The 461,373-nt window shown below is 56.5% G+C and carries 364 protein-coding genes, 9 tRNA genes and 3 pseudogenes (1 of these 376 running past the window's edge); 237 read left to right on the forward strand and 139 right to left on the reverse strand.

Annotated features, from left to right (window positions below):
• Positions 1-224 precede the first annotated feature (224 nt).
• Positions 225-581, reverse strand: a complete 357-nt coding sequence (hpf, locus tag HUW35_RS14025) for a ribosome hibernation-promoting factor, HPF/YfiA family (protein ID WP_181252885.1) — start codon at positions 579-581, stop codon at positions 225-227.
• 682 nt (positions 582-1,263) lie between these two features.
• Here hpf and HUW35_RS14030 point away from each other — a divergent pair.
• Positions 1,264-2,187, forward strand: coding sequence for a hypothetical protein (locus tag HUW35_RS14030; RefSeq protein ID WP_181252886.1), 924 nt, complete (start codon positions 1,264-1,266; stop codon positions 2,185-2,187).
• Positions 2,188-2,301: 114 nt separating this feature from the next.
• Here HUW35_RS14030 and thpR read toward each other — a convergent pair whose 3' ends face one another.
• Entirely contained in the window at positions 2,302-2,898 is a 597-nt protein-coding gene (gene thpR / locus HUW35_RS14035; protein ID WP_181252887.1) for an RNA 2',3'-cyclic phosphodiesterase, read from the reverse strand.
• A 218-nt stretch (positions 2,899-3,116) separates the two neighbouring features.
• Between thpR and HUW35_RS14040 the strand changes: the two genes are divergently transcribed.
• Complete coding sequence (locus HUW35_RS14040; RefSeq protein ID WP_181252888.1) at positions 3,117-3,629, forward strand: Hsp20 family protein; 513 nt, start codon at positions 3,117-3,119, stop codon at positions 3,627-3,629.
• Between the two features lie 134 nt (positions 3,630-3,763).
• Positions 3,764-4,309 (forward strand): class I SAM-dependent methyltransferase, encoded by a 546-nt coding sequence (locus HUW35_RS14045; RefSeq protein WP_255463316.1) that lies wholly within the window; start codon positions 3,764-3,766, stop codon positions 4,307-4,309.
• A 10-nt stretch (positions 4,310-4,319) separates the two neighbouring features.
• Here HUW35_RS14045 and HUW35_RS14050 read toward each other — a convergent pair whose 3' ends face one another.
• Positions 4,320-5,363, reverse strand: a complete 1,044-nt coding sequence (locus HUW35_RS14050) for a GlxA family transcriptional regulator (RefSeq protein WP_181252889.1) — start codon at positions 5,361-5,363, stop codon at positions 4,320-4,322.
• A gap of 225 nt (positions 5,364-5,588) precedes the next feature.
• Between HUW35_RS14050 and HUW35_RS14055 the strand changes: the two genes are divergently transcribed.
• From HUW35_RS14055 to HUW35_RS14105, 11 genes are all read left to right on the forward strand, one after another.
• Positions 5,589-7,448 (forward strand): beta-ketoacyl synthase, encoded by a 1,860-nt coding sequence (locus tag HUW35_RS14055; protein WP_181252890.1) that lies wholly within the window; start codon positions 5,589-5,591, stop codon positions 7,446-7,448.
• Positions 7,449-7,544: 96 nt separating this feature from the next.
• On the forward strand, positions 7,545-8,135 hold the full coding sequence (locus HUW35_RS14060) for a cupin domain-containing protein (RefSeq protein ID WP_181252891.1): 591 nt from the start codon (positions 7,545-7,547) through the stop codon (positions 8,133-8,135).
• Positions 8,136-8,511: 376 nt separating this feature from the next.
• On the forward strand, positions 8,512-10,668 hold the full coding sequence (gene fadB / locus HUW35_RS14065) for a fatty acid oxidation complex subunit alpha FadB (protein ID WP_181252892.1): 2,157 nt from the start codon (positions 8,512-8,514) through the stop codon (positions 10,666-10,668).
• An 11-nt stretch (positions 10,669-10,679) separates the two neighbouring features.
• Positions 10,680-11,855: an acetyl-CoA C-acyltransferase FadA gene (fadA, locus tag HUW35_RS14070; protein ID WP_181252893.1), complete on the forward strand. Its 1,176-nt coding sequence runs from the start codon at positions 10,680-10,682 to the stop codon at positions 11,853-11,855.
• A gap of 206 nt (positions 11,856-12,061) precedes the next feature.
• Positions 12,062-12,146, forward strand: a tRNA-Leu gene (locus tag HUW35_RS14075).
• Positions 12,147-12,320: 174 nt separating this feature from the next.
• On the forward strand, positions 12,321-13,634 hold the full coding sequence (gene tig / locus HUW35_RS14080) for a trigger factor (protein ID WP_181252894.1): 1,314 nt from the start codon (positions 12,321-12,323) through the stop codon (positions 13,632-13,634).
• Positions 13,635-13,906: 272 nt separating this feature from the next.
• The gene (gene clpP / locus HUW35_RS14085; RefSeq protein ID WP_078083768.1) at positions 13,907-14,551 is read left to right on the forward strand and encodes an ATP-dependent Clp endopeptidase proteolytic subunit ClpP; all 645 of its coding nucleotides are present in this window, start codon (positions 13,907-13,909) and stop codon (positions 14,549-14,551) included.
• Positions 14,552-14,777: 226 nt separating this feature from the next.
• Complete coding sequence (gene clpX, locus HUW35_RS14090; protein ID WP_181252895.1) at positions 14,778-16,064, forward strand: ATP-dependent Clp protease ATP-binding subunit ClpX; 1,287 nt, start codon at positions 14,778-14,780, stop codon at positions 16,062-16,064.
• 397 nt (positions 16,065-16,461) lie between these two features.
• Positions 16,462-18,867, forward strand: a complete 2,406-nt coding sequence (gene lon / locus HUW35_RS14095; RefSeq protein ID WP_181252896.1) for an endopeptidase La — start codon at positions 16,462-16,464, stop codon at positions 18,865-18,867.
• A 481-nt stretch (positions 18,868-19,348) separates the two neighbouring features.
• Positions 19,349-19,621: an HU family DNA-binding protein gene (locus HUW35_RS14100; protein ID WP_010132873.1), complete on the forward strand. Its 273-nt coding sequence runs from the start codon at positions 19,349-19,351 to the stop codon at positions 19,619-19,621.
• Positions 19,622-19,822: 201 nt separating this feature from the next.
• Positions 19,823-21,712 carry a SurA N-terminal domain-containing protein gene (locus tag HUW35_RS14105; RefSeq protein WP_181252897.1) on the forward strand — a complete coding sequence of 630 codons (1,890 nt, stop codon included), beginning with the start codon at positions 19,823-19,825 and terminating at the stop codon, positions 21,710-21,712.
• Positions 21,713-21,807: 95 nt separating this feature from the next.
• Here the strand turns inward: HUW35_RS14105 and HUW35_RS14110 are convergent, their stop codons facing one another.
• A complete protein-coding gene (locus HUW35_RS14110) occupies positions 21,808-23,376 on the reverse strand; it encodes a LysM peptidoglycan-binding domain-containing protein (RefSeq protein WP_181252898.1) in 1,569 nt (522 codons plus the stop codon).
• A 142-nt stretch (positions 23,377-23,518) separates the two neighbouring features.
• Entirely contained in the window at positions 23,519-24,277 is a 759-nt protein-coding gene (gene gloB / locus HUW35_RS14115; RefSeq protein WP_181252899.1) for a hydroxyacylglutathione hydrolase, read from the reverse strand.
• Positions 24,278-24,499: 222 nt separating this feature from the next.
• On the opposite strand from gloB, the gene HUW35_RS14120 reads away from it, so the two are divergent.
• The 3 genes from HUW35_RS14120 (at position 24,500) to dnaQ (ending at position 26,508) form a co-directional block, all read left to right on the forward strand.
• On the forward strand, positions 24,500-25,255 hold the full coding sequence (locus HUW35_RS14120) for a class I SAM-dependent methyltransferase (RefSeq protein ID WP_255463317.1): 756 nt from the start codon (positions 24,500-24,502) through the stop codon (positions 25,253-25,255).
• An 85-nt stretch (positions 25,256-25,340) separates the two neighbouring features.
• Positions 25,341-25,778, forward strand: coding sequence for a ribonuclease HI (gene rnhA, locus HUW35_RS14125; protein WP_181252901.1), 438 nt, complete (start codon positions 25,341-25,343; stop codon positions 25,776-25,778).
• Between the two features lie 4 nt (positions 25,779-25,782).
• Positions 25,783-26,508: a DNA polymerase III subunit epsilon gene (gene dnaQ / locus HUW35_RS14130; protein ID WP_181255729.1), complete on the forward strand. Its 726-nt coding sequence runs from the start codon at positions 25,783-25,785 to the stop codon at positions 26,506-26,508.
• Positions 26,509-26,617: 109 nt separating this feature from the next.
• On the opposite strand, the gene nhaB is transcribed toward dnaQ, so the two are convergent.
• On the reverse strand, positions 26,618-28,150 hold the full coding sequence (nhaB, locus tag HUW35_RS14135) for a sodium/proton antiporter NhaB (RefSeq protein WP_181252902.1): 1,533 nt from the start codon (positions 28,148-28,150) through the stop codon (positions 26,618-26,620).
• Positions 28,151-28,461: 311 nt separating this feature from the next.
• Here nhaB and HUW35_RS14140 point away from each other — a divergent pair, with 311 nt between their 5' ends.
• The 7 genes from HUW35_RS14140 to HUW35_RS14170 all read left to right on the forward strand — a co-directional run bounded on the left by HUW35_RS14140 (position 28,462) and on the right by HUW35_RS14170 (position 36,256).
• The gene (locus HUW35_RS14140) at positions 28,462-30,150 is read left to right on the forward strand and encodes a hypothetical protein (RefSeq protein WP_181252903.1); all 1,689 of its coding nucleotides are present in this window, start codon (positions 28,462-28,464) and stop codon (positions 30,148-30,150) included.
• A 53-nt stretch (positions 30,151-30,203) separates the two neighbouring features.
• Positions 30,204-31,016 (forward strand): NAD(+) diphosphatase, encoded by an 813-nt coding sequence (gene nudC, locus HUW35_RS14145; protein WP_181252904.1) that lies wholly within the window; start codon positions 30,204-30,206, stop codon positions 31,014-31,016.
• A 49-nt stretch (positions 31,017-31,065) separates the two neighbouring features.
• Positions 31,066-31,716, forward strand: a complete 651-nt coding sequence (locus HUW35_RS14150; RefSeq protein WP_181252905.1) for a cation/multidrug efflux pump — start codon at positions 31,066-31,068, stop codon at positions 31,714-31,716.
• A gap of 63 nt (positions 31,717-31,779) precedes the next feature.
• Entirely contained in the window at positions 31,780-33,000 is a 1,221-nt protein-coding gene (sohB, locus tag HUW35_RS14155; RefSeq protein WP_181252906.1) for a protease SohB, read from the forward strand.
• A 122-nt stretch (positions 33,001-33,122) separates the two neighbouring features.
• Positions 33,123-34,127, forward strand: a complete 1,005-nt coding sequence (locus HUW35_RS14160) for a YhdH/YhfP family quinone oxidoreductase (protein ID WP_181252907.1) — start codon at positions 33,123-33,125, stop codon at positions 34,125-34,127.
• Positions 34,128-34,320: 193 nt separating this feature from the next.
• A complete protein-coding gene (locus HUW35_RS14165) occupies positions 34,321-35,577 on the forward strand; it encodes a patatin-like phospholipase family protein (protein WP_255463318.1) in 1,257 nt (418 codons plus the stop codon).
• The gene (locus tag HUW35_RS14170; RefSeq protein WP_181252908.1) at positions 35,558-36,256 is read left to right on the forward strand and encodes a DUF4919 domain-containing protein; all 699 of its coding nucleotides are present in this window, start codon (positions 35,558-35,560) and stop codon (positions 36,254-36,256) included. Before HUW35_RS14165 ends, HUW35_RS14170 begins: the two co-directional genes overlap by 20 nt.
• A 62-nt stretch (positions 36,257-36,318) precedes the next feature.
• Here the strand turns inward: HUW35_RS14170 and HUW35_RS14175 are convergent, their stop codons facing one another.
• From HUW35_RS14175 to HUW35_RS14195, 5 genes are all read right to left on the reverse strand, one after another.
• The gene (locus HUW35_RS14175) at positions 36,319-38,580 is read right to left on the reverse strand and encodes an ATP-dependent helicase (protein WP_181252909.1); all 2,262 of its coding nucleotides are present in this window, start codon (positions 38,578-38,580) and stop codon (positions 36,319-36,321) included.
• Positions 38,581-38,647: 67 nt separating this feature from the next.
• Complete coding sequence (locus HUW35_RS14180; RefSeq protein WP_181252910.1) at positions 38,648-40,381, reverse strand: SulP family inorganic anion transporter; 1,734 nt, start codon at positions 40,379-40,381, stop codon at positions 38,648-38,650.
• A gap of 106 nt (positions 40,382-40,487) precedes the next feature.
• A complete protein-coding gene (locus HUW35_RS14185) occupies positions 40,488-40,919 on the reverse strand; it encodes a DUF6691 family protein (protein ID WP_181252911.1) in 432 nt (143 codons plus the stop codon).
• A 4-nt stretch (positions 40,920-40,923) separates the two neighbouring features.
• The gene (locus HUW35_RS14190; RefSeq protein ID WP_181252912.1) at positions 40,924-41,358 is read right to left on the reverse strand and encodes a YeeE/YedE family protein; all 435 of its coding nucleotides are present in this window, start codon (positions 41,356-41,358) and stop codon (positions 40,924-40,926) included.
• Positions 41,359-41,367: 9 nt separating this feature from the next.
• Positions 41,368-41,691, reverse strand: coding sequence for a metalloregulator ArsR/SmtB family transcription factor (locus HUW35_RS14195; protein WP_255463319.1), 324 nt, complete (start codon positions 41,689-41,691; stop codon positions 41,368-41,370).
• A 147-nt stretch (positions 41,692-41,838) separates the two neighbouring features.
• Here HUW35_RS14195 and HUW35_RS14200 point away from each other — a divergent pair, with 147 nt between their 5' ends.
• The 3 genes from HUW35_RS14200 to HUW35_RS14210 all read left to right on the forward strand — a co-directional run bounded on the left by HUW35_RS14200 (position 41,839) and on the right by HUW35_RS14210 (position 44,958).
• A complete protein-coding gene (locus HUW35_RS14200) occupies positions 41,839-42,717 on the forward strand; it encodes an MBL fold metallo-hydrolase (RefSeq protein WP_181252913.1) in 879 nt (292 codons plus the stop codon).
• Between the two features lie 69 nt (positions 42,718-42,786).
• On the forward strand, positions 42,787-43,194 hold the full coding sequence (locus HUW35_RS14205; RefSeq protein WP_181252914.1) for a TIGR01244 family sulfur transferase: 408 nt from the start codon (positions 42,787-42,789) through the stop codon (positions 43,192-43,194).
• 12 nt (positions 43,195-43,206) lie between these two features.
• Positions 43,207-44,958, forward strand: coding sequence for a SulP family inorganic anion transporter (locus HUW35_RS14210; protein WP_255463320.1), 1,752 nt, complete (start codon positions 43,207-43,209; stop codon positions 44,956-44,958).
• A 42-nt stretch (positions 44,959-45,000) separates the two neighbouring features.
• Here the strand turns inward: HUW35_RS14210 and HUW35_RS14215 are convergent, their stop codons facing one another.
• The 7 genes from HUW35_RS14215 to ahpC all read right to left on the reverse strand — a co-directional run bounded on the left by HUW35_RS14215 (position 45,001) and on the right by ahpC (position 52,112).
• Positions 45,001-45,552, reverse strand: coding sequence for a DUF1415 domain-containing protein (locus HUW35_RS14215; RefSeq protein WP_181252915.1), 552 nt, complete (start codon positions 45,550-45,552; stop codon positions 45,001-45,003).
• Positions 45,553-45,567: 15 nt separating this feature from the next.
• A complete protein-coding gene (locus tag HUW35_RS14220; RefSeq protein WP_181252916.1) occupies positions 45,568-46,113 on the reverse strand; it encodes a DUF2058 domain-containing protein in 546 nt (181 codons plus the stop codon).
• A 199-nt stretch (positions 46,114-46,312) separates the two neighbouring features.
• On the reverse strand, positions 46,313-47,131 hold the full coding sequence (locus HUW35_RS14225) for an alpha/beta fold hydrolase (RefSeq protein ID WP_181252917.1): 819 nt from the start codon (positions 47,129-47,131) through the stop codon (positions 46,313-46,315).
• 63 nt (positions 47,132-47,194) lie between these two features.
• On the reverse strand, positions 47,195-47,770 hold the full coding sequence (locus HUW35_RS14230) for a YceI family protein (protein WP_181252918.1): 576 nt from the start codon (positions 47,768-47,770) through the stop codon (positions 47,195-47,197).
• Between the two features lie 210 nt (positions 47,771-47,980).
• Positions 47,981-49,372 (reverse strand): DUF1214 domain-containing protein, encoded by a 1,392-nt coding sequence (locus HUW35_RS14235; RefSeq protein WP_219932579.1) that lies wholly within the window; start codon positions 49,370-49,372, stop codon positions 47,981-47,983.
• Between the two features lie 378 nt (positions 49,373-49,750).
• Positions 49,751-51,334: an alkyl hydroperoxide reductase subunit F gene (gene ahpF, locus HUW35_RS14240; RefSeq protein WP_181252919.1), complete on the reverse strand. Its 1,584-nt coding sequence runs from the start codon at positions 51,332-51,334 to the stop codon at positions 49,751-49,753.
• Positions 51,335-51,545: 211 nt separating this feature from the next.
• A complete protein-coding gene (gene ahpC, locus HUW35_RS14245) occupies positions 51,546-52,112 on the reverse strand; it encodes an alkyl hydroperoxide reductase subunit C (RefSeq protein ID WP_181252920.1) in 567 nt (188 codons plus the stop codon).
• 472 nt (positions 52,113-52,584) lie between these two features.
• Between ahpC and rimK the strand changes: the two are divergent.
• From rimK to HUW35_RS14255, 3 genes and pseudogenes are all read left to right on the forward strand, one after another.
• A pseudogene (gene rimK, locus HUW35_RS14250) lies at positions 52,585-53,508 on the forward strand (30S ribosomal protein S6--L-glutamate ligase); the annotation flags it as partial.
• Positions 53,509-53,799 carry a cation:proton antiporter regulatory subunit gene (locus HUW35_RS18905; RefSeq protein ID WP_255463616.1) on the forward strand — a complete coding sequence of 97 codons (291 nt, stop codon included), beginning with the start codon at positions 53,509-53,511 and terminating at the stop codon, positions 53,797-53,799. It begins immediately after the preceding pseudogene.
• A gap of 181 nt (positions 53,800-53,980) precedes the next feature.
• Positions 53,981-55,297: a mechanosensitive ion channel family protein gene (locus tag HUW35_RS14255; protein WP_181252922.1), complete on the forward strand. Its 1,317-nt coding sequence runs from the start codon at positions 53,981-53,983 to the stop codon at positions 55,295-55,297.
• Between the two features lie 26 nt (positions 55,298-55,323).
• Here the strand turns inward: HUW35_RS14255 and HUW35_RS14260 are convergent, their stop codons facing one another.
• The 3 genes from HUW35_RS14260 to HUW35_RS14270 are packed head-to-tail and all read right to left on the reverse strand — an operon-like array spanning position 55,324 to position 60,255.
• The gene (locus tag HUW35_RS14260) at positions 55,324-55,908 is read right to left on the reverse strand and encodes an exopolysaccharide biosynthesis protein (protein WP_181252923.1); all 585 of its coding nucleotides are present in this window, start codon (positions 55,906-55,908) and stop codon (positions 55,324-55,326) included.
• A gap of 49 nt (positions 55,909-55,957) precedes the next feature.
• On the reverse strand, positions 55,958-59,131 hold the full coding sequence (locus HUW35_RS14265) for an efflux RND transporter permease subunit (RefSeq protein WP_181252924.1): 3,174 nt from the start codon (positions 59,129-59,131) through the stop codon (positions 55,958-55,960).
• On the reverse strand, positions 59,131-60,255 hold the full coding sequence (locus tag HUW35_RS14270; protein ID WP_181252925.1) for an efflux RND transporter periplasmic adaptor subunit: 1,125 nt from the start codon (positions 60,253-60,255) through the stop codon (positions 59,131-59,133). Before HUW35_RS14270 ends, HUW35_RS14265 begins: the two co-directional genes overlap by 1 nt.
• Positions 60,256-60,520: 265 nt before the next feature.
• On the opposite strand from HUW35_RS14270, the gene katG reads away from it, so the two are divergent.
• The 3 genes from katG (at position 60,521) to HUW35_RS14285 (ending at position 65,997) form a co-directional block, all read left to right on the forward strand.
• On the forward strand, positions 60,521-62,752 hold the full coding sequence (gene katG / locus HUW35_RS14275; protein WP_181252926.1) for a catalase/peroxidase HPI: 2,232 nt from the start codon (positions 60,521-60,523) through the stop codon (positions 62,750-62,752).
• 141 nt (positions 62,753-62,893) lie between these two features.
• Positions 62,894-64,003, forward strand: coding sequence for a MipA/OmpV family protein (locus tag HUW35_RS14280; protein ID WP_255463321.1), 1,110 nt, complete (start codon positions 62,894-62,896; stop codon positions 64,001-64,003).
• Between the two features lie 68 nt (positions 64,004-64,071).
• Positions 64,072-65,997, forward strand: a complete 1,926-nt coding sequence (locus HUW35_RS14285) for a hypothetical protein (protein ID WP_181252928.1) — start codon at positions 64,072-64,074, stop codon at positions 65,995-65,997.
• 53 nt (positions 65,998-66,050) lie between these two features.
• On the opposite strand, the gene HUW35_RS14290 is transcribed toward HUW35_RS14285, so the two are convergent.
• Positions 66,051-66,896 (reverse strand): DUF72 domain-containing protein, encoded by an 846-nt coding sequence (locus tag HUW35_RS14290; protein WP_181252929.1) that lies wholly within the window; start codon positions 66,894-66,896, stop codon positions 66,051-66,053.
• Between the two features lie 177 nt (positions 66,897-67,073).
• Between HUW35_RS14290 and HUW35_RS14295 the strand changes: the two genes are divergently transcribed.
• The gene (locus HUW35_RS14295; protein ID WP_181252930.1) at positions 67,074-67,637 is read left to right on the forward strand and encodes a hypothetical protein; all 564 of its coding nucleotides are present in this window, start codon (positions 67,074-67,076) and stop codon (positions 67,635-67,637) included.
• Positions 67,638-67,667: 30 nt separating this feature from the next.
• Here HUW35_RS14295 and HUW35_RS14300 read toward each other — a convergent pair whose 3' ends face one another.
• The 8 genes from HUW35_RS14300 to acnB all read right to left on the reverse strand — a co-directional run bounded on the left by HUW35_RS14300 (position 67,668) and on the right by acnB (position 78,491).
• Positions 67,668-68,165, reverse strand: coding sequence for a hypothetical protein (locus HUW35_RS14300; protein ID WP_181252931.1), 498 nt, complete (start codon positions 68,163-68,165; stop codon positions 67,668-67,670).
• A gap of 54 nt (positions 68,166-68,219) precedes the next feature.
• On the reverse strand, positions 68,220-68,651 hold the full coding sequence (locus HUW35_RS14305; RefSeq protein WP_181252932.1) for a hypothetical protein: 432 nt from the start codon (positions 68,649-68,651) through the stop codon (positions 68,220-68,222).
• 137 nt (positions 68,652-68,788) lie between these two features.
• Entirely contained in the window at positions 68,789-70,876 is a 2,088-nt protein-coding gene (locus HUW35_RS14310) for an Ig-like domain-containing protein (protein ID WP_181252933.1), read from the reverse strand.
• A gap of 126 nt (positions 70,877-71,002) precedes the next feature.
• Positions 71,003-73,324, reverse strand: coding sequence for a xanthine dehydrogenase family protein molybdopterin-binding subunit (locus tag HUW35_RS14315; protein WP_181252934.1), 2,322 nt, complete (start codon positions 73,322-73,324; stop codon positions 71,003-71,005).
• The gene (locus tag HUW35_RS14320; protein ID WP_181252935.1) at positions 73,317-73,814 is read right to left on the reverse strand and encodes a (2Fe-2S)-binding protein; all 498 of its coding nucleotides are present in this window, start codon (positions 73,812-73,814) and stop codon (positions 73,317-73,319) included. The genes HUW35_RS14315 and HUW35_RS14320 overlap by 8 nt, the downstream gene beginning before the upstream one ends.
• Positions 73,811-75,124 (reverse strand): cytochrome c, encoded by a 1,314-nt coding sequence (locus tag HUW35_RS14325; RefSeq protein ID WP_181252936.1) that lies wholly within the window; start codon positions 75,122-75,124, stop codon positions 73,811-73,813. Before HUW35_RS14325 ends, HUW35_RS14320 begins: the two co-directional genes overlap by 4 nt.
• A gap of 246 nt (positions 75,125-75,370) precedes the next feature.
• Entirely contained in the window at positions 75,371-75,661 is a 291-nt protein-coding gene (locus HUW35_RS14330; RefSeq protein ID WP_181252937.1) for a coiled coil domain-containing protein, read from the reverse strand.
• A 214-nt stretch (positions 75,662-75,875) separates the two neighbouring features.
• Positions 75,876-78,491 carry a bifunctional aconitate hydratase 2/2-methylisocitrate dehydratase gene (gene acnB / locus HUW35_RS14335; protein WP_181252938.1) on the reverse strand — a complete coding sequence of 872 codons (2,616 nt, stop codon included), beginning with the start codon at positions 78,489-78,491 and terminating at the stop codon, positions 75,876-75,878.
• Between the two features lie 381 nt (positions 78,492-78,872).
• Between acnB and HUW35_RS14340 the strand changes: the two genes are divergently transcribed.
• From HUW35_RS14340 to HUW35_RS14350, 3 genes are read left to right on the forward strand one after another with little or no spacing between them, the layout of a single operon-like run.
• Complete coding sequence (locus tag HUW35_RS14340) at positions 78,873-79,334, forward strand: DUF1289 domain-containing protein (RefSeq protein WP_181252939.1); 462 nt, start codon at positions 78,873-78,875, stop codon at positions 79,332-79,334.
• A 47-nt stretch (positions 79,335-79,381) separates the two neighbouring features.
• The gene (locus HUW35_RS14345) at positions 79,382-80,308 is read left to right on the forward strand and encodes a lipid kinase (RefSeq protein ID WP_181255734.1); all 927 of its coding nucleotides are present in this window, start codon (positions 79,382-79,384) and stop codon (positions 80,306-80,308) included.
• 7 nt (positions 80,309-80,315) lie between these two features.
• Positions 80,316-80,762, forward strand: coding sequence for a hypothetical protein (locus HUW35_RS14350; RefSeq protein ID WP_181252940.1), 447 nt, complete (start codon positions 80,316-80,318; stop codon positions 80,760-80,762).
• A gap of 28 nt (positions 80,763-80,790) precedes the next feature.
• Here HUW35_RS14350 and HUW35_RS14355 read toward each other — a convergent pair whose 3' ends face one another.
• Positions 80,791-81,783, reverse strand: coding sequence for a hypothetical protein (locus HUW35_RS14355; RefSeq protein ID WP_255463322.1), 993 nt, complete (start codon positions 81,781-81,783; stop codon positions 80,791-80,793).
• 222 nt (positions 81,784-82,005) lie between these two features.
• On the opposite strand from HUW35_RS14355, the gene HUW35_RS14360 reads away from it, so the two are divergent.
• A complete protein-coding gene (locus tag HUW35_RS14360) occupies positions 82,006-82,626 on the forward strand; it encodes a tRNA-(ms[2]io[6]A)-hydroxylase (RefSeq protein ID WP_181252941.1) in 621 nt (206 codons plus the stop codon).
• Between the two features lie 13 nt (positions 82,627-82,639).
• Here HUW35_RS14360 and HUW35_RS14365 read toward each other — a convergent pair whose 3' ends face one another.
• Positions 82,640-82,903, reverse strand: a complete 264-nt coding sequence (locus HUW35_RS14365) for a DUF3081 family protein (protein ID WP_181252942.1) — start codon at positions 82,901-82,903, stop codon at positions 82,640-82,642.
• Positions 82,904-82,973: 70 nt separating this feature from the next.
• Between HUW35_RS14365 and HUW35_RS14370 the strand changes: the two genes are divergently transcribed.
• Positions 82,974-83,441: a DUF3429 domain-containing protein gene (locus tag HUW35_RS14370; protein WP_181252943.1), complete on the forward strand. Its 468-nt coding sequence runs from the start codon at positions 82,974-82,976 to the stop codon at positions 83,439-83,441.
• A 15-nt stretch (positions 83,442-83,456) separates the two neighbouring features.
• Here the strand turns inward: HUW35_RS14370 and HUW35_RS14375 are convergent, their stop codons facing one another.
• Positions 83,457-84,407, reverse strand: coding sequence for a hydrogen peroxide-inducible genes activator (locus HUW35_RS14375; RefSeq protein WP_255463323.1), 951 nt, complete (start codon positions 84,405-84,407; stop codon positions 83,457-83,459).
• Positions 84,408-84,532: 125 nt separating this feature from the next.
• Here HUW35_RS14375 and HUW35_RS14380 point away from each other — a divergent pair, with 125 nt between their 5' ends.
• On the forward strand, positions 84,533-85,207 hold the full coding sequence (locus HUW35_RS14380) for a carbonic anhydrase (RefSeq protein WP_181252945.1): 675 nt from the start codon (positions 84,533-84,535) through the stop codon (positions 85,205-85,207).
• A 45-nt stretch (positions 85,208-85,252) separates the two neighbouring features.
• A complete protein-coding gene (locus tag HUW35_RS14385; protein ID WP_181252946.1) occupies positions 85,253-86,893 on the forward strand; it encodes a SulP family inorganic anion transporter in 1,641 nt (546 codons plus the stop codon).
• A gap of 93 nt (positions 86,894-86,986) precedes the next feature.
• Here HUW35_RS14385 and HUW35_RS14390 read toward each other — a convergent pair whose 3' ends face one another.
• From HUW35_RS14390 to HUW35_RS14420, 7 genes are all read right to left on the reverse strand, one after another.
• A complete protein-coding gene (locus tag HUW35_RS14390; RefSeq protein ID WP_181252947.1) occupies positions 86,987-87,820 on the reverse strand; it encodes a hypothetical protein in 834 nt (277 codons plus the stop codon).
• 52 nt (positions 87,821-87,872) lie between these two features.
• Complete coding sequence (locus tag HUW35_RS14395; protein ID WP_181252948.1) at positions 87,873-89,651, reverse strand: amidohydrolase; 1,779 nt, start codon at positions 89,649-89,651, stop codon at positions 87,873-87,875.
• A gap of 40 nt (positions 89,652-89,691) precedes the next feature.
• On the reverse strand, positions 89,692-91,464 hold the full coding sequence (locus HUW35_RS14400; protein ID WP_181252949.1) for an amidohydrolase: 1,773 nt from the start codon (positions 91,462-91,464) through the stop codon (positions 89,692-89,694).
• A gap of 154 nt (positions 91,465-91,618) precedes the next feature.
• Entirely contained in the window at positions 91,619-92,962 is a 1,344-nt protein-coding gene (locus HUW35_RS14405) for a serine hydrolase (RefSeq protein ID WP_181252950.1), read from the reverse strand.
• Positions 92,963-93,014: 52 nt separating this feature from the next.
• Entirely contained in the window at positions 93,015-94,754 is a 1,740-nt protein-coding gene (locus HUW35_RS14410) for an amidohydrolase (RefSeq protein WP_181252951.1), read from the reverse strand.
• A 343-nt stretch (positions 94,755-95,097) separates the two neighbouring features.
• Entirely contained in the window at positions 95,098-95,823 is a 726-nt protein-coding gene (locus tag HUW35_RS14415; RefSeq protein ID WP_181252952.1) for a UDP-2,3-diacylglucosamine diphosphatase, read from the reverse strand.
• A gap of 45 nt (positions 95,824-95,868) precedes the next feature.
• A complete protein-coding gene (locus HUW35_RS14420; protein ID WP_181252953.1) occupies positions 95,869-96,378 on the reverse strand; it encodes a peptidylprolyl isomerase in 510 nt (169 codons plus the stop codon).
• 167 nt (positions 96,379-96,545) lie between these two features.
• Here HUW35_RS14420 and HUW35_RS14425 point away from each other — a divergent pair, with 167 nt between their 5' ends.
• The 10 genes from HUW35_RS14425 to HUW35_RS14470 all read left to right on the forward strand — a co-directional run bounded on the left by HUW35_RS14425 (position 96,546) and on the right by HUW35_RS14470 (position 108,231).
• On the forward strand, positions 96,546-98,219 hold the full coding sequence (locus HUW35_RS14425; RefSeq protein WP_181252954.1) for a glutamine--tRNA ligase/YqeY domain fusion protein: 1,674 nt from the start codon (positions 96,546-96,548) through the stop codon (positions 98,217-98,219).
• 6 nt (positions 98,220-98,225) lie between these two features.
• Positions 98,226-99,599 carry a cysteine--tRNA ligase gene (gene cysS / locus HUW35_RS14430; protein WP_181252955.1) on the forward strand — a complete coding sequence of 458 codons (1,374 nt, stop codon included), beginning with the start codon at positions 98,226-98,228 and terminating at the stop codon, positions 99,597-99,599.
• 84 nt (positions 99,600-99,683) lie between these two features.
• On the forward strand, positions 99,684-99,872 hold the full coding sequence (locus tag HUW35_RS14435; RefSeq protein ID WP_078083734.1) for a DUF3012 domain-containing protein: 189 nt from the start codon (positions 99,684-99,686) through the stop codon (positions 99,870-99,872).
• Between the two features lie 26 nt (positions 99,873-99,898).
• The gene (locus HUW35_RS14440) at positions 99,899-101,326 is read left to right on the forward strand and encodes a Wadjet anti-phage system protein JetA family protein (protein WP_181252956.1); all 1,428 of its coding nucleotides are present in this window, start codon (positions 99,899-99,901) and stop codon (positions 101,324-101,326) included.
• Positions 101,319-102,059 (forward strand): DUF4194 domain-containing protein, encoded by a 741-nt coding sequence (locus tag HUW35_RS14445; RefSeq protein WP_181252957.1) that lies wholly within the window; start codon positions 101,319-101,321, stop codon positions 102,057-102,059. The genes HUW35_RS14440 and HUW35_RS14445 overlap by 8 nt, the downstream gene beginning before the upstream one ends.
• A gap of 25 nt (positions 102,060-102,084) precedes the next feature.
• Entirely contained in the window at positions 102,085-105,720 is a 3,636-nt protein-coding gene (locus HUW35_RS14450; RefSeq protein ID WP_181252958.1) for an ATP-binding protein, read from the forward strand.
• Positions 105,721-105,874: 154 nt separating this feature from the next.
• Entirely contained in the window at positions 105,875-106,315 is a 441-nt protein-coding gene (locus HUW35_RS14455; protein WP_181252959.1) for a hypothetical protein, read from the forward strand.
• 91 nt (positions 106,316-106,406) lie between these two features.
• Positions 106,407-106,877: a GAF domain-containing protein gene (locus HUW35_RS14460; protein ID WP_181252960.1), complete on the forward strand. Its 471-nt coding sequence runs from the start codon at positions 106,407-106,409 to the stop codon at positions 106,875-106,877.
• A gap of 41 nt (positions 106,878-106,918) precedes the next feature.
• On the forward strand, positions 106,919-107,677 hold the full coding sequence (locus tag HUW35_RS14465) for a spermidine synthase (RefSeq protein WP_181252961.1): 759 nt from the start codon (positions 106,919-106,921) through the stop codon (positions 107,675-107,677).
• A gap of 98 nt (positions 107,678-107,775) precedes the next feature.
• Entirely contained in the window at positions 107,776-108,231 is a 456-nt protein-coding gene (locus HUW35_RS14470) for a hypothetical protein (RefSeq protein ID WP_181252962.1), read from the forward strand.
• A gap of 49 nt (positions 108,232-108,280) precedes the next feature.
• On the opposite strand, the gene HUW35_RS14475 is transcribed toward HUW35_RS14470, so the two are convergent.
• Genes HUW35_RS14475 through folD form a run of 3 tightly spaced genes read right to left on the reverse strand, consistent with a single transcriptional unit; the run spans position 108,281 to position 110,897 of the window.
• Complete coding sequence (locus tag HUW35_RS14475) at positions 108,281-109,309, reverse strand: class I SAM-dependent methyltransferase (RefSeq protein WP_181252963.1); 1,029 nt, start codon at positions 109,307-109,309, stop codon at positions 108,281-108,283.
• Positions 109,310-109,345: 36 nt separating this feature from the next.
• Positions 109,346-110,059 carry a 16S rRNA pseudouridine(516) synthase RsuA gene (gene rsuA, locus HUW35_RS14480; protein ID WP_255463324.1) on the reverse strand — a complete coding sequence of 238 codons (714 nt, stop codon included), beginning with the start codon at positions 110,057-110,059 and terminating at the stop codon, positions 109,346-109,348.
• Positions 110,052-110,897, reverse strand: coding sequence for a bifunctional methylenetetrahydrofolate dehydrogenase/methenyltetrahydrofolate cyclohydrolase FolD (gene folD / locus HUW35_RS14485; protein WP_078083725.1), 846 nt, complete (start codon positions 110,895-110,897; stop codon positions 110,052-110,054). Before folD ends, rsuA begins: the two co-directional genes overlap by 8 nt.
• A gap of 259 nt (positions 110,898-111,156) precedes the next feature.
• Here folD and HUW35_RS14490 point away from each other — a divergent pair.
• The 28 genes from HUW35_RS14490 (at position 111,157) to HUW35_RS14620 (ending at position 142,321) form a co-directional block, all read left to right on the forward strand.
• Positions 111,157-111,233: transfer RNA gene (locus HUW35_RS14490), tRNA-Pro, on the forward strand.
• 16 nt (positions 111,234-111,249) lie between these two features.
• A tRNA-Arg gene (locus HUW35_RS14495) sits at positions 111,250-111,326 on the forward strand.
• A 211-nt stretch (positions 111,327-111,537) separates the two neighbouring features.
• Positions 111,538-111,613: transfer RNA gene (locus tag HUW35_RS14500), tRNA-His, on the forward strand.
• Between the two features lie 181 nt (positions 111,614-111,794).
• Positions 111,795-112,418, forward strand: coding sequence for an adenylyl-sulfate kinase (gene cysC / locus HUW35_RS14505; RefSeq protein ID WP_078082744.1), 624 nt, complete (start codon positions 111,795-111,797; stop codon positions 112,416-112,418).
• Positions 112,419-112,865: 447 nt separating this feature from the next.
• Positions 112,866-115,118 (forward strand): DUF6351 family protein, encoded by a 2,253-nt coding sequence (locus tag HUW35_RS14510; protein WP_255463325.1) that lies wholly within the window; start codon positions 112,866-112,868, stop codon positions 115,116-115,118.
• Between the two features lie 185 nt (positions 115,119-115,303).
• Positions 115,304-115,379: transfer RNA gene (locus HUW35_RS14515), tRNA-Val, on the forward strand.
• A gap of 26 nt (positions 115,380-115,405) precedes the next feature.
• Positions 115,406-115,482: transfer RNA gene (locus tag HUW35_RS14520), tRNA-Asp, on the forward strand.
• 148 nt (positions 115,483-115,630) lie between these two features.
• Positions 115,631-115,993: an MbcA/ParS/Xre antitoxin family protein gene (locus HUW35_RS14525; RefSeq protein WP_181252965.1), complete on the forward strand. Its 363-nt coding sequence runs from the start codon at positions 115,631-115,633 to the stop codon at positions 115,991-115,993.
• A gap of 5 nt (positions 115,994-115,998) precedes the next feature.
• Entirely contained in the window at positions 115,999-116,772 is a 774-nt protein-coding gene (locus HUW35_RS14530; RefSeq protein ID WP_181252966.1) for an RES family NAD+ phosphorylase, read from the forward strand.
• A 14-nt stretch (positions 116,773-116,786) separates the two neighbouring features.
• Complete coding sequence (locus tag HUW35_RS14535; RefSeq protein ID WP_181252967.1) at positions 116,787-117,734, forward strand: 1-aminocyclopropane-1-carboxylate deaminase/D-cysteine desulfhydrase; 948 nt, start codon at positions 116,787-116,789, stop codon at positions 117,732-117,734.
• Positions 117,735-117,982: 248 nt separating this feature from the next.
• Positions 117,983-118,855 (forward strand): NAD(+) kinase, encoded by an 873-nt coding sequence (locus HUW35_RS14540; protein WP_181252968.1) that lies wholly within the window; start codon positions 117,983-117,985, stop codon positions 118,853-118,855.
• A 21-nt stretch (positions 118,856-118,876) separates the two neighbouring features.
• Positions 118,877-120,286, forward strand: coding sequence for a mannose-1-phosphate guanylyltransferase/mannose-6-phosphate isomerase (locus HUW35_RS14545; RefSeq protein ID WP_181252969.1), 1,410 nt, complete (start codon positions 118,877-118,879; stop codon positions 120,284-120,286).
• Positions 120,287-120,390: 104 nt separating this feature from the next.
• Positions 120,391-123,030 (forward strand): glycosyltransferase family 4 protein, encoded by a 2,640-nt coding sequence (locus HUW35_RS14550; protein WP_181252970.1) that lies wholly within the window; start codon positions 120,391-120,393, stop codon positions 123,028-123,030.
• A 10-nt stretch (positions 123,031-123,040) separates the two neighbouring features.
• On the forward strand, positions 123,041-124,951 hold the full coding sequence (locus HUW35_RS14555) for a hypothetical protein (RefSeq protein WP_181252971.1): 1,911 nt from the start codon (positions 123,041-123,043) through the stop codon (positions 124,949-124,951).
• A 19-nt stretch (positions 124,952-124,970) separates the two neighbouring features.
• A complete protein-coding gene (locus tag HUW35_RS14560) occupies positions 124,971-126,239 on the forward strand; it encodes a hypothetical protein (RefSeq protein ID WP_181252972.1) in 1,269 nt (422 codons plus the stop codon).
• Positions 126,240-126,275: 36 nt separating this feature from the next.
• Positions 126,276-127,781, forward strand: a complete 1,506-nt coding sequence (locus tag HUW35_RS14565) for a hypothetical protein (RefSeq protein ID WP_181252973.1) — start codon at positions 126,276-126,278, stop codon at positions 127,779-127,781.
• Positions 127,782-127,862: 81 nt separating this feature from the next.
• Positions 127,863-129,926: an exostosin family protein gene (locus tag HUW35_RS14570; protein WP_181252974.1), complete on the forward strand. Its 2,064-nt coding sequence runs from the start codon at positions 127,863-127,865 to the stop codon at positions 129,924-129,926.
• Positions 129,923-130,957, forward strand: coding sequence for a hypothetical protein (locus HUW35_RS14575; RefSeq protein WP_181252975.1), 1,035 nt, complete (start codon positions 129,923-129,925; stop codon positions 130,955-130,957). The genes HUW35_RS14570 and HUW35_RS14575 overlap by 4 nt, the downstream gene beginning before the upstream one ends.
• Positions 130,958-131,083: 126 nt before the next feature.
• Positions 131,084-132,052 (forward strand): glycosyltransferase, encoded by a 969-nt coding sequence (locus HUW35_RS14580; protein ID WP_181252976.1) that lies wholly within the window; start codon positions 131,084-131,086, stop codon positions 132,050-132,052.
• 45 nt (positions 132,053-132,097) lie between these two features.
• Positions 132,098-132,526, forward strand: coding sequence for a hypothetical protein (locus HUW35_RS18750; RefSeq protein ID WP_219932581.1), 429 nt, complete (start codon positions 132,098-132,100; stop codon positions 132,524-132,526).
• Positions 132,526-132,777 carry a UDP binding domain-containing protein gene (locus HUW35_RS18755; RefSeq protein WP_370464622.1) on the forward strand — a complete coding sequence of 84 codons (252 nt, stop codon included), beginning with the start codon at positions 132,526-132,528 and terminating at the stop codon, positions 132,775-132,777. Before HUW35_RS18750 ends, HUW35_RS18755 begins: the two co-directional genes overlap by 1 nt.
• Before the next feature lie 35 nt (positions 132,778-132,812).
• Positions 132,813-133,928, forward strand: a complete 1,116-nt coding sequence (gene gmd, locus HUW35_RS14590; protein ID WP_181252977.1) for a GDP-mannose 4,6-dehydratase — start codon at positions 132,813-132,815, stop codon at positions 133,926-133,928.
• Positions 133,929-134,909: a GDP-L-fucose synthase gene (locus HUW35_RS14595; protein WP_305075938.1), complete on the forward strand. Its 981-nt coding sequence runs from the start codon at positions 133,929-133,931 to the stop codon at positions 134,907-134,909.
• A 97-nt stretch (positions 134,910-135,006) separates the two neighbouring features.
• On the forward strand, positions 135,007-136,920 hold the full coding sequence (locus HUW35_RS14600) for a WcbI family polysaccharide biosynthesis putative acetyltransferase (protein ID WP_181252978.1): 1,914 nt from the start codon (positions 135,007-135,009) through the stop codon (positions 136,918-136,920).
• Between the two features lie 35 nt (positions 136,921-136,955).
• Complete coding sequence (locus HUW35_RS19015; protein ID WP_181252979.1) at positions 136,956-138,158, forward strand: adenylyltransferase/cytidyltransferase family protein; 1,203 nt, start codon at positions 136,956-136,958, stop codon at positions 138,156-138,158.
• Between the two features lie 6 nt (positions 138,159-138,164).
• On the forward strand, positions 138,165-139,280 hold the full coding sequence (locus tag HUW35_RS14610; protein ID WP_181252980.1) for a hypothetical protein: 1,116 nt from the start codon (positions 138,165-138,167) through the stop codon (positions 139,278-139,280).
• A 69-nt stretch (positions 139,281-139,349) separates the two neighbouring features.
• Positions 139,350-141,260 (forward strand): acyltransferase family protein, encoded by a 1,911-nt coding sequence (locus HUW35_RS14615; RefSeq protein ID WP_181252981.1) that lies wholly within the window; start codon positions 139,350-139,352, stop codon positions 141,258-141,260.
• A 41-nt stretch (positions 141,261-141,301) separates the two neighbouring features.
• The gene (locus HUW35_RS14620) at positions 141,302-142,321 is read left to right on the forward strand and encodes a hypothetical protein (RefSeq protein ID WP_181252982.1); all 1,020 of its coding nucleotides are present in this window, start codon (positions 141,302-141,304) and stop codon (positions 142,319-142,321) included.
• Positions 142,322-142,347: 26 nt separating this feature from the next.
• Here the strand turns inward: HUW35_RS14620 and HUW35_RS14625 are convergent, their stop codons facing one another.
• The 3 genes from HUW35_RS14625 to HUW35_RS14635 form a co-directional block, all read right to left on the reverse strand.
• Complete coding sequence (locus tag HUW35_RS14625) at positions 142,348-142,971, reverse strand: hypothetical protein (protein ID WP_181252983.1); 624 nt, start codon at positions 142,969-142,971, stop codon at positions 142,348-142,350.
• Between the two features lie 339 nt (positions 142,972-143,310).
• The gene (locus HUW35_RS14630) at positions 143,311-144,048 is read right to left on the reverse strand and encodes an ABC transporter ATP-binding protein (protein WP_181252984.1); all 738 of its coding nucleotides are present in this window, start codon (positions 144,046-144,048) and stop codon (positions 143,311-143,313) included.
• On the reverse strand, positions 144,045-144,812 hold the full coding sequence (locus tag HUW35_RS14635; RefSeq protein WP_370464598.1) for an ABC transporter permease: 768 nt from the start codon (positions 144,810-144,812) through the stop codon (positions 144,045-144,047). Before HUW35_RS14635 ends, HUW35_RS14630 begins: the two co-directional genes overlap by 4 nt.
• 220 nt (positions 144,813-145,032) lie before the next feature.
• On the opposite strand from HUW35_RS14635, the gene HUW35_RS14640 reads away from it, so the two are divergent.
• The gene (locus tag HUW35_RS14640) at positions 145,033-146,148 is read left to right on the forward strand and encodes a glycosyltransferase (RefSeq protein WP_181252986.1); all 1,116 of its coding nucleotides are present in this window, start codon (positions 145,033-145,035) and stop codon (positions 146,146-146,148) included.
• Entirely contained in the window at positions 146,145-147,227 is a 1,083-nt protein-coding gene (locus HUW35_RS14645; protein WP_181252987.1) for a glycosyltransferase family 1 protein, read from the forward strand. Before HUW35_RS14640 ends, HUW35_RS14645 begins: the two co-directional genes overlap by 4 nt.
• A gap of 15 nt (positions 147,228-147,242) precedes the next feature.
• On the opposite strand, the gene HUW35_RS14650 is transcribed toward HUW35_RS14645, so the two are convergent.
• Genes HUW35_RS14650 through HUW35_RS14675 form a run of 6 tightly spaced genes read right to left on the reverse strand, consistent with a single transcriptional unit; the run spans position 147,243 to position 154,437 of the window.
• Positions 147,243-148,958: a BatD family protein gene (locus HUW35_RS14650; RefSeq protein WP_255463326.1), complete on the reverse strand. Its 1,716-nt coding sequence runs from the start codon at positions 148,956-148,958 to the stop codon at positions 147,243-147,245.
• A 5-nt stretch (positions 148,959-148,963) separates the two neighbouring features.
• Entirely contained in the window at positions 148,964-150,838 is a 1,875-nt protein-coding gene (locus HUW35_RS14655) for a VWA domain-containing protein (protein WP_181252989.1), read from the reverse strand.
• On the reverse strand, positions 150,835-151,893 hold the full coding sequence (locus tag HUW35_RS14660; protein ID WP_181252990.1) for a VWA domain-containing protein: 1,059 nt from the start codon (positions 151,891-151,893) through the stop codon (positions 150,835-150,837). The genes HUW35_RS14655 and HUW35_RS14660 overlap by 4 nt, the downstream gene beginning before the upstream one ends.
• A complete protein-coding gene (locus HUW35_RS14665; RefSeq protein WP_255463618.1) occupies positions 151,886-152,485 on the reverse strand; it encodes a DUF4381 domain-containing protein in 600 nt (199 codons plus the stop codon). Before HUW35_RS14665 ends, HUW35_RS14660 begins: the two co-directional genes overlap by 8 nt.
• Complete coding sequence (locus HUW35_RS14670; RefSeq protein WP_181252992.1) at positions 152,485-153,450, reverse strand: DUF58 domain-containing protein; 966 nt, start codon at positions 153,448-153,450, stop codon at positions 152,485-152,487. Before HUW35_RS14670 ends, HUW35_RS14665 begins: the two co-directional genes overlap by 1 nt.
• A 27-nt stretch (positions 153,451-153,477) precedes the next feature.
• Positions 153,478-154,437 carry a MoxR family ATPase gene (locus HUW35_RS14675; protein WP_181252993.1) on the reverse strand — a complete coding sequence of 320 codons (960 nt, stop codon included), beginning with the start codon at positions 154,435-154,437 and terminating at the stop codon, positions 153,478-153,480.
• Positions 154,438-154,707: 270 nt separating this feature from the next.
• On the opposite strand from HUW35_RS14675, the gene HUW35_RS14680 reads away from it, so the two are divergent.
• A complete protein-coding gene (locus HUW35_RS14680; RefSeq protein ID WP_181252994.1) occupies positions 154,708-159,594 on the forward strand; it encodes an NAD-glutamate dehydrogenase in 4,887 nt (1,628 codons plus the stop codon).
• Positions 159,595-159,815: 221 nt separating this feature from the next.
• Positions 159,816-160,859, forward strand: coding sequence for a quinone-dependent dihydroorotate dehydrogenase (locus HUW35_RS14685; protein WP_181252995.1), 1,044 nt, complete (start codon positions 159,816-159,818; stop codon positions 160,857-160,859).
• Between the two features lie 233 nt (positions 160,860-161,092).
• Here the strand turns inward: HUW35_RS14685 and rmf are convergent, their stop codons facing one another.
• Positions 161,093-161,296, reverse strand: coding sequence for a ribosome modulation factor (rmf, locus tag HUW35_RS14690; protein WP_181252996.1), 204 nt, complete (start codon positions 161,294-161,296; stop codon positions 161,093-161,095).
• 356 nt (positions 161,297-161,652) lie between these two features.
• On the opposite strand from rmf, the gene rlmKL reads away from it, so the two are divergent.
• Entirely contained in the window at positions 161,653-163,848 is a 2,196-nt protein-coding gene (gene rlmKL, locus HUW35_RS14695) for a bifunctional 23S rRNA (guanine(2069)-N(7))-methyltransferase RlmK/23S rRNA (guanine(2445)-N(2))-methyltransferase RlmL (protein ID WP_181252997.1), read from the forward strand.
• Between the two features lie 29 nt (positions 163,849-163,877).
• Here rlmKL and HUW35_RS14700 read toward each other — a convergent pair whose 3' ends face one another.
• A complete protein-coding gene (locus HUW35_RS14700; protein ID WP_181252998.1) occupies positions 163,878-166,301 on the reverse strand; it encodes a bifunctional serine/threonine-protein kinase/formylglycine-generating enzyme family protein in 2,424 nt (807 codons plus the stop codon).
• A 17-nt stretch (positions 166,302-166,318) separates the two neighbouring features.
• Positions 166,319-167,260 carry a PP2C family serine/threonine-protein phosphatase gene (locus HUW35_RS14705; RefSeq protein WP_181252999.1) on the reverse strand — a complete coding sequence of 314 codons (942 nt, stop codon included), beginning with the start codon at positions 167,258-167,260 and terminating at the stop codon, positions 166,319-166,321.
• Between the two features lie 346 nt (positions 167,261-167,606).
• On the opposite strand from HUW35_RS14705, the gene HUW35_RS14710 reads away from it, so the two are divergent.
• Positions 167,607-168,503 carry an FHA domain-containing protein gene (locus HUW35_RS14710; RefSeq protein ID WP_181253000.1) on the forward strand — a complete coding sequence of 299 codons (897 nt, stop codon included), beginning with the start codon at positions 167,607-167,609 and terminating at the stop codon, positions 168,501-168,503.
• Positions 168,504-168,505: 2 nt separating this feature from the next.
• Entirely contained in the window at positions 168,506-168,763 is a 258-nt protein-coding gene (locus HUW35_RS14715; RefSeq protein ID WP_181253001.1) for a glutaredoxin family protein, read from the forward strand.
• 69 nt (positions 168,764-168,832) lie between these two features.
• Here HUW35_RS14715 and HUW35_RS14720 read toward each other — a convergent pair whose 3' ends face one another.
• The gene (locus HUW35_RS14720) at positions 168,833-170,896 is read right to left on the reverse strand and encodes a transglycosylase SLT domain-containing protein (RefSeq protein WP_181253002.1); all 2,064 of its coding nucleotides are present in this window, start codon (positions 170,894-170,896) and stop codon (positions 168,833-168,835) included.
• Positions 170,897-171,058: 162 nt separating this feature from the next.
• Here HUW35_RS14720 and HUW35_RS14725 point away from each other — a divergent pair, with 162 nt between their 5' ends.
• A complete protein-coding gene (locus HUW35_RS14725; RefSeq protein ID WP_181253003.1) occupies positions 171,059-172,942 on the forward strand; it encodes an ATP-binding cassette domain-containing protein in 1,884 nt (627 codons plus the stop codon).
• Positions 172,943-173,014: 72 nt separating this feature from the next.
• On the opposite strand, the gene HUW35_RS14730 is transcribed toward HUW35_RS14725, so the two are convergent.
• Positions 173,015-173,458, reverse strand: coding sequence for a universal stress protein (locus HUW35_RS14730; RefSeq protein WP_181253004.1), 444 nt, complete (start codon positions 173,456-173,458; stop codon positions 173,015-173,017).
• Between the two features lie 212 nt (positions 173,459-173,670).
• Between HUW35_RS14730 and HUW35_RS14735 the strand changes: the two genes are divergently transcribed.
• The 4 genes from HUW35_RS14735 to HUW35_RS14750 all read left to right on the forward strand — a co-directional run bounded on the left by HUW35_RS14735 (position 173,671) and on the right by HUW35_RS14750 (position 178,239).
• Entirely contained in the window at positions 173,671-174,207 is a 537-nt protein-coding gene (locus HUW35_RS14735) for a hypothetical protein (RefSeq protein ID WP_181253005.1), read from the forward strand.
• A gap of 309 nt (positions 174,208-174,516) precedes the next feature.
• Positions 174,517-177,261: a type I DNA topoisomerase gene (gene topA, locus HUW35_RS14740; protein WP_181253006.1), complete on the forward strand. Its 2,745-nt coding sequence runs from the start codon at positions 174,517-174,519 to the stop codon at positions 177,259-177,261.
• An 8-nt stretch (positions 177,262-177,269) separates the two neighbouring features.
• A complete protein-coding gene (locus HUW35_RS14745; protein ID WP_181253007.1) occupies positions 177,270-177,812 on the forward strand; it encodes a DUF6586 family protein in 543 nt (180 codons plus the stop codon).
• A gap of 172 nt (positions 177,813-177,984) precedes the next feature.
• The gene (locus HUW35_RS14750) at positions 177,985-178,239 is read left to right on the forward strand and encodes a hypothetical protein (RefSeq protein WP_181253008.1); all 255 of its coding nucleotides are present in this window, start codon (positions 177,985-177,987) and stop codon (positions 178,237-178,239) included.
• 127 nt (positions 178,240-178,366) lie between these two features.
• Here HUW35_RS14750 and lexA read toward each other — a convergent pair whose 3' ends face one another.
• Positions 178,367-178,975 (reverse strand): transcriptional repressor LexA, encoded by a 609-nt coding sequence (gene lexA / locus HUW35_RS14755; RefSeq protein ID WP_078084290.1) that lies wholly within the window; start codon positions 178,973-178,975, stop codon positions 178,367-178,369.
• Positions 178,976-179,221: 246 nt separating this feature from the next.
• Between lexA and HUW35_RS14760 the strand changes: the two genes are divergently transcribed.
• Positions 179,222-179,863: a TIGR00730 family Rossman fold protein gene (locus HUW35_RS14760; RefSeq protein WP_181253009.1), complete on the forward strand. Its 642-nt coding sequence runs from the start codon at positions 179,222-179,224 to the stop codon at positions 179,861-179,863.
• Between the two features lie 171 nt (positions 179,864-180,034).
• Here HUW35_RS14760 and HUW35_RS14765 read toward each other — a convergent pair whose 3' ends face one another.
• Entirely contained in the window at positions 180,035-180,367 is a 333-nt protein-coding gene (locus HUW35_RS14765; RefSeq protein ID WP_181253010.1) for a DUF6763 family protein, read from the reverse strand.
• Positions 180,368-180,656: 289 nt separating this feature from the next.
• Here HUW35_RS14765 and HUW35_RS14770 point away from each other — a divergent pair, with 289 nt between their 5' ends.
• The 4 genes from HUW35_RS14770 (at position 180,657) to HUW35_RS14785 (ending at position 184,168) form a co-directional block, all read left to right on the forward strand.
• Positions 180,657-181,307 carry a TetR/AcrR family transcriptional regulator gene (locus HUW35_RS14770; RefSeq protein ID WP_181253011.1) on the forward strand — a complete coding sequence of 217 codons (651 nt, stop codon included), beginning with the start codon at positions 180,657-180,659 and terminating at the stop codon, positions 181,305-181,307.
• 75 nt (positions 181,308-181,382) lie between these two features.
• Positions 181,383-182,396 carry a beta-N-acetylhexosaminidase gene (gene nagZ, locus HUW35_RS14775; protein WP_181253012.1) on the forward strand — a complete coding sequence of 338 codons (1,014 nt, stop codon included), beginning with the start codon at positions 181,383-181,385 and terminating at the stop codon, positions 182,394-182,396.
• A gap of 128 nt (positions 182,397-182,524) precedes the next feature.
• Complete coding sequence (locus HUW35_RS14780; protein ID WP_181253013.1) at positions 182,525-183,643, forward strand: mechanosensitive ion channel family protein; 1,119 nt, start codon at positions 182,525-182,527, stop codon at positions 183,641-183,643.
• Between the two features lie 309 nt (positions 183,644-183,952).
• A complete protein-coding gene (locus HUW35_RS14785; RefSeq protein WP_066964075.1) occupies positions 183,953-184,168 on the forward strand; it encodes a cold-shock protein in 216 nt (71 codons plus the stop codon).
• 311 nt (positions 184,169-184,479) lie between these two features.
• On the opposite strand, the gene HUW35_RS14790 is transcribed toward HUW35_RS14785, so the two are convergent.
• From HUW35_RS14790 to mfd, 3 genes are all read right to left on the reverse strand, one after another.
• Entirely contained in the window at positions 184,480-185,715 is a 1,236-nt protein-coding gene (locus HUW35_RS14790; protein WP_181253014.1) for a DUF819 domain-containing protein, read from the reverse strand.
• A gap of 106 nt (positions 185,716-185,821) precedes the next feature.
• Complete coding sequence (locus tag HUW35_RS14795; RefSeq protein WP_181253015.1) at positions 185,822-186,688, reverse strand: CsiV family protein; 867 nt, start codon at positions 186,686-186,688, stop codon at positions 185,822-185,824.
• Positions 186,689-186,901: 213 nt separating this feature from the next.
• Complete coding sequence (mfd, locus tag HUW35_RS14800; RefSeq protein ID WP_181253016.1) at positions 186,902-190,399, reverse strand: transcription-repair coupling factor; 3,498 nt, start codon at positions 190,397-190,399, stop codon at positions 186,902-186,904.
• 344 nt (positions 190,400-190,743) lie between these two features.
• On the opposite strand from mfd, the gene HUW35_RS14805 reads away from it, so the two are divergent.
• The 11 genes from HUW35_RS14805 to HUW35_RS14855 all read left to right on the forward strand — a co-directional run bounded on the left by HUW35_RS14805 (position 190,744) and on the right by HUW35_RS14855 (position 201,844).
• The gene (locus HUW35_RS14805; RefSeq protein WP_255463327.1) at positions 190,744-192,201 is read left to right on the forward strand and encodes a glyceraldehyde-3-phosphate dehydrogenase; all 1,458 of its coding nucleotides are present in this window, start codon (positions 190,744-190,746) and stop codon (positions 192,199-192,201) included.
• A 496-nt stretch (positions 192,202-192,697) separates the two neighbouring features.
• On the forward strand, positions 192,698-194,038 hold the full coding sequence (locus HUW35_RS14810; protein WP_181253018.1) for a Na(+)-translocating NADH-quinone reductase subunit A: 1,341 nt from the start codon (positions 192,698-192,700) through the stop codon (positions 194,036-194,038).
• A gap of 3 nt (positions 194,039-194,041) precedes the next feature.
• A complete protein-coding gene (locus tag HUW35_RS14815; protein ID WP_181253019.1) occupies positions 194,042-195,253 on the forward strand; it encodes an NADH:ubiquinone reductase (Na(+)-transporting) subunit B in 1,212 nt (403 codons plus the stop codon).
• A complete protein-coding gene (locus HUW35_RS14820) occupies positions 195,246-196,028 on the forward strand; it encodes a Na(+)-translocating NADH-quinone reductase subunit C (protein ID WP_181253020.1) in 783 nt (260 codons plus the stop codon). The genes HUW35_RS14815 and HUW35_RS14820 overlap by 8 nt, the downstream gene beginning before the upstream one ends.
• An 8-nt stretch (positions 196,029-196,036) precedes the next feature.
• Positions 196,037-196,705, forward strand: coding sequence for an NADH:ubiquinone reductase (Na(+)-transporting) subunit D (locus HUW35_RS14825; RefSeq protein WP_181255738.1), 669 nt, complete (start codon positions 196,037-196,039; stop codon positions 196,703-196,705).
• 3 nt (positions 196,706-196,708) lie between these two features.
• The gene (gene nqrE, locus HUW35_RS14830) at positions 196,709-197,317 is read left to right on the forward strand and encodes an NADH:ubiquinone reductase (Na(+)-transporting) subunit E (protein WP_181253021.1); all 609 of its coding nucleotides are present in this window, start codon (positions 196,709-196,711) and stop codon (positions 197,315-197,317) included.
• Between the two features lie 18 nt (positions 197,318-197,335).
• On the forward strand, positions 197,336-198,562 hold the full coding sequence (gene nqrF, locus HUW35_RS14835; RefSeq protein WP_181253022.1) for an NADH:ubiquinone reductase (Na(+)-transporting) subunit F: 1,227 nt from the start codon (positions 197,336-197,338) through the stop codon (positions 198,560-198,562).
• A 108-nt stretch (positions 198,563-198,670) separates the two neighbouring features.
• Positions 198,671-199,669 (forward strand): FAD:protein FMN transferase, encoded by a 999-nt coding sequence (locus HUW35_RS14840; protein WP_255463328.1) that lies wholly within the window; start codon positions 198,671-198,673, stop codon positions 199,667-199,669.
• 2 nt (positions 199,670-199,671) lie between these two features.
• A complete protein-coding gene (gene nqrM / locus HUW35_RS14845) occupies positions 199,672-199,938 on the forward strand; it encodes a (Na+)-NQR maturation NqrM (RefSeq protein WP_181253024.1) in 267 nt (88 codons plus the stop codon).
• A 44-nt stretch (positions 199,939-199,982) separates the two neighbouring features.
• Positions 199,983-201,380 (forward strand): Si-specific NAD(P)(+) transhydrogenase, encoded by a 1,398-nt coding sequence (gene sthA, locus HUW35_RS14850; protein WP_181253025.1) that lies wholly within the window; start codon positions 199,983-199,985, stop codon positions 201,378-201,380.
• Complete coding sequence (locus HUW35_RS14855; RefSeq protein ID WP_181253026.1) at positions 201,377-201,844, forward strand: thioesterase family protein; 468 nt, start codon at positions 201,377-201,379, stop codon at positions 201,842-201,844. The genes sthA and HUW35_RS14855 overlap by 4 nt, the downstream gene beginning before the upstream one ends.
• A gap of 55 nt (positions 201,845-201,899) precedes the next feature.
• Here the strand turns inward: HUW35_RS14855 and HUW35_RS14860 are convergent, their stop codons facing one another.
• Entirely contained in the window at positions 201,900-202,208 is a 309-nt protein-coding gene (locus HUW35_RS14860; RefSeq protein WP_181253027.1) for a hypothetical protein, read from the reverse strand.
• Positions 202,209-202,412: 204 nt separating this feature from the next.
• Between HUW35_RS14860 and HUW35_RS14865 the strand changes: the two genes are divergently transcribed.
• The 4 genes from HUW35_RS14865 (at position 202,413) to HUW35_RS14880 (ending at position 207,456) form a co-directional block, all read left to right on the forward strand.
• On the forward strand, positions 202,413-204,044 hold the full coding sequence (locus tag HUW35_RS14865; protein ID WP_181253028.1) for an alpha/beta-hydrolase family protein: 1,632 nt from the start codon (positions 202,413-202,415) through the stop codon (positions 204,042-204,044).
• An 84-nt stretch (positions 204,045-204,128) separates the two neighbouring features.
• Entirely contained in the window at positions 204,129-205,370 is a 1,242-nt protein-coding gene (locus HUW35_RS14870) for a lipoprotein-releasing ABC transporter permease subunit (RefSeq protein ID WP_181253029.1), read from the forward strand.
• A gap of 59 nt (positions 205,371-205,429) precedes the next feature.
• Entirely contained in the window at positions 205,430-206,179 is a 750-nt protein-coding gene (lolD, locus tag HUW35_RS14875) for a lipoprotein-releasing ABC transporter ATP-binding protein LolD (RefSeq protein WP_181253030.1), read from the forward strand.
• Between the two features lie 8 nt (positions 206,180-206,187).
• Positions 206,188-207,456: a lipoprotein-releasing ABC transporter permease subunit gene (locus HUW35_RS14880; RefSeq protein WP_181253031.1), complete on the forward strand. Its 1,269-nt coding sequence runs from the start codon at positions 206,188-206,190 to the stop codon at positions 207,454-207,456.
• Positions 207,457-207,462: 6 nt separating this feature from the next.
• Here the strand turns inward: HUW35_RS14880 and HUW35_RS14885 are convergent, their stop codons facing one another.
• Positions 207,463-207,999, reverse strand: coding sequence for a DUF2062 domain-containing protein (locus tag HUW35_RS14885; protein WP_181253032.1), 537 nt, complete (start codon positions 207,997-207,999; stop codon positions 207,463-207,465).
• 444 nt (positions 208,000-208,443) lie between these two features.
• Here HUW35_RS14885 and HUW35_RS14890 point away from each other — a divergent pair, with 444 nt between their 5' ends.
• The 13 genes and pseudogenes from HUW35_RS14890 (at position 208,444) to HUW35_RS14950 (ending at position 224,775) form a co-directional block, all read left to right on the forward strand.
• Positions 208,444-209,178, forward strand: coding sequence for a GntR family transcriptional regulator (locus HUW35_RS14890; protein WP_181253033.1), 735 nt, complete (start codon positions 208,444-208,446; stop codon positions 209,176-209,178).
• A gap of 34 nt (positions 209,179-209,212) precedes the next feature.
• Positions 209,213-210,091 carry a methylisocitrate lyase gene (gene prpB, locus HUW35_RS14895; RefSeq protein ID WP_160153775.1) on the forward strand — a complete coding sequence of 293 codons (879 nt, stop codon included), beginning with the start codon at positions 209,213-209,215 and terminating at the stop codon, positions 210,089-210,091.
• 58 nt (positions 210,092-210,149) lie between these two features.
• Complete coding sequence (gene prpC / locus HUW35_RS14900) at positions 210,150-211,274, forward strand: 2-methylcitrate synthase (protein ID WP_181253034.1); 1,125 nt, start codon at positions 210,150-210,152, stop codon at positions 211,272-211,274.
• Between the two features lie 180 nt (positions 211,275-211,454).
• Positions 211,455-214,055 carry a Fe/S-dependent 2-methylisocitrate dehydratase AcnD gene (acnD, locus tag HUW35_RS14905; RefSeq protein ID WP_181253035.1) on the forward strand — a complete coding sequence of 867 codons (2,601 nt, stop codon included), beginning with the start codon at positions 211,455-211,457 and terminating at the stop codon, positions 214,053-214,055.
• Entirely contained in the window at positions 214,052-215,233 is a 1,182-nt protein-coding gene (gene prpF / locus HUW35_RS14910; protein ID WP_181253036.1) for a 2-methylaconitate cis-trans isomerase PrpF, read from the forward strand. Before acnD ends, prpF begins: the two co-directional genes overlap by 4 nt.
• A 458-nt stretch (positions 215,234-215,691) precedes the next feature.
• Positions 215,692-217,875, forward strand: coding sequence for an NERD domain-containing protein (locus HUW35_RS14915; RefSeq protein WP_219932584.1), 2,184 nt, complete (start codon positions 215,692-215,694; stop codon positions 217,873-217,875).
• Between the two features lie 172 nt (positions 217,876-218,047).
• Complete coding sequence (locus HUW35_RS14920; protein ID WP_181253037.1) at positions 218,048-219,193, forward strand: hypothetical protein; 1,146 nt, start codon at positions 218,048-218,050, stop codon at positions 219,191-219,193.
• A gap of 378 nt (positions 219,194-219,571) precedes the next feature.
• Positions 219,572-220,864: a helix-turn-helix domain-containing protein gene (locus tag HUW35_RS14925; protein ID WP_181253038.1), complete on the forward strand. Its 1,293-nt coding sequence runs from the start codon at positions 219,572-219,574 to the stop codon at positions 220,862-220,864.
• Positions 220,865-221,044: 180 nt separating this feature from the next.
• Positions 221,045-222,043, forward strand: a complete 999-nt coding sequence (locus tag HUW35_RS14930; RefSeq protein WP_181253039.1) for an SMEK domain-containing protein — start codon at positions 221,045-221,047, stop codon at positions 222,041-222,043.
• A 265-nt stretch (positions 222,044-222,308) separates the two neighbouring features.
• On the forward strand, positions 222,309-222,608 hold the full coding sequence (locus HUW35_RS14935) for a transposase (RefSeq protein ID WP_219932586.1): 300 nt from the start codon (positions 222,309-222,311) through the stop codon (positions 222,606-222,608).
• A gap of 176 nt (positions 222,609-222,784) precedes the next feature.
• A pseudogene (locus HUW35_RS18770) lies at positions 222,785-222,868 on the forward strand (transposase); the annotation flags it as partial.
• Positions 222,869-222,878: 10 nt separating this feature from the next.
• Positions 222,879-223,559, forward strand: a complete 681-nt coding sequence (locus tag HUW35_RS14945; protein WP_181253040.1) for a DUF998 domain-containing protein — start codon at positions 222,879-222,881, stop codon at positions 223,557-223,559.
• A gap of 124 nt (positions 223,560-223,683) precedes the next feature.
• Positions 223,684-224,775, forward strand: a complete 1,092-nt coding sequence (locus HUW35_RS14950) for a hypothetical protein (RefSeq protein ID WP_181253041.1) — start codon at positions 223,684-223,686, stop codon at positions 224,773-224,775.
• Between the two features lie 59 nt (positions 224,776-224,834).
• On the opposite strand, the gene HUW35_RS14955 is transcribed toward HUW35_RS14950, so the two are convergent.
• Entirely contained in the window at positions 224,835-225,434 is a 600-nt protein-coding gene (locus HUW35_RS14955) for a hypothetical protein (RefSeq protein ID WP_181253042.1), read from the reverse strand.
• Positions 225,435-225,809: 375 nt separating this feature from the next.
• On the opposite strand from HUW35_RS14955, the gene HUW35_RS14960 reads away from it, so the two are divergent.
• Complete coding sequence (locus HUW35_RS14960) at positions 225,810-226,490, forward strand: DUF998 domain-containing protein (protein ID WP_181253043.1); 681 nt, start codon at positions 225,810-225,812, stop codon at positions 226,488-226,490.
• 677 nt (positions 226,491-227,167) lie between these two features.
• Here HUW35_RS14960 and HUW35_RS14965 read toward each other — a convergent pair.
• Positions 227,168-227,950, reverse strand: a complete 783-nt coding sequence (locus HUW35_RS14965; protein ID WP_181253044.1) for an OmpW family protein — start codon at positions 227,948-227,950, stop codon at positions 227,168-227,170.
• Between the two features lie 331 nt (positions 227,951-228,281).
• Between HUW35_RS14965 and HUW35_RS14970 the strand changes: the two genes are divergently transcribed.
• The 11 genes from HUW35_RS14970 (at position 228,282) to crtB (ending at position 241,194) form a co-directional block, all read left to right on the forward strand.
• On the forward strand, positions 228,282-230,663 hold the full coding sequence (locus HUW35_RS14970) for a TonB-dependent receptor (RefSeq protein WP_181253045.1): 2,382 nt from the start codon (positions 228,282-228,284) through the stop codon (positions 230,661-230,663).
• A gap of 52 nt (positions 230,664-230,715) precedes the next feature.
• A complete protein-coding gene (locus tag HUW35_RS14975; protein WP_181255740.1) occupies positions 230,716-231,393 on the forward strand; it encodes a response regulator transcription factor in 678 nt (225 codons plus the stop codon).
• Positions 231,393-232,643, forward strand: coding sequence for a HAMP domain-containing sensor histidine kinase (locus HUW35_RS14980; RefSeq protein WP_181253046.1), 1,251 nt, complete (start codon positions 231,393-231,395; stop codon positions 232,641-232,643). The genes HUW35_RS14975 and HUW35_RS14980 overlap by 1 nt, the downstream gene beginning before the upstream one ends.
• A 239-nt stretch (positions 232,644-232,882) precedes the next feature.
• Positions 232,883-233,761 carry a polyprenyl synthetase family protein gene (locus HUW35_RS14985; RefSeq protein ID WP_181253047.1) on the forward strand — a complete coding sequence of 293 codons (879 nt, stop codon included), beginning with the start codon at positions 232,883-232,885 and terminating at the stop codon, positions 233,759-233,761.
• A gap of 9 nt (positions 233,762-233,770) precedes the next feature.
• Positions 233,771-234,748, forward strand: coding sequence for a heme ABC exporter ATP-binding protein CcmA (gene ccmA / locus HUW35_RS14990; RefSeq protein ID WP_181253048.1), 978 nt, complete (start codon positions 233,771-233,773; stop codon positions 234,746-234,748).
• A complete protein-coding gene (locus tag HUW35_RS14995; protein ID WP_219932588.1) occupies positions 234,730-235,953 on the forward strand; it encodes an ABC transporter permease in 1,224 nt (407 codons plus the stop codon). The genes ccmA and HUW35_RS14995 overlap by 19 nt, the downstream gene beginning before the upstream one ends.
• 14 nt (positions 235,954-235,967) lie before the next feature.
• Positions 235,968-236,477 (forward strand): sterol desaturase family protein, encoded by a 510-nt coding sequence (locus HUW35_RS15000; RefSeq protein ID WP_219932590.1) that lies wholly within the window; start codon positions 235,968-235,970, stop codon positions 236,475-236,477.
• Positions 236,470-237,528, forward strand: coding sequence for a type 2 isopentenyl-diphosphate Delta-isomerase (fni, locus tag HUW35_RS15005; RefSeq protein ID WP_181253050.1), 1,059 nt, complete (start codon positions 236,470-236,472; stop codon positions 237,526-237,528). The genes HUW35_RS15000 and fni overlap by 8 nt, the downstream gene beginning before the upstream one ends.
• Before the next feature lie 27 nt (positions 237,529-237,555).
• Entirely contained in the window at positions 237,556-238,746 is a 1,191-nt protein-coding gene (gene crtY / locus HUW35_RS15010; protein WP_181253051.1) for a lycopene beta-cyclase CrtY, read from the forward strand.
• Positions 238,743-240,260 (forward strand): phytoene desaturase, encoded by a 1,518-nt coding sequence (locus HUW35_RS15015; protein WP_181253052.1) that lies wholly within the window; start codon positions 238,743-238,745, stop codon positions 240,258-240,260. The genes crtY and HUW35_RS15015 overlap by 4 nt, the downstream gene beginning before the upstream one ends.
• Positions 240,250-241,194 (forward strand): 15-cis-phytoene synthase CrtB, encoded by a 945-nt coding sequence (gene crtB, locus HUW35_RS15020; protein WP_181253053.1) that lies wholly within the window; start codon positions 240,250-240,252, stop codon positions 241,192-241,194. Before HUW35_RS15015 ends, crtB begins: the two co-directional genes overlap by 11 nt.
• A 282-nt stretch (positions 241,195-241,476) precedes the next feature.
• Here crtB and HUW35_RS15025 read toward each other — a convergent pair whose 3' ends face one another.
• Positions 241,477-241,914 (reverse strand): enoyl-CoA hydratase/isomerase family protein, encoded by a 438-nt coding sequence (locus tag HUW35_RS15025; RefSeq protein WP_255463329.1) that lies wholly within the window; start codon positions 241,912-241,914, stop codon positions 241,477-241,479.
• 91 nt (positions 241,915-242,005) lie between these two features.
• On the opposite strand from HUW35_RS15025, the gene HUW35_RS15030 reads away from it, so the two are divergent.
• Positions 242,006-243,334 carry a serine hydrolase gene (locus HUW35_RS15030; RefSeq protein ID WP_181253055.1) on the forward strand — a complete coding sequence of 443 codons (1,329 nt, stop codon included), beginning with the start codon at positions 242,006-242,008 and terminating at the stop codon, positions 243,332-243,334.
• A gap of 54 nt (positions 243,335-243,388) precedes the next feature.
• Here HUW35_RS15030 and HUW35_RS15035 read toward each other — a convergent pair whose 3' ends face one another.
• Both HUW35_RS15035 and HUW35_RS15040 read right to left on the reverse strand, forming a co-directional pair.
• The gene (locus tag HUW35_RS15035; protein WP_181253056.1) at positions 243,389-245,008 is read right to left on the reverse strand and encodes an amidohydrolase family protein; all 1,620 of its coding nucleotides are present in this window, start codon (positions 245,006-245,008) and stop codon (positions 243,389-243,391) included.
• Between the two features lie 153 nt (positions 245,009-245,161).
• Positions 245,162-246,301 carry a carbohydrate porin gene (locus HUW35_RS15040; protein ID WP_219932594.1) on the reverse strand — a complete coding sequence of 380 codons (1,140 nt, stop codon included), beginning with the start codon at positions 246,299-246,301 and terminating at the stop codon, positions 245,162-245,164.
• Between the two features lie 442 nt (positions 246,302-246,743).
• Here HUW35_RS15040 and HUW35_RS15045 point away from each other — a divergent pair, with 442 nt between their 5' ends.
• Entirely contained in the window at positions 246,744-249,125 is a 2,382-nt protein-coding gene (locus tag HUW35_RS15045; RefSeq protein ID WP_181253058.1) for a DNA polymerase II, read from the forward strand.
• A gap of 11 nt (positions 249,126-249,136) precedes the next feature.
• On the opposite strand, the gene HUW35_RS15050 is transcribed toward HUW35_RS15045, so the two are convergent.
• Together HUW35_RS15050 and HUW35_RS15055 are read right to left on the reverse strand one after the other, a co-directional pair.
• Positions 249,137-250,978: an amidohydrolase gene (locus HUW35_RS15050; RefSeq protein ID WP_181253059.1), complete on the reverse strand. Its 1,842-nt coding sequence runs from the start codon at positions 250,976-250,978 to the stop codon at positions 249,137-249,139.
• 75 nt (positions 250,979-251,053) lie between these two features.
• The gene (locus HUW35_RS15055) at positions 251,054-252,301 is read right to left on the reverse strand and encodes a carbohydrate porin (RefSeq protein ID WP_181253060.1); all 1,248 of its coding nucleotides are present in this window, start codon (positions 252,299-252,301) and stop codon (positions 251,054-251,056) included.
• A gap of 137 nt (positions 252,302-252,438) precedes the next feature.
• Here HUW35_RS15055 and HUW35_RS15060 point away from each other — a divergent pair, with 137 nt between their 5' ends.
• The 6 genes from HUW35_RS15060 (at position 252,439) to HUW35_RS15085 (ending at position 259,419) form a co-directional block, all read left to right on the forward strand.
• Positions 252,439-254,337, forward strand: a complete 1,899-nt coding sequence (locus tag HUW35_RS15060; protein ID WP_181253061.1) for an amidohydrolase — start codon at positions 252,439-252,441, stop codon at positions 254,335-254,337.
• Between the two features lie 353 nt (positions 254,338-254,690).
• A complete protein-coding gene (locus HUW35_RS15065; RefSeq protein WP_181253062.1) occupies positions 254,691-256,085 on the forward strand; it encodes a selenium-binding family protein in 1,395 nt (464 codons plus the stop codon).
• Entirely contained in the window at positions 256,045-256,728 is a 684-nt protein-coding gene (locus tag HUW35_RS15070; RefSeq protein ID WP_219932596.1) for a hypothetical protein, read from the forward strand. Before HUW35_RS15065 ends, HUW35_RS15070 begins: the two co-directional genes overlap by 41 nt.
• A gap of 215 nt (positions 256,729-256,943) precedes the next feature.
• Positions 256,944-257,867, forward strand: coding sequence for a M14 family metallocarboxypeptidase (locus HUW35_RS15075; RefSeq protein ID WP_181253063.1), 924 nt, complete (start codon positions 256,944-256,946; stop codon positions 257,865-257,867).
• A 63-nt stretch (positions 257,868-257,930) separates the two neighbouring features.
• Positions 257,931-258,776, forward strand: a complete 846-nt coding sequence (locus HUW35_RS15080; protein WP_181253064.1) for a PA4780 family RIO1-like protein kinase — start codon at positions 257,931-257,933, stop codon at positions 258,774-258,776.
• A gap of 82 nt (positions 258,777-258,858) precedes the next feature.
• Positions 258,859-259,419, forward strand: a complete 561-nt coding sequence (locus HUW35_RS15085) for a cytochrome b (RefSeq protein ID WP_181253065.1) — start codon at positions 258,859-258,861, stop codon at positions 259,417-259,419.
• Positions 259,420-259,427: 8 nt separating this feature from the next.
• On the opposite strand, the gene HUW35_RS15090 is transcribed toward HUW35_RS15085, so the two are convergent.
• The 3 genes from HUW35_RS15090 to HUW35_RS15100 form a co-directional block, all read right to left on the reverse strand.
• Positions 259,428-260,066 carry an ABC-type transport auxiliary lipoprotein family protein gene (locus HUW35_RS15090; RefSeq protein ID WP_181253066.1) on the reverse strand — a complete coding sequence of 213 codons (639 nt, stop codon included), beginning with the start codon at positions 260,064-260,066 and terminating at the stop codon, positions 259,428-259,430.
• The gene (locus HUW35_RS15095; protein WP_181253067.1) at positions 260,063-261,016 is read right to left on the reverse strand and encodes an MlaD family protein; all 954 of its coding nucleotides are present in this window, start codon (positions 261,014-261,016) and stop codon (positions 260,063-260,065) included. Before HUW35_RS15095 ends, HUW35_RS15090 begins: the two co-directional genes overlap by 4 nt.
• Positions 261,017-261,154: 138 nt before the next feature.
• Positions 261,155-261,589: an OsmC family protein gene (locus HUW35_RS15100; RefSeq protein WP_181253068.1), complete on the reverse strand. Its 435-nt coding sequence runs from the start codon at positions 261,587-261,589 to the stop codon at positions 261,155-261,157.
• 221 nt (positions 261,590-261,810) lie between these two features.
• On the opposite strand from HUW35_RS15100, the gene HUW35_RS15105 reads away from it, so the two are divergent.
• Positions 261,811-263,658, forward strand: coding sequence for a hypothetical protein (locus HUW35_RS15105; protein ID WP_181253069.1), 1,848 nt, complete (start codon positions 261,811-261,813; stop codon positions 263,656-263,658).
• A 23-nt stretch (positions 263,659-263,681) separates the two neighbouring features.
• Here HUW35_RS15105 and HUW35_RS15110 read toward each other — a convergent pair whose 3' ends face one another.
• Together HUW35_RS15110 and HUW35_RS15115 are read right to left on the reverse strand one after the other, a co-directional pair.
• Positions 263,682-264,794 (reverse strand): LuxR C-terminal-related transcriptional regulator, encoded by a 1,113-nt coding sequence (locus HUW35_RS15110; protein WP_181253070.1) that lies wholly within the window; start codon positions 264,792-264,794, stop codon positions 263,682-263,684.
• A gap of 293 nt (positions 264,795-265,087) precedes the next feature.
• On the reverse strand, positions 265,088-265,480 hold the full coding sequence (locus tag HUW35_RS15115) for a GNAT family N-acetyltransferase (RefSeq protein WP_255463330.1): 393 nt from the start codon (positions 265,478-265,480) through the stop codon (positions 265,088-265,090).
• Positions 265,481-265,545: 65 nt separating this feature from the next.
• Here HUW35_RS15115 and HUW35_RS15120 point away from each other — a divergent pair, with 65 nt between their 5' ends.
• The 3 genes from HUW35_RS15120 (at position 265,546) to HUW35_RS15130 (ending at position 269,303) form a co-directional block, all read left to right on the forward strand.
• A complete protein-coding gene (locus tag HUW35_RS15120) occupies positions 265,546-266,139 on the forward strand; it encodes a tRNA-uridine aminocarboxypropyltransferase (protein WP_181253072.1) in 594 nt (197 codons plus the stop codon).
• A gap of 131 nt (positions 266,140-266,270) precedes the next feature.
• The gene (gene dbpA, locus HUW35_RS15125) at positions 266,271-267,674 is read left to right on the forward strand and encodes an ATP-dependent RNA helicase DbpA (RefSeq protein WP_370464600.1); all 1,404 of its coding nucleotides are present in this window, start codon (positions 266,271-266,273) and stop codon (positions 267,672-267,674) included.
• A 117-nt stretch (positions 267,675-267,791) separates the two neighbouring features.
• On the forward strand, positions 267,792-269,303 hold the full coding sequence (locus HUW35_RS15130; RefSeq protein ID WP_255463331.1) for a dipeptidase: 1,512 nt from the start codon (positions 267,792-267,794) through the stop codon (positions 269,301-269,303).
• A gap of 137 nt (positions 269,304-269,440) precedes the next feature.
• On the opposite strand, the gene HUW35_RS15135 is transcribed toward HUW35_RS15130, so the two are convergent.
• A complete protein-coding gene (locus HUW35_RS15135) occupies positions 269,441-270,718 on the reverse strand; it encodes a hypothetical protein (protein WP_181253073.1) in 1,278 nt (425 codons plus the stop codon).
• Positions 270,719-270,927: 209 nt separating this feature from the next.
• Positions 270,928-271,641, reverse strand: coding sequence for a hypothetical protein (locus HUW35_RS15140; protein ID WP_181253074.1), 714 nt, complete (start codon positions 271,639-271,641; stop codon positions 270,928-270,930).
• Between the two features lie 316 nt (positions 271,642-271,957).
• On the opposite strand from HUW35_RS15140, the gene HUW35_RS15145 reads away from it, so the two are divergent.
• The 6 genes from HUW35_RS15145 (at position 271,958) to HUW35_RS15170 (ending at position 278,008) form a co-directional block, all read left to right on the forward strand.
• On the forward strand, positions 271,958-272,644 hold the full coding sequence (locus HUW35_RS15145; protein WP_181253075.1) for an ABC transporter ATP-binding protein: 687 nt from the start codon (positions 271,958-271,960) through the stop codon (positions 272,642-272,644).
• Positions 272,620-275,055 (forward strand): FtsX-like permease family protein, encoded by a 2,436-nt coding sequence (locus HUW35_RS15150; RefSeq protein WP_181253076.1) that lies wholly within the window; start codon positions 272,620-272,622, stop codon positions 275,053-275,055. The genes HUW35_RS15145 and HUW35_RS15150 overlap by 25 nt, the downstream gene beginning before the upstream one ends.
• Positions 275,048-276,115, forward strand: a complete 1,068-nt coding sequence (locus HUW35_RS15155) for a lipocalin-like domain-containing protein (protein ID WP_181253077.1) — start codon at positions 275,048-275,050, stop codon at positions 276,113-276,115. The genes HUW35_RS15150 and HUW35_RS15155 overlap by 8 nt, the downstream gene beginning before the upstream one ends.
• A gap of 129 nt (positions 276,116-276,244) precedes the next feature.
• The gene (locus tag HUW35_RS15160) at positions 276,245-276,898 is read left to right on the forward strand and encodes a hypothetical protein (protein ID WP_181253078.1); all 654 of its coding nucleotides are present in this window, start codon (positions 276,245-276,247) and stop codon (positions 276,896-276,898) included.
• Positions 276,899-277,080: 182 nt separating this feature from the next.
• Positions 277,081-277,455: a hypothetical protein gene (locus HUW35_RS15165; RefSeq protein ID WP_181253079.1), complete on the forward strand. Its 375-nt coding sequence runs from the start codon at positions 277,081-277,083 to the stop codon at positions 277,453-277,455.
• A gap of 19 nt (positions 277,456-277,474) precedes the next feature.
• Entirely contained in the window at positions 277,475-278,008 is a 534-nt protein-coding gene (locus HUW35_RS15170) for a hypothetical protein (RefSeq protein ID WP_181253080.1), read from the forward strand.
• Positions 278,009-278,160: 152 nt separating this feature from the next.
• Here HUW35_RS15170 and HUW35_RS15175 read toward each other — a convergent pair whose 3' ends face one another.
• The gene (locus tag HUW35_RS15175) at positions 278,161-278,589 is read right to left on the reverse strand and encodes a hypothetical protein (protein ID WP_181253081.1); all 429 of its coding nucleotides are present in this window, start codon (positions 278,587-278,589) and stop codon (positions 278,161-278,163) included.
• A gap of 245 nt (positions 278,590-278,834) precedes the next feature.
• On the opposite strand from HUW35_RS15175, the gene HUW35_RS15180 reads away from it, so the two are divergent.
• A complete protein-coding gene (locus tag HUW35_RS15180; protein WP_181253082.1) occupies positions 278,835-281,036 on the forward strand; it encodes an OsmC domain/YcaO domain-containing protein in 2,202 nt (733 codons plus the stop codon).
• A gap of 24 nt (positions 281,037-281,060) precedes the next feature.
• On the opposite strand, the gene HUW35_RS15185 is transcribed toward HUW35_RS15180, so the two are convergent.
• The 4 genes from HUW35_RS15185 to HUW35_RS15200 all read right to left on the reverse strand — a co-directional run bounded on the left by HUW35_RS15185 (position 281,061) and on the right by HUW35_RS15200 (position 290,005).
• Positions 281,061-282,632 carry a hypothetical protein gene (locus tag HUW35_RS15185; protein WP_181253083.1) on the reverse strand — a complete coding sequence of 524 codons (1,572 nt, stop codon included), beginning with the start codon at positions 282,630-282,632 and terminating at the stop codon, positions 281,061-281,063.
• A gap of 172 nt (positions 282,633-282,804) precedes the next feature.
• Positions 282,805-285,750, reverse strand: coding sequence for a pitrilysin family protein (locus HUW35_RS15190; RefSeq protein WP_181253084.1), 2,946 nt, complete (start codon positions 285,748-285,750; stop codon positions 282,805-282,807).
• A 250-nt stretch (positions 285,751-286,000) separates the two neighbouring features.
• Positions 286,001-288,718 carry an aminopeptidase N gene (pepN, locus tag HUW35_RS15195; RefSeq protein ID WP_255463332.1) on the reverse strand — a complete coding sequence of 906 codons (2,718 nt, stop codon included), beginning with the start codon at positions 288,716-288,718 and terminating at the stop codon, positions 286,001-286,003.
• A gap of 354 nt (positions 288,719-289,072) precedes the next feature.
• Positions 289,073-290,005, reverse strand: coding sequence for a porin (locus HUW35_RS15200; RefSeq protein WP_181253085.1), 933 nt, complete (start codon positions 290,003-290,005; stop codon positions 289,073-289,075).
• A 305-nt stretch (positions 290,006-290,310) separates the two neighbouring features.
• On the opposite strand from HUW35_RS15200, the gene HUW35_RS15205 reads away from it, so the two are divergent.
• The 12 genes from HUW35_RS15205 to pgsA all read left to right on the forward strand — a co-directional run bounded on the left by HUW35_RS15205 (position 290,311) and on the right by pgsA (position 304,713).
• Positions 290,311-292,896, forward strand: a complete 2,586-nt coding sequence (locus tag HUW35_RS15205) for a DNA internalization-related competence protein ComEC/Rec2 (protein WP_181253086.1) — start codon at positions 290,311-290,313, stop codon at positions 292,894-292,896.
• A 168-nt stretch (positions 292,897-293,064) separates the two neighbouring features.
• Positions 293,065-293,892: a hypothetical protein gene (locus HUW35_RS15210; RefSeq protein WP_181253087.1), complete on the forward strand. Its 828-nt coding sequence runs from the start codon at positions 293,065-293,067 to the stop codon at positions 293,890-293,892.
• Positions 293,893-293,965: 73 nt separating this feature from the next.
• Entirely contained in the window at positions 293,966-294,760 is a 795-nt protein-coding gene (locus tag HUW35_RS15215; RefSeq protein WP_181253088.1) for a hypothetical protein, read from the forward strand.
• 299 nt (positions 294,761-295,059) lie between these two features.
• Positions 295,060-295,683, forward strand: coding sequence for a MotA/TolQ/ExbB proton channel family protein (locus HUW35_RS15220; protein WP_078085586.1), 624 nt, complete (start codon positions 295,060-295,062; stop codon positions 295,681-295,683).
• Between the two features lie 29 nt (positions 295,684-295,712).
• Positions 295,713-296,132, forward strand: coding sequence for a biopolymer transporter ExbD (locus HUW35_RS15225; RefSeq protein ID WP_181253089.1), 420 nt, complete (start codon positions 295,713-295,715; stop codon positions 296,130-296,132).
• A 111-nt stretch (positions 296,133-296,243) separates the two neighbouring features.
• Positions 296,244-298,085, forward strand: coding sequence for a lipid A export permease/ATP-binding protein MsbA (gene msbA / locus HUW35_RS15230; protein WP_181253090.1), 1,842 nt, complete (start codon positions 296,244-296,246; stop codon positions 298,083-298,085).
• Positions 298,086-298,119: 34 nt separating this feature from the next.
• Positions 298,120-299,151: a tetraacyldisaccharide 4'-kinase gene (gene lpxK / locus HUW35_RS15235; RefSeq protein WP_181253091.1), complete on the forward strand. Its 1,032-nt coding sequence runs from the start codon at positions 298,120-298,122 to the stop codon at positions 299,149-299,151.
• The gene (kdsB, locus tag HUW35_RS15240) at positions 299,148-299,921 is read left to right on the forward strand and encodes a 3-deoxy-manno-octulosonate cytidylyltransferase (protein ID WP_181253092.1); all 774 of its coding nucleotides are present in this window, start codon (positions 299,148-299,150) and stop codon (positions 299,919-299,921) included. Before lpxK ends, kdsB begins: the two co-directional genes overlap by 4 nt.
• Positions 299,922-299,990: 69 nt before the next feature.
• Positions 299,991-301,007 (forward strand): UDP-N-acetylmuramate dehydrogenase, encoded by a 1,017-nt coding sequence (gene murB / locus HUW35_RS15245; protein ID WP_181253093.1) that lies wholly within the window; start codon positions 299,991-299,993, stop codon positions 301,005-301,007.
• A 468-nt stretch (positions 301,008-301,475) separates the two neighbouring features.
• Positions 301,476-302,120: a response regulator gene (locus HUW35_RS15250; RefSeq protein ID WP_181253094.1), complete on the forward strand. Its 645-nt coding sequence runs from the start codon at positions 301,476-301,478 to the stop codon at positions 302,118-302,120.
• Positions 302,121-302,223: 103 nt separating this feature from the next.
• Entirely contained in the window at positions 302,224-304,038 is a 1,815-nt protein-coding gene (gene uvrC / locus HUW35_RS15255) for an excinuclease ABC subunit UvrC (RefSeq protein ID WP_181253095.1), read from the forward strand.
• Positions 304,039-304,140: 102 nt separating this feature from the next.
• Positions 304,141-304,713: a CDP-diacylglycerol--glycerol-3-phosphate 3-phosphatidyltransferase gene (gene pgsA / locus HUW35_RS15260; RefSeq protein WP_181253096.1), complete on the forward strand. Its 573-nt coding sequence runs from the start codon at positions 304,141-304,143 to the stop codon at positions 304,711-304,713.
• A 120-nt stretch (positions 304,714-304,833) separates the two neighbouring features.
• Here the strand turns inward: pgsA and HUW35_RS15265 are convergent, their stop codons facing one another.
• Positions 304,834-306,162, reverse strand: coding sequence for a S8 family serine peptidase (locus HUW35_RS15265; RefSeq protein ID WP_181253097.1), 1,329 nt, complete (start codon positions 306,160-306,162; stop codon positions 304,834-304,836).
• Positions 306,163-306,598: 436 nt separating this feature from the next.
• Here HUW35_RS15265 and HUW35_RS18915 point away from each other — a divergent pair, with 436 nt between their 5' ends.
• Positions 306,599-307,183 (forward strand): HNH endonuclease family protein, encoded by a 585-nt coding sequence (locus tag HUW35_RS18915; protein WP_255463333.1) that lies wholly within the window; start codon positions 306,599-306,601, stop codon positions 307,181-307,183.
• Between the two features lie 25 nt (positions 307,184-307,208).
• Here HUW35_RS18915 and HUW35_RS15275 read toward each other — a convergent pair whose 3' ends face one another.
• The 9 genes and pseudogenes from HUW35_RS15275 to HUW35_RS15315 form a co-directional block, all read right to left on the reverse strand.
• Positions 307,209-308,450, reverse strand: a complete 1,242-nt coding sequence (locus tag HUW35_RS15275; RefSeq protein WP_181253098.1) for a serine hydrolase — start codon at positions 308,448-308,450, stop codon at positions 307,209-307,211.
• A gap of 208 nt (positions 308,451-308,658) precedes the next feature.
• Positions 308,659-308,744, reverse strand: a tRNA-Leu gene (locus HUW35_RS15280).
• 70 nt (positions 308,745-308,814) lie between these two features.
• Positions 308,815-308,888, reverse strand: a tRNA-Cys gene (locus HUW35_RS15285).
• Positions 308,889-309,334: 446 nt separating this feature from the next.
• Positions 309,335-310,525: a hypothetical protein gene (locus HUW35_RS15290; RefSeq protein WP_255463334.1), complete on the reverse strand. Its 1,191-nt coding sequence runs from the start codon at positions 310,523-310,525 to the stop codon at positions 309,335-309,337.
• Positions 310,526-310,725: 200 nt separating this feature from the next.
• Positions 310,726-311,679, reverse strand: coding sequence for an ornithine cyclodeaminase family protein (locus tag HUW35_RS15295; protein WP_181253100.1), 954 nt, complete (start codon positions 311,677-311,679; stop codon positions 310,726-310,728).
• Positions 311,680-311,712: 33 nt separating this feature from the next.
• Positions 311,713-312,824, reverse strand: a pseudogene (locus HUW35_RS15300) (proline racemase family protein).
• 104 nt (positions 312,825-312,928) lie between these two features.
• The gene (locus HUW35_RS15305) at positions 312,929-313,666 is read right to left on the reverse strand and encodes a cupin domain-containing protein (RefSeq protein ID WP_219932598.1); all 738 of its coding nucleotides are present in this window, start codon (positions 313,664-313,666) and stop codon (positions 312,929-312,931) included.
• 189 nt (positions 313,667-313,855) lie between these two features.
• Positions 313,856-313,932, reverse strand: a tRNA-Pro gene (locus HUW35_RS15310).
• A gap of 143 nt (positions 313,933-314,075) precedes the next feature.
• Positions 314,076-314,924, reverse strand: a complete 849-nt coding sequence (locus HUW35_RS15315; RefSeq protein ID WP_181253101.1) for an acyl-CoA thioesterase II — start codon at positions 314,922-314,924, stop codon at positions 314,076-314,078.
• A 103-nt stretch (positions 314,925-315,027) separates the two neighbouring features.
• On the opposite strand from HUW35_RS15315, the gene HUW35_RS15320 reads away from it, so the two are divergent.
• Positions 315,028-315,900, forward strand: a complete 873-nt coding sequence (locus tag HUW35_RS15320) for a GntR family transcriptional regulator (protein WP_181253102.1) — start codon at positions 315,028-315,030, stop codon at positions 315,898-315,900.
• A gap of 5 nt (positions 315,901-315,905) precedes the next feature.
• Here the strand turns inward: HUW35_RS15320 and HUW35_RS15325 are convergent, their stop codons facing one another.
• From HUW35_RS15325 to HUW35_RS15335, 3 genes are read right to left on the reverse strand one after another with little or no spacing between them, the layout of a single operon-like run.
• Positions 315,906-316,889 carry a proline racemase family protein gene (locus HUW35_RS15325; RefSeq protein ID WP_219932599.1) on the reverse strand — a complete coding sequence of 328 codons (984 nt, stop codon included), beginning with the start codon at positions 316,887-316,889 and terminating at the stop codon, positions 315,906-315,908.
• Positions 316,890-316,944: 55 nt separating this feature from the next.
• Complete coding sequence (locus tag HUW35_RS15330) at positions 316,945-318,519, reverse strand: aldehyde dehydrogenase (NADP(+)) (protein WP_181253104.1); 1,575 nt, start codon at positions 318,517-318,519, stop codon at positions 316,945-316,947.
• Positions 318,520-318,542: 23 nt separating this feature from the next.
• Positions 318,543-319,442: a dihydrodipicolinate synthase family protein gene (locus tag HUW35_RS15335; protein ID WP_181253105.1), complete on the reverse strand. Its 900-nt coding sequence runs from the start codon at positions 319,440-319,442 to the stop codon at positions 318,543-318,545.
• Positions 319,443-319,669: 227 nt separating this feature from the next.
• Between HUW35_RS15335 and pepQ the strand changes: the two genes are divergently transcribed.
• Together pepQ and HUW35_RS15345 are read left to right on the forward strand one after the other, a co-directional pair.
• The gene (gene pepQ, locus HUW35_RS15340; RefSeq protein WP_181253106.1) at positions 319,670-321,055 is read left to right on the forward strand and encodes a Xaa-Pro dipeptidase; all 1,386 of its coding nucleotides are present in this window, start codon (positions 319,670-319,672) and stop codon (positions 321,053-321,055) included.
• Positions 321,056-321,108: 53 nt separating this feature from the next.
• A complete protein-coding gene (locus tag HUW35_RS15345) occupies positions 321,109-322,374 on the forward strand; it encodes an FAD-binding oxidoreductase (RefSeq protein ID WP_219932600.1) in 1,266 nt (421 codons plus the stop codon).
• A 71-nt stretch (positions 322,375-322,445) separates the two neighbouring features.
• Here HUW35_RS15345 and HUW35_RS15350 read toward each other — a convergent pair whose 3' ends face one another.
• Together HUW35_RS15350 and HUW35_RS15355 are read right to left on the reverse strand one after the other, a co-directional pair.
• On the reverse strand, positions 322,446-323,537 hold the full coding sequence (locus HUW35_RS15350; RefSeq protein WP_181253108.1) for a Xaa-Pro peptidase family protein: 1,092 nt from the start codon (positions 323,535-323,537) through the stop codon (positions 322,446-322,448).
• Positions 323,534-324,880, reverse strand: coding sequence for an MFS transporter (locus HUW35_RS15355; RefSeq protein WP_255463336.1), 1,347 nt, complete (start codon positions 324,878-324,880; stop codon positions 323,534-323,536). Before HUW35_RS15355 ends, HUW35_RS15350 begins: the two co-directional genes overlap by 4 nt.
• Before the next feature lie 201 nt (positions 324,881-325,081).
• Here HUW35_RS15355 and HUW35_RS15360 point away from each other — a divergent pair, with 201 nt between their 5' ends.
• Entirely contained in the window at positions 325,082-328,036 is a 2,955-nt protein-coding gene (locus tag HUW35_RS15360) for a TonB-dependent receptor (RefSeq protein WP_181253110.1), read from the forward strand.
• A 262-nt stretch (positions 328,037-328,298) separates the two neighbouring features.
• On the opposite strand, the gene HUW35_RS15365 is transcribed toward HUW35_RS15360, so the two are convergent.
• The 3 genes from HUW35_RS15365 to HUW35_RS15375 form a co-directional block, all read right to left on the reverse strand.
• Positions 328,299-331,148 (reverse strand): TonB-dependent siderophore receptor, encoded by a 2,850-nt coding sequence (locus HUW35_RS15365; protein WP_181253111.1) that lies wholly within the window; start codon positions 331,146-331,148, stop codon positions 328,299-328,301.
• 240 nt (positions 331,149-331,388) lie between these two features.
• On the reverse strand, positions 331,389-333,170 hold the full coding sequence (locus HUW35_RS15370) for a collagenase (RefSeq protein ID WP_181253112.1): 1,782 nt from the start codon (positions 333,168-333,170) through the stop codon (positions 331,389-331,391).
• 99 nt (positions 333,171-333,269) lie between these two features.
• Positions 333,270-335,840 carry a M9 family metallopeptidase gene (locus tag HUW35_RS15375; protein ID WP_181253113.1) on the reverse strand — a complete coding sequence of 857 codons (2,571 nt, stop codon included), beginning with the start codon at positions 335,838-335,840 and terminating at the stop codon, positions 333,270-333,272.
• Between the two features lie 524 nt (positions 335,841-336,364).
• Here HUW35_RS15375 and HUW35_RS15380 point away from each other — a divergent pair.
• Both HUW35_RS15380 and HUW35_RS15385 read left to right on the forward strand, forming a co-directional pair.
• Positions 336,365-337,063: a TetR/AcrR family transcriptional regulator gene (locus HUW35_RS15380; protein ID WP_078084781.1), complete on the forward strand. Its 699-nt coding sequence runs from the start codon at positions 336,365-336,367 to the stop codon at positions 337,061-337,063.
• Positions 337,056-337,610, forward strand: coding sequence for a DUF1285 domain-containing protein (locus HUW35_RS15385; protein WP_181253114.1), 555 nt, complete (start codon positions 337,056-337,058; stop codon positions 337,608-337,610). The genes HUW35_RS15380 and HUW35_RS15385 overlap by 8 nt, the downstream gene beginning before the upstream one ends.
• Before the next feature lie 33 nt (positions 337,611-337,643).
• On the opposite strand, the gene HUW35_RS18780 is transcribed toward HUW35_RS15385, so the two are convergent.
• Positions 337,644-337,844, reverse strand: a complete 201-nt coding sequence (locus HUW35_RS18780; RefSeq protein ID WP_219932601.1) for a hypothetical protein — start codon at positions 337,842-337,844, stop codon at positions 337,644-337,646.
• Between the two features lie 109 nt (positions 337,845-337,953).
• Here HUW35_RS18780 and HUW35_RS15390 point away from each other — a divergent pair, with 109 nt between their 5' ends.
• Both HUW35_RS15390 and HUW35_RS15395 read left to right on the forward strand, forming a co-directional pair.
• Complete coding sequence (locus HUW35_RS15390) at positions 337,954-339,627, forward strand: serine/threonine protein kinase (RefSeq protein ID WP_181253115.1); 1,674 nt, start codon at positions 337,954-337,956, stop codon at positions 339,625-339,627.
• A gap of 162 nt (positions 339,628-339,789) precedes the next feature.
• Complete coding sequence (locus tag HUW35_RS15395; protein WP_181253116.1) at positions 339,790-342,513, forward strand: TonB-dependent receptor domain-containing protein; 2,724 nt, start codon at positions 339,790-339,792, stop codon at positions 342,511-342,513.
• Between the two features lie 184 nt (positions 342,514-342,697).
• Here the strand turns inward: HUW35_RS15395 and HUW35_RS15400 are convergent, their stop codons facing one another.
• Positions 342,698-344,320, reverse strand: a complete 1,623-nt coding sequence (locus tag HUW35_RS15400; RefSeq protein WP_219932725.1) for an electron transfer flavoprotein-ubiquinone oxidoreductase — start codon at positions 344,318-344,320, stop codon at positions 342,698-342,700.
• A gap of 455 nt (positions 344,321-344,775) precedes the next feature.
• On the opposite strand from HUW35_RS15400, the gene HUW35_RS15405 reads away from it, so the two are divergent.
• From HUW35_RS15405 to HUW35_RS15480, 16 genes are all read left to right on the forward strand, one after another.
• Entirely contained in the window at positions 344,776-345,525 is a 750-nt protein-coding gene (locus HUW35_RS15405; protein WP_181253118.1) for an electron transfer flavoprotein subunit beta/FixA family protein, read from the forward strand.
• The gene (locus HUW35_RS15410; RefSeq protein WP_181253119.1) at positions 345,525-346,454 is read left to right on the forward strand and encodes an electron transfer flavoprotein subunit alpha/FixB family protein; all 930 of its coding nucleotides are present in this window, start codon (positions 345,525-345,527) and stop codon (positions 346,452-346,454) included. Before HUW35_RS15405 ends, HUW35_RS15410 begins: the two co-directional genes overlap by 1 nt.
• Before the next feature lie 219 nt (positions 346,455-346,673).
• Complete coding sequence (locus HUW35_RS15415) at positions 346,674-347,354, forward strand: type II secretion system protein N (protein ID WP_181253120.1); 681 nt, start codon at positions 346,674-346,676, stop codon at positions 347,352-347,354.
• Positions 347,355-347,437: 83 nt separating this feature from the next.
• Positions 347,438-349,405, forward strand: coding sequence for a type II secretion system secretin GspD (gene gspD / locus HUW35_RS15420; protein ID WP_181253121.1), 1,968 nt, complete (start codon positions 347,438-347,440; stop codon positions 349,403-349,405).
• Positions 349,405-350,883, forward strand: a complete 1,479-nt coding sequence (gene gspE, locus HUW35_RS15425) for a type II secretion system ATPase GspE (RefSeq protein ID WP_181255748.1) — start codon at positions 349,405-349,407, stop codon at positions 350,881-350,883. The genes gspD and gspE overlap by 1 nt, the downstream gene beginning before the upstream one ends.
• Before the next feature lies 1 nt (position 350,884).
• Positions 350,885-352,102, forward strand: coding sequence for a type II secretion system inner membrane protein GspF (gene gspF, locus HUW35_RS15430; protein ID WP_181253122.1), 1,218 nt, complete (start codon positions 350,885-350,887; stop codon positions 352,100-352,102).
• Between the two features lie 132 nt (positions 352,103-352,234).
• Complete coding sequence (gspG, locus tag HUW35_RS15435; RefSeq protein WP_181253123.1) at positions 352,235-352,663, forward strand: type II secretion system major pseudopilin GspG; 429 nt, start codon at positions 352,235-352,237, stop codon at positions 352,661-352,663.
• Positions 352,664-352,683: 20 nt separating this feature from the next.
• The gene (locus HUW35_RS15440; RefSeq protein WP_181253124.1) at positions 352,684-353,316 is read left to right on the forward strand and encodes a type II secretion system protein; all 633 of its coding nucleotides are present in this window, start codon (positions 352,684-352,686) and stop codon (positions 353,314-353,316) included.
• Positions 353,306-353,758 carry a type II secretion system minor pseudopilin GspI gene (gspI, locus tag HUW35_RS15445; protein ID WP_181253125.1) on the forward strand — a complete coding sequence of 151 codons (453 nt, stop codon included), beginning with the start codon at positions 353,306-353,308 and terminating at the stop codon, positions 353,756-353,758. Before HUW35_RS15440 ends, gspI begins: the two co-directional genes overlap by 11 nt.
• Positions 353,755-354,609, forward strand: coding sequence for a type II secretion system minor pseudopilin GspJ (gspJ, locus tag HUW35_RS15450; protein ID WP_181253126.1), 855 nt, complete (start codon positions 353,755-353,757; stop codon positions 354,607-354,609). The genes gspI and gspJ overlap by 4 nt, the downstream gene beginning before the upstream one ends.
• A complete protein-coding gene (gene gspK, locus HUW35_RS15455) occupies positions 354,606-355,607 on the forward strand; it encodes a type II secretion system minor pseudopilin GspK (protein ID WP_181253127.1) in 1,002 nt (333 codons plus the stop codon). Before gspJ ends, gspK begins: the two co-directional genes overlap by 4 nt.
• Before the next feature lie 12 nt (positions 355,608-355,619).
• Complete coding sequence (gene gspL, locus HUW35_RS15460) at positions 355,620-356,960, forward strand: type II secretion system protein GspL (RefSeq protein ID WP_181253128.1); 1,341 nt, start codon at positions 355,620-355,622, stop codon at positions 356,958-356,960.
• Between the two features lie 50 nt (positions 356,961-357,010).
• On the forward strand, positions 357,011-357,499 hold the full coding sequence (gspM, locus tag HUW35_RS15465) for a type II secretion system protein GspM (protein ID WP_181253129.1): 489 nt from the start codon (positions 357,011-357,013) through the stop codon (positions 357,497-357,499).
• A 274-nt stretch (positions 357,500-357,773) separates the two neighbouring features.
• Positions 357,774-358,043 carry an acetyltransferase gene (locus tag HUW35_RS15470; protein ID WP_078085091.1) on the forward strand — a complete coding sequence of 90 codons (270 nt, stop codon included), beginning with the start codon at positions 357,774-357,776 and terminating at the stop codon, positions 358,041-358,043.
• A gap of 300 nt (positions 358,044-358,343) precedes the next feature.
• Positions 358,344-358,550 carry a DUF2788 domain-containing protein gene (locus tag HUW35_RS15475; protein WP_078085092.1) on the forward strand — a complete coding sequence of 69 codons (207 nt, stop codon included), beginning with the start codon at positions 358,344-358,346 and terminating at the stop codon, positions 358,548-358,550.
• 60 nt (positions 358,551-358,610) lie between these two features.
• The gene (locus tag HUW35_RS15480; RefSeq protein WP_181253130.1) at positions 358,611-360,815 is read left to right on the forward strand and encodes a hybrid sensor histidine kinase/response regulator; all 2,205 of its coding nucleotides are present in this window, start codon (positions 358,611-358,613) and stop codon (positions 360,813-360,815) included.
• A gap of 43 nt (positions 360,816-360,858) precedes the next feature.
• Here the strand turns inward: HUW35_RS15480 and HUW35_RS15485 are convergent, their stop codons facing one another.
• Positions 360,859-363,996 carry a TonB-dependent receptor gene (locus tag HUW35_RS15485; RefSeq protein WP_181253131.1) on the reverse strand — a complete coding sequence of 1,046 codons (3,138 nt, stop codon included), beginning with the start codon at positions 363,994-363,996 and terminating at the stop codon, positions 360,859-360,861.
• Positions 363,997-364,366: 370 nt separating this feature from the next.
• On the opposite strand from HUW35_RS15485, the gene HUW35_RS15490 reads away from it, so the two are divergent.
• A complete protein-coding gene (locus tag HUW35_RS15490) occupies positions 364,367-365,125 on the forward strand; it encodes a S1/P1 nuclease (RefSeq protein ID WP_181253132.1) in 759 nt (252 codons plus the stop codon).
• On the opposite strand, the gene arsH is transcribed toward HUW35_RS15490, so the two are convergent.
• The 7 genes from arsH to HUW35_RS15525 all read right to left on the reverse strand — a co-directional run bounded on the left by arsH (position 365,110) and on the right by HUW35_RS15525 (position 371,983).
• Positions 365,110-365,844 (reverse strand): arsenical resistance protein ArsH, encoded by a 735-nt coding sequence (arsH, locus tag HUW35_RS15495; RefSeq protein WP_255463337.1) that lies wholly within the window; start codon positions 365,842-365,844, stop codon positions 365,110-365,112. The genes HUW35_RS15490 and arsH overlap by 16 nt on opposite strands.
• Positions 365,841-366,866: an ACR3 family arsenite efflux transporter gene (arsB, locus tag HUW35_RS15500; protein ID WP_181253133.1), complete on the reverse strand. Its 1,026-nt coding sequence runs from the start codon at positions 366,864-366,866 to the stop codon at positions 365,841-365,843. Before arsB ends, arsH begins: the two co-directional genes overlap by 4 nt.
• A 2-nt stretch (positions 366,867-366,868) precedes the next feature.
• Entirely contained in the window at positions 366,869-367,345 is a 477-nt protein-coding gene (locus HUW35_RS15505; protein WP_181253134.1) for an arsenate reductase ArsC, read from the reverse strand.
• 35 nt (positions 367,346-367,380) lie between these two features.
• Entirely contained in the window at positions 367,381-367,725 is a 345-nt protein-coding gene (locus tag HUW35_RS15510) for a metalloregulator ArsR/SmtB family transcription factor (protein WP_181253135.1), read from the reverse strand.
• A gap of 188 nt (positions 367,726-367,913) precedes the next feature.
• On the reverse strand, positions 367,914-368,729 hold the full coding sequence (xthA, locus tag HUW35_RS15515; RefSeq protein WP_181253136.1) for an exodeoxyribonuclease III: 816 nt from the start codon (positions 368,727-368,729) through the stop codon (positions 367,914-367,916).
• Positions 368,730-368,853: 124 nt separating this feature from the next.
• Complete coding sequence (locus HUW35_RS15520) at positions 368,854-370,956, reverse strand: carboxy terminal-processing peptidase (protein WP_181253137.1); 2,103 nt, start codon at positions 370,954-370,956, stop codon at positions 368,854-368,856.
• A gap of 370 nt (positions 370,957-371,326) precedes the next feature.
• Positions 371,327-371,983 carry a TetR family transcriptional regulator gene (locus tag HUW35_RS15525; RefSeq protein ID WP_181253138.1) on the reverse strand — a complete coding sequence of 219 codons (657 nt, stop codon included), beginning with the start codon at positions 371,981-371,983 and terminating at the stop codon, positions 371,327-371,329.
• 334 nt (positions 371,984-372,317) lie between these two features.
• Here HUW35_RS15525 and HUW35_RS15530 point away from each other — a divergent pair, with 334 nt between their 5' ends.
• Positions 372,318-373,556, forward strand: a complete 1,239-nt coding sequence (locus HUW35_RS15530; RefSeq protein WP_181253139.1) for an efflux RND transporter periplasmic adaptor subunit — start codon at positions 372,318-372,320, stop codon at positions 373,554-373,556.
• 5 nt (positions 373,557-373,561) lie between these two features.
• The gene (locus HUW35_RS15535) at positions 373,562-376,744 is read left to right on the forward strand and encodes an efflux RND transporter permease subunit (protein WP_181253140.1); all 3,183 of its coding nucleotides are present in this window, start codon (positions 373,562-373,564) and stop codon (positions 376,742-376,744) included.
• Between the two features lie 66 nt (positions 376,745-376,810).
• Here the strand turns inward: HUW35_RS15535 and modC are convergent, their stop codons facing one another.
• The 3 genes from modC to modA are packed head-to-tail and all read right to left on the reverse strand — an operon-like array spanning position 376,811 to position 379,389.
• Positions 376,811-377,950, reverse strand: a complete 1,140-nt coding sequence (modC, locus tag HUW35_RS15540) for a molybdenum ABC transporter ATP-binding protein (RefSeq protein WP_181253141.1) — start codon at positions 377,948-377,950, stop codon at positions 376,811-376,813.
• A complete protein-coding gene (gene modB / locus HUW35_RS15545; protein ID WP_181253142.1) occupies positions 377,940-378,632 on the reverse strand; it encodes a molybdate ABC transporter permease subunit in 693 nt (230 codons plus the stop codon). Before modB ends, modC begins: the two co-directional genes overlap by 11 nt.
• Positions 378,622-379,389, reverse strand: coding sequence for a molybdate ABC transporter substrate-binding protein (modA, locus tag HUW35_RS15550; protein WP_181253143.1), 768 nt, complete (start codon positions 379,387-379,389; stop codon positions 378,622-378,624). Before modA ends, modB begins: the two co-directional genes overlap by 11 nt.
• Positions 379,390-379,754: 365 nt before the next feature.
• Between modA and HUW35_RS15555 the strand changes: the two genes are divergently transcribed.
• Complete coding sequence (locus tag HUW35_RS15555) at positions 379,755-380,456, forward strand: RNA polymerase factor sigma-70 (protein WP_181253144.1); 702 nt, start codon at positions 379,755-379,757, stop codon at positions 380,454-380,456.
• Complete coding sequence (locus tag HUW35_RS15560; RefSeq protein WP_255463338.1) at positions 380,456-380,659, forward strand: zf-HC2 domain-containing protein; 204 nt, start codon at positions 380,456-380,458, stop codon at positions 380,657-380,659. The genes HUW35_RS15555 and HUW35_RS15560 overlap by 1 nt, the downstream gene beginning before the upstream one ends.
• Before the next feature lie 22 nt (positions 380,660-380,681).
• Here the strand turns inward: HUW35_RS15560 and HUW35_RS15565 are convergent, their stop codons facing one another.
• Positions 380,682-381,545 (reverse strand): mechanosensitive ion channel family protein, encoded by an 864-nt coding sequence (locus tag HUW35_RS15565; protein ID WP_181253146.1) that lies wholly within the window; start codon positions 381,543-381,545, stop codon positions 380,682-380,684.
• 190 nt (positions 381,546-381,735) lie between these two features.
• A complete protein-coding gene (locus tag HUW35_RS15570) occupies positions 381,736-382,773 on the reverse strand; it encodes a site-specific integrase (RefSeq protein ID WP_181253147.1) in 1,038 nt (345 codons plus the stop codon).
• Positions 382,774-383,019: 246 nt separating this feature from the next.
• Between HUW35_RS15570 and HUW35_RS15575 the strand changes: the two genes are divergently transcribed.
• The 3 genes from HUW35_RS15575 to HUW35_RS15585 all read left to right on the forward strand — a co-directional run bounded on the left by HUW35_RS15575 (position 383,020) and on the right by HUW35_RS15585 (position 385,522).
• The gene (locus tag HUW35_RS15575; protein ID WP_181253148.1) at positions 383,020-384,090 is read left to right on the forward strand and encodes a DNA-binding protein; all 1,071 of its coding nucleotides are present in this window, start codon (positions 383,020-383,022) and stop codon (positions 384,088-384,090) included.
• A gap of 51 nt (positions 384,091-384,141) precedes the next feature.
• Entirely contained in the window at positions 384,142-384,654 is a 513-nt protein-coding gene (locus HUW35_RS15580; protein ID WP_181253149.1) for an acyl-CoA thioesterase, read from the forward strand.
• A gap of 142 nt (positions 384,655-384,796) precedes the next feature.
• Positions 384,797-385,522: a hypothetical protein gene (locus HUW35_RS15585; protein WP_181253150.1), complete on the forward strand. Its 726-nt coding sequence runs from the start codon at positions 384,797-384,799 to the stop codon at positions 385,520-385,522.
• Positions 385,523-385,544: 22 nt separating this feature from the next.
• On the opposite strand, the gene HUW35_RS15590 is transcribed toward HUW35_RS15585, so the two are convergent.
• From HUW35_RS15590 to HUW35_RS15600, 3 genes are read right to left on the reverse strand one after another with little or no spacing between them, the layout of a single operon-like run.
• Positions 385,545-386,774: an efflux RND transporter periplasmic adaptor subunit gene (locus tag HUW35_RS15590; RefSeq protein ID WP_181253151.1), complete on the reverse strand. Its 1,230-nt coding sequence runs from the start codon at positions 386,772-386,774 to the stop codon at positions 385,545-385,547.
• A gap of 9 nt (positions 386,775-386,783) precedes the next feature.
• Positions 386,784-389,180 (reverse strand): ABC transporter permease, encoded by a 2,397-nt coding sequence (locus tag HUW35_RS15595; protein WP_219932602.1) that lies wholly within the window; start codon positions 389,178-389,180, stop codon positions 386,784-386,786.
• A 7-nt stretch (positions 389,181-389,187) separates the two neighbouring features.
• Positions 389,188-389,904: an ABC transporter ATP-binding protein gene (locus tag HUW35_RS15600; protein WP_181253152.1), complete on the reverse strand. Its 717-nt coding sequence runs from the start codon at positions 389,902-389,904 to the stop codon at positions 389,188-389,190.
• Positions 389,905-390,106: 202 nt separating this feature from the next.
• Between HUW35_RS15600 and atpD the strand changes: the two genes are divergently transcribed.
• Genes atpD through HUW35_RS15640 form a run of 8 tightly spaced genes read left to right on the forward strand, consistent with a single transcriptional unit; the run spans position 390,107 to position 396,298 of the window.
• A complete protein-coding gene (atpD, locus tag HUW35_RS15605; protein WP_181253153.1) occupies positions 390,107-391,495 on the forward strand; it encodes a F0F1 ATP synthase subunit beta in 1,389 nt (462 codons plus the stop codon).
• Complete coding sequence (locus HUW35_RS15610; RefSeq protein ID WP_181253154.1) at positions 391,492-391,896, forward strand: F0F1 ATP synthase subunit epsilon; 405 nt, start codon at positions 391,492-391,494, stop codon at positions 391,894-391,896. The genes atpD and HUW35_RS15610 overlap by 4 nt, the downstream gene beginning before the upstream one ends.
• 20 nt (positions 391,897-391,916) lie before the next feature.
• Complete coding sequence (locus tag HUW35_RS15615; protein ID WP_181253155.1) at positions 391,917-392,201, forward strand: AtpZ/AtpI family protein; 285 nt, start codon at positions 391,917-391,919, stop codon at positions 392,199-392,201.
• The gene (locus tag HUW35_RS15620) at positions 392,198-392,905 is read left to right on the forward strand and encodes a F0F1 ATP synthase subunit A (protein WP_219932603.1); all 708 of its coding nucleotides are present in this window, start codon (positions 392,198-392,200) and stop codon (positions 392,903-392,905) included. Before HUW35_RS15615 ends, HUW35_RS15620 begins: the two co-directional genes overlap by 4 nt.
• 23 nt (positions 392,906-392,928) lie before the next feature.
• Positions 392,929-393,189, forward strand: a complete 261-nt coding sequence (gene atpE, locus HUW35_RS15625) for an ATP synthase F0 subunit C (RefSeq protein ID WP_255463619.1) — start codon at positions 392,929-392,931, stop codon at positions 393,187-393,189.
• Positions 393,190-393,199: 10 nt separating this feature from the next.
• Positions 393,200-393,955, forward strand: a complete 756-nt coding sequence (locus HUW35_RS15630) for a F0F1 ATP synthase subunit delta (RefSeq protein ID WP_181253157.1) — start codon at positions 393,200-393,202, stop codon at positions 393,953-393,955.
• On the forward strand, positions 393,948-395,429 hold the full coding sequence (locus tag HUW35_RS15635; protein WP_219932604.1) for a F0F1 ATP synthase subunit alpha: 1,482 nt from the start codon (positions 393,948-393,950) through the stop codon (positions 395,427-395,429). The genes HUW35_RS15630 and HUW35_RS15635 overlap by 8 nt, the downstream gene beginning before the upstream one ends.
• Complete coding sequence (locus HUW35_RS15640; protein ID WP_181253159.1) at positions 395,426-396,298, forward strand: FoF1 ATP synthase subunit gamma; 873 nt, start codon at positions 395,426-395,428, stop codon at positions 396,296-396,298. The genes HUW35_RS15635 and HUW35_RS15640 overlap by 4 nt, the downstream gene beginning before the upstream one ends.
• Before the next feature lie 45 nt (positions 396,299-396,343).
• Here the strand turns inward: HUW35_RS15640 and HUW35_RS15645 are convergent, their stop codons facing one another.
• Positions 396,344-398,692: a heavy metal translocating P-type ATPase gene (locus tag HUW35_RS15645; RefSeq protein WP_181253160.1), complete on the reverse strand. Its 2,349-nt coding sequence runs from the start codon at positions 398,690-398,692 to the stop codon at positions 396,344-396,346.
• A 157-nt stretch (positions 398,693-398,849) separates the two neighbouring features.
• Here HUW35_RS15645 and HUW35_RS15650 point away from each other — a divergent pair, with 157 nt between their 5' ends.
• Positions 398,850-401,543, forward strand: a complete 2,694-nt coding sequence (locus HUW35_RS15650) for an HAD-IC family P-type ATPase (RefSeq protein ID WP_181253161.1) — start codon at positions 398,850-398,852, stop codon at positions 401,541-401,543.
• Here HUW35_RS15650 and ppsA read toward each other — a convergent pair whose 3' ends face one another.
• Complete coding sequence (gene ppsA, locus HUW35_RS15655; protein ID WP_181253162.1) at positions 401,544-403,955, reverse strand: phosphoenolpyruvate synthase; 2,412 nt, start codon at positions 403,953-403,955, stop codon at positions 401,544-401,546.
• 236 nt (positions 403,956-404,191) lie between these two features.
• Here ppsA and HUW35_RS15660 point away from each other — a divergent pair, with 236 nt between their 5' ends.
• Both HUW35_RS15660 and HUW35_RS15665 read left to right on the forward strand, forming a co-directional pair.
• Positions 404,192-405,181, forward strand: a complete 990-nt coding sequence (locus HUW35_RS15660) for a universal stress protein (protein ID WP_181253163.1) — start codon at positions 404,192-404,194, stop codon at positions 405,179-405,181.
• Complete coding sequence (locus HUW35_RS15665; RefSeq protein ID WP_181253164.1) at positions 405,178-413,805, forward strand: GH36-type glycosyl hydrolase domain-containing protein; 8,628 nt, start codon at positions 405,178-405,180, stop codon at positions 413,803-413,805. Before HUW35_RS15660 ends, HUW35_RS15665 begins: the two co-directional genes overlap by 4 nt.
• 26 nt (positions 413,806-413,831) lie before the next feature.
• Here the strand turns inward: HUW35_RS15665 and HUW35_RS15670 are convergent, their stop codons facing one another.
• Both HUW35_RS15670 and gap read right to left on the reverse strand, forming a co-directional pair.
• Complete coding sequence (locus HUW35_RS15670) at positions 413,832-414,749, reverse strand: 1-phosphofructokinase family hexose kinase (RefSeq protein ID WP_181253165.1); 918 nt, start codon at positions 414,747-414,749, stop codon at positions 413,832-413,834.
• A 49-nt stretch (positions 414,750-414,798) separates the two neighbouring features.
• Positions 414,799-415,797, reverse strand: a complete 999-nt coding sequence (gap, locus tag HUW35_RS15675; protein WP_181253166.1) for a type I glyceraldehyde-3-phosphate dehydrogenase — start codon at positions 415,795-415,797, stop codon at positions 414,799-414,801.
• 162 nt (positions 415,798-415,959) lie between these two features.
• On the opposite strand from gap, the gene HUW35_RS15680 reads away from it, so the two are divergent.
• From HUW35_RS15680 to HUW35_RS15735, 12 genes are all read left to right on the forward strand, one after another.
• Entirely contained in the window at positions 415,960-417,087 is a 1,128-nt protein-coding gene (locus tag HUW35_RS15680) for a 4Fe-4S dicluster domain-containing protein (RefSeq protein ID WP_255463339.1), read from the forward strand.
• A complete protein-coding gene (locus HUW35_RS15685) occupies positions 417,084-417,566 on the forward strand; it encodes a cyclic nucleotide-binding domain-containing protein (RefSeq protein WP_181253167.1) in 483 nt (160 codons plus the stop codon). The genes HUW35_RS15680 and HUW35_RS15685 overlap by 4 nt, the downstream gene beginning before the upstream one ends.
• Positions 417,563-418,372 carry an FAD/NAD(P)-binding protein gene (locus HUW35_RS15690; protein ID WP_181253168.1) on the forward strand — a complete coding sequence of 270 codons (810 nt, stop codon included), beginning with the start codon at positions 417,563-417,565 and terminating at the stop codon, positions 418,370-418,372. The genes HUW35_RS15685 and HUW35_RS15690 overlap by 4 nt, the downstream gene beginning before the upstream one ends.
• Positions 418,348-419,169: an oxidoreductase gene (locus HUW35_RS15695; RefSeq protein ID WP_181253169.1), complete on the forward strand. Its 822-nt coding sequence runs from the start codon at positions 418,348-418,350 to the stop codon at positions 419,167-419,169. The genes HUW35_RS15690 and HUW35_RS15695 overlap by 25 nt, the downstream gene beginning before the upstream one ends.
• Positions 419,156-420,472 (forward strand): Ni/Fe hydrogenase subunit alpha, encoded by a 1,317-nt coding sequence (locus tag HUW35_RS15700; RefSeq protein ID WP_181253170.1) that lies wholly within the window; start codon positions 419,156-419,158, stop codon positions 420,470-420,472. Before HUW35_RS15695 ends, HUW35_RS15700 begins: the two co-directional genes overlap by 14 nt.
• A 20-nt stretch (positions 420,473-420,492) precedes the next feature.
• The gene (locus HUW35_RS15705; protein WP_255463620.1) at positions 420,493-420,936 is read left to right on the forward strand and encodes a hydrogenase maturation protease; all 444 of its coding nucleotides are present in this window, start codon (positions 420,493-420,495) and stop codon (positions 420,934-420,936) included.
• Complete coding sequence (locus HUW35_RS15710; protein ID WP_181253172.1) at positions 420,936-421,217, forward strand: hydrogenase/urease maturation nickel metallochaperone HypA; 282 nt, start codon at positions 420,936-420,938, stop codon at positions 421,215-421,217. The genes HUW35_RS15705 and HUW35_RS15710 overlap by 1 nt, the downstream gene beginning before the upstream one ends.
• Positions 421,198-423,564 (forward strand): carbamoyltransferase HypF, encoded by a 2,367-nt coding sequence (hypF, locus tag HUW35_RS15715; RefSeq protein ID WP_181253173.1) that lies wholly within the window; start codon positions 421,198-421,200, stop codon positions 423,562-423,564. Before HUW35_RS15710 ends, hypF begins: the two co-directional genes overlap by 20 nt.
• A gap of 31 nt (positions 423,565-423,595) precedes the next feature.
• On the forward strand, positions 423,596-423,838 hold the full coding sequence (locus HUW35_RS15720) for a HypC/HybG/HupF family hydrogenase formation chaperone (protein WP_181253174.1): 243 nt from the start codon (positions 423,596-423,598) through the stop codon (positions 423,836-423,838).
• A gap of 20 nt (positions 423,839-423,858) precedes the next feature.
• The gene (gene hypD / locus HUW35_RS15725) at positions 423,859-424,977 is read left to right on the forward strand and encodes a hydrogenase formation protein HypD (protein WP_181253175.1); all 1,119 of its coding nucleotides are present in this window, start codon (positions 423,859-423,861) and stop codon (positions 424,975-424,977) included.
• The gene (hypE, locus tag HUW35_RS15730) at positions 424,967-426,019 is read left to right on the forward strand and encodes a hydrogenase expression/formation protein HypE (protein WP_181253176.1); all 1,053 of its coding nucleotides are present in this window, start codon (positions 424,967-424,969) and stop codon (positions 426,017-426,019) included. Before hypD ends, hypE begins: the two co-directional genes overlap by 11 nt.
• A gap of 302 nt (positions 426,020-426,321) precedes the next feature.
• On the forward strand, positions 426,322-426,654 hold the full coding sequence (locus HUW35_RS15735) for a hypothetical protein (RefSeq protein WP_181253177.1): 333 nt from the start codon (positions 426,322-426,324) through the stop codon (positions 426,652-426,654).
• Here HUW35_RS15735 and HUW35_RS15740 read toward each other — a convergent pair.
• The 5 genes from HUW35_RS15740 to HUW35_RS15760 all read right to left on the reverse strand — a co-directional run bounded on the left by HUW35_RS15740 (position 426,651) and on the right by HUW35_RS15760 (position 433,307).
• Positions 426,651-427,655 (reverse strand): hydrolase, encoded by a 1,005-nt coding sequence (locus HUW35_RS15740; protein WP_181253178.1) that lies wholly within the window; start codon positions 427,653-427,655, stop codon positions 426,651-426,653. The two genes, HUW35_RS15735 and HUW35_RS15740, sit on opposite strands and share 4 nt — an antisense overlap.
• 67 nt (positions 427,656-427,722) lie before the next feature.
• Positions 427,723-428,238, reverse strand: a complete 516-nt coding sequence (locus HUW35_RS15745; RefSeq protein ID WP_181253179.1) for a DUF411 domain-containing protein — start codon at positions 428,236-428,238, stop codon at positions 427,723-427,725.
• Positions 428,222-429,202, reverse strand: a complete 981-nt coding sequence (gene egtD, locus HUW35_RS15750; protein ID WP_181253180.1) for an L-histidine N(alpha)-methyltransferase — start codon at positions 429,200-429,202, stop codon at positions 428,222-428,224. Before egtD ends, HUW35_RS15745 begins: the two co-directional genes overlap by 17 nt.
• A gap of 5 nt (positions 429,203-429,207) precedes the next feature.
• Positions 429,208-430,557, reverse strand: coding sequence for an ergothioneine biosynthesis protein EgtB (gene egtB, locus HUW35_RS15755; RefSeq protein ID WP_181253181.1), 1,350 nt, complete (start codon positions 430,555-430,557; stop codon positions 429,208-429,210).
• Positions 430,558-430,736: 179 nt separating this feature from the next.
• Positions 430,737-433,307, reverse strand: coding sequence for a TonB-dependent receptor (locus HUW35_RS15760; protein ID WP_255463340.1), 2,571 nt, complete (start codon positions 433,305-433,307; stop codon positions 430,737-430,739).
• Positions 433,308-433,640: 333 nt separating this feature from the next.
• Here HUW35_RS15760 and HUW35_RS15765 point away from each other — a divergent pair, with 333 nt between their 5' ends.
• Positions 433,641-435,998, forward strand: coding sequence for a penicillin acylase family protein (locus tag HUW35_RS15765; protein WP_255463341.1), 2,358 nt, complete (start codon positions 433,641-433,643; stop codon positions 435,996-435,998).
• Positions 435,999-436,023: 25 nt separating this feature from the next.
• On the opposite strand, the gene HUW35_RS15770 is transcribed toward HUW35_RS15765, so the two are convergent.
• From HUW35_RS15770 to HUW35_RS15800, 7 genes are all read right to left on the reverse strand, one after another.
• Positions 436,024-436,287 (reverse strand): hypothetical protein, encoded by a 264-nt coding sequence (locus tag HUW35_RS15770; RefSeq protein ID WP_078085013.1) that lies wholly within the window; start codon positions 436,285-436,287, stop codon positions 436,024-436,026.
• 100 nt (positions 436,288-436,387) lie between these two features.
• A complete protein-coding gene (cysG, locus tag HUW35_RS15775; RefSeq protein WP_181253182.1) occupies positions 436,388-437,767 on the reverse strand; it encodes a siroheme synthase CysG in 1,380 nt (459 codons plus the stop codon).
• An 18-nt stretch (positions 437,768-437,785) separates the two neighbouring features.
• Positions 437,786-439,063 carry a serine--tRNA ligase gene (serS, locus tag HUW35_RS15780; RefSeq protein ID WP_181253183.1) on the reverse strand — a complete coding sequence of 426 codons (1,278 nt, stop codon included), beginning with the start codon at positions 439,061-439,063 and terminating at the stop codon, positions 437,786-437,788.
• A gap of 18 nt (positions 439,064-439,081) precedes the next feature.
• Entirely contained in the window at positions 439,082-439,456 is a 375-nt protein-coding gene (gene crcB, locus HUW35_RS15785; protein ID WP_181253184.1) for a fluoride efflux transporter CrcB, read from the reverse strand.
• A gap of 47 nt (positions 439,457-439,503) precedes the next feature.
• Positions 439,504-440,868 carry a replication-associated recombination protein A gene (locus HUW35_RS15790; protein ID WP_181253185.1) on the reverse strand — a complete coding sequence of 455 codons (1,365 nt, stop codon included), beginning with the start codon at positions 440,866-440,868 and terminating at the stop codon, positions 439,504-439,506.
• Positions 440,861-441,490, reverse strand: a complete 630-nt coding sequence (gene lolA, locus HUW35_RS15795; RefSeq protein ID WP_181253186.1) for an outer membrane lipoprotein chaperone LolA — start codon at positions 441,488-441,490, stop codon at positions 440,861-440,863. The genes HUW35_RS15790 and lolA overlap by 8 nt, the downstream gene beginning before the upstream one ends.
• Positions 441,491-441,581: 91 nt before the next feature.
• A complete protein-coding gene (locus HUW35_RS15800) occupies positions 441,582-443,906 on the reverse strand; it encodes a DNA translocase FtsK (protein ID WP_181253187.1) in 2,325 nt (774 codons plus the stop codon).
• 541 nt (positions 443,907-444,447) lie between these two features.
• Here HUW35_RS15800 and trxB point away from each other — a divergent pair.
• The 4 genes from trxB (at position 444,448) to infA (ending at position 447,510) form a co-directional block, all read left to right on the forward strand.
• Complete coding sequence (gene trxB, locus HUW35_RS15805) at positions 444,448-445,389, forward strand: thioredoxin-disulfide reductase (protein WP_181253188.1); 942 nt, start codon at positions 444,448-444,450, stop codon at positions 445,387-445,389.
• Between the two features lie 84 nt (positions 445,390-445,473).
• A complete protein-coding gene (gene aat, locus HUW35_RS15810) occupies positions 445,474-446,208 on the forward strand; it encodes a leucyl/phenylalanyl-tRNA--protein transferase (protein ID WP_219932605.1) in 735 nt (244 codons plus the stop codon).
• Positions 446,209-446,362: 154 nt separating this feature from the next.
• Positions 446,363-447,082 carry an arginyltransferase gene (locus HUW35_RS15815; protein WP_181253189.1) on the forward strand — a complete coding sequence of 240 codons (720 nt, stop codon included), beginning with the start codon at positions 446,363-446,365 and terminating at the stop codon, positions 447,080-447,082.
• A gap of 209 nt (positions 447,083-447,291) precedes the next feature.
• Positions 447,292-447,510 (forward strand): translation initiation factor IF-1, encoded by a 219-nt coding sequence (gene infA / locus HUW35_RS15820; protein WP_010130378.1) that lies wholly within the window; start codon positions 447,292-447,294, stop codon positions 447,508-447,510.
• Between the two features lie 127 nt (positions 447,511-447,637).
• On the opposite strand, the gene clpA is transcribed toward infA, so the two are convergent.
• Together clpA and clpS are read right to left on the reverse strand one after the other, a co-directional pair.
• A complete protein-coding gene (gene clpA / locus HUW35_RS15825; RefSeq protein WP_181253190.1) occupies positions 447,638-449,923 on the reverse strand; it encodes an ATP-dependent Clp protease ATP-binding subunit ClpA in 2,286 nt (761 codons plus the stop codon).
• Positions 449,924-450,048: 125 nt separating this feature from the next.
• Positions 450,049-450,450 carry an ATP-dependent Clp protease adapter ClpS gene (gene clpS, locus HUW35_RS15830; protein ID WP_181253191.1) on the reverse strand — a complete coding sequence of 134 codons (402 nt, stop codon included), beginning with the start codon at positions 450,448-450,450 and terminating at the stop codon, positions 450,049-450,051.
• Between the two features lie 351 nt (positions 450,451-450,801).
• Here clpS and cspD point away from each other — a divergent pair, with 351 nt between their 5' ends.
• Positions 450,802-451,092 (forward strand): cold shock domain-containing protein CspD, encoded by a 291-nt coding sequence (cspD, locus tag HUW35_RS15835; RefSeq protein WP_181253192.1) that lies wholly within the window; start codon positions 450,802-450,804, stop codon positions 451,090-451,092.
• 318 nt (positions 451,093-451,410) lie between these two features.
• Here cspD and icd read toward each other — a convergent pair whose 3' ends face one another.
• Positions 451,411-452,661 carry an NADP-dependent isocitrate dehydrogenase gene (icd, locus tag HUW35_RS15840; RefSeq protein ID WP_181253193.1) on the reverse strand — a complete coding sequence of 417 codons (1,251 nt, stop codon included), beginning with the start codon at positions 452,659-452,661 and terminating at the stop codon, positions 451,411-451,413.
• A gap of 220 nt (positions 452,662-452,881) precedes the next feature.
• Between icd and HUW35_RS15845 the strand changes: the two genes are divergently transcribed.
• The 7 genes from HUW35_RS15845 (at position 452,882) to HUW35_RS15875 (ending at position 459,327) form a co-directional block, all read left to right on the forward strand.
• Positions 452,882-453,538 carry a pseudouridine synthase gene (locus HUW35_RS15845; RefSeq protein ID WP_181253194.1) on the forward strand — a complete coding sequence of 219 codons (657 nt, stop codon included), beginning with the start codon at positions 452,882-452,884 and terminating at the stop codon, positions 453,536-453,538.
• Between the two features lie 282 nt (positions 453,539-453,820).
• The gene (gene mnmA, locus HUW35_RS15850; RefSeq protein ID WP_181253195.1) at positions 453,821-455,026 is read left to right on the forward strand and encodes a tRNA 2-thiouridine(34) synthase MnmA; all 1,206 of its coding nucleotides are present in this window, start codon (positions 453,821-453,823) and stop codon (positions 455,024-455,026) included.
• A complete protein-coding gene (hflD, locus tag HUW35_RS15855; protein WP_181253196.1) occupies positions 455,023-455,658 on the forward strand; it encodes a high frequency lysogenization protein HflD in 636 nt (211 codons plus the stop codon). Before mnmA ends, hflD begins: the two co-directional genes overlap by 4 nt.
• A gap of 85 nt (positions 455,659-455,743) precedes the next feature.
• Complete coding sequence (gene purB / locus HUW35_RS15860) at positions 455,744-457,117, forward strand: adenylosuccinate lyase (protein ID WP_181253197.1); 1,374 nt, start codon at positions 455,744-455,746, stop codon at positions 457,115-457,117.
• 41 nt (positions 457,118-457,158) lie between these two features.
• On the forward strand, positions 457,159-458,361 hold the full coding sequence (locus tag HUW35_RS15865) for a cupin domain-containing protein (protein WP_181253198.1): 1,203 nt from the start codon (positions 457,159-457,161) through the stop codon (positions 458,359-458,361).
• Between the two features lie 11 nt (positions 458,362-458,372).
• Positions 458,373-458,834 (forward strand): GNAT family N-acetyltransferase, encoded by a 462-nt coding sequence (locus HUW35_RS15870; RefSeq protein ID WP_219932606.1) that lies wholly within the window; start codon positions 458,373-458,375, stop codon positions 458,832-458,834.
• Positions 458,812-459,327 (forward strand): hypothetical protein, encoded by a 516-nt coding sequence (locus tag HUW35_RS15875; protein WP_181253200.1) that lies wholly within the window; start codon positions 458,812-458,814, stop codon positions 459,325-459,327. The genes HUW35_RS15870 and HUW35_RS15875 overlap by 23 nt, the downstream gene beginning before the upstream one ends.
• Before the next feature lie 55 nt (positions 459,328-459,382).
• Here the strand turns inward: HUW35_RS15875 and HUW35_RS15880 are convergent, their stop codons facing one another.
• The gene (locus HUW35_RS15880; RefSeq protein ID WP_219932607.1) at positions 459,383-460,921 is read right to left on the reverse strand and encodes a SulP family inorganic anion transporter; all 1,539 of its coding nucleotides are present in this window, start codon (positions 460,919-460,921) and stop codon (positions 459,383-459,385) included.
• Positions 460,922-461,137: 216 nt separating this feature from the next.
• Between HUW35_RS15880 and HUW35_RS15885 the strand changes: the two genes are divergently transcribed.
• A protein-coding gene (locus HUW35_RS15885) for a response regulator transcription factor (RefSeq protein WP_181253201.1) crosses the window boundary here: on the forward strand, positions 461,138-461,373 show its 5' portion. Its footprint extends 433 nt past the window's final position; only the first 236 of its 669 coding nucleotides appear in the window; its start codon is at positions 461,138-461,140; its stop codon lies off the right edge, out of view.

Consider the following 461,373-nt stretch of genomic DNA (forward strand, 5'->3'; position numbering starts at 1 on the left):
AGGCAATAAAAAGGCCGTGCCAGCAGCTAATCTGTCTGGCACGGCCTTTTTTGTGTTTTTTCACTCCTTGCCCGAGGGGCCATCAAGGGGCCATCAATGGAGTCCGGCTTTGGCCGCTGGCGCCGGCCCGGAGGAGGCGCCAGAAAGCATGCCGCTAACTAAACCTGAAAGTTGTTCGCTGGGGCCCTGCCGGGCGTTGGCGCTCCGTGGGCAGGCCCGGCAGATTATTCGGTTTCGGGCTCTTCCAGTGTCGGTACCTGGTAGCGGCGGGTCTTGCGACGATCCCCCCGTTCTTTCAGGCAGCGCTCTACAGAACTGAATGCTCCGTTCACAGCGCGGTGGATAGAGTCGCTTTCATTGGTGATGGTGACCGGATTGCCGCTCAGGGCCAATTCGACGGAAGCCTTGTATTGCTTGCCTTTGTGCTTGTGCTGATGAGGGGCTTCGAGGACTACACGGCTTCGTATGATGTCGCCACAATAACGTTCCAGCTTATTGAGCTTTCTGGATACGGTGTCTGCAAGGGCTGCAGATTTATCGATATCACGGAACACGATGTTATCGTAAGGCGCAGATTTCATTGGCACATACCTCCGGTTATAAAGGGTCTATGCAGGCCGCAATGTGCGGTTTGCTAAAAGAAGGTAGGGCGCCCTGTAGGGAGTTCTGCTCAGCAGGAAAATCGGATCACCAGAGGTCGCATGTTCAATATTTGCCTTAACGGCAATGAGTGTGTTTTGCGCCCGGGCCGGTTTCCCAACTGGGTCAGGAGTATCTCCCTGTGATCCATAATGCGATTCTCAAAAAAAAAATCAAGCACCGCGATCAATAAATTGTCATAAAAAATTGCTAGCGGCGGGGGAACTTTTTCAGGGTCGCAATATTTCGTTTTCAGGCACAAGTCACCAGGGGTAAATCAATCTCGTTGGCATGGTCATTGCTGCGTAAATAAGTCTGGGTTACATTGAGCCGCCTCATGGGGGCTCTGTGCGCCCCGGGTTTTCCGGGTATCGCCTGTATCTGGGGTGATGCGGTGCTAAGCCGGACAGGCCCGGGTTGGAACGGTGGAACGGTATACAGTCAGCGTTACCCGCGACAAACCCGTGCGATTTCTGAAGTAAAAATTCAAACAACGGACTTTTGACTATGGCGGTAAAGCGTGGCCGCGCTCTGTTTTTTGCGAGCGCGTTGGGGGTGTTCAGCTGGTGCGGGTTGGTGCAGGGGGCATCAAATCTAACTGTTGAACAGAACAAACTTGCGCGAATGGAGCAGACCCAGGAAAACCGACTGGTAGAGCTCGAGGATGTAGAGAATGAAATGCTCGCGTATGAGTACAAACTCAAACGTGCGCAAGAGTCACTTTCCAAAGCTCGTGAAAATCACGAGCAAACCCTGAAAGAGCTCAAGGCTGCCGAGCGCGAACATAAACTGGGTGCCAACACCGATACCGAGCGCGCCTTGCACAAGGCGAAGCACGCATACGCAATGGCCGAGCGTGGGGTAGACAGCCGGAATCGCCGGGTTGAGATCATCGAGTCCACCTTCGGGGAACTGGAGTCGCGCCTGAAGGCTTCTCAGGCCTCTGTGGAGGCAGGTAAATCCCGTCTGTCGGCACAGCAGGCGCGGGTCGATAAGCTGGTCAAGGCCATGCTGGTGCAGGCGGAGAACGAAAAAGAGGCGAGCCGCAAGGCTGCGGCGGCGCCAGCGGCTCCGAAACCGAGCCTCGCCGCGCTGGAGCAGCCGACCATGCCTGAACTGCAGGCGCCCGAGGCGCAGGCCTCATCGGCGGAAGCGACGGAGCCTGAGGTTCAGGAAGTGTCCCAGGCGGTACAGCGCGAAGTGGACCCAGAGCTGGTGGACTATGTGCGCGGTGAGCGCGAGCGCCTGCAAAAGCTGCTGGGCGAGCTCGATGAGGGCGATAGCGGCAAGCAGACGTTCCGCAATCTGTCCCTGCGCCCGTCCGGGGATGAATCCATTGAGTTCGAGTTTCTGGGGGAAAATCAGTATCGTCTGATCGCTCCGGTGAGTGCTGGTCGTCAGACTTACAAGATCAACTCATGGAAGTTCCGCCGTACGATTCCCTCCGATGACGACGGAGAACGCTATGTATTTATTTTTGACGCCCGCCGCCTGTCTCGTCCGCGCCTGGTGATGTATCCGGAGTACGTCCTGAAACAGCTGGACTAACCGGTCATCCGGAGCCTAAACGCCAAGCGCCGCTGAAGCGCTATCCAGAAAGGCCCGCATTGCGGGCCTTTTTTGTGTCTGCGAGGCGGGTGTAGTGGATTGTCGGGGGCGGCGTCAGGACCGCAGCGGTAGCGTGAGCAGCGGACGATATTGACTGCCGCCGGGAGCGAGGAGGCTGTGGTACAGGGTCAGGTTGTCCAGGTTGCAGGTGAAAGCGGCGGGAACGGGCGGTATCCGGGCGAAGCCCGATCGGCTTCTGGCCAGCGTGAAATGCGGGCGAAAAGTTTTGCGTTCCGGTTGCTTGCCGATTGCTTCCATCAGTGCGCTGCACTGTCGGTGCAGTGACATGAGTTCAGGGTTGGGAAGCAACTCGCTGGCGAGCATTTTTGCCCTTTCCCTGGGGAAGGGATGGGTGCTGACAATCTGCCCGCAGCAGGCGTCGCTGCGCTCGGCAATTTCTCGCAGGATTCCCTCTACCGCATCAATTTTCCCGACATCGGTGTCGCCGAGAAACGCCAGCGTGAGGTGACGGTTGGCATGGCTGAGCCAGCGGCAATCACGAGGTAGCCCGAATCCGTCACAGTGTTGCGCAGTGGCGTCCAGGAAGCGCTGGGTTGCGGCGTCCGGGGCAATGCCGATAAACAGGCGTACAAGGGATCCGGGGGTGGTTGAATCTGTAACAGCTTTCTGCGCGCCACTAACTTTTTGCATAAATTTTCAGTTTTTACCCTTGAAGCCCTTTGTGGTGCCCCTATATACATTGGTGAGGGCGGCAGGCTCGACAGAGGTGCCTTCCTCAGACCGGTAAATTGCCAAGTACCTTTCCCGAAATTTTGCGGAAACGTTTAAGGCGACTGGCCGGAAATGAATTGCCTGGTACATCGTGTACAGGCGTTTTACCAATATTGCTCTGAATTGAGGATATGACAATGCGTAATTTAGATCTCTCCCCTCTGTATCGTTCCGCTATCGGTTTTGATCGTCTGGCCAGCCTGCTGGATAACATGACCACGACCGAGCAGAACCAGCCCGCGTACCCTCCCTACAATATCGAGTTGACTGGTGAGGACGCATACCGAATTTCAATGGCCGTTGCGGGTTTTGACGAGTCCGAACTGGATATCCAGATGGAACAAAATCGCCTGACTGTCAGCGGCAAAAAGCCTGTCGAGGAAGGCAAGCGCAATTTCTTGCATCGCGGAATCGCCGCACGAAATTTCGAGCGACGTTTCCAGCTCGCCGATCACGTGCGGGTAACCGATGCCCAGCTGGCGAACGGCTTGCTGCATATCGAGCTGGTTCGGGAAATTCCCGAAGCCATGAAACCGCGCAAGATAGAAATCTCCAGTGGTAACCTGCTGCAGTCCAAACAGGACGAAGGTAAATCCGCAGCCGAGGTATCCGGTGTGAAAGCGGATGCAGGGCGCGATCAAGCAGCCTGAATGTGACGCTGCTGCAATCGGAAACTGACGGGCGGGGATCTGAGTATCCCTGTCCACTGTGCCGCCATCCGGCGGCACAGTTTTATCATCGCGATAAATTTCGCTCTTATTACCAGTGCGGCGAATGCACGTTGGTGTTCGTCCCTCCCGAATTTCACCTCTCCCCGCAGGCTGAAAAGGCCTATTACGATTTGCATGAGAATTCCGCGGCGGACGAGGGATACCGCCGATTCCTGAGCCGCTGTGCTGCGCCCCTGCTGGAGCGATTACCGGCATCTTCTCGCGGCCTGGATTTTGGCTGCGGCCCGGCGCCCGCGCTCGCGCAAATGCTCGCGCAGAGCGGTCATACCATGGCGACTTACGACCTGTATTATCAGCCCGATGATTCGGTGCTGGGGCAGCATTTTGATTTTGTTGTGAGCACCGAGGTGGTTGAACACCTGAGTGAGCCGTTATCTGTGCTGGAGATGCTCTGGCAGCAGATTCACCCGGGCGGTGTGCTGGCATTGATGACGAAACTGGTGGCATCGCCGGAGCGCTTTGCCAGTTGGCACTATATCCGCGACCCTACCCATATCGTATTTTTCAGTGCGCACACCTTTCACTGGCTGGCGCAGCACCTGGGTGCCGAGGTAGCGTTCCACGGTAGTGACGTAATCTTCCTGAGCAAGCCCACCTGAACCCAAAGGTTCAGGTATTCACCCGGAAGAGTTTTGCACGCACCGTGGTGCGGTATTCACTCGGGGTGGTGGAAAGGAATTTTTTGAACAGGGCGGTGAAGTGACCCATATCCTGATACCCGACCTTTTCGGCAATTTCATTGACCGACAGATTGCTCGACTGCAGCAGTTCCCGCGCCATATCCACCCGTACATTCTGCAGGTACTGGAGTGGTGTCTGGCCGGTGGCGAGTTTGAAACGCCGGTTAAATGAGCGCACGCTCATGTCGAAGTATTTTGCCACTTCACTGAGTTTTACATCTTCACTGCAATGCTGTTTCAGCCAGGTCTGGGCCTGTACGATTTCTTCATCCGGATGCAGGTGCACAGCGCCTTCCGAATAGGCGATTTCCTCAAATGGCCGACGGATTTCATGGGAGAAATTTCGCTCTACATGGCTCGCGATTGATGGGCCGTAAAGCTGGCGGATCAGGTGCACTGTGACATCGGCCAGTGCGTTGACGCTGGCGGCGCAAAACAGCTTGTCTGCCTGGGTGATGAAGTACTGGCGCTTGAGCTTTACTTCCGGGTAGCTGGCTGCGAACTGGTCAAAGTAATGCCAGTGGGTGGTGGCCGGTTTGCCGTCGAGCAGGCCGGCTTCTGCGAGAAAGCATACGCCGGTGCCCACTGCGCTGATCGCCGCGCCTTTTTCCGCCTGCTCGCTCAGCCAGTCCAGCAGTGCTTTGCTGCGACGCAGGGCGGGGCGGGGGTTCCGCCACAGGGCGGGGAGGTAAATGATGTCGCTGTCGGGTGCATCGGCCAGGGCCACATCCGGTGCCAGGGTAAAACCGGAGCGGGATTTCACCGGTTGACCGTCGATACTGGCGGTCACCAGGTTGAGCGGGGTGTTCTTTTTGTCGGCGCTGGTGCCTTCGGCCCAGTTTGCGTCTGTTTTCGCTTTGGCTGTACTTCGTTCCGCACGCGCGCGGCTTTCCGCGCCGCGCAGCATCTCCAGTGGCAGTACGGTACCAGTGGAGAGCATTTGGTCGATGAGCATGAATGTGACGGTGGGCATGGGGGAATCTCTACTACTTCGTGCTTCGGTCTGGTACCGCGACAGCGGCGCTTACCTGGACTTGCCGGTGGCACCCGGTTGTTCCGGGGCCGGATTGGCCAGATGCTCAAATTTGCTGGCCAGTATGCCCATAACCCGGCCGAATCGCCAGCCCATACACTGGCGCACCATCGAATTCGCTCCGGAATTTCGACCCGTTTTCCGAATCACAGGCAGGAGGTCAGGATGCAGCGCCTACCCGTAATCACCGCTTTTGGGGGGTTTAACCCCGCTGGTCGCAGCTCGTTTCACCGTGGCTATAAGCGGCTGGTGCTGGATAGTCTTGGCGCCGATGAGCGCACCGATGTCCTGTCTGACCTGGCGGCCCTGATGGGCCTGCGCACCGGTGACGCGGCCACAGGCCCCCTCAGTGCCGAGCTGGAACAGCAGGTTTTGCAGGGCACGCTGGTGCGAGAGCTGGAATCTCGCTACTACGACTATCGCAAGTGCCATTTCCATCAGGCAGCCGATCTGCAAAGTGAAAACGGCTTTACCTTCGAAATGTCCGCGCGCCAGCTGCCATCTCCGCTGCCGGAAGACTGGAAGGTGGAACCGCTGGAGAAAGGGCGCGTACGTGTTCATACCGCCGGTCTCTCGGTCATGCTGGATAGCTATCGGGAAATCGCCGTGGGCTCTGCGGGCCAGTTACCTACTGGCTTTGAGCCGGCGCAACATTACAACTCCCGCTTCCATCCGCGCGGCCTGCAGTTGGCTATTCTCGGCGCGTCTGATGCCGTTCAGTCCCTGGGTATTGACTGGGACCGGGTAGTGGAAAAGGCCGGGCCGGAAAACATCTCCCTGTATGCCAGTTCGGCCATGAGCCAGCTGGATCCCAACGGTAACGGCGGGCTCCTGCAGTCCCGTTTGCGCGGCGGGCGGGTGAGCTCCAAGCAGCTGGCCCTGGGCCTGACGAGTATGCCCGCAGACTTCGTAAACGCTTATGTGTTGGGCAGTGTTGGCACCACCGGGGCCGTCGCCGGTGCCTGCGCCACCTATCTCTACAACTTGCGCGCGGCGGTGGAAGATATTCGCTGTGGTCGCGCCCGCGTTGCGGTGGTGGGTGCTGCCGAGGCGCCACTGGTACCGGAAGTGGTGGATGGCTATGCCACTATGGGTGCATTGGCCAACCTGGACGGTTTGCGCAAGATTTTCGGTGACAACATTGATTTCCGCCGTGCCAGCCGCCCCTTTGGGGAAAACTGTGGCTTCACTCTCGGTGAGGGCAGCCAGTGGGTGGTTTTGATGGATGATGAGCTCGCGCTGGAGTTGGGCGCCCCCATCCACGGCGCGGTAGCGAATGTTTTCGTCAATGCGGATGGCCCGAAAAAATCTATTTCCGCGCCGGGACCGGGAAATTACCTGACCGTTGCCCGTGCAATGTCCGAGGCGCGCGCGATTCTGGGGGAGGACAGCCTGCGTCAGCGCAGTTTCGTTCAGGCCCACGGATCCAGTACGCCGCAGAACCGGGTCACCGAGTCTGCGATTTTCGATCGACTGGCGGCGGCATTCGGCATTGAAGAGTGGCCGGTTTGTGCGGTCAAAGCCTTTGTCGGCCACACAGTGGCGGCTGCGAGTGGTGACCAGTTGATCACCAGCCTGGGTGTTTTCAATCGCGGAATCCTGCCGGGTATCACCACCATTGAGCGGGTAGCTGATGATGTGCATCATGATCACCTGGCGCTTTCTACCGCGCATGTGGAGCGTGATCCCGCGTCCCTGGATGTTGCTTTCCTGAACTCCAAGGGCTTCGGTGGCAACAACGCCACAGCCAGTGTACTTGCCCCGCACATTGCCGAGAAAATGCTCGCCAAACGCCACGGTGAGCGGGCGATGACCGAGTATCGCAAGCGCAATGAAGCCGTTGCCGAGAGCGCGCAGGCCTATGATGCTCGCGCCAGTCGCGGCGACCTGGATGCGATTTACCGCTTTGGTGAAGGCCTTATCGATGAGGCGGGTATTGCGCTGGAAGGATCGAAAATGACCATGCCCGGTATCGCCGGTAGCGTATCCCTGCCGGATGAAAACCCGTTTGCGGATATGGTGTAACGCGCCTGGATTTCCCGGGAAGCAGAGCGGGGCTCTGTGCGATCGCGCTTTCACGGGGTAGACTTCCCGGGGAAATCCCGCCACAGGTAGTACTGGATGACAGAAAAGGATGCCAAGGTGCCGCCGGCAGATGTTGCCGGCGGCGATGATGTCGGCGCACGGTTAAAGTCTGTGCGCCTGATGCATGGTTGGTCGCAGCGCGAACTGGCAAAGCGCGCCGGGGTTACCAACGCCACCATTTCTCTTATCGAGCAGGGGCGTGTCAGTCCTTCGGTGGGCTCCCTCAAAAAAGTGTTGAACGGCATTCCCATGTCGTTGGCCGATTTTTTTACCTTTCACTTCGACAGCCAGCCGCAGGTGTTTTTCCGTTCCTCTGAAATGCCGAATGTTGGCCCGGGCCCGATCCAGTACCGGCTGCTCGGGGCTGGCAACAACCAGCGCAGCATGTCGATTCTTTACGAGGTCTATCCTCCGGGAGTGGATACTGGCCCGGAACTTCTGAGCCATGACGGCGAGGAGGGCGGTATCGTGGTATCTGGTGCGTTGGAAGTGACCGTCGGCGGCGAGGTGGCCCTGCTCGGGCCCGGTGACGGCTACTATTTTGATAGCCGCAGGCCGCACCGTTTCCGCAATGTGGGGGACGAGGACTGCGTACTGGTCAGTGCCAACAACCCTCCCAGCGTCTGATCGTATCCTGTCGGCCACCGTTGTCTTTTGCATTCTCCGTTCCCGCTCATCCACAATCTGTAGCACGGGATTGCGATTTATGTATTTTGTTGTTTCTTTCGACGATGCGGTCAAATTTTGAACTTGCAGGCGGCGTGACCACAATTCGGGCATCAAACCGGACAGTGGATATGGCGGAAATGGTATTCAAACAAGTGTTTTAATCTGGCTATACTTGGGCGCGTTGACTGGTTTCGAGAAACGCGTCATCAGCTGGTTACAGTTGCGCCGTACGCTCGCCGGGAGGTAATCCCGAAATCTGTCATGCACAACCCGACCCCCCGGACCGGTGAGCTCTACAGAAAGTCACCCCGGTCACCAATCAATGAGGTCAATAATGTTATTTAGTGGCAAAGCGCTATCCGTGCAGATGCTGGAAAACGGCATCGCGGAACTGAAATTCGATCTGGAAGGCGAATCCGTCAATAAATTCAATCGTCTCACCGTTACGGAATTTTCCGAGGCACTGGACGCAATTGAAAAAGCTGGCGATATCAAAGGCCTGTTGCTGACCAGTGGCAAAAGTGTATTTATCGTCGGTGCGGACATTACCGAGTTTGGCGGCGCTTTCTCAGCCGGCGCCGACGGTATCGCCGAACTGATGAACAAGAACAACGAAAACATCAATCGCCTGGAAGACCTCCCGTTCCCCACCGCGGTTGCCATCAATGGCTACGCCCTGGGTGGCGGTTTTGAAGTGTGCCTCGGGTGCGATTTCCGCCTGATGGGCGACAAGGCCAAGGTGGGCCTGCCAGAGGTGAAGCTGGGTTTGATCCCGGGGTGGGGCGGTACCGTACGCCTGCCGCGTGTGGTTGGCGTTGATGTTGCCGCAGAGTGGATTGCCGCCGGTAAAGAACAGCGCCCGGACGCTGCATTGGCCGCGCATGCAGTGGATGCCGTAGTGCCCACCGAGCAATTGAAAGACGCAGCGCTGAAGTTGCTCGCTCGCGCCATTGACGGCGAGCTGGATTACCAGCAGCGTCGCGAAATTAAGAAATCCCCGATCCCGCTCAACGACACCGAAGCCCTGATGGCCTTCTTTACCACCAAGGCATTCGTTGGGCAGCAGGCGGGTCGCAATTACCCCTCCCCGGTAAACGCGGTCACTTCCATCGAGCAGGGCTACAAGCTCGATCGTGACGAAGCGTTGAAAATTGAGCAGCAGCAGTTTATTGCCAGTGCCCAGACCGAAACGGCCACCTCTCTCGTGGGCCTGTTCCTGAACGACCAGAAGGTAAGCAAGGTCGCCAAAGGCTGGGAGAAAAAGTCCGACAAGGAAATTGAGCGCGCGGCAGTGCTGGGCGCGGGCATCATGGGTGGCGGTATCGCCTATCAGTCTGCCTACAAAGGCACGCCCATCAAGATGAAGGATATCAACCAGGATGGTATCGACCTGGGGCTGAAAGAAGCGGGCAAGCTTCTCACCAAGCTGGTCGATCGCGGTCGCATGACCCCGGCGAAAATGGCTGAGACCCTCAACCGTATCGAACCCACCCTGAGCTATGACGGCTTCAGCGACGTGGATATCGTGGTAGAGGCAGTGGTAGAAAACCCGAAAGTGAAACACGCCGTTTTGAAAGAAGTGGAGACCAAGGTCTCTGAAGATACGGTAATTGCTTCCAACACCTCCACCATTTCTATCGATACCCTGGCGGAGCCCCTGTCCCGCCCGGAAAACTTCCTCGGCATGCACTTCTTCAACCCGGTGCACAAAATGCCGCTGGTGGAAGTAATTCGCGGTGAGAAGACTTCCGAGAACGCCGTCGCCCGCGTTGTGGCTTACGCCAACAAAATGGGCAAGAAAGCAATCGTTGTGCGCGACTGCCCCGGATTCCTGGTGAACCGCGTGCTGTTCCCGTACTTTGCCGGTTTCGCCATGCTGGTGCGCGACGGCGCAGACTTCCAGCAGGTGGACAAGGTAATGGAGCGCTGGGGTTGGCCGATGGGTCCGGCCTACCTGATGGACGTAGTGGGCATCGATACCGGTGTGCATGCAGAGAAAGTCATGGCCGAAGGCTTCCCGGAGCGTATGGGCAAGACATTCACAGCGGCATCCGACGTGATGTACGAAGCCGGTCGCTACGGACAGAAGAATGGCAAGGGCTTCTACAACTACGAAGAAGACAAGAAAGGTCGCCCGAAGAAAGTGGCTACGGATGAAGCCTACGAGCTCCTCAAGCCGCACGTGGCTGAGCGTACCGAGTTCGAAAGCGATACTGTCATCGAGCGCATGATGGTGCCCATGGCTACCGAACTCGCCCGCTGCCTGGAAGAGGGAATCGTCGATTCTCCCGCTGAAGCCGATATGGCTCTGGTCTACGGCATTGGCTTCCCGCCCTTCCGCGGTGGCATTTTTGCCTGGCTGGACAGCATTGGCCTGGATAACTTCGTGAAAATGGCCGAGAAGTACAGCGACCTGGGTGAGCTGTACAAGCCTACCGAAGGTATGCGCGAAATGGCCGCCAGCGGCAAAACCTACTACGGCGACAAGTAAGGAGAGTTTCCATGAGTCTGAATCCTAGAGATGCCGTAATCGTCGACTATGCGCGTACTGCCATGGGCCGATCCAAAAACGGCGTATATCGCAATGTGCGGGCCGACGACATGTCCGCAGATCTGCTGAAAAAATTCCTGCAGCGCAACGAAAAGCTGGATCCGAAAGAAATTGATGACGTGATCTGGGGCTGTGTCATGCAGCGTGACGAGCAGGGCTTCAACGTGGCGCGCATGATCGTGCTGCGCGCAGGCCTGCCGCACACGATCCCGGCGCAAACGGTCAACCGCCTGTGTGGTTCCTCCATGTCCTCGCTGCACACTGCAGCGGCGAACATCCAGGCCGGTGTTGGTGACGTTTATGTGGTGGGTGGTGTCGAGCATATGGGCCACCTGAACATGATGGAGCACGTCAGTCCAAACCCGATGCTGGGCCGCCATATGGCCAAGGCGGCCGGTTCCATGGGGATGACCGCGGAATACCTGGCGATGATGCACGGTATCCAGCGTCAGCAAATGGATGAATTCGGGGCGCGCTCGCACCAGTGTGCGGCAAAGGCCACCGAAGAGGGCAAGTTCAATCGCGAGATCATCGCCATTGAAGGCCACGACGACGACGGCGTGCCGATGCTTGTGGAGAAGGACCAGACCATCCGTCCGGAGACCACAGTTGAGGCGCTGTCCCAGTTGAGACCCGCCTTCGATCCCAAGCACGGCCAGGTAACTGCTGGTACCTCTTCACAGATCACCGATGGTGCCTCTGTAATGCTGGTCATGTCCGCTGAGCGCGCTCAGGCTCTGGGCCTTACGCCGATCGCGAAAGTACGTGAAATGGCGCTGGCAGGTGTGGATCCGTCCATCATGGGTTACGGCCCGGTGCCGTCCACCCAGAAAGCATTGAAAAACGCCGGCCTCACCATCGAGGACATCGACAAGGTTGAGCTGAACGAAGCGTTTGCGGCACAGGCTCTGCCGGTGCTCAAAGACCTCAAGCTGCTGGATGCCATGGACGAGAAGGTAAACCTGTACGGCGGTGCCATCGCCCTGGGTCACCCCTTCGGCTGTTCCGGTGTGCGTATTACTGGCACCCTGCTGTCGGTCATGCAGAACGAGGGTGGAGATCTGGGTGTATCCACCATGTGTATCGGTCTGGGGCAGGGGATTACCACTATCCTCGAGCGGGTATAACCCCCTCCGGATTTATCCTGTAAAGCAGGTCATGCGGGGCACCCTTGAGGTGCCCCGTTGTTTTTCAGGCCTGTCGCGCACTCCCAAAGTGCGCTTTTGTTGAAGCCCTGTGTCCACTGTGGCACAATCTGCTCCCCTCGCTACGGGCCTATCTGGATTTTTGTTAAAAATCCATGGAAATCAACGGGTTAGCGTGGTGAGGTTGCGGGGACGTGGTGGAATTGGTAGACACGCCAGATTTAGGTTCTGGTGCCGCAAGGTGTGGGAGTTCAAGTCTCCCCGTCCCCACCAATAAGTAATTTTGTAGTCCGTGCCAAAAAGCGCATTTTTGAATTGGAAAATGTGCGGCGCGGGCTGTTTGTATATGGCGGCCGGCGAATGATCGTCGGCGCAACGCTAGTCGCTGGTGCCGGGGCTTCCCCGTAGCCCGGCATCTGTGAAGAGAAGAGTCTCACGAGGATTATCATGCAGGTTTCCATCGAAACAACTTCCGGTCTGGAACGTCGCCTTACGGTCAATTTGCCGGCAGAGGTCGTAGATAAGGAAGTGGACAAGCGCCTTCAGCAGGCCGCCAAGACCGTGCGCATCAATGGCTTCCGTAAGGGCAAGGTGCCCATGAAAGTTGTGCGTCAGCGTTTCGGTGCCGGTGTGCGCCAGGAAGTCCTGGGTGAAGTGATGAGCCGCTCTTTCTACGACGCGGTTCAGAAAGAGCAGGTCAAGCCCGCTGGCCAGCCCAGCATCGAAGCTAAAAACGTTACCCCGGGTGAAAACCTGGAGTACGTGGCCACTTTTGAAGTTTACCCGGAAGTGACCCTGACCGACCTGGCTGAAGTTGAAGTTGAGCGTCCGAAAGCCGAAGTGACCGACGCCGATGTTGAGAACATGATCGACGTACTGCGTAAGCAGCAGTCCGGTTGGAAAGAAACCAAGCGCAAGGCCCAGAAAGGTGACCGCGTTACCATCGATTTCGTTGGTCGCAAAGACGGCGAAGAATTCGAAGGTGGCAAGGCTGAAGGCCAGCAGCTGGTGCTGGGTTCTGGCAGCATGATCCCCGGTTTTGAAGACGGCATCATCGGCATGAAGCCCGGTGAAGAGAAGGAAGTGGAAGTAACCTTCCCGGAAGATTACCAGGCGGAAAACCTGGCTGGTGCTAAAGCGGTATTCACCATCAAGGTGACCGGTTCCGAGAAGCCTGAACTGCCCGAGCTGAATGAAGAATTCTTCGCTGCTTACGGCGTAGAAGAAGGCGGCGAAGAGAAGTTCCGCGAAGAAGTGCGCGGCAACATGGAGCGCGAATTGAAGAATGCTGCGCTCAACAAGGTCAAGACCCAGGTCATGGATCAGCTGTTTGAGAAGCACGAAGTTGAAATTCCTGCGGCACTGGTTCAGGGCGAAGTTCAGACCCTGCGCGGCCAGATGATTCAGCAGTTCGGTGGCCAGATCAAGCCGGAAGACGCTGCCAAAATGCTGCCCGACACTATGTTTGAAGATCAGGCCAAGCGTCGCGTCGTGCTGGGTCTCGTGGTCGGTGAAATCGTCAAAGAAAACAAGATTTCTGTCGACAGCGACCGTGTAAAAGCGAAGGTTGAAGAGCTGGCTTCTACCTACCAGCAGCCGGAAGAAGTGGTCGAGTACTACTTCAACAACCGCGAGCTGCTGGCTGGCGTAGAGTCTGTAGTACTGGAAGATCAGGTTGTAGACTTTGTGCTGGACAAGGCCAAGGTCAGCGAAGTCGAAAGCACTTACGACGACGTTATCAAGCCGCAGAAGCAGGCTTGATTGTAAGAAGGCGGCCACCATACGGTGGCCGTTTTTTATTCAGTTGAAAGTTTGTGGCTGTAAAAATTCTCTCAATTAATCAGCCCGGCCGAGTTGCCCGCCTCAAGAAAATCTTTTCTCGTTCTATTCCCTCGCAATCCCGCTTTGCCCAACTGGCTTTATCGCGGTTGAGCAGTTAAGCTCAGATTGACCGTATATTTCAGGATTGTGCCTTTTTTGAGCACGCCTGTTCTGTAGTCGCCTAATACGCCGAAGAAGGAAGCATCGTATCCATGGCATATATTGATAATTCTGCGAACGCCAACGACATTCTCGCCACTGGTGGCCTGGTTCCCATGGTGGTTGAACAGACCGCGAGAGGGGAGCGTTCTTTCGATATCTATTCCCGTCTACTGAAAGAGCGGGTGATCTTTCTGGTGGGGCCGGTGGAAGACCACATGGCCAACCTGGTTGTCGCTCAGTTGCTGTTTCTTGAAGCGGAAAACCCGGACAAAGATATTCACCTGTACATTAATTCGCCGGGTGGATCTGTCACTGCGGGCATGTCTATTTACGACACCATGCAGTTCATCAAGCCGGATGTGAGCACCATGTGCATCGGGCAGGCGTGCAGTATGGGTGCGTTCCTGTTGACCGCTGGTGCCGAGGGCAAGCGCTACGCTACGCCAAATTCCCGAGTCATGATCCATCAGCCGAGTGGTGGTGCTCAGGGGCAGGCCTCTGACATTCATATCCACGCGCAGGAAATCCTCAAGATCCGCGCGCGCCTCAACGAGCTGATGGCCCACCACACCGGTCGCAGTGTTGCGGATATCGAGCGCGACACCGATCGCGATCGCTTCCTCAGCGCGGATGAGGCCAAGGAATACGGTCTGGTGGACGATGTTCTCGCCCGTCGCCAGGCGCTGGGTAAGTGACGCCTGAATACCCATAACGGGGCATCAATTGCCTAAAAATCCTGCAGAAGCCGGGGCCCTGTTCTTCCGACGGGGCCATGTGCGACAACTTCTCCTTATGGGGCATTTGCCGGCTTCCGAACGGACGGATAAAAAAGCTTGAAAAACCTGCCAAAAGGCCGCATCTTGCTTATGAACCCTATTTGCCGCCGCATTTCGGCTGGCTGCCAGACCACGGAGTACATAGATGACTGATCAGAACAGCGGAGACGATAACGGCAAACTCCTTTACTGTTCCTTCTGTGGCAAGAGCCAGCAGGAAGTACGCAAACTGATCGCGGGTCCATCTGTTTACATTTGTGACGAGTGTGTCGAGCTCTGTACAGATATCATTCGCGAAGAAGTTCAGGAATCCGTCGATGGCGACGATTCCCGCCTGCCGACGCCGCAGGAAATTACCGAAATTCTTGACCAGTACGTCATTGGCCAGGCTCGCGCCAAAAAGGTCCTGGCGGTTGCGGTTTACAACCATTACAAGCGTCTGCGCACCAGCAAGAGTGTGAAAGGCAAGGACGAAGTAGAGCTGGGCAAGTCCAATATCCTGCTGGTAGGACCTACCGGCAGTGGTAAAACCCTGCTCGCTGAAACCCTCGCCCGCCTGTTGAATGTACCCTTTACCATCGCTGATGCGACCACTCTGACCGAAGCCGGTTACGTGGGGGAAGACGTAGAAAACATCATTCAGAAGCTGCTGCAGAAGTGCGACTACGACGTGGACAAGGCCCAGCAGGGCATTGTGTACATCGACGAAATCGACAAGATTTCCCGCAAGTCTGACAACCCTTCCATCACCCGAGATGTGTCCGGTGAAGGCGTGCAGCAGGCTCTGCTGAAACTGATCGAAGGGACCGTGGCATCGGTACCTCCCCAGGGTGGGCGCAAGCATCCACAGCAGGAGTTCCTGCAGGTAGATACGTCCAACATCCTGTTTATCTGTGGCGGTGCATTTGCTGGCCTGGACAAGGTGATTCGCGATCGCTCCGAGAAGGGTGGAATTGGCTTCTCTGCGGAGGTGAAGTCCAAGGACGCCAACAGTAATTTCGGTGAGGTGCTGCTGGATCTCGAGCCTGAGGATCTGGTGCGCTATGGCCTGATTCCCGAGTTTGTGGGCCGTCTGCCGGTCACTGCCACGCTGGAAGAGTTGGACCGCGCCGCCCTGGTGCAGATCCTGACCGAGCCGCGCAATGCGCTGACCAAGCAGTACGCAAAGCTGTTTGAAATGGAGGATGTGGAGCTTGATTTCCGCGCTGATGCGCTGGATGCAGTTGCCACCAAGGCCATGGAGCGTAAAACCGGTGCTCGTGGTCTGCGTTCCATCATGGAGTCCGTATTGCTCGAAACCATGTACGATATTCCTTCAATGGATAATGTCGCGAAAGTGGTCATCGATGAGGCGGTCATCAAGGGCGAATCGGCACCGTTGCTTGTTTATGAGCAGGCGGAGCAGCCCCAGAAGGCAGCTCCCGAGGAGTAAGACTTCGGTCGTGACTGCCGATCCAGTGGCTGCCTGTGCTGCCACTGGGCTTTTCCTGAAAAGCCCCGCCCTGGGGCTTTTTTGTGCGCGCTAGAAAATCGGGTTACTGGGGGCGCCCGTATCCCTGATGTTTTGGCCCCTGCCGCGCCATCGACCACGGTAGATTTCAGTGCTACCGCTTGCCGGTGTACCGGAATTTGCATGTTCCATGACTATGATCGAGCGAGCTGAATTAAACTAATTTTGCTGCGCGGGTCGAGGTGGGCTTGTTATTCTGTAGCACGCCCCCAACTTAGACTCTGAACTGGCGCAAACCGGGAACCGGAATCCGGATATCCCGAGATGAATAAGACGCCAACCTGGTGGTTTACACCACCTGAAGGCCGAGAGGAGTTATATGGACCAGCCATCCGAGACCTTGAACGAATACCCCTTGCTGCCACTGCGAGACGTGGTGGTATACCCCCATATGGTTATTCCACTGTTTGTGGGCCGGGAAAAGTCCATCGATGCGCTCGAAGAGGCCATGCGCAGCGACAAGCAGGTGCTGCTGGTCGCCCAGCGCCAGGCATCGGAAGATGATCCCGGGGCTGACGACGTTTACCGCGTAGGTACTGTAGCAAGTGTGTTGCAGCTGCTGAAACTGCCGGATGGCACGGTGAAGGTGCTGGTAGAAGGCGGGCACAGGGTAAAGGTGGAAGAAATCCAGGAAGGCGACGGACACTACCGCGCTACGGTTTCCCCGCTGGAATCCGAGGAGTTGCCAGAGGCCGAATCCGAGGCGCTGGTGCGCTCTGCCATGTCCCAGTTTGAACAGTACGTCAGCGTGAGCAAGAAAGTACCCAACGAGGTGATGACTTCGCTGTCCGGTATTGATGAGCCTGGACGCCTGGCCGATACCATCGCTGCCCATATGTCGCTGGACTTGCCGCAAAAGCAGGAGCTGCTCGAGACCGTCAGTGTCAAAGAGCGCCTGGAGCATCTGCTTGGGCTGATGGATTCCGAGATCGATCTGATTCAGGTAGAGAAGCGTATTCGCGGCCGCGTGAAAAAGCAGATGGAAAAGAGCCAGCGCGAGTACTACCTCAACGAGCAGATGAAGGCGATTCAGAAAGAGTTGGGCGAAATTACCGAAGAGCCCAACGAGATTGAAGAGCTGGAACAGAAAATTGCCGACTCCGGTATGTCTGCGGAAGCGGAAAAGAAAACCCGCGCCGAACTGGGCAAACTGAAAATGATGTCGCCAATGTCTGCCGAGGCATCGGTCCTGCGCAGCTACATCGACTGGATGCTGAGTGTTCCCTGGAAAAAGGCCAGCCGTGTTCGCCATGACCTGATCAAGGCCGAGGAGATTCTCAACAAGGACCACTACGGCCTGGAAGAGGTGAAAGAGCGTATTCTCGAATATCTGGCGGTACAGAAACGCGTTAAAAAAGTGAAAGGACCGATCCTCTGCCTGGTAGGACCTCCCGGTGTGGGTAAAACCTCCCTGGGTGAGTCGATAGCCCGCGCTACCAACCGCAAATACGTCCGTATGGCGCTCGGCGGCGTACGTGACGAAGCGGAAATCCGCGGCCACCGCAGAACCTATATCGGCTCTCTGCCTGGTAAGTTGGTGCAGAAAATTTCCAAGGTGGGTGTTAAAAACCCGCTGTTCCTGCTCGACGAAGTCGACAAGATGGGCATGGACCACCGCGGTGATCCGGCATCTGCGTTGCTCGAAGTGCTCGATCCTGAGCAGAACAAGTCCTTCAACGATCATTACCTGGAAGTGGATTACGACCTCTCCGATGTGATGTTCGTGTGTACCTCCAACTCCATGAATATTCCGGGTCCGCTGCTGGACCGGATGGAGGTCATCCGTATCCCCGGTTATACCGAGGACGAGAAGCTGAACATTGCCCAGCGCTATCTGATTCCCAAGCAGCGTAAGGCCGCGGGTCTGAAGCCTGAGGAATTGGAGCTGACCGATCAAACCGTGCGCGATGTCGTGCGTTATTACACACGTGAAGCGGGGGTGCGTGGGCTTGATCGTGAAATGGCGAAAATTTGCCGGAAGATCGTTACCGAGCATGTGCGCAAGTCCACAACCAGCAAGGTAGTTGTCGAGCCTGAACAGCTGGGTGAATTACTGGGCGTGCGCAAATTTGATTTCGGTCGCGCCGAAGAGGAAAACAAAATCGGTCAGGTCACTGGTCTTGCGTGGACAGAAGTGGGAGGCGAATTGCTTACCATTGAGTCTTCAGCGGTATCCGGTAAAGGGCGGGTGATAAAAACCGGTTCTCTTGGCGATGTGATGCAGGAGTCGATTCAGGCTGCTCTGACTGTGGTTCGCGCGCGAGCGCAGGCGCTGGGCATTGCACCGGATTTCCATGAGACCCGGGATATCCATATCCATGTTCCGGAAGGGGCAACCCCCAAAGACGGCCCTTCTGCGGGTATCGCCATGTGCACGGTTCTCGCGTCTGTTCTGACCAATATCCCGGTGCGTTCGGATGTGGCAATGACTGGTGAAATTACCCTGCGCGGTGAAGTATTGCGTATCGGCGGCCTAAAAGAGAAGTTGTTGGCTGCCCACCGCGGCGGTATCAAAACTGTGCTGATTCCGGCGGACAACGAGCGGGATCTCAAGGATATTCCCGACAATATCCAGCAGGATCTGGTGATCAAACCAGTCAAATGGATTGACCAGGTGTTTGAATATGCGCTGGAAAAAACACCCAGCCCGCTGAGTGATGAAGAGTATTCTGCATTGCAGAAGCAGGCGGAAGAGCGTTCGCAGCGGTCAATCCAGACCCACTGATCGATTCGGGACGACTTCGGCATATGGGAGAGAGGGCTTCATTCGAGCCCTCTCTTTTCTTTTCGAGTTCCCATTTCCATGATTAAGCACCTGCTTCCTTTTTGAGCGTGTTGTTCGGTGGTCACGCCGTCTGCGCGTTTGCCTTGCTGGTGGGGGCTTTGTACAAGCAAAAAAAGCGTTGAACAGAGCGCTTAAAGTCGCGTAGAGTACGCAGCCTGCCTATCCGCAGGTTAAAAAATGATCTCGGCGGACGTTGCCTGATCAACTGTGATTTAAAAACGCTCAACTCCCCGCAAAGCCGCATGGTTCCTTGACCCACCAACAGGCAGTTGGTATAAAACGGGGCTTGTTGCGCTGCGGGGGGCCGCACGTGATCAAAATTTTTACTGCAAAAAATACATGAACGCACCTCTTTAAAAGAGGCTGCATCAGACCAAACATACACACCTAGAAACCTAGATAAAGAACAGAGGGATATAGCGTGAATAAGTCCGAACTGATTGAAGCCATTGCCGCATCTGCCGACATTCCGAAGGCAGCCGCTGGCCGTGCTTTGGACGCGATGGTAGATAGCATTACCGATGCACTGAAAAAAGGTGATCAGGTAGCTCTGGTTGGCTTTGGCACCTTCGCTGTCAAAGAGCGCGCTGCGCGCACCGGTCGCAACCCGCGTACCGGCGACCCGATCGAAATCGCTGCGGCTAAAATCCCTAATTTCAAAGCTGGTAAAGCTTTGAAAGACGCGGTGAATTAAGAAGCCTTGTAACCGACAATGCTTCAAGGAGGCGTATCAGATAGATGCGCCTTTTTTGTTTCTGAACGTTTGAATTTTTATTTGGATCAGCGGATTTAGGCCGTATTCAGTAGTCGTCAGGTGAGAACCTGTGCGCTACTGCAATAACAATAAACAGTGATCCAGATTTGTATTGTTAAGAGTTAAATTTCGGAGCTGAATATGCTTCAGTCCATGCGCGACAACCTGAAAGGAACTGCTGCGATCATCGTTGCGGCGTTTTTCGGATTTATCATGGTCATCGGTGGGATTGATTTCTTCACCGGGGCCAGTGGCGGTTCGGCGGATAGAGTAGCCGAAGTCAACGGAGAAAAAATCTCCAATCTCGATCTGCAACGGGCGATCCAGAATCGCCGTAGCATGATCGAAAGCCAGTATGGCGAGAACGTGCCGGCGGATCTGCTGACCGATGAGCAGTTGCGTGGGCCCGTGCTGCAGCAGCTGGTGAACAGCTCGGTGATGCGCCAGGCTGCACAAAAGCGCGGTATGGTGATGAGCTCCACCGTGGTCGACAGAGAAATCGTGCAAATGCCCGGTTTCCAGATCAACGGCCAGTTCGACCAGCAGATGTTCCGCGATGGCTTGCGCCGTATGGGTTACAGCCCCGCGGGCTTCCGTCAGCTGCTTGAGCAGGAAATGGTCATGCAGCAGTACGTCAATAGTGTTTCCGGCAGCGCCTTTGCGACCCGCGCAGAAGCGGAAGAAGTCGTATCTGTGTCCATGGAAGAGCGCGACTTTGACTATCTGACACTTTCCGCTACACCCCTGCTGGAAGGTATCCAGGTAAGTGATAGCGAAGTGCAGTCGTTTTATGATGAAAACCAGCAGAGTTTCCAGCGTCCTGAGCAGGTAGCCATCGAATACATCGAGCTCACGCCCGAACAGTTCGCTGCGAATATCGATGTGTCCGATGAGGATGTACGTGCACAGTACGATCAGGAAGTGAAAAACTTCCAGGCCAACATTCGCCGCCATGCCGCGCATATTCTGGTTGAAGGTGAGGATGAGGCGGCCCAGGCAAAAGTGGCCGAAGTCCAGGCTAAATTGGATGAGGGTGCGGAATTCGAAGCGCTGGCTAAAGAGTACTCCGATGACATCATTACCAGCGAAGAAGGTGGTGATGTTGGCTTTACCAGTGGTGACGTGTTCCCCGAGGCGTTTGAGGATGCGTTGACGAAACTGGAAGTCGGTCAGGTTTCCGGTCCGGTGAAAACCGATGCGGGCGTCCACTTTATCAAGCTGCTTGAAGTGGCCGATGCCGAGCCGCCAACTTTCGAAGAGCGCAAGTCAGCCATCGCCGCACGCCTGCGCAATGCGGAAGCGGAACGTGAGTTTGTGGGGGCGATCAGCCGTCTTGGTGACCTGGCATACAATGCGGAAACTCTGGCTGGTCCTGCTGAAGAGCTTGGTGTTTCTGTTCAGAAATCCCCGCTGTTTTCCCGTCAGGGTGGCGCTGGCATCACTGCTGATGCGAAGGTGGTTGCCGCGGCATTTGCGCCTGAAGTCATGGAAGATGGCAACTCGTCAGATGTGCTCAACCTGTCTGAAAACCACGCTGTGGTACTCAAGGTCACCGAGCACAAGCCAGCAGGCGTCAAGCCGCTGGAAGAGGTGCGGGAAGAAATTGTACAGCGTCTGAAGCGTGATAAAGCTGCCGAGCAGCTTGCGAGCAAAGCCTCCGCTATCGAGCAGCAGGTGGCTTCTGGTGAATCCCTTGCGGATGTCGCCAAGGCAGAAGAGCTTACCCTCGAAACCAGCGACAAGACCCGTCGCGGCGGTTTTGGTACTCGTGGCGAGGTAGTCGAGCATGCGTTTAGTATGGAAGCGCCGCGCCCGGGTGCTAAAAACCTTGAAGAGTTCAAGCTGGGCTCCGGGGATGTGGTGCTGGTGCAACTGCGTGCGGTTCGACCGGGTGATCTGTCTCGTCAGAGCAAGGAGCAGCGTGAAGCTCTGATGCAGCAGCTCGCTTCCATGCAAGGTACTTCCGAGCTGGCTGCGGTGCAGCAATTCCTGGCCAGCCAGGCGGACATCGAGTTGTCTGCGGCGGAATAAATTGCCGCTCGCATACATCAGGCACAAAAAAACCGGCGCATGCGCCGGTTTTTTTTTGTGCCCGGATTCTTGACCCGGGCTTTCGCTCCTTGCGATCAGCCGTTGGAGGCGCTATCTACGAATAGGGTCAGTCGCTGACCTGGCTGCAGGTAACTGCCTTTACTGATCTTGTTCCAGCGCACGATATCGCCGATATCGATGCGGAATTTGCGTGCGATGCGGTACAGGGAGTCCCCGTTGCGTACACGATAGGAAACTTTGCGTGTGGTTCGGTTGCTGCTATCGCTGTTGCTCGTGGATGAGTAAGCCACCAACTGACGTCCCGGGCGCAGGGTGTCGCCGGGAGCCATATTGTTCCAGCTTGCCAGCTCGCGCACCTTCACGTCCAGGGAGCGGGCGATACCCCACAGGGTGTCCCCAGGGCGCACGGTGTAATTGGATTTTTTGCCTTTGCCGGATGACTGGCGTTTTTGCACGCGCTGGTCAATTGAATAGGCGTACTGCGCACTGGGGCCGGACGCGCTGGGAATGAGCAGTGTCTGGCCGGCGCGAATGCGGCTGCCGCGCAGTTTGTTGGTCTGCTGGATAGCTGCCACGGTGGTTTCATAGCGACGGGCGATAACCGAGAGGGAGTCTCCTCTGGCGACCTTGTAGCGTTGCCAGCTTACCCGCTGATCTGCAGGCAGTTTTTCCAGGGCCTCAACAAAGCGGGCACTTTTACTGCTGGGGATCAGCAGGCGGTGGCTGCCATTGGGGTCCGTAGCCCAGCGATTGTAGCCGGGGTTGAGCAGATACAGTTCTTCAATCTCCACTCCAGCGAGCTCTGCCGCCTGAGCGAGATCTATCTGGCTGCCGACATTTACAGCGGTGTAGTAGGGCGTGTTGCCTACATCGTGCAAGGGAACACGGTAGTGATCCGGGCGTGCGACCACTTCCGCCAGTGCCAGCAGTTGGGGCACGTAGCGACGAGTCTCTCTGGGTAGCTTGAGGTCCCAGAAGCTGGTGCCTTTACCGGCCCGTTGATTGCGCTCAATGGCGCGTCTCACGGTGCCTTCTCCGGCGTTATATGCGGCGAGCACCAGTAGCCAGTCGCCATCAAATTTGGCGGACAGGTAATTGAAGTATTCTGTAGCTGCGCGGGTGGATTCCACCACGTCACGGCGACCGTCGTACCACCAGTTCTGGTGCAGCCCGAAAGAGCGACCGGTAGCCGGGATGAATTGCCACATGCCTGAGGCCTGGGCGTGGGAGTAGGCAAAGGGGTCGTAGGCACTTTCCACGATGGGCAGCAGGGCGAATTCCATCGGGACATTGGCCTGCTCCAGCTGTTCCGCTACGTGGAAGATGTAGCGGCGGGAGCGCTCGGTGACCCGGGCCATATAGCCCTGGTTCGAGGAAAAGTAGCTGACGTAATCTTTGACTTTCGGCTGCTCAAGTTGCCGGTCAAGGGTGAATCCCCTACGCAGTCGTTGCCAGATGTCCTTCGGGGGGAGCGCGGGCTCGGCTACCGCCAGAATATTCTGACTGACGGCGTTCGCCTCACTGGCGTCGGCATCGATATCGGGTGTTTGTACCGCATCCGCGGTTTGTGGCGCCGAGTCAATTTGTGCACAGGCCCCCACTGCCGCAGCCAGTATCGCTACAGCAAATTTCTTATAAACCATTCTGGTGTCCGCAGTCTCTTGTTATTTGTCCGCTCTGTGCATGTCGGCGCTGACGCCTCAATTATCGGGTAATACGCTTGAGCTTTGATTTGTAATTGTCTGATTCTAAAGAGGGTGGTTGGTTCCGGTCAATGCGAATTGCTCAAAAAGTATCCTTCCACTGGCGTAAAGTGGCGAATATTTCGACAGCAGATGCATCCGGGGAAGCGCCATGCGCCGCGGCCTGGGCGCGAACCTCTGGCGACCCGGTACGCAGGAACGGGTTGGTGGCGAGTTCCCGGCCGATAGTGCTAGGCAGGGTCGGCTGATCGTTGTCGCGGGTAGCCCTGTCCGATTCCAGGCGCGCTGCGATATCGCTATTGCCAGGCTCGGCGGCACGGGCAAACTGAAGGTTTGCCAGTGTGTACTCGTGGGCGCAATAGACCTTGGTGTCCTTGGGTAGCGAAGCGAGCCTGGTCAGGGACTGGTGCATTTGCGCGGGTGTGCCCTCGAACAGCCGACCGCAGCCAGCGGCAAACAGGGTGTCTCCGCAGAACAGGTGAGTACCGTCGGAGGCGTGGAGGACCAGCGCGATATGGTCCAGGGTATGGCCCGGAACGGCGATAACCTCCCAGTCCCCTTGTAAAAGCGTAAACTGGTCCCCGTCCGTCAGGGGGTGCGTCACGCCGTCAATACTCCCTGGGCCGTAGACTGGGCAGTCAAAATCGTCGACCAGAGATGCTACACCGCCGGTGTGATCGTAGTGGTGGTGGGTGAGCAGGATTCCACTGAGTTTAGCGCCATCCAGTGCCTTCTTAACCGGAGCCGCATCGCCCGGATCTACGACCCAATGTTGGTCACCATTCTGCAAATGCCAGATATAGTTGTCATGGAATGCCGGTATTGGGCGGATTGTGATCATTGGCTCTCCCCGCTAACCTAGTGTGTTCAAACCCAGTTTTAAGTGGGAACCTTAACACAGGCACAGGACCGGTTGACCCGTTGATCACAGCAGGTCGGACCATCTATTTAGGCTGTCAGGGGCGGGGGTTTTCGGCACAAATGGTGTTCTTCAAAGGCTTAGGAGCTGCAGATGGGTAGGGAGCCGGGGCGCAGAACCCTGTTTAAACGCAGGAAGGAGCAAATGCTTCCGCTGGCGCAGACCTGCGGCGAGCTGGGGGACTGGTTCGAAAGTAGCCTTGGGCAGGAAATTCTTACCCAACAGCTGGCACTGGCTCAGCCATTGGTGGAGGGCTTGTTTGGTTATCATTTGATGCAGGCCAGTGTGGCCCGGCAGGTGGATTTCGCGGCATGCAGCCGGATAAACCACCGGTTCCAGCTAAGCCCTTGCGCCGAGCGGGGTGGTGCTGCCTTGGTAGAGTTCGAACAATTGCCATTACCGTCAGAATCCATCGATGTTGCGGTTCTGCACCATATGCTGGATTTTTCCCCGCAGCCGCACCAGGTCTTAAGGGAGGCGGCGAGGGTGCTGATTCCCGGCGGACACATGGTTCTGATCGGTTTCAATCCGTTTTCCCTACTGGGGCTCTCCCGGATTTTTCTCTCTTCCTCTCCTTACCAGAAGGGAAATCAGTTGCGCGCTGCCCGTGTAGCAGACTGGATGAACCTGTTGGACATGCAGGCGGGGCCGGTTGAGCGGGGGTTTTTCCGGCTGCCATTGCAGCATGCGGACCTGCTGGCCAAAACCGCATGGATGGAGCGTATGGGCACCCGCTGGCACTTGCCCTGGGGGGGCTTTTACATCATAGTCGCGCGCAAAGAGGTGGCGCGGATGCGCGCCATCAAGCTCAATTGGCACGGCGACAAGAAGCCTGCGCTTAGTCCAGTGCCGAGTAGCCCGCGGGTTGCTGCCAGAGGGCGTCATCACAACAAGCGCTAGCGTTTGTCACAAGCTCCGGATTTGACCGATAAGTCCCTCCCTGGGGGGCAATCACTGAACCTGATTCTAATTACAAGAGCCAGATTTGAAACAAGTTACGATTTATACCGATGGCGCCTGCCGGGGAAACCCTGGCCCGGGCGGCTGGGGGGCATTGCTGATGAGCGGTGATGCCGAGAAAGAACTGTGTGGTGGTGAATCCATGACCACCAACAATCGCATGGAGCTGATGGCGGCCATTAAGGCCCTGGACGCCCTCAACCAGCGTTGCCAGGTGGACCTGCATACAGACTCGCAATATGTGCGGCAGGGTATCACCGGGTGGATCCACAACTGGAAGCGCAACGGTTGGAAAACCGCGAATAAAAAGCCGGTGAAAAATGCCGACCTCTGGCAGGCCCTGGATGCCGCTATCACGAACCATGAAGTGCAGTGGCACTGGGTGAAAGGACACGCGGGTAATCCGGGAAACGAGCGCGCGGATGCACTGGCAAACCGCGGTATTGATGAGCTGGGGGAATAAATCCATGCGTCAGATCGTACTCGATACAGAAACCACAGGCCTCGACCCCAAGTCCGGGCATCGCATTATTGAGATCGGCTGTGTCGAGCTGATCAATCGTAAGCTTACCGGCAAGCACTACCACCAGTACATCAATCCCCAGCGCGAGGTCGACGACGGGGCAATTGAAGTGCACGGAATCACCAATGAATTTCTCGCAGACAAGCCGGTCTTTTCTCAGATCGCCGATGAGTTCATGACTTTCTGCGACGGCGCGGAGCTGGTGATTCACAATGCACCGTTCGATGTGGGCTTTATCGATGCAGAGCTAAAGCGACTGGGTAACCCCCGTTGGCAGACGGTTGCTGCCCATTGTGGTGTGTTGGATACGCTCACCCTGGCGCGGGAAAAGCACCCGGGGCAAAAAAACAACCTGGATGCCCTGTGTAAGCGGTACTTTGTCGATAACTCCCAGCGCGACCTGCACGGCGCGCTGCTCGATGCGGAGATCCTCGCCGACGTCTACCTGCTGATGACCGGGGGCCAGACCGATCTGATGCTTGCCGGCACCGGTGGTGGCTCGGAAGAGGGGAGCGACGAGGAAAGTCAGCAGATGGAGGCGGGTACAATTCGCCGCTTGAGCGCAGATCGGGCCCCTCTGTCGGTGGTGCGGGCCAGCGCAGAAGAGGAGCAGGCCCACGGAGATTTTCTTGCGCTGTTGGAAAAGGCAGCGGGCAAACACTTCTGGTAATAATGCGAAGCAGGGCACCGGGTGCCCGCAATGAGCGGTTAAATCGCGCATTAAAAAAAGGGGCCAAACGGCCCCTTTTTTTAATGGTAACAATCAGTAGTGTCAGACTTCAGAGCGTTGTCACCACACAGAACAGCGCAACGGCAGTGAGAACGATGGTATATGGCAGGGCCATGATAACCATCTTTCCGTAGGATAGTCGGATCAGCGGTGCCAGAGCGGAGGTGAGCAGGAACAGGAACGCAGCCTGTCCATTCGGGGTGGCGACGCTCGGCAGGTTGGTGCCGGTGTTGATGGCGATGGCCAGCTTATCGAAGTGCTCGCGGGTAATATCGCCAGCGGTCAGCGCCGTTTTGACCTCGTTGATATAAACCGTTGCCACAAACACATTGTCGCTGATCATGGAGAGCAGGCCATTGGCCAGGAACAGCATGCCCGGTTGTTGTTCTGGCTCGAGGCTGAGCACAAAGTGGGTGACTGGCTCAAACAGGTGCTGTTCATGAATGACGGCAACGATGGCAAAAAACACAACCAGGAGTGCGGTAAACGGCAATGCCTCTTCAAATGCGTGGCCAATACGCGCTTCCTGGATAACGCCGTTAAAAGAAGTCAGTAATACGATAACCATCAGGCCGATAATGCCGACTTCCGCCACGTGAAAGGCGAGGGACAGCACCAGTAGTGCAGCGACAATACCCTGAACCCACAGCTCAACAATATCCCGCTGGGTGCGTTTCTCTTCTTGCTCACGAGCGAAGTTGGCCAGCACATCGCGCACCGCGTCGGGGAGCTTGGCTCCGTAACCACAGATGCCCATTTTTTCCAGCAGGACGCAGGTAATCAGGCCCGCGGCAAATGCAGGCATGGTGACCGGTGCCATGTTGACGAAAAACTGAACGAAGTCCCAGCCGGCTTTTTCTGCGATAAGCAGGTTCTGGGGCTCGCCCACCAGGGTGCAGACACCGCCGAGGGCTGTGCCGACAGCGCCGTGCATAATCAGGCTGCGCAGAAATGCGCGGAACTGGTCGAGGTCGGAGCGGTGATATTCCACCACTTCATCATCTTTTGAGTGATCGTGTTCGTGATGTGGCTGCCGGTTGGACGCTACCTTGTGATACACCGCGTAAAACCCAACGGCGACACTGATGAGGACTGCAGTCACGGTCAATGCGTCGAGGAATGCGGAAAGAATTGCGGATACTCCACAAAACAGCAGGGAGAGCGTGGTTTTGGAGCGCACCATGATCAGCAATTTGGTGAACACGTACAGCAGCAGGCTTTTCATGAAGTAAATACCTGCAACCATGAACATCAGCAGCAGGATTACCTGGATATTATCGGTGACTTCCCGGAAAACCGAGTCGCTGCTGGTCATACCCAGTAGCACCGCCTCAATCGCGAGCAGGCCGCCGGGTTGTAATGGGTAGCACTTGAGCGCCATGGCGAGAGTGAAAATGAATTCGCCAATCAATACCCAGCCAGTAATAAACGGCGAGGTGGCGTAAAGCAAGATCGGATTGATGATCAAAAATACGGCAATGGTAAGCTTGTACCAATCGGGTGCTTCACCTAGAAAGTTATCGGTAAAAGCCCGGCCGATGCCGCCATCTGCTCTTGGCATGGTGTCGTTGAGCGCGTTCATATTTATTACTACTTCCTTATTTCCCCGTAGGCCCCGTACTTGGGCAGGACGAGGCGTTCGGAAACCTACCCATTTCCCGTGAAAAATTCAATTGGTTTTACCGGTTGTCGAGCCTGTGCCCCGGTTTTGTCGATTGTTCGATGGAAATGAGGTGGTTAAAGGTGGACTATCGTGCGGTTTGGTATAAATTGCTTTTCTGCCCCGATTGTTTCCCGACGCACAGCGCGGGCAGGGGAGGAAAGTCACTATATGGAGGAATGGTAGTGGCACCGGGCAGGAATAATTCAATAAAGATTGCAGTGGTGTAGGCAATGAGTGAATTGCGCGAGATCAACCTGACTTCTGTCAGTCTGGTAAAAGAAGAGCTGGTTACGAGTATCGAGGGAGCGACGAGCTATCTGGATCAGTTCGCGGCTGACCACACGGATAAGCCGGCTCTGGAGAATTGTATTCAGGCGCTGAGGCAAGTGAGTGGCGTCCTGCAGATGGTCCAGCTGACCGCGGCAGAGCTCCTCGCCCAGGAAATGCTGACGGCTATGGGCGACCTGCTGCAGGACCGGCAGCAATCCCCCCAGGAGTTGTTGGAAGGGGTGGGCACCGCATTTTATGTGCTGACCCGCTATCTGGATTTTGTTCAAAACCGGGCCGCACCGCGTCCGGAACTGCTGGTTCCCTATATTAATAACCTGCGGCTGGCCCGCGCCCAGGCGCCAGTGCCCGAGAGTCATTTCTTGCGCTGCCGACTGGATGCCAACGTGCCGGGTGCAGTCTCTTCCGCGGTGATGTCGGAAGATCTGAAGACCTTTGTGCGGCGCTTCCGGCACATGTACCAGGTTGGTCTGCTGGCCTTGCTCAAGGGCAAGCCACGGGGACCGGCGTACACCATGATGGCCCGTGCGCTGCAGCGTATCGCTAGTGTCTGCGCCGGTCGGCCGAACGGTAAGCTATGGACCGTTGCAAGTGCGGCGATCACTGCCATGGCTTCCAGTGAAATGCTGGTGAACCGTCAGCGGGTAATGGTCTTTAGTATGCTGGATCGCCGATTGCGTAACATTACGCGCGATGGCGACGCCGCGCTGGACCAGGCCGCGCCGCCGGTGCTGGTCAAAGAGTGTCTGTACTGGCTGGCTCTGGCCGGGCAGGGTGAAAAGATGCTGCAGGTTTTTGGCGTGAAGCCTCTCCCATACCGCGAGCCGGAGCTGGAACGCGATCGTGCCAGTCTGGGTGGGCCCGGTGCTACCGCCATTGCGGCCGTTGCCAATGCCCTGGACGAAGAGTTGTCCGGGGTCCGGCGTATGCTGGATGACGCCGAAATGATCGGAGTGACTGGCCTGGATGGTGAGGACGGCATGGTGGAAACCCTGCGCCGAATCGCCAATACCCTGGTACTGCTCAATTTCCGCAGAATCGGTGAAAACCTGGCCGGTTCCCTCAACGCTTACCAAAGCTGTGCCTTGGCCGGTGGACGTTCAGCGGATAATGCCCTGCAGCAACTCACCAACCAGATCCTGACTGTCGACAGCACCATTCGTGCCCTGCGTCAGAGTTCCTGTATCGAACTGGACGAAACCGGACAGGCGGATATCGCACTGGAGCGCAGTCAGCTCGCGGAGGCTGAGCTCGCCGTACTGAAAGAAGCGGAGGCGGGCCTCTCTTTGATCAAACGTGCGCTGGCCTCTTATGCGGATTCCGGCTTTGATCATGGCCATATTCGCAATGTCTCCACCACACTCAACAGTGTGCGCGGCGGGCTGGTTGTGCTGAGCCTTTCGCGCGCCGCCGCCGTGGTTGAGCGGCTGGTGCATTTTGTCGACGCGGTGATCGATCAGAAAAACGTCGCGCCCGCCGTCGAGCAGTCGCTGGAAATATTCGCCGACGCGATAATCAGTCTTGAATACTACCTCGGTGAAGTGAAGCTCCACCGGGATGCGGACAAGCAATCTCTGGACCTGGCTGTCGAGAGCCTCGAGGCGCTCGGGTATCCGGTGGAGGTTGCCTGATTCAGGCCCATGGTGCAGTCTTGGGGCCGTGATCCGGCGAGCTTTAGTTTTCTATGACAGATTTCAGTCCCGCCGGGTGTGTATTGCCGCACCCGGAATTTCAGCAGCACATCGTTGTGTCCAGTGGCGAAGTGCTTTGCTCGGCCCAGGGGCCCATTCACGCTTCCCTCCCCGTACAGTTTCCCCCTGCGGTTAAAGATAAAGTTGCCAGCCACTACCTGGGAGAGTGGCGGGGCGACAGCTGTGGCGTGCATTATCTGCCGATTCGCCTGGATTTTCCCGGCTGCGAGTGGCGCAGCCTACGCAGCCTGTTGGGCGTCGTCGAGGAGTCGGTGTTTTTCCTGGTTGGCCGCGCGATGCAGATTGTGAATTGGGATCTGGACCACCAGTTCTGTGGGCGCTGTGGTCTTCGCACCGTGTACCACTCGCGGGACCGCGCAAGGGTGTGCGATCACTGCACGCTGGCGGTGTACCCCCGTATCTCGCCCTGTGTCATCATGCTGGTGACGCGCGGAGACGAGTGTCTGCTGGCGCGACATGCCAGGCATCGCCAGGCACTGCACACTGCGCTGGCAGGCTTTATCGAGCCGGGTGAAAACGCGGAACAGGCACTCGCGCGCGAAGTGCTTGAAGAAGTCGGGCTTGAAACCGGACGTGCGCGTTATGTGGGCAGCCAGTCCTGGCCATTTCCCGGACAGCTGATGATCGGTTTCCTGGTAGAGGCCGTGGGCGGCACTCTGGTGCCTGATCAGGAGGAAATTTCCGAGGCGCGCTGGTTCCATCGCAATGAAGTCCCGGCAACCATTCCTCCGGCAGAAACCCTCTCGGGACAATTGATACGAACATTTATCGAACAAAAAGGGTGAAGGGCGCTATTGCCCTTGGCTGAATAATTATTAGGCAAGGAACAAGATAATGTATATCGCGATTACATTTCTGATCGCCTTTGTCGCTCTGTTACTGGTGTTTTGGGGCGGCAAGGTACTGCTTAAAGGCAGCTGGTTGTTGGGTTTTCTGCGAGGCACCGTCGGCCTGTTGCTATTGGCAGGGGCGTTACTGATCGTGCTGGTGGCGCTCGATGTCTACAGTTATCGCAACCTGGCGGAAGAGCACAGCGTCGGTACGGTTTCCTTCGAGCGCCTTGGCGATCAGCACTTCATGGTGAAATTTGCCGATGACGACGGTATTTCCAAGGAGTTTGAACTCTATGGAGACCAGTGGCAGCTGGATGCCAGGATGTTGAAGTGGAAAGGCGCTCTTGCGCGTTGGGGCATCGAGCCGGCTTATCGATTGGACCGCCTGAGCGGGCGCTATCTTACGTTGCAGGACGAGCGCAACAAGGAGCGCTCCGTATACGCCCTGGATGAAAGCGGCCATGTGGTCGACGTATGGAGCACTTTGCGCAATATGGATAACCGGCTGCCGATTGTGGACGCGGTCTATGGCAGTGCTACTTTCTTGCCTATGGAAGACGGTGCTGTATACGAGGTGCGGATCAGTCATACAGGGCTGCTTGCGCGCCCGCTAAATCAGCAGGCGCGTTCGGCGTTGAACGAGTGGCAGTAGAGCCAGACAGGCAGTTGCAAGAACCGATAGCAGTTAAAAGAACCGATAGTAATTGGGGGTTGAGTGGAATTTTTGAGTGAGTACGGCCTGTTTCTGGCGAAGGTGGTCACTGTTGTGGTGGCACTGTTGGTGGTAATCGGAATCATCGTTGCCAATCGGGCACACACCAAGGATCGGCAGCCCGGTCATATTGCCGTAACCCGTTTGAATGACCGCTTTGAGGAAATGAAAGAAACCTTGCTCGAGGCGGTGATGGACCATGCCGATTACAACGAGCGCAGAAAGCAGCAGGAAAAAGACAAGAAAGCGGAAGCCAAGGCGAATGCGAAAAAGCGCAAAGCAGAACTGAAAGCGGCGGCCAAAGCGCGCAAGGAAGAAGCGAAAAAAACTGGCGCGAACGAGAGCCGCGAAGTGAAAGCGGCGGAGCAGGCCGAGGCAGATGCAGAGGCCGGTGTCAGCGGGGAGGTGAGCGATGCAACTGCAGATGAGCCCGTTGTGGCAACTGGAGCGCAGGCGGATGCACGCAAGCGTCTGTTTGTGGTGCATTTTGACGGGGATATCAAGGCCAGTGCCTTGACCAACCTGCGCGAAGAAATCACTGCAATTTTGCAGATCGCGGAAAAGGGCGATGAGGTGGTTGTGTGTCTGGAGAGCCCCGGGGGGATGGTCGCAAACTACGGCCTCGCGGCCAGCCAGCTGGCGCGGGTACGCAGTGCTGGCGTCAAACTGACCATCGTCGTAGACAAGGTGGCGGCCAGTGGCGGTTACATGATGGCCTGTGTGGCGGATCGTATTCTGGCAGCACCGTTTGCAATGCTCGGGTCGATCGGTGTTGTTGCACAGTTGCCGAACTTCCACCGCCTGCTGCAGAGAAATGACGTGGATTTCGAGCTGTTTACCGCCGGTGAATACAAGCGCACAGTGACCATGTTCGGGGAAAATACGCCGGAAGGAAAAGAGAAATTCCAGAGTGATCTGGAGGAAATCCATACGCTGTTTCAGCACTTTGTATCGGAGTATCGCCCGCAGCTGGATATCGGCAAAGTGGCTACCGGGGAAGTATGGTTCGGTCAGCGTGCCCTGGACCTCGCGCTTATCGATGAGATCAAGACATCGGATGAGTATCTCACCGCGCGCGCGGAGAACTCGGACCTGTTCCAGGTCGAGTACAAAGAGCGCCAGAATATCGCCAAGAAAATTGGTTTTGCTGCGCAGGCAGGGATAGAGGGGGCGCTGTCCCGTTTGTTATCCCGTCTCGCCGCCTGGCGTCATCAGGCACAGTGAAAATAGGGCGTCTTTCGGGGGGCTCTCTCAGGAATTCGTTCAGGAGCGGGGCCGTGCTTTTTTTGGGTGCGGCTCGCGGATAGACCGGCATCAGTATGCTCGGATCGGTTAAGGGAATTGTTATGGCTGGCAATACTTTTCGCGCGATGCTGGTAGAGGAGGTGGCTGCGGGGAAATACGATCAGGTAATCGTTGATCGTCTTGTATCCCAGCTGCCGGATTATCCGGTTGCTATCGCTGTCACCCATTCTTCATTGAATTACAAGGATGCGCTGTCGGCGTTTGGTAATCGTGCAGTTACCCGGGAATACCCGCATACCCCGGGTATTGATGCGGCGGGTACGGTGATCTCCGATGAAAGCGGTACCTTTGCCCCCGGCGACAGGGTGCTGGTAACCGGTTATGACCTGGGGATGAATACTTCCGGCGGCCTTGCCGAGCGGATTGCCACGCCAGTCGAATGGGTGGCGCGCCTGCCGGAAGGGCTCACCGCGCGCGAGGCCATGACCCTGGGGACTGCGGGACTGACCGCAGGACTGTGTGTCGAGAAGCTGCTTGAAGCCGGTGCCCGGCCTGCGGACGGCGAGGTACTGGTCACCGGCGCTACTGGCGGCGTGGGTTCCATCGCCGTGGCACTGTTGGCGAAGCTCGGCTTCAAGGTGGCTGCGGTGACCGGCAAGCTGGAGTCAGCGGAATTCCTCACCAGTCTGGGAGCCTGGAAAGTCCTCGACCGGGAAACCCTGGCACCGTTTGCGGACAAGGCCATTGCCAAGCCTCTGTGGGCATGGGCGGTGGATTCAGTGGGTGGGGAAACCCTGTTCAATGTCATCAAGTGCCTCAAGTACGGCGGCGGTGTTGCCGCGTGCGGTATGGCTTCGGGCGCGCAGTTTCAGGCCAATGTATTTCCCTTTATTCTCCGCGGTATCAGCCTTTTGGGTGTGGACAGTGTGGAGCTCCCCTTGCCAAAGAAGACCGAGGTATGGGAGAAGCTCGCGGGAGACTGGTATATCGGCGAGCAGCTGCAGAAGATTGCCGAGGACATCTCCCTGGATCAGGCGCCGGAATTTCTCGCGCGACTGCATCGGGGCCACGGCATAGGGCGTTACGTAGTGGATATGACCCGATAACGCGATTGTGGTCAAAACTGTGAAATTGCACGCAGCCTTGCCATGACCTCGGTGTCAGGCGCGCCTGTTGCCTGCTATGCTGAACCACAGTGCCCTATGGCCAAAATAATTTCCCATGGGATAGATCGCTCGAGATATGGGCAGATTGGAAAAAATATCCCTGGTTTTGTCGATCTGGTAGCAAGCTTTGTCGGTGAATATCCCGCCCCCTCCCCAATCTCACAACGCCGGCGCGCTCGTGCTTTCCGGCGGTGGCGCCCGTGCGGCTTACCAGGTGGGTGTGCTGAAAGCGCTGGCGGAGCTGACGCCGGATTCCGAGCCTCATCCATTCAAGATCATTTGTGGCACATCAGCCGGGGCCGTGAATGCGCTGGTGCTGGCCACGCATACCGGGACCTTCAAGGAGGCGGTGGCGCGTCTTTACGACCTGTGGCTGGGCCTTACCGTCGATCAGATCTATCGCAGCAACTTGAGCAGCCTGCTCGGGAATATCTTTACCATCTCGCGATCCTTTTTTAACCACGGTGTTGCGCGCCGCAAGCCTCTCGCGCTTCTGGATAATCTTCCACTGCGAGAGCTGGTTACGGAGGTGGTGCCGTTTGGCAATATCCAGCGCAATATCGATGAGGGGCGCCTGCGTGCGGTCAGCATCAGCGCTATGTCCTACAACCAGGGCGAGTCGGTCAGCTTTTTTCAGGGTAGTGAAGACCTGAAAGAGTGGCGGCGTTTCCGGCGATGCGGCGAGCGAACCGAGCTTACGGTGGAGCACCTGATGGCTTCGGCCGCGATTCCCACGCTGTTCCCTTCGGTTAAAATTGGCGACGAATATTTTGGCGATGGCGCCGTGCGACAGTTGGCGCCGATCAGCCCGGCATTGCACCTGGGCGCAAGCCGTGTGTTTGTGGTGGGTGTCTCGGACAACCGCTCCCCGGTACACTGGGGGAAGCGGCGCACGGTGGCAAAGCATTCCCCATCGCTGGCGCAAATTGGCGGTCAGCTGTTCAACGCAGCATTTATCGACAGCCTTGAAGGGGACCTCGAGCACCTCGACAGGGTGAATCTGCTACTGGACTCGGTGGACGAAAAACTCCTGCCGGAGCTGGCGCCTTTGCGCGCTGTGGAGTCGGCAGTGATTGAACCGAGCCAGAGTCTGGATCGAATTGCGGGACGCAAGGTGCGTTACCTGCCGCCGGCACTGCGCTGGCTGTTCCGCTCCACCGGTGCCACGACTTCTGGTGGCGGGGCTTCTGCGGCCAGCTATCTCCTGTTTGAACAGCCTTACTTGGGCGAACTGATGGAGTTGGGTTACCAGGATGCGATGTGGGAGCGGGAAAAATTGCGGGATTTTCTCCGTCCGCGGACCCAGCTGGTGGAAGCCCAACAAAAAAGTTTATTTGGAATCCGGGTCAAACCGGCAACGGAAGCAAGCAATGGCAATACTCCGTCCTGAAACGTATTTTACCCTCCGCGGAAACATCCAGCGCGGGCTGGCGATTGGTCTGTGCGCGGCGCTCGCTGCCTGTAGTGGCACTGTTACCCAGGATACCGACAGCGATGGGGCTCTGCGTCAGCAAAACCAGAGCGAATACCGGCAACTGCTACGAGAAGCTTATCAGCTGAGTTTTACCCTGGACTTTGACCGCCTGCGCAAGGCCTACGTGCAATCTCCAGAATATAATCCCTATGGCGGGATGAAGCTGGAAGGTTTACCGGAAGCCTACAGCTCGGTGGAGCAGGCGGATTTTGACAATTGCCTGCACAACGTCGACCGGGTACTGAAGACCAATTACATGAGCCTGGAAGCGCATATGATTGGGGTCGTGTGCAGTGGACAGGCGGGCGAGTTTGAACGCGAGGACCAACACCGCTATATGGTGGAGGGGTTGATGACCTCCATCGAAAACAGCGGCGACGGCAAATCCCAGGAGAGTGCTTTCCTTACCATCAGCACCTCTGAATTGCGGGGCTTCGTACGTTTGAAAGGCCTGCAGGTACTCGATCAGTCCATCGTGTATGACAAGCAGGGAATCTACGACAAAATGCAGGTGCGCGACCCCGAGTCTGGTGAAGAATATCCGCTGTTTTTTGATGTAAGCCAGCAGTTTGCCCGGGGCTCCGGGGGGGAGTAAGTCTTCCTGATGGCCAGCGCAGCCCCGGAGCTGCGCGTTTACCTTCTTTAGCCGTTCACCCCTCACATCAGGAATTGGCTGAGTTTTTCCCAATCAAAGCGGCGTGTTTTGCGGTCGCTGAACAGAATTTCCACCCGCTCATCCTCCCATTTGATTACCCGCCCATAGCCCAGCTTCTGGTGGCGAATACTTTCTCCCAGCTGCGGTTTTTTCTGCACTGCCTGCGGTGCATTGATATCCGGATTGTAATCGCAGGCAGCCAGGTACCTGAGGGCAAGCCGGGTTATCGGCACCCGGGTGGTGATATTGTCCGGGCGGGTTCGCAGTGTCTCGCCCAGCAGGTTGCTGAGTGAAAGGTGCATTTCATCCAGAAACAGCGACGGTTTCTGTTCCGAATCACTGCTCGTTACCTTGCCTTTATCGGCTTCCTGTGCCGGGGTCAGCAGGTACAACTGCTTTTTCGCCCGGGTCATTGCCACGTACATCAGGCGGCGTTCGCTCTCCGTCGAGGCGGGCGTGGAAAAGTCGCGCTGCGGTTGGTAGGGCATGTTGTGTACGGTCAGGGCCGGAATGATTACCTGATCCCATTCCAGCCCCTTGGCCTGGTGCATGGTGGTGATCTGGATGGCTTCAGCAGGCCCGGTATCCTCGTCGTTACTCGTGGATTGATCCCGGCTGCGATGTTGTTGCTGCAGCTGTTGCAGGTGTTCGAGGGTTTCCCTCGGGGGTTGGTGCAGCTGATCCAGATACTGGCAAAACGCGAGGATGGTCTGTTGCTTTTCTTCGGCCTGCTGGCGATTGAATGCGTCGTCGCCAATACCGCTCAGGTAATCCAGCTCTCCCAGCTGGCGGCGCACCAGTTCACCGCCATGGCCGCGCCACTTTTCCACCTGCTGTAACAGTTCCGCGCGCTGGCGCAGGCGCTTGATTTGCGGCTGGCTGAGGGATTCGGGAATCAGTTTAAGTAACTGTTTGCCCCATCCGCTGCTGTACTGGCTGAGTCGTTCACACACAGGCTCGAGTACCGCGCGGGCGATGCGAATATGCGGGGCGGTGAGCCACTCATAGAGGCCCTGTGCGCGACGCTTTGCAGTCTGCTCGGCAAATCGGCCCGCGGCAATATTCAGGCTCCAGAACAGCGGGCGCAATTCGCGGCGGGAGAGTACCGTATTGCGGTTACCGGAGCGGTAGGGAATGTTGTTTGCCAGCAGCGCCAGCTCCAGGGGGGCCGCCAGTGACCAGAGGCGGACCAGTATGGCGATTTCGCCGAGGGGAAGCCCCTGCTTCTGGCAGCGGCGTACATGATCCACCAGCCACTTGCCCTCATTGCCGGTGCTTACCTGATGCAGCTGGGTCTCTGCATCGGGTCTGCCGGAAAGACAGAACACGTCCGCGCGCTCGCGGTTGTTGTGAATGAAGTGGTTGGCAGCCAGGGACAGGCTGTGCCCGTAGCGAAAAGTGCGGCTCAGTTGATAGGTGTTGGAGGTCGGGAAGTCCCCATCGAACAGGCGCAACAGAAATTCCGGGCGCGACCCGCGCCACTCGTAGATGGTCTGATCCGGGTCACCGATGGCGATTACGTTACCGGATTTTCCGTACAGGACGCGCAGCAGGTAGTGCTGCACCGCATTGATATCCTGGTATTCATCCACCAGGATATCCTGGTAGCAGCTGCCGTATTCTTCGGCAACTTCTGGCCGCATGCTAAACAGTATCGCAGGGTCGTAAATGAGGTCCGCGTAGGTCACCGCTTTCTGTTCGCGCCGCCAGTCCTCGAAATGACGGAATACCTTCAGAAAATACAGATATTCGTCGCCCAGCTTGAGTTGCTGAAACGCGCTCAGGTCACCGGTAAGAATGGTTTTGGTGTAATCGACAAAAAACTCTGCGGCCTCAGTCTCCGATTGCTTGCGCGCGCGGATATCTTCGAGTTCATCGGGCGGCGCGCAGGCTTCAATCGCTTTCCAGATCTGCAGCTGTACCAGTGATTGCGGCAGCGGGCTGAGGTTGACCGGGGCCAGGTGTCCGCGGGCAATCATGCGCTGATACAGGCGGTAGCCAATACTGTGAAAGGTATTCACCGCGGGGACCCTGTTTCCACACAGGGCCTTGAGGCGCTGGCTGAAGTCCTCTTTGGCACTCCGGTTGTACATCAGTACCAGCATGTCCTGCGGCGCAATGCCTGCTCCCAGCCGGTTTTTGATGTAGTGGAGCAGGGCGGTGGTCTTGCCGGACCCGGCTACCGCAATGATTTTTGCATGACCGCCGGGATGGTTGGCGATGGCCTTTTGCTCATCCGTGAGATGGGACTCGTCACCTGACATGAAAACTCTGCACTGCCTGAAAAATACTGGATATATTGCCAGTATTGAGGGGGCGGGTACAGGTCTTTTATACGCTATCGGTGGCTGCGGGGGGATCTTCGGCCTCCCGTTGCAAGGCCAGTTCTGCGATGTAAGAGGACAGAAATACTCGACCGGTGAGGTGCTCGAGAAGCTTGGAGCGGCTCAGACGATCCAGCACCGGGCCTTTGACTTCCGACAGATGCAGGCGAATATCGCGGTTTCTGAGGTCCTTGTTGATCTGTTGCAGACGCTCCAGAGCGGTGCCGTCAATGCGGCTCACGGAAGAGAGGATCAACACCAGCTCGCGGGTGTCCGGATGGCGTTTCAACTCGCTCAGCAGGCGGTCTTCCACGGCGCTGATATTGCTGAAAAACAGGCTTTCATCGATACGCAGGAACAGCAGGTTCTTCTGTGTTTCCACATCGTAGCGCACCACATTGCGGAAGTGTTCGGTGCCTGGCATACGGCCAACCACAGCAATATGCGGGCGGCTGCTGCGCCAGATCAAGGTAGCGAAGGAAAGCCCTATTCCCAGTGCAATGCCCACTTCCACGCCAAACAACAGAACGCCGGCAAAGGTGCACAGCATGGCGATACCGTCGGTTCGGTCGTAACGCCAGTTGTGCACGAAGCCTTTAAAGTCAAACAGGCTGGCGGCGGCAACGATGATGATGGCTGCGAGTACGGTCAGTGGCAGCTCACTGAACAGTCCGGTGAGATACAGCAGGATCGGGATCATCAGCAGGGCCGACAATACCCCGGCCAGTGGTGACTTGGCCCCGGCCTCGGCATTGACCGCTGTGCGGGAAAAACTCCCGGCCACGGGCAGGCCGCCGGAAAGTGCGCTGGTGATGTTCGCTGCACCCAAACCCAGCAATTCGCCGTCCGCATTGAGACGTTCACCGCGCCGGGCTGCCAGCGCCTGGGCAATGGAGTGGCTTTCCACAAACCCGAGCAGCGCAATAATCAGCGCTGGCAGCAATAGCTGGTAGATCATGGCCCAGCGGAAATCCGGTAGCGACAACTTCGGCAGCCCGGCGGGAATCTCACCGACGATGGCGAGCTTGTCGCCGAGCTTGAGCCAGTGCACCAGAGCAATTGCACAGAGCACCAATAACATGGGCATCAGCCGAGCGGCGAGGCGTGCGATCTGTTTCGGTGTGCCCAGTCGGAACAGCAGCATCGGCAGCCACAGGCGACTGAAAATCAATATGGCCGCCGTGGCGACACCGAATGCCATGGTAGGTAAGTGCGCCTGTGGCAGGTTCTCCAGCACGTGAAACAGCTTCACCGAAGCCGTGTCCCCCTCCGCCTCAATGCCGAGGATGGCGGGCAGCTGGCCGACGATGATCAGTGCGGCGGCACCAGAGACAAAACCACTGATGACGGGGTGGCTCAACAGATTGGAAAGTGCGCCCAGCTTGAACAGCCCCATCAGGAAAAGGAAAAGGCCGCTGAGCAGGGTGAGCATGATCGCAGCGGCGATATAGGCAGGGCTGCCGATGGCCGCCAGTGACGACAGGGCCGACACGGTCATCAGGGAAAGGACGGCCGCAGGCCCCACGGACATGGCGCTGCTACTGCCGAAGGTAGCGTAGGCAATCAGGGGGAGCAGACTCGCGTAAAGGCCCACATGGGGCGGCAGGCCGGCGAGCAGTGCATAGGCCAGCCCCTGAGGCACCAGTAACATACCGGACACCAGAGCTGCTGTGAGGTCTGCTGGCAGCCACTGGCGCTGGTAACTTGTCAGCCAGTTGGGAAAGAAGTTTTTAACCCGCATTGCTTGTGCTGTTTGAGGTCGGGGGCAGGGTAGACCTCAACAGGATAGCTGGTGCAATGCGGGCTCCGCCAGTGACAGCGGATTCCGTGCCGTATGTTCGCTCCGCTTAGCTGGCCGCCCGGTTTCGATTTTCAAACCCGCGGAATACGAGCATGCCGGTCACCATCGCCAGAGTGAAAACCAGCGCACCGGCTTCTGCGGCGCCGGTTGCCACAATGCCCGGGCCTGGACAGAAGCCCGCGAGCCCCCAGCCAATGCCGAAAACCAGGCTGCCAAGCAACAGGCGTTTGTCGAGCTCGCGCTTGGTAGGCAGGTTGATTTCACCTCCGAGAACGGCAGTCTGACGTTTTTTCGCCAGCGTAAAAGCGGGTAGCCCCACGGCGATGGCGCCGCCCATGACCAGGGCCAGGGATGGGTCCCAGGCGCCGAACAGGTCGAGAAAACCGAGGACTTTTTCCGGGTTGGCCATGCCGGACAGCAGCAGGCCGAAGCTGAAAATCAAACCGGAAACAAAGGCGGAAAGAGTGACTTTATTCATTGCTTCAGGCTCCCAGCAGGTGGCGGACGACATACACAGTGGCGAAGCCACCAAACATAAAGGTCATGGTGGCGGCCAGTGACCGGGGCGACAGGCGCGAAAGACCGCAAACACCGTGCCCGCTGGTGCAGCCGGCAGCGTAACGCGTACCGATACCCACTAGCAGGCCGGCAGCGATCAGTACCGGATAGCTGGCGCGGATCTCGATCGCGGGGAGGGCGTGGAATATTCCCCAGATGGCGGGCCCGGCCAGCAGCCCCAGGATGAAGGCGAATTGCCAGCCGCGCTGACCGCGTTCGTTATTCAGCAGGCCGCCCAGGATGCCGGAGATTCCGGCGATGCGGCCGTTCATCAGGATGAGCCATGCGCTGGCAAGTCCGATCAGAAGGCCGCCGGCGAGGGCGGTCAGGGGGGTAAATGCGTTCCAGTCGATGTTCATGGTGGCGAGTTACTCCGCGCAATACAGTTGATACAAAGTTTGTAGCAGGGTGAGAACCTTCGGGTCAGCGACCCGGTAATACACCCGTTTGCCTTCCCTGCGGGTGGTTACCAGGCCCTCCCGGCGCAACACACCCAGTTGTTGCGAAAGGCTGGGCTGGCGGATGTCCAGGCGCTCTTCCAGGTCGCCCACACACAGCTCTTCCTCGCACAGCTGGCAGAGAAGTAGCAGGCGATCCTGATTGCCCAGCGAACGCAGCAGCAGGGAGGCCTCCCCGGCAGCTGCCCGCATCTTGTCTAGCTGGATGTCGCCGTTGTCAGGCATGGCCGGCATAGGAAGCTCCGCAGAACAGTTAAGTTAAAAACATTATATTGAAATGTATATCGTTCACAAGTATATTTGTTCTGGTTATTTAAATATTCCCATTTGTTCTATATGGCCGGAACGCGGCCTGTTGAAGGGGTACCCAGGATGCAGACTATGACTGAAGCCGATCGTCACCCACTTGTACAACCGTTTCTCGACACCGCCACAGAGACCTGGAGCTATGTGGTTTACGACCGCGCAGGCGGCTCCGCGGCGGTGATCGATGCGGTTCTCGACTTTGACCAGGCCTCGGGCCGCACCAGCACAGAAGGCGCGGAAAAGATCGTGCAGTTCGTGCGGGAGAATGACCTTACGGTCGAGTGGGTACTGGAGACCCACGCCCATGCGGACCACTTGTCGGCAGCGCCGTTTGTGCGCGAGCAGCTCGGCGGCAAGATCGCCATTGGTGACCACATTCGTCAGGTTCAGGGTATTTTTCGCGACGTGTTCAACCTGGAAAAAGAGTTTCTGGTGGACGGCTCGCAGTTTGACCACCTGTTCCACGACGGCGATACCTTCAAGATCGGCGCGCTGGAAGGGCGGGTTATCTATGTGCCCGGTCACACCCCGGCGGATATGGCGTGGCTGATCGGTGATGCGCTGTTTGTGGGCGATACCCTGTTCCTGCCGGATGTGGGCAGCGCACGCTGCGACTTCCCTGGTGGCGATGCTCGCGCTTTGTATCAGTCCGTGCAGAAGTTACTGTCCATGCCCGCGGAAACCCGCATGTTCATGTGTCACGACTACCCGCCCAATGGCAGCCGCGAGCACCAGTGTGAAACCACCGTTGGTGATCAGAAGCGTAGCAACATCCATTTGCACGAAGGTGTGAGTGAGGATGAGTTTGTAAAAATGCGTACAGAGCGCGATGCCACCCTGGACATGCCGCGACTCATTTTGCCATCCATCCAGGTGAACATCCGCGCAGGCCAGATGCCGCCGGCAGAAGAGAATGGCACCGTGTATCTCAAGGTACCGATCAACAAGCTGTGATTTCGGTATTGCACAAGTGCAATACCACCGAGAGATATTTCACAGCGGAAAAATTAGTTGGAGTAAGTGATGGATAGCAAGCAACTGGATTCCCTGGTGTCCGTATCCGCGGAGCCGACACTGGATCAGATTACTGCTTTGGGCCAGCAAGGTATCGAAGTCGTGGTATGCAACCGCCCGGAACAGGAAGCGGAAGGGCAGCCGACGTTTGCCGAGCTCGAGAAGGCCGCGCAAGCGGGCGGGATGACCTTTGTGGCCATTCCGTTTTCCCGCGGTCAGATGCAGCCACAACATTGCCTGGCTTTTGCGGAATTGCTCGATAGCGGCAAGAAGGTGCATGCATTCTGCCGTACCGGCAACCGCTCCTGTAACCTGTGGGCGGGGGCGCGCTGCCTGAGTGGTGCCGACAGAAAGGAACTTCACCAGGCCGCGCAGCAGGCCGGATTTGATATCAGTGGCGTACTGGTGAGCTACTGAGGAGCTCTGTGTGTGAAAGAACTCTTCAGTAGGGATGCGGGCCGCTCTCTGGCCCGCTTTCTCCCCGCAGCTGCCTGGCTCCCGGCTTACTCCCTGAGTGCCCTGCAGAAGGATCTGCTGGCAGCGGTCATCGTCACCATCATGCTGATTCCGCAGTCTCTGGCCTATGCACTGCTGGCCGGGTTGCCGGCGGAAGTGGGCCTCTATGCGAGTATCGCACCGCTGATTGCCTATGCGCTGTTTGGCAGTAGCAGAACCCTGTCGGTCGGGCCGGTGGCAGTCGCTTCGCTGATGAGCGCGGCAGCGCTCGGGCAGGTCGCGGCCCAGAACACCGCCGACTACCTGCTGGCGGCGATGCTGCTGGCGCTGCTATCGGGGCTGTTCCTGTTTCTGCTGGGTGTACTGCGCCTCGGGTTTCTCGCCAACTTTCTTTCCCATCCGGTCATTTCCGGGTTTATCACCGCGTCCGGGATTCTGATTGCGTTCAGTCAGCTGAAGCATCTGATGGGCGTCACCGCGCACGGGGACAACCTGCCCGAGCTCGCACATTCCATGTTTGCCGGTATCGGGCAGATCAATCTGTATTCTCTCGCACTGGGTGCCGGTGTCGTTCTCTTCCTGATCTGGTCGCGGGGCAGTGCAGTGCGTGTTCTGCAGCGCCTGTCGCTATCAAAAAATACCGCCGGCTTAATCGTGAAGGCCGCGCCTGTGGTCGGTGTACTCGCGACCATTTTTCTCGCCAGCGGGTTTGACCTGGAAGGCAAGGGCGTCAAGCTGGTGGGTGAAATTCCCAGTGGCCTGCCGCAGCTTGTGTGGCCGAATTTTTCTCTGGAACTGGTGCAGCAATTGCTGGTGCCGGCGATCATGATTTCCATTATTGGCTATGTGGAATCGATTTCTGTCGGCAAGACCCTGGCAGCCAAACGTCGCCAGAAAATAGACATGAACCAGGAACTGATCGGCCTGGGGGCCGCCAATATGGCCTCGGGTTTTTCCGGTGGCTTTCCGGTAACCGGCGGTTTTTCCCGCTCGGTAGTAAACTTTGATGCGGGCGCAGAGACCCAGCTGGCCAGTGTGTTTACCGCACTTGGTATTGCCCTTGCCGCAATGTTCCTCACTCCGTTTCTGTATTACCTGCCCAAGGCCACACTGGCGGCGACGATCATTGTTGCGGTGCTTTCGCTGGTAGATTTTTCCATTCTGCGAAAAACCTGGCGTTATTCGCCCAGCGATTTCTTTGCCGTACTGGTGACGATTGTAGTGACCCTGCTGTTCGGGGTGGAAATGGGGGTGTCCTGCGGGGTGCTGGCATCCATCGTGCTGTTCCTGTACCGGACGTCCAAACCACATATCGCGGAAGTCGGGCTGGTGGAGGGCACCGAGCATTTCCGTAATATCCAGCGTCACCAGGTGCGCACACTGCCGCAGATTCTGACAATCCGTGTGGATGAAAGCCTGATGTTTTCCAACGCAGCGTTTCTCGAGGAGCGGATTTACGGAGACATCGCTACAACGCCCGAAGTCAAGCATGTGATCCTGATGTGTAGCGCCATCAATGAAATTGACTGGAGTGCGCTGGAAACACTCGAATCTATCAACGAGCAGCTGCGCGCTTCCGGGATCTGTTTCCACCTCTCCGAAGTCAAGGGGCCGGTTATGGATTCGCTGTCTAAGAGCGGCTTTCTGGACATGCTTTCGGGAAAGATCTTCTTCACTCAGTTCCAGGCGTTTACCACGTTGCGTGACAACCTGGATGGCTGCTAGAAACGCACCCAAGACGTAAATCCTGGGTATCAGGTAAGCAGGTCAGTGAAACAGGTAGGGAAAAAGTGCTTTCTTTTCCTCGTCACTGAGTGACTCTACCCGCAGGATGTTATTGCGCGGAATGCTGTCCGGGTCCGGGTAGTTTTTCAGGCCGCGCTCCAGGCTCTCTTCGCGCAGCAAGTGCAGGATGGGGTAGGGGGCGCGGTTGGTCAGGTTTTCCGTATCCTCGGGTGCCGTATCCGCGAACTGGTAGTGGGGGTGGAAGCTGGCAATCTGGTAGATACCTTCATAGCCCTGGCGCTTCAGCAGCCATTCCGCCTCTTCGAGAAAAAAATTGTAATCGTGGAAGTCCTGCAGGTGGGTGGGGAGGATCAGCAGGCTGGTTTCCACTTCCTCCATGGAGGTTCGATCCAGCACTTGAAACTCATCCTGCAGTTCCTCGAGCAGTACTTCATCGCTGGTGGCGTCGCTCACCACAAAGCGGATTTGTCCCGCGCGCAGGGGCTTGCGTGCGAAGGGGCAAAGATTGAGCCCGACCACCACATCCTGCAGCCATCGCTCTACCTGGGCAATTACCGGATCACTATCGGTCATCGAATTTCTGCGCGCTTACCACATCAGATCATCAGGGATTTCGTAGTCCGCATAGGGATCGTCTTCATCCACCGCGGTATTGTTCTCCGGCGGTTGTACAACCATGGCCGGGTTGCGCTCGGCGATCTTGTCCGCAACTACTCGCGGAACCAGCTCGAAATGGTCTCCCTCTCCAACGATCAGCAGGCGGCCCGCGGTGAGGTGTTCCTGTACCGCACTGGAGACAAAGATCTTTTTCACCTTTTTCTCAAAAGTGAAGTGGTAGGCGATATCGTCCTGGCCTTTGGGGCCCTTGGATTGCTTGTTGCGCTCGATCAACTGTTTGATTTGGGCGGCAATCGCCTTCTGCCGGGCGGCGGCCTCGCGCTGGGCATTCAGTTCCCGGTCCCGGGCAATCTTAGCCGCGCGAGCGGCCTCCGCGGCCTGCTTGGCTTCATCCACCTGGACTTCACCAGACTTCTTGGCCACTTTGCTCTGTTTGCGTTTTTCCTTGCCAATCTGTTTGGCTGTCTTTTTGTCGACCAGTCCGGCCTTAAGCAGTTGGTCTTGAAGTGAAGCCATGGGGGGAACCTGTCTCAGCGGATAATGGGTAATCCGAGGCATTTTAACGGATCTCGGAGGCCCTTGGCCAAGCCTTGTTACACCTGAGGTATAGCGCGCAGCGGTGTACACGACCAGCTGGCCGTGCTCTGTCCTGCAGGAAGGGATGAGAAAGAGCTGGGGCAGGTTAGGGGGGGATCTGGGCCCCGTTCTGTGCCAGCTAGGCGGTTACCGAGTCTTTCCGCTGGGCGTAGGCCGTCAGGTAGTCGAGCATGGCCCGGTTAACGGCTTGCGGTTGCTCCAGTGTGGAGAGATGGCCGGCGCGAGGAATGATGTTGATCTGGGCATGAGGCAGACGGGCTGACAGGGCTTCAGAGCATGCGGGTGGCAACGAGATATCGTCATGGCCCACCAGTACCAGCGCGGGCTGGGTGATGGAAGACAGGCGGTGATTCAGTGAATCCCGTGCGCACAGGGCATTGGCCACGTTTTCGATCGACACCAGTGACATGGCAGCGAACTTTTTCTTCCAGTATTCGACCAACCCCGGTTGGGATTCCAGGGTATGTTTGCCAAACATCAACTTGGCCACCGTGGGCAACAGCGGTGAGATACCCAGTAGTTTGGCGATCGCCACCATGGTTTTGTACTTGAAGATCTTGAAGCGGGTTTCGGTACCCGCGTGGGTGTCCAGCAATATCAGGCCGCTCACCCGCTCGGGGTGGGTGAGGGCCGCACGCAATGCGATCATGCCGCCAATCGAGAGCCCCGCCCAGGTTGCGCTGGTGACCTGCTCTTTGTCCAGCACCGCGATAACATCATCCGTCATCGCGTAAATATCCAGTGGCGTATCCGCAACGCTGGATTTGCCATGGCCACGCAAGTCTACGTTAATCACCCGGTACTTCCCGGCCAGCGCGGTAAGCTGCTGGTTCCACATTTCCCCATCGCAGAGAAAGCTGTGTAACAGCACCACAACCGGGCCGTTGCCGGTGCACTCGTAGTAAATGTCGCGACCGTCATGATGGACTGTGGGCATGGGCTCAGACTCTAGGGCGTTTCTGCGAAGTTACTGGACTCTGGTCAGTAACCAGGTTGCTTACTACTTGGTAAACACCAGGTTGACGGATACCGGCACGAGGGGACTGATACTGTCCAGACCGGCGACTTGGCGCAGTTTTTCGATCCCTTCGAGCAGCTTGTAGTTGCCCGCATTGACCATGATCGGTGCGGTGGAGGTGATCAGCAGGCGATTGCCGTCCAGGGCCGTAACCTGCAGGTGGGCCTTTTCCGTTTGTTGCGAGCCGTGAATATCAACGGTGACGTCTGCGGAAACAGTCTGGGTTTGGCCGGCTTTCATGGCGCCCAGCTTGTCGGCATCCACCTGTGCGGAAACGGTTGCCTTGGCAAATTGCGCAGTATCGAACAGCATCTTCTGCATGCGCTCGTTGCGAATCGGGATATTGGTTTCCACGCTCGCCAGGTCGATGGTCAGGCTGGCTTTGCCATCATCGGCAATGGTGCCGCTCAGGCTTTTAAAGTGGTGGGTTTCCGCAATAGTCGATTTCTTGACGGAAACAAAATTGACACTGGAGTCTTCTCCGGCCAGTTGCCAGTCGGCCAGGGCGGTAACTGGCAGCGCCAGTAGGGACAGCAGCGCAAGGGACTTGAGCGACATAGGGTAATTCTCCTGTTTCAGCCGGATTTGGATTAATCGTCAAAGCTGACCGCGGATATTTATCGACCAGATCTGACTTGTCAGTTTCAGATGGGAAACATTATCAGGCGGCAGGCCGCGGTACCAGTAAAGATAAGTAAAAAAAGTAAAGTAAAAAAGCAACGTCAAAGTGTGCGCACTTTGACGTTGGGTCGGGTTTTGGGGGCCTTGTTACTCGGCAACCCGTTCTACTTTCGGGGGAGACCACCCGGGGAGCTTTTCCAGATCCGGTACGTAGACCCGCATGGTGAGGCTCAGGTCGAGGTCCTTGCGCTCTATCGGCAGCCAGTTTTCTTCCGGCACGCCGTCCGGCTTTTCCTTGGCGATATAAATTGAAATACCGACGTCATCATTCAGCTTCATCCCCGCATTTTCACCGACACTGTACTTTTTTCTTTCGTTCGGAATGAAGAAGCCGTTCTTCAGGTCGTACAGGGTCAGTGACCAGAAGGCCCCTGCTGGAGGCAATTCATCTGCAGACATATGCAGCACATAATCGTGCATGGCATTCATCGGTTTGCCATCCGCGGTGCTGACGCTTGGGTAGACCGCTTCTTCCATGGGCAGGCCGATGGGACCAAATACCGACACGGTCAACAGGGTTTCCAGATCAGTCTGACCTTTGGGCTGGAACATTTTGGGCTGCAACTGGGCCATTTTTTCTGCATCTGCACTTGAGGCCAGCGTTTCTTTTTGGATGCGTTCTGCCATATCCCGGATACGGTCCTTATCGATATTGGCGACTTTGTCGGCATCGAAAGTGTTCCCCGGTTCAATACCGAAGTACTTGTAAAGCGCCAATATGGACTGGTCCTCGGGGTTGTCCTGAGAGAAGGTGGTGTGGTTGAACACAAACTGCATCACTTCAAACAGGTTGTCGCCGAACACTGCGACATCGGTTTCACCCACGGCCGGAAAATCGACGGGCTCCGCGGGGAGTGCCGGCTTGCCGATAAATGTGCTGAGCGTTACCGGCGTTACGCTTTTCATCTGCTCGGTGATCTTGGCAAAGCGATCTTTATCCTGGCTGTGGGGCATCACGCGAAATACCGCAGAGACAAAGTCGCCGCTGGCTTCAAATACCATATCGACCCCCTCCACCGGCTCGCCATCATAGTTTTGTGTGCGCTCGCTGTAGATGAGCAGGGTCAGCGGTTTCTCAAAGTCGCCGACGCGGGTGGACAGGGGAACATTCACATAGTGATCGTAGGCGGTGATCATCAGGGACGCGTAGTCGGTATCAAAGGCGGGGACCCTGAGAATGACGGGGTCCGTGCGCAGGTCCAGCAGGCAACTGATATACAAAGTGTCATTGTTGGGGCGCGCAATTTCGCGCGTTGTATGGTCCTTGAGTTCGGTATCTGCATCGCAGGCATTCCAACCGCCAATGGTGGCGGCGAACTTGTTATTGACGTTGTACATCGTCACATACTGGTATGACCGGGTGACCAGGTCTTCCAGCAATTCATCGCTCATTGCCACATCCGCGCGGTCGGCATCGGTCTGATCGTCGGTACCTGCGGCGTCCGTGCCTTGTGGCGCCGCAGTCACGCTCTGACTCATCTCTGAATTCGCTTTGCCCCCGTTGTCATTGCTACAACCGGACAGCCATAGTCCGCTGAGGACGGCGCCCAGAAGCATGAAGGTGAAACCGGCGGATGCACTTTGCCTAAGAAGCTGCATGAGTATTCCCTTTTTCGTTCGCTTTCGAGCCGAAAACGTTCGGCGAAGGTGTTCTTAGAGAACTTAGCTATAGAAAGCGTAGACGAATTTAAGCGCCACCTGGGGTGGGGCGTCGGGTGGGGAAATACACAAAAAAAGCCGGCTGGCGCCGGCTGCAATCATTGAGGATGTTTCCCAGTGGTGGCGGTTGGGGTATCCGCCGGGGAGGGCCGGATGCCGCTGGGAAACCGACATCCGGGTTTGGGTCTGGTGTTGCGATCAGCTGGCCATCGACAGGGCTTCTGCCGGCTCGTCGCTGACCGAAGTACGGATCAGGTGATCAAAGGCACCCAGCGCGGCGGTGGCACCGGCGCCCATGGAGATAACAATCTGCTTGTAGGGCACCGTAGTGGCGTCACCGGCGGCGAACACCCCGGGAATGGAGGTGGCGCCGCGACTGTCAATCACGATCTCGCCCATACGGTTCATTTCCAGGCCGCTGTCCTTCAGGAACTCGGTATTCGGCACCAGCCCGATCTGTACGAAGACGCCCGCCAGTTCCAGTTGTTTACTCTCGCCGCTGACCCGATCGATGTACTGAAGGCCATTGACCTTGCTGCCATCGCCGAGCACCTCGGTGGTCTGCGCATTGGTGATGATGTCGATATTGGCCATAGAGCGCGCCTTGCGAACCAGCACTTCATCCGCGCGCAGGGTATCGGCGAACTCCAGTACGGTAACGTGCTTTACGATGCCCGCCAGGTCGATAGCGGCTTCGATACCGGAGTTACCACCGCCGATCACAGCCACGTGCTTGCCCTTGAAGAAGGGGCCATCGCAGTGCGGGCAGTAGGCCACACCCTTGGTGCGGTATTCAGCCTCGCCGGGAACACCCAGCTCGCGCCAGCGTGCACCGGTGGCGAGTACCAGGGATTTGCTCGCGAGGGTGGCGCCGCTTTCCAGTTCCAGCTCGATCATCTGCCGCCGCTGAAGGCTCGCAGCACGCTGACCGGTGATGATGTCGACACCGTACTCTTTTACATGCTGCTCCAGGCCAGCGGACAGTTTCGGGCCCTCGGTATAGGGCACCGAGATAAAGTTTTCGATACCCACGGTATCCATGACCTGACCGCCGAAGCGCTCGGCCACGAGACCGGTGCGAATGCCTTTGCGCGCTGCATAGATCGCCGCCGCGGCACCCGCCGGGCCCCCGCCCAGTACCAGCACGTCGTAGGGCTCGCGCTCGTTCAATTCTTGCGCCTTGCGCGCATCGGCACCGGTATCGATTTTGTCGACGATTTCTTCGAGGCTCATACGGCCCTGGCCGAAATACTCACCGTTGAGGTAGACCGCGGGCACCGCCATGATCTGGCGCTCGTCCACTTCTTCCTGGAACAGGGCACCGTCGATCATCTCGTGGGTGATGTTCGGGTTCAGTTTCGCCATCAGGTTCAGCGCCTGCACCACGTCCGGACAGTTCTGGCAGGACAGCGAGATATAGGTTTCAAAGTGGAATTCACCCTGGATGTTGCGGATCTGCTCCTGCAGCTCCGGGTCCGCCTTGGACGGGTGGCCGCCGGCTTGCAGCAGGGCGAGAACCAGGGAGGTGAATTCATGTCCCATGGGGATGCCGGCGAAGCTTACACGCGGGGTTTCTCCGGCTGGCGCAATGGCCATGCTCGGGGTGCGCTTGCGGTTCTCCTGCTTCAGTTCGATCTTGCTGGAGAGGCCGGCAATTTCGCTGGCGAGGTTGCTCAGTTCAACAGCCTTGGGGCTGCTGTCGGCGGACACACTGATCTCGATCGGAGTGACGATATTCTGCAGATAGGTGTCCAATTGTTTCTTTACGTTTGCGTCCAACATCGGTGTGTCCTGGTATTCGGTAGTTTGCGGTTCTTTGTCTAGTCCTGTGGCGGTGCTGCTGACAGGTGCAGCCTTGCAAAACACGCCGTGAACCCATCCATGGGGGCTCTTCCGCGAGGTCCCTCTCGCGGAAGGTTTCGCAAGGCTGCCCCTGCCATCAGCACCTTCCCAGCAAGTTCAGTGCTCTGACCTAGTCGGGATGCACTTGCTCTTAGATCTTGCCTACGAGGTCCAGTGAAGGCGCCAGAGTTTCTTCACCTTCCTTCCACTTGGCCGGGCACACTTCACCCGGGTGGGCGGCAACGTACTGGGCAGCCTTGATCTTGCGCAGCAGGTCCTGGGCGTCGCGGCCGATACCGCCAGCGTTGATTTCAACGATCTGGATCTTGCCTTCCGGATCGATCACGAAGGTGCCGCGGTCCGCGATGCCTTCTTCCTCAATCATCACACCGAAGTTGCGGGTGATGGTGCCGGTGGGGTCGCCGATCATCGGGAACTGGATCTTGCCGATGGTCTCGGAAGTGTCGTGCCAGGCCTTGTGAGTGAAGTGGGTGTCGGTAGAGACGGAGTAGATCTCAACACCCAGCTTCTGGAACTCGGCGTAGTTGTCGGCCAGGTCGCCCAGCTCCGTCGGGCACACGAAGGTGAAGTCCGCCGGGTAGAAGAAGACCACAGACCACTTGCCTTTCAGGTCCGCGTCGGACACGTCGAAGAAGTCTCCAGACTGGTAGGCCTTGGCGCTGAACGGTTTGATTTCGCTGTTGATGTAGTTAGCCATGGTATTTCCTTGTCTCCTGAGAGAAATTTTGCCCCGCGTTTTGGGGCGTGGGTTATCGGGTACGGGTGAAATGCTATTAGCCTGCCATATTTAATAAAAATTATTGATTTAAATGGCTGTAATTGGCTTTTGCTATCACGGCAAGCGCATAGATAGCCATGCCGGCAGGTGCGGTTCGTTTGAGTTGAGGAGGGTGTGACGATGGTAATGGGGCGCTAAAGCCCACTGTGAAGAGACTGGACTGGATAAGCGGGTGCCAGTTGTCCGCTTTTGGTGTTCGGCGGCTATTGGTCTACCCTTGTCAGATGTGGCCGCCCGCTGGTCGAGCCCCGTATGATAAAAATCATAAATAACTGCAATCGCCGAGGTGCTGCACGAACCTCCCGGCAAATTTAACTCAAAAAAATCTGGCCTACTTGCTCTCGTCGAGAAATCACCGCACGTTACCCGCTATGTGGCCAAGGAAAGCACTATGAAACTCGCCATCCTGTCCCGAGGACCAACCTGCTATAGCACCCGTCGTTTGAAGGAAGCCGCGGTCAACCGCGGTCACGATGTTAGCGTTCTGGATACCATCAAATTTGCAATCGACCTGGAGCGCGGTGCGCCGGATCTTTACTATCGGCAAAAGCAGATTGCCGATTTCGATGCGGTACTGCCACGCATTGGTGCCTCCATTACCTATTACGGTACTGCCGTCGTCCGCCAATTTCAGGAAATGGATGTCTTTTGTGCAAATACCGCCCACGGTATCAACAACTCCCGAGACAAGCTGCGCAGCTTGCAACTTCTCAGTCGGCATCAGATCGGTATTCCCCGGACCACCTTCGTTCACAGCAAGAAAGACGTGCTGCCGGCTATTGACCGGGTGGGCGGCGCGCCGGTTGTGATCAAGTTGATCGAGGGCACCCAGGGTATCGGCGTCCTGTTGGCGGATACGGTCAAGCAGGCGGAAGCCATCATTGAGCTGCTTCAGGCCCAGAAACAAAATGTGCTCATCCAGAAATTCGTTGCCGAGAGCAAGGGCAAGGATATCCGTGCGTTTGTGGTTGGTGATCGCGTAGTGGCGGCAATGCGCAGGGTGGCTCAGGGCCAGGAGTTCCGCAGTAATGTCCACCGTGGCGGTATCGCAGAGCCGGTGGATTTGCCCCAGGAGTATATCGATACCGCCGTGCGTGCCACCCAGATTATGGGATTGCAGGTGGCCGGGGTCGATATGCTGGAGGGAAGTCGTGGACCGCAGATACTGGAGGTGAACTCTTCGCCGGGGCTCGAGGGCATTGAAACCTGCACCGGTCTCGATGTGGCGGGCGCGGTTATCGAATATATCGCCGCCCAGGTGGACTTCCCCGAGATCGATGTACGCCAGCGTCTGACGGTCAGTCGCGGATACGGCGTGAGCGAAATCTATATCCCTGAAGGATCCAAGTTTGTGGGGAAAACGATCGCCGAAACCCAGTTGGACGAACACGATATCAATGTGCTGACGCTATACCGCGGAGCAAAGATTATTCCAAACCCCAAGCAAGAGAGAGTACTGGAGCCCTACGACAAACTGCTGTGCTTCGGCAAGTTGGAAGCCATGCGCGGTATGGTTCCCGCAAAGACGCGCCGCAGGCGTCAGCCGGATATCTCGGATCTGCCTGCTGATGCATATTCTGCAGCCGATATCGAGCCGGTGGAGTAGCGGGCAGGGATAGGCCGTTGATCGGTTGCGCCAACTGTTCGGTATAAGGGCGACTCTGCCCGTGTTTAAATATCCAAAATAACCCGGAGCGCCGGCCAGCCCCATTGAGGCCGGCGCGATCGCACCGGCCGGCGAGCATCTTGCTGACGCTGATCCACAGGCAGTTATCTGGATATAGACAATGGACACCGAATTCGATCTCGCAAACGCGTGGGAGCAATGGCAGGCTGCTCTCACTTCCCCGGAAGCTTTCAGTCAGGCCGTCATTATCCTGCTGGTCTACTTTTTGGCCTGGGTTCTGTCTCAGCGTATTCTGAAACTTCTACCGGTGCTGGCCAGCCCACCGGACTCTCCGGAAAACCAGCCGTTGCGCTTGTTGCTGTTTCGTTGCGGCAAGTTGCTGTTTCCCCTCCTGGCGATTTTACTGCTGAAAGTTTCTGCGGCGTTTGTTCCGCTTGTCAGCGGCGGCAACTGGTTGTTGCAGATTGCGCTGGCGGTGGCTCTTGTACTGTTATTCCATTCCTTTGTTCGCACGGTGATTAGCAATAGCACGGTGGCGAAGTTGTTTCTCTGGGTGGGGATGCCGATACTGTTCCTGTACGTACTCGGCGCCCTGGATGACGTGGTGCAGGTACTGGACTCGATGGCGATACAGGTGGGCAATATTCGCCTGACAGCCTACGGGATTGCGCGCACGGCCATCTTCGGCTCGCTGTTATTCTGGTTGGGGCGAATATCCAATTCGACCGGGCAGACCATCATTCGCAAGCAGGAAACACTGGATTTCCGCACTCGTGAAGTCGTTGCCAAGCTGTTTGAAATCGGCCTGTTCGTTATTATTGCTGTGCTGATCCTGCAGCTGATGGGTATCAATCTCACGGCACTCGCAGTTTTCGGTGGCGCGGTTGGTGTGGGTATTGGTTTCGGCTTGCAGACAATCGCCTCCAATTTTATTTCGGGGATCATCATAATCCTCGACCGGTCGGTATCCGTTGGCGACTATATCGAAATGGAGGATGGCCGGAAGGGGTTGGTAACCCAACTCAATATGCGCTCCACCACGTTAGAGACCTATGATGGAAAGGACATAGTGGTACCGAATGAAAAGTTCGTCTCCAACTCTTTCATCAACTGGACTCACAAAAATAAAAAGCAGCGCTACCGGGTGGACTTTGGTGTTGGATATAACACCAATGTCCGTGAGCTGGTGGAAATCATCAAGGAAACAGTTGCCAAGCATCCCCAGGTGTTAAGCGGGAAAGAGGTTCCGTTTGAAGAGCGCCCCGACTGTGAAATCGACAGTTTTGGTGACAATGGGGTGAATATGTTTGTGGAGTTCTGGATGGAGGGTATCGATGACGGGCGCAACCGGGTTGGGGGCGACCTGTTATTGATGATCCTCGAGACACTTCAGCAACACGGTATCGAGATTCCCTTCCCGCAGCGGGATGTGCGCCTGGTCAGTGTGCCGGATCAGAAAGTCACCGTCGGGGCCTGAGGTTGGCGTATTACTGGCTTTTCGATTCAGACCCACGCCAGCGTGGCGAGCCCGGCAATCAATGCCGTCAAGGCAAGGGCGAATAGTTCGATCAACCCATCCTGGGCAACCAGGGCGAGTCCGAACACGGTGAGTGCCAGCCCGGCGATGGTGGCGGAGAAGGGGAGTATCTCCATGGCGGGCAAGGCTGCTGCGATGGCCGTGCAAAGAATTGCTGTCAGGTAGGTTCCCCCGCGTTGAACCAATACCGGCAGCCGGGGACGCAGCCAGCGATCGATAAGCGCAGCCGGGCGTTGCAGCCAGTGCAGGGCCCGGTGGAAACCCGGCGCGGCAAAGGATTTCTTTAACAGCCACTCGGGTAGCCATAGATGGCGTCGCATCATCAGCATCTGCACCGAGACCAGCAGTGTCAGAATACCCATCACGGTAGGGATACCCGGGATACCGGATAGGGGGGAGAAGAGGATCAGGCCGACCACCAGCAGGATTGGCGCAAAGGAGCGGTCGCCCACCGCCTGCAGGATCTCACGCAGGTAGATCCGATCACGCCCCGCGCTCAGGCGCGCCAGCTGCTGCAGGAGCTGTGACAGGTTCTGTATATCCTCAGGCATGGCGGTTCAGTTTCAGTGGTCCCCGTTCCACAAGTCGCGTCATAACAGCTTAAACCGACCCGGGAGGGTTATCCGCCTGTACCGATGATTTTGTGTGTCGCTGGTGCCATTCCAGCACGAATACCGTCAGTGCCGGTAGCATGGTCAGGGTAACCAGCATTGCACCGATGATCCCGGCCATCACAATCACGCCTACGCCCCGGTAAAGTTCGGTGCCGGCACCGGGTAAAAAAACCAGTGGCGCCAGACCGCAGATGGTGGTGATGGTGGAAATGGCAATCGGCCGCAAGCGGGAATCCACCGCCTCCTGTACGGCTTCCACCGCGGGCATGCCTTCCTCCTTCAGGTTGGATATCGCCCGGTGCACGATCAGGATCGGGTTGTTGACCACGGTACCCATCAGGATGAGAAAGCCCAGCATGGAGATCATGTCGAAGGGCTGGTGGATCCCCTCAAACCCGAGCCCGCGCAATATGCCCCCCACGAGGTTCAACAGCGCAAGTCCCGCGATACCGCCGGCAATACCGAGCGGTATGGTGGTCATGATCAACAGCGGATAGCCCCAGTGCGAGAAGATTGCCACCATCAGCAGGTAAATGATGGCGAGCGCCACCAGATAGTTGCTGCCCAGTGATGCGCGGGTGGCGTCCAGCTGGTCGGCGGCGCCGGAGATATCCATGGAGACACCAAGCGGCACTTTGCCGGTGTCCCGCAGGTGCTGCACGAGCTCCGTGCGCACCGTTTCCACCCCGGTTTCCAGGGCAACGGAGCGGGGCGGAATGATATTCAGGGAGACGGTGCGACGCCCGTCGATTCGGCGCACAGTGGCCGTGTCCACGGTTTCTTCGATACGCGCCAGTTCCGACAGCGGCAGTACGGCCCCGGTGGGGGTGTAGACAAAGATCTGCTCGAGTGTCTCGACGGTGGCTTCCGGCCCCTGCTGGTTGTAGAGGTAGATATCGATCTTGTCGTCATCCAGGAAAAACTCATTGACGAAAGCGCCGTCGGTGAGTGCCGCGACGGCAAAGCCGATATCCTCCGCACTCATACCCACTTCCTCGGCGCGCTCCCACCTTGGCCTTACCTCCAGCAATGGCTGCGCCAGTGACAGGCTGGTGGGCTGGGTCTGGATGTTCGGGTCGTCGAAAATTTCCCGGGCGCGGCTGTAAGCGGCGCGGGCAACCTTGTACAGGTCGGCGAGATTCGACCCGGAAATATCCAGGTTGACGCTGCGGGTGCCACCGTCATTACTGCTGATGATGGAACCGCGGGTGGCAAATGCGCGCATGCCGGGATAGCGCTCGTACTTGCGTACTATCGCGCGCATCAACGCGTCGATGTGCCGCGGGTCCTTGGTTTCGGCAATGATGCGCAGGCGCTGCGGGGACACACTGAGAATGAAGAACTTCATTGCCGGGACTTCCGCTTCCCCGCTGTCGAAAGCCGCCGGATCATGGTCCACAAACGGCAGGAAATACGCCTGCAGCTCGAGGCCAATCTCCTTCATGGTGGCCAGGTTGTAGCCCGGTGGCGCATTCATGCTGGCAAAGGTCTTCGCTTCCTCGCCCTCGGGAAGGTATTCCGCGGGCGGGGTCAACAGGAGGACGATGGCGAGGCTAGTGATAACAGTGATGGCGATGCAGTAAATACGCCTGACGGGGGAGGCCAGCAGCCACTGAATCCGGCTGATGACCGTGTGGCGCAGTCGGCTGTGTTCAATGTTGTCCGCACTGGTGCCGTGAAACCTGAGACGCGCGCTGGCGGTGGGGATCACGGTAATCGCCACCAGCATCGACACCAGAATGGAGGCGGAAATAGCGATGGCGATATCCGAATAGAGCTGCCCGGCCTCTTCGGCAATAAACACCACCGGCAGAAACACCATCACGGTGGTGAGGGTAGAAGCCAGCACCGCGGGCCATACCTTTTTCACCCCGCTGATGGCCGCCTGCAAACGGTCCAGGCCGCGGCGGCGTTCCAGCTCGATACTCTCCAGCACTACGATGCTGTTATCCAGAGTCATGCCAATAGAGAAAGCGACACCCGCGAGGGAGATCACATTGATGGTGCGCCCGGCAATCAACAGGCCGATAAACGCGGCGATGGTACAGATGGGAATGCCCACCACACCCAGGGCGGTTGCGCGCAATGAGCGCAGAAACCAGTACATGATGGCTGTGGCCAGTAGCGCCCCCAGCAGCAGGTTCTTCCACACATTGAACACCGACGACTCCACGTAGCCCACGTCATCGGCGGTGAGCGAAAGCTGCATGCCCTGGGGAATCAGCAGTTCCCGATTGATCTGCTCGACTTCCTTCTCCATCGCTCGCTTGATGTCGATCACATTGGAGCCGCTCTCCCGGCGTATGGACAGGAAGATGACCGACATGCCGTTCACGTAGGCGCTGCTGCGGATCTTGAAGTGGTCCAGCTGGATGTCGGCCACATCGCCGAGGCGCACGATGCTGTCGCCGTCGCGGCGCAGGATCAGTGCGCGCAGCTCATCCAGGTCCTTGAAGCGCCCCAGGGTGCGCAGCAGATACCGGCGCTTGCCGCTCTCCACCTCACCGCCCGAAATATCGCGATTGCGTGCGCGAATTACGGCGCGTACTTCCGTCAGGGTAAGGTTGCGTTCGGTCAGCAGTTCCGGCTTCAGTCGGATCTGGATCTGGCGCTCGGCCCCACCGCCCACACCCACCTCGGCCACGCCGGGCACACCGGACATACGCGGACGCACGTTGTCCTCCACATAATCCCGCAACATGTCCATATCCAGATTGCGCGGGTTGCCCGGTAGTGGGGACACGCGGTAGTACATGAAGGCGTTGGAGGAAAAAGAGGTGGCATACACCCTCGGCTCATCCACGTTTTCCGGGTAGGACGGCACCTGGGTGAGGGCGTTGTTGACGCGGATCTGGGTCTCGAGGATATCCACGCCGAAGGGGAATTCCAGTTCGATTTCTGCAGAGCCGAGATCGGCGGTGGACTGCAGCTCCTGCAGATAGGGAATATTGCGCAGGTACTCCTCCTGCTCGATCAGGATTTCTTTCTCGATATCCTGCGGTGTGGCGCCGGGCCAGCTGGTGCGGATGGAAATGGTGCGCACCTCCAGATCGGGAATCATCTGCACCGGGATGCGGAAGGCTGCCACCACCCCGAGAATGGCAATGATCAGCACAGCCACAGTGACCAGGATGCCGTTCCTGACGATCTGCTCGAACATCAGCCGCCGCCCGCGCGCACGGCCGTTGGTGCGCGTTTGAGAAGGACTTTCTGCGCCGGTTGCAGGCTCTCGTTGCCGCGCACTATCACACGTTGACCCGCGGTGAGCCCGGACTGGATTTCAATCATGCCATTGAAGCTGAGCCCGGTGGTTACCTGCTGTTCGTTCACTTCCACCGCCTGGTTCCAGTCACCGCCGGGCGCTGCGACCCACACGGTGATGCGTCCGTCGGGATAGCGCAGTACGGCGTCGCGCGGTACGGCGATACCCTGTCGGTCACCTTCCAGTTGCAATACCGCAGAGGCGGACATGCCGGGAATCAGCGCTGCGCGCTTTTTATCCTTGCCCTCGATGATGGTCCGCAACACAAAGGTGCGGCTGCCACTGCGACTAACAGGTACCTTGTGTTCCACCCGGGCATTTAGCGTATCGCCACTGTCCAGGGTTACCCGGATTCGGGTATCTGGCTGAATACGCGGGAAGTAGCGCTGGGGTACCTGGAAGTCCGCACGCAGGGAATCGGTATCTACCAGTTCGAACAGCGCCGAGCCTGGCTCGACCCACTCGCCCACATCTACCTCGCGCAGACTGACGGTACCCGAGAAGGGCGCATTGACCTGATGCCGCCGGAGCAGGGCCGTCAGGCGCTCGGTTTCCACCTGGGCTGCCTGCAGCAACGCGGTGCGCTCGCGGACTTCGGAGCCGAGATTTTCCACCTCTGTTTCCGCTACGTGATTGTCGCCCAGCAGTCTCTGCAGCTCTGCGAGACGGCGGCGGCTGTCTGCCAGGGTTTCCCGCACCCTGGCCACTTCCGCCAAGGCGGCGTCGCGGCGGATACTGCTGAGCTCCGGGTCAAGCTTCAGTAGCAGGTCGCCTTTAGCAACGCGGTCACCGACATCCGCGTAAATATCCTCAATCAACCCGGAAACTTCCGCCGAGAGCATTGCCTGGCGCAGAGGATTGATGGTGCCGGTGACGGGTACTTCCTCAATCAGAGTCTGTTTACGTGCAACGACGGCTTCAACCGCTATAGGTGCGGCAGCGGTGGCATCATCGGCCGCGCTTGCCGGAAGCGGTATATAGAGAAGCAGCAAGATGGATGTAAGGGATCTGGTGAACCACATGGAGCAATATCGTTAACGGTATGTGGCTAGTGTAGTAATCGGGCTCTCTGGTATCACCCGTAAGCATTGTTTTTGAATAAGTAAAACCAATGGGGGTGATTTGCTTGCTTTATTGAAAGAACGGCAGCGTCCGAAATTTCCGGCTTCTTCCTCGTAGTTGGCGCGAGTTGATTGCTTTTGCTCCGTCGTTGGCTGTGTCAGTGCCTATATTCAAAGCCAACAATATGCAGAATGAACCAGCGAGAAACTCGCAGGAGGCACTGACATGCTCAAAAAGACGATTCCGCTGTGTACCGCCATCGCAATGACGATCGCGACACTTTCCGCGAGCGTTTCGATTCAGGCGCAAGACAAGCCGATGCCGGGAGAGCCCAAGCCCAACAGCTTCTGGTGGCCGGATCAACTGGATCTCTCGCCCTTGCGGGATCACGACAAATCTTCCAGCCCAATGGCTGACGATTTCGATTACGCCAAAGCGTTTAATAGCCTTGACCTGAACGCGGTTAAAAAAGATATCGAGAAAGTGCTTACTACCTCCCAGGATTGGTGGCCGGCGGATTACGGTCACTATGGACCGCTGATGATCCGTATGGCGTGGCACGCCGCGGGCACCTACCGTGTTGGTGACGGCCGTGGCGGTGCCGGAGGGGGGCAGCAGCGTTTTGATCCGCTCAATAGCTGGCCGGATAACGTGAGTCTGGACAAGGCCCGTCGACTGTTGTGGCCGATCAAGCAGAAATACGGCAAGTCGATCTCCTGGGCTGACCTGATGATTCTCACCGGTAACGTGTCTCTGGAGTCCATGGGATTCAAGACTTTCGGCTTTGCCGGCGGCCGCGAGGACGATTGGGAGCCAGAGCTGGTCTACTGGGGGCCAGAAACCCAGATGCTCGACTATGAGAAACGCTTTAAAGGCAAGCAGCTGGATCGGAAACTGGCCGCCACCGTTATGGGCCTGATCTATGTGAACCCGGAGGGCCCGGGGGGCAGCCTTGACCCGAAGCTGGCGGCGGAAAAGATTCGCCTGTCATTCGGGCGCATGGCCATGAACGACGAGGAGACCGTTGCCCTGATTGCCGGAGGACACGCGTTCGGCAAAACCCACGGTGCGGTCAAGCATGAATGTGTAGGCAAGGAGCCTGCCGCAGCGCCGATTGAGCAACAGGGGTTCGGCTGGAAAAACAAATGTGGCAAAGGTAATGCCGAGGATACCTTTACCAGTGGACTGGAAGGCGCGTGGACGATCACGCCGGCGCAATGGAGTCACAATTTTCTCGACAATCTCTTCAAGTTCGAATGGAAGAAAACCAAGTCGCCCGGTGGCGGGACTGTGTGGATTCCAACCGATCCCAATGCCGCCAACATGGTGCCGGATGCGCATCTCAAGGACAAACGCCACGCGCCAATCATGCTGACGACGGACCTGGCGCTGAAGGAAGATCCTGCCTACCGCAAAATTTCCGAGCGCTTCAAGGACAACCCGAAAGAACTCGAAGATGCGTTTGCCAGAGCCTGGTTCAAGCTCACGCACCGGGATATGGGACCGAAGGCCCGCTATCTGGGCTCGGAAGTTCCTAAAGAAGACCTGTTATGGCAAGACCCGCTCCCGACTGCAGATTTCCAGCTACTGGATGAGCGGGATGTGTTAAAGCTGAAAGGCGAGATTCTATCGTCCGGGCTGACAGTGCCCGAACTGGTGCGGACCGCCTGGGCCTCTGCCTCCACTTTTCGTGGCTCCGATATGCGCGGCGGCGCCAATGGCGCCCGCATACGACTGGCTCCGCAGAAAGATTGGCCGGTGAATAATCCGCAAGAGCTCAATAAAGTGCTGAGCAAGCTGGAATCCATCCAGCAAAGCTTCAACAAGTCGCTGTCTGGTGGCAAACAGGTCTCGCTCGCTGACACCATCGTACTGGCGGGCAACGCGGCTGTGGAAGAAGCTGCCAAGAAGGCTGGACACAATGTGCATGTGCCTTTCAAGCCGGGGCGTACGGACGCAACGGTGGAAATGACCGATGTTGAATCTTTCAGTTGGTTGGAGCCAATGGCAGATGGATTCCGGAATTATTACGGTAAAGGAAATTCTGTCTCACCTACGGAGATGCTGGTAGATCGGGCGGATCTGCTGACCCTGACGGTGCCAGAAATGACCGTACTTGTGGGCGGCATGCGGGCATTGGGTGCGAACACGGGCGGCTCCAAGCTGGGGGTGCTGACGGATAAACCGGGAACCCTGACCAATGACTTTTTCGTAAACCTGCTCAGCATGGATTCTGAATGGTCCAAGTCCTCCAAGGGTGACGGTATCTACGAGGGCAAGGACCGCAAGACCGACAAGGTCAAGTGGACTGCCACGCCGGTAGATCTCATCTTCGGGTCCAATTCCGAGCTGCGCGCAGTCGCAGAGTACTACGCGATGGAAGATTCGGATCAGGCGTTTGTAAATGATTTTGTCAAAGCGTGGACAAAGGTCATGAATCTGGATCGACCGGATTGAGTCCTCATGCACAGAGCTCATTAATGTAGTGTTTGAATGACAGGCGGCCCGCGGGTCGCCTGTCTCTGTATCTGGGGGTGATCTATTCCTGGTTTGGTCGCGTACTGATGTGTTGAAATCCGAAAAAGGCGTGAGGCGTAGATGAAAAACCTGACTGTCAGGCTGTGTGGCATTTGCTTGTTGTTGTTTATTGGCAATGTCAGTGGGGCAGACTTGGAGGTGCGAGTCGGGAATGCACCTGCTGAAGGGGCTTTGGTATTTCAGGTATACGACGATTCGGATGCTTTTGGCGATTTCCGCAGTCCGCGCAGCGAAATACGGCTGCCGGTCAATGCTGACGGGATTTACAGGATTTCAGACGTGCCGTCGGGCACAGTCGCGCTGTTGGTCTACGCCGACCGCGATAACGATCGCGCACTGGGGCGCACTTTTATCGGGATACCGAAAGAGCCGATTGGCCTGTCAAACGGATATCGTCCCAAGGGGCCACCCAGCTTCCAGCGCGCCAGTTTCTACCTGGCAGCTAACGAGACCAAATCTGTCGATATCGAGCTTTACGAGGTACTGGGCGAGTCGGGGCAGTGGGGTGTCGGCCTCGGTGTCATAGGTCGCAGCAGCCCCTATGTAGGCTCAGACTCCACCGTTACCCAGGTGATTCCTGCCATTACCTACTTTGGCGAGCGCTTGCAGTGGGTGGGCCCCAGCCTGCGCTATGGCCTTTGGGGGAGTGACACCCTTCGTTTCGCGGTCAATGCCACCTACCGGGTCGGCGCCTATGAAGAGAACGACAGTCCTGTTCTTGTGGGCCTGGGAGATCGTGACGGCACGCTGATGGCCGGGGTGGGACTGGTGTATGACGGCCCCAATAGAATCGATGTGGATTTTCGCTATCAGCACGATGTGCTCGACCGCTTTGGCGGGGGAACTGCCGAGTTGCGGGTGTCAAAAGGATTTCAGACCGGCAATGTCAGTTGGGGGCCGTCGCTCGGGCTGAACTGGCTGAGCAGTGATCTGGCCAATTACGACTTCGGCGTGCCTTCCTGGGCCGCTTTGCCCGGCCGCCCCGCATACGATGTTGGCAGCACCGTGACTCTGGAAGGGGGAATCGGCGGCATGCTGGAGATCACCGAGCACTGGCGGCTGGTGCTGGATATCAATGCGGAATACCTCGGTGACGATATTTCGGACAGCCCGATCGTCGGTGACGACTACGTCCTCAAGGGCTTTGCCGCAATCACCTATACCTTTTAGCAAGGCTGATCGGTTCCAGGCGATTATTTGACTCGCCGCGGTCGGCTTGACGACTTCATGGAGGAGATATGCGGGACCTGACACTAAAGGCGGCGCTGCTTACTGTTGGCGCTTTATCGTTACTGTTCACGCACTTGCATGCGGCGGCGATTTCGGCGGAAGAGAAGCAGATACTGACCGAAATCAGAAGTAATGTCTTCGGAGGGAGTCGTCTCGCCGCGGCCTTTGAGCAAAGCACAATATCCGGAGCGGAGCCGCCGGTATTCCCCCTTGAGGTCGAACAGCGCGGTTTGATCGTATGGGAAATCCAGGAAAAGTACGCGGAAAGTTTTGCCCAGGAAATCGGGCTGACACCGCCTTTCAAACTGGCAAGCGTCCACCCGCTCACGGTGAAAGGCGATCAAGTCCTGGCGGCAATATTGAAGGAAAATATTGACAAGCGCGCACCCAGCCAGTTGTTGGACCTTCTGTACCCGAAACACTTCTATGTGATCGCCGATATAGGAAACACATCCCGTGCAGAAAATGGTGCAAAACTTGAATTCAAGACCTTTGTCACTCTGCCCGGCGATAACACCCCGCGTCTGTACCGATTCTCCAGCTACAAGGCCCAGCCCGGGGTCGAGTTGTTGCAGCTGTCGACCAACATTCCCAGCAGTCTGATGCTTGAGCATGAATCCGGCAGCTGGCGAGGCAGCCTTTATACGGCGGAGGGCAGCTTGGAGTGGAGTACTACCTATCGGCCCAGTGGGCAGCACAGGTTGCGGCTCTCAGAAACGTTTCTGGATGCAACTGAATTACAGTTCGCGCCAGGCGGTGCCGTCGCCAGGTACTTTTATGACGGTAGTTCCGTCAGTGGAGGCTTGTCGCTGGCAAATCCCAAGCGGTCCCTCATCGGCAACACCTTTAGCTGGAGCAAGTACCTAAAGCCCGCGGCCAGCGCGTTGGTCACAGATACCAAGACGGAGTTTCTGGTTCAGCCGGTAACAGCCCCTGTGGTGGTAACCCAGGGCGGGCCCGGCGCTTGCAATGGGCCAGCGACCAACAGCTCTCAATTATTTTCCAACCTGGTAGGGTGTGTTCTCGGGGGCATTGATCCGCAGCTGGTTTTTGCCTTGCTGTTCCAGAATGCGGGAGTCATCCCTCCCCAGGAGATCCCAACCCTGTATTTTGGGCTGCTGGATCTCTATCAGGGGTTAAATATCCTTCAGGGCCAGGAGCGCCCGAAATTATTTTTCAGCCTGCGCGAGAACCCCCAGACAATTTTTATTAACTTTGAGATTCCTCCGCACAAAGTAAAAGCATTTGAGGCGGAGTTTCTGCCAGAAAGCTTTAAACTGGCAAGAATGCGCTTTTACCCCGAGCAGCATCGTCCGGTCTATGCGGTTTCGCTGAACATCTATGAATCAGTAGGGCAAAACATCAGCGGCTATCGTGCGGAATGGTCTACCTACGTGATCAACCCGGCGGAAGAGGATCCCAGACCCCGGTTCAGTGTTCTTGAAGCGCAAACCAATATTGGTGGCTTCGACGCGGTGGGTGCGCTCGAGCGCTATACCCCGGGCCTGGATCTGAGCACCCCCGCCGGACTGCAGCAGCTGATAGAGCCACCTTCGGACCTGTTCTCCTACAGTGCTGATCTCGCCAGTGGTATCCAGCTGGATGTGCTGGATATGGCAGAGGGCATCGAGGTTGAAGTGTCAATCGATACACCGCCTGTGTCGGAGATGTTGCGCACCGCCCCGACGACCACCTGGATGGAAGCGAATGATTTCGTTTACTGGGGAGAGGTAGCCGATATCCTGAAATACGATAGCAGGGTGATGTTCGCCGAACTTCTGGTGTTCGAAGCCACTTCGCAGGACATTATTCGCGATACCACATTTGAGGGTTACGTTTCCGACAAGCCGCTCCCCATCATTATCTGGAATGGTCCCCAGGCGATTGCGCTGGAACCCTGGGGCAACCTGGATAGCATTGCCATCGAGGATTGACTCGGCAAGAAGCCGCCCGGGTAAATGCCCAGGCAGCGCACGGCGGAAGCTTCTCAGAACAGCCCCATTTGGGGCTGTTTTTCGTTGAAGCGCAGAATTGGCGCCTGCGGCAAGCGGGCGTGCAGCAGTTCACTCCAGAGCGTGACCAGATTCAGCGCGTCGCCGTTGTCCGGCATATGAATAAACACGAATGGGCGCAGTCCGTGATCTATCCAGCCGGCGACCCGCTCGACCCAGGGGGCCAGGAACCCGCGGTTGCTCTCGAGTTCCGGGTGCCCGATATAGCGAATCACCGGGGGCGCATCCACGGGTAACACATGCACCGGCACATTGGGCTTCTTGCGCTGTGCGTCAATCATCGACGGGCTATCGGCTTTTGCCGAGAATAGACCGCGGCTATCCAGACACACCCGGGCGCTATTACGGGCGCGCAGGCCCTGATTCAGTGCGCGCTCGGCCTCTCCTTTCTGAAAAAACGCGGGGTGCCGGACTTCCACCGCGCCGGTCAATGGCGCAGGGAGCTTGTCCAGAAAGCGCCACAGGTTGTCCAGGTGCTGAGGGCCGAAAGCAGCGGGCAATTGCAGCAAAAAGGGGCCCAGCACGTCGTTCAGCGGGGAGATGATTTCCAGGAAATCCCGTACCACCTTCTCCGGTGGGGCGAGCAGGTGATCGTGGGAAACACTGCGTGGGAATTTGAGCAGGAAACGAAAGTCATCCGAAACCTGTCTTCGCCACTGCACGCATTGCGCCTGGGTCGGTGTGGCGTAGAACGTGGTATTACCCTCAACACAATTCAGCACCTGACTGTAGCGTTCGAGCGGTGTTGCGCCTGCCGGTAAACGGGGGCTCCACGCCGGGTGCTGCCATTGCGGGCAGCCGAGGAAATAGGGGAGATCCATGGTTTTGCAGTGATAAATATTCCGGAGCAAATGTAACGACAGTATTCCTCAAGTCAAGTCTGCACATTTACTTTTAAATCATTAGAATGCGCGGCCTTTTGGTGGGTCAGAATGTGGTGGACGGGTGAGTCACCGCTGATCCATGGGACTGAATTCGAAGAGGTTGACTGAGGCTCTATGATCGTATTTACCCTGACTAATGAAGACACGGATCAAGTATGGGTGGGCACAGCGCGCGAAGGGGTATCCCCGGAAGCCCGCTTTCAGCAAATCCAGACCGCGCTTACATTGGGTATCGATCACCCGTTCTACGAAGAGCTAAAGAAATTCGGTGCCAGCGCTTTCACTCCAAGCCTGTTCGCTGTGGCAGAGGATCGCCTGGAGTTGCAGGAGCTGGTGGAGGAGGCGCTGGACTCCTTCAACGCCAAGAGTCTTGTTGGTATCAAGACGGTCAAGCCCGGCACCACCAAATCTGCACTGGCACCCAAGCCAAAGCCGCGGGCGAGCCGCGTGAAGCCCGCAGCCAGCACGACCACAAAGCCGAAAAAACCGGTAAAAGAAAAGCTGGCAACCGGTCGCACCGGCAGTGCTGCCAAAGAGCGGGCGATCAAGGCGGGTATCGAAGCCGAAAAAGCGGCCATGGCTGCCGCTAAAGCCAGGAAAGCCCAGGAGGAGGCCGATGAGATGAAGGCCATTCTGGCGGGACTGGATGCCCGTGGATCAACGCTTTCCCGTCGCTAAACCGGCCTGTACATAAAGTGTATCTTCCCCTCAGGGGCTGCTGCTGAAAGTAGCCCCCAGGTCGGCTGTAAAGAACCCCGCCGCGGTCAGCGCCGTGCGGATCTGGCTTACCGTTGCATTGCTGAGCTGGCGGTAGTCAGGGTAGGGCGTCAGCAGTATCCGATTTTCAATATCGATGGCCACGTCCGGCGCGTCGGGCAGAGCCTCGGCGTTTGAGACCTCGAGCCCAAAGCGCAGTAAATTCTCCTTCCCGCCAATCCAGTGCCACGTGGCCCCGTCTATGAGCCGCGGTGCAAAGCACAGCGCCGTATGCTGAAACAGCGCCTCATCCCGAAAGCCCCTCCAGTCCTCATCGGGGCACGCGACCTTGGCCAGTAATGTCACGATCTTGCGCCAATGGTTCGAATTGCCATCCATCAACAGGCGGGCATCCGGCGTTCTTACCAGGCGATCGAGACCATTTGGGCGGTGCGGAAGGTAAAGCACCATGGACGGGGCACTAGTGCCGAGGTAGTCCAGATTGGACATCAGTCAGTTCCGGAGGCGGTTTAAGGTTTCAGGATTCAAGCGCTGGTTGGTACTTTACAGCAACGTGCAATCCGCGCGCGAATCGCGGTGAAATGCGGCAATCAGTGAGTAGTGCAGGAACTGCGTACAGGTGGTCAGGTAATCCCTGATCCAGAACTGAATATCATCAGGGTTCAGTGCTATATCATTTGCGGCGAAATGACATTGTACAACTTCCCGTGAGTCCCGCTCTTTCCCATCGTCGGTTACCACGATGGTGAGTGTTGAGGTCTTGGCATTCCACTCAAACAGCAGGTATCTGGAGTCGTCCTGAATATTTTGTTCCAAAAGGTCGCAGGCCTTGTCAATAGAGGTATTGATCGCCAGTTGTACATCGCGGTCTGACTCGCCTTTGAATTCGCAGAGATGTAAGGCATGCTCAGTGTCTTCACTTGCCGCAGATTCGGCTGGAGTGCAGTCTTTAATGATGTCCCAATGCAGTTTCATTTTATGTCCTGGATAATGGCCTTGGGCGGCCTGGATGAAGCTGGAAGGTGGTGGATTTTACGCCGAAAAGCCCTACGGGAGCAGGGCTTTCAAATGGAAAGAGTTATCCGGATGACTGTCTGGTAAGTTCGCAGTGCTTACTGAGGCATTTCAATCACTCTTTTGGTAAGCAGGACGTCATTACGTGATTGATAGTTCCGAGTTTCCGTCAAAAGAAGCGTAAACGATTTGTCTGCATTGTACAGTATTCCCGCGGTACCGGAGTTCCCCGATATATCCGTCAAGGGCACTTGGGCCTCTATCTCCAGCGCTGCATTAAATTTCATGACAGCAATGTAACCCGAGTAGGAGGATCGGTACTGTAGCTCGAATAGGCCGTAGAAGTCTCCACTATCCCCAGGTGCAATCGAATCATTCGAGTACCCCTCATATCCGTTTTCACCGGCGTAACTTCTTATGAACGAGCCACTACCGGCGATGAGTGAAATCGCGGGCTCATATGCTTCTGGACGCTGTCCTATTACCAGGTAGTTATCGTTTGATAACTGAATGACGTCGCCGACGTTTGCCTGAAACTCAATGCCTACATTGTCCCAAACGGCAGTTTGATTGAGCTCTGTGTCCAAAACCTGAAGGAATGCCCCTCCCCAGAATTGACCTGAGTCATTGTTTTCCGGGTATGCATAGCCGGAAATCATAAGGTTACCGTTACGGTTAGCCGCAAGCTCAGCGACATGATTGATTTTCAGGCCAGATATGTTTGGTATGGCGGTCGGCTCTGATACGAGTCCACTGACAGAATCTATTGTGTGAAGATAATAATTGATGACTTGAGTACAGCCGGAGCAGCTTCCATCCCCCCATTCTGCACTCGAAATATAGATTTCGCCATTTGCGATAGCGGTATCCCTGAAGTCATATCTCTGGGTAATGTCCTCAGGGCGATAAACTATTTCCCATGCAAGCTCGCCGCTGCTAGTAAGCTTGAGAGCCATAGCTTGTTGGCTCTCCCAATCATTTCCTACCGCAATTATTTCCCCATTGGGCAACTCGATAATATCTTGAAGGCGGTCCCTGCCTGGGGCGGCAGATACAAATTGCCAGAGTATGGCACCCTGTTCGTCGACCTTGAATACCCAGTCTTCTCCGTGGGTATCATTAGTCTGGGATATTTCCGAAGATTTCGTGTTCGCGAGGACAATATAACCACCGTCTTGTGACGGGATCACCTGCTTGGCCACATCATCGCCGGATCCGCCGTAATACTGCTTGAATACACCTGCGTCGATAGGCGCTCTGGCGGAAGTTTCGGACTCATGCCCGAAAGCGTTGGTTCTCATCAACTGCCACTCATACTGGCCTTGGTCTACACCAGAAATGGTCAGCGAAGATTTTTCTGTAGAGTACTCTATCGGAAGTTCACTATTTGGTTCATACAGAAAAATCGTATATGTGCTCTCTACATCAATGCTTTCCCACGACAAGAATATATTGTAGGCAGACTCGGACGAGGTGACTTCAGGCTCATTGGTAGCCGGTAGGGCTGGAGGCAAGATTTCTATCTGGATAGGGTCTGTCAGTGGACCTTTTAGGGGCGTCCCCCCCTGGAGCTCCTTTAGCGCCCTGTACTGCAGGTAGTATTGCCCGACTTGCAGACCCTCAATCCTGCCTTCTGAACCATCTAGGGGGATAGTCTCGGAGGTGTCATTAGATGAGTACACCAGCTCGTAACCGGTGGCGTCAGGAAAATCTTCGAAATCAACGAGTAACGAGGAAATGTCCTGGAAAATTTGCCCATCCAGTCCGTCTTCAAATTTCAGGCCATTTTTCGCCGCAGTACTGACGGTAACCTGAAACTGTTGTTCGTTCCTGATTTCAGTACCGGATTCAGTGGTCCCTTTCAGGAGTAGAGTGTGGGGTGCCCCGTCGGCCCAGTAGTATGCGGGCCATTCAATTTCCCATGGCGCTCCATCGCGGTCTTCCACGATTTCGATACCGTCGATAATCAGTTTTACGTTCTGTACTCCCGCAGAAACCGGGATATCAGCCCGCACGGTAACGACGGACTCTGCTACGACAGAATTATTTGCTGGGTAGGTGATTATTATTTGAGCGGCAGGTTGGTCAGTATCGGGCTTGTCGTTGTCTTTATCGCCTGAACTACACCCGGAAATGACCAGAAAGAGAGCGGTGATTACGGATATCCGTATGGCGGTAATGATCATATAGCGTCCTGCCGATCTGTTGGAATTTACTTATTATCTGATTTGCTACCCCGGATTTTTTCACCTTATTGCTGTTATTGCCAGTACGGTATCTCCTGTCCTGAATGCAATGCATCGACCGCGTATTTACCCTGATTCAGTTGACAATTTTTCGGACTCGCTCTTGAGTGCCTGCAAAATATGCTCTGCGCGCATCGGCAGTGTACGCATGCGCACACCAACCGCGGCAAAGATCGCATTGGCAATAGCCGGGCCGACCACTGTGGTTGCCGGCTCGCCGAGACCGACCGGGTTTTCGGTACTATCGACAAACTCCATTTCGATTTCGGGCACGTCGCGAATGCGCAAAGGTGTGTAGCTGTTGAGATTGGTGTCGATCACCTGGCCTTTCTCAAACCGGGTGCCTTCGTGCAGGGCGAGGCTGACGCCCCACAGCGCCGCGCCTTCCACCTGCGCGCGGGCGCCATCCGGGTGTACTACCGTTCCGGCATCGGTCACCAGGGTGAGTTTTTCCACCGTGGGACGTCCCGTGCTGCGGTCCACGCGCACGCGGGCTACACAGGCAGTCCAGGTGGGCATATTGCGCTCCTGGCCATAGGTCGTCGCCACGCCGAGCCCGGTGTCTGCAGGCATGTCGGTTCCCCAGTCTGAAATTTCCCGCACGCGACGCAGTACATTCGCCTGCCGACTGGCCCCGCCCACAGCGTTGGGCGCAGACCCGGCGTTTTTGCCTTCGGCCTTGAGTTTTTCCAGTCGGAAGTCGATAGGGTCCTGTCCTGCTTTGTGGGCGCCTTCATCCATAAAGCTTTCCAGTGCCCAGTTAACCCAGCCAGAGCCCACCGAGCGCAGCCATCCCGGGCGGAAGGTGGCGTTGGCGAGGTCGTTGGAAATGGCCCGCAGTCGATGGCCTCCCATGGAATACCAGTGCAGCGCACCCTGAATCGCGAAGGGATCGTACTTGCCGCCGGAGACACCATCGGCGAGAAACGAGGGTGCCATAACCTCCGTAGGCCAACCGGCGGTGGCGTGGTGCTCCATGCCGATGACCTTGCCATCGCCATCAAATGCCATTCGTATCCGCTGTACCGAGGGCGAACGCAAGGAGTCGAAGCGGACGTCGCCCTCACGGGTCAGCACCATTTTGACCGGCTTACCCAGCGCCTTGGCGGTGAGTGCTGCGGGCACCGCATAGTCGCCATTGAGCCGGCGACCAAAGCCGCCACCCAGCATGTAGGTTTTCATCACCACCTGGCTTTCTTTCACGCCCAGTGCTTTCGCCAGCGTGGGCAGGATCAGCGATTGCCACTGGTTGCCGGTATGTATTTCCCAGATACCGTCTTTTTCCAGGGCCAGCGCGTTGACTGGCTCCATCTGGAAGTGCAGGACACTGTGGGTGATGTATTCCGCTTCGATGGTTTGCTCGGCCTGCGCAAACGCATTTTCAACGTTGCCGTCGTCCACCACCACGACACCGGCGTCGCCATTCTCAATTAGTGCGCGCCCACGATCTAAAATGGCCTGCTCATCCACATCCGCGGTTTTGCCCAGCGCCCAGTCCACGGTGATTTTTTGCGCTGCCCGATTCGCCGCATGAAAGCTGTCGGCGATCACCATCGCCCAGCCGGGGACCGTGTCGGAAGGATCTTCGAGCACGATGGTTTGCTGATAGCCGGGAATATTGCGCGCCGCACTGTCGTCGAGACTTTTGACGCTGGTGCCGTAGCGGGTTGGCGGGATGATCGGGCGGGCATACACCATGCCATCAACGCGGGCATCGAGACCGTAAATTGCCTTGCCGTCGGACTTGTCCGGAATATCCAGTGCCTTTGTGGGGCCGCCGATCAATCGACGTTCGGCAGGGGCTTTTACCGGCATTTTCTTCAGCTCATCCTCGCTGAAGCTGCGGCTGAGCTTGCCGCTCTGTACCAGCTCGGCGTAACTGATCGAGCGATTGCCGGCGGTTATCTGCCCGTTGCGCGCGCGGCACTGATCCGTGGGCACACCGAGTTGGCGCGCGCCTTCCTCGATCAATGCGGTGCGGCCGGCCGCGCCGGCCTGGCTCAACGGCATATAACTCTGCCACACCGACCAGCTGCCGCCCGTGACCATGTATCCCCACTTGGGGTCGCTGTCCACGTAGTTGAGTGAGACCTGCGCCCAATCGGCTTCCAGTTCATCGGCGACAATGCGGGCGAGGGCGGTGCCGATGTGCTGACCCATTTCGGCTTTGGCGATATTTACCACAATATGGCCGTCCTTCTGAATCTGGAACCACACCGTGGGCTCATAAGCGCCTTGTACAATGGCGCTCGTGGGATCCGCGAGGCTAAGTGGAGAGCGTGCGAAGGCAAACGTCAGTCCGGCGCCCGCCATACCGATAATAAAACCGCGTCGCCCCAGATCGGGCGCGCCCTCTTCCTTAGCGTCGCGTTGTAGAAACTTAAGCATGATCCGCCCCCGGCATATTTTCAGTGGCATCGGCACGCATGCGACTGGCGGCCAGTTTGATGGCCTTGCGAATACGCACATAGGCCATACAGCGGCACAGGTTGCCACTCATCACCTGGTCGATTTGCTCATCCGTGGGGTCGGGGAAGTCTTTCAGCATGGCCGCTGCCTGCATAATCTGGCCGGGCTGGCAGTAACCGCACTGGGGCGTCTGCGCCTCTACCCAGGCCTGGACCAGCGGGTGCTCGCCGCCCTGTGATAGGCCCTCGATCGTGGTGACCTTGGTCCCTGCAACGCTGCTTACCGGTGTAATACACGAGCGCACCGCGCGGCCGTTAACGTGCACGGTGCAGGCACCACACAAGCCGATGCCGCAGCCAAACTTGGTTCCGGTATGGCCGATATCGTCGCGGATGACCCACAGTAGCGGTGTATCCTCCGGGGCATCCACGGCCACCGCCTCGCCATTTACCTGGAACTTGATGCTCATTGGTTCCCTCCCTGCCGTGACTTGTTGTTATCTCCCAATTGCTGGCGAAGCGCTTTCAGGCGTTTCTCCACTCCTTGCCACGGCGGCAAATCCGCGCGCTGGCGCAGGAAATCCACAAGGCTCGCAATATCTTCATCCTTCAGCACCGCAAAATCTGGCATAACGATGCCGGGCGTGCCCTCATTGGCCGGTACACCCTGCAACAGCACACGCAACAGGTTGGTGGGGTCGCTGGCAGTGACGGCACTGTTCAGGCTCAGTTCTGCACGCAGCGCAAGGGGCGCGCCCGCAGCATTGAAGTGACAGCCGGCGCACGCGGTGATGTAGAGATGCTCCCCATGGCTGCGCGCACTGTTACTACGCTGCTGCGCGGCATCCATTATTTGGCGCGCTTGCTCGCTGGCCGCATTGGTGTCTTGCGGCCCGCCGAGTGAAACCAGATAGATAGCGAGCGCACGGATATCTTCGTCCGGCGCCTGTCGCAATCCCTTGTGAACCACCTCGCCCATCGATCCCACCGCGACGCCCTGGTAGTCTGCCTGCCCATCGCGCAGATAGCTGTAGAGTGACTCGGTGTCCCAGTGTATCGGCACCGGCTGTTGGGCATTCAGTGCTGGCGCATACCAGTTGTCGATCAACGCGCCGGCGTAGGCTCTGCCTTTTTGTTCCGCGCCGAAGGCATTGCGCGGCGAGTGACAGGCAGTGCAGTGGCCGGCGCCTTCTGCGAGATAGGCCCCGCGGTTCCACGTATCACTCTGCTGCGGATTGGGCTGCAACGGCTCCTCATCGAAAAACAGCAGTTGCCATCCCCATTGCAAAAATCGCAGATTGAATGGAAAGCGCATCGCGTTTTCAGGTGGGGTATAGGCAGCAGGCTCGCGGGACATCAGGTATGCGTATAGCGCATCCAGATCTTCATCCGACAGGTTTTTGTAATGTGTATAGGGAAACGCGGGATACAGATAGTTGCCATTACGCGCAACACCCTTGCGCATTGCCCGCACAAACGCATCCCGTGACCAGCGCCCAATGCCGTGCCGGGGATGTGGCGTGATATTGGTGGAATAGAGCGTGCCGAACCCGGTAGAGAAGTCCCGGCCACCGGCGTAAGGCTTGTCTTCGTCCGTGGTATGACAGGTGGCGCAGTTGCCAATACCGGCCACTATTTCACCGCGCACTATTTGTTCCGCATTGAACGAGGAGGGCGGCACGGGGTCCACTTCTGCGATCGAAGGCTTGCGTATCAGGAAGAACAGTGCGGCGAGGATGATCGCTACCACAACAAGCGCAGTAGTCAGGGATTTTCCCATTTCGAAGCCTCTGGCAGTAATTGGTTACTGCACCGCGGTTATTCTTGGAGTGGTAGCGCTGGCACAGTTCGGGCGGAATTCAGAAAATCAGTCACTGTATAGCAGCTTGCCAGACGGGATTCGTAATTATCGATCAATAAAACCATCGTTGGCGGCAGCATCGTCACTTGTAAGGTGATTTGATAGAACGGTGCGCCGCTGGCGCAACTTGCCCGCCTTTGCACTTATTTGATTGTAAGATGGCTGCTACTTCTTGAATTTTGACGCTGCATCACTGAAGGCATGCTTCAGCGAGTCCCAGGCGGAATCCATGCCTTCTTTGATTGAGTCCCAGGCGTCTTCACTGGCGTCTTCTATTTCCGCTAGCTTGGCTTTTCCCTCATCAATCTTGCTGTCCAGCTTTTCAATTTCTTTGTTCAGTTCCCGTTTTCTGTCGGCACTTTCTTCCGAGGCTTTGGCCTTAAGCTTGTCTAGCTCCGCCTTCCATTGATCCAGCTGAGCCTCTTTTTTCTGCTTATACAGTTCCTTGTCGTTCATTGCCTTTTCCTTATTCAGAGTGTTCGCCATGCCGGAAAACAGTGTAGCAATGATTCGCACCACGCCATCGCAAGGTCGGCATAACATCTCAGGATCTGCGTACCCTGAAATACCACAGGTTTGGTTCTTACAGATTTTCAGGGTGATTTTTCGGCTGGCATAAAAAAGCCCCGCCGGGAAGGGCGGGGCTTTTTGTCGAGCTTCAGTCCGTTACTTAAACAGCAACATCCTGAATCTCGGTCGCGGCGATGCGCTTACCTTCTTCGGCAGATTTCTGGAATTCCTCAATCTGGTCGAAGTTCAGGTAGCGGTAGATTTCCGCGGACATGGAGTTGAGGTTGGCAGCGTACTGCTGGTACTCGTCTGGAGTCGGCAGTTTGCCCAGGATCGCACCCACAGAGGCCAGTTCCGCAGAGGTCAGGTACACGTTGGCACCGTCGCCTAGGCGGTTCGGGAAGTTACGGGTGGAGGTGGACAGTACGGTGCTGTTCGGGGCTACACGTGCCTGGTTACCCATACACAGGGAGCACCCTGGCATCTCGGTGCGCGCACCGGCTGCGCCGTAGATGTTGTAGTAGCCTTCTTCCATCAGCTGGTGCTCGTCCATCTTGGTGGGCGGAGCGATCCACATGCGGGTGGAGATACCACCTTTATGCTGCTGCAGTAGTTTACCGGCAGCGCGGAAGTGACCGATGTTGGTCATACAGGAGCCGAGGAATACCTCGTCTACCTTGTCACCAGCAACAGAGGAGAGCAGGCGGGCGTCGTCCGGGTCGTTCGGCGCACAGACGATCGGCTCCTTGACTTCCGCCAGGTCGATCTCAATTACCGCGGCGTATTCGGCGTCTGCGTCGGCGCTCATCAGTTCCGGCTTCTCCAGCCATTCTTCCATGGCGCGTGCGCGACGCTCCAGGGTGCGCTTGGAGCCGTAGCCTTCCGCGATCATCCAGCGCAGCAGGGTGATGTTGGAGCGCAGGTATTCGGAGATGGCTTCTTCCGGCAGCTTGATGGTACAGCCAGCGGCGGAACGCTCGGCAGAGGCGTCGGACAGCTCGAACGCCTGCTCTACGGTCAGGTGGTCCAGACCTTCGATCTCGAGGATGCGGCCGGAGAAGATGTTCTTCTTGCCTTTCTTCTCGACGGTCAGCAGGCCTTCCTGGATTGCGTAGTAAGGAATTGCATGTACCAGGTCACGCAGGGTGATACCCGGCTGCATTTCGCCCTTGAAGCGCACCAGTACGGATTCCGGCATATCAAGCGGCATAACGCCGGTGGCAGCGGCAAACGCAACCAGACCGGAACCGGCCGGGAAGGAGATGCCCATCGGGAAGCGGGTGTGGGAGTCACCACCGGTACCAACGGTGTCCGGCAGCAGCATGCGGTTCAGCCAGCTGTGGATGATGCCGTCACCCGGGCGCAGGGAAACACCGCCGCGGTTCATGATGAAATCGGGCAGGGTGTGCTGGGTGTCGATATCAACGGGCTTTGGGTAGGCCGCGGTGTGACAGAAAGACTGCATGGTGAGGTCGGCCTGGAAGCCGAGGCACGCCAGGTCTTTCAGCTCGTCGCGGGTCATCGGGCCGGTGGTGTCCTGGGAACCGACGGTAGTCATCTTCGGCTCGCAGTAGGTGCCCGGACGCACGCCTTCCATACCGCAGGCCTTGCCGACCATCTTCTGAGCCAGGGTGAAGCCCTTGCCTGTGTCGTTCGGCTGCTCCGGCAGGCGGAACAGCTCGGAAGCACCGAGGCCGAGGGATTCACGGGCCTTGGTGGTGAGACCGCGACCGACGATCAGGTTGATACGGCCACCGGCCTGCACTTCGTCCAGCAGCACGTCGGACTTCAGTTCGAACTCGGACAGAACCTTGCCGTCTTCGGACAGGATTTTGCCTTCGTACGGACGGATCTCGATGATGTCGCCCATGTTCAGGTCGTCAACCGGCGCTTCGAATACCAGCGCGCCAGCGTCTTCCATGGTGTTGTAGAAGATCGGGGCTACTTTGCCGCCGATACAGATGCCGCCGCCTTTCTTGTTCGGAACGCCCGGCAGGTCGTCACCGAAGAACCACAGTACGGAGTTGGTGGCGGATTTGCGCGAAGAACCGGTACCAACTACGTCGCCGACGAAGGCAACCGGCAGGCCTTTGGCTTTCACATCTTCGATCTGCTGCATCGGACCGGTAACGCCGTGCTCTTCCGGCTCCAGGCCTTCGCGGGTCATTTTGTACATGGCGCGCGCGTGCAGCGGGATATCCGGACGGGACCAGGCGTCAGGGGCAGGGGACAGGTCGTCGGTGTTGGTTTCGCCGGTGACCTTGAATACCGCAACCTTGATGCTCTCGGGCACTTTGTTGCGCTTGGTGAACCACTCACCTTCAGCCCAGGACTTGATCACGTCCTTGGCGACTTCGTTGCCGGCTTTGGCTTTCTCTTCCACATCGTGGAAGGCATCAAACATCAGCAGGGTGCCCTTCAGCTGCTCGCCTGCCAGCTCGGCCAGGTCTTTGTCGTCCAGCAGGTCTACCAGGGTGGCAATGTTGTAGCCGCCCAGCATCATGCCCAGCAGTTTGGTGGCGTGTTCTTTGTCGATCAGCGGAGATTCCGCTTCGCCCTTGACGATGGCGGTGAGGAAACCGGCTTTTACGTAAGCGGCCTCGTCCACACCCGGCGGTACGCGGTTGGTGATCAGGTCCAGCAGTTCCTGCTCTTCACCGGCGGGCGGGTTTTTCAGCAGTTCAACCAGGCCGGCAACCTGCTCGGCGTTCAGGGGCTTGGGTGGGATACCTTGTTCGGCGCGCTCGGCGACGTGTTTGCGATAGGCTTCAAGCACGGATAATTCCCTCTTGTGTGTGGGGTAAAACCAACAGCTTTCCAGGAATCCGGATGCGGATAATTCGCCAACCGAACCCCGATTTACATCGATGGCCGCTGGAAGCGGGTGGCGAATTCTACAATGAAACAGAGATCCCTGTTAAGTTCGCTGAAAAATCAATAACTTACGCGAATCATCGGCATTCATTAAACAAATAAAGGTCGCGTTTTGATCGTTTCTTAAGTGCGAATCAATCGCATTTGACGCATGCTATATCCATTACGTGAATGGTGCTGCCCCCGAAATCGGGGGACGAATACGCCACGCAAAATGCTATCCTCTGCGACCTCATTTCACATGTTTTATTGGCCCGCCCGGACGACGAGGTAAATCCGCTTCATGGCGATCTATAAAAAAGTACGCACGCCCTGCATCGGTGTCTGTTCTACCGGTATTGGCGACAATGTTTGTCGCGGCTGCAAGCGTTTTGCCCATGAAGTGATCGACTGGAATGCCTATTCTGAAGAACAGCGCCGGATCATAGCCGAGCGCCGTGACGGTTACCTTGCAAATGCCGTGCGAAGTCAGCTCGAAATCGTGGATCAGAACCTCCTGCTGACCCAGATGTGCCACCAGCAGATCCGCTTCAATGAAGATCAGAACCCTTATTGCTGGGTATTTGAACTATTGCGCGCCGGGGCCAGCCAGATATCTGAGCTTTCCCTTTACGGGCTGCGAGCAACCCCTGAGGCACGGGGTGTGCCGCTGGTGGATCTGCGCCGGCGCATAGACGAAGACTTCTATGCGCTGTCGCTGGCCTATTACCAGCGCTTTGTCGCACCAGGGCTGCAGACGGCCTGACGCTGCCGAGCGGCCTCATTCGAACATCAAGCGCAGGGAGTTGCCTTATCAGTCATCCATCCGAACCGCATCTTGAAGCGCGCCGCCGCGCATTGCTGATTCTGAATCCGGGTAGCCGGCAGGGTGGTAATGCAGATCTGGATACCGGTCTGGCACGGCTAAAAGAATCTGGCACGGAACTGGAGTCGGTAAAGTCCCAGTCGCCCGAGGAATCCTGCGAAGCTATCCGGGAGCGGCGAACCGCGGTTGACCTGGTGATTGTTGGTGGGGGCGATGGGACGGTGAGCTCCTGTATCCCCGCGCTGCTCGACAGTGGACTCCCCGTTGCCATTCTTCCGCTCGGTACTGCGAATGACCTGGCCAGATCATTGGGAATAGAAAACCTGGATCAGGCGTTTGAAGCCATCTGCAGCGGCGATACTGCAAAGGTGGATCTGGGTGTGGTCAATGCACACTACTTTTTCAATGTGGCCAATCTCGGTCTGGGTGTGAAGGTCACTGAAGAGTTGACGCCAGAAGTTAAACAACGCTGGGGTGTGCTCAGCTATTTGAAGGCGTTTGCTTCTGCGCTATCGCGCCACCGCCAGTTTAAACTCCGGATTCGCGTGGATGGCAAGGAGCATGCCATGCGCTCTATTCAGTTGGCGGTGGGTAATGGTCGCTTTTATGGAGGCGGTAATGTGGTCGATCAGCACGCGACGATCGACGACAACCTTCTGCATATTTACAGTCTGCGTCCGCAGACAGTGTGGGAACTACTCACGCTTGCGCCACTGCTGCGCGGTGGGCGACACGATCTCGCCAAGCGGACGTTTTCCGTATCTGCGCGCGAGCTGTATGTGGAGACAAAACCTGAAGCGATGGAAATTCACGCGGATGGCGAGCCGGTCACCCAAACTCCGGCCAATTTTTCCGTAAAGTCAGCTGCACTGAAAATGATAGTGCCGAAAGATTCCCCGTTACTTGGAAGGTGACAATACGATGACCTTGATGCGCAGCGACCGCCAGGTGGCACTCCGTGATCTGCATCTGGCGATGCAGGAAAGTGCAGATCTTTACCAGTGCACTGCAGAATTTTTACAGGATTCCGCGGCCAGTAAAATCTGCAACACGCTCGCGAATGAGCGATTGCGTCTTGCCGAACAGCTGGAGCAGGAGATCAGAGCGGAAGGTGAGCTTCCAAGTGAGCCCGATAGGGACAAGGAAGCCATTGAGGAGCTACAGCAGCGCCTGGAAACCTTATTTACCGAAGATCAGGTGGCGGGGGTGATGGGGCATCGCCTCGAGGCCGAGAGGGGGATGCAGGCATTTTTGCACAACGAGGATCTGAGTGTGCTGGAAGAGGAGTCTTCCTCTTTGCTGGCGGAATGCCGTGGCGCCGTCGATGGCGCTATAAACAGGTTGGTAGAATTTCTCGGCGAGCCCTGAGTCGATCTGCGCCCGCATCGAAACGCCGTCAAGATGAGCCGTAAAGGTGCACGCGCAATGCCGGCAATAGCGGTTGCGGTGCAATTTTCAGGTCGCGCCGCTGTCGCCTGCGGCTTGCCGGGGGAGTGTGTTCAACCCGGGTAAATTCCGGCAGGCGCCTAGAGTCCTCACTTTTTACCAGTATCGGCATGGCCGAATAACCGATCTGCCTGTAGCGCTCACTACCTTTTTCACCGTCCATCCCCCCTCTATTCTCGCCATCCCAGTTGTCATCACCGTAGAAGATCTCAGCGGCCTGCAGGTTTGGCCGGCTCTGTACCTGGACCTGACGCAACAGGCTGTGCTGGCTGGGGCGCAGGTCTGCGAGGATCTGTCGCTGGTACTGGATGCCGGTGTCCTCTCCCAGTGGATCCAGTTGCACCAGCTTTCTTTCACACCATTGCACCGATACCTTGCGAATCGATTTGCGCGCCTTGACCCAGCTCAGGGCGATCGCGTCCGGGGTTTCGGCGCAAAGCAGTATCTGCCGGTAGCACTGGCGCAGATGTGCACGCGGATAGCCCGCATCTGCGAGTGCATCGCGCAGCCGCTCGTTGCGTTCGAGGATAGGGCGATCAGAGAGCAGGCTTTTGTATTCGCTGGTGAGTTGCTGGATGGCGAGTTTTGCCGAATTGAGCTGTTGGGCGAGGGGGATGATGCGCTGTGGCACCGCCAGTAACCCCGGTATCTGCAAGGTGTGGCGCGCATCGCCAGTGCTGGTTTCGTCGCAGTAATCCAGCTGGGCGAACAGGGCAGCTGACAGTCGGTATGGCGCCGAGAAATCGCCATTCAATAAAGTGGCGGCGTCCTGTGCGAATGCCGGTTGTAACAAATAGCTTTCCCAGTGCAGGGCACCACTTTCGAGCGTTTCCAGAGCCTCTTTCAATTCTGTGGCAAAACGGTGCATGTCGCCCATGGCCTGGGGTATCTGCCGGTTGATCGCTGACAGCTTGTGCGCGGTTGATTGGGTTGTGGAAGGCAAGCTGTCTTTCCTCGGTTAGTTTGCTTTTAAAGTATCCACTTAATAAGTCGTTATCATATCTCGCATCCAATAAATTTGCCACTTCGTAGCGACCTTGGGCGTAAATTCACCGCAAAGTTAGCCAAGGCGGGGGGAGGCGGTATAATTCGCGGCCCGTGGGCAGCTGCGCCTAGAGCATGCGGTTGCCCGACCCAGTTCCTCTGTAAAAATTGCCAGGCGCCAATGTCAATCGAAGTACCCGATCTCTCAGCCATCCACGAATTTCTGCTGTGTCGCACCCCCGACGCCTGGATTGATGCCGCGCTGGCGGAGCCCGAGCTGATGCTGGTGGATCATGCCAACTGCGAAAAGAAGGCGGCGGGCACGGCGCTCAATCTGATGTTCCGTTACCTGGATAATTTTGACCTGCTCAACAAGATGTCGCGCTTGGCGCGGGAAGAGTTGCGCCACTTCGAGCAGGTGATCGCAATCATGAAAAAGCGCGGCATCGCCTACCCGCATCTCACAGCTTCACGCTACGCGGCAGGGCTGCGCAGTGAAGTGCGCAGCGCGGAACCGGGCCGGCTCATTGACACCCTGATCTGTGGGGCAATTATTGAGGCGCGCTCCTGTGAGCGGTTTGCCCGAATTGCGCCGCATCTGGATGAGGAGCTACAAAAATTTTACCTGTCGCTGCTGAAGTCTGAGGCGCGTCATTTTCGTGATTATCTGACGCTGGCCCAGAATGCCAGCGATGAAGATATCCAGCCTCGTGTCAGGGCGCTTCTGGAAGTGGAGCGCGGGCTGGTGGAAGGTGGTGATGGCGAGTTCCGCTTTCACAGCGGCGTGCCCGGGTTGGCCTGATTCCACGGGCCAACTAGGTACTGCGGTCGATTTTGTCCATCAGCTCGATAAAGTCTTCGAGATCTAAAGCGCGGCTGTAGTTCACGGTAAATTTGTTGTGAAAGAAGATCGTCAGTTCGACATTTTTTGAGCGGATGAAGACCGTGTAACCGTCGAAGTCAGTCTCGGCGGTGAGCCCTCGGTAGCGCCATCCCTCCGCGGTTTTTTCCCCGTTCTTGGTGATCTTGTCGAACACGCGCAGCGCCTGTTTGACGTCAATTTTCTGTTCATGCTCCATGGGTGGTCCCGCTATTGGTTGAGCTAAGCTTAGAGGCGTGAATTCTTTCCGGCTATCCAGCGTAGACTACATGAATGTTTCCGACGAGGCCCTGCATAACGGCAATACCCGTCTGTTCAACTGGCTCGCCTATTTTGGTGTGGTGCCATTTGTTATCGGTATCGCGATGGGCTTGGCGGGATACTCTGTGTTCGGTGTGGATGGTCGCTTGTGGTTCACCGCGTATAGCTGTGTCATTCTCAGTTTCCTGTGCGGCGTGTGGTGGGGCGGAGCCCTGAACCGTGTGGATCACGTGCACCGCCTGCCGTTGATGGTGTTGAGCAATGTGATTGCCCTGGTTGGTTGGGTCGCGCTGCTACTTTATCAATCGCCGCTAGCCCTTCCTGTACTCGCAGTAGCCTACCTGTTTGTAGAGCGCGCCGAGGCGCGACTCAAGCCCAATGTTTCGTTTCTATCGGGTTATTTCTCCACTCGCAGCCGAGTCACTTACCTGGTGATTGCTTGTCATCTGGTAATGATTGCAATTCTTTGGCGTTGAGCGGGCGTTGCCCGTCTAGCGGATCTCCCGGGTAACTTCCACCACATCGCCCAGTCGCTCCTGCACGATCTCCCGGATCTGTGCGGCTAGCTCCCGATACAGGCGGCGACTCGGTGCACTCGCGCGCCATACCAAGCCGTGTTGGCGTCGGATCGGCTTCGACCTCAGCTCACTGACATGCAGTGCTTCCGGGTTGTGCATCTCTGAATGCACGTAAAGGCCCGGGAGGAAGGCTACGCCCAGCCCCATCACCACCATTTGTCGCAAAGTGTCGAGACTGGTGCCTTCGTAGTCTCTTTGGAGGTCTGCACCCAGGCGTTCGCAGATTTCTTGCACCTGGTGGTGGAAATGGTGTTGTCCCTCAAGTGTCAGCACTTTTTCCCCGCGCAATTGGGAGGGGCTGATAGTGCTTTTACCAGCCAGGCGGTGATCCGCAGGAACCACAAACTTCAGGGGTTCGGTAAACAAGGGTTCGACCGACAGGTCATCGCGGTCTACAGGAAGGGGCACGATCGCAATGTCATAGCTGCCCTCACTGAGCCCACGCAGCAGGTTACGGGGTGGCCCCTCCCGCACATACAGCTTTAACCGGTGATGGAGCGCGTGCAGGGCAGGGAGTACGTTTGGCAGCAGGTAAGGGCCCAGGGTAGGGGGCACCCCGAGCTTATAGGTGGTCTGTAATCCCTGTGCAATGGTGTCGGCATTTTCGCGAAATTCGCGCATGACCAACAGCATCTTGCGTGCTTGTTCGAGCAGTTCACGCCCCTCTGGTGTAAGTAGGGTGCCGGATCTGGAGCGCTCGAAAAGGGGGAGGCCGAGGAGCGATTCCAGTGCGCGTATCTGGGTTGTCAGTGCCGGTTGGCTGACGCCCAAATCTTCCGCTGCGCGGCGATAGCTGGCTCGCGACGCAATGGTCACAAAGTATTCGATTTGGCGGAATGTTGGGGCTTGCGGTTGGGTTGGCACGGGTTCTCCACGGAGCATGTGATAACTAAATGTTATCAACGAATAGTATTTTAACTTATTGAACTATCAAAAAATAATGGATTCCAACGTTTTTGCCCAGTCTTGTTCATTTGTAAGGAGTTCTTATGGATCATGTGATTTCTGGTGTAGCGAAGTTTCAGAAGGAAGTCTTCCCTGCCAAAAAGGCCCGTTTTTCTGAGCTTGCGGACGGGCAGAGCCCCGAAGTTCTGTTCATCACCTGCGCGGATTCCCGCATCGATCCGAACCTGGTTACCCAGACCGAGCCGGGCGAACTATTCATCTGCCGCAACGCCGGTAACGTGGTGCCGCCGCACAGCAGCCAGACCGGCGGCATGACCGCTTCCATTGAATTTGCAGTCGCTGCGCTGGGTGTTTCCCACATCGTTGTTTGCGGTCACACCGACTGCGGTGCAATGAAAGGCGCAATCGAGCCGGAAAAACTGGATAGCCTGCCGCACGTAAAGGAGTGGCTGAGCCACTGCCGTTCTGCGACCGAGGTTGTGCGCGACCGTAAAGGAACTCTCAGCACTCAAAATCTCGATGAAGTGACCTGTGAAAATGTGGTCCAGCAATTGCAGCACCTGCGTACCCATCCGTCTGTAGCCACCGGCCTGGCGAGCGGCCGCGTGACCCTGCATGGCTGGGTATACAACATCGGCAGCGGCGAGGTGCTTTGCTTCGATGAAGAGGCCCGCGACTTCAAGCCGATGGACGAGCGCTATCGCGCGATCTTCGGTGATCTGCCCGAGACCGCCGCGAGCGGCGCCTGCTGCAGCTGATTTTAATTCCAGGGAAGATATCGAAGTAAAAGAGGTAGAGTGCGAATGAAGTTTGATTTATCCAATTTGCGCGGCGATATCACCGGCGGTATTACCGCCGGTGTCGTTGCGTTGCCCCTGGCGCTGGCGCTGGGTGTTGCCTCGGGGCTTGGCCCGATGGCGGGTATGTACGGTGCGATCGCGGTGGGCTTTTTTGCCGCTCTGTTCGGCGGTACTGGCCCGCAAATCTCCGGTCCAACCGGGCCAATGGTGGTAGTGCTCGCAGGCCTGTTTGCCAGTCTGTCCGGTGATGCCAGCCTGATCTTTACGGCAGTGATTCTCGCCGGTGTACTTCAGGTGGTAATGGGGATACTCGGCGTTGGTCACTACATCCGTCTGGTTCCGTATCCGGTGATTTCCGGATTCATGACCGGTATCGGGGTGATCATCATCATCCTGCAGCTCAACCCGCTGCTTGGCCACGATTCCCCCAGTGGCACCCTCGGTGCATTGGGTAATGTGCCGGAAGCGCTATCGGCGATTCATCCGGCCAACCTGGTTCTCGGCCTTGGTACTCTGGCAATGGTTTATCTGTGGCCTGCGAAGTGGGGGCGTTACCTGCCCGCACCTTTGGCTGCGCTAATCGCCGGTACCCTGATCGCTTTCTTCGCACTCGATGTCCCGATTCTGGGCTCTATCCCCACTGGTTTGCCGGAACTGCAGATGCCGGTACTTGGTGGCGACAAGATGTTCCTGGTGATCGAGGCGGCGATTATCCTCGCCATTCTTGGCGCGCTGGATAGTCTGTTGACCTCTCTGGTTGCCGACAACATGACCCGTACCCGTCACCACAGCAACAAAGAGCTGATCGGTCAGGGTATCGGTAACACGGCGGCTGGCTTTATCGGCGGTATCGCCGGGGCCGGCGCCACCATGCGTACCGTGGTCAATGTGCGTTCCGGTGGCCAGACCCGAATCTCCGGCATGACTCACTCAATGGTACTGCTGGCGGTTGCACTCGGCCTGGGTCCGTTGGCCGAAAATATTCCGCAGGCCGTGCTGGCGGGTATTCTGGTTAAGGTCGGTCTCGACATTATCGACTGGAAATACCTCAAGCGTGCGCACCAGGGGCCGCGTTGGGATCTGGCTCTGATGGTTCTGGTTCTGGGTATGACTGTATTCGTCGACCTGATCACTGCCGTTGGCGCGGGTGTTGTTCTGGCGGCGCTGGCGTACGTTAAGCAGGTGGCGAGCCTGCAGATCGAGCGTCTGCGCAATTTGCCTGAGCATCTCGACAGCGATGATGACAAGGCCATTCTGCAGCGCAATCGCGACAGCATCGCCCTGTTTGAATTCAGTGGCCCGCTGAGCTTTGGTGCCGCGGCGGATCTCGGTCACCACGTGCGTGAGGAGAGCGCATCCGGTTCCAAGGTATTGATTCTGGATTTCTCGTCCATGCCATTCCTTGATCTGTCGGCGGCCATGGCGGTGGAAACCATTGCCAGCGATGCCAAAGACAGTGGTAAGCAACTGTATCTGGCGGGGATGAATGAAGAGGTTGAAGGCGTGCTGAAGGGCCTGAACGGCCGTATACCGGCTACCGGTACCTTCAAAGATCGCAGTGAAGCCTTGCGCGCCGCAGAGAAGTCCCTGAGTGAAGCAGCACCAAGTGTTGGCGTTCAGGCCATTCCGGGCGCCGCCGGATAAAATGGCGATCGACCCAAGCTGAAATTGGGAAGTAGAAAAGGGGGGAGCATATGCTCCCCCTTTTTTATTTTCGGCGTTGTTAGTTTTCAGGTTTTACGGCCAGTAAAAACTGAAACCGATTTTGAGTTGCTTGTCGGCGCCGCCTGTGGGGGCGTCGACCACTTTATATCCGCCGAGATTGAAATCAATCATATGGCCGCTTTTCAGGATGAACGTCTTGCCGACGGTAAGCCCAAGTGGTGTTTGCCAGGCACTGCTGCTATTCGGTGCGGACCAGTCGTAGTTAACTGAATTTATATAGCCGATATAAGAGCCACCAAATGCATCGGCATTGTAAATGAGGATCGGCCGAATGGTGGTCAGGTTGAAGTCGTCCTGCCCCCAGTGATGGCCAAGGATACCGCCATAGGCAATTTTCCCGGCAGAGCCAAACACAATGCCGGCAACGCCTCCGCCCCAGCCGGGACCGGCCAGCACATCATCGCTGCGGGTCCGTAACGAGATTTGCGGTCCAAAACCAAACTTGATTTCACTTTCCGTTTTGGGAACGAAGAACCCCTGCACAACCGAATCGCTCAGGCCCCAGGTCCGCCCGGTCCCCCCGACAGGGTCGGGGCCAAGAATGGGCAGGCCGGCTCCCTTGGGTGCGCCGATGTAAGGCAGGATGCCGCGGAGAACAAAATTAAAACTGCGTTCCGTTTCAATCGAGTACACCGGTTGTAGCGAAATGCCATAAGATTTCTGGTCGTTGGCTGTGCCATACGCGATGGTGTTGTCTGTCATCAAAGCCTTCACGTCGGCGAGGGGATCCTGGGCTTTCCGTAATGCCTCGGCATCCGCATTGGCCTGCGCAGCGCTGGCAGCCAGCATCAATAACCCTGGAGTGATGAGACAACTGAGCAGGCTGCCGCGGTGAGGATGTTTCATTGTTGGTCCATTTCCGTGTTTTCTTGCCAGGTTCTCATGTGCTCCGAGTGCCTCACTGGTCGCCGCGGTACCGGACTTCGCCACCCATCATGGTAAAAGTTACATTGGCCTTGTAGATGTCGTGGGGGTCGATCTCGAACAGGTTCTGGTCGAGCACGATCAGGTCCGCTTTCTTGCCCACTTCAATGGAGCCAATTTTGTCTTCCACTCCAATGCCGTAGGCTGCGCCATAGGTATTCGCGCGGATCGCCTGGCCCACTGTCAGCCGCATATCCTCGCCGCCCAATATGGGCATGTCGGGTTTGCCCAGCATCTGGCGCGTCACCGCCTGGGTGATCGCATTAAGTGGCCTGAAGTCTGAGATATAGGCGGCCGCGGGGAAGTCCGAACCCAGGGAGACATTGCCCCCGGCCTCGAGTATCGCCTTGATGGGAAAGAGCCGGTTCATCCGTTCTGGCCCGATGCGCTCGGGCGTGATATTGCCGGTGTAGGGATCGAGTGCCATCCACTGGCCGCTGGTGTCGTAGGTGGCATTCAGCTCCTTGAAGCGAGGATAGTCCTCGGGATGCACGAGAATGGCATGCGAGGCGACCGGTCGCCGGTCCCATTCGGGGTTTTTCTCCTTCGCCAGTTCAACGGTATCCAGGAACTTGCGCACCGCCAGATCGCCAAAGCAGTGACATATGAGATGTAATTGCTCCTTGTCGGCGCGTACGGCCACATCATTGATGACATCGAACGGTATGATCGGCTTGGGGGCGGCGTCGGGCTTGTCGCTATAGCCGCCAACAAGCAGCGCACTGTACTTGTCGTCGTCACCATCCATGTTGATCTTCAGGGCGTTGAACTGCACCAGCCCGGTCCGGTTCTCGTCGCGCCACTTCTTGGCGATCGGCACGGGATCGATATTGGCATCGTTCCAGTAGTAACTGCCGTAGAACCGTGTCGTCAGCGTGCCTTCCTTTTCTAACTCTTTCATGAGCCTGACGGCATCATCATTACTGAGAAAGCCGAGACCATAATCATGATAAGCCGTGATGCCGGCCTTGGAATATTCGGGATACCATTGGGCCACGCCTTCCTTGACGTAATCGTAATCAATATCCTGCAGAGCATTGAGTATCTGGAGCACCGCCGGCACTTCGACGATATAGCCGGTAGGATTGCCCTCGTCGTCACGGACAAAATAGGCCACATCGGGCACGGGATCTTTTGTGTCCTTGGTGATGCCAGCCATCTCCAGGGCCTTGGAGTTGGCCCAGGCGGAGTGGCCATCGACCTGCCACAGAAATACCGGCCGTTCGGACTCAATCTTGTCCAGCATGGCCGCAGTGGGCTGTTTGCCGCCATAGAGATTGGGGCGGACTCCCCAACCGTGGATCTGCTCCAAATCCGGATTGGCTTCCGCATATTCTTTCAGCTTGCCCAGCAGTTCTTCCATACTCTCGGATTGCAGGTTGACTCCGCGCAACATGACGCCGGGGGTGATGGAATGGAAATGGCCCTCGACAAAACCGGGCAGCATCAGCTTGCCGTCGAGATCGATCTCCTTGGTATTCTCTCCAACCATTGCCTTCGCGCCGGCGTCGTCGCCGACGTAGACGATCTCGTCACCGCGCACGGCGACGGCCTGGGCCCAGGAATTTTCCTTGTCGACGGTGTAGACCTTGCCGTTGGTGAAGACGAAATCGGCCGATTCAGCGGCGGAAGTGGAAGCGCCAGGTGCCGGCTGGTTGGTCGCTGGGGCAGTGGATTCCGGCTTTTCGGAACACCCGGCCAGCGCTAACGCCAGCACAGTCAGTATGGAGCCCAAGGTCTTAGTCAGATCCATAACTGCTCTCCTGAGTTAAAGCTGCAATATCAAATTAGGCTTATAGGTCGTCGCCGTGCCGGACTACGCCATCCATCATGGTAAAAATTACATTGGCCTTGTAGATGTCGTGTGGGTCGATCTCGAACAGGTTTTGGTCGAGCACAATGAGGTCGGCCTTCTTGCCTACTTCAATTGACCCGATCTTGTCCTCTACGCCGATGCCGTAGGCTGCGCCATAGGTATTCGCGCGGATCGCTTCGGCCACTGTCAGACGCGCGTCTTCGCCACCCAATATCGGCATGTCCGGCTTGCCCAGCATCTGGCGGGTCACCGCCACCGTGATGGCGTTGAGCGGTTTATAGTCTGCAACATAAGATGCTGCGGGAAAATCCGAGCCCAGCGAAACATTGGCGCCGGCTTCGAGCATTGCCTTGATCGGAAAGAGCTGCTTCATCCGCTCCTCGCCCAGTCGTACAGGACTGACATTGGCTGTGTAGGGATCGAACGCGAACCACTGTCCGGTCGTATCGTAGGTCGCGTTCAACTCCTTGAAGCGCGGCCGGTCGTCCGGATGCACGAGCTGCGCGTGCGAGGCGACCGGCCGCCGGTCCCATTCGGGATTGGACTTCTTCGCTAGCTCGACCGCATCGAGGAACTTGCGCACGGCAAGATCGCCGAAGCAGTGACAGATGAGGTGCAGTTGCTCCTTGTCGGCGCGCACGGCCGCATCGTTGATCACGTCGAATGGAATGATCGGCTCGGGCTTGGCGTCGGGCTTGTCGGCGTAGCCGTCGACATAGAGGCCGCTGTACTTGTCGTCGTCGCCGTCCATGTTGATCTTGAGCGCACTGACCTGCACCAGGCCCTCCTGGTTCTCGTCGCGCATCTTCTTGGCAATCGGCACCGGGTCGATGCTGGCATCATTCCAGTAATAACTGCCGTATATCCGCGTCCCCAGCGTGCCGTCTTTTTCGAAATCCTTGAGGATACCGATGGCCATGTCCTGGTCGACGCCGGCCCAGCCGAAATCGTGCACGGCGGTGATACCGGCTTTCGAGTATTCCGGGAACCACTTGGCCATACCCCCGCGGATATAGTCCTCATCGACCGTGACAAACTTGTTCAGGATTTCGACCTGCGCCGGGACCTCGATGATATAGCCGGTGGGATTGCCCTCGTTGTCGCGGACAAAATAGGACACCCCGGGCACGGTGTCCGGCGTGTCCTTGTTGAGTCCCGCCATTTCCATCGCCTTGGTATTGACCCAGGCGGAGTGGCCGTCGACCTGCCACAGATAGACCGGCCTGTCGGGGACAACTTCGTCCAGCATCGCCGCATTCGGCTCGCCCGGACCATAGATGTTGGGGCGCACACCCCAGCCGTTGATAAACTTGAGATCGGGATGCTCCTCGGCATATTTTTTGAGCTTGGCGAGCAGCTCGTCCATCGAGTCGGTCTGCAAGTCGGGGCCGTGCAGGATGATACCCTGCGTCGTGGTGTGGAAATGGCCTTCGACAAAACCGGGCAGCATCAGCTTGCCGTCGAGATCGATCTCCTTGGTATTCTCTCCAACCATTGCCTTCGCGCCGGCGTCGTCGCCGACGTAGACGATCTCGTCACCGCGCACGGCGACGGCCTCCGCCCAGGAGTTCTCCTCATCGACGGTGTAGACCTTGCCGTTGGTAAAAACAAAATCGGCGACTTCCGCGGCGGGTGATGCGGCCCCGGGCTCTGCGGTGGTTGGGGCGCGGGATTCCGGTTTTTCGGAACAGCCGGCCAGAACAAAGGCCAATACGGCCGCCAGACTGAACAAGGTCTTTTGCAGGAACATGATTACCTCATAAACCGTTAACGGATTATTCAAGTTAGGCCTGAGACCGCTTCGGTTCCGGACCTTGCCATAGACGACCGATAGCAGCACTATCATTTTGTGAGTGGCATGCGGCTCAATGTCGAACAGATTTTTCCACGCAGTTTTTCAAGCTCTACTTGTTCGCCAGGTATTTCACGATGCCGTAAAAGCCTTCCAGGTTGTAGCCATCCAGATAGGTGTCCTTGGATACTGGCATGGAGCTGACCTTGACGATGGCGATATCATGATTCCTGTCGATGTAGATCCACTGCCCGTGAACCCCGATGGCCATGAACGCTTCCATGCCCGGCGTATGCTTGACCCACCACTGGCCGCGGTAGCTCCATTCGCCCTTCTTGTGGACAATGTCATCGGAATCGGGGCCCGCATCGAATGCCTCGATGCTGCCGCCCTTGGCGATCGTATCGACAACCGATTTCGGTATGACCTGCTTGCCGTTAAATTCGCCGTTGTTGAGCATCATCTTCGCGAATCGGGCCAGGTTGTACGGCGTGGCGTTCAGACCGCCCCCCGCAACCAGTGTGGCGTTGTTGTCGAGCAGTACATACGTCTCGCCCTCGGTGCCGATCTTCGACCATACCTCGTCGTAGAGCGCCTGTTGGAATGATGCGTTGTTCACGCGGTTGGTAACCCAGTTGACCACGTCGGTCTTGGGCGTCTGGTAGTGGAAGATTTCGCCATCCTTGTGCTCTTTGTCGGTCTTGAGGGTCACGAGGTATTCGTACAGGCTGTCGGGGTATTCGACGTCCTCCAATTTCGGCACCCACCCCAGTACAGCTGCATAGGTCATGATGCCCGACCTGGGATCGTCGTAAACCTCGCTAAAGTCCATGGAGTTGGTCATGTCGAGGACCTGGCCGAAGGTGGCGTTGGCGAAAGCCCCGTCCGTCACGTTGAGCTCGGGGACGTACTTCGTAACCGGATCTGACTCCTTCAATTTTCCATTGGCAACTGCTACCAAGCCCAGTAAGCCACCAAAGGATTTGGTCGCGGACATCATCTGATGCGGCGTATTCGGGGTCATACCGTTGAGAAATTTCTCGTAGACGATCTTGTCGTCGTGGATCACGACAATGGCGTCGGTCCAGGTCTCCTTCAGGAATTCGGCCAGGCTCTTCGTCTTGCCGGTACCTGGCTCGTTGATCTTTACGTCCTTGGCAAAATTCGGGTCGATATCCTTGCGGAGCGGCACCGGCACATCGGCGGCGGGCACATTCGCGGTAGGGTAGAACATCCGCATATGCTGATAGGCCCAGCGGTTATACGGTGGGGTTTGGAGCGCGTTGGCTTTGGTGACCCGTTTATCGGGCGGTGGCGGGAAACCTTCCATCAGTCCCAGTTCTTTTGCCGTGGCGTATTTGTCTTCCGCGTGGGCTACTGGGTTTACGGCAATGATGGCCGCTACTACCGACAGGGCGAGATAAGTGGTTTTCCGGAAAAAAACTAAGTTACCCATTGCGTATTTTCTCAATTGCTAGCTATTGAATGACGAGCAAGCCCACTGCTTGCTAGTCGTTGCTGCCCTTCTTGTAGGTAAATTTCCCGTCCATCATCGTCATTTCGACGCCGATATCCGCGATCTTGTCCGGGGCGACTTCGAGGGGGTTGCCGTCGAGCACCACGATGTCGGCGTATTTGCCGACTTCCAGGCTGCCGATCTTGTCCTCCATGCGCAGTTGCCAGGCGGCGTCCATGGTCATTGCCCGCAGCGCCTGCTCGATGGTCATCGGTTTGACACTGGGCGGGAAGGGCTTGGCATCCGGGTTGGCCGGGTCTTTCATCGTCACGGCGCCCTCGATGACGAACAGCGGTGCCTGCATGCTTGACGGCGTGCTGGGCACGTCGGCGGAGAGGCTGACCGGTACACCGGCGCGAGCAAACTCAGGATAGCGGCCGAAATAGGCCATGGTGCGTTTCTTGCCCATCACGCGCAGCGCGTCCTTGTCTGTATCGCTCCAGTCATTGGTGAAATTCGGCGTTGAATTGACCGGGATCTTGTTGTCGATGACTCGCTTCTGATCTTCCGGTGTCAACCAGGTGGCGTGATGCAGCGCGCTGCGATTGTCGGGATCCACCTTGCGCGCCGCCAGAATCGCATCGATGCCGGCATGGGAAGTACCGGTGCTGTCGGTATGAATGACAGTGTCTAGGCCTGACTTGGCACCCGCCACCATGATTTCCTTGATCTTCTCGGGCGGAATACCGTAAGTACCCTTTTTACCGGATTCGTAGGGCTCCAGCATTGGGCTGAGTTCGACATTCCAGTTGGCTTCGGGATGAATCTTCACGTGTCGTACAAACAGCTTGTCGCCGTTGTACTGCTTTTTCATTTCGCTCATAAATTCCATTAACTGCCCGGTGTCCGCCTTGGGATTCTTGACGAAGGGCAGTACGAAGGTGCGCATTTTCAGTGTTCCGGCCTTTTCGCGCTCCTGCAGCAGGGCCATCGCTGTCTTCAGGTCGTCCTGCATCTTGCCGTTGGTGTCTTTCATGTTGGGCGTGACAATGCCGGGGTTCAGGTAGGTGGTGGTGCCATTCTTCGCGGCGAGGGGATGGAGTGTGTCGATTGTCTCATTGAGGATTTTGTCGGCATCCCAGGCGCCGATGGCGACATAGGCTTCCATCCACTGGCCTTCTACACCGGTGCCGGTCGGTGTGCCATCCTCGTCCCGTACCCAGTAAATAACGCCCGGCTGGTCGTCTGGTGAATCCTTGGTAACACCCGCTATCTCCATCGCTTTGGAGTTCAGCCAGGCATCGTGTGCGGTGAAATCGAGGATGATTGCCGGGCGGTCTGGCACTGCCTCGTCGAGGTCTTTCGCGGTGGGGCGGCCACCATAGGTGCCGGTGCTCCAGCCTATACCGACGATGCGCTCCAGGTCGGGATTCTCTTCGGCATATTTTTTAACCATGGCGATATAGTCAGCCTTGCTCTTGCCGTCGAACAGGTGCACCCCCTTGCTGGTCCACCCGGAGCCGATCAGGTGGTCGTGCGTACTGATGAAACCGGGCATGACCACGTCGCCGGTGGTGTCGATCACCTCGGTTTTGTCGCCAATAAATGGTTTCGCTCCTTCGGCATTGCCCACATAGATGATTTTGCCGTCCCGAACGGCCACGGCTTCCGCCCATGGTTGTTTTGCATCGAGGGTATAGACCTTGCCTCCGCTAAAGACGTAGTCGGCTGCATCACTGGCGAAAAGCGAGGATGAGAAAAACAGCATCGCCACAAGCGCTATTAATCCCACAAGGCTTTTCTTTGTGGAACAGGTGGACTGCCGTTGAGCCGGGGTTGGTGTTAATTGAACCATCTGATTATCTTTCCCTGAGCTGGATTTACTTCGCAAAATTTTATGGAAGTGTAGTTAGCTGGGACGATGGTGCTAGCGTGGGTGTCGTGTGGTGCTACGGCTTAAGGCAATAGAGAGCGACGGCCAGTAGGGTGGGGCGCTTTCTTAATCAGATCATGAAATTAGAAAGGGCGGGTAGCGGAGCGTGTTCAAGGAGTATGGGTTCAGAAGGGATATGCTTGCCCAAAGCGAATTCAAGTGTGCCAGCGGCCGCCAGCACGCCTGTGTGTCGCTTGGCCCGTCACGCAGTGGGCCAGTGAATCAGTTCGAGAGAATCTTTGTCAGCGCGGATACACCAGGCCAGGTCGCCCCAGTCACCGAGGACTATCCGTTCCGCCGGCTCTCCGTCTAACTCGAGGCGGTGGCGGGCTGGGCGGTGGGTGTGGCCGTGAATCAGTGTGTGAACCTGATGCTCCTGCATCACGCGCACGACTTCTTCGGGGGTCACATCCATGATGTCTTCTGCCTTGCGGCTGTTCATGGACTTGGAGACTGCCCGGATCTGGGCGGCGATCTGGCGGCGCTCCTGCAGAGGCTTGGCAAGTAGTGCCTGTTGCCACTGCGGGTTGCGGGCCTGTTCGCGGAATGCCATATATTCCTGGTCGAGGGTGCACAGGCTGTCCCCGTGCATCAGGAGTACCGGTTGTCCGGCCAATTCCACCAGACTGGGGTCAGCCAGCAGCGCGGCGCCGCAGCGGCGGGCAAACGCTTCACCTAGTAAGAAATCCCGATTGCCGTGCATCAGGAATACCTTTGTGCCTGCGGCGGCGTATTCCTGCAGCTGCTTCGCTACCTCGGCGGCCAGCGGTGCGTCGTCGTCATCCCCGATCCATACTTCGAAAAAGTCCCCCAGGATGTACAGGGCTTCGGCACCTGCTGCCGGGCCTTTGAGGAAGTCGAAGAAGGCCCGGGTGATGTCCGGGCGGGATTCGTCCAGGTGCAGGTCTGATATCAGGTATGTCGCCACTGGTTACTCCGCCCGACGCTATTGTGTTGGTGTCCTGTGCGGCGCTTACTTGTCAGCGTAAGCGTCGGAGATGGTGACACCGTTGATTTCGATGGTCTCGGTGGGGACGTCCTGGTGGAAGCCGCTGCTACCGGTCGCCACTTCCTTGATCTTGTTGACCACGTCCATGCCCTCGGTCACTTTGCCGAAGACGCAATAGCCCCAACCCTGGGCGTCTTTGGAGCGGAAGTTGAGGAAGTCGTTGTCATTCACGTTGATGAAAAATTGCGCAGTCGCGGAGTGCGGGTCCATGGTGCGCGCCATGGCGAGGGTGCCGGTGTCGTTCTTGAGGCCGTTGTCCGCTTCGTTTTCGATGGTGTCGCGGGTGGCTTTCTGATCCATATTCGGGGTCATGCCACCGCCCTGAATCATGAAGTTGTTGATCACCCGGTGAAAGATGGTGCCGGTGTAGAAGTCTTCGCGGCAGTATTGCAGGAAGTTCGCGGCAGTCTTTGGCGCCTTGTCAAAGTCCAGTTCAATGGTGATGTCGCCATATGTGGTGTGCAGAGTGATCATAAAATGTCCTGTCCAGGGTCAGTTTGGGGCGGCATGATACTCTGTTCACAGGCCGACGCAAACTGAATGGGGCCGGGCGTTTCACCCCGAGGAAAACCCATGCGGCGACAGCTATCTGCGTTATAATCCGCCGCTTCGATCGTACAGCTGTATAAATAGAGAAAGCTATGACATCCGAGAGCAAGCCCGCTCACTTTTTACAGAATATCATCCGCGAAGATCTGGCCGAAGGCCGGGTCAGTCAACTGACTACCCGTTTCCCGCCGGAGCCCAACGGATACCTGCATATCGGCCATGCCAAGTCCATCTGCCTGAATTTTGGCCTGGCGAAGGAGTTTGGTGGTCAGTGCAACCTGCGCTTTGACGATACCAACCCGGCGAAAGAGGAAGAGGAATACGTAGACGCGATCAAGCGCGATGTATCCTGGCTGGGCTTCGAGTGGGCCGGCGATGTGAAGTACACCTCGGACTATTTCGACCAGCTGCATCAGTGGGCCATCCACCTCATCAAAGAGGGCAAGGCTTATGTCTGTGACCTGTCCCCGGATGAAGCTCGGGCACACCGCGGTACGCTGAAAGAGCCGGGCACCAACAGCCCGTTTCGCGACCGTTCGGTTGAGGAAAACCTTGACCTGTTCGCGCGCATGACTGCGGGCGAATTCGAGGAGGGCAGCTGCAGCCTGCGCGCCAAGATCGATATGTCCGCGCCGAACATCAACCTGCGCGACCCGATCATCTACCGCATCAAGAAAATGGCACACCACCAGACCGGTGATAAATGGTGTGTCTACCCGAGCTATGACTTCGCGCACGGTCAGTCCGATGCCCTCGAAGGTATCAGCCACTCCATCTGTACCCTGGAGTTTGAAGACCACAAGCCGCTTTACGACTGGTTTATCGAGAACTTGCCGGTTCCGGCGCGCCCGCGCCAGTACGAGTTTGCCCGCCTGCACCTGAACTACACCGTGGTGTCCAAACGCAAACTGAAGCAGCTGGTCGACGAAGGTTTTGTCGACGGCTGGGACGACCCGCGCATGCCCACCATCTCCGGGCTGCGTCGCCGCGGTGTGACGCCGGCAGCGATCCGCCAGTTCTGTGAAATGATCGGCGTAACCCGCTCCGACTCCACCGTGGATGTCGGCATGCTCGAGTACGCGATCCGCGACGATCTGGACAAGAAAGCGCCGCGAGCCATGTGTGTGATGGAACCGCTCAAGGTGACCCTTACCAATTACCCGGAAGGTCAGCAGGAAATGCTGAGTGCGCCCGGCCACCCGGTGCGCGACGATCTGCCGGCCCGCGAACTGCCATTCACGCGCACGGTGTACATTGAGCAGGAAGACTTCCGCGAGGAAGCGAACAAGAAATACAAGCGCCTGGTTCTGGGCAAGAAAGTGCGCCTGCGCAACGCGTATGTGATTCAGGCGGACGAAGTGGTCAAGAACGATGCCGGTGAAATCATCGAGGTGCTCTGTTCCGTCGACCTGGATACCCTGGGCAAAGACCCCGCGGACGGGGTCAAGCCGAAAGGGGTGATCCACTGGGTATCGGCGGAGAACAATGTCGATTGTGAAGTGCGCCTCTACGATCGTCTGTTCAACGACGAATCCCCGGATGTTGGCGACAAGAACTTCCTGGAATCCGTGAACCCGGACAACCTCAAGGTGCTCTCCGGCTGTAAGGCCGAGATCGGCCTGGCGAAAGCTGAGCCCGAGGCCGGCTACCAGTTCGAGCGCAACGGCTACTTCTGCCGCGACAGTAAATATGGCAGTGCCGACAAGCCGGTATTCAACCGAACCATAGGTCTGCGGGATTCCTGGGCCAAAGAACAAAACAAGTAAGTAGTAATGTCTTTACAACTCCACAATACGTTCTCCGGAAAGAAAGAACCTTTCATACCGCTGCAGGAAAACCGCGTACGCATGTACGTTTGTGGTCCCACGGTCTACAACCGGGTGCATATCGGCAATGCGCGCCCGGCAGTGGTGTTCGATACCTTGTACCGGGTTCTCAAAACCCAGTACGACGATGTTGTGTACGCACGCAACATCACCGATATCGACGACAAGATCATGAACACCGCACGGGAAAATGGCGAAGAGATCGGCGAGTTAAGCGCGCGTTACGCCCAGGCTTACTTCGAAGATATGCAGGCCCTGAATACCCTGCAGCCGGACGTCACCCCATACGCCACCGAGCATCTGCCGGAAATGATCGCGATGATCGAAAGCCTGGTAGAGAAGGGGCACGCCTACGCTGCGGAAGGACATGTATTGTTTGCAGTCCAGTCCATGGACGATTACGGCAAGCTCTCCAAGCGCTCTCTGGACGATATGCTGGCCGGTGCCCGCGTCGAAGTGGCGCCGTACAAAAAATACGCGGGTGACTTTGTCCTGTGGAAGCCTTCTGCCGACGATGAGCCCGGTTGGGACAGCCCCTGGGGGCGCGGTCGCCCGGGCTGGCACCTCGAGTGCTCCGCGATGATCAAGAAGCATCTCGGGGACACCATCGACATCCACGGCGGCGGTCGCGACCTTACATTCCCGCACCACGAAAACGAACGTGCCCAGAGCTGCTGCGCCAACGGCGTCGACTTTGTGCGCTACTGGATGCACAACGGCTACGTGAATATTGATGGCGAGAAGATGTCCAAGTCCCTGGGCAACTTCCGCATGGTCAATGATCTGCTGCAGCAATATCCCGGTGAAGTACTGCGCTTTGCGCTGTTGTCCGCGCACTACCGCTCCGAGCTGAACTTCAGTGCCGACCTGCTGGACCAGGCGTGGCGTACCCTGGATGGTCTCTACGGCGCACTGCGTGAGACCCAGAATGTTGAGGCCGATCCGGCGGACCTGAGCGATTCCGCGTTTATGGCCGCACTGTACGACGACCTGAACACGCCGATCGCGATCAGCGAGCTGCACCAGCTGGCCCGGGAGCTGAACAAGGCAGAAGACGCGGATAAACCCGCACTCAAAGGCAAGCTGCTGGCGGCCGGCAAACTGCTGGGCATTTTGCAGCTGGATGCTGAGGCCTGGTTCAAGCAGTCGCGCGGTGGTGACGAGATCAGCGAGGCCGACATCGAGGCCCTGATCGCTGAACGTCAGCAGAGCAAAAAGGACAAGAATTTTGCCCGTGCTGATGAAATTCGTGAGGAACTCAAGGCCAAGGGCGTCGTACTGGAAGACAGCCGCGAAGGTACCAAGTGGCGTAGGGAGTGATCCCCGAGATTGCTCAGTATTACCCTGCAGGAGCCTGCCAGACAGGCTCCTGCAAAAACAGAACAAGAAAACGAGAAAATGACCATGAAAAATACTCTGACCATCGCAGCCATCTTCTCCGCAGCTTTCCTGCTTACCGCCTGCGAGCCCAAGCGCGGCTCCGAAGCCTGGTGTAAAAAAATGGATGAAACTCCCAAGGGTGAGTGGAGCTTCAACGATGCCGGCGACTACACCAAATTCTGCGTGCTGAACCAGAAGCCAGAAGACCAGTAATCCCTGACTTCACGGAAACCTGCGCGTTGTTCTTTGCAGATTCTCACCAGCATTTTTTTCGTCCGCTCACGGGTAAGTACCGCGAGCAGGTGGTCGAATGCCTGCGCCTGTTATACGAGCGCCTGTACACCGCCAAGGCGGATTACGGAGAGTCGCTGACGCGCGAGCAGATTCTGGAAACCTTCTCCGAAGCGCTTACCCGTGCCCCGCAACTGGACAGCGACGGCAGTTCTGAGCCTGAAGGTCGGTTTCGGAATCTGCGCGAGCAGTCAGTGTGGGTGCTGAACAGTCTGGTCGAGTTCGGCTGGCTGGAAAAACTGGTGGACAGCGCCACTCTCACGGTTTCCTATCCGTTCAGCCGGCGCGGTCGCCTGTTTACCCAGCCCATGGTGGAGCTGAACAGTACCCGCGTGCGCACCCGCCATCGCAATACCCGCAATACGCTCAACTCCCTGGAGGCGTTTGCCAGCCGGGGTGAGGTCTACGATCTGATCGATGCCTGGGAATACTCCGAGCGTATCGTCGCCGACTTCACCGACATGATCGCGGAGCTTGAAGAGCGCAAGCGGGAGCTGGTGCGTGAGGTCGAGGCCCAGATCCTGGTGCAACAGGCCACCGACGAGTTTTTCTCCTTTATGGAGAGCCGCTTCCAGCCGGATATCGCAATTCGACTTTCCGCGGACAGCGTGGAAAAGCATCGCGACAGCATCGGCCGCGTAATCGGCCAGATCCGCCGCAAGGACAACGAGAAAAAAGCCGAGTGGGAGCGCCGCTTGCGCCAGCAATTGCCGGAGCTGCATGCCGACGGGCAATCCGTGCTCTGGTTGATGCTGGATACCATCGAAGACCGCATGCGCCGCGCTTGCGAAGTCAAATTGCCGGCATTGCGCCAGGCCCTGCAAGGGTTTACCAAGCGCGCAGAAATTATCATTCGCCAGCTCAGCTACCTGCAGAGCAACACGGAAGGCGCGTTTACCGATCTATGTCAGGATCTGGGCAAGGCGGGGAACCGCGATGTGTTGCTGTCGCAGCTCGGTGATGAGCTGGCCGCATTCCAGTTGCGCCTGTACGACCCGAAGCAGACCCAGTTGTGGCAGCGGAGCCGCCGACAGCCGGTGAACACGCTGGTGGAAGACGATGCGCCCATGACCGACGACAGTCAGCGCGACATCCTTTTGCAGCAGCTGCTGGATCAGGCATTCAATTTCAATAGCAGCGACCTGCGCAGCTATCTCTCCAGCGCGCTCGGCAGCGGACAGCGGGTCAACAGCCGGGACCTGCCATTGACGGGCGCGCGGGATCTTCTGGCCATGAGCCATGCCCTGGAAGCCGCCGCAGTCTCCCAAGACGGTAGTGGCCCCTTCGTGGAGGTGACGTTTACCGGCGAAGTCGCCAGTAACGATTACTTCCAGCAATTCGACGAATACACCCTCGAGATCAAGAACCGTGATTGAACAGGCCCTGGACGAAGCGCTGGCGCAGTGCCGGCTGACCCGCAGCGAGTTTTCCGAGTTGCTGGTGCGTTTGCTCGACTACGGCGTTATCTGCCGTGATGAAAGCAATATCGAAACGGTGCTGTACGATCGTTTCCAGCGTTGTGAACAGGTAATCCGCGAGTGGATCTCGCCTCTCGGCCTGCGCCTGCAGCACGACAGCCGTTTTCAGTTTATCCGGGTTTATCCGCCCGGTTCGGAAGTGCCGGGCATGCCGGACCAGGAAGAACCGCATCACGGCGGCTTTCGTGCGCGTCTGTCTCAGCAGGAGGTGGCGGCGATCCTGGTACTGCGCGTTGAGTACGATAAATCCCTTCGCGAAGGCCAGGTGGACGACCATGGCTGTGTGGCACTCACCCTGGAAGCGCTGGAATTGGGGCTGCGCAATCTGCTGAAGATGTCTCTGCCGGATAAGCTGGCAGAGCGCAAGCAGCTGCTGAAAAAACTCCGTCAGCTGCGTTTAATCCAGTTCAACGGCGATGACAGTGATGCGGCCGCGGATACGCTGATGCGGGTGCGTCCGACCATCGCCCAGTTTGTCAGCGAATCCGCATTACAGCAGTTGCTGGATGCACCGGAGGCTGACATTGCGGCCACAACGCAGGCCGCGGAGCCTGCCAGTACCGAAACGGAAATCGAGCGGATTACCCCGACCAGCGAAGAGCATAGTCTGTTCGCCGAACCTCAAGAATAAATTTCATACCGAGCATTCGAAACGTATGTTTCTGAAAAAACTCATTCTGATCAACTGGGGCAATATTCCCCAGCTGGAATATGAATTCGGGCCGATCAACCTGTTTTCCGGCGGCAATGGCTCCGGTAAGACGACGGCGGCGGATGCGATTCAGACCCTGATGACAGCGGCGCACGACACCCTGTTCACCTTTAACCCGGGGCAGGATGAAACCACCCAGCGCGGCCGCGGTGGAAAACAGGTGCGCACGCTTGCCTCCTATGTGCTCGGCTGCGACGACGGCAGTTATGCCCGCCTGAAGCCCACCGATTGTTATATCGTGGGCAACTTCTATCCCACCGAGGGGGAAGACGGTGAGCCGTTTACCGCCATTATGGGCATCCGCGCCCATCTGGATTCCAGTACCAAGCCGGCCCAGGCGCGCCAGGATTCCCTGAAGTTTTTCGTCATTCCCGGCGAACAGCTGGCCATGTGTGACTTCATCAAGGAGTACAAAGACGGCAAACACCTGCTGGCACTGGACAAGTTTTACAGTGTGGTGAGCAAGCAGTTTGCCCACGTCGAGCAGTACGATAAAAAGAAAGCCTATCTGCGCCGTCTCTACGGCGCGTTGCGCGGCCGCAGAGACGCGGTACCAGACCGTGAAGCAACTCACGCTGCGCGCACCTTCGCCAACTTTATGGCGTACAAGCCGGTAAAAAGCATTAACGACTTCGTTGCCCAAGAAGTGCTGGAGAAACGCGATCTGGGTGATGCTATCCGCTCGGTCTCCGAGTTGATGAAAACCATCCACGGGATGGAACTGGAGGCGCGGGAGATCGTTGAGCGGGTCGATGCCCTGCAGCGTATTTCCGGGTCGGCGAACCAGTACTCCGAGCAGTGGTTGCAGCTGCAGGTTCAGGAATACCTGCAGGCCAAGCACCAGCAGCTGCGCGTGCAGAAAACCTACCTGGAAGGCAAAAATCGCCAGAAAGAGACCCAGGCAGAACTGGAACGTACAGCCCAGGAGATCCTGCAGTCTGAGAGTCGTACCCGTCATCTGAGTGAGCAGCTGGTGGCGATTCAGGCCCAGCGGCAGGGCGTTGCGGCCCTGCGCAGTAAAGATGAGCTGGATCGTAAAATCACTGAGGCCAATCGCACACTGTCTTCGCTAGCCGCGCCACTGGCAGCCCAGCAGCAACTCTTCGCATCCAACCAGGCGGCTACCGGCGAGTTGCTCACTTTGCTGAGCACCACCTCGGTCTCCCTGGAAATACCCGCCTTCAGTGATGGCGGTTTGTTGAAGTCGCTCAAGGCAGTGGGGCGCGGAGAGGCATTGCCGCAGCTGGATGGGCTTCTGGGCAAGGACTGGATCGATCTCAGCGCCCAGGAATCCCTGCGAGAGCAGGTGGCGACTGCGGAGGCCGCGCAAAACCGTCTGGTGCGGCAGATGACCGAATCCGAGCCGGGCGCGGTCACGCTGCGCGACCAGGTGAACGACCTGGTGTCCCGCGGTGAGCTCAAAGTGCAGCAACTGCAGAAGCAGCTGCACGCCCAGGAATCCCGCATCCACCATCTGCAGTCAAACCGGGTGCGCTACCCGCAATATGTGGATCAGGCGCTGGCGGCTATTCGCGAGCAGTGCCCTCAGGCTGAGCCACAGGTACTGTGTGACTTTGTCGAAGTGCTGGATGAGCGCTGGCAGATGGCCGTTGAGGGCTATCTTGGTGGCGCGCGTTTTTCGATCCTTGTGGATCCCGATCATGAGGCGGAAGCCATCGCCATCGTGCGTGCCATGCCCGGTCGCAGCAATCGCGCACGGGTGATCCAGGGGGACAAGGCCCGGCGCGATGCAGAGCGTATGGAATCACCGCAGAAATCCATCATCGATTTGATGAGCTTCAGCCATAAAACCGCGGAATATTACCTGCGGGCTTCTTACGGCACGGTGCTGCAGGTGCGCGATGCGCAGGAGCTGCGCGGTACCCGCCGGGGGCTTACTCCGGAAGGGCTGGCCAGCGGCAACTACAGTATGTGGCGTTGCGACATTGACGACAGTGAGCTTGTGTTTGGCCAGGGCGCCCGCGCCCGCGCATTGGCGGCTCAGGAACGCGCGCTACAGCAACTGCTGAAAGAAGCCGGGCAGATGCACGAGCAACAGCAGCAGCTGCGCAATCTCGCCCAGGCGGTGCGCAGTCTGTCGCCCTTGAGACTGCTCGACGCCGTGGATGCCGCGCTGGATGCACAGCGTCAGGGACACACTGCCGAGCAGGCGCTGTCGAATCTTGATCTCGATGACGGTCTGGAGCTGGAGCAGCAGGCCAACGAGCTACACGACAAGCTCGAAACAGAGCGTCAGCAGGGCGCGGGCTTGCAGAAGCTGGCGGGCAAGCTGGAGACCAATCTCGATAATATTGGCAAGCAGTTGAATGCGCTTTCCGCGCAACTCGACCAGCTGGACGACGCACTCACGGACTGTGAAGCGGCAGTGCAGCGTATCGGGCAGATTACACCGGACTTCGATGTGGAGTCGGTACTGCTGCGCGCCGATGACCAGGCCGCGCAGGCCGATGATGGGTTCGATTTTTCCCAGGATGTCGCCGAGTGGCGTGGACTGTTACAGAAATACAGCCACCAGCTGCTGAAGGCGGTGATGGACTACAACAGCAATTGCAGTACTGGCGATACCCTGTCATTTGATCCGGACTTCGCCGGCGGTCACAGTGAGGCGCAGTTCAAGCTGGTTTGCCAGCTGGTGGAGCAGGTCACCGCACTGCGCAACCGGCTGAAAAACAATCTGCTGGTGGATCGCCACGAGCAGCTGCAGGGCCTTAAAAAGTCTTTCAATACCACCTTCGTGACCCACCTGTGTCACGCGATCTACCAGTCGATCAATGATGGTAAGCGGGTTCTGGACGACCTGAACCGGGAGCTGGAGCACCATCGCTTTGGTGCTGATCGCGAACGTTTCCGTTTCGATTATCGCTGGGTGCCGGAGTTCAAGGAGTACTGGAACTTCTTCAAGGCGGTCATCGAATTGCCGAACCTCGGTGAAGAGCAGAGTCTGTTCGATGCAGATCTGGACCCCAAGCACCAGCAGGTGCGTGACAAATTGCTGGACATGCTGCTGAGTGACGACGAGCAGCTGGCGCGTCGCGAGCTTGACCGTATCAGCGACTACCGCAATTACCGCAACTATGAAATTTACAAGGAACCCCAGGGCAAGGAGCCGATCGCCCTCAGCCAGTACGGTACCGGTTCTGGCGGCCAGCTGGAAACACCGGCCTATATCATCCGCTCGGCGGCGGTAACCTCTGCGTTCCGCTTCAACGATGGCAATAGTCACCTGAAGATGGTGCTGGTGGATGAAGCCTTCTCGAAGATGGATGAATCCCGCTCTCGCGAAGTGATCCGCTACCTGACCGAAACCCTGGGGCTGCAGCTGCTGTTCATTATGCCGAGCAGCAAGTCCGGGCCGTTTATGGACCTGATCTCCAATCAGTTTGTGTTCAGTAAATGCCCCAGTCCCAAGCCGGTCGGCGAACTGAATACCCGCGTCTATGTAGACCGCAAGGTTTGTAATCAGGAGAAGATCGCCAAGCTCTGGGCAAATCATCGTCGCACGATACGGCAGCAGGCGAGTCTGGAGTTTCTGGATATGCTGGAAGAGTCCACAGCTTAATATTTCGGCAGTCGGTGCTATTTTCCTTCCGGAAGGACCCGTATGGTCACTTATTGAGCTTGCGTTTTACGCGCCAGTTCGCGGAAGATATTCCGGTATCCGGTAGTATCGCCGGGTAATTTCAGTATTTTGCGCGTGAGCAGGGGAGGCTTGGATGCGTCAGTTTTCGATTTTGTTGGTCTTTGTGGTGGCCTTTGGTGGCGCTGCGGTGCTGTATGAGCAGGAAAGTCGTAAGGTAAAAGGGGTTTTGTCCCAGATTACCGACCTTCAGGCGAAATTGGGGGATATGCAGGCTGAGATCAATCGGCTGAATGCTGAGCTCGAAGCGGTAAAAATTGCCGAGCGTCGACGCCCCAACCTCAACAGTATCGCCAGCCGGGTGTTGCATAATGAGCCCGCAGCGCCGGCCCCCAAGCCGGCGCAAAACCCGCAGCGGCGGGGCCTGGTGGCCGGGGATGTGACCTCTGCAGCACCGGCCATTCGCGCCCGTGGTGAGCAGGCCGAGGACGGGGAGTGGGCCAAACCCTCTGTGGATGCGGAAGCCTATGAGGCGCAAGCCGCACAAGAGGCTCCGGTTGCAGATCCGTACCAGTAAATCTGCGGCCCACGAACCGACGGTCAATTTGCACTAAAGCCCGCTCTCAGCGGGCTTTTGATTTTTAGTTTGTTAAAAGGCAGAGCCAATCATGAATGTAACGGCTTTTTACGAATCCCTGTGTAGCCAGCTTGCCGGTCTGCTGACCGATGAGCGCGATTGGCTCGCCAACACGGCAAATGCCAGCGCGCTTCTGTTTCTGGAGCTGGAGGATATCAACTGGGCCGGATTTTATTTCCTGCACGGTGATGAGTTGCGGCTCGGCCCGTTTCAGGGCAAACCGGCCTGTACCCGGATCGCTGTAGGCGCCGGAGTATGCGGCACCGCAGTTAAGACTGGTCAGTCCCAGCTGGTGGAGGATGTACATCAGTTCCCGGGGCATATCGCCTGCGATGCGGTGTCCGCGTCGGAAGTTGTGGTGCCCCTGTACAGCGGCGACCAGTGTATCGGCGTATTGGATATCGATAGTCCGCTCGTTGCCCGCTTTACCGAGCAGGATTTGGCCGGTGTGGAAGCATTCGCGAAAACCCTGCTTAAGCACTCAGATTTGCCGGGCAAGTAAAGTCTCCATCTCACTGAATTCGGCAATTGGCGGGGATAGGGATGGCGCTAGTCTGGCAGAAGCAGGTCGCGGGAAACCGATACGAGGTGCGCAACCACGGCTCGACAGTCCGGTTGTACAGCAACGGTGTGTTCCATTCCCAGTGGAATCCAAATGATCCCCTGAAAGGCTCGCTGTGGGAATTGTTGCTCCTGCCTGCGTTCTTCATGCCCGAGTTCCAGATACAGCGTGTGCTGGTTCTGGGGGTTGGCGGCGGTGCGCTGATCCGCCTGTTACAGCGGTTTGTCGGGCCAGACAAAATCGTTGGTGTGGACATCGATCGCCATCACCTTTCTGTTGCCCGTCGTTTTTTCGGCGTGCGCGGGGTGGAGCTCGTGTGTGCGGATGCGCGCAAGTTTGTCGCCGACAGCTGCAAAGACATGTTGGCGGGCAAAGAAACTGCGTCATTTGACCTGATCGTCGACGACCTGTTTGGCCACTGTGACGGAGTCGCGGAGCGCGCCATCGAGGCGGACCACCCCTGGTGTCAGAGCCTGTTAACGCTATTGTCCCCAAATGGATTGGTGGTCAGCAATTTCGGCAGTCGGGCAGAGCTGCGTGCCAGTGGCTGGCGCGCCCCTGGCATCAAGTCGAATCTGCAAGGCGCGTGGAGTGCAGAGTTGCCTGACTACGAAAACAGTATCGGTATTTTCAGTAGAGCGCCCTTGCAGCGAACCTCGTTGAACGAGCGCGCGCCCGCTGCGATCAATCCCGCGAACCCTGCCCGCAGGCTCAATGTCCGCCTGTCCCGGTTGCGTTAACCTCCGCTGGCGTTACTTAAACCCTAAATCGCGATTGGCGCACTAATGATCCCTGTGTCTATACTGGGTTGAGGCGGTTATTTTCCCGGGACCTATAGATGCGGTACAAGACCTTGGAAGATGTGATACAGGAGGGGAGGGAGTTCCACCTGAAGTTGAGTCGGCAGTATGAGGAGTTTGAGCTGTTGTCGATCAATGAGCGTGCCCGGCTATTGCTGGATCAGCTCAAGCGGCGGGAGTTATCCATGACACATACATTGGAGAACTTCCGCAATGATATCAGTGAGGGTGCTCTGCACACCTGGGTGCAGTTCGCGCCGGAAGGCCGCGAGCCTGAACTGTTGCAGCGTTTGCGTCATACCGATATCACCGATCCGGACGCCATAGGCAAGGTGGCGATGGATATAGAGGTGTACCTGGCGGACCAATACCGGGACTTACTGCTGGTGGCGGATACACCATCTGCCAAGCATGCTCTGGAGCGATTGCTTGAGCTGGAGCAGCTGGAAGAGCACACGCTGTCAATGAATCTCTTCAATCTGAGGGATTATTGATCGGTAGCGGTGGCTCAAGCGGTGCATTAGCGCCTGCGGATGGTGTGGGTCACCTGGTCAGACGATAAACGCAGAACCCCTTTTCTTTATTCAGCCGGACTACCTGCTGAAACAAGGCCTGTGATTTTTTTTCCAGTGGGATAAATTCATTCACCACAAACAGCGCGGTGCCGCCTTTTTTCAGAATGCGCGCGGCCTGCCCGAGGAAGCGGTCGGTAAGGTCACCTTCAACCTGAAATCCCTGGTGAAAGGGCGGGTTACACACCAGTAAGTCCGCGCTCTTGCTTTCCAGCTCTGATCCCGCGTCACCGGCCACGACCCGTCCGGCTATTTCCCGTGCCTGAAAGTTTTTTTCGCAGGCGAGCAGTGCGGCAGCATTGTTGTCGGTTGCCTCTATAAACGGCCGGCAATCCTGTCCGGCGGCTCGCGCGAGCTGGGTGCTGAGGTAGCCGTAGCCACAGCCGAGGTCAACAACCCGAATCCCTCCCGCGGGCAGGTGTTCGTCAAAATGGCTGGCGAGTAGTGCGCTGCCGGTATCGATTTTGTTCCAGCCAAACAGTCCCGGTTTGGAATAGAGGCCGCCCAATACGTCCAGCTGACGGAGTTGAGGGTATTCAGAGTCATCCAGCTCAGGGCCGGCGGCGGTATCGCGGGCCTGGCTTCTGCTCAGGTAATCGCTGCCATGCTTTTGCAGTTGCTTGGCACAGCCGAACCGTTGGGCGGTTTTCTGGGCATAGGTTTTGATACCGCTGGTTTTTCCTCCCAGCAAAAGGAGCTCGCCACCTTCCCGCAATATCCCGGGAGCGCAATTGATGATGTGGTGGACTGCCGCCTTTTCTTTGGAAACCGGATAAACGATGCGGGAGTACTGGCGTTTGCTCGCAGCCAGTTCGAAATCGCAGAACTCGGTCCTGATTCCCCGGGCTTCTGCGGCCTGTGCAATATCCCAGCGGTTACTGAGTAGCACACCGGAAAATTGCAGGGCCGTGTCCAGCAACGGTTTACTGTTTTCGTCGGCAATCCAGAGGGTGTCTGGATCGCCGTCGCGGAGGAATTGGGAAAGCAGGGTGGTCTGCATAGGGCGTTGGTGGCTCAGTACTTTTTGCGGACAGACTTATGAGCTGACGTTGGCAATTTCTTCAGGGGTCAGTGGGCGATAGTCGCCTTCTGTCAGCTCTTCGTCCAACTGTATCTGCCCGATACGTTCGCGATGCAGCTCCAGAACCCGATTGCCCAGTGCGGCGAACATGCGCTTTACCTGGTGGTAGCGGCCTTCGCTGATTGTGATGCGCACTTCGTTGCGATAGAGGATTTCCAGCTTCGCGGGCTTTGTGCGGGTCTTCTCGTTGTTGAGCCAAACACCTTTTTCGAACTTGTCGATGGCGTTGTCCTCAATGGGATCTGCCAGGTGGGCGTAGTAGGTTTTTGCACAGTGGTGACGCGGTGAGGTGATCCGGTGAGACCACTGTCCATCATCGGTGATCAGGACCAGGCCGGTGGTGTCGATGTCCAGGCGGCCGGCGACATGCAGCTTGTGCTTGTTCGGTTCGTCCAGCAGGTCGAGCACCGTAGGGTGCTCTCCATCTTTGGTCGCGCAGACGTAGCCGAGTGGCTTGTTGAGCATAAAGTAGCGGGGGCCGGCTTCGTTCAGCAGCTCCCCATCCAGGCAAAGTTCATCGGACTCGAAGATCTTGCTGGATGGGTCGGTTACCGCGACACCATTAACGGTGATTCGCTCCTGCCTGGCCGCCCGCTTTACCTCTGCCCGGGACAGGTCGGTGACCTGGCTGATGGCCTTGTCCAGGCGTATGGGTTTACTGTCAGCCAATCTTCTTCTCACCGGAATCAACGGACTGATAGATCAGGGTGTTGATGGTCATGGGGCCAACGCCGCCTGGTACCGGGGTATAAGCAGCAGCGCGCTCTTTAAGCGGTTCCAGTTCGATATCGCCGACACCACCGGGGTGATAACCGGCATCTACCACAACCGCGCCATCCTTGATCCACTCTGCCTTGATAAATTCCGGACGGCCGACGGCGCCCACCACGATGTCCGCGCGACGGATGTGTTCATCCAGTTCTTTGGTGCGAGAGTGGCAGATGGTCACGGTCGCGTTGGCATTCAGCAGCATCGCGGCCATGGGTTTGCCGAGAATCGGGCTGCGGCCCACCACTACGGCGTGTTTGCCGGCGAGCTCTATATTGTAGGCTTCCAGCAGGCGCATGATGCCTTTGGGCGTGGCGCAGCCGTAAGCTTCCTCGCCCATGGCCATGCGGCCAAAACCGAGACAGGTAACACCGTCCACGTCCTTCTCCAGGGCGATAGCGTCGAAGCAGGCGCGCTCATCGATCTGCTCGGGTACCGGGTGCTGCAACAGGATGCCATGTACGTTGGGGTTGGCGTTGAGCTCTTCGATCTTGGCCAGCAGTTCCTCGGTAGTGGTAGAGGAGGGCAGCTCGACCTGCAGGGAGTCCATGCCAATACGACGACAGGCATTGCCCTTCATCTTTACATAGGTCGCGGAGGCGGGATCGTCCCCGACCAGAATGGTGGCGAGGATAGGGGTCTGGCCGCCGGTCTTTTCTTTTAGTGAGGCAACACGGGCAGACAGTTCTTCTTCGGTTTTCTGGGCAAGGGCTTTGCCGTCCAGAACCAGTGCAGACATAGTGATTTCTCAACCTGAACAGGGAGCACCGCAGCCAGAGTTCGCCGGGGCTCGTGGGAGTTGGAGTTAGAAGCTTAATTTAGGGGCGGCATTTTCGCACAACCGGCGAACATTTTCCCTATTCAGTCACTCTCAGAGTTCAAAAGTTGGTGAAAGGCTAAACTACTTTAAAAAAGAATGGCTTAGCGGCGTTGACACCCCCGTGGGGCGGCAGTAATATGCGCGCTCTCGAACGGGGGCTACCCCCGCGAAGGGACATCGGGGCATAGCGCAGTCTGGTAGCGCGCCTGCTTTGGGAGCAGGATGTCGGGGGTTCGAATCCCTCTGCCCCGACCAGATGCCGGGTTTTCTTGCGCCCGTAGCTCAGCTGGATAGAGCATCCGCCTTCTAAGCGGATGGTCGCAGGTTCGAGTCCTGCCGGGCGTGCCATATTCTTATGGTGGCTGAGAGCTCGGTGGACTTGTGACAGTCCGGAGAGAGCTTAAAGTCGCAGGACTATTCCGGCCCATCAGCATAGCTGATGGGCGTCGAAACACTCGCAAAGCTTCGCTTTGCAGGCAAGTGTTTCGATCCTGCCGGGCTTTGTGCCAGGGAGGGAATTGTTGTGTTGCCACAAGGCACAACGTAAATCGCTACTATGGTGGCCGTAGCTCAGTTGGTAGAGCACAGGATTGTGGCTCCTGAGGTCGCGGGTTCGATCCCCGTCGGCCACCCCATATATGACCTTTTGGTCCCGTAAAACCCGGCTTTATGCCGGGTTTTTTGGTTTTGGGACTTTATTGTTCTATCGGTTGCCTTTACCTGCACTGGGGCGATCTAGGATAATGCGCGCCAGTTTTTGTAATTTCGGCCGACGTTTGGGTCGAGTTTTGTCATTAAAGTACTTAGGGGATAAATGTGACGGAAGTAGTGGAGCGCAAGGCAACCAATGTTCACTGGCACGATGGCGATGTAACTCGCGGTGATCGTGCTGCCATGTTGGGTCATAAAGGCGTGACTCTTTGGTTCACCGGGCTGTCCGGTTCCGGCAAGAGTACAGTTGCCGTTGCTGTTGAAAAAGCGCTGACCGCGCGCGGTGTGCTCAGCTACCGTCTGGATGGCGACAATATCCGTCTTGGTATCAACTCCAACCTGGGCTTCTCTGCAGAAGATCGCCAGGAAAATATCCGTCGCGTGGGAGAGATTTCCAAGCTGTTCGCGGATACCGGTGTTGTGGTGCTGAGCAGCTTTATCAGCCCCTACGCGGAAGACCGCGCTCTGGTGCGCAAGGTACACGAAGAAGGTGACCTGCCGTTCATGGAAGTGTTTGTCGACTGTTCCCTGGAAGCGGCGGAAGAGCGCGACCCTAAAGGCCTGTATAAAAAGGCACGCGCAGGCGAAATCCGCGGTTTTACCGGAATCGACGATCCCTACGAAGCGCCCGTTAACGCAGAGCTGCACCTGCGCACTGACCAGATGACCCTGGAGCAGGAAGTTGACGCTGTTATCCAGTCTCTGCAGGAGCGCGGCATCATCGTTTGATGCGCCACCTCAGCGCAAACGCCGCCGGCATGGGTTGTCGGGGCTTAATGTGCTGTGATTCGCCGTAACCGGAGCAAAAAAATCCCTTTTTGCTCCGGATTTCCCTCCCTTATTTCCCTTGCTTTCTCCTCGTTCAGCGTGCGTCATCAGCGGCTTGCTTTTGCTGAATTTTCTTCGAGTTTACTCATCCGCCAACTCCCCGACGCTTTTCCCGGCGCCACATATACTGTTGCTGTGCCAGCCTCAATTTAAAAACTCGCTGGCACATGGAACACATGGCGTACGGAGGCGCATATGGCTTGGAGCGCATGGAATCGCTCTGCGCGGTTTACTACCCGCCGGGTGGTAACTGGAGTAATCGCTTCATTTTTTGTCCTACTGGGACTGGGCGGGTGGTATGTTTACGAGAAGCTGCCACGCCTGCCCGGGGTGCCTAAGGCGCCGGTAGTGGGTGTACCCGAAGGGGCGCTGGATCATGCGCCCATCCCCGCATATCGCGGTGACCATCCGCGCAAAAGTGGTCGCCCCGCAGAATACTATCCATTCCCGATTACTATTGGTGGAGCGGGGCCGGTGGAAACCCTTTTCGCGGGGCCGTCCACCTATCCCTTTCTGTGTGGCGCCAATAAAGTTACCGGCTCCCAGCCGCTGGTGGACAATCATGACGGCGAAGGGGTGCCGGTCTTTTCCCTGGATGTCGAGGGAAATCAAACCGAAGAGGTTATCGGCTACAGCCGGGATTGCAGTCACAAGACTTCCGTTGCCTATTACTATCGCAGCACTTTGGATGGTGAGTTTTACCCGTTAGAAAATGCCAACGGTGATATTGATCAGGTGACGGTTAACGGAAAATCCACGGAATTTATCGTGCGACTGGAAACCGGAACCATCAATCGCTTTTTCTATGCCATTGCGGCGTTGCGTGGCGAAGGGGAAACTGCAGAAGCGCCAAATACCAGTAACTGGAATAAGCGGTTGATCTATCAGTTTCGAGGCGGTGTTGGGGTCGGGCGTCAGCAGGGGGATATTTCACATCGTGCGATTATCGATCGCCGCGCGGATCAGCTTGCCCGTGGTTATGCAGTCGTATACTCCACTGCAAATCAGACCAGTAATCACTACAACATCTGGTTAGCTGAGGATACCGCCCGGCGCCTGAAGAAGCAGTTTTCTGCACTTTATGCCGAACCAATGTATACCGTGGGTATTGGCGGCTCCGGTGGTGCTATTCAGCAATATCTTCTTGCGCAGAATGCCCCGGGTGTATTGGATGCAGCGCTCCCGCTGTATTCCTATCCGGATATGGTGAGCCAGACGATCTATGTATTTGATTGTGAGCCGCTGGAGTACTTCTTCGATGTGGTCGCCGCAGATAATCCGCGCTGGCGTGATGTGCAGGAGCGCGAGGCGGTGATCGGTCTGGCGACCAATCCCGAATTTGAACACCGTTTTAAAATTCTTGAAGATGCCGCGGCGCTTTTCGATGGCCGTTACCGGACGACCGCAGACGGGGCTTCCGAGTGCGTTCAGGGGTGGCGGGGTCTGGTTCCTCTGGTCAACAATCCCAACTTCATCCATTTCAGTAAAAGTTTCTCTGATTCCGTAGCGGAGAATACCCATTGGACCCACTGGGAAGACCTGCGTGAGTTCTACGGTGCTGGTCAGGACGGGTACGCCAATAGCGCTTGGGATAATCAGGGCGTGCAATATGGCCTGAATGCGTTGAAACAGGGAAAGATTACCGTCGACGAATTCCTCCGTCTTAATGCGACTATTGGTGGCTGGAAAAATCCGACCGAGCAGGGTGGTGAAAAGCTCTGGTTTATGAACGGACAAGTTTTCCCAATGGATCTCTCCGTGTGGAGCGAGCACAACATGAACCTGGGCAGCCTGGATAATCCTGCGCCGAGAAGTGTAGCCAGTGTTGAGGCAATTGAAGGTATTTATCGCTCTGGTCATGTTTTTCTTGGCGATGTGGAGATCCCAATTCTGGATGTGCGCCATTACCTCGATGGAGAGCTGGATATGCATCACAGTCTGGCTTCTTTCTCGAGCAGGGAGCGTATCCGTCGTGCGCGTGGCCATGCAGATAATCAGCTGATCTGGATGAGTCACAAAAAATACAACCCGGTGGATGAGGCGTTGGATGTCATTGATCACTGGATGCAAAAAATTATCGAGCATCCGGAGCGTGGTGTGGCAGGTAACAAGCCAGTTGAGGCTACGGATCGCTGTTTCGACAGGGACGGTAACGTGCTTGCCGCCGGCCCGTCAGTGTGGGACGGTGATTGGAATCACAAGCCAGCCGGTGCCTGCATGCGTCAGTACCCCATTCACAGTACGCCGCGCCAGATGTCCGGTGCGCCAATCACCGGTGACGTCTTCAAGTGTGCCCTGCAGCCGGTTGAACGGGCCGTGGCAAAAGATATCTACGGCAGCGCCACTTCCGGGATCGTCGAGCGCATTGACGATCTGCGGAGAATTTTTCCTCAGGGCGTTTGCAATTACAACGCACCGGATGTCGGTCGACCGAAGGGGCCGCTTTTTCCTCACGGTGGTGAGGTTATGATTGCGGGGCATTCTGTTGGTGCTGATTATCGACAGTCGCCTGGTGAAATTACACAGGAGCAAGATGGGGTTGAGCAGGAGGTTCAGCCCACACCTGTTTCGGTTGACGAATCAGAGTTGGATGAAGAGTGACCTGCTGCTAAATGGGCAAGCGGCCGCAAAAGCGCATGAAACTTGGCGGCAAAAATCGGGCGAAAAGTTTTTGAAATTTTTGGCGCTTTTTTTGTTGACACAAAAATGCTGTCGGGTATGATGCGCCTCGTTCTCAGGGGGAACCCCAGAACATAACGGAAATCTTCTCAGGAAGTTACCGAATTGGGTGGTTAGCTCAGTTGGTAGAGCGGCGCCCTTACAAGGCGTAGGTCACAGGTTCGACCCCTGTACCACCCACCACTTCCACTGCGGAAGTGCACTACCGCGGACCGGTAGTTCAGTTGGTTAGAATGCCGGCCTGTCACGCCGGAGGTCGCGGGTTCGAGTCCCGTCCGGTCCGCCATATACGCAAAAGGCCCTGTTCGAAAGAACAGGGCCTTTTGCGTATATGGCATTCCGTCCGGCTCTAACCCGCCAGCCAGGTTGCCATCTGTCCGAAACTAAAATATATTTAGGTCATATGTCCCCGATAAATTTTCCCCGGAGGCAAAATGGCCAATCCAGCCCACACCCCTCAAGCCACCGAAGATCAGGTTCTTTTGGAGGCCACTCTAAATACCGCCACCCACTTGGGCCTTAAAAAGAAGGAGCTCAGCGAAATCATCCATCTGGATGACCGTACCCTGCGTCGCCGCAGCGGGCTGGCGCCCCAAAGCGCCGAAGGGCAATTGGCTCTGTTACTGGTGCGCGCCTATCGCTCTGCCTTCGTACTGATGGGAGGAGAGGAGGGGGCCAGAACCTGGTTTGCTACCGCCAATCGTGCCTTGAATGGTATACCCAAAGAGCTCGCCTGCCGTATTGATGGGCTGGTGCGGGTCGTGACTTATCTGGATGCCATGCGAGGCAAGGTGTGAGTGACTTGCGCCATAAGATTCGTCAAACCTCTACCCGTCTAATTGGCCGCTTGTATCGCATCATCGAATCCCAGGAAGAGGTTGCCACCAGAAGCCTGGTGGGCAGTCTGCAAAAGCAAGAGGTGCTGGAAAACCTGCTGGAACAGAGTAAGCCCGCTCGACTGCCGGGCAGCGAACACCTGCATTATCTGCTTGCCACTCCGTTTCGCTATCCGCCGCTACCCTGGGGATCCCGTTTTGGCGGTACCGCGGAGAGCGGCATTTTCTATGGTAGCAAGACAGTCGATACCGTACTTGCAGAAGCGGCCTACTATCGGCTGCTATTCCTGAATGACATGGAGCCCGCCCCAAGTGCGCCTGTGACCAGTTACCACCAGGTCTTTTCTGCCAAGTACTGTGCAGACCCCGGCGTCCGGTTACAGGCACAAGAATGGCAGCCTCACTGGCCGGCGCTAACGCACACCACGGAATACCAGTTCTGCCAGCATCTCGGAGCGCAGATGCGCGACTGCGGTATACACGGAATAGAGGCACCATCCGCCCGCGCACTATGTGCAGGAATTGTGCAGCTGCCACCAGAAAATAGCGAAGGCATCAACGTGGCGCTGTTTACTCCGCAGGCCCTTCTGCGGCGCCCCCCCACCATCGAGGCCGAAGTGACCGCAGAATCCACCGCCGAAGGCGTGTCCTTCCTGGTGAAGTCCGGCAACAGCGTCCGCTCGAAAAGCTTTGAAAAACAAGCCTTTCTCAAATCCGGTGAACTGCCACAGCCCGCCTGAGTCCCCAAAGAACAATGATCCGTTACCTCACCGAGCTCAGCCTTGAGGCGTTTACCGAGGCAGCCCGCAATGTGCCTTATCAGCAGATTGACTCTGACCTGTTCCCGGGCATCGACCTCTGGGTCCGCCGGGATGACCTGATCGATCCGCTGATCTCCGGTAACAAAGCTTACAAACTGATCTACAACCTCCTAGCAGCCAGGGAGCAGGGTAAAGACACCATCGTCACCTGTGGTGGCGCCTGGTCAAATCATATCCATGCCACTGCCGCGGCCGGGCAACGCTTCGGATTCAAGACAATTGGTATCATCCGCGGAGAGCGGCCACCAGTACTGAGTGCAATGCTTCAGGATACGGAGCGGTTCGGGATGGAATTAAAGTTCGTTACCCGTGCGGATTACCGCAAGCGGCATGAGCCTGACTTTCCCGCAGATCTCGGCCTGAACGGGCCGGGTAGTTGGTTCGTGCCAGAGGGCGGAGCCAATTACCTGGGCGCAAAAGGCGTTCAGCTTCTGGGGCGGTTAGTCGGAGAGACCAGCCCGGTAGCGTTTGACCAATGCTGGGTGTCTTGTGGTACTGGACTAACACTGGGTGCACTGGCATCCGGCCTTCCATCCATCATCGAGCCGGTTGGCGTCGCTGTGCTCAAAGCCGAGAAAAGCATTCTGGCGGCGGCCAAAGCATGGAGTCTGGAGAGCGCAGCATCTGCGAGAGTTAAGCTGATCGCCGATGGGCATCACCGGGGCTACGGGAAAATGAGTGACCAGCTAAGAGCCTTCAAAAGTAAAATTGAGCACCAAGCGGATTTACCCCTTGATCACGTCTACACCGCAAAGGTGTTTTATGCCCTCATGAGGCACTGCACTCACTACCAGCAAAAAAAATGGAAAACGCGCCAGGCGAGCATATTGCTGATGCATACCGGGGGGCTTCAGGGGTGTCGGGGATTGATTAATAAATAATCTAAAAAGATTGTATTTTGTTCGATTTTTAACCATTTTGGCTGGTGGGCATTCAGTCACAAGTGGCACCATCGGTGGTTCGACTCACACTTTTCACTCAGGCATAATCACCTGTCAATTTGCGCGTTCGTGTCTGATTAAGGATCACTTGCGGGCCCTTGGTGGGTTAAAAAGTAAACAATCCTGCCGGTAAAAACACGTAGCAACGATAACTACACTGGCCCAGATTCGGGCACCTTGGGGGAGTGGTGTCGGAATTTCAGAACATCGGCCTGATCGGTCGAACAGAAAGTGATAGTGCAGTCCTTTCGCTGAGGCGCCTGATGGCGTTTCTGGAGCGTGAGGGCTACTCCGTCGTGCTCGAAAAAAATACAGCCAATGATGTCGCAGATCACAAGGCACGTGTTTCCAGCAAAGACAAGCTGGGTGAGCTCTGCGACCTGGTGATCGTAGTGGGCGGCGATGGCAGCCTGCTAGCTGCAGCCCGCGCCCTCGCAAAGTTTAGTGTTCCCCTTCTGGGCATCAACCGTGGCCGTCTCGGCTTCCTTACCGACATCACCCCTGACGAGATTGAACAGAAAGTAGGTGAGGTGCTTTCCGGCAAGTACATGGCTGAAAGCCGCTTTCTACTTGATATGTCTGTTACCCGGGATGGTAAACCAATCGGCAAAGGCTCATCACTTAATGATGTGGTTATTCACCCTGGTGAATATATCCGCATGATTGAGTTTGACCTTTATATCGACGGCCAGTTTGTTTACACCCAGCGGTCCGATGGCCTGATCGTTTCAACACCCACCGGGTCTACAGCTTATGCGCTCTCCGGCGGTGGGCCCATCATGCACCCTAAGCTCGATGCGATCGTTGTTGTGCCCCTCAATCCGCACACGCTCAGTAGTCGGCCGATCGTCGTTGAAGGCAGCAGTGAGTTCAAAATCATTATCGGTGAGCAAAATACAGCCCATTCGTATGTGACCTGTGATGGTCATGACCAGGTGGTGACCGAGCCCGGGGATGTCATTCGAATACATAAGAAGCCACACAGGCTCACGCTGATTCACCCGATCGATCACAATTTTTACGAAACCTGCCGCTCCAAGCTGAACTGGCAAAATAACTAATTCCAAGAGGTAGGAATACTAATGACGAGTATTACCCCCGTTATTCTTTGTGGCGGCTCCGGAACCCGTTTGTGGCCAAAGTCCCGCAAGATGCTGCCCAAACAATTGCTCAGCCTTACGGGGGAGCAGACCATGTTGCAGCAAACGCTAGAGCGTGTCAGAGGGTTTGAACGGCCGATTATCGTCTGCAATGAAGACCACCGTTTTATGGTTGCGCAGCAGGCTCAAGAAATTGGTTTCGAGTCATTCACCATGATTACCGAACCTGCGGGCCGCAATACCGCGCCGGCAATCGCATTTGCGGCAGTGGCAGCAGCAAAAGAGTGCGAATCAACGAACTTGCTGGTGCTGCCGGCGGACCACCTGCTGGACGACGTAGAGCAATTTCACCAAGCGGTAGATATTGGCCTGCAAGCATCGACTAATGGCGGGCTGGTGACATTCGGTATCGTACCGACAGCCCCGGAAACCGGATACGGCTATATCCAGAAGGCGGAGGGTGACACCGCGGATATTCGTCCGATCGCCCAATTCGTTGAAAAGCCGAATAAAGAAACCGCGGGACAATATATCGAAAGTGGCGAGTACTACTGGAACGCAGGCATGTTCCTGTTCTCTGCGAAAAACCTGCTTAATGAACTGGCGGTGCATGCGCCGGAAATTCACCAGTCTTCTGCCAAAGCCATGGAAAATGCGAGGGTAGAAAGCGATTTCATCAAGCTGAACCTGGACGACGTCAACGCTATTCCAGAAGACAGTATCGACTACGCCGTAATGGAAAAAACTGCTCGTGGCTTCGTGGTGCCTCTGGCCTGCGGTTGGTCTGATGTGGGCTCCTGGTCTTCGCTCTGGGAAGCGTTGGAAAAGGACGAGCAAGGCAACGTCGCACTCGGTGACGTGATTATGGAAGGGTGCAAGAACTCACTGGTATTCGGTGAAGATCACCTGGTGGCAGCGGTCGGTGTCGAAGACCTAGTTATTGTTGACACTAAGAACGCCACCTTGGTGGCACCTAAAGACCGTGCCCAGGAAGTAAAAGCGATCGTCAGCAAAATCAAGACGGCTGGCCGCGATGAACACGAAATTCACCGCGAGGTCGCCCGCCCCTGGGGGAAGTACGATTCCATTGGCAATGGCGAGCGCTTTCAGGTGAAACGCATCACCGTGAACCCTGGAGCCAGTTTGTCACTGCAAATGCATCACCATCGCGCAGAGCATTGGGTGGTGGTTTCCGGCACCGCCATTGTCCAGCGTGATGAAGAGGAGATTATGCTCTCGGAGAATGAGAGCGTTTATATCCCGATTGGCGTGAAACACCGCCTTACCAACCCGGGCCTGCTTCCCCTTGAGATTATCGAGGTCCAAAGCGGCAGTTATCTCGGCGAAGACGATATCGTTCGTTTTGACGATATTTACGGTCGAAAACAGTAGTTTTTGAAATCGAAATAAGGCGTATTCAATTTTTGGGGTACGCCACTTTTCTACTCAACTAACCAAAGACTGTTCGCAGTTAAAAACGAACCTGAGTTGTCAGAATGAAGCAAGGCGTTAAAGAGAAGTACGGTAGGGTTGTTATTGTTGACCCCCAGCTAAAAGACTGTAAGGGGCACAACTACCGCTACGCCAAAGGAATTGCAGAAGAACTGGGCCTGCCGGCCGTTGTACTCTCGCATCAGCAGTTTCATGGTGAAGGTGATGACAGCATCGATGTACATCCTTGCCTGTCATTTGACCAGTACAATAACAGTGCGTTCAAAGACGGCTACCGCCCGAGTTTTTTTGAAAAACTTTCTCGCTTTAAAGATCACGTATTTACGCGACTACAGCAAGACAATGCTATTTGGGATAAGAAGTCTCCACTTGGCACGCTGATAAAAATTTTCGTCGCCGTCGGAAATTTTTTGTGGTTCTTCCCCGCGCTTTTCCACCAGCTATATTTACTCACCTTCGGTCGCGGCACGTCTGCGCACACGGATTTGGCTGCAATACAGCTGAAGGCTGCGTTTCAAGAGGTGGATTTGTGTGAAGGCGACTTGTTGGTAATGCAGACAATGCTCTGGCCTACCTTCGAATCGCTACTTGAGCTTAAAGTTCAAGCCAACAAGAACTATGGATGCGATGCATTGTTTATCGTCCACGAAGACTGGACGATCTATAACACCATGTACGCGCGCTTTTCTCCAGCCAAGTTGGAAAAGCGTGTACTGGAGTCCTTACCGTTTAAGCGTGCAAAGATTATCTCCACTAACAAGCCATTGAGCGACTATTGCCTTGAGTGGTGTGGTTACTATCCGCAGGTCGTCAGCGAGATCAATTTCCCGCTTGAGGACGGGCTACCTCAAAGGAATATTGCGGAATCAGACAAGATAAAAGTCCTTATTCCCGGTGTGTACCGTGGCGACAAGAATTTCGAAAGCCTGGAGCAGTTAATCCCGAGTGCGACTGCGGGGGACAACAAAATTGAATTTTGTATGCACGAATCCGTTATGGCTCGTGTCAGGCTACCTTCACAAAGTAACTGTACCTATACCGGCTATTCCAGTGTCGACGGCGCCTATGCCTGGTTGGAGTTTTTGAGTAGCTTCCACCTTATCTTGATTCCATATGGGGAGGAGTACCGCCACCGCATTTCCGGAATTGTGCACGAGGCACGCCTGTTGAATATCCCGGTGGTCTGTCACAATGAAATCGCCGATGCTAGTTTGCTGGCGGATGAGCGCTGCTTGTACGGCAAAGGCGGCGAAGGCATCGCTGAAGCCATTCGGATTGCCGTAGGCCTTGCCCTTGCAGGTACTGCCTTCAAGGCCGAACGTCCGCCGGCAATCGCTTCACTATTGCAGGATGAAACAGGCTGGATAGAGGGCTTTGACAAGCCCATAGCAGTGCAGGTCAAGCCGGCCTGGACTCGTTGTGGCACTTCCGTAGTGCTAGACACTCAGATGGACTGCCTGGTTGAGCATGGATATTTCGTCATTGAAATTTATGTGAAGACAGAGCCGTGGCAGCTGCGCCAATCTCAGGTGGATGCCTGCTATCAAGTCATGCGGGCAGGCCGTGAGTTTTCTGGCGGAATGGCTGTGCGAGTGCTTTTCAAAAACATTACGTTGCCGCGTATTGCTGCGTACTTTTATAAGTTGTTACGCAAGCGTATTCCTGCATTTTTCAAGCGTGAAAATATACACAGCACATGGTGCGATCTAGATGCGCCCATGACCAGTTTTTTACAGAGCAATAACGTCGAGTTGGCGCTCGTCAACCATATTTTTAACAATGATTTCGCCCGTAAATTTATTCCGGCGAAAAAATTTGTGTGTGAAACCCATGATATTCAGATCAATCAGCTACTGATGCGTCGTCCGGCGTTACGGGAGCGCTACGATGCCGAGCTGGACTACGAGCTACAGCTACTCAATACCTATGATGCTGTTGTAAATCTGAATCGTACGGAACATAAGATTATTGAGCAGGCGGTCGGTGAAAAGGCGTACTTTATTCCGCCGCCAATTATTGCCCGCCCCTTGAAAAAGAGCTACTCAAGTTTGCGGGCTTTGTTAGCGACAGAATCTCAGTTCGAGAAACTAGATGGTCTGCCGGAAAAGTTCGATTTGCTGATTGTTGCTGATGGACACCCTGCCAATATCGAGTCGGTAAGCTACTTCCTTAAACAGGTTTTCGCGCGACTACCAAAAGGAATATCACTCGGACTAGTTGGGACAATAAGTAATTATTTAAACGTGGAACCTGATCTTGCAGCGAGAGTATTCAGTATTGGGTATGTAGAAGATCTCGCAAACCTACATGAGTTCACCCGGTTGACGGTGCTGCCAGACATTGCGGGGGAGGGTATTCCCATTAAGACCAATGAGGTTCTGGCACGTGGATGTCCTTTTGTGGCGAGCGCGCACGCACTGCGAGCTTTTACTGTCGAAGAGCTTGAAGAGAGCATGATTCGCGCATCATCCAGCCCGCAGGAAATGATTGATCAAATTCAATCGCTGCTGAATAGCAAGACTGAGTGGGTGGACATGATGCCCGCAATACTCAGGCTTGCCGGCCACTATACATTGAATGACTATCTGGGAAACTGGAGGGCGGTTCTTGGCCTTTCTCGGGTAAGTAGTGCTCTGAAAAATAATGTCCTTCATTCAGGTAAAGAAACAAATTTAGTATCTTAGGTTCGAAGACATGAGCAATATCTTAATAGTTACCGGGCACGACTTTTCGATCTCAAAAAAACATGGGGGCGACAATGCCCTCGGTGCAAGTGAGCTAAGCGCGTTAAAGCAGTTCTCACGCCAATTTTCTGGTGTGATTACATGGAAGGGGGCTGAGGCCGAGCCAGGTAGTCAACTCGGCTGGGTTGACGGGGTCAGTTATAGCCGGCTTGATGATCTTAAAGCTGCGAACGTAGCACATCGCTTTTTGCTACTTTTTCATGCCCCTGAGACTGTTTTTGCTAACGCATACAAAGTGTCTGAAGGAAATTTGTCCATAGCAATATCAGCTTTAGATAATTGGGCTTCTGCTAACCGAGCTGTACTGCAATTTTTCCAGAGTAATCGTGAAATTAGCGCTTTAGTCAGGACTGCTTCGGCACTTGAGCAGCCAGCTGAATTTGGTCGCATTTGTTGCGATTTGTTGGGAGCTGATATTGATATTTCGGCGGTGAACAGTGAGGATTTTGCCCCCGAGCTGGAGCTTTTGGCTCCACATCTGGTCGAGCGATTTGATATCTACCAGGAGCTTTACGATTGCTTGCAGTTGGCAGCCACTCTCCCGGGAGCTGATCTAGAATACAGCCGGGATCATTTTTCTAGGCTGCGCTATCTTGCAGAAAAAGCAGCGGTATCTCTATTCAAGGAACAGGAAAGTGAGAGTTCTACGCAGGTAAATGACACTCTGGAGAATAGCAGGGCGCTTGATGGTACAGTCAAAGAGCTTCAGGAGAAGAACAGGCATATCGAGGAAGAGTTTGAGCTCTCGATCCTTCAGCTTCATCAGTTGCAGGAAGAGTTAGAGGAGTATTATTTCCGTTACGAGGATTTGAGAGAGAAGCGAGAAGAAGGAACTGCTATAGTCTCTACGCAATCACCAGAGATCCGACAGCGGTCAGTGGATTTTGCAAGGGCAGCAAAGATTTCGATTGTTGGGGCTTACGCGGAAAATGGATACCAAGACATCCATTTAATAATCTCTGATATTTCCTTAGCGGATGGTAGGTGCTTAAAGGGGTTACGTTGCAAGCTGGTGTTAAAGGCAGGTAGCCCTGCTCTGGAATTTCGTAGCAACAGTGAGGGAGCAGGAGAAGCAGAAGCTATTTCCAGCTGGCCTGAACAGATGAAAGACCAGTACGGACAATACATCCTCTTGCTGCCTTCTGCAGAAGGTGAGGATCAGGTTCTGCAGCAAAAAATGCTAGCCTCACTTTCTACAGTTGATCGTGAGTTGCTTTTCTCGGTCGCTAATGTGATCCGGGATCACTTTGCCATGGGATTTGTCCAGGGCGCAGAGGGTTTGCCCCCGGAAGAATTGAGAAGGTGGCGTGGCGCAGCAATCAATCTTGCGCAACAGGCAGAAGAGATCAATAGCTTTCTTACGCTGGATGCGGTGGATCTTAAAGAGGAAATGGATTCGGATAGCTATAATCACTTGTGGTTTGTTCTTCACAACCTTCAATTTGGCAAGAAAAAATTCTCTCGATACGGCTTTAAGCTCGCTGCCGTACCAGAAGACAGTAGCGGGAAACTTATATTTGAGTTCCGGGAGCTGTCAGATAGCACTGCTCCTTTTGAGGCGTGGCCCCCCTCTGAGAGCGATGAATATGGCCACAAACTTTTGGTAGAAGTACAACTTTCAGCAAAGCGCGCAACAGTTAATTTGTCAGACGAAATAACACATTCAGATCTTGTAATGTTGTCTGAAGTTATTCGGTTTTCCCCTTCCTTTATTGAGACTTTGGCGGATAGTGGGCTTAACTCTAGCAGGGGCTGGGAATTTTGGCGTGATAAGGTCGTGGGCCTGAAAGGTAAGCCTATAATTTTCAATACGCATGAGCGTGGTCTAGTAAGACGCGCGATATCCCGGATGCGTCGTTAGACCCTTCACGAGTATTCAAATGACGCGGTCACCAAATCTCTCCAAGCTAGTTATATTAGATCCTGCGTTGATTGCCGCTGGAGGGCATCATGCTGGGTTTGCTCTGATGGCGGCGAAGTCTCATAAGAGGTCTGGTGCTCCATTTGATTTAGAATTTGTTTGTAACGATGCGATTGACGGAACTCTCAAGGCACAGTTAGAAGCTTGTGGCAGTAACGTAAGGCCTGAGTATCGGCTTAATTTTTACCAGGGTTTTGGTGAGTCCAAGCGTGTTAGTGATGTCCAATCCTATATTCGCCAAGCTGCAAGGGAGTATGCCTTAGCGATTAAGCAGACAACGAAAAGGTTCCCAGGCCAGGAGTTAGTTTTTTTTCATCCTAGTTTGAGTTGGGAGCATGCATTCTCGCTATCGTTAGCGCTAGACCTTACTAAGGGCGACGAAGGTGCCGCCCTTCAATTGGTTTGTGCGATGTTTAATCCAGGGTTAAGTTTCGATGGTCGAACCCTAGATTGTTTGACTAGTTTAAACTTCCGCATTGGCTTTGGGGCGCTCCAACAATTTTCTAACGTTCAGCTTTACGCAAGTGATTTTGAGCAAGCAGAGAAGTATGCGAGATTGCTTAACCTCCCGCAGAGCTTGCGATTGCACCCATGTTATCTTGCTGACTGGGAGAACCTGGAAAAGCTGAATGCAGTTAGCGAAAGAAAGTCGACGGATTCTTCTCCGGGAACCGTTATCCTTTATATGGGAGACGCTAAGCGTGACAAGGGATTCCTTGACTTACCGAAGTTGCTGACATGGCTATTAGAAAATGTTGCTGATGACCGGCAGTTCTACATTCAGTTTTCAATACCCTGGCCGGATTCGGAGCTGGAGAAGGTTGCAGAGAAGTTGACTGCAATTGCTGCCTTGCACTGGAACGTTGAGTTGGAATATCGATTCTTAAACGAGTCGGAGCTTCATGAGCGACTTAGTGTTGCTTCCATGTTCGTCTTTAACTACTGCCCAGAGACTTATAGGGATAAGAGTTCCGGCTTCCTCTGGATAGTGGCTTCGTATGGGCTCGCAATTTGTTGCATAGATGGGTCTTGGATTAGCCGGGAAGCAGCGCGATTGGGTGGTAAAGTATTAGATTGCCGAGGAAGTAAGGCTACTTTCTTAGGGTGCGTTAACAAATGGCGTCCTGGTGGACCCGTTCGGTCCTTAGGGAACAATATGTATAGAAAGAATATATATCGAGGGTTCTGGTCGTGGCTCCAAAATGTTTCCAAAGGCTCTACGATATGATTCTCCTTGAAGTAGGTAGAGAAAGGGTATACCAGCATGCTTTCCGTTGAAGTTCTTGAGTGTATAAAAGAGAAGATCCTTTGTTCATGCGTACCTGCTGGCAGTCTTGTTTGTGTTGGCGTTGATGAAGGTGTTCAGGGTGGATGTATCAGAGAAATGGGCTTCGAAAACATCTATTTGGTAGATGCTAGTGAAGTGACTTGTGATCGCCTCAAAAACCGCTTTGAGATGGTTGATAATTTGCATGTTCTGAATAAGGTGGTGGCAGCGACTACTGGGCTTCATAAATTCTACCGTACTAACTGCTCTCGCTTCGACTCTATAAGAAATCCTACTATTGTATCCAGTCTATTTCCCAATCTTGAAGCCTTAGAAGCCCAATCGAGAGAGGCGATATCCCTAAAAGACCTGATTCAGGAGATTCCTCTCTTTGACGAGAAGGCTAATGTATTAATTGTTAATGTGGAAGGGTTGGGTCTTGAAGCTCTAAGAAGGTTGAAAGAAATCGATCTCCTCAAGTTCTCACTTATTGCCGTACCAAGCTTTATTGAGGTCTTTTCTCCCCAAGAAAGAGATGCGTTGGATTTATTTCTTACGCAGAGATCCTTTTACAAGCGTGAGTCCCGATTTGATGGCGCTGTATCTGGAATGAACTTGTACTCACGGGATGAAAGCGCCGTTGTACTACGTTCATTGACCTCTCAAAATGAGCTGTTACAGCAAAAAAATAGGCTGCTCAACGAGCAGTTGGGTGTGTTAAAACATGAGTTGGACGTTAGAAATTCCGATGTCGCTAAGCTGGTCAATCAGTACGATATTTTAACTAAGGAAGTGCGTTCTGGAATTGAAAATGCCGTCAAGCAAGTAGAGGCGTATGTTGCGGTTCAGAATTACTTTGCTGATGATTGCCTTCCGCTCTCATATCACGGATGGCCCATTAGCAGTGATATTGCAGTAAATCTTATCGGAAAAATTGAAGAAAATAAGTACGACTTAATTATTGAGTTCGGGAGCGGAACGTCTACGGTGTTGTTCGCTCGGATTTTAAGCCGGTTTTCTGAGCGAACTCAAGACAGATGCCGTAATTTCAAAAATAACATCGTGACGTTTGAGCATCATGAAACTTATTATTCAAAGACACTTTCTGGACTTAAGAGTGAAGGTTTAGAGCAGTTTGTCGACCTTGTTTATGCGCCACTTGAGCTACAAGAAATAGGAGGTGAAAGCTATAGCTACTATTCTTGTAGGGAAAGCTTAGATGAACTGTCGAAGCGGTATCGTGAGAGGCGCTTGAGTATCCTGGTGCTCGTTGATGGTCCGCCAGGGGCAACGGGACCTAATGCGAGGTTTCCCGCTTTACCGTTACTTTTGGAATATTTAGGTGGCCATAATCTGGACATTGTCTTGGATGACTATGCAAGGAAACAGGAAAAGCAGGTTGTTTCAATGTGGAAGAACTATTTGTCTAATAACGATATACGCTACATAGAAGAAGAGTTTCAGTGTGAAAAGGGTGCGTATTTTTGTCGAGTCAATTCATAAGTTCGGTGAGTGAATCGCATTCGCCGTCAATGTATTTAATAAAATAAGAAAAGTATCTAGTTTGGGGGCATGGTTTTAACTGTGATTAATGTATTTTTTCCTTATTACACTTGTGGTAATGCGGCCCGACAGCAAGAGATCGATTTGTGCCTTGAAAAGAATATAAGTAATAGTGCCATCGATAAATTGTTCGTTCTAATTGATGATAAGACTTCTTTTTCCTCGTCGAACTCAAAGGTCGAAGTTGTTTATCTGGATCAGCGGCCGACTTATTCAAAGTGGTTACAGCTGACAGCGTCAATGAAGCTGGAGGGTGTTTCGGTCCTTTGCAATTCTGATATCTACTTTGACTCAAGTATCGTTGGTTTGTCGGACGTTCTAGGTGTCGAAAGGAGCTTCGTGGCTTTGAGCAGGTGGGAGCTTCTCGGTAATGAGATCAGCCTCCACAAAAACCCTCATTGGTCCCAAGATGTGTGGGCAGTGCGGTGTGGTGAGGAATATTCTCGAGAGCTGCTTCACTCTCTGAATTTTCCAATGGGTGTGCCTCGTTGTGACAATAAAATCGCATATATCTTTGCAATTCAAGGCTGGCGCGTCATCAACCCTTGTCAGTTTATAAAGAGTATTCATGTTCATGAAACACAGCTGCGGGGTTATGATAAGCAGTTGGACTCACGAATTATTGGTGGTGTTTGTTACGTTCATCCAGGGGCTGAAATATGTTCTGATGGGCAATTGGAGCTTGATGTTTGGACTTTGCGGAGCGCTCAGATTGGCTCCGTGCGGTTAAACCGAAGGCTGGAAGAGTGGGCCGTGAGTGATTCTCAGTCTAGTGGTGGTGATGATGTGCTGAATGTGTCAACGCCTGCGGAGGCTGAGGGGCTTAACTTCCGTACTCCGACTGCGACAGAGGTGTTAGCAGCTCAGAAGTTTGGAAAGTGTATTTATAGTAACGAGATTGCGTTCCGGGTCTATCTATACGATAGTGCATTCTATTTTGTGAATCGATATGAGCTGTGCCGACATGTCGTCCTTGAACTGGATGGCGGTCTTTCTGCCTCTGATCTCTCCCCTGAATTGCTTGTTCAGGGTCTAATTCCTGCCGTTCTAACCACTCACTTGCACAAGATCCGCGAGCGCCCGTTGAATAAGGAAGACATTAATTTCTGGCAATACCCTTGCTCAACCGAGCAGCAAGCTCTATCCAATCATTTAGCTTTGTCTGAATCTATTGATGTAGACTGGAGAAATAGAGAAGTAAATCTATATGTCGGTTTGCCTTGGGCTACGTATATCGATAAAAAGTCATTTCCGAAGAACCATATCGATCGGCTCTCAAAAATCGTCGAACAGTATCGTAAGCTGTCTAAAGCCGCCGATGTGACCCTTCGGGTTCATACGGTTTGTCAGCACATTCACTGGGTGCGAATCCTGGAGGTGGCTAGAACCTTGGGCATAACCGACATTCATCTTTCTCATAAAGATTCAAAGAGCTTAGCCGTACAACGAGAAGAAGGCTACAGTTTTAATCTCCATGGCTGGCCTTTAATAGCCGTTAATTATGTGGTTCAGGAGCGATCTAGAGGCTTGGAGTTTCGGACGCCTGAGCGGAAGAATTTGCTTGCTTCATTTATTGGCGCAAATATGCCCCATTACCGATCAGACATCCGTATAAAACTGTTAGAAGCAGCTAGAAAGTGTGATCGTGCGGATGTGTTGGTCGATCTCGGTACAGAATGGCATTTCAATAAAGCCGTTTATGACGAACAAGTTTTAAGTAAAACTGTTGACCCAAAAGATAAGTTGGCAGAAGCAGATAAAACTGCTAGCTATAATCGCGTTATATCGGACTCAAAGTTTTCGCTTTGCCCTGAGGGTGCCGGTCCAAATACTTTACGCTTTTGGGAGTCGATAGCTATTGGGGCGATACCAGTATTGTTTTCGGATGATCTTTCTATTTTGAATGAGTCTCCTGATGGAGTAGAGCTGCTCAAGAATTGTATTGTGTGGACGGAGAAGGATGTCGAAAGCCTTTTTGTGGCTTTGTCCGAGTTTTCAGATGAGTACATAGGTAGTGCGCAAGTGAAATTGTCAACCCTGTATAAGAAGTTTGAGCGAAAAACTTGCTTTGGGTTCAACTCATGAAGGTCGTATTTTATGGCGCGAGTGTAACGGCGCAAAGATTTAACTCTGGATATTACCAGGTGTTACAAGAGCGATTGGCCAAAAGTTCATTGGTAGTCACTATCGATCGAGTCGCGTATGGTGCGAGCCATTTAGATTGGGCTGGGTTTGCAATGATCGATAAAGTTCTCGAGCTCAAGCCCGACATTTGTTTTCTGGATTGGGTAACACCTAGCAGTAGTGAATTTTGTCCCGAAAAAATTCATTTTATAAGTAAGCTGTTACTTGATAGAGGGTGCCTTCCAGTTTGGGTGCTTCTACCTCGAATGGATGATTATAGTTGTAGGCGTACTTGCTGCGATCAACTTAGGAATTATGCGTTAGAACATAACATTCCATGCCATGAACTATTAAAGGAGACAGGCATAGTTCAAGCTGAGTTAGCTGATCTCCTTAGAGACGTTGTTCATACAACAGAGCAAGGTGCAGTAAAATATTCAGAGTATTTTTTCAAGCTTATCCAATATTATTCTGAAATTAGAATAGCTGATCTATATTCTTTGGCGCGGGACACTTATAAATCACATGATGAGGTTGGTGCGCCGCCTGCCATCTACTCGGTTGATGGTGAGGTGTCAATTAAGTCTTCACTTGAAATAAAAGTGATTACGGACCTGGAAACACGAAGTGGCGGCGCGGTTGAGGTATTTCTTTTTGCTAGAATTGGTCCAAGGATACCATGCTTGTCATTTAAGGTTCATACTGATGCGGGTGGTTTGGTGCATAAGCAATCTTTAAACTTTGCCGACCCTTGGTGCTATTACGAGCGCAATATGTTGCTCAGCCTACCTGTGATTCAGCCAGGTCTTCGCACTGAGGTCACTTTTCTATTAGAGGCTGAAAAAGTGGATCCGTTCGAGAGCGTTGATCTTCGTCAGCCTCTAAAAGATCCATCATCAAGCTTTAATGATCGAGTACTTCCCTTCTTTGAAGTTGTGGTTCATGGGGGAAGTGTTAAAGATATAAAGTTACAAGATGTGTGTAATCGATGAATAAAATTTCGAGATAAGCTGATAGTAGCATTCATTCTGCATGCTGCGAATTTACGGGCTTTCTTGCTTGTGTTGCTTCAATATGCCAAGAAATAAATACAATTTACTATGGGTATTGTATTCCTCATGAAAAATTTCAAACCGTCATATGTCTGGCCAAATCCAGCTTTCCCATTTAGAGTTTACTATGAGTCCTCCGATCTTAGGATATTTATTATTGAAAATATTCAACATAACTGGGAGTGGATGTCAGTATATGCTTCAGCGTTTCGAGAAACTGACTACTTCTTCGTATATTGTGGTTGGTATCATAGTGAGGGCTTTGCTAAAGAGGCAGACGAAATATTTTCAATTTTAAAGCTGGATCGAAATAAATTTTTCTTTTTGTTTAACTCAAACTCAGAACTAGAAAACTTTCAACCATATGGCTTCATTGGCGAGGTTATCAATCAAAATGCTTGGTTGGATGAAAGCCTCGTTATGAAACCCATGGAGAATACTCGTAAAATTTACGATGCGATATATGTTGGGCGTTTTAGTGCGTTCAAGAGGCATTATCTGGCTCAGCAAGTGGATAACTTAGCTCTGGTTGCTGGAAATAACCATGGTAACAAGGTCGTAGAGGATATTCCCTCTCATATTTATAGAAACGAGGTTCCTCTCAGTCCGGATGAGGTTTGCCTAAAGATTAATGAGTCCCGATGCGGTCTTATTTTATCTGCTGAAGAGGGGGCCTGTTTTGCTTCAAGTGAATACTTATTATGCGGTGTCCCTGTGGTTTCTACTCTCTCTGAAGGAGGGCGTGACGTTTGGTATGATAGTTATAATTCTATTGTTTGTGATGCTCACCCTAATTCCGTTGCAGAAGCAGTCAGCTTTTTTGTCGAGAACCCACGAGATCCAGATTTAATCCGATCCGCATATTTGGCTAAGGCAAAATTTTACCGATATAAACTAATTGCTAAGTTAGCAGAGATGTTCCACCAGCATGGTCAGTATCAGGTTGATGCGTATGAGTTTTTTCATGAGACCTTCATGCATAAGTTGAGGCGTTCATATCGCCCAAACTTTGAAGAGATATTTGGTGCTAAGTAAGTTTATGATTCGAATTTCAAAATAGTGAGTTTATGAATATTCGTTTTGCCCGGCGGTCGATCATGTGGTGGGAAAATTTTTACAAATTTACTTTGTGACGCTTCATCTGTAGATGATGTTCATGTTCTTTCAGCGGAGGCTGAAGCTATCAAGCTATTTGCAAATACATTAACGATGAAGGTTGCTTATTTAAATGCACTTGACACTTACGTCGAAAGGCATGTGTTAGATGCTAGGCAGATTGTTGAGGGTGTAAGCCTAGATTCAAGAGTTGGTGAGCACTATAATAACCTATCGTTCAGCTATGGTGGATATTGGCTGCCTAAAGAGAAGAAGCGGCTTCTGGAAAATTGCGCCGATATCCCTAAGAAGTTAATTCGCGCTATTGTGGGTAGCAATTCCACTTGCAAGGATTTAATCGCTAAATCTGTATGCAGAGGCAGCCGAAAACAGTTGGTATCTTTCGGTTGGTGATGAAGCCTGGGGCTGACAACTACCGATATTCCTCGATTCAGGGCCGGATCAAACGCATCAAGGCCAAGGGCCTTGAAATTGTGATCTATGAGCCAGCTTTCGATGATAATAGCTATTTTAATTTGCGTGTGATTCAGGGTTTGGAGGAGTTCAAGCGGAGCTCAGATGTGATTGTTGCAAACAGGCTCTCTGATGACTTGGATGATGTGTTCGAGAAGGCCTACTCACGTGACATTTTTAAAAGTGACTGATAGTCGCTGACTCTTAAATTATTTTGGGAAATTTTGTGAAAAAAGCATTAATTACTGGTGTTACAGGTCAGGATGGCTCATATCTTGCTGAGCTCCTACTGGAAAAAGGTTACGAGGTTCACGGAATCAAGCGTCGCGCTTCACTGTTCAACACTGAGCGCGTGGATCATATTTACCAGGATCCACATGAAAAAGATCCACACTTTTTTCTACACTATGGGGATTTAACAGATTCTTCTAATCTGACCAGAATTCTCAAAGATGTCGAGCCTGATGAGGTCTATAACCTCGGTGCCCAATCCCATGTGGCAGTTTCGTTCGAAGCTCCTGAGTACACGGCTGATGTTGATGCCATGGGTACGTTGCGTCTCCTTGAGGCAATCCGGTTCTTAGGCTTAGAAAGGAAAACACGCTTCTATCAAGCATCCACTTCTGAACTGTACGGCTTGGTTCAAGAAATTCCCCAGAAGGAGACTACTCCCTTCTACCCTCGTTCTCCGTATGCAGTCGCTAAAATGTATGCTTACTGGATTACGGTCAATTACCGTGAGTCCTACGGTATGTACGCTTGCAATGGCATCCTATTCAATCATGAATCTCCCCGTCGTGGAGAAACTTTTGTGACCCGTAAGATTACCCGTGGTATTGCCAATATCGCGCAGGGTCTGGAAGGCTGCTTGTATATGGGTAACCTGGATGCACTGCGTGATTGGGGCCATGCAAAAGATTATGTCCGTATGCAGTGGATGATGCTTCAGCAAGAACAAGCCGATGATTTTGTGATTGCGACTGGTAAGCAGATCTCAGTACGTGAGTTTATCCGGATGTCCGCTCATTGCGCGGGCATAGAAGTGGAATTTTGCGGTGAGGGTGTTGATGAAACCGCCACTGTAGTAGCAGTGAAAGGTTGCGATGCCCCTGGGGTTTCCGTTGGTGATGTAATAGTTCGGGTAGACCCACGCTATTTCCGTCCGGCAGAGGTAGAGACGTTGTTGGGTGACCCTTCCAAGGCCAAATCCAAGTTGGGCTGGGTGCCCGAGATCACGGTGGAGGATATGTGTGCTGAGATGGTTGAGAGTGATCTGGCCAAAGCCAAGCAGCACGCCTTGCTTAAAGAGCATGGTTTCGCCATCTCTGTTGCAAAGGAATAAATGATGGGTTCGATGGATAAGAAAAGGGTATTTGTTGCTGGCCATAGAGGCATGGTTGGTTCGGCAATAGTTCGGCTCCTGCAATCCCGTGATGACGTCGAGTTGGTCTTACGTGCTCGGACGGAGCTGGATTTAACCAATCAGGGTGCTGTGTTGGATTTTTTCGGCGCAGAACAGATAGATGAAGTCTATCTGGCCGCAGCCAAGGTAGGTGGTATTCATGCAAACAATACCTATTCGGGAGAGTTCATTTATCAGAACCTGATGATGGAATGCAATATTGTCCATTCTGCCCACCAGGCAGGAGTAAATAAGCTTTTGTTTCTCGGTTCGTCCTGTATTTATCCTAAATTCGCTGAGCAGCCGATGAAAGAGTCGGCGCTGTTGACTGGGGTACTTGAGGAAACCAATGAACCCTATGCAATAGCAAAGATTGCCGGGATAAAACTGTGTGAGTCCTATAATCGGCAGTACGGTCGGGATTACCGCTCGGTAATGCCCACTAATTTGTATGGTCCCAATGACAATTTCCATCCGGAAAACTCCCACGTTATTCCAGCTTTGCTGCGTCGTTTCCATGAGGCGAAGGAAAGGGGGGATGATCAGGTGGTGGCCTGGGGATCGGGCAAGCCGATGCGAGAGTTTCTGCATGTTGACGATATGGCTGCGGCTTCCGTGCATGTAATGGAGCTGGATAAATCGGCATATGACGCGGAGACATCGCCAATGTCCAGTCATATCAATGTGGGGACTGGTGTTGACTGCACTATTCGCGAGCTGGTCGAAACCGTTGCCCGAGTGGTGCGGTATCAGGGCGAGATAGTCTGGGATACCAGCAAGCCTGACGGTACACCTCGTAAACTGATGGATGTCAGCCGCCTCGAGCAACTGGGGTGGAAAGCAAAGATTGGGTTGGAAGATGGATTGACCGACGCCTACGCCTGGTTTTTAAACAATATTGATAGTTTCCGAGCTCATTGAAGGTTCGGTGCGACGGGCCAGATCCGGTATAATTGGCCGTTTTCCGGCCCGTCTCTTGGTTTTGGGGCCTGTTTTGCATAAGTGGTGAATAATATACATGCAAAAAGTGCTTATTTTGGCCAATTGCCAGGGGCCTGCGCTGGCTAAGATTTTGGAGAAGGTCGTCGACGGGCAAGGGAATCGCCTGTTCGACGTGCTCAATCTTAAGCCGGTTTATGAGCTCACCCACGAGCAACAGCCGCTGCTGGAAGATCTCTGCCGGCAGTGTGACATTCTGCTGTATCAGCCACATATCCGGCATAAGTTCACTCCTGAATGGCGCTCCAGCGACTATTGGGTCTCCATAACGTCCGCTAAGCACATTGTGAGCTTCCCCTCGCTTTACTTTGCCGGGTACAACCCGGAATTGACCTATCTGCGCAACAACAAGAATCAGCACCTGAATGCTGGCTTTGTGGACTATCACGATAAGCGGGTGGTCAAGCTGTTCCTCGAGGCTCGGTCGGATGATGATATCAAGCACAGCTTCCATCGATTGCAGCCGGTGCGGGAGGATGTGGAGTCTGTTCTGGAAGAGACCCTGGCAGAATTACGCAAGCGCGAGCAGGAGCAGCAGCTTGATATAAGCGTATCCGATTTTGTTGAGCAAAATTTCACCAGGGATAGACTCTTTTATACCTACAATCATCCTGCCAATGCGGTGCTTTATGAAGTTACCCGGCAGTTGCTGAACAAGCTGGGGTTGGGCGAGGTACCAGTTCCTAAAATCGAAAAGGAACTCCTGCGTTATGACTACTTCCCAATCGCGCCTGCAGTCAGTAAGTATCTAGGTTTGCAGTTTGCTGATGATGGCGAGCAGTACCGCGTTCAGAATGAGGATATTCAGCGCACGGAGGTGGTGGACCGATATTTGGAAATCTACCGCGACAATCGCGATTGGGTGAGTGAGGCTGCCACGTTTGTGGGTGAGACTTGGCTAAATCGTAAGAAGTTGATTCTCCACATTGGCCAATCCAAGACTGGGACGACTTCTTTTCAGAGTTTCTGCTTCAAGCACCGCAAGGCGCTGTTGGCGGAAGGTACGCTGTACCCTGAATCCGGGCTGCTCTACACCCACCATCGCAATCTCGCCCTACATTACAAGGGTGAGCAGCGTAATGAGGCGCTCGTGCAGCAACTGAAACAGGAAATTGCGGCAGCCGATTGTGAGCGGGTATTGATCTCCTGTGAATCTTTTGAAGATCTCGGTGCCAGTCAGGCTCGGGAGCTCCTGGACGATTTTTCGGATTTGGATGTTTCCGTCGTATGTACACTGCGTAATCGACTCGACTGGGTGCAGTCGATGTATGCGGAGTATGTAAAGAAAGCTTGGTTCAGCGGCAGTTTTTCACAGTTTATTGGGTACCGTAAGGTGCACCCTCGGCTCGACCGCCTGTTGAATTGGAAGATGGGGCTCTCTCGTCGGGAGAACCAGATTATTCGCCACGTACACAAGTTGCTGAGTGACAGGTCCAGTCTGAGTTTCTGGTCTGACCTGCTGCCGAGGGAAAAGTTGTTTTTTGTCTGCACTGAAAAAGTACGCCTTTGGGAGCTGTTGTCCAGTGAATGCGGTATCAACAAGCCGGATGTGGAAGAGGGGGCAGAAAAACGCCTTAACCCGAGTCCATCCGTTCAGGCGGTGGAGTTTGCACGTTTGCACTTCCGTCGCCTGAAAGTGCAAGAGCTGCATTATCCAATTGCCATGCACTTTTCGCTGCGACTCGACAAAGACTTTGACCCCAAAAACTCACCCGGCAGCTTTTTCTGTTCCAATGAGCAGATATCGGAATTTCTTTCTCGCTATATGGCGGACGATGTCTGGTTACAGCAGAATTTCGGCTTCAGCCGCTCAGGTGTATCGCAGTTGTCTGAAAGATCGCTTGCCGCGAGTGGGCAACTACCAAGAGAGTTCGATCAACGTGCGGATGCTATCGCAGCAACGTACCAGTCTGTTTTGAGCAAATTTTCCTGAGACTCTTGAATGAGTCCAAGTAAAGACAGGGCGTTATGGAAGTAACTGAACAAAAAGTCGATCTGCACGATTTTTTCCGGCGTGTGATCCTGAGCGACGGCGTAATAGCCAGCTATTACCGTTTCTATGACGTATTTCGTCAGGTCCTGGAGCGTAATGGTGTCGAGTTTTTTGCGCATTCCGGAACCATGCTTGGTGCTGTTCGGCATGAGGGTATGATTCCATGGGACGATGACCTGGATGTGATGGTTGAGGAGGTGTTTGAAGATGAATTCCTCGATCTGATACCGGAGCTTGAGAAGTATGGCGTTACGCTGAAAGAGAAGCTGTGTGAACACCTGTACCAGTTCAAATGCACCAGTAAGACGATCTGCCCGTCGGGTACCTATTTGCAAATTGATGTTTTCATCGGCAAGCGTGAGGAAATCGATGGTGAACTCTGCCTGCATTACAAGACGCCCGAGTTCCGCAAGTGGTTCAAAAAACGCTATATCCGCGTCCACGATCTCTATCCCCTGAGGGAGTATGGCTTCGGCCCTCTTAAAATTAAGGGGATAGGGGATTACCGCCATTATTTTGCCCAAAGTGGTTTTGGCCTGGACGAAGCCATCGTCGCTCGGCACAACAATTTCGATCATTTCAAGCCCGAGATTGAAGAACTCAAAGAACAGGGTGTGTACCCAATTCGGGATGAGGCGATACTGAATTATCGGCATGAAATCCCTGAGGCCAGCGTTAGTCATTCGCTGGATTACTATGCTGGCGGCAATGTGAAAACCGTGATTACCTACGGGACTTTTGACCTGTTTCACGTTGGGCATGTCCGGATCCTTAAGCGCCTGCGTGCACTCGGTGATCGACTGGTGGTTGGGCTGTCTACTGACGAGTTCAACGCCGGAAAGGGCAAGAAGTCTTTTTACTCCTATGAGGAGCGGAAAGAAATATTACTGTCTTCGGGGTATGTGGATGAGGTTTTTCCCGAAAATGACTGGGGGCAAAAGGCAGCCGATATAAAACGTACCGGGGCGTCTATATTCGGTATGGGCGGTGACTGGCGCGGAAAGTTTGATGACCTAGCTTGCCATTGTGAGGTTGTTTACCTGGACAGAACCGAAGACGTTTCAACGACAGAGATTAAGCGGTCACTGGCTGGAATCAAGTCCACTGACGTAGAGGGGCTTGAGAAATCGTTGCATACCGCCTTGGAAATTGTCCGTTCATTGTCCCAGTCGGTGTAAGCTCCGATGCTCGGTAAGCTTATTTCCAGATTGACGAGTAATCGCTCTACTGGCAAGACCGTATACTTACATGCAGGTATCTCGAAAACCGGTACTACTGCAATACAAAAGTATTTTCATGCAAATACAGAACTCCTGCGTGCCCAGGGTATCCATTATTTGAGCGCTGGGCGTGCTGAGCGGGGTGAAAGTCATCACTTGTTGGCTCGGATGTATAAACGTGATGGTTGCTCAAGCGACGTACTTGCTCAAATTCGGGATGAAATCTCCGATTCTGACTGTCGTACGTTCGTTGTCTCCAGCGAAATGTTCGAATATCTTGGGCCGAGTCAAATCAGGCAGCTACACGACGATTTTTCCCCTCATGAAGTGGTATTGGTGCTCTATCTCCGTTACCAAGATCAAGCACTGTCATCTATGTATAACGAGCTTGTGAAAAAGCATGCTTGTGCCACTACGTTTCCCAAACATTTGGAAGTAACCCCGCGCAAAGACCTCTTGCGATATTCCAAGTTGCTGAGGCCGTGGGAAAAAGAGCTGGGGCGCGAAAGTATCCGGGTTCGTATTTTTGACCGAGAGCGGCTCGCTGGTGGGAATGTGGTGTCGGACATGTTGAGTGTGGTTGGTTGCAATTCTGCCCCATCCATTGTGCCGGAATCAATTACAAATAAGTCAGTTTCTGCAATTGCTATCCGAGTACTTGCGCTTATTAATTCACACCTGACTTACAAGGTGGATCATTCGGCGAATTACGGGGAAGCATGTAGGCTTGCCTTGAGGTTGGACGAGTTAGTTCGGAGAGAGTTTCCGCTGTTGGACCATGACTGCAACAGCTATTTTACTTCCGATAAAGAGTATCGAAATTTTCTAGCATTCTATCGCGCGGATAATGCAGTACTTTCCAGGCGCTATCTTTCTGGGCAGACGATGGCCCAGGGAACATACCGACCCACCGCGGAATTATCCGGCGAGCATGTGCGGAAAATTCTCGAGAGGCTTGCACAGGATCTGGGTGTTACTGATCGAGGTTCGCCAATGAGTGGGTCTGAGCTAGCGAAGTCGATTGCTATTTTTTGGTCTGACAGACTCCGATCTGCTTGTGAAAAGAAAATAAAGATCTAACACAGAATTGCATACTTCGCTAATAGATGACGGCTTTATCCAATTAAGACTGAGAAGAGACTGATTTTTGTGAGTGCTGCTCAAAGTCACGCAGGGTTTGTTTACCGGCCAGAAATCGATGGTCTAAGAGCAATTGCAGTAATGCTCGTTGTGCTGTTCCACCTTAAGTTGTCGGGCTTTGAGGGTGGTTTCATTGGTGTCGATGTATTTTTTGTGATTTCAGGGTTTCTGATCACCGGGATTATTCTTACTGATCTGGGAAGTGGAAAGTTTTCACTCGCAGACTTTTATATTAAACGGGTAGCCCGGCTCATCCCTGCGTTACTCGCAACGCTTACCGTTACGCTTTTACTGAGTGCGTTTATCATGACGCCCGAGGACTTGGTATATACGGCAAAGCAGGCTGTTTCTGCAGTTTTTTCGTTCAGTAATGTATTTTACTGGTCTGAGGCGGGGTACTGGGACTCTTCTTCGTACTCAAAAGCGTTCCTTCACACATGGTCTCTTGGCGTTGAAGAGCAGTTTTACCTCTTATATCCATTAACACTTGTAGTGGTTTTCAGGCTCTTAGGTCGGAACGGGGTGCTCGCTTTCCTGATTGCCAGCTTTTTTGTTGGTTTGGCTGCCTCTGAGTTTGTGCTGCGTGAACATCCTTCTGCGGCGTTTTATTTGATGCCGTTGCGGATCTACCAGTTTGCACTGGGCGGCTTGGGTGTATATCTGCTGAGCCAGCGCACTCCGGGTAGATTGGGGAATTTCTTCGGCGTTGCTCTGTTCTTGTTCGGCCTAATACTGGTAATTGGTAGTGCCGCAGTATTCAATGAGGGCGTTTCCTTTCCTGGGATCAACGCACTGCCACTGGCAGTCGGTGCGCTGTTGATGATTCTTTTCGGATCGCTTGCGTTACCTCGCAGAATGCTGGCGAATGCCGCTATTCGATTTATCGGAAAGTCGTCGTACTCTATTTATCTGGTTCACTGGCCGTTAATCGTACTGTATCAATATCGGTTTGGTGGTGATTTTACTTTGACGGATATGGCGATATTGTTCGCCTTGACCTTGATTTCTGGCATTGCGTTATATCATTTGGTGGAGTCAAGGTTCCGGTTGAGTGGAGATCTGACTGACAAGGATAATCGTTATCACGCTTTGCTGCGTGTAAACGGTACATTTGCCGGCGCGTTAGTCGTGTGCGGATTGTCATTTCTGGTGGTTCAAGGGAATGGTTGGTCCTGGCGTTTACCCGACAGTATCAAATACCTCGCGGAGCGTACGACCAAGGATCCTATCAAGGAAAATTTCCGGTTTGTCAGTAAGCGCTGCAAGAAGAATAAAGACTCAGTCTTTTGTGGCAAAAGGAAGAGTGGGCTGCAAAATATTATCCTGCTTGCGGATTCTCGTGGAAACGATGCATTTGTGGCGTTATCGACAGCATTTCCTTCCGATAATATCTATATGGCGCGATTGGCAGGCTGCCCTCCGGTTTTTGATACTGAGGTTGCACGCACCGAGAAATGCCGAGGGTTCAATGACGAACGTATGCAGGTGGCTTTGCAGGCGCCAGACGATGACGTGATCTTCTTGGCAATGGAATTCAATGAATTTCGCGCAAAGGCGGTAATTGAAGCCGCCAAGAGGTTCCGGGATGCCGGTAAACGGGTGTTTGTAGTAGGCCAAACAAAGTTTCTACAACACCAGAACCCTCTGAATATTGCCGTCACCCATGGAAGTACGTCAAACATAGACGAGGCACTGGCTAAATATCTGATTCCGTCTCCATTTGCACTCGACAGTAAATATGCATCTGAGTTTGCGAAAATCGGAGTTGAATACATCGGAAACAAACCATTTTTTTATCAGAATGGTTATAGGCTCTACACGAGAGATCGCTCCGACCTTTTGATGTATGACATGTATCACCTGACCCTGAAAGGTGCGGTGGAATATGGTGGTTACCTGAGAAAACATTACCAGATTTAGGGAGGGTGCTTTCGCCGTACGGGCGCTAATGCCGTAGAACAATGAAGAAAAAGCTGATCATACATGGAGGTTTGTACAAAACCGGAAGCTCAGCGATTCAGACGTTGCTGGATGATAGCCGTGACACTCTTTTGCAGAAGGGGATACTGTTCCCTCTCAATGGAACCCTTTTTCACCCAGGGATCGGGCGACGTCATTATTATGTCCGAGAGACGCTATTCGATACGCCTAAAAAGCAACCCAATGTGTTTCGTGATATTTATACTGAGCTTGAAAATTCAGGTTGCCACACTGCCGTACTTTCTTATGAAAATTTCCTTTCGCCGGGTAAGTTTTCCTCCGGAGTGGCTGAGTATTTAAGGGCAACCTTTGACGTATATTTTGTTTTTTATTTGAGATCGCCCGTTCACCACTTCAATACCAAGTATAAGGAATGGATTCGACGCCAGAACTTTAAAGGAGAGCCAGGCGACTTCGTCTTGGCGAAAGCTGGTTATCTGGACTTGAGATGTATGTTGGATCCCTGGATCCAGAATTTTGGCGCTGACAGTGTTACCTGCCGGAAATTTGATAAGTCTGCTTTTCCCGGAAGAAGAATAGAGTTTGATTTTCTTGAGTATCTTTCGAGCATAATAGGCGAGCAGCTTCATGACCTTGATGTTCGTGAGTCTCTGGTTAACCCATCATTCACTAATGAGCAAATTTTGGTCAGCCTGCTGCGCAATCGATATTTTGGTGGACACAAGAGTCTTACGTACGCGCAAAAAGTACAGTATGGCGAATTTATACAAGGGTTGTCCTGCCCTGCCAGTCGAGGTCTAATCCTTTCAAAATATGCCGCTCATGCAGTGCTGGATCTATCCAAATCTTCCCTCGATTACATTGCATCTCAATTTGGCGTAGAGATCGCTACTCCCGATTTATCTAGCTTAACATTCGACGAAAGTTTCCAATGTGTCAACAGACGTGCTGACATGCTGAGGGCGCTGAATGTGGCTCTCGGAAAAGACAGGTCAACTAGCCATACTCTAAGGGCATGGTTAAATAAATTACTGAAGTGATGCCGGTGGGCGAGGCAAAATTAATTCTAATGTATTTGCAGGATTCTTTTTCGGATGGTTTCGCAGTTGTCGGCGTTGAAAGCGATCGCCAAATCCATAATGGCGTCTGTTACATCGGTTATCGTGAGTTGTCGCTTCTCTGGTAAAGACCGCTCTTTAATGTCGAGGTAGGCGATAATCTCTCTCGTGAGAGAGTCTTCCAGCTCATCTCTAGGCGGCTTGGTTTCTGTTATGGTTCGATATCCGCCTGTTGCAGATTGATCATCTGGCACCTGGCTGAAGCTTTGTCCGTTAAGCCAGTTTTCTGAAAGGATGCGGTTCATTTCGGTGAAATGGCTAAGGAATTGCTGACTCTCTGCATTGGATATTTGAAATTTAGTCGCCAAATATTCCTGCCCATTTGTTTTAATAATTTTTTCTCTTATTTCTTTGTAGGGCTGTTGTCTCGGGCCGTTTTTTTTTACGATTTCATTGAAGAAGAGTAGCAGGTGTTGCTGGTAGCCTGTTAGTGCGGAATTTGCTTTTGGAGGTTCCGCAATGTTGGTTGCCTCACTGATGTCGATTTCTTTCAGGTAGTCTTTAATGAGTGATTGTTCGTGGAGTCTTTCTTTTTCAAATATTTTGATCGAGATTTTTTCTTTGCCAAACACATAGCCCCACATTTCGACCAAGTTGAAATGATCGAAGTAGGGGGTGCGAGGTCGAGGTCGTTTTCGGCATGTTGGATGTTGGGAATGTGGTAACCGAGTTCATTCAGCTTCTCCCTGTTGCTACCCAGGAGTTGCTGAATTGAGGTGGAACCGGTTTTTTCGGTTCCGATATGAATGTAGGCGGTTTTCATCGGCACACCAGGGTATTGAAAGCGTTGATTTTAAAAAGGGTGGCGCTTTTCGCCACCTCTTTGCACCAGATCTATTTTGGAGCGAGATTATTTCGCTATTAAGACAATGGTGTTACGGCTCTCAATTTTTCCGGGTGTCTGGGCCAGTTTACGCAGCCTCGATCGCTGCCTTTTTTGTCGCCTGCTGAGGGCGGGCTAGGGGTGACTGCTCGTATTCCTCAAGTACAGCATTGGTTGGTCCGAGGGCCCTTACCTGACCTTCTTCAATCCACAGGGCTCTCTCGCAGAACTTTCGAATTGTTCCAGGAGAGTGGGATACCAGTACGGCAGTTTGGTCTGACTGTACCCGCTCCTTCAGAGCTTTGCCGGATTTGACTTTGAATTCCTTGTCGCCGACGCCCAGCATTTCATCCAGCAGCAGTATGTCGGGTGTCGCCTGCATGGCGATGGCAAAGCCGAGACGTGCACGCTCTCCTGCGGAATAGGTGCTCACCGAGTGGTCCATTAAGTGGGGGATGCCGGAGAACTCGATGACACCATCGATAAGCTTGTGGGCTTCTTTGATGGTTTTCCCCTGGGTTACGAGAGACATTATGGCGTTATCAAAGCCACTAAGTTGGTGAATAAAGCCCAAGTTAAGTGTCAGAAGCTGTGACCTTATTCCTCTTTCTCTTGTTATACTCCCGCGGTTTGGGGCAATGATTCCTGCAAGTAACCTCAGTAGGGTGCTTTTACCGGCACCGTTATGGCCAATTACCCCTAGCACTTCACCACGGTAAAGTTGGAAATCGATATCTTTAAGTACCCAGTTTTTTGGCGCAAATGGGTTCAGGCTGCGGCGATAAGCCAGGCCCACGTTATTAAATGACATTATCTCGGCGTTCATGGCAGCGCTCTCGGATAATAGCGATCAAATCGGAAAAGTAATGCAATCCCTGTCGCGAAGGCAGCCAGGCTTGCAAATATTGGGTAGATCAGCGTCGAAAAGTTGGCGGTTCTTCCGTGTAGCAATACATCCCGGTAACCCTCAAGAATGGTTACGAATGGGTTTAAGCGAAGTATCGTCTGAATGTTCTCCGGTCTTTCGCTGATGTCAAAAAAGATGCCTGAGGTGAACATCATTGCCATCACTATCAGCGGGACCAGATGAGTCAGGTCGGGTATCAATGGTACTGTTGCGGCGAGGAAGAAGCTTAGACTCAAATTAAACAAGATTTGGCACAGAATAATATTAAGAACCGAGAACCAATCCATAGAGGGCTCATAGCCGCCGAGGATGACCAGTAAAAGCATGATCGGGAACACGAAAGAAAAGCGGATTAGCGCTGTCATGTTTGCAACGGAAGGGAATATCCACTTGGGCAAATAGGTTTGGCCAAGAATGCCTTTATTATTGATGAGCGAATTGGAACTTGCCGTGATCGCTGATGCGGTCCATTTAAAGGGGAATAAGCCCGTCAGCAAAAAATAAATGAAGTGACTGTTTGATTCACCGCCACCTCTCACTCCGCTGGCAAAAGCGAGATAAAACAGCGTTGCCATAAGGAGGGGCTCTAGCAGCCACCAGAGCATGCCGAGGTAAGATTGCTTGGTATCGGCCTTTAAGGCACCCATGCCTCTGAGCCAAATTAGATCCAAGTATTTCCGCATATGAAAAACAGCCTTTGGCGGATGTCTATTAAGTTGCCTGCTGGTAAAAGCTAATCGGGAATCCGTGCAGTGTGAATAGCCGGAATACCGATATTTCCCATGGCGCCGTATGGCTGCTTAATATACAGTAACCCCAGTAAAAACAACAGGTTAAGGGGCCTTGGAAGCATGTGCTCCGGCATTTTTTGTTGTGAAACTGGTTGAATTTTGAGCTGGCGTTATGAAGGTCCTCCACTGTTACCGTACATTTTTCCCGGAATCCCAAGGGGGGCTGGAGCAGGCCGTTTTTGAGATGGCCAGTAACTCTGAAGGCGCGGAAGTGCTGACGCTGGCAGATCGGCCCTATGAGGCCGAATTTGAACGTGTGCCGGTGCGGGCATCTCGCCGCTGGTTTTCACTGGCATCCTGCTGTGTGGGGCCCGGCCTAATTGGTGTGCTGATCAAAAAACAGGCAGATATATTGCACTTGCACTTCCCGTGGCCATTTGGGGATCTGGTTTACTTGTTGGCTGGCCGACGCCGCCCGTTGGTTGTGACTTACCATTCCGATATCGTCCGCCAGCGCCTATTGGGTGTTTTTTACACACCCTTGATGCGCTGGTTTCTCGGTAAGGCGGATCGAGTTGTCGCCACATCGCCTGACTACTTAGCGTCCAGCCCGGTGTTACAGCAATATGCGCAAAAAGTTGAGGTTATCCCCCTTGGAATATCTGAGGAAAACTACCCGGCTGTTCCCGATTCTATCTTGGCCGGGTTGTCAGAAAAGTATGGCCGGGACTTTATGTTGTTTGTGGGCGCTTTGCGCTACTACAAAGGGCTCGAATACCTGATAAAGGCATCCGTCAACTTGCCATTCCCGGTGCTGATTGTCGGGAAGGGGCCCGAGGAAGAAAAACTGAAGCAGTTGGCGTCGGAAGTGGGGGCGCACAACGTGCAGTTTCTTGGGCATGTGAGCAATGAAGAAAAGCTCGGTCTTTTGAATCTATGTCGCGCGGTTGTTTTTCCCTCTCATTTACGTTCAGAAGCATTTGGAGTAACCCTGCTGGAAGGGTTGATGGCAGGAAAGCCGTTAATTTCCACTGCAATAGGTACCGGCACCAGCTATGTCAATGTTGACGGTGAAACCGGTCATGTAGTGCCGCCGGCCGACGTCGATGCCCTACGCGGCGCCATGCAGGACTTATGGGGAAACCCGGACAAGGCACAACTCTGGGGGCGGGCAGCCAGGGCGCGGTATGAACATTGTTTTACTGGCGAGAAAATGGCTCGTGCGTACGATGATTTATACCGTCGTGTATTGGAAGAGCGTTCTGGGCAAAAGGTGGTGAGCGAGTGATTCGTGTAGCGGTGGATGCCCGGCCACTCTCTTTTCCCACAACCGGAATCGGGCGTTACACGCAGTCTCTGTTAAGTCGTCTTTTTAGCAGTAGTGATTGGGTCTGGTATCTGTATAGTGATCGGCCGCTGTTGTGGCCTGAATCACTGCCGGATAACGTAAAGGTCCGTTATCCCAATTTTATGTTGCCTTCTGCCGGTTCCATGTTTGCGCAAGTGGCTTTCCCAGTCTGGGCGAAGAGGGATCAGGTTGATCTGTTTTGGTCTCCCCGTCACCACTTGCCGTTATTCTTGGGTGGCAATGTCCGCTCCATTGTTACGATTCATGATCTCGTGTGGAAGCACTTTCCTGAAACCATGTCGCGCTTTGGTCGGATTCTTGATTCCCGCTTGATGCCTCCCTCTGTTCGCAATGCCGACAAAGTCATTGCGGTGTCGGGTGCGACTAGGCGAGAGGTTGAGGCGTTATCGCCTGAGGCCGATGTGGTCACCATTCTTGAGGCCCCATTTTTAAATGGCTCCGGCCGCTCGGCTATAGGTGAATATTTTCTGTTTGTGGGAACGCTGGAACCGCGAAAAAATTTAGAGCGACTTTTGTCGGCCTATGCGGACTATGTATCGGTGAACACATGTGTTTTACCCCTGAAGATATGCGGTGGTAAAGGGTGGGGGTTACCTGAGTTAGAAAGGCTCATTCAGCAAAATAATCTGAGTGATCAGGTTGAAGTGCTCGGATACGTAGATGACGCTACGTTGCCTGCGCTGTATCAAAATGCCCGAGCCTTGCTAATGCCCTCACTATACGAAGGCTTTGGTCTCCCTATCGTAGAGGCCTTCAGTCAGGGAACACCAGTACTTACTTCCAATCGCGGTGCAATGAAAGAAGTTGCCGGCGATGGGGGGCTGCTGGTAGATCCAGAAAACATTGATGATATGGCATCTGCAATTGCCAGATTAACGGATGACCAGGAGCTGGTAGAGTGGCTTCAATTATGCGCACATGCGCGGACAAAGGAATTTAGCTGGGATACTGCAGCAGAGCAGACGCTGACTCTGATGGAGTCTCTTCTGCCTTCCTGATCGTATTTCTTTGGGTTAAACAGCGCCTCCGCTAAACAAGTCGGGCAGTGCTCTCGGCTTCACTTCCGCTTCGTCTGTGTATCGAGCAAGTCGTTCGACGAGTATGTGTAACTGCTGCCGATTAATGGGCTTGGGCGGGTTTTTGTAGGTCGCATCATTCAATATTTCGAGAACCTGGGATAACTCAGGCACTTTGAGTTGCTGTGCTGCGGTCTCGAGGCGGAGACTTTGCACCGTTGGCCAGCGGTTGTTGACCCATTTACGCAACTCCGCTTGAATTTCTTGCGGGCTCGCATCTTTAATCAGATTTTTCAGGTTTTCTGAATCCGCCCGACTGGCAGGCATCTTATTGTATCTGCTGTTAGTGACTAAGGCGGGGCGGTTTTTTCTCGAATAAAAGAAGTAGATAATCCAGGCTATGTGCGATGCAATTGCAGCTATTGCGACCTTCTGCCAGAACCCTGGCTCGACTGTGGTGGTAACAGGGGTTGAGTGAGTTGGGGTGGCAGCTCCGGGAGGTGCTGAATCTAACACCGGTGCTCCTGCCACATTAAACCGAAACGCCGGCAACTGCGTAGCCCGTTGACGTCCAGTTTTCGTATCCCACCAGGTAATCGTAACCGCCGGCAACTGGTAGCTCCCAGGTTTGGTCGCGACGATCGCTGTAGTCTCTATCCTGCTTCCACTAATACCATTGGAGTCAGGCTGGTCTTCCTGCTGGGCCTGGTCCGGGTAGGTCTTTAATCCATCGATATTGAGTTTGGGCAGGGGAGGCAGCTGCGCAGCTCGTAGTCCTTCCGCCCGCAAAGTAATGATGCGGGTAATCGGCTCGCCGACCTTGAACTCCTCCGGGTCTTTGCTCCAGCTCTGCACCAGTCCTAGGCTGGCCGCTGGGAGCCAGTGGCTGCCGCTGTAGCTGTCGGGTTTTGGCTCCACCTTTACGGTTTTGGCTTCCGAGCGCAGACGCATGCGTTGGGCGTTGCGGTTGAACAGCGAGAAGGGGTCTCTGCGGCCGGTAACGGCGACGTAATTTAGTGCCGGTATCTGAAGTTCGCCGGAGCTTTCCGGGAATACGGCATAGGTGAGTTCATACACGGCGTGGCCTACGCCATCGATTCTGCGTTCAAAGCGCTGTTCATCCACTTTTTCGACATGGGCGCCGGGGATCTGCAGGGGATCGGTGGCGATATCGTGCAGTCCGACGGTGGTGTAGAGGCGGACTTTGACCAGTAGTTGTTCCTGGACGTGGACTTTGTCTTTGTCCAGTTCTACTTCCAGGAAAGCCTGTCGCTTGTCGCCGCTGGGGCTCTGGCCAGCCTGGTTGACGGTGATGGGGATGGCGTCGGATATCTGGCCGTGCAGGTGCAGGGAAGGGACAAACAGTTTGCCTTCCTTGAGCGGCGCGAGGATTACGGTCCATTCCACGAAGCTTTCTGCGTGCCCGTTGATTACCCGGTACTGGTTGGACTGCTGGCGAGAGAGCACCTCAAAGTCCTGTGTCAGCAGATTGAAATCTGGCTGCCCACCGCGCTGGCCGCCGCTATAGCGGAGGGTAAGGGTGAAGGTTTCGTTGATGGCGAGTTCGTTGCGGTCAACGGATGCGGTTAACTCCTGGGCTGTCGCGGTTACCGACAGGGCGAGCAGGATGAGGGTGCACACTGTTTTTATGATGAGTGTGAAGGGCCCGCCCGCAGGCAGGTTTTGGCGGGCGGGAAATGGGGACGTTTCCACTGGGGTTACCATCTCTGGGTGGCTCCGTTTTCCGGGGGCTGCCATTCGCCGCTGCGGTAAGCGCGGCGACGCTGCAGGCTTTCGTACTTGAATTTTTCACGCATCAGGCCGGCGGGATCGTCTGGAATCTGGCGTAGCCACTGGTCCAGAGCCTGCTGGGTTTCAGGGTCGAGCGGGCCCTCCTGATCCTGCGGGCGGGCGTTGGCGGATTGTTCCTGCTCATCGCCATCCTGTTCGCCTTGCTCACTTTCGGCCTGCTGTTGCTGTTCTTCCTCGGCCGGATCTTCGTTGTTCTGTTGCTGCTGGTTTTGCTGATCGGCGGATTGTTGCTGATCCGATTGCTGGCTGTCGGAATCCTGATCGGCGTTTTGCTGTTGTTCGGATTGTTCGCCAGAGTCCTGGTTCTGCTGGTTCTGCTGCTGATCCTGCTGCTGTTGGTCGCTGTTCTGGCTTTGCTGCTGATCGGATTGCTGATTCTGTTGCTGCTTTTGTTGCAGTTCCTTCAGCTTTTTTGCGATGTCGCGATTGTGTTTTGCATCGGCGAGCTCCGGGTTTTGCTGCAGGGCTTCATCATAGGCTTTGATGGCCTCATCGAAGCGGCCCTGCTGGGTCAGGCTGTTACCGAGATTGTACAACCCCTGCGGGTCGTTACTTTGCGCAAAGTTCTTGGCGGCGGAATCGTATTCGCCGGCGCGATACTGGGCGGTGCCTCGCCACTGGGAGTTTTCAAACACTTCGGCGGCGCTTTTGGGATTTCCCTGCTCCAGTAAATCCCGCCCTTGCTGGTTCGGGGTTTGCCACAGGTCCTTGAGTTCTGCAGCCTCGGTATTCGGGCTGCTGAACGTCAGAGTGGCCAGGGTCAATGTGACGGGCAGGGCGCAGGCCAGGCTGCCCCTGCGGAATAGCAGTAATGCAAATGGCAGGAGTAGCAGCACCAGCCATGGGCCTTCCTCATACCACTGGTCGAACTCGCGTTCGGTCAGTTCTGCCTGGTCTGGCGCGGTCTCTTTTGGGGTTACCCGGGCGATATCCCGGTCGTCCACGGTGATCTGGGAAAATTCGCCGCCGGTGCTTTGTGCCAGGCGCGAGAGCTCGCGGCGATCGAAATTGGCAATGATGATCGCGCCGCTGTCATCGGTGATAAAACCGCTACCAGTATTTTTCGGAATCGGACTGCCATCCCCGCTGCCAACGGCGAGGATTGAAAGCGAGGTGTTGCTGCCGTTGACTTCTTCCTTGATGGTGCCGATGGCGGCCTTGGCAATACCATCGGTAACGGCGAGCAGGCGACCCTTGCCGTTGGCGCCATCCTTGATCAGCCGGAGCCCCTGCTGAACAGCCATTTCGATATTGCTGCCGGGCACCGGCATGATGCGCGGCGACAACGACGGTACCAGATTGGCGATGGTCGCGGTGTCGTCGGTCAGTGGTGTGACCACATGCGCTTCGCCTGCGTAGGCGACCAGAGCGGTGAGGCCGTCTTTGCGTTGCCGGAGGATATCGAGAATTTTCAGCCGTGCGCGGGTAAGCCGGTTGGGAGAGAGATCTGTCGCCATCATCGAGGGTGACAGGTCGAGCAGGATCACCAGGGCATCCTGATTGCTGTACACCGGGGTGGGCAGCTTGCGCCAGGTGGGGCCTGCGATGGCGACGATGGCGACGGTGAGCAGCGCAAATATCAGGGTAAACAGCCACGGCCGTTTTTCGCCGCCGCGCATAAGCAGGTGCGGTAGCAAGTCCGGGTCGATCAGTTTTTGCAGGCCGCCGCTGGCGAAAACCATGCGCGCCAGCGCCCAGCAGGCAAGAGCGGCGGGCAGGATCAGCCACAAGAGCGCGGGGCGCAGAAAATGAAACTGGTCTAAGTCGGCGAGGAAGCTCATACCTGCTGGCCTCCGTTGGTGTTTGTGCCGTTCATTTTCCCGCGCTGCCGCTGGCGTTCCAGTTGTGTTACCCCCGTGCTCACCAGGGGCACGGCTGCCCAGAGCAGTGACAGCAGCAGGCAGATAGCCAGTGGCCAGACGTATAACGACTTGAGCGGGCGATAGGTCTCGGCTTCCTGTTCCACGGGCTCCAGTCGATCCAGTTCCGCATAGATACGCGCGAGCTCCTGGGGGTTGTGTGCGCGGAAATACAGGCCACCGGTTTCATCGGCGATGGCCTTCAGGGTTTTGCTGTCCAGGTCCCGCGAGGGATTGATACGGCGTGCGCCGAAGCGCGAGCCGAGCAGGCCCGGTTGCACCATTTCTTCGGCGCCTACACCGATGGTGTACACCTTCACATCCGCTTGTTTTGCCAGTTCGGCCGCCTTGAGTGGTGCAACTTCACCGGCGGTGTTGGCACCATCCGTAAGCAGGATCAGCACACGCTGATCTGCCGGACGTTGGGTAAGCCGTTTTACGGACAGGCCGATCGCATCGCCAATCGCGGTGCCCTGGCCGGCGAACCCGATCTGGGCCTCGGCTAGCAGTGTGTCGACAGTCTCCCGGTCAAAGGTGAGCGGGGCCTGCAGGTAGGCGCGGGTGCCAAACAGTACCAGCCCCAGGCGATCGCCTTTGCGGCGCAGGACGAAATCTCCCACCACATTTTTCACCGCGGTAATCCGCATGGCGGGGTTGCCATTGAGGATCATGTCCGGGGTTTCCATGCTGCCGGAAATATCCACCGCGATCAGCAGGTCGCGCGCGCTACTGGTTTGCGAAATTGGCTCGCCATACCACTGCGGGCGTGCTGCGGCAGTTACCAGCAGCATCCACAGCAGCCACAGCATAAATAGGTTCAGGCGATTGCCCGCAGCGCTGCCTCCCTTGTGTCGCAATTCCCGGTAGTAGGGGACTTTGAGTGCACTACTGAGTGGCTCACTCTTGGGGAGAACTGCTCGCGCCAGCAACGGAAGCGGCAGCAATATGAATAGCCAGGGCAGGCCAAACTCAAACATGCTGGCTCTCCGCGAGAGAGGGGGAAGCGGGCTGGGAAATGTCTGCCTGCGGCAGTCGGTGTTCACGCACCCAGCGAATCGCGAAGTCGCGCAGTGCTTGCAGATCCGTATGAGAACCGGCAGAGGCGCTGTAAAGGCTTTCCAGTAGCGCGCGTTGTGCGGCCTCTGGCATCGGCTGTTCGACAGCGGACTCGAGAAACCCGATCCAGCGCTGCCCCGTCAGTGGCGCACAGCTATCTCGGCCAAAGGTTACCACCGCGACCCGTTTCAGCAGGGTATTGATTTCCTCCACCGCGCGCGGTTCATCCAGTGCGACCGAGCGCAGCAAGCGCACGCCTTCAGCGCGGTAGAGATTACGACGTTTTTTCTCGCGCAGGCGCAGTGCCAGCCAACCGGCAGCAAAGAGTAGTGCGATGATCACACCGGCGAGTATCCACCAGCCCGGTGCCAGGGGCCACCAACCGATCGCGGCAGGCTCGTGGATGTCCTTGAGCTGGTTCAGTAGCGCCTGCATTTCAGGCGAGACCGGATTGCCGGGTGGCGGGTTCTGCGGCGCAGGCGATGCCTGGGTCAGTGGCACGGGCAGCGGCATCACACCGTCCTCCGGCTTGGAGACGGTTGCCGTTCGCCGTATGTGCCCAGCAGTACCGGTACCACCGGAAGGGTATTGTCAAAATCCACCAGTGGCAGATGCAGGCGACGACAGAGCTGCGCGGTCTGCTCACGCACCTGGTGCTGATGGTCGGCAAATTGTTGTCGCAACCCGCGGCTGGATTTGCCGAGAAAGGTGCGCTGCTTGCCATCGCTGATGGTCAGCGCCTGCTCCGGCAGCTGTTGCTCGAGTGGATCGGTAATCCGCAGCACCTGCAGGTCCGCATGGCGGGTAAGCAGATACAGCGGCTGTTCGCAGCTCTCGTCGAGGTCGTGACAATCACTGACCAGGAACAGTGCGCTCCCCGGGCGCGCAATGCGTCGGGCTTCTTCCAGCAGGACGCTCAACGGCTGGCTGCCATTGGCCGGTATGGGGCTTTGCAGTGCGTTGGCGGTTTCCACCATGCCGTGAATGGCGGCCAGCACTGCGTGATGGCTGCGGCGCGGTCGCACCGTATCCACGCCGTTATCGGAAAACAGCAGCGCGCCAATCCGGTCCCCGTGCTGCAGTCCGGACCAGCAGAGTGCGGAGGCGATGCTGCAGGCCGCGACTGACTTGAAAGCATTCTGGCTGCCGAAAAACATGGGCGAGCGCAGATCCAGCAGGATGACCACCGGCCGTTCCCGCTCCTCCTGAAACAACTTGGTGTGGGTCTTGCCGGTGCGCGCAGTTACCCGCCAATCGATAGAGCGTACATCGTCGCCGGGCTGGTAGTAGCGGACTTCTTCGAAGTTCATGCCGCGCCCGCGGTAGCGGGTGAGCAGGTTGCCCGCCTGATCGCTGCGATTGACCCGCGGCTTGAACAGGCGCAGTTGGCGGGCGATGTGGCGCAGGCGCACCAGTGGCGCCACCGTAGGATAGGCGCCGCGAATGTTCAGGTCGTTGTGATTGATGGCTTTCTGCACGTCTGCTCGAAAATCTGTAACGCTGACTTAAATGGCCGGGACCTGTTGCAGCAGGCGGTGAATGACCTGGTCTGCGCTGGCGCCGGCGGCCTCTGCTTCAAAGCTCAGCAGCAGACGGTGACGGAGCACATCCGGTGCGATGGCCATGACGTCGTCTGGTGTGACGTAGTCCCGCCCGGCGAGCCACGCATGGGCGCGGGCGCAGCGGTCCAGCGCGATGGTGGCGCGGGGGCTGGCGCCAAAGTCCAGCCACGCTGCCAGCTCGTCATCGTAGCGCTGGGGTTCGCGGGTGGCGATGACGAGTTGCACGATGTACGTTTCCACTGCTTCCACCATGGTCATGTCCAGAATCTCCTTGCGCGCGGCAAAGATGGTTTCCTGGCTGATGATGGACTCGGGGCGGCTCTCGCCGTGGCTGGCTTCGGAACGCGCCAGCTGAAGAATTTTTGTCTCTGCCTCGGCACCCGGGTAGTGCAGGTTCACCTGCATCAAAAAGCGGTCCAGCTGGGCCTCGGGCAGGGGATAGGTACCTTCCTGTTCAATGGGGTTCTGGGTGGCCATCACCAGAAACAGGTCCGGTAGCGAGTAGGTTTTGCGCCCGACGCTGATCTGGCGCTCGGCCATGGCTTCCAGTAAGGCGGATTGTACTTTGGCCGGCGCGCGGTTGATCTCATCCGCAAGAATCAGGTTGTGGAACACCGGTCCCGGCTGGAAATGGAATTCGCCGGTTTCCGGACGGTAGATATCCGTGCCGGTAATATCCGCGGGCAGCAGGTCAGGAGTGAACTGTACCCGGTGGAAATCCCCCTCAATGGCATCGGCGAGGGTTTTGATCGCCTTGGTCTTGGCCAGGCCCGGCGCCCCCTCCACCAGAAGGTGTCCATCGGCCAGCAAACCTATCAGAATGCGGTTGACCAGAACCTCTTGGCCAATAATCTGCTGCTCGAGCCAATCACCCAGAATTTTTATCTGTGGGCGTGTGTCCATATCGTCACTTCTTTTGCCAATTTCCTGTTTCAATACGCTGCCCGAGACGAGGGGCTATCTATCATCTTTATATATAGCTACTCGTCCGGATTTCGCGGGCAGGTTGATTTTAGCGGCGAATCGCCGTGAGGCAACCGCTGTGCCGGTTCGGGCACCCAAAAGACAGCAGAGTAGACAATTATTCTGACGTTTTGTTCTACCTTGATTCAGCAAATGTAGCATTCTGACGCGCGAATGCGGTCGCGCGGCGATGGGAGGAAGCACGTGAATATGGCGACGGTCATAACCGATAGCCGGGAGGAGCTGCTGGCGCAGGTCAGTGGGATCATAGGTGAAAAACTGGGCGATAAGGCGGGCCCGGTAGCGGCGTTTGCCGCACAGTTCCTGAACCAGTACCCGTTGGAAGACCTGGCGGGACGGCGCTTGGCGGATATTTACGGGTGTATCTACACCTGTTGGGACTTCATCCAGCAGCGTGCTGCCGGAGAGCCGAAGATCCGGGTGTTCAATCCCCGGCTGGAGGAACACGGCTGGGAATGTTCCCACACCGCAGTTTGCGTTCTGCAGCGCGATATGCCGTTTCTGGTCGACTCGGTGCGTATGGAAATCAATCGGCGCAATACCGTCATTCACTCCATCAAAAGCACCGTGATGCACATGCAGCGCGGCGATGACGGACGCCTGCAGCAGCTGCTTCCCCCGGTATGCCAGAGCGAAGAGGCGCGCCAGGACGACCCCTCGGTGACCAGTGAAGCGCTGATATACCTGGAAATCAACCTCGACACCTCTGCCTCCCACGCGTCAGAACTTAGCCGCTCCCTCAGAGAGATCCTCAGCGACGTAGAGCTGGTGGTCGATGACTATGTGCCGATGCTGGATACCTGCGCGGCGATGGAAGACCAGCTGCACGCGGGCCTCGCGGATAACGACGCCAACCTGGAGGAGGCGAGCGCGTTCCTGCAGTGGATGCGCGACGGAAACTTTACCTTCCTCGGCTACCGGGAATACGAGTTCTGCCAGCAGGGGGACAAGAAAGTACTGTGTGAGGTGGAGAGCCGCCGCCAGGGTATTTTCAAGAACCTGCAGCAACATGCGGAGCCGACGCCGGAATACGCCTTCAACGAGGGCAAGCAGCGGTTCTATCAAGGGCCGAACTTTCTCACTTTCGCAAAATCTTCAGTGAAATCCCGGGTGCATCGGGCGGCTTACTCCGACTACGTGAGTATCAAGCGCTACGATGCCGCCGGTGAGGTGATCGGCGAATCCGCCTTTATGGGCCTCTACACCTCACCGGTGTATACCGAAAGCCCGTCAAAGATCCCGATTATCCGCCGCAAGCTGGCTTCGGTGATCGAGCAGAGCGGCCTGGCGCCCAACAGCCACGATGGCAAGGCACTGAAGCGGATCCTTGATACCCTGCCGCGGGATGAGCTCTTCCAGAGCAGCACCCGCGAGCTGTACGAGACCACCCTGGGCGTGCTGGCGATGAATGAGCGTGCCCGCTTGCGCCTGTTTATGCGCAAGGACCCGTTTGGCAAGTTCGTCTCTGCCATGGTGTATGTGCCCAGGGACCAGTTCAACAGTGCTGTGCGTGAAAAGATCAGCGACCGCATCGCGCATGCGATCAATGCACTGGACTCCGATTTTACGACCTATTTTTCTGAATCGATTCTTGCCCGGGTACACCTCGTTTTCCGTGTAGACCCCAACGAGCCCGTGGAATTTGACGTAGCGCGACTGGAGGCGCAAATCGTGGATATAACCCGCAGCTGGGAAGATGTATTCCATAGATCCCTGATCGAAACCCATGGCGAGGAAGAGGGCAGCCGTCTGATCGGCACCTTCGGGCAGGCCTTCCCGGCGGGTTACCGCGAGGACTTTGAGCCGCGTATCGCCGTGCAGGATGTGATTTCCATCCAGGAGCTCAGCGAGAGCAATCGCGTTGCCATGAGCTTCTACCAGCCGGTGGGGGCAGAGCCCGGCAGCCTGCGCTTCAAGGTATTCAATATCGGTAGCGGCCTGACCCTGTCCGACGTGATCCCGGTGCTGGAGCACCTGGGCCTGCGTGTCATGGGTGAGTTCCCCTATACCATCCGTCCGCAAGGGCAGCAGGATGTCTGGATGCACGAGTTCCACCTGGAATTCGGCCTGCCCACCCGTGTTGATGCCCAGGCCTCGCGCTCCCTGTTCCAGGATGCGTTTGCCGCTATCTGGGACGGCGTGGCGGAGAGCGATTCGTTTAACCGACTGGTGCTGGCAGCGCGTCTCAACTGGCGCGAAGTCACCATGCTGCGTGCCTATGCGCGCTATCTCAAGCAGACCAAATTCAGTGCCAGCCAGTCGTACATCGCCGCGACGCTGGCCAACCATGTGGAGATCACCCGCAACCTGGTCGCCCTGTTCCGGGCCATGTTCGATCCGCGTATCAATTCCGCCGACCGCAACGACCAGTCCCGGGTAGAGCGCCTGATCAAGAAGATTCACGATGGACTCGATGGGGTAGACAACCTCAACGAAGACCAGGTGATCCGCCGCTACCTCGAGTTGATTCGGGCAACCCTGCGTACCAACTTCTTCCAGCTGGACGATCAGGATCAGCCCAAGGATTACATCTCCATCAAATTCAGCCCGCGGGATATTCCGAATATTCCGGAGCCGCGCCCCGAATTCGAGATCTTCGTGTATTCGCCGCAGGTCGAGGGTGTGCACCTGCGCGGTGGCAAGGTCGCCCGCGGTGGCCTGCGCTGGTCCGACCGGCTGGAAGACTTCCGTACCGAAGTGCTCGGTCTGGTGAAGGCCCAGAATGTAAAGAATGCGGTCATCGTACCCAGCGGTGCCAAGGGCGGTTTCGTGGTGCGCAAGCCACCGGCAGACAACAGTCGCGAGGCGTTTATCGAATCCGGTATCCGCTGTTACAAGACGTTTATCCGCGGCTTGCTGGATATCACCGACAACCTGGTAGATGGAGAGGTTGTGGCACCGGAGCGGGTGATCCGCCGGGATGAAGATGACCCCTACCTGGTAGTGGCTGCGGACAAGGGTACCGCCACCTTCTCGGATATCGCCAACGGCATTGCCGCTGAATACGGATTCTGGCTGGGTGATGCCTTCGCCTCTGGCGGCAGTAACGGTTATGACCACAAGAAAATGGGTATCACCGCGCGCGGTGCCTGGGTCTCCGTGCAGCGCCATTTCCGCGAAATGGGTATCAATGTGCAGGCCGAGAATTTCTCGGTCATCGGTGTGGGTGATATGGGCGGCGACGTATTCGGCAACGGCATGTTGTTGTCCGAGCATATCTGCCTGAAGGGTGCCTTTAACCATCTGCACATTTTTGTCGACCCGAACCCGGATGCATCCAGCAGCTTCCACGAGCGCAAGCGACTGTTCGAGATGCCCCGTTCCAGCTGGGCAGACTACAACCCGAGCCTGATCTCCAAAGGTGGTGGCGTTATTGAGCGCCGCGCCAAATCCGTGAAAATCACTCCGGAAATGCAGGAGGCATTTGCCATTACCGAGGATCAGTTGACGCCCAATGAACTGATCAGCGCGATGCTCAAGGCCCCGGTTGACCTGATCTGGAACGGTGGCATCGGCACCTATGTGAAGGGCAGCGGCGAGAGCCACGCCCAGGTAGGGGACAAGTCCAATGACAACCTGCGGGTCAATGGCAACCAGCTGCGCTGCAAAGTGTTTGGTGAAGGCGGCAACCTGGGCATGACCCAGCGCGGGCGTATCGAGTTCTCCCTGAACGGCGGGCGCTGTAACACCGACTTTATCGACAATGCCGGCGGCGTGGACTGTTCCGACCACGAGGTGAATATCAAAATCCTGCTGGACAAGGTGGTTGCCAACGGGGATCTCACCGACAAGCAGCGCAACCAGCTTTTGGAGGAAATGACCGAGTCCGTCGCCGAGCTGGTGCTGGACAACAACTACAACCAGACCCGCGCCCTGAGCGTGGCGGCCTATCAGGTGGGCGACCGCTTTGACGAGTACCGCCGCACGATCAACGCACTGGAATCCGAGGGGCGCCTGCGTCGTGCGCTGGAGTTCATTCCGGATAACGAGACCCTGAACGAGCGCCAGAACAAGGGCCAGTACCTGACCCGGCCGGAACTGTCCGTGCTGATTTCCTATGTCAAAGTGAAATTGAAAGAGGAATTGCTGCACGCGAATATCATCGACAACGAGCAGGTGCAGGAGGCGGTGGAGTCTGCCTTCCCGCCGGCCCTCGTGGCCCGCTATCGCGGGTTGGTCTACGACCACCAGCTGCGCCGGGAAATCGTGTCTACCCAGGTGGCCAATGAAATGGTCAACAGCATGGGGATTACCTTTTACCACCGCATTCACGGCGCTACCGGCGCCGGTATCGATAACATCGCCGCGGCCTATATCAGCGCGCGCGACGTTTACCTGATGCCGGAGTTCCAGGAGGGCGTTTCCCAGCTGGACTACCAGGTGCCCGCAGAGCTGCAGATGCAGCTGATGAACTCCATGATTGGCCGGGTGCGTCGCGCTACCCGCTGGTTTGTGCGCAATCGCCGCGGGGAGCTGGATCCGGCGCAGGAGTGCGCGCTGTTCCAGGAACCGGTACAGCGGGTAATCCGGGCGCTGCCGGAAGTATTGAGTGGCGAGCCCTTGCGCGAGTGGAAGGCTCGTCATGAGTTCCTGCTGGAATCCAAAGTGCCTGAAAAACTGGCACTGCTGGCAGCCTCGCCCACCTACCTGTTCTCTGCGCTGGGAATTTCCGAGTCCGCGCGGGTAAGCGACCGGCCGGTGGAAGAGGTGGCGAAAATCTACTTTGCGTTGGCTGACAGACTGGGCCTTTACTGGTTCGGCAACCAGATTATCGACCTGCCCGCAGAGAGCTACTGGGAGTCCCAGGCGCGGGAAACCAGTATGGATGATCTCGACAGCCAGCTTTCGCGTCTTGCCATCCACCTGCTGCGTATTGCCGGAGATGACGGCCTGGATGTGGAAACTGCGGTGGAGCGCTGGGTCGAAGTCATGGCGCAGCCGATCCAGCGTTGGGAAAGCCTGCTCAAAGAGCTCAAGGCTTCCCCGCATGGTGACTTTGCCATGTTCACTGTCGCATTGCGGGAGCTGATGTACCTGGCGAACGCAACCTCCGACCAGGAGACGCTGGCGGGCTAGTAGAGCTGGCGGTGCCTGCCGCCAGCAATCTGCCAAAGAAAGCCGTACAATAGGCGCGCCCGCACCCAGGGGTGCGGGCGCCGGTCTCGATACCGGTCACCTTGTCGTGCAGTTGCCGACAAAGTGCAGCACCAGTACAGCAGTGACTTCTCCCGCGCGGTGCACCGTCAAGTGCGCCGGGCGGGTGGAGGACGGAACCTATTGGAACCCAAGGGAAGCCCATGTATCAGCATATGCGCAAAGCCCTGTTTGCGCTTGACCCGGAGCGGTCACACCACCTTTCACTCGATGCCATCGGCGCAGCGGAGCGCCTCGGTCTCATGTCGTTGTTTGCCCGCCAGATTCCGGACGACCCGGTTGAACTGATGGGTCTGACGCTGCCCAATCCCGTGGGGCTCGCCGCCGGGCTGGACAAGAATGCGCAGGCATTTAATGGCCTTGGTGCATTGGGTTTCGGGTTTGTGGAAGTGGGTACCGTGACTCCGCGCCCGCAACCGGGTAACCCGCTACCGCGCCTGTTCCGCTTGCCGGAAGCTGAAGCCATCATCAATCGGATGGGCTTCAATAACGAGGGCGTCGACTACCTGCTGGAGCGGGTCAAGCGCCGACGCTACTCCGGTGTGCTGGGCATCAATGTCGGCAAGAACTTCGACACGCCCGTAGAAAACGCGGCCGATGACTATTGCCTGTGCATGGAAAAAGTCTACGCTCACGCCGACTACATCACCGCCAACGTATCCTCCCCGAACACCAAGGGCCTGCGTGACCTGCAGTTCGGTGACAGCCTGAGCAAATTGCTCGAGGCACTGAAAGAGAAGCAGCAGGCACTGGCGGCTGAACACGATCGCTATGTGCCGCTGGCCGTGAAGATTGCTCCGGATATGGATGCAGAGGCGATTGAGCAGGTGGCGAAAACACTGCGCGATCACGAGATTGATGGCGTAATTGCCACCAACACCACCATCGATAAGTCCTCGGTGGCAAACCTGGAGTTCGGCTCCGAGGAAGGTGGCCTGAGTGGGCGTCCACTGGCCGAGCGTTCCACCGAAGTTATCCGCATTCTGGCAAAGGCCCTGGATGGGGAGATTCCCATTATCGGCGTCGGCGGAATTTTTGATGGGGAGTCCGCTGCGGAGAAAATCCGTGCCGGTGCGACCGCTGTGCAGATTTATTCCGGGTTTATCTACCGAGGTCCTGCGGTCATTCGTGAAGCGGCTGCGGCCATTGCCGAATTGCACAAGGGCAGGGTGGTATCCCGGGATTGATCTTCACGGATGCCTTCTGGTATCCGGGAGCATTTAACTGCCAGAGCGGCAAAAAAAATCCCGGGTTGTCCCGGGATTTTTTTGCTCAACAAGCACGTGACAAACGGTATTTGAGCAAAACTATACAGAGCTATTTGGCCACCGCTAACGGTCCTACCACTTAATTAAGTGATAGCTGGGTATTGCCCGTGATTCAAGGGAAACCGGTGGTCGCTTGCAGTTGCCGATACGCGTTACATATTGACTATTCGCTGTGCCTGCGCGGCGGGTCCGAAACCGCTCCAATAGTCTTGTCGGCCCTGTCGCCAGCCATTAACCCACTCCTGGTGTAGCGAGCCGTTTTCGTGGGGACAGCTGTCGTGGTTTCTACCTTCCATGGCGGCAACGTAACCTTTGTGGAAAGCTCTATCGTTGGGATTACGTTTTTGGCGTTTCATAGATAGGGTACCTCGAGCATTTTTTTGACTTCGATCTTCAGTATTGACGATCAGTATCTGCGATCGGGATCAACATTTTTCCCCCTGCGCACTTTCCAGCTTATGGTGGAAGCTGTCCGGCGAGAAGAGTTGCAGTAAAGCAGATCACGGGCGGCGCCGGAACGAACAGTTTTTTCTGAAAACCCACGGCGTTAGGAGCAATCCGTCTAGGCCGGCGGCAACTGTTCTCACCCCGGCCGGGATTGGGAGAATGCTGTACCGGTTTCCGGTATGCTTGCGCCACCTGAACAGCCCCTTGGCCAGATTGACCGGGGCCAGATAGCCAAAATCGCCATTAACCGATAGAGATTCATCTTTTGACTGCCAAGTTTCCCTTTACCGCCACCTGCCCCAAGGGGCTGGAAAACGTGCTGGCTGACGAACTGCGCTCCCTTGGCGCAGCCGTCGAGCGCGAGCAGCCGGCCGCCGTCCGCTTTTCCGCAGATCTGGCAATGGCTTACCGCATCTGCCTGTGGAGCCGGATTGCCAACCGGGTACTGCTCAATGTGGGGCAGGCGCGTGTTGAAAATGCCGAAGACCTCTATCGCGCGGTGGTGGCGATTCCGTGGGAAGAGCACATCAGCCCGACCGGTGTGTTGTGGGTGAACTTCTCCGGTACCAACCGCGAGATACGCAACAGTCAGTTTGGTGGACAGAAAGCCAAGGATGCCATCGTTGACCGTTTGCGCCAGGCGACCGGTGCGCGCCCGGATGTCGACAAGCGGGATCCGGACCTGTCAGTGATGCTGCGCCTGCATCGCGACAACCTCGAGATCGCCATCGACCTGTGTGGCGACAGTCTGCACCGCCGCGGTTACCGCACCCACATCGGCGCTGCGCCGCTGAAGGAAAACCTCGCCGCCGCATTGCTGATGCGTGCCGGTTGGCCGCGTATTGCGGAAGAGGGCGGTGCGCTGCTCGATCCCATGTGCGGGTCCGGTACCTTTCTCGTGGAAGGGGCTCTGATGACCGCAGACGTCGCGCCCGGGTTGATGCGCGAGGGGTTTGGGTTTGAGCGCTGGCTCAACCACCAGAATGACCTGTGGTTGCCCCTGCGGGAAGAAGCGTTGCAACGGCGCGCGGAGGGGTTGGCAAAACCTCTGCCGGAAATTCGCGGATACGATGCGGACGCCAAGGTGTTGTTCGCGGCGGAGTCGAATATTGCCCGTGCCGGGCTTGAAAAACATGTGCGTGTAAGTTGCCGTCCCGTTGCCGCATTCAAGGTGCCCAGTCATCGACAGGTAAAACCGGGTCTGGTAATCACCAATCCGCCTTACGGTGAGCGTCTCGGCGAGCAGGAAGAACTGCGGGAAACTTATGCGGAGTTGGGGCGTCAGTTGAAGCAGGAGTTTGGCGGGTGGAAGGCCGCTATCTTTACTGGTAACCCGGAACTGTGCCATTCCACTGGCTTGCGCTCCCACAAACAGTACAAGTTGTTTAACGGCAGTATCCCGAGTCAGCTGCTGCTGTTTGATATCCACCTGCAATCGGACGCGGCCAATGGCGGAGACGGCAGCGGGCGGGCAGCGCCGCGACTTTCCGAAGAGGCACAAATGGTGGCCAACCGGCTGCAGAAGAACCTGCGGAATACGGGTAAATGGGCTCGGAAGAACGGTATCAGTTGCTATCGTCTATACGATGCCGATCTGCCAGAGTACGCCGCTGCTATCGACATCTATGAGTCTGTGGAAGGGCAGACTTACGCGCATATTCAGGAGTATCGCGCGCCCGCCAATATTCCCGAGCAAAAGGCCCGCGCGCGTTTGTCCGAACTGGTGCGGGCAACCCGCCATGTGCTGGAGTTGCCGGGGCGTAATGTTTCCATCAAGGAGCGTCGTCGCCACAGCCATAAAGACAGTGGTAGCCAGTATCAGAAGCGGGGCGAGGCCGCGCAATCTTTCTGGGTGGACGAATACGGGGCCCAGCTGGAAATCAATCTGTGGGATTACCTGGATACCGGCCTGTTTCTGGACCATCGCCCGGTGCGCCAGTACCTGAAGAAGCTCGCGGCGGGCAAAAAACTGCTTAACCTCTTCTGTTATACGGCAACTGCCACGGTGCAGGCCGCGCTGGGTGGCAGTAGCGAAAGTACCAGTGTGGATCTGTCCAAAACCTACCAGGCCTGGGCGCAACGCAATTATCGCCAGAACGGGCTGGACCCGTATCGGCATCAATTGATCGAGGCGGATTGTCTGCAGTGGCTGGAAGCGGCCCAGCAGAATCGTCGTGGTCACTACGATGTGATATTTCTCGATCCCCCCACCTTTTCCAACTCGGCGAAAATGCGTGGGGTGCTGGATATCCAGCGGGATCATGCTGATCTGATTCGACAGTGTATGGCGCTGCTGCGCCCGGGTGGCACCCTGCTATTCTCGAACAACCTGCGCAGCTTCAAAATGGACGGCGATGTGCAGGAGGAATTTGCCGTGGAGAATCTGTCATCCAGACTGCTGGATAAGGATTTTCAGCGCAATCCGAAGATACACAACGTGTGGGAAATCAAATCGCGGTAACCGGCCGGGAGAGGGTTATGGGGCTTTGCTCAAAGCTCCATAACCAACCGGAAGCCCACTTCTTTTGAGGCGGCCCGCTCGCTGAGACCAGTGCGGTAATCCGAGGTGATGTTGCGCAAAGGCTCACGCATGGAGCCGCCGCGTATTACGCGCAGGTCACAGTTTTTCAACTGAACCGGGCGTGCGTCATTGCGGTGATTGGTGAAGTCACCGAGGAAGCAGTCCTGCACCCATTCGCCCACATTGCCCGCGGTATCGTACAGGCCGTAGGGATTGGCCTTGTAATTACCCACCGGTGCACTGGAAATGCTGAACAGGGAATTGAATTCACTGGCGCACCCGCGGCGACAGTTGGCTTTGCCCTTGGCGCTGCCGTCGCCCCACCAGAAGGGAGAGTCGGTGCCACCGCGGGCGGCAAATTCCCACTCGGCTTCACTGGCCAGACGGTATTTCTGCCCGGTCTGCCCACTCAGCCATTCGGCGTAGTCCCGGGCGTCCTGCCAGCTCACATTAATTACCGGGCGGTTGCCCCGGCCCCAGTTTTCATCTGAAGGCAGTGAGTGGCCGGTGGCTTTGGCGTAGCGATCGTAATCATTGAACGTCACTTCGTGGGCGCCTATGGCGTAGGGACGATCGATAGTGATTTTGTGTTCCGGGCTGGTAAATGGACGACGCTTGTTGCCCATGGTGAATTTGCCGGGAGATACCACCACCATTTCGGGTCCTTTGCCACCGGAGGCGAGTGGTGACCGGAAGCTTCTGCCCGGGAAAAACTTGCGTTCCAATTGGACGGCCAGATTCACATCTGCATTGTCGATCTCTATCCAGCGGCGCACGCTGCTGTATCCGGCCTTGCTCACCTCAATATCGTAACGTCCCGGCTCCAGCGCAATGCCGGGCGTGTAGCGCGGCACGATGTTCATGATGCGAATGCGAGCGTCCTTCGGTTTCACCGATACCTTCAGGGAGTAGGTGGGCACCGGTTCCTCTACTGGAGGTTCGTCCTGCTCCACGCCTTGCTCTTGGGGCTGTTCTAAAGGTGCATCTGCGGCAGCTGCCTGTCTGGGGGAATCCGCGGCAGTGGACTGAGCGCCCAAGCTCGTCGCAGTCGGCACTTGTGCGGGCGGTACGGCAGTTTGTTCGCTGCGCATAACCGGGCGCAACTGGCGAGCCTCATCTGTCTCAGCGGATTGCAGTGGCCCAAGGATGGGCTCGCCCGCGGGTTGCGCACTGTCACTGCCTGGGGCAGGAGCGGGCAGCAGAATATTTGAGGTCATGTCGACAGCATCGTTTACCAGTACGGATTCGCTCTGCCACTGGAATTTATTGCTGAACAGACTGAATAACACCCAGACCAGAACCAGGCTGACGACGACCAGGCCCGCAAAATGTCGCGAGCGTTGTTTGATCGGCACACTCTGCTGCATCACTTGCTGGATGCGCATTATCGTCTGCTGTTCCGCGCGCGGGTTCTGCTGGTGCAATGGCTTGTCGCGCCAGCGTGCCCAGGCGGCGGTGATGCGGTCGCTGAGGGTTCCGTAGAGCGTCATCAGCAGTGCGCGCAGCAGGCTGGACACACGCACGGACGTGTTGCTCATCTTCGTCGTTGACGTCGGGGTTTTGCCATCCAGTGCCGCCAGCAGTTGATCGATGGCGTCCACCACATCGAGGCCGCGCTGAAAGCGCTGGTCCGGGTCTTTTGCCAGGAAGCCGTCAATCAGCCCCTGGTACAGGGAGTGACGCGCGGGCAGGCGGGGAATCGGATCGGTGAGATGCTTGATGGCAATGGCCACTGCTTCTTCTGCCTGGTAGGGCACCGCACTGGTGAGCATTTCGTAAAATACAACACCAAGGCTGTAGAGGTCTGCGCGGCCGTCTACCGCGGCACCGCGCGCCTGCTCGGGACTCATGTAGTGCGGTGTGCCAACCACCATGCCGGTATTGGTCATGCGGGTAGTGCGGGCGACCGCGCGCGCCACCCCGAAATCCGTCAGTACCGCGGAACCGTCTTCGCGAAACAGGATGTTCTCCGGTTTCAGGTCCCGGTGCACATAGCCCTTGTTACTGGCGTGATCCAGTGCCATGGCAATCTGGCGGGTAATGTGCAGGGCTTCCAGGGGCTCGAGGGCACCTTTGGTCAGCGCATCGGCAACCGAGCCACCCGGCAGAAAGTCCATGGCAATGTAGTTGAGGCTGCGGTAGCGACCGATGTCGTGAATGGCGACGATATTGGGATGGGAAAGCTGGCCGACGATATTGGCTTCGCGCTGGAAGCGTTCACTGAAAATGGGATCGGCGTTCAGCACCGGAGACATGACTTTAAGTGCTACCTGCCGCCCCATGCTGCGCTGGGTGGCGAGATAGACGGTAGACATGCCACCCTGATTAATTTTCTTCAGGATCTGGTAGCCGGGAATTTCCAGCGAGGCGGTGCCGCTGCTGACAACTTCCATTCGAGCCCGTTCCTAATTTATCCGTTCAGCAGCTGCCAGGCCGCATACGCACTTATTGATAAAATAATCGCAATTGTAGCGATTCTGGCAACCATTGTGCCTCGGGCAGAAAAGAAAAGGCGGGACTCAGGTTGCTCTGTAGGTGTGCGGGAGTTCTGATTTTCGTCATCTGGCGCAATAGCGTGCGGGGAGCTGATCACCTGTACGGTGATATTGTCGCGGCCGCCGGCATCCAGCGCCGCGGCAATTAAAAATTCGCTGGCGCGCTGGTTGTCCGGGTTGCGGGCAAGTACCTGACAGATTTCAGCCTCGCTGACATCATTGCTGAGGCCATCGCTACACAGGAGCAATTTTTGTCCGCTATTCCAGGAGAATGATGCGCGGTCGATTTCAAGGCTGGTATTAGCGGTACCGCCAATGCAGCGGGTAATAACGTGCCGATTCGGATGATTGGCGGCTTCTTCCTGATTGATAGCTCCGGAATCCACCAGCATCTGCACGTAGGAATGATCGACGGTGAGCTGCTTGAGGCTCCCGTGGGATTCGGTATTTTCGCCGGGAGGAGTCCAGAGGTAGGCGCGGCTGTCGCCGACCCAGTAGATATGAAAGTAACCGCCATCTTCCGCCACGACCACAGCGGTAGTACCCATGGCGGTTGCGGTGTTTTCGTCACCAACCAGCAGTGCGTGGGCCCGCCGCAGGGCCTGTTCATAATGGCGGTCGGTGGCGGAGGAACGTTGAATTTCTTCAACCACAGTCTGGCTGGCAATCTCTCCAGCCTGGTGGCCCCCAAGACCGTCTGCAACTACCCATACGCCCCGGGCCTCGTCGCCCCAGAAAGCGTCCTCGTTCTGTTCGCGGCGGTATCCGGTATGAGTGGCGCCCGCGCTGCGCTTCGTCGCGCTGATGGCGGGCTGGCTCACACCACTTGGGCGTTCCCGTACTTTGGCTTCACTCACTGGTATGCAACTACCTGTTACCTGTCGTTATTGTCGAAAGCGCCAAACCGCTCAATTCCATGCGGTTTTTACACTTCCATACTAGAGCCTGCAGGCATTGTAAGCTGCAAACGGAATCACAGGCCAATGAATTTGGCCGTGATAAACTAGCCAGACAAAAATCCCTCCCACCCCGACTATGTTGGTCTGGATGACGGGAAAAATAAGTTTGGGCTGAATATTCTGACAATACCTGTGGCCCCGGCAATCGCGTGCGCTGAGCAACTGGGCTCGACACGGGGATTAGGGGTGGTCATCAGGTGGTTAAAAATTGTACACCTTCGCGTGCTTTTAAGGAAGCCGGACAATGTTGAAACTTTGTGACGTAAAAGATGCCAGCCAGAGTGTATGGCTGGTGGCTCCCAAGGTGACCATCGGACGGGCCAGTCAATGTGACCTGACACTATCCGATGCTTCGATCGCCAAGCTTCATGCGGAGATCCTGGTAGATGGCGAAGAGCTTGAATTGCGCAACCTGGCCGGCAATGGCCAGGTGGCAGTGAACGGCAAGCCGGTAGAGGGTAGCTGCCGGCTGGCGCGCAACGACCGGGTGCAGCTGGGTGAGCGCAGTCTTGCGGTCGTGGACCCCAAGGTGACTCGCCTCAAGGCAGCCGGGGCCGCGGCCAATGTTTCCTGGGCGTTGCGCGCCAATCATCCGGCAATCGTCGGTCGTGTGTTCCCGGTACGTGAAACCAGCATCGTGGGGCGCTCTGATGAGTGTGATCTCACGTTTGCCATGTCTCATCTCTCCCGTCGCCACGCCCGCCTGGAAGTGCGCGAAGGCTTGCTGTTTGTGGTTGACCTGGGGTCAGCCAATGGCACCTACCTAAACAATCAGCGAGTCACGGAATGTCGCGTACGTCGCGGTGACGAGCTGCGTTTCGACAGCCTCAGTTTCAGTGTGGTGGGTCCGGCGGACGATATCGACAAAACCACCGTGCGCCAGGCGATCACCTTGCCCGAGTCCGTGCGGCAAAGCGCCTCGCTGGATCAGGCGATGCAGCGCGGACGCGCACGCAACGCCGCCGGCTCCGCATCGGAGCCAGATACTTCAGGTTACGGTGATGCCTCTAACAGCACCTATGCAAGTGCCTCGGCTGGAGAATCTGCCACGGCCGGCCGCGGCTGGATCTGGATTTGTGCGCTGGCAGCAGGCCTGGCAGCAGCGGGTTACTTCTGGGCCCAGAGCCAGGGATTGGTGTAGCGGTGACTGACCGCACACTGATTCTGTACACCACCCTCGGCTGCAGCCTGTGTGAGAAGGCCAAAGCGGAAATCTGGCCGGTGCTGGAGGCAAATCAGCTGCGTCTGGAGTCGGTGGATATCGCCGACGACGAGCAGCTGACCCGGCTGTTTGGCTGGAGTATCCCGGTGGTGGGGCTGGGGGATGTGGAGGATGTGCTCTGCTGGCCCTTTACCGCCAGTGAGCTGGCACAGTGGCTACAGGCGCGGCTCGGCGCCTGAAAGCTGCTTCTTCGATTTTTGTCTTTTCTTTCCCGCCTTCAAGTGGGCCTCGCTGGCCTCCGGTTCCGGTTACAGCTTGGCCTCAGCTTCATTTTTCCTGAGTAGTTGCGTCTTGTCGCCACTGCGGTAGGCATAGATCACCGAATAAGACAGCACATTCTGCACGTACTTGCGGGTCTCGCTGTAGGGGATCGTCTCGATCCAAATATCAAATGGCAGCTTCTTGTCGGTGTCCTTAAGCCAGCGGGAAACCCGCGTCGGCCCCGCGTTGTAGGCGGCGGCAGCGAGAAAGCGATTGTTGTCGAATCGGTTCAGTAGCGAATTCAGGTAGTAAGCGCCCAGGCTGATATTGGTGCTGGGGTTCAGCAGGTCCCAGCTGCGGCGATAGGGAACACCGGCCTTGCGCGCCGTGGCCCTGGCGGTGGAGGGCAGCAGTTGCATCAGGCCCATGGCGCCCGCATGGGATTTGGCGTCGTGGCTGAAATGGCTTTCCTGGCGGGCAACGGCCAGCACCAGATAGGAATCCAGTGCGGTTTTCTTGCCCATGCGACCGGCCACGTCCGAGACGATATCGGAAAAGGCGAGCGGGAATCGCAGTTCCAGGTCATCCAGATAGTCTGCCGCCAGGATCGACTGGATCGACTTGTGGTACCAGCCCCAGGAGCTCGCCACCTTGCCGGCAGTCATCAACTCTTCCGTGGTCATCTTTTCGGTGGCGTAATCCCACTCCCGGCGGGCGTGGTAGAACTCACCGATAGCCTGTAATTCCTCGGCACGCTGCATTCCCGGCAGGGCCGCGACCTTGTTCACCAGCTCGGGAGTGATCGGCGCCGGACGATCCACAAAGCTGTAGTCCTTGCCGAGGGTGTCGGAGGCGAGAAAGCCGTAGTAGCTGCGTTCTTTCGCTGCTTTCTGCAGTAGCTGCTGAGCCAGTGCCGAGCGTTCGGCTTTGTTCTTGCTGCTTGAGCCGAGCTGTTCGTTGATCGCGCGGGCTTTCCAGTAGAGCCAGCGGTCCCAGTTCTGATCGGTTTCCGGCAGCTGGTCGATCCAGAACTCGACCTGCGCCCAGTCCATTTCGCGCAGGGACTGGCGGATCAGCCACTCGGATGTGCGCAGATCGAAAAATCCCGGATTCGATTTGATCAGCTGTTCCAGCCCCTTCTGGTCATCCTGGCGGGCAAACTGCAGTGAGAGGTAGCGCAGGAAGCGGTCGCGCTCCTCGTCATTGAACAGGTAGCTGGCGCTGTAATGTTGCCAGGCCAGGCTGGTCTTTTGCGCATCCCGCGAGGCGAGACGGCGCAGGCCAATTGTGACGATATCGCGGTAATCGGGATGCTTTCCGGTGAAGCGGTCGTAATTGAGCAGGAGATCTGGATCGCGGTACACAGAGCGCATCAGCTCGGCGCGCTTTGCGCGGTCTTTGTCCAGATTGCGGGCGATATAGCTGGCGAGATCCAGGTTGCCTGCCCGCACCGCGAGGGTGTGGCGTTGCCAGGCGCGATCCTGGGTCAGGCCGCCATCTTTCATCCAGCGGGCGAACGCGGGGTCGCACTCCTTGGGTTGCGAGGCGCCCACGGTCCACAGCTCTTCAATCAGCGCGTAGGCCTCTTGCTTGTCGCCGTGGCGGGACAGGGCATCGACGTAATAGCAGCGAAGCTGGGTGCGACGGATCTCGTCAGGACGGTAGTATTTCAGGTAGGCGCGGAAGCGCTCGCGGCTGCCGAGTTCACGCAGTACTCGCACCCGCATCCAGTCGCCGATGGCAGTACCATCATATTCCTCGAGGAAAGCGTCGATCTCGTCATAGGGGAGGCGTGAGAGCCTCTTGCTGATGTTCCAGTAGTCGATATACGGCAGCAAAGGGTAGTCTTTCAGCTCCTTTTTGAGCTGTTTCAGGCGGCGTTGGTCATTGCGGGCGATGGCAAGCCGCGCCTCCTGCAGTTTCTCTCTTTTGGCGACCGCGGCCCGGGCGGCCTTGACCTCTTTGCTCTCCGCCCTGGGCGGAGTCGCCACCGAGGGAGCGGTGCGGCTGGTTTTGGCTACCTGTTGCGTGCGAGCATCGGCACCAACTGCGAGGTTGGACACCAGCAGTGCCATGGAAAGAATGGCGAGTCCTGTGCTGCCAATCGACATACTAAAAACCCGATTGAGAAATCGCTTATTCGAAGCAAGCAGAATAAAGCGTAAAATGTCCTTTTTCACCCCGGCACCGGTAAAAACTGTGACGGCGGACGCCTTCGAGCGCGCTCGCGGTAGATTTGTACTGGTGCCCCAAAAATATTGTAGTGCTTATTTATGTTGCTTCAGTTGGATGGCGTTTGTTTACGCTATGGCGTTCAGGTACTGGCGGATCACGTCGATGCGAAAATAGAGCGTGGAGATCGGATCTGTCTGGTAGGGCGCAATGGCGAGGGCAAGTCCAGCTTGTTAAGCCTGATCGGTGGTAGGGGAGATCCCGATGAAGGGGAGATCGTCCGCCAGAGCGGTACCGTGCTGGCGACCCTGGAACAGGCGTTGCCGGAGGATTGCACGCACACCGTTTACCAATACGTCGCTGAGGGGCTGGGGGATGTCGGTACCTGGCTGGCGCAATACCGTGAGGACCAGGACCCGAACCTGCAGGCAAAAATCGAAAGCGCCCACGGTTGGGAGTTGCTGGCAAAGATCGACAGTGTGCTCGACCGGCTTGATCTGGATGAGGGTGCGCGGGTAATGGACCTGTCTGGGGGATGGCAGCGCCGTGCGGCACTGGCCCGTGCGCTGGTAACCGAGCCTGACCTGCTGATCCTCGATGAGCCCACCAACCACCTGGACATTGCAGCTGTGGAGTGGTTGGAGAATTTCCTCGCCACCTATCGCGGCGCACTGTTGTTTGTGAGCCATGACCGGGCCCTCGCGCAGAGACTGGCGACTTCAGTGTGGGACCTGGATCGCGGGCGCCTGCGGGTATTCAATTGTCCGTTTGATCGCTATCAGCAGGAAAAGGAAAAACTGCTGGAGGAAGAGGCGCGCAACGACGCGCTGTTCGATAAAAAGCTGGCGCAGGAAGAAACCTGGATCCGCCAGGGCATCAAGGCGCGCCGTACCCGCAACGAGGGGCGGGTGAGGGCGCTGCAGGCCCTGCGTCGGGAGCGTCAGGCGCGGCGCGAGCGCCAGGGTGTGGCGAAGATGGCGCTGGACTCGGGGGAGCGCTCCGGCAAGCTGGTGGCGGAACTGAAAGGCGTTACCTTCGGCTTTGAAGGTGACGCTGCGCCGCTGATCCGCGATCTGGATTTCACGCTGATGCGGGGCGACAAGGTCGGCCTGATCGGCCCCAATGGCGCAGGCAAAAGTACCCTGATTCGCCTGCTGCTCGGGGAGATCGAGCCGCAAAGTGGCAATATCCGCCTCGGCACCAAGCAGCAGGTGGCGTACTTTGACCAGCGTCGCGATACGCTCAATCCTGACCTTACGGTGGCGGACAATATCGCCGAAGGGCGTGAAAACATCGACGTGGGTGGAAGCAGTCGCCATGTAATGTCCTACCTCAGTGATTTCCTGTTCACCGGCGTAAAGGCGCGCACCAAGGTTGGAGCCCTGAGCGGCGGGGAGCGCAACCGCGCGTTGCTGGCCAAGTTGTTCAGCCAGCCGGCAAATATCCTGGTGCTCGACGAACCTACCAACGACCTGGATGTGGAGACCCTGGAGCTTCTCGAGCAGTTGCTGATGGATTTCTCCGGAACCGTGTTGCTGGTGAGCCACGACCGTGCCTTCCTCGACAATGTGGTGGAGAGCTGCCTGGCGTTTGAAGGGAACGGCGTGGTGCGCGAGTACGTTGGCGGTTACCAGGACTTCGTTCGCCAGGGAGGTCGCTTCCTCAGTGCGGAGGAGCAGCTCAGGACTCGCAAACAGGGCGCGGCGGAAGCTGTGTCAGAAACGCCTGAGCCGCAGGCGGAGAGCAAGCCCAAGCCGGAGAAGGGTAAAAAGCTCAGTTACAAACTGCAGCGCGAACTAGATGCCTTGCCGGCAAAAATCGAGTCGCTGGAAAATGAAATTGCGGCGTTTGAGGAAGAGATGGCGGCACCGGATTTTTACCAGCAGGACAGCGACACGGTGCAGAAGCGCCTGCAAGCGCTGGCGGAATTGCAGCAGGCGCTGGAAGAGGCATTCGAGCGCTGGGCCGAGCTGGACAGCATGTAGCTCGATAGGTAACTGCTTGATGCAACGAGCGCGTTGGGCAGTTAAAGCATTCGGGGGCGCAAGCCCCCGTTTTTATTCCTGTGGCGCGTGTACCCGCACGGCCAGTACATCACATCCCGCACCGTGCAGAACCCCGTTTGCGGTTGATCCCAGCAGCAGGGCCAGCCCGTGACGACCGTGACTACCAATAACAATCAGATCGCAGCCGGACTCCTCCGCCAACCGGTGAATTTCCGTTGCCGGCTGTCCCAGCAGTACATGCTGGCGGTCTGCGGGAATATTCAGGTTTGCCGCCGCTTTGCGCAGTTGTTCCTTGGCCTGGTTCTGTAGCTGTTCCTGGACTTCCGACAGGTCCATGGGAACATCGCCACCATAGGCGAAGGTCAGGGGTTCGATGATGTGCGCGAGACTCATTTTCGCGCCGCTGCATGCGGCGAGCTCCGCTGCGCGATCCAATACCTGAGAGGATTCTTCAGAGAGGTCCAGTCCAACCAGTATGTTGTTGTAGCCTGCCATGGGGCCCCCGCGGTTTGGGTAAGTTTCATAAGTATGTTTACTGTATGGGCGCGGGCGGATACCTCAAGCCCGGTCACTTTATTGAGTCTACTTTAAAAAAACGGACTTGACACAACCGCCAGCTTGCGGAGAAAAATGCGCGCCCCGAAGTGGCTCGCGCCAACGGCGTCGAGTTGTACACAAGTTCATCAATTGACAGGGAAGAACCCATCATGGCCTCCTGGTTGCCAATAGTCGTTATTTTTTTCGCCGTCGCGCTGGTGATCGGCCCCGTCATGTGGCTGAAACCCAGTAGCCGCGACAGGAAACTCGCAGAGCTGCGCCAGCGCGCGGCCTCGTCGGGCTTTAAAGTGCAAATGCAGCCGTTGCCCGCTTCCCAGGGGCAGGGCAATGCCGCGGTATATTTTTCCCAGTGGCGCAACCCGCGCCGTCTGCAGACGGGGTGGGGGCTGGAATTACAGCGTGTGGAGCACGAGATGCACTTTGACGGCGTGTGGGATTGGCGCAACGGCCGCGAGGCCCCGGAGGCCGCGCGCTCGGCACTGAAAGAGCTGCTCGGTATGTTGCCGGCAGATGTGAGCGCAGTTTATGCAAACGACAGCGGCCTGGGTGTGCAGTGGCGGGAGCGCAGTGGTGATGGCGGCCTGTCAAAGCTCCAGGAGGCGCTCACCAGCATGCGCCCGGTAATAGAAGAAGCAATACGTCAGTCCACCCCGCGGCAGGAAGAGGGCGCCGATCAGGCCCGCTGACTTGTGATCGGGTGCCCGGCGTCGTGATCTGGTCTACTGTTTCTAGCGTTCCTCCCGGTATTGCTGCGTAGGCAGGCTGGACGTTTGATACGGGTGCTTGGAGGGCTTTACCGGGTTGTGAGCTGGCCTGAACCATTGGCCGATTGATCGGTCACAACCGGTTACGAAGCATACAATTTGGTCATCAATTTGAGATGCTCGCTTGACCGCACTGGGGGCGGAGCATATATATTCGCGCAGCGCACAGTCGATTACGGCCGCTGCCTAAAGTGCGAAAGCAGTAAATTTTCTATTAAAAATCAAAAGCTTATGGGTAAATCACTGGTCATCGTCGAGTCGCCGGCGAAGGCGAAAACGATCAACAAGTATCTCGGAAAGGACTTTGTGGTGAAGTCCAGTATCGGTCACATCCGGGATCTTCCCACCGGCGCTTCCAACAAGCAGCCGGTTGACGCCAAGGAGCGCGCTCGTCGCGCAGCGGAAACCCGCAAGCTGTCCCCCGAACAGAAAGAGATCTACAAGCGCAAGAAAAGCCGTGAGCAGTTGATCAAGCGGATGGGGATTGATCCCGACCACAACTGGGAAGCGCACTACGAAATTTTGCCCGGCAAGGAAAAAGTCGTGGACGAGTTGCGCAAGCTCGCTGCGAATGCCGACCACGTCTATCTCGCAACGGACTTGGACCGCGAAGGGGAGGCCATCGCCTGGCACCTGCGGGAAGCCATCGGCGGCGACGAAACCCGCTACCGTCGCGTGGTGTTTAACGAGATCACCAAGTCCGCGATCCAGGAAGCATTCAAGGATCCGGGACCGTTGGATATCGATCGGGTCAACGCGCAGCAGGCGCGTCGATTCCTCGATCGTATCGTGGGTTATATGGTGTCCCCGCTGCTGTGGGAAAAGGTAGCCCGCGGGCTGTCTGCCGGACGCGTGCAGTCCGTAGCGGTGCGGCTTGTGGTCGAACGCGAGCGCGAAATCCGCGCGTTTATTCCCGAGGAATACTGGAATCTGTTTGCCGATACGCAAACCGCCAAGTCCGATGCCCTGCGCCTGGAAGTGAAAAAGCAGGCGGGCGAGGCTTTCCGTCCGACCAATGAAGAGCAGGCCATGGCGGCCGTCAAAGCCCTTCAGTCCAGTGACTTTGAAGTTACCGCCCGCGACGATAAGCCCACCAGCTCCAAGCCCAGTGCGCCGTTTATCACTTCAACCCTGCAGCAGGCCGCCAGTAACCGGCTCGGCTTCAGTGTGAAGAAAACCATGATGATGGCCCAGCGGTTGTATGAAGCGGGTTACATCACCTACATGCGAACCGACTCCACCAACCTCAGCGCCGAGGCGGTGTCATCGGTGCGCGAATTTATCGGCGAGAATTACGGCGATAAATACCTGCCGGAAAACCCCAACCGCTACAGCAGCAAAGAGGGCGCCCAGGAAGCGCACGAGGCGATTCGCCCCTCTGATGTGCGCGTCAAACCGAACATGCTGTCCGGTATGGAGCGTGATGCCGAGCGTCTGTACACCCTGATCTGGCAACAGTTTGTAGCCTGTCAGATGACACCGGCCCAGTTTACTTCTACCTCTGTGGTGGTGACCGCGGGCGATTTTGAATTGCGTACCCGCGGCCGCGTGATCCGTTTTGACGGCTTCCTCAAGGTCGCACCGGCGCAGAGCAAGAAAGATGAAGATCTTGTGCTGCCGGATATCAAGGTGGGTGAAAAACTCAACCTGCAGAAGCTGGACCCGAAACAGCATTTCACCAAGCCGCCGGCCCGTTTCAGCGAAGCGGCACTGGTAAAAGAGCTTGAGAAGCGCGGTATCGGCCGTCCATCCACCTACGCGTCGATTATTTCCACGATCCAGGATCGCGGCTACGTTCGTCTGGAAAACCGCCGTTTCTACGCGGAAAAGATGGGCGACATCGTCACCGATCGCCTCAGTGAAAGCTTTACCGACCTGATGGATTACGGCTTCACGGCCAGCCTGGAAGAGTCCCTGGATACGGTGGCGGAAGGCAAAAAAGGTTGGAAAGACCTGCTGAATGAATTCTATTCCGACTTCAGCAAGCGTCTCGAAGTCGCCCAGGACAAAGACGGCGGTATGCGTCGCAATGCGCCTACTGACACCGACATCGAATGCAGCAGCTGCGGTCGCCACATGCAGATCCGCACCGGTTCTACCGGTGTATTCCTCGGTTGTTCCGGTTACGCGCTGCCGCCGAAAGAGCGCTGCACCAACACCATGAACCTGGTGTCCGGTGAAGAAGCCGTGGATGCCGACAAGGACGAAGAGGCTGAAACCCGCCAGTTGCGGGACAAGCGTCGCTGTAGCAAGTGCGGCACCGCCATGGACAGCTATCTGGTGGACGAACATCGCAAGCTGCACATCTGCGGTAATAACCCGGACTGCCCCGGCTTTGAGGTGGAAAAAGGCACCTTCAAGATCAAGGGCTACGATGGCCCGGTGATCGAATGTGACAAGTGCGGTGCGGACATGCAGTTGAAGTCCGGTCGCTTTGGCAAGTACTTCGGCTGTACCAGCGAAACCTGCAAAAACACCCGCAAGCTGCTCAAGAGTGGCCAGCCGGCACCGCCCAAAATGGATCCGGTACCCATGCCCGAGCTGCCCTGCGAAAAGGTGGATGATACGTATATCCTGCGCGATGGCGCCTCGGGCCTGTTCCTGGCGGCGAGCCAGTTCCCCAAAAACCGGGAGACTCGCGCACCGCTGATCAAGGAACTGCTGCCGCACAAAGACGAGATTGACCCCAAGTACAGCTTCCTGTTTTCGGCTCCCACCGAGGACAACGAGGGTCGCGACACAGTGGTCCGTTTCAGCCGCAAGACTCAGGAGCAGTACGTCCAGAGTGAGGAAGAGGGCAAGGCGACCGGCTGGAAGGCCTTCTATCGCGACGGTAAATGGCAGGTAGAGGCACCGGCCAAGAAAGCGCCCGCGAAGAAAAAAGCAGCCGCCAAAAAAGCACCTGCCAAGAAAAAGGCCGCAGCGAAAAAGGCCCCGGCCAAGAAGGCTGCAGCCAAAAAAGCCCCGACAAAGTAGGTTGCCCTGTGAGTAATCCGTATACGGGTACCGTGGCATCGGCCCTGCGTCGATGCCAGCTGATCCTTCAGTCTCCTGCGCCAGCGGCGGAACAGTCCAACCCGCTGTCGCCGGAGTCGCTCTATGAGAGTGCCCTGTGCCAGGGCGCGCTGCTGCAATTGTGGCGCGCCTACCGGGCGTTTCTGGCGGAGCAGGGGCATCAGTTGCAGCTGGGCTTTGCGCCCGGCGGTGAGCCGGAAACCGCGCATGCACTGGCGCAGCTGGTGGCCTCGCGTGGCAAGTTCAGTGCCGAGGTCAACGAGCTGGTCAGCCTGGCGGAGAATCCCGACAGCTGGTTCCAGGGGCTGGAAGCAGCCTGGCGGGCCCTGTGGCATCCTGCCGGGGGCGCGGTCCAGTCGCCCGCGGATTCTACCGGTGCGCAAAGCCTGATCCCTGTGCGGCAGCTGGATACTCGCGCGCCCGAAGCCCTGAATCGGGATTCCCTTGAGGAGTGGCTCCGGGCCCTGAATGAGCTGGTCCAGCGTCAGCGTGCCCACGGCCAGGAGTGGTAACTCCCACCATCAATGGCCCAGTTGAGGGCCAAGCCTGCCCGGCCCCGCCACTGATTAATCATTTGCCGCTGTGTTACACTGGCCTCAAATCACGCCGCGCCCGGTACCTGGTCGCGCTCTCGGATATGCGGGTGGCCGGTGTGAGGTAATTGAGAAGTAATTGGAGAAATGAATGTCTTCTGAGACCTACGAAATCATCGAGTTGTCCAATGGTGATGTAGCGCTGCGACGCGCTGGTCACAAAGAGGACCCGCTGGTGCGTATCCATTTCTCTGAGGAGAGTCTCGAGTTTCTGCGCGAGCACAAGATTGCCATTGCGCGGGCCATGCTTGAGGCCGGCATCGAGGCGGTACAGGATATCAATGAGCTGGAGCCGGAACCCTTCGAAGAAGAGGAAGTGGATATTACCGAGCACACCATCCACTGACGCAGCCTGCGAGTTTCGGGAAGCTGCGGGTAGTGGATACCTGTACTTTGGCCAGACATAAAAAAACAGGGCAATGGCCCTGTTTTTTTATGTCTGCTTTTTACTGTTTATGGCGAATCATGTGCCATTACAGGGGGTTCTGGCGAATGACGCCAACAGCCAGCCCCTCGATCGCGAAGTTTCTGTCGCGCATGTCTACCTCAATAACGTTGAAGTCCTCGTTCTCGGGCAGCAGCTGTACGGTTGCCTGATTTCCGCGGCGCTTGAAGCGTTTCACCGTCACTTCATCTTCGATACGTGCAACCACGATCTGACCGTTGCGAATGTTCTCTGTGCGCTGCACGGCCAGCAGATCACCGTCGAGGATGCCGGCGTCTTTCATGCTCATTCCGTGAACCCGCAACAGGTAATCTGCGGGAGGGTGGAAGAACTCTGCCGGAATCTCGCAGTACTCCTCGATATTCTCTTCCGCCAGGATCGGATTACCGGCGGCTACCCGGCCGACGATCGGCAGGCCGCTGTGATAGTCGGGAATGCGAATGCCGCGCGAGGCACCGGCAACCATCTCGATGGCCCCTTTGCGCGCGAGTGCCTTGAGGTGCTCTTCCGCCGCATTGGGGGAGCGGAAGCCCAGTTCCTGGGCAATTTCAGCCCGGGTAGGTGGGTAACCGGTATCGTCCAGGTAACTTTTGATCAGCTCCAGTACCTGTGCCTGGCGGGCGGTGAGATTTGTCATGGGCGCGTTCCTGTTGTTTCCGGAGTTATTCCCGGCATCTGTTCCTGGAGTCCGGTGTCTGTATTTATATACAGTTGCTGTGATTATATACAGATTTGGCGGGTGCGCAATCTTCCGGGGGCGGCGCCTGATTACTGCTAGACTTGAATGGCCCTGAGGCGGTTTATGTCTGCAGTTCCAGGCCGCAGGCCTCAACGGTTGGATTAAGTCGTGCAGGGCTGCGAATAGCGATAATGGAGAAGGCATATGCTGGATGCAAAAATGCCGGAAGCGTGGCGTGTGCTGCGCATTCAATCGGAACTCGTCGACGGTATCGAACGCCTGATTACCCTCAAAGGCGCGGTGACGGTTTTTGGCAGTGCAAGGTTTCCCGAAGATACGAACGAGTATCAGCAGGCCATGCGTCTTGGTGAGCTGTTGGCGAGTGAGGGTATCCCCGTGATTACCGGCGGAGGTCCGGGAATAATGGAAGCGTGCAACCGCGGCGCTTTCACTCAGTCCGGCGCTTCTATCGGCCTCAATATAGAGCTGCCTTTTGAGCAGACCCCAAACCCCTATCTGGATATCAGCCTGAACTTTCGCTATTTCTTCGTGCGCAAGTTTATTTTCGTCAAACACGCAGTGGGCTTTATCGCCATGCCGGGTGGATACGGCACACTCGATGAATTGTTTGAAGCGCTAACCCTGGTGCAGACGCAGAAAGTCCGACGCTTTCCCATTGTGCTGGTAGGAAAACAGTACTGGTCGGGCCTGGTAAATTGGATGGTGGATACGCAGCTTGCGCGGAATTGCATTGATGCGAGTGATCTCGAGCTGTTCAGGTTGGTGGATACCGTCGATGAGGCGGCAGAAATCATTGTCGAATATATTCGCGAGCGCGATGATTGAGGGTGAGCAACCGATCAAGGATCAGTGCCTGCTATTCGGAGAGGTCGATATCGGTAGTGTGCAGAAGTTGATGCTTCATGTTCGAGCGCAGGATTTTGGGTTCGTTCTTTTCCTTGGGAAGCGAAAGAACCCATTTGCCGCGGTTAACCTGAATCGGATTTGACCGCGGCCTCAGAAGCCCTCGTCGGTCCCCGGAAACGATTCGCCTTCCAGCCGATCGATAGCGCTCTGGGCGGGTGAGAAGAGGGGGCTGGTGAAGCCAGAATCCTCCGCGTCCTGCATCTCCTCGGCCAGGGTGCCATAGCCTGCATTGGCATCTTCCGGCGCGGCGGCGCCAATCACCGGCAGCCGTGGCCAGCTGTGAAAGTCGATCTCATCTACCGAGCCATCCACGTACTGGATTTCAATTGTCCGCGACGGATGGTCTACGGCGACCACCTCAAACAGATCACCGCTGTCGAAATTTTCAAACCAGCTGCCAATTTCTGGTGCGATTCTCGCCATGATGCAGCCCTCCTGATATTTATCAGTGCTGGCATTACCTATGCCTCTGTTCTCAATCTAGTGTGCGCGGGGCCCCCTCGGTAACGGAGTAGTCGCGAGATACCGCCTGACCAGGGCATTTTGTGCGCATGCGGTGGTTTTCGCGATGAAGTATCTGCTTGACTCGCATTCTGGTGAAATTGTGCGCAATGGCGGGTGGTTGGATTCTGTGCCGTCCCGCGGCGACTGTGCTAATCTCAGCGCTTAAACAAGTGTTTTAATTGATAGTTTGAATTGCTGTGAGCATGGTATGAGTCAGCTGGATACCGTAAACCGAATCCTCGATGCTGCGGAGGTGCTTTTTGCCGAGCGCGGCTTTACCGAGACATCCCTGCGAACGATCACCAGTACCGCTGGAGTGAATCTGGCCGCGGTGAATTATCATTTTGGTTCGAAAAAGGAACTGATTCAGGCGGTATTCGAGCGGTTCCTTACACCTTTTACGAAAAGCCTGGATGAGGAACTGAGCCGTCGACAGCAGGCGCAGGTCAGTGGTGAGGAGCTACAGCTGGATGACCTGCTGCAGAGCCTCTACCGGGTGGCGCTCGCAGGGCTGGCGGAAGAGGGGCGGGATCCCAAGCGGTTTATGCGCCTGCTCGGTCTCGCCTACACCCAGTCCCAGGGCCACTTGCGCCGTTTCATTGTCGCCCGCTATGGCGCCAGCTACCGGCGTTTTGCGGGGCAGTTGGCAAACGCACTGCCCCAGGTGGATCCGGTTACCTTCTACTGGCGTCTTTATTTTATGCTTGGCGCCACCATATTTTCCCTGTCGAGCTTTGACGCCATCGAAGCTATCCTGAGGGAAGATTTCGGTGCCGAGAGCGATCTCGATGAGACGCTGGCGCGATTGGCGCCGGCGGCTGCAGCGATGCTGACTGCGCCGGTATCCGGCGAGATTTGAAGGCCAGCGCGTATCCGGGCAAGCACATAGGCCCGGTCAGCCCGATTAATTGACTTGCAGTGGGAGCGGCAATCCATGTCTGTTCAGATTGGCCCAGTGATGATTGATGTAGAGGGTACCGAGCTCACCGATGAAGATCGGGAGCTGTTGCGGCACCCTCAAGTGGGCGGGCTTATCTTTTTTGCGCGCAACTACCGCGACCGTCCACAGCTAGAGGCCCTGATCAAAGATATCCGTGCCGTGCGCCCGGAGATTCTGCTGGCGGTGGACCAGGAAGGCGGGCGCGTGCAGCGCTTTCGCGAGTCATTCACTCGTATCCCTTCCATGCAGGCGCTCAGTGCCCGCGCCGACGCCCAGCAGCTGAAAGATGTCGGCTGGCTGCTCGCTGCTGAACTACTGGCAGTGGGTGTGGATTTCAGTTTTGCCCCGGTGCTGGATGCCGATGATGACTTCTGCCGGATTGTGGGGGACCGCAGTTTCGCCCAGGATCCTCTGGTGCTCGCGCAAAAGGCGCGGCCGTTTATGGCGGGGATGCACGAAGCGGGAATGGCGACCACTGGCAAGCATTTCCCCGGTCACGGTCAGGTGCTGGAGGACAGCCATGAAGAGCTTCCGGTGGACCAGCGAACCCTGGATGCCGTGCTCGCGTCAGACTGCGTACCCTTTGCCGAGTGCATTGCCGCAGGTGAGCTACAGGCAGTAATGCCGGCACACATTCGCTTTGCCAACGTTGATGAAAACCCGGTGGGCTTCTCGCGCTTCTGGCTGCAGGAAATCCTGCGCAAGCGGCTGGGATTCGACGGGGTGATTTTCAGTGATGACCTGACAATGGAGGGGGCAGGCGCGGCAGGCGGCTATGCGGAGCGCATCCGGGCGGCTATGCAAGCTGGCTGTGATATGGGCGTGGTGTGTAATAACCGCCAGGGCGCATTGGAGGTGCTGGAAGCGCTGGAAGGGTTTGAGCCCGACCCGTGTTCGAGCGATCGCCTGGCGCGCATGCGTGGTCGCGCCGCCATTGATAGCTGGAGCGCCCTCGAGGCCAACCCCCGCTGGCAATCCACCAGAGAGTGGCTGGCATCCTGGATGTAAATGGGCACAATAGGCGAATTTCGCAAGGCGCTACTCCAGTCGGGGCCAGCGCCCTTTTTACATGTACGTATTCGATCGACCTGTTAAGGCCAACGCCGAATAACCTTAAGTATTGAATGGAGTGATTTGTGGAGCAGGCTAAAGCGTTTTTGCGCTCCCTGGTGGGGGAAGACCGTTTCTGGATTGCCGAAGTTTTTCTGATTGTAATGGCGACTGCGTTTGCGGCGTGGCTTCTGGCGTTGCTGGTTAGTCGCTTGCAGGCGCGGGCAGAGCGCACCGTCAATCCCTGGGACGACGCGCTTTGCGGCGCGATCAATCCGCCGGCATCGATTCTGGTGTGGCTGGTGGGGCTTTCTGTTGCTGCTGCCAGGGCGGGTAAAGCTACCGGCGCAGAGATATTTACCCTGGCAATTACCGTTCGCGAGATTGGCTTTATCGTGCTGGTCACCTGGTTTGCGCTGCGATTTGCCAAGGCAGTGGAGAAGAACCTGGCGGATCCGCGTTTTATGGGCAAGCCGATGGATGCCACCACCGTACGCGCCATTGGCAAGCTGATTCGCGCATCCATCATGATCACCGCAGCCATGGTGATCATGCAGCACTTTGGCTATAGCATCAGTGGCGTACTGGCATTTGGCGGTATTGGTGGCCTGGCGATCGGCTTTGCCGCCAAGGATTTGCTGGCCAACTTTTTTGGCGGCCTGATGATCTACCTGGATCGTCCATTCAAAGTCGGGGACTGGGTGCGCTCACCGGATCAGGAAATCGAGGGAACCGTAGAAGATATCGGCTGGCGCCTTACCCGTATCCGTACCTTCGACAAGCGTCCCCTGTATATTCCCAACGGCGTGTTTACCCAGATTTCTGTCGAGAACCCTTCGCGCATGCTGAACCGCCGCATCTACGAGACCATCGGCATCCGTTACGACGATGCCAGCCTGATGGAACCGATCGTAAATGACGTGCGTGCCATGTTGCAAAACCACCCGGAGATCGACACCAATCAAACCCTGATTGTGAACTTCAATTCTTTTGCGCCGTCTTCCCTGGATTTCTTTATTTACACCTTTACCCGTACCACCGAGTGGGTGCGGTATCACGAGATCAAACAGGATGTGCTGCTGAAGATTCTGAAAATCATCGAGGCCCGCGGCGCTTCCTGTGCCTTCCCGACTTCGACTCTGCATATCGCGGATTTACCGGAGCTCGCGATTGCTCGTGACCGGGAAAAGTCTATTGGTGCGTGATGTATCTGATACCTGAATGACCGGTAAGCGACATAGGGCTAAATGGCATCAAATGTCAGAATTTGTGGCGTTGTAGTCGGTAAATTGGTGACTAATTGCGCATTGTTTGTGGGAAGTAACATTAATTTCACGTGTAAACCTAGACAGTGGCGCTGTTTTATCTAAGAATCAGTAACGGCTTATCTGGATGACCAGATGGGCACTTCGAGACAGTGGACCAGCTTCGTATAAGAGCTGGCCACGGCAATTGGGGTAGGCGCTTCGCCCGTAACCGGGGTAAGCGCAATAACAATAAATGAGGTTGGCTTAATGAGTGATCGCGTTACGGGTACCGTGAAGTGGTTTAACAATGCCCGGGGTTATGGCTTTATCACCTGCGCCGAAGGTTCCGAGGATATTTTTGTACACTACCGCAGCATTCGCGGTGACGGGTACAAAACCCTCAACGAGGGACAGGCTGTTGAATTTGAAATGCAGCAGGGTGACAAGGGTCTGCTCGCAGAAGATGTAGTGCCCTGCGAATAACACCCAGCCAGACGCACGCTCAATATAGCATTGCTTCGGCAGCCAAAGCTGCCGCGCTGCAGTGCCGGGGTTATCGTGTCGCCCAATAAAGAGGGCTCGTACGATAGTCTGCGCAAGTTGGTTTGTGCTGCTTGCGGGGCGTAAAGCGCTATAGCCGCGAATGCAGGTGTCTGTTCGCGCTGTCAGTGTAGTGGCGGCGGAATCTTGTAGCACCAATAAAAAAGCCCGGGATCTTCCAGTGTTTGCTGGAAGATCCCGGGCTTTTTTATTGGGCGATAGGGCGGCAATCCCGTGCCGCCCTGAGTAGGGCCTCAGCCGGCCCCAACTACCCGCAACAACTGCCCGCAGAACCAGGCGGCGTATGTGCCCAGTGCGTACCCCATCACCGCAAGCAATACGCCTACCGGGGCGAGTGATGGATGGAATGCCGCTGCGACCACGGGCGCAGAGGCCGCGCCCCCGACATTTGCCTGGCTGCCGACAGCCATAAAGAACGTCGGTGCCTTGATGAGTTTTGCGACCAGAAGCATCAAGCCCGCGTGTATCGCCATCCAGATCATGCCGAGTACAAACAGCTCCGGGCTGTTCTTCAGGGCGGTGATGTCCATGTGAGTGCCGATGGTGGCGACCAGGAAATAGATAAACACGGAGCCAACCTTGGCGGCACCGGCTCCCTCCAGTTTTTTGGCTGGGGTAAAAGCCATGGCGATACCGAGCGTAGTGGCAATAATGATCAGCCAGAAAAAAGAGCTGGTGAAGCTGAATCGGGCCAATTGCGGCGCATTATTCTGAAACCACGGCGCGAGGAAGTCAGCGCAAGCGTGGGCAATTGCCGTCACACCGAAGCCGACGGCAGCGATCAACATCAGGTCCTGCAGCGCGGGAATGCGCGCATGCTTGCGCTGCATACTTTCCACGCGCTCTCGCAGGGTATCGATGGCAGAGGTATCCGCTCCGCGTTTTGCGTCCAGGTTTTTCGCATTGCCCGCCATGATCAGCAGCACTGCCATCCACAGGTTGGCAACGATCACATCGACGGCCACCATCGCGGAAAAGACATCCCCGCCCACGTCGAAGATTTCTTTCATCGCGGCCTGGTTGGCGCCGCCACCAATCCAGCTGCCCGCCACGGTGGTCATTCCCCGCCAGATGGCATCTGGGCCGTTGCCATTCAGCATGCCTGGATCAATGGCCGACATGATCAGTAGTGCCAGTGGGCCGCCGATGACAATACCCGCGGTACCGGTTAAAAACAGGATTAGTGCTTTTGGCCCAAGGTTGACGATGCCTTTCAGATCGATGCTCAATGTCAGCAATACCAGACTGGCCGGCAGCAGGTAGCGCGATGCCACGAAGTAGAGGTTTGAATTGTGCGCATCGATGATGTGGAAGGTGGTCAGCAGCGATGGAAGGAAATAGCACAGGAGCAGGGCAGGTACGAAGCGGTAAAACCGCTTCCAGAAACGCTGTTCGCTGCTCGCGGTATAAAACACAAAGCCCAGAATCGCGGCGAGCATGCCGAGAATGATGGCGTCGTTGGTAATCATGGAAATTGCCTTATTTTTATGACTTCCTGAAATAAAAGCGGAAGAGTTGGTCAATCCAAAAGGAAAACGGCCCGCGGAGGGCCGTTTTGCAAAGTGCGTTGCGAGGTCAGCGGGAGAGCTCCATTGACTCTTCCTCGTCACCCGGCTCTGGTCCCTTTGCGACGGTGCGCACCTCAATCAGAACTCCCAGCTTGGGGTGGTCGATATAGTGCAGCTCGCCACTGCGTAGACGGCGCTCTTCATTAAGGACTGCCACGCGTGCAGCCATCTTGTGGGCTGGCTCGGCGGCCTCTGCGTAATCACCGTGAAATACCGCGGAGTCGGCGCTGGTGCTGTAGCCGAAGTCCCGATTGCTGTCTGTGCCGGAGCTTGCCAGATCCATGGGCTCATCGCCAGCGGTCTGGATTGCTGCGCGAGGGCGCGTAGGGACGGGGATGCCGCTGAGTTGGGTCTGGTCGCTGACGCTGCCGGTCTGGGGCAGCCATTCACTCAGCCACAGGTCGGTGCTCAGGTGCAGGTAGCGGGAAACGCTCAGGGTCACGCTACCTTCCAGTTGATGGTGGTTACCTTCCTGGGCGCCGCCGCTGATGAGCACTGCCGGGGCATTGCGCTCGTTTTGCAGTACCTGACGCCAGGTCTTGTGGAACAGGACCTTGTAGCCACGCGCGCGGTTCAGGGCGGCGACCTTGTTGTCCAGCTGGTTCGGGGCGGGTTGCAGGGCCGGGGTCATCGGGTCGGCCGCTGACGGGGTATCGAAATCTACCCACTGGTTGTCATAGTTCAGGCGCAGTGCCGTGGGCCAGGTTTCCCGGGAGCGATCCATGCCGCTATCCCGTGCGAAAACCACCATCTCAATTTCAAACTGGGTGCCTGCATAGCCGGCCGCCTGGGCGCCCGCAGCGCAGAGCGCCAGCAATGCGGCGCCGGTTAGCTGCTTCAGGCGAGTTGTGACCTGTTTGTTGGTGAGGGTCATCTTGATACCGCTTTATTCGTTGTGCCTATGCCGGGGCTTTTCGTTGGAGCCAGCCCCGGGGTCTTTGACCAGTGTCTGCCGTGGTGCTTCCAGAATCGCACTGTCAGAAGCGCCTTGAAAGCAAGCCGGATTCGCCGCCCCCGTTGGCGACGAATTCCTCCATGTTATCACCGATTGATCAGCAATTGTGCCGACTGATTGGCCCCGTGTGCGTTACTGAGACAGCTGTTGCAGAACGTCGCTCACCTGTTGCAGGCGCTGTTCCGGGCCGCTCTCGTCGAGGGCGAAATTCAGCTGGTTGGCACCCTGTAACCGGTAGGTGGTTGGGCGCGATTGCACCAGCTTGACCAGGGTGAGTGGGTCGACGTTGGCGTTGTCGGCGAACTCGATGCGTCCGCCGGTGGCCGAGGCTTCCAGCTTGCGGATGCCCATCTTGTTGGCGTTCAGCTTGATCTCGGTAATGCGGAACAGGTGTTTTAGCGGCTCCGGCAGCAGGCCGAAGCGATCGATCATCTCCACCTGCAGCTCTTTCAGAGCCGCCTTGTCCTCCGCGTTGGCGATGCGCTTGTACATGATCAGGCGACTGTGGACGTCCGGCAGGTAGTCTTCCGGAATCAGCGCCGGTACCCGCAGGTTTACATCCACCGCAGGGGATTCCAGTGGCTCATCAATGTTGGGTGTACGTCCCTCGCGGATCGCCTTTACCGCGTGGTCCAGCATCTCCATATACAGGTTGAAACCGACACTCTGGATCTGGCCGCTCTGTTCCTCGCCAAGCAGCTCGCCGGCACCGCGGATTTCCAGATCGTGGGTGGCCAGGGTAAAGCCGGCGCCCAGATCCTGTGCCTCGCTGATGGCTTCGAGTCGCTTCACCGCATCCCCGGTCATGGCGCGCTTGTTGGGCGTCAGCAGGTAGGCGTAGGCCTGGTGGTGAGATCGGCCAACACGACCGCGCAGCTGGTGCAGCTGGGCGAGGCCGAATTTGTCCGCGCGCTCAATCAGGATGGTGTTGGCGTTGGGGATGTCGATACCGGTTTCGATAATGGTGGTGCACACGAGCACATTGAAGCGCTTGTGGTAAAAGTCACTCATCACCTGTTCCAGCTCGCGCTCGCGCATCTGGCCGTGGCCAATACCGATGCGGGCCTCGGGCACCAGCTCCTGCAGTTCGCGGGCGAGACGTTCGATGCTCTTCACCTCGTTGTGCAGGAAATAGACCTGACCACCGCGCAGGATTTCCCGCAGGATGGCTTCCTTGATCAGTGCGTCGTCGCGCTCGCGCACAAAGGTCTTTACCGACAGTCGCCGGGCGGGCGGGGTAGCGATCACGGAGAGGTCCCGGATGCCCGCCATGGCCATGTTCAGGGTGCGAGGAATGGGCGTCGCAGTGAGGTTGAGGATGTCCACCTCGGAGCGCAGGCTCTTCAGTTTCTCCTTCTGGCGAACACCGAAGCGGTGCTCCTCGTCAATGATCAGCAGCCCCAGGTTTTTGAATTTCAGGTCGCTCTGCAGCAGCTTGTGGGTGCCCACCAGAATATCCACCTTGCCGGAAGTGACCCGTTCCTTGATGGCTTCCACTTCTTTATTACTGCGGAAGCGGGAAATCACCTCGATGGTAATCGGCCAGTCTGCAAAGCGATCCTGTAGGGACTGAAAGTGCTGCTGTGCGAGCAGGGTGGTGGGCACCAGCATGGCGACCTGTTTGCCGCCGTGCGCCGCGACGAACGCTGCACGCATGGCGACTTCGGTTTTGCCGAAGCCTACGTCGCCACACACGAGGCGATCCATCGGCTTGTCCGACAGCATGTCTCCCACCACGGACTCGATGGCCAGTTGCTGGTCCGGTGTTTCCTCGAAGGGGAAGCCCGCGGTGAATTCGCGGTAGGCGAGGCCCGGATCGCCAAACGCGTGCCCCACACGGGCCTCGCGACGGGCGTAGATGTCCAGCAGCTCGGCGGCGGCATCGCGGACTTTTTCCGCGGCCTTGCGCTTGGCCTTTTGCCAGGTCTCGCTGCCCAGTTTGTGCAGCGGCGCCAGTTCTTCATCGGCACCGGAATAGCGGCTGATCAGGTGCAGGCTGGCCACCGGTACGTAGAGCTTGGCCCCATCGCCGTATTCCAGGGTCAGGAATTCCGCTTGCTGGCCGTCGATATCCAGGCTCTGAAGCCCCTTGTAGCGGCCGACACCGTGATCGATATGCACCACGGGCGCGCCGATACGCAACTCGGCGAGGTTTTTAACCGCGTTGTCGGCGTCGTCTTTGGCTTTTTTGCGGCGGCGCTGCTGCAGCACCCGCTCGCCAAACAGTTGCGGTTCGGCGATCAGGTTCAGCGATGGATCCAGTAATAAAAGGCCGGTATCAATGGGCGCAACGGTAATTCCGTAGCGCTCGTCGCTGGCGAGGAATTGCTGCCAGCTATCGAAAGTGTTCGGCTTGAGGCGGATGCCGCTCAGCAGTTCCAGCAATGCTTCCCGGCGACCGCCACTCTCCGCGCAGAACAGCACGCGGCCATCGTAGTCCATCAGGTAGGCTTCGAGCGCATTGAGTGGCTGCTCTGCCTTGCCGTCCACCGGCAGGCTGGGCGGGGGCATGCTTGCGAAGTTGTAGTTGCCCACCGCTTCCGGGAGGCTTTCTGCAGAAAAGAAGGCGCGGGGCAGGGACTTCAGTGCACCGAAAAACTCGTCGATATTCTGCAGCACCTGGCGGGGTTCCAGAATGGGTCGGGTAAGGTCGCCGCGACGGCTCTGGTAGCGGTTTTCGGTTTCCCGCCAGAAGGATTCCACCGGCTGTTGCAGGTCGCCCTGGACAAATACCTGGCTGCCCTCGGGCAAATAGTCGAACAGGGTCGCACAGCGATCGAAAAACAGCGGCAGGTAATACTCGATGCCTGCAGGGGCAATACCCGCACTGATGTCCTGGTAGATGGACACCGGGCCGGGATCGCAGTCGAACTGCTCGTGCCAGCGCTCCAGGAACTTGGCCAGTGCCGGCTTGTGCATCGGGAATTCCCGCGCGGGCAGCAGGTGGATCTGCTCCACCTTGTCCACGGTGCGCTGGTCTTCCGGGTCGAATGTGCGCAGGGATTCGATCTCATCATCGAACAGGTCGATGCGGTAGGGCAGGTTGCTGCCCATGGGGAAGATATCCATGAGGGCACCGCGCACCGCGAACTCCCCGTGCTCGTACACGGTGTCTACACAGTGGTAGCCCGCCTGTTCCAGCAGCCGACGCTGGGCATTCAGGTCGAACTTTTGCCCCTCTCGCAACACCAGTGCATTGCCGGCTACATAGTCCTTGGGTGCCAGTCGATGCAGCAGGGTGCTGACCGGCGCAATGACGATGCCGCGCTCCATCTGCGGCAACCGGTACAGGGTCGACAGCCGATCAGAGATGATGTCCTGGTGTGGCGAGAAGGTGTCGTAGGGCAGGATTTCCCAGTCGGGAAACTGGGAAATTTCCAGCTCGCCGCCTGCGTCTTTGGAGTCACTTTCTCCGGCGCCATCTCGACGGGGCTTGTTAAAAAATTTCAGCTGCAGCTCAAGTTGCTGTGCTTCCTGACTATTCCGGGCTATCAGCAGCGTGGGCGCGCTGCTGGCTTTTGCCGCCTGCAGAATGGCCAGCGCGGCGCTGGCGCCGTGCAGCTGGCCCCAGAATTGCCGGTCATTCTGTGAACGAAAAGCGGGGGGGGATAAAGGGGGGAACTGACTCATGTTTCCTTATAATTCCGTGCTTTCTGACCACTGGCGGCCGGGAGGGCAGCTATTGTAGCGGTGAACGGTGGCCAGTGCAGGTGTGGGTCGTGCAATGGTCGGAAAAGGATGTTCGTGACCGGTGAATCCGGTGTTGCCGCGGAGCGTTTAAACACTCGAAAAAATGTAGTTTAACTACAGTTTTTCGGCCATTTTTTGCGCGGTTGCGCGGCCTCAGGTGAATACACATAATGCGCCGGCCTTCGCGCCAGAGGTGGTTTTTGGAACCATTCTTATCCTTGGGATAGAGCCTCAGGGTGGAGTAAGGCTCGACCTATTTTTTCACTTTGCAGAGGTGTCCGACTGTGACTCAGAAGCGACCGAAGCCCGCTGACTTTTTCAAGGACTGGAAGGCGCGTGAAGCGCTGGCGGAATCCATGATTCCGATGATTGGTAAGCTCAACCGGGAAAGCAACGTCGGCATTTACATGTACGGCCAAAACCTGGTTAACCGCTCCGTGCTCAGCATCATGAAGGCACATCGCTTTGTGCGTCAGGTAGAAGAGAACGAGCTGTCCGAGTTTGAGACCTATCCGGTACTGGAAGCCATCTGCAAGCTGGACCTGGGCCCGGTCCATATTGATCTGGGTACCCTGACCAACAAATACATGCGCGACCAGCGCGGCCTGTCCATCGAGGAGTTCGTGCGCGAAGAGCTGGCTGACGCCAGTGGCGCTGGCAAGCCTCTGCCGCAGTCCCAGGATGTGGTGATCTACGGTTTCGGCCGGATCGGCCGCCTGGTAGCCCGCCTGCTGATCGAAAAGGCCGGCAGTGGCGATGTGCTGCGTCTGCGTGCCATCGTGCTGCGCAAGGGCAAGGCGGACAACGACCTGGTCAAGCGCGCCTCCCTGCTGCGCCGCGACTCGGTGCACGGCGCCTTCAACGGCACCATCCGTGTGGACGAAGAGACCAGCACCCTGATCTGCAACGGCAATGAAGTGAAGGTGATCTACGCCAACTCCCCGCAGGAAGTGGATTACACCCAGCACGGCATCAACAATGCGCTGATCGTAGACAGTACCGGCGTATGGCGTGACGAAGAGGGCCTGGCCCAGCACCTGGAGAGCAAGGGCGCGGCCAAGGTGCTGCTGACGGCGCCGGGCAAGGGCGACCTGAAGAACATCGTGTACGGCATCAACAACGGCGAGATCAAGCCGGAAGACCAGATCCTGTCTGCTGCCTCCTGTACCACCAACGCCATCGTGCCGGTACTGAAAGCAATGATGGACAAGTACGGTGTTAACCACGGCCACGTGGAAACCGTACACGCCTACACCAACGACCAGAACCTGATCGACAACTACCACAAGGGTGAGCGTCGCGGTCGTTCCGCAGCGCTGAACATGGTGTTGACCGAGACCGGTGCGGCCAAGGCGGTGGCTAAGGCGCTGCCGGAGCTGAAGGGCAAGCTGACCGGCAATGCGATCCGTGTACCGACCCCGAACGTGTCCATGGCGATTCTGAACCTGCGCCTCGGCAAGGAAACCACCAAGGACGAGCTGAACGAGTACATGCGCGAAGTGGCGCTGCACTCTCCGCTGCGCCAGCAGATTGACTTTACCAATTCACCGGAAGTGGTTTCCAGCGACTTTGTTGGCTCCCGTCGCGCCTGTGTGTTCGACTCCATCGCCACCATCGTCGAGGGCGACAACGCAGTGCTCTACTGCTGGTACGACAATGAGTTCGGCTACAGCTGTCAGGTGGTTCGCTGCCTGGAAGATATGGCTGGCGTGCATTACGAAGTCTTCCCCAAGAAAGACTGATCGGGTGTCAGGTGGGGGCGCGTGCGCCCTCATCGGCTCCGCGGCGCAGGGCTTTGGTCAGACAGATCATTCCTGCGCCACCTCGACCCGCCCGGGGCGAGGGCGACGACAGGGTGGTGTCTCCAACTAAAGTCGTTGTTTTTTCAGCAAAATTTTACTCATCTTGAGCCGATTTGGCTCCATCTCCTCTGGTAAACCCAACGCCCCATCCTTATAATGCGCGCGATTTTGCGGGGCTGCTGTGTGCCGGGAAATATTTGCGCAAAGACTGCGAGTTGCCAAGGCAACGGTGGTTTTATGCGCCTCCCGAGCACTGAGCGACGACGATTACCTCTGCATGCCTTCTGTGCGGCTTCTCTTTATAAGCCCGCTCTCAGCATGTATCAGGCTCACGACAGCCTAAGCCCCCGCGTATGGGTTCCTCATTTTCAGGTTTTTAACCTAGAAACTTTTAAACCTACTAAATCTATCAACATTAGAACTTAGGCATAGGCGTATGAGAAAGATCCGTCGGGGATTGGATTTACCCATATCCGGCGCGCCCGAGCAGGTCATCTATGATGGCCCTGCAGCCAAGACTGTTGCGGTGATTGGTCCCGATTACAACGGGATGAAGCCCACCATGGCAGTTGCGGAAGGGGATAGCGTCAAACTCGGACAGCTGCTGTTCACCGATAAGAAAACCGAAGGGGTTCGCTACACCGCACCGGCCGCTGGCCGCGTGGTAGCCGTTAACCGCGGTGCCCGTCGCGTGCTGCAGTCTGTGGTAATCGAGGTGGATGGTGATGAAGCTGAGCAATTCGCCAGCTACAGCGCTGACAAACTGGCAAGTCTGACTGCCGAACAGGTTCGCGTGAACCTGGTGGAGTCGGGCATGTGGACAGCACTGCGCACCCGTCCTTTCAGCAAGGTGCCGGCGCTCGACGCCCAGCCTTCTGCACTGTTTATCAATGCCATGGACACCAATCCGCTGGCGGGTGACCCGGTTGTGGTCATTGCCGAGCAGCGTGAAGCGTTCTCTCAGGGCGTTGAAATCCTGTCCAAGCTCGCTGATCAGACCTTCGTGTGCACCGCACCGGACGCCGATATCCCGGTTCCGAGTGTTGCTAGCGTGCAGCGCGAAGCGTTTGCCGGCCCGCACCCCGCTGGTCTCTCCGGTACCCATATCCATTACCTGCATCCGGTCAAGCCGGGCCGTCAGGTGTGGACCATTGGTTACCAGGACGTGATCGCCGTGGGCAAGCTGTTCGAAACCGGCAAGCTGTTCACCGATCGCGTTGTTGCCCTGGGTGGCCCGCAGGTCACCAAGCCGCGTCTGCTGCGCACCCGTCTGGGTGCTGATCTGACAGCGCTGACTGCTGGCGAAACCACTGGCGACGACAACCGCGTTGTGTCCGGTTCCGTATTTGGCGGTCGTACCGCTGCCGGTCCGCTGGCTTACCTCGGCCGCTACCACAACCAGGTGAGTGTGCTGCAGGAAGGCCGCGAGCGCCCGATGCTGCATTACTTCACTCCGGGTACCAATCGCTTCTCTGCGATGCCGATCTACCTGTCCCGCCTGCTCAAGAGCAAGCTGTTCAGCTTCACTACCAGCACCAATGGCTCCGAGCGTGCCATGGTCCCGGTCGGTGCCTACGAGCGCGTGATGCCGCTGAACATCCTGCCGACTCAGCTCCTGCGTGCGTTGATCGTGGGTGACACCCAGGTTGCTCAGCAGCTGGGCGCCCTGGAGCTGGATGAAGAAGACTTGGCCCTGTGTACCTTCGTGTGCCCTGGCAAGTATGAATATGGCCCCATTTTGCGGGACAACCTGACCCGTATTGAGAAGGAGGGTTAAGGGATGTTGCGTAAATTCTTAGACTCCATCGAGCCGCACTTTCACAAGGGCGGCAAGTATGAAAAGTTCTACGCGCTTTACGAAGCCTTAGATACCGGCCTGTTCCAGCCTGCCGATCGCACAAAAACCACTGCGCATGTACGCGACGGTATCGACCTGAAGCGCATCATGATCACCGTTTGGGCCTGTGCCATGCTGGCGGCCTTCTTCGGTATGTGGAACATCGGTTACCAGTCCAACTCGATCATTGCCAACATGGGCACCACCGAGTTTGAAGGCTGGCGCCACGCGATCATCGGCGCGCTGACCAGCTACAACGCGGCGAGCATCTGGGACAACCTCGTATACGGGGCAATGTACTTCCTGCCAATTTACCTCTGCACCTTTATCGTGGGCGGTATCTGGGAAGTGTTGTTTGCCGCGGTGCGCGGTCACGAGGTGAACGAAGGCTTCTTCGTAACCTCCATCCTGTTTGCCCTGAGCTGTCCGCCGGACCTGCCGCTGTGGATGGTAGGTATGGGCATCAGCTTCGGTGTGGTGATCGGTAAGGAAGTCTTCGGTGGTACCGGTAAAAACTTCCTCAACCCTGCACTGACCGGGCGTGCGTTCCTGTACTTTGCCTACCCGGCCTCCATGTCTGGTGACGCTGTGTGGACTGCGGTCGACGGCTACACCGGTGCCACCGCACTGTCTGTGCTGGCGAGCGAAGGTGTTCAGAATGGCGTGATCAACGCCGCCTCCGGTCCGCTGACTTGGTGGGATGCCTTCTTCGGCAACATGCACGGCTCCATCGGTGAAACCTCCACCTTTGTGATCCTGATTGCCGGTGTCATCCTGATGGGCATGAAGATCGCCAGCTGGCGCATCGTTGCCGGCACCATGCTGGGCATGATGGCGACCTCGCTCATGTTCAACATGGTCGGCTCCGAGACCAACGCATTCTTCAATGTGCCCTGGTACTGGCACCTGGTGGTTGGCGGTTTCGCATTCGGTCTGATCTTCATGACCACCGATCCGGTATCTGCCGCCATGACCAACACCGGTCGCTGGTGGTACGGCATCCTCATCGGGGTGATGACCGTTCTTATCCGTGTCGTGAACCCGGCCTTCCCGGAAGGCATCATGCTGGCGATCCTGTTCGCCAACCTGTTCGCGCCGCTGTTTGACCACTTTGTGGTGCAGTCTCATATCAAACGGAGGTTGGCACGTGGCTAATAAAGATTCTGTAAAAGGTACGCTGATTGTTGCGCTGGTGCTGTGTATCGTCTGCTCCGTGGTGGTTTCCACCGCAGCGGTGATGCTGAAGCCCACGCAGGAAGCGAATGCCCAGCTGGACATGAAGAAAAACGTCCTGCTGGCGGGTGGCCTGATCGATCCGGATCAGACCAACCGCAAGGCCATCGAGGAAGCGTTTGGCAACGTAACGATCAAGTACGTTGACCTGAGCACCGGCAAATTCACCGACGAAGCACCGGCCGGTGGCACTGGTCGCGCCGCGGCCAAGATCGCCAGCGCCAGTGAAAAACTGCCTGCCGATCAGGACACCGCCAAGATCATCCGCCGTGAGAACACCAAAGAGGTGTACCTGGTAGAAGAGAATGGCGAGATGCAGCGCATCATCCTGCCGGTTCGCGGCTACGGCCTGTGGGGCCAGCTGTATGGCTTCCTCGCTCTGGAAAAGGACCTCAACACCGTTGCGGGCCTGGGTTTCTACGAGCACAAGGAAACTCCCGGGCTGGGTGGTGAAGTCGACAACCCGCGCTGGAAAGCGCAGTGGGAAGGCAAGGAAGTTTACGGCGCTGATGGCGACGTTGAACTTTCTGTGATCAAGGGCAGTGTTGACGCCAATACACCCAATGCTGAGCACAAGGTAGACGGCCTGTCCGGTGCCACTCTGACCAGCAAGGGCGTCGACAACCTGATCAACTTCTGGCTGGGTAGCCAGGGTTACGGTCCCTTCCTGAAAAACCTGAAAGCAGGGGAGGCGTGAGCATGAGCATGAAACTGAAAGACACTCTGCTGGAGCCGATTTTCAACAATAACCCCATCGCGTTGCAGATCCTCGGCATCTGTTCCGCGCTGGCGGTGACCAGCTCACTGCAAGTGACGCTGGTAATGTGTGTGGCACTGACAACCGTGGTGGCGTTTTCCAACACCGCGGTGTCCCTGATCCGCAAGCAGATTCCAAACAGCATCCGGATCATCGTGCAGATGACCGTGATTGCCTCTTTGGTAATTCTGGTTGACCAGGTGCTGAAGGCGTATGCCTACAGCACATCCAAGCAGCTCTCCGTATTCGTTGGTCTGATCATCACCAACTGTATCGTGATGGGCCGCGCGGAAGCGTTTGCCATGAAGAACGGTCCCAAGGACAGCTTCTTCGACGGTATTGGTAACGGTCTGGGTTACAGTGTCATCCTGATTGGCCTCGCGGTCGTTCGTGAACTCTTCGGCGCTGGCAAACTGTTGGGCATCGAAATCCTGCAAACCGTGAACAACGGTGGCTGGTATGTACCCAACGGTATGCTGCTGCTGCCGCCGAGCGCATTCTTCCTGATCGGTCTGTTCATCTGGGCGATCCGTACCTGGAAGCCGGCGCAGGTGGAAGAGGACGAGTTCAAGATTACGTCCAACTCTAAAGTGCCGCTGGCGCAACAGGAGGCCTGATAGATGGAACATTTTATTTCTCTGATCATCCGCGCCGTTTTCGTAGAAAACATGGCACTGGCCTTCTTCCTCGGGATGTGTACCTTCCTCGCGGTATCCAAGAAGGTCGAAGCGGCGGTTGGCCTCGGTGTTGCGGTAATCGTAGTACTGACCATCACCGTTCCGGTTAACAACCTGATTTACACCTACCTGCTGAAAGACGGCGCGCTGGCCTGGGCCGGCTACCCGGACGTGGACCTGAGCTTCCTCGGCCTGCTGTCTTACATCGGCGTGATCGCGGCACTGGTACAGATCCTGGAGATGTTCCTGGATAAATATGTACCGGCGCTCTACAACGCCCTGGGTGTATTCCTGCCCCTGATTACCGTGAACTGCGCCATCATGGGTGCGTCTCTGTTCATGGTGGAGCGCGAATACAATTTTGGTGAATCTGTTGCTTATGGCTTCGGCGCCGGTCTCGGCTGGGCTCTGGCGATTGCCGCTCTGGCGGGTATTCGTGAAAAGCTCAAGTACAGTGACGTGCCGAACGGCCTGAAAGGCCTGGGCATCACCTTCATCACCGTTGGTCTCATGTCGCTGGGCTTCATGTCCTTCGGCGGCATCGATATCTAAGCGGGGAGGTTGAATAACATGGAATTAACATCGATTTATTTTGGCGTCGGCATGTTCACCGTGATCGTGATCGCGCTGGTGGCCATTATTCTGGTTGCCCGCTCACGTCTGGTGAACACCGGTGACGTCAACATCGTGGTTAACGGTGAGAAAACCCTCACCGTGCCGGCGGGTGGCAAACTGCTGCAGACCCTGGCGGCCAATAACCTGTTCCTCGCCTCCGCCTGTGGTGGCGGCGGCTCCTGTGCGCAGTGTGTGTGTGTCGTTGAAGAGGGTGGTGGCGACATGCTGCCGACCGAAGCAGCGCACTTCACTCCGCGTGAAGCCAAAGAAGGCAAGCGTCTTTCCTGTCAGGTTGCTGTAAAGCAGGACATGAAAATCGAAGTGCCGGAAGAGGTGTTCGGTGTGAAGCAGTGGGAATGCACTGTGGAATCCAACCCCAACGTGGCCACCTTCATTAAAGAGCTGACCCTGAAGCTGCCGGAAGGCGAGAACGTCGACTTCCGTGCGGGCGGTTACGTCCAGCTGGAAGCGCCGCCCCACCATGTGAAATTCTCCGATTTCGATATCGAAGAAGAGTACCGCGGTGACTGGGAGCACTTTGGCTTCTTCAAGCTGGAGTCCAAGGTAACCGAGCCGGTGGTTCGCGCCTACTCCATGGCGAACTACCCGGAAGAGAAGGGTGTTGTTAAGTTCAACATCCGTATCGCGACCCCGCCGCCGCGTACCGAAGGTATTCCGCCGGGCCAGATGTCTTCCTACGTCTTCAACCTGAAGCCGGGCGACAAGATGCGCGTATACGGTCCCTTCGGTGAGTTCTTCGCCAAGGACACCGATAACGAGATGGTCTTCATCGGTGGTGGTGCCGGTATGGCGCCGATGCGTTCGCACATCTTCGACCAGCTCAAGCGTCTGCACTCTACGCGCAAGATCAGCTTCTGGTACGGCGCTCGCTCACTGCGCGAGATGTTCTACGAGGACGACTACAACGGTCTGCAGGAAGAGTTCGACAACTTCAAGTGGCACATCGCACTGTCGGATCCGCAGCCGGAAGACAACTGGGAAGGCTACACAGGCTTCATCCACAACGTGGTGTACGAGAACTATCTGAAGGACCACCCGGCTCCGGAAGACTGTGAGTACTACATGTGTGGGCCGCCCATGATGAACGCGGCGGTGATCAATATGCTGAAAGACCTGGGCGTAGAGGATGAAAACATCCTGCTCGACGACTTCGGTGGCTGATCACGCATGATTGGACGTGACAATACTTCCACAATTACAGGGCCGCTCCTTTCGGCCCTGTTTTTGTTTGTGCGGAACCGCTTTTCTGCCGGCGTCCGGCTGCTCGGATTGAGTCTGGCACTGGTGCTGGTTGGCAGTCTGACTGCCTGTACACCGGAAAAGCAGAATTGGAAACTGACCGGCCCCACCATGGGGACCTCCTACCACATCACCGTGGTGGATGTGCCCACCGGCATTGTGCAGGCAGAATTGCAGGCAGCCATCGATGCCGAGCTGGACGCGGTGAATCAGGAGATGTCCACCTACATCCCGGATTCCGAGTTGATGCGATTCAACGGCGCTCCGGTCGGCGAGGCAGTCGCGGTTTCCCCGCATCTTGCCGAAGTAGTGGGGCGTGCCCTGGAGATTTACCGGCACAGCGACGGCGCATTTGATGTCACCGTGGGTCCGCTGGTAAATCTGTGGGGATTTGGCCCCAAGCCAGAGCCGGAAACCATCCCGGGGGACGCCGAAATTGCGGCGCTGCTCGAGGTAATTGGTTCCGATGCACTGGTCCTAGAGGAGGGGAACCTCACCCGGACCCGCCCGGTGCAGATTGATCTGTCTGCCATTGCCAAGGGGCATGGTGTGGATCGCGTTGCGGATTTGCTGGCATCCCGCGGCATTGCCAATTACCTGGTGGAAGTCGGCGGCGAGCTGCGTACAGCGGGGGTAAACCCCACGGGGCAGCCCTGGCGTATTGGCGTCGAGCGCCCCTCGGCTGGCCAGGTCGTGCAGAAGCCGATTGCGGTCAGTGGCAAAGCGGTGGCGACGTCTGGCGATTACCGCAACTACTACGAGCGCGATGGCAAACGCTACGCACATACCATCGATCCGCGCACCGGGCGACCGGTGGAGCACCGCCTGGCCTCGGTCACCGTGATTGCCGATACCTGTGCCGAAGCCGATGGCTACGCCACGGCGCTCAATGTGATCGGTGCCGAAGAAGCGTTAAAATTGGCAGAGAAGCAGCAATTGGCGGTGTTTCTGCTGGTAAAAACCGATTCTGGGTTTGAAGAGCGCGCCAGTAGCGCTTTCCAGCCTTATCTTGAAAGTCAGGGGAGGTAACCGTGACTATTTATATTTTGGCGTTCATTATTATGCTGCTGGTCGTGGCCGGCATGGCCCTCGGCGCCATCGTGCAGAACAAGCCCCTCAAGGGCTCCTGTGGTGGCCTGAACAAGATCGGTATGAAAAAAGACTGCGATATCTGCGGTGGTGATGACGACGAATGCGAAAAAGAGCAGGAGCGTCAGCGCCAGGCCGCACTGGCCAGTGCGGCAGCGCCATCCGATCTTGCCTACGACGCGACCAGCAAGCAGAACAAGCAGTCTTGAGTTACCAAGCCTGATTCAACCATAAAAGCAAAGACAGTAAATCAATGGCAGATTCCAAGTACGATCTGGTAGTAATTGGTTCCGGTCCGGCGGGGGAAGCCGCAGCCATGAGCGCAGCCAAAAAGGGCTTGCGCGCCGCGGTTATCGAGCGCAGTGCATCCGTGGGCGGCAACTGCACCCACAAGGGGACCATCCCTTCCAAGGCGTTGCGTCACTCCGTAAAACAGTTGATGCGCTACAACACCCACAGCGTATTCCGTGCGCTGGGCGAACCGCGCCGGCTGACCTTCCCGCAGGTTATGCAGACGGTCAACAAGGTCATTTCCTATCAGGTGGAAATGCATACCAGTTTCTACGCGCGCAACCGTGTAGACCTGATTGTGGGTGAAGCGGCATTCCGCGATGCCAACAGCGTCGAGGTGCAGCTGGCGGACGGAGCCAAGGAAATCATCACCGCGGAAAAATTCATCGTAGCGACCGGCTCGCGCCCGTATCGTCCGGCGGACGTGGACTTTGATCATCCGCGCGTTTATGACAGCGATACCATTCTGGATATGGAGCATACGCCCCAGGCCATCATCATTTATGGTGCGGGTGTAATTGGCTGTGAATATGCTTCCATTTTCGCCGCGCTCGGCATGAAAGTGGACCTGATCAACAGCCGCAATCACTTGCTGGAATTCCTCGACGACGAAATCTCCGATGCGCTGAGCTATCACCTGCGGGATATGGGCGTTACCGTCCGTCACCGCGAGGAATACGCGAAAGTAATCGGCACCGATCGCGGCGTGACCATGGAAATGCAATCGGGCAAGCGGATTTCTGCCGATGCGTTGCTGTGGTGTAACGGTCGTTCCGGTAATACCGGCTCCCTGGGGCTGGAAAATATCGGCCTCGAAGCCAACCACCGCGGCCAGCTCGCGGTGGATGATCATTACTGCACTGCGGTGGAAAATGTTTTCGCCGTGGGCGATGTGATCGGTTGGCCGAGCCTCGCCAGCGCGTCTTACGACCAGGGCAGGGCGGTGGCAGCCGCTATCGTCGGCCGTGGCCACCGGGTGATCGAAGATGCCCCTACCGGTATTTACACGCTGCCGGAAATTTCGTCCGTGGGTAAAACCGAAACCGAACTGACCAACGCCAAGGTGCCTTACGAAGTGGGCCGCGCGCTGTTCAAGCACACCGCGCGCGCGCAGATTTCCGGCGAGCGTGTGGGCATGCTGAAGATACTGTTCCACATCGAAACCCGCGAGATTCTCGGCATTCACTGCTTCGGTGCAGAAGCGGCGGAGATCGTGCATATCGGCCAGGCAATCATGAAACAGCCCGCGCCGAACAATTCCATCGATTTCTTCGTGAACACCACTTTCAACTATCCGACCATGGCGGAAGCCTACCGCAGTGCGGCGCTGGACGGACTTAATCGGATTACCCGGTTATGAGTGAGCCGTCCCCCGCGGAATTCCGCACGATGGTGGAGGGGATATTTTCCGATATCCCCTTTGTCCGGGAAATTGGCCTGCGATTGCAGGAGTTCGACCTCGAGCAGCAGACGCTTTCCGCGGCGCTCGAGTTGAAGCCGCAGCTGATCGGCAACCACTTCCAGAATATTCTGCATGGCGGCGTGATCGCCACGGCGCTGGATACGGTGGGCGGTCTGACAGCAATGGTGGCGGCATACCATCGTATGGGTGGCGCTATCGAGTGGGAGGAGAAAATCCAGCGGCTGATTCGCCTGGGCACCGTGGATATGCGGGTGGATTACCTGAAGCCGGGGCGCGGTCAGCGCTTTGAGTGTGACGGCAAGATTTTGCGTGTAGGCAACAAGCTGGTGGTCACGCGGATGGAGTTACATAACGAGAGCGAAGAGTTGATCGCTACCGGTACCGCTACTTTCTTGTATTGAGCAGGATTGGGAAGCGGGGAAGGGCGGGGCCAGTAACGGCCCGCCCGGATATCCTTCAGCCCCGGTGCTTCTTCACCGTATGCAGGGCGACATCCCATTCAAAATACACATAAAACTCCGGGTACTCCCAGCGGGTAATCGCCGGTTCACCCACCGGGCCCTGAATGCCCAGCGGTTCGCCCAGACGCGCCGTCACTTCGTCCTTCTTGAGTCCGCGTACTTTCTCGACATAGGTATCGCTGCTTTGCGATCCCACCGGGACTTCCAGGGTCTCGGCGTGGATGCTGGTAGAGGCAGTGGCAGACAGGGCAAGGCAGGCAGCGCCAGCCAGTGCGGGAATCTGTTTGCGGAGTCTGCTGAACATGGGTTCTTCTCCGAATTATGTTGTTCTGAATGTCGGTCATTAAAGCAGATATTGTGCCCAAACATGCGGATTTCTTCACGTTTTTCCCGCCGCGTGGGTCCTTGAGCGAATGCTTGGCCCAGTCAGGCCCTGGGCCGGCCGCGCCGGGTGGGGCAGTACCGCTGTGCTAGGCTGCAAGGAGATTGACTCTTTGGACAGTCACACATGCAATGGCGACGCTTCTTCTCCACAGCGGGCCTGCTGGTCGGCACTCTCTTCTTTGCGCTCTCCCTGACACCCTCGCTGATTCCGCGCGAGGGCATGGTGCAGGGTGTGATTTCCGGTGTCTCCATGGCGGCGGGCTACGGTATCGGCGTGCTGCTGGTGTGGCTGTGGCGTTACTTTGAGCTTCCTTCTGTGGGCGCGCAAGCCACCCGTGTTTTGCGCTGGCTGGCCGCTGGCGTGTGTATCTTTCTCGCGCTGGGATTCCTGTGGCAGGCCACGCATTGGCAGAATTCGGTGCGCGCGCTGATGGGGCTGGAGGAAGTCTCCGGGGTGCGGCCGATTACCATTGCCTTGTTCACCGCACTGGTATTCCTGCTGTTCCTTGGTCTCGGCAAGCTGTTCAAGCGCCTGTTCGGGTTTGTATCCGGCAAGCTGGCGCATCGCGTGCCGCGGCGGATCGCCGGAATCCTCGGGCTTTTCGCCGCCTTCGGACTGTTCTGGGCGGCGATCAACGACGTGCTGCTGACCGCTGCACTGCATCGGGTGGATGGTATCTACCAGCGGCTCGACGCCGGAATCGAGCCCAGTATGAAAGCCCCCACGGATCCCCTTAAGGCCGGCAGCTCTGCTTCGCTGATTTCCTGGAAGGATATGGGGCACCAGGGGCGGCGCTATCTGGCGCTCGGGCCAACCGCCAAGGATATTGCCGAAATTACCGGGAGCGCCAAGGATCCCATCCGGGTATACGCCGGGCTCAACGCCGCAGATACACCCGAGGAGCGCGCGCGGCTCGCGCTGGAAGAGCTCAAGCGGGTAGGGGGCTTTGAGCGCTCGGTGCTGATCCTGATCACGCCCACAGGTACCGGATGGGTGGACCCCGGAGCCATCAACTCCGTGGAATACCTGTTCGGCGGGGATATCGCCAGCGTGGCAGCGCAGTACTCATACCTGCCGAGCCCGATCGCGCTGATGACTGAGGACGCCTACGGGCGGGAGTCCGCGGAGGCGCTGTTCCGGGCTGTCTACGGGCACTGGAGCGCAATGCCCCGTGATACGCGGCCAGACCTGTACCTGTTCGGGCTCAGCCTGGGTGCGCTCAATTCCGATCGTTCATTTGATTTCTACGACATCATCGACGACCCGTTTCACGGTGCCTTGTGGACCGGCCCACCGTTTCGCAGCGATACCTGGCGCGAGGTAACCGCCAAGCGCGACGAGGGCTCGCCGGCCTGGTTGCCCGAGTTTCAGGGCGGCGCCGTGGTCCGCTTTGGCAACCACTTTGGCGGCTATGACAAGGGGCAGCGGTCCTGGGGCAGATTCCGCCTTGCATACCTGCAACACGGCAGTGATCCCATCGTGTTCTTCGATCCCGCCGCAGTCTGGCGTAGGCCGGCCTGGATGCAGCAACCGCGGGCGCAGGATGTGTCGCCGGATCTGCAGTGGTACCCGGTGGTAACCATGTTGCAGCTGGCAATGGATATGCACGCCGGCATTGCCCCAATGGGCTTCGGGCACAGTTACGCGCCGGCGGATTATGTGCGGGCCTGGCACCGTCTTACCGAAGTCGAGGGTTGGGATGAGCGCAAGCTGAAGCAGCTGAATGAAAAGTTGCTCAAATGGAATCCGAAATGATTGCTGCGGTCCAAGTTGTCAGCAGCTGCGCGAGATGTGCGTAAATCCTTGGATTTCTTGGCGTTTTTCCGCTTAAATCAACCCATGATAAAACCAGTTCCCCTCTATATCGGCCTGCGCTACGTGGCCGCCCGCCGTCGGCAGCAGTTTATTTCCTTTATTAACGGATTTTCCCTGTTGGGCATGGCACTGGGTGTGCTGGCGCTGATTGTGGTCACCTCCGTGATGAACGGCTTCGACCGGGAACTGAAAACCCGGATTCTGTCCGTGGTGCCGCACGGTTTCGTGATCAATGACGACGGACTTTCCGATTGGCAAACCGCCGCGCAGGCGGTGCGCGAGCAACCCCATGTTGTGGCGGCCAGTCCCTTTGTGCGCGGTTTCGCGCTGGTCGGCGCCAATAACCAGTCCCACGGAGTTGAGTTCCAGGGCGTGGACCCGGTCGCCCTGCGCGAGGTGTCCGCCGTCGGCGAACACATGCTGATGGGTAGCCTGGATGCCCTGGCATCGCGCAGCTACAACATCGTCCTCGGGCGTATTCTCGCCCGCCAGCTGGGGGTTATTCCCGGCGATTCCGTCATTCTCACCCTGCCCGAAGTCACCATTACCCCTGCGGGTATCTTCCCGCGCACCAAGCGTTTTACCGTGGCCGGTGTGTTTTCCGTGGGTGCCCAGGTGGACCAGAATATGGCGCTGATGCATCTGGACGATGCCGCGCGCCTGTTGCGCATGCCCGGCAAGGTGCAGGGCCTGCAGCTTAAATTCGACGACATGAACAATGCGCTCGGCCGGGTTGAGGGCTATGCGGCCTCCCTGGGCGAAGGCTTTGAAGGCGAGGACTGGAGTCATTCCCAGGGGAGCCTGTTCCAGGCGGTGAAAATGGAGAAAACCGTTGTCACCCTGATGCTGATGATCATCGTCGCCGTGGCGGCGTTCAATATTGTGTCTGCGCTGGTGTTGATGGTGGCAGACAAGCGCTCAGATATTGCAGTGTTGCGCACCCTCGGTCTCACCTCCCGGCAGATCATGGCGGTGTTCGTGGTGCAGGGCAGTGCCATTGGCATTATCGGCGCCCTGATCGGCGGTTTACTCGGCACGCTGATTGCGCTCAACCTTACCGATCTGGTGTCGTGGATCGAGAGTGTGGTGGGCGCGCAGATTTTTGATCCGCGTGTCTTCTTTGTCAGCTTCCTGCCATCGGAATTCCGCACCGGGGATGCGGTTATGGTGTTGAGTGCCGCGGTCATCATGAGCCTGCTGGCCACACTGTTCCCCGCCTGGCGCGCCGCACAGATCGAGCCGGCAGAAGCGCTCCGCTACGAATAAACAAGACAAAACCGGCGCGGGGCACAGCCCCGCCAGCCAAAAGGTAAATGAATCATAAGATGAATAGCCAAGTGGAAATACACCCGGAAGAGTCTCACCCGCAAGCCGCAGCGGACGTGGTGTTGGCGTGTCACACGCTCACCAAAACCTATCGTCAGGGTGCCAACCAACTGGACGTGCTACGCGGCGTGGAATTGCAGGTGCCGAAAGGTGAGCGCCTTGCCATTGTCGGCGCTTCCGGCTCCGGTAAATCGACCCTGCTCAATTTGCTCGGCGGGCTGGATACGCCGACCAGTGGCGAAGTGTGGGTGGGAGGAAAAAATCTCGCCGCACTGAACGCCAACGAGCGCGGCTGGCTGCGCAACAGTAGCCTCGGCTTCGTGTACCAGTTCCACCACCTGCTCAATGAATTCACCGCGCTGGAAAACGTCGCCATGCCGCTGCTGATTGGCAAGCGCTCGGTGTCTGAATCCCGCGCTGCCGCGCAGGAAATGCTCGAGGCCGTCGGGCTCGGCCAGCGGTTAACGCACAAGCCGGCGCAGCTGTCCGGTGGTGAACGCCAGCGCGTGGCCATTGCCCGCGCCCTGGTGGCACGCCCGGCGTGCGTATTGATGGACGAACCCACCGGTAACCTCGACCGCACCACGGCAAAGGAAATTCACAACCTGATGGATCGCCTGAACAGCGAAACCGGTATCAGTTTCGTGATCGTCACCCACGACCCGGATCTCGCCGGCGCGCTGGATCGCTGTCTGCACCTGGTAGACGGTCAGTTGATCGAGGGTTGGCAACAGGGCGATGGTGTCTAGGTCGCATTATGTTTAAACCATTACCTGCCTTTATCGGCCTGCGCTACGCGGGCGCCCAGCGCAGCGAAGAAAACTCCGCGGGCCTGGTGTCGTTTATCTCCGGACTTTCCATGATCGGCCTGATCCTCGGTGTGGCCCTGATGATCGTGGTGATGTCGGTGATGAACGGTTTCGATCGCGAACTGCGCGAACGCATTCTCGGCATCATGCCGCACGCGACGCTCTACAACGCGAGCCCGGACATGGACTGGATGCAGGTACGCGAGCGCGTAGCGGCGATTCCGGGCATTACCGCGGCAGCAGAGGTGTGGCAGGTAAACGGCCTGGCGCGCAATGGCCTGGAGGTTACCCCGCTGCTGGTGCAGGGCGTGAATCCGCAGACCATCGTGAATGTGTCGACAATCGGTGAGTTCTTGCAGCCCGACAGTTTTGCTGCGCTCACCAGTGATCCCGCCGAGCCCGGCATCATTCTCGGGCAGGGCATTGCCGATAAACTGGAAATCGCCGTGGGCGAGCAGCTATCGGTAATCGTGCCGCAGAATGGCACCAGCGAAACCGCTGGCCGCACCTCCGCACAGCTGGCCGGTTTCCGCGTGGTCGATATTTTCCACTCGGGGACCGCACTTGACCATTCCCTGGCTCTGGTGGATTGGGCGCAGGCCAAATCCCTGGCCGGTGGCGCTGGTGGTGCCGGCGTGCAGATGCGTATGCAGGATATGCTGGGGTCCTTCGCGGTATTCCGGCAGGTCATGGGGCAGATGCCGGAGCAGGGCTATTACGGCAGCGACTGGACCGGAACCCACGGCAACCTGTACCAGGCGATTCAGATGTCGCGCAATCTGGTGAGCCTGCTGGTATTCCTGATCATCGCCATCGCCGCCTTCAACGTGGTTTCCACACTGGTCATGGTAGTGATCGACAAGCACGGCGATATCGCCATCCTGCGCACCATGGGCGCCAGTACCCGCGAGATCCTACTGACCTTCGTCAGCCAGGGCGCGCTGGTTGGTCTTATCGGGGTGCTGGTGGGCGGAATACTCGGGGTGATCGGCTCGCTGCTGGTAACCGATGCGGTATCCGGGCTGGAATCGCTGTTCGGTATCCAGTTCCTGAAATCAGACGTGTATCCGGTGGACTACCTGCCGTCGGAACTGCAGTGGGGAGATGTGGCACTGGTAGTGGGCGCAGGGTTCCTGCTGAGTCTCATTGCTACCCTGTATCCCGCGTTGCAGGCGAGCCGGGTGCAGCCCGCAGCGGCGCTGCGCCAGGATTTCTAACGGGCTTTAATTCGTTTCGCTGAGTTGGGCCTTGCGCTGTGCCAGCCGGGCCTTCCAGCGTTTCACCACATGCCAGCGCCAGATTGCCTGCATGGCAAAGTAGGCTACAGCGGCAAAGAAAATGCCGCACAGCAGAGAGCCGGAAAACAGCGGCAGCCAGATTCTCCCCACTTCCTCCGTCAACCACTCCCACGACAGTTCGATCCTGAACGGCATATGCGGTGTGCCCAGCATCCACGCGCCCAGCTTGTAGGTGCTGTAGAAGATGGCCGGCATGGTGATCGGATTGCTGATCCACACCAGCGCCATGGAAAGCGGCAGATTGCAGCGAAACCACAACGCGAGCACCGCGGCGATCAGCATCTGGCCGGGCAGGGGAAGGAAGCTGGTGAAAATGCCCACCGCAAAGGCGACGGAAACCGAGTGGCGGTTCAGGTGGAACAGGTTGGGGTCGTGCAGCAGGGTACCGAGAATCTTCAGGCCGCTGTTGGCACGCACTTGTTCGGGAGTTGGCAGCCAGCGCCTGATAATACTCTTAGGCATGATTCAAATCTGCTCGATACTCTCGACTGGGGGTTCCGGAATCTGACCAAAATGGCCCCGTGGATACTCTATATAAGGATAGAGTGGTAGGGGCTGTGTGTGGCCATCGGTGATGACCGCAGCAGTCAGTGCGGGCGCTATTATGCCCATATCACTTTTTCAAGACTACCATTCTTACCACCTCAGCCTTAAGGCAAGTCGTGGCGCGGTTTTCCCGGCGACTCAGCGCCGCTCAGTGCAGCCGCCAGGCGCATTCTTATCTTCGTTGCACTTCCTGTGCCACCCGTGACCTTCCGGTCAGCCTCAAAATGCCAATGTGTTGACAGAAAATGCGGTTGACGCGAGAAAACTGGCTATTTAAGCTCTCTAACCCTATAAAGTGTCGACAATCTGAAGTCGAGGCCAAAATCAGCCGTTGCTGAATTGCTTGCGAGGCGAGAGAGAATGGAAGGCCAGATCAGTAAACCAACCGCAACCGATGCCAAGGCTGCGTCCGCTGCTGCGGATTCGGGCAAGGCCGTGCGCGGCTCGCAAAGCCTGGCCGATCGCCTGTTCCTCACCCTGCGCAGCGAAATCGTCGAAGGGCGTATGGCCGCCGGCAGCAAGATCAGCGAGCCGGAACTGGCGCGCCGTTTCGATGCCAGCCGCGGCAGCCTGCGCGAAGCCCTGATGCGGCTGGAATCCCTCAGCCTGATCGAGCGCCGCGTCAATGTCGGCGCACGGGTGGTAGACCTCACCGAGCGCGGCCTGTTGGAAATCTACGATGTGCGCGAAGCCTTAGAGGGCATGGCCTGCCGCCTGGCGGCGGAAAACCGCTCCGAAGACGACCTCGTGGAACTGCGCCAGATGCTCGAACGCCACGAGCAGCAGGAAGAGCTGCAGAAGGGCACCGCCTATTTCCAGCCGGAAGGGGATTTCGACTTCCACTTCCGCATCGTGCAGGCCTCCCACAACGACCTGCTGATCGACACCCTGTGTAACAAGCTCTACTACCGCGTGCGCATGTACCGCTACCAGCTCGGCATGGCCAGCCCGCGCGCGCACCGCGCCTTCCGCGAACACAGCCACATCATCGAAGCCATCGAAGCGGGCGACGGTGAACTGGCAGAAATTCTTATGCGTCGCCACATCCGCGCGTCGCGTAGCAATATCGAAAACAAACTTTCCAAACAGAACTAATTAGCCCAGCAGAATTAACGAGAGAAGAAAGCTTATGAGCAGACCAGAATCCGCCGGCGCACGCTTTCGCCAGGCCCTGAAAGACAACCAGCCACTGCAGGTAGTGGGCACCATCAACGCCTACACCGCGATCATGGCCGAGCGCATCGGCCACCAGGCGATCTACCTGTCCGGTGCTGGCGTTGCCAATGCCTCTTACGGTCTGCCGGACCTGGGTATGACCAGCCTGGACAACGTGCTGGAAGACGTACGCCGCATCACCGCCGCCACCAATCTGCCACTGCTGGTGGATATCGACACCGGCTGGGGTGGTGCATTCAATATCGCGCGCACCATTAAAGAAATGATCCGCGCCGGCGCTGCTGCAGTACATATCGAAGACCAGGTCGCCCAGAAGCGCTGTGGTCACCGCCCGAACAAAGAGATCGTTTCCAAAGAGGAAATGGTCGACCGCATCAAGGCCGCGGTAGACGCGCGCACCGATGACGACTTCTTCATCATGGCCCGTACCGATTCCTTCGCCCAGGAAGGGTTAGAGGCCGCCATCGACCGCGCCCAGGCGTGCATCGAAGCCGGCGCCGACGGCATCTTCGCCGAAGCCGTGACCGAACTGGAACACTACCGCGCGTTCAAAGACGCACTGAACGTGCCGATCCTCGCCAACATCACCGAGTTCGGCAAAACCAAGCTGTACAACAAAGCCGAGCTGGGCGAGTCCGGCGCCGACATGGTGCTGTACCCGCTGTCCGCCTTCCGCGCCATGAACAAAGCCGCGGAAAACGTCTACAGCAGCATCCTGAAGCAGGGCGACCAGCAGGCCGTGGTCGACACCATGCAGACCCGCGCGGAACTGTACGACTACCTGAACTACCACGAGTTTGAAGACAAGCTCGATGCCTTGTTTAAAAAGTAAGAGCTCAAGAAGTAAAAATTCTTAAAGAAATAATTCGCGAGAAAAGAGGATATTAAAGATGGCAGAGAAAAAAGTTGGCGGAGCAGGCCTGCGCGGCCAGGTAGCTGGTAAAACCGCACTGTCCACCGTAGGCGTATCCGGCTCCGGCCTGACCTACTGCGGCTACGACGTAAAAGACCTGGCAGAAAACTGCGAGTTCGAAGAAGTCGCCTACCTGATTTTCAACGGCGAACTGCCCACCGCAGCCCAGCTGGCGGACTACAAAGGCATCCTCAAAACCATGCGCGGCCTGCCGCAGGCCCTGCGCGAAGTGCTCGAGCGCATCCCCGCAGACGCACACCCGATGGACGTCATGCGCACCGGCTGCTCCATGCTGGGCAACCTGGAAGGCGAAGAGTCCTTCGACCAGCAACAGGACCGCGCCAACCGCCTGCTGGCCGCGTTCCCGTCCATCATCTGTTACTGGTACCGCTTCACCCACGACGGCGTGCGCATCGAAACCGAAACCGATGACGACTCCATCGGCGGCCACTTCCTGCACATGCTGCGCGGCGAAAAGCCCAACGACCTGCACGCACAGGTAATGAACGTCTCCCTGATTCTGTACGCAGAGCACGAGTTCAATGCGTCTACCTTCACCGCGCGCGTGTGTGCATCCACCCTGTCTGACCTGTTCAGCTGCATCACCGGCGCCATCGGCTCCCTGCGCGGCCCGCTGCACGGCGGCGCCAACGAAGCAGCCATGGAACTGATCGAAAAGTTCTCCTCTGCCGACGAAGCAGAAAAAGAACTGATGGGCATGCTCGAGCGCAAGGAAAAGATCATGGGCTTCGGTCATGCGGTCTACACCGAATCCGACCCGCGCAACGCCATCATCAAGCAGTGGTCCGAGAAACTGGCTGCCGACGTTGGCGACGACGTGCTCTACCCGGTATCCGCGCGCTGTGAAGAAGTCATGTGGCGCGAGAAGAAGCTGTTCTGTAACGCCGACTTCTTCCACGCTTCCGCGTACCACTTCATGGGCATTCCCACCAAGCTGTTTACGCCGATCTTCGTCATGTCCCGCGTAACCGGCTGGGCCGCCCACGTATTCGAACAGCGCGCCGACAACCGCATCATCCGCCCGAGCGCGGAATATGTCGGTCCGGAACTGCGCAAGGTGACCCCGATCTCCGAACGTTAAGTTCGATCGGAACTACATAGATTGATGCGAAGGCGCTGATGACGGGTAGCCCTTTGCAGGACTGTCGAAAAGAGGGACCTTTTCGACAAGCCCCCATGGATGGGTTCACGGCGTGTCCTGCAAAGGGCTGCCCGTCAGCAGAGCCGCCACTCAACGACCCGACTGACTGGGTGACCCCAAATGAACACCGAATTCCGCAAAAAACTCCCCGGCACAGACCTGGATTATTTCGACACAAGAGAAGCAGTCGAAAACATCCAGCCGGGTAGCTATGAAAAACTGCCGTATACCTCCCGTATCCTGGCAGAAAACCTAGTGCGTCGCTGTGAGCCGGCAATGCTCACCGACGCCCTCAAGCAGATCATCGAACGCAAGCGCGACCTCGACTTCCCCTGGTTCCCCGCGCGCGTCGTCTGCCACGATATTCTCGGCCAGACCGCCCTGGTGGACCTCGCCGGCCTGCGCGACGCGATTGCAGAGAAGGGCGGTGACCCCGCCAAAGTAAACCCGGTCGTGCCCACCCAGCTGATCGTCGACCACTCCCTGGCCGTCGAACACCCCGGTTTTGAGAAAGACGCGTTCGAAAAGAACCGCGCCGTGGAAGAGCGTCGCAACGAAGACCGCTTCCACTTCATCAACTGGACCAAGACCGCGTTTGAAAACGTTGACGTGATCCCGCCCGGCAACGGCATCATGCACCAGATCAACCTGGAGAAAATGTCTCCGGTGGTGCAGCAAAAAGACGGCGTGGCCTTCCCGGATACCTGCGTGGGCACCGACAGCCACACCCCGATGGTCGATGCGCTCGGCGTAATCTCCGTGGGCGTGGGCGGCCTCGAAGCCGAAAGCGTCATGCTCGGCCGCGCCTCCTACATGCGCCTGCCCGACATCGTCGGCGTCGAGCTGACCGGCAAACTGCAGCCCGGTATCACCGGTACCGACATGGTACTGGCCCTGACCGAATTCCTGCGCCGCGAGCGCGTGGTGGGTGCGTATCTCGAATTCTTCGGTGAAGGCGCCTCCAGCCTGAGCCTGGGCGACCGTGCCACCATCGCCAACATGACGCCCGAATACGGCGCCACCGCCGGCATGTTCGCCATCGACGAGCAGACCATCGACTACCTGAAACTCACCGGCCGCGACGACGAGCAGGTAGCCCTGGTAGAAAAGTTCGCGAAAGAAACCGGTCTGTGGGCAGACAGCCTGAAGAATGTCGAATACGAGCGCGTACTCAAATTTGACCTCTCTTCTGTGGGCCGCAACCTGGCCGGCCCGTCCAACCCGCACGCATTGCTGCCGGTTTCCGAACTGGCCAACCGTGGCATCGCCAAAGAGTGGAAGGAAGAAGAGGGCCTGATGCCCGACGGCGCGGTGATCATTGCCGCGATCACCAGCTGCACCAATACCAGCAACCCGCGCAACATGATTGCCGCGGGCCTGATCGCGCGCAACGCCAACAAGCTCGGCCTGACCCGCAAGCCCTGGGTAAAAACCTCCCTGGCACCCGGTTCCAAGACCGTAAAAATGTACCTGGAAGAAGCCGACCTGTTGCCGGAACTGCAGCAACAGGGCTTCGATGTGGTCGCGTTTGCCTGCACCACCTGTAACGGCATGAGCGGCGCGCTGGATCCGAAAATCCAGAAAGAAGTGATCGACCGCGACCTGTACGCCACCGCCGTACTGTCCGGTAACCGCAACTTCGACGGCCGTATCCACCCCTACGCCAAGCAGGCCTTCCTGGCCTCGCCGCCCCTGGTAGTGGCCTATGCGATCGCCGGCACCATCCGCTTCGATATCGAAAAAGATGTACTGGGCCACGACAAAGACGGCAACCCGGTCACCCTGAAAGATATCTGGCCGAGCGACGAAGAGATCGACGCGATCGTCAAACAGAGCGTGAAGCCCGAGCAGTTCCGCGAGGTCTACATCCCGATGTTTGACCTGAACAAGGCCGAAGCAGAGAAGGGCGAGCCGCTGTACGACTGGCGCCCGATGAGCACCTATATCCGCCGCCCGCCGTACTGGGAAGGTGCGCTGGCCGGTGAGCGTGCGCTGAAAGGCATGCGCCCGCTGGCAGTGCTGGGTGACAACATCACCACCGACCACCTGTCGCCGTCCAACGCGATCCTCGCCAGCAGTGCCGCAGGTGAATACCTGGCGAAAATGGGCTTGCCGGAAGAGGACTTCAACTCGTACGCCACCCACCGCGGCGATCACCTCACCGCCCAGCGCGCCACCTTCGCCAACCCGAAACTGTTGAACGAAATGGTGCGTGACGAAAACGGTGCAGTGAAGCAGGGTTCTCTCGCGCGTATCGAGCCGGAAGGCAAGGTCACCCGCATGTGGGAAGCCATCGAAACCTACATGGACCGCAAGCAGCCGCTGATCATCATTGCCGGCGCCGACTACGGTCAGGGTTCCTCCCGCGACTGGGCCGCCAAAGGTGTGCGTCTGGCCGGTGTAGAAGCGATCGTCGCCGAAGGCTTCGAGCGCATTCACCGAACCAACCTGATCGGCATGGGCGTACTGCCGCTGGAATTCCAGCCGGGCACCACCCGCGAAACCCTGGGTATCGACGGTACCGAAACCTTCGACGTACTCGGCGACCGCACCCCGGGTGCAACCCTGACGCTGCTGATCCACCGCAAAGACGGTGAGACCGTGGAAGTCCCGGTCAAATGCCGCCTGGATACCGCGGAAGAAGTCTCCATTTACGACGCCGGCGGTGTACTGCAGCGCTTCGCCAACGACTTCCTCGAAGCCGAGGGTGCCGCGCAATGACCGCTTTTGCCCCTCAGATAAAAGTGCCCGCCACCTATATGCGTGGCGGCACCAGCAAGGGCGTGTTCTTCCGCCTGCAGGACCTCCCGGAATCCGCACAGGTTCCGGGCGCCGCGCGCGACAACCTGCTGCTGCGGGTGATCGGCAGCCCCGATCCCTACGGCAAGCAGACCGACGGCATGGGCGGGGCCACCTCCAGCACCAGCAAAACCGTCATCCTGTCGAAGAGCGAGCAGCCGGAGCACGACGTGGATTACCTGTTCGGCCAGGTCTCCATCGACAAGCCGTTCGTGGACTGGTCCGGCAACTGCGGCAACCTCACTGCCGCCGTCGGTGCCTTCGCCATCAACAGCGGTTTTGTGGATGCAGCGCGCGTGCCAGAGAACGGTATCTGCACCGTGCGCATCTGGCAGGCCAACATCAAGAAAACCATCATCGCCCACGTACCCATCACCAATGGGGAAGTGCAGGAGACCGGTAATTTCGAACTGGACGGCGTCACTTTCCCCGCGGCCGAAGTACAGATCGAATTCATGGACCCGGCCGACGGCGAAGGCGCCATGTTCCCCACCGGCAAGCTAGTGGACGACCTGGAAGTACCCGGCGTCGGTACCCTGAAAGCCACCATGATCAACGCCGGTATCCCGACTATCTTCGTCAACGCAGCGGATATCGGTTATACCGGCACCGAACTGCAGGAAGCCATCAACGGTGACGACAGGGCGCTGGCCATGTTCGAGACGATTCGTGCATATGGCGCAAAGGCCATGGGCCTGATCGAAAAGGTGGAAGAGGCAGCCGCTCGCCAGCATACCCCCAAGGTCGCGTTCGTCGCGGAGCCGAAGGGTTATGCGGCCTCCAGTGGCAAGCAGGTGGCGGCAGGGGAAATCGACCTGCTGGTGCGCGCGCTGTCCATGGGGAAACTGCACCACGCCATGATGGGCACCGCTGCGGTGGCCATCGGCACCGCCGCTGCCATTCCCGGTACCCTGGTCAATCTGGCCGCTGGGGGAGGGGAGCGCAATGCTGTTACCTTCGGCCATCCATCCGGCACCTTGCGGGTCGGCGCGGAGGCGGAAATCGCCAACGGGCAGTGGACTGCTACCAAGGCCATCATGAGTCGCAGTGCGCGGGTTCTGATGGAAGGGTGGGTACGAGTGCCTGGAGACTGCTTCTAGCCACATCGCGTCGGACCCGTTATCAGCGGGGGAATTTCTGACGCTGACTCTGGATGTTCGGGAAAGCGAGCCTCGTGCGGGGCTCGCTTTTTTTGTGCTTGAAAGGTTCTGTACAAAAATCAGGCAAAATAGGGTGGGGAATCGCTAGATCAGCAGCGGGAGTCACTGAATTGATTTGGATGAGGCTAGGTCATTGACTTAAAAGGCAATTGAAATACTATCGAATGCAGGTCTATCCACAACTATAAAGACGCTCTGAACCATAATTTCCAGAAATATCTTTCACGTACGGTTTTCATGTTGATTTTACTGGATTTGGTAGTCGGTGCGCTGGGGGCTCAGTTGCAGAGGTGCGAACTATATAGGCGCGTCATTTGAATAATTTGTTAAACGTCAACGATCAATTGATGAGTAGCGCTCTCCAAATACCATGCTCAATAAAGCTCTGAGGAATAATGATGCTAGATGAGTCAAAAATTAGGGAAGAGAAGGAAATTTTCACTGAGCTAGAAAATTTATGCTCATCTCCTGGCTATATATATGTAATTGCATTCTTCTGTTTTAAAGACACATTTATACACACAGCAGGAGAAGGCTTAACGGCGGAAACACTGTCTCAACAGTTTGATAAATCCAGATTATCCCGTACAGAGTTGTCTTCAATTATTGGGTTGATGTGTAAGGGCGAAGTTAGTCTTGAGCCGATATCTAGAGAGGAATTAGAAAGTCTAGCGTCAAAAACATGGCATTTATTAGAAGATCTACATCGAAGCTTCTTAGGTCCAGTTGACTTAAAAGCGTTTTTGTCCGGACAGGTGAGCGCAGAATCGTCAAAAAGTCATTTCATGAGAGAGGCCATTTTCTATGCGGGAGAAGGTGTATATAAACATCAGTACAGAGATTTGGCTAAACTGCGTTACAGGCGAGACGCGCAATGGATTTTAGAGAACAAAGGTTTTCACTTTGATGATGTAGGAAAAGTGTTTGGAGCAATTGAGAGTCTGCAGTTAAGTAAAATTAATAAGATGGTTAATGAGTCCAGGAGCTTGATTCTGGATAACTATCTTCCTATGTTCCAGTTTAACATTATGGAGCTGACAGCTCTTTGTGGTTTAGAGTCAGAATATGTTGCGTTAATTATCGAAGCGTTTTCTTCTGAAATTAATGAAGGAATGGATGGGTTTAATAGCGTCGATGATTTTAACTATAAGAACGCATTTCCCATTCTTAAGCTAGAAGAAGATAGCTATGTTTCATTTCAGGGGTATAGCATTTGGGAGTCTCAATATGAAAGTCCTTTCTTTTGGTTCAACTCAGACAAAAGGTATAGGAGTCTTGCAAGTAAAAATAGAGGAGCTTTTACTGAAGACTTCACGGCCGAAAGGTTGTCAGAGGTTTTCACTGAAAACAATGTGTATACAAATATAGATATATTTGACGGGAAGAATAAAGCTGCTGAAATTGATGTCTTTGTTGTATTTGGAAACGCAGCAATTGTGATTCAGGCTAAATCAAAGAAGCTAACAATTGATGCTCGCAAGGGAAATAGTCTGCAGCTAAAGGAAGATTTTAAAAAGGCCGTTCAAGACGCCTACGATCAGGCTTATTTATGCTCAACCCTGTTAGATAAAGAAGGTGTGGTACTCAAAAATACTGACGGGGATATGGTACACCTAAGGAATAAATTCGACGCTATATATCCTATATGCGTGGTTTCGGACTATTACCCGGCTCTTGCGGTACAAGCTAGAAATTTTCTTAAATATAAGGCTTCAGGCAAGATTAAAGTGCCATACGTTATGGATGTATTTCTTGTTGATCTTCTAGCTGAAATCCTTGATACCCCTCTGTTTTTTCTGGATTACATTAGGAAAAGAGCGAGTTTCGGTGAGTCAATTTTATCTAATCACGAGCTGGTAATACTCAGCACCTATCTTAAGCAAAACCTCCACTTTGACGATAATCCCGACTTGGTAGTATTAGAGGATAATATTTCTTCAGATTTGGAATTGGCTATGCTCGCAAGAAGAGAGGGTGAGGACTGCCCCTCAACTCCTCCAGGCATGCTCACAATTCACCAGGGAACTCACATAGGATCCATAATTGATGATATAAAATGTTCTGAGGAATTTGGATTACTTAACTTGGGCTATCACTTTCTTTCTTTGGGCGGTGAAAGTATTGGCGCACTTAATGATGCAATTGAGAAAATGATTCGCTTGTATGAGAAGGATAAAAGACATCACGATATAACAGCGCCATCAGTAGAACAAAAAACCGGCCTGACAATCCACTGCAACGAAGATCCCCTTGATTTAGCCTATAAGAAGTTGATCACACACTGTGAAAAGAGGAAATATTCAGTAGCAGCAGAGACCTGGCACGGTGTCAGTTTTAGTCCTTTGAGAAGACGGTTTAGATTTGCAACATATCACGCCTCTCCACATCAGCAATCTGCTGAAATGGATGGTCTCGTATCGGATTTACCTTCTTTAGCTGATGCTCGCAAGATTGAGAACGGGAAATTTAAATTTTCCTCAAGAAATAGCGCAATAAATAAAGTTGCAAAAGTTGGTCGAAATGAAAGGTGCCCATGTGGCAGTGATAGAAAATACAAAAAATGCTGTTTAGGCAAATATTAAAAATTTGGAAAATCTCTCTTTTAATTAGAGCGAGTGGAGTCAGATAAATTTTGTGGCATAAAGTTGATTCAACGTGTGTGATGCCAACATCGTGATCTGGCCCATTGAGTTGACCTGTGATGCGTAGAAATTGCTTGCGGAGTTGGGGCACTAATGAATCGAGTCTAGATAAATGAACCTAGAAGATAAAATTAATGGTCTGAACGAGCACTTCTTTTTTAAGGAGTTCACATATTCTAAAAATACCTTTAAGCGCCCGGATGGCCAAGAGGTTGAGATCGCTGATAGCATTGTTTACTTGGACGAAATATCGTTTATTTTTCAGCTCAAAGAACGAAATAATACTTTTCATAGCACTGAAGAAAAAGAAAGGAAATGGTTTAAGAAAAAAGTGCTTAAATTGGCAACGAAACAAATAAGGGATACAGTTTCGTACATTAGAGACTATAAAAATGTTGTCCTGTCGAATAATAAGGGACACTCTATTGATATCTCGCTAGATAAATTGAAATCCCCTCACAAAATAGTGATTCATAAATCCTCTGAACTCCTTCCTCAAGACTGTCAGAACACAAAATTTCACATTAGTGATTCTGTGGGTATTATTCACATTGTGCAGGAGCATGACTATCTTGGCTTGGTACATTATTTGTTGACTCCTTCTGAGGTTTTTGAGTATTTTTTGTTCAGAGGCATGCTGGTTTATAAGCACGGTAATAATGTTAATTCTATTCCAGAGCCAGCTTTGCTTGGTCAGTACTTGGCCGGCGATGAAGAAAGTTCACCTTCAGTGAAGTTCATGCAGCACATTGCTCAACTTAATAGAGAAGTAGAATCATGGGATATGACTGGTATTATTAAGCTATTCCCAGACAGAATGGTCGGTGAAGGGGGAGCTACGGATTACTATTTCATCGTAAAGGAAATCGCTAAGCTAATGCGGAACGAGCTTTCCGCATTTAAGCAAAGGTTTATGCTTTCTTGGAATGCAGCAAAAGGCGATGAATCTGTTCTGCCTTATAGATTTCTGGTGCCTAGATGTGAATGTAGCTTTCTATTTCTTCCTTTACCTCGAAGCGAAAAGGAAAATCGCCGAGATGCACTTATAAATTTTACCTATGCAAACAAGTACGATCTCAAATCAACCAAGGCTATCGGTGCTTCATTCGTTGCCTCGGGAGATGGTTGGCAAGATGTTGAATGGTGCTATATAGAATCGCCTTGGGTTCAAGATGATGAATTTGATAAGGTACTTAGGGAAAACTATCCTTTTCGAGAAGTAAAAGAAAAGAGAATTGGTCGTTATGGTTTCGATTAAAGGTGCTTAATATGTGGTTGAGGCAGATCAGAGATATCGCATTTGTTTTGGATCCCGTTTATTTTTGAGTTCTTTTATTTTCAAATTTTTTCGATAATTGTGGTCAGAGTAATTTTTTGTCGCTATATGGAACAGTTGGTTTAGGTAGCAAACCTTTACTGTGGCCCGAAATATCGATTTGCGTGCATCGGATTGAGGTCCATATAGGCCAGTCAAATATCGGGGTGGCACTTTATGCTACCATGGGTCCGCTGGTAAAACCTTACTCTGATTCCAAGATTTCCAGATCGATTTTGACCGACATAGTTTTTAATTCAAATGGTAGTTATGCCTCTAACACAACTGAACAACCTGCGAGAGTACGAGCTAATTGAGCGAATGGCCCTTTTTACCGATGTGAATGCAGTCGTATCAGGTGTTTTTCGAGGTGTCTACACAGAGAATAATAATCAATGGTCAATGCTGCTAGGCGTAATTACGCTGGATGGCAGCATGGACTGCAGGAAATTATCCCCTTGTCATTATAAGTATCCGAAGTATCAGTTTGTTTGCCGGTCAATAGTGGGATCGACGTTGGCTGAGTTGATCAGGGGGCTTGAAGGCAATGCTGGTCTGTCCATTTTTGGCATTCCCGACTTGGGTAAACGAGAATCTAACCTGACCTGGACAGAGAGTTTAATTCCAAGTCACGCTCATGAGGAGATGGTTCCCATCCGACGCCTCTCCTCCCGTGTATGCTCCGATGTGCATTATCACGATAGTAAGTTGGTGGCGTATGGTATGCCGTTTCACCGGTCGGCGTTTTCATTTATAAAAGAGTTCTTTGGATGGGATAAATTTCACGGTTCTAGTGATGGCAGAAAAGGTGAGCTTTTCATTGACATTCCCGATCGGCGAGGCCGCCTAGTTCTATCTGAAGAAGATATTTCTTTTCACTGTGGCGATGACGATGAGTTATCAGTCGTGGGTGCCATTGACGGCGATCAAGTTTCCTTAGTGAGCCCACAAGATAAATATTATTTCGAGCAGGAGAAAGCCCTGGATGTAGAGCTATGGTTAGTGACAAACACCAATGAGATTGTTGATTACTGCTCTTCAACCGAATGGGAATATCGATATGGCAAAGAATTGAATAACACTGATCGAACACAGCTATTGGATACTATTTCGGCAGGAGAAAGTGAACACTGCGAATTTAAGACATACATCGATCTCGTCAATAAAGACACTAAAGCCTTTGAGTTGGAAAAAACGGTATGTGCGCTTTCCAACCACCAGGGTGGCAAGCTGTTTATTGGTGTAGATGATGAAACCCTCATTGTTGGGATTAATGAGAGATGCAAGAAAGGTTATAAATGTCTGCCTAGAGAAGCTGCAGAGTCCTACCAAAAAGCTGTTGAGAAGCGCTTGCAGGAGTCACTGGCCAAGAATAAATGCTTCAACACCTTCCTCATCGAACATAATGAGCTTATTGTTCTAGTCGTGAATGTACACAAATCCAATGGCCTCAATTATCTAGTTTCAACAAGGGATGCCTATATCCGGCGTGGTGCCTCTTCACAGAAAATGACACCGACAGAGATTCAGGCTTTTCCTGCTGAGCGAGATGCGTTCGGGCGTGAGTTTTTCGCGACGGAATTCAGCGCAGAGTGGGTGCCTACTGATGGCTAGTATTCAGTATTGGAGTCCGATATTGGGCTCGGAGTAAAATTGTGACGTTCCATGCCTCTATGGAATCTACTGTCGAAAAGATTGGACTGACTCAAACATTCTACAAGTATCTGAGCTATATAGGCGCGCCTTATGAATAAACTGTTAGGTGGTATTTAGGCGCATGAGTAAGGATTTATTATGACAATTAAATCAGCAAAGAATTTTGAAGAGATCGTAATGTATCTATCTGTGCTTAGATACATATTTAAATCTAGAAGTAAGCGCGGTTTATATGATTTAAATAAGCAAGCAGAGCCATTTTTTAAAAATCTATTCAATCTCATTTATTCTTGGGATCTTATGGATTTGAATGAAATACAAAATAATTATCCAGCTATAGACTTAGGCGACAAGAAAGAAGGGGTTTGTGTACAGATTACTGCCGAAAGAGGGTCGCCAAAAATAAGAAGAACCATAAAAAAATACAATGAAAAGATGTTGTATAAAGAATATGGACGATTAGTTTTCTTTATTCTTACAGACAAAAAGGCGTATTCATCTGAATTTGACACAAAAAATAAATTTGAGTTCAGCAAAGAGCGTGATATATGGGATATAGATGATGTCTTAGAGGTGGTTGAGAATGCTGATTTTGACACCATAGAATCAGTACACTCCTTTCTAAAGAAAGAACTTTCATCTATAGTCAGGCTGCTAGCCGATAAGGGTAGTTTGCTTTCGCAAATAGAAGATATCAACGGTATCCAGCCCAAAAACTCATTGGGTTTTTTACGACATTTGGAGTTCGATGCGGATGAATTAGAGCAAGGACACACCGAAGTCTTGAATCTCTATAACAAGATAAATGCTCTATCTATTCGAAGCCGAGAATATTTATATGTCTTGTTGACTAGGGCTCACACTGAAAGTGTGTTTGGAGGTGATAGGTTTTATGCTCTTCCTGCAGATATAGAAAGCTATGCGGGATTGTCAAGAGACGAGGCGGTAGAAGAATGTCAGATCTTGGAAGCGAATAACTTGGTTTATTTTGAGAATGAAGATTATCCACCAAGAATAGAGATATTTCGTCCCATGGATGTTGGCATTGATATGTTTGTCATGTTGAAAGAGTATCTGGATGAAGATAGCTTTAAGAGCCTTATCATCAAATGTGACTTTAGTAGCCTGGATGGCTAGCGAAGTGCTTCACTTGAAAATAAATGGGGACAGATCAACATTATGCCGTTAATTGAATTGGGTTCGTTAAACGCAAATATTATGATTTGAACCCATTTCTCTTGCGCTGTTTGTACGGTGAGGGTATTCACCTGACTGTTGCCTCGTAGGTTCTGTCTAGTTTCAAATAAATGGGGTCAGATCAACATTGTGACATCCATTTTCACCGGCTAGGGTTTTACATCCGTTAGTCTATGGCCATAGCATAAAGGGAAGGGAAAGCTCGATGGCCAGATTACCGCGCCTCGGGCCTGCAGGGATTCCGCAACATGTTATACAGCGGGGTAACAACCGGCAGGTTTGCTTCTGTTCAGAACAGGACATGATCGCCTACGCTGGTTGGCTAAAACAGTATGCAAAGAAATTCGATATTCAGGTACATGCCTGGGTGTTGATGACCAATCACGTCCACCTGCTGGTAACCCCGCAGTCTGATCAGGGTGTTAGCAAGATGATGCAGGCCCTTGGGCGTATTTACAATAAATGGGGTCAGATCAACATTATGACACCCATTAGCACCCACTGAGTTTTCCTTCGATTAGTCTATGGCCATAGCAAAAAAGGAAGGGAAAGTTCGATGGCCAGATTGCCGCGCCTTGGACCTGCAGGGATTCCGCAGCATGTCATACAGGGGGCAACAGCCGGCAGATTTGCTTCTGTTCAGAGCAGGATATGATCGCCTAGGTCGGTTGGCTAAAACGGTATTCAAAGGAGTTCGATATTCAGGTACATGCCTGGGTGTTGATGACCAATCACGTCCACCTGCTGGTAACTCCGGACATATGAGGTTGGGTTCATGGATGGGAAACCACTAGACACAGAAATTGATCACCACACGGCTAAATTGATCGTGGGATTGATCGCTTTGTCACTGGCGAGTTTTACGGACTTTCTGACGCCTGGGGTCAGTATTAGCTCGATTAGTCTGTCATATCATTTAACGGATAATGCCCGAGATGTATTCGTTGGATCTCTCTGCGTTATATCGGCTTTTCTCTGGTCGTATAATGGCTATTCCTTGTTTCAAGCTGTCTTAAGTAAGGTCGGAGCTGTCGCTGCCGCGGCAGTGGCTTTTTTTCCGTGCGATTGCTTTGCAGGTCGGGGTATTGAAGTGGTGGATAGAGAAACCACGGTGGCTGGGATTGTCCATACGGCATCGGCAATTTCAATGTTCATTATCCTTGCAATTTTTTGTTGGCTGTTTTATCGGAGAGCTAAAGAAAAAAACTCTAAACAGGCGAAGATTAGGGGGCTAATTTATAGAATTTGCGCTGTAGCTATTGTTGGCGCAATGGTCGTGCAGTTGCTCGATTCTCTACAGTGGGTAGATTTTAGCGGTATTACTCACCGGTTGACTTACTATGTCGAAGCGACAGGTTTGTTTGCCTTTGGTATTGCCTGGGTGACAGCTAGTCGCATGTTGCCATTTATTACTAATGAAGATGAGCACATAAAAATCGAGCTTTCTGCAAGGTAACTGATTTTATGCGGTTGTGTTCATTTCTCGGTATTGGTTATTTTCTGTTCTTTTGCGAGTAAATTCAGCGGCGATTCAGTTGTGTCGGGTTAGAAAGCAGGTGTGAATCCAAGGAAAACGCACCATGCGCCAGATCCCATACCGATTACTCGCCGCTCTCACCATCACTTTGACGCTCGGTGGCTGTGTCACCTACCCAGCTACGCCGGTGGTCGTCGGGAACACCTATGTCCGGAAGGCTCCTCCGGTTTACTCCTATTCAGTGATCACTGATCCCGGCTATCGCTACTACGACGATACCCTCGGCGTTTACGTATTCTACGACCGTAGCGACGTTTTCTATCGACAGGGGCATTACTATCGTTGGCACCATGACCATTGGATCAGTGCCAGTCACTGGCGTGGCCCCTGGTATCCGGCCCCGAATCTGTATATCTCGGCAAACTTCAACGATCGCTGGCATACGCGCTTGCGCCGCCACGGCCATCGCTATGCCGGAGGACACCACGACAGACCGCCGCGCCGGCACGGACATAACGACGGTTACAAGCGGCGGGATTCGCATGACGGTAACGCGCATCGAGATGATCGTCGTGGGAAGGGCCTGGATCGTCGTGAGAAGGGCTGGGAACGTCATGAGAGGGGCCAGGATCAACGTGAGAGGGTCCGGGATCGTCGCGAGTTGGTTCTGGACCGTCGTGAGAAGGTTCGGGATCGTCGTGAGAAGGGCCTGGATCGTGGCCGAGGCGGCGAACATGGGTTTGCTGGCATAGCCGAGCCCAAGCGGCGGGCGCTTCAGGTGGAGAATCGGAGCGGGGATCGCCGTGTTGAACGCCGGAATCCTCCTCGAAATCCAAGTCGGAACGAGCGCGCAGTGAAATTTGCGGACAAGCCAACCGGCAATCGCGGCCCACGAGTTGTCCCTGCAGTAGAGCGTCCGGCAACTGATCGCCGCACGGTGCGTGAGAAGCCCAAGCAACAAAATAAGCGCAGCCATCCCAAGCCCCAGCGCAATGCGCCAAAAGATCGCCGCAATGAATCCGCAAAGGCAGCTCCGCACGAGGAGGGCGAGCAGCCAAAGAACGAGCGACCAAAGAAAAAAGAAGCGGAAAAGAAAAAGAAGTCCCAAAAGAAAACGGATAAGCGCGATGAGGTGCGCATGGTGCGTGAGCCGCTTAATGGCCGGTTCAATGAAGCTCGCCGTCGGATCGATTGATTCTGTCCAGAAAATAGGGCGCCGAAGCGCCCAAATAACAGCTGAAAGGGAGGTCGCGATTACTTATTGCTATTCGCGCTTTTAGCACCAACGAACATCGCAAATAGCCGAATGCCGATAGAAATTAAAATCAGCATACTTGGCGCCGTAAGATCAGGCATCGTCTTTAATTGGGAGATTTCTCTTTGAATGATCATCGTTTGATGAGGGTTGGACTGGTGCTTCGAGATCTGGCTGACGTTTTGCTTAAGTAATTTATCGAATGACTCAATTTCTCCCGCAAGCATATCCAGGAGTTCCATTTCGTTCTTGCCTTCCGTTGGTAGCTTTCTCATGTCCGCGTTAATCGCATCACCAATTTTTTTCCATTCTTTAGCGAGGAAGGCTTCAAGCGATGAGAGCGTCCCTAGCTTCGAGTTCACGGATTGATTGGTTCGATAGGCGTTGTGTCGATGGGTGTCGGCCGCCATTATTCTACCAAAGTGCTGTACGCTATGTTTAGCGCTATTCAGGTTCCGGCTGATTATGGAGAGTTGATCCAGGGCATGAGCCAGAGTCTGATTCCAGTTCGGTTTTTTATCCTTATTCTTAATCGCATCCAGAGCAGTGTTAACCAGTCGATTCACCTGTTCCTTGGTCGCGTGTTCGTTAATAGACATATCCTTTTATCCTCATAACGTCGTTGAGGAATGTGTTCTTTCTCTCTGATTTGATACGAATGTGCCACATTCCATTTTTTCTTAGATGAAAACGTAAATTCTAAACTAAATTAGCCAGAGGGTATTTATCGGAAGGCTATGATTTTCGTGAAATCTGTGCTTCTTGCCTAACTCTCGAGGCGTGAAGGATTTGAAGAAAATATAGGATGATAGCTGAATTTTGTGACACCCATTCGCACCCGCTGATTTTTTCATCCATTAGTCTATGGTCATAACAGTAAGGGAAGAGGGAGATCGATATTCAGGTGCATGCCTGGGTGCGGATGACCAATCGCGACTACCTGCTGGTAACTCCGGACGTATGAGGCTGGGTTTATGGATAGGAAACCACTAGACACCGAGATTGATCACCACACTGCCAAATTGATCGTGGGATTTATCGCTTTGTCACTGGCGATTTTTACGGACTTGCTGACACCTGGGGTCAGTATTAGCTCGATTAGTCTGGCATACCATTTAACGGATAATGCCCGAAATGTGTTCGTTGGCTCTCTCTGCGTAATATCGGCTTTTCTCTGGTCGTATAATGGCTACTCTTTGTTTCAGGCAGTCTTGAGTAAAGTCGCAGCAGTCGCTGTCGCAGCGGTGGCATTTTTTCCATGCGATTGCTTTACCGGTCGGTTTGATGACGGCTCAACTCGAGAAGCTACGGTGACCGGGATTGTCCATACAGCCTCGGCAATTTCAATGTTCATTATCCTCGCAATTTTTTGTTGGCTGTTTTACCTGCGAGCGAAAGAAAAAGATTCCAAAGAGGCGAAGGTTAGGGGGCGAATTTACAGAATCTGCGCAGTAGCCATGGTTGGCGCTATGGTCGCACAGTTGCTCGATATCCTGGACTGGGTAGATTTTAGCGGTATTACGCAGCGACTGACTTACTATGTCGAAGCGACAGGATTGATGGCATTTGGTGTCGCGTGGATGACAGCGAGTCGTATGTTGCCATTTATTACTAATGAAGATGAGCGCGTAAGAATCGAGCTTTCTGGGAAGTAAGCAATCGTGCCCGACGGTTGGCAGCGTTGGGGTTCCCGACCTTTGGCCGCGAGGAAGCGGCCATTTGTTCGGCTCGGAAACCCTGACTGCGATTTTCTACACCAGGTGGTTGAACTGGTTGCTGCTGCGCCTCTCGTTGCCGTGCGCGTCACGCTCGGTTGGCTGATTGGTATAGAAGTCCCGCGGCGAGTCATCGCTCTGAGCAAAGTTGCCGCCCCCCGAGAGGGTGGCCTTTTAGCAATTGCCTTTTTTTGCCTGTCCCGGTGGGCAGTGCCCCCGACTGCCGCCGACAATGACGCTAGGGACTAATATCTTGGCAGGTTTCATTTCCAGGCTTGGGCCAACAACTGCGCAGCCGTTAAGAAAAGCGGATGCGCACAGGATCAGAGCGATTTTCAGTTTCATGGGAATGCTGTCGTAAGTGAATTTGCCCGCCATGCTAAAGCCGGCGTGGCAGGAGATCTATTTGTCTTACGGGCTTTTGCCCCGATTTGAGGGCCGTTTCTCACTGCAATCCTTCCGAAGGTGCGGCTGTTCACAGAGCGAGCGCGGAGTCTGGCACAGGTATGAGTTCGGCTCAGGCCGAAGGGTTTGGCGGGTACAAAGACTCGGACGGTCTTTTACAGACACAAAAATGGGCGCCGAAGCGCCCGAGATAATCTGCCGAATCCAGAGGGTCAGAAGGAGAATTTATATCCTACTGACAGATTGAGCGTCCACGGATCATAGATGTAGTCACCGGAATAGGACTCAAACACCGGCGCTACTCCCGCGGGCGGTGGGACGTCATCCAGAAGCTGTAACCGCATATCGGTCATGGACCGCGAGTAAATCGCGGCGACATTTACCAGCCACGAACTATCGCGTCCGAAATTGAAATCCATACCCGCTTGCCAGGTATAGCCCCAGGAGGAACCCAGATCGAAGTTGCCGCGCAGGCCAAATTCGGCAAGGTCTTTCCGCGCTGCGCGATTAAGGCCGCTTTCACCGAAGTCGGTATAGCTGATTCCGCCACCTATATAAGGCTGGACCATACAGGTCGCATCCAGGGGGTAGAATTTCAGGCTTGCGGTACTGATGTTGGCATCAAAACTGACAACATCACGATAAGCGACATCGTCGAAACCGAGGGAGAAAAAGCCGTCACCGTGACTGCTATTATGTTTGTCGCCGTCCATATAGCCAAGTTCGATGCCCCAGTGCTCTACCGGTTTCCACTCGAAGTTGAGATACCAGCCCCACTCGGAACCGGGATCGACGTTAGAGCGAAATGCATCGAAATACCGGTAGGTATCGTCGACAAAGCTAACCTCGTCATCGCCTGCGGAAATATAGTATCCGCCAACACGGACGATAAAGTCCTGTGGTCCGGTCAAGCCGAGGGGGTTGGCCGAGGCGGTAGTACTCAGTGCCAAAACCAGCGGTGCCAGGATGGGTGAAAATTTCAATATCCGTTTCATTCAAGGTAACTCCATATATACCCATTGAATCAAAAGTGTAATACAGCCCTTTTCAGTAGATTAAAAAACAACCAACTTTGCATGCCAAAATCGCACCCGTTGACATGAAAGGGGATTCAAATAGTATCGAGAGAAGTGGTACCCAGGTGCGCAAAGTGCTTTTCTGGATGCCTTTCGGGAGGCAACTTCATTTATTGCAGTTGGTTGATTATTAGCCAGCTTTGGCTCCTTCACGTAGCTTTCACATCCCGGCGACTTTTTGGTTACATTGGCGTTGCTAGCCTCTCGGCGTTTCATCAAATAAAAACGGCCAATGTTTGGGGATGGCAACATGAGCAAGCAATTGAAACAGGTATCGTGGTTGGCTCTATCGGCGCACCTGATTGGATTACCACTTGTCGCACACGCCGCAGAGGCGCCCGGCGCACTGACATTCATCGTCAAAGACCAGTATACCGACCGGCCGCTCTCATCCGTGCAGATCACGCTCGAGGAACGGGAAACCAATACCACGCGATCTGTACAGACCGATGCACAAGGTCGCATCGTCATTGACCAGCTCGACCCCGGCCTCTACTCGGTGAGCGTCGCCAAAGGCGGGTTCAATTCCCTGTATGAGCCAAGCATCCGCGTGGTTACGCGCAAAAACGTCAAACTCGAACTCGAACTTGGCGAGCAGGCGCTTGAGGAGGTTGAGGTCCGGGCACAGCAGCCGCAAGCATTGTCCGTTAACAGCACCTACCTCGATCGAGAGGCGTTGCGCAGTGCGGTTGGTGGCGGCGCAGACCCGCTGCTTTCACTAGATGGTTTACCGGGCCTGGCATCCGCCAGTGAGTTTGCGAGCTTCAGCGTACGTGGCCGTGGCCCCCGGGATAATCTGATATTCGTGGATGACTTTCCCTTTGATAAAGCGGTGCACTTTGATGCGACGCTGGGTGAAGAGGAAGATGTCGGTGGTGGCGGCCGCTTCTCGATTTTCGCACCGAATGTGATCAGCGGTGCCGAGTTTTCACCGGGTGGGTGGAGTGCGGCTTATGGCGGCCGGGCAGCATCGCTACTCAATCTGGACGTCGCTGACGGCAACCCCAGTCCTTCAGCCAGTTTCCGCTACGACCTTGCGGGCTATGAAATTGGTTATGACGGTCCTACCGGCATCACGGAAGACTCTACCTTGCTCGTTTCTGCCCGACGGCTGGATTTCGGCGCTTTGTTTGAAACGATCGAAGAGCTCGATATCGGTGAGCCGGTCTTGAGAGACGTCATCGTGAAGTCGGTCATACCCCTCAACCAGAACCACACCTTCGAAATTCTGTTGATGGATACGCACGAGGACTATACCCGCGGTGTAACCCACGTGTTTGCATCGCCCAATTTCGAAGATGCGTCACTTCAGGACTCTGAACAGGATAGTGATTTGTACGGTATGACGTTGCGCTCCCTGGTCGGTGACGACGCTGTCTGGACCAACAAGGTGTACTACCGCACAAGCGACAAGGTCAGTTCAGAGGGTGAATCATTTCCTGATCTCGTACCTGAGGGATCGCCTGCGTCCAGCTTTCCGGTGCGGGAAGACATCATCACCATCGGTGAGGCCGAGACGGAGATCGGCTGGCGCAGTGACTTCGAGAAGGTAAACCAATGGGGTGTATTCAGTGCCGGTACGCGAGTCACGCAGATTGAGCTGGACTACAACACCGTCCTGGATGGGGATTGGATCCGATATGTCTATGACGATGATGATTTCAGGCCAGACCCTGATCAGCGCTTTGTTGTACTGACGCCCGAGAGTATCAACTCTTCGCTTGTTCAGAAGGAAACCAATTACGCCGGTTACGTAGAGCAGCTGTTTGAACAGGGCGATTGGGATATCCGCACAGGTATGCGGTTTGAACGCGACGGCTTTGCCGACCAGAGCTTTGCGTCGCCCAGGTTCAGCGTCAATTGGCGGCCGAGTACAAAGGTTCGATATTTTGCGACTGCCGGACTGTTCCATCAGTCACCGCGGTTCCTGGAACTGGCCGCGAACGAAGCGAACGATCTTGAGAATGAAGAAATTACCCACGCCAGTATCGGCTATGAATACTTCCCGAACAGCAATTGGTCGGTGTTGACGGAAGCCTACTATCAAAATCTCGACAACCTGGTGGTAGACCTCGACCGGGCAAGCGGGACCTTTGCGAACATTGGTGACGGCACATCTTACGGCGTTGATGTTGTGGCCAACGGTATGATTCGCGAGGGCATTTACGCGACCGCAACCTATTCATACAACGATGCGGTAGTCGACCGGAAAGACGGTCGCGGTGACGTTGCCGCTGACTTCAGCCGCGAGCATGTGGCTACCCTGGGCCTGACCTGGGAAATCAGCAGCCGCTGGAAGGTCGCCGGGCGCTACAAATACCTTTCCGGCACACCCGATGACCTCTTTATTATTCACTCAGACGTGTTGGGGGCGGGGCAGCCGCTGCGCTACTCGAAGGAGATCATTGAGCGGAATGTGGGCCGCACCAGTGGTGCCGGTTCGTTGAACGTTCGTGTTGACTACCGGCGCGCATTCGGTCCCATCGACGTAACCGCTTTTCTCGATGTCATCAACGTAACGGCCGCATCGTCGAGCGACGAGTCCGAATTTGACTACCGCCGGGGTGTTGTAGTGCAGGATGATAGCGAAGCCGAGCCGCTTATTGGCCTGAGGTTGGACTATGCCTGGTAAATCGTGCCTGGTAAGGGGGTAGGGGATGATACACGCGCTAGGTGCCGCGCCGATCAGAGTGTTGGTTGTCGAAGACAATCGCGATATTTGTGAGAACATTGCCGCGTATCTCGAAAAGCACGGCTATCTTATGGATTTTGCCTATGACGGTATCAGCGCTATGCACCTGGCTTTGACGAATCCGTTCGACGTGATTGTCCTGGACCTGATGCTTCCGAGGATGGATGGCCTGAATTTCTGCCAAAAGCTGCGAATTGATGCCCAAGTAGAAACGCCCGTACTTATGCTCACCGCGAGAGACACGCTCGACGATAAGCTCAAGGGGTTCGAGGCGGGCGCCGATGACTATTTGGTTAAGCCATTCGCATTACAAGAGCTCCACGCGCGACTGCAGGCGCTGTACAAACGAAGCCGGGGAAAAGCCACCAACCTGTTGACGGTCGGCGATCTGACGATGAACAGGTCCACGCTGGAAGTGCATCGCGCAGGGCAGCGGATTGATCTTGCTCCCGCCGGGATGAGACTGCTGCAGCGATTGATGGAGGCGGCTCCGTCCGTCGTGGCTCGCGATGATCTCGAAACCTTATTGTGGGCCGACGAGCGTCCCGATGGTGACGCGCTTCGCTCACACATGTACAAACTGCGGCAGGCCGTCGATCGGCCGTTTGATAGCGCGCTCATTCACACGGTGCATCGCATCGGGTACCGCATTGCGGAGGAAGCCGAGTAATGTACCGGCACAGTTTGCGCAGGCGTGTTGCCATCGCCTTCGCGATGTGTGTTGCTGTGCTCAGCGTGGTCTGGGGATTCGCGTTCTTCGCTGCGATCCGGTTGAGCGAAGACCGTGTGCTGGCGCAGCAGCTACAGAGTGCCGCCGAAAACTATCCCTCTCTGACGAGTAACCTTCGCGGATACGAGGAGGTTGATAGCTTGCCGGTGTCACTCAGGCAATGGGCACAGACGAACCCCAGTGAGGGACTGTACGAGTTCGAAGCTGAGGAGTTACATGTTGCGGTGGTGCCTGGCAGCAATGGACAGCGACGTGCCTTTGTGGTTTTCGACGTTTCTGATATTGAGGCTGCTTCGTCAGAGGACTGGTGGTTGCTGCTGGTGATCACGGGGGTTGTGGGCGCGCTCGGGGCGCTTGGTTTCGGGCTGGGCGTTCTTGTGATGCGTAGAGCGGTCGCCCCTGTCGCGCAGCTCGCTAAAGTGGTCGCAGATATCGACCCAGAGCAACTGTCGGCCGAAGATCATAAACGCATAGAGCCCAACCGGTTCGGCGATGATGAGGTTGGCGTGCTCGCCAGGACGATCGAGAAGACACTTGAGCGTATCAGCGCGTTTGTGGAGCGGGAGCGATACTTTACCGGTTCAGCCAGTCATGAGTTGCGCACGCCGATCACTGTGATCATGGGCGCGCTTGAGCTATTAGAGGAAAGCGATCTGTCAGTGACCGATAGGAGGGTGGTAGATCGCGTGAAGCGCGCGACGTTCGAAATGAAAGCCACGGTCGAAATGTTCTTGTGCCTCGCCCGCGAAACCGACGGTGGGCAGTATAACGAGCAGTTTTTAGTCATGCCCCTGGTAAGCCAGGCGATAGACCAGCAGCGCCACTTGTTGAGCGGCAAGTGTGTTGATGTTGAAATCAACCTGAACGATGTCGAAATCGCTGATCTATCAAAACCCATAGCTTGCGGGCATTCACAGGCGTTTTCTATCGCGGTCAATAATCTGGTGCGAAATGCGTTCGAGCACACGCTTGACGGGCAGGGACCGGTCACAATTCACATCAAAGAGCGCGTGCTATTCGTCACCAATCAGGTGAGTACTGAAACTAATGAGCGGCACACGCCGACCGAGACCTCGTCTCAAGGGTATGGCCTGGGTCTGGGTATCGTGCAACGGTTGTGTGAACGCAATGGCTGGTCGTTTTCATTGTATGCTGATGAGGCGCGGGTAGCTGCCAGTCTTTCGTGGTGATGGCGTCAGACCCGCGATACACGGCCAGGCTTCTAAAGTGACCAGGTTAATACAGTTTTTGATAATTGTGGTTCAATGGAGTCCGCTCTGACTTTATTATGACCGCATAGGTAGTCAACTGAGGGAACAGGGTGACCTTTACACGCAAGCCGCAATCCTCCGTCTCAGACTCCGCGTCTGTCTCGTCCCGAGTTGGTAATCAGGGGCCAATAACCATCTCGACTCCAGTGACTCCACTGATGGAAGTTGTCCATCTAAAAAGCATGGTAAACACAACCTTGCTGGAGCTTCTACCCGCTAAAGAAACGCCGCCCACGTATCTGCATCAAGCAATGCATTACGCTTTAATGGGGCCAGGCAAGCGCTTGCGCCCGCTTCTTACGCTTCTGGCTGCGAACGTGGCCACTGACAGTCACTTACTTCGCATGGCCTGCGTATCGGAACTGGTGCATACCGCTTCGCTGATTCTCGACGACCTGCCCTGTATGGACAATGCGACGATGCGCCGCGATCGCCCTTGCACGCACATACGCTTTTCCGAAAGCACAGCCATTCTTGCATCAACCAACCTCCTCAATCTCGCGTACGGGATTATCGCCAATTGCCCCAACGTGGATGCTTCCACCAAAGTCGCCGTGAGTGCGCATCTCAGTCATGTTATTGGTTCTATGGGGCTAGTTGGCGGGCAGGTCGCGGATTTACAAAATCAGCCCGTGGGTGCCAAGAGCGAAGTCGAGCAACTCTATCACCAGAAAACAGGTTGCCTGTTTGAGTTTTCCGTCGTCACTGGTGCACGGCTTGTGGGGCTGGACGCAGAAGCGATAGAGGCATTGACGCGCTTTGCCCGTGCCTTTGGTCTGGTGTTTCAGCTTTACGACGATATGTTGGACCACAGTATCTTTGCGCAAGAGACCGGTAAGGACGTGCAGCAGGATGTGGCGAAAACCACTTTGCTTTCTCTTTACACACCGGAAGAATTGCGTGGTGCATTTAGCGACGCACAGGCAATGGCGAGAGAGCAATTGCGCAGAGCAGGGCACGAAGAATCCTTACTCGCCGCACTCGTGGAGCAACAGTTCGCTACCTTCAACGGTGCGGCGCAGAGGCTCGGGAGTTAGACCTGGCGAATGACGGCGACTGCAGCACTCACCATTGATCGACTACGGGTCGTCTACGGCAGCCACCGCGCCCTGGACGACGTCACTTTGCAGGTAAATCCGGGTGAAATACTCGGTATCCTCGGGCCTAATGGTGCAGGAAAATCGACGTTGTTGCGCGCCATTACCGGCAAGTTGCGTCCCACCTCCGGGCAAATATTCATTGCAGGAAAAGCGCTTTTTCCGGGCAAGGCCTATCAGCATTCCATCGGCTTCACTCCCCAGTTCCTGGGTTTATACCGGCACCTGACGGGGCGCGAGAACCTGGAGTTTTTCGCGCGCTGCACCGGGGTCCGTCGCCACCAGATAGCCGCACGGATCAGTCAAGCCCTGGAAGAAATCGAGCTGGCAGACAAAGCCGATGTGCGGGTAGACCAATTGTCCGGTGGTATGCAACGGCGCTTGCACCTGGCAGCTACCCTGGTCTCGCAGCCTTCGCTTTTAGTGCTGGACGAACCCACTGCCGGGGTCGACCTGGGTGTGCGCATGTCAATCCACGACCTGATTCGCCGCCGCGCCGAGCAGGGTGCGACCGTGGTCGTTGTTACCCATGAGCTAGACGAGGCTGAAGTGCTATCCCACCGCGTGGCTCTTCTTCATCAAGGCCAGCTGAAAGCCCTGGCCGAGCCCCAGGCATTAGTACACGAAACCTTCGGTAACCGTCAGCTCTTCGTTGTGCGAACGGTGGACATGGCCCCTCCGGCACTCTGTGATCGGCTGCAGGAGATCGGTTTTTGTCGTGACAGTGATGAGAGCAGTGAATGGTGTCTGCAAAGTGACCTTCCGTTGGATAATTTGATCGATCACCTCTACCGCGACCTTGTGGGAGCCCGTGATGCAATTGCCGAGGTCTCGGTACGCCGGCCCGGATTAAAAAACGTGATGCAGCACGTTACCGGTGCCCCCACCGATTCTGCGGCGGAGTCTGAGTGGGAATCGGAGTCATGAGGGCAATTTTCCGAGTGATGGCCTTAGGCTTGTGGCGTGACCGCGGTGCGTTACTCTTGGCATTTGCTTTGCCGAGCCTGGTATTCGCCATTTTTGCCAGCATCTTCTCCGGCGCCGCGGAAGGGGACTTGCACTTGCGGGTAGGGCTGTTGTTGGAATCGGAAGATCCGGGAATGCAAGACTTCGCGCAGCACCTGATACAAAGCGAAGAGGTGGAGATTACGGCGCTTTCCGATTCGAACCGTGCTCAATTACTCGAAGAGGTGCGACAAGGCAATTTCGACACCGCGGTGATCATCCACGGGCAAGCAGGCGATAACAGCGGTCCGCTGTTTACCATCGTCAGCGAGCCTACCCGTGAAATTGCTGCCCTGTCTTTACAAGGCTGGCTGCGGCAAAGCCTGGCCTCCCAACAACCACAGGTTCTTGCACAACGTCTTGCGCAAAGTACAGAAGCTTTAGTTGATGGCTTCACGCCCGCGCAACAGGCGCGCCTGGACGCCGCTTTAGGCGCGATGGCAGGAGAGCCGGACAGCGCAGCGGCGAAAGACGCACTTATCGAGTTTCAGCCCGTTTATGGCCAGGCGCCAGCGTCTATCTCTGGGCTAAGCGGCGTTGCTTACTATGCCGGTGCCACCACAATTCTGTTCTTGTTATTGTCCGCCGTGAATGCGGGCATGGTCAGTTTGGAGGAGCGCCAGAACGGTATCTCCGAACGCCTCCTGCTGAGTAAAGCGGCACACGCCCGGTTACTGCTGGGGCGGTTTCTGTTTTTGTTAACCCTGGGATTTTTACAGGCTAGCGCTATTTTCCTGGTCGCAAGGTTCGGGTTTGGGCTGGAGATAGAGCGCGCTTTGGCGCAAGTTATCATCATGGCATTGGCCTGCGCCGCCGCGAGTGCCGGGCTGGCATTGTTACTCCTGTCGCTGTGTCGAACAACCCAACAGGCGACAACCTTTTCTTCGTTTTTTGTGCTCATCATTTCCGCTGTCGGCGGCTCAATGGTGCCACGTTTTATGATGCCTGACTGGTTACAGACGGTAGGCGTGTTCACGCCCAATGCCTGGGCGATCGAAGGTTTTTACGGGGCATTGATTCGCGGCGATAGCTGGGCGCAGCTAGCCCAGCCCGGCGGCATCTTGGCTGCTGTGGGTCTGGTGTGCCTGCTTTTTGCTGCCATACCCTTATTCAAGACACCGGCCTGAGAGGGTTGTAACGCATGATGGAATGGTTCTGGACACTCGTGCTTGTGGTAGTGGCTTTCCTGGGCATGGAAGTGTTCGCTTGGTACGCCCATAAGTACATCATGCACGGGTGGGGCTGGGGCTGGCATAAGTCCCATCACAAAACCCATCATGAAAACACTGACGGCGTGTTCGAGAAAAACGACCTGTATGTTGTTGTGTTTTCGCTGGTGGTGATCGGCATGTTCGCTGTGGGTGACCTTTACTGGAAGCCGCTCATGGCAATCGCATCAGGCATTACGCTTTACGGCGTCGTGTATTCACTGTTTCACGACGGTATGGTGCACCGACGCTGGCCGATGCGCTGGCAGCCAAAGAGCGGCTACCTGAAGCGTCTTGTCCAGGCGCACCGTATACATCATGCCGTGCGTACTCGTGAGGGGGCGGTGTCCTTCGGCTTTCTTTACGCGCCCGATGTCCGGAAACTCAAGAAACGCTTAAAGCAGCAACAGGCTGAATCTCCAATGGGAGTGCGATATGACTGATAACGGTTTGTTGAAACGCAAGAATGATCATCTCGACATCGTGCTGGACGCGCGTCGGGCCAAGACTTCGGCCCTTACGGGATTCGCCGACTATCGCTTCGCCCATTGCGCCTTGCCACAGTTGCACCTGGACGATATCGATCTCAGCACACGATTTTTCCATAAACGACTTAACGCACCGCTGTTGATCAGTTCCATGACCGGCGGTGCCGAGCGGGCCAAAGCGATCAATCATCACCTGGCAGAAGCCGCCCAACACCTGGGTATCGCCCTGGCCATCGGTTCCCAGCGAGTTGCCCTGCAGTCTGGCAGCGATCATGGCCTGACGAAGCAGTTGCGACGCATCGCCCCGGATATCCCCTTGCTTGGGAATATCGGCGCAGGTCAGCTGCGGGAACCCCAGGGGATCGAGTGGGCGCTCCGGGCGGTAGAGATGATCGAGGCGGATGCATTGATCGTTCATCTCAACCCCCTGCAGGAGGCGGTTCAAGAGGGTGGCGACCGGGACTGGCGTGGCGTGCTTCAGGCGATCGGTACGCTGGTCACGTCGCTCGAGGTGCCGGTGGTGGTTAAGGAAGTGGGTGCGGGCATCTCCCCCGATGTGGCCCGGGCGCTGGTGGAAGAGGGGGTAGCGATGATCGACGTTGCCGGTGCCGGCGGTACCAGCTGGGCAGCGGTGGAGGCGGAGCGCGCAGCAGAGACTCAGCGCCGGGTCGCCATGGCCTTCGCCGGCTGGGGCATCCCCACCGCTCAGGCAATTCGGGCGGTACGCAAGACCCTGCCGGATACGCCGCTGATTGCTTCCGGCGGTATTCGCGATGGGGTGGACGCCGCCAAGGCAATACGCCTGGGCGCGAACCTGGTGGGGCAGGCCGCGGCAGTGCTGGAGAGTGCCACCGAATCCAGTCAGGCGGTGGTCGAGCACTTCGAGGTGGTCATCCAGCAGCTGCGTATCGCCTGTTTCTGTACCGGCAGCGCGGATCTGCATGCCTTGCGTGCGGCGGTGCTGTTGGATGATCGCGGCGTCCCTGTGGAAGAGGCCCATGACTAGGCATATCGCCGTCAAAGGGTGTTTCGCATGAACGCGCCGGACTATGACCTGATACTGGTGGGGGGCGGCCTGGCCAACGGCCTGATCGCCCTGCGCCTGATTCAGGCGCAGCCGGGGTTGCGTCTGCTGATGTTGGAAAGTGAAAGTCGCCCCGGTGGCCAGCACACCTGGTCGTTTCACGATGGTGATCTCACTGCAGCCCAACATGCCTGGCTGGCGCCCCTGGTGGGCCGCCGCTGGAAGCGGCACCGGGTGATTTTCCCGCACCGTGAGCGCCTGTTGAACGGAGGCTATGCCAGCATTTTTTCCCGAGATTTCGCCCGCGTTCTTGAAGAAGCCCTGGGCGACAGGCTGTGGACCGACACGCGTGTGACCCGCCTTTCCCCGGACTGTGTGGAACTCGAAGATGGCCGGGTGCTGCACGCGAACGCGGTGATCGACGGCCGGGGCCCCGCCGACAGTGCTCATCTGACCCTGGGCTATCAGGCATTTCTCGGTAGGGAAGTGCGCCTCGACAAGCCCCACGGCCTGGAAGAGCCGATCCTTATGGACGCCAGTGTGCCTCAGCAAGACGGCTACCGCTTTGTCTATGTGCTGCCGTTCAGCCACGATACCTTGCTGATCGAAGATACTCACTATGTGGACCGCCCGGAGGTGGACGCGTCCCGATTGCGTGCGCATATCGACGCCTATGCGCGGGATCGGGACTGGCGGATCGTCGATACCCTGCGGGAGGAGAGCGGCGTGCTGCCGATTATCCTGGCGGGCGATTTCGATGCTTTCTGGGAGGACGCCCAAGGCCAACCGCGAAGTGGCCTGCGCGCCGGTCTGTTCCACCCCACCACCGGTTACTCAGTACCCCAGGCCATGGGGCTGGCGGAGTGCATCGCTGAGCTTGGAAATCTCGATGCGGCGTCGCTGTTCCAGGCCATCCATGCCTTCGCCGCCCGTGAATGGCGGCGCCAGGGCTACTTTCGCCTGCTCAATCGCATGCTGTTTCTGGCTGGCCGTCCGGAGCAACGGTGGCAGGTCATGCAGCGCTTTTACGGCTTGTCGGAACCGCTGATCGAGCGCTTCTACGCCGGACACCTGACCCGGGCCGACAAGGCGCGCATATTGATAGGCAAACCGCCGGTGCCCCTTGGCGAAGCGCTCAAGGCGGTGTGGCTGAATTCACCGCAAAAGATCGCATCCACTTCCTTTGGAATACGCACATGACACGACCCCGACCCGGACCCGGATCTCAACCCCAGCGTGCCCTGGTGATCGGCGCCGGCTTCGGCGGCCTGGCCCTGGCGATCCGCCTGCAGGCGGGGGGCTACCAGACCACTCTGCTAGAAAAGCGCGACAAGCCCGGTGGCCGCGCCTATGTCTATGAGGACAAGGGGTTTACCTTTGATGCCGGTCCGACGGTGATTACCGACCCCTCCGCGCTGGAAGAGCTTTTTAGACTGGCGGGCAAGGAAATGGCGGATTATGTCGAGCTGCTACCGGTCACGCCTTTCTACCGGCTCTGCTGGGAAGATGCCCCGGCCTTTGACTACGTCAACGATCAGGCCATCCTGGATCGACAGATCGCCGAGCGCAATCCACGAGACGTGGAGGGTTATCGACGGTTCCTGAACTACTCCAGGGCGGTGTTCGAGGAGGGCTATCGCAAGCTCGGTGCCGTGCCGTTTCTCTCGTTTCGCGACATGCTCGCCGCCGGGCCGCAACTGGCACGGCTTCAGGCCTGGAGCAGCGTCTATTCCATGGTGTCGAAATTCATTGAAGACCCGCACCTGCGCCAGGCTTTTTCCTTTCATTCCCTGCTGGTTGGGGGCAACCCTTTCGCCACCTCCTCGATCTACACGCTGATCCACGCGCTGGAGCGGGAGTGGGGCGTATGGTTTCCACGGGGCGGCACTGGCGCTCTGGTGCGGGGCCTGGTCCAGTTGTTCGAGGACCTCGGCGGCACCCTCGAACTGAACGCGGAAGTGGAACGCATCGAGACCGCGGGGGATCGGGTGAAAGGCGTCACCCTGACGGATGGCCGGCATGTCGCGACGGATGCACTGGCCTCCAACGCGGACGTGATGCATACCTACAGCAAGCTGTTGAGCGGGCACTCCCGCGGTGCCCGCAAAAGCCGGGCCCTGGGCCGCAAGCGCTACAGCATGTCGCTGTTCGTGATCTATTTCGGTCTGGACAGGCCACCGCAAGGCCTGGAGCACCATACGGTGTGCTTCGGCCCGCGCTACCGGGAATTGATCGATGAGATCTTCAACGCGGACACCCTGGCGGAGGACTTCTCCCTCTATCTGCATTCTCCCTGCGTCACCGATCCGAGCCTGGCTCCGGAAGGCTGTAGCGCGCACTATGTCCTGGCGCCGGTGCCGCACCTGGGTAAGGCGAACATCGACTGGGAAACCCAGGGGCCGATATACCGCGACCGCATCCTCGATTATCTCGAGCGTCATTACATTCCCGGGCTACGCGAGCACCTGGTGACCTGCCGGCACTTCACTCCCGTGGATTTTCGCGAGGAGCTTAACGCCCACCTGGGCTCCGCTTTCTCCCTTGAGCCGACGCTCACCCAGAGCGCCTGGTTCCGGCCCCACAACCGGGATGCCAGGATCGACAATTTCTACCTGGTGGGTGCCGGCACCCATCCCGGCGCCGGGGTGCCCGGAGTGATCGGTTCCGCCAAGGCCACCGCGGGCCTGATGCTGGAGGGACTCGATGAGGGATAAGCTGGGACAGCACGCTGCGCAGACGATCGCCGCGGGCTCCAAGAGTTTCGCCACCGCCGCCAAGCTGTTCGATCCGGCCACTCGCCGCAGCGCCATGATGCTGTACGCCTGGTGCCGCCACTGCGACGATGTGATCGACGACCAGCAGCTGGGCTTTCCCGCGCAGGAAACTTATGAAGCTCACGAAACTGGGAGCGAAAGCAGCGAGGCGCGCCTCAACGAGCTGCGAAAATTAACGCGGCGCGCTTATGCGGGGGAGCCCATGCAAAGTCCGGCCTTCGCCGCCTTTCAGGAGGTCGCGCTGCGCCACGGAATTCCCGAGCGCTATCCCCAGGCCCACCTGAACGGCTTCGCCATGGACGTCGCACAGCGGCGCTATGTCACCATCGACGATACCGTGGACTACTGCTATCACGTGGCCGGCGTGGTGGGCGTCATGATGGCCTGGATCATGGGTGCGAGGGATGAGGCGACCCTGGATCGCGCCTGCGACCTGGGGCTGGCCTTCCAGCTGACCAATATCGCCCGCGACATCATCGAGGATGCACAGATAGGTCGCTGCTATTTGCCGGAGCAGTGGCTGGAGGAAGCCGACATTCCTCGCCAGGAGATCACCGCACCACAGCATCGTGAGGCCCTCGCCGGTCTGGCCCGACGACTGATCGACCTGGCGGAACCCTACTATGACTCCGCACACGGTGGATTGTCGGCCTTGCCGCCTCGCTGCGCCTGGGCCATCGCGACCGCCCGCGGTGTCTATCGGGAAATCGGGATCAAGGTAAAAGCGCACGGTGCCCGGGCCTGGGACTCGCGCATCTCGACCACCAAGGTGGATAAGGCGCGCTTGCTAGGGCAGGGACTCTCTCAGGCGGTGGCATCCCGCTGGTACCGGCCGGCACCAAGATCTGGCAGCCTGTGGCAGCGTCCAGCTTAGCGCCTCCTTCACGGGACGTCCGTGCTTTTCCCGAGTATGAACGTGTCCTCTGCATGAGATTCAATGGATGGCAATTGTGGCCTTCAATACAGCTACTCGCTGAGCTTAGCGGTCGACCGATTCAAGTACGACAGGCAGCACCTGCATCCGTCACTTACCCTGCCATTTCGGTGCGCGTTTCTCAGCGAAGGCGAGGGCGCCTTCTTTGGAGTCTTCTGTCCGCATAAGGAAATCGAAAGACTCTTTTTCGAGCCTGACGGCGGAGGACAACGGCATGTCCAGTCACTGCATTACCGTGGTCTTCATCTTCTGTACGGCCAGCGGCGCACTTTTGATGATCTCGCCGGCGATCTGCTTACATGTTTCAATCAGCTTGTCTTCTGCAACCACGTGGTTGACCAGGCCCAGGCGATAGGCGTCCGGTGAATCGATACGGCCGCCTGTGTACAGCATCTCCAGTGCTGGCCCCAGCGGGATCAGGCGCGGCAGGCGCTGTGTTCCGTAGCCGCCTGGAATCCAGCCAAGACGCACTTCCCCCGATCCAAAATGTGCATCTTCCGCGCACACGCGAATATCGCAGGCCAATGCCTGCTCAAGACCGCCGCCATTGCAGTGCCCATGGATGGCGGCAATCACCGGCTTGGTCAATGTCAGCATGCGTGGGTAGAGGCGGTAAGGGGCCCCCGGCGCTGAGACTGGCCAGAGTTGTGGCCGCCCCAAGTCTAGGTCAGTTCAACTACGCTTGAATCATCAGCACTATTGGACTCGGCGGGTAAGAACATCAGTCGCCGGAACCGTTGAGAGGGACATCATGCTTGGAAAAAACATTGTCACTTCTGTCTTCATTTTGGCCGCGTCGGTCGTATGGGCGCAGGAAAAGGCACAAGAGAAGACACTGCAACACACTCCACTTGACGCGTTTGTGGATGGCTTTCCACTAGAGCTTGAAAAGCAGACGCGCAATGCCAATTACAACGAGCTGTTCAAGGGCGGGGATATTTCTGCGTATTTCAATATGCGGGCATCGGAGTTTCTGCCGACAGCCATTCTCCCGCCGCACCAGGACGTGATGCCGCTGGGCAGCAAGCCGATGCCGGAAGTCGGCAAAGTGAAAGTCGAATTGGTGTCCGAAAGTAAGCTCAAGGGGCCGCTTACCCTCGATGAATTCCTTGCGCAGTCCGATGGTGCCCAGGCGTATCTGGTGGTACACAAAGGCAATATCGTGTACGAGAAGTATCCGCGCATGCGCCCCGAGGATCACCATGTCTGGATGTCTTCGTCAAAGCCCACCGCCAGCCTGGTCATCGATCAGCTGATCAGTGAGGGGAAGATCGACGAGAATGCGCCGATCACCAAATACCTGACGGACTTCAAGGGCACCGACTGGGACGGCATCACCACCCGTGATGTGATGGATATGGCCACCGGCATGGACCTGGAGGATACGTCCGAATCCCGCTTCGATCCGGACAACATTGCCCGCCGCGTGTATGAAGCCGAGTTTGGCTTTCCGAATAAAACCCGGGGCGTGGAAAAGCTGCGTGACGTATTGAAGAGCACACCCAAGAAAGACGAGCCCGGTTTGGCATTCGAGTATGCCTCGGGGCTGACGCAAATGCTGGTGCTCCTGGCCGAGGAGGTGGAAAACGACCGCTGGCATCAGATATTCGACCGCCGCGTATGGTCGAAGGTGGGTGCCGAGGGGCCTTTGCAACTGCACATGACACCGGACGGGATAGTTGCGGCGCATGGGTTGATATCGAGTAATCTGCGGGACTTCGCCCGCTTCGGCATGCTCTACACCCCGAGCTGGAAAAAGATCGCCGTCGAGCAGGTGGTGACGGATGAAATCCTCGAGCGCATTCGCAAAGGGGTCCGGTCGCATGAGTTCGTCATGGCCGGGTTCGACGGCGCTGTGTTCGTTGACTATCTGGGTTCAAAGGACTTTATTGCCAACAGCCGCCAGTGGGATGTGATCTGGCCCGATGGCGATATGTGGAAAGGTGGCCTGATGACTCAGGGCCTCTACGTATCGCCCTCCCGGGATCTCGTGATTGTCTATTTCAATGTCAACAACGATGACCACTCGGGGCATCGCTTTGCGCGGCCGATTGCGACTTCAGGGTTTTTCGATAAGTAAACCTCTTTCCAAAACGGAGTTGAACCCCTTGTGGCGCAGGCAAAAGTCGTAACGCTAGTTGCCTTCATCATCAGCTGTGTTCTTGGGTTCGACCCCGCCATCTCCAACACTAAAGGATTTGATTGTAAACTGCCGGCTCCATTCCTCGACGGTGATCGGCTCAAAACGGCCCCTTTCCTCGACCGGAAAACGTATCGACTTGCCGGGGCGGACATCAAGTTGGAACTCGTTGTCGCGCACCACAGGCACGCCGCTCACGATGACGTAAGGAATACCGGAGGTGGGTAAGCCCTGCTCGCCGGCCTTGTAAGTAGCATTGTCCGTTACCTTCTCGGGGTCGAAGATGGTTATGTCTGCGACCATCCCCTCCTGCAGGCGACCTCGCTCCTGCATTGCCTTGATGCCAGTCAGGCCAAGGTGATAAGCCGGCCAGTAGGCCATTTGTGCGATCGTGAACATCAGCGGCACGCCGTTTTCGCGCGCCATCCGGAGTGTCTTGCCGCGGGTGCCTGCGGTTCGCGGGTGACCGACGTAGTCTTCGGGTGGAAGATCCCAGGAGTCGATCCCCTTGCCGGACCACATCGCGTCGGATGCCACGATCATGTGTGGCATGCGTAACCAGTAGGGTAGCCATTCATCCCGTTTGGGGTTGAATGCGAAAATTGTCCGCCCCGGATCCGCCTTGGACGTTGTTTCCCATTCTTGCTGGGTCAGAAATTTGTCCTGAATTGGGTCATAGATGGTCTCCTCATAGGGGCGGCCGCCCGCGAGGATTTTGAATTTCTCAGGCGAGAAAAAGTCAGAGGAAATCGCGGTCGATGCTGCGGAATATGGGTAGTATTCCGACCAGACGTTGTAACCCTGGGCGCGCGCTTTCTGCAGTTTTTCTTCGTTTTCCCACCAGCCGTATTCGTTGTCGTGGTTAATGGAAAACGGCGCGTCGAGCACCATCGCGTTCGCAAGGAGCTCACTGGTGCCAAGCGTTCCCTCTGGATTGCTGGGATTTCCATGAAAGCGCACATGGGCACCGAGCGCCCGACCATAGTTGGCCGCGACCTCCTGCGTCTTGAACATCTCGAATGTCGTTACTCCCTCGCTCATGTAGCCAATGGTTGAGGCGAGGCTGAGCGCACCCTGGCGTAACTCCTCATCAATGTGTGTGAGGATTTGATTCAGCTGATCCAGATCGCTGCGTGTGACGGACCAGCCGGGAACACCGTCTGTTTTCACCGCTTGCGCGCGCAGTTCGAAAACACTGGTGGCGTCATGCCATCCGCTGGTATCGACTTCTGGATCGTGAATCCGTGTCCGGGTCATTTCCTGACTGACGCCGGTGCCGTAATTCAGCGGCCAGCCGGATTTGTCTTTTGCGGCATACCAGTCGGCAACATTTATCGCGCCCGCTTCGAGGTCCATTCCTGTGGTTACGCCATCGAGTGCGGCGAGTTTCAGCGACAGCCCGTCGAGGGCATGGAAGTGCAGGTCGATAAATCCGGGGGCGACGACAAGGCCCGTTGCATCGATGGTCTTGACCCCCTTGAGGTCATGGGGGGTAATCTTGGCAATCCGTCCGTCTTTGACGCCAACATTGAGCACCGCGTCCAGCATGGACTCAGGATCGATCACCCGGCCGTTATTGATCACGAGGTCGTAGTCTTGAGCGAGCGATGACATCGTGCAGCCAAGCAAAAGGGCTGTGATAAAGACTCTCGAACATTTCAACGGTATATCTCCTTTGCTTCCAACCTAGGCGCGCGACTTGGGCTTTGGCTAATCCGTTTTCCCTGGTGGCTGGAAGACAGGTTGTCGGTACCAAGCCGTGTTTTACTAATAGGCGACTCGTGCCCTCAGGCCAAAGAGTGCCGTGAAGTCCTCGGTGGTATTGAGTGTGGGATTCTGAATCAACTGGATGCTTGGAGTGACTTGTACACGCTCGGTGACCTGCCACCGCTGGAAGATTTCCATGGTGTACTGGTCATCAAGTTTTGCTTTAAAGGTGTCACGGTTGGGGCGGCTCCAGTTAAGGCCAAGCCCCAGCAAATCGCGGCCAGGTATGCTTGCATACCCAAACCCCAAGCTGAAAGATGCCTGGTAGAAGCTCGCTCCGTCTTCCGCCCAGCCTCCGCGAATAAATGGAAGCCAATGATTGTCGACCTTACGGGTAAGTGAGGCGTTGATTCCCCAGCCATCTGGTGTGCCAGCCTCGTCGCGTTCGTCGATCTGCCAGAGAGTGACGTGAGCATTGTCGATAAAAAGCTGTTCTTTTGCCGAGGTTCTACCAATCTCAAGGGTCTTGATGGTTTCGAAATCGCTGAAAAAGGTGTCAAAACCGCCACCAAGATCGGTAGCATCGCCGTTGGCATCGGCAATGCCGCCCACCGCATAAATCTGATCCGTCAGGAAGCCACCAACCATCGCCCCGAGTGCCCCATCGGGTAAACCAGCAATAGCGCCGGCGCCGGTCTGGAAGACGAGGTTGGAGAACCCGGTCCAGGGACTCGCAAGGGCATAGACGTCCACATAGTCGGTTATGTCGAGATAGCCAAAATAACTTACGCCTCGACCACGCGCGAAGCGCTGCTGCCAGAACAGGTGGGTAGCACGCCAACTCTGATCGCTGAAAACCGAACTGACCAGCCCGACATACCCAACCTCAAAACCAAATTCAGTTGGAGGGATATCCGTATAGCCATGTCGGTTTTCGACTTTGAAGATAAGACTGCCTGTATTCGCTCCGTGTCTGCCTACCAGATCCCAAATGCCGTAGGCACGGAAAGCGCCACTGGCGGAGGTGTCGTCGTCCAAGCTCTGTGATGCCACGTATCCGAGTGCATCATATTCGAGGCTGAAATCGAGCCCTGCGCGCTTTTTAAGTCGTGTCTTCCATTCGTCCCAGCGTTTCCCAGTGGGCTCGGTCCCAGCCACGTCCGGCTTGTCCGTTGCGTTATCGACTAGCTCATTCTCCACTGCACTCGGCCCCACCAACTGTGTGGCAGCATCTTCACCCCCCACAAGTGTGAGAGGCGACGTCATCGTCACGGCAAGTACCGTGAACCTTATTGTCACAATAGCCGCCATTAAACTAGGCGCCAACCTGACTAACAGCTCGGACCATCACGATGCTCTGTTGACATGAAAAATCGACCATTCCGTTGCTTGTAGTTAGTGATTCTTGTTAGAGCGTGTTCCGGTAATTTGTATAGCGATGGAACTGCTCAGTTACATCTTTCGTGACATGGGGCGTGATAACCCTCTTGATATGAAATGCTGTGGGTCGTCACAAAACAGGATATAAGATATTAGTTCAAGATAGGGGGGCAAATGGGACGCTATTACTTAATTGCTGTGCATTTATCCAGTACAATCGCGCCCATCACCAACAATCCACTCATCAACCCAGAACAGCATTTTGCCCCAAGGATTCCTCCTCACCCGCCACAGCTTTGACCAGCGCGGCAGCACCTGCATCCACTACTGGCTGGCCACGCCCGAGGGCCCGGTCAAGCTGGTCATTGAAGGTGAGCGCCCGGTTTTTATGGTGAGGGTGGCGGACCGCACCCAGGTGACCGAGGCGCTGGCCGGCGTGCCTTACGATTGGCAGCAGCTGGGCTTCCAGACCTTTGGCCGCGAGGAAGCGGCCATGCTTTATTTCCCCACCATCGACGCCCACCGCCGGGCGCAGACCCTGTTGCAACATCGCGGCATCGAGGTTTTTGAAGCGGATTTTCGGCTCCACGACCGTTACCTGATGGAGCGCTTTGTCCGCGGTGGCCTCTATTTTGAAGGGGTGGCCCGGGCCAAAGACGGCTATACGGAATATCGCAACGTGCGCCTAAAGGGCGCCGAGGTGCAGCCGGATTTCAAGGTGGTTTCTCTGGATGTGGAGTGCTCCGGCCAGGGCGAGCTGTATTCCATCGGTCTCTACGGGCACGGCGTGGAAGAGGTGCTGATGGTGGGTAAACCGGAGGCCGCCGATACCTCCATCCACTGGGTGGATGACGAGCGGGCGTTGCTCGAGGCGCTGGAGGCCAGGATTCAATCCCTGGACCCGGACATCATCATCGGCTGGTCCGTGGTGGACTTTGACTTTCGTCTACTGGTTAAAAGGGCGGGGCGCTACGGACTGCGCCTGAAGCTGGGACGCGGTGGCACCGATGCCCGCTGGCGGGATGGCCGGGAAGGCAGCCAGGGATTCGTGACACTGCCGGGCCGGGTAGTACTGGATGGCATCGATGGACTGAAGAACGCCACCTACAGCTTTGAAAGCTTCAGCCTGGAGTTCGTGGCCCAGACGCTACTGGGCAGGGGCAAGGACACCGAAGACGTGGACAACCGCCTGGCCGCGATTGAGCACGACTTTCGCCATAACAAACCCAAGCTGGCTGCCTACAACCTGGAAGACTGCCGCCTGGTCTGGGATATTTACCTGCACACCCGCTTGCTGGATTACCTGCGCCTGCGGGCCCAGCTCACCGGCCTCGAACTCGATCGCAGTGGCGGCTCAGTGGCGGCCTTTACCAACCTCTACCTGCCCAAACTACACCGCAGCCGCTATGTGGCGCCCAACCTGCCGGCGGACGGCGGCCTCGCCAGCCCGGGCGGCTATGTGATGGACTCCCGGCCGGGCCTGTACGACAACGTGCTGGTGCTGGATTTCAAGAGCCTGTATCCCAGCATTATCCGCACCTTCAAGATCGATCCTATGGGTTTGATTGAGGGGTTGGCCGACGGATCGGAAGAGGGCGAGCCGGAGGGGCGGTCGGATAAAAACACAATCCCCGGTTTTCGCGGCGCGCACTTTTCCCGTGACAAGCATTTCCTGCCGGACATCATTACCAACCTCTGGGCCGAGCGTGACATCGCCAAGCAGGAGCAGGATGCCGCCCGCTCCCAGGCCATCAAGATCATCATGAACTCTTTCTACGGGGTGCTCGGAAGTGGGGGCTGTCGTTTTTACGACACGCGCCTGGCCAGCTCCATCACCCTGCGCGGTCACGAGATCATGCAGCAGACGGCCCGCTGGATTGAGGAGCTGGGTCACCAGGTTATCTATGGCGATACCGATTCCACGTTTGTCTGGCTGAGTGGCCGCCCCAGCGCGGAGGAAGCGGATTTGATCGGCAAGGGCCTGGCGAGCGAGATCAACACGCGCTGGCAGAACAAGCTCAAAGACGAGCTGGCGCTGGCGTGCGAACTGGAGCTGGAATTCGAAACCCACTACCAGCGCTTTTTGATGCCCACCATTCGCGGCTCCGAGGCCGGCTCCAAGAAACGCTATGCGGGGCTGGTGGTGAACGGGGATGAGGAAAAGCTCGTATTCAAGGGCCTGGAAACCGTCCGCAGCGACTGGACGCCCCTGGCCAAGCAATTCCAGACCCAGCTCTACGGGATGGTATTTCACGGCGAAGATCCGTCCGACTATATCCGCGAGACGGTTGAGAAAACCCGGGCAGGGGAGATGGACGAGCAGCTGGTGTATCGCAAGCGGCTCCGGCGCAAGCTGGAGCAATACGTGAAAAACGTACCGCCCCAGGTGCGCGCGGCGCGCATGGCCGATGAACACCGCCGCCAGCAGGGGCTAGAACCCCGCTACCAGAACAAGGGCTGGATTCAATACGTGATCACCCTCAACGGCCCCGAGCCAGTGGACTACCGTCAGTCACCGATCGATTACCAGCACTATATCGACAAGCAGCTCAAGCCCGTGGCTGATGCCATATTGCCCTTCATCGACCTGGATTTTGACAGCCTGGTGGATGGCCAGTTGGGCCTGTTCGGTGTGAGCGATTGAGTATCGGTCTGCTAATCCTCGTCACCGGTCGACGTAGTGGATCGGGACTCCGGTGCACTTGAGTGCGGGGCTGGGCCGACCGGCTGCAATCGCCCTTCAAGCATCGTGCCCCATACCGTGATGTCCTTGATCCTGGGAGGTTCGACCTCCAGGGGGCTCTCCCCGAGCACCGTCAGGTTGGCCTTCTTGCCCACCTCGATCGAGCCGATCTCCTTCTCTTGCCGGATCGAATACGCAGCGCCGAGGGTGACGGCTTCGAGCGCCTGCGCCGCGGTAATCCGCTGGTCCGGCCCCGGCGTCCAACCGGGAGGCGTCGTGCGGTTGACCGCCGCCCACATCAGGTAGAGCGGGCTGGCCGGTCCCATCGGCATGTCGGAGTGCAGCGAGATCGGTATGCCGGCGCGAAGAGTGTCCCCTAGCGGCACCATGCGCTCGGTGCGCGCCTTGCCGACACCGACCTTGGCATATTTGTCGGCGAGTGTGGTGGTGTACGAAGGGTTGGCGGAGACGATCGCGCCAAGCCTGGCGATGCGGGCGATCTGGTCCGGTTGAGCGTACCCGAAGTGCACGAGCGTCGTGCGATGGTCGGTGCGCGGCTTGCGCTTCATCGCTTTCTCGAGTGTGTCGAGCAGCACGTCTAGGGCCTTGTCGCCCAGCACATGGATGTGAATCTGATACCCGGCGTCCCAGTAGACGTCGAATGCCCGCGCAAATAAATCCGGGGCCTGAATCCACTCGCCGTGGTGGCCGTCGATGTAGCCATCGCGCATCTGGGCTAACTGGGAGAAGATTGCACCGTCGAGCAACAGCTTGGTCTGCTTCGGCAGGAACTTCCCGCGGCCGGCACCCCAGCTCATCATCTTCTCGTGTTCGGCAATGAGCGTTGCGCCCCCTTCCTTGTCGAGGTACTTGGCGGCGATCATCCGACCATCAGGAATGTAGAAAAAGTTGAATGGGGTGGCGTCGTCGCCGAACGCAGCGTTGATCGCGTCCTGTAGGGGCTTGTCCAGTGGACCGGCCGGCTCGGAAAGAGCGGTGATGCCCTGCTGGTGGAAATACCGCTCCGCAAACTTCAACCCGCGATCAAGTTGCTCAGGACTTGCAAGGCCCTTGGTAATGCGGCCCATTACTCCCTCGAAAAAGCCTGCTTCCCAGAACTTGCCTTCTTTCAGGTCGGACTGCTCCTGCGCCGCTTTCGGCAATGTCGCGACCCACTCGGCGTCGATCTCGTACTCTTTCATTGCCGCTGTATTGAAGAACATTATGTGCGTCGAGCGATCCCAGACCGCGACGGGCAGGGTGGGCGCCATCTGGTCGAGAATGGCGCGCGACATCGGGCCGTGCCAGGCCTGGTGGTAACCCCAAGTAAAGAGCGTCGAACCGGATGAGGGGTTATGCTCGGCGATCGCCTTTTGCAGTCGCTTACGGTAGGTCGCTTCGTCGAGTGCCTTGGGCGCGAAGCCGTTTGCCGTGTTCCAGTCTTCAATGGAGATCACATCGCACACCATTGCGAGCGCGGCCAGCAACGGGTGCACGTGCTGATCGATGAGGCCCGGTACCACCACCAGATCCGCAAACGTCGTATCCGTTCGCGCTCCGGCCCCGGCTGCCTTCTTGACCTCGGTGCGTGTGCCGACGGCGATGAACCTGCCGTCCTTCACCGCCACGGCTTCGGCGCGCGGTTTCTTCGGATCCATGGTGATGAATTCACGGGAGGTGTAGATCACAGTTTGCGATGATTGCTTGGCAAGGGGATCCGGTCCCTGCAATCGAATTGCCTGCGCCCAGGCGATGATGGGTACGGCAAGCAAAAAGGTGGACGCTATCGTTGTTAGTCGTGCCCTAAAAGACATATCTCCTCCTTGCTTAGGCGGGGTTGTCGCGACAATACAGTACCGATTTCTCGATGTGAAATGACTTCTTCAAGTTCAAAAATCAATGTTGGCTCGCAGTGCAAGATCCCATGCGTCACCAAATTCCTGGCGTGCAGGATCAATCCACTGTAGATCAACAGTGAACTGAAACCAGGGGGCCATAGCCACCTTGTAGTAGAGTTCCAGTCCACGTTCGTCGTCGAATGGGATTACCGGATCCACGGACGACTCCAGGGCATCACTGAGATCGTAGAAGTAATAGCCGATACCGAATTCATCGAGCGGTCGCCCTGATACGATGCCCTGACCGGCAAAACCGCCGATAAACGATGCCTGTATCGGGTTAGGGTTACCGTCGGCCTTCGCCGCCTTGGCGTAGATTCCAAAACCCTTGCCGGGTACGGCGGGGCTCTCGTAAATTAAATGTGATGCGGTCACGCTGAGATTGTAAGAGCCCTTGAGGGTGCCGGTCTTGAGATCTGGCGGTAACAGTAGTTGCCCGAGGTCTGCGCCGTCTTTGGTGCTGTAAGTACCGGTTACCCCCAGACTGCTGCTTCTTCCCGCAAGTTTCCCTGTCCAGGTGGTGCCGAGGGATATATTGGTGCCGACATTAAAAAGGTTGGCGAAACCGTAGTCGTTGGTTCGGTCATTGGGATCAAACACCATGAAGGTCAGCGACCAGGGATTGAACCTGTGTGAAATGATCGTGCCCATGATGACAGGGGGCACTACCCCGCTGGGCGGTGCCACAAATGCAACATTGTTGAAGCGATCCCGTGCCCAGCCGCCAAAAAACGGGTCTTTTGCTAATAAGTCAAAGGCGTTTATCTTGCCAAGCATCATCGACGTATTATCGCCGAAGCGGTGGCTGTAATAGATGGAACTCCCTACCAGACGGCCGGGATCGCCCAGAGGCGTGGTAATACCTGCATTGACGGGCCAAATACCGCCTGAGCTGGGCACGGGGCGGTCGGCTAGTTCGCCGAAACGGGATTCCAAGTGGAAATTAAATCCGCCTCCGTGCCACAGGCTGAGCTTTTCAGTGTTCAAAGTGATGAACCCGTCCGCTCTTCCGCCAAATTCGAAATCGACATTATCCACGCCGCCGGACAGCAGGCCCTGATAATAACCGGTTACAGAAAAATCAATGTTAACCCCGTGTGCCTCCAGTGCACTACGTGACCCATTCCAGTCACAGGTCAGGCGATCACGGGCACACAGGCGGTGTTGTGGAGTATCCGCGCTTGCCACGCCCGGTAAGTTCCCAAAAGTAAGAAAAATTACTGTGACGCCAATTCTCATAGCCATTCAAATTCCGCAAATTCGTCGCTTTAAACATTCAATCGGCCCAGGACGTATGGCTGAACTATAGTTGTTCGCGTAGTAATGGAGGCAGGAATGGACGCTGAGACAGGTTTTCGGAAGTAGGAGTTAGAAATATGAATTGTGCATTCTATACGGCAGTCGCAATCGTCATGACGGCGCTTTTTATTGCCCCCTGTTCCGCGGAAGAACCTCGTCCAATGGCCGATTCGATTTACACTGGTGGCACCATACTTACCGTTAATGATGCACAGTCTAATGCAGAAGCTGTCGCCGTTAAGAATGGAAAAATTCTCGCGGTAGGCAACCGCGAGAAAATTGAAGAATCGCACAAGGGGGGTGATACGAAGATCGTCGATCTTGGCGGTAAAACAATGTTGCCGGGATTTGTCGATTCACACGGACATGCTTATTTAATCGGTATTCAGGCGACAACGGCGAATTTGCTGCCACCACCTGATGGTGCCGGCCGGGACATTGCCACCTTGCAGTCAATACTCTCTGACTGGGCTAAAGGAAATAAAAGCACGGTGGAAAAAATTGGCTGGATCGTCGGCTTTGGTTACGACGATTCGCAACTCGCAGAGCAGCGGCACCCCACCAAAGAAGAGCTCGACAAGGTATCCACTGAATATCCGGTGATCATCATTCATCAATCCAGCCACCTTGGCGTCGCAAACAGCAAGGCGCTGGAACTTGCGGGGATCACCGCCGAAACCAAAAATCCGAAGGGTGGTGTATTTCGTCGCAAGGCGGGTTCACAAGAGCCTAACGGCGTGCTGGAGGAATATGCTTTCTTTTATGTCATCAGCAAGCTTGCAGAGAAATTTGATGACAATGTTAACGACACGCTCGTCGAGGAGGGAGCCAAACTGCTCGCATCCTATGGCTACACTACTGGGCAAGAAGGACGTTCGATGGCTCCAGCCGTGGCAGCTATGCAGCGGGTGGCTGACGCGGGCAATCTGCAAATTGATCTGGTGACCTACCCGGACATCCTTGAGGTTAAGAATCCAAGTCCCTCCCGGTCATATAAAAACCGATTTCGAGTGGGCGGTGTCAAATTAGTCATTGACGGATCACCGCAAGGTAAGACCGCGTGGCTGACGCAACCCTACTATGTACCGCCCGAAGGGCAGGATAAGGACTACAGGGGTTATGCCGTTATTGATCAAAAAACGACGGATGAAGCGGTAGAAAAAGCGTTTGCCAATGGCTGGCAAATTATCACTCACTCCAATGGCGATGCTGCCAGTGACCGGCTGATCGAGGCAATACAAAAGGCGAAAGCCAAGCATCCGGATGTGGACAACCGGCCGGTTTTGATACATGGTCAGGTTCTGCGCGAGGATCAAGTCGAGCGCCTCAAAGAACTTGATGTCTTTCCCTCTCTTTTCCCGATGCATACATTTTACTGGGGTGATTGGCACCGGGATTCTGTATTGGGACCGGAGCGGGCTGAGAATATCTCTCCAACCGGCTGGCTTATGGAGCGCGACATGACGTTCGGTACCCATCACGATGCGCCGGTTGCACTACCCAACTCAATGCGTGTGCTATCTGCCACAGTTACTCGTAGAACCCGCACCGGGCGCGTTCTCGGGCCTGAGCATCGCGTGCCGGTTGCCACCGCTTTAAAGGCGATGACCATTTGGCCCGCTTGGCAGCACTTCGAGGAAAATACCAAAGGTTCGATTGAGGTTGGCAAGCTGGCCGATTTTGTTATCCTCTCCGAAAATCCAATGACCATCCCAGAAGATAAATTGGCCGAGATTAAAGTGTTGGAAACGATTAAAGAAGGAAAGTCGATTTACCGGCGCTCCGATAAGAGCGTGGGAATATCTTCTCCCGCCATATTTGGGATTTCACATCACGCGGGACATGAAGCTGAGGCTGGGCTGGTTAACGGCTCGAGGGCTTCAGGTGATGGATGTTTCAATTCTGCGTTGGATTTAATTCTTGGAGCGTTTAATAAAAATGCTGATTTTGCTCCCAAACCAATGTCGTCTGAGTAAGGCTTAAAGGTAGTAGCTCATTTGAATGGATAGCCCGGCGGTCAGATAGACAATCTCTGAACCCTCAACGGCGCGAAGGGTCTTCTCGGCATCCAGCAAGTCGGCGCTGAGTAATTCATCGGTTCATTGATCTTCTGCGGTCGGTGGCTGACCAGACGGATATCGCTGGTGAAGTCATGTTTCAAATACAGGGCCAGCTCGGGCCCGATTTGTCCACTGCAGAATTTTCCTGCAAGTGAATTTCGGCGCATGTCTGATTTTCTGATGCTGAAGTTAACTTAACCCAAAACGATTGCTCACTATACTCCCTGCGATTCAACAGTTAACGGCTAGCTAAAAACGGGAGTGACGCAATGGCTTTGTGGAAACCGGATCCCTCTTTTTACCCTTCGGCAAAAATGGCTATGCAGGCGCCACCGGAACGTCATGCCTATGTCGCCGCACTGAATCCAGGAGGTGGTAAGCCGGACGCCATCTGCGTCGTGGACCTGGAACCCGGGTCCGATACCTACAGCCAGGTCGTGCACACCTTGGAGCTGCCCAATATCGGTGATGAACTGCATCATTTTGGCTGGAATGCCTGCAGTTCAGCACTGTGCCCCTATGCGCCCCATCCCCACCTCGAACGTCGCTACCTGGTTGTACCGGGGCTGCGCAGTTCGCGGATCTATATCATCGATACCAAACCGGACCCGCGCCAGCCGCAGATCGTGAAAACGTTGGAACCGGAAACGGTGATGGCCAAGTCCGGTTACAGTCGACCGCACACGGTGCACTGTGGCCCCGACGCCATCTACGTTTCCGCCATGGGGTCTGCCAATGGCGACGACGGCCCCGGCGGTATCTTTCTATTGGATCACTTCAGTTTTGAGGTGGTCGGTCCATGGGAGCTGGATCGCGGCGACCAGGAACTGGCGTACGATTTCTGGTGGCATCTGGCGGAAGATGTGTTGATCAGCAGCGAGTGGGCCAAACCGTCGCAATTTGAAAATGGCCTGGTGCCGGAGGATCTGTTGGCCAACAAGTATGGGCACCGTATCCATTTCTGGGACCTGCGAAAACGAAAACTGAAACAGTCCGTCGATATCGGTGCGGAGCACCAGATGCTGCTTGAGCTGCGCCCGGCCCACGATCCCACCAAGCACTATGGTTTTGCCGGTGTCGTGGTCAGTACCGAGGACCTGTCCGCTTCCGTGTGGACCTGGTACCGGGAAAACGACGAGTGGCAGATGAAAAAGGTCATCACCATTCCGCCCGTGCCTGCTGACGAGGCGGATCTGCCGCCGGCGCTGAAACCCTTCAAAGCGGTTCCGCCGCTGGTATCGGATATCGACCTGTCCCTCGACGACCGCTTTCTCTATGTGGCCTGCTGGGGGATCGGCGAACTGCACCAGTACGATGTATCGGATCCGTTTAACCCGAAATTGACCGGCAAGGTAGAGATCGGTGGCATTGTGGCAAAAAAGGGCCATCCGAAAAAAAACGGACCATTACTGGGTGCGCCGCAGATGGTGGAAATCAGCCGAGACGGACGCCGGGTGTTTTTTACCAATTCGCTCTACAGCAGTTGGGACGACCAGTTTTACCCGGAGGGGATGACTGGCTGGATGGTGAAAGTGAACACGGATCCCGATGGCGGTATGAGTCTGGATCCGGATTTCTTTATCGATTTCGGCACAACCCGCGTGCACCAGGTGAGGCTTGAGGGTGGCGACGCTTCTACAGATTCCTACTGTTACCCTTCCTGAGGCAGTCGCCCCCTGGCTGGCCGTTATCGCGCTGGGGGCCTTTCACGGGCTGAATCCGGGCATGGGCTGGCTGTTTGCGCTGTCGCGGGGGCTGCAGCAGCATAGTGAAAAGGTCATCTGGGTTTCATTGCTGCCGATTGCTGTGGGCCACGCCGCGGCAATCGCCGCGGTGGTTATTCTGGTGTTTGCCGGGCTGCAATGGATCTCGCTTGACGCACTGCGCTGGCTGACCGCTGCGCTGCTACTCGCCTTCGGTCTGTACAAGCTCGGGAATTACTACCGGCATCCGCGCTGGGTGGGCATGAAAGTCGGCAATCGCGACCTGTTTTTCTGGTCTTTTCTGATGGCCAGCGCCCACGGTGCCGGCCTGATGCTGGTACCTGCACTGCTGGGCCTGGCCGGTACTCACGGCGGTGCCCATTCAGGCCATCACATGGCCGTGTCCGGCAGCGGCAACCTTGTGCTGGCGGTCTTATTACACACACTGGCGATGCTGCTGGTCATGGGCGCTGTGGCCTGGATCGTCTACCGCAAAGTGGGGCTCGCGGTGCTGCGGCGACAGTGGATTAACTTCGATTTGATCTGGGCCATCGCGCTGCTCGTGGTAGGGACGATTGCTCTGTATATTGCGCTGGCGCATTGATCTGGCTGAGCGGTCGACCCAGCTGCGGCGCGAATGCCCGATGAACGCCGCCAGCAGGGGCTGGCACCCCGCTACCAGCACCAACTCGACCGGCAGCTCTAGCCGATGCCATATTGCCTTTCATAGACCCGGATTTTGACACTCTGGTGGATGGTCAGCAGGGCCTGTTAGCGGTGTAGAATGCCTCCCTCGCTCATCACCGGAGAACAAGCGCTATGACCACTTCCCTCGACTTCTATCCAATCGGCACCCCCGGCACACCCTGGGGTGATGCAGAGCGGGCCGAATGGCTGTCGCGACAGACCCGTCACCGCAGCTACGAGTCTGAGGTGGTCAGCAAGATCGAGGGCCTGCGTGATCGCTTCGATGTGGAAGAATACGGTCGTCTGGAGTACGGCGATGAGCGCTTTCCGTTGTTGGCGATCCGCAGCCGCGACTGGAATGACGATCTGCCGGTGGTGCTGGTGACGGGCGGGGTACACGGCTATGAAACCAGCGGTGTACACGGCGCGCTTGAGTTTGTAGACCGGCATGCTGCGGACTACGCCGGTCGAGTCAACCTGCTGGTGGCACCCTGCATCAGCCCCTGGGGTTACGAGCGCATCCACCGCTGGAACCCTAACGCCATCGACCCGAACCGCTCCTTCTATGACAACAGCCCGGCGGAAGAGTCGGCGGCACTGATGCGACTGGTAGCGCCGGTGGTTGATCGCGTAGTGATGCATATCGACCTGCACGAGACCACCGATACCGACGAAACCGAGTTCCGCCCCGCACTGGCCGCCCGCGATGGCAATCCATTCACGCCCGGCGGCATTCCCGATGGCTTCTATCTGGTGGATGACAGCGCGAACCCGCAGCCGGAATTCCAGCAGGCCGTCATCGCGGCAGTAGAGAAGGTCACCCACATCGCCCCCGCCGATGACAACAACGAGATTATCGGCTCGCCGGTGGTTGCCCGCGGTGTTATCGAGTATCCGCTTAAGCAGCTGGGCCTCTGCGCCAGCGTCACCAACGCAACCTACAAGACCACCACCGAGGTCTATCCCGATAGCCCCCGCGCCACGCCCGAACAGTGCAATACCGCGCAGGCGGTTGCCGTGTGTGCGGCGATCGATTACGCGCTGGCGCACGGATAACAGGCACAAGAAATCGGCGGGGCGACCGGGAGGTCGCCTCTGCGGACGATCAAAAGAAGATCTATGAAAGTACCCAAGAGATTACAACCGCTGGTCGACGACGGCATGATCGACGAGGTCATGGCGCAGTTGATGAGCGGTAAGGAAGCACAGGTGTATGTGGTGCGCTGCGGCGACAGCTTGCGCTGTGCCAAGGTCTTCAAGGAGGCCAGCAAGCGCAGCTTCAAACAGGCGGTGCAGTATCAGGAAGGCCGCAAGATGCGCAACAGCCGCCGCGCGCGGGCGATGTCGAAGAAGACCCGCTACGGCCAGAAAGAGCAGGAACAGGCCTGGCTGAGTGCCGAGGTCGATGCGCTGTATCGGCTGGCGGCGGCGGGCGTGCGCGTCCCCGAGCCCTACGGCTTCGTCGACGGTGTATTGCTGATGGAGCTGGTGGCCGATGAGGAGGGCTACGCGGCCCCGCGGCTGGATGACGTCACGCTGACGGCGGAGCAGGCCCGCGAGTATCACGGCCAGGTGATGGCCGATGTCGTGCGCATGTTGTGTGCCGGCCTGGTACACGGCGACCTGTCCGAGTTCAACGTACTCCTGGACCGCCACGGCCCAGTAATTATCGATTTGCCCCAGGCGGTGGATGCGGCCGGCAATAACAACGCCGCGATGATGCTGCAACGCGACGTCGACAATATGTGCAACTATTTCGGCCGCTTTGCCCCGGAACTGTTGAAGACCGATTACGGCCGGGAAATCTGGGCGCTGTATGAAGCGGGTGAGCTACACCCGGAAATTACCCTTACCGGGATATTCGAACAGGATGCGACCAGCGTCGACGTCGAGGACCTGATGGCCGTCATCGACGATGTTCGCGAAGAACAGGCCGAGCGCTTGGCGCCGGCCTGGGAAGAGTAGGGCTACTCGTTGGCTGCCGCGCGTGTGAGCCTGCTGGGCAGCCTATTATGTGTGAATAGTGTCTGACTGGCTGTCGCGATGAATGACTAGGCTCACAAACACGGAGCGGGACTATGGCGCCGTCGCCATTTTGCTCCACTGGCTGATGGCGGTATTGCTCATCGCGCTCACCGTGCTTGGTGTGTATATGAGCGGTCTGCCGGATGTGGGGTTCGATAAGACAAAACTGACGCTGATCGTGTATCACAAGGAGTTCGGTATATTGGCGTTGGGGCTGGCGATGTTGCGTCTGGCATGGCGGGTGACCAATGCGTTACCGGCGCTGGTAAAAGAACTTCCCGATTGGCAGAAGGTTGCCGCGCGCTTTGTGCACCTGTGCTTTTACGCGTTGATGTTTGCCTTACCGCTCAGCGGCTGGTTGATGTCTTCCGCCGCGAGTATTCCGGTGTATTTCTTTGGTGTCCGATTGCCGGATTTGATTCCGCACAACGAGTATCGCTTCCAGTTATTGATCGAGGTGCACAAATGGCTGGGGTATGCCTTGATTGGTTTTATTCTGCTTCACGCCAGTGCGGCATTGCGGCACCACTTCATTTCCCGGGATAACACTCTGAAGAAAATCCTGCCCGGCTCTTCTCGGTAATGTCCTTTTTACGGCATTTGTTCCAGTACAAACAGCGTTGTGTGTCGCAAAGCGTTTGCGGCGGCATCATTGGCTGCCACCACACCCGCACCTGGTGATTCCTGCAGTATGGGTTTCCGTAGCGAAATGCTTCTACTCGCAATAATCCGGTTTGAGGTGCCCTCAATAAGTTGCACCCGCAGGGACAGCTGGAGGGTCGCTGGTGTGGAGGTGTAGTCCTGTACGAAGTCTACGATCTCTGTCCGCAGCGCGAAGTTGTGGGGGCCGAAGTAGGGTGGTGTTGCTACTGCTTCAAAGTAGTTTGTGTTTTCCAATGTCCGGGCCAGTAACGGAAGTAGCATCTGTGACGGTGTTGCGCCCCATTGGTGGTGGCGGTAATAGCCCACCTGATGTGGCGCCGTGCGATAGGCCATGCGGATGGTGTCGTAAACGGGATTGATGCTCGGTGGGAGTATCAACAGCGTCACCGCGTGCCTTTGCCGCTGGGGCACTTCACTGGGAATTTTGTCGACGACAGATACCCGTATGTCACTTTCCACCGGCGAGAAGAGTGAGCAGCCGGAAAACAACATTGCGGCAGTCGCCACCACAAGGCGTATGGCTGTTCTGGTATGAGACAGCGCGCGCCGATAGCCTCGTTCACTCATTCGGTTTCGCCTGGGCCAAGGGGCGGGGGCGCACTGCCGCGCAGGAGAACCGACGGGTTGTGATTGATCTTGTCTGTCAATCGCGTCATGGAATTGGTCAGCTGATTCAGGGTGGCCATGGTGCGGTAGGCCTCGGGCAGTACCTGCAGCTGGAGTGCATTGACGGACTGGCTGCTTGCATCCAGCAACGGGCCGAGCTGGCCGCTCGCCTGTTCGGTATTGGTGATGATCGTATTGAGCCGCTGCTGATTCCCCGCGAGCATCTGGCTGACCTGCCTTAGTGCGTTAGCGGTATCGCTGCTCGAATCCAGCAGCGGCCCGAGTCGGTCACTGGCGTGCTCGGTATTGGCGATGATTGTGCTGAGCCGCTGCTGGTTCTCTGCAAGCATCTGGGTGACTTGCTGCAGATTGCCGACCGCCTGCTGGAAGGCAGCGATGGTGTCTTTATCCAGCATGGTCTGCAGCAATTCGGTCAGTGATTGCACGTTCTGGTTGACCTGGCTGATGGCGGTATCCAGGTTGACCGAGCGGGAAGGGGTGTTGGGTATGCGCGGATAGCGTGCGCCGGGGGCGGCGGTGAGCGGTCCCGTATCGGCACCTGTATTCTCCAGCAATACGTACACATAGCCGGTAAATCCGCGGGTCGCGAGCCCGCGGGCGGTGATGGTAGCGACGGTTGCCTTCGTCACGGGCGCGTCGTTTTCGACGTCCAGCAGAATGCGCACGGAGCTGGGCCCGGTGAGTTCCACCTCTGTGACCCTGCCCACGTCTACCCCGTGGAACTCCACCGGGGCACCGGCAATAAGACCAGATACGGAATCTTCGGTAAGGATTTGATAGGTCGTGAAGCGTCCGGCGGTCTGGTAGTACCAGATCGCGCCCGCGATGACGCCTGCGAGCACCATGGCCACAAAGGCCCATCGTGCGCGGCTGGCTGTGCTGGTCGTCATAAAGGGCCCCTCCGACGGTGAGATCGGCCCGAACTGTGGCCAGTCCAAGTCTAGATCAAATTATCGGCGGCTAATTGGCTCTCTTAGCGTCTGGGGCTTGGGGGGCGTGTAACCGGTTTATGAAAAATTCATCCAATTTCAGGAGTTTACAACTTCCACGCTCAGTGAAATCTCGGAATTCAGGGAGTTGGTCACCAGGCAGCTTTCCTCGGATTTCTCCAGCAGCTTGTGCGCCTTTTCCATATCTGTGCCTTCGGGCACTTCCAGTCGGGCGTTGATGGTAAACGCCGTGAAGCAAGTCTTGCGGCCGTCCTTGTCCAGGGTTCCTTTGGCATTGCATTCGAGTGTATTCCACTCCAGTTTGGAGTGCTTGGCGATGGCGCGAAAGGTCAAGATGAAGCAGTCCGCTACCGCCGCCACCAGCAAATCCTCAGGGGACCAGCGGTCTCCGGGCCCATCGAACTGAACCGGTGCCGCTGAGGCAATGGGATCAACACCTTCCGCGGTAAGCGAGACCTCGCCTTCACTGCCCGCGTTGGCCGTTACTTCATAATGATGGGGAAATGCTTCCATAGGTTCTCCAGATACACAGTCATTCGACTTTTTGAGGGTAAGCTCAGACCCGCCCACTCGCCACTGCGCTTGTGTCGAAAATTTAACCGGCTTGCCATCACTTACCATAACAAAGTGCATCCCCAATTTGAGGGATGCGCCGCCAGAGCGGTTCGGGCTCAATGTTGGATTGGAGTAAGACTTCCCAATTGACGTTCCAACGGTAGAAAGAGCAATTTTTCATGGCACATCCTCTCAAGAAAACCCTGTCGGTAGTCACTGCGGCATTGCTGTTTGGCTCCCTGGCCGCTTGTGGCGGTGGTGGCAGCAGTAGCGGCGGCGATAGTGGCAGTAGCAGTAGTAGCAGTAGTAGTAGCAGTAGTAGTAGCAGTAGCAGTAGTAGCAGTAGCAGTAGTAGTAGCAGTAGTAGTAGCAGTAGTAGCAGTAGTAGCGGTGGAAGTAGTAGTAGCAGCGGTGGAAGCAGTAGTAGCAGTGGTGGCAGTGAAGCACCGCCCACGGAAACCGGTGTATTGATCGATAGTCTGGTGGTGAATATTGGCTATCGCACTTTGGATAGCGAAGGCAACATTACCCATGAAGGCGTTACCAATGCGAGTGGCGAATATGGCTACGAGCCGGGCGACAGCGTTATTTTCTTCATCGGTGACCTGGAGTTTCCGGCAGTTGCGGCCTCTGACGTTATTACCCCACTGGATATCGCTGGCACCACCGACACCTCGGATAACTCTGTCATTAATATGAGTCGCTTGCTGCAGACTCTCGATACCGATGGCGATGCGAGCAACGGAATTACGATTAGCGATGCTGCGGTGGGCAGTCAAGATCCGGCGATGGATGCGGAGGCGTTCTTTGCCCAATCGCCCGAAGCCTTTGCGGCTTCTGCGGTGGTACAGACCCTGATTGAAAATGGTGGCCAGGATTCGCCGGTTACGGAGCTGATCGGTGCTGATGTCGCTCAGGCTCACCTGGAGAGCACGCTGGAAACTGAAGAGCTCGGCTATACCAACGAGACTTCAGTAACGGGTGGCTGGGTACTGGATACCAGTACTGAAACCGGCAACGGTGCCGAGCACTTCATCTTCCTGGCGTTCGACGAGGCCAGTGGCAATTACATCCATGTTGAGGAAAAGGAGCTTGAGGCTGAGTCGGAAGAGGGCCTTGAGTGGGGTGCCTACAGTATCAATGCCGACAAGGTCCTGAAAGTAACGGCGAATTTCAGCGACGAGAACGGCGATATCGGCCTGCACAACCCGGCGGATGGAGACTTCAACCAGGCGGACGGTGAGTACCTGACCTTCAGTGTTGCCGGCAACGGCGCTGATCTGGACGTATACGAAACGGACGCCCAGAACGGTGAAGCAGTTCTGGTGGAAAACATCCCCGCCTCCCGCGTGGTGGCCAATGGGCTGCAGGGTGTATGGGTCGGCGATGTGGCGAATTCCCAGCTGCACGAGGGTGAACTGCTGGTGCTGGCCTTTATGGCCGATGGCACCTATGTGCAGGCTGAAGATGATGGCGTCGAAGTGGGTAGCTATAGCCACGACAGCGACACCGGCGTGTTGACCACTTCCGGTGCAATTGTCGACACCAACGAGTTTGGTTTCTCCGACTTTGTGGGATCTGCTGACCTGAAACTATTTGTCAGTGGCAACAGCATGACCATGGAGGTTACCGGCGAGGGGGAGATGCAGTTCAATCGCCTTGGTGCAGGCCCTGTAGGGATTCCGGGTAGCGCTAGCTCCGGCGGTGACACTAGTGACGAAATCCTTATTCACGACATTTGGGATATCGGAACTAATGGGGTTGAAGAGTACTGCGAGGAAATCCGCTGGGTCACAGAAAACGAGGTCGTCAAGGAATCCAATGCGACAGGCGAGTGGTTGACGGTCATCGAAACGATTGATGGCGAGGTGTACACCTACGCCGAGGCTGACCCGAGCTTTATTTCTGCCGGCCTGGGTAAATGCCCGGCAAGATTCCAGACTGAGTATCGTTGCGCGGATGACAACTTCATCACCTACGAAGACAGTGCTGAGGCCTGTACCGCGCTGGGCGGAGAGCTGCTGTAAGGCAGCCTCCCAACCAGCCATGATTACATGGCACCGGACAGCAGGACGCGAATCACGTCCTGCTGTTTTTTTACGCCCATTTTCTGGTAGATGGATTTCAGTTGGCTGCGCACCGTTTCAATGCTCACCCCGTGATGCTCACTGATTTGATTGGGTGATTGCCCGTTGACCAGTGCGGTTGCGACACCTGCTTCTGCAGGTGTCATATCGTAAAGTGAGCGCAGAGCCTCAGCGGGGAGGTTGAAGGGGGAGTCCGGGTCGTTCAGGTATAGTGCGATACTGCCTGTCGGCTGTGCGTCGTAGACCGAATTGGAATCCAGAGGTGCCAGCATCACGTTCAATGCATGTTCGCGGTCAGGGTGGTGAAGGCCGATCGCCTGATTATGGGTTTTTATATTCTGCCGGTCCGCATCGGACAGTTCATTGATCAGTCTGTTCAGGCGTCGGTTCTCTTCCGGGTAGTGCGCGCGCACGCGACCCTGGCCATCGGTTGCCAGGGCCTGATGATGCGATAACAATGCTTTGGCCACCGGGTTGCAATAGTTCACCGCGCGATCCGGCCCCACAATGATCAGTCCGGTCATAAACCGGTCCAGCGCCGATAGCAGGGTTTGTTGTCGCGTGCGCAGCCGATGAAATTCCTTGTGGATGCGTAAGGCGCGCTTAAAGTGCGGGTACAGTTTCTGCAGGATTTCACAGTCGCGGCTGGAAAATGCGTCGGCCTTGAACGACCGGTGCAGGCCAATACCCACATGCCACTCTTCATCCCTGTAAATGTTCATGCCGGCCAGATAGCCGATATCGTTGGGCTTCAATATCAGCTTGTAGTAGAGCGGGTGATCTTCGCGGACTTCCGGAGCGTGAATGATCTGGCGGGCCAGTCCGGTGGGCTCGCGCTGCTGTAGCTGGAAGGTGTAGTCGTACTTGGACATTCCAAAACGATAGGCCGCACGCACCGTGCGCGGCAATCCATGGGCGCCAATCATGCCGCGAACACGGCCTTCATAGTCATCCATGAAAATCGCTCCCGAGCGCGCGCCCAGCAGCTGGCAAAGATCGCTAGTCACCTTGTCCCAGTGATTCGGCTTATAAGAGGCCTCGTAGATTTCCCCAACAAAATCCAGCAGCGCTTCCATGAGATAAATTGCCCCATTTTGCCTGTCTTCTGCCGTCCCGGGCAGGATGAGACAGTACCCCCAAATTGGTCAGCCAGTTCCATGGCCGAGAACCCTCGTGGTGAGAGGGAAAGCAGCGACAATATAGAGGATCTCACGTCAAAAGAGAATTGTGTCGCATTTTTCGTGTGATTCAGCGCTAAATCGTGTCGGATCAACTGATGTTGGTTATCTATTTTTATTTGGGGCAGGTTGGGCAGGTTGGTGGTGGTCAGCCAAATAAGCGCGGATATGGTGTGAGGGCGGGCGGCCAATTAGGAATTTGGCTGATAATGCATCAGTACAATATCTCGCCCCTGTTTCTCGTAAGTATGGAATCGATCCACGATGGCGGAAGGCTGGCCCGTGGGTGCGACTTCGCTAAACCCGAGGGAAGCATAGAATGGCACCAGATGCCGGTAGGGGAAGGTAAAGGTCTGTGTGTCGTACTTTTCGGCCATGCTCTTCAGCAGCAACCGTGCAACGCCGCGACCCTGCCAGTCCGGCGCCACGGCAACGCCCGCCAGTAACTGGCTGTCTGTCAGCTGTCGCAGGCATCCGCAGGCGATGATGCTATGCTGCCCATCCCTGACCACTGCGCAGGGATCGTGTCGCTTCGCCTTACCGCGAAACTTGTACGCACGATAGAATTTGTTGGCCAGTGGCATCTCCGCATCCGAGAGCCACTGTATTGAGAGAGAATCTGTCCCCAAAGCATCACTTGCCATTATCTATGCCGCGCCAAGTTTGTCCTACCTGCCAACGTCCACTCAATGTCTGCTACTGCAGCGCGCTGGTCCATATTCCCAATCGAATCAGGGTGCTGATCATACAGCACCCTCTGGAGCAGAAGCATCCGTTCAACACCGGGCGCATGGCGCAGCAGTGCCTGGATAATAGTGAATTGATTGTGGCCGAGCACATGACCGACGACGAGTTGGGGCAGTTGTTAAAGCCCAGTTCGGCGCTGCTCTACCCGTCCCTCGCCTGGCTGCCGGAAGTGGAGCAGGTGGCCCCGGGCTCAGCACTCGCGGCGTCACTGGAGCAGCTGGTGGTGATCGATGCGAACTGGAAAAAGTCCAAAAAAATCCTTCATCTGCACCCGAAGTTGCAGCAGTTACCCCGGGTCAGCTTTGAGGGGGACTTGCGCTCTGGTTATCAAATCCGGCATTCGTCGATGGAAAACAGCCTGTCGACCATAGAGAGCATCGTGATGGCGATGCAGCAGCTCGAATCGGACCGCGATTTCCAGGCAATGTTGCGGCCATTCGCCAGAATGATTGAGCTTCAGACCGAGTGTGCAGCGCCTGCTCCCGACAGGGAATGACTGCGCAGGCTTCAGATCCGGATAGCTTCGGCGGGAGTGCCGCTCTTCTTGTATAGCTAACGGTTTCTGATGGGAAATAGCCCGGTTCTTGCCTACAATACGCCGCTATTTTCCCCAATCGAGCCTATTCTGTGACCATTTCCGAAGCCAATCACCCCCGCGAATTCCAGTCCCTGCCGCTGCAACCGTCCCTCCTCAAGAACCTCGAAGACCTCGGTTACGAGCGCCTGACGGAAATTCAGGCTGCGGCACTGCCGGCGATCGTAGATGGCAAGGACGTGATCGGCCAGGCCAAGACCGGCTCGGGCAAGACCGTGGCATTTGGCCTGGGGCTGCTGCACAGGCTGCGGGTAGACCAGTTCCGGGTGCAGTCGCTGGTACTGTGTCCCACCCGGGAGCTGGCGGACCAGGTGGCGCGGGAGCTGCGCAAGCTGGCGCGGGCGATTCACAACATCAAGATCCTGACCCTGTGTGGCGGCATGCCCTTCGGGCCGCAGATCGGTTCCCTCAAGCACGGTGCCCATATCGTGGTAGGTACGCCCGGTCGCATCGAAGACCACCTGCGCAAGGGCAACCTGGACCTGAGCCGTGTGGAAACCCTGGTGCTTGACGAAGCGGACCGCATGCTCGACATGGGCTTTCAGGCAGTACTGGACCAGATTCTGGCGGAACTGCCACAGCAGCGGCAGACACTGTTGTTCTCCGCCACTTACCCGAAAACCATCGATGCCCTGGCGACCAGGGTCCTGCGCAATCCGGTGAAGGTGGAAGTAGCTGCGGCGCATACCCAGAGCTCCATCGAGCAGAATTACTACCGGGTGGAAAACAACGAGGCGCGGCCCGCGGCCCTGTATCAGCTGTTGGCAAACTACGATGCGTCTTCCGCGCTGGTGTTCTGCAATACCAAGAAAGAAACCGACGAAGCGGCTCAGACCCTGAAGCAAGCCGGCTTTGCCGCGCTCGCACTGCACGGCGATATGGAGCAGAAGGATCGCGACCGTACCCTGGCACTGTTTGCCAACGGCAGCGCTTCCATCCTTGTGGCAACGGATGTTGCTGCGCGTGGGCTGGATATTGAAGAATTGCCGGTGGTGGTGAACTACCACCTTTCCCGCGACCCGGAAGTGCACGTGCATCGCGTGGGCCGTACCGGCCGGGCAGGGCAGAAGGGGGTGGCACTCTCCCTGGTGAGCAAGAAGGAGATCTACAAGCTGGAGCGGCTGGAAGAGCAAATGCAGCAGAAGATTACTCTGCAGGAAGTACCGGAACTGCCCCGCGGCTTTGCCCCAACTCGGCCGGTCATGGCGACGCTGCAGATAGACGGCGGCAAAAAGCAGAAAGTGCGCGCGGGCGATGTGGTTGGTGCTCTCACCGGCGATGGTGGTATCGATGGTAATCAGATCGGCAAGATTCAACTGTTCGATTTTTCTACCTTTGTTGCCGTAGAGCGCCCGGTTGCCAAAAAAGCCCTGAACAAGCTCGCCAATGGCAAACTGAAAGGCCGCAAGTTCCGCGCTCGCATTGTTGGTGTTTGATGTATTTGCAGTGCGGGTTTCAATAGAGCGCAGCTGGTAGTCGTTGCATCGTAGGCAGCGAGAATTGGTTTCAGCCGAGAGGTATAATCCGCCTTTTCTCGACCTACGGAGTGACCTGTGAATTTCCTATCCAAAATTGCACGGATGGCGGCTCCGCTGCTGTTGTGCCCGCTTGTCGCAGCTGCGGATGTCTCACCGGTAGCGCAAAAGACCGCGGACTACGCGGTGGACAAATACGAAGCGGCAATGACCGACACCCTCGCCGAGCTGGTGCAATTCAAAACCGTGGCGCGGGAAGACATCCCTCTCGAGAAGAACCCGGAGTTCTCCGACTTCAAGCGCACCCTGTGTGATACCGCCGAGGCACTTGGCCTCGAGTGTGAAGACCACGGCTATGTGGTAATCGTGGCCCTGGGGCAGGGCGAAGAAAAGATCGGTATCGTCACTCACGGCGATGTGCAGCCGGCCAATCCGGCCAAGTGGCAGAAAAGCCCGTTTGAGCTGGACCGCACCAGCGAGCCGGGCAAGCTGATTGCCCGCGGCAGTGAGGACGACAAGGGTCCCATTGCCACTGCCCTCTACGCGATGAAGGCCATCAAGGACCAAGGCGTGCCGATGAAGCGGCGCGTGGAGCTGATTGTTTACCTGGCGGAAGAATCGGACTGGGAGCCCCTAAAGGCGTTCCTGAAAGATTACGATATGCCCGCCTACAACATCACCATCGACGCAAGTTACCCGGTGGTGACCGCGGAGAAAGGCTGGAGCGAAGTCCGTGCGACCTTTGCCCAGTCAGCGGTGAAGGACCAGGGCCAGCCCTACCTGAGTGATTTCCATGGCGGCTACTTCCGCAGTCAGGTGCCTGACGAGGCCCATGCCAGCATCGTGAATCCAACCCCCGCACTGGAAAAGGCGATCCGCGCCCGCGCCGCGACGCACCCGAAAGTGAAGTTCGAATTCGCGGATAAAGGCGGTGTACTGGATATCACCGCGCGTGGCGTGGCCACCCACAGCTCCGAGCCGGAACACGGCGTCAATGCCATTGCCTTCCTGGCGGATGTGCTGGGCAACTACGATTGGCCGGCCAATGCCGCCGGCGCCACCGTGCGTTATATCAACGACCTGATTGGCACCGGCATCGTCGCCGAGCAGTTTGGCGATATCGCTTACAGCGATGACTTTATGGGGCCAATGACCGGCGCCCTCACCATGGTGAAGGCCGACGACAAGGGGCTTACCAGCTACCTCAACCTGCGCCGACCCACCGGCAAGTCCGCGGAGCTACTGGACAAGCAAATCAATAACGCCATCGACAGCTGGCAGAAAGAGACGGGTATCCAGATGGCCGACGTGAGCGTGAGCCTGGGCGAGCCCTACCGCGCGGACGATGCACCCCATGTGCAGCCGCTGTTGGAAGTGTTTCGTCACTTCACCGGTATCGAGGACGCGGGCCCGGTATCCATCGGCGGTTCTACCAACGCCAAGTTGTTGCCCAATGCCGTCAGCTTCGGCCCATCGATGCCTGGCAAGGCCTACACCGGTCACTCCGAGCACGAATTCATTACCGTCGAGCAGCTGCGCCTGAATCTGGAAATGTATACGGCGATGATGATCGAGATCGCCAATCTGTAGGTTTGATCGAGGGATTAACCCCGCAGAGTAAAAAAGGGACTGAGGTTTCAGTCCCTTTTTCGTTTGAGAGATTTGAAGCTTGAGATGATATAGGCTGACAAGCTATATATCGCTTTAATGTAAATTTTAATGCACGTTTAGCAGCGCGCATCGCTACCGTTGCATATACTAAGTTGCTGTTGCTGTTGCTGTTGCTGTTGCTGTTGCTGTTGCTGTTGCTGTTGCTGTTGCTGTTGTCCGAGTGCGCCATCGTGCAACTCAGATTTTGGTGCTTGTTTAGATAGCAGGCTCAATGACGGCGTGGTTTTTGAGTTAGTTGATCTATGCGGCATTGATGGGGTCAATAAACAACCGTCGGGCTTATGGGTAAAAATACCCGCTGCCCAAAAGAGGCAGTGGGTAGTTTCAGAATCTTGGAGATATCCCTCAATGCCATGTTCGTGGTAGTTGTCGTAATCAGCTTTTTGAATCCAGGTGTATTCCTGATTCACTTGTGATTCCACCTTTGAAAAATATTCCTCATCCGTCCCGAGCGAAGTGTCGCCAAAGTTATTGGATCCTACGCCTAGCGAGCTTGCAGATTTTTTTAGTGCTGGATCGTTTTCATTGAAGCCTATAAACCAAAATGAATTTTTTTGCAGTGAGTTCTTTAATTTCTGTGGTGAGTGACCTGATCCGATGGCTGGCGCTATTGTCACTATATTGATGGTGCCCAAATTGCTTCTTTTGAAGGTTTCAGTTAAGGGAACTTTGATTTTTTCGTCATAAGTAGGGTTCGTGAAAGCTGAGAATGCCACTCCCGCACCTCTGCTGTGAGTTACGATATTGACATCACTTCCCGCGGGGAGTTTGTTTAGTAAGCGTCTTAACCCAACCTGTCCAGCAATGTTAGAGTAGGTCATTGAGTCAAACCAATACATGAGCGGCTCAGGGAAAGTGAGGGGGCCCTCGTAAAGCCCATCCCAATATACTTCTATATATAAATTTGGTGTATTTGAGTTCGACTCGATCGTTGATTTTATTTCTTGATAAGCTTTAGATGCTGCATCAAAAGAGAAATTATAACCACGGATAAGAAATATCAGCTTGGCTTCTTTTCCTAGAAGTAGTTTCTTTTTTTCGATATTTTGAGCAATTTGCACGTAGCGCTGATTGGCAATATCTTTATTGTACTCTTGGTTACTTTTCTCCATGTATTTGGTGAGATCGAACCCTGAGTCAAGCCCTATAAATTTTTTTTCAGGCATGATGCTATCTGGGGATGCGGGATAAATATTTCCCCACTGATCGAAAACCACTCGAATGGAGTCGTCTTCGTGTGTCTTTGAGTAGTTGGTTGGTGGGGTGGAGTGTAGCCCTGCACATCCCATCAAATTTGCTGTAATCAAAACGGCAATGGCGATCGTCGATTGCATTGTATTCCTCAAAATTAAGTGCCCGAACGCATTCCTCGTATTCGTTGGCAAAATTTATTTGTTCAAACGATGGTCGGCGATGTCTAGGGAAAATAAGCCTATGTGGTAGGGTGGCATTACTGTGTCTGGTTTTTCGCGATATGAAACTGCCCGCTAGTTAATTGGCAGGCAGTTTTTTTGGCGGGCTTTACAGATTTTTTAAGCCAGAGCTAGTTTGCTTCAGTTGCTGTTTTCTTTGAGCTATACAGTAGATCTTCACTATCTACTTTTTGGAGTGAGGTGTCTGCAGCAGATAGCCCCGATATCGCGCTACATGCGCCGTGATACTCAATCGCTTCAGATATAGCGCGTTGCGCCGAATATTTAATCAGACCTTCGTCTCGTTCTTTTCTGATATTGGCCAAAATTGCACTGCGTTTCTTTTCGATACCTGACACGATTACATTGACGCTCAATTCATTAAAATATGCTTTATCGTATTCCGAGTTGATACCCGTCGCGGCAGCGGCGACGCCAGAGAACGCGTTGGCGGTCGCTCCATGGGAGACAATAGCGCCAGCACCAGACATCAGCAGGCTGGTTCCGCCCCAAAATACGCTGGCTTGGTTCTTTGAAGACATAAGTACGCGCTTGTAGTGGTTGCAGCGTTCGTTGGAAAGCGCGATCAACTCGTCTTGCAGGGAGTTTCGACGATGCAATTCTTGATCGCTGTCTAATACTGTATCTTCCTGAATTGGCGTGTAGTTCCCGCTGGCATCGAGATACTTGTATTTCTTCAGCAACGCCTCTACAGGTTTATCTTCATCGAACAGGCTGCCGGGTCCACTAAGCAGATCCCGGTCTTCTGGCATTGTTTTTTCGCGCAAATAGGTACAGCCGGAAAGCGTGGTAATCAAAGTAACGATCAATATTTGTTTAAACATTACGGCGTTATCCCCGTGGTGAGACCCTCGAACTTTCTGGGGCGCCCAGGCCAGGCGCGCGAACAGTTCTGAAAAGTGTGACTTATCGTTTGTTTTAAGTGTGATGCGTGTCGCGCAAAGACTTTATTATTATTTACGCCGAGAAAGCAAATTTAATTCTTTTATTTTTTCTTATATAAGGAAAAGGTACCCCAAATATTCAATTTTGTAGCTATTTGTAGCTAATGCGAGGGGGTATATCATGTATCCGGGGATTAATAACCTTGTCGATCGATAGGTTAAACTCAGGTTTACGCTTAAAACCTCCGACCGATCTATGAGTGATGCTCTTCTTCAGGCTCAACGCCTCTGTCGCACCTATCGAAACGGTCGCGAGCAAATCCATGTGCTGCACGGAGTATCTTTGGAACTGTGGCGTGGGGAGTCGGTGGCGGTGATCGGGCCCTCGGGTTCGGGCAAGAGCACATTATTGAATCTGCTCAACGGCCTGCTCACGCCCGACAGTGGTCAGTTGCAGGTGTTCGGAAAGTCGCACACCACTCTTGCCGAAGGCGACTGGGCCGAACTGCGCCGCACCCGTATTGCCACGCTGTTTCAGGATGGCAACCTGATTCCCACGCTCACCGTTTCCCGCAATATTGCATTTCGCGCCGGGCTTGCGGGCCTGCAAACGCACGACGGAGATACCTTGCTGGATCAGCTGGGCATTGCCGACACAGCCCACCGTTACCCTGATCAACTCTCTGGCGGCCAGCGACAGCGGGCGGCACTGGCGTGTGCGTTTGCGATGCGGCCAGAGTTGATCCTCGCGGATGAACCCACCGGCAGTCTCGACTATGCGACTGCCCAGCGGGTCGTACCACTGTTTTTCGATGCCATTCGCGAGCGCGCACTGGGCGCGCTGATCGTTACCCATAACCCCGACCTGGCCCAGCGCTGCGACCGGATTCTTGAGCTGCGGGAAGGAGCGCTGCGTCCATGGGACTCACCAGTGTCTTCCTGAGCCATTATCGGCGCCATCCGGGTCAGCTCGCCGGCTTGTTGTTAATTCTGGTATGTGCCGCGATGTTGTGGAGCGGAGTGCGTTCGCTGACGGGTTCGGCCGAGCATGCGGTAACCGAGTCCAGGGCGGCATTGGAACCGCTCTTGAGTGTAGTTCGAGAGGATGGCCGCGCCATATCTGTAGAGGATTTTGTGCGTCTGCGCCGCACTGGCCTCTGCGCCTCACCACGGCTCGAAGTCAGGTTGCCTGTCAGCGATGTACCGACTTTAGTTGGCATTGATCCTTTCACTGCGGACTGCCTGCGCCAGTACAGACAGTCGGATGACGGGGACGCTGTTGATAATGAATTGCCAATTAGCGGGAAATTACTCTCTGAGCTGGATCGATCGGTACTGCTTGGCCGTGCTGCGGATCTTGCGCGCTGGCGAGGATTGTATCTGGAGGGCGCAGAACATTTCCATTTAGAGGAAGTTGACGGTGTTCCGCGTGGACAGCTGCTGACGGATATTGCAGTCGCTGCGCAGCTGGCGTCCGCCGGGCGGAGCACTCTGCTGATTTTGTTGCCGGTCGTGGAGACTGAAAAAACTCCGCTTCCCGATGGCTACCGCGGCGAGCTACAAGACTACGGAGTACGACCGGAGCCTCTGGTCGAGGCGTTTCTGCTAAGCCTTGACGCGTTGGGGGCGCTGGCGCTGCTTGTCGCTGCTATGCTGGTACGCAGTGTGTACAGCTTCGCACTGGAACAGCGGCGGCGCAGTCTCGAAATTCTTGTGCGAGTGGGGGTTTCTGCGCGCAGGCTGCGCCTCGCATTAATTATCGAAGTGCTACTCGTCTCAATAATTGCCGGTACCCTAGGTGTCTGGCTGGGAGAGCGACTGGCATCGGCGATGGCCGACGGGTTCCTGGGTACGCTGAGTGGGCTTTTCAGTGTTGATACTATTGAGAAAAGCCAGCCGACCACCGCAACCTGGCTCGGCATGATTTTGATTTTGGCGCTGGTGGTGGGTTGGGCCTGTACGGACTTGCTGTCACTGCGCCAGGCAAGATGGGGTGGACCACAAGCAATCGGGCAGGGCGCGGGCAGGGGGCAGGCCAGAAGGTCGCGCTGGTTCGGTTCGCTTGGATTAGCGACCGTTTCGCTGACAATTTTGTTCACTACGGACACACTCTGGGTGGTATTTGCTGCTGCTACTGGATGTCTGGCCGGTGTTGGTCTTGTGCTACCAGAGGTGTTGAACTGGCTGCTGTTGCGGGCGGAACGCCACTATTCAACACCGCAAAATCGACGGCCGCTGCTGGAATGGTCCTGTTCTGAGATGCGGGCGTTGTGCCGGCTTTTGAGTCTGCCGCTCATCGCGCTGGCGTTTGCCATCGCAACCGCAATCGGCGTACAGGCAATGGTTACCGGCTTCGAATCCACTTTTGCCCGCTGGCTTGATCAGCGCCTGCAGGGCGATCTCTATCTTGATCCGGGGCAGCCGGTAGCCACTGGTGAATGGCGTTCACAGCTTGGAAACCTGTCTGGAGTGACCGCTGTACTGCCAATGGTGCGTACTTCTGGATTAATCGAGCAAGGGCCTGAGGGGACTGAAATATCCGTCGATATACTGGCAGTCGACCCCGCCTCGCCACTGCTACAGGACTGGCCGTTCCTCGCTTCGAAGCCAAAGTTGTGGTCGGAACTTTCTGCGCGCGGTGTCTTGATCAATGAGCAATTGGCGCGCAGGCAGTCGCTGGCCCTGGGCGATCGGGTAAATGTGCGTTTAGGTACCAATGCGCTGTCGCGGGAAGTGATAGGCATATATGCCGATTACGGACGGCCCCAGGGCGAGGTGATGTTGCCGCTCTCACTGGTTCCTGACACATCGCCTAATCGTTACTCCACATTTGTGCTGGGTGTGAGTGATATCGATCAAATCCCTTGGCAGAACTGGCCCGAAAAGTATGGGTGGATGAGTGGCAGCCGCCTGCGTGATCAAGCCGGTTTGAAGCGCGCTGCCAACGCCGCTTTCGCCCGAACTTTCCAGATGACACAGCTGATGAATGCCCTGACTCTGACGCTGGCAGGCACCGCGCTTGCGTTGATGGGGCTGGTGATTTTCCGTATGCGGCAGGGAGGTTTTACGCTGCTTCACGTCGCCGGTGTGGGGCGTAACAGCCTGCGCCGTCGGCTGATTGCTCATAGTATCTTGGTGACCGGTTTACTGGGGTTGCTTGCGATACCGTTGGGAATCTTTCTGGGGTGGGTGCTTGTCGCCCGGGTCAATCCTGCGGCATTCGGCTGGGCGCTTCCGTTGCATTTCTACCCCGGGTTTTGGCTACAGGTGTGGTTGCTTTGTCTGTTAATCGGCGCGATCGTCGGCACGCTGGTGGGTAACCCTGTGCGATTGGAGACGTTAAAAGGTGAATAATCTCTGTCGTTCGCTATTGATTCCAATAGTGCTCGCTAGCTGCACTAATGATCCCGAGTCGGATGCTTCTATCGACGCCCTGAGAGCCGGGGCTGAGGGGTTTCGTCAGGCAGCGCCAGGGATGACCGTGGAGCTGCCGCATGATATGGGCCCGCATCCTGCGTTCCGCCTGGAGTGGTGGTATCTCACTGCCAATCTGAAAACTGCCCGCGGAGAGCCATTCGGCGTCCAGTGGACACTGTTTCGCACCGGTATCCGCCCTGGCCCCTACAAAGACAAAGAGCCGGGTTGGCATCGCAACGAGGTCTGGTTTGCCCATGCAGCTCTGAGCCGTCCCGAAGATCACCACTTCGCTGATCGTGCCGCGCGCGGAGGTAGTGGCCAGGCCGGCGCAGACGCGCAACCGTTCAAAGCCTGGATTGATCAATGGCAGCTCGTCAGCCTGGAAGGTGACACTTGGGAGCTGCGTGTAGATGGTGGCGACTTTCGCTATCGCCTGCAGCTAAAGCCACAGGCATCTGCTGTGCTGAATGGTGACCGCGGTTTCAGCGCCAAATCGGCAGGAGGCGGTGGCTCGATGTATTTCAGTTACCCGCTGCAAGTAATTGGCGGTGAGGTACAAATAGGCCCAGAAAAATATAGTGTCAGTGGGCAGGGATGGTTCGATCGCGAGTGGAGCAGTCAGTACCTTAATTCAGATCAAGAGGGGTGGGATTGGATGGCGCTGCACCTGAATGATGATCGACACCTGATGCTGTTCCGCGTGCGGGGTGTAGAGGACTTTTACTTCGGTACTGTGGTCGCTACCGATGGTAGTGCCCGAACGCTGGAGGCAACTGAGTTCAACCTGCTGCCGATCGAAACTCGCGACACGCGTTATGGCGAGGTGCCGGTGGTCTGGCAGCTGCAGGTGCCGTCTGAGGCTCTAGATCTCAAAATACGGTCCTGGTCTGGTGATTACTGGAATCCAGGAAGTTTACGCTACTGGGAGGGCCCGGTAACAATTAGTGGCAGTCAAGAAGGGGAGGGCTATCTTGAAATGACGGGTTATGGAAAGTGACCACCTGCTGCGTGGTTTTCTGTTTCTCAACCGGGTAGCTAGTGCCCATGCCCAAGGCGTTGAAATGCCTGCGGCGTGGGAATTGTTGCTCTAGATTGGTCATTCAATTTGAGCGAGGGGGCAGGCGCCGTGGGCTGGATCAAGACGGTTACCAATAAATTCGCCATTTTTTTGATCGCGCTGATGGTGCCTTCCGAACTCTTCGCAGGAGATATCTTTGAGTATCGCCGTTTGGCGGACCTGGACAAAGATCTCAAGGGTTCCGAGGACTACATCAATTACATCAAGTCGATTTCAATAAGTGCCCATGTGGTAGGTGTGCACTTGGACGAGGTGTTAGGCAGCGACGAGTTTAGGGAAGTCATATTGCCCGGAGGGAAACTCGCATACATCAAGTCCCGAAAAATTAACACCGTAACCAGTGGCTTGCGCTGGACTGTCTTTTTTTTGCGGGACCAGTTATTGCTTGATGACTATGACGTTGCTGAGGGGCATCGCGAGGCCGTGGAAAATATGATGTCTGGGGACTTGTATCTCACACATGAAGGAAAGTTTTCCATGCCAGGGAAGCCCTATGGAATGGGCCCTGCACTGGAAGTCCCGCAGCAAGAGCTAGTGAAAAATAGCAGCATGAAGATCACGAGTGCGAGGGGTGACCTCCGCGTCTTTATGCGGGGGGATCGATATAAGTTGATTCCCTTGGGTGGAGCACAAAATGACCACTTATTGATTGAAGTTGATGTATCGAAGATGCCACGTGGGTGTGGCGTAGGTGCCGAGTAACTACAAACTTTGATGAATCAATAGGCGGATAATCGAGTGGTAAAACTGTATGGTTACTCATTTTAGTAATGAGTTTGCTGACAATTTAAACGTTGCCTACTAATTCTGACGACGCCCCCTCCATATAATTGGTAGCCTCTCCCTTTCTAGTGTTGGGAAAACATACAGGCAGGGAAGGGGTTATGCGATATCTAGCGAGCTTTATACTATTGCTCTCTATGAGTCCCGCGGCATTCGCCGTTGGACTTATCGTCGATTTGAAAACGAATCATAAATACGACGCAGACTTTAAGTACGTACGTGTTGAAATTATCAATCGTTCACATGAGCGAGTACAACGTGTGCATTTGCGTACAACCGGCGGTGATTTTGCGCGAGGCGTACGGATCGCGGAGTTTCAGAATCTGCGCGGAGATGGAGAGGAGTATACTGCCATTTTTGAGTTGCTGGACCACCGTTTTCACCGGGTCGATGGTAAGCAGTATGTGCTGGCAATACCTGAAGGGGTTAGCGGGAATCGATTGTACGGATTTGTCGGTGTAATCGCGAAGCGATAATAATGATTAGGAGAATTTAATGAAGACCGGAAAGTTAATCTTCCTGCTCTTACTTATTCCTCTATTGGATGGGTGTCCGACTGTCCCCGTGCCTGATGGGGATGACTTAAACGCGCCGCGATTGACTCTCAAGGTTTTGGATAGCCCTGGCTCCCCCACATTTGTCGCGCCGGGAAATAATCTTGGTACTTGTGCGAAAGTCCGTGATTTACCCGCCAACCTTATTCTAAGTGCGAATGATAGTGGCGGAGTGGCTTCTTTTAGTGTCAACATATTTGGTGGGGAATCCTTGGACGTCATTGTGGAGCCCGAAGGCACCGATTACGAAGTCATAAGAGATACGGAGTCAAAAACGGAAACTCTGACATTTCGTCCTGATCCTCCATTCCGGATGGTTCAGCCGAGCCTTGTGGTAACTATGCATGTAGACGAAGGCTTTGATAGCGTTATTCCCGCGGTCTCCGCGTCTGCGATTGACGAGAGTGGAAACCGCCGTGAGCTGAGCGGAATAGATCTGAGAAAACTGGGGGGCGGTTTGGCGGTTTGCCCCTGATCATCCTTGCCTCAATGGCAATGGCAATGGCAATGGCAATGGCTTGTAGGCGCAGGCTATCCGTACACGGGGGCGTATTTAGTATCGTAAACGCTCAGCGGCGGAGTTGTCGCGCTGGGCCAATTGATGGACTCCAGCGCATTTTTGGCAAATTAGAAGCGCAGGCGAACGCCGAGCGCACCGTCTACACCAAAGCCTTCTTTGTTTTCATTGTCGCTAAAGGCGAAATTCGGCACGGCCTGGATATACGCCTGCAGGCTGGGTGCAATACCGAAGCTCAGGCCCACCGGTAAACGGACACCGGCTTTGTCATTGTCCTTGTAACGGCCGCCATCTTCATAGAACCCGCCCGCGTCGATATACGCGTGAACGGTGCGCAGGTCGTTGCTGAAGTTGTGAAGGCGTACATCAAGCGCCAGTGCATCGCTGTTCACAAATACCGAGGTGCCGCGGAATTGGGCGGTGACACCAACGCCCAGGTCATACCCCAAGCCGATTCCGAAACCGGAATTGCTTTTAGCGTGTGTCGGCATGCTGAGTGCGGCGGCCAGGACGGCTAAAGTGATCCATTGAATCTTCATAAGTACCTCTTGATATTGGGGGGGGCGAAATGCGCAGAGTATAAGCCTGTGTCCTCGTCGTACTTTGTCCCAGGTCACAGTAGTTGGAACCTTAGGGCGCTAATGACGTGGATCTGAGATTGACTGAGGCCAGGCGCCGCTGCAGAAACACGCTCAGTTAAACGAGACGAGCTACCCTAAATTCTGGATAATGCCGCGCCTCAGCCTCTTTCGGCTGTCAAATTCTCAAATCCCGGTAGTTCCCCATGGAAATCAACGTCAACTTCCTCGAAAACCTGCGCCTTGAAGCCAAGTTTGACGACTTCACGGTCATCACCGACCAGCCGATCCGCTACAAGGGCGATGGTTCGGCGCCGAGCCCGTTTGATTATTTTTTGGCCTCATCGGCGCTGTGTGCCGCGTACTTTGTGCGGGTGTACTGTCTGGCGCGGGATATTCCGACCCACAATATTCGCCTGTCGCAGAACAATATTGTCGACCCGGAGAACCGCTACAACCAGATCTTCAAGATCCAGGTAGAGCTGCCGGAGGATATCTCGGAGAAGGATCGGCAGGGGATACTGCGCTCTATTGATCGCTGCACGGTAAAGAAGGTGATCCAGACGGGACCGGATTTCCAAATCGAAACGGTGGAGAATCTGGCGGAAGATGCGCAGGCATTGTTGATGGTGGAGCCTGATGCATCGCACCAGACAATGATCGAGGGCAAGGATCTGCCGCTTGAGCAGACCATCGCGAATATGACCCGGATCCTGGCGGACCTGGGGATGAAGATCGAGATTTCCTCCTGGCGAAATATCGTGCCGCATGTGTGGTCGCTGCATATTCGCGATGCCGCTTCGCCCATGTGCTTCACCAACGGTAAGGGCGCCACCAAAGAGAGCGCGTTGTGTTCCGCGCTGGGCGAGTTTATCGAGCGCCTGAATTGCAATTTCTTCTACAACGACCAGTATTTTGGTGAAGAAGTCGCGAACGCGGAGTTCGTGCATTACCCGGACGAGAAGTGGTTTGCGCTGGAGGAAGACGACGCGCTGCCAGAAGGTATTCTGGATGATTACACCCTGGCCATCTACAACCCGGAAGGGGAGCTGGCCGGATCCAACCTGGTCGATACCAACTCTGGTCGCGTTGATCGCGGCATCTGCTCGCTGCCATTTGTGCGTCAGTCTGATGGTGAGGTGGTGTACTTCCCATCCAACCTGATCGAGAACCTGTTCCTCAGTAACGGCATGAGTGCGGGCAACACCCTGGCCGAGGCCGAGGTGCAATGCCTGTCTGAGATCTTTGAGCGCGCTGTGAAGCGGGAGATCCTGGAGCAGGAGATTGCGCTGCCGGATGTGCCCCGTGAGGTACTCGAGCAGTACCCGGATATTATCGAGGGTATTGAGGCGCTGGAGCAGCAGGGGTTTCCGATCCTGGTGAAGGACGCATCTCTTGGCGGACAGTTCCCGGTGATGTGTGTGACCCTGATGAACCCTCGCACCGGCGGGGTATTTGCTTCCTTCGGCGCGCACCCGAGTTTCCACGTGGCTCTGGAACGGAGCCTCACCGAGCTGATGCAGGGGCGCAGTTTTGAAGGCCTCAACGATGTGCCTCCGCCCACCTTCAATAGTCTCGAAGTCACCGAGCCGCAGAATTTTGTGGAGCATTTTATCGACTCCACTGGTGTGGTTTCCTGGCGTTTCTTCAGTTCGAAATCCGAATATGAATTCGTAGAGTGGGATTTCTCCGGCAATCACGCAGACACCAATGACACGGAAGCTGCACGTCTGTTCAAGATTCTCGAAGAGCTGGGCAAGGAAGTGTATGTGGCAACCTTTGAAGAGCTGGGCGCGCCGGCCTGCCGGATTCTGGTGCCCGGTTATTCCGAGGTGTATCCGGTAGAGGACCTGATTTGGGATAACACTAACAAGGCACTGGATTACCGCGAGGATATCCTGAACCTGCATCGCCTGGACGACGCGCAGCTGGAAGATCTTGTCGAGCGCCTGGAAGAGAGTCAGATCGACAACTATGAAACCATCATCACTTTGATCGGTGTGGAGTTCGATGAGAACACCGTATGGGGCCAGTTGACCGTTCTCGAACTGAAGCTGCTGGTTTATCTCGCCCTGCAACGCCACGAGGAAGCGCTGGAACTGGTTGAAGCCTTTCTGCAGTACAACGACAACACCGTGGAGCGGGGGCTCTTCTACCGCGCGGTACAGGCGGTGCTGGAAATCACTCTGGATGATGAGCTCGAGCTGGAAGATTTCACTTTCAACCTCGGTCGTATGTATGGCGAGGAGGTTTTGCAGGCCGTAATCGGATCCGTGGAGGGTTCTGTGCGTTTCCACGGTCTCACGCCCACCAATATGCAGCTTGAAGGCCTGGACAAACACCTGCGCCTGATCGAGAGCTACAAGAAATTGCACGCGGCCCGTGCCGCGTGCGCGGAAGGTAACTGATTAGCGGCTTGCAGTGAGCCGCAGTCAGGGCATTGAACAGCCCATCAGAGGGTTTTTCTCCTGGCCGGATTTGGCATTCAGGAGCAGGAAGCTCATCACATGTAGTGCCTCAAAGCGCTTCTCATACGGCGGGTACGAAGTGACCCCGTGTGGGAAGGCGTTGAGGTGACAGCGCGCGCAGCTGAATCCTTTTTGCGTATAGGTTTCCAGCGTTGTATTGACAAGATTCTGGACGCTGGAGTGCTGCGCGCCCGGGATGCCCGGGCCAAGGTGCCGGTTGGGCACTTCCAGGTTTTTGTTCTGGGTGCCTATTAACTGGTAGTAGGACCACACCGAGTCGCGCAGCAGCCACTGGTATTTCCGGTTGGCAATCTGCACATCCAGTGGAATGGGCGTTACACGAGATACATTAACCTGTTTGATTTCCGACTTGAGAGGGAGCGGATCGCCCAGCTTGAAGGTTGCGGGAATCAAACCGGCTTCACCCGATTTTCCTCCCACCTCGTATCCGTTGGGATAATCCGGCGCGCGGTTGAATGCATAGCTTTCAGTTTTTCCCGGGTTAAATGCGGGGTGCATTGGGCTGGGCAGCGGGTCATTGAAGCGTTTTTCCACGCGCACATTGTCTACGTGTTCAAAGGTCGAAGGCAAATGTCCAAAGGGAGTCACCCGATGGATATGGAAACCCACCAATCCCATTAATGTGGGCTCGCTGAGACTGCCATCTGGCTGCGGGAACTGCAGCATACGGCGGAAGTAGCGCCCGGGGATATCCGCGTTTGGTCCTTCTTTTTTCAATACTTTCCACGCAGCTTTGACTTCGGTAATACCCTGGCGCGCATACAGGGGGAGGTCGCGCAAGTAGTACTCCAGCCCTGTGGGTAGCGGCTGAAAGCTGTCACTGTCATCGCTCGGTCCCAGGGCCGGTGGCGGTGCTTCTCCATACTCGTTGGCGTGGTCGATAAAGTTGTTGACCGCAATCACCTGGTTGTCGGCATCGTAGTATTTGAATTGTTTGATGTAGCGAAAGTACGGCTCGCTGAGGGTCACCTCTACGCGCACAAACTCTTTGTTCTGGTCCACCAGCGGACCAGTGGGTACATTCGAATTTGTGTACGGCTGATTGATTCCCGGCGCAAACGGGCGTCCGTAGACGTAACTGTCGGAATAGCAGGGAGGGGATGACAAGCGTTGTAGCGCGCTAAATTCGGGGTTGCCCCATTCGACTGGCCAGTATTTTGGTGGTGTAAATGCCGTTTGCGGATCCATATAGGACTCCCACACGACAATGGGGTGGGGAGCGGTGTTGTTTTCGATACCGGCGAGCTTTCCGCGAGCATCTGGTTGCCCGCCTGGACCGCCTTGTTTCCATGGCCAGTTCAGGGCAATAAATGATTGCCAGGCAAAATCGTAAGTGTCCTGCTGACGTACCGGTGGGGTCTGATAATTGTCTGGATCTGCCGGGTAGGCGGGGTGGTTGATGTCGAAAGGCAGCAGCCAGGGCTGGTTCTTAAGGGCAATTTCATCGCAGACGCCGTAGCTGGAAACCAACAGTGTGCAAACTAGTAGCGCACACCGTCTCGAAGGTACTTTCATACTGCGAAGCTCCTTTCGAAATCACATCCTGTCGAATTAAGTGTAGGACTGTTGGTGCTGGGCCTGTGTTAGTTCCTGTGCCACTTAGTGGGTGGTCTGAATAGAAGAGGAGTTATTGGGGCGCATAAAAAAAGGCGGCCGAAGCCGCCTTTCAATTTGCATCAATATGAAATTAGAGGCTTGCGGCGTCCGGCGCGGTCTCCGCTTCCTCCGCTTTAATCACATAGCCATCTTCATCCAGTTCGACAATCGGCATACCCAGCGCCTCCACGTCCGCGCGGATGCTGGCGGCGTCGCCCACCACAACAATTGCCATATTTTCAGGCTCGAGCAGCCCGGTGATGGCCTTGTTCAGGGTTTTGCGGTCGGTCTCCTGCAGGATGGTGCCCTGCTGTGAGCGGTAGTCCAGCGGGAGGTCGTAACGCAGGATGCGGTTCAGCAGACCCAGTTTCGCCGACGGGGTTTCGTAGCTGAGGGCTTCCTGTTGACCGATGGCAGAGCGCAGGTAGTTGAACTCTGTCTCGGTCATGCCTTCGCCGTCGTAGGTATCCAGTTCCTTGAGGACCTCGTTCAACGCGTCTGCGGTTGCGTCCTTCTTCACCTCAGAACTGAACATGTAGCTGCCTTCCTCGGGCTCGCCCAGCAGATAGGTGCGGGCGCCGTAGGTGTAGCCCTTGTCTTCTCGCAGGTTCAGGTTGATACGGCTGTTGAAGTTGCCGCCCAGAGGGAAGTTGCCCAGGTACGCCAGGTAGTAATCGCCCAGCGCGTCGTAGGGCAGGGCGTGCTGGCTTAACCGCAGGCTGGATTGGGCGGCGCCTTCCTTGTTGACCAGATACACGGTGCGACCTTCGATTTCAGGCTTCTGAAGCGCAATCGCGGGGCGTGTGGGCTGGGTAACCTTGAGCTGTGCCAGGTCATCCAGCGCTTTCACGATGGTGTCGTGGGGCAGGCTGGTGCTTACGGTCACGCCGCCGAAGTGCGCGGGGAAATGCGCCTTGTAGTAGCTGGTGACGTCATCCAGGGTGATTTCAGCCACGGTGCCCGGCAGGCCGCCATTGGGGAAGCTCAGCGGGTGTTCGGGACCGCGCATCACTGCGCCCACTGCACGAGTGGCAAGGCCTTGCGGTGTCTTGCGCGCCTGCTGCAGGCCTTCGATGGTCTGCTGTTTGATCCGGGCGAAGTCCTCTTCGGTAAAGGCCGGTTTCAGGATGCGTTCCAGCATCAGTGGAACGGCTTTATCCAGGTGCTTGGCGAGTACGTTCAGGGACACCGTGGTGTCGTAGTCGCCGGCATTGATGCTGATGGAGGCGCCCAGTCGTTTGAGTTCCTCAGCGAACTCTGCGGCACTACGCTCGGTGGTGGCTTCGTTCATGAGTGAGGTCATCAGCGAGGTCAGGCCGGCCTTGCCGCGCGGCTCATCCCGCTGACCCACACCGAATACCGCTTGGACGGTAACCGTGGGGGTTTCCTCATTCTGTACGGCCAGCAGACGCACGCCATTTTTCAGCTTGCCGTCCTGAATCGTCGGCAGTTCGACCTGCGGGTTGACCCCGGGTGTCGGTTGAACACTGCGATCGAAGCTGTCCTGTACCGGACGCAGGGCGAGGGCTTCGTCATCATCGCCGTAGCTTTCAGGGATGGTGCGCTCCCAGTTGTAGTTCTGTTCCGCGGCGGCCAGTTCCGGCTTGCCGTTGGGGACAATGCTCAGCAGGACCGCCGGCTTGGCAGCGATATACTGGTCGAATACACGGGTGACGTCGCCGGTTTCTACTGACAGGTAGGCGTTGATTTCGTCATCAATGCCCTTGGGGCTGCCGGTGAAGGTTTCGAACGCTGCCAGCGTGGAGACCTTGCCGGAAACGGACTGCAGGCCGAATACACGGCCGGACTCGTAGCCCGCCTTGAACTTCACCAGGTCATCTTTGCTAACACCGCGTTTGGCGAACTCTACCAGAGTGTCGCGCACGGCCTGTTCCATTTCCGCCAGGCTTTCGCCGGATGCGGGATTCTGGATCACGATAAACCACATCTCACAGGCCAGCTCCTTACAGGAGTGGGAGACGCTGGCCTGAACGGCGCGGCCGGTCTGTACCAGGCTCTGGTAGAGCATGGAGTCCTGGCCGTGGCCGAGAATTTCAGCCGCGGCATCCAGCGCCGGTTCGTCTTCGTGGCCGCGGTACACGGTAGGAATCATCATCGCCAGTGCCGGCAGGTGGATATTGTCCTCCAGGGTGACATAGCGGTCTTTATCCAGTGTTGCCGGTTGCTTGGGCAGGTTCTCCACCTCGGGGCCAGCGGGAATCGGGCCGAAGTACTTGGCGACCCATTCGAGGGTCTTGGCCTTGTCGATGTCGCCGCCGATGGTCAGCACCGCGTTATTGGGACCGTACCAGCGCAGGAAGAACCGCTTCAGGTCGGTGAGATCCGCGCGATTGAGGTCTTCCATCCAGCCGATAACGGGCCAGGAATAAGGGTGGCCGTCGGCATAGGTAGCCGCGTACATGGTCTCGAGGGCGCGCCCGTAGGGACGGTTGTCTACGCGCTGGCCGCGTTCGTTTTTCACCGTCTCGCGCTGGACTTCGAATTTCTCCTCGGTCACCGCATCCAGGAACACGCCCATACGGTCGGCTTCGAGCCACAGTACGGTTTCCAGCTGATTGGCCGGGACGGTTTCGTAATAATTGGTACGGTCGGTATTGGTGGTGCCGTTCAGGGTGCCACCGGCTTCCTGGATGATGCGGAAGTGCTCCTCATCGCCCACGTTGACCGAGCCCTGGAACATCATGTGTTCGAAGAAGTGTGCAAAACCAGAGCGACCCGGGTCTTCTCGGTTGGAGCCCACATGATAGGTGACGTCCACGTGCACCAGTGGATCGGAATCGTCTTCGTGAAGGACGACGGTGAGTCCGTTCGCGAGTTTGTATTTGGTGTAGGGGATGGCAATTTCGGCGCCGTCGCCATCGAAGGTCTCGACCTCGGTGATACCGGCGGGTAGGGCAGTTTGCGCCTCAGAGGACACATTATCCTGTGTCGGTTGCTTGGCCGATTCCTCCGGCCCCTTGCTACAGGCTGCGAGCAGCGCCGCAGCGAAAATCATGGCGATTTTAGTGCGTTGCATGGTGGTTGAAGTTCCTTTTTATTAGAGACTCGTCGATGCTATCACAGTCACACGGTGTGTTTAGGGGAAAATGGAATTCTTGCCAGTTCGGGCGTCTGTCATCTGCGGAGATGGCGAAATCTGGAAGCCTTTAAGATTGTTAATGAAAGGGGCGTCCACTGTCAGTCGGCCTCCGCGAAAAATTAACGTCGAGGTTCTCTACGAAAAAGGGCCCTGAAGGGCCCTTTTTGTTTGACTGATGTACAGTGGATTAACCCGCTGAATTACCGATCGCAGCTGCCATATTCAGGCATTGCTGGTTTTTGTAGCGGCGGTTTTTCAGAGCTTTTTCAAGCAGCGGGTTCAGCTGCTTTCCGCTGTCCAGAATGTCGCTCACCTGCTTAACGCCTTGCTCGCTGCAGTTCAGCGGGAACAGGCGGGTATAGGTGCCGACAAACTCGGAAGCATCGCTGGCATTGACCTCGTCCAGTGCTCCGACAATGCGCTCGACATTGGCCTCGTAAAGACCCCGTTGTTCGGTGGGGAAGAGCGCGCTGGCGGCGTACTTCAGCTGCGCCAGTTTGAACGCATCACGGTTTTCCAGCAGGTTGTTCAGCCACAGGGTTTTGGCTTTCTGCTGCGGACGAATCGCTTCCGCGGCGATGGCGTTCAGCTGGGAGCGGTCGGAGCCGTCTTTTTCCAGCTCAGATTTGATCACCTGAGCGTAGTCGCCATAGAGGTGGCGGTTCAGCAGGGTGATCAGGTTCCAGCGCATGTCCGGGTCAAGTACCAGTCCTTCGATGCCGAGCTCGCCGCGCAGCAGGTTCTGGGCATTCGCCAGTGCTTTATCGGTATGGGCTACGCCGGTAAAGGTGCCGAACCAGGTTTTCTGCGCGTCGCTGCCTGCGGGCGCACTCTGCAGTTGCTGCCAGGCGAAGGATTCGATGGCCAGTTGCAGCTGTGTGCGCTTGGTGTCGTCCATGGCTACCTGATTCAGATAGGCATAAGCGGTGCCCAGGTGGCTGGAAACCAGGCGGATCACGTTGATGTTCTCCTCACTGCCAGCATTGCTGACGGCAAAGCTCACATACTGATCCAGCGGCAGTTTGGCATCGGTAACGGAGTCGAACAGGCTCTGCCACATCATCAGGCGGGTGAAGGGGCTCTCGATGTCGTTAATGTGCTTGGACATATTGGCCACGGAAACCTTGTCCAGGTTGACCTTGGCAAATGCCCAGTCACCTTCGTTCGGGTAAACGATCTGCGGACAGGCTTCGCCTTTGGCTGCGGTGACTTCGGTGGAAGCACCTTTGTAGATCACCGGGATGGCTTTGCTCAGAACCATCTTGCCGCCTGCCATGTTGTACAAGCCCACCTGGGTACGCTGCTCGCGCAGGGTCGGGTATTCGGCCGGTGCCGTCTGGCTAATGGTCAGGCTGGCAATCTTGTCGCCATCACACTGGAAGCTGGCCTGGATGGTATTGAGGCCGGCCTGGTACAGCCACTGCTGCTGCCACGCGTCCAGGTTTTTACCCGCCGCTTTGCCCAGGTGCCCCATGAAATCGTTCAGGGTGGAGTTTTTGTAAGAGAGGTCCTTCAGGTAGTTGGATACACCCTTGCGGAATTCTTCCTTGCCGAGGTAGTAGGGCAGCTGTTTCAGGATCGAGCCGCCCTTACCGTAGGTAATACCATCGAAATTGGCGAAGGCCTCGTCGGTATTCTTCACCGGCAGCTGAATCGCGTGGGTGGTCGGCAGCTGGTCGGAGCCGTAGGCCCACTGTTTGGTGCCCTGGTAGAAGTTTTCCCAGGCGTTGTCGAACTCGCTGTTCTCTGCCAGGGACAGGTTGGCCATATAGGTGGCAAAGCTTTCGTTCAGCCACAGATCGTCCCACCAGTTCATGGTGACCAGGTCGCCAAACCACATGTGCGCCATTTCATGGGCGATTACATTGGCCAGGCGCATGCGCTGGGCCTGGGTTTTTTCACCGCGGGAAACGTAGGCTTCGTTGAAGGTAACAGCGGCTACGTTTTCCATGGCGCCGGCGTTGAAGTCGGGCACGATGACCTGATCGTATTTAACGAAGGGGTAATCCACTTCGAAATACTTCTGGAAGAATTCGAAAGATTGCTTGGTAAAGGTGAACCAGTCATCCGGCTTCACGTATTCCGCCAGGGTTTTGCGTGCAAACAGGCGCAGCGGGATACCATCGGCATCGTCTTCCCAAACGGTGAAAGGACCGGCGTGCAGGGAAAAAATGTAGGAAGAGAACTTCTTGGATTGCGGGAATACCCAGTGATTCACCTCACCGTTCTTCTCAATATTTTTCTCGCGTACCGAGGTGATCACGCTCCAGTCTTTCGGCGCGGTCACATCCAGGGTGTAGTGCGCTTTCAGGTTCGGCTGGTCGAAGTGCGGGAACAGGCGGTTGGCATCGTAGGGCTCGAAGTCGGTGTACATGTACACCTCTCCGTCCACTGGATCGACGAAGCGGTGTAGCCCGGATCCGTTGTTGGAGTATGCGTGTGTGTAGTCCACCGCGATCGCGTGCTTGCGGCCTTTCAGGTGGGCGGGTTCGATGGTAATGAACTGGCCGTTGTAGGCGAAAGGTACAGATTTACCATCTACCTGAACGCCTTCCACTTCACCACCGGCGAAGTCGATGGTCAGCGGTTGCAGCAGGTTGCGGCGGAACTGGGTGTCGGCAACCACGCGACCGGAAAAGGCATCGCCGGATTTGTCGATGGTGACAGACAGTTTGTAGTCCACCTGGGCAATCTGTTGCTTGCGCAGCTTGGCGTATTGCTCGGACAGCCCGGGTGCATCACTGCGGGCAACAGCCGGCTTTGCGAGCGCGTGAGCGGTGGTGGTGGACTGCAGCTGATTAGGCTCCAGGCTACAGGCCGCGAGAATGCTGCTGCACAGCACGCCCAGGGCGAATTTTCCGGTCTTGGTCATGGGTACCCCATTGTTCTTAGAGCTACTTGGCATTCGAGTTCTTGGGAAAAGATTTCTGCGCGCGGGCGCAGAAAGTCGAGTCTTATAGCACGCCACTGGACGCCAACGCGCGCCAGCTTGTCCCGCGATTGGAGCAGCTCGTCGCGGGTTAGTGGAAAGTGCTGATCGTTTGAATTTTTTGGGATTTACTTCTGCAGGAGCCGCTTTCGAAAACGTATAATCCCGCTCCATGTTGGGGCTCGGAGATGTGATATCGGCATTTTGTGGGGCAATAATAGGTAAGGGCGGCGTGCTTGCAGCCGGAAAAGAGTTAAGTGTGTGCTACGGGTAAGTATTAATGAAAAAGGGCGCAATCGAAATTGCGCCCTTTGTTGATTTGAATTCTGCTTAGAACTTGAATTCAGTACCGATGCCGAAGTAGCTGCGCTCGTAGTCGTTCGCTGCAGTTTCATCGGTGTAAAAGGTAAATACCTTGGCGGCTTTGGACAGTTTGTAGTCCAGGCCGAGGCTGAAAGTTTCACCATCGGCTTTGACAATGTCAGACTGGCCGTATTGAGCCTTTGCGGTCCACTGGTTGATCTTGTAGGCCACGGACGTCATCCAGCCATCCTGCTTGCTGTTGTCTGCCTTTTCCTGTTCTTCGAACAGGCCGCCAACTTGTAGGTTGCCAAAGTTGTACTGGGCTACCAGGCGATTTACTTGCCAGTCATTCGCCTCCACACTCTGGTCGAAGGCGTAGGCCAGGTAAACGCCGTTTTGATCGTAGGCGAGTGATACGGAAGTGCCATTATCGCGGGTGTCGATCTGGTTGCCCACGTCATCGAAGATTTCCGCTTCCTTGTTGCTGATATAGGCAGCGGCGACTGTAAAACCCGCGAAAGTGGGTGTGGTGTACTGCAGGTTGTTGGATTCGCGGTTATCACTTTTGGTGATAAGGCTTTTGATGTCACCCTCGAGGTCATTAAACAGGTCGACTTTTTTCTGGGCGATTTTCAGCGGGGTATCGAACTTGCCACCGATCACCTGTCCGAACCCGCCCTCAAGTCCCGCGTAAATATTGCGCTGGGTAAAGGTGTCACCTTCACCGTCGATATTTACCTGGTACTCCATTTTGTAAATGCCCTTGATGCCGCTGTCCAGGGGCAGGTCGCCTTTCACGCCCACGCGCGATGCGTTGCTTTTTACATCCGTTGTCGCACCATCACCCTCGTCATTGGACTGGAATGAGGTGTTCGCCTTGCCGTAAAAGGTTAGTACTTCTGCATCTGCAAAAGTAGGTAGCGCCGCTGCCAGTGCCAGGGTAATTGCAGTCTTTTTCATGGTTGGTCTCTGAATGTAAAAAGAGAATGCCGTTGTTTGATGCTGCGCATTTTGCTGCTCATTTGTTACAACCGTGTGAAACGTGAATGTTTTCTTAATGTTTTATGACCTGTCGGTTTCAGGTGGAATGGCAGGGTGTCAAGAATGGAAGTAATGGCATGTGGTCGGAGGGCTGAGCCGGTGGGTTTCGTGACTTGAGCTCGGTAGTCTGGTCTTATCTAATCGGGGTTAAGAAGGGATGTGTTCGGGGCGCGTGACAGCCATATGTGGCGCGAACCAGATACGGATAGCTAAGGAAAGCTGTTATGGGGTGGAGGGAAATTACCCTGGCGAGGACCCCGTCACTGGTGACTGGAATCTGGTCGCTGGCGGCGGGTATTGGCCAGGTGGCGTTGTGGCCCGAGTTGCCGGGCAACGTGGAGAGTGCGGGCTTGCTATTGATGGGCGTCATCGCGCTGACTGCACTACTGCTGGTATCTTCCCGTCCTGCCAGTGGCAATGCGCGCTGGCTTATCTGGTCGGTGATATTGCCTTTCGTGTTCGGCGCCTGTTGGGCGCTGTACAGTAACCATGACGTCCTGAAGCGGCGCCTGCCAGATGCGCTCCATGGAACCGATCATCGCATCACTATTGAGGTGAGTTCCCTGCCGCAGTTGTCACCCGCGGTTTCTCGTTTTGGATCCAATTTCCACCTCTCGACTGGCCATAAAGATGCCCGGTTTACCGCTCGGGTTATCCACGGGGATAACCCTGCGTTTCTCGGGCAGGCTATGCGTCTGAGCTGGTATCGCATCGCCCCCGGATTGGCCCGCGACCTGACTGCGGGAAGCCGTTGGAAATTGGTCGTCCGTCTTAAACAACCCCGCGGTAGTCTCAATCCCCACACTTTTGACTATGAAGCCTGGTTGTTACAGCGCGGTATCTACGCGACTGGCTACGTGCGTGACAGGGATGACGTGCCTCAATTCATTGCTGCCGGTGACGGCATGGATGCGTTGCGGGAGCGTGTCCGCGACCGGATCTCTCGCGTATCACCCGGGAACTCTGGGTTGCACCAGCAGGCACTGATTCGGGCCCTGTTGCTGGGGGATAAGGGCGATGTAGATGCGCGCACTCGGGATTTGCTGCGCAGAACGGGCACCGCGCATTTGCTGGCTATCTCCGGACTGCATGTGGGGATGGTGTCCGGGATATTCCTGCTATTGGGCGGGCTACTGGGTCGCCTCTTTGGGTTGTTCAAAAAGGGCAATCCGTTATTTTGGTCAGGCGGAGCCGCCTTGATTGCGGCGTTGGCATATACGCTGTTGAGTGGTGCTCCGTTGTCTGCACAGCGGGCTCTGATGATGACGTTTGTGGTGATCATCGCCCTGGTTCACCGCAGAAGGTTCGGAGGTGGCCTGGCACTCGGGCTGGCTCTCGCGTCTGTACTACTGTTGCAGCCGTTAGCCGTGCTCGACGCGGGATTCTGGCTGTCATTTGTCGCAGTGGGGGCTTTGTTGTTGCGTTTTCGCGGGCGAACTGCGCGCGTGGAGAAAGGGGCAGAGGAGGGGCCTGCGGGTAACGGGATACCCGGCACTCGATGGAGTCAGCGCCTGCGTAGCCTCACGATAGCGTGCGGTACTGCGATACAGAGTCAGTGGGCCATCCTTATCGGCCTGTTATTGCCTTCAATACTGATTTTCTCCGGGGTGAGCGCCAGCGGCCTGCTGTTGAATCTGGTGGCCATTCCGTGGGTCGGTCTTCTTATCTTGCCTCTGGTGTTTCTGGGGGCAGCATTTCCCGGGGCGCCAGGCCAGTTTCTTTGGTGGCTCGCGGATATCCAGTTGTCATGTCTGTTGGACTTTCTGGCTTATGCAGATGGTCGCTTGCCTGGATGGCAGTCGCTACCGCTTCCCCCGATTGCAGTGCTTGCTCTCGCCGTCATCTCCTGTTTCGTATTGCTTTTACCGCACGGGTTTCCCGGGCGCGGGTTGGCATGGTGTCTTGTCCCAGTCGTGTTCGCGAGCTTGTTGCCGGGCGGTTGGCAGAGACCGGCAGAGCCGTTTCTCGAGGTCACTGTACTGGACGTGGGGCAGGGGCTTTCCGTGGTTGCTGCCACCGATGGCCACCGAATTTTGTTTGATACTGGGGCCGGCAGCGACAGCGGCTGGGATGCGGGGAACAGTATCGTGGCCCCATATCTGATGGCCGAATATGGGACGCAGCTTGATTTACTGGCGGTGAGTCATGGCGACCGCGACCACGCCGGCGGCGTGGGCGGCGTACTTGCGCAGATGGAAGTCGGTGCACTTGCAGCTCCGGGACGCCTTGGCGAGCGGCTTGGAAGGGGTGGTGTCGACACGGTCGGCGGACTGCCGGCGCCTGCACGCCATTTTCCCTGTCTTGCCGGGAAGGAGGATGTTTTGGGAGAGCTGAAGGTGCAGTGGCTGTGGCCGGAGTCGGACGGTGTGGATGGCGAAGAAAACGACCACAGCTGTGTGGCGTTGCTTGTCTGGCGGGGGATACGGGTTCTGTTGACCGGGGATATATCCGATGAAGTCGAGCGCCGGCTGAAGGTCGCCTATCCGGAGTTCGAGCCGGTAGACCTGTTGGTCGCACCCCACCACGGGTCGCGCTCCTCTTCTTCAAGTGCACTCATTCGGTGGGCGCCTCCGGGCGCGGTGGTGTTTAGCGCCGGATATCGGCATCACTTCGGCCATCCCCATCCGGATGTGGTTGCACGCTATCGCAAAGCTGGCGCCAGCCTGTTCAATACCGCAATGACTGGTGCGGTCACATTGTCCTGGAGCGGCGGAGACACCGAACCGCGGGTGCGTTGCGCGCGAAATGCGCCCCGATTCTGGCTTGCAGAGGTCCCTTTGTGTGCTGGCGGTGATGCCAGTGTGCGTTGAGGCACATGCCCCCTGAGTACTACCGTGCAACGCGGAGGCGCGCGGTTCCATATTGCGGCCGTCGGCGTACCAATTGGTAGCGGGATGAGAGCTTGGTCGCAGTTTTGGGGTGGGGCGTGGTGTTACCGTGCAGGCCAGTTTCAGCAAGATGATGTACTGGTTAATTTCATGAAGATTAAACCGATTGCTGGCGCGGCTATGTTCGCCGCCGGCTTATTCACTTCTACCGGGCTCCTGGCAGAGCAGTGGAAGTACTCTCTGGGTACTGATATCAGCAGCGGTGACTACGGGAACAGTCAGGAAACCGACATTGTTTCGACCCCGTTTACCGTCAGCTATTCGCCAAATACCAGCTGGACGTTCAAGGCGTCCCTGCCGTGGACGCAGATCGAAGGCCCCGGCGGGGTTGTGCCGGGTGGCGACGGCGGATTCGTCGTGGGGCCCGGAAATGGCAATGGCCAGGGCAATGGCAACAACCCCGGCAGCGAGCCAGATACCGTAATTACCAGTGAATCTGGCATCGGCGATCTCTGGCTGACCGGCACCTACAGTCTTGAACCTGTAGCCCAGCGTTACTTTGTGGACCTGTCTGCCAAGTACAAGGTACCGGTGGCCGACGAGGCCAAGGGTCTTGGCACCGGTGAAGCGGATTTCACCCTGCAGACAGAAGTGTTCACTGTGGTGGACAACTTCACCCCATTCGTCACCCTGGCCAAGAAATTCAAGGGCGACCTTCCAGAGGTTGAACTGCGTAATGTCTGGTACGCCTCTGTGGGCAGTGGCTATCGCCTGGATGAGGTGTCCAGTATCGGCGCCTCTCTCGACTACCAGCAGGCCGCCGTTGAGGGTAATGATCCGCAGACCGAGATTTTCGGCTATTACAGTCACAAGGTCAGCGCTCAGTGGAGCGGCATGCTTTACGGCTATATCGGACTGGCGGACGGCAGTCCCGACCAGGGGTTTGGGGTGCAGGTCAGCTATCGACCAGCCAACTGATTAATACTTTTCCCTCTGCGATTCCCGCTTGGCTGTTGAAATAGTGGGAGCCAGAAACACTCAGGAGAAAACAGTGATGAAGATTCCATTCAAGTCTACTGCAATGGCTGCAGCTCTGGCTGGGCTGGTTAGCGTCCCGCTGGTATGGGCCGACGAAGACATGCCTGACACGGATACCGATACCGTCGAAGTCGTTGAAATTGCGGAAACGGTTCCCGGTGAGCGCATTGCAGGCTATTTCAGTGAATTTTTTGGTGAGGAATCCTCCAGTGTGGTGGCCGGACTTCGAGACGGCAGCATTCAGTATGTCGAGCCGCTTCCGGAAGGTGAAGAAGTTGCGACTGATACCGAAACAGACACAACCGAAACCGATGGAACCGAAGTTGATGCCCCCGAAGTAGAAGATGGTGGCGAGCCCGGCAACGGCATGGGTTACGGCAACGTGCTGATCACCATGGCACTGGCCGAACAATTGGCCGGACTGTCCGCGGCTGAAGCGCTCGAGGGCGAGGAGGGCATGACGGCCCACGAATCCCTGAACGAAATCCTGCGTATGCGCCAGGTAGATGGCATGGGCTGGGGCCAGATTGCCCGTGAGCTGGGCGTCAACCTTGGCGAAGTAGTCAGCGGTATTCGCTCCAATCGTCCGGATATGACCGAAAAGCTGGCCCGTCGCGACGAGCGTGCGGCAGCGCGCTCCGAGGCGCGTGCCGAGCGTGAACTGGCCCGTGCAGACAAGGTGGCCAAGGTCGAAAAGGCGGAGCGCGTTGCGAAGCTGGACCGTCCGGAAAGACCGGTTCGCCCGGAAAAGGCCGAGAAGCCTGAGCGCCCGGAAAAGCCGGCGCGTCCTGAGCGCCCGGGGCGCTAAGCAGCGGTTAGCCGCAAGCTGATTGGCCCCTCACAATGAGAGGCCGCCAGAAAAAGCCGCCTTCGGGCGGCTTTTTTGTTTTGGTGCAGGGGAGTGAACGCAATGACCGTCTAGCCATTCGCGCAGGATCTGGCGGCCATCGCCCGCAAGCAGGCCAGATTGCGGCCACGTGCAACTTCGTTCACAGAGATAAAATTCATACCACTCAAGCACTTAGCCATCTGGTTGAGCTGTGGTAGAGTCTCCGACTTAGCTTGAACCCATAACAAAACCCTTCCGCAGTCTGGGGCGTATAAAAAGTGTTAGAGATTATCAAGTCTGGCGGCTGGCTGATGCTGCCTATCCTGCTCTGTTCCGTAGCTGTTATTGCGATTTTCATCGAGCGTTTGTGGACGCTCAACGAGCGCAAGATCGCCCCGCGTGCGCTGCTGGGTGAAGTCTGGAGTTCGCTAAAGAACAACCAGCTGACCACGGAAAAGATTAAGGCCCTGCGCGACTCCAGCCAGCTGGGGCGCATTTTTGCCGCGGGTCTCGCCAATTCCAAGCATGGCCGTGAGGTGATGAAGGACAGTATCGAAGAGGCTGCCAGTCAGGTGGTGCACGAGCTGGAACGCTTCCTGAATGTGCTGGGTACCATTGCCGCTGTGGCGCCGTTGATCGGCCTGCTTGGCACCGTGGTGGGCATGATTCAGGTATTTACTGCCATTATGTTGGAAGGCACCGGCAATGCGGGTGTACTGGCCGGGGGGATCTCCCAGGCTCTGATCACCACCGCCGCGGGCCTGAGCGTGGCTATCCCGGCGCTGATGGCACATCGATACTTCCAGCGCCGCGTGGATTCCATTGTGGTGACCATGGAGCAGGAGGCCGTCAAACTGGTGGATGCCCTGCATAGTGACCGCCGTATCGAAGCAGCAGCCTGAGCGCTCAATCACAGATTCAGGAGCGCTTGATGCAATTCCGTCGCCAGAATACAGAGCAGGATGGGGTGAACCTCACGCCATTGATCGATGTGGTGTTCCTGCTGCTGATCTTTTTTATGGTTTCCACCACCTTTACCAAAGAGAGCCATCTTGAGCTCAATCTTCCGGAGGCTTCGGGCCCACAGGCGGAGAGTCCCCCCTCAACCATTGAGGTACTCATCAATGCCGATGGCTCATATTCGGTGGATGGCCGAGCGCTGATCAACAAGAAGCTCGCCACGCTCAAATCTGCACTGTCGGAAGTGTCCGGTGGCGAGTACAATCGCCCGCTGATCATTACCGCAGACGCCACCGCGCAACATCAAGCGGTGGTTCGTGCCATGGATGCCGCGGGTCAGCTGGGATTTGTTCATCTCAGCATCACTACCCGGCAGCCGGACGAACAGTAATCTATAAAGTGTTGAACCGCTGGATACGGCGTGTGCCGTATCCACGATATGCCCGCAGTGGCCTTGCTGTTGCGGGTGGTCTCTTGCGGAGAACACGCTGCCAAGATATTTATGGATAAATCCCCCCAACCGGTGCTGAAGCCCCGGGACGGCGCCAGAACCTATCGTCGCCTACTTTCCTACGCTGTACCTCAGTGGCCGCTGTTTGTTGTCGCGGTGCTTGGATTCCTGCTGTTTTCCAGCATGGAAGTGGTGCTGATTGCCGTCACTGAGCTATTGCTGGACGCCGTCGGTGCCGGTATCGAGCAGGGACGAGGCTTCCTGTCGAAGTATGTCGCCGGTTTTTTCCCCGGTGGGAACATGCCCCAGGAGACTGCCCGCTGGCTGGTGCCGTCGGCGATGCTGATCATCATCATGCTGCGCGCTGTGGGCAACTTTGTTGGCAGTTATGGTCTGTCTTATGTTGCACGCGCAGTGATTCACCAGTTGCGCACCGAGCTATTCGAGCATATTGGGCAGTTGCCCAGCAGCTATTTTGACCGCTACACCGGTGCTTTCCTGATTTCCAAGGTCGCCTACAACGTGGAGCAGGTGACCAACTCCATTACCAAGGCGTTGCGCACGCTGATTCGCTCCTCGTTTACGGCCATTGGCCTACTGACTTATCTGTTACTGGTGAACTGGCAGCTGACCCTGACGTTTTTCCTGTTTGTGCCGATTATCGCCGGCATTGTCAGTATTGTGGGCCGCCGTTTCCGCAAGCTCAGCCATCGGATCCAGAACACCATGGGTGACGTGACCCATGTGACCCAGGAAGCGATCAACGGCTACGAAGTCGTCCGCATGTACGGTGGCCGAACTTATGAAAATGCCCGTTTCGCAGCTGCGAGTAACGCCAACCGACAGCAGTTCATGAAACTGGTAGTGGCGGACAACGCCAGTGTGTCAGTGATCCAGACACTGGTGGGGCTCGCAACAGCAGTGCTGGTTTGGTTCGCTCTGGCTCCCGGCATGGTCGAGTCGATGACAGCGGGCGTATTTGCTTCCTATATCGGTGCTGCTGCCTCTCTGGCTAAGCCGATCAGGAACCTCTCCGAGGTCTATGCCGAAATTCAGAAAGGGATCGCCGCGGCGGAAAGTATTTTCGAAGTGTTCGATGCGCCAAAGGAGCCCACTGGAGGCAACCTGCATCTGCCAAGCCCGGTGACCGGGGAAGTGACTTTCGAACATCTGGGTTTCCGCTATTCGGAAGGCGGCCCGGATGTATTGAGTGACATCGATTTCTCGGTGCGTGCGGGGCAGACAGTTGCCCTGGTAGGAGCCTCCGGTTCTGGAAAGACCACACTGGTGAGCCTGCTGTCCCGATTTTACGATCCCACCTCCGGGCGAATTCTGCTGGATGGGGTGGATATTACCGAGGTTCCAGTGGCGGAGTTGCGCGAGCAGATCAGCCTGGTCTCTCAGAACATTGTGCTGTTCAACGATACGGTGTATCGCAACATCGCGTACGGCGAGCTCGAGGGCAAGCCGGAGGCGGAAGTCGAGCGGGCGGTAGATCTGGCGCACGCGCGCGACTTTATCGAAGAGTTGCCAGACGGGCTCAACACGGTGCTCGGGGACAACGCGCAGATTCTTTCCGGTGGCCAGCGTCAGCGGCTGGCTATCGCGCGGGCGCTGTTAAAGGATTCGCCGGTACTGGTGCTGGATGAGGCGACCTCGGCTCTGGATAACGCCTCCGAACGTCACATTCAGGCGGCGCTCGCGGAGGTGATGAAAAATCGCACTACGTTTGTGATCGCGCATCGCCTGAGTACCATTGAGAATGCAGATTGCATCCTGGTCATGGATCAGGGGCGTATCGTTGAAAGTGGCACCCACAGTGAGTTGCTGGAGCGCGGCGGTCGCTACGCGCTGTTACTTCAGCAGCAGTCCGGCGGTGCCATCGGCGGATAGAAAATTCGAAACGGGGATAGGAGCGCATCGCGCAATGTCGCTTGAAGACTGGTTGAACAAACGCTGGTATCCGGCCACCGAAAGCGGTGAAGTAAGCGGTACACAGCTGCCTTTGTTGGCGCCGCTGGAGCTGGCGTTCCGACACGGCAGTCGCTGGCGCAAGCAGCGCAATCAACCAGAGCCGCTGTCGGTGCCGGTGATTGTGGTCGGCAATATTACCGTCGGTGGTGCCGGTAAAACGCCCCTGGTTGCCGAGCTTGGCCGCTGGCTGAAAGAGCGTGGCCGCAAACCCGGTATTATCAGCCGCGGCTATGGTGGCCGCGCCAAGCACTACCCCTACAATGTCACCGCCGAATCCCACCCCCTGGAATCCGGCGATGAACCGCTCATGCTTCACCTGATGACGGGCCTCCCGGTAATGGTTTCTCCCAAACGTGCGGAAGCGGCGTCTGCCCTGATTTCCGAACACGGTTGTGATGTGATCCTCTCTGACGATGGCCTCCAGCACTATGGTCTGTGGCGCAGTATGGAAATCTGTGTCGTGGACGGTCAGCGCGGTCTCGGCAATCAGCATTTGTTGCCCCGCGGTCCACTGAGGGAGTCGGCTGACCGACTGCGAAGCGTGGATATGGTCGTTGTGAATGGCCAGCCCAATGCTCTGGTGGAATCCCAGGTGGGTGAGGAAGCCGATTTCACCATGGAGTTGCAGCCATCGCGCTGGCATCAGTTCAATCTGGATCAGACATCGACCCTGAAGATCGAATCGGGCCCGGAAGTGGGTCCGTGTCACGGGGTGGCGGCGATCGGTAATCCCCAGCGTTTTTTTAACGCGCTGCGGGATATCGGTTTTACTGTGATGGAAATGGCCTTTCCAGACCATCACCAGTTCAGCCAGCAGGAGCTGCAGCTAGATGGCGTGACTCCGGTAATCATGACCATGAAAGACGCGGTCAAATGCCGTGATTTCTGGCAGAGCCACTGGTGGGCCATGGAGGCACAGGCCCAGCTGCCGGATCTTTTCTACCAACGCATTCACCAGCATCTGCAGAGTTTTGAACCCGCATGAGCGATACCAGTCCCTTTGAATTCGATGTCATCATCCCCGCACGATTTTCCTCAAGCCGCCTTCCCGGCAAGCCGCTGGCGGATATTGCCGGCAAACCCATGGTGCAGAGGGTGTACGAGCGCGCTTGTGAGAGTGCCGCGCAGCGGGTGATTGTCGCAACGGACGACATGCGTGTTGCGCAAGTGGTACAGGGCTTTGGCGGCGAGGTGTGCATGACCAGTGCCGATCACGCTTCCGGAACCGATCGCCTGCAGGAGGTCGCGGCGAATCTGGAGCTGACCGAAGACCGAATCCTGGTGAATGTGCAGGGAGATGAACCCCTGATTCCGCCAGCGGTGATCAATCAGGTGGCTGCGAACCTGGCGCGGAACCGTACAGCCGGCGTCGCAACTCTGGCGGAGCCGATCCCGACAGTTGAGGACTTCCTCAACCCGAATATCGTGAAGGTAGTGGCTGAGGAGTCGGGGCTGGCACGTTATTTTTCCCGCGCGCCTATTCCCTGGCCGCGGGACGCCTTCGCTCTGGAGCAGCAGGCGCTGCCGGAGGGGCTCCAGCCGCGGCGCCATATTGGCATCTATGCTTACCGGGCAGGGCTGTTGAATCATTTTGTCAGTTGGCCCATGGCGCCGATCGAGAAATTCGAGGCGCTCGAGCAATTGCGTTTCCTGTATCACGGCCATGCAATCCACGTGGACGATGCCTGCGAAGAAGTGCCCGGCGGTGTGGATACCCAGCAGGACCTCGAGCGGATGCGCGCTCTTTTTGCATAATTTGTGACGTGCCCGGGTAGGGCGACTCGGTACTGAAGTCAAATGTGCCGGGGCAGAGAGCGGTACCAGATGATTCAGTCAGACGTAGATCTACAGCCTTTCAACACCATGACCATTGCCGCGCGGGCAAGGTATTTTTGCGCGGCAACGACACTGGATGAGCTGCGCGAAGCGCTAGAGTTTGCCCGCACAAAACAGCTTCCTATCCTTCCTCTCGGCGGCGGCAGTAATATCGTACTCACCGGTGACTTCCCCGGGATCGCGGTGCATGTGGGCATGCATGGACTTGAGTTCGATCCACTGGATGATGGTGTTCGTATACATGCCGCTGCGGGTGAGAACTGGCACCAACTGGTTATGCGCAGTGTCGAACTGGGGTACGGTGGGCTCGAAAACCTCGCACTAATCCCAGGAAATATCGGCGCGGCACCCATCCAGAATATCGGTGCCTACGGTGTTGAGCTTAAAGACACCTTCGAGCAGTTGACCGCGATGGAAATCGCGAGTGGAGACCTTGTGACCTTCTCTGCCGAGGAGTGTCAGTTTGGTTACCGCGATAGTATCTTCAAAGGGGCTGCCAAGGACCGTTACCTGATCTGTGATGTGGTGCTGAAACTGCCTCGAATCTGGCAGCCACACGTATCATATCCGGCCTTACAGCAGCACTTTGCCGACCGCGGGCAACCGCTGGACGAGCTGACTCCGGCCGTGGTGGCCAACGCAGTTATCGATATTCGCAACAGCAAGCTGCCAAATCCTGTCGAAATACCCAATGCGGGTAGTTTTTTCAAGAATCCAGTCGTGGATACGTCCCTGTATACCGCCCTCAAGGCTGCCCACCCGGGATTGGTAGCGTTTGAATCTGGGACTCAATGGAAGCTGGCTGCTGGATGGCTTATCGACCAGGCCGGTTGGCGTGGTTATGCCCAAAATGGGGTGGGGGTCCACGATCGTCAGGCGCTTGTTCTGGTGAATCCGGGACACCGCTGCGGCAGTGAAGTCGTCAACCTGGCCCGCGAAATAGCCAGTGATATCCAAAAGAAGTTTGGGGTGACACTGGAACCGGAGCCGCGCTTCTACCCTTAAGTTAGCCAGAGTAGGCCGTCTATGGTCTCGACTGAGCATCATTGAGCCTCTCGCAGCGCAAGCCAGTTAGAACATTTTCCCCTTAAAACGGAAAAACCGATCCCTTGCCTCATCTGGAATTCTGGCGATTTTTGCGGGGATTATTAGCTCGTTAGTGTCAGTGCCTATCTCTATCCGGGGTGCTGGAACTCGTGCTTAAAAGCATGCGGCATGAATCACCAGTGACTGCAATCTTTCCGTTATATTGGCCTGAAATAACCGTAAAGTGAGCGCCTTTTATCTGCAGTAGCTTGGTGCTATCTCGCTTTGCACCATGACATTTGTCTGGTATGTTGAGTCAGGGCTCTGTGGATGGATCTTTGCGGGTATAACCCGCTGAGCAATAACAAAAAACGTGATTTTGTGCAGGGGAGGTTTAATAGGAAATTCTTGCACAAGGTCAACTGAAAATCCGTGGTTGGGGCTAAATTGATAAAAGTCTTAGTGGTAGATGATCACGATTTGGTGCGCATGGGAATATCGCGCATGCTGGGTGACGTCGACGATGTTCAGGTGGTAGGTGAAGCCAAAAGCGGCGAAGAAGCTATCGCTTTTGTGCGGGAAGCTGAGGTCGATGTCATTCTCATGGATGTGAGAATGCCCGGCATGGGAGGCCTTGAGGCTACCCGCAAGCTCATCTCTCGATTCCCTCACGCCAAGGTTATTGCTGTCAGTGCGCTGGACGATGACCTTTTTCCCAGCCGCCTGATTCAGGCCGGAGCCAAGGGCTACGTGACCAAGGGGGCTGACCTGGAAGAAATGGTGCGCGCGATTCATTCAGTGGTCGCTGGTGAGACGTATATCAGCAGTTCCATGGCCACCAAGCTTGCATTGCGCAGTGTCAGTGGTGGCTCGTCGCCGTTTGAGGACCTGTCTGAAAGAGAGCTCCAGACAGCGGTGATGATAGTCAACGGCAACAAGGTGTCGGAAATTGCCGAGACCCTATCCGTCAGCCCGAAAACCGTGAATACTTATCGCTACCGGATTTTCGAGAAGCTGGGACTGCATTCCGATGTGGAGCTGACATTGCTGGCAGTGAAGCATAATGTGCTGGATCCGGAAGAGGCAGTGTAGGGCGCGTAAGCCGTTATCGGTGTAAAATCCGATCTCCTCTACACAGAATTTAAGAAACAGGGGCCAATTGGCCCCTGTTTTGTTGTTGGCACAAGAAACGGCTATGTTCGACAGCAAGCGCTTTCTCACAACGGTGACCCGCAAGCCCGGCGTTTACCAGATGTTTGACGCCCAAGGTAAGGTACTGTACGTCGGTAAAGCGAAAAACCTGCGCAACCGCCTGGGTAGCTATTTTCGGGCCAGCGGTCTCACCGCCAAAACCATGGCGCTGGTGGAAAAGATCGCGGACATCGAGGTAACTGTCACTCGCAGTGAAACCGAAGCTCTGGTGCTGGAGCAGAGCCTGATCAAATCCCAGCGGCCGCCCTACAATGTCATGTTGAAAGATGACAAGGGCTACCCTTATATCTTCCTGTCCAGCAAGGACACTTTTCCCCGTATCGCATTTCACCGTGGCGCCAAGAGAAAGAAGGGGGACTATTTCGGTCCTTTTCCCAATGCCTCATCGGTACGCGATAGCCTGAATTTCCTGCAGAAGACATTTCGAATTCGCTCCTGTGAAGACAGTGTTTTCGCCAATCGCTCGCGGCCATGCCTGCAATATCAGATTGAGCGCTGTACCGCGCCATGCGTCGATTTCATCAGCCCGGAAGACTACCAGGCGGATGTCCGCCACGCGCAGATGTTCCTCGCGGGGAAGAGCGACAGCATCATCCGAGAACTGGCGGAGGAGATGGAGCGCGCTTCAGTGGCGCTGGAGTTTGAAAAGGCCGCGCGCCTGCGCGACCAGATTGTTGCGCTGCGCCGACTGCAATCGGATCAGGTCGCCGAAAGCGGTGGCGCCGATGTGGATGTCCTCGGTGTGGCGACGTCAGGCGGACTCTGCTGTGTGCACGTTCTGTTTATCCGGCAGGGGCGCATTCTCGGGAGTCGTAGTTACTATCCCAGTGAAAAGCTGGGTCTGGACGATGCAGCACTGCTGTCCGCTTTCATCCCTCAGTTTTACCTGGGCAACAATCGCGAGCTGCCACGCCAGATACTCGTGTCTGAGCCGCTCGAAGACATTGAGGCGTTACAGCAGGCGCTTACCGAGCAGGCCGGCAAGGATATCCAGGTAGTCAATCGTCTGCGGGGGAATCGCGCCACCTGGGTCGAGATGGCCCAGCAGGCCGCGCGCCAGAACCTGCAGAGTCGTACCGCTTCCCAGCAGAAACTGCAGGATCGCTTTGAAAATCTTCAGGAGGTGCTTCGTCTGGGAGATTTGCCTGAGAGGCTGGAGTGTTTTGATATCAGCCATTCCAGTGGTGAAGCCACCGTTGCCTCCTGCGTGGTTTTTGATACCGGCGGGCCGGTGAAATCGGATTATCGCCGTTTCAATATCGAAGGGATTACCGCGGGTGATGACTACGCGGCTATGGGGCAGGCGCTCAAGCGCCGTTACACCCGCTTGTCCAATGGTGAGGGCCGCTTCCCCAATATTCTCCTGATTGATGGGGGCAAGGGGCAGGTGACACAGGCGGTGGATACGCTAAACGAGCTGGGTATCACCGGAGTGCAGATCATCGGCGTTGCCAAAGGCACTACCCGTAAAGCGGGGTTCGAGACCCTGCACATTGTGGCGGAGGGGCGCGAACTGGTGCTGGAATCCGATTCGCCAGCACTGCACCTGATTCAGCAAGTTCGGGATGAGGCGCATCGATTCGCCATTACCGGTCATCGCCAGCGGCGCGATAAAAAGCGTCGCGAGTCGCCACTGGAGGGCATTCCGGGTGTCGGTCCCGCGAGGCGGCGAGCGCTGTTACATCACTTTGGCGGTTTGCAGGAGATCCTGCGAGCCTCGGTCAACGAACTGTCCAGCGTCGAGGGGGTGAGCCGCAAACTCGCTCAGGATATATACTCGACCCTGCACAATGAATAGCCAGTGGCAAAGGAATCGTCCGCTGGCGTTTATTTTTGTATTCCAGATTGCTAAGTTACGCACTGCCGACGATGTGTGTTCAGCGACTGAAGAAGGACCAGCATGACTCTCGCTAACCAATTGACCCTGTTGCGCGTTGCGCTGATTCCTGTATTTGTGCTGGTATTTTACCTTCCCTACAAGTGGAGCTATATCGCCTCAGCCCTTATTTTCTCTATTGCAGCCGCCACCGACTGGCTGGATGGCTATATTGCCCGCAAGCTCGATCAGAGTACGCCATTCGGCGCCTTCCTGGATCCCGTAGCGGACAAGCTGATGGTGGCAACGGCGCTTGTGCTGCTGGTTGACCTGCACGATTACCGCCTGTTTACGATTGCTGCGGCGATTATTATCGGTCGTGAGATTGCGGTATCTGCGCTGCGAGAGTGGATGGCAGAACTGGGCTTGCGCAGCAGCGTGGCGGTCAGCTATATCGGCAAGATCAAAACTACCGCCCAGATGGCGGCGATCATTGTATTGCTGGCGTTCGACGTCCAGGAGTTTCCAGTAATGGAGACGATTGGCTATATCCTGTTGTATGTGGCGGCGGCACTGACACTCTGGACCATGGTCATTTATCTTCGCGCCGCCTGGCCGGCGCTGACTGCTGACCCCGCCGAGGAGTCCGGTGACTGATCAATAAGCAGCGTCACCCGCACAGATCCAACACTGGTCGACACCGGTCGCCGGCCGAATAAAAAAGCCCCCAGTAGGGGGCTTTGTTCGTTTTGCTGCAAGGAAACTTGCGCTTCGTCCCTATTTGGGAGATTGAACCAGGCCCGCTCCAAACACGTCGTCGTTGCCTGGTTTGCCAAGATCCAGAGATCCCTGTGCTAAGGCCGCCTCCACCTGGGCGGGATGCATGTCACCACCATTCGCACCGATGATCAGCGCCGCAACACCCGCCGCGTGTGGCGATGCCATGCTGGTACCGACAGACCAGTACCAGCCTCCGTTACCGGTGCTGAACACAAAGTCGAATACACCGCACAGGTTGGTGATCGGGCCAACGGTGCATACATCATTGTTACTCAGGTAGTAGGTGTAGTCGCCGCCCGGTGCCGCAAAGTCGATCAGGGACTGCCCATAGTTGGAGTAGATCGCGAGGTAGTCGAGGTTACCGTTACCTGCAGCCCAGCCCTGTGGGCCTGTCGCTGAAATGGAAATGGTATGGGGTGAGTCCGCCGGCAGGGTGAGGTTATTGCCATCTTTATCACCATCGACCGAATCGTTGCCGGCAGAAGTGATGATGGTTGCCCCCGCCTGATAGGCGTAGTTGGTCGCCCGGGACATCATAGTGCGCAGTGCCGCCGCGCCGGGCTCGCTCGCGGGGAAGGCGGCCCCAAGGCTCATGTTGATGACATCGGCATCCTGGTTGGCCGCGTGCACAATGGCTGCAGCCACAGCACCAAATGAGCCTGAGCCTTCGTCGCCAAGTGCTTTCAGCAAGATCAGGGTAGCATCCGGAGCCACACCGATTGTGCCAAAGCCGTTATTGGCCGCCGCAACTGTACCGGCAACATGGGTGCCGTGGCTGAACGTGTCCGGCAGGGTGTATGCCAGCCCTTCACCGGTAAAATCCATACTGGCGTTGTAGTCGATGTTGGGTGCCAGATCCGGATGATCCAGGTCATAGCCACCGTCGATAATGGCTACGCGCACTCCGGAACCGGTATTTCCCGCATTCCAGGCTTTCACTGCGTTTACGGCTGCATGCCCCCACTGGAGGTCGAAGTAGAAATCGTCGTCGCCACTCACTGGTGGGTTCGCTGCCGCATCGAGCGTTATGCCCTCAGCGACAACGGGGTCGAAGAACTGGAAAGAGGCGTTAACGCCTGCGTGTTTGACTCCGGAAAGGGTGTTGACGGTCTTGCCGAACGCGCTATTGCCCTCGACCAGCAATACGCCGATTTCGGGCACGGTGTGGGTAATTTTCCCCCCTGCAGCAGCAATATCATCCAGTGTGTTCTGGTGAATTTTATTGCCATGTACCACCAGTACCCAGGACTCGGCGATGGCGCCGGCAGAAAAACAGAATACTGCGGCGCTGACCGCGACGAAGTTACGAATACAGCGTAGAAGCATGAATTGCCCCCTTGGTTTTAAATGCCAATTTCCCTACGGCTAATCTGGGAAGCGAAAGCCACTCGACCGCGCAATGAATCCCACGAAGGACTGCGCGTCCGGTTGCTGGTTATTGTGTTCGCCAACCCTGGCGAGGGGACAATATAAACGCCGACTACCTGGGGGAGTAAAGGGGCCGCCAGCAAAAGCAATCTCTACTGCCGATAGGGGTAATTTCCACGAAATCTGTGCACAGATGGCACATGCTTTATCACTGCGGAGAATAATAACGCGGGGAAATTGGAATCGTGTTTGGCTGGTGCCATCAGCAAGGGGGAGATTTCCTGCGCTAACAGTAGCGGTGTCTTCCGCGATTTCGCAATGTTGAGGATTTGCACGTCAATCGCGTTCCGGTACGATAGCTCCAATCGAGCTATTATGCGCCAATGGAGTTGTCGTGCTGCGTTCTCAAGCTTCCTCCCGTTTCGGTATTTATTTTGTATTTGCTTTCCTGTTTCTGGGTACTCCGATTTCCCCATCGCTCGCCGTTGCGGATGAAAAGTATCGTCGCGGTGAATGGTTGCCCCGATGGTCCGATGCCGATGGTGACTGCCAGGATACCCGCCATGAACTACTGATCCGCTACTCCCTGGCCCCGATTGCCTACACCGGTGCCGGCAACTGTAAAGTCGCCACGGGCCTGTGGATGGACCCTTATACGGGCAGTTTTTTTGAGCTGGCTTCAGACCTGGATGTGGAGCATATCGTACCGCTGAAGTGGGCCCACGAACGCGGTGGCGCGCACTGGCCTCGCGAGAAAAAGCGCGCATTCGCGGAAGACCCGGACAACCTCTGGCTGGTGGACGATGGCCGCAACCAGAGCAAGGGGCACCGTGGGCCAGACCAGTGGATGCCCCCATACGGCCCGGTGCGCCGTCACTATATCCAGCGCTTCTTGGCGGTGGTGGAGAAATACGGTCTGGAGTCCACCGAGGAAGAGGGGCGGATTTTTCTCGCTCTGCTCGAAAACCGTCACGGTTGATGGTCTTGTGTCGGGGCTTACTGGATCAGTAGGGAAGGGCGGCCAGGATTTCTCCAAAGCGCGATTCTGCGGGGTAGGGCGAGGCTGACCAGCCAAGGCGCACGATGACGGCGTTTTGGTTCGGGCATACCATCAGCTTTTGCTCGCGATTGCCGAGCATAAAGTAGCTGTCCCGGGGGAGGGTCGGATACAGTGGTAGTTCGTTCCTGCTGCTGTGATTCAGCCACAGCTGGTAACCGTAGCGGGCGTCATTAATGCTGGTGTTACTGGCAACAGCCCGCCGTATCCATTGGCTATTCAGCACGCGTGCGCCCTCGACGGCCCCATTGTTCAGCAATACGATGCCGAGTTTTGCCCAGTCCCTTGCAGTGGCAAAGCCATAGGAGCTGCCTACAAATACACCGTCGGCGTCAGTCTCCAGTAAAAGGCTGTGTAGCGCCAGCGGATCAACGAATTCACTTCGCAGGAACTTCAACGATTTTTCGGTGCCGCCCAACTGTTTGTGCATCCAGCGGGCAACCAGATTGGTGGATCCCGAAGAGTAGGAAAAATGCGAGCCCGGTGAGTATTTCAGGGGGCGCTGCAGTGCATAGTGCGACGCGGGTTGGTTGCCAAACAACATGCGGGTGGCATCGGTTCCAAGGTAGTAGCGTTCGTCAAACGCCAGTCCGTCACACATCTGCAGGAGGTTTTCCAGGGTGATGGAAGAGCGTGCATCCTGGCTCCACTCCGCAAAAAGATCCCGTTCCTGTGGATCGGCCATCCCCAGCGCTTCCATCCTGCCAAATAGCATTGCGATAACACTCTTTGTCATCGACCAGCCGAGAAGCCGCGTACGCGCGGTGATGCCGTTTCCGTAGGCTTCGGCGATCACCCTATCCCCGCAGGCTACCACTAGCGCACGAGTGTCCAGGCCTGTACGGAAGTCTTCCTGTAGCTGCCGCGCAAGAAGCTGCTGAAGGGGAGTGTGCGCACGGTTCTGGTGATGGGGTTCACTGCGGCGATGCTGAAATTCGATCGAGGGGCTGGGAGCGTGCGAGACTGTCTGATCGCGTGGCTCCAATTGTGGACCCAGCTGCGTTCCCATAGCTGGATCGAACCGTACCTGCGCGGACACAAGTTTTCCCAACTGCGCCTTGGTCACGTTGCCTGTATGGCTCACCCGCACCAGTGAAAACAGGGGAGAATAATTGTGAAGATCCCGGTATATTTTTTCATTATTGAAGCCGGAGATATGGCGCGCTGAGCAGGCAAACTTTGCGCTCATATTTGCCAGCATACATAGAGGCTCCCATCGGGAGAGCAAAGTTTTTGCGCGCGCGTAGCTATAGGCCAGTAGCAGGGCTATAAGGCTGAGCGAGACGAGTTTGATCAGTGTGTTGCTGTCCATCCCGATGGGGCGCTCACGCAAGCTGCGGAAACAGGTATAGGTGAAGATCTGTTGATCTTGGGAAAGCTTAGGAGAGAAAGGGAGGTGGTGCCCGGGGCGGGACTTGAACCCGCACGGCCAGAAGCCGAGGGATTTTAAATCCCTTGTGTCTACCAATTCCACCACCCGGGCCAGGAGGTGTTCAGCTGGCACCCTGTGGTGCCAGTGAGAGGCCAGCTCGGGAGAGCTCGCCAGGAGAATATGGAGGCTAGGGTCGGAATCGAACCGGCGTACACGGAGTTGCAGTCCGCTGCATGACCACTCTGCCACCTAGCCTAAATATCGCATTTCAGCGATGAAAACGCCGCGGATTCTAGCGGATATAAACCAAAAATCCTAGCATTTTCTGATACTTACGTGCCGCTGGGCGTGTAAGAGGGCGCTATTCTATGGGTTGTCGGGGATTAGTCAAGCGGAAGTGTAGATGAGTTATGAGGCGGTTAATATTTGACCAATATTCAGCCGGTTGCCGCGTCTAATAACTGATGGCAATTTCTCTAAATTTACTATTGCCAAATGTTCTAAAGTTTTCCGGTATCCAACTGGCAAAACCCGGGGTCTAGCCAATACTGAATGTAGCTGGCTTGCACACATCTCCCCCCACGTCGTGTTTAGTAGTGCCGGCCGGATGCCTTCCTCCATACAGGTATCCAGTGTGTTGTAAGGATGAAATCCTCCAAGTTTCACTCCTAATGGTCTTGGCCCTGACGCTCTCCCCGTCGTCAGGGCTTTTTTTTGCCCGCAAGAAATGTGCGTTCGAGCTGTGGAATCTCCATTCCGGCAGCCTGCTCAGCGAGTGTACGAAACTTCTCCAGGGTGATTTCTCCGCGGTCCACGGCGATAGTGCGCACCACATCGTCCAAACTTTTCTCTCCATTGCTGGATTTCTGAATTGCCTCGTCAATCTCGGACAACAAGACCGCAGCCCTGGCGGTGGTTGGGCCGGATGAGCGCTTGACCAGTAGATCGGGAGATTCTTTTCCCCACTTGGCCAGGTCGTCCAATGCCTGCAGGTAACGCTTCTGGCTGATGCCGCCGGTGCGGCGCAGAGTTTTGAGGGAGTAGTATTCCGCGATGCCCTCCACAATCCAGTCGCTCTCCTTGTCTCCCCGAATTCCTGTAGCGACATGAACCAGCTCGTGCAACATGCTGCTGGTGCGATTTCCGGAAATCAGTGGCCGGTCTGCATGCATAAACAGCGAGCGAGTACCCGACAGACCACCACGCCACATGGGGTCTCCCGCCATGACGATCAGAAGTTTGTCCGGGAATTGTGGGAACACCTTTTTCAATTCAGGCAGGGTCCAGCTGAGGAAAGCCAGGGTGTCCTGCCTGCGCAGGCCTTTTCCCAGAGGGCCTGCAACAACCGTGTCAGTGCCGCCGATGATGTCTTGGCGGCTGCCAATTTTCCCAGCGATCATCCAGCCTTTCGGTCGGATGAAGCGGCGGCCCGGGTCCTTTAAGGTAAAGGTGTCGGGCTTTTTCTTCTCATAGGGCAAGAGTACATTCCAGTCGTCCGGCGCTTCTATTTCCAGTGTTGCTCTGGATTGAAGGTGCTTCGGTGCTCGGGCGGAGATTGGCGGAATAAGCTTGTCGCTGCGCAGGATGGCCCACTTGTCAGTTATCCGGGAGTCGTATCTACCGGAAGATTTTTTTGCGTCAATTACGAATTGATAGCGGATGCCATCGCGCGCACCGCTCGGTATCCAGGTGGCCTTGTCATCTTCTATTGTCAGATGCTCGCCTTCCAGAGCCGTGTGTCGCTCCGGATCAAGGTGGAGGGTAAGTTTGCTAGGTAGTTCTTTTCCGGAGAGTGTGATTTCCACATTCGCCAAGCCGCTGCCTGGGTCGAGTTGCGCCTTGTAGCCAATGTCGTAGTACTGCTTCTCCACATCCGCTGCCGCTGCCGCCACTCCGGGGAATATACTCGTTAACACGAACAGCGTGGTGGCTATGGCGGCACGGCAGGAAAATATAATGCGCAACGTATGAAACATGAATTCTGTCTGGCTCCGTTACCAATGGGCGGCAGGTACATCTTATGACCGCAGGCAAGGTTAACAGTGCCATGACAGGCTTTTCAAAGACTTATCGGAGCCTGGGTGGGTAAAAATTAACCCGCACTGCTGCCTGATTCGACGCGCGCGTGTACCAGGCTGGCAGCGACCAGGTCCTCAAGGGCGTGCCCTACTGACTTGAAGCAGGTAACCCCTGTGCGCTCCGCGGGTGCTGGGGATTTGCACAGGGAGGGGAGGTCGCCGAGGACCGATTGCGGGGTAATTACACCTTCAGCAATGGGAATCGCCAGATCGCCGGTCTCGTTCAGGGCGTGGGGCATTACATCAGCATAAAGGGCCACGCGCCGGATTAGCAGATCATCCGCTTCCCGCATATCCGGCCGGTAGGCGCCTACCAGGTCAATATGCTGCTCCTCTCTCAGCCACTTACCGTAGATCAGCGGCGTTTTGCTCATGGTGGCGCAGCTGACGATGTCAGCCCGTTGCATGCCGGATTGAATATCATTGCACAGCGAGACGTCGAAAGATTCGCCCTGCAAAGTGGCTGCTACCGCCCGGGCTTTATCTGCCGAACGGCCCCAAATCAGCACTTCTTTTATCGGGCGTATACTGGCATGCGCTCGCACAAGCTCGGGGGCGAGTGTTCCTGTGCCGACCATCAACAGGGTGTTGGCATCGACCGGTGCCAGATAATCTGCTGCCAGGGCTGAGGCCGCTGCGGTTCGTCGCGCAGTGATACTGGCCGCATCCATGACCAACCTGGGGGTCCCAGTTGCCGCATCAATAAGGGTGTACTGCCCCTGTATGGTCGGTTCATTCTGATTGTCCGGTGCGACCACTACGGTCTTTACTCCCAGATAGCCGTCCGCCTGCCATGCGGGCATCAGCAGCAGTGTATTTTCGTGATCATGGCCTGCAGAGTATCGGTAGTGGTGGTGGTGCCGTTGTGGTACCTGCACCCTTTGTTCGCGAAATGCCTTTCGCAGTGCGGAGATGAGTTCCGGATACTCTAGCGACTGGTGGACAGTGTTGGCATCAATGTACTGCATGATTCGAATCTTTCTGATTTTTAGAGGCGGTATTCAATCGAGCAAAAAACCGTTTTTAAGCGGATCCAGTGGATCGATATAGAAACGGTGTTGACCGGTCATATGTGCGGTGCCGCTGATTTCGGGAACAACCGCCTTGTGGCCAGCATAGTCGGTGTTTCTACGATACTTCCCTGAAAACTACTACCGGTGATGCTCTCTACGGTCAGCGTCTGGCTGGCTGATAATTTTCCCTGGGCCAGGTGCAGCGCGAGTCTTCCTGCCACGCCAGATCCGGTTGGGGATCTATCCAGGTCACCATCGGCAAAAATGCACACGTTGCGACTGCAGATGCTGTCGCCACCGGAGCTAGACGCTGGGTTCCTGGAAAGCGCTCGCATATCCATAAATATGGTGCCGTACAAGAAACCGAGATCCGGCTGGTCAGGATGTTGGATTGAGATACCCTGCGCGATCACGGCTTTTTTGATGGCGCGTCCGGCAGCGATCAATTGCTGCGTATTTTCGGGGAGGAGCGGGAAGGGGAGCTGGTTGGCATCCACGTACGCGTAAAACGCACCGCCGTAGGCAATGTCGTAACGAATGTCGCCGAGGTCCGGTACGGTGACTTGCTGATTCTGGGCGAGACTGAAGGATGGAACACAGAAAAATCGCGAGGAAACCACATGTCCGTCGGCGTCTGTTCTCGCGAATGCGCGAATACGCCCACAGGGAGCATCAATAACCACGGGTGTTTCACTGCCTGGCGGGCGGGCCTCGACCCAGCCCATTTCCACTGCCAGCTTGGCCAGTGCTATCACAGCATGACCACACATGGTGCTGAAGCCTTCATTGTGAATAAAGATGGCTCCGAAGTCCGCGCCATCGTCATTGGGCGGCACCAGTATCGCGCCATACATATCCCGGTGTCCGCGCGGCTCCCACATTAGGGCAGTGCGCAGGTAATCGAAGTGTTCGCGAGCGTGCTTTCTGCGAGCCAACACATCTTCGCCCTCCAGCTCAGGAAAACCCGCAAGAATCACTCGTAACGGCTCGCCACCGGTGTGCATGTCGATAGTGTCGATCGCCTGCATAGCGCCTGCCATGGGCGGAACGCACCGGTGGACGCTTTTTTTGATTAATTCGAACGCGCTTTCCCGTGCCATATGAATCTGCCAGCAATATTATATTGGGCACAATAACAATTAAGGCTTGTGGAATCAATTAGTCTGAGGCTCGGGGTAGAGGCGCGGCGTAAAGCATCGTTGTTTCAAGGTGATTGATCCATCGCGCCACCAAGATGGTTTTTCTTTTCAAAGTAGGTGATGCCATCGCTACCGGCGAGAAATTCAGGGTATTCCCCAGCTGGGAGGCGTATCCAGCTGCCTTTTGAGAAACGCTGTTCACGGACGCGCAGGGTGCCGGAGAGGATGAGTAGTTCAGCACTCTGGATGGATGCCGGGAATAAGGGTACGCCGGCCTGTAATCGCTGAAGGCTAACCTGCTCATAGCCTCCGGAAAAAAGTGGGCAGACTTCGCGATCAGTCAACTGTTGCCAACAATTCGTATCGTTGGTGTTTACGCGCACAGTCTGATTTTCTTCCGCTGGCATTTGCCTCAGTTTTACGAAAATAGTCGCACCCGGATCGCTAAACGGCTGATGCTTGGAACCTGGTGGGTTGCGAAGATACCAGCCTGCCGGATAGTTGCCCATCTCGTCTGAAAAGGTACCGGATAGCACCAGAATCTCCTCGCCCCCCGGATGCTGGTGTTGGGGGAAGTGGGAGTTGGGCGCATACCGTACGATGCTGGTGGCTCGGGCTTTTTCTTCCCCGATACGATCCAGCATCACGCGCTCGACTCCTGCTTGGGGGGAGGCAATCCACTGATACTCGTCGCCACTCACAGTGGCGCGGCGTGAAAAATCTGCATTGATCAGCATTTGAGGGGTTCCTTGCGGGCGCAGTTGTACTGAATTTTGTGCTGGCAATATACCTGTTTCTGGCATTGCGAATTCTAGCGCGGCAACAAGGGGGTGACGCTCAGGAAAGTATTTTATGTGGCGGCCGGGCGTCAGATGTTAGAAGCGGAATAAGGATTCTGGCTGGCCAGCTCGGGATATGAGGTGTGGGTATCAGGGGCAATTGGCCAAAAGGCTGGCATAAAAAAACCCGCTCGAAAGCGGGTTTTTAAAATATGGTCGGTGAGAGAGGATTCGAACCTCCGACCCCTTCGTCCCGAACGAAGTGCGCTACCAGGCTGCGCTACTCACCGATTTGTTTGAGCTGCGATCCCGCGGCGGGATCTGCTCGGGCTTCCTTGTGAAGCGGGCGGCATTATAGCAAGCGTTTCGCTTCTGTAAACCACTGATTTCATTAAATTTAACGCCGGGGCCGGTCGGGGCCCCGCAAGCCGCGTCAGCCCTTGATTTGGCGGATCAAACCTTCCTGGGTGGTGGAGGCGACCAGGCGGCCATCGCGGGCAAAGATCTGACCGCGGCAGTAGCCTCTGGCACCACTGGCCGATGGGCTGTCGGTCACGTACAGCAGCCACTCATCCGCGCGGAAAGGGCGGTGGAACCACATGGCATGGTCGAGGCTGGCGGGCATCAGGTTGGGATCGAACAGGCTGATCGGGTGTGGCTGCAGGCTGGTGCCCAGTAGTGCCATATCTGACGCATAGCACAGGGCGCTGCGGTGTTCGACCGGGTCGTCAGATAGCTCGCTGTCCACCTTGAACCAGAACATGCAGCGGGGCTCACGGATCTCCCGGTCAAAGTAGCTCATCGGGTCAATCGGGCGGAAATCCACCATATAGCGGCGCTGGTTCTGAGCCGCGCCATTCATACCCGCTTCTTCAGCCAGCTGCTGGGTGTTTTTCAGCTTCTCGGGCGGTATTACCCCTTCAGTGGGCATTTCCGACTGGTGATCAAACCCCGGCTCCTCGATCTGGAAGGAGGCGGACATATTGAAGATGGCTTTGCCGTTCTGTTTGGCAACCACGCGGCGGGTGGTGAAACTTCCACCATCGCGAATGGGATCTACATCGTAGATCACCGGTTTCTCGCTGCTGCCGGGGCGCAGGAAGTAGGCGTGCAGGGAGTGGGGGAGGCGGTCTTCGACGGTGCGCGCGGCGGCCATCAGTGCCTGGCCCAATACCTGGCCACCAAAGAGTACCTTGCGGTAGTTTTCCACGTGTTCCCGGCTGCGGAACAGGTTCGTGTCAAGTTCTTCTACGTCAAGGAGCTTGCTCAGCTTTTCCAACATGGGCGATACTGCCTGTCTTCTGTAAATTTATTACCTCTTTCCCGGCCCACCAGCGAATCAGGCCGTGAGGGCAGGGCTGAAAATAATAGCAAGTGTTGGCTCAATGACCATTACTGAATTTATCAAATCTGATGTAAAAGCCGTTCTCCAGGCGGAAGGCCAGTTGCCGTACAAGCTGACCCTGGGCGCTATGTCGGAGCATTACAAGGTCAGTTTGACACCGGTACGTCATGCCGTCGATGAATTGGTAGAAGAGGGCGTAATCCGTCGCAAAGACAACGGCCGTCTGGAAGCGCAGCCCGAAGTATTGAAAGGGGTGAAACTGGAGACCCCTAAGGCCGATGCCACTGAGCACAAGCTGTACGATGAAATCCGCGAGGATGTCATTGCGAGAAGCCTGAAGCAGGATACCGAATACCTGCGCGAGCAGGCCACCGCAGAGCAATACGGCGCTGGCCGTACCGTGGTGCGGCAGATTTTTTCGCGCCTGGCCGGGGCGGGATTGATCGAACATGTGCCGCGCTGCGGCTGGCGGGTGCACCCGTTCAGCGAACAGGACATGCACAATTATCTCGATATTCGGGAAATGCTGGAACTGAAAGCGCTGGATCTCGCGCGCGGGCATTTTACCGACGAAGAACTGCAACAGTTACTCAAGGCAAACCGCCCGGCCACTGGCGCCGCGCAGTCTGAGCTGGATTTTGATCTGCACGACTACTGGATAAAACGCTGCGGTAATCGTTACATTGAAGAGTTCTTTGAGCGCTACAGCCCTTTCTACAATGCCCTGTTCAACTACGCGGTTATTGATGAAAAAGTGAAGCGGGAAATGGCGCGCGAGCACTGCGATATCGTGGAGTGCCTGTTGGCGAAAGACTGGAAGGGCGCTCGTAAAGCGTTGAGCGCCCATATCCGTGAGCAGCGGGAAGCGGTATCCAGAATGATCGCGTTCCTGAACGAAAAGCAGTCCGCCTGATCAGATCAGCCGATGCCGTGGGCGAACGGATCTTCAGGGTCCAGGATAATACGGCATTCGGCACTGATATAAGCGCTGCCGGTTATGGTGGGAATCACTTCTATCCTGCCATCCCGAGAAGCGGGTAGTGCTTTAACCCTGCCTTCAAAAACACTGCCAATGACGCTCTCCTGACGCCACACGTCACCTTCCTGGATGATCCCGTCCGCATACAAACAAGCCAGTTTTGCACTGGTCCCGGTGCCGCAGGGTGAGCGGTCATACGCGTTACCGGGGCACAGCACAAAATTCTTGCTGTCCGCTTTCGCGGGATCAGACGGCGGCGCGAACAGTTCGATGTGATCGATCTCGCCACCGTCTTCACCGAGGATTTGGTTTTCTGCCAATGCGACTCGCACACGATGGCAATAGTCTGAGAGCTGGTCTGTATTGTCTACATCGACACGCAGGCCGTGTTCGCCAATCAGAAAGAACCAGTTTCCTCCCCAGGCGATATCCCCAGTGACCGTTCCCAAACCCTCTACATCGAGAGAGACAGATTTCCGATAACGATAACTGGCAACGTTATCCAGGCTCACCCGGTGGTTGTTGTGCAGGACAAACGATACTTTACCGACCGGAGTTTCCAGCTGGTGTTCACCCGGTGCGATCAATCCCTTGCGGGCAAGGGTGACAGCCAGGCCGATGGTGCCGTGGCCGCACATACCGAGATAGCCGACATTGTTGAAAAAGATAACCCCGGCAGTGCACTCCGGGTCCTGAGGTTGGCAAAGCAGGGCACCGACCAACACATCGGATCCGCGAGGTTCGCGGATTAGTGCAGCACGCAGGTGATCGAAGTGCTCGCGAAACTGCACCAGTCGTTCAGCCATGCTTCCGTCACCCAGGTCGGGACCGCCGTCCACGATGACGCGAGTGGGCTCCCCGCCGGTATGGGAGTCTACGACTTCGATACTGTGATTTACGGTTTGATTCTTGTCACCGAACACGATAACTCTCCGGATTATTCTTATTGTCGCCGTTAGCTGAATGGATTCAAAGTGGTCAAAGTGGCGCTTTGGTCCATTCACCGTCCACCAGGCGCCAGGCTCCTGTCGGATTCTCATCCTGCAGTGCTGGGGGCAGTCGATGGGCACGCACGTTGTCATAGCAATCGAGCTTGCTAAAACGGGTCAGCGAGGCCGGGATTCCTACCGCGGTAAAGCCGGGATGCCCGGATGCAGGGAAGGGACCACCGTGATTCATCGCCGGGGAGACCGCGACACCCGTGGGCATCTTGTCATTCAGCAGCCGGCCAACCTTGTTCCGCATTACCGGTTCGATCTGATTGTAATCGGAATCGTCGCTGTCATCCCGCGCAGAGTAGATACAGCCGGTGAGGTTGCCTTCGAGGGCGCCGAGAATCTGGCGGGTCTCGTCAATACTATCGCTCTCTACGATCAGCGCGGTATTGCCAAATGCTTCAGTCTGGCAGCGCTCTGGCTGCTGGAGAAACGCCTGACCGGTAACGCGCAATAGCGTATTTGGCCGTGAGACTCGGGTTGGATCTGCAGTGGTGTTGTCTGTGAGGCATGTTGCCCCGGCGGTTTGCAATTCTTCTACGGCGCGGCTCAGGTTGGTTTCGACACCGGCGCTCAGCAGGGTGCCTACCGGGCTGCTGTTGAATCGTTCCACGCAGAGATTCACAAACTGCTCCGCGTCCTTCCCCGAAGGCAGGATGACCAGACCGGGATTGGTGCAGAATTGCCCGGTTCCCATTAAGCAGCTACTGGTGAATTCTTCGGCGAGCTCATTGCCGCGCTCGCGCAGTGCTCCCGGCAGAACAACCACCGGGTTGATGCTGGAAAGCTCGAGATAAATAGGGGTGCCCACCGCATCCGCAACCTGTTTCAGCGCGAGGCCAGCGGCGCGGGACCCGGTAAATGCGGCTGCCCCGGTGCGGCTATCGCCGACCATTTTTAAACCGTCCGCGCGGCTGGTCGCGTACAGCATCTGTACGGTAGCCAGGGGAAGTCCGGTTTCTTTGATTGCCTGCAGCGCCAGTTTTGCCAGCATCAGGCAGGTACCGGGATGTGCCGAGTGCGCCTTGGCGATCACCGGATTGCCAGCGGCTACTGCTGCGGCAAAATCACCACCGGCCAGGCCATTGAATGCCAGGGGGAAATTGTTCGGGCCAAAAACGATAACCGGTCCTATGGGGCCGTGCAGGCTGCGGATATTTGCCGCGGTATCGATCGTGGCCCGCGCCCATGAGCCGTCTGCGGCAGCGCTTGCCGCCTGACGCAGTTGGTTGGTGGTGCGTGGCAGCTCTACCTCAAGCAGGCGTGGTTTTACCGGCAAGCCGGTTTCCTCGTGTGCCCGAGCGCAAATGGACTCTGCTTCGGCTTCAATAAGCTCGGCAAATCGCTCGAGGAATCGGGCCCTTGCCTGTGCCGGGAGGGATTTCAACTCTTGTGCGGCTTGCTCCGCAGCGTCCAGTGCAGCGTCGCAATCCGACCAGCTGGACACGGGATACTGGTGTTCTATTGGAGCGCGGGTAGACGGGTTGGCGGGCTGAAAGCGGCCGGATTCGGCCGCTTGACGCCACTCGCCCGCTATCAGAACGGGGGCTGAGTACATCGCAAATTCTCCACTCACTGGTCTTACTGAATGTTCGGACGGGTGGCGATTGCGGTGCGAATTATCTTCAGCACTTGTTCGCGCTCTTCACCGGCCAGGTTCAGGCGTGGATTGCGGCAGAGTTCGCTACCGTAGCCGCATTCCTGCACTGCCAGCTTGATGTATTGCACCAGCTTGGGTTTGGTATCGAGGTGCAGCAGTGGGGTGTACCAGCGATACACTTTGCGTGCTTCCTCAAAGTTGCCGCTGGTGGCCAGGTCCCACATCAGGCGATTCTCCCGTGGAAACGCATTGACCAGTCCCGAAATCCATCCGTGGGCACCGAGCGCGATACTCTCAAGGGCCAGGTCGTCAACGCCGCAGAAGAGTACAAAATCATCGCTCACGAGATTGGCGATATCGGTGAGGCGGCGCGGGTCATCGGATGCCTCTTTTACCGCAACAATATTGGGCACCTGTGCGAGGTCGGCTACCGCTTCCGCCGATACGTCCACGCCGTAACAGGCGGGGTTGTTGTACACCATCACCGGCAAGTCCGTGGCCGCAGCGACGCCGCGGATATGGGTCACGATTTCCGTGGCGTCCGCCTTGTAGGACATGGGTGGCAGAACCATCAGGCCGTCTACACCCGCCCGCTGTGCGGCGCGAGCGAATTCCTTTGCCTGGGTGGTGGTGTACTCGGATACCCCGGTCAGTACCGGCACGCGGCCGTTGACATGCTTGACCGTGGCCGACAGCACTTCCGCCTTTTCCTCCTGGCTCAGGGAGCAGTTTTCTCCCACGGTGCCAAGCATGACCAATCCATTAATACCCGCTTCAAGCATCACTTCCAGGTGGGCCAGGGTTGCCGGAATATTCACCGTTTCATCGGCGTTGAACTGAGTGGTGGCTGCCGGGAATACGCCGCTCCAATTAATCTGCATGGGACTTCCTCATCATGGTTACTGCATGTTTGTTGTGCGAATGGGGTGGGATTGCGCTGGCGGTGGTAAAAAGCGCTTTGCCCGTATGTGTTTTTGTGTACAATAAATAAAGTTTTCGATGGCTGTCAACCGATAAATATCTCGCGAGCCACATTTCGCAGGCCTCGAGCACCAGGTAACAGCCTCCTTTATAGAATTGATACGCATTCGTACCGGAGAGATCGCAGATGACTACATTGGCCGCTTTGTACCCAGCGCATATAGATACACTCATCCACCGTCACACAAAGGCAATGGAGGCGGCAGGGTACTCTCGGGTGGTTATTCATTCGGGAGGTTCGCTGGTCCCGTTTCTCGACGACAACCATTACCCGTTCAAGGTCAATCCGCATTTCAAACACTGGCTGCCGCTGTTGGCACATCCGCATTGCGCAATCGATTACCGGATCGGTAGCAAGCCGCGTCTGATTTACTTCCAGCCCGAGGACTACTGGCACAAGCCACCGTCTGACCCGGCGGGCTATTGGGCGGACTTCTTTGATATCGAGCTGGTGACGGCCGTGGAGGATGTGGCGGCGGCGCTCGAAGGAGATATGAGTCGCTGTGCATTTATCGGCGAAGATGCGTCCTGCATGTCTGGATTGGCAAAGTCCCAGGTGAATCCCCGTGCACTTGTCGATGAGCTGCACTACTACCGGGCCTACAAAACCGCTTATGAAGCGGAGTGCCTGCGCCGCGCCAATCGCATCAGCGCAGCCGGGCATATGGCGGCGGGGGATGCGTTTATGGCGGGTGGTACCGAGCTGGAAATCCACCACGCCTATTTGCGAGGCGCCGGGGTGCTGGAAGTCGAGTTGCCCTATACCAACATTGTTGCCATGAATGGCCACAGCTCGGTGTTACATTATCACGGTGCTGACAGGGACAAGATGGCGGCAAGCGACATACACTCCCTTGTGATTGATGCGGGTGCAGATTACGCAGGCTATGCCAGTGATATAACCCGTAGCTATGCGTTTCGCGATGGCGAGTACGCTGTGCTTTTACAGGCAGTGGACCAGGCGCAGCAGGCACTGGTTGGCGAGGTAAAGCTCGGTGAAAGTTTTGCCGATCTGCACTGGCGCGCGCATTTCAAAATTGCCGAAATCCTGCAGCGATTCAACTTCGTCGCCATGGATCCGGAAGACATGGTGGCCGAGGGGATTACCAACGTATTTTTCCCCTGTGGCCTGGGGCACTTTATCGGGCTGCAGGTACACGATGTCGGCGGCTACCAGATGGCGCCGAGAATGCGGGCCAGCCTGCGCGACCCGCGCGCACCTTATTTGCGTTTGGCGCGCACCATCGAGGCTGGCCAGGCCCTGACCATCGAACCGGGTATCTACTTCATGGAAATGCTGCTTGGCGAGCTGGCACACAACAAACACAGCCGTAAAGTGAATTGGGCAAAGATCGACGAATTCCGCAAATATGGTGGTGTCAGGGTAGAAGACTGCCTGTTTATCCACGAGGACCGCGTAGAAAACCAGAGCCGGGATGCGTTCAAGGCACTGGCGAAGGAGAGGGCGGTTGACCTTCTGCATGTTGATGCAGATAGCAATGCAGTGGTGTGATTGAGCTGGATCACTAGTACAACAACGCGCTCAAATGGCTGGATAAAAGAATAGTGACCAGAGTGAAAGACAGTAACGCAGAACATGAAGTTGTTGTGATCGGAGGCGGCATTGTCGGTGCGGCCATTGCCGAGCAGTTGCAGAGCCGCGGACACCAGGTGTTGCTGGTGGATCGCGACACGCCCGGAAATGGTTGCTCCTATGGCAATGCGGGACATTTTGCGACAGATGTCGTGTTGCCCCTGGCTAACATGCAGACCATCCTAGCTCTCCCTAAAATGCTTGCAGATCCCCTGGGGCCTCTGTCCATTCGGTGGCAGTATCTGCCGAAGATGTTGCCCTGGTTAATGCGGTTTGCGCTGGCCGCGCTTCCCGGTAATGTGCGTCGCTCCTGCGACAATCTGCGCGCGCTGAACAGCCGGTCTATTGATAGTTACGACCGATTGTTGACGCGTCTCGAGCTACAGGATCTGATGACCAGGAAGGGCGCGCTCACCATTTATGAGTCCCGGCACTCAGCAAAGAAGAACCGGGCAACCGTCGAGCGACTCAGGGGATTCGGTGTGGAAATCGAGTCTCTGGATCGCGCAGAGATACGGGATCTGGAACCGGCACTCGGTGAAAATATTGCGGGTGGGCTCTTCTTTCCGAAAACCGCGCATACCGTCAATCCTTTCCGGCTGGTGCAGTCACTGGTTTCCCGCTTCTGCGCTCAGGGTGGCGTTTTCCTGCAACAGAATGTGAGCGGTGTGCAGACTCTGCCGAATGGTACGACACGAGTCGCACTGGCCGATGGCAGTGCGCTGCGTGCACAAAAAGTCATTCTCGCTGCTGGGGCTTGGTCCCGCCCCCTGGCCAGGCAGCTGGGCTTTTCTGTGCCTCTGGACACCGAGCGCGGCTATCACCTGATGCTGCCAGAGCCAGGTTGTACTCTGTCCCGGCCGATGGTGTCCTTCGAGCGCTCGTTTGTGATGACGCCGATGGAGGAGGGGGTGCGTCTGGCTGGTACGGTGGAGTTGGCGGGATTAGAGGCCCCGGCCGACAATCGACGGGCGGATATCCTGTTCCAGCATGCACAATCAATTTTGCCTGGCCTGCAAAGTCAGGGGGCGCAGCGCTGGATGGGATTCCGGCCATCGCTACCGGATTCACTGCCGGTGATTGGTGCGTCCCCGAAAAACCCGAACCAGCTGTTTGCCTTCGGGCATCAGCACCTGGGGCTGACGCAAGCCGCGATTACTGCAGAGTTGCTTGCAGACCAGCTGGAAGGAAAGCGCCCGGAACTGGACCTCACGCCATTTTCCATTACACGCTTCTGAACAGAAAATCCGGTGGAAGAGGTGTCCTCCACCGGATTATCGTGATCTCGAACTAGCCCGACACTTTCCGATCAAACCTCAATAAGTTCCTTACTGAAGTTATTGAGAATTTCGATGCCGTCATCGCCGATCAGTACGTCATCTTCAATGCGCACACCGCCCCAGCCTGGAATGTAGATGCCAGGTTCTACCGTCACCACAAATCCCGCTTCCATCAATGTATCTTCGCCCGCCGCGAGATAAGGTTTTTCATGGGTCTCAAGACCCAGTGCGTGACCAAGTCCCTCACCGGCGAAGCGGGCATATTCCGATTGCGACAGAAATTCACTTACCGCTTGCGCGGGGTGCGAGCAGGGTTGCCCGGCTGAGAGGTGATCAAGGCCGATCTGCTGGGCTTCGCGTACCAGCGCATAGACCTTGCGCTGCTCCGGGTCGGCACTACCCATTACGATACTGCGGGTCATATCCGAGCGATAACCATCGATGACCGCGCCAAAATCGATGGTGATCAGGTCTCCACGTTCAATTATCCTCTCGCTGGGCATACCGTGAGGACGTGAGCTGCGGGGCCCCGAGGCAAAAATGGTTGGGAAGGCGAGACCCTCTGATCCCTGCCTTAACAATGCATACTCGAGTTCGATGGCCGCTTCCCGCTCGCTCATTCCGGGCTGCAGTATCGTGAGCAGCCGCTCAAGAGCCTGGTCACCTACTTGCGCGGCACGGCGCATGGATTCGATTTCTACGTTTTCTTTGATACGGCGCAGCGGCTCGACCAGTCCGGAAACGGCAGTAGTGCGCTCGAGGGTTGGTGAGAGGGCGTCCGCGATCAATTGCCAGGCACTGCAGGTAAAGTGATCCTGCTCGTACCCGAGCTTGTGTACGCCCCCTTTACCGGCGAGTCGACAGATGGTTTGGCCAAGTGACTCACGCGCCCGATCGCGCACGATGACTTCGGTATCCGGGGTGCATTGCTCCGAGGCCTGTTCTCCGAACCGGTAATCGGTGATCAGGAATTGTTGCTCGCGCGTGATTAGCAGCAGGGCGACATTCTGTTCGTCGCTGGCAAAGCCGCTTAAATAGCGGATATTGGGCATGCTGGCTACAAGCAGGCCGTCCAGGCCGCGTTGGTGGATGGACTTTCTGGCGATATCTGTACGAGTCATGGGGTTTCTTCGCGTCTGTCTTGGTTTTGGCGTTGAATAGAAAACTGGCGGTGGTAGCAGAGCAGGCCGGCTGCGGTTATCGACGCAAGGACTGCAAAACATCCCCACATCAGGTCAGGTCTTCCCATGGTCTTGGCAAGGGTCCCGTAACCCCACCCGGACATCAGTCCGGCGAGCAGAAAGCCCAGTGCCATGGATAGAAAGTAGTAGCCCATAAACAGCGCGGCTTGGGCGCTGGGCATGGACTCCGCGACATACTCCTGGCTTTTCGGTGATGCGAGCATTTCGCCGACGGAAAAGGCCACCACCGCGGTGACTACACCCAATCCACCCCAGATGGGACCAAAGCCAATCCATAGAAAGCTGGCGGCTACGGTAATGGTTCCCATGACCAGCACTCTGAGAGCGGGCAAGCTCTGGCACCAGGTGCTCACCGCGATCTGTAACAGGAGTATGCTGCCAAAGTTAAATGCGGTAATGAATTCCGGGCTCACTTGTGTGCCGTCTTCCGATGCAATCGCACCGGCGACATCGGGGCTGAAACTGGCTACGGTTTCGAGTAAGGGAGCAGTATCGACAAAGTCCCGTATATACAGGGGCAGTGTCAGAAATAGCTGGTTATAGCAGGCCCAGAAGCCGGCCATTATCAACAGGTAAATTACAAACGGCCGGTTTTTCATTACCCGGGCGATATCCGTCACGATCGAGACGGGATTTTTAGCGCTCGATCTGGGGGTAGTGGCTACCGGCTCCCTATAGGCAAGAAGTAATAGGAAATTGACCGCGATCCAGGCGGAGGCAAGAGTAAACACCCAGTCCCAGCTGATGGCCTTGATCACCCCGGCAATTAAAGGGCCCACAAAGCCCCCCACATTCACCATGGTATAGAAAATACCGAAGCCTATTCCCCGGTTCTGATCATCGGTGGTTCGGCTCACTGTCGCCACCACCAGAGGTTTGAATATTGCCGCACCGATGGCCACTAACAGCAGTACCGTAAAGAAGGCGCCGTAACTACTGACCTGGCCAAGCAGGTAGTAGCTCGGTGTCATGATGGCAAAGGCGATAAAGAACATCTTCCTGTACCCGTAGCGGTCCCCCAGCGCCCCGGTGAATACCGGTAACAGATACAGCAGGAATGGAATGATGCCCTGAATGGTGCCCCGCTGGATATCAGAAAACCCGAGCCCACCAGACTCTACGCCAGAGCTCATATACAGCGAGGAAAGGGTGAAGAAACCATACCAGGCGAGCCGCTCAAAAATCTCCATGGCATTCGCCACGTAGAAACTGCGACCGAAACCAGCGCCTCGGCTGCGGCTATCCTCGAGTGTCTCCGACACCTTAGTTGCTGATGCTGTCGGTCTTGCGGTGTCTAACTGTACCAGTGTCGATTGGCCCATGCTGGTGCCCCCTGTCTGTCGCTGACTCGTTATTCTCGTTTGTTGTCATTGTACACAAGATATGTTTAAGTTGATATTGCGTGCAAAAATATTTTGGGCGCAATAATAAATATCGAGAATAAACCGAGGGTTATAGAGACTATGGAAATCAAAAAAGGACTACTGGCGCTCGCCATTAGCGCCACCTTGGGCAGTACCGCCGTATTGGCGGCGGATACTTCAGGGGGGACCCTGAAGGGGCAGGTAATCAGTGCGCGCGGTGAGGTCTTGGCCGGCGCTGAAATTACTGTGACGCACATCGGCAAGGGATTTACACGCACGGTCACCAGTAACGCAAAGGGTGAATACAACCTGCGCAATTTGCCAGTGGGCGAGTACACCCTGCGTTTTGAAAAAGAGGGTTACGACACAGCGAGCACGCCAGAGGTGCTGGTGCGGGTGGGGCAGGCCGTTGTCTACGACGGGACACTGGCCGAACCCGGGGAAGTGTTGGAAATCGTTGAAGTGACCGGCAGCATGCGGCGTCCGGTCGATACCGGCTCCTCCACCGCGGGTGTCGTCATCACCCAGGAGAAGCTGGAACTGCTACCGGTCAATACCGGATTTGAAGCGATGGCGCAGCTTGCACCGGGTGTTGTGAGTGCCGGTGGTAGCAGTTTCAACGGTGCTTCCAGCTTCGGCGGTGCGTCCTCTGCGGAGAATGGCTATTACCTGAATGGATTGAATGTATCCAATATCAAAACCGGGCTTGGTTCCATTGCCCTGCCGTGGGAGGCCATCAGCCAGACCCAGGTCAAGACCGGGGCGATCGACCCGGAATTCGGCGGTGCCCTGGGAGGGATCATCAATGCGGTCTCGAAGTCTGGTAACAACGAATTCAATTTCGGCTCACAGCTGCGTATGGACCCGGATGGATTGCGCAGCCAGCACAGTTCGGTGCGCAATGCGGCCGGGGAGTACACCCTCAATACCGAGCAGAGCGAGATGGATTTCCACGAGGCGCAGGTGTGGGCCAGTGGCCCGATTGTTCCCGACAAAGCGTTCTTCTACGCCTTGTACAGCCCGCGCAAAACGGACGATCAATGGGCGAGCGGCTCCAGCTTTTACGATCGCACGCGGGAGGAAGACCGCTGGTTGGTAAAGCTTGACTGGTTTATCAACGAAGACCATGCAGTGGACTTCACCGCTATCAATAATGAAGAAAATGGTGAATACCAGAGCTTTTCCTATACTCCGGATCAAAATCAGGTCGGCGATTATCTCGGAGAAACCAAAAGTCGAGAGGGCGGCCAGGTATACGGGATGCACTACAACGGTCGCCTGACCGATGCACTTACCGTGGACCTGACCGCTGGCCGTACCCAGGAGACGGTATACAACTCTGCCCTGAACAACTTGCCTTCCGTGTACGACTGTCGCGCTACCTGCGTCAGTTTCAGTAACCACAGTGATTCGACGATTTACGACGAGGACTATATCCGCGATCAGGTACGTCTGGATTTGAGTTATGACCTGCTGGATCACGCCATCAAGGTGGGCGTGGATCACAGTACCGTGGATGTGTTCTATCAGGAAAACCAGAACGGCGAGGGCGACGCCCGCGGCTGGTGGCAACAGCGTCTCGCCACGGACAACGATCCCTCTCTGCAGCCGCAGGGCACAAGTCTCGTTCAGCGCCGGATTCGCGTACGCGGTACCGACTCAACGGTAAGTGCAACGGCGCTCTACCTGCAGGATTCGTGGACGGTCACCGATGATTTCACCCTGAACCTCGGTGCCCGCTACGAGCAGTTTGAAAATACCGTAACCGGTGGGGAAGCCTTCGTGAAAAATGAAGGTATCTCGCCGCGAATCCAGGCAATCTGGGACTTTAACGGGGACGGTAACAGCAAGGCGTTTGCCACTTACGGGCGCTACTACCAGCCGGTTTCCGCCAACATGAACATCACTCAGGGTTCTTACTCCCGCGAGACGTTCGATTATTACGAACCGGGAACCACCGACACCGGCGGCCGGGTCGCTTTGAACGAAGACGGCTCACCTAGCCGTGGTGACCTGCTGCATAGCTACGTGCGTCAGCAGGGTATTGTGGAGCCGGAACTGATTGCCAGCGGTAATCTCGAAGGTATGTACTCTGACGAGTTCACCCTCGGTATGGAAACACTGGTGCTGGACGGTATGGTACTTGGTGTTCGCGGTGTATACCGGGATCTCAAGCGATCGGTGGAAGACTCGGATATTGGCCCGGTACTGAGCAATTATCTGGAAGCAAATGGTATCGAGGATAACGTTGGCCAGAGCAGCTATTACGTACTACTTAATCCCGGTGAAGACGTCAACATCCGCTATGACTTTGACGGTGATGGACAGCCAGACAGCGTGAGCCTTTCTGCCGAAGAGCTGGCACTGCCCAAAGCGTCGCGACGGTATCTCGCACTCGAGACATCCCTGCGTGGCCAGGTTAGCGACCAGCTGTTCCTGGATGCTTCCTATACGTGGTCGCACAGTTACGGCAATACGGAAGGACTGGTACGGACTGACAACAACCAGGCCGATCCGGGCTGGACCACATCTTATGATTACGCCGACCTGATGGACCACGGATACGGTGATCTTCCCAATGACCATCGCCACGCTTTCAAACTGAATGGCTACTACGATCTCAGTGATGACCTGACCTTTGGCTTTGTTACCTCACTGGTTTCCGGGCGGCCGCAGAACTATTTCAGTATTCATCCTGCAGGCGTGGATAGCTGTGCTGAGGGCAGTCCCTGGAGCGACTGCATCAGTCAGTACTACGGGGAAGCTTCGTTCTATGACGAAAGCGGCAACCCGGCACCGCGTGGCTCGGCCGGTAACCTGCCCTGGAGCAAGCAACTGGATTTGTCCCTTGCCTATCGTATGCCGCTATTTGATGGAGATCTCTTGCTCAAGGGCACCATCTACAATGCGCTGAATGACGATGCACCGTTGGATGTCAACGAGATCCGCTCGGTACAGGGCACCAATGGGCTGGAAATCAATCCGGACTATGGACTGACTGAAATGAGAAGTCGCGCGCGTTACTTCAGTCTGGTGGCCCGCTATGATTTCTGATTGAATCATTGACCTGGCCCACTCAAAAGGTAGGGCTGCAGAGAACACAAAATCCCGGCCACGAGCCGGGATTTTTTATGTCCGGGGTTTGCGTCACCAAGCAGGGAGTGACAATCAGCGGGCAAAAAAAAGCGCCGCAGAGCGGCGCATAAGCAGAGAGGTCCAACGTTCTCTGTAAGAAAGCCCCTCGGGGCAAGTACCTGTGAGTACGATCGAGTACTATTTAGTAAGACGACAGGCCGTGGTGAATACGTTTAATGCCTCAGAACTTGAGCTGGGCCCCCGCGTACAAGGTGCGTCCCAGCAGCGAATAGTTGGCTGAACCATAGGATGTGTAGGGATGGTCGGTCCAACGCTCATCGCTCAGGTTGTTGACGCCCAGGTACAGCTGCGTCGATTCCACAATCTGGTATCCCGCCCACAGATTGAAGTAGAGGGAGTCTTTTACTTCACTGCTTTCGTAGCGCTCTGCGCGGCCATCCAGGTCAATAGGCCCACCCTGGGTAAACTTGGTGGTCAGGCTCACCGACAGATCATTCAGGTAGTAGCTGGTGCGAAGATCCGCTTTCCATTTGGGCACGCCAAACTCGCCGAGATAGTCCGTGGTTTCCAGCTCCCCGGTAAGGTTGTTGGTGGCAGAATAGGAACTCTCCAGCTGACGCGTAGTGACGAGGTTAAACCGCATATCGCCGGGCAGATTGAACGCGTCCACCAGGCTAAACTGGTAATCCGCTTCAATATCCACACCGGTGCGGCGTGAGCCATCCGCATTGATGTAGGTATCGCGGACGGACTCGACATCGCCGCTCGCGGCGCGCACAACCTGGGTACAGAAATCGTTGTTAACACTTTCCGAATCCACGCACAGCGCCAGGGTGTTGCTCGCTCCAAAGCGCACGATCATGTCGGTCAGATCGATATCGTAGTAGTCGATTGAAATATTGAGGCCATCGATGGACGACGGCGTGAATACAAAGCCCGCGGTAAAGGTCGTCGCATCTTCTTCCTTGAGATCCTGGTTGCCCTCAGAAATTACCCGGCCACGCTGGCCCTTGAGGTTGGAGTCCCAGCCGGCATCGATACCCAATGCGGCGCAGTTGGCGGCGCGGCGACCGTCGGCGGGGCCGCCATCAATTTCATCGGCATCACAAGGGTCGGTCAGGTCGGTATAGCCGATACTGGTACCGAGGTACATTTCGCCCAGTTGCGGGGCGCGCACGGCTTTGGAGTACACAGTGCGGAAACGCAGGCTGTCGTTGATCGCCCAGTTAAGCCCGGTTTTCCAGCTGGTAAAGTTGGCGGCTTCGGTGGAGTATTCTGCACCGCGAACTGCCGCTTCGAACTCCAGGCTCTGCATGAGTGGCAAGTCGGCGAGTAGTGGAACCAGCAGTTCCCCGTAGGCTTCATGAACCGTGCGGCTCACGTCATCAATGGCGGTTTGCTGGGAGCTCAGTACGCCGGATTTCCACAGCTCGGAAGGCTGGTAGTCGAGGCTTTCGTAGCGAGATTCAAAGCCTGCACCGAATTTCGCAAACCCCGCCGGCAATTCGAGCAGATCCCCCGTCAGGTTTGCAGCGAATGCATGCTGCTCCACATCCGTATTGGTGGTATGGGTGGCCATGACGTAGTCGTGTACAGCGTCAGACGAAGGCGTAAATGGTGAGAAGTCCGGGCAAGTTCCGTCCTCTACACAAGGGCCGATCAGGGTGAAATTACTGCTGTCTAAACGGTCGTAACGCAGGCTATTGCCCTGGGTGAGCTGGGAGTCCGTCATGCCGGTATTGAAGTAGGTGTCCCATTTCCAGCCATTTTTAAACTCGCCTTCGAGGGTTGCGCTGACCGCGACATATTCCCGCTCGGTGGTATGCCAGCGGGGGCCAGCATTGGAGAAGGTATAAGGCAGTAAAAGCCAGTTGTCGCCGTAGTCGGACAATACCTGCTGCACACCGGTGGGTATGGCGATGCCGTTTGACTCAAGATCTTCAACCGTCGTCCAGGTACCCCAGATAAAATCGGGATCGATTTCATCGTAAGACTCGGTCTTCGAGTACATAAGGTCCGCTGAGAAGCGCGTAGTGTCGGTCAGGTCATAGGTGACGCGACTGTAGCCATTCAAGCGCTCGAACGGGCTGCGGGCAAAGTTGTACGCGTTGGGATCGTAACCACTGCCGTCGGTTGCCATCCATCCCTGGGAAAGGGCAGACGCTGGTGTCCTCAGTTGCGCCTGATCACCATTCAGCTGGTACCAGTCGCTTTCGCCGTATTCCGGATTCCATACACCAAAAGCATTTCCGGTGATATTGAAGTCCGGGTAGGTGATGTTGTTGTGGATGATGAAATCCGGGATACCATCTTCCGGGCCCGTATTTTCCGGGTTGGGAATATAGCGTGTGCGGCCCGCAGCACTTTCGCGATCGCGATAGTAGAGAGGCTTCTGCTCGAAGTAGTCCAGGGATAAAGCGAAATTACCGCGGTTGTCTGCAAAGTTTTCACCGAAGGTGAAAGTGAGGGATCCGTTGTCCGCGCCACCTTCTTCGGTGGTGCCCAGCTGGGTCCGCACGGAAACACCCTCATAGTTGTCTTTGAGGATGAAATTCACCACACCAGCGACCGCATCGGCACCGTAGACAGCGGATGCACCACCGGTCAGCACCTCTATGCGCTCCACCAGTTCCGCGGGAATCATGCCAATTTCGGTGACCATGGTGTTGTTGTCACTGGTGATCTGCACCGGGCGGTGCCCGTTTACCAGCGACAGGGTCCGTTTGACGCCAAGGTCCCGCATATCCAGCGCATTGAGGCCGGAGTTACCAAATGAATAGCTGCCACTGGTGGCATCGTAGCCGGAACCAAACTGAGGCATGGTCGAGAGCACCTCGTTCAGGTTCAGCTCACCGGTCATCTGAATCGCTTCTTTATCGATCACCGATGTGGGCGATGGCGTATCAAAAGTGGAGCGCTGAATTCTCGATCCGGTTACCACCAGTTCCTCGACGAGCGCTGCATCCCCGACATTGCTGTCGGCATTGTCGTTCGTCGCGGATTGTGACAGGGCGGAATGACTGGCGGTCGCCGCAATGGCGATGGCCAGCAGTTTCTTGGAGGTCTGCATATGCTGTTCCCCTTGTAGTGTTATGTTTTATTTTGTGTGCAAGAGCACATTAACACTAACCAAATGTGCTTTTGTGTGCAATGGGTTTTTTCTGTGGTTTGCAGCTAGCAGTGTGAGAGTAGGGCTGGAGCGGCTACAGCGAGGTTCATCGTTGGGCAGATCCGCCGGAAAACTTGGCGGGTGGACAGGTGGAGGGAGACTGCCGCAGGCGGTTGCCTGCGGCACGAACTTACCGCGATCTCATCCGAGATGGCGGTGTTGTTCTCCGGCGGAGAGCTCCAGCGGCTGGAGATAGTCGCGATATAGGTAGCGGTATAGCCGGCGCGGTAACTTCTCCGGCTCAGCGGCCGTTTTTTCTGTACTCGCTCTTTGTGTTAGCCAGTCGGCAAAGGCCGGTTGCAGGGTATCTGCGAGTTTTTCGAGCTCCGCCGTATAGCCTTCGAAATCGTCAGCGCGAAGGTGGTCGGCCAGGCGTGACAAGTGGCTTCGGTCCTGTTGGTACAGGAACTGGATGGCGAGGTAGCTCCAGGAGTAAACCCGGGTAGAACCGTCTTCATAGGTAGTGGCAAAGATATCGGCGAGGCTCGGGTATTCCGATGGACGGCTCTTGTTCAGGTCCCGCTGGGCGCTGTCGTAGTCCTCTCCCTGTGCAATATAGTTTGCCAGTCCCTCCGACCACCAGACCATGTGACTGGGGAAATGCCCGAAGCCGCCCCGTTTGTTGAATCGGCCATCCAGATAGTGCACGTACTCATGCTCCAGATTCCAGATGGTGAAATCCGGGTCCTTCCAGAAGGCCTCGAACGCGATGAAGCGCGCCTGATTACCCGGCTCCTCCGGCGTGCCTTCCAGATACATGCCGCCATTGTTGGTATTGATATCGAATAACAGCGAGGCGTACTGGTTGTATTGACTGTAATTGTCGAACACGACTACCTCGAGCTTGTTATTGTGATCTTTGGCTACGGGTTGCCCGTCACTCGCCAGCTTGAAGTGGAAGTCCTGTTCCTGTGCGAGCATCTTTTCACAGGCGCTTAGCAGCGCGGCATCGCCCATGCTGTTGGCTCTGATTACCAAAGATTCCGAGCAATCGTGGGTAATCGGCAGCGCGATAGATTCATCCGGCAAGGCACAGCGCTCGGGAAATTCCTCCTCACACGCACTTTTTCCGCGAAACGATGTGACCAGATATGGCCGGGTATACAGTGCTTGTTGCTGTGCCTGGCTCAAGCCAGTGAGGTCTCTGGAAAGCAACCGCCACACAGTTTCGTCCAGAAGTTTGCCCTGTTCTTCGTCCATCAATAGCTGCAGATTACCCAGTGCCCACAAAGCGTGATTCAGCGGCCAGCTGCGCTCATCGGTGAATCCATTGTCACTGCGAGAAAAATCGAGCAGCGTGCTTTCCAGGCGCTTGTGATCTAAAAGGGTGTCGGCAATCATTTGGTTGCTGCGTGCCTGGTAGCCAAGAAAACCAACTGCACGGAGACTCTCCCAAAGGGCATATTGTTTGGGTGCGGATAGATCGCCGCTCTGGTATCGCTCAAGAACCGCGAGAAGCGTATCCATATGGGGTTGTAATCGGGCGGCCAGAGGGTCCCTGTCGTAGAAGCGGAAGAGGGTGACGGCGAAGTGCTCCTGCAAGCGTGCCGCTTGGTCGCCGTCCGCGCTGAACGCCGGGTGCTCACGAAGTCTGGTAATTACCGTATCCAGCGTCAGCCACTGTATATGGTCAATGGGTTCGTACGGCCCGAAGTAGCTGTAGGCGCGCAAAAAATACAACAGCCGGTCCACCTCGCCGAGGTCGGGATTCGATGTGGAGAGTAATTGGCCGAGATGTTCAATGGATCTGTGAAAATGTTCGGGCGTATGGATATCGCCGGTTTGCCACAGTTGACTGTCGGGGGAAAGTATTTGGGCAACTTCGTCATTCGTGCCTTGCTTGAGGCTGCAGGCACTGATGATTACCGCCACGATGGCGGAGAGTAAAGTGAACCTTGTAGGTAGAGAATATATGGAATACATCAAGCGAGATTCTCCAAGCTCTTTTAGTAATTTCTTATCGAAGAGTTAAAGGCAGCAACCCCGGCACCAGGCCGGGATTGACTACCCGTTTGCGAGTGGTTAATTGGCGATCAGCTGGATGCCGACGTTGCTGTACGGCTCAGTGGCAACGACCGATATGTAGTACCAGCCAGAGTCCGGTGCGCTCACGGTCAGTGTTTCCTCGTTACCACTATTGGTAGCGCGCTGATCGTAATCGGACTCAGTGGCCCAGGTAGCATCGTTCAGATACAGGTCAGCATTACCCTGGCCTCCGAAGAGTTTCACGGTGAGGATGCTGGTTCCTTCCGGAATGTAGGTGTAGTAATAGTTGAGGCTGCTGCTGTCGGACAGGCAAGTGCTGCTCCCCAGTTCCAGATTCCCGTAGGAAACCGGGGTGCCACTGCAGGAAAGGGTGCTGCCGGTGACGAAACTGGGCAGCAGGCTGACATCGCTAAATGCCTGGTAGGCTTTCACTCTAACGAACCAGCGACCCTGTTGCGGGTTTTCGACATCACAGACTTCCGTATTGCCGCCGATATAGGGACGACATGCGTATTCGGTGTCGGTGGCTTCACTACCGTAGCGCAGGTAAAGGTCCGCATCGCCAGTGCCACCACTGATGGCTATACTCAGGCTCTCTGTATCTGCCGGGACATCAACGTAGTAGTGCAGGTCTTCTCCGGCAGTTGCAACGGAGATTCCGCTAACTTCCACATTATTGGAAAGGGCAGTAGGTGTACCGTCACCGCCATTATCGCCACCGCCGTCAGTGGTGCTTTCAACCTGTTGCAGCCAGCTATGCCACTCGCTGTCGTAAGTGGTGCCGATATTGTTGAGGTAGTTCAGGTAAGCGTCGTAGTCACCTGCGCGCAGGTATGTCAGCAGTTGGACGACTTCGCTGTGGTGCTTTTCAAACATGAAGCGCACTGCCAGGTAGCCCCAGCGGTATACCCGATCCTGCCCACTGCTGTAGGTGTTGGCAAAAATCTCACTCAGGTTGAATTCCCCGGAGCGGGCGAGATCTATCGCGGTATCGTTGAAATCCTGTTTGGATACATACTCTGCAAGTCCCTCGATCCACCACACGGTTTTATGGGTGCCGGTACGTGCATCGCCAAAGCCCCCATACAGGTTGAAGCGGCCATCCAGGTAGTGAACATACTCGTGCGTCAGGTTCCAGACTTCAAAATCCGGACGTAACCAGTCCGCTTCATGGGCAATGAATCGCGCCTGATTATCAGTACTTGATGGATCACCTTCCAGGTACATACCGCCATTATTGGTGTCGATACCGTAGAACAACGAGGCGTAGGTGTTGTACTCATCCCAATCGTCAAATACCACCACTTCCAGATCGGTATTCAGGTCATCCGCGACCGGGTTGTAGTTGGTCGCGAGCAGTTGGTGGAAGTAGGTTTCCTGATCTGCCAGCTGTGAGCAGGAGTCAGACATTTCGGTGCTGCTCATATCCTGCGCGTGGATACGCAGGCTACTGCTGCAAGTGTGTCGGTCAGCCAGTACCTGTTGCTCCAGATATTCGGCAAATCCGCAGATACCGAAATCATTACAGTCACCGTAGTATTCGGCATTTCCGGCCGTCGCAATCCACACACTTTTGCCAGTGCCGGTCATGCTGTAGCGGTCCAGTACCTGCTGTACCTGGTTTTGAACCGCGGCGTACGCAGGCGCCGTGTCATGTTGCAGAAATCTCGCCAGTTCTCGTCCGGCGTTTTCCTGCATGAACAAGGCCGAGGAATCCAGCATCCAGTCGGTGCGGGCGAATGCGCCCAGCGACTGCATCAGCTGGGGATCGCTGCTCGCGGTATCGACAAATTCCTGGATGTAGTGACCACGAAACAGTACCGTGAAAATGCCATTGACTGCCGCACGCATACTGCTGAAGGAACCGGCATTCTGATTCCAGCTCTGTAGCCAGTTTTTTACCACTGGGAGGTAGCGCGCATTCTCACCTGCGCTGTCGATCAGTACGATGGCATCGCGGATCGCTTCCCCGTGACTACTGGATGCACTGTAAAAATCTGGATTTCCGGTAAAACTGTCCAGTGCACCTACAACCGCGCTCTGCACGGCGGAGTCGAAACTCACATTGTCCGGGTAGTAATACTCGATGTAATAGCCGGTCCGCAGAAAATAGAACAGCTTGTTGACGCTGCTGTCCCCACCTGATGCGACGTAATCTGCGGCCATTTGTGAGGCGGCATTGGCTACTGTAATCATTTTTTGCGGAGTGAAACTCGCGAAACTATTGCTGTCACCGTCATACAGATCGTTGATACAGCTGGTTTCAGAGTCGAGGATATGGTTCACCAGCGCCTGGCCGGTGTTTTGCGCATATCCGGTAACCTCACAGGTGGCGAGAGGTTCTGCCATGGTGCTTATGGAGAGCGTTTGGGGGCTCGACTGCTGTGGTGTAGCAGTGGAAGTAGGGGGTTGATAGCGGGGTTCCACCGGCGCAGTTACCCGTGAGTTGCTCATCGGCGTACTGTATTGCTGTGCGCTATTCGCACTTTGTGGCGTCGGGGTTGCCGGTTGCGGTGCGGCTTGCACTTGTGATGCGGCTACTAGCAGTAACCCGGTGAGGCCGGTAACAATCGAGTTTACCGACACCTTCTTTAGGTTCGTGATCATTGTTGTCTCTTCTTTATTATTTGCATGTGTTCAAGTCAGGATGGGGCGAAGCTGGTCACGAGTCCGGCGTGCGCCGGGCCGATGTCGCACATTGCCCGTCGTTATTCCGTCGTATGCGTCCTCCTGTTATTCATTGGGTGCAAAAACATAATATTGCATGCAATAAATTTATGGTAGTGCGTCACGCTGTGACGGTTTGGCGTCGCCCAAATGCTCTTCTGTGAAGAAAACTAAAACTGCGGCGCAAACTGAGGTTGAAAAGTGACCAAACAGGGGGTGACCGACTAGAGTCAATGTATGAGGCGGGAGCACTGTTTATCGCGTGCAGGGTGAGTGCGCCCAGTCGTGGAGGCCCGATACGATGTGAATAGAATCACGGTTTTAGTCATTGATCGGGTGTGATTGGACGCAAAGTCTTGCAGCAAGCTGTGGAATTACTTTTCCAAGCTAGGGGAATTGCCTATCATTCATGAATGGATAGTCAATTTCAGTCTCCAAATTCACGGACAGCTAAGGTCGGAAGTATGGATAAGGCAAAAGAGAAGGTTCAGCGATTTCGCGCGCGGGAGCAGCGTATCCTGGATGCGGCACTGGAGCTGCTCTTGGAACACGGTGAAGAGAAGGTAACCGTTGAGCAGATCGCCGAGCGGGTAGACATCGGTAAGGGGACCATTTACAAGCATTTCATCTCCAAGACGGAGATCTACATGCGCCTGCTGATGGACTATGAGAAATCTCTGACTGAGCGCCTGAAAAGCGCCGTCGCGACCGCAGAGCAGGGCGATATTACGGCGCCGGCTCGAGCCTACTTTGAGTCCCGCATGGCGGACCCCGCCCGGGATCGACTTTTCCAGCGACTGGAAGAGAAGATAATCGCGCTCAACCTGGCGCCGGAAATGATTGCCGAGCTGCACGCTCTGCGAAATTCCAACGCGTCCGCACTTAACCGCGTGTTTGAACGCCGCATGGAGCAGGGCGTACTCAAAAAAGTGCCCGCCTACTATTACTACTCCACCTACTGGGCATTGGTTCAGGGCGCAGTCGAGCTATATCACTCCAAGTCTTTCGCCGACGTGATCGAGGATCGCGAAGGCCTGATGGAGTTTATCATGGACGTTGGTGTGCACATTGGCGACATCTCTGGTCGACGCGGTGTTGGTCAGTCCCAGTCCGAACCGCAAGCGCAGACACCGTCCGCGACCCCGGGTAGTAGCTTTGGCTGAACCGCTTTTCCAGCAACTTGAAAAACTGCAGCAGGAGTTCCGCGGTCACCCGCCCGTGGCCCAATGGGACCCTGAATTGTGCGGCGATATGGACCTCGTGATCCAGGCCGATGGCCACTGGATTCACGAGGGTTCAGAAATCAAGCGTCAGCCGCTGGTAAAGCTGTTTGCCAGTATTCTCAAGCGGGAGGGCCGCCATTACTACCTGGTTACGCCGGTGGAAAAATGGCGTATCCGTGTAGAGGATGTCCCTTTCCTCGTGACCCAGGCGGCGAGGGAAGGGGATCAGGTATTGCTGACCACCAATACCGGTGATGTTGTTCCTATCGATAAATCCCACCCTTTGATGCTCAAGCCGTTTGGCGATCCGCCGCTGCCTATCCCGTATATTGAAGTGCGCGCAGGGCTTGAAGGCCGGATGTCGCGCGACGTTTACTACCAGCTCATCGATTGGGCTGAGCCACGAGAGCCTCAAGAGCCGCCAGCCAGGTTGTGTCAGCTGTGGTTGAAAAGTAATGGTGAGGAATTTTTACTCGGCGAGTACTGATCTGGTTGATTATTGATCGCTGTGGATGTCGGCTCAATAATTAACCAGTGGCTGGTTTTTCCCCTCTATTATTTTCTTGTCCCCCGCTATTTTTCTATTGTCGCTTTGTAATATCCCGGTTTCGGGATATCCCTGAAATATTCTGGAAATAATATAGAAACGCAATCGACACAAAAAATTCACAATGAAATATTTTTGAATTAATTCGCTAAATTTTTTGTCTGCGTCTTTCATTCGTAACATTTTCGCAACACTCCATTCCTAGACTCCCCCTCGTCCAAATTGCTTTGGCATTAAAAAAATATTCACGGATTAATTCACTTCATCCTTGTTAGGGGGATACATGAAACTTGTAACCAAGAAGCTGCTGCTTGCGGCTGCTATCACTGGTCTGCTGGCTGGCTGTGACAGCGGCGGCATCAACATTGCTCCGGTTAACGAAGATAACTCTGTAGATAACTCTACCGGCGGCGGCGACAACGGTGGTGTCGAAAACAATCCGTGTGCTTCTTACGAGAAAGCTGGCAGCGTGAAGCAGGGCGAATTTGATTCCGCTACTGGTAACTGTACTTATAGCGCTGCGTTTGTTGACTCAGGCAATCCGCTTACTGTCGATCTGGTTATCCCGGCTCTGGAAAACGGCGGTTCGCACATCTTTGAAGGCAGCCTGTTTGTCGGCAACAACTACGATGACGACACCACCATGGCTGCAGCCGGTATCGCTGAAGGCGGCGACGGCGCCAAACTGACTGTTCAGGCCGGTGCCACCGTAGCTTTCCCGAACAGCACCAAATTCATGGTCATCAACCGCGGCTCCCAGCTGTTCGCCGTGGGTACCGCTCAGGATCCGATCACTTTTACTTCTCTGTCTGACGTAGAGGGCACTGTAGGTCCTGAGGATGTACAGCAGTGGGGCGGCATGGTGATCAATGGCTTCGGCATCACCAACAAATGTGCCTACGACGCTGACCTGCAAACTTCCGAATGTCACGTACTGGCTGAAGGCGCTGCCGGTAAGGACCAGTCCAACTATGGTGGTGACAACAACAGCGATAGCTCCGGCCAGATGGAATACGTGCGTGTGAAGCACACCGGTGCGGAAGTGGCCAACGGTGACGAGCTGAACGGCATCACCTTCAGTGCTGTTGGTTCCGGCACCATGGTTAAAAACCTGCAGGTTTACTCCACTTACGATGACGGCATCGAAATGTTTGGTGGTGCAGTCAGCTTCGAAAACTATCTGGCCATGTACGTTCGTGATGACTCCATCGATATCGACGAAGGCTGGAGCGGCTCCATCACTAACGCCCTGGTTATTCAGAGTGCGACCGACGGTAACCACTGTATCGAGTCCGATGGTATCGGTTCTTACTCTACCGAAAATGCCAGCGACCTCGAGCGCAACAGCAACATTGTTGCGGCTGGCCTGAACAGCCGTCCGGTGATCGATGGTCTGACCTGCATCATCTCCACCCAGTCTGAAGGTACTCACGATCCAGGCGCTGGCTGGCGTTTCCGTGAAGGTATCTTCCCGATGATTACCAACTCCATGGTAATCGGCTCCTTCGCTGCGGATGAAAACGGTGTTGAAGGTAGCAACTACTGCCTGCGTGTAGAGAGCGATGAAACCGTGGCTGCACTGGAAGCCGGCTTGGATGCTGCAATCACTTCCAACATCTTTGCCTGTGCAGACAAAACAAAAGGCGGCCCCATCGGTGCTGACGACCTGGAAACCTGGGCGGTTGCCAACGGCAACGTATTTGCCAACGTTCCGGCTACCGCCGCTCTGAACCCGACCGCCGCAGCCGATACCGGCTTCCAGGTACTGGAAGGCGCACTGTCTGTCTTCTCTATCGACACCGGCAGCATGATGGTGAACGACGCTGCAGTAACTATTACTCCGGTTGAGCGTGCTTACCTGGGTGCACTGAGTGCCGGTGATACTGATTGGACTGCTGGCTGGACCTACGGTCTGCACGAAGGTAGTCGTGCTCAGGCCCTCTGGTTCGAGCAATAAAAGCTGAGCGTGGTCGGGGCGTGATGCCCCGGCCATGAAGGGCGCCGCCTTCAAGATCTGGGGTCGGCGCCCTATTTGATTCTGAGATGTTGTAGCGGACGTTTACCGCCGATCAATATAGACCAATAGAACAATACGCAGGAACGATAAGAGGCCTGGGAAATGGTAAAGAACGAAAAGTTTCAACGAGCGCCGCTGGTACTGGCTATCGCCACGGCCTCCATCATTGCTCCTAATGCTTTTGCGCAGGCAGAACTGGATACTGTCGAGGGCCCTCAGGCCCCGCAAATTGAAGAAGTTATGATTCAGGGGCGCCTGAAAGATTCCGCAGAAATGCTGGTAAGCGAGCGCCTGGACGAAGAAGTGGTAACCGATATTCTCGGTTCAGAAATGATTGGCCGGGTAGGTGACTCCACCGTTGCTGCCGCACTGCGCCGTGTCTCCGGCCTCTCCCTGGTAAACGACAAGTTTGTTTACGTTCGCGGTCTCGGTGAGCGTTACTCCAGCACCACGTTGAACGGGGCCACTGTGCCTTCGCCGGATTTGACCCGCAATGTGATTCCGCTGGACATTTTTCCGACTTCTGTGGTCGAGTCCCTCGCGGTACAGAAGTCGTATTCCGCCGACCAGGCGGCAACCTTTGGTGGCGGTAACGTGGATATCCGCACCAAGGGCATTCCCGATGATCTGACTTATTCCATCGAGATCGGTAGCGGCACGAACAGCGAAACCGATGGCGATGTGCTTTCTTACAACGGTGGCGATGACGATCAGTTTGGCACCGATGACGGTACCCGTGCACTGCCTTACCAGCTGCAGGCCGCACTTCAGCGTTTTCAGGGCCGTTTGGGTGTCCAGGATATTCGAAAGGGGCTCGAGCGCGAGGGCCGAGAGTTTACCTCCGCATCGCAAGCCATTGCCGCTGCACAGCGCTTGAATCGCAATCTTGCACTGAGTCTGAACCGCGACGTAGAGCTGACGGAAGAATCCAGCAATCCGGATATGGATCTGAAAGGCAGCGTTGGTAATCGTTTCTACTTGAGTGACGACTGGGAAGTAGGTTTCCTTGCGGGTGGCTCCTACAAGAACAAGTGGCGCGAGCAGGAAACCCTCAAGCGCAGTTACGGTTTCCCGGATGAGCGTACCGATACCGAAAACACCTCTACCTATTCGGTAGATATCAGCGGGAACGTCAACCTGGGTATTCGCTACGCGGACGAACAGGAAGTTATCCTGACCAGCCTGTATCTGCGCAATACCGACGATGATGCCTCTATCCGCGATTACTTCAACGAAAACCGCCAGATTTCTGATGGTCGTGGTTTCCGCGAATATGCGATCAAGTATGAAGAGCGCGACATGCTGGTAAACCAGGTGAAAGGTAGCCACCAGTTCGGGCCGATGAGTAAATCTCTGGTGCCGGGTGGTCTGCTGAACTGGGTGCCTGAAGAGACAACCGTAGACTGGTTCTACTCCGACTCGTCCGCGCGCACCGATATCCCCAACGAAGTCAGTATCAGTGCTGACGCGATTACCAATGCGAGCGGCGAGGTGGTTTCCTCCTCCGTGAGTGTTGGCGTAAACAGCTCAGGTTTCCGCTTTACCGAGCTGGATGACGAGGTGATCAACTACGGTTGGAGCGCGACCCTGCCTCTGTACTTCTCCAGTTCCAGTCTGGAGCTGAGCGGTGGTTATGCCCGCACTGAAAAAGGCCGTACCTACAAGCAGAGCGAATTTCGTATTGGCGTGCTGAGCGTGGATGATCCGAGCTCTCTGGGTGGTAGCCTGAACGACGTGTTTGGAGATGACCAGATCACGGATACCGACAACAACTACGTATTTGATCGCGCCGGTTCCAATAACCAGAGTTATATTGCGGCGACCCTGACAGACGCGGCGTTTGGTAAGGTCGACTGGACGCTGAATGAGACATGGCGTCTTGCCGCCGGTGCTCGCTGGGAGGAATACAACCAGGTAGCGCTCGACTGGAACCCCTACGGCTACACCCTCGAGGATCCGCAGATCACCAATGATCCGGATGAGCTGCGCGATGCGACGTATGTGGAAGATGCGGTTTACCCGTCTGTGTCCCTGACTTACATGGGCAACCTGTGGGCCGACACCTTCCAGCTTCGCTTCGGCGCCAGTAAGACAGCGGTCCGTCCCGACCTGCGTGAAATCACCGATGCCATCTATATCGACCCGATTACCGATGAGCAGATCAAGGGCAACCCGAACGCGCGTCCGTCTGAGATCACCAACTTTGATATTCGCGGTGAATGGTTCTTCGACAGCGGCGACAACCTGACGATTTCTGCGTTCTATAAGGACATTGCTGACCCGATCGAATTTTTCGAATTGGCTTCCAGTGATACCAACGTGGCGCGCGAGATCATCAACGCCGAGTCCGGTGAAATCACCGGTATCGAAATTGAAGGCCTGAAGAGTCTTGGTTTCATGGGTGAGTTTATGGACAGCTTCTTCCTGCAGGGCAACCTGACCGTGCAGGAAACCGAGCTGGTGGCGGGTACGGAAGCGGATGCGCCCACTACCCCGGTTCGCGAAATGACCGGTGCCTCTGAGTACGTTGTGAATATGCTGATCGGTTTTGATTCCCCGGATGGCAGTCATTCCGCAACCCTGGGCTACAACGTGTTTGGTGATCGCCTGTACCTGGCCGGCCGCAACGGCGCGCCCGATGCCTACGAGCAGCCGTTCCACTCCCTGGACCTGACTTACTCCTGGTACCCGACCGAAGAGGTCACTATCAAGGCGAAAATGCAGAATATGCTGGATGAAGCCATCGAGATCGAACGCGCGGATGTGATCGTGTTCGAGCAGAAGCCGGGCCAGTCGTTCTCTCTGAGTGCGCAATACCAGTTCTGATCACCGGTATTGCGCAGTAAGTAGAAAAATACCTGGAAGTTAAAACGCAACAGGGATGACTTGATAGGCCGGACGCTGGCAGCAGTGTCCGGTTTTTTTATGGGTGAAAAGGGTAGGGGGGGAGTGCTGAAGGCGGAATGAAAAAAGGGCACCTGAGGTGCCCTTTGAACAATCGACTGACCGATTACATATTGGGGTAGTTAGGGCCACCGCCACCTTCGGGCGTCACCCATACGATATTCTGGGTGGGGTCCTTGATATCGCAGGTCTTACAGTGCACGCAGTTCTGTGCATTGATCTGGAAGCGTTTGCTGTCACCTTCCTCAATGACTTCATAAACACCGGCAGGGCAGTAGCGCTGTGCGGGTTCATCATAGATCGGCAGGTTGTGGTTCAGCGGAATATCGCTGTCCTTCAGGGTCAGGTGGCACGGCTGGTCTTCCTCGTGGTTGGTGTTGGAGATAAACACCGAGGAGAGCTTGTCGAAGCTCAGCACGCCATCCGGCTTCGGATAGTTGATTTTCTTGCAGTCCGCCGCAGGTTTCAGCTGTGCGTGATCCGCTTTGTTGTCGCTCAGGGTCCAGGGCAGCTTGCCCTTGAACACATTGATGTCGAGGAACGCGTAAGCCGAGCCAAGGATATTGCCCCACTTGTGCTGTGCTGGACCGAAGTTGCGCTGCATATGCAGCTCTTTCCATGCCCAGCTGTTCTTGTAGCGCTCACTGTAGTCGGTGACTTCATCACTGGTGCGCTCTGCAGCCAGTGCCTCTGCCACGGACTCCGCGGCCAGCATGCCGGACTTCATCGCGGTGTGATTGCCCTTGATCTTGGCAAAGTTCAGGGTGCCGGCGTCATCACCGATCAGCAGGCCACCGGGGAAGGTCATCTTGGGCTGGGACTGCAGGCCACCTTTTACGATGGCGCGCGCGCCGTACGCAACGCGTTGACCGCCTTCCAGGTACTGCTTGATCACGGGGTGATGCTTGTAGCGCTGGAATTCGTCAAACGGACTGACATGCGGGTTGCTGTACGACAGGTCGGTGATCAGGCCAACCACTACCTGGTCGTCTTCCAGGTGATAGAGGAAGCCACCGCCGGCAGAGCCGGATTCGTCCAGCGGCCAGCCAGCGGTATGTACTACCAGGCCCTGCTGGTGCTTGGCGCTGTCGATTTTCCAGATTTCCTTGATACCGATGCCGTAGTGCTGAGGATCGCGATCGGCGTCCAGGCTGAATTTGGCGATCAGCTGCTTGCCCAGGTGTCCGCGACAGCCCTCGGCAAACAGGGTGTATTTGGCGTGCAGCTCCATGCCCTGCATGTAGCTGTCTTTGTGTTCGCCATCGGCGCCAACGCCCATATCGCCTGTGGCGATACCTTTTACGGAGCCGTCTTCGTTATACAGTACTTCTGCAGCGGCAAAGCCGGGGAAGATCTCAACGCCCAGGGCTTCGGCCTGTTCCGCAAGCCAGCGGCACAGATTGCCGAGGCTGATGATGTAGTTGCCATCGTTGTGCATGGTACTGGGTACCAGCATATTCGGAACCTTGAGTGCCTTTTCCGGGCCGCGCAGTACATAGATGTCATCACCTTTGACTGCGGTTTCCAAAGGTGCGCCGCGCTCTTTCCAGTCCGGGAACAGTTCGTTGAGGGCGGTAGGTTCGAATACCGCACCGGAAAGGATATGGGCGCCCACTTCGGAGCCTTTTTCCACGACGCAGACGGAGATGTCTTCATTGATCTGACGCAGTTTGCACGCGGCGGCAAGCCCGGCGGGGCCGGCTCCCACGATGACTACGTCGTATTCCATTGACTCGCGTTCCACAGGTCACTCCTCAGCAGGTTTCATTATTCAGTCGCCGAATTACGGTAGGCGATCTATAAGCTGGCGCATTATATCGACCCCGGGGCCACCCTACCAATTGCAGGAGTTTTCATTTCTGCTGGCAAAAGCGGCGCAAAATGCCAATCCCCCGGGAGTAAAATATAGGGCGATTATGGCCTGAAATTGATCTTATGAATGACTGCTAGGCTTAGTATTCAACTATTGATTTTGGCCTGTGAAAGGGCCACCATACACGCCGCTCAAACAACTGTTTGAACTTGAGGTGAGCTCGCAGGTGCCATAGATCGCCCGCTTTGCGCGGATCTGGCAGGGCCGCCACAGTACTCGGCCGGGAGGCTGCCCGAGTTACCCACGTTGCCCTGACGCTGTATTGGCCGCCGGGTCGCAACTTCTAAGTAGACTACTGAGACGGGATTTTCATGAAAGTTCTTGTAGCTGTGAAACGCGTTGTCGATTACAACGTGAAAGTTCGCCCGAAGGCGGACGGTTCAGATGTGGACACTGCCAACGTTAAGATGTCCATCAACCCCTTCTGCGAGATTGCGGTAGAAGAGGCGGTGCGCCTGAAAGAAAAGGGTGTGGTCAGCGAGATCGTTGCTGTATCCATGGGCCCCAAGCAGTGCCAGGAACAGATTCGTACTGCGCTGGCGCTGGGCGCTGACCGCGGCATCCAGGTTGAAACCGATGCTGAGCTGCAGCCGCTTGCGGTTGCCAAGTGCCTCAAGGCTCTTGTGGAAAAAGAAGAGCCGCAGCTGGTTATCCTCGGTAAACAGTCCATCGATGGCGACAACAACCAGACCGGCCAGATGCTGGCCGCGCTGACCGGCATGGGGCAGGGCACTTTCGCTTCCGAAGTGAATGTAGAAGAAGGCTCTGTAAAGGTTACCCGTGAAATCGACGGCGGTCTGCAGACCGTTGAGCTGACTCTGCCTGCTGTGGTTACCACCGACCTGCGCCTGAATGAGCCCCGTTACGCTTCTCTTCCCAACATCATGAAGGCGAAGAAAAAGCCCCTCGACACCACCACTCCGGATGAGCTGGGTGTCGATATCGCCCCGCGCACCAAGACCCTGAAAGTTGAGCCGCCGGCCGAGCGCCAGGCGGGCATCAAGGTTGCCGATGTAGCGGAACTGGTGGAAAAACTGAAAAGCGAGGCGAAAGTAATCTGATGAGCATTCTTGTAATTGCGGAGCACGATAACGCCGAACTGAAAGGCGCAACCCTCAACACCATCGCTGCGGCCAAGGCTATCGGTGGCGACATTGATGTACTGGTTGCCGGCAGTGGCTGTGGCGCTGCCGCCGAAGCGGCTGCAAAAGCAGAAGGTGTAAGCAAGGTTCTGGTAGCGGACAACGCCGCCTACGAGCACCAGCTGGCTGAGAATGTGGCCAAGCTGGTGGCGGATCTGGGCAAGAACTACAGCCACGTACTGGCTCCGGCCACTACCACGGGCAAGAACATGCTGCCGCGCGCAGCCGCTCTGCTGGACGTTCAGCCGATCTCCGACATTATCGCGGTCGAGGGTGCGGACACCTTCAAGCGTCCGATTTACGCCGGTAACGTGATTGCCACCGTGCAGAGCTCCGATGCCATCAAGGTGGCCTCCGTGCGTACCACTGCGTTTGACCCGGTTGCCGCAGAAGGTGGCAGTGCAGCGGTCGAGAGCGTGGACATCGCTGAAGATGCAGCGGTTTCCAAGTTTGTCGGTGAAGAGCTGGCAGTGTCCGACCGTCCGGAACTGACTGCCGCGCGCGTGGTCATTTCTGGTGGTCGCGGTATGCAGAACGGCGAGAACTTTGAGCTGCTGTACAAGGTGGCGGACAAACTGGGTGCTGCTGTTGGTGCATCCCGCGCTGCCGTTGATGCCGGCTTTGTGCCCAACGACATGCAGGTCGGTCAGACCGGCAAGATTGTTGCCCCTGATCTGTACGTCGCCGTTGGTATCTCTGGCGCCATCCAGCACCTGGCGGGTATGAAGGACTCCAAGGTGATTGTGGCCATCAACAAAGATGAAGAAGCGCCGATCTTCTCGGTGGCGGATTACGGCCTCGTGGCCGACCTGTTCGATGCGGTCCCTGAGCTTGAAACAAAGCTGTAACTTCGGGGTCATATACTGACATCGATCGGAAAGGGCGGCGAAAGCCGCCTTTTTTAGTGGTGCAGGTATTGGGTTGAGTTATCGGGCTTTGCGCCCTGATTGATTATTTATTAATCTGTTTGGCCGGTAACATTGCCTTTCTTGGTGCTAGCCCCGAGAATAGGCGCCCCAATAAGTAGAACTATGCTGTCTGTAATACAGCCGAGACGGGTTTTGAACATGTCTTTGGTAAAGCGCACTATATCGTCCGCACTGCAGAATCCTGCGGCGTCCGGTGGAAATACAGCCCGGCGCAGTCTGTTGGCTACGGCGGCCGTCGTAGGCGGCTGGCTCGCGGTCAATGTGATGGCGTATGGGCATCTGGCGGTCCCCGCTGAGGCAGATGGCGGCCTGCTGGCCGAGCGCAGCACGCGGTCAACCCAGTCGAATGCCGCAGCTTCTCTTCCTACTACACCCTTTTTCGGGGTTGCCGCCGTCAAGAACGAGGCGGAACCCGAACTGGATCTGGCCAATATTCCGATTACCCAGCTGAACCTGGTGCTTTCCGGAGTCCTCAGCAGCAGTGTCAACGACCACGCCAGTGCGCTGGTTGCGGAGCGCGGCAAGCCCGCAGAGCGTTTTTACGTTGGGCAGAGTCTGCCCGGTGGCGCAGAGGTCTATTCCGTCGAGGTCGATCATATTATCCTTCGTAGGAACGGTCAGATGGAAAAACTGACCTATCCGGATGCAGATGGCCGACCTACTGTTCCCAAGCAGTATGCGAACTACGCCCGCGAGGCATCCCGGGTGATCAGTGCCAACGCCTCCTCCAATCGCGCGGACAAGCAGCAATCCATCCGCGATCGCCTGGAGAAGCTCCGGGAGATGGCCCGCCAGCGGCAAGGGGCGCAGCAACGCTAAATTCGCACGCGCGCCGGGGGGTACGGCGCGTTTTACAAGACCGTAAATTTACCGACCAAATAAGAATTAGAGTCAGACTTATAATGATGAGCGTGTATCACCGACGGCTGGTTGCAGCCGCCCTGGGTTTTTTGTTGTCGTTTTCGGTGCTGGCTCAGTCTTCCCCGGAGAGGGTTACCCTTTCACTGGATAACGCCGATATTCGCGACCTGATCAACTGGGCCGCGGACTTCACCGGCAAGAACATCATTGTTCATCCCAATGTCAAAGGTAAGGTGACGGTGGTCGCGGGTGATCCGATGACCCATCCGCAGGCCTTTGATGTGTTTATGTCGGTACTTCAGGTCAATGGCTTCAGCCTGGTAGAGCAGGGCGATGCCTGGAAAGTGGTGCCCGATGCGCTTGCCAAGCAACAGGCCATCCCGGTGATCGATGACCAGACCCGCGCGCCCGGAGAAGCCCTGGTGGTGCGTACTGTCCGGGTCGAGAACATTTCTGCCGCGCAGCTGATCGCCATGCTGCGCCCACTGATTCCCCAGACAGGCCACCTGGCCGCCTACGCCGATACCAACACACTGATCGTCGCCGACCGTGCGGCGAACATCGACCAGATCGTGCGTTTGATCAAGCAATTGGATAGGGCTGGTGCCATCGATATCGAGCTGGTACCCCTAGCGTTTGCCTCCGCGAAGGAGGTCAAGCAGGTCATCAACGAGCTCCTCCAGGGCGGCGGCAAGCAGGCGGGTAACGATGTCCAGCCGCTGCGCATCGCCGTGGACGAGCGCTCCAACAGCATTCTTCTTACCGGTGATCCGGTTACCCGCCAGCAGCTCAAGAAAGTAATCGAGCGGCTTGACCAGCCCCTGGCCGGGGAAGGCAATACCGCCGTGGTATACGTGCAGTACGCCAGTGCGGCCGATCTGAAACCGATCCTCGAGGGGATGAGCGGCAGCATCCAGAAAACCGAGAAAGACCAGCAGGTGGCTGACGTCGAGGTGAGCATCCAGGTCAACGAGGAGTTGAATGCGCTGGTGCTCACCGCTCCACCGTCTCTGCTGGAGACCATGAAAGGGGTGATAGCCAAGCTCGACGTGCGCCGGGCGCAGGTGCTGATTGAGGCAATTATCGTCGAAGTGACTGAGGGCACCGGCAACAAGCTCGGTGTGAAGTGGATTGCGGGCGATGACGATGACGTGTTCGCCGGTTTTGAAAACGACTTTGCGGAAACACCGATCATCGACTCTGATGGCAACGTGCTGTCCGAGGTCAATCCATTCTCCCTTGCGCCCGCGAACCTGGCCCGCTCCGGCCTGAACCTGGGCTTCCTCAGCGGTACCGATGTGCGTGTGGCGGTCAATGCCATGGCCAGTGAGAACAACGCGAATATCCTGTCCACGCCCACCATCATGGCGCTGGATAACGAGGAAGCGGAAATTCTGGTGGGCCAGAATGTGCCGTTTATCACCGGCGAGCAGTTGCTTTCCGGTAGCAACAACGACCCGTTTACCACGATTCAGCGCCAGGACGTGGGTACCACGCTCAAGGTCACGCCACGGGTGAATAACAACAATTCCGTCACACTGGAAATCGAGCAGAAAGTTGAAAACGTTCTGCCGGTGGCCAGTTCGGCAGCCTCGGATATCGTTACCAGCAAGCGTGAGATCCGTACCAAGGTACTGATCGACGATGGCGCGATTCTGGTGTTGGGCGGTCTGATCGAAGACAAAGTCACCGAAATCAACCAGAAGGTGCCGCTGCTGGGCGACATTCCCGGAATCGGTCGCCTGTTCCGCAACTCGGACAAGGAAGTTGCTAAAACCAACCTGATGGTGTTCCTGCGCCCGAAAATTCTCAGCACGCAGATTGCTGGGTATGAAGAAACCCGCAAGCGCTATCGCGATATGCAGGAGAAACAGCTGCAGTTGCGTGGCAATACCAGCCGTCTCTGGGACTGGAACCACGGTGAGGTCATGCCGGATCTGCTGCCGCCTGGCTCTGGCAATGCGACAGAGGGAGATGTACTCCCGGTGGAGCCTGAGGACGTCAAGTGATGACGGATCTCGCGTTAAAACGATTGCCTTACGCCTTCGCCAAGCGCCATCAGGTGCTGTTGGCGGAAGTGGATGGAACCCCCGTCTGTCAGTATGTGGCGCCGCTGAACCCCAGTGTTCTGGCTGAAGTCCAGCGCCTGTGCGAGACCCCACTCGGGATTGCCGCGGTTGACGCAGAGGTGTTCCAGGAGGCGTTGCAACGCCAGTACGAGAACCGCGAAGGCGGCAACCTCTCGGATGTCGAGGGGCTGGGTGACGACCTGGATCTGGCGGCAGTGGCCGATTCCCTGCCGGAAACCGAAGACCTGCTCGAGCAGGAAGACGACGCGCCGATCGTCAAACTGATCAATGCCATCTTTGCCGAGTCGCTCAAGCAGGGCGCCTCGGATATCCATATCGAAACATTCGAAAAACGCCTGGTTGTGCGTTTCCGCGTGGACGGTGTCTTGCGCGAAGTGTTACAGCCGCGGCGCGCGCTGGCACCGCTGCTGGTATCCCGTATCAAGGTAATGGCAAAGCTGGATATCGCCGAGAAGCGCGTGCCCCAGGATGGTCGTATCTCGCTGTTGATGGGGGGCCGCGAAGTGGATGTGCGGGTCTCCACCATGCCGTCTTCTGCCGGCGAGCGCGTGGTGATGCGACTGCTGGACAAGCAGGCGGGAAAAATGGACATGCGCCAGTTGGGAATGGCGGAGCGGGACCTCAAGGTCATGATGGACCTGCTCGGGCGTCCCCACGGTATCCTGCTGGTAACCGGCCCCACGGGCTCTGGTAAAACCACCACCCTGTATGCGGGCCTCGCCAGTATCAATAATCGGGAAAAGAACATTCTTACCGTGGAAGACCCGGTGGAATACAACCTGGAAGGGGTAGGGCAGACTCAGGTCAACACCAAAGCGGATATGACTTTTGCCCGGGGCCTGCGCGCGATTCTGCGACAGGACCCGGATGTGGTGATGGTGGGTGAGATCCGCGACCTGGAAACCATGCAGATCGCCATTCAGGCGAGTTTGACCGGACACCTGGTACTTTCGACCCTGCACACGAACACCGCACTGGGCGCGGTTACCCGTCTGGTCGATATGGGGATCGAGCCCTTCCTGCTGTCATCCAGCGTGATTGGTGTGCTCGCCCAGCGGTTGGTGCGGGTGCTGTGCCCCGAATGTCGCCAGCCCCACCCGGCGGACAGCTTTGAGTGCAGGGTGCTGGGTGTGGATGAGAGTGTTGGCGCGACCATCTACCGTCCAGGTGGCTGCGAGAAATGCAACCACAGTGGTTATCTTGGTCGCGTCGGTATCTATGAACTGGTGCCAGTGAATGAGAAACTGCGGCAGATGATTCACGACCGCGACTCCGAGAGTGCGCTGGTCCAGGAGGCCCGAACACTGGGGCCGAGTATCCGCGATGACGGCATGGCCAAGGTGCTAGCCGGAACCACTTCATTGGAAGAAGTACTTCGGGTAACCCAGGAGTCCTGAAATGGGTGCATTCGAGTACACCGCCCTCAACAGTGGTGGCCGCAAAAACCGCGGCACTCTGGAAGCCGACAGCGCCAAGGCGGCGCGGCAACAGCTGCGCGCAAGGGGGCTGATTCCCCTGGAAGTGACGGCTGCTTCCGAGTCTTCCGGCTCCGCGGGGGCAAGTATCCTGTCTGGCAGCCCGGGGCTGAGTGTCAAGGCGCTGGCGTTGCTTACCCGTCAGATCGCGACGCTGTTGCGCGCCGGTATTCCCCTCGAAGAAACCCTCGGCGCCATTGCCAATCAGTCCCGCAACCAGAAAGTTCGCCGGATTGTGCTTGCGGTGCGAGCCAAGGTGCTCGAAGGCCACAGCTTTGCGCAGGCGCTGGCGAGCTTTCCGCGCGCGTTCCCCAAGCTTTACCGGGCCACGGTGGAGGCGGGAGAGCATTCCGGCCACCTGGACGATGTACTGGAGCGTCTCGCCGATTACACCGAGAGCCAGCAGCAATTCCGGCAGAAGGTACAGCTGGCGTTGATCTACCCGCTGGTACTGGTGGTTATCTGTGTTCTGGTGGTTACCGGTCTCATGGTCTATGTGGTACCGGATGTGATTGAAGTATTCACCGGCACCGGCCAGCAACTCCCGCTGGCGACCCGGATACTGGTTTCGATCAGTGATTTCATTTCCGCCTGGGGCTGGCTGATTCCCCCGGTGATCATTGCCCTGGTGGTGTGCTGGACACTGCTGTTACGGCGCCCGGGGTTTCGCTATCGCTTCCACCACCGCCTGCTGGATATGCCGGCAATCGGCTGGCTGGTGCGCGGTGGCCAGAGTTCACGCTATGTGGGTACCCTGGCGATCCTGACCGGCAGCAGCGTGCCGTTAGTGCAGGCCATGGGTATTGCCAGCGGGGTAATGAGCAATGATTTCCTGAAAGAGCGCCTGCAGATAGCGCAGAAGTTTGTGCGCGAGGGCGGCAGCCTGCGCAAGGCTCTGGAGGATGTGGAGTATTTCCCGCCGATGATGACTTATATGGTCGCCAGCGGTGAGTCCTCGGGCACCCTCGACCAGATGCTGGTGCGTGCGGCGGAAAATCAGGAGCGGGACCTGCAGGGTGCAGTAACCGCGTTTGTGAGCCTGTTTGAGCCAATCATGTTGCTGGTGATGGCGGGTATCGTGCTGTTTATCGTAATGGCAATCATGATGCCGATTATGAATATGAACCAGCTGGTCGTTTGACCCCGGGTTGAGCGATCAGGCTCGAAGAACCGGGACCGCGTTTTGCGGCCCCTTAAAGTTTGGAATATTTCGAAAATCTGGTGGCGTCGGCTTGAAGTCCGTTGCCTGAGATCAGTACTCGCGAGGTGAGAAATGAAAAATCTGCGCAAACAAGGGGGCTTTACCCTCATTGAGATCATGGTGGTAATCGTGATTCTCGGGGTGCTGGGCGCCCTGGTTGTACCCAATATCATGGGCCGTACCGGTGAAGCCCGTATGAAGGCTGCCACGGTCGACCTGCGGGCCATTTCCACCGCGCTGGATATGTACCGCATGGACAACTTCGTATACCCCAGTTCCGATCAGGGGCTGGAGGCGCTGGTCAGCAAGCCCTCCGGGTTCCCGGAGGCCAAAAACTGGACCGAGCCCTACCTGAAGAAAGCGCCGAAGGATCCCTGGGGCAACCAGTACCAGTACATCAGCCCTGGCAGCTCGGGTCCCTACGACCTGTTTTCACTGGGTGCCGATGGCAAGCCCGGTGGTGAAGGCGAAGCGGCCGATCTGTTCGCTTCCGAGCTCTGAGGCCTGACAGGGCCTTGGCTATGCGCGTCGCAGCCTGCCGCCAACGGGGTTTTACCCTGATCGAACTGCTGGTGGTGATTGTCATCATCGCTTCACTGGCGGGTATGGCGACGCTTTCCCTGAGCAATAGTGACAGTCGTAACTGGACCGGCGAGGTCCAGCGGCTGGCAAACCTGCTGCAACTGGTTTCAGACCGCGCCTTGATCGACAAGATGCACTACGGAGTGGTGTTCGAAGAGGACAGCTACCAGGTGGTGCGCTACGACACCGCCACCATGAAGTGGCAGACGATCGACTTCTCCGGGCAGGCCGGCGCCTCCGCCAGCGCGCGTCGCTTCACCGCCCATCAGCTCACGCCCAATATGCGTCTGGAAATCCTTTCTCAGACGGAGTTGCCCGGTGCCAGGGATGCCGATTCCAGTTTCGGCGGTAGTCGGGCATCTGGCAGTTCTTCCAGCAAAGATGACAAGGCCGGTAAAAAAGGCAAAGAGGAAGAAATCCTGCCCCAGTTCGCCGCGCTTTCCAGTGGCGAAGTGCTACCGGTGGAAATCGCCTTCCTGCTCCTCAAGGACGGCGATGTAGGCCGCGCCGCGGTCATTTCGTACAGCAGCCTCTACGGTATGCAGCTGGAGTGGCAGAGCGATGAATACTGAGCGCTGCTCAAGTCACGCACTGCGAAATACCTATCGCAGCCAGCGGGGATTTACCCTGGTAGAGGTGCTGGTGGCACTGGTTATTTTTGGGGTGATTGCAGCCAGTGTGCTGAAAACCCTGCAGGACAGTGTGCGACAGCAGGCCGCGCTCGAACAGCGGCTCACGGCCAACTGGGTCGCGCAACAGGCGCTTGCGGAAATCCGCCTGCGTACAGACTGGCCGCCGCTGGGCAAAAAGACCGAGAAGGTATCCCTGGCGGACCGGGATTGGGAAGTCTCCGCAGAAGTCAAAACCACCAATGAGCCGAAAATGCGGCACATCATTGTCCAGGTCGGGATGCCGGAGCAGCCACCGATTCTCACCATTGATTCGTGGGTGGCGCAATCGGTCGGTAGTGCGGCGACCTCAGGCTCGAGCACAGGGGGAGGGCGGTCCCCATGAGCCATCTTCGCAAGACGCCGGCCCGCGGCTTCACCCTGATCGAGATCATGGTGGTGCTGGTGATTGTGTCGATCATCGGCATTGGTTCCTATTCCCTGCTGGAAACTTTCTTCACCACCGACCGGGTGTTGACCGCGCGCGCCGATGAGATGCGGCGCTTGTCCATGGCCATGTACCGCCTGGACGATGATCTGCGGCAGCTCACGGTGAGGCCGGTTAAGAACGCCTATAGCGGCTATGAACCGGCGTTTCAGGGCGTCACCAACGAATTTGAATTTACCCGTCTGGGGGCTGCCAACCTTACGCGCGAGCCGCGCGGCAACGTTCAGCGTCTGCACTACGGACTGGGCTACCCGGATGAGGACGCAGTGAGTCGCTTCGAGCGCGACCCGGACGACGACACCGCACTGCTGTTGCGCAGCCGTTGGCAGATTCTGGACCGGGGGCCGGATTCCGAGCCCATTGCCGAGCCGATTCTGGACGGCATCGTCGATCTGAATGTGCGCTACTACGACCGCGATACCCGCACCTGGTTGGCCCAGTGGCCGCCGGCTTCCTCGACCACAACGCCGGGTGCGGTGGATTTACGTCTTCCGCTGGCGATTGAGATAACCCTGCTCACCCGCACTGGCGGTGAGATGCGGCGAGTATTTCCCCTGCCCGAATACACGGTTTCTGCGGGTGGGGGCAGCTCGTCTGGCGGGACCGCGAGCTCGGGGGGCAGCACCAGTTCCGGCGGCGGAAGCACCGGGAGTTCCGGTGGTGCGGGCAGTGGGGGAAGTACCGGGTCCAGCGGCGGAACGGGTGATGGGAATCGCGATTCCGACAGCGACCGCGGGGAGGGCCAATGATCGTGCGCACACTGAAACGCCAGCGCGGCGTGGCACTGATCACTGTACTGCTGGTGATGGTTATAGCGGTGGCTGCAGTCACTCATGCGGTGACGCGGAACCGCTTGGCGATTTCCCGCACCAGCGCAATCCTGGCGAACACCCAGCTGGCGGAATTTGTACACGGTGCCGAGGCCTGGGCCATTATCGCGCTGGAGCAGGACTTCGCCGATGACCTCACGGCGGCCGCCGCCAGTGACAATCTTCAGGAGCCCTGGGCTCAGAAGATGCTCGAGTTCAACCCGGGAAATGGAAAGATCCGTATACGAATCAAAGACTTGCAGTCTTGTTTTAATGTAAACAATTTAACGGAGAGTCGAGCTGGTGGCGCGGGTAGTAGGGGCGGAAGCGGTGCTGCCGGTAGCGGCTACAGCAGTGTGCTGCAACGCCTGGTGCGTAATCTCGGCGGGCGCAATGAAACCGCCCTGGCCATCGTCGACTGGATCGACCCCGGAGACACGCCGCTGGCATCCGGCACTGAGGACACCGGTTATCTGGGCCTGGAAGTGGCCTACCGCACGCCGGACACATTTATCACCGACGTTTCCGAGCTAAGCGCCGGGCAGGGGATCGAGCCCGAAGAGTGGCGTGCGATCGAGCCGGAGCTTTGCGCGTTGCCCGAGTCCTCTACCAAGGTCAATGTAAACACTGCGTCCGAGGCGTTGCTGTCGGCAATGTATCCCTCGGCAAATATCGCAGGGCTGATCAACCAGCGTGAGGGTGGAATGTTTTTTACCCAAATGGCGGATCTGACGCCATTTAGCGTTACCGGTGGGGGCGAACTGGATTTCAACAGCGCGTATTATGTCGCGCATATTGCTGTGCAACTGGGCCCGGAACACCGGCAGTACTGGGAGTCGACCCTGAAGCTCGATACCACTACCGGTGCAGTCAAAGTCATACAACGCCAAAGACGCGAATTTTCCGGGCAATTATTGCAGGAGTTACTGGGGGACTAATTGAGCCAGGAAATGAAATTACTAAGGCTGCGCGAGCCGGTTGCCGGTTCGCACAGTGGTGAACAGGTGCTCGCAGCGGGCAGTGTTCTGCTACAGCGCTGGCAGCAGGGCGAGTGGCAGGATGTCGCTACCGATGCCGCGTTCCAGCTCGCCTTTGCAGCGGATACGCCAGACTCCGGTTATCAAATTGATGAGTCTCAGACCGGGGTGGATACCCCGGAGTCCGGCGACCATGTCGATGGCCTGGCGTTCGAGCCGGAAGAGCGGGCGATCATTCTGATTCCGGGCAGCTGGGTCTGGAATGGCCTTGAAACCATACCGCGTGCGGCCCGTCGCCAGAGCAGCGCTGTGGGTTACATGGTGGAAGAGCAGCTCGCAGAAGATGTCGAGGACCTGCACTTCGTGTGCGAGCCGGTATCGGGGGATCTTTGCAGTGTGATGGCGGTGGCCAGCGACAAGTTGGCAGCACTGAAAGGGCAGGTGGAACGTCTGGGGTGGCCGGTGATAGCGGCGATCCCGGAATATCGCATCCTTGCCGATACGGACAAACGTTCCGCGGTTTGGCTCGATGCCGAACGCGCGCATTTCTGGCAGGCCTGCGGCAAAGGAATGTCGGTAGCACGTCCATTGGCGGGGGTGATCGCCGAGACTCTGTTTGCGCCAGTTGAGGAAACGGTAGAAGAAGGGCCAGGGTCTCCTGAGGCCGACGATGGATCCGATCTGCGGGTGCTGGGTGATGCTACCGAGCTCGAGCTGGCCACTTTTCAGCAGCTGGCTGAGGTGGCTTCCATTGAGGAATCGCCGGAAACGGCTTTCCTGGCGTCGGTTGGTGCCGTGGTTCCCGGCAATCTACTGAGCGGTGATTTCCAGATTGCGCTCAAGTCCGATGCGGGCCCCTGGTGGAAAAAGCCCGCGATCGCGGTGGCGGCCTGTTTTGTCCTGCAGCTGGTCTTTTTTGTCGGTGCCGGCATCTATTACAAAGTTCAGGCAGGCAAGGCCGATGAAGCGGCAAAGGCCCTGTTTACGGAAATCTTCCCCGGCGACAGCCCCAGTGCCGACCTCCGTCGCCAGATCACCGGATACCTGAATCAGGCCTCGGGCGGTGGCGGCGAGTTTGCCGGCCAACTGCAGCAATTGAGTAAAGTCTGGACAACGGGCAAGCCGGGTGAGCTGAAGTTGCAGTCCTTGCGTTTCGACGGCAACCGAGGTGAGCTGGTACTGCAGTTGCGCGCTGCTAATTTGGGGCAGCTTGACTCGGTGGTTGGCAAATTGAGCAGCGGCCAGTTCAAGGCCGAATTGCTGGCCGCAAACGAGCTGGAAGAGGGCGTGTCCGGACGAATTCGCCTCCGGTAACCGCTTACAGAACCGCGGACGGAATAATCAGAACAAGACTATCCATCACTATGAAACAAACGATTGAACAGTGGCGCCAGAAGTGGATCGCGTTGCCCGCAAGTGACCAGCGGGCGCTGGGTCTGCTGGGGCTTTTTCTGGGCACCATGTTTATTGTGTTTGGGCTTTTTCAGCCTGCCCAATCCTTTTTCGATAGTGCCCGCGCGGAAGCGGAGCAGTCCCGCGAACTTCTCGCGTGGATCGAGAAGCAGCGTCCGCAGTTGGAGCGCATCGAGCGCAGTAGCGGTGGGCAATCTCAAGCCCAGGGAACACTGCTTCAGCGGGTTACCGCGGCAGCGAACAACCACAAGGTGACCATCAAGCGATTCGAGCCTGAAGGCAGCGGCCGTATCCGGTTGTGGATTGATGAAGCCCGCTATCAGGATCTGCAGCCATGGCTCAATACGCTATTGCAGCAGCGCTTTGTGATCCGCTCTGTCAGTGTGGATGCGCTGGCGGAAGAGGGAATGGTGTCGGCACGCCTCACGTTGGAGCGATGACAGAGCTTCCGGGGGGTAGGGGTGTCCGCTGCCACGTGATGTTGCATGTTGCGCAGGTATTCAGGCGGTTGAAGCTAAAAAACATCCGATCTTTCTGGTTTCTGTGATTAGGTTGGGCGAAACCCAAGAATTCTGTCGTTTATAACGATAAATTAGGTTGGTGTGACCTGATATTCCAGTTGCCGTCTGGGACGGAGAGCGGAGATTTCCTCTCACAAATGGCGCCATTTTCTCCCTATACTCAAGGGTATTGAGAAGAAACAGGGGCGAGACCATGCTGCTTCGAGACTCCGGGACCAACCATCTGATTGACGTGGCCGATATCGTCACGCTTGCCAATCCCTACGAATTGACTGTGGTGGGGCGATACCTCTGGGGGGAAGAAATTCAGGACCCGGAGGTGTTCGATAAGGCTCAACTGCAGTTTCTCTCCGGTGAGTCCCTGCCGCGCTGCTGGCATGACAGCCGCTATCGCGATAGGGAGGTCCGTCGTATCAAGTGCGGTACCCGCATCGATGACAGCGACTACTATCAGGGCGCCTGACGCCGGCTGCTGATCGGGGTAATTGATTCAGCACGATCCCGTGGCTTTGTGATAATGCCCGGGATCGAGTTCGTTTGAGGTGGGCCTGGCCCGGTTGGAACTCAACACCTCCTGACTTTCAAGACGCGGAGACACGAGAATCTAGGCCGCTAATTCGTGGTTTCGTACCATTTCCTCCTATACAATACGCGCCAATTTTTCTCCGGCAGATTGGATTGCAGGATGGGTACCGGCGCAAGCCGCTCATTCTTGGTGCATGTGTTTGTGAGAAACCCGGAAAGCTGAAGCGGAAGTTGAGCCATGAGCTTTGAGTTGTTTGAAGAGTACTCCCTGTTCCTGGGGATCGGCGGGTTAATCCTGTTTATGATCTTTATTGTATGGAACCTGGCCAAGGAGTCCAAAGCCGGGCGTTTCGGTACTTTCATCCTGTTTACCGCCCTTGGGCTAGGCTTGCTGGGCTTTGTGGTGAAAACCGTACTGGTCGAAGTCATGGGATTGGGGCAGTAGCGCCTCGCCAGCTCCTTACCCCCCCTTTCGGACACAGGGAGCGTTCGCCGGAATTGTCTTATGCCATTATTTGATCACCCCGAACTGAAAGTTCAGAAAGATCGCAAGGTATGCCGCAACACGGATACCCGCATCGCCAAGTACTCTCGCAGGGGTATGCTGTTCACTCTGGTGGCGTTTGCCATCGCAGTTGCCATTGGCGAGCTCCGCTCCATCGCGCCGAAACTGGTACTGGTGCTGGCCATCGGTCTGGTGCTGGTAACGCTGATTCGCGGCTACTATGTGTTCCGCTTTGGCCATATCTATGCCACTGGCCCCAAACGTTGGCGACATCGTTATTTTCTTGCATCCACCATTGCTGCCGTTTGGTGGGGTGTGATTCTCCTTAGTCACGTTTTCCTTCTCGGGTTCTCGCCCGCCACCCAATTCCTGTGGCTGTACACCGTGGTTTTTTGCGCGAGTGTCGCCTCGGTATTTTCTCCCTACCACCGTTTCCTCACCTGGTTTCTCGCCGGTTCACTGGTACCGGCTGCCTTGCAGGGGTTCCTGACTGCGGACATTCTCGGTGCGATTTACGGCGCGCTGACACTGGCCTTTGTCTGGTTGATGGCACATCAGGCCCGTCGCGAGTCCGAAAACTACTGGGACCGGGTGGCGGCGATGCAGGCGTTGCAACAAAAAGCGAGCAATCTCGCCGCAGCCCGCAAGCACTCCGAGGCAGCCGTTGAAGTTACCAACGAGTTCCTCGCCAATGTTGGGCAGGAATTCCGCAGTCAGCTATCCGATTCCCTCGGTGCCCTGGCGTTACTGGATGGCGACCGCTTGTCGGACCGTCAGCGGGAGTGGGTGCGGCTGGCGAAAAACTCCAATAACCAGCAGCTGAAGCTGGTCGACAACGTGGGAATGTTTACGCGGGTTGCGCGCAAGGATATTCACCTGCGACAGGCGCCGTTCAATCTCGTGCGCACCATGGAAAAAGCATTCAAGTTCGCCGCGCGCTCCGCCCAGCGACAGCGCCTGGAGTTCAACTTCCAGATCAGTGAGGACCTGCCGGTGATGGTGACCGGCGACAACCGCAAAACCGCCCAGTTGATCCGCAACCTGGTGGATTCCGCAACGGTGATCGCCCAGAGCGGCGAGCTCTGGGGTGAGGCCTCTTTTGAACAATTGAGCGGCGAGGAGGGGCAGCTTACCCTGAAGCTAGTCGACAACGGTCGCGGGGAGATCCTGCCGGACGAATCCGAATTGTTCGGTGCTTTCTCACGCATGGATACTACCCAAGTCACCACTGGCCTCGGTCTGAATATCGCCAAGGGGCTGGCGGAGGCGATGGGTGGCTATCTCCAATTGCACTCGTCGGACGACGGCAACCGATACGTGGCGGTGGTTAAATTTGCGATCGAACCCAATCAGCGAATCTACCTGCAGGCCGATCGTCGCCTGCAGGATACCGATGTGCTACTGCTGCATCAGAAAGGACTGTTCGTCAGCGGTATCGTGCAGATGCTCCAGTCATTCGGCATGAATGTGACCAGCAAAAACTGGGACGATGGCAGCACCGAGCCGATGGATCAGTTGATGCAAGCGATGGACCGTGGCCAGCTGGTGGTTCTGGCTCCGGCCATGGGAGATGCGCGGATGTTGAGTGGGATCACCCAGGTGATTACCTCATCCCAGGCCGCACCCAAGAAGTTCCCACTGCTGTGCATGGGCGGCTATGGCCATAAACTGGAGTTCACGCCGCTGGCGGCGGCGGAGCCGGAAGCCCAGTACCTGGCGCGGCCGGTAACGCGCAAGGAGTTCCACGATTCGGTGGTGCTGCGTTTGTTCGGCGGAAGCAAAAAAGCCAGCCGCCGGGTCGTCTGTGCCAATGCTGAGGTCAACCGGAAGCGCAAGCTGCTGCTGATAGAGGAGTCCCGCCAGCATCTGGGAGTTACCGAAGAGATGTTGCAGGCGCTGGGCTATCAGGTCGAGGTCGTCGCGGCAGTGGAAGACGCGCTGGCCCGTCTGCCGGATAACAATTACGACCTGGTACTGGTGGATTGCCAGCAGAACACCGCGCACAGTGCGGAAATCATTGAGCAGCTGCGTCTTTGGGAAAATGAATTTTCCCCTGATGACCGTCTGCCTATCGTCGCCCTTACCAGTACGACGGAAGAGCAGTTTGAGGGTCGCTGTCTTGCGGCGGGCATGGACGACTATCTCACCAAGCCCCTGAGCAAGGACAGCCTTGCGGAGACGCTCGAGCGCTGGCTCGGTGAGTGAAAAAAGGCCTGTCGTTATGACAGGCCTTTTTCGTTTGGGGGTATCAGAAACTGTATTTCAGCCCCAGCTTCACGCGCCAGGTGGATTCTGCAGCCTGGAAGCGATCATAGTTTTTGGTATCCAGGCCACCAAACGGCTCGTTGTATAAGTACTGGCCCTGTTCATTCACGTCATAGGCCAGCAGGTACTTCTGCGGGTACTGGATATCGTACACCTTACCCCAGTCGTCGTTGAGCAGATTGGCGAAGTTGTCGATTGTGAAATACACCATTCCACGGTGCTCAGGCATCAACCCCGGTACCTCCTGGGTAATGGCCAGGTCCATGGTGGTGACCCACGGCATGTTGGCGGAATACTTGTCGACGAAACCACCCGCAGCACCGGCAACCCCTGCCTGTCGCGCGATCTCCATTATCTCCGCATAACTCAGACCGTTTTCGAAGTCCACATTGGGATCGTCAGCGCCGGATGGAATGTAGGCCAGATACACATCGGAGTCATCGAAGTTGCTCTGGTCTCCGAGGTCGCCATCCCGGTAGGCATCGTAAGTCCAGGAAAACGGACGTCCCGAGCGGCGCTCGACAAACAGATTGAAGTTGGTTGCGTAGCCTTGGAAAAACTCCCGGCGATAACCCAGGTTTAAAACCAGGCGGTGCTCGATTTCATAGTACGCAGTACCCTCCAGAGGGCGATTGCGGCTTTCCACCACTTCATACTGGAAATTGGATTCCGCCGTCGAACTGGTGCCGGGGTTTACCTCGGTAATGTCCAGGTGGGTGTAGGAGAGATTGACCGAAACGCCATTGTCGAATGCCTTGTCAAGCGCAGTAGACAGGATCAGGCTGCGGCCCCCGTTATCCACGTTGGTGAGTTCGAGGTCGTAATTGTCTTCAAATTCTGTGCCGGTATACAGGTTATCCCAGATGATCCTGTCGCCAATTCGTTTACCGCTGTCCACGCGGGACAGATCCCGCCAGTAGACGCTGTCCTTGCGATCAACATAGGTCAGCTCGGTGGTCCAGTTAAAGTCTTCGGCAAAACCGGGTATGTCAAACACATAGTCCGCTGCCAGCTGGTAGCGCCAGTCGGATGGAAGCTCAAAGTCCGGGGAGATGCTGTTGGTACTTCCCGCACCACGCGCAAGGCTATCCAGGGCGATTTGGGGCACGCGGGTAGGATCTACGTCCGAGCCGGCCAGCCCCGGCAAATATACCGAGTCCTTGGTGGCGCCGTCATTGGTGTAGGCATTTGAGACCCAGACCAGCGGCATGCCGCCGCTGAAGCGGCCAACTCCGCCGCGCAGTGTCAGGTTATCCTGCAGTTCCCAGTTAAAGCCGACACGGGGTAGCAAGATATCCCGTCCATCCAGGTTTTCAGTATTGGTGTAGCCGTAAGTCTGCGCAAAATTGGCGTTTGCGTTCGGCGCACTATCGATACTCAGGGTTTCATATCGCAGTCCGGCAACCAGTTCAAAACCGGGGAAGGGATTCAGGCTGACATTGGAATAAAGCGCATAGGTGCGACCATTGACATCGTAAGCGATATCCTGGATGTCGTTGGTATAGGCGTTGCCGTACTGGTAGCTACTTGCAATGCGATTCTCGAAGTCTTCAATACTTTCAAAGCTCAGGGTGCCTGAAGCGTGGCGACCGTAGAGGTTGTAATTCCAGGTGTCTTCGATCTCGGTGCCGAAGCGGTACTGGGCATTCGCTGTGCTATAGATGCCGTGGAGGCCGAAGTTCCAGACTTCATTGGCGAGCACATTTGCATGACGGTTCTCATCCACGCCGGCAACGATATAGCCGTCCTCGGTAGTGATATTGATCTCACTCCAGTTGCTGTTGGTGAGCGAGGCCTGCTCGTACTCCTTGTAGGAAAGGTTTATTTCTGTGCTGAATACATCGCTCCAGTCGGAGAATAGATGGCTGCTGAAGTACGTAGTGTCCTGAGCCATGGTCCACAGGTTGGAGGACAGGTTCAGGGTGCTGTCATTGTCGGTAAAGTTCCTGGCTGAACGGGTTTCCTGGTCGCTGTAGGTGATGTCCGCACGATGGTCGTCGTTGATATTCCAGTCGAGCTTGACCAGAAGTTTTTCGTCACTATCGGGATCCGGGGCAGAGCCCACACTGTCGGAGAGGCCGTAGACATCCTGCAGCGCATTCAGTACGCGATCCCGCTCCTCAGTAGAGACTTGATGGTTGCTCAGGGTGTTCAGGTCGTAGTTGAATGCAATCTCTTCCTCCCAATTTTCATAGGAAGAAAAAAAGAAGAGTTTGTCCTGGATCAGGGCGCCACTAAACGTGGCGCCATAGGTTTCCTCTTCGTTTTCTATATCAAACTCGGTCACAGTCCCGTCTTCCGGGAGTCGATCATCTCGCGCGGTACCGGACCAGGGTACGGACTCCGAATAGACACTGCCGCTGAATTCGTTGGTGCCTGACTTGGTGACCGCATTAATATTGCCGCCGGTGAACTTGCCCATACGTGCATCGAAGGGCGCATACGCAATTGAGATCTGTTCGACTGCATCCAGTGAAATTGGAGGGCGATTGGTGGGGTATCCATTCGATTGCAGGCCAAAGGTATCATTGATGCCCACACCGTCCACGGTCAGTGAGTTGTACTTGGGATTAGTGCCGGCAATACTGAGTTCACTGCCATCCGGGCTGACCACTGCCAGCGGATTTGCACGGATGACGTCCTTGAGGTCACGGTTGAACGTTGCTGAACTGGCAATCTGGTCTTCGCTGAAAACACTGCTGGAACCGAGGTTCTGATAGAGTTGCGCTTCTGCGGTAACGACAACCTCTTCAAAATTGTTTGGCGAAGGCTCGCCATCGTCCAACACGATCGGCAAATTCATGACATTACCGAGGCTAAGATAGATGCCGTCTAGCACCTCGTCGCCGGACTCGGATTCAACGCGTACTGTGTAGGGACCGCCCACTCTGAGGCCGGATACGGTAAAGCGCCCTCCATCATTGCTGCGAATAACGCTGCGGCTATTGGAGGGTTGATGGGTAATGATTACCGTCGCGTTTTCTACGGGCTCTCCCGCATCACCGGTAACCATTCCTCGGATGGAGGATGTGGTTTGCTGGGCGATTGCCGGTGTGGTTGTGCCCACCGCGGAGATTACCGCCGCCGACAAAAGCGCGCGTGAGTAATGGAAGCCTTTCATATAACTCTCCTTTAAGCAACGGATGCGCCGTTTACCGGCGTCTTTCCCGGGGCCTTGATGTGTGTATCTCTGAACATAATTTTGAGACTGGTCCTGTACCGGATTACCGGCGCGCCCATTCTTGTCGAGAGTGTTTGCAAAGGAGTGAACGAACTGTGTCCGAAATATCGCAAATCGGTGACAGCGATATTGTTATTCGAAATGTCACAATCGGAGTGTATGGTCGGCCCCAATGAAAATGACGAGTTAATCGATTGGGTATTGAATCCAGGTACGGGGGTGAAACGTGTTCGAATCGATACAGGGTGTTGTGAAATTCTTGGTGTTGTCCGCAACAGTTTTAATTGGATGTTGCTGTTCGGCAACCGTGATGGCCTGGGGTGCTGACGGACATCGCGTAACCGGCGCTATTGCCTGGGAATTACTTGATGCCGGGACGCAAACAGAGGTTTCGCGTCTACTCAGGCTAAAAGGAGAGACCAGTCTTGCAGAAGCGGGTACCTGGGCGGATCGGATACGTGGTGAAACACATTATGAATGGGCTGCGCCAATGCATTACATCAATTTGCCGGTTTCCTGGGATGCATACGAAGAAGCTCGGGATTGCCCGGAGCAGGGGTGCATTCTTCAGGCCATTGATACTTTCACTGAAAGACTTAAAAATCGGGGGCTCAGTGATGAGGAGCGTGCGGAAGCACTGCTTTTTCTGGTGCACTTTGTGGAAGACGTACATCAGCCGATGCATACTGGCCTGAGAGCGGATCGCGGTGGTAACGATGTCGAAGTACGTTTCTATGGATTCCCCACCAACCTGCACGCACTTTGGGATACCTACCTGCCGGCGGGGTTCATCCATGACTGGCAGTCATTCGCGCTTTCCCAGGTAGATCAGCTTGATCGACGTGAGGTGACACAGACTCCGCTTGCCAACCCCAGTACCTGGGCGGGGGAATCCCACCGCCTTGCACACACCGTTGCCTATACGGACCAGAGCGAGCTTGGTGAGGGCTATTATCGCAAAAACAAGCCGGTGGTCGAGTTACGCCTGCGTCAGGGTGGGATTCGCCTGGCACGGGTCCTGAACGAGGCGCTCGCCACTTCGCAAAAGCCGGATTACATGGAACGCTGATCGATCCTCTTGCGAAACTCCGCGCTGGTTTCCTTGCGTTCGGAGTAGCGATCGGTGAAGTAATCCCGCTTGTCTTTCAGTAAGAGGGTGAACTTCATCAGTTCTTCCATTACGTCTACGATACGGTCGTAGTATGAAGAGGGCTTCATCCGGTCATCGTCATCAAATTCCAGCCAGGCCTTGGCCACCGAGGACTGGTTCGGAATGGTGACCATCCGCATCCAGCGCCCCAGTATGCGCATCTGATTTACCGCATTGAAAGACTGGGAGCCTCCGCAGACCTGCATCACGGCCAGAGTCTTTCCCTGAGTGGGGCGGACGCCCTCGAGTGCGAGGGGAATCCAGTCGATCTGTGCTTTCATAATCCCGGTCATGGCGCCGTGACGCTCGGGAGATGACCACACCATACCATCACACCACGTGGACAGGTCGCGCAGTTCCTGGACTTTCGGATGCGTTGCATCGGCGTCATCGGGCAGGGGCAGCCCGGACGGATTGAAAATCCGGGTCTCCGCACCGAGGGCTTCGAGAATTCGTTGCGCTTCCTGTGCTGCCAGCCGGCTGAACGAACGTTTACGCAGTGATCCGTATAGCAATAGAATTTTCGGGCGCTCGCTGGCAATCGGGGCCTGCAATTGCCCGAGGTCGGTAGCCTGAAAGCACTCTGCATCCATATTGGGCATGTGCTCGGTGTTAAGGGATAGATCTTGAGACTTCATGACTCGGCTCCAAACCAATGACGGGTTCTGTTGGCAAACGCCACCAGCGATAACATAACGGGTACTTCCACCAGAACGCCGACAACCGTGGCCAGTGCGGCGCCGGAGTGCAGGCCAAACACAGAAATAGCAACCGCTACCGCCAGCTCAAAGAAATTGGAGGTGCCGATCATGCACGCGGGCGCGGCGATGTTGTGCGGCAGCTTCATACTGCGTGCTGCCGCATAGCTGATGGCAAAAATGCCGTAGGTCTGTATCAGCAGTGGAATGGCGATCAGCACGATGGCCAGTGGGTTCTCGATAATGGTTTGCGCCTGGAATCCGAACAGCAGCACAACCGTAGCCAGCAGACCGGCAATGGAAATAGGCTTCACCTGGGCGAGAAAATTATTCAAGCGGCTATGGTCATTGGCGGAATCCAGCTTGCGACGGGTAAGGATACCGGCAACCAGTGGTAACAGGACGTACATGACGACCGAGAGAATCAGGGTTTCCCAGGGTACCGTGATATCACTGACCCCGAGTAGCAGTGCCGCAATGGGAGCAAACGCGAAGACCATGATGACGTCGTTCACGGAAACCTGAACCAGGGTGTAGTTGGCATCACCGCGGGTGAGCTGGCTCCACACGAATACCATGGCGGTACAGGGGGCAACGCCGAGCAAAATCATGCCGGCAATATATTCGGACGCGGTCTGCGGATCGACAAGATCGGCGAAAATAACGCGAAAGAACAGCCAGCCCAGTGCGGCCATGGTAAATGGCTTGATCAGCCAGTTAACCACCAGTGTCAGGGCGAGGCCTTTTGGCTTGTCGCCAACATGGCGGATGGAAGAGAAATCGACCTGCACCATCATGGGGTAGATCATCACCCAGATAAACAGCGCGACTGGCAGATTGACATGGGCTACTTCCATGGCGGCAATTGCCTGGAACAGGTCGGGTGCAAAATTGCCGAGGAACAGGCCGGCCAGAATACACAGGCCAACCCAGACCGAGAGGTATCGTTCAAAAATGCCCATGTTTACTGCTCCCCTGAAGCCAGTTTGGTGAGGGCATCCTGCAGTGCACTGCCGCGCAGTTGGTCGAGCTGTAGCTCGAGCATGGTGCTTACCCGTTGCTTGATGATTTCTATGGTCTGATTGAATGCCGCAGCCTTTTCTTCGTCGCTGCCCTCCAGTTTTGACGGATCGGCAAGACCCCAGTGCACTTTGATGGTGTCACCGAGCCAGATCGGGCAGGCCTCACCTGCAGCGCTATCGCACACGGTAACCACGACATCGGGCTGCCAGCCATCCAGGTTGTTCCAGGACTTGCTGTGCAGGCCGTCGATCGCAATGTCCTGAGCTTTCAGATACTTCAAAGACAGCGGGTGCACGACGCCGGACGGCTGGCTGCCAGCACTGCGCGCTTCGAGGCGCCCCTGGCCAAACTGATTGGTAATGGCTTCACTCAAAATGCTGCGACAGCGATTGTGGGTGCAGATATACAGTAGCTTCATGGACTTCCTTTCGTGATGTCGGGGTTTCGCCGCAGTCAGCCGCATTGCCCCTGTCGGGCCGGGCGGGATTGCATCCGGGCGAGGGCATTCGCATTTTCCGCGATAAAGTCGAGGTTCGATTCCAGGGTGGTTTGCAGCACCTGTTTTACCCAAGCGGGGAGGGTACTGCTCAGGCTGTAGAACACCCATTGTCCCTGGCGTCGATCACTCAGTAATCCGCACTGACGCAGTTGTGCGAGATGTCTCGAGATCTTGGGCTGGCTCTGATCCAGAGCTGCCATCAGCTCACATACGCAGAGTTCTCCCTCGCGGGTGATAAGTAAGAGGCTGCGTAAACGAACGTCATCCGCCAGGCATTTGTAAAAATTTACCGGGTTCATGCATGTGCTCCAGACGATGTGGGCGAAGCATATGTGATTTTATGTATATATGGAATACCGAATATGATGGGTTCCAGATAAGCACAGTTGCGGATAAAGGGGCAGGGTATCGAGGGGGGCGAAGGGGGGCGACTTAGACCGGCGATGGACGGTGTCCACCGCCGGCGACAAGGTTATCTGGCGGAGGCTCAGATCTTGAATTCGGCCCATACGGGCGCGTGATCCGATGGGCGTTCCATCCCGCGGATATCGTAGTCGATACCGGTATCAACACATTTTTCGGCGAGGGACTGACTGGCGAGGATCAGGTCGATGCGCAGGCCGCGGCGCGGCTCGCGGTCGAAACCGCGACTGCGATAGTCAAACCAGCTGAACAGATCGTTGGTCTCCGGGTTCTGGGCGCGGAAGGTGTCCACGAGACCCCAGCCCTGAAGCTTCTCCAGCCACTCCCGCTCTTCTGGCAGGAAGCTGCACTTGCCGTCCCGCAGCCAGCGCTTGCGGTTGGGTTCACCAATACCGATATCCAGGTCGGTAGGCGAAATATTCATATCTCCGATCACCAGGACAGGCGCTTTACTGTCGCACTCCTTGTTCAGGTAGGCATCCAGGTCCGCGTAATATTTCCGTTTGGCCGGGAACTTGATCGGATGTTCGCGGTTTTCACCCTGCGGGAAATAGCCATTGATGACCGTTAGCGGCTGGTCGGCGCCAATATCGAACTGACCCGCTACCAGGCGGCGTTGTGCATCGTCCGCATCGGTGGGGAAGCCATACTGCTTTTTGATGAACGGGTAACGGGAAAGCAGGGCGACGCCGTAATGGGTCTTCTGGCCAAAGTAGATAACCTCGTAGCCGAGGTCGCGGATCACGTCGACGGGAAAGTCTTCGTCGGTAACCTTGGTTTCCTGCAGGCCGATAATGTCGGGTGACTGGCTCTCTACCAGTGCTTCCATTTGATGCAGCCGCGCACGGATGCTGTTGACGTTGAACGATACGACTTTCATTTTCCCTCCCCGGAATTCATAAAAACCAAAGCCCGCTATTCGCAAGAATACCGGGCCTGGTGTGCAATCGATAAGGGGCCGGTGAGCAAACCGGCCTGTTTGTTTATTCGCTCAGCGCAATATCTCAGTCGAAGTTGGCAACTTGCGGCGAGCTAGCGTGTTTTTTTAGGCCGATAAAGTCCGCCATGATGTAGCCCGCCTCATTCAATACCGGATCATCTTCCAAGGTGATCTCGACCGGGCCGCCCACGGGCTCGGTGTCTTCGGATTCGCTCTTCTCCATGGCTTCGAAGCTCTCGTAAGGCTCGAGGCCTTTGGCTTCACGGCGCTTGTTTTCCATGGCGAGCAGTTCCTGGTTCATTTCCTCCCGCTCCTGAATGCGCGCTTCCTCGTTCAGGGAAACGCTTTTGCGGTTTGCCCGCTCGATCTGGTAATCGAACTGCTCACGCAGGAACACAAAGTCCGGATCAACCTGGGTACGCTTGTCGTGCTTGCGGGTCAGGTCTGGGACCATTTCCTTCAGGTTGAAGTACTTGGCATGGCGCACAGCGTGAATACGGTCCCAGGGCAGGGCGGTATCGTAGGCACTTTCGCCAACGCTTTCGCTGTCGATAAGCTGCGGCATGCTGATATCCGGGGATACGCCGGCATGTTGGGTGCTGTCACCGGATACCCGGTAGAACTTCGACTGGGTGATCTTGAGCTGGCCTTCTTTCAGTGGCGCCATGGTCTGCACAGTGCCTTTACCGAAAGACTGGTTGCCGACAACCAGGCCGCGGTTGTAGTCCTGGATTGCGCCGGCAAAAATTTCGGATGCGGATGCGGACAGGCGGTTGATCAGTACTACCAGCGGACCGCGGTACATGGCGCGGGAACGCGAGCGGTTGTGGCGGGAAATCTGCTCATTGGCATGGCGGATCTGCACTACCGGGCCCTGGTCGATAAACAGGTCGGTGAGCATTGTGGCTTCCTGCAGGGAGCCGCCGCCATTGTTGCGCAGGTCGAGAATAATGCCATCCACGCCTTCTTTCTGCAGCTCATCCAGCAGGCGCGCTACATCGCGAGTGGTGCTCTTGTAGTTCGGGTCGCGACGGCGGTAGGCCTCGAAGTCGATATAGAAGGTGGGCAGGTTGATCACCCCCACCTTGTAGTTCTGTTCGCCATCAGAGAACTCGAAGGTGGCTTTTTTCGCGGCCTGGTCCTCGAGCTTCACTTTGCTGCGCTTGATGGTGATGGTGCGATGGGTGCCGTCACTGCCGGTGGGAATGGTTTCGAGGCGCACAAAGGTGCCGGCTGAACCGCGGATCAGATCGACCACGTCGTCGAGGCGCCAGCCCACGACATCTACCATTTCACCGTCTTTGTCCTGGCCCACGGCCACGATCTTGTCGTTCGGCTTGATCTTGCCGGTGCGGTCTGCCGGACCACCGGCAACCAGGCGCGCCACCTTGGTGTATTCATCTTCCATCTGCAACACCGCACCAATCCCCTCCAGCGAGAGGGACATGCTCATGTTGAAGTTCTCCAGCGAGCGCGGCGACAGGTAGTTGCTGTGCGGATCGTACAGGCGGGTGAGGGAATTCATGTAGAGCTCGAATACATCGTCCGAGTTCTGCTGGCCGAGACGCTTAAGCTGTCCCTTATACCGGCGCTTCAGCAGGTCGGCGATCTCTTCGTCGGTTTTACCGGTCAGGCGCAGATTGAGCACACTGGACTTGAGGCGCTTGCGCCAGAGGTCATCGGCAGCACCGATGGACTGGGGCCAGTCACTCTTTTCGCGATCCAGCTCCAGAGACTCGTCCTTGGTGAAGTCAAACTTCGGCAGGCCGTTGTCCAGCTGGGACACGATATTGTTCAGGCGGTCAGATACCCGCAGGCGATAGCGGTTATAGATTTCAAACCCGCGATCGACATTTCCGGCCTTGAGGTCGTCGTCCAGTTTACTGCGCCACTGGCGGAATTCGCTGATGTCAGATGACAGGAAATAGCTTTTGGTGGGATCCAGGCTGTCGATGTATTCATCCCACAGCCCGGTGGACATTTCGTCACCCACTTTCAGCTTGTTGTAGTGCAGCATTTCGAGTTTGCTGACGATCTCGCGGGCGGTGCCACCCTGATCTTCGTGTGGCTTGAGATCTTCGACTTCCGCCAGTGACACTGGTGAGGTGAGAACCAGGAAGGAAAAGGAAAGGCCGGAAATCAGTGCGGCTATTCGATTGCTAAGCATAAGGAGTCTCTTTATACGTCCTACTTCAAGGCGCCCCACTGCAAAGTAGGGCCGGAAGCGGTCTTCCGGAGCAGTGGCGACTTATAGCTTAGGACAAGTATAAAGGCTGAAAGCTCCGAAAGGCATGAATTGCTTCCTCATCGAGGCGAAAGGTGCCTTAACTGAGACAGCCTGGAGAAAGCTTTTCCCGCCATCAAGTGTTTCTGGGCAGGAAGTTGCACAAATATTCACCCGCGCCCAGCGCGATCCGTATGAATATTGCTCAATTGTCTACTTGGAGCGGCAATTTCGGCGGGCTGACCCCCATTTGCGATGAGCTGCGCGATTATCCGAGGGCATATCGGTACCTTAGCACTGCGATTGCTGAAGCTCAGATATTGAGCGCAACTGGCGGCACCGTATTGCGCAGATGTTGCGACGACTGCAGCATCTCCAGCATTGCGGGTATCTGCTTTTCTCCGACCTCTAGCAGGTTATATGCATCGGGGTTCATCAGCCAGTCCTGCAGCAGACCGAGGACCCCGGCGTGAAGAATCGGCACCGCCATCTCGATATCGAGGTCTTCAGGCAGCTGGCCAACCTCAACCGCGGCGGTGACCAGGCTTCTCAGGCGTCGGGTGCCTTCCTCGTGGCCTTCGGAGCAGCGTTGGTGGATCTCCCCATTTTCCGCTACCCACTCGCAGCGCAGAAGAATGATGGAGAAGATTCTTCGCCACTGCTCATTGAGCATTACTTCGCGGTACATATACAGCCAGCGGTTGGTGAGCTCGCCGAGGGGGTCTTTGCAGCCTTCCAGCGGCGCCTGACAGAGCGATTCATCGGGTAACTGGATACGGTCGGCGAGGGCACTGAACAGGTCGGCCTTGTTCTGAAAGTGACCATATACCGCACCGCGGGTCACACCGGCCAGTTCTGCCACTTCGGTAAGGGAAGGGCGAGATACGCCTCGTCGGTCGAAAACATCAATGGCCGCGTCGAGTATGCGTTCGCGGGTCTCCAGTGCGTCTTCTTTTCTGCGTTTCGCCATGAATCGGTTCCTGGGTATCTCTCTTGCGTGCCGTTGACCGGCAACAAAATCTATGTACCAAGCGGCACGTTATAAGGCCCAGTTTAATTCATAGTCATGCGTGAATAAATAGTTGATATTCATTCATGCATGTATTTAAATTGCGTGCATTAGGCCAGATAAGTCACGTTAGTCTGGTCCTTTTGTCTTTTTTATGACCGGGTCAGTCAGCCCGTCACGTTTGTCACGCATCGTGATGCCGGGGATTTGCCGGCTGCGATGCCTTTTATATTTGGGTTCAGCCAACCGGGTGTCAGCGGTTCGATACCGGTATGGATGTAATAACGAGGTTTCCATGTTGCACAAGAAGAAGTCGTTGATCTCCGGCAGTCTGTTGCTGGCAGCGGTATTGTTGTCTGCTTGCGGGGAAAAGCAGCAGGCAATGCAGGGACATACGCCGCAGGTCACCGTCGTCACTCTCACCAGTGAGCCAGTAACGCTCACTCGCGAACTGCCGGGCCGTACCAATCCCTATAAGGTGGCAGAAGTGCGTCCGCAGGTTGATGGCCTGGTGAAAGAGCAGCTGTTTCATGAGGGTGGCCTGGTGAAAGCCGGCGAGGCCCTGTACCAGCTGGATGACGCGCGTTATCAGGCGGACTATGACAGTGCCAGGGCTTCTCTGGAGCGCGCACAGGCTGCGTTGAGTATCGCAAGGCTGAACGCGGGCCGTACCCAAGACCTGGTAAAGACCGGAGCAGTGAGCAAACAGGACAACGACACCGCGATTGCCTCACTGCAACAAGCGAAGGCCGACGTCGCAGCCGCCAAGGCGGCACTGCAACGCAGCAAGGTAATGCTGGAATTTGCCCGTATCAGTGCGCCGATCAGCGGTCGGATCGGGATCTCCTCGGTGACCCAGGGTGCGCTGGTAACGGCCAATCAGGCGACTGCCCTCGCTACAGTGCAGCAACTGGACCCGATTTATGTGGATCTGACCCAGTCGGTGAGCGAAATCCTGTCTCTGCGTCAGGCGGTGGCTTCCGGCAGTATGCAGAGCGCACAGAACCTGCCCGTGACCATTCTGCTCGAAGACGGCAGTCAATACCCCCACGCTGGAAAACTCGAGTTCTCTGAAGTGAGCGTGGACCCGACCACCGGAAGCGTGCGCTTGCGCGTGGTTGTGCCCAATCCAGACCACCTGTTGTTGCCGGGCATGTATGTACGCGCATCGGTGGGTAGTGGCCAGCGTCAGAATGCGATTCTGGTGCCGCAGCAGGGAATCGCCCGGGACCCGAAAGGCAACACCTCCGCGATGGTGCTGGGCGAGGGGAACGCCGTTGAGGTGCGCCCGGTGCAGGTTTCCCAGACCGTCGGCAGCAACTGGCTGGTGGAAAGTGGCCTGAAAGCCGGTGATCGGGTGATTGTCGAAGGCCTGCAGAAGATTCGCCCGGGCGTCGTGGTGAATCCCGGCGAGGCAGTAACGCCAGCACCGGTAGATTTGCCGGCACCCGGCAATAGTGCTGCGGAAGCGACTACCTCACAGTCCAGCTCTTCCGAGAGCCCAGAACAAGCCGGCGAAACGCGCAAGGGGTAACAGCGATGGCAGGTTTCTTTATTGATCGCCCGATTTTTGCGTGGGTGATGGCAATTGTGGTGATGCTGTTCGGCAGCCTCGCGATCACCAAATTGCCCGTAGAGCGCTATCCGGATATCGCACCGCCCGTGGTTTCTATCTCGGCGGCATATCCTGGTGCTTCGGCGAAAGTGATTGAGGATACGGTCACCCAGGTGATCGAGCAGAACATGAAAGGGCTGGACGGCCTGATCTATATGTCTGCTACCAGTGAATCCATTGGTACCGTCGGTATCACCCTGACGTTTGAAAACGGTACTGATCCGGATATCGCCCAGGTTCAGGTGCAGAACAAACTGCAGCTGGCCATGCCGTTGCTGCCGGAAGAAGTGCAGCGCCAGGGAATCACCGTCGGCAAGGGCCGCAGTGGTTTCCTGCTGGTGGCCGGTTTTGTCTCTTCTGACGGCAGTATGGAAAAGGCCGACATCGCTGACTTTGTTGTCTCTAACGTGGTCGATCCACTGAGCCGTGTACCGGGTGTCGGTAGCATTCAGGTGTTTGGCTCCAAATATGCCATGCGTATCTGGCTGGATCCGAACAAGCTGGATGCCTATAAACTGGCCCCCACCGACATCATGGCCGCGGTTCGCAACCAGAACCAGCAGGTTGCCATCGGCAGCCTGGGCGGTACTCCGGCGGTGCAGGGGCAGCAGCTGACCGCGAGCATTACGGCGCAGAGCCGTATGCAAACCCCGGAAGAATTCCGCAATGTGGTGATCCGCGCGAATACCGACGGCTCCCTGCTCAGGCTGGGTGACGTGGCGCGTGTTGAACTGGGTGCGGAAAGCTACGGCAACATCACCCGCTATAACCGTGCCCCCGCTACGGGCATTGCGGTCTCCCTGGCTACAGGTGCGAACGCGCTGGATACCGCAGAGGCGGTCAAGGCGAAGCTCGAGGAACTGAAACCCAATTTCCCGGCGGGCCTGAAAACCGTGATTCCGTTCGATACCACGCCGTTCGTGAAGGTGTCGATCGAGGGCGTGATGCATACCCTGATCGAAGCGGTTGTGCTGGTATTCCTGGTGATGCTGCTGTTCCTGCAGAATTTGCGGGCAACCATCATCCCGACGATTGCCGTCCCGGTTGTATTGCTGGGTACCTTCGGCGTGCTCTCGCTGATGGGCTTCTCCGTCAACATGCTGACCATGTTCGCCATGGTGCTGGCGATCGGCCTGCTGGTGGATGACGCCATCGTTGTGGTGGAGAACGTCGAGCGGGTGATGCACGAAGAGAATCTGTCCCCCAAGGAAGCCACCAAAAAATCCATGAAGCAGATTACCGGCGCCCTCGTGGGCATCGGTGTGGTGCTTTCTGCGGTATTCGTACCCATGGCGTTTATGGATGGTTCCACCGGGGTTATTTACCGGCAGTTCTCGGCCACCATCGTTGCTGCCATGGCGTTCTCAGTGCTGGTTGCGATCGTGCTGACGCCGGCATTGTGCGCGACCATGCTCAAGCCGGGCTCGCACGCTACCAACAAAGGGTTCTTTGGCTGGTTTAACCGCAACTTTGATCGCGGTGCAAAATCCTACCAGCGCGGTGTGCGCGGCATTCTTGCGCGCAGTGGCCGCTTTATGCTGATTTTCGCGCTGCTGGCCGGGGTCATGGTGTTCCTGTTTATGCGCGCCCCGAGCTCTTTCCTGCCGGAAGAAGACCAGGGCGTGCTTTTCTCGCTGATCCAGACTCCGGTTGGCGCGACCCAGGAGCGCACCATGGAATCCGTGAGTAAGGTGGAAGATCACTTCCTGAACAACGAGAGCGATCTGGTGGAATCCGTGTTCTCGGTGCAGGGCTTCAGCTTTGCCGGTAGTGGCCAGAACAATGCGATGGCCTTTATCAAGCTGAAAGACTGGGACGAGCGCGAGGAAGATTCCGAGCAGGCTCAGTCTGTTGCCATGCGCGGGATGGGCGCACTCAGCCAGATCAAGGACGCGATCGCCTATGCGTTTTCGCCGCCGGCACTGCCGGAGCTGGGCACCTCTGCTGGTTTTGCCATGTACCTGAAGGACAATGCCAACCAGGGGCACGAAGCCTTGATCGCGGCGCGCAACCAGCTGCTTGGTATGGCGGCGCAGAGCCCGCTGTTGACCGGCGTGCGTCCCAATGGCCAGGAGGATACGCCGCAGTTCCGCCTGAAGGTGAACAATGCCAAAGCGGCATCGCTGGGCGTTTCGATTGGTGATATCAACAGCACGCTGGGCGTAGCCTGGGGCGGTCAGTACATCGATGACTTTATCGACCGCGGTCGTATCAAGCGTGTCTACATGCAGGCTGATGCACCGTTCCGGATGGATCCGGAAGACTTCCGCCTGTGGTCTGTGCGTAACAACAACGGCGAGATGGTGCCTGTATCTTCCTTTGCCAGTTTTGACTGGGAGTACGGTTCCCCGCGTCTCGAGCGCTACAACGGCGTTCCCGCGCTGCAGATCCAGGGGCAGGGCGCCGAGGGCGTGAGCTCCGGTGAAGCCATGGCGGAGATGGAGCGTCTGGTGAGCCAGCTGCCGGAAGGCTTTGGGCTGGAATGGACCGCGCTTTCCTATCAGGAACAGCAGGCGGGTTCGCAGACCACGCTGCTGTATGCGCTGTCGATTCTGATTGTGTTCCTGTGTCTGGCCGCACTGTACGAAAGCTGGACCGTGCCGACCGCCGTACTGCTGGTTGCGCCGCTGGGTATTCTCGGCGCTGTCCTTGCCAGCTACCTGCGTGGCTTTGACCGGGACATCTATTTCCAGGTGGCGATGCTGACCACCGTGGGCTTGACCAGTAAAAACGCGATCCTGATTGTGGAGTTTGCCAAGCAGAATCTGGAAGCGGGTATGGAGCTGATAGAGGCCACCATGCACGCGGTACGCGACCGCCTGCGCCCGATCATCATGACCTCACTGGCTTTTGGCCTGGGTGTGCTGCCGCTGGCACTCGCCACCGGTGCCGGCTCCGGTGCGCAGCAGGCGATCGGTACCGGCGTGCTGGGTGGCATGATCGTAGGCACGCTGCTGGGTATTTTCTTTATTCCACTGTTCTTTGTGGTGGTGCAGAAACTGTTCGGTGGCCGCAAGGCAATCGAGACAGAAAACCGCTTTACCGATTCGCTGGCTCTTGAAAAAGAAGCCCAGGAAAAGCGGGAAACGACTACAGACCCCGCGTAATCAGTCGACCAGTCTGTAAACCTTGGCCGGGCCTGGCGCAAGCAGCCCGGCCTTTTTTTTGTCTGGTCAACGGACGATAGCCACGGATTTGATCTGTGCCCACAGGGCGCTTCCGGTATCGAGTGATAACTGATGCGCGGAGCGGCGGGTGATGCGTGCGATCAGGCGCGATACATTGGCATCGCTGGCGGATGTGGATTGTGGCTTTAGGCGGATCAGCATCATGGCCGGATCTCGGTCCGGACTGATCTCCTCAACCTGTACCGGCAATCGGTTCAGGATGCTGGATTGCATATCCTCCTCCCGCGTCAGACTGATGTCCCGCGCGAGCACACGCACGCGAATCGAATCCCCTACTTGTTCCCCGGTATCCCGCAACCACAGGTTGCCGCCATCAAAGCTGGCGCTGAGCAGATTCCACTGGCGGTCCCGCTGCACGATCTCTGCTTCAAGCAGCACGCCCAGGTCGTCTCCCAGCTGCACGGGAAAATCCGCGCGGGAGAGCAGTGCGGTTGCCGGCCCCTCATTAATGATCTTTCCTTCGTCCATCAACAGCAGGTGATCTGCGAGCCGCGCCACTTCTTCTACGGAGTGGCTTACGTACAGGATCGGGATTTCCAGGGAGCGGTGCAGTTTTTCAAGGTAGGGAAGAATCTCCCGTTTGCGCATCTGGTCGAGGGAGGCCAGCGGCTCATCCATCAACAGCAGGCGCGGTTTGATCAATAGTGCGCGGGCAATGGCCACTCTTTGCTGTTCGCCGCCGGATAGTGCTTCCGGTTGCTGGGATAACAGTCGGGTAATACCCATCAACTCTGTGATTTCCCGGTACTCATCGTCCGATACCTTTTGCCGGGCACGCTTGCGTGCAAACGCCAGGTTTTCTCCCGCGCTCAGGTGTGGGAACAGGCTCGGCTGCTGAAAAACAAACCCCAGCGGCCGACGGTGAACAGGCAGTGAATTCCGTTGATCCCCCGAGGATTGCCAGGTTTCACCATTTATCGCGAGGCTGCCGTTCTCGCAGGGCTGCAGGCCGGCAATACAGCGGAGCAGGGTGGTTTTGCCACAACCGGATGGGCCGAAGATTCCGGTTACCCCGCGTCCGGGTAGATCCAGCTGCACGTCCAGGGCGAAAGGCGCGCGACCATCACTTCGCGGCAAATAGAAATGTCCTTGAATGCCCTGTCCGGATGTCGGCTTATATCCCATAGCGCATACCCCGCGATGATTTGCGGTGTTGCAGCAGGTAGAGCAGGAGTAATACGGCAAACGAAAAGCCGATCATCGCCGCCGACAGCCAGTGCGCCTGGGTATATTCCAGTGCTTCCACATGGTCGTAAATCTGCACGGAAACCACCCGGGTCTCACCGGGAATATTCCCACCGATCATCAGTACAACCCCAAATTCCCCGACGGTGTGCGCAAAACCCAGTACTGCCGCGGTAAGCATTCCCGGCTTGGCCAGCGGCAGTGTCACATGCCAGAAGGTGTCCCACGGCCCGGCGCGCAGTGTGGCCGCCACTTCAGCGTGGCGCACACCTTGCGCCTCTATGGCGTTCTGAATGGGCTGTACCACAAACGGTAGCGAGTAGAGCAGCGATGCGAAAACGAGCCCCCAGAAGGTGAACGGCAAGGTGCCGAGCCCCAGCGCCTCGGTAAGCTTTCCCATGGGGCCGCTGGGGCCCATAAATACCAGTAGATAAAAGCCCAGTACCGTGGGGGGGAGTACCAGCGGAAGCGCCACCAGGGCGCTCACCGGTCCTTTGATGATCGAACGGGTCCTGGCCAGCCACAGTGCCAGAGGGGTACCCAGAATCAGCAGCAGAATGGTCACCGTGGTAGCGAGCCGCAAGGTTAACCAGATGGCCCCGAGGTCGGCCTCACTCAGCATGGCTGTGCTCCCCCTGGGCTGCCGAGTAACCATATGCAGCCATGATCGCACGCGCCTGCGGGCCCTGGATGAATGCCCAGAATTCCGCGAGCACCGGGTTAGCCGCTGCGCGTTTTAGCACGACGGCATCCTGCTTGATGGGTGTGTAAAGGGATTGCGGAACAATCCAGGCGGAGCCCTCCTCAATCTCACCATCGCGCATCACCTGGGACAGCGCGACAAATCCGATATCGGCATTACCACTGGCCACGAACTGATAAGTCTGGGAGATATTCTCGCCCTGTACCCAGCGCGAACGAGTGTCTGCATCCAGGTGGATATTCTGCAGCACTTGCTGTGCCGCCGCACCATAGGGCGCGAGTTTCGGGTTCGCGAGGGCGAGTTTGTTGAATCGCGTGGTTTTCAGAATTGTGCCGCTGTCGTCCACCAGATCGCTTTGTGTGGACCACAACACCAGCTTCCCCTCCGCGTAGGTGATCCGTGAGTCTGTCTCTGCCAGACCGTGGCTAATCAGTTGTGCGGGCTTCTCCTGGTCGGCGGAGAAAAATGCATCGAATGGGGCGCCATGGCGGATTTGCGCGTAGATCTTCCCTGAAGAGCCAAAGGCGAGCTTTATCTTGTGATTGCTGCTCGCCTCGTAACGGGCGGCGATTGCCTGCATCGGGGCGGTGAAGTTAGAGGCGACCGCAATGGTCACCTCGTCTGCAACCGTTTCTGTCGCAGCAAGTGCTGCTATTACGCTGGTGAGCAGCGCCATCCCTTTGGTTCTCAAGCTGTGCCCGTACCGAAGCAGTTGCCGGCGAAGGCCGTGGAGTTGCATATGCATCTGTGTACCAATTGACCACAAACGGGTGTCGCACTACCCAGTATTCGCTATATGGTTGGCGATACGTCGGGATTCCGCAACCTCTGTTTGCCTCCGGCCCGTGTGTGCAAAGCTGCGGCGAGCCCCCAGGGCCGGTTTACAGCTGGAAATGGGCTGGGTTTTAATGCTCCGGATAACCTTTAAACGGGTCGCTAAAGCACCGAGTGTAAGAATCGGGCGTGCTGACCGACCCATACTCACTGCCGCCACTATATTCGCTGCCTCTAGAGGCGCGTATTGCTTGAGCCACACGATAGATGTCCCACAACAATACCGCTCCCGAAAAGCCCGCAAGCTCCTCAGCCGAGGACGCCATTGGGTCCGTCGGGGAAGCCGAATCGCTTTACGATCCCCGGTTTCTGGAGGCGTTGCGCAGCCAGATGATCCGGTTTGCCCGGCTGCAGCTGCGCGACGACCATCAGGCGGAAGATGCCGTGCAGGAAGCATTGGCCGGCGCGCTCAAGAATGCGGATTCATTTGCCCGGCAGTCTGCGCTGCGCACCTGGGTGTTCTCCATTCTCAAGTACAAGATTGCCGACGTATTGCGCTACCGTCAGCGGGTGATCGCCACCAGCGAACTGGGAGATGCAGAGCGTCAGGATCAGGTATTTATCGATGGACTGTTCAAGGCCAATGGACACTGGCACCGCGCAGAGCGGCCCACGAGCTGGAGCGGTCCCCAGGGCGGTGTCCAGAGCGACCACTTCTGGCGAGTGTTTGATGCGTGTCTTAACGGACTTCCCGAGAAACAGGCAAGGGTATTCATGATGCGAGAATTTATCGAATTGGAATCCCGTGAAATCTGCGATCAACTGGGCCTTTCCACCAGCAATCTTCACGTATTGCTGTACCGGGCGAGACTGCGTTTGAGGGAGTGCCTGGAGAACAGCTGGTTCAACGCCTCGACAAGCGGGGAATCTGACCATAAGGCAGCAGCGGAAGAAGGAGAGCGCCAGTGATGCAGTGTAAACAGGCCACCCAGTTGCTGTCACTGCGACAGGAGCGCCCGCTGAATCGCCGCGAAAAATTCAGTCTGCGGATTCATCTTATGCTGTGTAAGGGCTGCAGGAACTTTGCTACGCAGATGGACTCCCTGCGCGCGATCTCCAGGGGCTACGCCAAGGGCGAGCCCCCATCGTCAGACGATAGCGAATCGACGTGACCGGAAGCGCTAACCGGCCCGCTCACCCGGCATTGGATTGCTCTGCAGATTCCAGGCTGCGATCAGCGTCGCCATACCAGAAGCGGTAGTAATCCTCGGTAACTTTCTGCTCGATCTCCGAAGCATCTTCACGCGGGCAGAACAGGGTAATGGTGAGTACGTCGTGGCCCAGCTCGCTGGTGCTGACCTTGATTTTCGGTTCGGTGCCCGCCAGGTCAACGCCCATGCGGCTCTCGATCAACTTACAATAGCGTTCTGCCACTTCCTTGAACGATTCACAGTGCTCCAGCACCCGCTCGGTAATAAACGGCTTGATGTCGAACGGGTTCTTGCCCTTGCTCTCGCGCACGATGGAAAAAGAGTGCTCGATATAGCGGCGCATAAAGTTGAGGTTTCTAACCGGCTGGGTAAAGAACACGTTGTTGGGTACATACAACGTAGTGCCGGTATAGCCGTTACCGAGCCCGTGGGGATCGATCTCCAGCAGCGTGGTGCTCAGCCAATTGTTGTCTATGACTTCCCCGAACTGATCTCCAATCCGCACCCAGTCGCCGATGGTGAAAGACCGCATGCTCGCCTGGTAAATGCCGCCCACCAGGCACGCCACTACGTCGCGCAAAGCGATCACGATCGCCACCGAAAAGGCGGCGATGGACAGGGCAAAATCGCGCAGCTCCGAGACCCAGATGGCAAATAGCCCGATGACAATTATCAGGTTGGCGAAGTTATGCACCATATGTACCCGGCGACGGATGTCCTGGCGCTGCCAGCTGGAGCGTCGAAACAGCACTACCAGCAGGTACCGACACAACAATACTGCAGCAATCAGCAGCAGGCTCCAGGCCAGTTTGTTTTCGAGGAATTGGCGCAAGACTTCAGTGTTCATCAAGGGCTCGGTAATGCTGTGCAGGGAAGGGCGAAGATGTCCCGCGGCGGCGGGAACTCTTGAAAGTATGGCGTGCCGGGCTGAAGCCCGGGCAAAACTTGGCGGGAGTGTATCCGAGTCGATGAAATTGCCGCAACCGGGATTCGTCCATTTTGCGGATCAGTTGATGGCTCACGGCTGAGCAGGCTTGCTAGTCCAGTAGTGTCGCCATTTTCTCCATCAAAATATGCGCGGCATTGTCGGTAAACCGACGTCCCTCATCGATATATTCCCGTACAGTGGCGTCACTTTTCCAGCCACCCTGTTTTTTGATCAGTTCAAATTCCACTTTCTCCCGTGCCGCCGAAGTGGACATGCCGCGGCGGAAGCTGTGGCTACTGAGGTTCTCCACAAAGTCGAAACCGCAGTCGGTACCGAGCTTCTTCAGCAGAGTGTTGACGGAGCCCGCGCCGAGCTGGGCGTTCTGCACCTGATCCCAGCGGTTGATGCTGCGGAACACGGGACCTTCCTCTATAGCAGCACACTGAAGCCAGGCGCGAAGCGCGGTGGCCGGACATACCCTGTCAGGTCCGAAGGGCAGTGCTCGGCTCAATCCTTGCCCCTGCTGGTCGGTCTTGGAGCGCGGAATCCGCACGATTACTCCCTCATCTTCCCAGTGCAGATCTTCGACCTGAATCGCCACCAGCTCGCTGCGGCGAAATGCGCCGAAGTATCCCATCAGCACCAGTGCCAGGTCGCGGCGGGACTTTTTAGAGTCGGGTAGGGCGCGAATGGATTGCGCCATCGCAGCAATATGCTCGGGACGCAGTGCCTTGGCTTTCTGCTTGGGGCGTCCGCGTAGGCGCCGGATACCGTTGATCGTCTTGCGCACCACCGGATCTGCCGCCGGGTTGGTCATCCCCTGATACTGGTGCCACTGACCGATTGCAGTGAGGTGCAGCTCCAGGGTGCGCGGGTTTACCGAATCGCTGCGCTCTATCAGGTAGCGCACCAGTACCTGGCTATCTGTGGGCAGTCGCCCACCCCATTTCTCGAATTGCAGGATTGCGGAGCGGTAGGCCGTGCGAGTGCGATCCGACGTGGCTGCATGTAGATACGTCTGCAATCTGCTGCGAAAAGCCGAGGGGGAAAGTTCGGTTGGATTGCTCAGATCCTGATTGCTCCCTGTGTCGAGATGCGTGGGGGAGGGGGCAAGGTTTTCTGGCAGGTCTGCGTCCAGTTCATCCATGTTGTTCTCACTTGTACTGCCTGTTTTTCAGAGGGGTTTCGGGAGCGGTGTCCCCCTTGAGCCGGGTGCTGTACCGGACCGCTGGCTCAGTTGTTGGATTGTTCCATATCTAACTCACGATAAGTTTGATTATCGTGAGTTAAAAATAATTTCTCAAGCTCGTCCTTGAAAGCAAAAATTATGTAATATTACGTACTACGTAATACGGTATTAAATTCTCGCTACAGAATACATGAAGGGGGCCATATGGCGCGTGCAGGCGTTGGCTATATCGATGTGGTAAAGGCAGCAGAGGCTCTCAGGGAGAGAGGGGATGATCCGACGGTAGATCGGGTGCGAAACGAGCTGGGTACGGGCAGTAAAAGTACGATTGCCCCGCTGTTAAAGCGCTGGCGACAGGAAACCGGGGAAGGTATTTCAGACACTCACGGGCTGCCAGTTGATCTCCTGGATGCGGTGAAGGCATTGCACCAGCGGGTGCATCAGGAAGCCGAAACAAAGATCCAGCAGATCAGCGAGTCCTGCAAGGCGGAGACTGCGGCACTCGGGGAAGAGCTGGCATCCGTACGCGCTCAGTTGGCCAGTCGAAACACAGAGTTGGAAAAGTTGGAGCAAAAGTTGCAGGAGTCCAGTAGTCGCTGTCAGCAACTGGAGGAAAGCGTGGCCGAGACGCAGGCTGCGCTGGCAAAAAGTGAGTTCCTGAGGGAGCAGGGGGATACGCGAATTACAGAGCTTCAGGGCACCATTGGGGAGCTGAAGCAAGAGAATCGCGATGTTCGCCAGCATTTTGAGCATTTTCAGCAGCAGATCGCGGATGACCGTCAATTGGAGCGGGATCAGTTCCGATTAACCAGCGACCAGCTCAGGCAGCAGCTTGCAGAAGCGAATGAACAGCTGAACACAAGCGTTGCCAGGCTGGAGAGTAGCCAGGCCAATGCTGAAGCGTTGCGGGTACAGAAACTCGAACTGGAATCAGAGCGGGCACAGTGGATGCGGCGGGAGTCAGAATTTGAAGCCGGGCAGCAAAGGCAGGCACAGGCGCTTGATGAGTTGCGGTCACAATTGGGTATCAGGTCCCGCGAAGCAGAAGCGCTACAAGGCGAGCTGGCTTCGGAGCGCGCACGCAATGAAGCCTATGTAAAAGAAATAGAATTGCGCGGCAATGTATTCGACCGTTACGAGCAGGAAATGCTGGCGGTAAAGAAACAGCTTGCTGCGGTAGAGGCAGAGAATCGGCAGGTATTACAGGACAAGGCCATTCTTCAGGGGCAATATGTGCAGCTGCAAAAATCCCTTGCGGGGGCCAATATAGAATAGGCCTGATTCGATTCGAAGATTCCATTCCACAGTAATAACGGGAAAGCAGTTATGGAAAAGCCTCGCGACCACCAGCTCAGTATGAGTGTCCTGATGACGCCAGACATGGCCAACTTTACCGGCAAGGTTCACGGTGGTGAGTTACTTTCATATCTGGATAAAGTGGCCTACGCCTGCGCCAGTCGTTACGCGGGCCGATATGTTGTGACGCTTTCAGTAGACCGGGTCATGTTTCGTCAATCAATCAATGTCGGCGAGCTGGTGACTTTTCTTGCTTCGGTAAATTACACCGGCAACACCTCGTTAGAAGTGGGTATTAAAGTGGTGACCGAAGACATTCGCACCCGTGTGGTCCGGCATACCAACAGTTGCTATTTGACCATGGTGGCGCTGGATGATGACGGTAAACCGGTGAAGGTGCCACCGTTCAAGCCCCAAACCCTGGTAGAAAAACAGCGCTTTGAGGCGGCCATGCTGCGCCGCAAGTTGCTGCACGAACAGGAAGCGGCCCACGAGGCCATCAAAGAAAAAGTACGGGGATTTCAGTTTGAGGTTAGCGAATAATCGCGGATAGGGGAATTGTCATGATTCTCCACTCAAGGTGTTCCACAAGTTCCTAAAATCTCCGTCAATAAAGCACTGCTGATAACGAAGGCAGAGCACACTCACGAACGTACGGTGATTCACCGGGTGGGGAGCCCAGATCATGCAAGACTTTGTGTTACAAGCAGGTGACCTCGGGATACTGATTCAAACTATTCGCGCCGAGGGGTATCGGTTGCTGGGGCCGGTCGTACGAAAAAACTCGGTCATCTGTGGTGAAATCGAGTCTTCTTCTGAGTTGTACGCTGGAACGGATTTGCAGCGTCACTCTGGCAGATACACTTACTTCAGCCATGCAGCCGGTCTTCAGGCTTGGAACAAGTCCTTGCAATTCCCCTGGCGGAAAGTCGCCCATACGGATGCTGGTGAGGGGCGTCTTCCGATCACAAAAATCATTGAGGATTCTCAGCCGCTGGCAATTCTCGGGATACGCAGCTGCGAGCTACACGCGATTAGTGAGACGGATTGCGGGCTGGGAAAGGTGCGGCATCGCGATGGCCGTTCCGCGCCCTGGAATCGGGATTTTTTCTCGGTTTCAGTGAATTGTAGGCCCGCAGGGGATGCGTGTATTTGTAGCGCAATGGGACCGGAATCGGAAGCTGAGATGAGCCCACCCGGGGATCTGGTCATGACCGAAGTGTGTGATGCTCATGACCACTACTTTCTTATCGGAAGCGATTCCTACCGCGGTGCCCAGATTCTGCAACAGTTGCCGGTGACGCCCGCCTCAGAATATCAACTTGAGCTTGCGCGAAAAGTTGGCCAAGCCGCGGTACTCAGTGCCGAGCCCGATATGTCACGCGTCAGGCAGTTGGTCTCACGTACATAAGCTGATCAAACACACTCGAAAGCTATTGTTCCCGCCGGATAACTTCAACTCCGTCGGCAATCCGCTCGCTGGGGTGAAGTACGACAACCTCTCCTGGCTCAACCCCAGTCAGTACTTCAGCCACTTGCCCGTTATTGTGGCCGACTTCAATTTCTGTGCGCACCGCACGACCTCCAGTGACCCTGAACAGCGCCCAGGATTTCTGGTGTCGGAAGAGGCTGCCGGTGGGCACCTGAACTACATCCTGCGCGCGCCAGGTTTCGATTGCTGCATCCACCCGATAGCCGTGGCCGAGTCGCGCCCAGATTTCCCTGGGGTCGACAAAATCCACGATCACATTGACCCGCTGCTCCTCAATGCCGAGGGCGGAGATTTTGGTAAAGCCGTAGGGCTCAATCAGCCGCACTCGGCCATTCAATGGCGAGTCGCCGCCCCAGTTGGTGATATTGACCGGTGCACCGGGCTGTACCCTGACGGCATCTCGGGAGAGCAGGTCGATTACAATCTCCAGCTCTCCGGGATTGCCGATTTCCAGAAGTGGGGTGCCAACCGGCACAACTCGCTCGCTTTCCTGTAGCAGCCTGAGTACACGACCGGAAACCGGTGCAGTGACCTGCACGATTTTTTCCTTATTCAATACCGGCTCGCCCGGTTGGGGCTCGATCAATGCCGCGCGGGCATTCTCCAGCTCTCCCTCACTTACCCTTTCCGCAGCGCGGGCGGTATCCAGTGCGGCCTCGGCGCTATCCAGTGCAAGCTCGATGCGCTCAACCTCAACCTTGGAGATATGTCCCTTCAGCGCCAGCTTACGCGCGCGCTTGGCATCGGCCCGGGCGAAATTAAGCCGGGCTTCCGCATCCCGACGCTCTGCACTGGAAAGCTTGAGCCCGGCTTCCGCGCTGCGGATGGAAGCCTGTGCCTGGCTGCGCCCCCGTTCATCGAGAAACTGCGGGTGGGTAGGCAGCAATTCCACGAGCGGCGTGGACCCCGTTTTCACTTCATCGCCCACTTCACTTTGTATACGAAGCAGGTAGCCCGTGACCGGTGCGGAAACCACGAACACATCGTGTACCCGGGTATATCCTTCATCGGTGACCGCTACCTGCATGGGACCGCGGGTCACTTCGGTCATATCGACGGGCACCGGCTTGGGTGAAAATGCGTAGATAAAAAAAACCACCAGGCCGAGGATTATCCCGAGACCGGTGATACGTTTGAACAGCTTGCGGCCCATGGCGCTCCTGAGTCCCATATCCCTGGTTCACTCGCGAGTTTTCAGTACCGAGATCAAGTCAAGCTTGTGGATACGCCGATTTACCAGCATGCCGGAGAATATCGCCGAAAGCAGTACCACCAATGCTGCGTATCCATAAGTGGAGGGACTGATGATCAGAGGAATGCGGAACAATTCCGTATCGAATGACTGTACCAGAGTCCAGGCGAGTAAATAGCCGAGCAGGGCACCCAAAGGCAAGGCGAATACCGTCAGCAACGCGAGTTCTCCCAGTAGGATGTACGAAACCTCTCCGCGGGTAAGCCCGAGCACCCGCAGACTGGCGAGCTCGCGCCCGCGCTCCGAAAGGGATATCCGGGCGCTGTTGTACACCACCCCAAGCGCGATCAATCCGGCAAACAGGGTATTGAAAAAAACAAAGGTGCCGAGACTCTCCTGTATGGTCTCGTAAAACGCATCCTGGGCCTGCTCCTGCAAGCTGACGCCGGCGACCACAGGGGTGTTCTTGAGTGCGCGATAAAACGCATCGGTTTGCTCGGGATCGATCAACAGGTAGGTTCCCGAGATTACCATGTCATCCCGCAACATCCGGTTCATTGCGGCAAGATCCATATAGGCTGCGGTGCCCATATAGGTTTTCACGATACCACTGACCATGACATCGACTTCAGGGCGGCGTCCGGTGCGCACCTCCAGTCGCAGACTTTCCCCAGTCTGGATATCCAGTAGCTCCGCCAGCTTGTCGGACAGCACGATGCCCGAGTCGGGCAAGGGAACCGGGTTCATATCCGTATCCACCACGCGGCTTAAATCCGCACGTGGGATGAGTCCGATAACGGCTTCCCGGCGATTGCGGGGACCATTGCGTAAAACCGCCGGAATGGCGCGAAACGGTTCAGCGCTCAGGGCACCTGGTGCGTGCAGCACATCCTGTACAGCGCGAATATTTCGCGGCTCGACAAAATTCACCGTCACATCCTGGCGGTCAATCACGTTAAAGCTGATATCTACCATCACCATCATTGCGTCCAGAGAAAAGCTCGAGCCAATCAACAGCCCCATCGACATCGCGATGCCGATACAGGTCATGGCCGCTCGCTTCGGCCATCGGTAGAGATGGCGCAGGATCATCCGTGAGGGCTGGTCAATACCGTGTGTAATGCGCTCAAGACCACGCGTGAGCGTCCCAAACCAGCGTCCCGACCGGCTGTAATCTGGGGGCGGTGGCGGAACCATCGCTACCGCTGGATCCAGTCGTACCACTTTGCGCACCGCGGTAAATGTACCTGCGGCGGATACCAGCAAGCTGAAACCTATGCCTACAAGGTAGACGTCAGGCGGCGCGCGAAACAGTAGAAACGGGAATTTGAAATAGTCCATGTACATGCGCGCCAGGCCGTGCCCGAGCCACAAACCGAGGGCAATACCAATCACAATACCCAGTAGCGTGATTACCCCGACCATTTTCAGGTAATGCATGGCCACCGAACGGTTGCTGTAGCCGAAGGCCTTGAGCAAGCCGATCTGCTCCCGTTCCGTGTCCACCAGTCTTCCAATGACGACATTCAGAAGAAAGGCAGCCACCAGTAGAAAGATAGGTGGCAACAGGCGCCCCATGGTTTCAAGCTGGTCGATTTCATTGGTCAGGAATTGATCGGAGATTTGCTGGTCGCGCCCGTACGCGCCGGTGGCACCATAACGTTTCAGTAAAAGGTCCAGCTGGTCGAGCAGTGCCTCTTCGCGATCACCGGTGGAGGTGAGCAACACCACTTCATTGAAGGCGCCGTCCAGATCGAACGCATTGGCAAGGGCGTCCCGGTTCATCCACAGCACGCCAAAGCGCTTCTTGTCGGGCACAATTTCCCCGGGAGAAATCGCGTACACATATTCCGGCGATAGCGCTATGCCGCTAATTGTCAGCTGTTTTTTAGTGCCGTTGAGAATGGCATACAGATGATCCCCGGGTTGCAGGCCGTGGGCTTCTGCAAAGGCCTCCAGTGCAAGGACTTCTTCTTCTCGTACAGGATCCGGATAGCGCCCTCGACGCAAGACAAAGTCGTTGATATGTGGCCCGCGAATAAAGGGCAGGGACTGTATTTCGCCGGTAATCGGCGCTGCGGCGCCCTCGACGTCGAGAATGACACCCGCGCGAATGCGGGTTTCCGCACGACGAACACCGGGCAGCTCGGTGATATGTGCAAGCTGTGCGTTGGGCGCACGTTTCACCGGGGCCCAGACATCGGCAAAACGATAGCGTTCGTAATACGCCGCGCGGGTATCTGCCAATGACGCCAGCATGCCTTTCGACATCAGGTACATGCCGATACCGCAGCCAATTACCACGGCGATGGCCAGGGCCTGGCCTTTGATGGCCCAGAGATCACGCGCGAGTTTGCGGTCCAGCGGCCTTAGAATCCCGATCACAGGGCCGCTACCAGCTCAGCTCTGCCGGTGCGCAGGGATGTGAATTGGTTTCGGTATTCTGTATCTGGCCGTCTGCCATCGTCAGGATACGGTCGGCCATTTTGGCGATGGCGGCGTTATGGGTGATCACCATGGTAGTGGTGCCCAGTTCGCGGTTTACCCGCGCAATGGCTTCGAGGACGACAATACCGGTTTTACTGTCCAGTGCGCCGGTAGGTTCGTCACACAGCAGCACCCGGGGCTGCTTGGCGATGGCGCGGGCGATAGCCACTCGCTGTTGTTCGCCCCCGGAGAGCTGCGCGGGGAAGTGGTCCATCCGCTTTGCCAGTCCGACCAGTTCCAGAGCCTGCTCGGGCGTCATCGGATGCTGGGAAATCTCCGTCACCAGGGCCACATTTTCCCGAGCAGTGAGACTGGGGATCAGGTTGTAGAACTGAAACACGAAGCCCACGTACTCGCGCCGGAATAACGTGAGGTGCCGGTCATCGAAGGCGGTCAGTTCCTCCTGGTCGAAAAACACTTGTCCCGCACTGGGTGAATCCAGCCCGCCGAGAATATTCAGCAGCGTTGATTTGCCGCTACCCGAGGGGCCGAGCAATACCACCATTTCACCGCGGGGCACGGAAAGGCTGACCCCGCGCAGAGCGTATACCGTGGATTCGCCACTGCCGTAGGTCTTGGTCAGGTCCTCAGCTCGGATGGCCGGGTAGTTATCGCTTTCCATGAAGGAACCCCGATTCCGTGGGTTATCCATTTTGCTGTAGAGCCAGTCCGCGGCGGGGGAGCCTTTTCATGGCGGCAAACGATCCGTCAGCTAGGTGGCATCCGCGCCGGGACATCACTCTGCTTCTATTCTAGAGGGAAACGAGCGGCATGAAATAAACGGAAATGAAACTTGCGGCGATGACCAGAACAGGGCGCTCAATATGACAGGTATTGCTGCCGGCGCTGAAGCCATCGGTCGTATTGCAGAGGTCCACGGCCCCGTTGTGGTTGTCCGCTGCAGCTCACTGCCGCCTTTACGACAGGCTCTGCGCGCATCCATCGATCACGAAAGCTACCTGTTTGAGGTACACCAGCATGTGGACCAGCACCATGTTCGCGCAATTACCCTGCACCGTACCGCCGGGTTGAGCCGAGGCCTGCCGGTTTTTGATACGGGCGCACCACTGCATGTGCCGGCGACCCCAGACTGCCTGGGCCGGCTGCTGAATATTTTTGGTGAGCCGCTCGACGGCGGTGACCCTCTCAGCCCTCGGGAGTTCCGCAATATTCATACGGCGCCAGTGCCACTCAGGGATGTAATTGGCACCGGAGAGATCCTGCAGACCGGGATCAAGGTCATCGATCTGTTGTGTCCCTTTGTGCGCGGCGGCAAAACCGGCCTGTTCGGTGGCGCCGGCGTGGGTAAAACGGTACTGGTGATGGAGTTCATGCATGCGGTGGCTTCATTGCACAGCGGCGTATCGGTATTTGCCGGGGTCGGGGAGCGTATCCGCGAGGGCCATGAGTTGTGGCACGAAATGCGCGAGGCGGGCGTGATGGAACAGACGCTGATGTGTTTCGGACAAATGGATGAATCCCCCGGCGTGCGCTTTCGTATCGGCCTTTCCGCGCTCGCCTACGCGGAATACCTGCGCGACACCATGCAGAAAGAAGTGTTGTTCGTGATGGACAATATCTTCCGCTTCGTGCAGGCGGGCAGTGAGATATCCAGCTTGCTCGGGCGAATGCCCGCCACCGTTGGCTACCAACCCACACTGATCAGTGAAGTGGCAGAGCTCCAGGAGCGGATTCTCTCTACCCGCGAGGGCGCTGTCACCGCCGTTCAGGCGGTATATGTACCCGCGGACGATATGACGGACCCGGCAGTGAGTGCGATTTTCAGCCATCTGGATTCCTCGGTGGTGTTGTCGCGGGCACAGGCAGGCAAGGGTATCTACCCGGCGGTGGAACCCTTACTTTCCAGCAGCCGTATGATGGACCGTCATACCCTTGGGGATCGACACTACGCGGTGGCGGAGGGCGTGCGCGAGCACCTGGCCCGCTACCGTGAGCTGGAAGACATTATCGCGATGCTGGGTATCGAAGAGCTTTCCTCCCGCGATCGCCTGATCGTGCAGCGCGCGCGCAAGCTGCAGCGCTACCTTACCCAACCGTTTCAGGTCATTACCTCCCAGACCGGGATGGCCGGCGTATCGGTGCCGCTGGAAACCACACTCGATGATTGCGAGGGGTTTCTTCGCGGCGACTATGATGAGGTCTCAGAAGAGGGCTGCTATATGCGGGGTGGTATGGGCGACAAACCGCGGTGAATACATTCACTCTGGAATTGCTCGCGGCTACCGAACAACAGCGGATCAATGGCGTGGTGTCTTTCGTAGGCGAAGATGCATCCGGCAGCTTCGGTCTTATGGCCGGGCACGAGCGCTCTTTGACGGTGCTGCTATTTGGTCTGGCGCGCTTTCGCCGTGCAGACAACCGGTGGCAGTATCTGGCGATCCCCGGAGGGCTGCTCTATTTTGTCGATAACCACCTGCAAATATGTACCCGGCACTACCTGATTGACAGTGATTACGAGCGCATCTCCCTGACCCTGCAACAACAGCTGCTCGCCGAAGAACGCGAATTGCACAAGATAAAGGAGGGCCTGCGTCGCATGGAGGAGTCGGTACTGCGCCGACTGTGGGAACTGGGGCGGCCCGGTGGGGAATAAACCACGCACAATGGATTGCTATGGCCGGTGAAAGAAGGAATAGAGACGAAGAGCTGCGGCAACAGGTGATACGCCAGGCCAAAAGAATGAAGCAGGCCGAGCACGACCGCCGTACACTGCTGGCGCAGACAATCTATATCGGTACCCTGGGACTGGTATTCGTGTTGCCGGTGGTGGCAGGTGCCTACCTGGGCCGTTGGATCGACGAACTCGCCGACGGCTATTCCACCCGCTGGACACTCAGCCTGATTTTTCTCGGTGTGGTGGTAGGTGGCGTCAATGTCTACCTGCTGATCAGGGAGTGAGGCTAAATCCGGTGAATGGCGGTGAACTGTCTCCGGCAGTCGTTTTTCATATTGGTCCCTTGCAGCTCACCGCTACGGCGCTGACCACACTGGGTATTGTCGCGGCACTCGGCCTCTTTGTTTGGTTGCTCAGCAAGCGTTTGCGGGATCAGCCTGGTGCGCTGCAAACAGCCGCCGAAGCCGTATATGTGGCGATGGAAGATGCGGTGCGCGCCGTAGCCCCGGATCACGTAAAGTTGCTGATGCCATTTGTGGGCACCTTATGGATATTCTTGGTGGTGGCCAATCTCACCGGCTTGATACCCGGACTCCATTCTCCCACGCGGGATCTCTCCGCCACTGCGGCGCTGGCGATACTGGTGTTTTTCTCGGTGCACTGGTTCGGTATCCGCGATAAGGGCCTGCGCCGCTATCTGCGTCACTACGTCACACCCAATCCTATACTGCTACCGTTCCATGTGCTCAGTGAGATCACCCGTACGGTTGCACTGGCGGTTCGTTTGTTTGGCAACATGATGAGCCTGGAAATGGCCGCGCTACTGGTTCTGTTAGTGGCGGGCTTTCTCGCTCCGATCCCGATACTCATGCTGCACATCATTGAGGCCCTGGTACAGGCATACATTTTCGGCATGCTTGCGCTGATTTATGTGGCCGGTGGCCTGCAATTGCAGCAGCTCAAACAGGCATCGCAAGGACAAGATTAAAACAGGAGAGTAGCGTGAGTGATATGACCTGGTTTACAGGACTTTCCACGGTCGCCGCCGTCATCGGTATTGCCATCGGCGTACTCGGGCCGGCCTTTGCCATGGGGCGTGCCATCAGCAGTGCGCTGGAAGCCATGGCACGACAACCGGAAGCGGAAAAGTCCATTATGCGCACCCTGTTTATCGGCCTGGCGATGATCGAGTCCCTGGCAATTTACGTGCTGGTCATCATTCTCATCGTGCTGTTCCGCAACCCGTTGCTGGAATACATCGCCAACGGGTAGGGAAAGCCCCATGGAACTCAACTGGACGACTTTCCTACTCGAGATCCTCAATTTCCTGGTATTGCTGTGGCTGCTAAAGCGGTTTTTCTACAAACCCCTCCAGACGGCGATTGCGCGTCGCCAGGCGGCCATACAACAGCAGGTCGACGATGCCCGGAAAATGAAAGAAGACGCGCAACAGTTGCAGCAATCTTATGAAAATGATCTTGCGGCACTGGAGCAGGGGCGAGAGGAGGCGCAGGCCAGATTGCAGGGAGAACTGAACAGGGAACGGGAGCGACAGGAAAAACAACTGGCGGATTGGTTGGAGCAAAAACGCCAGAAGGCTCAGGTGATCGAACAGCGCCAGTTACGCGAGTCCCATCGGCAACAGGAACAGCAGGCGCTGGAGCAGGGGAGCCGGTTTGCCGCGTGCCTGTTAAAAGCCGGTGCGGGGCCGGAGCTGGAATCCCGCTTACTGGAATTTTTACTCGAAGCACTGCGCAAGCTGCCAGCGGAGCAGCGGTCAACCCTGCAGCAAACCCTTGCCGGACAGCATGAATCCGTGGACGTCTTGAGCGCCTTTCCGCTGTCTTCCCCGGCGCGCGAGCGGATTGAAAGCACCCTGAAGGAATTGTTAGGGCGTGAAGTGCGAGGTCATTTTCAACAGGATTCCCAGTTGATCGCCGGCTTGCGTATTGCGATTGGCCCATGGGTGTTGGGCGCTAATTTACGTGACGAGCTGGCGGCGTTTGCGCAACTGGAAGAGGCGGCTCCCAGTGAATGACAGCCTGCTGGCGCGTCGCGAAAACTGGCTGAAACAGTACCACCTGCAGCTGCGCATGCACCAGCAGGGTCGGGTGGTATCGGTGGGCGATGGCATCGCCTGGGTAGCGGGCTTGCCCACTGCGGCCATGGACGATCTGCTGGATTTCGCCGACGGCAGCCGCGGGCTGGTGTTCGACCTCACCAATGATCTGGTCGGTGCGATCCTGCTGGAAGAAACCCCGGGTCTTACCGCCGGGGCGACCGCGCGACTGCAGGGCAAGCCGCTGGGGGTCGCCGTTGGCGATGCATTGCTCGGGCGGATTATTGATCCGCTGGGCAATCCCCTGGACGGCGGCGACACGCCCGAATGCAGCGGCTGGCAACCGCTGGAGAAGAGGGCGCCGAGCATTGTCGCACGGGATTTTGTCAGTCAACCGCTCTACACCGGCAGCAAGGTACTGGATACCCTGATTCCCATCGGTCGCGGGCAACGCCAGTTACTGGTGGGGGACGAGGGGCTGGGGCGCAGCTCGCTTGCCCTGGATACGGTGATCAACCAGTGCGAACAGGGCGTGTATTGTGTCTACGTGCTGATCGGGCAGAAGCGCTCGGCGGTAGTGAATACCATTGCACTGCTGCGGGACTACGGCGCTCTGGATTACACAACGCTTGTTGTCGCCGAGGCCAGCGCACTGCCCGGTCTCCAGCATCTGGCGCCATTTGCCGGCTGCAGTATTGCCGACTACTGGATGCAACGGGGGCTGCACACGCTCGTGGTATACGACGATCTTTCCACCCATGCCAAGAATTACCGGCAGCTGTCACTGCTGTTGCGGCGGCCGCCGGGGCGCGAGGCCTATCCCGGCGATATTTTCTCGGTACATGCAGGCCTGCTGGAGCGCGCGACCTGTCTCAATTCCGCCAATGGTGGCGGCAGTATGACGGCACTGCCGATTATCGAGACCCAGCAGGGCGAGATTGCGGCCTATATCCCTACCAACCTGATCTCCATTACCGATGGCCAGGTTTACCTGGACCGCGAGCTGTTCGCCGCTGGTTTCCGGCCCGCGATCGATATCGGCAAGTCTGTCTCCCGTATTGGCGGCCGCGCGCAGCATCCGGCGATCAAAAAAGAGGCGGGGCGGATGAAGCTCGACTATCTGCAGTTTCTCGAGCTGGAGATGTTCACCCGCTTTGGCGCCAAACTGGAAGAGAGCATGGAGAAGGCGATCCACCGGGGGCGCATACTGCGTGAAATCCTGAAGCAGGAGCGCCTGGCCCCGCTGCCAATCGAGTTCCAGCTGGCGTGGATGGTCGCATTTAACGATGGCCTGCTGGACGCGCTAACACCGGACCAGGTGCCTGCAAAGCTGGAAAAAATACAGCGGCATGTAGCGACCTCAGGGCTCAGGCTGCAAACTGATCGCGCGCACTGGCGCAACCAGCTGGCGAACTGGCTTGGAATTGAGGCCGGCGCCAAGGACAAAGCATGAGTCGGCGACGGGAGCTATTGCACCAGTGCAAAAAATTGGGGGAAGCACGGGAGATCGTTTCGTCGATGAAATCCCTGGCGTTTATGGAAAGTCGCCGGCTGGACAATTTCCTGGGCATACAGCGGCAGCTAGTGCAGGTCATGGAAACGGCGGCGGCGGACTTTCTGCAGTTCCACTCTAACGTGCTGCAAGGGGCCGACCTGCACGGGGAAGCGCCTCTGCATCTATTCCTGTTGCTTGGGTCAGAGCGCGGGTTCTGTGGCAATTTCAACGTGCGCCTGGTGGACACCCTGGAGCTGGCCATCAGGGAAAAAAAGGATGGCACCGGGGATATCGCGGTGATCGCTTGTGGACGAAAGCTGTGCGGCAGACTGGAAGGCCATCCGCACCTGATTGCGGATCTTGATGGTGCGGCAGTGCTCGATGAAGTGACCGGCACCCTGAACAGACTGGTGGACACCCTGGGTGACCTTCAGCGCGGCGAGACTGCGCTGACACTGACGGTGCTTTATCACGACCCGGAACAGGAATCCGTGGTTGTGCGTGAATTACTGCCGCCATTCCAACAACTGCCATCCCACAACACGGGATTGAACGGTCCACCCCAACTGAACCTTCCCCCCGGCCAGTTTCTGATGGCACTTGTCGACCAGTACCTGTTTGCCGCCCTGCAGGAGATGCTCTACGTCTCACTGATGGCGGAAAACCTGCAACGCATGCAACACCTCGAAGGCGCGGTGCGGTACCTGGACCAGAACCTGGAAGCTCTGCGGCGCCGCAGCAACCAGCTGCGGCAGGAAGAGATTACCGAAGAGATCGAAGTCATACTGCTGAGCGCAACGAGCGTGAAACCGCCAAAAGCGGATTGAGTGGAAATACATCCAAGGTCGCCCGAGGTCCGGATACACCGCCAGTCATTGCTGTGCATCACTCAGGGTGAAATAGAGTTCCTCCTCCTGGGCGAAATGCAGGCGTACGATGGCGATCAGGCTCAACAATACCCGTCGCAGTTCCTGTAGCTGCAGTTCATCCGGCACCTCTTCCGCAAGTTCTGCGGCCAGCTGTTCGTAGCGGTGGGCGAGGCGGAATATCTCGCGGTGGGTGTGGCTCATGGCGCCCATGGGATCGAAACCCTGCACCATCTTTGCCAGCGCGGGATACAGTTTCTCTTCATCCTCGCGCTCGTGGGGTAACAGCTCCTCCCGGATTACTGAGGCCGCGGTCTGGATTTCGGCGCTTACCGCTTTCTGGTCGTCGTGATTATTATTGGCGCTGTTGTTGAAGAAGTGGCCCGCAGCTTCCAGGCGATCAAGGACTGGCTGCAGCTCGTTGTGCTGACGCTGCAGCTGTGCGACGAGCGCTGTCGGTAGCCGGGCCTCGGGTTCATTGTCCGGGGGTGGGCGCAGGGCACGCAGGGCATTGAGAATCACTGCAACATCAATCCCTTCCTGTACCAGTGCGCCGAGTACCGGCGGCAAATATCCGAATGCGGCCACCACCATTGCCAGCACCGACAATGCCATACCGGCGACCACACTCTGTACCGCAATTTGACGGCCGCGACGGGCAATACCCAGACCATTCGGCAAGCAATCGAGCCGATCCACCAGCAGCACCACATCGGCGGCTTCCGCGGACGCGCCAGCACCGCGAGCACCCATGGCAATACCCACATCGGCAGCCGCCAAAGCGGGCGCATCATTGACCCCATCGCCCACCATGCCGGTGTTGCCGCGCCGGCACTCCGCTTTGACCGCCGCCACCTTGTCGGCGGGCGATCGCTCGGCGAGCACGGCATCAAATCCGAGGGACAGTGCCACCGTCTCGGCCACGTCCTGGCGATCACCGCTTAGCATCACGGTGCGGCGAATACCCGCGCGATGCAGTGCCCGCAATGCCCGCGGGGTATCGAGGCGGATCTGATCGGCCAGCAACAGTAGCCCGGCCATGCGCCCGTCGATACGGACGAACGCACCGGAAAGGCCGCGCTGGGCCATGTGTCGCAGACGGGATTTGGTCCAACTGTCGCTTGTAGCTCCCTGCAGAATCAGCGCGAGACTACCGACCGCAACGGGGTGCCCTTCAACTTCCCCGGTAAGTCCTTCGCCAGGCTCTTCCTTGACCTTGTCCGGAATGCTGAGGGTGAGATTCCTGCGCCGCGCCTCCGCCACCAGGGACTGTGCCGTGCTGTGCTGCGATACCTGGTCCAGTGAGGCGGCCAGGCGCAATACTTCGTCGGGGGGAAAGCCCTCAGTGGCATCTATACCGACCAGCTGGGGGCGTCCGGTGGTGAGCGTGCCGGTTTTGTCGAACAGCAGGTTCTGAATGTCCGCCAGCTGCTCGAGCGCAGTGCCGTTCTTGATCAGGATGCCGCGCTTAGCGGCCTGGGAAATAGCGGCAATAATGGCGACCGGTGCCGCGAGAATAAGCGGGCAGGGTGTTGCCACCACCAGCACGGCAAGCGCGCGTACCGGGTCGCCCGAAATCCACCAGGCCGCGCCCGCCAGAACCAGAACCGGCGGAATAAACCAGAGCGCATAGCGATCCGCGAGGCGGGTGAAGGGCGCTTTGCTCGCCTGGGCTTCAGCGACCATGCGTACGATACCGGCATAGGTACTGTGCTCGGCGGTTTTCAATGCCTGCAGTTCCAGTGGACTGCCGGCGTTGATCACCCCGCTCAAAAGCTGGTCGCCACGGGACCGGCGACGGGGTTTCGACTCCCCGGTGACCGCGGACTCGTCGAGGTCTGCGGTATCGGAGATCAACAGTCCATCCACCGGCACCGCTTCCCCCGGTTTTACAATCAGTAGATCCCCGACCTGCACCGCATCTGCTGGAATTTCTTCGAGTGTGGCTACTTCCTCGGGGTGGGCACCGGACTGCGCGCCAGACTGGATACGACGGTGGGCGACACGCGGGGTGCGCTCAACCAGTGCGGAAAGCTCCCGCCGTGCGCGCCCGGCAGAATACTCCTCCAGCGCGCGGCCGCTGGCAAACATAAAGGCGATCACCGCCCCGGCCAGATGTTCCGACAGTGCCAGGGCGGCGATCATGGTCAGCAGTGCCAGCAGATCCACTCCCGCCTGTCGCCGGGCGATGGCGCGTAGCGTGTCCACCGTGGCGACAACCAGCATCAGCACCACGGCCGAAATCCATGGCAGTGACGGATTGACGCCAAACATCCAGGCCACACCACCGGCGGCAAGCAGCAGGGCGATCACCAACACCAGCGCCATATGAAAATAGCGTGTCAGCTGTTCCATGAGCGCGGAGTCAGTAGCCGGCGAGCTGGGCCGGATCGCAGATTGTTGTTCGGCAGAAGAACTTCGAGTCATAAAGGGAAGTATATGATCGGCGCGGTGCTATTTTTGCAAGTACTGGATGCCTTCTGCTGCCTTTCACCCATCTTGCAAAAATAAAATGACCACGCCTGATTCCGACCATTTGGCCCCATGGCATAACCTGACTGCAGCGGAAGTCTCGACACGCCTCGACAGTGGCGAGGCGGGATTGACGAAGGCTGAAGTTTCCCGCCGCCTCGAGCAATACGGTACCAATACCCTGCCTCAGCCGCGCCTCACAGGATTCCCACGCCTGTTCATTCGTCAGTTCATCAGTCCACTGATCTACGTATTGCTTGCGGCGATGGTGGTATCCCTGATTGCCGGAAAATTCGCTGACGCTTCCTTTATCGGTTTAATCCTGTTGCTGAATGCGCTGATCGGAGCGCTGCAGGAAAATCACGCCAATCGCAGTGCGCAGGCCCTGCGTAGCTTGATGGTCATTCGTGCGCGGGTCGTGCGTGACGGTAAGGTGACAGAGATCTCGGCAGAGAATCTGGTACCGGGTGACAAGGTGTTGTTAAGTTCCGGCGATCGGGTTCCCGCAGATATGCGGCTGCTGGAAGCGGCTGGCCTGGAGGTGGACGAGTCGGTACTCACCGGAGAATCTCTGCCGGTGCTCAAAAATAGCGAATTGATTTGCGATGCTGACTCGCCGATCGCAGAGCGGGGCAATCTTTGCTTTGCGGGTACTCTCGTGGCCGCCGGGCGTGGCCGCGCCCTGGTGACGGCCACGGGGTTGCAGACCGAGATGGGCAAGTTGAGCCAGACCATGGAGGCGGCGCACTCAGCCAAACCCCCTCTGTTCCAGCGTATCGAGCGATTCAGTAAAAAGCTGACCATTGCATTGCTGGTCGCCGTGGCGTTGTTGGCGGCGATCGAGCTTGCCCGCCACACGGATCCGTTGGTGATTTTTATGACGGCGGTAGCCCTCGCCGTGTCTGCGATTCCCGAGGGACTACCGATGGCGCTGACCCTGGTGCTTTCCGTCGGCACTCGGCGCATGGTCAAGCGTCACGTTATTGTGCGCAAACTGGTAGCGGTAGAGAGTTTGGGTTCCTGTACCGTGATTGCCACCGACAAAACCGGCACCCTGACCGAGAACCATCTGACCGCGCGTAAAGTGGTTTTCTGTGACGACGTTAGTGTCACCATTGACGGCGGCAAATTGCCATCCGCTCCTGAGTTTCCCCAACATACCGATGCCCGTGTGACCCGTCTCGCCACAGTGGCCGCACTGTGTAACGAAGCCGAATTGCGCCCTCTGGAGAATGGCGAATGGCACAGCAGTGGCGATGCCGTGGATCAGGCCCTGCTCGTGATGGCGCACAAAGTCGGATTGACTCGCCGAGGGTTGGAAGCACACTGGCCAGAGCAGGCACAGATACACTACGAGCCCGCACTCGGCTTTGCTGCCACGCGCCACGTAAATGCGCAGGTTCAAGGTACATTGATCTGCGTCAAAGGCGCGCTGGAGAAGCTGCTGCCAATGTGCAACCGCATGGCTACCGCCGATGGAGACATGCCACTGGACGCGGAGAAGGCGCTGTCTGCGATGGCGCGTCTTGCTGAGCAGGGCGCGCGCGTCCTGGCGTTTGCCGATGGTGGGGGCAGTGCGTCAGATCAGTTTGTACCGGAGAGCCTCCACGGGCTTTGTCTGCTCGGCCTGGTTGGGATGTTTGATCCACTGCGCCCGGGAGCCGCGGCCGCGGTAGCCGAGTGTCGGGCGGCGGGTATTCACGTGTGCATGCTCACCGGAGATCATCCGCGCACGGCGCTTTCCATCGCGCAGGAACTGAAACTCGCGGACAGCGGAGACAAACCGGTAACCGGTGTTGACCTTGCCAGTGCGGAAACGCACGGACCAGCGGCCCTGGATGCGCTTACCGCTGACACCCGGGTTTACGCGCGGGTATCACCTGAACAGAAGCTCACCATTGTCCAGTCGCTGCAGCGCCAGGGCCAGTTTGTGGCAGTGACCGGCGACGGGGTGAATGATGCTCCGGCACTGAACAGTGCACACGTGGGCGTGGCAATGGGAGAGCAGGGCACAGAAGTCGCTAAAGAATCTGCCGACCTGTTATTGACCGATGATAATTTCTCCTCGGTGGTGGCGGGTGTCGAGGAGGGGCGGATTGCCTACCAGAATATCCGCAAGGTGATTTTTTTCCTTATTTCTACCGGTGCTGCCGAAGTGGTGCTGTTTGTCCTCAGCACGACCTTCGCGATGCCCCTGCCGCTGACAGCGGTGCAGCTACTTTGGCTGAACCTAGTCACCAACAGCATCCAGAGTGTGGGGCTCGCGCTGGAGCCTGGCGAAGGCGATGAGATGCGCAGACCGCCGCGACCGCCGCAGGAATCGCTGTTCAACCCGGTGATGTTGCGCCGCGTTCTGGTATCGGGCGTGGTGATGGGCGGGCTTGCGTTCATCAGTTTTTACTGGTTATTGCAGCAAGGCTGGGAAGTGGAAACAGCCCGCAACAGCGTCCTGTTGTTGATGGTGTTGTTTGAAAATGTACAGGTTTTCAATAGCCGCTCAGAGAGCCGATCCATCTTTCGCCAGCCATTTTTTTCCAACCCGATTTTGTTGCTGGGCACCCTGGCCGCACAGGGCATTCACATCCTGTGCCTGTATTCACCGCTGATGCAGGAGGTACTTGGAGTATCTCCGGTAAGTTTAAATCAGTGGGGCGTATTGCTGTCGATTGCGCTTGTGCAGGTTTTAGCAATGGAGCTTTTGCTGCGTTTTAACCGTTGGAAAGCGTCACCGTGACTATCTGTTTTGCCGTTCGATCGCTGCGACCGTCTCAATAGTCCGCAGCAGCGCATCTGGGCTGAGGCTAATGGAATCGATACCCAGGTGTACCAGATACTCGGCAACCTCGGGGTAATTGGACGGCGCCTCACCACAGATGCCCGCGGGAATACCATTGCGTTTCGCGCCTTCGACTGCCTGACGTATCATCTCGTACACGCCAGGATCCCGCTCATCGAAATCAAACGCGACGATATCCGAATCGCGGTCGACACCGAGAACCAGCTGGGTCAGGTCATTGGAGCCGATGGAAATTCCATCAAACAGCTGGCTAAACGCATCAATCTGCACGACATTATTCGGAATTTCGCACATTACATAAACCTGCAGGTCATCCGATCCCTGTTGCAGGCCAAGCTGCGCCATGGCTTCCAGAACCTGCTCTCCCTCAGGGATGCGGCGACAGAATGGGATCATCACCTTGATATTGGTGAACCCCATGGTTTCCCTGGCACGCTTGAGAGCGGCGCATTCCAGCGCGAACCCATCCGCATAGGCCTTGTGCGCATAGCGGGACGCGCCCCGGAAACCCAGCATGGGGTTCTCCTCGTGGGGTTCGAAGGCACTGCCGCCAATGAGGCGCGCATATTCGTTAGTCTTGAAATCCGAGGTGCGTACAATGATCGGGCGTGGATAGAAGGCTGCGGCGATGGTGCCGATGCCTTCGGACAGCTTTTCGATAAAATATTCCGCGCCATTTGCGTTGTTGGCAGTGAGGGAGGCAATGGCTGTACGCGCTTCCTCATCATCGACCCTGTCAGGGCAGGCCAGCGCCATTGGGTGAACCTTGATGTGCTCGTTGACGATAAACTCCATGCGCGCAAGTCCAACTCCGTCACAGGGCAGTGCACTCAGGCGGAAGGCCTGCTCGGGGCTACCGAGATTGATCATCATTTTTGTCGCTGTCTGCGGTACCTGATCAAGCTCTACAGTGTTCACCTCAAAAGGTATTTCACCCTGGTAAATCCGCCCGACATCCCCCTCGGCGCAACTGATGGTCACTTTTTCACCGTCTGATAGTGCGTGCTCATCACCAATACCGACGACAGCGGGAATCCCGAACTCGCGGGCCACGATGGCGGCGTGGCAGGTGCGGCCGCCGCGTTCGGTGACCAGTGCCGCGGCCCGGCGCATCGCGGGGCCCCAGTCGGGACTGGTGCTTTCCGCGAACAGTATTTCGCCTTGCTGGAACGACGCTAATTGTGCGGCATCGGTGACCCGCCGCACCTTGCCCGTGCCAATACCGGTACCGATGGCGCGTCCGCTCGCACGCAGGGTGCTCTTGTCAGGCTTGTGAGGAAAGTGGTAGCGCTTTAACTGGTTCCGTGGCTTTTGAGATGCGACGGTCTCCGGCCGTGCCTGTAACAGGTAAAGCTGGCCGTCATCACCATCTTTTGCCCACTCCAGATCCATGGGGCAGGGGGCGCCGCGCTTTTTGCTGTAATGTTTCTCCGCGGTGATGGCGTAGTGTGCAAGGGTGAGAATCTCGTCGTCGCTCAGGCTGAAGCGTTTGCGATCTGTTTCCGATGTTTCAATGTTGTGTACGGCCTGACTATTCAGATCCTGGTCACAGACCATGGTCTGCTGCTTGGCCCCCAGTTGCCTGCGCAGTACACAGCGGTACCCGGCCTCGTAGGTGGGTTTGTGTACATAAAATTCATCCGGATCGACCGTGCCCTGCACGATATTTTCCCCCAGCCCATAGGCAGACGTGACAAACACTACATCGCGGAAGCCACTATCGGTATCCAGGGAAAACATTACGCCACTGGACGCCATATCCGCTCGTGCCATTTTCATCACAGCGATCGCCAGTGAGACCTTGAAGTGATCGTAGCCGTTGCGCTCGCGATAGCTGATCGCGCGGGCGGTAAACAGGGAGGCGAAGCAACGCCGGCAGGACTCAAGCAAGCCATCGCAGTCACCGATATTCAGGAAGCTGTCGTGCTGTCCCGCAAAGCTGGCGTCCGGTAAGTCTTCCGCGGTAGCGGAACTGCGCACGGCGAGGCGCAAGCCATCGCCATATTCCTCACACAACCTGGCATAGGCATCGCGGATTTCCCGGATAAGGGTTTCGGGAAGGCCGGCCGCGTACACGATTTCACGGGCCTGGCTGGCGATCTTGTCCTGTTCGTTATTGTCGGCACCAGAAAGCCCCGCCAGTAGCTCGCGCAATGGCTTCCAGGCACTGGCATTGTCGAGTATCGCGCGATAAGCATTGGCATTGATCGCAAATCCATTGGGCACGCGTATGCCGTGCGGAGTAAGCGCGCGATACATTTCCCCTAGGGAGGCCGTCTTGCCGCCGACATCGGCAATATCATCGAGCCCGATATCCTGGAACCAGCGGATGTAGCGATGCGCTTGCATATGAAATTGACCTTCCGAACTTGTCTCTATTTTCAACCTGGATTGCGATGATCATCTCTCATTCTGACCATAGCCGAGCTAAGCTGAATGCGCGTGCTGATTTCCCGCTTTTCTCGCTATCAGTGCCCCGAAGTCATTGAGTCACCCAGATTCAAATAATACGGCCGGTCACGGCCCCTTTATCTGTAAACGCCTATCCATAACGTCAGTAAGCCGCGCCTGTCGGGGGAACAGCTATGCCGTTTAAACATATCCTATTGCCACTCGATAGCTCTTCACTTGCCGAAGAAGCTGTCGCACATGCCATCACCCTGGCCCGCAGCAGCGGGGCGGACATTCACCTGTTACATGTGCAGAAATCGCCCTCCCATTCTGATGAGCACTGTACAGACCCGGTGGAGTGGCGTTTGCGCAGGGCGGAATTACGCAGTTATCTCAAGGGGCTCGCCGATCAGATTGCCGAGCAAAAAATTGAAGTGACGCTTTCCATCGTCGAAGGCCGCCCGGCAGAGCAGATTGTCGAATACTGTGAAGAACACGATATCGACCTGATTGTGATTACCGCGTTCGGCAAGGGAGGTATCAGTCGTTTCGACTTCGGTAGCACCGCACAGAAAGTACTCAGTGGCTCCGGACGCTCGTTTATGGTGGTGCGCCCGGTGGGAACGCCGGTGGGCGAAGGAGAGACCGACTACCAGCGGATTCTGATCTCCATGGATGGGTCTCCGCGCTCAGAGTGGGTTGCCTGCCAGATTGCCACGCTGATGCGCGGTCAGAAGGTGGAGATAATCCTGTTGCAGGTAATCGCGATACCGGAGATGCCTCGACGTATGCCCATTACCAAGGAAGAGCATGCGACGCGGGAAAAGTTCGTGGAGTGTAACCGACGCGCCGCCGAGGCCTATCTGGAAGAAATAGCACGGCAGCTGAGGAACGGCATCAAGGTTACGCCGCAGCTACAGATTGCGCAGAATATCGCAGAACACATCTATGCGACTGCGGCCCGGGAGAAGGTGGACCTGATCGCCATGAGTGCCCACGACTGGCAAAGTGGGGCCCAGCAGGTCACCGGCACAGTCTGCCACACCGTAATGTGCCAGAGCGATCTGCCGGTGCTGGTCTTTCAGGATCTCCCGGAAGCCCAGCTACAGGCATTGCGCACTGGTGCCCATATTTGTGAAATTCGTCATCCAACACTTTCTAACGACAGCTCAGCCCAACAATGAAACTGCGACGCGGAAATACCGATCGAATCGGTCGTGCGCGCAAGTTTTTTTCGCGCCGAGCACCATCCCAAAAATCTTCGAGGCATAAGCCAACACCGGTCCCGGAAAACGCGAACGAGCATCTCCAGGATCGCACGGAAGAAATAGCGGCCCTTGCGAAGCGCCATCGCCACCTGATCAGTGAGCGCGAGAAGTTCCCGCTCAAATCCTATCTGCGACACCTGGAAGCCGACTTTCAAACGGTATACCGGCAACTGGCCGCCCGTGTAGAAGCGGGAGAAAAGGGGACCCGCAGTGAAGAGTGGCTGCTGGACAACCGTCATGTGGTTCAGGAAGCGCTCGAAGTGGTGCGGGAGTCTGTACCGCCGAAATACCTCAAGCAGCTACCGAAGATCGCCGGTGAAAACGAAAATACGGATCTGCGGGTCTGGTCCCTGGCTACGGCACTGGTGGGTGAAGTCAGGCAGCCACTGGACCTAGAATCTGTTCACCATCTGGTCGATCAGTACCAGGAAGAGACCATCCTGACCACCGGTGAGCTTTGGGCGCTGCCGGCAGCACTGCGCCTGAGCCTGCTGCAGAAACTGGCAGACTGCGCGGAAGAATCCCTGAAAACAATCGCGCAGCAGGAGGAACCGGAAAGCGTCGGTATCGCCAGTGCGATTATCAGCCTGCGAGAGTTACGTACCTATGATTGGCGTCACTTTGTCGAATCCCTGAGCCGGGTTGAGCGAATTCTGGAGACGGATCCGGCGGGTGCCTATATCGATATGGACTTCGCCACCCGCGACCAGTACCGGGGCGTCATCGAACAGCTGGCGCGGGGCAGTGATACCGCCGAACACCGTATAGCCCAGCGTGTGGTTGAGCTCAGTGATCAGGAGACGGATGACAGCCGGCGGCGACATATCGGTTATTATCTAATCGCCGAGGGGCGGCCATCGCTCGATGCGGCGGTCAATTTCAAGCCGGATTTTCAAAGACGGGTACAGCAGAAGGTGTTGCACAACGCCTCCACCGTCTACTTCTCCACCCTGGCATTCTTTTCTATCCCGCTGCTGATCGCACTGGCGGTCTTCCTACTCGTCAGTGATGTATCTATCGTACTGACGTTGCTCGCGGTTGCCATCGCCGCTGTGCCAGTCGTGGGTATTGCACTGTCATTGGTCAACGGGCTGATTACCCACAGTCTGCATCCACACAAATTGCCCAAAATGGACTTCCAACACGGAATACCGGACGCGTGCCGAACCGCGGTGGTGATGCCGGTGCTGTTTGCCGATTGTGATGACGTTGAGCGGATTCTCCAGTGCCTGGAGATGAACTATCTGAACAATGATGACCAGCAATTGGCCTACGTGATACTCAGTGACTTTGCCGATGCCGAGAGCCAGGCGGTTTCCGGTGACGAGGCGCTATTGCAGTTCCTGACGGACGCCGTCGACGCACTGAATCAGCGTTACAGCGTGGAAGGCGGACGGCAGCCATTCCTGTTACTGCACCGGGAAAGGAACTGGAATGCGGCGGAAAAGTGCTGGATGGGGTGGGAGCGCAAGCGCGGAAAACTGGTTGAATTCAACCGGCTGCTGAAAGGACACGAGGATCATAGCTTTACCACCCAGGTTGGAGATTTTGATCAACTAAAGGGTGTTCACTTTGTTATCACCCTCGATGCAGATAGCCATATGCCGCCAGCAACGGCGGCGCGGCTGATCGCTACCATGGCACACCCCCTGAATCGGCTGGTGATCGACACCGAAGGTCGGCGGGTCATCGCCGGGCACGGATTTTTACAGCCCAGGCTCGAGATTGATCCTGCCGGTGCAGAAGAAACCGTGTTCAGTGAGATCTTCTCTGGTGATCGCACGGTAGACCTGTATACCCACGCGGTTTCCGATGCGTATCAGGATCTGTTCGGGGAGGGTATTTTTGCCGGCAAGGGTATTTACGATCCGAGGGTATTTTCACAAACACTCGCAGGGCACCTTCCGGAAAACACCATTCTGAGCCACGATTTGCTGGAAGGGGCGGTGGGTGGTGCGGCACTGATTTCCGATGCCGTGTTTTACGAGCAGTACCCCCCCAATCTCCTTGCGCTGCTGAAGCGATCCCATCGCTGGATTCGCGGGGATTGGCAGCTACTTCCCTGGCTGCGCAAGCGGGTCACATTGGATAGTGGTGAAAAGGTAGCCAACCCTCTACCCGTCATTCAACGCTGGAAAATCCTCGACAACCTGCGCCGCAGCCTGGAAGCCCCGGCGTTACTGGCCCTTTTTGTTGTGGCCTGGTGCGGCTTGCTGCCCGGTAGCCCACTGGTGTGGACGCTCGGATTGCTGCTGGTTTCCGCAGTGCCTGTCTGGTCGGAGCTGCTTTCGATATTGTGGCAAACGTTGGCGGATCTGCGGCGAGCACCACTGCGACTGCGCAGCGCACCCGCCGTATTGCAACAGCGTGTCCTGCACTGGCTGATGTCTCTGGCCATTCTGCCGGTACAGGCGCTCAATGCGCTGGATGCCATCATTCGCACGCTGTTCAGGCTGGGGATTTCACGTCGCCACCTGCTGCAGTGGACCTCTGCGGCACAGGTCAATCGTTCAGTCAGTACGGGCCTTCCGAGCAGTCGGCGCTGGCGTGCGCTATGGATCGCACCCGCGCTCGCTATTGGACTGATCGTCTGGCTAATTTGGTCGGAACCAGCAAGCCTGCTTGCCGCCGGACCGTTTCTCATCGCCTGGTTGCTGTTGCCAAAGTTGATTCGCCACATCGATCAGCCGCGTAGCTTTGAAAACCAGCAACTCGGGGGGGGCGACAAGCGAGACTTGCGCCTGCTCGCGCGGCGCACCTGGTACTTCTTCGAGCATTTCATGGGCCCCGATGATCACTGGCTGCCACCGGACAATTATCAGGAAGAGCCGGTTGCTGTTCTTGCCCGCCGTACGTCGCCGACCAATATCGGGCTGGGAATTTTGTCCAACCTCAGTGCCTATGATTTCGGGTATCTCGACCTGACCCAGCTTCTCGCTCGGCTGAACAATACCTTCGATAGAATGCGGGGGCTCGAGCGCTATCGCGGCCACTTCCTCAACTGGTATGAAACCCGCGAACTCCACCCGTTGAATCCGCGCTATGTGTCGACGGTGGACAGCGGCAACCTGGCGGGCAGTCTGTTGACGCTGGCGAGTGGTCTCGAAAATTTGGACACCGCTCCCCTCAACGGTCGTCAGCTGGTGCTGGGGATCGCCGATACACTGGGGGTCGTCGGTGAAACCCTTCAGTCGACAAATCCCGAAGCGACACCCACGGAAGTGCGCGAAATCACTGCCCAGATTACGCTGTTACGCGAAAGACTCGAGATCAGGGCGGATGAGGACTCATGGTGGGAGATCATCGATGATATTTACGAGCGCGATGTGCCAGCATTGCACGAACGGGTGCTCGCGCTGATTGAGCGAGATGAGAGTTTCAGTGCGGAATCCCTCGGTCGACTGCGTCACTGGCTTGATGAACTGCACCAGCATGCGGTTGCCGCGCGGCGCTATCAGGAAAACCTGGAGCCCTGGTTGCGGCTGATGAAAGCGCCCCCGGTGGCGTGTCGAGAACAGGGCAGCCAGGCTGCGGAAAGCTTTCGTGCGTTGGCACAGATCCTTGATGGCCCGATCACACTGAAAACCCTGGAACAGACATGCGCGCGTGCCGCACAGCAATTGCAGGGATTGAATGCGGACCTTGCCGCCGTCAGTGAGGCGCAACGAAGCAGCGCAGAAGCCTGGAGCAAGAGGCTGGGCACTGCACTGATGATCGCCCAGGAGAATGCCGTTATTTACCGCAAGGACCTGCACCGGCTGGCGGCCCGAGCTCGGGAATGGGTGCATGAAATGGACTTCGCCTTCCTGTATGACAGCCAGCGGCATCTTTTCCATATCGGCTATAACGTCAATGACGCCTCTCTCGATGCGAACTACTACGATCTGCTGGCATCGGAATCCCGTCTTACCGGATTTATTGCCGTAGCCAAGGGGGATGTGCCGGCTCAGCACTGGCAGTATCTGGAACGTCCTTTCCGGCGCATCCGTCGCCGTGTGGTGTTGATGTCCTGGAGCGCCACCCTGTTTGAATACCTGATGCCGCGGTTGATGATGGAGACCCCGGACCACAGCCTGATAGGCCGAGCCTGTCGCAGTGCGATTGAGGTGCACAGGGAATTCGCCGATCGCTTCGGGGTGCCGTGGGGCATTGCGGAATCCGGATTTTACGAATTGGACAGCCATCTCCACTATCAATACCGGGCGTTCGGCGTACCGGGTATCGGTTTCCGCCGGGATCTTGGCGAACGACTGGTAATCGCGCCCTATGCCTCGATGATGGCGCTGCCGTTCTGCGCGGACAAGGTCATCGAGAACCTGGGTCAGATACGCAGCCATGGCGGTTACGGGCAGTTTGGTCTGCACGAGGCCATCGACTTCGGACGCACCGCCAAGCCGGCGCCGCGCCGCGCGCGCACGGTGCGCTCCTATATGAGCCACCACCAGGGCATGATCCTGCTGGCGATCAATAATTTCCTGCACGACGACGTCATGTTGCAGCGTTTCCACAGTGATGTGCGTATTGCCGGCCTGACGCCGCTATTGCATGAGCGTCTGCCGGCAGCGCCGCCGGCACTGAAACCCTGGAAGCGTCCGGGGGTCGTGCGCACCTTCCATGCAGAGGTCGTACTGGATACGTGGAACGCCGAACCCGCCCGAGCCTACCCGCAGTACAATCTCCTCGCCAACGGTCACTACTCACTGGTAGTGGCCGCAGATGGCGCTGGCGGCAGCTACTGGGACAATATCGCCCTGACCCGTTGGCAACCAGATCCAACCCTCCATCAATGGGGCCGCTTCTGTTACGTACGTGATCTCGACGACGATGTGCTGTTCTCGGTGGGACTGGCTCCCTGCGGGGGCGATGCCAACCGCTGTACAGCGTCTTTTTCGCCACAGGGTGTCGAATTGCAGCGCCGCGAAGCGGAATTATTCTGTCGCCTGCACATCGCCGTCAGCTCACAGCACGATGTCGAAGCACGACGCCTGGTCATCAAGAACGAGAGCAACCGCGAGCGACACCTGCTGCTGGCAGACTTTGCCGAGGTGGTACTGGCGCCGGAGCGCGAAGACCTGCGACATCCCGCTTTCGCCAAGCTGTTTGTCGAGAGCCAATATCTGCCGGAAGAGCAGGTGATGATTTACCGTCGGCGGCCTCGCGGTAGTAACGAGAAACCCATTTACATGGCAGTGAGTGTGTTGGTCCAGGCCGACGTACGTCACCACCTCGGCTGGGAAACGGATCGCACACGCTTCCTCGGTCGTGGCGGATCGCCGGTACGGCCTCAGGCAATGGCCGCAGGCCTGTCAGGCTTCACCGGTATGACCGGCCCGGTACTGGACCCGGTGATTGCCGCAGCGCAGGAAGTGAGGGTGCCCCCCCAATCGGAAATTGAGGTGGTATATCTCACCGGTGTCAGCAAGTCCCGGCAGGAACTGCTGGCAACATTGCGCGCTTACCGCTCTCGCCCCAAAGCGCGCTGGGTATTTGATCTCGCGCGTATGCAGACGGAGCAGGAGCTGCACAATCTGCATATCACCGCCGGTGCAATGCGCTGGATGATGGAACTGTTGTCAGTAGTACTGGCGCCGCTTGGTGGCCTGCGGGCGCCCTCCAGGGTACTGGCGCAAAGTCACCATATTCAGCCCGGCTTGTGGAGCCGGGGAATCTCCGGTGATAACCCGATCCTGCTGGTACATATCACCAGCGAACAGGAAATCGATTTCGCGGAGTCAATTTTACAGGCGCATACCTACTGGTGTGGACGGGGAATTGCCGTTGATCTCGTCATCATTGACGAAGAGTCTGCGGGTTACGAGCAGCAGACCCGAGACCGCCTGCAGGAAATGATCCTCGATATTCGCGGTCGCACGTTGCGCAAACTATCCGGGGCTGTGGTGATGGTGCCGGGCCAGGAACTGCCGGGAGAAGAGCGGATGCGTCTGTTGTCTGCCGCGCGGGCCATTCTCAGCTCATCCGCCGGCACCGTAGCGCAGCAGCTACAGGGCGCTGCCACGTTGCAGGCCCAGCAGCAGGCGTTGCCGCCGTTTGTTCCCGTTCCCCATGGCGATGGAAACCCGCACCAGACACCCGCACTGCAACGTCCTGATGATCTGCTGTTCGACAACGGCCTGGGTGGTTTCTCTGCAGACGGACGCGAGTATGTATTGCATCTGCAGCCGGGCCAGCGCCCCCCGGCGCCGTGGGTGAATGTCATTGCCAACCCGACGTTTGGTTGCCTGGTTTCGGAGGGCGGGTCCTGTTGTACCTGGAGTGGTAATAGTGGCGAGCATCGCTTGACCGCATGGAATAACGACCCGGTGCGCGATCCCAGCGGAGAGGTGCTCTACCTGCGGGATGAGGAAACGGCGGAGGTGTGGACGCCAACGCCCGCGCCGCGGCCGGCAGACGCTCCCTACCAGGTTCGCCACGGCGCCGGCTACAGTGAATTCCGCCACAATAGCCACGGTCTTGAACAGGCGTTGCGGTTTTACACCGATCGAGATGCACCGGTGAAATTTGCCCGTCTCACCTTGCGCAATTGCTCAGAGAACCCGCGACGGCTGACCGCCACCTATTACGTGGAGTGGATTCAGGGGCTGGTGCGGGCAGGCAGTTGGCCGTATTTGGTAAATGAATTTGATTCCGAACACAGCGCGCTACTGGCCCGCAATGCGTTCGTACCGGATGCGCAACCCGGCATCGCGTTCCTGACCGCCAGCCTGCCGCCCCACGGGTTGACCACGGATCGTCACGAATTTCTCGGCAACGCAGTGAGCCTTGAAGCGCCGGAGGCACTGTTCCGAATCGGTCTGTCGGGGCGGGTACAGTGTGGTGGCGACCCATGTGCGGCGTATCAGGTGCATATTGATCTTGGCGCCGGCGAAACCCAGCACATCTATTTCGTAATGGGGGAGGGGGAAGACCGGGCACAGGCGCTTGCGCTGGCCGGAGAATTTCGCAACCCGGAGCGCGCCGAATCCGCACGGGCAGACTTCGAGGAGTTCTGGGAGGAGTACCTCGGCCGCGTACAGGTCGAGGTGCCGGACAAAGCTACAGAGCTGATGGTAAATCGCTGGCTGCCCTACCAGACCCTGGCCTGCAGATTGTGGGGCCGCAGTGGCTTTTACCAGTCCAGTGGAGCCTTTGGATTTCGCGATCAATTGCAAGACGTGCAGGCGCTGCTATGGACGCAACCGGAGTGGACCCGGGAACATATCCTGCGGGCAGCCTCGCGCCAGTTCCAGGATGGCGATGTTCTGCACTGGTGGCATGAAAACCCGTTGCGCGGTGTGCGCACCCGGTGCTCTGACGACTTGCTGTGGCTGCCGTTCGTCACCGCCCAATATATCCGTACCACCGGAGACTACGACATCCTCCATGAGCCGGTGTCCTATCTGCGGGGTGCGCCACTGCAAAAGGACGAGCACGAGCGATACGCCGAATTCCATACCAGTGACGAATCCGGCTCCCTGTACGAACACTGTTGTCGCGCCATCGAGAGAGCGAGTGCCGTAGGACCGCACGGCCTGCCGGTCATCGGGAACGGGGACTGGAACGATGGCTTCAGCCGCATCAGTACCACTGGTCGCGGGGAGTCTGTATGGATGGGCTGGTTCCTGCTGCGCGTGTGTCGCGACATGTCGCCCTTGTGCGAGTACATCGGTGATACCGGCCTCGCGGAGTATTACCGCGCGCTGGGGGAAAATTTCCGCAACCAGGTGGAGGAGAGCGGCTGGGATGGCGCCTGGTACAGGCGCGCCTACTACGATGACGGCACACCAGTGGGTTCCCGGGAAAGCGATGAGTGCAAGATCGACCTGATTGCACAGGCGTGGTCGGTACTCTCGCAGGAGGCACCCACCGATCGCGCGCGGCAAGCCATGGCCTCTGCCTACGAGCACCTGGTTCAGGAGGATGCGCGGCAGGTCCTGTTGCTGAAGCCGGCGTTCGATAAAACCAAGAAAGATCCGGGCTATATCAAAGGCTACCCCCCAGGCATCCGTGAAAACGGTGGCCAGTACACCCACGCCGCCACCTGGTCGGTATGGGCCGCTGGGGGGCTGGAGCACTGCGAGCGCGCCCACCACCTGTTCAGCCTGATCAACCCGATTACCCATACCGATACACCGGAGGGTGTGCAGCGCTATCGCACTGAGCCCTATGTACTCGCGGGCGACGTTTACGGGGTCCCGCCACATGTGGGGCGGGGCGGCTGGACCTGGTATTCCGGCGCATCCGGTTGGCTCTATCGCGGCGCCATGGAAGTATTGCTGGGAGCGAAAATTCTCAATGGCGATCGACTGGCAATAGAACCCTGCCTGCCGACATCCTGGCAGACGTATAAACTGTCACTTGCCTTCAAGCGCAGTCGTTACGATGTCGAGGTGGTGAACTGTGGCGGGTCGCCGCGGGAGATTGCCGAGCTCACATTGAATGGCGAGCGGGTAGGGGAGACGTATCTTCCGCTGAAGGATGATGGGCAGCACCACACGGTGCGCTGGGTGTTCAAGGCGGTCGAGGTCGCCGGTGAAGAATGACTCGGAGTGTGGTGTGGTCGTGAGCGTCACATGGCTCGAAATAGTCGCTCGACGTCGGATTTCTGGCAAAGCTCGGTGCCCTCGGTCATCACCGCAGCCGCCCCGGCGGCGACGCCAAACCTTGCGGCCTCAGGCAGGGTTGTGTCCCGGCACAGGGCGGAAATCAGCCCGCCAACCACAGCATCGCCGGCACCCACTTTACTGCGCAGGCGCACCGAGGGTGCGGCGATCCTCTCCAACCGGTCTGCGGTGGCTAGAAGTATCCCACCGCGGCCCAGGGACAGGATCACAACTTCGGTGCCGTGTTGCTCGATGATTTTGCGGGTGGCGCGCTCGATGGAGGCGTCATCAGACAGCTCGGCGCCCACAAGCTCCTCCATCTCACGCACATTGGGTTTGATCAGGTAGACGCCCACATCGAGCGCGCGGCGCAGCGGCTCTTTTTTGGTATCCACGATGATCCGAATACCTTTCGGAACTGCGCGCAGTAAATCCTCGAACCATTCCGCCGCCGAACCCTCCGGCAGGCTTCCACTAAACACCACATAGCGCACGGAAGTTGGGATTTCTCGTATCTGCTGTATCCAGCGTTGGCGCTCGGTGTCTGCGAGCAGGGGGCCCGGCATCCCGAAGCGGAACAGATTACCGCTGGTCTCCTCCCTTACAATCAGGTTTTCCCGTGTCGGCGCATCGATGGGAATCGGCTTGTGGGAGACACTTTCTTCATCGAGGAACCGCGCGAGTCGCTGACCATTTTCCCCGCCACAGCTCCAGTAAGCGCAAACGTTAGAGCCCAGTCGGCTCGCTACCCGCGCCACATTGATGCCACCACCGCCCGGATAATCTCGCACGTTCGAGCAGGAGAGTTTGCAATCGGGAAGGATTTGTTCGACAGAGACAGTTCTGTCTATACAGGGGTTGAGGGTAATGGTGACAATTGTCATCGGCTTTCCCGACCGGCGTGGAAGCAGGGGATCCGCTCACGCCTTTTGACTAGAGCATTCGCGTGATCATATCGACGCAACGTTGTGAGAAAGCCCATTCGTTGTCGTACCAGGCGAGCACCTTGAGGAATTTATCACCCACCATATAGGTGTCTTTGGTGGTGATAATGGCGCTGTAGGGTTTACCGACAATGTCGCTGGATACCAATTCGCGGTCATCCACCGCCAGGATGTCCTTTAGCGGACCTTCCGCCCAATGCCGGAATGTATTGTTGACCTCGTCGACATTGGTGCCTTTATGTAACGTACATGTCAGATCCAACAGGGAACCGCATTTGATCGGTGCTCTCACCGCGCAGCCGTGTAGCTTGCCAGCCAGCGTCGGCAGAATAAGACCGATGGTGGTCGCGGCCCCCGTGGTGGTGGGCACCAAGTTTGCCGCTGCCGCCCGACCTCGCCGGAGCTTGTTGTTGTGACCATCAACCAGATTCTGCGAGGACGTATAAGCATGGATGGTGTTGATCATGCCATGCTCTATCCCGAATTCGTCATTCAGGACCTTGGCCACCGGCGCCAGACAGTTCGTCGTACAACTCGCAGTGGAGATGATGTTATGCCGATGGCGGTCGTAGCGGTGGTCATTGACGCCCACCACGAAGTGACCGTCGATCATGCTTTGACCGGGGGCCGAAATCAGAACCTTTTTCGCGCCCGCGGTGATGTGTTTCGCGGCTCCTGCTCTGGTGCGGAACATGCCGGTCGCATCAAAAACAATATCGACACCTTTCTCCCCCCAGGGAAGCCTCGTCGGATCGCTTTCCGCGGTCACCGAAATCGTCTGCCCGTCAATAGACAGGACACCATCTTCGCCGTGCACCTTCAGGCCCCGGGTGTGGTAGGTGGTATCAAGTTCCAGCAGATATGCCAGCTCCTTTTCACTGGCCAGGTCATTTACGTGGACAACCTCCAAACCGCCATGATGTGATTCAAGTGCAATTCGAAGTACTTGCCGGCCGATACGGCCCAGTCCATTGATGCCGATTCTCATTCTTTATTTCCTGATATCTGCGTCTATTACCGCAATTGTCATCTGTCTCCTCTCAAGCCTGACCGATGGTTCCTACACTCTGTCTAAATAATAGTTGTGCATGCGTTAGTTCAGCGAACCACACAGCTGTAAATACGCGCAGATTTTTACGGTGGGGACCTCGTGACGACACAGGATTATGTACTACGCGCAGAGGATCTGGAGTTGCTTATCCAGGCTATCCGGGTGCGAGGTCACCAGGTAATGGGTCCGACAGTAAAAAACGGGGCTATCACCTACGGAGAAATTCAGGGCAGCGTAGATCTACCTCAGGGCTGGTCGGATCAGCAGGAGAAAGGCTACTACCGACTAGCCTCAAATCATTCTCAAGCCTATTTTGCCTATGCCGTAGGGGCGGGATCCTGGAAGCAGTTTCTGCAACTGCCCAGACGCCAGGTCTGGGAGGCACGAAAAACTGATGGTGGCCTGAACTTCGTAGAAGTCGTCGACGTTGCACCGCGTGTCGCATTTCTGGGCGTGCGTAGCTGTGAACTGCATGCGATGGAGATTCAGGACCGGGTGTTCTCCGGCGCGCAATTCCAAAACGAAAGCTACGCCGAACGGCGGGGTAATGCGTTCGTGGTCGCAGTCAATTGCACGACGCCCGCGGCCACCTGTTTCTGTACCGCCATGAAAACCGGCCCAAAAGTGAGCTCGCCAGCAGATCTCACCATGACTGAAGTGATCGGTAGTGACGAACACTACTTCCTGATCAAAAGTGGGTCCCAACAGGGCAGTGAAATACTCGGAGAACTGCCACTGACATCCGCCACAGAGAGAGAGCGGAAAGCAGAAGAGGGGGCTCTGCACGACGCGGTTCAACAAATGGAAAACGGGCCCCGACAGTTCGATAATTCAGACGTCAAGGACTTACTGTATCGAAACTACGAAAGCCCGTTGTGGGACCAGGTAGCGGATCGCTGCCTTTCCTGTGCCAACTGCACCATGGCGTGCCCCACCTGTTTCTGTTCTACAGTAGAGGACACCACGGACCTGAGTGGTGACAACGCAGAGCGCTGGGAACGTTGGGATTCCTGCTTTACTGGCGAGTTCAGCTATATCACTGGCGGTTCCGTACGCCCCGATACAAAAAGCCGGTATCGTCAGTGGATGACCCACAAGCTTGCCACTTGGCACGATCAATTCGGAAGTTCGGGCTGTGTCGGCTGCGGTCGCTGTATTACCTGGTGCCCGGTCGGTATTGATTTCACGGAAGAAATACACAAGATGCGCGAGATGGAACAATCATGAAGAGCATGTCCCAGCTATTACATGAGCACCCGTTTTTTAGTCAAATGGAAGCGGAGCATCTCGACTTCATTGCTAATTGCGGCGAAAACCATATTTACAATGCCGGGGAGTATATTGCCCGAGAAAATGCCCCGGCAGATCACTTCTTCCTGATCAGGGATGGCCAGGTTGCGGTGGAGTGCTATGTGCCGAATCACGGGGCGCTCTGCCTGCAGACCTTACACAGCGGTGATATCTTCGGCTGGTCTTGGTTATTCCCCCCTTATCTGTGGACCTTCGATGCGAAGGCCATGGATGAGGTGCATGCAATTCGCCTTGACGGCAAGTGCCTGCGGGAGAAGTGCGAGAGTGACCCGCAAATGGGCTACCAGCTGATGAAGCGTTTCGCCCGCATTATCAGCGACCGGGTAAAGGCTACCCGCGTACAGCTGATGGATGTTTACGGCCAGCAACGTCCGCCGTTAGAAGGCGAAAAATGACACCGGCACTGTTCCGAGTGCGGCGTCGCAGTGAAGAGTACGCGGGTACCTTCACGCTGGATATCCAGCATAAAGAAGGCAACCCGCTTCCACGCTTCGAGCCCGGTCAATTCAATATGCTGTACGCATTTGGCTGTGGTGAAGTCCCGATTTCCATGAGTGGAAAAACCGGCGAAACCGGCGGCTACGTGCACACAATCCGGACCCACGGACTCGTCACCCAATCCCTGGAGCGCTTACGCGAGGGAGATTTACTCGGGGTGCGCGGTCCATTCGGCCAAGGCTGGCCGATGCATAAAGTCGACGGCAAAGATGTGCTGATCGTGGCCGGCGGGTTGGGCCTGGCGCCACTGCGGCCGGTGATATACAGCCTGCTCTCGGGAGCCCAGGCTTGTCGCAGCCTGCGACTGTTTTACGGTGCCCGGCGTCCTCAGGAAATGCTGTATGCAGATGAACTCCGCAGTTGGAGCGCACAAATCCAGCAGGTTCTCTCTGTAGATCATGCGGATGACGCCTGGAGTGGCGCGATCGGCGTTATTACCGGGCCACTTGCAGGCACCGAGATTGATTGTGATAACACCATTGTCTTCCTCTGTGGTCCCGAAGTGATGATGCGGTTTTGTATCCAGACACTGACGGGAAAAGGTCTGCCGGATTCTGCAATCTATCTGTCCATGGAACGGAATATGAAATGTGCCACCGGGCATTGCGGACACTGCCAGTGGGGACCGCAGTTCGTGTGTAAGGACGGGCCGGTATTCGATTACGGGAGCGTGAAGCAATGGTTCAACATTCGCGCGCTCTAGGCGCCGCGCCACCCAAGCCGAAGCTTGCCGTGTGGAAGTTCACCTCCTGTGACGGCTGTCAGTTGAGCCTGCTGGACTGCGAAGACGAACTACTGGCGCTGGCGGACAAAGTTGAGATTGCCTATTTCATGGAAGCGTCCAGCAGCCAACTCCCCGGACCCTATGACCTTTCCCTGGTTGAGGGTTCCATCACCACCGCTGAAGAGCAACAGCGCATCCGCGACATTCGCACCCAGTCCCGAGCACTCGTTGCAATCGGAGCCTGCGCCACAGCGGGCGGGATACAGGCACTCAGGAATTTTGCGGACGTAGATGGATTCATCGCTGCGGTGTATGCCCATCCGGAATATATCGCTACTCTCAAAACCTCAACCCCTGTGAGCAGCCACGTGGCGGTCGATTTCGAGTTAAATGGGTGTCCGATCAATAAATATCAGCTGCTGGAAGTGATCAGCGCATTTTTGCATCGGCGCCCACCGCAGGTGCCAGCACACTCTGTATGTATCGAGTGCAAACAACGCGGCAATATCTGCGTATGGGTAGCCCATGGAACACCGTGTATGGGACCGGTAACCCAGGCGGGCTGTGGCGCTATCTGCCCCAGCTACCACCGCGGTTGCTACGGTTGCTACGGCCCAAAGGAAAACAGTAATACCGCATCCCTGTGCCACTGGTGGGAACAGGAGCTGGGTGCGGACAAGGCCACGGTGATCCAGAACCTGCGTAATTTCAACGCGGCGGCACCGGTATTCGATGCTGCCAGCCGCAATCGGGAAGGCCAGGATGACCAGGAGTAAGACCGTCAAGGTCGATTATCTCGCCCGTGTCGAAGGGGAGGGAGCGCTGTATATCCGCTACGACGAAGATGGTGTGCACGAGGTAAAACTCAAGATTTTCGAGCCGCCCCGGTTCTTTGAAGGTTTCATGCGCGGGCGCGACTACCGCGAGGCGCCAGATATTACCGCACGCATTTGCGGAATCTGCCCCGTTGCTTACCAGATGAGCGCAGTCCATGCGGTGGAGAATGCACTTGGGCTCAGTCTCTCCCCAGAGTTGCACGCCCTGCGACGCTTGATGTATTGCGGGGAGTGGATCGAGAGCCATACGCTGCATATCTATATGTTGCATGCGCCAGATTTCCTCGGGTATCCCAGTGGCGTCGCCATGGCCAAAGATCATCCAAAAACCGTACAGGACGGTTTGCAGATGAAAAAGGCGGGTAACGAGATAGTGCGTTTGCTAGGAGGGCGTGAGGTCCACCCGATCAATGTGCGGGTGGGCGGATTCTACCGGCTGCCTACGCACCCCGAGCTGGGTGAGTTACGGGACAAGTTGCTGCGCGCGAGAGACCTGGCCATTGAAACCGTACGCTGGGCGGCTTCACTGCCTATTCCGGACTTTGCACGGGCACCTGAAAATACCTACGAGTTTGTCGCGCTATCGGACCCGCAAGAATACCCGATGAATCGCGGACGTATTGTATCTACGCACGGGCTGGATATTGCCGTGAGCGACTACGATGATCACTTTCACGAAACGCATGTAGAATACAGCAATGCCCTGCACAGTGAGCGGGTGGGGCGGGGAGCTTACTTCCTCGGCCCTATGGCCCGGTATAACCTGAATTACGAGCGGCTGTCACCGCTGGTAAAGCAAATCGCGGGTGAGGTGGGCTTCCCGTCTTTTTGTTCAAATCCCTTTGCCAGCATTGTGGTACGCAGCCTGGAAGTACTCTATGCGTTCGACGAGGCAGTGCGGATCATCGACAACTACCGGGCACCACAAGCCCCGTATATTGACACAGCACCGAGGCCATCCACGGGGTGTGCCGCAACGGAAGCGCCGCGAGGCCTGCTTTTCCACCGCTATGGTATCGACGCATCCGGCCAAATAGATGATGCAAAAATCGTCGCCCCCACATCGCAGAACCAGAAAACCATCGAAGATGACCTGCGCCTGATGCTTCCGCAGTACATGCATCTCGCAGAGGCTGACCTCCAGGCCCGCTGTGAACAGGCCATTCGCAACTATGATCCCTGCATCTCCTGTTCCACCCACTTCCTCAAGCTACATCTGGATCCGGTGAGGCCAGGATCGTGAGTGACTGGGCCATCATCGGAGTGGGTAACCGGTTTCGAGGGGATGATTCCGTGGGACCTTACGTTGTGCATCGCCTGCGCAGCCAGCTGACGCCATCCATCCCCTGCATAGAGAACAATGGCGATATGAGCAACCTGATTGAGGACTGGAGAGATCGGCACGTCTGCCTGGTCGACGCAGTACAGACTGCAGCCTATCCGCCTGGGGAAGTAGTGCGTCTCAATGGTCTCAAACAGGATATTCCAGCGAGCCTCTGTCGTACCTCCAGCCACGGCCTGAACATTGGCGAAGCGCTGGAATTGGCTAGGGCATTGGAGGCAATGCCGGCACACCTGGAAATATATGCAATCTGCGGACGGGATTTTTCATTCAGTGCAGGCCTGTCAGCGCAGGTGAAGGCCGCGGCGCAACAGGTGATGCGGGAAATTCTTGAAAAAATACAGCTACAGACAGGAGGTCTGTAATGCACGAACAGTCACTTATCAGGAATCTGGTGAATACGATTCAGGGACTCGCAGCGGAAGAAAATGCCCGGGTGTTAGCGGCCAAACTCCGGCTGGGCGCGCTCGCGCATATCTCGGCTGATCATCTGCGTGAACACTTTCAACAGGAAACCGACGGAACGGCCCTGCAAGGCTTGCGGTTGGACATTGTCGAGCAGTCGGATATCCATCACCCCGAAGCCCAGGACATCATTCTGGAAAGTCTCGAGTTTCAAGCGGACGATGAACAACGAATCCCTTGAGCGACGCCGCTTGCAACTCACCGGTATCGTTCAGGGGGTTGGATTCCGGCCATATATCTATCGGCTGGCAGGGCGGTACAGTCTGTGCGGATGGGTCGCCAACCATACCGCGGGCGTTAGCCTGGAAGTACAGGGAAGCAAATCCCGGCTGCGCAAGTTTACTCAGAGCCTGTCGCGGGAACTGCCGCCCCATGCAGAAATCCATTCCCTGACCTGCGAACAGATACCGCTACAAGAAGATACGGGGTTTTCCATCCGGGAGAGCGATACCAGCGCCGCTCCCGCAGCACTCATATTGCCGGATCTGGCGCCCTGTGATGCCTGTCTGCAGGAACTGTTCGATAAGCAAAACCGCCGATTCCGCTATCCATTCCTTAACTGTACCCACTGCGGCCCACGTTTCAGTATTGTCGAGCGCCTGCCATACGATCGGGCAAATACCGCAATGGAGCGATTCCCTCTTTGTGAAGACTGTCACGCGGAGTACATTGATCCCGGAAACCGGCGCTTTCATGCCGAACCCAATGCCTGTGCAGTGTGTGGGCCACAGTTGGCGTACTGCGCTGCGGATGGAACGCCGCTTGCCACCGGCGAAGACGCCTTTCGGCAGGCGGTGGAAGCGATCCGAACCGGCCATATTGTTGCCATCAAGAACGTCGGTGGGTTCCAGTTAATTGCCGATGCGGCCCGGGGCGATGTCGTTGCAGGTCTCCGCTACAGGAAACAGCGTCCCAACAAGCCGTTTGCCTTACTGTACCCGCACATAAACAGCGTACACAGAGACTGCTACGTTAGCGCGCAGGAAGAACAGCAGCTCCTTGCGCCGGAGCGAGCGATCCTAATATTGCGGGCCAGGTCAGTTGCGCGGGAAAACCTGTGCGAGCAGGTCGCGCCGGGCAATCCCAATATTGGCGTGATGTTGCCCAGCTCACCGCTGCATTACTTGCTGATGCACGATCTGCCGCGACCGTTGGTTGCGACCAGTGGCAACCTCGCCGGTGAGCCAATCTGCATCGACAACCAAGAGGCATTGCAGAGACTGGCCCCGATTGCAGACGGGTTTCTGGTGCACAATCGGCAGATACTGCGCCCGCTGGACGATTCCATTGTTCGTGTGATGGATGGCCAACCTGTGATATTGCGCCGCGCGCGAGGGTACGTACCTCGTCCGCTCGGGCTGCCGGACAGGCCGGCACAGGGCGCCGCGATACTGGCCGCGGGTGCCGATCTTAAAAACACGGTTGCTGTTGCGCGCGGCAATACCGTATTTACCAGCCAGCATATCGGCGATCTTGAGAATCGTATCGCCATGGCGCACTTCATAGCTACCGTTGATGACCTTACACAATTGTACGGCGACAAGCGTGCCGACTTGAAAGTGGCCCGTGTGACCTGTGATCTGCACCCGGGCTTCCTCTCGACCCGATGGTGCCAGCGGCGTGCTGGCCAGTTAATGCACGTACAGCATCACGTGGCCCATTTCTTTTCATGCTTAGCAGAGCATGCCGACCCTGGGCCGGCACTGGGAATCTGTTGGGATGGGACGGGTTTCGGCGAGGACGGGACGCTGCGCGGCAGTGAGTTTCTCTATTGGAACGGCGCGGGCCAGGTTCGGCGGCTGGCGAGCCTGCGCGAGTTTCCGCTGCCCGGGGGTGAACTGGCGATACACGATCCTCGCCGAACCCTGGCCGGGCTGTTATTTGAGCATCTCGGTCCGAATGCACTGAATCCTGCGAGCCAATCCGGCACGCTACTGCGGCAAAAATTCAGTGCGCAAGACCTGTCAAACCTCGAGCGCATCCTGGCGCGGAAACTCAATACCCCCATTTGCTCCAGTGTCGGGCGGCTGTTCGATGCCGTATCCGTACTGCTTGGCATTGTGGAAGCCACCACGTTCGAGGGCCAGGCGGCAATGGCACTGGAGTTTGCGACACAGGAGTCAGAGCACGGCAGCAGCTACCCGTTTGAATTGCATCGGGAGGGCGCTGTCTGGAAGCTTGACTGGGGTCCGATGCTTGCGGCCCTGATCGAGGATCAGGCAGCCGGAGCGAAGATCCCCTACATGGCCACCGCGTTCCACAATACGCTTGCGCAGATGGCACTATCGGTAGCCATACGCTCTGCAGAGAACAAAGTGTTCCTGTCTGGAGGTGCGTTCCAGAACAAGCGGCTGCTGGAGACAACCTCGCAGCTGTTGCGCGAGGCCGGGTTTCGGGTACACAGCCATAGCAAGGTTCCCCCGAATGATGGTGGTATCGCAGTGGGGCAGATTTACTACACCCGTTGTATGGGCAATAACAGCCGCCTATCCATGGCAAATGGAAAAGCCGAGCGTGAAAACCAGTAATGAACAAGGTACCAGAGGAGGGTAGTCACCCGTGTGTCTTGGGATTCCCGGTCTTGTAGAAGAAATACTGAATAGTGAACCCCTGGAGCGCAGTGCGCGGGTTCGGTTCGGCGGTATCAGTAAGGAAATCAATATCGCCTTTGTGCCGACAGTCGCAGTTGGTGACTATGTAATCGTGCATGTGGGGTTTGCGATTAGTGTCATTAATGAAAGCGAAGCAAAGCGGGTATTTCGCTATCTAGAGGAAATCGGAGATCTGGAAGATCTCGGGTAATGTCACCAGGGAAATGGCCGATGAAATATCTGAATGAATATCGCGGGCGAGAAGGCATAAGAAAGATTGTTGCTGAGTTGCATCGAACCACCACCCGCGCCTGGACATTGATGGAAGTCTGCGGCGGGCAAACACATGCGATCGCCAAATATGGATTACAGCAGTTACTTCCGCCGGAGATAGAGCTGTTGCATGGCCCTGGCTGTCCGGTGTGTGTGACATCACTGGATATCATCGACCAGGCAATTGCCATTGCCTCGAGACCTGATGTGATCTTCTGTTCCTTCGGCGATATGCTCCGGGTTCCCGGAACTGACCGGGACCTGCTGGCGGTAAAGGCCGCTGGTGGAGATGTGCGTACGGTTTATTCACCAATGAATGCGCTGGAGCTTGCGCGGACGCATCCCGATCGCCAGGTTGTGTTTTTTGCAATCGGCTTTGAAACCACGGCACCCGCGAATGCCATGGCGGTGTACCAAGCCCACCGGCAAGACGTAACCAACTTTTCCCTGCTGGTATCCCAGTTCCTGGTCCCCCCGGCGATAGACACCATCTGCGCCGATGCGGACTCGCGCGTTCAGGGGTTTCTTGCCGCCGGGCATGTCTGTGCAATTACGGGCTTTGAAGAATACCTGCCACTCGCGAACAAAATACGACGTCCCATCGTGGTTACCGGATTTGAACCTCTGGATATTCTCGAAGGTGTCCTGATGTGTGTGCGTCAGCTGGAGCAGGGCAAGTATGAAGTTCAGAACCAGTACGCACGCGCGGTTTCCAGCGAAGGCAATATCCCCGCGCGGGAGATGTTGCAGCGGGTATTTGAAATATCTACCCAGAGCTGGCGCGGGGTGGGGAATATCCGCAGCAGCGGATTGCTGTTGCGCCAGGAGTTCGCTGCGTTTGACGCCGGCCAGCGATTCCCGATGGATTTCCAGGTTCGGGAGGATACCAGCGGCTGTATCAGTGGGCGGATAATGCAGGGGCTAAGTAAACCCGATGACTGTCCGCACTTCGGCAACAAGTGCCGTCCACAAAGCCCTCTGGGCGCTCCGATGGTATCTACCGAAGGTCCCTGCGCGGCCTATTATCGATACGGCACTCGCCCACATCATAATCAGGAACCCCGCCATGAACATTGAGTGTCCGCTTCCGCTGGATCAATTGGCCACTGAATCCGATGAAGTGATTCGGCTGGGCCATGGCAGTGGCGGGGAACTTACCCAGCGTTTACTGCGGGATTTTATTTTTCCCTATATTGACAATTATTGGATTCAACAGGGGCATGACAGCGCAAAGTTGCCGGTAGACAACGGGAGCCTGGTATTTACCACCGACTCATTCGTAGTGTCCCCGTTGTTTTTCCCCGGTGGCGATATTGGAAAGCTTGCCGTCTATGGCACGGTCAACGATCTGGCCATGAGTGGCGCCCGTCCGAAGTACCTGAGTTGCGGGTTGATTCTGGAAGAGGGGCTACCGATCAAGACCCTTGTACGTATCATGTATTCCATGGGCACTGCCGCTGCAGAAGTCGGCGTGCAGCTGGTGACTGGCGATACAAAAGTCGTGGAGAGGGGCAAGGGTGACGGGATCTATATCAACACCTCTGGAATTGGCGTGCTCGGCGCTACTCGCGAAATCTGTCCGCAGCAGATTGTCGCTTCCGATGTGGTCATTCTGTCTGGCGATATTGGCCGGCACGGGATGGCGGTCATGGCTCAGCGTGAAGGCCTCGAGTTTGAAAGCCCGCTGCTCAGTGACTGTGCGCCGCTGTGTGATCCCGTCGCGGCGCTGCTGGCCGCTGGAATTGAGGTTCACTGCTTGCGGGATCTCACACGGGGCGGGCTTGCCACCGCGCTGGTGGAACTCGCCGAGTCATCGGGCATGGGCATACAGGTTGAGGAAGGCTGTATTCCGGTCAGTGAACCCGTGCAGGGCGCCTGCGAGCTGCTCGGGCTCGATCCCATGTATGTGGCCAACGAAGGCCGCTTCATCCTGTTTGTGCCAGCGCAACAGCAACAACAAGCGCTAGAGATCCTGACAGCGATTCCGGTCTCCATAGACAGTCGTGTCATTGGTCGGGTTTCCAGCCTGGCCGGTGCGGAAGTCACCTTGCAGAACTCATTAGGCTGCGAACGGCTACTGTATCGTTTGCCCGGTGAGCAGTTGCCCAGAATCTGCTAAGTTGCGGTAGCGTATCAGGCCGACATACCGCCACAGATACTGGCCAAGCCTGATTGTACCGGGCACACATTGAGCCCCTCCCATAACCAATACGTAGTTCGCATAATATAGATTATGTTAAATTCAGTATTTGGACAGCGATAAGGATCGAGAACTCAATTAGCCGAGGTTTACACGCCTTGTGAATACACGTCGTGAGGTGCCGTAAAAACTGTCACGAAAACCCTGTTTCTGGCGCCTGAAACGCTGGGGAATGTGGGTGTTCTCCAGTAGGATTCGCCCTCTTTTTCGAGGGGGACTTTATGACTACAGGAGAACAGATTTTTCACGCCATTGAACGCCTTTCTGTTGCACTCTCCAGCTGGGAGGAATTCAAAATGACGTTAAAGGATGCCTTTTTGAATGAGGGCACGGAGTACAGTCTGGCGGAGCAACTTGTCGGTATTATCGATGAGCATCTGAAAGCAAATTATAGCGGCGACTATCACTTGAGTCTGGTGCGGTTGATTACTAAGCAACACGACTCCGAACAGTCGCTCCTTCAGAATACGGCGGTGACGAGTGCATTCCGTCAGTACATGTCGTTCTACGTAGATGCGTCTATTCCGGAACCGGCGTACGCCATCCACCATTAAGGTGTGTCGGCATTATCAGTGTATTCGGCTCTCATCTGCTTGAGAAAGTCGGGAATACGGGATTCCAGCCAATACCGCGGTTGCCATAGGCTGCCACTGATAAAGCCGACATGCCCGCCGCGCTTGCTGACTTCCAGGGTGACTTCACTACTGATTTCGTCGCTGGTGGGAATTGCGCTGGGACAGACAAATGGGTCGTCCTGCGCATGAATAATCAGCGTTGGTGTGCGAATATTTTTGATAAACGGTTTGCTCGACGCGCGCGTGTAGTAGTCATCTACGCCGCTAAACCCGTGCAGTGGCGCGGTAAATTGATCATCGAAGCTCCTGAAATCACTAAAGAACCTCGATTCATTCAATACAGGCATCTGCTGCGCGAGTTCCGGATCTCGCGCCTTGTTGCGTAGACTCTGCTTCAGGCTCTGCAACAAGTGGCGCTGGTAAACCTTGGAGAACCCCTGCCCCATACGGCGGCTGGAAGCGTGCAGATCCAGCGGTGCAGACACAGATACGGCAGCTGACAACAGCGTCTGGTTGCCATCTTCACCCAGCCACTTCAACAGCACGTTGCCACCCAGTGAATAGCCAACGGCCATCAGTGGTGTACCGGGAAACTTTTCCCTGAGGTGTCTAGCCAGCCAGCGGGGATCTTCGCTATCGCCACTGTGATAAGCACGCGGCAATAGATTGGGCGCGCCGCCGCATCCTCGAAAATGCATGACGGCGACCTGAAACCTCTTTTCCAGCAGTGACTGCATTAACCCCTGCACGTAAGGGGATTCCACGGACCCCTCGAGGCCGTGAAGTACCAATACGATGGGCCGATTGGGATTATCTTCAAGCTGAGTCGGCGTATGAAGCGCTAGGCGGTCATTGTCTGGGGTGGTAAGCCACTGGCACTGGGTTCTGATCCAGGGTCTGGGCCGATGGAAGCGCGGGAATATGGTCTGCAGATGACAGTTGCCGAGCCCGACCGCAGGCTCAAATGGCTGGACGCTCAAAGTACTTTAGCCCTTCGTACATTAGGAAGGGCTGCAAGACTACCGCCGGACCGAATGCTTTGCCAGTTCAAGATGCCTCGGGCGCGGTAACTTTTTCGTAAAAACGGTAACCGCCATCCGACAGAATGGAATACACAATATAGGGTTCGAAATCCCCGCCACGGTACATGCCGGGGCTGCCCTTTGGCATTCCGGGTACGGACAGACCAATGCTGCCTTTAGGCGGGTTGGCGAGAAATTGCCGGATCAGGCGCGCCGGCACATGTCCTTCGAACACGTATTTATTATTCCAGACCCCGGTATGGCAACCCTGCATGGTTGCGGGCACACCCCATTGGCGTTTGAACTCAGCAGTATCCAGCCCGTTCTCACTGCTTACGCTGAATTGATTTTGCTCGAGATGTTTCATCCAGTCTTTGCAACACAGGCAAAACGGGGACTTGTAGACCACAATATCGGCGTTGGCGTCCTGCTCTGCCACGCTCTGATTGGTGCTGCATGCGGTGATAAAACTGACCGACAGCAATAACGCAAGGTTGCGAATTTTTCGAATGAAGGTACGGCTATTAGAGAACTTCGGCATAGTAAATTGCATAGTGCTGCTTATTATCTGTCCAGTAGTGCTTGGGACTAAAACCGGTTTCCTGAAGTAGTGCTTTCAGACCCGGAAGCGTATATTTATGGCTGTTTTCTGTGTGAATAGTCTCCCCTTCCCGAAATTCGAAGTCCTGTCCTGCAACCGCTACCGTCTGATCCTTCAGGCTTACAAGGTGCATTTCTACCCGCTGGCGATGGGCATGGTAAAAGGCCCGGTGGGCAAAGGCGCTGGTGTCAAAATTGCCGTTTAATTCACAATTGATGCGCGATAGCAGGTTCTTGTTGAACAGCTCGGTTACGTGCTCGCTGTCGTGATAGGCGCGCTCCAGAACGACCGAATCTTTTACCAGATCCGCCCCCAGCAGCAGGCCGTCCCCGGCTTTCAGGAACCCGGAAAACTGTCGCAATAGCGCAGCAGCCTGTTCGGGTGTGAAATTACCGATGGTCGACCCCGGGAAAAAAATAACCTTTTTGTGTGCGGTTACCGGCAGATCCGCCCAGGCTTCAGGCGCGGTGAAATCCCCTATCACCGGAGCAACCTCGAGCGCGGGTAATCGGGCCTGAATCCGCTGCTGGGCAGCGAGCAGAATTTCCGGGGATATATCCAGCGGGTAATAGGCCTGGGGCGAATCCATACAAGCCAGCAGTGGCTCCGCTTTTTCGCAGTTGCCCGCACCGGGCTCTACCAGAACCACTGATTCGCCAAGCAGATCAGCCATTTCGGGCAGGCATTCGCAAAAAATATTGGCCTCGGTGCGAGTGAGATAGTAATCCTCCAGCTCGCAGATTTCTTCAAAGAGTTTTGATCCGGCCGCATCGTAAAGATACTTACAGGGTAGTGTTTTTTGACGCCCAGAGAGGCCCGCCAAAACATCAGCTTCGAACTCCTGGAGGTAGCCGCATTGCACAGCAACCCCCTGCTCTGTCAGTACTGAATTCTGAACGGCCATGTCCACTATAAATCTCCTGCCAGTCGGATACCGGTAAATTGCCACGCTTGATGCGGATAAAAGAAATTACGATAGCTGATTCGGATATGATTGCGCGGTGTGATGCAGGAACCACCGCGCAGAACCATCTGATTGCACATAAACTTCCCGTTGTATTCGCCTACGGCGTCGGCACTTGCCCTGAAACCCGGATAGGGTTGATAGGCGCTCGAGGTCCATTGCCAGAGGTTCCCCAATAGCCGAGGCTCTGAAGAAGCTGTGGTCTCCGGGTGGGGCTGATAGCGCCCCGCTTCGAGCATATTGGCGCGACCAGCGGCATCCTTGCGGCAGTGCAACCAGGCGGCAATCTCCCACTCGAATTCCGTCGGCAGTCGATGTCCGGCCCAGCTCGCAAACGCATCTGCTTCGTAAAAACTCACGTGGCACACCGGCGCCGCCAGATCCAGCGGTTGCAGTCCGCCAAGGGTGAACTGATACCAGTCGCCGTCAATTTCCCGCCAGTACAGTGGGGCCTGCAACCTGCCCTGTTGCACATGCGCCCACCCATCCGAGAGCCACAAGCGCGGCTCCTGATAGCTCCCATCCTGAAGAAATTCCAGATATTCGCCATTGGTGATCAATCGTGACTGCAGGCGAAAAGCCTGCTGATAGCGCAGGTGCGCCGGACCTTCGTTATCGAAACAGAAATCTTCGCCGTCGCAACCCACGGTGTAATTGTCTTCGGGCACCTCAAGCCATTCGCTCGGCAAACTGCCCTGCCCTCTGGGATCACTCTCTAAATCATCTCGGTAGGCGGGCAATATGGGGTTTAATGAAAACGCATGCTTGATATCGGTAAGCAGCAATTCCTGGTGTTGCTGTTCGTGGTTGAGACCCAGCACCAGTAAATTGGCGTGTTCCGTGGATACATCTTCCTCTGTCAGCCACTGCTCAATGGCGCGATCAATGCTGCGACGGTAGGCGAAAACCTCTTCTATGGAGGGGCGTGACAATAATCCGCGCTGGGGTCGTGAAAACGGTTGCCCGAGTGCGTTGTAATAGGAGTTGAACAGGTGGTGATAGGCGGAATCGAAGGGGCAATATCCCGGCAGAAGCGACCGCAGGATAAATGTTTCGAAGAACCAGCTGGTATGGGCCAGGTGCCATTTACTGGGGCTGGCGTCCGGCATCGACTGCAGCTGCATGTCTTCCGACGTCAGCGGGTCCGTGAGACTCTCCGTTTCACTGCGGACCTTTTGATACTGTCCCAGTAAGGCGGCCCGCTCATCCAGAGATAGTTCTCTCTCGGGTTCCTGCCAATACAGGTGTGGCGAATTTTCAGTTACCTCCGAACCCGCTTCTGAAATCAGAATCATTCTTTGAGCCGTCAACTGCGCTGGTTGCTATTGATCATACATCCATTGTGGCGCTTTCCCATGTGGATGCAGTGATTCTCGCGGCAATTGGCGCCAGGAATTTCGTCTGTCCCATTTATCTTCGGACACAAAAAAGGGCCGGCAATGCCGACCCTTTTCCTGCTTCACACTAGATGTGATCAGAAGCGAACGGTGAAGTCCGCGCCGTACATACGGGGCATGAAGCGCCACGCGGGGCTGGCACCAATCGCAGCACCGGTACCGCCATAGCCACCAGCGATCTCTTCGTCGGTGACGTTCTGCACCCACAGGGCTGCAGAGTAACGGTCGGAGGCGCTGCTCCAGCCTGCACGCAGGTTCATCAGCTTGTAGTCCGGGATCACACGAGCCGGGTCGCTGATTGAACCAACACGCTCGTCGGTCCAGTTGTAATCACCGCGCAGCACGACATTCGCGCCGCTTGCCAGATCCCAGGAGTATTCAGCCATCAGGTTGAACTTGTTCTCCGGGGTTCCCACGCGGGGCTGGCCTACGCGAGAGTTTTCCTCTTCGGTCTCACCGATAGACTCGATGATCTGGTAGCGGGTGTACTCGGTATCCAGGAAGGAGTAGTTACCGGCAATAAACAGGTTGTCGGTAGCCGCCCACTGCACTTCAAATTCTGCACCGCGACCTTCAGCATCGGCGTTACGCAGGTAGTAGTTCGGAATCGGTGCGCCAACGAGGTCCAGCTGCTGCAGGTTGTCGTAGTTGTATGCGAATACAGATGCATTGAAGCGCACAGCGTTGTCGAACAGGCTGCTCTTCATACCAATTTCGAGGTTGGTAACGCTTTCCTGATCGAAAGACGGATCAATGCCTGGGGCTGCGCTGAAGCTGTTGAAGCCGCCCGCTTTGAAGCCGTCTGCCAGGGAGATGAACGTCATTACATCGTCGTTCCAGCGGTAATCCAGCACAACACGGCCAGACAGGTCGCTCCAGGAATCGTCCAGCTTCTGGTTCAGGTTGGCTACGCCGTTGTTGTTGAACGCGATGCCGAACGGAATTTCAGCAACCTGGCCCGGAGGCAGGGTGATAGCGCCAAGAACGCTGCCATCAGGCCCCATCAGGGCGACATCGCCACCGACGAATTCGATCGGCAAGGTGTTCTGGTAGCTGCTTACGATGGAGAAGTCTTTCTCGTCCGCGGTATAACGCGCACCTACGGTCAGGTCCATCTTGTCGGTGAGGCTCCAGGTTGCATCACCGTAGATCGCCGCCGAGCGGTAGTCACCTTTGTTCAGTACGGATTCGTTCCACGGCGTGTCAGCCATTACCCACGGGGTGATACCAGCCATCAGCTGTCCGATCATCTGATCGCGATTCAGCATGCTGGCGGTAACAAAGGAAGGAGCACCCAGTGCTTGCAGCAGCGCGTCGGCCTGTCCGGATTGCAACATCAGATCGTAAATGAAGGTGGAAACCGCAGCACCTTCAAGTCCGCCGGCAATCATCAGCTGGCGCTGCTGGTAGGCAGCATCTTCGAGCTGGGTAGTGGTCAGGCCTGCACCTGCGTAGGCAGCCTTGACGCCTTCATACACGGCGAAAGATTCCAGAGAACCCGCGGTGAAGTATGCGTCGGTAGTGTGCTCCAGCTCTTCGCGCGAATAAGATGCGCCCAGGGTCCACTTCAGGGTATCTGTCGCACCGTTCAGGCGGAACTCCTGAGAGAACTGGGTCTGATCGTCGAAGTTGGCGGAACCGAACATGTAATCAGGGTTGGCGGTACCGTCTTCGTCCTGCTGCAGGTGCGCTTCAAAACCGCGGTAGGCGGTAATGGAAGTCAGGGTGACATTTTCAAAGTCGTGAATCACAGACACAGAGGTGCCCCAGGAATCGCGATCTTCGATGGTCGGCGTATCCAGTGCGTAATCGCCGAAAACGTCGGTGCCGCCCGCTTCTGCCTCAAGCGATGGAACGATAGAGGTACGCAGTGCGCTACCCTGGTCCATGATGCCGTATTCGGCACGCCACAGAACTTCGGTATCCGGAGTCGGTTCCCACAGCAGGGATGCGCGATAGGTCTGGGTGTCGACATTACCTACTTCGAAATCGTTCGCCAGGTTATCGGCAAAGGAATCGCGGCGGTTGGTGGACGCGGTAAAGCGACCGTACAGGTTGTCGCTCAGCTGACGGTTGACCAGCAGATCTGAAGACTGGCGACCGTAGTTGCCGGCGGTCAGGTTCAGCTCGGTGGTATCGTCGGCCTGGGGCTTTTTGCTGATGATATGGATCGCACCACCAGTGGCGTTGCGGCCAAACAGCGTGCCCTGCGGGCCTTTCAGTACTTCGACACGCTCGATATCCGCAAGGGGGATCTCGGCACCAGCACCGCGACCGGTGTATACACCGTCCACATAAACCGCTACCGCCGGGTCGGAACCCACGGTGAAGTCACCGGTTTCGATACCGCGCACGCTATAGGTAGGCTGCAGCGGCGTATCGTTGTTCATTTCGACGCCCGGGGTGAATTTACCCAGGTCTGTCAGATTTTTTACACCCATTGCCTTCATGCTGTCGCCTGTGAAAGCAGAGATGGCAATTGGTACATCTTGCAGGTTTTCCGCGCGCTTCTGCGCGGTAACCACAACCTCTTCGATCTCCGCAGCAGATGCGGTGCCGCTCAGCGCTGTGGTTACGGCGATGGCTGCGGAGAGGGAGGATATAGTGAAAGATCGGTTTTTACCGGACTGATTGGCGTCGTACATCATCGCGTCCTCGCGTTTTTAGTTATATGAAAAGCGTGATGGAAAGTTATCTTTATTGATAGTCAAGTTCGGCCATCTTAAGGGTACAGCTGTCCCAAGAAAAGCTTGTTATGACCTTTTTGCCGTGACTGGTCAGTTTCGCTGCAAGATAATGTGACGTATTGCGCCATTTTGGCATTATTCTCAACGTAAAGTATTAGTTTGTGACCGGAATAAGTCTATCGGTACCCATTTATGATCCGTACAACACTGTTAGACTGAGCTGCCCCCGCGGCACCGAAAGGCGCCCGCGGGTCCCAAAATAACGACTCTGAATTTGAAGCGAGAGACCTTGTGATGATGGCTCCCACTCCCTGGCCGAGACGCGTACTGCGCGGCTTGCTTGCCCTTTCTGTCCTCTTATTACTGGTTGGCCTGGCCGCCTGGCTGTGGTTACGCCAGAGCCTGCCGCTGCTGGATGGCGATCTCGCCACCGGTCAGCTGGAAAACCCGGTGACCATCGAGCGCGATGCCCAGGGTATCCCCTTCATAACCGCGGAATCCCGTAGCGACTCCGCCTTTGCGCTGGGCTTCCTGCACGCGCAAGAGCGTTTCTTCCAGATGGATCTGCTGCGCCGCAACTCCGCCGGTGAGTTGTCAGAGCTCGTAGGCGAAGCCGCTCTCGATCACGATCAGGAAGTGCGGGTCCATCAATTTCGTGCTCGTGCTGAACGCAATATCGCCGCCATGCCCGCAGAGGACCGGAAAATCCTTCAGAACTATGCCGACGGTGTGAACTATGGCCTGTCGCAACTGGGCGCGGCGCCGTGGGAGTACGCCCTGCTCCGGCAGGAGCCTCGCACTTGGGTCCCTGCAGACAGCCTGCTCACCATTTTCAGCATGTATATGACCCTGCAGAGCCACACCGGCAACTTCGAACGCCGCGATAATGCATTGGCGGAATTGCTGCCCGGAGACCTGTATGCGTTCTTCGTGCCCAAGGGCGGAATCTGGGACGCGCCATTAATTGGCGATGCCCGTGGCCCACTGTCACTCCCGCAAACGGACATTGCTGCGCTGGTCGAAGACGGCGCGCCCATGGCGCACCAGGAAATGGAAAGCGAAGACATGATCTTCGGCAGCAATAACTGGGTAGTCGGCGGCGCTCTGACCGAACACGGTGCCGCGATCGTCGCCGATGACATGCATCTTAAGATCACCGTGCCCAATATCTGGTACCGCGCTGGCTGGAATGTACCGGGCACAGAATTTGAAATGCGCGGCGCCTCCCTGCCGGGCGGCCCGATCATCGTGGCCGGCAGCAACAGTAAAGTGGCGTGGGGATTCACCAATACCACCGCGGATTGGGGCGACCTGATTCCCCTTGAACTCTCGGAAAGTGGCAACCAGTACCGTACGCCCGATGGCTGGAAAGACTTCGAAACGGTCAAAGAGAAGATTGCTATAAGCGGCAAGCCCCCGGCTATGTTGGAGGTGCGCAAGACCATCTGGGGACCGGTTGTCGGCAAGGACCACAAGGAAAGGCCCCTCGCCTACCGCTGGGTTGCCCACGATGTACGCGGTGCAAACCTGAACCTGCTGAAGCTGGAAACAGCGGCAAGCACCCGCGCCGCAATGGATCTCGCCCCCGAGCTTGGCATTCCTCACCAGAATTTCGTGCTGGGCGACAGTGAAGGCAATATTGGCTGGACCGTGGCAGGCCCAATCCCCCGACGTGTTGGGCTGGATGGCAGCCGCTCGGTGAGCTGGGCGGACGGTACTGCGTACTGGGATGGCTATCTCTCCCTGCAAGAGCAGCCGCAGGTGTACAACCCGCCCTCGCACCGCATCTGGACTGCCAACGCGCGCACCATGGACGGGGAATTCCTGCGTGTGATGGGGGATGGCGGCTACGCGCTGGGTGCGCGCCAGCAGCAAATTCGCGATGACCTGTTTGCCCGGGAACGCTTCACGGAGCAGGATCTGCTCGACATCCAACTGGATGATCGCGCTGTCTTCCTTGGGCGGTGGCAAAAACAACTCGCTGGATTACTTGAAGGTGTCGACGAGTATCAGGAAGTGTACGAACAGGTAAAAGACTGGGGCGGTCGCGCCAGCGCCGACTCTGTTGGTTACCGCATCGTGCGTAATTTCCGCTTGCGCTTTATCGATCTTTCCACCGCACCGGTACTGACCTTCATGCAGCGCTACGCACCGGATTTCAAGTTTGGGCGCGTCAACCGCCAGGTGGAGTATCCCGCATGGGAAATGCTGTCAGCAGAGCCAGAGCATCTGTTGAACCCGGAATTTGAATCCTGGCAGGCGCTCAAGTTCGCCGCCCTGGATCGGGTACTCGAAGATATGGCGAAAGATGGGCTGCCGCTGGCAGAACAGACGTGGGGCGTACAAAATTCTGCCAAGATTCGGCATCCGCTGGGGCGGGCCATTGAAGCCGTCAACTGGTTCACTGCGATGCCGGCCGATCCACTGCCTGGCGACTCGCACATGCCGCGCTTCCAGTCTTCGACCAACGGCGCCTCTGAACGTATGGTCGTGGCACCGGGACACGAGGAGCGCGGCATCTTCCATATGGCAACCGGGCAAAGCGCCCACCCCCTGTCCCCATTCTTTGGCAACGGGCACCGGGACTGGGTAGAGGGCAATCCCTCCAGCTTTACCGAACAGTCCGCGGCTTACGTATTAACCCTGCACTGAACTGGCGCCCGCGCAAGGGCGTAGCTCAGGCGGTTTCGTCGAGGATGGCGAAAGAAAGGAAGGATGTGAAAAGCCCCAGTCCCAGGACAAACGGCAACAGGGGAAAGCAGATCATGAGCAGGGATGCACCGATCCAGAGGTTTTTCACCCAGGTCCGCTTGATGCGATAGGCGCGGGTGTAGCGACGCAAATGGCTGTCGTTTTCATCAGGCAACGCGATCTCGTTTTCCTGGGGCAGAAAGCTGCGCACCAGAAGAGTGCAATAAAAACGAAGCAACATCCACAACATAAAACCACCACTGGCAAACACCTCTCTCAGTATAGATAGGGGTTTGCCAATGTATGGGGTCAGGGATGCCGGGCGTTAAAATTCCTTGGCAGACATCTGGTTACTGATACCAGCCCAGGCTTTCGCGCAATGTCACTACACCACCGATGATGGTAAGCGCCGGCGCCTCCACCTTGTGGGTCTCGGCCAATTCCGGCAGCGTGGCAATGGTGCCTACAATTACGCGCTGATCCCGGGTGGTGCCCTTCTCTACCAGTGCTGCAGGCGTATCCGCATCCATGCCATTCGCAATCAATTTTTCAGAGATGGTCGGAAGTCCGGTGAGGCCCATGTAGAAAACAAGGGTCTGGTTTTTGGTGATCAGCTCTTCCCAGGGCAGCACCAGATCGCCCTGCTTGAGGTGCCCGGTAATGAACCGAACCGACTGGGCGTGATCCCGGTGGGTCAGTGGGATGCCGGAATAAGCAGAGCAGCCGATGGCGGCGGTAATACCGGGGACTACCTGAAACGGCACGCCAGCTTCGGCAAGCTTGTCGATTTCTTCGCCTCCGCGGCCGAATACAAATGGATCGCCGCCCTTCAGGCGCAGGACCTTCTTGCCCTCTTTCGCCAGGTCCACCAGTAGCTGATTGATGTCGTCTTGCGGTACCGAGTGGAACTGCTTCATCTTGCCCACATAGATACGCTCGGCGTCGCGGCGCACCAGTTCCAGTACCTCGGTAGATACCAGCCGGTCGTAAAGCACCACATCCGCCTGCTGCATCAGACGCAGGGCGCGGAAGGTGAGCAGATCTGGATCACCAGGGCCTCCGCCGACCAGATACACCTCGCCGCTCGGCGCCGGCTTCTCTTCCCAGCGACCCAATTCTTCCAGCAAAGCCTGCTCGGCTTCCGCCTTGTGGCCGCGTTCGATCTGGCCAACGATGGGACCATTGAAGACCCAGTGCCAGAAATCTTTTCTCTGGGGTTCTGGCAGCGCAGCCTTGACCTTATCGCGCATTCGTCCAGCCAGCTCGGCAATCAGGCCCAGGCCGGGAGAAAGCAGGGTTTCTATCTGGGCGCGCAGCATGCGCGTGAGCACTGGTGCAGAGCCGCCACTGGAAATGCCGATGGAAAGCGGTCCGCGTTCGACAATGGAGGGGAAGGTAAAGGTGCAGTGTTCCGGTGAGTCCACCACATTGACAGGCAGGCGACGGGCCCGGGCATCCTCGGATACCTGGGCGTTGACGTCGCCGTCTGCGGTGGCGGCGACGATCATTTCGGCGCGGTCGAGTAGATCCTTGCGATAGGTTCCGACGATATACTCACCGCCGCTCGCCATCACCAGTTGGCGCAGCTCGTCGGTAATATCGGGAGCAACGACAATGAGTCGCGCCTCCGCTTTGCTGAGTAAACGCGCTTTGCGCGTGGCGATGGCACCGCCCCCGACAATGAGGCAGGGACGGTTTTTCAAATCAAAAGCGAGAGGCAGGTAACGCAAGGTTCTAATCCATACTGCTTAGCCGATCTTTGATGCACCACCCATGTAGGGGCGCAGTACTTCCGGCACCTCGATACTACCATCGGCCTGTTGGTAGTTTTCCAGTACCGCGATCAGCGTGCGACCCACCGCCAACCCGGATCCATTCAGGGTGTGCAGCAATTCTGGCTTACCCGTTTCCGGATTACGCCAGCGGGCCTTCATACGCCGGGCCTGGAAATCCCCCATCAGGGAGCAGGAAGAAATCTCACGGTATTTGTCCTGAGACGGAATCCAAACTTCCAGGTCATAGGTTTTGGTTGCACCGAAACCCATATCGCCACCACACAGCACCACGGTGCGGTATGGCAGGTTCAGTTTCTGCAGAATGTTTTCTGCGTGACTGGTGAGCTGTTCGAGCGCGTCTTTGGATTGATCCGGGCGGGCAAACCATACCAGCTCGACTTTTTCGAACTGGTGCTGGCGGATCATGCCGCGGGTATCGCGCCCGTGTGAGCCGGCTTCGGAGCGAAAGCAGTTGGTGTGGCTGACAAACTTGTGCGGCAGTGAAGCGGCGTCTTCGACGATTTCATCGCGGTACAGGTTTGTGAGCGGTACTTCTGCGGTAGGAATGAGGTAGAAACCACGCTCATCCTCCAGCTTGAACAGATCCTCAGCAAACTTGGGCAGCTGTGAGGTTCCGTACAGGGAATCGCTATTTACTATTACCGGCACATTGGCTTCTTGATAGCCGTGCTCTTCTACATGCTGATCTAGCATGAACTGTGCCAATGCACGGTGCAGCTTGGCCACCTTGCCGGTCATTACCGCAAAGCGGGATCCGGTAATTTTGCTCGCCACTTCGAAATCGAGACCACCCAGGCTGCCCCCGAGATCCACATGGTCACGCACTTCAAAATCAAAGCTGCGCGGCTCGCCCCACTGGCGCACTTCCACGTTATCGTCTTCATCTTTACCCTCGGGCACAGATTCGTCCGGGATATTCGGGATCGCCAGCAGCACATCGTCGAGCTGCTGCTGCAGTTCGCCGAGCGCCTGCTTGGCTTCCGACAGCTGACCACCCAGGGACTCAACCTCTTTCAACAGCGGGGCGATATCCTCGCCGCTGGCCTTGGCCCGGCCGATGTTTTTGGATTTGCTGTTGCGCTCATTCTGCAGGGACTCTGTGCGTACCTGCAGCTCTTTACGCTGCTCTTCGAGCTGCTCCAGCTTGGCTTTGTCCAGCTGCACGCCGCGCTTGGTCAGCGCCGCTGCAACTTCGTCGAGTTGGTTACGAATCAGTTTAGGATCGAGCATGGTGTATTGATTACCGCGTTACAGATATTTCATTCCCAGGGAGATGGCCGTTGCGGTTGCGGCCAAGCACACCAGGAGGCTGGCCACAACATAGGCCAGCGCCGTCAAAGGCTGGCCATTGTGCCACAACATCACTGTTTCCAGCGAGAAGGTAGAAAAGGTGGTGAGAGCCCCAAACAGGCCGGTCATGATCATCAGGCGCCACTCATGGCCGAGCATGCCCCGCTCCACGATCACAACGTAGGCAATACCGATCAGCAGGGAGCCAACCACATTGACGATAAAGGTGCCGAGCGGAATCCGGTTTTCGAATACCGGAAAGGCCCAGAGGCCGACCAGGTGACGAAGGATTGCGCCGATGGCGCCGCCAAGTGCGATTGCTATCCATTGCATGGGAAACTCCCGGAAAGGTGTGGTGAACTGCCAATTGCGGGAGGATTTTAGCGCTTTTCTGCTTCCGAATGTTGTGCGGGCGCGTAGCGTTGCTGGTCACTGGCCTGATTGAGTGCCCGCAGGCGCTCGAGCTTTTCTTCGATCCTGAGTTCCAGCCCCCGGTTTACCGGATAGTAATAGCGACGGTCGGCAATGGCCTCGGGGAAATAATTCTCGCCCGCGGCAAAGCCATCGGGCTCATCGTGGGCGTAACGATACTCCGCACCATGCGCCATCTCCTTGGCCAGCTTGGTGGGCGCATTGCGCAGGTGCACCGGAACCTCGTAACTGGGCTCGCGCCGAATATCAGCCAGCACCCGTTTGTAGGCACTGTAGACCGCGTTACTTTTGGCGGCGACGGCAAGATAGGCCACCGCCTGGGCAATGGCCAGCTCCCCCTCCGGGCTGCCCAGGCGCTCCTGCACATCCCAGGCATTGAGTGCAATTTCGAGGGCGCGTGGATCGGCATTGCCGATATCTTCACTGGCCATGCGCACCACCCTCCGCGCTACATACAGCGGATCGCAGCCACCGTCGATCATGCGCGCAAACCAGTAGAGCGCGGCATCCGGATCCGAGCCGCGCACGGATTTGTGCAGTGCGGAAATCTGGTCGTAAAAGTAGTCTCCACCTTTGTCGAAGCGCCGTACATCTGCGGTGAGCACTTCAGCGAGCACCGCCTCGTCAATGACCTGCCGCCCGCCCTCTTCCCGCGACAGGTCGCAGGCAATTTCCAACAGATTGAGTGCACTGCGGGCATCGCCGTCGGCACTCAGGGTGATCTTGTCGAGAACCTCGGGGGCCATTTCCACATTGCGGGCCTTGAGCTCGTCATCCTCGGCCAGGGCGCGCCGCAGCAGGCCGCTGAGCTCATCCTGACTGAGGCTGCGCAACAGATACACCCTGCACCGGGAAAGCAGTGCGTTGTTGAGTTCGAAGGATGGGTTCTCGGTAGTGGCACCCACAAATGTCACGGTACCCTCCTCCACATAGGGAAGGAACGCGTCCTGCTGCGCCTTGTTGAAGCGGTGCACTTCGTCCACAAACAGGATGGTGCCACGACCAAACTGGGCCGCGTGTTGTTCAGCCTCCGCCACTGCCTGGCGGATTTCCTTTACTCCGGCCAGAACCGCAGACAGCGTAGCAAAACGCACATCGCACTCTTCCGCCAGCAGGCGGGCAAAGGTGGTTTTGCCCACGCCGGGCGGCCCCCACAGCACCATGGAGTGGAGCTGGCCCCGCTCTACCGCTTCGCGCAGGGGTTTCCCCGGCCCCAATAAATGCGACTGGCCCACATAGTGGGCCAGAGTTTGCGGCCGCATGCGCGCGGCCAGAGGCTGATGCCGGGGTGGCGATTGAAACAGATCACTCATCGCGAATAACGTCGGTCCCTTTGGGCGGCTTGAAATTGAACATGTGCGAAGACAGCCGGGGGTTGGCCTGCAGGCCGTTGAACCGGATATCAGTGGTCTGCCCCATGCCGTCGCGTACGGTCATGGTCTCCGGCAGGCCCTGCTTGTCGAAGCGGATTACCATGGACTTGAACGGCGCAGAGGCGCGCTTCGGGGTCAGGTAATAGGCACCCTTCTTGCTCTCGACACTGAAGGAACCGCGGATGTCCTCCACTTTGCCACCGAGCAGCAATGCCGGTGTTTCCTTCATACGATTGTCTACCGGGCGCACGGTGACCTGCTCCAGGTCGGGATCATACAGCCACAGCTGCTTGTTGTTGGTCACCAGCAGTTGCGGGAAAGGCTCGCCGGTCTGCCAGCGCAATTTACCCGGGCGCTGCACGGAGAAATTGCCGCTGCTTTTTTGCAGGGTTTTGCCTTTCTGATCCTTGAGGGTCTGGCGGAAATTGCCGGAGATAGAGCCCAGCGGCTGCAACAGCCGGCTCAGATCTTCACTGGCATCGGCCTGTGCGCCGACAGCGCTCATGCCCAGGCCCAAACTCATGCCCAGTGAGGCGAGGAAAATGCTCAGTTTGCGTCTCATAATGCCTTCCAGTCTGCTATTCCGAGAGTGTCCTTAAAGCCTAGACGGCGCCAAGTGAACCCGGCCTGAACCGGGTCACGATTTACCCGCATCACGCGGGTGGCGGTGCCAACACTTCCCGGTTGCCGTTGGGCTGCTGGGCCGAAACCACGCCGGCCGCCTCCATCGCCTCGATCATGCGCGCGGCGCGATTGTAGCCGATACGCAGCTGGCGCTGCACCGATGATATGGACGCTTTGCGCGATTTGGTCACGAATGCCACGGCCTCGTCGTAGAGGGCGTCGGTCTCCGGATCGTCCTCTCCCCCCTCGGTGGTCATCCCGGGCACTGGAATGCTGTTATTGGAGTCGTCGATGATGCCGTCGATGTATTCAGGCTCGCCGCGACGGGCCCAGTCCGCCACAACCTGGTGCACTTCATGGTCATCCACGAAGGCCCCGTGCACCCTTATGGGCACTGCTGTACCCGGCGGCAGGTATAGCATATCGCCGTGGCCGAGGAGCTGTTCAGCACCCCCTTGATCCAAAATGGTGCGCGAGTCGACTTTTGAAGAAACCTGGAACGCCATACGGGTCGGTACGTTCGCCTTGATCAAGCCGGTAATCACGTCCACCGACGGGCGCTGGGTAGCGAGCAGCAAGTGGATACCCGCGGCACGGGCCTTCTGCGCGATACGCGCAATCAGCTGCTCTACCTTTTTACCGACGATCATCATCATGTCGGCAAATTCATCGATCACCACCACAATCGCCGGTAACGGCTTCAGGTGGGGCGCCGTCTGTTCCGCCTCCGGGACGCTGGACATGGGGTCCGGCTGCCAGATCGGATCGATCAGCGGCTCTCCCGCAGCGATCGCGTCTTTCACCTTGCGGTTAAAGCCCGCCAGGTTGCGCACACCCATGGCGGCCATCAACTTGTAGCGGCGTTCCATCTCGCCGACACACCAGCGCAGACCATTTGCCGCGTCGTTCATATCGGTGATGACCGGGGTCAGCAAATGCGGGATACCTTCGTAGACCGAGAGCTCGAGCATCTTCGGGTCCACCAGAATCAAGCGCACCTCATCGGGCGTGGATTTGTACAGCAGGCTCAGCAGCATCACGTTGATGCCCACGGACTTACCGGAACCCGTGGTGCCCGCCACCAGCAGGTGCGGCATCTTGGCCAGGTCAGCAACGACCGGCTGGCCGGAGATGTCGTGCCCCAGCGCCAATGTGAGTGCGGAACTGGCCTTGTCGTAGACCTCGGCACCGAGCACTTCCGAGAGGCGCACCATCTGGCGGTTCTCGTTCGGGATTTCGATCCCCACAACGGATTTACCGGGGATCACTTCAACCACCCGCACGCTGATTACCGCCAGGGAGCGGGCCAGGTCTTTGGCGAGATTGGTAATCCGGCTGACTTTCACGCCCGGTGCAGGCTGAATCTCAAAGCGCGTAACCACAGGGCCCGGGAGCACCGAAACGACCTCCGCTACGACACCAAAGTCCTTGAGTTTCAGCTCAAGAAGACGCGACAGTGCTTCCAGCGCCTCGCGGCTGAAGCCGGCTTTCTTGTTGGCATCGGGCACATCAAGAAGGGATAACGGCGGCAAAGTTCCGGTAACGGGGCCCTTGAACAGCTCGCCCTGCTTCTCCTTTACTGCCCGCGGGCTTTGTTTGACCGGTGGCGCAGAGGGCGCAATTTGGGGTGGCAAGCGTTTCGCTGTGCGCTGCTTTTCCTCTTCTACGGCAGCCTTGCGTACAACCACCGCTTCTCGCGCGACACGCTGCTCTTCCCGCTCCTGGCGCGCTCGCGCCAAACGACTACCAATCCAACCGAAAGCTGCGAGGACGCTGCGGCCAATATCTTCGAACAATTTGAGCCATGACATACCGGTGAATACGGTCACACCGATGGCAAAAGTGGCGAGCAGCAGGATTGTTGCCCCCACGTAGCCGAGCCCAAGTTCCATAAAAGTCGAAACTGCGGCGCCAATGATACCGCCATTGGAAAATGGCAGCGGATCGGCCGACTCCGCGAAACACAGCGTGGCAATCGCTGCACCGGAGACCAGCAACACCAACAGTCCGGCCACACGCAGCGCAAACAGCGGTGCATGGAAACGTGCGTTTTTGTCACGCAGGATGCGATAGGCGCGCCAGCCGATCAGCGCGGGGAACAGATACGCCATCCAGCCCAGTAACGACAGGCACACGTCGGCGAGCCAGGCGCCCGTGGGGCCAATGGCATTTTCGATCCCGGCACCGCTGCCGGTATGCGACCAACCCGGATCTCCGGGGTTGTAACTGAGCAGGCTGATGCCCACCAGCAATGCACCCGCCAGCAGGGCGATGAGCGCGCCCTCACGAACGATGCGTGCAATCAGAGAGTCGGGAATCGCGGCCGCAGATTCGGTTTCACTTTCAGCCTTCAATGGCTTACCTCGGTCACAGTGTTCAGGGTTGCTCGCCTTCTTGTTGGTATAGCGGCGGCGTCAGGGTTTCTGTGTACTACAGCCTCGGGGTAATTGCTACCGGAGGGTTATCCTAGAAACCACTTAAAGTATCAACTTTACATTTAAAATCATATGCTTACAGGTACTTGTTCACGCAACATATGACGCAAATCTAGAAATTGCATAAACCCGCCAACTGCCTCAGTTGCACGATTTCTGTCCCGCAGGTATTGGGTGGCTGGAGGCGACAACACGATTTGAGCTATCTATAAAGGTGCGCAATGAGATAGATAAGACCAAACTATTTGGTCGCGTATCCCCCTTCTTCTATCATTGCCGCAATTTTTGCACTGGCCACCCGCCCCGCTGCTCGAGCTACATTGATCAGCTTCAGCCCGCCCTTGAACAATGCGCGCGGGGGCGCCATGATCCGCGCAAGCAAAATTTGTCGGGCGCCTTAATCAGTGCTGTAAGACATACAGAATCACCAATCCAACATCGAAGTATTGTGAGTCCAGTCATGAGCAATCATCACCGTCTGATCATCCTCGGCTCCGGCCCTGCCGGTTATACCGCGGCCATTTACGCCGCTCGCGCCAACCTGAACCCGGTTGTTATTACCGGCATGCAGCAAGGTGGACAGCTGACCACAACCACAGAAGTGGAAAACTGGCCGGGTGGTGTACACGACCTCCAGGGCCCCGATCTGATGGTCCAGATGCAACAGCACGCGGAGCGTTTTGACACCAACATCATCTTCGATCACATCCATGAAGTTGACGTGAAACAGCGCCCATTTACCCTCAAGGGCAACGAAACCTACACCTGTGACGCGCTGATCATCGCTACCGGCGCATCCGCCCAGTACCTGGGCTTGCCATCTGAAGAAGCCTTCCAGGGCCGCGGCGTCAGCGCCTGCGCTACCTGTGATGGGTTCTTCTACCGCGACCAGAAAGTCGTCGTTGTCGGCGGCGGCAACACCGCGGTCGAAGAAGCACTGTACCTTTCCAACATTGCCAGCGAAGTGACCCTGGTGCACCGCCGCGACGAGCTGCGCGCAGAGAAGATCCTGCAGGATCGCCTGATGGAAAAAGCGGAAAACGGCAACATCAATCTGTGCTGGCACCACACTCTGGACGAGGTCCTCGGCGACGATAACGGCGTGACCGGTGTTCGCCTGAAGAACGTACAGGACGGCAACACCAAGGAAGTCGACGTATCCGGCGTGTTCATCGCCATCGGCCACAAGCCGAACACGGATATCTTCGAAGGCCAGCTGGAAATGAATGGCGGCTATATCATTGTTGAGAGCGGACTGAACGGCAATGCCACCCAGACGTCCGTACCCGGCGTGTTTGCCGCGGGCGACGTGTCCGATCATATCTACCGTCAGGCAGTAACCTCTGCAGGCACTGGTTGTATGGCTGCACTGGATGCCGAGCGCTTCCTGGATGCACAATAACGGGCTTGACCGGCCCAACGAAAAGGCGGCCTTCGGGCCGCCTTTTTTGTGCGCAGCAGTCCAGACAACCGGGGACAGAGACTCTTGACCGACAACGCAAATGAAATTCTTTCACTACTGGATCCTGATCAGGTCGGTTTCCCGGATACCTCCGCGGCGCTGCACGACCCCAACGGGTTACTCGCAGTCGGCGGGGACCTGACTCCGGAGTGGCTACTGGCAGCGTATCGCCGGGGTATTTTCCCCTGGTTTTCAGATGACCAGCCAATCCTCTGGTGGTCCCCTTCCCCACGCTGCATAGTTCGCCCCGAATCCACCACATTCAGCCGCAGCCTGCGCAAGGTGATACGCCAGGGGCGCTATACGGTCACTTTCGATCAGGCATTCGCCCAGGTTCTGGATGGCTGCGCGGCGCCCCGCGCACAGGAAAGCGGCACCTGGATCACCGAGGAGATGCGCGAGGCGTATCTCGAGATGCACAAGCTCGGTCACGCACACTCGGTAGAAGCCTGGCTGGATGATGACCTGGTTGGCGGTCTGTACGGTCTTGCCATCGGGCGGGTGTTTTTCGGTGAGTCGATGTTTCACCGCGCGACCGATGCCTCGAAAGTCGCTTTCGCGCATCTGGTTCGCCAGCTTGATGAATGGGGATGTCGATTGATTGATTGTCAGGTGACGAACCCGCATCTGCAGAGCCTCGGGGCCACAGAGGTGTCCAGGGCGGAATTTGAGGACCTTCTGGCCAGGGAAGTTGCGAGCACCGGCTTCCCTGCCACCTGGCCACCGCGACCCGCGAACACCCTTTTCGAGCGCCCCTGAAGCGATATTTGGGTGGCCTGGTTTGTGTTTTTGCTGACCGCAAATTACCCTCGGGTCTATATTCCAACGGGGATTGCAGCGAAATCCCATTGAGAGCGCATTTGGCAAAGATAAAAATGACCAGCAATTCCGATCGCCACTGCGAGAAGCCTGCATGAGTCAGTATTCGCAGCTCGACTCGGTCCGCCTGCTGGCCACCATGCCCCATCCCTGTGGCTACCTGGAAAACCGGGAAGCCACCACCGTGTTCGTTGACCCGCAGACCCCGGTAGACCCGAGACTATACAGCCGCCTTTCAGAACTGGGCTTCCGGCGCAGTGGAAATTACCTGTATCGCCCCCAGTGCACCCACTGCCAGGCCTGCATCCCCGCCCGGGTGCCTGTTGAACTGTTTGCGCCGAACCGCAATCAGCGACGCTGCTGGCGACGCAATCGCGATCTGGACGTGTTTCATCGTCACGACATCGATACAGATGAACATTACGCGCTCTACGCCCGTTACATCGAACAGCGGCATCACGATGGGGAGATGTACCCACCCAGTCGGGAGCAATTCCGCAGCTTCCTCAACAATGCTTGGGGCACCACCCGCTATATCGAGTTTCGGGCCAGGGATCAGTTGGTAGCGACTGCCGTTACCGACGTGCTTGCCGGCGGCGTTTCCGCGATCTACACGTTTTACGATCCGGAGCAGACCAAGCGGAGCCTCGGCAGTTACTCGATCCTCTATCAAATCGAGTGGACCCGCCGTCTCGGGCTTCCCAGCCTTTATCTCGGCTACTGGATCCGCCAAAGCCAGAAAATGGCCTATAAAAGCCAGTTCAAACCCCTCGAAACCCTCCAGAACAACCGCTGGACCCTGAGTACCGACTAGACTCAGCACTAGGCTGGGCAGTTACTGCCAACGGCCCGGAATCCGCAATTCCACGGGATTTAAGTGCGACGCAGGCTTCCACTTGGCCTGCAGGCACTTTTCGTGCAAAATGCACGCCCGTCGTACCGCCGGGCCCCAGAATCTGACGACGCAGGGCCATAAAAACGTGGCGGAAAAGCTAGTACACATTTATCAAAGGTTGCTGCCGCATGGCAAAAGACGATTACATTGAAATGGAAGGTGAGGTGATCGACACCCTGCCCAACACCACATTCCGCGTGAAACTGGAAAATGGACATGTGGTAATCGCGCACATTTCCGGCAAGATGCGCAAGAACTACATCCGCATCCTCACCGGTGACAAGGTCAAGGTAGAACTGACCCCGTACGACCTGAGCAAAGGCCGTATCACCTACCGCGCGCGCTAATCCCGTCCGGTACTCTGCCGGGAGCGGTTCCCGCTCAGTCCCCAAGATTGAGCGAGATATAAAAAAGCCACCCATAAGGTGGCTTTTTTCGTTTGCGTGAGATCCGGCTTTCACCGGCGGCCGGTGCTCAGTGTACTGGCATCGCCGTGCAGATCTTGAGTTGATTGTTCTCCACAGTCACCTCGACCTTGCCGCCCTCTTCCGACAGATCCCCGAACAGCACAGCCTCCGCCAGCGGTTTGCGCAGTTTTTCGCGAATCAGGCGAGCCATGGGTCGCGCCCCCATTTTCTCGTCGTAGCCGTTGACCGCGAGCCACTCGCGGGCCTCATCGTCCACCTCGAGGGTAACCCTGGACTCATCGAGCTGCGCCTGCAGTTCGACAATAAACTTGTCCACCACGGTTTTGACCACTTCCATATCCAGCGAGCCGAACTGAATGATGCTGTCCAGTCGATTGCGGAATTCGGGAGTAAACATCTTTTTGATCTCCTCCATTCCATCACTGCTGTGGTCCTGGTTGGCAAAACCGATAGAGCGACGACTCATAACTTCGGCGCCCGCATTGGTGGTCATGATCAGAATCACATTGCGGAAGTCTGCCTTGCGGCCATTGTTGTCGGTCAGAGTGCCGTGATCCATTACCTGCAGAAGCAAGTTGAATACTTCCGGGTGGGCTTTTTCGATCTCGTCGAGCAGCACCACGCTGTGGGGGTGCTTGGTCACTGCATCGGTCAACAGGCCACCCTGGTCAAAACCTACGTACCCGGGAGGGGCGCCAATCAGGCGAGAAACCGTATGGCGCTCCATGTACTCGGACATGTCGAAACGAATCAGCTCGATGCCCATTACCTGGGCCAGCTGACGACAGAGTTCGGTTTTACCGACACCCGTAGGACCGGCGAACAGGAAGGAGCCAATGGGCTTCTCCTCCGCACCCAGACCAGCGCGCGCCAGCTTGATCGAGGTGCTGAGCGCCTCGATTCCCTGATCCTGGCCGAACACCACCATCTTGAGGTTCTCGTCCAGCTTCGCCAGCGCCGCCTTGTCGGAAGCAGAAACGCTTTTGGCGGGAATACGGGCCATTTTCGCCACGACGTTTTCAATCTCGGTCACAGAGATTGTGTCGGTACGCTGGTCCGCCGGCAGTAGCGCCTGGTAGGCGCCGGCCTCATCGATCACATCGATGGCCTTGTCTGGCAAAAAACGCTCGGTGATATGCCGGTTAGCGAGGTGCGCTGCGGCCTCCAGGGCCGAATCGGTAAAACGCACCTTGTGGTGATCTTCAAAACAGGTTTTGAGCCCCTGCAAAATCTGCACGGTTTCTTCGACGGAAGGTTCGTGCACGTCGATCTTCTGGAATCGACGGGAAAGTGCGCGATCTTTCTCAAAAATACCGCGGTATTCGTTAAACGTCGTAGAGCCAATACAACGCAGCTGCCCGCTGGACAGCAGTGGCTTCAGCAGGTTGGACGCATCCATCACGCCGCCGGAAGCTGCGCCGGCGCCAATAATGGTGTGAATTTCATCGATAAACAGTACTGCGTGCTCGCGCTTTTTCAGCTCGGCCAACAGCGCCTTGAAGCGCTTTTCAAAATCGCCGCGGTACTTGGTGCCTGCCAGCAGAGAGCCGAGATCGAGGGAATAAATGGTGCTTTCTTTCAGCGGCTCTGGCACCTCTCCATCTACGATTCGACGGGCGAGTCCCTCCGCGATTGCGGTCTTACCTACGCCGGACTCACCGACCAGTAGCGGGTTGTTTTTGCGACGGCGCGCCAGTACCTGGGTTACCCGCTCTACCTCCGGCGCGCGGCCAACCAGAGGGTCAATTCGACCAAGTATCGCTTCCTGGTTGAGGTTTGTGGCGTAACTTTCGAGAGGGTCGGAGCCGCCTGGCTCCGCGGTGCTGCCGAGATCTTCATCCACCTGCTCGGGCGAAGGATCGGGGCTGCTGTTGTGCGTATTGTTGCCGCCGGAACTGACGCGGGAAATACCGTGGGTGATGTAATTCACCACATCGATACGGGCGACGCTCTGCTGCTTGAGGTAGTAGACGGCCTGACTTTCCTGCTCACAGAAAATCGCAACCAGAACGTTGGCACCAGTCACCTCTTTCTTGCCGGATGACTGAACGTGGAATACCGCGCGCTGCAGTACTCTCTGGAACCCCAGTGTGGGCTGGGTTTCCCGCTCACTGTCATTTTCAGGAATAAGTGGCGTGGTAGAGTCAACGAACTCAAGCAGCTCTCGGCGCAGTGCGCTGAGGTCAGCTCCACAGGCATGCAGAACATCTGCCGCGGATTCATTGTCCAGCAGCGCCAGCAACAGGTGCTCAACGGTCATAAACTCGTGGCGTTTCGCCCGTGCACCTTTGAACGCTAGATTGAGCGTTACCTCTAAATCCTTGCTGAGCATCTAAACCTCAAACCTTACTGGCCAATGTCATCCGGGTTGTAGTGAAAAACACCCGGCATTCCTGATTTTTTGCCGGATACCCGGCCGGAAAAGTCACGCCTGACTGCCACAGGCGGCGGTAGTCCTTAACTTCCCTCCTCCTCGCCGTTTTCGTCGTCCTCATCTGCCTCAATTTCGCAAAGTAAGGGATGTTCATTGTCCCGTGCGAACTGATTAACCTGCGCGGCCTTTGTTTCCGCTATATCTCGAGTATAGACACCACAGATCGCTTTTCCCTTAGTGTGTACCTGCAACATAAGTTGAGTGGCGCGCTCACGATTTACATAGAAGAAAAGCTCCAGAGCCTCGACAACAAATTCCATCGGGGTGTAGTCGTCATTGAGCATGACCACCTTGTACATAGGCGGTCGCTTTAGCCGCGGCTTGGCCTCGGCAAGTGCGGTATCCCCATCTGCCCCGTGAAGGTAGAAATCATCTCCGCCGCCATCTTCGTTCGAGTGTAGTTTAATGATTTGTGATTTTCCCATAGCGCTAGTCAATCAGAGTTCCGGAAACGGTTCACAGTGCTGGCGCCCCCGCAACTATCGTCGAGGAATCAGCCTCTCGAAAGGGCTCGCGCCGGCCACCGCAGTGAATTTGGCAAGCGCACATTGTAACCTCAATCAGGTATCAGCACAGTCCGGGGCAACTGCCCTCCTTGACAAGGGGCGGTGTCTTGGCTACAAGAGGTATTAACCGCGCCAACGCGGTGATGAGGCACTAGCTAATAGTCGTACAAATGATTTTGTACAAACAAAGAAGCGCATGAAGCGCGATAACAATAACGATACATGTAAGGCGGCCAGCAGTCGCCCCGGCAATATTAGAGGGATTTCGCCATGCCTACCGGTACTGTTAAGTGGTTCAATAACGCCAAGGGATATGGATTCATTCTCGCTGACGAGGGTGGAGAGGATCTTTTCGCGCACTACTCCGCCATCCAGATGGAGGGGTACCGCACCCTGAAGGCTGGCCAGCAGGTCAACTTCGATATCATTCAGGGCGACAAAGGCTACCACGCTGCCAATATCAGTGTTGCCACTGCTGAGGGCAGTCGCTCACCCGCGCCTGCATCTGCATCCCCAGCGCAATCGGTAAGAGAAAAAGAGACCGAGGAAGCGCTGGACTAAGCGACTCTGCCGGCGCGCCCTGGCGTGTGCCGGACAGAGCACTGCAGCCAGGAGGATTTGTCGCAAGCGCAATTTGGACCGGGAGCCCTGTTGCGCCCCTGAAAGCTTGCGGCCGACACCAGCTGAGTATCATTTCAGAGAAATCCGCTCGCCCGACCATTGGCACCCCCGTGCCACCTACCCTTAATGTCGATAGCGCTGAGACCCCATCCGGTACTGAGAGTGCCCACGGGCCGTAAAGCAAGCGCTGATACGGATATTCAGGCAAAAAAAAAGCCCCGCATCAAGCTGATGCGGGGCTTTTTCATTCGCCGATTATCAAGCCATGTGCTTAATAACTTCCTCGCCGAACTCGGAGCAGGATTTCAGGTCTGCGCCGTCCATCAGACGCTCAAAGTCGTAGGTTACGGTTTTGGCTTCGATAGCACCTTCCATACCCTTAACAACCAGCTCAGCGGCTTCGTTCCAGCCCAGGTGACGCAGCATCATCTCTGCAGACAGAATCAGGGAACCCGGGTTCACTTTGTCCTGACCGGCGTACTTGGGTGCGGTGCCGTGAGTGGCTTCGAACAGAGCAACGTCGTCAGACAGGTTGGCACCCGGAGCGATACCGATACCACCGACCTGAGCGGCCAGTGCGTCGGACAGGTAGTCACCGTTCAGGTTCAGGGTGGCGATTACGTCGTACTCGGCCGGACGCAGCAGGATCTGCTGCAGCATGGCGTCGGCGATCACGTCCTTAACCACGATTTCCTTGCCAGTGTTCGGGTTTTTGAAGCTGCACCAGGGGCCACCGTCGATCGGCTGCGCGCCGAACTCTTCGCGGGCCAGTTCGTAACCCCAGTCTGCGAAAGCACCTTCGGTGAACTTCATGATGTTGCCTTTGTGCACCAGAGTCAGGGAGTCGCGATCCTGATCGATGGTGTACTGCAGCGCTTTACGCACCAGGCGCTTGGTGCCCTCTTCGGAAACCGGCTTAACACCGATACCAACGTTTTGCGGGAAGCGGATCTTCTTAACACCCATCTCGTCCTGCAGGAACTTGACGACCTTGTTGGCTTCGTCAGTACCAGCCTTCCACTCGATGCCAGCGTAGATGTCTTCAGAGTTTTCACGGAAGATCACCATGTCTACCTTGTTCGGCTCTTTGACCGGAGAAGGTACACCGCTGAACCAGCGCACCGGACGCTGACATACGTACAGGTCCAGCTCCTGGCGCAGGGCAACGTTCAGGGAGCGGAAGCCGCCGCCTACTGGCGTGGTCAGCGGGCCTTTGATGCTGACAACGTATTCCTTGATGGCTTCCAGGGTTTCCGCCGGGAACCAGTCGCCGCTGTAGGTTTCTGCTGCTTTCTCGCCACAGAAGATTTCCATCCAGGCGATGGACTTCTCGTCGCTGTACGCCTTGCTGACGGCAGCGTCGATTACTTTGCGCATTACCGGGGTGATATCCACGCCGATGCCGTCACCTTCGATGAACGGAATGATCGGGGTGTTCGGTACGTTCAGAGAACCATCTGCGTTGACTGTAACTTTTTCGCCGTTCGCCGGCACTTGGATATGACCCATTAAGTTGACTCCCGTAACTCTTTGACTAAACGTCCGGCTTTATAGGTGGAAAACCGGCATAATGCGCCGAATATCCACTGCCGGTCTTGGTTGCTGCTCATTGTTTGCGCCTTTGCATACGCCGAGCCAGCTAAAAATCGGCGGGATTATATCAGCATCCACCCAATTTTGTAGTTTGATTACAACGAAAACACGACAGCGGCATGACAACACTTGCGACATGAGCCAATTGATCCTGTTTAACAAACCCTTCGGCGTCCTGTGTCAATTCACCGACCCCGACGGGCGGCCCACGCTGTCGGACTACATAAGGAAGGCGGGAGTCTACGCCGCCGGTCGCCTTGATTTCGACTCGGAAGGGCTGCTACTGCTGACAGACGATGGCAAGCTGCAGCACCAGATTGCACATCCGGACAACAAGCTGCCCAAGGTGTACTGGGCCCAGGTCGAGGGTGACGTGGGGGAAGATGCCCTGGTGCAATTGCGCCGCGGGGTAACACTGAAAGACGGGCGTACCGCACCGGCCAAGGCGCGCCTGATCCAGGAACCCGTCATTTGGCCCAGGGTTCCGCCCATTCGCGAGCGCAAGTCCATCCCAACCTCGTGGATCGAGCTCACCATCAGCGAGGGGCGCAATCGCCAGGTGCGTCGGATGACCGCCGCGGTTGGTCACCCTACCCTGCGCCTGGTGCGCTGGGCTATTGGCAACTGGACCCTGCAGGGACTCGGGCCTGGCGAGCAACGGGAGGAGACCGTACACCTCCCGCGACAGGGGCAGGCGAGCAAAGGTGGCCGCACGCGACCGGGCGAATCCTCAAGAAAGCAGCGCAGCCGCCCCCCGGGCCGCACGGCGGGAAAGCCGCGCAACAGGCGATAGAGACCCGCGCGCTGCCAACAAGCTGCGCCGTGAGAGTTGATTGGGCCAATTATGCGGCCCATTTTCGGTAATTTGGGGGCTGGGGAGCTAGGCTGAAGTAGGAGTCTGGCGGCGTTTTTCGCACTGGCCCGGATGGCGGGCCAATGGGACGATTACTGCAAATTGGTCAGTTAACGCTTTCACAGGTAAAATGCGCCCCCGTTTTCCAGCCCAGCGGCAATGACCACGGTGCCCACCGGGTTGCAATCCCCCGGCACCCCTCACTGTAACAACCGGTATTTCATGACAGTTTCGGATTTGTCTGTGTCCCCCAACTCTACGGATTCCAGCCCAGGCGCCAACGGCGCGGGCAAACGCGTGATCGTCGGCATGTCCGGCGGTGTGGATTCGTCCGTGGCCGCGCTGCTGCTGATGCGGCAGGGATATGCGGTGGAAGGCCTGTTCATGAAGAACTGGGATGAGGACGACGGCACCGAATACTGTACCGCGCGCCAGGATCTGGCCGACGCGGAATCGGTCTGCAAGCGCCTGGGTATCAAACTGCATACAGCGAACTTTGCGGCCGAATACTGGGACAACGTGTTCGAATATTTCCTCGCCGAATACAAGGCTGGCCGCACACCCAACCCGGACATCCTGTGCAACCGCGAAATCAAGTTCAAGGTGTTCCTCGAATACGCGCAGATGCTGGGCGCGGACGCCATCGCCACCGGGCACTACGCGCGCCGGCGGGATGAGAACGGACACACCTACCTGCTAAAAGGCCTGGACAACAACAAAGACCAGAGCTATTTCCTGCACGCCGTTGGCGAGGCCGAATTTGCCCGCTCCCTGTTCCCACTCGGCGAGCTGGAGAAACCGGAAGTCCGCCGTATTGCACAAGAGAACGGCTTTATCACCTCCACCAAGAAGGACAGCACCGGCATCTGCTTTATCGGCGAGCGCCGTTTCAAAGACTTCCTGGAACAGTACCTGCCCGCCCGGCCCGGTGAAATGCAGACCCCGGAGGGCGAGGTGATGGGCCAGCACAGCGGCCTGATGTACCACACCATCGGCCAGCGCCAGGGGCTTGGGATCGGTGGCGTCAAAGGTGCTGGAGACCAGCCCTGGTACGTGGTGGGCAAGGACCTCGACCGCAACGTACTGCTCGTGGCGCAGGGCAAGCACCATCCCCTGCTCTACTCGACCGGCCTGACCGCCACACAGACCCACTGGATCAATGGCACTGCGCCAGCCCAGGAATTCCGCGCGGCGGCCAAAACCCGCTATCGCCAGGAAGATCAGGATTGCCTGATTACGGTGGAAGATGGGGGCCGTATCACGATCGCCTTTGACGAGCCGCAACGCGCGGTTACCCCCGGACAATCGGTGGTGATCTATCGCGGCGATTATTGCCTCGGTGGCGCGGTTATCGATCAGGCTACCGGTGTGGGCGAAGTCGACCCGCACCAAACCAGAAAGAAACAGGCTGCAGGGAGCAACTCTTGAGTAATTGGCGAGACCAGGCACTGGCACTGGCCGGGGTATTTCAGGCGGCAATTCTGGTAGAGCGGCTGGCGAAAACCGGCACGGCGCCTGCTGAGCAGATGGAAACCGCTGTTTACAGCCTGTTTCAGCAGAACCCGGAAACCACCGAAGACGTTTTCGGCGGGGTGGAGAAATTGCTGCCCGGCCTGCGCGGTGCACGACAACTGCTTGCCACCCGCAGCCATCCGGAATACACCGACTGCCTGCGCTACGTGCTTTCCATCCTTTATCTGCAACGCCAACTGGCGAAAAAGCCGGACCTGTTGTCGATCATTGGCAACCGGCTGGAAAAGGCGCAGTTGCAGTCGGATCACTTCGGCATCGGCCACGAGAATGTCTACGCCAATCTGGCGAGCATCTATAGCGATACCCTGAGCACCTTCCGTTTTCGTATTCAGGTATTGGGTGACTTTAATTTCTTGCAGCAGCAGCGCATCGCCAACCAGATTCGCACCATGCTGTTCGCCGGTGTACGCTCCGCCACCCTGTGGAGACAGCTGGGCGGGCGCAGATTACACCTGCTGTTCCAGCGTAAAAAACTGATTGCAGCGATGGACGCCCTGGTGTCCAAGTACGAATCACTGGAACACTGATTCCTTAAGACTGATTTTCAAAGATTGCCGCCGCTTCCTACATTTGTTCGTTTCAGCGGCTGGATTTCAATACCGGAGAGACACAATGACCGTCGAGCTATCCGCACTTACCGCGGTTTCCCCCATTGATGGACGCTACGAAAGCAAGACTGCCCCACTGCGCGACATTTTCAGTGAGTACGGTTTGATTCGTGCCCGCGTAGAGGTGGAAGTTCGCTGGCTGCAGCAGCTTGCCCGCCATGAAAAGATTGCCGAAGTGCAACCCTTTACCGGCAACAGCAACCAGATCCTCGACGACATCGTTGCCCAGTTCAGCATTGAAGATGCTGAGCGCATCAAGGAAATCGAGCGCACCACCAACCACGATGTGAAAGCGGTCGAATATTTCCTCAAGGAAAAAGTGAAAAGCGATGAGCAGCTACTCGCTGTAAGCGAATTCATCCACTTTGCGTGTACTTCCGAAGACATCAATAACCTGTCCCATGCGCTGATGCTGCGTGCAGGTCGCGATCAGGTGCTGCTGCCAGCAATGAACCAGATCGTGAGTGAAATCGCCCGTCTCGCGCAGGAATTCGCCGACGTTCCGATGCTGTCCCGCACCCATGGCCAGACTGCGAGCCCGACCACCGTCGGTAAAGAACTCGCCAATGTTGTGGCGCGCCTGCGTCGCCAGATCAAGCAGATCCACGAAGTCGAGCTGCTCGGCAAAATCAATGGTGCCGTGGGTAACTACAATGCCCACCTCTCTGCCTACCCGGATGTGGACTGGCAGGCGAACGCGGAAGAATTCGTAACTTCCCTCGGCCTGTCCTGGAACCCCTACACCACCCAGATCGAGCCGCACGACTATATCGCCGAGTTGTTCGATGCGATTGCGCGCTTCAATACCATCCTGATCGATTTCGATCGCGACATCTGGGGCTACATCTCCCTGGGTTACTTCAAGCAGAAAGTGGTGGCCGGCGAAGTGGGCTCCTCCACCATGCCGCACAAAGTGAACCCCATCGACTTCGAGAACTCCGAAGGCAACCTGGGTATCGCCAACGCCGTGTTCCAGCACCTGGCGGCGAAACTGCCCGTTTCCCGCTGGCAGCGCGATCTCACCGACTCCACCGTTCTGCGCAATATGGGCGTTGGTGCCGGCTACTCGGTAATCGCCTACGCCGCCACCCAGAAAGGTCTGGGCAAGCTGGAGATCAACCGCGCGCGTCTCGAGGAAGACCTGAACAACGCCTGGGAAGTACTCGCCGAGCCGATCCAGACCGTTATGCGCCGTTACAACATCGAAGCGCCCTACGAAAAACTCAAGGCGCTCACCCGCGGCCAGGGTATCACCAAGGAAACCCTGGCGGTGTTTATCGATGGTCTCGAGATGCCGGAAGAAGCCAAGCAGGCCCTGCGCGAGATGACGCCGGCGAGCTATATCGGTAACGCAGTAGCACAAGCCAAAAACATCTGACCTCGCGCCAGTTCAATACCAACAATCCGGGAGATATCGCCATGACCGAGTCAGGCCAGCGCCATTCCGTTGAACCTCTGACCCACCTTGGCGACATCCCGGTGGAAACCTTCCTGCGGGAGTACTGGCAGAAAAAGCCATTGCTGATCCGCAACGCCTTTCCCGGCTTTGTTTCTCCCATTTCAGGAGAGGAACTGGCCGGGATGGCACTGGAAGAAGAAATCGAATCTCGCCTGATCGAGGAGAACGGTATCGAGGGCCCCTGGCAATTGCGCACCGGCCCTTTCACCGAGGAAGATTTCTTCAACCTGCCGAAAACACACTGGACCCTGCTGATTCAGGCCGTGGACCAGTGGATTCCGGAAGTCGCCGATCTGAAGGACTACTTCCGCTTTATTCCGGACTGGCGTCTCGACGACATCATGATCAGCTATGCCGCTGACCAGGGCAGCGTCGGTCCACACTACGACTTCTACGATGTGTTCCTGCTCCAGGCCGAGGGCAACCGCCGTTGGCACCTGGGCCCGAAAGCCGACGCCAGCAGCCCGCGTGTCGAGGGTACACCCCTGAACATACTCAAAGAGTTCGATGCTGAGGCCAGCTGGTTACTGGAGCCCGGCGACATGCTGTACCTGCCGCCCCAGTTCAGCCACTGGGGTATTGCTGAAGGCGGCTGCACCACTATTTCTGTCGGTTTCCGCGCGCCCTCCGCGCGCACCATGCTCGAGGACCTGGCCGCAGAGCTGGGTGCGGGCCTGCCAGATCACTACCGCTACAGCGACCCCGATCTGGAACTGCCGGTCAATCCGTCGGAAATCGATCAGCAGACCGTCGCCCGGGTGCAGCGCCACCTGGCAGAGTGGCTGCAACAGCCACAGAATATCGCCCAGTGGTTCGGCGCTATCATGACGGAAGCGAAATATCCCGACACCATCGCCCTGGATGCCGGCTCCGCGGAAGACTGGCGAGAGCATCTGGCCGATGGCGGGAGCCTGGTACTCAATCCAGGTTCCCGCTGCGCATTCTGTCGCGAGCCTGCCAGCCTGTTCATCGACGGCGAGACCTTCCCCGCCCCGCTGCTGTTTGCCGAGGGTTTCTGCAATACGCACGCACTGGACCAGAGTGACGTAGATGCCTATCCCGAGTTGGCTGCCAGTAACGGGTTGCTCGACCAGCTGGTTTCTCAGGGCAGTCTCATTTACCCTGAAGCGCTGGAGTCCGACGACACGGATGCAGATGACTAGGAGAATGTTTGATGAGTCTGTTTGTACGCCTCGCCGACTGGCAGACGGATCGGGAAGCCATTCGCGGTATCCGCCAAAAGGTATTCGTCGAAGAACAGAATGTCCCTGAAGATCTCGAGTGGGACGAACACGAGGAAAGCGCACAACATTTCCTCGTCTACCACCACAACAAGCCCATCGGCACCGGCCGCCTCACCGGCGGCGGCAAGATCGGGCGCATGGCCATATTGAAGGACGCGCGCGGCCTGGGTGCCGGACTGGAACTGCTCAACCGGATCTGCAAGTTTGCCCGGGTTTCCGGTCAGAAAAACGTGTACCTTAACGCCCAGGTGCAGGCGATCCCCTTCTACGAAAAGGCCGGGTTTGCGGTAACGGGGGAAGAGTTCATGGAAGCGGATATTCCGCACGTACGCATGGACCTTACCCTGAGTGAAAAGGAACCCTGCGAGAATGCCGACGACTGCAACCGGTAAGCGGCAGGCGGCAAATACGGAGGCGCTTCAACTGGCGGACGAGGATAGTTTCCGCGAAGCGCTCCAGCAGCTGATTGGCACGGCTCGTCGCCACCTGCGCATCTACTCCCAGAGCCTGTCGAGAGCCCTGTACAACGACCCGATTACAGTACAGGCGTTATCGGAATTTGCCCGCAGCAGCCGCTACGCACGCATTCAGCTTCTAATTACCGACAGCGCCCCGCTCTTGCGTCACCCTCACCGGGTACTGCCCCTGGTACAGAGATTAAGCAGCCGTATAGAGCTGAAGAAAATCCAGCCGACCAGTGAAGCCACCGACTGGGAATTCGCCCTCGCCGATCGCGACCAGGTGCTGCAGAAAACCGACCTGGAAAAGTGGGTGGGCTCCTACCACGCGGAAAACCCGGTAAGGGTCAGGCAGCTACAGGATATCTTTGACCAGGCCTGGCTTCACGCCCGCCCGGATCCCGAACTAAAGCGCTTGCTGCTGTAACACCGGCCTTCCCTGGCCGTGGCCACGCAAATCCAGCGCCGCCCTCTTCTGTTCCTTACGCGACCTCTTTTAACCTGCGCGCATCCCAGATCGGCACGACATTTTGACGCTCAATCACGTCCACATCGATTCCGCGGGACGATGCGGTATCGATAAAGTCCGCAATGGCTTCAGCGACATCGTGATTGATATAGACGCAGTTTCGCTTGTCGAGAATCACGTGGGCGTTATCCGGAATTTCACTCAACTCTTTCCGGATAGCGCCCTTGTTCAGGAAGGTGACCTCTTCAGCCAACTGCATGTTGATGCGAATGCGATCCCCCTCTTCCGTATCCTGCTTTTTGTGCAGGAAATGGGAGTTGAGATAGTTGCGCCGCAGCAGCGCGAAAATCGCCGCAACCATGCCGACACCGACGCCTGTCAGCAGGTCGGTAAACAGCACACCGAGCACGGTAATCACAAACGGTAGGAACTGCTCCATACCGCTGTCCCACATCTTGCGGAACAGCGCGGGCTTGGCGAGCTTGTAACCGGTGAGGATCAACACCGCAGCCAGCACGCCCAGCGGAATCATATTCAGCCAGCTAGGCAGGGTCGCCACACATACCAGCAGCAGGAGGCCGTGACAGATGGTGGACGCCTTGGAGCGCGCGCCAGTCTGCAGGTTGACCGAGCTGCGCACGATCACCTGGGTCACCGGCAGGCCACCAATCAGGCCGGAGAAGGAATTACCCACGCCCTGCGCCACCAGCTCCCGGTTAGTCGGTGTAGTACGTTTCAGGGGATCCATTTTGTCGATGGCTTCGACGCTGAGCAACGTTTCCAGGCTCGCCACCACCGCGATGGTCACCGCCACGGTCCATACCAGCGGACTCCCCAGTTGGGAGAAATCGGGCAGCGTAAACAGACCCACGAATTCATTGAAACTTGAAGCGACAGGTACGCTGACCAGATGCGACTCTTCCAGACCCAGACCAGTGGAATTGGCAAACACCATGGACAGCAGCACAGCTGAGAGTACCGCGACCACCGGGCCAGGCACCATCGCCAGCCAGCGCGACCGCTTTACCAGAGGTGTCTCCCACGCGATGAGCAACCCCAGGGAGAGCGCGAAAATGGCCAGCACCCCCGGATGCACGGCGCTCAGCAAAGGCAAGACCCCGTCACTTATGGAAGCACCTTCCGCGAGGCCAAATGCATAGGGGATTTGCTTCAGCAGGATGATAAGACCGATGCCCGTGAGCATGCCGTTGATCACGGACGACGGAAAGAAGTAGCCAAAGATGCCAGCTCGCAACAGGCCCAGCAGAATCTGCATCAGGCCACCGAGCACCACTGCCAGCAAAAATATTTCGAATGACCCCAGGGTCTCAATCGCACTCAGTACGATGACCGTAAGCCCCGCCGCCGGACCGGATACACCGAGGCGCGAACCGCTGACCGCACCGACGACAATACCGCCGACAATACCGGCGATCAGGCCGGAAAATAGAGGCGCGCCTGAAGCCAGCGCCACGCCGAGACATAAGGGCAGCGCAACAAAAAATACTACGACACTCGCGGGAATGTCCTTTTTCAGATTCTGCAAGTCCACACCAGCAACTCCTGTACAACGAAACAGTCAATGTGATCGACAAAACTGCGGCCGTAAGCGGCAATTCAGCCACGGGCGCAGGGGGCGGGAGAATACGAGTCGGTGCTTTCAGCAACCTTTCATGACGACAGATAACAGAATGTCCCATAAGTCAGGTACATGTCCCGAGAATCGTGTATCTTTCGCACAACTAGAGTCTTACTAAATCCCGAACACATGAACGTATTGCTGGTAGAAGATGACCCACTGATCGCCATGGGGCTGCTGCAGGCGCTACAACAGAATGCCTATACGGTGCTGCACGCACCCGATGGCACACGAGCGGAAGGCCTGCTCAGGGCCAACGATATTGACCTGATTATTCTCGATCTGGGACTACCGGATATGGACGGCCTGGAATTGCTCCGCTGGGTCCGCGCGCGTCAGAGCCGCGTCCCCGTCCTGGTACTGAC

The sequence above is a fragment of the Microbulbifer sp. YPW1 genome (genome assembly GCF_013367775.1).
Classification (GTDB): Bacteria; Pseudomonadota; Gammaproteobacteria; order Pseudomonadales; family Cellvibrionaceae; genus Microbulbifer.

Coding starts and splice junctions, on each gene's coding strand:
- HUW35_RS14935 (WP_219932586.1), top strand. CDS start 222,309: ATGGCCAGATTACCGCGCCTCGGGCCTGCAGGGATTCCGCAACATGTT.
- HUW35_RS15410 (WP_181253119.1), top strand. CDS start 345,525: ATGAGCATTCTTGTAATTGCGGAGCACGATAACGCCGAACTGAAAGGC.
- HUW35_RS15560 (WP_255463338.1), top strand. CDS start 380,456: ATGCAGTGTAAACAGGCCACCCAGTTGCTGTCACTGCGACAGGAGCGC.
- clpP (WP_078083768.1), top strand. CDS start 13,907: ATGGCATATATTGATAATTCTGCGAACGCCAACGACATTCTCGCCACT.
- HUW35_RS14950 (WP_181253041.1), top strand. CDS start 223,684: ATGCGCCAGATCCCATACCGATTACTCGCCGCTCTCACCATCACTTTG.
- HUW35_RS14305 (WP_181252932.1), bottom strand. CDS start 68,651: ATGAAACTGCATTGGGACATCATTAAAGACTGCACTCCAGCCGAATCT.
- HUW35_RS15815 (WP_181253189.1), top strand. CDS start 446,363: ATGAGTCAGTATTCGCAGCTCGACTCGGTCCGCCTGCTGGCCACCATG.
- modC (WP_181253141.1), bottom strand. CDS start 377,950: ATGGGATATAAGCCGACATCCGGACAGGGCATTCAAGGACATTTCTAT.
- HUW35_RS14190 (WP_181252912.1), bottom strand. CDS start 41,358: ATGAACATCGACTGGAACGCATTTACCCCCCTGACCGCCCTCGCCGGC.
- uvrC (WP_181253095.1), top strand. CDS start 302,224: ATGTTCGACAGCAAGCGCTTTCTCACAACGGTGACCCGCAAGCCCGGC.
- HUW35_RS14945 (WP_181253040.1), top strand. CDS start 222,879: ATGGATGGGAAACCACTAGACACAGAAATTGATCACCACACGGCTAAA.
- HUW35_RS15080 (WP_181253064.1), top strand. CDS start 257,931: ATGAAAGTACCCAAGAGATTACAACCGCTGGTCGACGACGGCATGATC.
- HUW35_RS15745 (WP_181253179.1), bottom strand. CDS start 428,238: ATGCCGAAGTTCTCTAATAGCCGTACCTTCATTCGAAAAATTCGCAAC.
- HUW35_RS15585 (WP_181253150.1), top strand. CDS start 384,797: ATGCAAGACTTTGTGTTACAAGCAGGTGACCTCGGGATACTGATTCAA.
- HUW35_RS15590 (WP_181253151.1), bottom strand. CDS start 386,774: ATGGGACTCAGGAGCGCCATGGGCCGCAAGCTGTTCAAACGTATCACC.
- HUW35_RS14960 (WP_181253043.1), top strand. CDS start 225,810: ATGGATAGGAAACCACTAGACACCGAGATTGATCACCACACTGCCAAA.
- ahpC (WP_181252920.1), bottom strand. CDS start 52,112: ATGGCTAACTACATCAACAGCGAAATCAAACCGTTCAGCGCCAAGGCC.
- HUW35_RS14860 (WP_181253027.1), bottom strand. CDS start 202,208: ATGTTCAGCAGACTCCGCAAACAGATTCCCGCACTGGCTGGCGCTGCC.
- lon (WP_181252896.1), top strand. CDS start 16,462: ATGGACCAGCCATCCGAGACCTTGAACGAATACCCCTTGCTGCCACTG.
- HUW35_RS14635 (WP_370464598.1), bottom strand. CDS start 144,812: ATGCGGAAATACTTGGATCTAATTTGGCTCAGAGGCATGGGTGCCTTA.
- HUW35_RS15165 (WP_181253079.1), top strand. CDS start 277,081: ATGCGATATCTAGCGAGCTTTATACTATTGCTCTCTATGAGTCCCGCG.
- HUW35_RS15175 (WP_181253081.1), bottom strand. CDS start 278,589: ATGAAGATTCAATGGATCACTTTAGCCGTCCTGGCCGCCGCACTCAGC.
- HUW35_RS14215 (WP_181252915.1), bottom strand. CDS start 45,552: ATGACCGATAGTGATCCGGTAATTGCCCAGGTAGAGCGATGGCTGCAG.
- HUW35_RS14315 (WP_181252934.1), bottom strand. CDS start 73,324: ATGCTTAAGTTTCTACAACGCGACGCTAAGGAAGAGGGCGCGCCCGAT.
- fadB (WP_181252892.1), top strand. CDS start 8,512: ATGTTATTTAGTGGCAAAGCGCTATCCGTGCAGATGCTGGAAAACGGC.
- HUW35_RS14385 (WP_181252946.1), top strand. CDS start 85,253: ATGAAGTTTGATTTATCCAATTTGCGCGGCGATATCACCGGCGGTATT.
- HUW35_RS15645 (WP_181253160.1), bottom strand. CDS start 398,692: ATGGAACAGCTGACACGCTATTTTCATATGGCGCTGGTGTTGGTGATC.
- HUW35_RS15185 (WP_181253083.1), bottom strand. CDS start 282,632: ATGAAAGTACCTTCGAGACGGTGTGCGCTACTAGTTTGCACACTGTTG.
- prpF (WP_181253036.1), top strand. CDS start 214,052: ATGACCGCTTTTGCCCCTCAGATAAAAGTGCCCGCCACCTATATGCGT.
- HUW35_RS15180 (WP_181253082.1), top strand. CDS start 278,835: ATGGAAATCAACGTCAACTTCCTCGAAAACCTGCGCCTTGAAGCCAAG.
- HUW35_RS15490 (WP_181253132.1), top strand. CDS start 364,367: ATGGCCTGGGGTGCTGACGGACATCGCGTAACCGGCGCTATTGCCTGG.
- gspG (WP_181253123.1), top strand. CDS start 352,235: ATGAAAAATCTGCGCAAACAAGGGGGCTTTACCCTCATTGAGATCATG.
- HUW35_RS14885 (WP_181253032.1), bottom strand. CDS start 207,999: ATGCCTAAGAGTATTATCAGGCGCTGGCTGCCAACTCCCGAACAAGTG.
- HUW35_RS14760 (WP_181253009.1), top strand. CDS start 179,222: ATGCTGGATGCAAAAATGCCGGAAGCGTGGCGTGTGCTGCGCATTCAA.
- xthA (WP_181253136.1), bottom strand. CDS start 368,729: ATGAAAGTCGTATCGTTCAACGTCAACAGCATCCGTGCGCGGCTGCAT.
- HUW35_RS14105 (WP_181252897.1), top strand. CDS start 19,823: ATGCTTCAGTCCATGCGCGACAACCTGAAAGGAACTGCTGCGATCATC.
- HUW35_RS14640 (WP_181252986.1), top strand. CDS start 145,033: ATGAAGGTCCTCCACTGTTACCGTACATTTTTCCCGGAATCCCAAGGG.
- HUW35_RS15505 (WP_181253134.1), bottom strand. CDS start 367,345: ATGAAGCTACTGTATATCTGCACCCACAATCGCTGTCGCAGCATTTTG.
- HUW35_RS15530 (WP_181253139.1), top strand. CDS start 372,318: ATGTTGCACAAGAAGAAGTCGTTGATCTCCGGCAGTCTGTTGCTGGCA.
- acnD (WP_181253035.1), top strand. CDS start 211,455: ATGAACACCGAATTCCGCAAAAAACTCCCCGGCACAGACCTGGATTAT.
- rmf (WP_181252996.1), bottom strand. CDS start 161,296: ATGAAACGCCAAAAACGTAATCCCAACGATAGAGCTTTCCACAAAGGT.
- HUW35_RS14260 (WP_181252923.1), bottom strand. CDS start 55,908: ATGCCTGAGGATATACAGAACCTGTCACAGCTCCTGCAGCAGCTGGCG.
- gspE (WP_181255748.1), top strand. CDS start 349,405: ATGACGGATCTCGCGTTAAAACGATTGCCTTACGCCTTCGCCAAGCGC.
- HUW35_RS14180 (WP_181252910.1), bottom strand. CDS start 40,381: ATGCGGGTTAAAAACTTCTTTCCCAACTGGCTGACAAGTTACCAGCGC.
- HUW35_RS15210 (WP_181253087.1), top strand. CDS start 293,065: ATGAAGATTAAACCGATTGCTGGCGCGGCTATGTTCGCCGCCGGCTTA.
- HUW35_RS15485 (WP_181253131.1), bottom strand. CDS start 363,996: ATGAAAGGCTTCCATTACTCACGCGCGCTTTTGTCGGCGGCGGTAATC.
- modA (WP_181253143.1), bottom strand. CDS start 379,389: ATGGCGCTGCTCACCAGCGTAATAGCAGCACTTGCTGCGACAGAAACG.
- fadA (WP_181252893.1), top strand. CDS start 10,680: ATGAGTCTGAATCCTAGAGATGCCGTAATCGTCGACTATGCGCGTACT.
- HUW35_RS15660 (WP_181253163.1), top strand. CDS start 404,192: ATGCCGTTTAAACATATCCTATTGCCACTCGATAGCTCTTCACTTGCC.
- HUW35_RS14815 (WP_181253019.1), top strand. CDS start 194,042: ATGTTGCGTAAATTCTTAGACTCCATCGAGCCGCACTTTCACAAGGGC.
- HUW35_RS15875 (WP_181253200.1), top strand. CDS start 458,812: ATGCCGACGACTGCAACCGGTAAGCGGCAGGCGGCAAATACGGAGGCG.
- mnmA (WP_181253195.1), top strand. CDS start 453,821: ATGACAGTTTCGGATTTGTCTGTGTCCCCCAACTCTACGGATTCCAGC.
- HUW35_RS14925 (WP_181253038.1), top strand. CDS start 219,572: ATGGCCCTTTTTACCGATGTGAATGCAGTCGTATCAGGTGTTTTTCGA.
- katG (WP_181252926.1), top strand. CDS start 60,521: ATGCTCAAAAAGACGATTCCGCTGTGTACCGCCATCGCAATGACGATC.
- HUW35_RS15150 (WP_181253076.1), top strand. CDS start 272,620: ATGGGACTCACCAGTGTCTTCCTGAGCCATTATCGGCGCCATCCGGGT.
- HUW35_RS15050 (WP_181253059.1), bottom strand. CDS start 250,978: ATGTCTTTTAGGGCACGACTAACAACGATAGCGTCCACCTTTTTGCTT.
- HUW35_RS18780 (WP_219932601.1), bottom strand. CDS start 337,844: ATGAAAGACGCAGACAAAAAATTTAGCGAATTAATTCAAAAATATTTC.
- HUW35_RS15405 (WP_181253118.1), top strand. CDS start 344,776: ATGAAAGTTCTTGTAGCTGTGAAACGCGTTGTCGATTACAACGTGAAA.
- HUW35_RS15330 (WP_181253104.1), bottom strand. CDS start 318,519: ATGTACTCAGCCCCCGTTCTGATAGCGGGCGAGTGGCGTCAAGCGGCC.
- icd (WP_181253193.1), bottom strand. CDS start 452,661: ATGGGTCATATCCAAGTGCCGGCGAACGGCGAAAAAGTTACAGTCAAC.
- gspL (WP_181253128.1), top strand. CDS start 355,620: ATGAAATTACTAAGGCTGCGCGAGCCGGTTGCCGGTTCGCACAGTGGT.
- HUW35_RS14280 (WP_255463321.1), top strand. CDS start 62,894: ATGAAAAACCTGACTGTCAGGCTGTGTGGCATTTGCTTGTTGTTGTTT.
- HUW35_RS14725 (WP_181253003.1), top strand. CDS start 171,059: ATGTTGCTTCAGTTGGATGGCGTTTGTTTACGCTATGGCGTTCAGGTA.
- HUW35_RS14810 (WP_181253018.1), top strand. CDS start 192,698: ATGAGAAAGATCCGTCGGGGATTGGATTTACCCATATCCGGCGCGCCC.
- HUW35_RS15650 (WP_181253161.1), top strand. CDS start 398,850: ATGACCACGCCTGATTCCGACCATTTGGCCCCATGGCATAACCTGACT.
- ccmA (WP_181253048.1), top strand. CDS start 233,771: ATGACGGCGACTGCAGCACTCACCATTGATCGACTACGGGTCGTCTAC.
- HUW35_RS14795 (WP_181253015.1), bottom strand. CDS start 186,688: ATGACCCTCACCAACAAACAGGTCACAACTCGCCTGAAGCAGCTAACC.
- HUW35_RS15870 (WP_219932606.1), top strand. CDS start 458,373: ATGAGTCTGTTTGTACGCCTCGCCGACTGGCAGACGGATCGGGAAGCC.
- HUW35_RS15565 (WP_181253146.1), bottom strand. CDS start 381,545: ATGAACACTGAAGTCTTGCGCCAATTCCTCGAAAACAAACTGGCCTGG.
- tig (WP_181252894.1), top strand. CDS start 12,321: ATGCAGGTTTCCATCGAAACAACTTCCGGTCTGGAACGTCGCCTTACG.
- HUW35_RS15085 (WP_181253065.1), top strand. CDS start 258,859: ATGACTAGGCTCACAAACACGGAGCGGGACTATGGCGCCGTCGCCATT.
- HUW35_RS14980 (WP_181253046.1), top strand. CDS start 231,393: ATGTACCGGCACAGTTTGCGCAGGCGTGTTGCCATCGCCTTCGCGATG.
- HUW35_RS14655 (WP_181252989.1), bottom strand. CDS start 150,838: ATGAGCTTCCTCGCCGACTTAGACCAGTTTCATTTTCTGCGCCCCGCG.
- HUW35_RS15000 (WP_219932590.1), top strand. CDS start 235,968: ATGATGGAATGGTTCTGGACACTCGTGCTTGTGGTAGTGGCTTTCCTG.
- HUW35_RS15055 (WP_181253060.1), bottom strand. CDS start 252,301: ATGAGAATTGGCGTCACAGTAATTTTTCTTACTTTTGGGAACTTACCG.
- gap (WP_181253166.1), bottom strand. CDS start 415,797: ATGAGAATCGGCATCAATGGACTGGGCCGTATCGGCCGGCAAGTACTT.
- HUW35_RS15110 (WP_181253070.1), bottom strand. CDS start 264,794: ATGGAAGCGCTGCTGGATTTTGTTGGGGAAATCTACGAGGCCTCTTAT.
- HUW35_RS14205 (WP_181252914.1), top strand. CDS start 42,787: ATGGATAGCAAGCAACTGGATTCCCTGGTGTCCGTATCCGCGGAGCCG.
- HUW35_RS14560 (WP_181252972.1), top strand. CDS start 124,971: ATGACGCGGTCACCAAATCTCTCCAAGCTAGTTATATTAGATCCTGCG.
- HUW35_RS14460 (WP_181252960.1), top strand. CDS start 106,407: ATGAATGTAACGGCTTTTTACGAATCCCTGTGTAGCCAGCTTGCCGGT.
- nagZ (WP_181253012.1), top strand. CDS start 181,383: ATGTCTGTTCAGATTGGCCCAGTGATGATTGATGTAGAGGGTACCGAG.
- HUW35_RS14915 (WP_219932584.1), top strand. CDS start 215,692: ATGCTAGATGAGTCAAAAATTAGGGAAGAGAAGGAAATTTTCACTGAG.
- murB (WP_181253093.1), top strand. CDS start 299,991: ATGATTCAGTCAGACGTAGATCTACAGCCTTTCAACACCATGACCATT.
- HUW35_RS14880 (WP_181253031.1), top strand. CDS start 206,188: ATGTTTAAACCATTACCTGCCTTTATCGGCCTGCGCTACGCGGGCGCC.
- HUW35_RS14620 (WP_181252982.1), top strand. CDS start 141,302: ATGAAGAAAAAGCTGATCATACATGGAGGTTTGTACAAAACCGGAAGC.
- HUW35_RS15525 (WP_181253138.1), bottom strand. CDS start 371,983: ATGGCGAAACGCAGAAAAGAAGACGCACTGGAGACCCGCGAACGCATA.
- HUW35_RS15865 (WP_181253198.1), top strand. CDS start 457,159: ATGACCGAGTCAGGCCAGCGCCATTCCGTTGAACCTCTGACCCACCTT.
- folD (WP_078083725.1), bottom strand. CDS start 110,897: ATGTCTGCACTGGTTCTGGACGGCAAAGCCCTTGCCCAGAAAACCGAA.
- HUW35_RS15685 (WP_181253167.1), top strand. CDS start 417,084: ATGAAGAGCATGTCCCAGCTATTACATGAGCACCCGTTTTTTAGTCAA.
- HUW35_RS15535 (WP_181253140.1), top strand. CDS start 373,562: ATGGCAGGTTTCTTTATTGATCGCCCGATTTTTGCGTGGGTGATGGCA.
- sthA (WP_181253025.1), top strand. CDS start 199,983: ATGGCAGATTCCAAGTACGATCTGGTAGTAATTGGTTCCGGTCCGGCG.
- HUW35_RS14185 (WP_181252911.1), bottom strand. CDS start 40,919: ATGAATAAAGTCACTCTTTCCGCCTTTGTTTCCGGTTTGATTTTCAGC.
- HUW35_RS15710 (WP_181253172.1), top strand. CDS start 420,936: ATGCACGAACAGTCACTTATCAGGAATCTGGTGAATACGATTCAGGGA.
- HUW35_RS14825 (WP_181255738.1), top strand. CDS start 196,037: ATGAAACTGAAAGACACTCTGCTGGAGCCGATTTTCAACAATAACCCC.
- HUW35_RS14055 (WP_181252890.1), top strand. CDS start 5,589: ATGCAGCGCCTACCCGTAATCACCGCTTTTGGGGGGTTTAACCCCGCT.
- HUW35_RS14765 (WP_181253010.1), bottom strand. CDS start 180,367: ATGGCGAGAATCGCACCAGAAATTGGCAGCTGGTTTGAAAATTTCGAC.
- HUW35_RS14730 (WP_181253004.1), bottom strand. CDS start 173,458: ATGGCAGGCTACAACAACATACTGGTTGGACTGGACCTCTCTGAAGAA.
- HUW35_RS14120 (WP_255463317.1), top strand. CDS start 24,500: ATGCTTCCGCTGGCGCAGACCTGCGGCGAGCTGGGGGACTGGTTCGAA.
- HUW35_RS15375 (WP_181253113.1), bottom strand. CDS start 335,840: ATGATCACGAACCTAAAGAAGGTGTCGGTAAACTCGATTGTTACCGGC.
- HUW35_RS14270 (WP_181252925.1), bottom strand. CDS start 60,255: ATGTGGTTCACCAGATCCCTTACATCCATCTTGCTGCTTCTCTATATA.
- HUW35_RS14060 (WP_181252891.1), top strand. CDS start 7,545: ATGACAGAAAAGGATGCCAAGGTGCCGCCGGCAGATGTTGCCGGCGGC.
- HUW35_RS15520 (WP_181253137.1), bottom strand. CDS start 370,956: ATGCTTAGCAATCGAATAGCCGCACTGATTTCCGGCCTTTCCTTTTCC.
- HUW35_RS14555 (WP_181252971.1), top strand. CDS start 123,041: ATGAGCAATATCTTAATAGTTACCGGGCACGACTTTTCGATCTCAAAA.
- HUW35_RS14710 (WP_181253000.1), top strand. CDS start 167,607: ATGTTGAAACTTTGTGACGTAAAAGATGCCAGCCAGAGTGTATGGCTG.
- HUW35_RS14160 (WP_181252907.1), top strand. CDS start 33,123: ATGGCTGGCAATACTTTTCGCGCGATGCTGGTAGAGGAGGTGGCTGCG.
- HUW35_RS14535 (WP_181252967.1), top strand. CDS start 116,787: ATGATCCGTTACCTCACCGAGCTCAGCCTTGAGGCGTTTACCGAGGCA.
- HUW35_RS15440 (WP_181253124.1), top strand. CDS start 352,684: ATGCGCGTCGCAGCCTGCCGCCAACGGGGTTTTACCCTGATCGAACTG.
- HUW35_RS14050 (WP_181252889.1), bottom strand. CDS start 5,363: ATGCCCACCGTCACATTCATGCTCATCGACCAAATGCTCTCCACTGGT.
- HUW35_RS14390 (WP_181252947.1), bottom strand. CDS start 87,820: ATGAAACATCCTCACCGCGGCAGCCTGCTCAGTTGTCTCATCACTCCA.
- HUW35_RS15395 (WP_181253116.1), top strand. CDS start 339,790: ATGGTAAAGAACGAAAAGTTTCAACGAGCGCCGCTGGTACTGGCTATC.
- arsB (WP_181253133.1), bottom strand. CDS start 366,866: ATGGGCATTTTTGAACGATACCTCTCGGTCTGGGTTGGCCTGTGTATT.
- HUW35_RS14665 (WP_255463618.1), bottom strand. CDS start 152,485: ATGCCGCTGCCCGTGCCACTGACCCAGGCATCGCCTGCGCCGCAGAAC.
- hypE (WP_181253176.1), top strand. CDS start 424,967: ATGAACATTGAGTGTCCGCTTCCGCTGGATCAATTGGCCACTGAATCC.
- HUW35_RS15200 (WP_181253085.1), bottom strand. CDS start 290,005: ATGAAAAAGACTGCAATTACCCTGGCACTGGCAGCGGCGCTACCTACT.
- HUW35_RS15305 (WP_219932598.1), bottom strand. CDS start 313,666: ATGCCAGAAACAGGTATATTGCCAGCACAAAATTCAGTACAACTGCGC.
- prpB (WP_160153775.1), top strand. CDS start 209,213: ATGAGCAGACCAGAATCCGCCGGCGCACGCTTTCGCCAGGCCCTGAAA.
- HUW35_RS14220 (WP_181252916.1), bottom strand. CDS start 46,113: ATGGCTTCACTTCAAGACCAACTGCTTAAGGCCGGACTGGTCGACAAA.
- HUW35_RS14235 (WP_219932579.1), bottom strand. CDS start 49,372: ATGAGTCAGAGCGTGACTGCGGCGCCACAAGGCACGGACGCCGCAGGT.
- hypD (WP_181253175.1), top strand. CDS start 423,859: ATGAAATATCTGAATGAATATCGCGGGCGAGAAGGCATAAGAAAGATT.
- HUW35_RS14225 (WP_181252917.1), bottom strand. CDS start 47,131: ATGCCCACAGTCCATCATGACGGTCGCGACATTTACTACGAGTGCACC.
- gspD (WP_181253121.1), top strand. CDS start 347,438: ATGATGAGCGTGTATCACCGACGGCTGGTTGCAGCCGCCCTGGGTTTT.
- HUW35_RS14630 (WP_181252984.1), bottom strand. CDS start 144,048: ATGAACGCCGAGATAATGTCATTTAATAACGTGGGCCTGGCTTATCGC.
- pepN (WP_255463332.1), bottom strand. CDS start 288,718: ATGCCAAGTAGCTCTAAGAACAATGGGGTACCCATGACCAAGACCGGA.
- HUW35_RS15480 (WP_181253130.1), top strand. CDS start 358,611: ATGCCATTATTTGATCACCCCGAACTGAAAGTTCAGAAAGATCGCAAG.
- pgsA (WP_181253096.1), top strand. CDS start 304,141: ATGACTCTCGCTAACCAATTGACCCTGTTGCGCGTTGCGCTGATTCCT.
- thpR (WP_181252887.1), bottom strand. CDS start 2,898: ATGCAAAAAGTTAGTGGCGCGCAGAAAGCTGTTACAGATTCAACCACC.
- HUW35_RS15015 (WP_181253052.1), top strand. CDS start 238,743: ATGACACGACCCCGACCCGGACCCGGATCTCAACCCCAGCGTGCCCTG.
- HUW35_RS15205 (WP_181253086.1), top strand. CDS start 290,311: ATGGGGTGGAGGGAAATTACCCTGGCGAGGACCCCGTCACTGGTGACT.
- nhaB (WP_181252902.1), bottom strand. CDS start 28,150: ATGAACGCGCTCAACGACACCATGCCAAGAGCAGATGGCGGCATCGGC.
- HUW35_RS14855 (WP_181253026.1), top strand. CDS start 201,377: ATGAGTGAGCCGTCCCCCGCGGAATTCCGCACGATGGTGGAGGGGATA.
- HUW35_RS15140 (WP_181253074.1), bottom strand. CDS start 271,641: ATGTTTAAACAAATATTGATCGTTACTTTGATTACCACGCTTTCCGGC.
- HUW35_RS15845 (WP_181253194.1), top strand. CDS start 452,882: ATGAGCCAATTGATCCTGTTTAACAAACCCTTCGGCGTCCTGTGTCAA.
- HUW35_RS14575 (WP_181252975.1), top strand. CDS start 129,923: ATGAAGGTCGTATTTTATGGCGCGAGTGTAACGGCGCAAAGATTTAAC.
- HUW35_RS14930 (WP_181253039.1), top strand. CDS start 221,045: ATGACAATTAAATCAGCAAAGAATTTTGAAGAGATCGTAATGTATCTA.
- HUW35_RS15665 (WP_181253164.1), top strand. CDS start 405,178: ATGAAACTGCGACGCGGAAATACCGATCGAATCGGTCGTGCGCGCAAG.
- HUW35_RS15295 (WP_181253100.1), bottom strand. CDS start 311,679: ATGCAGTACATTGATGCCAACACTGTCCACCAGTCGCTAGAGTATCCG.
- HUW35_RS15095 (WP_181253067.1), bottom strand. CDS start 261,016: ATGACGACCAGCACAGCCAGCCGCGCACGATGGGCCTTTGTGGCCATG.
- HUW35_RS14290 (WP_181252929.1), bottom strand. CDS start 66,896: ATGGATCTCCCCTATTTCCTCGGCTGCCCGCAATGGCAGCACCCGGCG.
- hpf (WP_181252885.1), bottom strand. CDS start 581: ATGAAATCTGCGCCTTACGATAACATCGTGTTCCGTGATATCGATAAA.
- purB (WP_181253197.1), top strand. CDS start 455,744: ATGACCGTCGAGCTATCCGCACTTACCGCGGTTTCCCCCATTGATGGA.
- HUW35_RS14030 (WP_181252886.1), top strand. CDS start 1,264: ATGGAGCAGACCCAGGAAAACCGACTGGTAGAGCTCGAGGATGTAGAG.
- gspI (WP_181253125.1), top strand. CDS start 353,306: ATGAATACTGAGCGCTGCTCAAGTCACGCACTGCGAAATACCTATCGC.
- HUW35_RS14770 (WP_181253011.1), top strand. CDS start 180,657: ATGAGTCAGCTGGATACCGTAAACCGAATCCTCGATGCTGCGGAGGTG.
- HUW35_RS14580 (WP_181252976.1), top strand. CDS start 131,084: ATGAAAAATTTCAAACCGTCATATGTCTGGCCAAATCCAGCTTTCCCA.
- HUW35_RS14790 (WP_181253014.1), bottom strand. CDS start 185,715: ATGATTACCAACGACGCCATCATTCTCGGCATGCTCGCCGCGATTCTG.
- HUW35_RS15735 (WP_181253177.1), top strand. CDS start 426,322: ATGACTACAGGAGAACAGATTTTTCACGCCATTGAACGCCTTTCTGTT.
- ppsA (WP_181253162.1), bottom strand. CDS start 403,955: ATGCAAGCGCATCGCTACATCCGCTGGTTCCAGGATATCGGGCTCGAT.
- HUW35_RS15555 (WP_181253144.1), top strand. CDS start 379,755: ATGTCCCACAACAATACCGCTCCCGAAAAGCCCGCAAGCTCCTCAGCC.
- HUW35_RS14785 (WP_066964075.1), top strand. CDS start 183,953: ATGAGTGATCGCGTTACGGGTACCGTGAAGTGGTTTAACAATGCCCGG.
- clpA (WP_181253190.1), bottom strand. CDS start 449,923: ATGCTCAGCAAGGATTTAGAGGTAACGCTCAATCTAGCGTTCAAAGGT.
- HUW35_RS15630 (WP_181253157.1), top strand. CDS start 393,200: ATGGAACTCAACTGGACGACTTTCCTACTCGAGATCCTCAATTTCCTG.
- HUW35_RS14545 (WP_181252969.1), top strand. CDS start 118,877: ATGACGAGTATTACCCCCGTTATTCTTTGTGGCGGCTCCGGAACCCGT.
- HUW35_RS14450 (WP_181252958.1), top strand. CDS start 102,085: ATGTTTCTGAAAAAACTCATTCTGATCAACTGGGGCAATATTCCCCAG.
- nqrE (WP_181253021.1), top strand. CDS start 196,709: ATGGAACATTTTATTTCTCTGATCATCCGCGCCGTTTTCGTAGAAAAC.
- HUW35_RS15475 (WP_078085092.1), top strand. CDS start 358,344: ATGAGCTTTGAGTTGTTTGAAGAGTACTCCCTGTTCCTGGGGATCGGC.
- HUW35_RS14890 (WP_181253033.1), top strand. CDS start 208,444: ATGGAAGGCCAGATCAGTAAACCAACCGCAACCGATGCCAAGGCTGCG.
- HUW35_RS15765 (WP_255463341.1), top strand. CDS start 433,641: ATGATGGCTCCCACTCCCTGGCCGAGACGCGTACTGCGCGGCTTGCTT.
- HUW35_RS14865 (WP_181253028.1), top strand. CDS start 202,413: ATGCAATGGCGACGCTTCTTCTCCACAGCGGGCCTGCTGGTCGGCACT.
- HUW35_RS14195 (WP_255463319.1), bottom strand. CDS start 41,691: ATGCCGGCCATGCCTGACAACGGCGACATCCAGCTAGACAAGATGCGG.
- HUW35_RS15670 (WP_181253165.1), bottom strand. CDS start 414,749: ATGACAATTGTCACCATTACCCTCAACCCCTGTATAGACAGAACTGTC.
- trxB (WP_181253188.1), top strand. CDS start 444,448: ATGAGCAATCATCACCGTCTGATCATCCTCGGCTCCGGCCCTGCCGGT.
- HUW35_RS14680 (WP_181252994.1), top strand. CDS start 154,708: ATGGCGACGGTCATAACCGATAGCCGGGAGGAGCTGCTGGCGCAGGTC.
- HUW35_RS15365 (WP_181253111.1), bottom strand. CDS start 331,148: ATGCAGACCTCCAAGAAACTGCTGGCCATCGCCATTGCGGCGACCGCC.
- HUW35_RS14435 (WP_078083734.1), top strand. CDS start 99,684: ATGAAAAATACTCTGACCATCGCAGCCATCTTCTCCGCAGCTTTCCTG.
- HUW35_RS14380 (WP_181252945.1), top strand. CDS start 84,533: ATGGATCATGTGATTTCTGGTGTAGCGAAGTTTCAGAAGGAAGTCTTC.
- HUW35_RS15320 (WP_181253102.1), top strand. CDS start 315,028: ATGACCATTACTGAATTTATCAAATCTGATGTAAAAGCCGTTCTCCAG.
- egtD (WP_181253180.1), bottom strand. CDS start 429,202: ATGGCCGTTCAGAATTCAGTACTGACAGAGCAGGGGGTTGCTGTGCAA.
- HUW35_RS15770 (WP_078085013.1), bottom strand. CDS start 436,287: ATGTTGTGGATGTTGCTTCGTTTTTATTGCACTCTTCTGGTGCGCAGC.
- HUW35_RS14340 (WP_181252939.1), top strand. CDS start 78,873: ATGGCGATCTATAAAAAAGTACGCACGCCCTGCATCGGTGTCTGTTCT.
- HUW35_RS15575 (WP_181253148.1), top strand. CDS start 383,020: ATGGCGCGTGCAGGCGTTGGCTATATCGATGTGGTAAAGGCAGCAGAG.
- HUW35_RS15035 (WP_181253056.1), bottom strand. CDS start 245,008: ATGTCATCGCTCGCTCAAGACTACGACCTCGTGATCAATAACGGCCGG.
- gspJ (WP_181253126.1), top strand. CDS start 353,755: ATGAGCCATCTTCGCAAGACGCCGGCCCGCGGCTTCACCCTGATCGAG.
- HUW35_RS14365 (WP_181252942.1), bottom strand. CDS start 82,903: ATGGAGCATGAACAGAAAATTGACGTCAAACAGGCGCTGCGCGTGTTC.
- crtB (WP_181253053.1), top strand. CDS start 240,250: ATGAGGGATAAGCTGGGACAGCACGCTGCGCAGACGATCGCCGCGGGC.
- HUW35_RS15335 (WP_181253105.1), bottom strand. CDS start 319,442: ATGCAGATTAATTGGAGCGGCGTATTCCCGGCAGCCACCACTCAGTTC.
- HUW35_RS19015 (WP_181252979.1), top strand. CDS start 136,956: ATGGAAGTAACTGAACAAAAAGTCGATCTGCACGATTTTTTCCGGCGT.
- HUW35_RS15135 (WP_181253073.1), bottom strand. CDS start 270,718: ATGCAATCGACGATCGCCATTGCCGTTTTGATTACAGCAAATTTGATG.
- gloB (WP_181252899.1), bottom strand. CDS start 24,277: ATGATCACAATCCGCCCAATACCGGCATTCCATGACAACTATATCTGG.
- HUW35_RS14040 (WP_181252888.1), top strand. CDS start 3,117: ATGCGTAATTTAGATCTCTCCCCTCTGTATCGTTCCGCTATCGGTTTT.
- HUW35_RS14110 (WP_181252898.1), bottom strand. CDS start 23,376: ATGGTTTATAAGAAATTTGCTGTAGCGATACTGGCTGCGGCAGTGGGG.
- HUW35_RS14475 (WP_181252963.1), bottom strand. CDS start 109,309: ATGCAGACCACCCTGCTTTCCCAATTCCTCCGCGACGGCGATCCAGAC.
- cysS (WP_181252955.1), top strand. CDS start 98,226: ATGTCTTTACAACTCCACAATACGTTCTCCGGAAAGAAAGAACCTTTC.
- crcB (WP_181253184.1), bottom strand. CDS start 439,456: ATGCAATGGATAGCAATCGCACTTGGCGGCGCCATCGGCGCAATCCTT.
- HUW35_RS15275 (WP_181253098.1), bottom strand. CDS start 308,450: ATGAGCGCAAAGTTTGCCTGCTCAGCGCGCCATATCTCCGGCTTCAAT.
- HUW35_RS14525 (WP_181252965.1), top strand. CDS start 115,631: ATGGCCAATCCAGCCCACACCCCTCAAGCCACCGAAGATCAGGTTCTT.
- HUW35_RS14465 (WP_181252961.1), top strand. CDS start 106,919: ATGGCGCTAGTCTGGCAGAAGCAGGTCGCGGGAAACCGATACGAGGTG.
- HUW35_RS14595 (WP_305075938.1), top strand. CDS start 133,929: ATGATGGGTTCGATGGATAAGAAAAGGGTATTTGTTGCTGGCCATAGA.
- HUW35_RS14985 (WP_181253047.1), top strand. CDS start 232,883: ATGGAAGTTGTCCATCTAAAAAGCATGGTAAACACAACCTTGCTGGAG.
- gspK (WP_181253127.1), top strand. CDS start 354,606: ATGATCGTGCGCACACTGAAACGCCAGCGCGGCGTGGCACTGATCACT.
- HUW35_RS15105 (WP_181253069.1), top strand. CDS start 261,811: ATGGCACATCCTCTCAAGAAAACCCTGTCGGTAGTCACTGCGGCATTG.
- HUW35_RS15115 (WP_255463330.1), bottom strand. CDS start 265,480: ATGCCACTGGCCAACAAATTCTATCGTGCGTACAAGTTTCGCGGTAAG.
- HUW35_RS14660 (WP_181252990.1), bottom strand. CDS start 151,893: ATGTTTGAGTTTGGCCTGCCCTGGCTATTCATATTGCTGCCGCTTCCG.
- HUW35_RS15580 (WP_181253149.1), top strand. CDS start 384,142: ATGGAAAAGCCTCGCGACCACCAGCTCAGTATGAGTGTCCTGATGACG.
- HUW35_RS14325 (WP_181252936.1), bottom strand. CDS start 75,124: ATGGGAAAATCCCTGACTACTGCGCTTGTTGTGGTAGCGATCATCCTC.
- HUW35_RS15060 (WP_181253061.1), top strand. CDS start 252,439: ATGAATTGTGCATTCTATACGGCAGTCGCAATCGTCATGACGGCGCTT.
- HUW35_RS15380 (WP_078084781.1), top strand. CDS start 336,365: ATGGATAAGGCAAAAGAGAAGGTTCAGCGATTTCGCGCGCGGGAGCAG.
- gspM (WP_181253129.1), top strand. CDS start 357,011: ATGAAACAAACGATTGAACAGTGGCGCCAGAAGTGGATCGCGTTGCCC.
- HUW35_RS15415 (WP_181253120.1), top strand. CDS start 346,674: ATGTCTTTGGTAAAGCGCACTATATCGTCCGCACTGCAGAATCCTGCG.
- HUW35_RS14175 (WP_181252909.1), bottom strand. CDS start 38,580: ATGTCAGGTGACGAGTCCCATCTCACGGATGAGCAAAAGGCCATCGCC.
- HUW35_RS15170 (WP_181253080.1), top strand. CDS start 277,475: ATGAAGACCGGAAAGTTAATCTTCCTGCTCTTACTTATTCCTCTATTG.
- HUW35_RS15760 (WP_255463340.1), bottom strand. CDS start 433,307: ATGATGTACGACGCCAATCAGTCCGGTAAAAACCGATCTTTCACTATA.
- HUW35_RS14610 (WP_181252980.1), top strand. CDS start 138,165: ATGCTCGGTAAGCTTATTTCCAGATTGACGAGTAATCGCTCTACTGGC.
- HUW35_RS14150 (WP_181252905.1), top strand. CDS start 31,066: ATGTATATCGCGATTACATTTCTGATCGCCTTTGTCGCTCTGTTACTG.
- HUW35_RS15360 (WP_181253110.1), top strand. CDS start 325,082: ATGGAAATCAAAAAAGGACTACTGGCGCTCGCCATTAGCGCCACCTTG.
- HUW35_RS15400 (WP_219932725.1), bottom strand. CDS start 344,320: ATGGAATACGACGTAGTCATCGTGGGAGCCGGCCCCGCCGGGCTTGCC.
- HUW35_RS15145 (WP_181253075.1), top strand. CDS start 271,958: ATGAGTGATGCTCTTCTTCAGGCTCAACGCCTCTGTCGCACCTATCGA.
- msbA (WP_181253090.1), top strand. CDS start 296,244: ATGGATAAATCCCCCCAACCGGTGCTGAAGCCCCGGGACGGCGCCAGA.
- HUW35_RS15695 (WP_181253169.1), top strand. CDS start 418,348: ATGGTTCAACATTCGCGCGCTCTAGGCGCCGCGCCACCCAAGCCGAAG.
- lolA (WP_181253186.1), bottom strand. CDS start 441,490: ATGAGACGCAAACTGAGCATTTTCCTCGCCTCACTGGGCATGAGTTTG.
- HUW35_RS15030 (WP_181253055.1), top strand. CDS start 242,006: ATGCTTGGAAAAAACATTGTCACTTCTGTCTTCATTTTGGCCGCGTCG.
- pepQ (WP_181253106.1), top strand. CDS start 319,670: ATGACTACATTGGCCGCTTTGTACCCAGCGCATATAGATACACTCATC.
- HUW35_RS14255 (WP_181252922.1), top strand. CDS start 53,981: ATGGACACCGAATTCGATCTCGCAAACGCGTGGGAGCAATGGCAGGCT.
- HUW35_RS15390 (WP_181253115.1), top strand. CDS start 337,954: ATGAAACTTGTAACCAAGAAGCTGCTGCTTGCGGCTGCTATCACTGGT.
- arsH (WP_255463337.1), bottom strand. CDS start 365,844: ATGAAGTCTCAAGATCTATCCCTTAACACCGAGCACATGCCCAATATG.
- HUW35_RS14955 (WP_181253042.1), bottom strand. CDS start 225,434: ATGTCTATTAACGAACACGCGACCAAGGAACAGGTGAATCGACTGGTT.
- gspF (WP_181253122.1), top strand. CDS start 350,885: ATGGGTGCATTCGAGTACACCGCCCTCAACAGTGGTGGCCGCAAAAAC.
- modB (WP_181253142.1), bottom strand. CDS start 378,632: ATGCTGAGTGAGGCCGACCTCGGGGCCATCTGGTTAACCTTGCGGCTC.
- HUW35_RS15120 (WP_181253072.1), top strand. CDS start 265,546: ATGCCGCGCCAAGTTTGTCCTACCTGCCAACGTCCACTCAATGTCTGC.
- HUW35_RS14395 (WP_181252948.1), bottom strand. CDS start 89,651: ATGGATCTGACTAAGACCTTGGGCTCCATACTGACTGTGCTGGCGTTA.
- atpE (WP_255463619.1), top strand. CDS start 392,929: ATGACCTGGTTTACAGGACTTTCCACGGTCGCCGCCGTCATCGGTATT.
- HUW35_RS15700 (WP_181253170.1), top strand. CDS start 419,156: ATGACCAGGAGTAAGACCGTCAAGGTCGATTATCTCGCCCGTGTCGAA.
- HUW35_RS14455 (WP_181252959.1), top strand. CDS start 105,875: ATGCGTCAGTTTTCGATTTTGTTGGTCTTTGTGGTGGCCTTTGGTGGC.
- hypF (WP_181253173.1), top strand. CDS start 421,198: ATGAACAACGAATCCCTTGAGCGACGCCGCTTGCAACTCACCGGTATC.
- lpxK (WP_181253091.1), top strand. CDS start 298,120: ATGTCGCTTGAAGACTGGTTGAACAAACGCTGGTATCCGGCCACCGAA.
- HUW35_RS14310 (WP_181252933.1), bottom strand. CDS start 70,876: ATGATCATTACCGCCATACGGATATCCGTAATCACCGCTCTCTTTCTG.
- HUW35_RS15690 (WP_181253168.1), top strand. CDS start 417,563: ATGACACCGGCACTGTTCCGAGTGCGGCGTCGCAGTGAAGAGTACGCG.
- HUW35_RS14295 (WP_181252930.1), top strand. CDS start 67,074: ATGATCGTATTTACCCTGACTAATGAAGACACGGATCAAGTATGGGTG.
- HUW35_RS14470 (WP_181252962.1), top strand. CDS start 107,776: ATGCGGTACAAGACCTTGGAAGATGTGATACAGGAGGGGAGGGAGTTC.
- HUW35_RS14675 (WP_181252993.1), bottom strand. CDS start 154,437: ATGGACACACGCCCACAGATAAAAATTCTGGGTGATTGGCTCGAGCAG.
- HUW35_RS14370 (WP_181252943.1), top strand. CDS start 82,974: ATGAATGTTTCCGACGAGGCCCTGCATAACGGCAATACCCGTCTGTTC.
- HUW35_RS14400 (WP_181252949.1), bottom strand. CDS start 91,464: ATGTTCCTGCAAAAGACCTTGTTCAGTCTGGCGGCCGTATTGGCCTTT.
- HUW35_RS14735 (WP_181253005.1), top strand. CDS start 173,671: ATGGCCTCCTGGTTGCCAATAGTCGTTATTTTTTTCGCCGTCGCGCTG.
- HUW35_RS15090 (WP_181253066.1), bottom strand. CDS start 260,066: ATGAGTGAACGAGGCTATCGGCGCGCGCTGTCTCATACCAGAACAGCC.
- fni (WP_181253050.1), top strand. CDS start 236,470: ATGACTGATAACGGTTTGTTGAAACGCAAGAATGATCATCTCGACATC.
- HUW35_RS18755 (WP_370464622.1), top strand. CDS start 132,526: ATGAAGCCTGGGGCTGACAACTACCGATATTCCTCGATTCAGGGCCGG.
- mfd (WP_181253016.1), bottom strand. CDS start 190,399: ATGAGTCAGTTCCCCCCTTTATCCCCCCCCGCTTTTCGTTCACAGAAT.
- HUW35_RS14285 (WP_181252928.1), top strand. CDS start 64,072: ATGCGGGACCTGACACTAAAGGCGGCGCTGCTTACTGTTGGCGCTTTA.
- ahpF (WP_181252919.1), bottom strand. CDS start 51,334: ATGTTGGACGCAAACGTAAAGAAACAATTGGACACCTATCTGCAGAAT.
- clpX (WP_181252895.1), top strand. CDS start 14,778: ATGACTGATCAGAACAGCGGAGACGATAACGGCAAACTCCTTTACTGT.
- HUW35_RS14330 (WP_181252937.1), bottom strand. CDS start 75,661: ATGAACGACAAGGAACTGTATAAGCAGAAAAAAGAGGCTCAGCTGGAT.
- clpS (WP_181253191.1), bottom strand. CDS start 450,450: ATGGGAAAATCACAAATCATTAAACTACACTCGAACGAAGATGGCGGC.
- HUW35_RS15265 (WP_181253097.1), bottom strand. CDS start 306,162: ATGCTTCTACGCTGTATTCGTAACTTCGTCGCGGTCAGCGCCGCAGTA.
- HUW35_RS14920 (WP_181253037.1), top strand. CDS start 218,048: ATGAACCTAGAAGATAAAATTAATGGTCTGAACGAGCACTTCTTTTTT.
- HUW35_RS14405 (WP_181252950.1), bottom strand. CDS start 92,962: ATGGGTAACTTAGTTTTTTTCCGGAAAACCACTTATCTCGCCCTGTCG.
- HUW35_RS14300 (WP_181252931.1), bottom strand. CDS start 68,165: ATGTCCAATCTGGACTACCTCGGCACTAGTGCCCCGTCCATGGTGCTT.
- HUW35_RS15315 (WP_181253101.1), bottom strand. CDS start 314,924: ATGTTGGAAAAGCTGAGCAAGCTCCTTGACGTAGAAGAACTTGACACG.
- HUW35_RS14685 (WP_181252995.1), top strand. CDS start 159,816: ATGTATCAGCATATGCGCAAAGCCCTGTTTGCGCTTGACCCGGAGCGG.
- HUW35_RS15640 (WP_181253159.1), top strand. CDS start 395,426: ATGAGTCGGCGACGGGAGCTATTGCACCAGTGCAAAAAATTGGGGGAA.
- HUW35_RS14350 (WP_181252940.1), top strand. CDS start 80,316: ATGACCTTGATGCGCAGCGACCGCCAGGTGGCACTCCGTGATCTGCAT.
- atpD (WP_181253153.1), top strand. CDS start 390,107: ATGACAGGTATTGCTGCCGGCGCTGAAGCCATCGGTCGTATTGCAGAG.
- HUW35_RS14970 (WP_181253045.1), top strand. CDS start 228,282: ATGAGCAAGCAATTGAAACAGGTATCGTGGTTGGCTCTATCGGCGCAC.
- HUW35_RS15600 (WP_181253152.1), bottom strand. CDS start 389,904: ATGGAAAGCGATAACTACCCGGCCATCCGAGCTGAGGACCTGACCAAG.
- dnaQ (WP_181255729.1), top strand. CDS start 25,783: ATGCGTCAGATCGTACTCGATACAGAAACCACAGGCCTCGACCCCAAG.
- HUW35_RS15350 (WP_181253108.1), bottom strand. CDS start 323,537: ATGACTCGTACAGATATCGCCAGAAAGTCCATCCACCAACGCGGCCTG.
- prpC (WP_181253034.1), top strand. CDS start 210,150: ATGGCAGAGAAAAAAGTTGGCGGAGCAGGCCTGCGCGGCCAGGTAGCT.
- HUW35_RS15075 (WP_181253063.1), top strand. CDS start 256,944: ATGACCACTTCCCTCGACTTCTATCCAATCGGCACCCCCGGCACACCC.
- lolD (WP_181253030.1), top strand. CDS start 205,430: ATGAATAGCCAAGTGGAAATACACCCGGAAGAGTCTCACCCGCAAGCC.
- HUW35_RS14265 (WP_181252924.1), bottom strand. CDS start 59,131: ATGTTCGAGCAGATCGTCAGGAACGGCATCCTGGTCACTGTGGCTGTG.
- HUW35_RS14565 (WP_181252973.1), top strand. CDS start 126,276: ATGCTTTCCGTTGAAGTTCTTGAGTGTATAAAAGAGAAGATCCTTTGT.
- HUW35_RS15100 (WP_181253068.1), bottom strand. CDS start 261,589: ATGGAAGCATTTCCCCATCATTATGAAGTAACGGCCAACGCGGGCAGT.
- lexA (WP_078084290.1), bottom strand. CDS start 178,975: ATGACAAATCTCACCGCCCGCCAGGCACAGGTACTGGAGCTGATCAAA.
- HUW35_RS14550 (WP_181252970.1), top strand. CDS start 120,391: ATGAAGCAAGGCGTTAAAGAGAAGTACGGTAGGGTTGTTATTGTTGAC.
- HUW35_RS15065 (WP_181253062.1), top strand. CDS start 254,691: ATGGCTTTGTGGAAACCGGATCCCTCTTTTTACCCTTCGGCAAAAATG.
- HUW35_RS14750 (WP_181253008.1), top strand. CDS start 177,985: ATGTCTTCTGAGACCTACGAAATCATCGAGTTGTCCAATGGTGATGTA.
- HUW35_RS15790 (WP_181253185.1), bottom strand. CDS start 440,868: ATGAGTGATCTGTTTCAATCGCCACCCCGGCATCAGCCTCTGGCCGCG.
- cspD (WP_181253192.1), top strand. CDS start 450,802: ATGCCTACCGGTACTGTTAAGTGGTTCAATAACGCCAAGGGATATGGA.
- nqrF (WP_181253022.1), top strand. CDS start 197,336: ATGGAATTAACATCGATTTATTTTGGCGTCGGCATGTTCACCGTGATC.
- topA (WP_181253006.1), top strand. CDS start 174,517: ATGGGTAAATCACTGGTCATCGTCGAGTCGCCGGCGAAGGCGAAAACG.
- HUW35_RS14425 (WP_181252954.1), top strand. CDS start 96,546: ATGACATCCGAGAGCAAGCCCGCTCACTTTTTACAGAATATCATCCGC.
- HUW35_RS14720 (WP_181253002.1), bottom strand. CDS start 170,896: ATGTCGATTGGCAGCACAGGACTCGCCATTCTTTCCATGGCACTGCTG.
- HUW35_RS14700 (WP_181252998.1), bottom strand. CDS start 166,301: ATGGAAGTTGTCAGCAGCGGCACCGCCTCGCTGGAAATTCCCGGCTAC.
- nudC (WP_181252904.1), top strand. CDS start 30,204: ATGACAGATTTCAGTCCCGCCGGGTGTGTATTGCCGCACCCGGAATTT.
- HUW35_RS14170 (WP_181252908.1), top strand. CDS start 35,558: ATGGCAATACTCCGTCCTGAAACGTATTTTACCCTCCGCGGAAACATC.
- HUW35_RS15510 (WP_181253135.1), bottom strand. CDS start 367,725: ATGAACCCGGTAAATTTTTACAAATGCCTGGCGGATGACGTTCGTTTA.
- HUW35_RS15370 (WP_181253112.1), bottom strand. CDS start 333,170: ATGTATTCCATATATTCTCTACCTACAAGGTTCACTTTACTCTCCGCC.
- HUW35_RS14230 (WP_181252918.1), bottom strand. CDS start 47,770: ATGTCGCTCAAGTCCCTTGCGCTGCTGTCCCTACTGGCGCTGCCAGTT.
- serS (WP_181253183.1), bottom strand. CDS start 439,063: ATGCTCGATCCTAAACTGATTCGTAACCAACTCGACGAAGTTGCAGCG.
- HUW35_RS14965 (WP_181253044.1), bottom strand. CDS start 227,950: ATGAAACGGATATTGAAATTTTCACCCATCCTGGCACCGCTGGTTTTG.
- HUW35_RS14320 (WP_181252935.1), bottom strand. CDS start 73,814: ATGAGCATCAAGTTCCAGGTAAATGGCGAGGCGGTGGCCGTGGATGCC.
- HUW35_RS15470 (WP_078085091.1), top strand. CDS start 357,774: ATGCTGCTTCGAGACTCCGGGACCAACCATCTGATTGACGTGGCCGAT.
- HUW35_RS15190 (WP_181253084.1), bottom strand. CDS start 285,750: ATGCAACGCACTAAAATCGCCATGATTTTCGCTGCGGCGCTGCTCGCA.
- HUW35_RS15225 (WP_181253089.1), top strand. CDS start 295,713: ATGCAATTCCGTCGCCAGAATACAGAGCAGGATGGGGTGAACCTCACG.
- HUW35_RS14200 (WP_181252913.1), top strand. CDS start 41,839: ATGACTGAAGCCGATCGTCACCCACTTGTACAACCGTTTCTCGACACC.
- infA (WP_010130378.1), top strand. CDS start 447,292: ATGGCAAAAGACGATTACATTGAAATGGAAGGTGAGGTGATCGACACC.
- HUW35_RS15615 (WP_181253155.1), top strand. CDS start 391,917: ATGGCCGGTGAAAGAAGGAATAGAGACGAAGAGCTGCGGCAACAGGTG.
- HUW35_RS14360 (WP_181252941.1), top strand. CDS start 82,006: ATGTCAATCGAAGTACCCGATCTCTCAGCCATCCACGAATTTCTGCTG.
- HUW35_RS14420 (WP_181252953.1), bottom strand. CDS start 96,378: ATGATCACTCTGCACACCACATATGGCGACATCACCATTGAACTGGAC.
- HUW35_RS15570 (WP_181253147.1), bottom strand. CDS start 382,773: ATGGATGAACTGGACGCAGACCTGCCAGAAAACCTTGCCCCCTCCCCC.
- HUW35_RS14870 (WP_181253029.1), top strand. CDS start 204,129: ATGATAAAACCAGTTCCCCTCTATATCGGCCTGCGCTACGTGGCCGCC.
- kdsB (WP_181253092.1), top strand. CDS start 299,148: ATGAGCGATACCAGTCCCTTTGAATTCGATGTCATCATCCCCGCACGA.
- egtB (WP_181253181.1), bottom strand. CDS start 430,557: ATGATTCTGATTTCAGAAGCGGGTTCGGAGGTAACTGAAAATTCGCCA.
- HUW35_RS14140 (WP_181252903.1), top strand. CDS start 28,462: ATGAGTGAATTGCGCGAGATCAACCTGACTTCTGTCAGTCTGGTAAAA.
- crtY (WP_181253051.1), top strand. CDS start 237,556: ATGAACGCGCCGGACTATGACCTGATACTGGTGGGGGGCGGCCTGGCC.
- HUW35_RS14600 (WP_181252978.1), top strand. CDS start 135,007: ATGCAAAAAGTGCTTATTTTGGCCAATTGCCAGGGGCCTGCGCTGGCT.